The sequence below is a fragment of the Haemophilus parainfluenzae genome, assembly GCF_900450995.1.
Lineage (GTDB): Bacteria > Pseudomonadota > Gammaproteobacteria > Enterobacterales > Pasteurellaceae > Haemophilus_D > Haemophilus_D parainfluenzae_O.
In genome coordinates, this window is the sequence record NZ_UGHY01000002.1 from 842,501 (window position 1) to 1,232,500 (window position 390,000).

A 390,000-nucleotide genomic window follows, 5' to 3' on the forward strand; every position below is an offset into this window, starting at 1 on the left:
TTAAAACACGCCGCCAAATCGGCATGATTTTCCAACATTTTAATTTATTGACCTCTCGAACCGTTTTTGAAAACGTAGCGTTACCACTTGAATTAGAAAATAAATCGAAAGCAGAAATTCAAGAGAAAACGACCGCACTTTTAGCGCTTGTAGGATTAAGTGATAAACATAATGTGTATCCTGCTAATCTCTCTGGTGGTCAAAAACAACGTGTAGCTATTGCGCGTGCACTTGCAAGCGATCCAAAAGTCTTACTCTGTGATGAAGCCACTAGTGCATTGGATCCCGCTACAACTCAATCCATTCTAAAATTATTAAAAGAAATCAACCGCACTTTAGGTATCACTATTCTTCTTATTACTCATGAAATGGAAGTAGTTAAACGCATCTGCGATCAAGTTGCAGTAATTGATAAAGGTCGCCTGATTGAACAAGGCACAGTTAGTGAAATTTTCTCTAATCCGAAAACAGAATTAGCCCAAGAATTTATCAGCTCGACTTTCCACATTACGTTGCCGGAAGAATATTTAGAAAATTTATCTGATACACCAAAACATGCCAAATCGTATCCAATCATCAAATTTGAATTTACCGGTCGTTCAGTAGATGCCCCATTACTTTCTCAAGCATCGAAAAAATTTGGCGTGGAACTCAGTATCTTAACATCACAAATTGATTATGCCGGCGGGGTAAAATTTGGCTTTACTATTGCAGAGGTTGAAGGTGATGAAGATGCGATTACGCAAGCCAAAGTTTATTTAATGGAAAATAACGTTCGAGTAGAGGTGCTAGGCTATGTTCAATGATTTATGGGCAACATTTAGCCAACAATTTCCCGATAATTTTGCAAGTTTATTAACGGTATCGACCATTGAAACGGTTTATATGTCAGTATTATCGACATTAATTGCGGCTTTATTAGGCTTACCATTGGGTTTTTTAACCTTTTTAACTAATAAAGGGGCGATTTTAGAAAACAAAAAACTCAATGCATTTTTAAATGTCATTATTAATATCGGACGTTCAATTCCTTATATTATTTTGTTACTTGCTTTAATTCCGATAACAAGCTGGTTACTTCCTGGCGGTAGTATTGGTTCTAATGCGGCGATTGTTTCATTAAGTGCAGCGGCAACACCATTTTTTGCACGTCTTACGAGCAATGCACTTTTTGAGATTCCGACTGGTTTGACTGAAACCGCAAAAGCCATGGGCGCAACCAATTGGCAAATTATTCGTAAATTCTATTTACCTGAATCTTTACCTACGCTCATTAATGCCATTACGCTCACTTTCGTGACATTAATTGGCTATACCGCAATGGCGGGAACGCAAGGCGGTGGCGGCTTAGGAAGCCTCGCCATTAACTACGGTGTCTATCGCAATATGCCATCGGTAACTTGGGCGGCAACGATTGTTATCGTGATTATCGTGATGCTCAGTCAAAAATTAGGTGACACGCTCGCAAAACGAGTGGATCACCGTTAATTGTTTTCTATACCATTTTATTCACAACAAGGAAAAAACATGAAATTAAAAAACTTATTTGCTATCACCGCTATTGCATCAGCATTAGTATTAACAGGTTGTAAAGAAGATAAAAAAGCAGATGCTGCATCAACTGCGCCGGCTGCAACATCAATCAAAGTTGGTGTAATGGCAGGTCCTGAGCACCAAGTAGCCGAAACCGCTGCAAAAGTGGCAAAAGATAAATACAACTTAAATGTTGAATTTGTTTTATTCAATGATTATGCATTACCAAATACTGCTGTATCTAAGGGTGATTTAGATGCTAACGCAATGCAACATAAACCTTACTTAGATGAGGATGTAAAAGCGAAAAACTTAAATAACTTAGTGATCGTTGGTAACACCTTTGTTTACCCACTAGCTGGTTATTCTAAAACCATCAAAAATGTAAATGAATTAAAAGATGGCGCAAAAGTTGTTGTACCAAATGACCCATCAAACCGTGGTCGTGCATTAATCCTCCTTGAGAAACAAGGTTTAATCAAACTTAAAAATTCTAGCGATCTTCTTTCAACTGTCGCAGATATCGTTGAAAATCCGAAAAACTTAAAAATTTCTGAAGTGGATACCTCTGTTGCAGCTCGTGCATTAGATGATGTTGATCTTGCGGTTGTAAATAACACTTATGCAGGTCAAGTTGGCTTAAATGCACAAGATAACGGTGTATTCGTAGAAGATAAAGATTCTCCATACGTAAACATTATTGTTTCTCGTACTGATAACAAAGACAGCAAAGCGATCCAAGATTTCGTAAAAGCGTACCAAACTGAAGAAGTTTACCAAGAAGCGAAAAAACACTTTAAAGATGGTGTTGTAAAAGGTTGGTAATCTTAACTTAAGCAAAATATTTCAAAGCCACCGATTAAGGTGGCTTTTTTATTGATGAAAAGAAAGTGATCTGCCCCCCCAAAAGTTGGACAGGTTAGTTAACTTAAATATTGAGCTCGGTATTGCACTGGGCTCAATCCTTTGAAAGCAAGTTTAATGCGTTTTTGGTTGTAATACACTAAATATTCTTCAATTTCAGCCTGTAATTCAGTGATTGAATGATAAGTCCGAGAGTAAAAACACTCTGATTTTAGTATCGCAAAAAAACTTTCAATCACCGCATTATCGTAGCAATTTCCTCGGCGACTCATACTTTGAACCGCTTTACCTTCCAACATTTTCACCCATTCCGCCGTGCCATACAAATACACCTTGGTCACTATGAATAATCGGGCATTCTGTCGGTTTAAGCCGACTAAGCCCTTGTTCTAACATCTTTTTTACCAATGAAAACTTCGGGCGTGTCGCAAAGTTATAGGCAATAATTTCTCGGTTAGCCAAGTCCATCAACGGTGAAAAATAAAGCGTTTCTTGACCAACATGAAATTCCGTTACATCCGTTACCCATTTTTGATTGAGTGCCGTTGCTGTAAAATCACGATTCAGCAAATTCGGGGCAATATGCGATGTTTTTCCACGTTTTCCATGTCTTTTCTTGCGTAAAATGGAATGAATACCTAACTCGTTCATCAGCTTTAACACCGTTTTATGATTCAAATTAAAACCCATTTGGCGTAATTTAAACGTCATGGGGCGATAACCATCTCGTTTTCTGTTCTTTTTATACAGCGATAAGATAGCCTCTTTTACCTCGTGATAATTTCGCTTAACCTCTTTATAGTAAAAGCTTGAGCGAGGCATTTTAGCCACATGAAGTAAATTATTTAATGCATAGTTTGGCTTCAATCTTTCAATGATTTTTCTTTTTTCTGTCGTTGTTTTTGACGGTCGAGCTTCTCCAACTCCTTTAGGTAAGCAATCTCCGCACGAGCCAAGGCGAGCTCTCGTTGTAACTTTTTAAACGCTTTAGGTGAAAAGTCTGTGGTTTCTGGAATTTCAATGTCTTTCTTTTTCATCTTTGGCTTCGCTATTTTCGGTGTTTGAAGGTTTTTATAAGGCGATTTTACGCCATCAAGCCCTCTTTCCCGAAATGCTTTTAGCCAATAAATGACGAGAGCGTGGGAAATTTGATGAAGTTTAGCCACCTCACGGATACCATAATCCTGTTCGGTGACGAGTTTGATAATTTTCAAACGAAATTGATAAGGGTAGGACATAATCTGCACCTCAAATTAGGTGTCCAGGTTTTGGGGTGCAGATCAAAGTGCGGTCAGTTTTTTATGATACTTTTCCAAAAGAAAAACTCATCAAAAACTGATCTGCACCCCAAAAGTTGGACTCAACAAACCAACAATTGAGGTGCAGATTTTTTTATGGGTAAACACTACACAATCGAATTTAAATTACAGGTTATTCAACCTATTTTGAATGAGAAAATGAGTATTAGAGAAGCCGCGCGTTTTTACAATATTCCCTCCAACACCCTAGTCGGGACATGGTTGAAACGGTTTGAAAAAAGTGGCATAAAAGGACTTATTCCCCGTAAACCATCAGGACGACCGCCGATGAAACCCAAATATGCAAAAATGCCACCGCCACCCAAAACTGAAGAAGACCGTTTACGCCTGAGAATTTTACAGCTTGAAGCGGAGGTGGCCTACCTAAAGGAGTTGAGAAGGCTCAGACTTCAGGACGAAGCCGAGCAACGGAAATTATCCAAAGGTTAAGAACACGCTATCCGTTAAAATGGCTTTTAGGTTTTGCACAGTTAGCGCGTAGTACGTTTTTTGCAAAACTTCAGATTAAACCGGATAAGGATGAGCAGCTGAAAAAGGCCATTAAACGCATCAAAGCCAATCATCCTGATTATGGCTACCGACGAGTTCATGCCAGCTTGCCAGGCGTGAATCATAAAAAAGTTCAACGTTTAATGCAGACACTTGGGCTTCAAGTGCAGTCAAGAAAAAGCAAGAAATTGACGACCTATCGAGGCACGATAGGGGTGATTGCACCGAATCATCTTGAACGCGATTTTAGTGCAACGGCCCCGAAACAAAAATGGGTGACCGATATCACAGAGTTTAAGACGAAAGATGGGAGTAAAGTCTATTTATCCCCAATTTTAGACTTATTTAACAATGAGATAGTCTCCTATAATCTCAGCTATTCCCCAAACTGGGCGCAAGTAGAGGACATGTTAATGCAAGCCGTCAAAGGATTAAATAAAGCTTGTGGTATCATTTTGCATTCAGACCAGGGATGGCAATATCAAATGGTAGCTTATCGTCGAATCTTGGCTGAACATGGCATCATTCAAAGTATGTCGAGAAAAGGGAATTGCTTGGACAATGCCGCGATGGAAAGTTTCTTTGGGCGATTAAAAACGGAATGTTTTTATGGTCGGGAATTTAAAACAAAAGAAGAGATAGTTGATGCTGTCAGAGATTATTTGGATTACTATAATCATCGACGGATTCAACTAAAATTAAAAGGACTGAGTCCGATACAATATCGAAAACAATCCTTTAAATAACAGTCTAACTTTTTGGGGTCAGATCAAAACTGACCGCACTTTATTTATTGAGATAATAAAAAACCCGAGCCTAAACTCGGGTTTTCTTTTTATCGATTAGCGATTACTCTGCATCATCTGCCATATTAAGCATTTCTGCTAAGTTAGTTGTTGCATCATCTGCTGTCATCACGAATTCATCAGCAATTGCTGCTTCATCGTCTTCAGACAATTTAATCACAACATCGTCTACAATACGTTTTTTGTGGCGACCTTGGTGATACGCAAACCCCGTACCTGCAGGGATTAAACGACCTACGATTACGTTCTCTTTCAAGCCACGTAATTCATCACGTTTACCCGCCACTGCCGCTTCAGTAAGCACGCGAGTGGTTTCTTGGAACGATGCCGCAGAAATGAAGGATTCTGTCGCCAATGACGCTTTGGTAATACCAAGTAATTCACGTTCGAATTCAACTGGTGGTTTACCTTCCGCTTCACGTTTACGGTTCACAATTTTCACGCGAGCTACTTCAACTTGTTCCCCTTCAAGGAATTCGCTGTCATAAGCTTTCGTAATGACTGCTTTACGTAACATTTGACGTACGATAACTTCGATGTGCTTATCGTTAATTTTTACCCCTTGTAAGCGGTAAACTTCTTGCACTTCGTTCACGATATATTCAGTTACAGCACGAACACCGCGTAAACGTAAGATATCGTGTGGAGTCTCTGCACCATCAGAAATCACGTCACCACGTTCTACCATCTCACCTTCAAATACGTTGAGCTGACGCCATTTTGGAATCATTTCTTCGTAGATTTCACCTTCAGTTGGTGTGATTAGCAAGCGACGTTTACCTTTGGTTTCTTTACCGAAGGACACGATACCTGAAATTTCTGCCAAGATAGCAGGCTCTTTCGGTTTACGAGCTTCGAATAAATCAGCAACGCGTGGAAGACCACCGGTAATATCTTTAGTACCCACAGATTCTTGTGGAATACGTGCAAGTGGTTCACCCACTTTTACTTCTGCACCGTCATCTAAACTTACGATTGCTTTACCTGGTAAGAAGTATTGTGCAATAACGTCAGTTTCAGGTAAGAAGATATCGTTACCTTTTGCATCAACTAATTTGATGGTTGGGCGTAAATCTTTACCTGCTGTTGCACGTTCACCCACATCTTGTACGACGATAGAAGAAAGACCGGTTAATTCATCCGTTTGACGAGTTACAGTTAAACCATCCACGATATCAACAAATTTAACAAAACCTGATACCTCAGAAACAACTGGCATAGTATGTGGATCCCAGTTTGCCACTGTTTCACCTGCTAATACTTCTTGACCGTCTGCTTTATTTAATACAGTACCGTAAGGCACTTTATAGTGTTCTTTCGTACGACCAAATGCATCAGTCACTGTTAATTCAGTATTACGAGAAGTTAAAACTAATTTACCTTCATCATTAACAACGAATTTCGCGTTAGCAAGGTGTAAAGTACCGTTGTTTTTGATTTGTACGCTAGATTCTTTCGCTGCTGCAGAAGCCGCACCACCGATGTGGAACGTACGCATGGTTAACTGTGTACCTGGCTCACCGATAGATTGAGCAGCGATAACACCCACTGCTTCACCTTGGTTGATGAGGTGACCACGCGCTAAGTCACGACCGTAACATTTCGCACATACACCGAAGTCAGTATCACAAGTTACAACAGAACGTACTTTTACGCTGTCCACTGAGTTTGCATCTAACACATCACAAAGTTTTTCATCTAATAAAGTGTTACGTGCAATTAAGACTTCTTCTGTACCTGGTTTATACACATCTTCAGCTACAACACGACCTAACACTAATTCGCGAAGTGGAACTTTCTCATCGCCACCTTCGATTAATGGAGTCATGACTAAGCCTTCGTGCGTACCACAGTCATCTTCAACGATCACTAAGTCTTGTGCTACATCAACTAAACGACGAGTTAAGTAACCAGAGTTTGCGGTTTTTAATGCAGTATCCGCCAAACCTTTACGCGCACCGTGGGTTGAAATAAAGTACTGAAGTACGTTCAAACCTTCACGGAAGTTCGCTGTAATTGGAGTTTCGATGATCGAACCATCTGGACGCGCCATCAAACCACGCATACCTGCTAACTGACGAATCTGAGCTGCAGAACCACGCGCACCAGAGTCAGCCATCATAAAGATGCTGTTGAAAGAAGCTTGTTTCTCCGGATTACCTTCACGGTTGATAACTTCTTCCTGAGATAAGTTTTCCATCATCGCCTTAGCTACGCGCTCATTCGCCGCAGCCCAAATATCGATGACTTTGTTATAACGTTCGCCAGCCGTTACAAGACCAGATTGGAACTGTTCTTGAATTTCAGCTACTTCAGCTTCTGCTGCAGAAATAATTTCGTATTTTTTCTCTGGGATAACCATATCATCGATACCCACAGAAGAACCTGAACGTGCCGCATAAGCAAAGCCGGTATACATAATATGGTCAGCAAACATTACTGCTTCTTTCAAACCTAAACGACGATAAGCTTCGTTGATGAGTTTAGAAATTGCTTTTTTACCTAATGTTTGATTGAACAATGAATATGGCATACCTTTTGGCGCGATCATCCATAAGATTGCACGACCGATAGTGGTATCGGTTAATGTAGTTTTCTCTTCGAATTCACCAGCTTCATTTTTCACATATTCAGTAATACGTACTTTAACGCGAGAATGTAATTCTGCTTCACCTGTACGATATGCTTTTTCAGCTTCGCGTGGATCTTGCAATAACATGCCTTCGCCTTTACCGTTTACTTTTTCACGGGTCATATAGTAAAGACCCAACACCACGTCTTGTGATGGAACGATAATAGGATCACCGTTTGCAGGTGAAAGTACGTTGTTGGTTGACATCATTAACGCACGCGCTTCTAACTGCGCTTCAAGTGTTAATGGTACGTGAACCGCCATTTGGTCACCATCGAAGTCCGCGTTGAACGCCGCACAAACAAGTGGGTGTAACTGGATTGCTTTACCTTCAATTAGAAGTGGCTCAAACGCTTGGATACCTAAACGGTGAAGTGTCGGTGCACGGTTCAATAGAATTGGGTGCTCACGAATAACTTCTGCCAAGATATCCCAAACGATCGCTTCTTCACGCTCAACCATTTTCTTAGCCGCTTTAATTGTAGTTGCATAACCACGGCTTTCTAATTTTGCATAGATAAACGGACGGAATAATTCCAATGCCATTTTCTTCGGTAAACCACATTGGTGTAAGTGCAAGTATGGACCTACAGTGATTACAGAACGGCCAGAATAGTCAACACGTTTACCTAATAAGTTTTGACGGAAACGACCTTGTTTACCTTTGATCATATCCGCAAGTGATTTTAATGGACGACGGTTAGAACCCGTAATCGCACGACCACGACGACCATTATCTAATAACGCATCAACAGATTCTTGTAACATACGTTTTTCGTTGCGCACGATAATATCTGGTGCGATTAAATCTAATAAACGTTTTAAACGGTTGTTACGGTTGATCACGCGACGATATAAATCGTTCAAATCAGATGTTGCAAAACGACCACCATCTAATGGTACTAACGGACGTAAATCTGGTGGAAGTACTGGTAATACAGTCATCACCATCCACTCTGGTTTATTACCAGACTGTTGGAAAGCTTCTAATAATTTTAAGCGTTTAGTGATTTTCTTACGTTTTGTTTCAGAGTTAGTTTCTTGTAACTCTTCACGTAATTTCTCACATTCCACTTCAAGATCAATACCTTTAAGTAAATCTTGAATTGCTTCAGCACCCATTTTCGCTTCGAATTCATCTTGCCAACGGTCTTCAGCATCAAGGAATTGTTCTTCAGTTAATAACTGTCCACGCTCCAAATCGGTCATACCCGGTTCGGTCACGATGTACATTTCAAAATAAAGCACACGTTCAATATCACGTAATGGCATATCAAGTAATAAACCGATACGGGATGGAAGTGATTTTAAGAACCAAATGTGTGCAACTGGACAAGCCAACTCAATGTGGCCCATACGCTCACGACGTACTTTAGTTTGTGTTACTTCAACACCACATTTTTCACAAATCACACCACGGTGTTTTAAGCGTTTATATTTACCACATAAACATTCGTAATCTTTTACTGGCCCGAAAATACGTGCACAGAAAAGACCATCACGCTCAGGTTTGAACGTACGATAGTTGATTGTTTCAGGTTTTTTAACTTCACCAAATGACCAAGAACGGATCATGTCTGGAGAAGCTAACCCAATTTTAATCACATCAAAATCTTCACTCGTTTTTGATTGTGCTTTTAAAAACTTAACTAAGTCTTTCACAAATAGTCTCCTGTCGGAGTTAAGGGTTTCAAAGTGCGGTCAAAAATATTTTGTTTTTTTAACCGCACTTCGGCGATTTCTTCCTTTTGCTTCCCCTGCGAACAGGGGAAGACAGGTTTGTCGATTACTCTTCGTCTAACTCGATATTCAAACCAAGTGAACGGATTTCTTTCATAATTACGTTGAAAGATTCCGGTGTACCCGGATCCATTTGCTGGTTGCCACCAACGATGTTTTTATACATCTTCGTACGGCCGTTCACGTCATCGGATTTCACAGTTAACATTTCTTGTAAGGTGTAAGCAGCGCCATATGCTTCAAGTGCCCATACCTCCATCTCACCGAAACGTTGACCACCGAATTGTGCTTTACCACCAAGTGGTTGTTGAGTAACAAGACTATAAGAACCTGTTGAACGAGCATGCATTTTGTCATCAACTAAGTGGTTCAATTTGAGCATGTACATATAACCTACGGTTACTGGACGCTCGAATTTCTCACCAGTACGGCCATCATATAACGTAATCTGACCTGAAGTTGGTAAGCCACCAAGTTTCAACATTTCTTTGATTTCTTGCTCAGCAGCACCATCAAACACAGGTGTTGCTACCGGTAAACCTTTACGTAGATTTTCCGCTAAACGCATGATTTCGTCATCGCTAAAGGTGCTTAAATCAACTTTTTGTGCGCCATGACCTAAATCGTATGCTTTTTGCATATAGCCACGAAGTTTCTCAACGTCTTGTTTTTGTTTGATCATCGCATTAATTTGATCACCGATACCTTTCGCCGCTAAGCCTAAGTGGGTTTCTAAGATCTGACCGATGTTCATACGAGACGGTACGCCCAGTGGGTTCAATACGATTTCAACTGGTTGACCGTTTTCATCGTATGGCATATCTTCCACAGGGTTGATTTTTGAGATAACACCTTTGTTACCGTGACGACCCGCCATTTTATCACCCGGTTGGATGTGACGTTTCACCGCAAGGTAAACTTTAACCACTTTTAACACGCCTGGTGCAAGGTCATCGCCTTTAATGATTTTCTTACGTTGTACTTCAAGTTTGTGTTCAAACTCTTTACGTAATTCTTCATATTGCTCAGCAAGCTGTTCTAATTGGTTTTGTTTTTCTTCATCAGAAATGGTTTGTTCTAACCATTTGGTGCGATCCATTTTATCTAATTGAGCCGCATCAATACCGCCAGCGATAAGTACATTACGTACACGAGCAAACAAGCCAGCTTCTAAGATTTCTAATTCATCAGAAAGGTCTTTCTTAGCTTGTTTTAACTGCATTTCTTCAATTTCTAATGCACGTTTGTCTTTTTCTACGCCATCACGGGTGAAGACTTGAACGTCAATTACTGTACCGCTTACGCTGTTTGGTACGCGTAATGAAGAGTCTTTTACATCAGATGCTTTTTCACCGAAAATTGCACGTAACAATTTTTCTTCTGGTGTTAATTGCGTTTCGCCTTTAGGGGTGACTTTACCGACTAAGATGTCACCACCTTTCACTTCAGCACCCACATAAACGATACCTGATTCATCCAATTTGCTTAATGCAGATTCACCAACGTTTGGAATATCTGCAGTGATTTCTTCAGAACCTAATTTAGTATCACGCGCCACACAAGATAATTCTTGAATGTGGATTGTCGTAAAGCGATCTTGTTGTACTACACGTTCAGAAACTAACATTGAGTCTTCAAAGTTATAACCGTTCCAAGGCATGAACGCCACACGGATATTTTGACCTAATGCTAATTCACCTAAGTCTGTTGAAGGACCATCTGCTAATACTTCACCACGGTTAATTGGATCGCCTAAATTCACACAAGGAATTTGGTTGATACAGGTATTTTGGTTAGAACGGGTGTATTTAATTAAGTTATAAATATCAATACCTGCTTCACCTGCTACAGTTTCGTCTTCATTTACTTTGATAACGATACGAGACGCATCAACGTATTGAACTGTACCACCACGTTTCGCGACAACCGCAACACCTGAGTCTAATGCGATTGGTTTTTCCATACCTGTACCTACTAACGGCTTATCAGCACGTAAAGTAGGAACCGCTTGACGTTGCATGTTCGCCCCCATTAAGGCACGGTTCGCATCGTCATGCTCTAAGAATGGAATTAACGCTGCAGCCACAGATACCACTTGTTGGGTTGAAACGTCCATATAATGAATTTCTTCTGGTTTATAAAGACCAGATTCACCACGTTCACCACGAGCAGTAACGAATGCATCTGTAAAGCGATTGTTCTCATCAAGGTTTGAGTTCGCCTGTGCAATGATGTAGTTTGCTTCATCAATTGCAGATAAGTATTCGATTTCTTCGGTTACTTGACCATTCACTACTTTACGATATGGGGTTTCTAAGAAACCGTAATCGTTCGTACGAGCAAACGCAGAAAGTGAGTTGATCAAACCGATGTTTGGACCTTCAGGGGTTTCAATTGGACATAAACGACCATAGTGGGTGTTATGTACGTCACGAACCTCAAAGCCTGCGCGTTCACGCGTTAAACCGCCTGGACCTAATGCAGAAATACGACGTTTGTGCGTCACTTCTGATAATGGGTTGTTTTGGTCCATGAATTGCGAAAGTTGTGAAGAACCAAAGAATTCTTTCACTGCCGCAGAAATTGGTTTCGGATTAATTAAGTCTTGTGGCGTGATTGCATCTAAATCGCCTAAAGATAAACGCTCTTTAACCGCTCTTTCTACACGAACTAAACCAATACGAAATTGGTTTTCTGCCATTTCACCCACAGAACGAATACGACGATTACCCAAGTGGTCGATATCATCCACTTCACCACGACCATTACGGATATCGATGAGTTTTTTCATCACACGAATGATATCGTCGTTACTTAAAATACCAGTACCCTCGCCTTCAGGAATACCTAACGAGCGATTAAACTTCATACGACCTACTGCAGATAAATCATAACGTTCTGCAGAGAAGAATAAGTTATTGAATAATGCTTCTGAAGATTCTGGTGTAGGTGGTTCACCTGGACGCATCATACGATAGATTTCATATAATGCACTTACACGATCGTAAGTTGGATCAACTCGTAATGTTTCAGAAATATATGGACCGTAATCTAAGTCATTGGTGAATAATGTTTCGATCACTTTATAGCCTGCTTGCGATAATTTCGCTAACACTTCTAAAGAAATCTCGCCATTTGCTAGGCAAATGATTTCACCTGATTCAAGATCTACATAATCTTTCGCAGCAACTTTACCTGCGATATATTCAGTTGGCACTCCAACTTGTGTCACATTATCTTTTTCTAATGCTTTGATGTGACGAGCTGTAATACGACGACCGCGTTCTACATAGACTTTGCCATTTGCTTCGATATCAAATGTTGCCGTTTCACCACGTAGACGTTCTGGCACTAATGTCATGAGTAATTTATTGCCAGCAATTTCGAAAGTTACTTTGTCGAAGAATAAGTTTAAGATTTCTTCAACGGTGTAACCTAACGCACGTAAAATAATGGTTGCCGGTAATTTACGACGACGGTCAATACGCGCATATAAGTTATCTTTTGGATCAAATTCGAAATCTAACCAAGAACCACGGTAAGGGATAATGCGTGCGTTATAAAGAACTTTACCTGAAGAGTGTGTTTTACCTTTGTCAGAATCAAAGAATACGCCCGGGCTACGGTGTAATTGTGAAACGATAACACGCTCAGTACCATTGATAACAAAAGTACCGTTGTCAGTCATTAATGGGATTTCACCCATATATACTTCGCTTTCTTTAATGTCTTTGACTGCGCGCGATGAAGATTCTTTATCGTAGCTAACTAAACGTAATTTTACGCGTAAACCTGCTGCATAAGTTGAACCACGAATTTGACATTCACGTACATCAAATTCAGGCTCTTCTAAACGGTAATCAACATATTGTAATTCTGTATAACCGTTATTGCTTACGATTGGGAAAACAGAACGGAATGCAGCTTCTAAGCCTTGTTGACCTTCAGGATCTTTTTGAATGAATTTATCAAAAGAATCTAATTGGATAGTTAATAAATAAGGTACATTTAAAACTTGCGGACGTTTGCCGAAGTCTTTACGAATTCGTTTTTTCTCAGTATAGGAGTAACCCATTATTGGTTTTCCTCTGTAAATTTTAGTGAGACCGAGTTGATATAAAAAAAGTGCGGTCAAATTGATTGACGTTTTTTATTTATATCGGAGATTGACGCCGTTTCGGATACCGCACTCTGAACCTTACTTCTGTAGTGGGCTACTTAAATTAAAACGTCTGATTAATTTAAGTGGAAACAGATACCATTAAACGGAAAATGCCTATCTGTTTTTTGTGCTGTTTTTGATAGCACAAAATGGCTGATGGTAAACCACCAGCCATTAAGCCTGAGAAACAGGACATAAGTGAATCAAAAATTATTTGATTTCTACTTTTGCGCCAGCTTCTTCTAATTCTTTCTTAAGTGCTTCAGCTTCTTCTTTAGAAACGCCTTCTTTTAAGTTAGCTGGAGCAGATTCAACTAAGTCTTTAGCTTCTTTTAAGCCTAAACCAGTTGCACCACGTACTGCTTTGATAACTGCTACTTTGTTAGCACCAGCTTCAGCAAGAACTACGTCGAATTCAGTTTTTTCTTCTGCTGCCGCTGCGCCGCCTGCTGCTGGAGCTGCTGCTACTGCTGCCGCTGCTGAAACACCGAATTTTTCTTCCATCGCTGCGATTAATTCAACGATTTCAGTTACAGTTTTTGAAGCAATCGCTTCAATGATTTGTTCGTTAGTTAATGACATAACAATCAATTCCTAAAATAAATAAAGTTAGATGAAGTAAGAAACACTTAATGATTAAGCTGCTTCTTGTAATTTGTCGCGTAATGCCGCGAAGGTGCGAGCAAGTTTGCCTGCTGCAGCTTCTTTCATTGTGCCCATTAAACGTGCAATCGCTTCTTCGTAAGTTGGTAATGTTGCCAAGAATTCAACATCTTGGATTTTACCTTCAAAGGCTGCACCTTTAATTTCAAACTTATCGTTTGCTTTAGCAAACTCTTTGAACAAACGAGCTGCTGCGCCCGGGTGTTCGTTAGAGAACGCGATAAGTGTTGGACCTACAAACGTATCTTGTAAGCATTCGAAATCAGTGCCTTCAACCGCACGACGTAATAAAGTATTACGAACAACGCGCATTGTTACACCAGCTTCACGAGCTGCTTTACGTAATTCAGTCATTTTATCAACAGTTACACCGCGAGAGTCCGCGATTACTGCTGAAAGTGCACCTTTGGCTGCTTCATTTACTTCAGCAACAATTGCTTGTTTGTCTTGAAGATTTAATGCCATTGGCTTTTAGCTCCTGAATACACTCCGATTTCTCGGAATTAATTTACCTCATCGAAAGAGTTATCTTTCAGACTAGGACGACTTCGGTGCCCAGAAGCAAGAAATATTCTTATTCTGTTCACCATCTACGTAGGATTATTAAGACGATTATTGCTAACCATTCCCTACGGTCTTGGACGGGGCTTGAATAGGTCAAGCACCAACCAGAAATTTTACGCTAAGCGTAATTTAGGAGCAAGATTATAGTGATTAATCTCGCTCTTGTAAAGTCTATTGTAGAAAAAATCTGCAGATTTTGACCGCTCTTTCCTATTATTTTCTTACCGCAATTGCCTCGATTTCTAAGCCAACATCTTTTGGTAAGCGAGCAACTTCTACACAAGAACGTGCAGGGAAGTTAGGATGATTATTTTCTTTAAAGAACTTCTCGTACTCTGTATTTACTGCGGCAAAATCATTCAGATCTTTCACAAACACAGTAGTTTTCACAATATCGCCCACGGTCAAACCCGCTTGTTCAATAATCGCTTTCACATTCTCTAAAGATTGACGCGCTTGTGCCACAATATCTTTCGGCACTTCACCATTCGCCGGATTAACGGGAATTTGTCCAGATGTTAAAACTAAATTACCTAAATCTACCGCTTGAACATAAGGGCCAATTGCTGCTGGGGCTTTTTCTGTATGAATGATTTTAGTCATGATATTCTCCTTTAATAATCTTGACGTATAAACACGCTTGCTATCCTACCATATAAGTGTCTTAATTACTTATATAAGTATTCTTAATCAATCTCTTTTAATACATCATCAGAGAGTTCTTTCTGAGAACCTTCTTTCACTTTGCCATCATTTACTTTAAATTCTAAATTCTGATAATAAGCTTCGCGGAAGGTAACATAAGGATCTTGTGCTTGATTTAGCAACTCGGTTTGGTCCAATGTTTTCGAGCGTTTATCTACCGCTTGTACACCGTATTTCACAAGTGACCACGGACCACCTACCCAATTCCAGAACGGATAAGTATAAGCCGCATCGACCACTGCACCCGTTAATTGACGAGGTGTCGTCGCATTATAAATTGGCAATACAATATAAGTGCCCGCATCTACACCATAGGTGCCCAATGTTTCCCCAAAGCTACGTTGATCATAAACTTGCAATTCTTTACTTGCACTTGCAAAGTCAAATAAGCCACCAATACCAAAGGTTGAGTTAATCCAAAAACGGTTGAAGTGAACAAAGGCTTTTTTCGGCTCACCTTCTAATAAACGGTTAACAAAGCTCACCGGCTCATCCAAGTTATTTGCCACATTGGATAAACCCTTTGTGACCGGTGTCGGCACGTAATCACGCCAGCCTTTTGCTGCCGGTTCCAACACATAGCGATCCATGACTTTATAGTTAAAATCAAACATCGTACGGTTAAAACCTTCTAATTTATCATTGCGTTCACCATCAGCTTTGGTTGCACAACCTGTTAAAACAGCCGTTATCATTAAGCCTACCGCAAGTAAAGGTGATTTTTTCATTCCACTTTCCTATTACAAAAAATTGTCTTTATTCTAACCAACTTGAAAGATAACTACAAAAGAATTTATTTCAGCCTTTGGATTACTCTTTCTATTAGCCATTATTGAAATCGTATTTTTTAGTTTTCAAAAAATCACTTTTGTTCCCAGCATAAACAAAAAATGCGGTTATTCTGATCTGCACCCCAAAAGTTGGACTCAACAAACCAACAATTGAGGTGCAGATTTTTTATGGGTAAACACTACGCAATCGAATTTAAATTACAGGTTCTTCAACCTATTTTGAATGGGAAAATGAGTATTAGAGAAGCCGCGCGTTTTTACAATATTCCTTCCAACGCCCTAGTCGGGACATGGTTGAAACGGTTTGAAAAAAGTGGCATAAAAGGACTGATTCCCCGTAAACCATCAGGAAGACCGCCGATGAAACCCAAATATGCAAAAATGCCACCGCCACCCAAAACTGAAGAAGACCGTTTACGCCTGAGAATTTTACAACTTGAAGCGGAGGTGGCCTACCTAAAGGAGTTGAGAAGGCTCAGACTTCAGGACGAAGCCGAGCAACGGAAATTATCCAAAGGTTAAGAACACGCTATCCGTTAAAATGGCTTTTAGGTTTTGCACAGTTAGCGCGTAGTACGTTTTTTGCTAAACTTCAGATTAAACCGGATAAGGATGAGCAGCTGAAAAAGGCCATTAAACGCATCAAAGCCAATCATCCTGATTATGGCTACCGACGAGTTCATGCCAGCTTGCCAGGCGTGAATCATAAAAAAGTTCAACGTTTAATGCAGACACTTGGGCTTCAAGTGCAGTCAAGAAAAAGCAAGAAATTGACGACCTATCGAGGCACGATAGGGGTGATTGCACCGAATCATCTTGAACGCGATTTTAGTGCAACGGCCCCGAAACAAAAATGGGTGACCGATATCACAGAGTTTAAGACGAAAGATGGGAGTAAAGTCTATTTATCCCCAATTTTAGACTTATTTAACAATGAGATAGTCTCCTATAATCTCAGCTATTCCCCAAACTGGGCGCAAGTAGAGGACATGTTAATGCAAGCCGTCAAAGGATTAAATAAAGCTTGTGGTATCATTTTGCATTCAGACCAGGGATGGCAATATCAAATGCTAGCTTATCGTCGAATCTTGGCTGAATATGGCATCATTCAAAGTATGTCGAGAAAAGGAAATTGCTTAGATAACGCCGCAATGGAAAGTTTCTTTGGGCGATTAAAAACGGAATGTTTTTATGGTCGGGAATTTAAAACAAAAGAAGAGATAGTTGATGCTGTCAGAGATTATTTGGATTACTATAATCATCGACGGATTCAACTAAAATTAAAAGGACTGAGTCCGATACAATATCGAAAACAATCCTTTAAATAGCAGTCTAACTTTTTGGGGTCAGATCATTCCTAACCGCACTTTTTTATCTATTAAATTAAAGTTTTTCTGAAAGCATTGCTTCTAATTTCTCTTGGTCAACTGCAAATTTGCGAATACCATCTGCTAATTTTTCAACAGCCATCGCATCGCTGTTATGTTGCCAATAAAACTCTGCTTCAGTTAACGGTTGAGGTTTCGCTTTTACTTCACCTTTGTACTCTAATTTACGCACAAGTGGAGTTGTGTTTTCTTGTAATTCTTTAAGTAAAGCAGGAGCAATAGTTAAACGGTCACAACCTGCTAATTCAATAATTTCACCCACATTACGGAAACTTGCGCCCATCACCACCGTTTTATAACCATATTCTTTGTAGTAGTTATAAATTTTGGTTACCGAAATGACACCTGGATCTTCTGCCGGAGCATATTCTTTTTTATCGGTATTTGCTTTGTACCAGTCTAAAATACGACCGACGAATGGTGAAATTAAGTAAACACCCGCTTCAGCACATGCACGAGCCTGCGCTTCGGAGAATAATAAGGTTAAGTTACAGTTAATCCCTTCTTTTTCAAGAATTTCTGCCGCACGAATACCTTGCCATGTTGAAGCAATTTTGATCAAAATACGATCATTTGAAATACCTGCAGCATTATAAAGTGCGGTAAGTTTACGTGCTTTTTCAACAGTTGCTTGGGTATCGTAAGAAAGGCGCGCATCCACTTCAGTTGAAATACGTCCTGGGACAATTTTTAAAATTTCTAAACCGATGTTTACCGCTAATTTATCTTCTGCATCAATTAATTGTTGTGCTTTATCCGCACTTTGGGCTTTTGCATAAGCAATCGCTTCATCAATTAATGGTGCATATTGTGGTAATGCTGAAGCACTTAAAATTAAAGATGGGTTTGTTGTTGCATCTTGCGGTTGGTATTTTTTAATTGCATCAATATCGCCAGTATCAGCCACGACGACGGTCATATTACGAAGTGAATCTAACTGTGTTGTCATTATATTCTCCTTGAATGGATTTGTTTGAATTCGACTGTCTTACGATAGCATAATTAGCTTTAAAAAGATAATTCGTCCAAGAAAATATTTACGATAGGGAAAACCAATGCATTCTAGATTTCTCCTCTCATACCATCACTTTTAGCAATCTTTTCGAGATTTATTAGATATAAATCACAAAACGTTACTTTTCTTTAAATAATTACCTCACAAATCTTTACAAAAATGAAATTTTGAGCTAGTAAGAAAAGGACTCTTTATAAAAATATCGCCTAATGACAAGGAGGCTCAAATGCAACACAAACTACTCTTCTCAGCAATCGCTCTTGCTCTTTCCTATTCTGCGCAAGCAGTTATAGTACCTGAGGGAACTCAATTAGATGAAAAACAACATATCGTCATCAATAACGGGGCTGAACCACAAAGTTTTGACCCACAAAAAACCGAAGGTGTGCCAGAATCTAACGTTGCTTATCAATTACTTGAAGGCTTAGTCACCTCAGACTCTGAAGGTAAACTTCAACCAGGTGTGGCTGAAAGCTGGGAAAATACACCTGACTTCAAAACCTGGACATTCCATTTGCGTAAAGATGCAAAATGGTCAAACGGTGATCCTGTTACCGCGCACGATTTCGTGTTTGCTTGGCGTCGTTTAGTGGATCCTGCAACTGCTGCACCTTACGCAAGCTACTTAAGCTATTTACAAGTAGAAAATGCGCAAGACATTATTGACGGTAAGAAAAAACCGGCTGAATTAGGCGTGGAAGCAAAAGATGATTACACCTTTGTGGTTCATGCAACCAATCCTGTGCCTTATGCGGTTAGTTTAACGACTCACCAATCCTTATTGCCATTACCACAAAAAGTAGTCGAAAAATTGGGTGATGCATGGGTGAAAAAAGAAAACTACGTGGGTAACGGTGCGTATAAGCTCGCTAACCACATCATTAACGAAAAAATTGAATTTGAACGTAACCCACTTTATTGGAATGATAAAGAAACTGTAATCAATAGTGCGACATTCCTCGCTATTGAGAACCCAAGTACCGATGTAGCGCGTTATCGTGCGGGCGATTTAGATATGACGAGCTACGCCTTACCACCAGAACAGTTTGCTAAATTGCAAAAAGAATTGCCTGACGAAGTATTCACGACACGTACTCTTGCAACCTATTCTTATGAATTAAACAATAAGAAAGCGCCTTTTGATAACGTGAATGTTCGTAAAGCATTGAACTTATCCCTTGACCGTAATGTGATCACCGATAAAGTTTTAGGTCAAGGTCAAACACCAACCTATGTGTTTACGCCGACTTACATCGAAGAAGGTCATCTTATTCAACAACCTGCTTATTCAAAAGAATCAATGGCACAACGTAATGAAGAAGCCATCAAACTCTTAGAAGAAGCCGGTTACAGCAAAGCGAATCCGTTAAAATTCAGCATTCTTTACAATACCAATGAAAACCACAAAAAAGTGGCTATTGCTGCAGCATCTATGTGGAAAGCAAACACCAAAGGCTTGATTGATGTGAAATTAGAAAACCAAGAGTGGAAAACTTACATTGATAGCCGTCGTGCAGGTCGTTACGATGCGGCACGTGCAGGATGGAATGCGGATTACAACCAAGCCACAACATTCGGCAACTATTTCTTATCTAATTCGAGTAACAATACCGCGAAATATGCGAATCCAGAATATGATAAAGCGATTGCAGAATCTTACGTAGCAACGGATGCAGAAGGTCGTGCAAAAGCTTATGCGAAAGCCGAAGAAATTCTTGCAAAAGATTACGGTATCGTACCAATCTTTAACTATGTGAATCCACGCTTAGTGAAACCTTACGTAAAAGGTTATTCAGGCAAAGATCCGCAAGATCACATCTACTTACGCAACCTTTATATTATTAAACATTAATTCGTTGCTAGTATTTAAGTGCGGTTAAAAATCGTCGCGTTTTTTGACCGCACTTTTCGCCCATTTTGGTTGGAGTTGTTATGCTCAAGTTTATTTTTAAACGGCTGTTGGAGGCATTGCCGACGCTGTTTATTTTGATTACTTTTTCTTTCTTTTTGATGCGTCTCGCCCCTGGCAGCCCGTTCACCTCTGAACGTGCTTATCCGCCAGAAGTCATGGCTAATATCGAAGCGAAGTATCATTTAAATGAACCATTATATAAACAATATTTCCTTTATTTAGAAAATCTTTCCAAAGGCGATTTTGGTCCCTCTTTTAAATATAAAGACCAATCAGTCAATGATTTAATCGCGTCAGCTTTCCCTGTTTCCATAAAATTGGGAATGGTGGCCTTCGCCTTTGCAGTTGTGTTAGGGGTAACAGCAGGTACACTCGCCGCTCTCAATCAAAATAGCCGCTGGGATTATATTTTGATGAGTTTCTCGATGCTTGGGGTCATAATGCCAAGCTTTGTCTTCGCACCAGTCTTGGTGCTGATTTTCGCCATTTATTTGGGTTGGTTACCCGCTGGTGGGTGGAATGGCGGTTCAGCCATGTATATTATTTTACCTGTAGCTTCCTTAACTATTGCTTATGTTGCAGGGATTGCGCGTATCATGCGTGGCTCCATGATTGAAGTGTTGCATTCCAACTTTATTCGTACCGCTAAAGCCAAAGGGCTTTCAACCTCAAGAATCATTTTAAAACATGCTTTACGCCCTGCTCTTTTACCCGTGATTACCTATTTAGGACCCGCTTTCGTAGGCATTATTACTGGCTCAATGGTGATCGAAAGTGTATTTGGTTTACCTGGCATGGGGTTATTATTTGTAAACGGCGCATTGAACCGCGATTATTCTTTAGTTTTGAGCCTCACCATTTTAGTGGGGACATTAACCATTTTATTTAATGCGATTGTGGATATTTTATACGCTATCATCGATCCAAAAATTCGTTATTAAGGATAAATTATGACAGATTATCGTACTCAGCCGATTAATCAGAAAAATGCGGATTTTGTGGAACAAGTGGCTGACCGTATTGAAGAAATGCAACTGGAAGGCCGCAGCCTATGGCAAGATGCGAAACGCCGTTTTTTCCGCAACAAAGCAGCTGTTGCCAGTCTAATTATTTTGGCATTTATTATTATATTTATTACCGTAGCGCCTTGGTTCTTCCCATTTACCTACGAAGATACCGATTGGAATATGATGAGCGCTGCACCAACAATGGAAGGCTATCACTTCTTCGGTACCGATGCCTCGGGTCGAGACTTGTTGGTACGCACTGCTATCGGTGGACGTATTTCATTATTGGTCGGTATTGCTGGTGCTTTCATTTCCGTCACTATCGGCACAATTTATGGAGCGATTTCCGGTTATGTAGGCGGTAAAACAGATATGTTAATGATGCGCTTTTTAGAGATTCTCAGCTCATTTCCATTTATGTTTTTCGTGATTTTGTTGGTGACTCTTTTTGGCCAAAACATTTTCTTAATTTTTATCGCAATCGGTGCCATTGCTTGGCTTGGTCTTGCACGTATCGTACGCGGACAAACCCTCAGCCTAAAAAATAAAGAATTCGTCGAAGCCGCGATTGTTTGTGGCGTACCTCGTCGCCAAATCATTTTGAAACACATTATTCCGAATGTATTGGGCTTAGTGGCAGTATATGCCTCACTTGAAGTGCCGGGGCTCATTCTATTCGAATCATTCTTAAGTTTCTTAGGATTAGGTACACAAGAGCCGATGAGTAGTTGGGGCGCACTATTAAGTGATGGTGCTGCGCAAATGGAAGTCTCGCCTTGGTTATTAATTTTCCCGGCATTTTTCCTTTGCCTTACCCTATTTTGTTTTAACTTTATCGGTGACGGGTTGCGTGATGCACTCGATCCGAAAGATAGATAGGAGCGAATAATGCATCCTTTATTAGATGTAAAAAATCTCTACGTTCGCTTCAAAACACCAGATGGCATCGTCACAGCAGTGAATGACTTAAACTTCACGCTGAATGCAGGAAGCACGCTGGGCATCGTAGGCGAAAGTGGTTCAGGCAAGTCACAAACAGCCTTTGCTTTAATGGGTTTATTGGCAGCCAACGGTGAAGTGGACGGCTCTGCCATTTTTGAAGGTAAAGAATTAGTTAATTTACCGAATGCTGAGTTGAATAAAATTCGCGCCGAGCAAATTTCCATGATTTTCCAAGATCCCATGACATCACTCAACCCATACATGAAAATCGGTGAACAACTCATGGAAGTGCTGCAATTGCATAAGGGCTATGATAAACAAACTGCCTTTGCCGAATCCGTGAAAATGTTAGATGCAGTTAAAATGCCAGAAGCAAAAAAACGCATGGGTATGTATCCTCATGAATTTTCGGGTGGTATGCGTCAACGGGTGATGATTGCAATGGCCTTATTGTGTCGTCCAAAACTACTCATTGCTGACGAACCAACAACCGCTTTGGACGTGACGGTTCAAGCGCAAATCATGACCTTGTTAAATGAGTTAAAACGTGAATTTAATACTGCAATTATTATGATCACTCACGATTTAGGTGTGGTGGCAGGTATCTGCGATCAAGTCATGGTGATGTATGCTGGGCGAACCATGGAATACGGCACAGCGGAACAAATTTTCTATCATCCGACTCATCCTTATTCCATTGGCTTAATGGATGCGATTCCTCGCTTAGACGGCAATGAAGAACACTTGGTAACCATTCCAGGCAATCCACCGAATTTATTGCATTTGCCAAAAGGTTGTCCGTTCTCACCTCGTTGCCAATTTGCTACCGAACAATGCCAAACTGCGCCAAAACTGACCACATTTAATCATGGTCAATTACGCAATTGTTGGTTACCCGCGGAGAAATTTAACCTATGACAGTCTCAAACAACAAAGAATTACTCCTTGAAGTCAATCACTTAGGCGTCAGTTTTAAAATTAAAAATGATAAATCCCTTTTCTTTGCAAAACCGCAAACCTTAAAAGCGGTGAAGGATGTCTCTTTTAAACTTTACGCAGGTGAAACCCTCGGCGTAGTGGGTGAATCTGGTTGCGGTAAATCCACACTTGCACGCGCTATTATCGGTTTAGTCGAAGCGAGTGAAGGGGAAATCTTGTGGCTTGGTAAAAATTTGCGAAAACAATCAGCGAAACAATGGAAAGAAACGCGTAAAGATATCCAAATGATTTTCCAAGATCCGCTCGCCTCTCTCAATCCGCGCATGAATATTGGCGAAATCATTGCTGAGCCATTAAAGATCTACCAACCGCACTTAAGCGCCGCTGAAGTGAAAGAACAAGTGCAAGCTATGATGTTGAAAGTCGGGCTTTTACCAAACTTGATTAACCGCTATCCGCATGAGTTTTCTGGTGGCCAATGTCAGCGTATCGGCATTGCTCGCGCGTTAATCATTGAGCCGAAAATGATCATTTGTGATGAACCTGTTTCTGCGTTGGACGTGTCCATTCAGGCACAAGTAGTGAATTTATTGAAATCCCTACAAAAAGAAATGGGGCTTTCCTTAATTTTCATCGCCCATGACTTAGCGGTGGTAAAACACATTTCTGACCGCGTATTAGTCATGTATTTAGGCAATGCTATGGAATTAGGCAGCGATGAGGAAGTTTATAACAACACTAAACATCCTTATACCAAAGCCTTAATGTCTGCAGTTCCGATTCCCGATCCAAAATTGGAACGCAATAAATCCATCGAATTGCTTGAAGGTGATTTGCCTTCCCCAATTAATCCGCCATCAGGTTGCGTATTTCGTACTCGCTGCCTGAAAGCTGATGAAAATTGTGCGAAACAAAAACCACCTTTCACCAGCCAAAACAACAGCCATTTTGTGGCTTGTTTAAAAGTCTTATAAAACAAAAAGTGCGGTTAAAATGATCTGCCCCCAAAAAGTTAGACTGTCATTTAAAGGATTGTTTTCGATATTGTATCGGACTCAGTCCTTTTAATTTTAGTTGAATCCGTCGGTGGTTATAGTAATCCAAATAATCTCTGACGGCATCAACTATCTCCTCTCTACTGTTAAATTCCCGACCATAAAAACATTCTGTTTTTAATCGTCCAAAGAAACTTTCTATTGCGGCATTATCCAAGCAATTCCCTTTTCTCGACATACTTTGAATGATGCCATTTTCAGCTAAAATTCGACGATAAGCTACCATTTGATATTGCCATCCCTGGTCTGAATGTAAAATGACACCACAAGCTTTATTTAATCCTTTGACGGCTTGCATTAACATGTCCTCTACTTGCGCCCAGTTTGGGGAATAGCTGAGATTATAGGAGACTATCTCATTGTTAAATAACTCTAAAATTGGAGATAAATAGACTTTACTCCCATCTTTCGCCTTAAACTCGGTGATATCGGTCACCCATTTTTGTTTCGGGCCGTTGCACTAAAATCTCGCTCAAGATGATTCGGTGCAATCACCCCTATCGTGCCTCGATAGGTCGTAAATTTCTTGCTTTTTCTTGACCGCACTTGAAGCCCAAGTGTCTGCATTAAGCGTTGGACTTTTTTATGATTTACGTCTGGTAAACAGGCATGAACACGTCGGTAGCCATAATCAGGATGATTGGCTTTGATGCGTTTAATGGCCTTTTTCAACAACTCATCCTTATCCGGTTTAATCTGAAGTTTCGCAAAAAACGTACTACGCGCTAACTGTGCAAAGCCTAAAAGCCATTTTAACGGATAGCATGTTCTTAACCTTTGGATAATTTCCGTTGCTCGGCTTCGTCCTGAAGTCTGAGCCTTCTCAACTCCTTTAGGTAGGCCACCTCCGCTTCAAGCTGTAAAATTCTCAGGCGTAAACGGTCTTCTTCTGTTTTGGGTGGCGGTGGCATTTTTGCATATTTGAGTTTCATCAGCGGTCGTCCTGATGGTTTACGGGGAATCAGTCCTTTTATGCCACTTTTTTCAAACCGTTTCAACCATGTCCCGACTAGGGCGCTGGAAGGAACATTGTAAAAACGAGCTGCTTCTCTAATACTCATTTTCTCATTCAAAATAGGTTGGAGAGCCTGTAATTTAAATTCGATTGTGTAGTGTTTACCCATAAAAAATCTGCACCTCAATTGTTGGTTGTTGAGTCCAACTTTTTGGGTGCAGATCAAAATTCACCGCACTTTCTACTTTTACAATTCTAATTTTTCTTCAATTACTTTAGCCAAATCATCTAACATCGCATAACGCTTGCGATACATAGAACGTTTCTTACTCGGTACCTCATCAAGATTTCTATCTATTTCTAAAGGTAATTCCCAATAATCTTTCAACTGTCCACCTGATTCAGCAAAAATCGCATCATAATCTACAACATAATGAGAACTTTGAATAAAACGCGATTTATTTTGATATTTTTGTGGTATGCCCAATAATGTCTCGAAACCCAACGCTTTCGTCAATGCTTTCATTGTTTCCACCATCAAATAAGCAGGGCGCAAACCATAACAAGTTTTTGTGAGTTGCTTTACCATCTCTTTAGAACCTTCAAAATTGGGTCCCTGCACCACAGAAATAAGCAACGCCTCATCAAGTTTGGCAAAAGTAAGCAAATATACTAATTCATCACGTGGTTTATGCCATAACTCCAGCACCCAATAACCTTCCATCGGTTGGTGTGTGGTCATCGACAATGTCATTTCAAAATCAGGAATCACTTCACCAAAACTTAATGGTGTTTTATAAATAGGTGCTGAAAGTGCGGTCAATTTTTCAGGTAAAAAAAGTAGATTCTCACAGATAGCTTGAAAACGCTGTTTGCTGTTAAAACGTTTATCTAAAAAGCGATAAACTAATGGATAACTATAATCTGCATGTTCATTTAATAACGTCACAAGAAAAGGATGCTGGTTAATAAATTGCTCAAATTGAGCAATTAATCCACGGTGTAAAAAAGCGCGAAGACGATAACGTAAACGCTTAAGCGCATAAGAACGCCCAGGGCGATCGGGATAAACAGCCTCAGCTTTTGTCCAACGATATTGATTTTCTTGAGATTCCATAGGTATTGGTATAATTAAAAGATATTTTAAATGATTTAAAGTGCGCATTCTCTCATAATTTCAGCAATTTTTCTATTTGTGATATGCTAAGGTCAATTGATGAAAGGAACTATTATGTCTGAAATTAAACTGAATTATCATAAAACACATTTTCTTACGAGCGCCCCAAATATTCGTTCTATCCCAGAAGATACAGGGATTGAAATTGCTTTTGCAGGACGCTCAAATGCTGGAAAATCAACCGCACTTAATGCATTAACCAATCAAAAAAGCTTAGCTCGAACCTCTAAAACACCTGGTCGTACACAGCTCATCAACCTTTTTGAAGTAGAGCCGAATTGTAAACTGGTAGACTTACCCGGCTATGGTTATGCTGCTGTTCCTGAGAAAATGAAAATCGAATGGCAAAAATCCCTCGGGAATATTTGCAAAAACGCGAATGTTTAGGCGGGCTTGTTGTTTTAATGGATATTCGCCATCCTTTAAAAGATCTCGACCAACAAATGATCGAATGGGCTGTTTCTGCTGATTTACCGGTTATGTTACTTTTAACTAAAGCGGATAAACTCAGTCAAAGTGCGCGTAGCAAACAAGTCAAAATGGTACGTGAAGCCATTTTACCCTTCCAAGGTGATATTCAAGTCGAAGCCTTTTCTGCACAAAACAAAATTGGCATTGATAAATTGGCTGCCAAGTTAGATAGTTGGTTTGCGCCACTTTTCGTGTAGTTTTTTATCAAGAAAAAGTAATTTCTGCGATCAAGATCGCAAAAAAAAGTACAGGATGCATGATTTCATTCTGTGCTTTTTTTATAGTGCGAAAATCTGATTATTTTTGACCGCACTTTAAGGAATCTGAATGTCTCTTGCCATTGTTTATAGCCGTGCATCAATGGGGGTACAAGCCCCTCTTGTTACCATTGAGGTACACTTAAGTAACGGAAAGCCTGGATTTACCTTAGTTGGTCTACCTGAAAAAACAGTGAAAGAAGCACAAGATCGTGTCAGAAGTGCATTAATGAATGCCCGGTTCAAATATCCTGCTAAACGCATCACCGTTAACCTTGCACCAGCCGATTTACCCAAAGAAGGGGGACGATTTGATTTACCTATTGCAATCGGTATTTTAGCCGCATCAGATCAACTTGATGGTAGCCGTTTAAAACAGTTTGAATTCGTTGGCGAGCTCGCATTAACAGGTGAATTACGTGGCGTACACGGCGTGATTCCCGCCATTTTAGCAGCACAAAAAGCGAAACGAGCCCCCATTATCACTTATCAAAATGCCAATGAAGCTTCACTTGTCTCAGAACAAGAAACTTATTTCGCTAAAAACCTTTTGGAAGTCGTACAATTCTTAAATAATCAAGAAAAATTACCTTTGGCCTCATTACTCACACAAGAAAGTGCGGTCGGATTTTCAGTTAAAAATCACTTAGATTTGACCGATATTATTGGTCAGCAACATGCTAAACGAGCACTAACGATAGCGGCAGCAGGTCAGCACAACCTACTCTTTTTAGGGCCACCTGGGACGGGTAAAACAATGTTGGCAAGTCGTCTTACTGCATTGCTACCTGAAATGACCGATTTAGAAGCCATTGAAACCGCTTCGGTTACGAGCTTAGTACAAAATGAATTAAATTTTCATAACTGGAAACAACGTCCGTTTCGAGCGCCACATCATAGTGCCTCATTACCGGCCTTAGTAGGTGGGGGAACCATTCCAAAACCAGGCGAAATATCGCTCGCACATAACGGCGTACTTTTTCTTGATGAATTACCTGAGTTTGAGCGTAAAGTGCTTGATGCACTTCGTCAACCATTAGAAAGTGGAGAAATTATTATTTCGCGTGCCAATGCTAAAATCCAATTTCCTGCTCGCTTTCAATTAGTTGCGGCGATGAATCCAAGTCCAACCGGGCATTACACTGGAACACATAATCGAACCTCGCCGCAGCAAGTGATGCGTTATTTAAACCGACTTTCAGGGCCATTTTTAGATCGCTTTGATTTATCTATTGAAGTACCTCTTCTGCCACAAGGTAGCTTACAGAATACAGGGGATAGAGGTGAGACAAGCCAACAAGTACGAGAAAAAGTCTTAAAAGTGAGGGAAATTCAACTTGCTCGAGCCGGTAAAATCAATGCGTATCTTTCAAGCAAAGAAATTGAACGAGACTGTAAATTACAAGATAAAGACGCGCTATTCCTTGAAAATGCACTCAATAAGCTTGGACTTTCAGTAAGAGCCTATCATCGGATTTTAAAAGTCTCACGCACGATTGCTGATTTAAATGACGAAAAAGAAATACAACAATCTCATTTAGCAGAAGCGCTAGGGTATAGAGCCATGGATCGGTTGTTACAGAAATTATCTATCACTTAAAAAATAAAAGGGCGAATAATTCGCCCTTTTTTCTTCTATTCTTAATAATAAGAATGTTCACCGCGTTGGTGTTCGGTTACGTCTCTTGCACCTTTTAATTCATTTGGGAAGAGCGAAACTAACTGTTTCTCTACCCCATCTTTTAAGGTTACATCAACCATCGAGCAACCATTACAGCCACCACCAAATTGTAGAACAGCATAACCATCATCGGTAATTTCAATTAGCGTGATTTTACCGCCATGGCTGGCTAATTGTGGGTTAATTTGTGTTTGGATCACGTACTCTACGCGCTCAATTAAAGGCGCATCATCTGCAACTTTACGCATTTTTGCGTTAGGTGCTTTTAAAGTAAGCTGAGCGCCAAGCTCTTCGGTTACATAATCAATTTCTGCATCTTCTAAAAACGGTAAACTAATTTCATCTACAAATGCAGAGAACGTATCGTACTTCATTTCAGTATCAGTCGCTTCAACTGAATTTAGCGGGCAATAAGATACGCCACATTCTGCTCCAGGTGTCCCCGGATTCACGACAAAAATACGAATATTTGTACCTTCTTCTTGTGTATCTAAAAGTTTCCGAAAATGTGCTTGTGCAGCATCTGAAATAAAAATTTGTTCCATAAATAAAGTCCTAATACTTGATGCAATATATCAAGAATGATACTCCTATACGGCAATTTTTTCTACATTTATTCCTATTTTTATAGATATAGATAAATCCTATCTTTAAAAATTTAGGCTCTCGCTAAACCCCATACTTGAATTTCTTTTACACCTAATTTTCGAAGTTGTTTGGCTATCTCTGCTAACGTTGAACCAGTTGTAATCACATCATCCACCAAAGCAACGCATTCATAAGGGAAGGGCTTTTCGGTATCCACTGTAAAAGCATTTTTAAGGTTTTGTCGCCGATCTTTCGCCGTTAAACCTCGCTGAGTATGGGTATGTTTAATCCGTTTCACCACATGATGACAGTTAGGCACATCACACCAACAACTTAACCAATTAGCCAATAAATCAGCCTGATTATACCCCCGATACCATTGTCGAAAATGATATAGCGGCACTGGAATAATCGCCTGAGGCAACGAGAGCCCATGCGTTCGTCTCGCCTCTCGCACCGCGAGATAAAGCAAACGCGATAAACTGCAATCTAACCAAAACTGTTTTTGGAATTTAAAACGATGAATAAGTGAAGAAATCGGTTCGAGGTAATGCCCAATAATCACAATACGATCCCAAGCGGGTTCATTTTTCAAACAATGTCCACAGCCCATTGCATAATGCTGCAAGGGTGAACCACATCGACCACAATAAGGGAAAGTTTTAATTTGCTTCTGACATCGACTACACAATCCATTTCGACCAAGATAAATAGATCGCTTGCAATGCACACAGCTAAACTGAAAAAAATGGGAAAACATAAGAGAAATTGACCGCACTTTATTTTTTTGCTTTTTCTGCTTGCTTAAAATGCTTTTCTTTCTTAGCCATTTCCATTCTTTCACCTTGTTTTAAAATATGAGGGGTCACAAAAATTACGAGTTCTCGTTTTTGATGTCGTTCACTTTCCTTACTAAATAGACGCTTAATACCTGGAATATCACCCAATAATGGTACTTTATCGACACCTTTCGTGATCGTATCGTGGAATACACCACCCAATACAATCGTTTCGCCATCTTTGGCAAACACTTGCGTATTAATTTCTTGTTTATCAATGGATACCACTTCATTTTGTCCGTAAGCCACGCGATTTCCCGGAGAATTTTGACTGACTAATAAATCCAATAGAATATTATTATCCTTCGAAATATGCGGCGTGACTTCTAATCCTAAGACAGCCTCGCGAAACTCCACTGACTGTGTATCATTTTTCCCATTTGTCACCACATAAGGAATTTCTGTCCCTTGTTTGATGCTTGCACTTTTCTTGTTGGTCGTAAGTAAGCGAGGACTCGCAATGATCTCCACGTTATTTTCACGTTCAAGTGCAGTCAATTCTAAGTCTAATAATCGACCATTAATTTTAGCCACTTGAAGCGCTAATGAGCCAGCTGGCGTGACCGTTGTCGCAAAATTCACGTTTAAATTATTACTGATATTACTAAAGCCATTCGCATCTAAGCTGCCACCCACTCGATGGGCTGCCTCAGTAGGATTAAAAATGCCCCAACGCACACCTAATTCTTTTAGGCTTTCATCTGTAATCGTCACAATACGTGCTTCAATCACGATTTGTTCAATGGGTTTATCCAACTCTGCGATTAATTTTTTGATATTTTTTATAGAACGTGCATCATCCTGAATCAGTAATACATTGCTTCGGTCATCAAAGGTAATTGTGCCGCTAGGTGAAAGCAAAGAACCACTACCAGTTGTTAAAGATTTCATCACATCAGAGGCCTTGGCAAAATGCAGTTTAACCGTTGTACTCACAAGTGGTGTTTCACTAGGCAAACTTTCTCCGCTAATTGCCATAGGTTCTGTCATTTTCTCTGCATATTGCTCATGTTGAGAAGGCTTACCCAAATAATAAATACCATTTTCTTGATAAAAAGAGAGCCCTTTGATTTTTGCTACAGAACGCAATAAACGATCAAAATCTACATTATCCAATTGCAATGAAAGCGTTCCCTCTAATTCATCATCAATCATTAAATTAGTATTTTGCTCAAGAGCAAGTTGCTGTAGTGTCGCCACCATGGGAGCTTGTTTTAAGCGAAGTGAAAATACGCGATTCTCTGCCGCTGAGTAGGTCGTCCATAGGATCAAAAAACACATTAAAAACTGACCGCACTTTGTTTTTATTTTCTGCTTTATCATTTTAAAATCTCATTATGATTGAGGTCGTTTGTTCACATTGCCCTGCTTTATAACTTTGAAGCGTCACGCTGTTTTTACTCACTTTTTCGACTAAATAGCCTTCTTTTCCAATCCTCTGCCCGACTTGAACAGACAGAATATGCCCATCATCATTAAATAACACTTCTGCCTGTTTACCATATTGCACGACTCCCACAATGTGTAGCTGAACCAATGGGCGTTCCTCCGCCAGTCTCGGCTCCGAATACACGCAAGCCGACACCGGCGGTAGGGTGAGCCCCTCTTTTGAATATTCGGTTTGTTCTCTTTGTTTACGATCAAAAGGATCTTGTGAAAATGCTGATACAGAAAAAAACGCTATCAAGATTAAGAAAAGTTTTTTCATTATTTGTCCTTATTTAGTTGGAAAATTAACTCACATGTAATAGAAGCATTTTCCTCTTCATCTAATTTCTCAATGTTTAATTGCGTTAAAGAAAGTGTAGGAACATCGTTTAAAAGTGCGATCACAAATTGCTGTAAATCGACAAAATAGCCTTGCAATGATAAATGCAACAAAGTATGTTGAGAAAAATCCCAACGTAAATCCAACGATCGAAGTCGCCCATTTAACAACGCCTGTACATGCTGATTAATCGGCAATACAGAATTAGCTAATTCTGGAGAAAGTTGTCGGCTGTCTGACTTTTGTCTTAAGGTTTGTAAAATCTTTTCCTGTTTATCCCACTCTTGCTGCTGCAAACTCAATTCTGCGTCAAGTCGATGTCGTTCATTACTCTTTTCAACGTAACGAAAAACAGGTAAAAAGATGACCGCACTTAATGCACTCAACCAAAAGGCGGCATGGACCATTTGAGGTAATCGAAGCCATCTCCCAAACCAACTTTGTACACTTTTTTGAACAAGCTCATTGATAAAGTTCCTCATTGCACAGACTCCGATAACTGAATATCAAATTGAAAAAATAACTGATGTTGCACTGGCTGAAACTTAGTTAAGTTAACCTCTGTAAAATGACGTTTGAGAAATTGATGTATCTCCTCAAACTCTTGTTGGCTTTCTGTCGCGCCTGAAAGGACAACTTGCTTCGCATTGAGCGTAAATTCATCTAACTCGCCCTGTTGTAATGGGAACTCAGTTAATAAATTAAGCAGGCGATACACATATTCTGTATCCATTTCCGTCAGCTCATTCATTTCTTTCAAATCATGTTGTAGTTGTTGAACTTGAATGCGTTTCTGATGGACTTGATGAGTTATTTGTGTCAGTTTTTCTTTTGTCTGACTTAGGGCTTGCCCTTGTTGTTCATTAAGTTGGTTCAATCCAATGACAATCAAAACTGAACAAGCTAGCCAAATTAAACCTTGACACATAAAACGACGAAAGGCCTTTTGATGTTGTTCTAAGCGCCAAGGCAATAAATTAAGGCTAAACATCACCACTCTCCCGATTAACTAAAGGCAAAAGTGCGGGAGGTTTTAAAGATAACTCCACTAGCTTTAAATCGGTTTGCCACAGTGCATTACCTAAAGCAATAAAAGGGAAATCTGTTTCAATACGCTGCCAATCTTTAGGCTGTAATTCGATTGTATGTGAATTCAACATATCGGGCGTTTGATACACATAAACCTGTTCTATCGTTTCGGGAAAGCGTTGGATAAATTGTTGATAAAGTTCGGATAAATCACCTTGAGATTGCAAGACTTGTCGTTGTTGTAAGCGTTCACAAACGGCGAGACATCCTTGTTGATCTTGATATAAAAATAAGGCGTTAGTCGGCTCTTGACCTAAAATGGCATAAAATGCGCGTAAAATACTGTGATTCAGTAAATCAAGTGCGGTCAATTTTAACGGTAGATATTTTGCTAATTCTGCATTGGCGCTTTCTTGTCGAATAGCCGTGATATCCAAACGAAAACCTTGTTTTAATGGCGTGGTCAGATAATCAAACCATAATTCATCCAAAGGAATCGGTAATTCTTTTTGCAAAATAAAACGACATTGTTGTTCACACTCCTGAACATTGAGTGTTTGCGGTAAAATAAGCGTTTTAGACCAAGTTAAATGGGGTGAAATAGCACCGATAAAACAACATTGGTTTGTTTTTTGCGGTAAATGAGGTAATAACTGAGAAAAAATATCCTTTTGTCGTCCATTCAAGCAAATAGATTGAACTTTGTTGAATTCATCTAGCCAAACAAAATAGAGGTTATCTTGTTGTTTACTCACACCAATTTGTTGTTTTCGCTGCTTTCTATGAGCAATTCCCATATTCTTTCCTATTCTTTAAGGGATTAATCTTTTATACTTAGCAGCCAAAATCATAATTTTGATTTTTTGAATATTCATTAAACCAGAGAGAATTTTACGATGCGGATCGCAAAATTAATATTAAGTACCCTATTTACGATATGTATACTGGGGTTAGTCGCCGGTGGTGTACTGTATTTTCACTTAAAATCCTCCTTACCATCGGTAGAAAGCCTAAAAACCGTCGAGTTACAACAACCGATGCAAATTTATACGGCTGATGGCAAATTGATCGGTGAAGTCGGTGAACAACGCCGTATTCCAGTGAAATTAGAAAATGTACCTCAGCGTCTGCAAGATGCTTTCTTAGCGACGGAAGATAGCCGTTTTTATGACCATCACGGTTTAGACCCTGTCGGTATTGCTCGTGCGATTTTTGTTGCTGTCAACAATGGTGGTGCATCTCAAGGGGCAAGTACCATTACGCAACAGCTTGCACGTAACTTCTTCTTAACCCCGGAAAAAACCATTATTCGTAAAGCACGTGAAGCGGTATTAGCGGTAGAAATCGAAAATGCTCTAAGCAAACAAGAAATTTTAGAGCTTTATTTGAATAAAATTTTCTTAGGCTATCGTTCTTATGGTGTCGCAGCCGCTGCACAAACCTACTTTGGTAAAAACTTAGATGAATTAACGCTCTCTGAAATGGCTGTGATTGCAGGCTTACCAAAAGCACCTTCAACAATGAACCCATTGTATTCACCAAAACGTGCGGAAGAACGCCGTAATGTGGTATTAGGTCGTATGTTGGATGAAAACAAAATCACCAAAGCAGAATATGATGCAGCCATCAAAGAGCCAATCGTAGCGAGTTATCACGGTGCAAAATTTGAATTCCGTGCAGACTATGTGACTGAAATGGTTCGTCAAGAAATGGTAAAACGTTTTGGTGAGGAAGATGCTTACACCAAAGGTTATAAAGTCTTCACAACTGTACTGTCAAAAGATCAAGCAGAAGCACAAAAAGCCGTACGTAATAACCTGATCGATTATGATATGCGTCATGGCTGGCGTGGTGGCGCGCCTCTATGGAAAAAAGGTGAAGCCGTATGGGACAACGAGCGTATTGTCGCTTTCTTGAAAAAATTACCTGATTCAGAACCTTTTATTCCAGCGGCGGTAACCGCATTGGGTAAAAATGGTGCAGAATTACTTTTAGCTAATAATGAAACGATGACGCTATCTTCAAACGCAATGCGTTGGGCAGGTAAATCCCCCGTTAAAGTGGGCGAACAGATTTGGATTCGTAAACGTGATAACGGTGAGTGGGTGTTAGGCCAAATTCCAGCAGCTAACTCTGCATTAGTTTCATTAAACTCAGATAATGGTGCAATTGAAGCCATGGTGGGTGGTTTTAGCTACGAACAAAGTAAATTTAACCGAGCAACCCAATCTTTAGTGCAAGTCGGTTCTTCGATTAAACCATTTATCTATGCAGCTGCATTAGAGAAAGGTTTAACGCTTTCAAGCGTATTACAAGACAGTCCTATCTCCATTCAAAAACCAGGACAACCTTTGTGGCAGCCGAAAAACTCACCTGATCGTTATGACGGTCCAATGCGTTTACGTGTGGGTTTAGGTCAATCTAAAAACATGATTGCCATCCGAGCCCTACAAACCGCAGGTGTTGGCTTTACAGCTGACTTCTTACAACGTTTTGGATTCAAACGTGACCAATATTTTGCCAGTGAAGCACTTGCATTAGGTGCAGCGTCTTTCACGCCGCTTGAAATGGCGCGTGCTTACGCGGTATTTGATAATGGTGGTTTCTTAATTGATCCTTACCTTATCGAAAAAATTCAAGATAACACGGGTAAAGATTTATTTATTGCTAATCCGAAAATTGCTTGTATCACCTGTAACGACATTCCTGTTATTTATGGTGAAACCAAAGATAAAATTGATGGTTTTAAAGATGTCGCAGAAGTGGCTAACCCTGACAATCTAAAATCTGCTAAAGGTAATAGCAACACCGATACAGATGAAGGTGAGGGTGATCAGCAACCTGAGAATGTACTAGACTTGCCAGAGCTTCAAACATCAGCATTAAATGACGGTTCTGTTGATTTAATGGCGGATGCGAAAGACGGTGCGGCAAAACAAGAGTACGCCCCTCGTGTGATTAGTGGTGAATTAGCCTTCTTAATTCGTAGTGCATTAAATACGGCGATTTATGGTGAGCAAGGACTTAGTTGGAAAGGTACCAGCTGGCGTATTGCTCAAAGCATTAAGCGTAGTGACATCGGCGGTAAAACCGGTACCACGAATAGTGCAAAAGTTGCTTGGTATGCGGGCTTTGGTGCTAACTTAGTGACAACGACCTATGTCGGTTTCGATGATAACAAACGCGTATTAGGTAAAGGTGAAGCGGGTGCGAAAACCGCAATGCCTGCCTGGGTTGCTTATATGAAAGCTGCACTTTCTGATGTACCAGAACGTCAACTCACACTTCCACCAAACATCATGGAAAAAACCATTGATAGTAACTCTGGTTTACTTTCTGAAGGTGGTGGTCGAAAAGAATACTTTATCGTCGGTACTGAGCCTAAACGTACTTACATTGCGGAAATGCAAGAGCGTGGTTATTATGTTCCACCAGAGTTACAACAACGTCTAAACGGTGGAACAGGTAAAACTAAAGATGCCATTCCAGCAACGCAACCAGAAGAATTATTCTAGTACTGATTAAAATACTAAAAGTGTAGTTAATTTTAAATGCCTTTCCGATCTCAATTTGTGAAAGGCATTCTTTTACTCAAAATATTTTCAATATTAGTGAAATTTTAAGTTTGATAAATTTATCTAGAGCAGTTGCCTATCTCTTGTTTCCGTAATAAACCATAACCCAATTAAACTCAATACAGCATTTAAGGTTAAGTAAATTCCAACACCTTTTAAGCCATAATTTGCATTTAGTGGTAACGCAATAATTGCTGCTACACTGGCACCGAATAAGCCTGAAATATTGTAGGTCAACGATGCACCGGAATAACGAGCATGTGTAGGAAATAATTCTGGTAAGAAACTCGCAAGGGGGCCATAACCCATACCAATTAATCCCATTCCAATGATTAAGAACCAAAACAAACTCACAGTTGTTCCATTTTCTAGAAAATACGGTAAGACTAAGCCAAAAAGAGCAACGCCAACAGTCGTCCAAATTAACCAAATTCTTCGTCCTACTTTATCTATATATTTGCCCGAAATTGTAATAGTAATGGCGAGTGAAACGGCACTAAACATTAATAAAACAGTAAAAATTTGTGGTGAAAAACCTAATCCCATTGCATAGCCAGCTTCTGATACGGTTGGGGCAGATTTTGCATAAATTTGGCTGAAAGCGATCATAATATAAAAGAGCACATAACCTGCAATGCAGATCAACATGCCTAAAAAGAATGGTTTGAAATGAGTAACGATCACTTCCATCATCGGTAAAGTTTTAGGTTTAGGCTTGTTAAGTGCGGCAATAAATATTGGTGCTTCCGTAAGTTTTAATCGAACATACAACCCAATGGCAACTAATACAAAAGAGGAAAGAAATGGAATTCGCCATGCCCAGTCACTCATTGCTGCTTGTCCAAAAAGCGCGGTAATGAGTAAAAAGACACCATTGGCAAGTAGTAATCCTAGAGGAGCGCCTAATTGTGGAAAAGTGCCATACCAACCACGTTTTCCTTCAGGTGCATTTTCGATTGCCACTAATGCAGCGCCGCCCCATTCGCCACCTAAACCAATGCCTTGACCGATACGACACAAGCAAAGTAAGATGGTTGCCCATATTCCGACACTGTCGTAAGTCGGTAATAAGCCGATCACTACGGTTGAGATTCCCATTACTAACAGGCTCATAACAAAGGTATTTTTTCTTCCTAAGCGATCGCCAAAATGTCCGAATAATACCGCCCCCAGAGGACGAGCAATAAAAGTCAGTGCTAGTGTAGAAAGTGCAGCAATTTGGCCCGAAAGTGGGTCAGCTGCGTAGAAAAATTGATGATTGAAAACGAGCACCGCAGCCATGGCATAAATATAGTTATCGAAATATTCAATAGCGGTGCCAATCATTGTTGCCATTGCTACACGTTTCAAACTATTTGGCTTATTCAGTGGTTGCATCCGCTTGCCTCCTTTAATGCTTTGGTGCTTGCCTTTATATCTTTGGCTTGACTGATTGCGGTTATTACCGCGATACCATCTGCGCCGTATTTTCGTAAAGTTTTTACATGCTCTAATTTTACTCCGCCAATAGCTACAAGTGGTTTTGTGATACCTGCTTTTCTCAAGGTTTGAATAAACGTCATTCCTAGAGTAGGTTTAGGATTTTCTTTTGACTGAGTCGGAAAAATTGGACCAATACCGAAATAATCAATTTCAGATAATTCCTCTCCGATTTTGGCTTCGTCTAAACGGTTGACTGACCAACCAATAATGAGTGGTTTATTGGTTCTTACTCGAATCGTTTTGACGGGCGTATCACTTTGTCCAATGTGAATACCATCTGCTTCAATTTCTAAAGCTAAATCAACGTTATCATCGACAATAAATGGCACATTATATTGACGACATAAATCTTGACAGCTAATGGCTAAAGAACGTTGTTCCATTGGCGAATTTTCTAATGAGAATTTGCCTTTATCGCGAAATTGAAAACAGGTAATGCCACCTTCTAAAGCTTGTTTTAGTACAAAGAGCAAGTTTTCTGCCGGATTCTCACCTAAATGTCGGCAATCTTGCGTGCCCGCTACAAAATAGAGCGGTAAAATTTCTTGAATATTTTTCATCTTTCAATCCTTAAAGGCGACTGTAAGCCCAATGATTTGTTGGTCCATGTCCATGACCAATATTCAATGGGTGAGATATGGCTGCCGTAATAAAATCTTTAGCTGTTTTTACCGCACTTTTTAATGGTGCGCCTTTAGCTAATTCTGCGGTTAAGCAAGCTGAAAAAGTACAACCTGTGCCGTGAGTATGTGGGGTATCAAAACGCGGGCTTTCTAAAATAAAATGTTCACCATTTTGTAAAAGGATCCAATCTTGGCATTGCTGGCTTTGTGAATTGAGTGAATGTCCGCCTTTAATAATCACATTCTTTGCGCCTTGTTTTTGCAAGTCTAACGCGGCTTGTTGAATGCTGGCTGTATCAGAAATCTTAAAACCAGTTAAAGTTTCTGCCTCAGGAATATTAGGTGTAATCACATCGGCAAGTGGCAATAAATATTTGCTTAATGCGGAAACTGCTTGTTGTTGCAATAAAGGCGCTCCCCCTTTCGCAATCATCACGGGATCAACCACTAATGTGCCGAATGGACGATGACTTAAGAAATCAGCAACACATTCAATAATATCTGCTGTACCAAGCATACCAATTTTGGCACTTGTAATCTGAAAGTCATTTTTGACCGCTTCCAGTTGTGCTTGAATCGTGTTCAGCGGAATTGTGTGAATATCAAATACGCCAAGTGTGTTTTGAGCAGTGACTGCAGTAATCACTGAAGTGCCAAAAACACCCTGCATTTGAAAGGTTTTCAGATCCGCTTGAATTCCGGCACCACCGCCGCTGTCAGAACCTGCAATAGTCAATACTTGTGCAATGTTAGACATATTTCACCTCCGCATTTTGTTCTATTAGATCAGGTGTTAAGGCCACCAATTTATCAAGTAAGCGAATTTGGAACTGCCCAACTTGCGTGGTTAAGTTTTTAGCCGCAAGCTCCCCTGCAACGGTGTAAGCGGCACAGGCTTCGACTGTTGCAGAAAAATGATTACCTTCATCAACGGCTAAAAATGCTGCGCATACTGCACTTAATAAACACCCCGATGCGGTGACTTTGGGGAATAATGGCGTGCCGTTATGGATGGTAGCTGTTTGATTTCCATCACTGATAATATCGACTTCTCCACTAATCAACACCGTACAGTTATAGCGTTGTGCAACACGTTGAGCAACTTCTTGTAGATTTGTTTTACCTTGTCCTGCATCTACGCCTTTTGCTTGCCAGTCTTCACCAACAATCGTAGCTAGCTCACCTGTATTACCACGAATTAAGGCAAATTTCACTTCAGACAGTAACTGACAGATAGTTTCGCGTCGGTAGCTCGTAGCACCCACTCCAACAGGATCAAGCACGACAGGAATACCGATTGAATTAGCCGTTTTACCTGCTAATAACATAGCCTCTCGTTCTTTACCGATAAGCGTGCCGATATTGATTACCAATGCTTGGCTGATTTGGGGCACTTCAACCATTTCCTCTATGTTTGCTGACATCAATGGTGATGCTCCTAATGCAAGTAAACCATTGGCACTAAAATTTGCTGCGACAATATTGGTAATATTATGAATCAACGGATTCTGTTCACGGATTTTTGATAAATAAACTGATTTCATTTCATCCCTCCATTTTTATGCTAAATCTAATCCCATTTGCCAAAATTCGATTTCCATTCGAGTGGCGGTGGTAAAAATCTGTTGGATATTAGCGAGTTGAGAATCATTAAGTGGCTCACAAAGTGCGGTAAGAAAATCAACCGTTTCTTGTGCGGCTTGTTGATATTCTGCTGCTGAGTATGCGTCAATCCACGCTTGATAAGGATTGCTTGGTAGTTTTGGATAATTTTCTGTAATGTAGCGGGCGACTTGTGAGTAACCTAAAGCACAAGGCGTCACGGCGGCATAAAGTTCTGGTAAGCCGCCCGTTATTCCACAATCAAGCAGGTAACGTGTATAGGAAATGCATGCCGCACTTTCGGCTGTTTGGAATATTTCCTGTTCACTAATTTCCCATTGTTGGCAGTAATCCAAATGTAATTGGATTTCTTGGCAAAGAATGTCGAGCGTTTTACGCGGCATGTCCATTTCGGCAAAATTTCTTGCCTTGAAGACGCCTAAGGCAAAAGCACGGCTGTAATGGAAAAGATAGATGTAATCTTGTTTTAAATAGTGTTGAAAACAAGCTTTTGGCAAGGTGCCTTTTGCAAGTTGTTGCACAAATTCATGCTCAACATATTGCTTCCAATAAGGTTGCGCTTGCTGAATGAGTTGGTTAATCATCATTTTCCCTTATTGTAATTCAACAGCATAGTCTTTCAATTCAAGTGTTTTTGGAATCAAGCCTTTTTGATGCATAAATTCCGCCATTTGTTGATAACGTTTGACATCCAATTGACGAGGTTTCGTTGCTAATAAAGGCAAGGTGTCTTTCCACGCTAATTGATTTAATTCTGTATTGAGTTCTTTTGGTTTATAGTTCACAAAAGATTGCCATGCTTCATCTGGATGGCTTTGTAGATAGGTTGTGGCTTGTTCAAGTGCGGTCAAAAAAGCGGAAATTTTTTTAGAGGCAAGATTGTTTTTGTTTGCGACTAAAATCAATTCATCATAAGCTGGCACACCATATTGCTCTGGGAAAAATGCCAGGCCTTCTTGTTTTTCTAAATGGATCTGATTCAGTTCGAAATTACGAAATGCCCCGATGACCGCATCGACTTGTCCTGTTAAAAGAGAAGGGGAAAGTGACCAATTCACGTTCACCAATTTTACGTCTTGGTTGCTGAGCCCGATGGCGTTGAGCATGGTATCGAGTAATACATCCTCAAAGCCACTGACTGAATAGCCTACTTTTTTCCCTTTCAGATCAGCAAGCGTTTTGATATTGCTATTTTTTAGAACCACTACGCTATTTAATGGGCTGGAAATCAGAGAGCCGACACGCACTAAAGGTAATCCTTCTGCAACTTGTTGATAAAGTTGAGGTTGATAATTAATGGCTAAATCCACTTTTCCTGCTGCAACTAATTTAGGCGGTAATGATGGATCAGCGGGTTCGATAATATCGACGTCTAAGTTATTTTTTTCAAAAAAGCCTTTTTGTTGTGCCACGATGATCGCTGCGTGATCAGGGTTTACATACCAATCAAGCATTAAGCTAATTTTCTCTCTTGCCAAACTGGTAAAACTGGCGCTGAGTCCAATTACAAGACTGAAATAACGGATGATTTTCTTCATTTTTGTCTCCTTTTGTCATGAAGTGTTAAACGTGCCAAATAAAACGGCGTAGTAGCCAATCGATGCTGAAATATAAACAAAGTGAAATTGCCACTAAGATCAGCAATGCGGCAAACATTAAATCTACCTGCATACGGGCGTTGGCGTGAATCATCAAATAGCCAAGTCCTTCTGATGATCCCACCCATTCTCCGATTACGGCGCCAATCGGGGCAACTGAAACGGCAATGCGAAAGCCTGATGCAAATGCAGGCAATGCGGCAGGCAAGCGTACTTTGACTAATAAACGCAAAGGGGAAGGTTTGAACGTTTTGGCGAGATCGAGCCAAGCTTGAGGTGTATTGCGTAATCCATCGTAACAAGCTGCTGTTACAGGAAAATAGATGATGAGTATGGCCATCAGAATTTTTGATGGCATGCCATAACCCAGCCAAAGTACGAGTATTGGGGCGATGGCAAAAACAGGAATCGCTTGAGAAATTACTAAAACAGGTAACAGTAATGACGATATTTTAGGGGAAAAAGAGAGCAATAGGGCAGATGACAATCCGAAAATAAACCCCAATAATAACCCTAAGCCAATTTCAATTAAGGTGATTTGTGTATGTTGCCAAAGTAGTTCTGAATGAGAAGTTAATTGCAGCCATACAGCTTGTGGAGAAGGAAATATGTAATGGGGAAAATCACCGAGTACGTCAATAAGTTGCCAAAGACACAGCAATATAATTCCAATAAAGAGCGGTTTAAGAAGGCTAAGTTTCATCTTTTCCCCTCTAATAACTCGTTCAATAATTGCTGTTGGAGCGTCCACAAATTGTTTTGGTTTAGATCTCGTGGTGCTTTACCTTCAGGTTTTATGACATCAGATAATGCGGGTTGATTAGGCTGCGGTGAACGTAATACAAAAATACGCTGGCTTAAGCGCAATGCTTCTTGAGGATCATGGGTAACTAATAATACCGATTTATTTTTTAGTAGTTCATAGGCCAAGTTTTGTAATTGATAACGACTAATCGCATCAAGGGCAGAGAAAGGTTCATCAAGTAAAACTAAATCAGCGTTTTGCATTAATACTCGAGCGAGAGCCACTCTTTGTTTTTGCCCTCCAGATAATTGAGCACAGTTTTTATGCAGATGCTCTGACATACCCACTTGTTCAAGTAGTGCTTTTGCTTGAAGAGTTGTTTTTGCAGATTTATTCCCAAATAGTACGTTTTCTAATTGGACGTTATCAACAATTGAAAGCCATGGATAAAGGGTATCTTTTTGTGGTAGCCATGCCACTCGAATATTAGGATGAAAGATGATATTGCCTTGGATTTTCCCTTGAGTATCAAGCCCTGCAATGAATCTTAAAAGTGTTGATTTACCTACACCAGAGCAGCCAAGTAAACTGACCCATTCACTCGGTAAAAGGGTTAAATCAAGGTGTTCAAATAGTACTTGCTCTCCAAAAGCAAGACTAAGATCCTGAATATGCACCATAGCATTAACCTAAGGATTAACGACTAAAGGCAACGACAAAAAAGGAATGAAAATAGGTATGAAGAATGAGAAAGTATTTTGGCATATTAGTTTCCTACGTCAGTGCTAACTGTTTCAGGTTCACGGGTATCATCTCAGCCACCTTGTGGCACCCCGACTAAAATTTGAAAGAATTTTATATCGCAATTAAGAATAAAACAATAGGAAATAACATTAACTTTAGTTTAGTTTTTTTGTTTAGTCCTCGAGAGTCAATTTAAGCAATGAAAATAATAAGTTAAATTATAGACTCACTTTTCAAGTGTTATCTTCAACGTTCTAGAAATTACACCTTATCTTGTAAAGTAAGACAACAAAAGTATTTATAATAAAAAAACTAGATTCTCTATAAGCATATAATATATTATTAACCTTTCAATTTGCTTTCCCATAAGTTGCCAGATCATAAAAAATTCTGTCATCATGAATATCCCTTGAATTCAAAGTTCTTCAAAGGTTTTAGTGTTTCAAGTGATAATATTTTTTCTGCAGAAAAGTTATACCATCATCAATCTTGGGCGTACTTTTCTCATCATAAAGGAGAAACTATGTTAAGTTATCGCCACAGTTTTCATGCCGGCAACCATGCCGATGTACTAAAACACATTGTGTTAATGCTAATACTAGAAAATCTTTCGCTGAAAGAAAAAGGCTTCTACTATCTCGACACCCATTCTGGGGTCGGTCGCTATCGTTTAAGTTCTAACGAATCAGAAAAAACGGGCGAATATAAAGAAGGAATAGGCAGACTTTGGGAAAGAACAGATTTACCCGAAGAAATTGCTCGCTATGTGGAAATTATTAAGAAGCTCAATTATGGTGGCAAAGAATTACGCTATTATGCTGGGTCACCAATGATTGCCGCCCAATTATTGCGTTCGCAAGATCGCGCTTTGCTCACAGAGTTACATCCGAGCGATTTTCCATTATTGCGCAATAATTTCAAAGAGTTTAAGAATATCACCACAAAATCAGAAAATGGTTTCCAACAACTCAAAGCCACGCTTCCACCAAAAGAGCGTCGTGGTTTAGTGCTTATTGATCCGCCTTATGAATTAAAAGAAGATTATGATTTAGTGGTGAAAGCGATAGAAGAAGGTTATAAACGCTTTGCGACAGGCACTTATGCAATTTGGTATCCAGTGGTTCTACGCCAACAAACAAAACGCATTTTTAAAGGGTTAGAAGCAACAGGGATTCGTAAAATTTTGAAAATTGAATTGGTGGTTCGCCCTGATAGCGATCAACGTGGTATGACCGCAAGTGGAATGGTGGTGATTAACCCACCTTGGCAATTAGAACAGCAAATGAAATCTATTTTACCTTATTTAACCCAAACGCTCGTCCCTGAAGGTACGGGAAGTTGGACAGTGGAATGGATTGTGCCGGAATAATCCATTCCAAAATCTCGGTCAAAATAACCGCACTTTTAAATTTTAATTTTATTGGAATACAACACTAAACAAAGTGCAATAACCATAATTAAAATCGCGCCTGCAAATAAGATGGTATCAACTGAGCTTTCATGATTCACAATAATCAGGCGCAACATGGCGGTAATCCCCGCATAAATAAAATATCGCAAAGGAAAGTGGTAGCCACTTTTAAAATATTGCACAATAAGACCAATAAAACCGAAATATAAGAAAAACATCACAGCTTGTTCTGCAACATCATAAGGCACTACACTTGATGTATTAAATACCATGATCGCTAACGTATATGTAATTTTAGCTAAAGCAATAATTAACACTAAAGCCAAAGCAATAAGTGAAAAACTTAATACTACTTTTAATACACCGGTAATCACTCGCGGCAGTTTTTCGAGCTCTTGAGATTCTTCCATAAAGTTCCTTTTTTGTTTTTAAATGAAGAAAGGCGCGTATTTTAAAGGAATGTGATTTCGAGGTAAATAACCAAATTTAATCAAATAAAAAGGCAGAGATCTCTGCCTTTTCTTTTTATATAAATAAACAATTACTCATCCAGGAAACTTCTTAATGTCTCAGAACGGCTAGGATGACGTAATTTACGCAATGCTTTCGCTTCAATCTGACGAATACGCTCACGAGTTACATCAAATTGTTTACCCACTTCTTCGAGTGTATGGTCGGTATTCATATCAATACCAAAACGCATACGTAATACTTTCGCTTCACGAGGTGTTAAGCCTTCTAACACTTCATGAGTCGCTACTTTTAAGCTTTGTGCGGTTGCAGAATCTAATGGCAATTCAAGAGTTGAATCCTCAATAAAATCACCTAAATGTGAATCATCGTCATCACCGATTGGGGTTTCCATAGAAATAGGTTCTTTCGCAATTTTAAGCACTTTACGAATTTTATCTTCTGGCATGCCCATGCGCTCAGCAAGTTCTTCCGGTGTGGCTTCACGTCCCATTTCTTGTAACATTTGACGAGAAATACGATTTAATTTGTTAATCGTTTCAATCATATGAACAGGAATACGGATTGTACGTGCTTGGTCCGCAATGGAACGAGTAATGGCCTGACGAATCCACCAGGTTGCATAAGTAGAGAATTTATAACCACGGCGATATTCAAATTTATCTACCGCTTTCATCAAACCAATATTCCCTTCTTGAATTAAATCCAAGAATTGTAAACCTCGGTTGGTATATTTTTTCGCAATAGAAATGACTAAACGTAAGTTGGCTTCAACCATTTCTTTTTTCGCACGGCGAGCTTTTTGTTCACCACGAGATACAGCATCACAAATCTCACGCATTTGTTGGATGGTAAGATTGGTATTTTGCTCAATATTCGCTAAGTTATCTAAAGATAAACGGATGCGCTCTTCATATTTTGGTAAACGTTTTGCCCAAGCTTTCGTTGATTTTAATGCTTTTGCTACCCATGCATCACTGCTGCCATTAGTAATAATCAGTGCCTCAAATTCATCTTTTGGCATGCCCGCAATATCAACCAATACTTTTTGTAGTTGACGCTCTTCTGAACGTACACGCTTCATCATATTCTTCATTGATAAAACAAGTACATCGAATTGTTTAGGCACTAAACGGAATTGTTTAAAAATATCTGCGAGTAGAGCAATTTGATCTTTTGCGCGTTTACCACTGCGTCCGTGTTTTGCAATAGCTGCTAATGTTTTAGTGTGTTGCTCTCTTAATGCTGCAAATCTTTCACGCGCTACTTCAGGATCGATGCTGTTATCTGAATCACTGTCATCAGAACTTGAGCTGCTATCGCTTTCATCTTCTTCATCGCTCTCATCATCAATGTCTGCCGAAGATTCAGCACTTTCATCTTCATCCGCAAAATTTTCATCAATGTTTGCAGTATCCTCTTCAGAAACATTTGGATCCACAAAGCCTGTGATTAAATCAGCTAAACGATAATTACCCGCTTCAACTTGATCATAATTATTTAATAGCTCTGTTAACGCTTCTGGGTATGCTGCAATGGCGGTTTGAACTTCATCAATCCCTTCTTCAATACGTTTTGCAATGCTGATTTCATCTTCACGGGTAAGAAGATCAACGGTACCCATTTCACGCATATACATACGCACAGGATCGGTTGTACGACCGATTTCAGATTCCACATTGGATAAAATCTGCGTTGCTTCTTCCACTGCATCTTCATCCGGAATCGTGTCATTCAACATCATTTCATCACTTTCCGGTGCTTCATCAAGAACCGGAATACCCGCATCATGCTGTAAAGTCTGCAACAACTTATCGTAATATTCCGGATCGATCACATCTTCCGGAAGTAAGTCATTAATCTCCGCATAGGTTAAATAACCTTGCGTACGCCCCAATTCCATAAGCTGTTCAATTTGTTCTGAATATTGCTCTGCGGTAGATTGTTGATTTTGTTCCATTTTTATTCCCGTTTTGCGTTATTTTTGGAAGATAAAAGCCCTTGTTTTGAACAGGAGATTTTACCATTGTTATGACGGATTAACTAACTGCTTTTTCTGCTCTTCTTTTCCCTTGAGCAAGTTCACTAAAATTGCTCGTTCTTGATCAGTTAAGCCTTCCGCTCTTTCTTTGGCGATAAGCATTTCAATGTCACGTTCAATTGCTTGAATATTCAATCGACGATAGTTTTGAGAGAATGCATTAATGATTTCTAAGTCGTCTAATAGATGATCCCAAGACGCCAATATTTCAAGGGGCTTGCTGAATTCTGTATCGCGAAAATATTCTAAAATTTGCCCTGTTGTAATGCCTTCTCGTTCACGGCAAAGTGCGGTCAATTTTTCGAGTAATTCGTAACCTGCCTCATGCTTTAAGGCTTGTAAACCCACATCCGAAATGCGATTCACTAATTGTGAATTCTGTAATAACAGCGAAATCACCACACGCATTGGCGTTTTCTTAATTGTTTTTTGTGGCGTTTTAGGTTTGGGTTCAGCTTTGTCTATTTGATTTGGAATTAAGCTTTCAAGCTGTGATTGATCAAAGATCCCGAGCTTTTGTGCCAACATATTGCGTAATGACAAGCGCAACATATCACCAGGAATTTGACGAATTAAAGGCGCCGCCAGCGCTACTAACTTGCCTCGTCCTTCTTGCGTCGAGAAATCCACCTGCGGACTTAAATGCGCGAATAAGAATTCCGTGAGAGACTGAGCTTGATCAATATATTCTTCAAACTTTTCTTGACCATATTGACGAATATAAGTATCCGGATCTTCTCCATCCGGCAGGAAAATAAACTTAATTTGTCGTCCATCTTCCAGATAAGGTAAAGCGTTTTCAAGTGCGCGCCACGCGGCATCACGCCCTGCTCTATCGCCATCATAGCAGCAAATGACTTGCTCTGTTGAACGGAACAATAATTGAATTTGCTCCGAGGTCGTCGATGTACCAAGGGAAGCCACCGCATAATTCACACCAAATTGCGCCAATGCCACCACATCCATGTAGCCTTCAACTACCAGTAATTTTTCTGGCTCATCATTGATTTGTAAGGCTTCATACAAACCATAAAGTTCATTACCTTTATGGTATGTAATGGTTTCGGGTGAGTTTAAATATTTGGGCTTTTCATCTGTTAAAACACGCCCCCAAAAGCGACCGTACGACCACGTTTATCTCGAATCGGAAACATAATGCGATTACGGAATTTATCGTACACATTGCCACGATCATTGCGAGAAAGCATACCTAAATCAAACAGCTTTTTCTGTTCTTCTCGATTTTTACCGAATTGACGCAACACCGTATCCATCACATTGGGCACATAACCGAGTTGAAAACGAGCAATAATTTCTGGCGATAAACCACGTTGCTGAAGATAGCTTTGAGCAGGAATATTTAGCGGGAGTTGAGCTTGATAAAACGATGCAATCTCTTGCATCAAATCGTATAAATTACGTTTTGTTTGATAGCTCACATCCGGTTTATTACCGAATTGATTTGAGCGTTTTTCATAAGGCACTTCAAGCCCTGCCGAAGCAGCAAGTTCTTCAACGGCTTCAACAAATTCTAATTTGTCATAATCCATTAAAAATGAAATGGCATTGCCTTTCGCGCCACAGCCGAAACAATAATAGAATTGTTTTTTTTCACTTACCGTGAAGGAGGGTGTTTTTTCGTGATGAAACGGACAACAAGCTTGATAATCTCGTCCCGCTTTTTTGAGTTTCACACGCGCATTAATCACATCGACAATATTCGATTTTGTGAGCAGATCATCAATAAATTGGCGTGGAATTGAGCCTTTCATTGCCTTGCCTCCTTGAATACGATGCGAAAGTGCAGTTGATTTTGCGTGACTTTTTTCGATGAGTTTAAAGCAACAAAACCGTGATACCAAAAAGGTTTCACGGTTTGTCTTAACTCGAGTTAGAAAATACTACAAATTAGTATAAACGGGTATTGCGCGCGTTTTCGCGAGCATTACGTTTAGCGTGACGTTTAGCAAGCGTTGCTTTTTCACGTTTACGGATTGTAGTTGGTTTTTCATAGAATTCACGAGCGCGAACTTCCGCTAAAATACCAGCTTTTTCGCAAGAGCGTTTGAAACGACGTAAAGCTACGTCAAATGATTCGTTTTCACGTACTTTAATTACAGGCATAAGCCAATCACCTCAATGAGTTTAATTTAATTGCAATTTTAAATTTTTATTACTGCCGAATGAACGGCAAATTCAATAAAGGACGCAATTCTAATCGATCTTCCCCGCAAAAGCAAAGGAAAGATCGCCTATTTGCTGAAAATTTGGCGTTTAAACTGGTTTAAGCAGGCTAAACAAGGTAAAATCTCTGTCAATTTTTTTAATAAAATGAGAAGAAAATGCGTATTTTAGGAATCGAAACCTCCTGTGATGAAACAGGTGTCGCGATTTATGATGAAGACAAAGGCTTAATTGCCAATCAACTCTACACGCAAATAGCCTTGCATGCGGATTACGGCGGTGTGGTGCCTGAACTGGCTTCCCGCGATCACATTCGCAAAACCGCACCATTAATTAAAGCCGCATTAGAAGAAGCCAATTTAACCGCTGATCAAATTGATGGTATCGCCTATACAAGTGGCCCAGGTTTAGTGGGCGCATTATTAGTGGGTGCAACGATCGCGCGTTCACTGGCTTATGCCTGGAATGTGCCGGCTATTGGCGTACACCACATGGAAGGCCACCTACTTGCGCCAATGCTTGATGAAAGTCGACCGCACTTTCCATTCATTGCCCTCTTAGTTTCAGGTGGACATACGCAATTAGTGAGCGTTGATAGTGTAGGTAAATATGAAGTTATTGGTGAATCTATTGATGATGCGGCAGGTGAGGCTTTTGATAAAACTGCAAAATTATTAGGGTTAGATTACCCTGGCGGTGCGGCACTTTCACGTTTAGCCGAAAAAGGATCGCCGGATCGTTTTGTATTTCCACGCCCAATGACGGATCGCCCTGGCCTTGATTTTAGCTTTTCAGGTTTAAAAACCTCAGCGGCTAATACGATTAATCAGACGATTAAGCAAGAAGGTGAATTAACCGAGCAAACCAAAGCCGATATTGCTTTCGCTTTCCAAGATTCCGTCGTGGATACACTCGCAATTAAATGTAAACGTGCCTTAAAAGAAACCGGCTATAAGCGTTTAGTGATTGCTGGCGGGGTGAGTGCAAACAAAAAATTACGTGAAACCCTTGGCACAATGATGAAAAATCTTGGTGGTGAAGTGTTTTATCCGCAACCTCAATTTTGTACCGATAATGGAGCCATGATTGCCTATACAGGCTTTTTACGCTTAAAACAAGGTCAGCATAGCGATCTCGCCATTGATGTTAAACCTCGTTGGGCAATGACTGAACTCCCTGCAATTTAAGGAAAAAATATGGAAAATATGATTAAAGTGAGAGCTATGCGTGCAGCCGGTATCGCTTGTTTTTTAGTGCTCGCGATTATTGGCGCATGGATTTTTACCACACCAAGTGGTGATATCGTTAGCGCGCTTTCAGCTGCTGGAAAAATGGTTGGTGGTGGCGCAACTTACGGTACCTTTATGCTAGCAGCCTGTCCACCTGTTGCAGGATTTATTGCCTATTATTTCTGGAAATGGGTGATTAAATAATGGCAAAACTCTATTTTTACTACTCTACGATGAATGCGGGCAAATCAACCACGTTGTTGCAGTCTTCCTATAACTACCGTGAACGCAATATGAACACCATGGTTTATACGGCAGCCATTGATGACCGCTTTGGAGCAGGCAAAGTCACTTCACGTATTGGTATTCATGAAGATGCGAATTTATTTACATCAACGAGTGACCTTTTTGCCGAAGTGAGCCAACGTTTACAAGAAGAAAAAATTCATTGTGTTTTAGTTGACGAAGCCCAGTTTTTAACGAAACAACAAGTGTATCAATTAAGCGATGTCGTAGATAAACTGAAAATTCCTGTGCTTTGTTATGGCTTGCGTACCGACTTCCAAGCTGAACTTTTTGAAGGCAGTAAGTATTTACTTGCTTGGGCAGATCAACTAGAAGAATTAAAAACAATCTGTTATTGTGGACGCAAAGCCAATTTCGTTTTACGTTTAAATGAACAAGGTGAAGTCATTAAGGAAGGGGAACAAATCCAAATTGGTGGAAACGACTCTTACCTTTCGGTTTGCCGCTATCATTACAAAGAAAAATGCAGTCAGCTTTAACCTCGTTTTTCAATTTTATACTCGGAGGACAATTTTATGCTAAAAAACAAAACATTCGGCAGTGCCTTAATCATTGCAGGCACGACCATCGGAGCGGGGATGCTCGCGATGCCATTAACCTCTGCCGGTATTGGTTTTGGTTACACCGTTTTCTTATTGGTCGGCTTATGGGCACTTTTGGTTTACAGTGGTTTGCTTTTTGTTGAAGTGTATCAAACTGCCGATCGCTTGAATGATGGCGTGGCGACTCTCGCGGAGAAATACTTTGGCATCACTGGGCGTGTCTTAGCCACCTTTAGTTTGCTCATTTTACTTTATGCCCTTTCTGCAGCCTACATCACTGGTGGTGGTTCATTATTATCAGGTTTACCAACCGCTTTTGGCTTTGAAAGTCTTTCCTCCGAACTTTCAATCATTTTATTTACCGTCGTACTCGGTGCCTTTGTGGTTGTAGGTACAAGAGGCGTTGATGGTGCCACTCGCATTCTGTTCATCGGTAAATTAATTGCCTTTGCTTTCGTGTTATTCATGATGTTACCCAAAGTATCTGTCGATAACCTGATGGCCTTACCTTTAAATTATGCTTTCGTGATCTCTGCAGCACCAATTTTCTTTACCTCCTTTGGCTTCCACATCATCATGGGCAGTGTAAACAGCTATTTAGATGGTAGTGTTACTCAATTCCGTAAAGCAATTTTAATTGGTACAGCGATTCCACTCATCGCTTATTTAGTGTGGCAATTAGCGACTCACGGCGTATTAAGCCAAAATGAATTCGTGCAAGTGTTACAAGCGGATCCAACCCTTAACGGCTTGGTCAATGCAACACGTCAAATCACGAACTCCCACATCATGGGCGAAATCGTGCGTGTATTCTCTGCACTTGCATTAATCACTTCTTTCCTAGGTGTGATGCTAGGGGTATTTGAAGGTTTAGGCGATTTATTTAAACGTTACAAATTGCCACACAACCGTTTAACACTGACTATCGCCGCCTTCACTCCACCACTTGCATTTGCCTTGTATTATCCTGAAGGTTTTATTGCCGCATTAAGCTATGCAGGCTTACTCTGTGCGTTCTACTGCTTGATTTTACCTATCGGACTAGCATGGAAAACACGTCAATCGAATCCAAATCTGCCTTATCGTGTAATCGGTGGTAATGTAACTTTAGTGATTGCATTAGTTATTGGTGTAGCGATTATGATCGTGCCATTCTTAATTCAAGCAGGCTATTTACCTGCAGTAGCGGGTTAAAGTGCGGTCAATTTTAAGCGTGTTTTTTAGATAAAAAATGGGGCGTAATTTTTACGCCCCATTTTGTTTTCTAACCGTTTAATTATGATTGAATTTCCGCAAGGAACTCTTCTTCCGTTAAAACAGCCACGCCTAATTCTTGCGCTTTTGTCAGTTTAGAACCCGCCGCATCTCCTGCAATCACGAAATCTGTTTTCGCTGAAACCGAGCCACTCACTTTCGCCCTCATGTCTTGTAATAAGGCTTTAGCTTCATTACGTCCCATTTGAGTTAAGGTTCCGGTTAACACAACCGTTTTGCCTTTAAAGCGGTTTTCTATGACCTCTTTGGTTTCCACAGTTTCCCAATGTACGCCTTGAGCGATTAAGTCATTCACTACCGCGACATTATGTGCTTCATGCCAAAACGCCAAAATACGATTTGCCACTACTTCGCCCACATCAGGTACTTGCTGTAAAGCCTCTAAATCTGCATTTTGCAATGCTTCGAGGGTTTTGAAATGATTGGCTAAATTCAATGCCGTTGCTTCACCCACTTCACGAATCCCTAAAGCAAAAATAAAACGTGCTAACGTCGTATTTTTCGCTTTTTCAAGGCTGGCTAAGGCATTTTCAGCAGATTTTGCGCCCATTCTTTCCAAACGAGTCAGTGTGGTTAAATCTAACTTGAATAAATCGGCTGGCGTATGAATTAATTCACGATCCACCAACTGCTCAATTAATTTACCCCCTACGCCATCAATATCCATTGCCTTACGAGAAACGAAATGTTTAAGCGCTTCTTTACGCTGTGCTGCACAGAATAAGCCTCCAGTACAACGTGCAACGGCTTCGCCTTCAATACGAACAATGGCCGAATCACATACAGGACAAGTTTTAGGGAAAATGATCGGTCTCGCATCTGCTGGGCGACGGTCGTGTAATACGCCGATAATTTGTGGATCACATCTCCCGCTCGACGAATCACTACCGTATCGCCAATAGCAATATCCAAGCGTTCGATTTCATCGCCGTTATGTAATGTGGCATTACTTACCGTTACCCCTGCCACAAATACCGGTTCCAATTTAGCCACTGGAGTAATCGCCCCCGTTCTGCCCACTTGGAATTCCACATCATTTAGGCGAGTTAATTCTTCTTGTGCGGGGAATTTATAAGCAATTGCCCAACGTGGCGCTTTGGAAATAAAACCTAATTTCTCTTGTAACGCAATATCATTGATTTTCAGCACGGTACCATCAATATCGTAGCCAAGAGCACTACGTTTATTTTGAATATCACGATAAAAATCCAACACTTCATCTGTGCCGTTACATAAACGGATTTCTGGGTTTACCGGAATCCCAATAGACTTCAACCATTGCAAACGATCATAATGCGTATTCGGCAAATCAACCCCTTCAGCAATACCAATACCATAAGCATTCAATACCAATGGACGCTTACTCGTAATTTTGGGATCAAGCTGGCGCAACGAACCTGCGGCTGCATTACGTGGATTAGCAAAGGTTTTCTCGCCTTTTTCTAAAGCCTGTTGATTTAAACGCTCAAAGCCTTCATGTGGCATAAACACTTCGCCACGCACTTCTAAACATTCCGGCTGATTATCCATTAAAAGTTGCAAGGGAATATTTCGAATCGTACGGATATTCGCGGTAATATCTTCCCCTGTTGTTCCATCACCGCGAGTAGCTGCTTGAGTCAGTATGCCATTTACATACAAAATACTTACCGCTAAACCATCTAATTTAGGTTCACAACAGAAAGTGAGCGGTTCAGGCAAACGAATAAGACGATCTTCAATACGTTTTACGAATGCATAAAATTCCTCGTCTGAAAAGGCATTATCTAAAGACAGCATTGGAATTTCATGACGAATTTGTGTAAAACCAGAAAGCGGTTTGGCGCCCACACGTTGAGTAGGTGAATCTGCCGTAATGAGTTCAGGATATTCAGCCTCTAAGGCTTTAAGTTGATGAAATAAACGGTCATATTCCGCATCAGGAATGGTTGGGTTATCCAACACGTGATATTCATATTCATAACGACGAAGATCCTGACGTAATGTATCAATTTGTTGCTGAAGGCTCATAATGTTCTCTAACGGTTTACTCATTGAATTAAAATGGGCGAACCATCGGCTCGCCCAAAGTGCGGTTAGTTTTTCGTGCGTTTTATGCGATGCGAGATAAGTAATCCTGCTCAGCCATATCATCAAAAATTTCTTGCTGATCAGTCAATACCACACCACCTAAATCTTCCGCGATGGTTTTTGCTGCGCGAATCATCATACGTAAGTTAGCCAAATTATTACCTGGTGATGGCAACTGCATAAAGAGCACCACGCCCATGGTTGAAAACTCAGCCATATTGTAATAATCAAACGTACCTGGTTGTTCAATGTTTGCCACACTAAATAACACCGGGCTTGCCACACTTAAATCAAAGTGGCGGTGATACATTTGACGCTCGCCAAAAATGAATCCCAAGTTTTCTAACGATTGAGATAATTGTGGACCATAGAATTCACGATTTTGATTTGAAATCACATAAAGTTGAACAAAACCGGTGGTTTGTTTTGGTTTTTCAACTTCTACCGGTTCGTGATAGTTAAAATGCACGTTCTCATGAGCAGGTTCTTGAGTTGGATTTAATGACATCTCAGCTAATTGCTCACGCAGTTCAGGCGAAGAAGAATTCACACCGTCAAAATCATTGCTTTGAGCTTCTAATTCTTCGATTGTCATTTCTGCCACACGTAGTTTCGGTTGTACATTAGTTTCAGGATAAACCACAGGTTCAGGCTGTGGTGCAGGAGCAGGTTGCGCCGTATTCATCTCATAAACTGGCTGATTTGGTAAGGAGATTTTAATATCATCCACGCTTTTTTCTATTTGACGCGCATCAACTTGAGCATGTTGCTCATCAAAATTAAATTGTTGTTGGCTTGCCGCCTGAGGTGTCACTTTAGGTTGAACATGTTGTTGTACAGGCTGTGCCGCTTGAGCACGATGTGTTAAACAAATATCCGCATTAGGATCATTAGGATCAGCGGCTTGCGAAAAAGGATTGACCTCACCACTTTTAGAAGTGCGGTTAAATGTATTCGCACTTTTAAAATATTTTGATTTCTCACGACGATTTGACCATAATCCGTGTACTACTAAGGCAATTAAAGCAATCACCCCTAAAATGATCAAAATGGTATTTAAGTCCATGCTTGTTGCTCCTGTTGCTCCTTAACGCAATGATTTCTGCTGATCCTATCACATTTCGACAGGTGAAAAAATAGAAAAGCAAACAAGATATTAAAAGGGATGAGATGGAATTTTCCTCAAAAAATATTGTCTTTCTGTGACGTTTTGTATTTTTACTTTTCAATTTAAAGGAACAATGATGATCGATCAAAATGAAATAAAATCTGCTTTCAATCATTTCGTGATGGGGTGGCATTTCATTATGCAAAAAGGTCTCCGACGTTTTGTGATTATGCCAATTCTACTGAATATCGTCCTGCTTACAGGCTTATTCTGGCTATTTGTCTCACAAATCTCCACAATGATCGACTGGGTGGTGAGCTTTATTCCAGATTGGCTAAGCTTTTTAAGTGTGATTTTGCTTGTGCTGTCTATTGGCTCAATTCTCTTATTTTTCTATTTTGCCTTTACGACACTCTCTGGCTTTATTGCCGCACCATTTAATGGATTATTGGCAGAAAAAGTTGAAAAAATGCTGACCGGTGAAACTGTTAATGATGATGGTTTTGCTGAAATTATGAAAGATGTGCCACGTATGCTAAATCGTGAATGGCAAAAACTATGGTACAGCTTACCAAAATTTGTGGGCTTATTTTTATTGAGTTTTATCCCAGTTATTGGACAAACCATTATTCCAGTACTAACATTCCTATTTACCTGTTGGATGATGGCGATTCAGTATTGTGACTACCCGTTTGATAACCATAAAATTTCTTTTGGCATTATGAAAAATGCGTTAGGCGAAAGACGTTCTCAAAGCCTGACATTCGGGGCATTAATTACCCTTTGTACCGCATTACCGATTGTGAACTTAGTGATTATTCCTGTGGCGGTCTGTGGTGCAACGGTGATGTGGGTAGAAAATTATCGCTCACAATTAAAATTTGATATGAATTTTGACCGCACTTCAGGTTCAACACAAATTGTGACTCGTTCTACGAGTACGGAAATTAAGCCTTCGGGAAACAGCATCGTGAATAAATAGCATTTAGTTATAAAATATAGCTATTAACTATTTTTTTTATATAAAAACCGGTGTTATAACTACTGCATCAACTCATTCCAAAATATAAAAGGACAGTAAAATGACAATTTATGCAGATAACTCATACTCAATCGGTAATACTCCATTAGTTCGTTTAAAACATTTCGGACACAATGGTAACGTTGTTGTAAAAATTGAAGGCCGTAACCCAAGCTTCAGCGTGAAATGCCGTATTGGTGCCAATATGATTTGGCAAGCAGAAAAAGACGGCATTTTAACAGCGGGTAAAGAAATTGTAGATGCAACCAGCGGTAACACCGGTATTGCTTTGGCTTATGTAGCTGCTGCGCGCGGTTACAAAATCACCTTAACCATGCCTGAAACCATGAGTCTTGAACGTAAACGTTTATTACGTGGTTTAGGGGTAAATCTTGTGCTCACTGAAGGCTCAAAGGGGATGAAAGGTGCGATTGCCAAAGCTGAAGAAATCGTGGCATCTAACCCAAATCATTATGTGATGCTAAAACAATTTGAAAATCCGGCTAACCCAGACATTCACCGTCAAACTACCGGTGAAGAAATCTGGAAAGATACTGAAGGTAAAGTTGATGTCGTAGTTGCCGGCGTGGGTACTGGTGGTACAATTACCGGTATTTCTCGTGCGATCAAATTAGATCACGGTAAAAAAATTACCTCTGTGGCGGTTGAACCAACAGAATCACCTGTTATTAGCCAAACCCTTGCAGGCCAAGAAGTGAAACCGGGTCCACACAAAATTCAAGGTATCGGTGCGGGCTTCATTCCAAAAAACTTAGATTTATCATTAATTGATCGCGTGGAAACTGTAGATAGCGATACGGCAATTGCTACCGCTCGCCGCTTAATGGCTGAAGAAGGTATTCTTGCGGGTATTTCTTCAGGTGCTGCAGTGGCAGCGGCTGACCGCTTAGCAAAACTACCAGAATTCCAAAATAAATTAATCGTCGCGATCTTACCTTCTGCATCAGAACGTTATTTAAGTACGGCGTTATTCGAAGGGATTGAGGCTTAATCTATTGATTTCATTAATTCTATCTAAGGTCTGTTTTTACAGACCTTTTTTGTTTATTAATTAAACAATTTCTATTTAATATAACTAAAGGAAATAATTCATAAATAAATAATACTTTTCTTTTCTTTTTCGCTTCTTATAATTCATTTCACTTTCGTTATTTATCTAAAAAAGGAATACTTATGAAAAAATCATTTTTTAGCACCGCACTTTTGGCAGCAGGATTAGCCCTTTCTACTTTTGCTAACGCAGGTGAAATTGCTGATCGCGTGGAACAAACTAAAACCTTATTAGTCGGTACTGAGGGTACTTACGCACCATTCACTTTCCACGACAAAGATGGCAAGTTAACCGGTTTTGATGTGGAAATTATCGAAAAAGTTGCGCAAAAATTAGGTTGGAAAGTCGAATTTAAAGAAACCGCTTGGGATGGCATGTATGCAGGTTTGAACGCAAAACGTTTTGATGTTATTGCGAACCAAACCAATCCAAGCCCAGAACGTTTAAAAAAATATGATTACAGTGCACCTTATAACTACTCTGCTGGCGTAATCGTGACTAAAGCCGATAACGATAGCATTAAATCATTCCCAGATTTAAAAGGTAAAAAATCTGCACAATCTGCAACCAGTAACTGGAGCAAAGACGCACGTGATAATGGTGCAATTATCGTGACTGTTGATAGCTTGGCACAAAACCTTGAGGCGGTAAAACAAGGTCGTGTTGATGCAACAGTAAACGATAAGCTTGCAGTATTAGATTACTTCAAAAAACAACCTAACTCAGGCTTAAAAATTGCTGTAGAAAGTGATAAAAAAATCCCGACCGGTTTTGCTTTCTTGAAAGGTGAAGAACCGCTTATTGCAAAAGTGAACCAAGCACTTGAAGAACTACGCAAAGACGGAACGTTAAAACAAATTTCAATCAAATGGTTTGGCGATGACATTACTCAATAATTGGTTAGCAAGCCTTCCATTTATGACCACAGAACGAGCTGATTATGTAATCAGCTCGTTTTGGCCTATGATGGAAGGGGCAATTTTATATACGATCCCCCTTGCGGTCATTTCCTTCTTTTGCGGTTTATTCATTGCGGTTATCGTGGCTGTGATTTGCACATTGCCACATCCCAATTTAATGACCAAAATACTGCAGGGCATTTGCCGCACTTATATTTCAATTATTCGTGGCACGCCAATGTTGGTGCAGATCTTCATTATCTTCTACGGTTTACCTGAAGTTAGTATCAAGCTAGAACCTTTTCCAACCGCAATTATTGCGTTCTCCATTAACATTGGTGCTTATGCGGCAGAAACAGTGAGGGCCTCCATTCTTGCGATTCCTAAAGGTCAATGGGAAGCCTCTTATGCGATAGGCATGAATTACACACAAGCTTTCGTGCGTACCATTATGCCGCAAGCGTTACGCATTTCTGTCCCTTCACTATCAAACACATTCATTAGTACAGTGAAAGATACATCTCTAGCATCACTTGTTTGGATTGCAGAATTATTCCGTGTGGCACAAAACATCACGGCTGAAAATTATGAGTTTATTTTAATTTACAGCGAAGCAGCTCTCATTTATTGGGTGTTCTGTTTTGTGCTATCGATGGGACAAACCCGCTTAGAAAAACGCCTTTCTCGCCATTTATAAGGACTGGTTATGTTAAAAGTCACGAATATTCAGAAAAGTTTTAATGGCCACCATGTATTAAAAGGCATTGATTTTGAAATTAATAAAGGTGAAGTGGTTGCCATTCTGGGTCCATCAGGTTCAGGCAAAACGACTTTTTTACGCTGTTTAAATTTGCTCGAACGCCCAGAAAAAGGTGTATTAGCATTTACTGATGGAAGCTTAACTATTGATTTCAGCAAGAAGATCAGCAAATCCGATGAACTAAAATTGCGTCGTCGTTCTTCAATGGTATTCCAACAATACAATCTCTTTCCTCACCGCACAGCACTTGAAAATGTGATGGAAGGCATGGTAGTTGTGCAAAAACAAGCGAAAGAGATTGCGCGTGAAAAAGCCTTAGCATTATTGGAAAAAGTTGGTTTAAAAGCAAAAGCGGATTTATATCCCTCTCAACTTTCTGGTGGTCAACAGCAACGTGTCGGGATCGCCCGTGCTTTAGCCGTTAAACCCGATATTATCTTGTTAGATGAGCCTACTTCCGCTCTTGACCCTGAACTCGTCGGTGAAGTGTTACAAGCACTCAAAATGCTCGCACAAGAAGGTTGGACAATGATTATCGTCACCCATGAATTGAATTTTGCCAAAGATGTGGCAGATCGCGTGATTCTCATGGAAAATGGTCAGGTAGTTGAACAAAATACCGCGGCTGAATTCTTCAGTCATCCACAGCAAGAGCGCACCAAACAATTCTTATTGCAAGCTAAAATGCCAATGGAATTCGAAGATTATTGTATTTAATCAAACGTCTAAATATAAAAAGAGCGGTCAAAAAACATCATGAATTTTCGGTATTATGTAGCAGTTGCACAAAGTCCGAAAATTGACTAATTTACCGCGTAAATTTAAATGCCTTTCCGAATGAAAATTGTGAAAGGCATTTCTTTTACCTAAAATTCTAACTTCAACCTCGCAATTTTTCACATCAATTTTCCATTTTTTCAAATTCAAGGCGTAGCTAATCCTCTCAACCTTTATTCAGGTAAGTTATTTCTTTCTATATAATTCTATCTAAGTCTATTAGCGTCTATACGATTCTATGCTGCCATCAGAATTTCATCGTATGCAGTTTGTTCTTCAAGTCGCTTAAAGTAGTGTGATGAAATTTCGTTAGGTGCAAAGGCTTTCATACCGAGAAGCTCACCTTCACGATGATTTCCTTGCCAGTAACCGATCCACTCTTTGAGCGGCAATACCCATAAGCAACGTTTGAGGACATCTTCAAAGAGTTCCCCATTTGATTTACGGCGGTTATCTGAAAAGAATGCAGCTTGATTAGCATAATGTAAGGCATATTTATTATCGGTTTTATGATGTGTGCCACGCATTAAATCACGCATTCTGGCATTAAAGGATTCTGCTAGATTGTTGTTTACACCTTTCGCACTATAAGCCTCTTGATGATTCACCGACCAACGGGTGTAGTGAAAATCAAGACTTTTATAAGCAGGGTTTTCATCACACATAATATCACTGCCTGCTTTCACAAAGCGTTGATTCAATGCAAAAACAGTATCCGCATTTTCGGTGTAATCCATTGCAACAATGGTACGATTTGCTCCAGATATATTACTATCATTTGCAGCACGTTGTGTAATAGCGAATAGACAATGTTTAGTCGTTCTAAATTTAGGATATTTGCGACCTTTCTCATCGGCTTTTTGACGTTGTTTATGATTGTTTTTACGAAAATTAGTTGGACGCAAGGTAAAGTTGATCCACATTCCATCTTCATGAACTTCGCCTGACAATGGACTTAAATCGCGCGTTTTAAATAAAGCTTCGCGAACTTTCCCACAAAGTACAAATGCCGTTTTGTAGTTCAAATTAAGATGACGACTAACATCAATCGCACTAATGCCTTTTGAGCTATTTACCATCATTAAAATGACAGCAAGAATATCGACTAAATCAACTTTATGAAAGGCAAAGGCTGTATTTGTTGTAATATAAAAATGGCGTTTGCAATGTTTACAACACCAACGTTTACGAGAAGAAAGGAAATAGGCTTCGTGGCGAATACCACAATGCGGACAGCATACATCACGAACATTATTAGGGTTTCCCCAACGGTGAGTTTTTAAAAGGTGAAAAGCATCTTCTTCTGTAAGGCGTAAAATATCTTTTAAATTGATGTTTTTTGATTTACTTGAAAGTAAATAATGTTGAGCCATTGCGAATTTCCTTGTGTAGTACAAGGCATCCGAGATTTGCTAAACGCCAGACACAAAAAATCGCCCATCTGAAAACTCAGATCGGCTCAAAGCGTTTACGCCTCGAATACCGTTACCCACAAGGAACTTGTGGAAGGCTCATTTAAAATGAGTGAAATTGCGATTGTTAAAACAGGAAATTTACAAGATGAAATTTTCTGCCACCTAAACATTCGCTACACACCTGTTAATGTGTATTAATTGGTGATTGAATAAAGTTGCATTCTTTGGCTAATTCTATAATTTGTAGTAAGTTTTCCCTGCAAATCAGCGTAAATATAGTCCTTTGAAGATTTTTCGTCAAATAAAAAAAGCAATTCCTCACGAAGTTGCTTTCATCTATTATTTGTTATCGCTAGTGTCCGTAATTATTTATTCGATATTACAGGATTTTCGCCAAATTTATTCGATTCGGCACTACCTTGCACAACTCCGATGACGATTGAAATGATGATTGCAATCCCTTCACCAATAACAGGAATTAGCATAATTAACATATATAAAGTAAACCAACCCGATAAATTTATATCGTGTAATCTACGGACTGTTAGGGATATTGAAGGTGGTAAGGTAGCAACAAAAACTACTAAAAAAAGTATTACTCCAATACCTGTAAAAGCAAAAGCACCTAAAATAGCGAATATTAACGCATAAAATAAAGTAAATCCCCAATACTCTTTTCGTCTAGCACGCCCTTTAAAGTTTACATAGTTTTTAGTAAATGCTTCAATAAAGTATGTAAATAACGATTTTTCAATCATAATCAATCCTCTTAATGTGAATGTGTATTTTCAATATAATCTGTTGGATTATCAGCAGTTAAATCTTTTTTACTATTAACCTGCTTGAGAAATGCATTTTTTGCTAGATGCCCTAACTCATGCGAAACTGAACCATAATAGAGAACAAGTAAAAATGGTAGCAACAAAATCTCAATAGGAAACGCTATAAATAATAATAACGAATCAAGGATTATTAAAAGTAATACTGTGACTAGATAAAAAACATAAAATTTTAAGAAATTATGTAAATTAGCCATTAGAAATAAGATGTTTTTCGGTATATTTAATAATTCTAACCATTTTCCAGTTAATGCATATCTAATGATTCCACATTGAAGAATTGGATTTGAGATCATGCCCCATATAAAGTAGATAAATAACGTTGCAATATAATCCTCAATGTAATCAGTAAGATAGCCTGTTAATCCTCCTTGTATAAATTCTAGTATATCTAAGAACAATCCTAGAATACCTTTTAGTCCTAATAAATAACAAAAAGCTGTTGGAATCATCCAATATATAATCGTAACTCCTGTTATTTGTAACCCTTTCAGAACTATTTTCTTTATTTGTAATGATTGCAACGGCTTATCTAGCATAATATCTTCAACCATCTGAACCTGCCATCCTTTAATAAATATTATGCCGAATGGATACTTTATAAATGGAAAAAATAGTAATAAAGGAATAATCCAAAGCTTCTTATAGAAACTTCTATCAGAAAAGAGATATACGTATCCTTCTTGATATTCTTTAAGCAAATTTTTAAACATTCTCGTGTTATACCTAAAATTTAAAGAGTATTGAGGACTTTGCAAGGCTGATTCTTGGTAATTACAATGGGTTTATATAAACAACTTCCACAAACACTTCCATATTGAAGGATATATAGTTTTTTACCATTAATCATAAATTCGTAAGTTGATGATGTGTATCCTTGATTATTTGATAAAGGAGATGAGCATTTTTCACCTGCTTTACTCTCTTTAACAAAGATTTTATGGAGTTTTAATTCATTACTTAATAATTCAACTTGATCGTAGTCATAATTTACTTCATTTTCTTGAATTAAAGTATTATGGTTTAATGCCTTAAAGAACATAAGATCAGATGTATCCATCTTTATAGATGAACCTACTGCTTTACCTTGAGATAGATTAACCAAACTGTTATATAAAGATGAATCAGTGGTTTGCTCCGTTCTAAATGGATTGCCAACTCTTTTCTTCACAAATGTACCTTGTGAAATATCTTTAAGTCCCTCTGTAACTTCTGCACAAGAAGTTAATGATAAGGTTAGTATTACTACCTTAAATATTTTTCTCATAACATTTCCTTATGGATATTTCTTGATGCAAGAAGCCAAGCTTTTCTTGTAACTACGCCCTTGTTCAGTAATTACATCCGATACTAAGCATTGGTTGTTTTCACATTCCAGTTGATAGACTAAATCAATGGTTTTCTTCTTACTTTTTAGAGTGACATTTACCTGTTCCTTAATAATTTTTATGATAGGTTTTACTTCAACTTGATTTCTCACCATTCCATAGATCCAAAATTCGGAAAGGCATGTTCCGCCGTATTCATACTCATTTTCGTTATGAATATCTGTTGCTTTCATTTGCAAATCTGCAAACTCTTTTGTTGAGTAGCGTTCTAAATCATTGGTTTGATAGACCTTTGCAACGGTATCTACTTTAGCTTGCTCTAAATGTGACAACGCGAAAACGTTTGTAGATACGAATACTGTAGATAAAGATAGAAGTAGCTTATTCATAATAAAAAACCTATAATGATTAATATAAGAAATTTAGGGAAATTTTCAGTAAGAACCCGCATTAAACCTAGCTATAATACATAATCTGGTTGTTTCGCTGTAGCAACTGGTAATCTCTATCAACTACCCTAGTAGTGGGTATTCAAGAAATTTTACAGGTACAAAATGAGTGTCAATGAGAAGATTCGAAAGATCCGAGAAGCAAAGGATTGGTCGCAGGAACAGATGGCTGAAAAACTGGATATGTCATTAAATGGCTATGCTAAAATTGAGCGTGGTGAAAGTAAAATTTACCTAGACAAACTAGAACAAATTGCACAAGTATTTGACATTGATGTAATTGAGCTAATGCAATCAGATGGTAGAAATATCTGTTTTCAAATTGAATCGCCTCTAGGTTCAGTGTATCAAGGCGGTGGAGAAACTCAGTTACTGATTGAGATTGAACGATTGAAGTTGGCTTTGTCTCATGCAAATGATAAAGAAGGATTGTTGAATAAGCTACTTGAACAAAAAGATAGTGAAATTAGGGCATTAAAAGAGTTCGTTCGAATGTTAACATCTGAAGCTCAAGTCTAAAGCTATTATTTTTACTCAAATTCTTTATCTTTTGGATTTTCACATACATTTTTGATTATTCTTTGATAAAATACTAACATAAATTAACAAGCATACAGGATAGAAAAGCTATGAAACCTCTCTCATATCAGTTTTTTATATTTAACAACGAATTTTCACATCTTAGTGTTAATGATGATGATATTCTATCATTTTTGAGATGTTTTGAGAGTTTCTTACCACAAAGAAATCAAGGTATTGAGTTTGAAGTTAAAGATAATAAAATCACTCAAAAAGTTATAGATAGCATTGATCTTCAATCTATTGATAATAAATGGAAAATTGAGTTTAAGCCTAAGCAAATTCTTATATCATATAATCATAGTTATCCAGATGATACTTATTCTTTAGATAAGTTTAATTGTGAAGCATTAAAACTAATAGATAAAATATCTGAAAGAATCTCTTTCGATAATACCATTAGGTTAGGGTTTATAAGAAATATAGCAGAAGAAAATTGTCAAGATTTTATTGAGGAGAAATCAAGTTTCATTAATAATGAGATAGATTCAAATGAACTTATAGAAAAAAGTATCCGTTTTACTTTTAGAAAAAACTCGTCAAATTTAGAGGAACTCCTAAATCATGTTAAAGCCATCAATTACTCCTCTGATGCTAAAATAGAAAGCATCGAAAGTGGATTGGCTTCAGAATTTTCAGGGATTCATGTTCTTGATGATATAAATACTTTAACTTCAAATTTAGTACCTAGGTTTGGACGCGAGAAAATTAGATTATTTTTAAATGAAGTAGAAAATATGTTGAGATAGAAATTATGTATAATTTTGCAACAATGATGGAAACTCCTATAAGAAAATTTGTCTCTAATGAAAAGAAAACAATTTATTTGAAGGAATTTATTTCCAGTGATATAAATACAGATATTCATATATCAACATCATCTAATATTCCTATTGAGATTTTGAATAACAGAAACTTTGAAAAAGAGCTGGTATCAGAATTTCAGGATAAATTTATAAATTTTATGATGTTTGATGAAATCAATGAGGATTATAGTGTTTCTATCGAATTAGAATTATTAAACTACTTTAACAAAAATTCATATGTAACGGGACAATGGTTTTCTAATTTGTTTAGAGACTTTATAAGCGAGCCTAGAGTTTTAATTAATCTATTAAAGATTATAGCTAAATTAGGACATAAAAAAATACCTAACGCACATGTTTGTGTTATGTCATTATTAGCAAATAAAGATGTTGAGATAAAAGATTTTGCAATTAGAGTGTTTGAATCTTGGGCTGATCCTGAATCTTTAAAGATTTTAGATAATACAGTAGTTACTCCTGAATGGTTAGAGTCTTATAGAAAATTGGTAGTTAAAGACCTTAAAACTTGTTTCACAAACTAATTATGTCATTCCTTATTAGAAAAATAACTAAATCAAAGTGGAAAAACTCAAATGATCCACAAGGTGAGAAAGAATTAGAGATCAATAAACTTTCATCTGATGCTATAACATCATGTTTAAGAACATCGAAGAACGCACTTTCTTTCTGGGAAATATCTGATATTAAAAATGAATCAGATTTAGATAATAATAGCGATCTCAAAAATATAATAATAGCATTATTAACCAGCTCAAAAGCTGAGGATGTTAATGTTTTAGATATAGTATATTTTGAAAAGAATGAAGAACAGTTAAATAAATACGGTATCTCATTTGAAAAAACAGAAGGAGATACCGTAGATGATAATCTAAGATCTCTTCATATAGATTTGTGTGATTTAAATCATGAAAATTTAACTTTTATTGCTGGTACTATGTGTACTTGCTTAAATAAGAATCAACATAAGAGATTTACAAAAAATTACCTAAAAAGTGTTTTAAAAGAACATCTGGAAGCAAATAAGCATTTGCTTCCAAAATTAACCCCTGAATTACAAGAAAAACTAGGGATATAATCTATATAAGATAGGGCATCTAACTTATTCAACATTATAGTTAGATGCTGTTCTATTTTTTTATTTCCTTGAGTAAAATAGATAGAGCATTTTTTAATTCATTAGATATCATACGATAATATCCTATTAATTCCTTTTCTTGAACAGATATACTATTTTCTAGGCTTATCGTATCAAACATTACGCCATCTCCTGTTAATAACCAAGTAATATTAATCCCTAATCCTTTATGAATTTTCACTAAGGCATCTACATTCGGATCGCGTCCCTCATTTAAGTAATTCATTGCTGAACGATACGAGATTCCTGTTACTTTTGAAAATTCTGTTACGGTCATATTTTTAGCATCTAAGACCTGCTTTAAACGTTCTGATATGCACATTATTTCACATTCCTATTGAAAAAAGTGAATGATTGTGATATTTTGTACACAATCAATATGAATAATATTTCATATTTTAGTTCTATCAAGGTGTGATCTCAATACTATGACACAACATTTTCTTCTTTCTAGCAAAGCTCGCACGCTTTCTTCTTACGAGATTGCACAACTCTCGGAAGAAGAAGCGTATGATTTGCTTTGTGAATTAAGATGGGGTGGAAAAGAGTTCATCACTTGTCCTAAATGTGGGGTACAACACAAGCCTTATTATATTTCTACACGTAAACAATGGCGCTGCAAACACTGTAATCACACTTTCAGTGTTACTTCTGGCACCATTTTTGCTAATCGCAAGAAACCAATTAAGGTTTATCTCTATGCTTTAATGGAGTGGGTAAATGCCGTCAAAGGCTTATCATCCCTTCAATTAGCACGTAATGCAAAACTTAATCCTCGCACGGCATTTGTTTTATCACATAAATTTCGTAAGGCATTACTGGAAAGTCGTGATATGAAACCCCTTTCAGGTGTAGTGGATATGGACGGTACTTATGTTCATCCTGCACCACGTAAAGCAAATAAGACATCTGACCGCATTGACTATCGCTTAAAGGAAAATCAGAATCCTGATAAACGTTGTGTAATGGTTGCACGTGAGCATTATTCGCCAGAAGAAAAAGCCAGTAATGCACTGCATTGTGGGGCAAAACGCTCTCACGTTTTTGTGGCGCATACGGAATCGCAATCGGTAGTGAAAAGTTTTGCCGATAAGTTCATTAAACCGAATACGCAAATCAATACCGATGAAAGCACTGCTTATGATGTCTTGTTGCCTTACTATAACTTGAGAACAGTAAACCATAAGGAAGAATATTGCAGCGATTTAGGTGTAACAAACAATCAGGCTGAAAGTTTATTTAGTCGTTTCAAACGGATGTATTACGGACAAGTTCACCGTATCAGCAACGAATACTTACTTAACTATGCTAATGAAATTGCCTACCGTGAGGACAATCGCCGAACATCAAATAAAGCGCAGTTTATTGATGTATTAAGCCGATGTTTGAAAACCACCAACGATAACAATGAATGGTGTGGTTATTGGCAACGAAAAATTATCCATCAAGAAGTGATTTGGCAGTAGATATATGGCATATAACTTAGATAAGAAACTCAAAGAGTTTGAGTTTGAACGTAAACAGGTATTACATCATCTAGCCTTACTTGATGCAAACATTGCCACATTAAAACGTGCTATTGAGCTTACTCAACAGGAAACTGATATAGCCCTTTATAATACGGACAACTTTGTGTACCGTTCCAAATATAAGCTCTTTAAAGGGAAAATTCGTAAATACATCGTACAAATGATGCGAGAAGCACCCAATAAAGCCTTTACAATAGCTGAACTCACGCAACGCATTTTTGATATTGAACTAAATCCTGACACGCCATCTGCAAAGCACCTTGATTCTGTTCGTAAACAACTGAATGAGTTTTATAAAAGAGAATGGATTAATAGGGTTCAAATCAGCCGAAATGAGGTTCACTGGCAATGGAAACAAAAATAGCGGTATTTCTACCGCTATTTACTATCCTTACTCAAGTGTTCTCAATCGCCAATGTTGTGAGTTATCTATTAAGCATTTTTCCACTAACGATTTATACTTTAAATAGTTTAATGTACAAGCAATCGTTTGTGATTGTTTATACGGTATGACTTCTTCAATCTCTTGCCCATCTAACTTCATCGCCTGATATGTAATCTCCTTCACACTTAACCATTTTGAAGGCTCTTGTTTTAGTACCTGAGCAATCAACTGTTGAGGTGAAGTTTGGAAACGAAGATTTCTAAATTTGGGGTTTGAAGGTAAAGGCGGTTCTTCCCGACCTTTTGCGTGATTTAATGCCACACGATAGTCTGAAATCTTCCGATCAAGATCTTTTAATTCTTTATGGAGTTGCTTGATTTGCGCTGCAATTTCTTCCTTTTCGGTTTCAATTTCTTCAATCGCTTCTTCAAGCGCATTTTCCAAAGTTGATTTTTGTTTTGTCATTGACTATTCTTACCTTTTGTAAATAAAAGATAAGAAAATGTAGCAGAAACAACAAATTAAATCTTTGTGCAACTGCTACATAATACCGTGAATTTTGACCGCTCTTTCTATTTGAATGAATTACATAATTGCGTTGTAGAATACTGCAGCTAACGCCGCACCGATAAACGGACCTACAACAGGAACCCAACTGTATCCCCAGTCTGCTTTGGCCTTTAATGTGCCACCAAGGAAAAGACCCAAGGTTAAACGTGGACCAAGATCTCGAGCTGGATTGATCGCATAACCGGTTGTTCCACCTAAGCTCAAACCAATTGCCCAAACTAAAATCGCTACTGGTAATGCCCCGATAGAGCCTAAACCAATTGGCGTGCTTTCTGCTGTACCAGGTAAAGTGATATTTGCCCCCGCAAGGTAGAAAATCACGAAAACAAGCACGAAGGTACCAATAATTTCGTTCACTAAGTTGATTGGATAGTTACGAATAGCAGGTTCGGTACAGAAACAAGCTCGTTTTAAACCCTCTTCTTCAGTCGCAGCAAAGTGATCTTTATACATAATGTAAACCAACAACGCACCTACCATGCCGCCCACCACTTGTGCCGCGATGTAGCCAGGTACCAATTCCCAAGCAAATGCACCTTTCATTGCCACACCAAGCGTTACCGCTGGATTTAAGTGCGCCCCACTGTAAGGGCCTGTCACAACGACGGCCACATACACCGCAAATGCCCACGCGGTAGTAATCACAATCCAACCAGAACTTTGCCCTTTCGTTTTATTTAAACATACGTTGGCCACCACACCGTTACCTAACAGGATTAAGAGTGCTGTGCCAAAAAATTCTGCAAAATAGGCATTCATAAGAGAATCTCCAAATAATGATTAACTTAATGATTTCATTGAAGAAATCTTGCTTTGCAATTCGTTTCGTTGTTTGATCAAATATTGAGATACTCAAAGTGAGTGGCTTCATTATCTAGTTTTAACCAATTAATTCAATAGATAAAACCGATCTATTTTCTAAAAATGAGAGAGCGATCACATTATTTTGTGCGTTAACGCAATCGTTTACATATTTTCGGGGCGAAATCTGTGATGCTAATCACAAAACCCAACATTGCTTGTTCCAATTAGATTCGAATTCAATTAAGTTAGGTTCGCAATTTGTTCGTTTAAGCTCAAAATTTCTTCATTCATTTAATGAGAGTGCCAAGCACTCTAAGGAATAGCACCATGACAGACAAAAAATACATCATCGCTTTGGACCAAGGTACCACAAGCTCTCGTGCAGTATTATTAGATCACAATGCGAATGTTGTCGAAATCGCCCAACGTGAATTTACACAAATTTATCCACGCGCAGGCTGGGTGGAACATAATCCAATGGAAATTTGGGCAACACAAAGTTCAACATTAAACGAAGTGGTTGCAAAAGCAGGCATTACCTCAGATGAAATTGCGGCAATTGGTATTACTAACCAACGTGAAACCACCATTGTGTGGGAAAAAGCCACTGGCACACCGGTTTATAACGCGATTGTGTGGCAATGCCGTCGTACCGCAGATATTACTGACAAACTTAAAGCGGATGGTCATGAAGAATATATCCGCAACACCACGGGTTTAGTGGTAGACCCCTATTTCTCGGGTACAAAAGTGAAATGGATTTTGGACAATGTAGAAGGCGCGCGCGAAAAAGCGGAACGTGGTGAGCTTCTATTTGGTACCGTAGATACCTGGCTTGTATGGAAATTAACCCAAGGCCGTGTTCACGTAACGGACTACACCAATGCATCCCGTACCATGTTATTTAATATCCATACGAAAAAATGGGATGACAAAATGTTGGAATTATTAAATATTCCACGCTCTATGCTGCCTGAAGTACGCAATTCTTCCGAAGTGTATGGCCAAACCAACATCGGGGGTAAAGGCGGTGTACGTATTCCAGTTGCAGGTATCGCGGGTGACCAACAAGCGGCACTTTACGGCCATCTTTGCACACGCGCAGGCCAAGCGAAAAATACCTATGGTACAGGCTGCTTTATGTTGCTTCACACCGGTGATAAAGCTATTACCTCTAAAAATGGCCTATTAACCACCATCGCATGTAACGCCAAAGGTGAACCTGAATACGCACTTGAAGGTTCTGTGTTTATCGCTGGCGCATCAATCCAATGGTTACGTGATGAACTCAAAATCGTACATGACAGCCATGACTCCGAATACTTCGCACAAAAAGTCCCAGATAGCAATGGCGTGTACGTTGTTCCGGCCTTCACTGGTTTAGGCGCACCTTATTGGGATCCGTATGCACGAGGTGCAATTTTCGGTCTTTCTCGTGGTTCTAACCGTAACCATATTGTACGCGCGACCCTTGAATCCATTGCTTACCAAACCCGTGATGTGTTAGAAGCAATGCAATCTGACTCAGGTCAACGCTTACAATATTTACGTGTCGATGGCGGCGCAACCAACAACAACTTCTTAATGCAATTCCAAGCAGATATTTTAGATGTGAATGTTGAACGTCCAGTGGTGAAAGAAGTGACTGCACTTGGTGCAGCTTACCTTGCTGGTCTTGCAGTTGGTTTCTGGAAAGATTTAGACGAACTTCATGACAAAGCGCGTGTAGAACGTACCTTCACTCCAGACAACGATGAAGAAAAACGTGAACGTCGTTATAAAGGCTGGAAAAAAGCGGTTAAACGCTCATTAGAATGGGCAAAAGAAGACGCGGAATAATCCTTTCTAGCCAATAATAAAGTGCGGTCAAAATTTCTCGTATTTTTGACCGCACTTTATATTTTGAGGAAATATATTACCGATAAATACTCGTACAATACGTCAGGGCTTGTCTTATGGCTTTTCCTAATTCTTCATCCGAAATACTCTTATCATATTTAAATTCTAATGCTGAATTGTCAGGAAGTGAAATCCCTGTACTTCCATCTAAAGAATCTTGATGAAGAGGCGAAATAGTTATATATAAATCATCCTGTTCTAAAGATAAAAAAGACATATCCTTATAGATAGATTTTTTATTTTTGTATCCATAGCGTTTTTTCATCTCTTCTTCGAGATTTTTTTGTAGCCCTTTCATTTTTTCAGAATTAAAGATAGCCTGAAACTCTTCGAACGAAATTTCTTTACTTTCATTAAGCTTTTCTTTAATTAACTTTCCTAGATCTAAATCAGAAATATCAACTTCATTAAAAATAAAATCTTGATCTGGATCTGTCATTCCAATCATCCCTCTAATAATAGAGGCAACCAATAAGAAATCTTTATTAATTCTAACAAAAGCTGCTTTAGGTTTGTTCATATCAATTTACCTTATTAATAATATTAGCTCCTTTCGATCTAGTATACATTAAACAATTACCTAATTTACCACTTTGGCCTGTTATGCTATCTATAGTGATATTTCTACAGAAAAGTGAATGTGAAATTATAAGGTTTACTTAGAATAATCATCTTTGGAAACAAAAGCGCGGTCAAAATTTCTTGTGTTTTTGACCGCACTTTTATTTTATCTATTAACTATACTGCTGCCGATACTTCTCTAAATTATCTTGAAAATGCTGAATGTAGTATTCGATATCTTTTTCTCGGTAGCCAAGAATTCGACCGATTTCACGTTCTACTTTTGGATCAAAACCATTCACAGTGCTTGCAGGAAGTAACACTTCCATTTGTTCAGCGAGTGCAAGAGATTGAGGTAAATAGACAATAAAATCAGTTAAGCAAACATCATTTACATGACGTTGCACTGTTTTTGAATGAAGCATTCCTAGCTCAAGATAAGGGAGAAAGGCGTCAGGAATACCGAGCTCCTGATTGAATAATGCCACTTGCTTTTCGCCCCTTAACATTAATTCCAGCTCCTTGCCTTCATGCGGCCCAAGAATACCTTTTTCCATAAGAATATTCCTTTCGTTGAAATAAAAAAGGGGATTGGATGATTGACCAGATCCCCTTCATTGTACGCCTATTTGGCCACAATGTTCATCTAAATGACGAAATTATTTTTTCAAATTCTTCAACGCATCGGCAAAGGCATTCTCCATTGCACTATTTCCTCTTGAATTACGATCTTGGCGAGGTGCATTACTTCTTGGTTTTGCACTTAAAGTGCGGTCAGATTTGCCGTCATTTTTGACCGCACTTTCATCTAATCGCATCGTTAACGCAATACGTTTACGCGGCACATCTACTTCTAATACTTTCACTTTTACGATATCGCCCGTTTTCACCACTTGATGTGGATCTTCTACGAATTTATCGCTTAGTGATGAAATATGTACTAAACCATCTTGGTGAACACCAATATCCACAAATGCGCCGAAGTTAGTCACATTGGTGACGGTACCTTCTAAAATCATACCTGGTTTTAAATCGGTGATTTCTTCCACGCCTTCTGCGAATACCGCAGTTTTAAACTCACCACGCGGATCGCGCCCTGGCTTTTCCAACTCTTTGAAAATATCTTGGACGGTCGGTAAACCAAATTGCTCATCAATAAATTGTTTTGCATCAAGCTGACGTACCACACCGGCATTACCCATTAAATCTTGAATAGATTGCGCAGTGGCTTGCAAGATTTTTTCCACCACAGGGTAAGCTTCTGGGTGAACACCTGAAGCATCAAGTGGATTTTTACCTTCTGCAATACGCATAAAGCCCGCACATTGCTCAAAGGCTTTTGGCCCTAAACGAGGCACTTTTTTCAATTCTGCACGGCTTTCAAAACGACCATTTTCATCACGATATTCCACAATATTTTGCGCCAAGGTTTTTGTCATACCAGCTACACGAGCAAGCAATGGCGCGGATGCTGTATTTAAATCCACACCTACTGCGTTTACACAGTCTTCCACCACCGCATCAAGTTTACGCGCAAGTTGGGTTTGGTTTACATCGTGCTGATATTGCCCTACACCAATGGCTTTCGGTTCGATTTTCACTAATTCTGCCAATGGATCTTGTAAACGACGCGCAATTGATACCGCACCACGTAAAGAGACATCTAAATTCGGGAATTCATTTGCGGCAAATTCAGAAGCGGAATAAACCGATGCGCCCGCTTCGCTCACCACAACGGTTTGAGGTTTATTTTCTTTAATTTCTTTAATCACTTCTTTCGCAAAACGCTCTGTTTCACGAGAAGCCGTACCGTTACCAATGGCAATTAACTCTACGTTATGTTTGCGGATCAAGCTGAAAATCGCCACTTGCGCTTCAGCTTCACGCCCCGTGTGTGGATAAATGGTGGTGGTATCTAATAATTTACCTGTGTTATCCACCACCGCAACTTTAACACCTGTACGTAAGCCCGGGTCCAAGCCCATGGTGCTTTTCGCGCCAGCGGGTGCCGCCATCAAAAGTGCGGTCAGATTTCGAGCGAAAACATCAATGGCTTCTTCTTCCGCTTTTTCACGTAAACTCGCCATTAATTCCGTTTCTAAATGCAACGAAACTTTGATTTTCCATGTCCACGCAATCACTTGTTCACGCCATTTATCCGCAGGCTGACCAGTAAAACGTACATCTAAATAATCACGAATAATCTCTTCACAATAGCTTTGGCGACTTCCCTCTTCCGCATCAGGGTCAGCATTTAAGCTTAATTGTAAAATACCCTCATTACGTCCACGGAACATGGCTAATGCACGGTGAGAAGGCACATTTTTCAATAATTCTTGGTGGTCGAAATAATCTTGGAATTTTGCGCCTTCCGTTTCGTTGCCTTCGATCACTTTGGATACGATAACGGCATTTTTCGCTAAATAATCACGGACTTTCGCTAATAAACCTGCATCTTCAGCAAAACGCTCTATTAAAATATAGCGTGCACCATCAAGGGCTACTTTGGTGTCTGTTACGCCTTTATCAGTATTCACAAATTCCGCTGCTGCCGTTTCAGGATCATTTTCCGGCTCGTTCCAAAGTAAATCAGCTAATGGCTCAAGACCCGCTTCAATCGCAATTTGCCCTTTCGTACGGCGTTTAGGTTTGTACGGCAAATACAAATCTTCTAATTCAGTTTTGCTTTGTGTCGCATGGATTTTGTCACGCAATTCATCGGTCAATTTTCCTTGCTCTTCAATAGATTTCAAAATGGTTTGACGACGATCTTCTAATTCACGTAAATAAATTAAACGGGTTTCAAAATGACGAAGTTGGGTGTCATCCAAGCCACCAGTGGCTTCTTTACGATAACGGGCAATAAATGGAATGGAGTTGCCATCATCTAATAATTGAATGGCGGCGAGGATTTGTTGGGGTTGAACGGTTAATTCTGCCGCAATAATTTGGCTAATTTGTTGATTTAACATTGTCATACTTCTTTGTTATGAAAGGATTCGATAAAAACGGGAATAGAATACTGGTTTTAGACAACAGGCTCAAATATAATTCAAAAAAATTTCTTTTATTTTTATTATGGCAAAATCCAATTACATTACCCGTCAAGGCTGGCTTGCGCTTGACCAAGAACTTAAATTTTTATGGAAAGAAGAACGCCCTAAAGTCACACAAGCCGTTTCAGATGCCGCCGCGCTTGGTGACCGCAGTGAAAACGCGGAATATATTTACGGCAAACGTCGCTTACGTGAAATTGATCGCCGTGTGCGTTTTCTTTCCAAACGCTTAGAAGTGCTACAAATCGTGGATTACCACCCGAAACAAGAAGGCAAAGTATTTTTCGGTGCATGGGTTGAGCTAGAATATGAAGAAGGTGAAGTGAAGCAATACCGACTTGTCGGCTGCGATGAATTCGATCCCGCTAAAAACTGGATCTCCATTGATTCTCCCGTCGCACGTGCTTTAATCGGGAAAGGCGTTGATGATGAAATCCATGTTGAGACCCCCTCTGGTAAAGTCGTGCTCTATGTGAACCGAATTTGGTATGAAAAATAGCAAGCATAAAAAACAAAAGAGCGGTCAAATTGATCTGCCCCCCAAAAGTTGGACAGGTTAGTTAACTTAAATATTGAGCTCGGTATTGCACTGGGCTCAATCCTTTGAAAGCAAGTTTAATGCGTTTTTGGTTGTAATACACTAAATATTCTTCAATTTCAGCCTGTAATTCAGTGATTGAATGATAAGTCCGAGAGTAAAAACACTCTGATTTTAATATTGCAAAAAAGCTTTCAATCACCGCATTATCATAGCAATTTCCTCGGCGACTCATACTTTGAACCGCTTTACCTTCCAACATTTTCACCCATTCCGCCGTGCCATACAATACACCTTGGTCACTATGAATAATCGGGCATTCTGTCGGTTTAAGCCGACTAAGCCCTTGTTCTAACATCTTTTTTACCAATGAAAACTTCGGGCGTGTCGCAAAGTTATAGGCAATAATTTCTCGGTTAGCCAAGTCCATCAACGGTGAAAAATAAAGCTTTTCTTGCCCAACATGAAACTCGGTAACATCCGTTACCCATTTTTGATTGAGTGCCGTTGCTGTAAAATCACGATTCAGCAAATTCGGGGCAATATGCGATGTTTTTCCTCGTTTTCCATGTCTTTTCTTGCGTAAAATGGAATGAATACCTAACTCGTTCATTAGCTTTAACACCGTTTTATGATTCAAATTAAAACCCATTTGGCGTAATTTAAACGTCATGGGGCGATAACCATCTCGTTTTCTGTTCTTTTTATACAGCGATAAGATAGCCTCTTTTACCTCGTGATAATTTCGCTTAGTCTCTTTATAGTAAAAGCTTGAGCGAGGCATTTTAGCCACATGAAGTAAATCATTTAACGCGTGGTCTGGCTTCAATCTTTCAATGATTTTTCTTTTTTCTGTCGTTGTTTTTGACGGTCGAGCTTCTCCAACTCCTTTAGGTAAGCAATCTCCGCACGAGCCAAGGCGAGCTCTCGTTGTAACTTTTTAAACGCTTTAGGTGAAAAGTCTGTGGTTTCTGGAATTTCAATGTCTTTCTTTTTCATCTTTGGCTTCGCTATTTTCGGTGTTTGAAGGTTTTTATAAGGCGATTTTACGCCATCAAGCCCTCTTTCCCGAAATGCTTTTAGCCAAAAATAACAATAGCATGGGAAATTTTATGAAGTTTAGCCATCTCACGGATACCATAATCCTGTTCGGTGACGAGTTTGATAATTTTCAAACGAAATTGATAAGGGTAGGACATAATCTGCACCTCAAATTAGGTGTCCAGGTTTTGGGGTGCAGATCAAAGTACGGTCAAGAAAAAGCAAGAAATTTACGACCTATCGAGGCACGATAGGGGTGATTGCACCGAATCATCTTGAGCGAGATTTTAGTGCAACGGCCCCGAAACAAAAATGGGTGACCGATATCACCGAGTTTAAGGCGAAAGATGGGAGTAAAGTCTATTTATCTCCAATTTTAGAGTTATTTAACAATGAGATAGTCTCCTATAATCTCAGCTATTCCCCAAACTGGGCGCAAGTAGAGGACATGTTAATGCAAGCCGTCAAAGGATTAAATAAAGCTTGTGGTGTCATTTTACATTCAGACCAAGGTTGGCAATATCAAATGGTAGCTTATCGTCGAATCTTGGCTGAACATGGCATCATTCAAAGTATGTCGAGAAAAGGGAATTGCTTAGATAACGCCGCAATGGAAAGTTTCTTTGGACGATTAAAAACAGAATGTTTTTATGGTCGGGAATTTAAAACAAAAGAAGAGATAGTTGATGCTGTCAGAGATTATTTGGATTACTATAATCATCGACGGATTCAACTAAAATTAAAAGGACTGAGTCCGATACAATATTGAAAACAATCCTTTAAATAACAGTCTAACTTTTTGGGGTCAGATCATTTTGACCGCACTTTTTTATTCCTTCACAAATTGTTTAATTTGATCTGAATTCAAATGACCTGGCTGTGCTTTGATAAGATTTAAATCCTTATCCAACAGCAAATTAAATGGATAGCCTAACACATTAGCACGTTTAATAATTTCCCCATTTTCATCCAATAATACCGTAATATTTTTGTAATCCAGACCTTTATACCAATTGATAAATTTGGGGCTATTTTGTTCGTTCTTTTGTCCAGGTGAGGCAATCGTAATCACATTAAAATCAAGATTTTTTTCTGCACTAAGATCGTCAATTTCCGCTAAACCCGCTAAGCAAATTGGACACCAAGATGCCCACATTTTGATATAAAACGGTTTGCCTTGGTATTGTGATAAGGTGACGGTTTGATTATCCAACGTCTTCAAGGAGATATCCGCCAAAGACACCTTCTCTTGTGCAAAACTCAATGGACTCAAAAACAATAAAAGTGCGGTCAATATTTTTCTCATTTTGCCCTCTTATTTCACAAAAGGAATCAAATCACCATAACCTTGTTTTTCCATTTCATCTAATGGAATAAACTTAATCGATGCACTATTGATGCAATAACGTAATCCACCTTTATCACGCGGACCATCGTCAAACACATGACCTAAATGGGCATGACCACTGCGACTTAACACCTCAATACGAGTCATATTAAAGCTATTGTCTCTTTGATACTCCGCCACTTCAGCGGCAATTGGTTTGGTAAAACTTGGCCAGCCACAACCAGATTCAAACTTATCTTTGGAAGAAAATAACGGTTCTCCCGTAGTGATATCCACATAAATACCAGGCGCGAAATTATCCCAATACTCGTTACTAAAAGAACGTTCAGTATGTTTGCCTTGCGTCACATCATATTGAAGTGCGGTCAATTTTTGCTTTAATTCTGCATCACTTGGTTTTAGGTATTTTTTATCATCAATTAATGGCTCATCGGCTTTTTTGATGTCGATATGACAATAGACATTCGGGTTTTTCTTGAGATAATCCTGATGATACTCTTCCGCCTCCACATAATTTTTCAGCGGTTCTACTTCAATTTGAATCGGTTCTTGATATTTACTTTGTAAGATTTTCAATGCTGCCTCAATAACCGCTTTATCTTGTTCATTTTGATAATAAATGCCGGTGCGATACTGTCTGCCACGATCATTACCTTGCTTATTGATACTGGTTGGATCGATAACACGAAAATAATATTGCAGCAATTTATCTAGCGAAATTTTATTTGGATCGTAAGTCACTTTCACGGTTTCAGCATGATCTGTCGCGTGCAATAATTGGTAGTTCGTGGTATCACCTTTTCCATTGGCATAACCAGAAACGGCATCAGTCACGCCTTGAATGCGTTCCATATAAGCTTCTAATCCCCAAAAGCAGCCACCAGCAAGATAAATAATTTGTTGTTCTTGTTTACTTTCCATTGTCATTTTTTGCTCCTTTGATGATTCTGTGTGATCAGCATACGTTAAACTACTTTGCAAACCGCTAAAAAGTGCGGTCAATATGAGAAATGTTTTTGTATATTTCATTTTCTTTCCTTATTGTAGAAAATATCTTAAGATTACATTTCATTAGACGAATACAAGCCCATTTTCTTACAAAATAAGGCAATTTTTACCGCACTTTGTGCAAGGAACCCTTATGCCAAACATACATCTCCGCAATAATTATCAAAAAGCTGTTGTTTGTATGGTATTAGCTTACATCAGCATTGCCTTAATGGGCGTCTTTGTAAAATACGCCTCTGATGAATTACCGTCCAGTGAAATTTTATTTTCCCGCTTCTTTATTGGTTTTGTGTTTCTCTTACCCTTTTTAATTAAAGATGGAGATTTCAAAGTCGATATGTCCCAATGGAAGTTTCTCGTTTTGCGTAACCTCGCCGGCATAGCCAGTATGTTATTAACCTTCTACGCTATTAAATATTTACCGATTTCCATTGCGGTTTTATTGATGAATACGTCCTCACTTTTTGTGCCTTTATTGCTGTTTTTCTTTAAAGTCAGAACACCATTAAAAGTATTAGCTTGCAGTTTTATGGGTTTTATTGGTGTATCCATCATTATGCTGACCAACGGCTCAATGAATATCAATCCTCTCCATGCAGGCTATGCTTTGGGTGCGGCAGTCTTAGCTGCGATGGCATTTATCAGCTTACAAGAGCTAAATAAACACAATTCACCTAAAAATATCGTGTTTTATTTCCACTTGCTAGGCTCTATTTTGTTGCCACTCTTTTTTATCGCACAATGGGAAATACCAACATTGCATGGATTTACTTTATTACTTTTGGTGGGCGGATTCGGTCTTATTTTCCAATTATTACTCACTCGCGCCTTTAAATACGCGCCTGCAAATGTCATCACGCCTTTTTCCTTTACCGGTGTCATTTTCTCCAGCATCTGTGACTGGCTCTTCTGGGATAACGTACCAAGCCTAAATTTCTGGATTGGTTCATTAGTCATTATTATTGCCGTCAGTTTGCTTGCTAGAATGCGGGCGAAATAGAGAAATCCGACCAATATATAAAGTATAATTATTTTCAATAACATCACTTTTAGGTATAATCAAACCACTTTAATTATTGAGGACACAACATGAAAAAATTATTCAAAACCACTTTAGCTTCTGCATTATTAATGGTATCTGCATTTGCTAGTGCAGTGACGGTTAAAGATGCCAAAGGTGAATTTACCCTTGATAAAACCCCAAGCCGTGTTGTGGCGTTGGAATATTCTTTTGTGGATGCCTTAGCCCAAGTCGGTGTAAGCCCTGTAGGTGTGGCTGACGATAACAAAGTCGATCGTATTCTGCCGCAAGTACGCGAAAAAATTGCTGCATGGCAATCCGTTGGCACGCGTTCTCAGCCAAGCCTTGAAGTGATTGCTTCTCTCAAACCCGATTTAATTATTGCCGATCCATCTCGTCATACTGCAGTATTTGAAGAATTGAAAAAAATTGCGCCAACGGTGATGTTCGATTCTCGTCATGAAAGCTATCAAGAAAATCTTGAAACAGCACAAAAAATTGGTGATTTAGTGGGTAAAAGCGCTGAAATGAAAGCGAAGATCAATGAACATAATGATTACATTGCCAACATTGCAAAAAATCTAGGTGTACAAGGCAAAAAAGCCTCATTTGGTACTTCCCGAGAAGATAAATTTAATATCCAAAATGACAATGGCTATGTGGGTAGTTTCTTAACGACATTAGGTTTTGCCCCAACCAAACTCAATAGCGATCAGGCTTTCGTGGAAATCAACCTTGAACAATTAGTAATGGAAAAACCGGAATACTTGTTCATCGCCCATTACCGTGATGAAAGTATTGCGCGCAAATGGGAAGCCGAGCCACTTTGGAAAGCCATTCCTGCCGTAAAAGCAAATCATGTTTACAGCGTTGACTCCGACATGTGGGCGCGTGGCCGCGGCTTAGAAGCGAGCAAAATTATGGCAAAACAAATTGAAGGTTTCGTGAAACAAAAATAATGATGAAGTCCACTTTCCGTTGGGGACTTCCCCTTATCATTCTGGCTTTCCTATTATGGGGAAGCCTGTTTTTGTATTATCCCATCGAAATTCGACCGCTTGCAGCGTTACAAGCGTTCCTCCCCGATGGCGATGAAATTGCCAAAATTACGGTAACCGATTTACGCCTACCTCGAGCATTAGTTGGCATGATTTTAGGTGCCAATCTTGCGGTGGCGGGGGCGTTGTTACAAACCATTACGCGCAATCCACTAGCCTCGCCTACGCTACTCAGCGTGAACTCGGGAGCCAGTCTTGCCATGGTGACCGCCAGTGCGTTTAGCCCCTTGATTCTTTCTGGTTATAGTATTGCTTTAGTGGCTAGCATCGGCGGCGGTCTGAGTTGGTTTGTGGTAATGCTGATCAGCAATGGTTGGAAAGACAACAGTGGAGATCGTAGCCGAGTGATTTTAGCGGGATTGCCGTATCACTACTGTGTGCAGCGCTCACAAAATTAGTGCTCATTATCGCTGAAGATCATGCCTTCGGTATTATGAGTTGGCTAGCGGGTGGCATTGCACATGCCCGTTGGAATGAATTATTGACGTTATTTCCATTCTTTATTTTGACCGCACTTTTCTGTCTGCTTTTTGCTAGCCGTTTAAATTTACTCAATTTAAGTGATGAATCCGCGCGTTCACTAGGCATCAATCTCTTTCGTTTACGCTGGTACGCTAATATCATGGCGTTATTGATTGTGGGTTCTAGTGTGAGTGTTGCCGGCCCCGTAGCCTTTATTGGCTTACTCGTGCCCCATCTTGCCCGCTATTGGATTGGTTATGACTTGCGAAAATCGCTCCCCATGGCGATGTTACTCGGCGCAATTTTAATGCTGGCTGCAGATACCATTGCCCGCGCGGTCAACTTCCCTAGCGAAGTGCCTGCCGGTGCGGTGCTTGCCTTAATCGGTGCCCCAGTCTTTGTATTATTTGCCAGAGGAAGACACTAATGCGAGCTTCTCATGTATCTTTTCGCGCTATCGGCTTTTATGTCGTCACGCTTAGTCTAATGGTACTGCTCTTTGGGTTGAGTATTCGCCTTGGCACTTATACGCTTTCCTTTGAGGAAATTTGGGCGGCCTTTCAGCCTGATGATAAAAACTATTTTACCTTGATGGAATATCGCCTACCCCGTGCGGTATTAGCGATTTTATTAGGCGGCGCCTTAGCGATTTCTGGTGTGCTCGTACAAAGCGTGGTGCGTAATCCACTTGCCTCTCCCGATATTTTAGGGATTAACAATGCAGCGGGGTTAATTGCTGTTTCGGTATTGATGTTCTTGCCAAACTTAGCATTTTACTGGATGCCGATTTTTGCCTTTTTAGGCGGTGTGCTCTCTTTTGTTATTTTATGGATCGTATGCGGCTTTAACTTCCGCCCTATCAAAATGGCAATCATTGGAGTTGCACTTTCCGCATTGTGGGCAGCCATTAGTCATTATCTGATGCTTACCAATCCGGTCGAGATCAACACGGCTATGTTATGGCTCACAGGAAGCCTGTGGGGCGCAGCTGGTCTTATTTGAATGTGGTATTGCCATGGTTAGTAGTATTACTGCCCTTGCCATTTATTTTCTGTCGCGATCTAGATACCCTTGGTTTAGGTGAAAACAAAGCCTCCACCTTGGGCGTAACCGTAAATAAAGTGCAAATTAGCGTTTTAGTGTTAGCGGTAGCCCTTTCCACTACAGCTGTGGCAATTTGTGGTCCAATTGCCTTTTTAGGCTTAGTTGCTCCGCATCTTGCTCGTCGTTTAGTCGGTGGCAGACATCGCACCCTATTACCGGCGGCCTTGATTATTGGCGCCCTCTTATTACAACTTTCGGATATTTTGGCGCGGGTGATTGACCCACCAACTGAACTCCCCGCGGGCATTCTGACTGCAATTATCGGTGCGCCATATTTCTTCTACTTATTGATGAGAACTAAATAATGAGCATTGAAATCAATAATTTATCTTTAGGTTATCAAGATAAACTCGTGGTTAAAAATCTGTCGCTAAAATTCCCGAAAAATAAAGTGATTGCATTAATCGGCCCAAATGGTTGCTGTAAGTCCACCACATTAAAAGCGGTGGCTCGCTTGCTCAAACCGAAGCAAGGCTCAATCACTCATAAAGGTCAGGATATTTGGCAAAAAAGCCCTAAAGAATATGCCCAAGAATTGGCTTTTCTCCCGCAGCAACACTTGGTACCTGAAGGGATTAAAGTGCGGGAATTGATCGCCTACGGGCGTTCGCCTTACTTAAATCTCTGGGGCAAACTCAGCCAAAAAGATGAAGAATTGGTTAATTGGGCGATGGCGCAAACACAAACAGCCGAACTCGCCGAACAGTTGGTTTCTGATTTATCTGGTGGTCAGCAACAACGGGTATTTTTAGCCATGACACTTGCGCAAGATGCCGAATTAGTGCTACTCGATGAGCCGACTACTTATCTGGATTTAAACCGCCAAGCGGAACTCATGGGCATGATGCGACAAATGCAACAAAACGGTAAAACCGTGATTACTGTATTGCATGATCTCAACCAAGCCTGCCGCTATTGCGATCACTTAATCGTCATGAAAAAAGGTGCAGTAATGGCACAAGGTACGCCCGATGAAGTGATGACCGAAGAGTTACTTAAGGATGTGTTTGATTTAGATGTCATCATTCATCGTGATCCTATCAGCAATACACCGATGTTTATTTTGAAATAACTTTCAATCACTTCCCTAAATATAAAGCTTTATTGTAGGGTAGTAACAATATTGGTCTCTTCTCACCATATCAGAAAATATCATTCACATAAAAAATTAAATATAAAAAACCGCACTTTGATTTAAAAACCAAAGTGCGGTTATTTTTAGAAATGTTTAATTAGATAACTATATTCTCTAATTAAGCTTTTGGACCTGCTGCGATAAGCGCTTTACCTTCTGCGTTAGTCGCATATTTTTCGAAGTTTTTCACGAAACGTCCTGCAAGGTCTTTCGCTTTCGCTTCCCATTGTGCTTTATCCGCATAAGTATCACGTGGGTCTAAGATCGCAGAATCTACACCAGGTAATGCTTTTGGAATCGCTAAATTAAAGATTGGTAACTCGCCCATTTCTGCTTTTTCAATAGAACCATCTAAGATTGCATCGATAATACCACGAGTATCTTTGATTGAGATACGTTTACCTGTACCATTCCAACCTGTATTAACTAAATATGCTTCTGCACCGGCAGCTTGCATACGTTTAACTAACACTTGAGCATATTGTGTTGGGTGGAGAGTTAAGAACGCCGCACCAAAACATGCTGAGAAGGTTGGAGTTGGTTCAGTAATACCACGCTCTGTACCAGCTAATTTAGCGGTAAAACCCGATAAGAAGTAGTATTTGGTTTGCTCTGGTGTCAATTTAGACACTGGCGGTAATACACCGAATGCATCCGCAGTTAAGAAAATGACTTTCGTTGCATGCCCTGCACGAGACACCGGTTTAACAATATTATCAATGTGATAAATTGGATAAGACACACGAGTATTTTCAGTTTTAGAACCGTCATCAAAATCAACTGAACCGTCAGCACGAACAACGACGTTTTCTAATAATGCATCACGGCGGATCGCACGGTAGATATCTGGTTCATTTTCTTCAGAAAGATGGATAGTTTTCGCATAGCAACCACCTTCAAAGTTGAAGATACCTACATCATCCCAACCGTGCTCATCGTCACCAATTAATTGACGTTTCGGATCAGTAGACAGCGTAGTTTTACCTGTACCTGATAAACCGAAGAAGATTGCTACATCACCGTCTTTACCTACGTTAGCAGAACAGTGCATTGCACCTACACCTTTAAGTGGTAGGAAGTAGTTCATCATGGAGAACATACCTTTCTTCATTTCACCACCGTACCAAGTACCACCAATTAATTGAATGCGTTCAGTTAAATTGAATGCGACAAAGTTTTCAGAGTTCAAACCTTGCTCTTTCCAATTTGGGTTGGTACATTTAGAACCATTCATGACTACGAAATCTGGTTTAAAGGTTTTTAGTTGTTCTTCTGTCGGACGAATGAACATATTTTTCACAAAGTGTGCTTGCCATGCTACTTCAGTTACAATACGTACCGCGATGCGGTCTTGTTCACTTGCGCCGCAGAAACCATCAACCACGAATAAACGTTTGCCAGAAAGTTGTTTAGTCACAAGACCTTTCAAGCTTGACCAAGTTTCTTGAGTCATTGGCTTGTTATCGTTTTTAGCGACATCAGATGTCCACCATACGGTATCTTTTGTAGTGTCATCTAAAACGATATACTTATCTTTCGGTGAACGACCAGTAAAGATCCCAGTATCTACTGCCACCGCACCAGTTGTGGTAAGTGTACCTTTTTCAAAACCTTCTAAACCTAGTTTCGTTTCTTCTTCAAAAAGTTGTTCATAACTTGGGTTATAAACCACTTCTTGTACGTTACGAATGCCAACGGCTTCAAGTTCTTTAATTACGTTTTTAACATCAGTCATAGTTCACCTCTTAGTTAAAGTTTAAAAATTTTTCCTGTAGACATTGTAGGTGAATTACCAGAAAAAAAATGTTAACTAGATCAAATTTTTGAACATTCATTGAAAATTTCTACCTATTTTTAGGGTGTCTTGGGAGCCAACAAGATGAAGTGTGGTTGATTTCACCTTTACTTTTACTATATAGTGATAACCATTCTCACATTAAGACCGGATAACCATGTTCTCATTTCTGCGTTTACCCTTTTTATTTTTCCTGCTGATGTTTATGCAAAGCGCACAAGCAGAACCCAACTTTAAGATTCCTCCTATTCAAGAAAGCATGAAAAAAATGTATCAAATTCAAGAAAAAGATTTTACTTTTGAAGGTAAGCATTATCGTTTGTTTATTGCTGTGCCACCAAAAACATCGCAAAAACTGACCGCACTTTATACGCTAGATGGTAACGCTCAATTTCCAATAGCAATGAATGCTGTCAATCCTAACAAACCGCTCCCCCTTATTGTCGGCATCGGTTATGTATCTGATAAAGCTTACGCTATTGAGGAACGAATGAGAGATTACACGTTTCCAGTAGAAGGCACTGAATTTGCCAAAGGAGGGAAAGCCGCTGATTTTCTACGCTTTATTCAGCAAGACGTGAAACCTTACATTGAACAGCATTTCAATATCAATAAGGAAAAACAATATTTCTTTGGCCATTCTTTTGGTGGATTATTTGGATTGTACGTGCTCTTCCATCAACCGGATTTATTTCAACATTACACGTTAGCAAGCCCTTCTCTTTGGTGGGGGAATGGCTCATTTCTACCTCAAAATGAACCATGGATTAGCCAAAAACCATCACATATTCTGATTACATTAGGCTATTATGAAGAGCATCCTGAAGAGGATCCGAATATGACTGAAGAACAATTACAACGTATTAATCAACGGAAACAAATGCGAACAATCAATGTGCATCAATTAGCGGAAATATTGGAAAAACAAGGTAATTCCGTAGAGTTTATTTCCATTCCCAATAAAAATCATGGTGGCTCGATTCCAGATGCCATCACACATTGCTTGGAACAAGTTCAACAATAAAAGCGCATAAAAAAATCCCCGTTATCATAAACGGGGGATTTTTCTTATTGGGCTTGTTTGAGTTTATCAATCGCTTCTTTATTGAAGAAGTAATGCGTGCCACAACATTCACACTGCATATCAATGCTACCTTTATGCTCGTCTAAAATTTCATCAATTTCAGCTTCTGGAATCAGTAATAATGCTGCTCCTGAACGCTCTGGTGAGCAACCACAGAAGAAAGAAACAGTTTGCGGTTCAAAAACTTCCACTGCTTCTTCATGATATAAACGATAAAGCAATTCTTCTGCGGGTAATCCAAATAACTCCTCATCTTTTACGGTTGCCGCCAACGTAGTTAAATGCTCAAAATCCTCTGGCGTACCTTGCCCATCGGGTATGATTTGCAACAACATCCCTGCAGCAACTGGTTTGCCTTCATATTCACCTGTGCGAATAATAAGTTGGGTTTGTAATTGTTCTGAACGAACAAAATAGTCTTCTAAACATTCCGTAATCGTTGGTTTATCTAAACCGATAACGCCTTGATAACGTTCACCTTCAGTTGGAGCAATCGTAATCACTAATACGCCTTTGCCGATCATATCATGAAGGCTCATACCATCTTGAATATCACCTTGTACACGCGCTAATGCACGGATCTGTTGTTGGTCATTACCATTTACTAAAGCTAATTTTAATGGGCCATCACCTTGAATTTGAACAGTAATATTACCGTTAAATTTTAATGTTGCGGTCAACAAATTAGTCGCTACCATCATCTCACCTAATAAGTTTTGTACTGCTTTTGGATAATGATGGGTATTCAAGGTATCACTAAAAGTTTGGTTTAATCGCACCCATTCACCACGCACTGCACGGTTTTGAAAAAGGTAACGGTAAAGTTTGTCATTATCTTGAGTATAATTCATTATTTGTTCCTATTTATTCTTTGAATGAAAAGTGCAGTCAATTTTGCGCATAAATTATAAGTGGTTTATCTGATTTTTCGTCTCTAGTGTTGAAATCAATATTCAAAAAACAGCATTTTTGTTACCGCACTTTTAGCCTGTGCAGTATTATGGGGATGAAAATCAAAATTACAAGCAAAAAGAAAAGCGGATAGCTTTCACTATCCGCTCGTTTTATAAGACTAAACTGATAAATTACCAGTATGCACGTAAACCGATAACAGTTTTGAAGTCACGGCTACGATCTTTTGTATCATTTTCGTATTTAGTACGAGTTGCTTGCCATTCTAAGAATGGTTTCACTTTTAAAGAACCTTGTTTAAATACATAGTACTCGGTACCCATTAAGAATTGGCGATCTGTTGATTTTGAATATGCAGAACCTACAGGTAAAGTTTTCTCAGTTTTGTAAGAATACATTGCATATACATTCCAGTCTTCATTTAAACCTTGGCGAATTACTGCAGTCACTTCATTATTTTTTACTTTGTTACCTGCACCATCTTTATTTTTAGTATCTTTGTGAGCAAGGTCTAAACCATAAGTAGTGTGAACAAAGTTATATGCTAAACCTAAAGCATAAGCATTGCTGTAGTATTCCGTTTTGTTAGCATTTTCAGAGATTTCACGAGTGAAACCTGCTGCGACAGTTACATTTTGGATACTATCAATTTCATGATCAAAGATAAGACCTGTACCCAAGTGTTTTTACGGTTATTTTTTAAATCCACGTTTTTGATGTTACGTTTGCTTGAACCGCCGTAGTACGCACCAAATTTCACTTTATTTGAACCATAGTCACCATTATAAACATATTGTGTTACACGACGAGCTGAAGTCTCTAATAAACCATCAGTCAAGCTATAAGTATTTGCTAAATCACTTTGTGTTACTTCATCAGTGATAGTTACCATGTTACCGTAAGTTAACTCACCGAATTGTTTGTGGCCAAAACCAGCATAAAGTTGGCGAGTATAAACATGGTCAAAATCATGTTGTGAAGGCGCATCACCACGCATACGCCATTCCGCACGACCTAAAGCGTAGAAATCCCCACCTAAGCTTTGTTTTAATTTAAAGCCAAAACGTGAACCATCGTTATCAACTGCATGGTTGATGTGCTCTTTAGTTACATCACCGTTTACATAGTTAGTTTTGTTAGAGGTACTTTCCCATTTAACACGTAAAGAACCATAGAAATCAACATCCGTACCAGTTTGGTCAACATGGAAGTTATAAGCTTGTGCAGAACCTGCTGCTAATGCCGCTACAGATAAAGCAAGAAGTGTTTTTTTCATAACGCTTTCCTTATGATTTAATGAAGTTAATAAAAAATTGAACTTTTTGCAGTTTATACACTACAACCTAAATGGTCAACCTTAAATTATTCCAACTATCAGAAAATAGGCAATATTTTGACTAAAATCAATCCAGATAAATATATTTTTGATTATTTTATCGCCTATTTAATTAATAAATTTAGCATTGAAAACACTTGATCTGACTTAATATTTTCCATTGAACTTGCCGATAAGTAATGCTGATTTTTACCATAACAGCCAATCAATTTAGGATCAGTTGCACCATAAAGCGTAATATTAGATTTATCCAAGGCGGCAGTTAAATGCGCCAAGCCTGTATCCACAGACACAACGGCTTTTGCATTTGCAAGCTGTTTTGCAAGCTCAGTTAAAGTTAACTTAGGCAACACGATCACATTAGAATGAACTTGAGCCAAACGCTCTGCTCGCGCTTTTTCCTGTTCATTCCCCCAAGGCAAGCGAATTTCGTAATCAGAAAGTGCGGTAATTTTTTCAATCAATTTTTGCCACTCTAATTCTTCCCAATGCTTATCTGCCCGAGTTGTAGAATGAATGAATACCACATAGTTTTGTGCTGAAGTTTGATGAAGAAAATGGCGAGCAATACCATAATCGCCCTGAACTTGAGGTAATTCATAACCTAAACTTTGAGCAAAAAGCTGACGAATTCGTTCCACCGCATGCTGTTGATAGGGAATAGCATATTTTTTATCGTAGAAAAAAGATGCTAACGGCTCTCGAATACTTTGACGATCATAGCCATGTTTGACGCCATTGGCTAAGCGTGTCGCAAAAAAAGCACTTTTAAAGAGCCCTTGCGCATCAATCACCGCATCATATTGATTGGCTTGTAATAAAGTGCGGTAAGATTTCCATTCGTTTTTTGTTTGAGCTGAAAAAGGCGATTTTCGCCAACGTCTTAAAGCAATTGGAATGATTTGATTCACTGCAGAATGCCAACGTGGAATTTCGGCAAAATTCTCTTCTACCACCCAATCGATAGAGAGATTAGGAATAGCACGCTGCGCATCAGTCAATGCCGGCAAAATATGAATTACATCGCCCATGGAAGAAGTTTTGATTACGCATACTTTCATTTAATTAACCTTCTTCCCCAGTGCATAATTCCGAGACCAGACACAGCTAAAATACCGCCAATTATTAAGGAAAAATCCACTTGTTCATTCAACCATACGGCTGAAAATAAAATCCCTAAAATTGGCACAAGGATAAGATAAGCCGAGGCATTGCCTGCCCCTAAGTGTTTCACACCATCAAAATACCATGCATAAGCCAATACCGTTGCACCAAATGCAAGACCAAGTAAACTAAACCATTGCGATCCATTTAATTGAAATACGGTTGCCCAATCTTCCACACTTTCCGTCCATAATGCTGCCAACGTCAGCATGAAAAAACCAAAAGTAGAAGAAATCGTGGTAGCGGTGAGAGAATCAATTCCGATTAATACTTTACGAGCCAATAAAGTATAACCAACCCAGCAAACTAAAGCACAAAGCAATAACATTTGACCGAATCCAAAATTTTGTAAGAGGTTAGTTGGATTCCCTTTTGTCATGGCTAACAAAGAACCGCTAATGGCAATAATCATCCCTAATACAACCCAGCGATTCCATTTTTCTTTAAATAATAAAATAGCAAAAAACATCGTAAAGACAGGATTAGAGGCAACGACCATCGTTCCTTGCCCAGCTGGAACATATTTCAAACCCCAAATAAAGAAAGTTGAATACCCAAAAATGCCGAGCAAGGCCGTTAACAATAAGCCAACCCATTGATTAGATCGCAGTTGTTTCGCATATTTGAAGCGATTCGCCGCATATAGCCAAATAATGAGTGGAATAATGGCGAAAAAAAAGCGCACGCTTGAAGCAACAAATGTCGGCATAGCTTGGGCAACCACTCGTCCCCAAGGCCAAGAGGCGCCCCATAAAATCACCATTCCAATTAATTGTAAATGTATGCGTAGAGGGTTCATATCATTAACATATCCAGTTACGCCTTTTCTATTTACTTAAAGGCTCTGCTTGGTAAGCTTTTATTTTTTCTCGTAAAGCGGCTTCAAATGCTTCTCGATGAGCATCATCTTGAAAGGCTGAATGAGGAATTAAGAAAAACAAACCTGTATCAACTCGAATCATTAAGTAACCATAATGATTTTCGATATGATGAATATACCGATAATTATATAAAGTTTGACAGAGCGCTATTTCAGAATATAAACCATCTTCTTGAATTCGTATGGTTCTTTTTTCCTTATTCACTTCCTCATATACTTGGCTTCGAAAAGCTTTGCTATTTAAATAAGGTCGTAGCAAAACTGCATAGAAAAAAGAAAACATTGAAATAGCAAACAATATATATCCCGCATAATAGGCTAAAATATTTTCGTAATAATCATAAAGAACTTCAGCCCAATTCCTCATAAAAAATGCAATAAAAAGACTTGGTATCAAGCAAAATAAATATAATAAAAAATCGCCAAGCCTCATCATCTTACAAAATTTATTGTGCTTATAAATATCGCTGCTTATTTTTTTTACTGCCTTAGTATAATTTTTATCTAATACGGGTTGATAGGTAATTTCCATTTTATATTCCCATTTTGTTGTCACTTAAAAGTGCGGTTAATTTTTCCAATACTTTTTCTGGTGTAATATCGATCAAACTTTGATGATATCCTTCTGCGCTGTCGGTGCTTTTACGCACTTTAATCAAATCGCCTTCAATTAAACGGATGATTTCCGCTTTATCTGACAGTGGCGGCGTATACGTTGGGCTGGTTGGGCCATAAAGTGCAACCAACGGACGATCTGTCGCAGCGGCAATATGCATTAAGCCGCTGTCATTGCTCACCACTGCCGTACAGTTAGCGATTAAATCCACAGCTTGATTCAAGTTAGTTTGTCCTGCCAAATTCAAACAGAATGGTTGCAGTTCTGCTGGCAATGCATTACGAATTTGCTCTCCAGCTTCCACATCTTTTGGTGAACCAAATAATTCTACCGCATAGCCTTTTTCAATGAGCATTTCTGCCAATTTAGCATAATGATAATGCGGCCAACGTTTAGCCGGACCAAATTCAGCTCCAGGACAGAACCCGATAATCGGACGTTCGCCTAAAAGTGCGGTCTGTTTTTCAAATGTTTTTAAGGTTTCTACCTGTTGAGTTGGATCAACGGTTAAATAAGGTTTTAGAACAGGAATATCAGCCGCTTTCGGTACCGCATTTTGCTCAAAAGCTAACGCGACATAACGTTGCACCATCATAGGATAATCACGTTTATTATTGCGTAAATCGTTAAGCAAGAAATAACGGCTCTCCCCTTTCCAGCCACGACGCACCGCAATTTTTGCAAAGGCGGGAATGAAGGCGGACTTCAAGGAGTTTGGTAATACGATTGCCATATCATATTGATTACGCAATGCCTTGCCTAAACGATAACGTTCACATAAGGCAAACTTGCCATGTCCGAGCGGCATTTCAATAGCATGAGGCACTTCTGGCATACGGGCTAAAAGCGGTTTACACCAATTGGGTGCCATCACATCAATTTGGCAATGGGGATATTGCAGTTTGAGTTGTTGATACAAACTGTGCGACATCATCATATCGCCGACCCAAGACGGGCCGATAATTAAAATATTCATGCTTGACCTTATAACAAAAGTGCGGCTAAAAATAAGACCAATTTTAACCGCACTTTATTCATTTTCTAGTATTGAACGACATTATTTGTTCAATATTTTTATTTATTTAACCACGCCATGTACTCAGCCACACCTTCCGCGACAGTTTTAAATGGTTTGTCGTAGCCAGTTGCGCGAAGTTTCGTTAAATCTGCTTGCGTATATTCTTGATAGCGAGATTTCAAATGCTCTGGGAATGGAATGGTTTCCACTACGCCTTTACCGTGGAATTTAATCACTGCTTTTGCCACTTCAGCGAAAGATTCAGCATTACCAGTACCACAGTTGAAGATACCTGAAATGCCATTTTGCCAGCACCAAATGTTCACTTGTGCCACATCACCTACATAAACGAAATCACGGCGGAAGTGTTCACTGCCTGCAAATAATTTTGGATTTTCGCCTTTCAGAATTTGGTTATTTAAGTGGAATGCGACGCTTGCCATTGAACCTTTGTGGCCTTCACGTGGACCATACACGTTGAAATAACGGAAACCACATACCGGTGATTGTGCTTCAGGTAAAATCGCACGCACATATTGGTCGAATAAGAATTTAGAATAACCGTACACATTCAATGGACCTTCAAATTCACGCTCTTCACGGAATTCAGTTTTATCGCCATAAGTCGCTGCACTTGATGCATATAAGAACGGAATTTGACGATCTAAGCAGTAATGCAATAACTCTTTTGAATATTCGTAGTTATTATGCATGATGTATTTGCCGTCCCATTCAGTGGTCGCAGAGCAAGCGCCTTCATGGAATACTGCATCGATATCACCTAAATCATCACCTGCAATAATTGACACAATGAAGTCTTCTTTATCACAGTAATCTGCGATATCAAGATCCACTAGGTTAATGAATTTTGTCCCGTCTTTTAAGTTATCCACCACTAAAATATCTTTACGTCCCATATCGTTTAATGCTTTAACGATATTACTGCCGATAAAACCGGCGCCACCTGTTACGATAATCATAATTCTGTCCTCTTTAAAATAAGTCTGTGTATTGTAATAGATTTTGTACCGCTTAGCCAAAAAACTCTGTGAAAAACAACCGCACTTTTAAGCCCCAATAACTTGTCCAGCCTGTTGTGGCCAAATCCATTTTTCCTTTATTTAAAATAATAATGGTCGGTGTCACATTCACCTGCCATTGATCGGCAATCTTGCCTTGAGGATCATTCACCGTTGTAAACTGATAGTGATACGTTTGTAAATAATCCGCCACGTCCTTATTTGACCCTGAACGCAGTGCGATAGAGACTACCGGATAGCCTTCTTCTGAAAGTGAATTAATCGCTGGAGAAGTATAACGACAATAACCACACCAACTTCCCCAGAAATAAATGATCGTCGGCTTAGCTTGATCTAATTGGGGTAAAAAGAAAGCATTCCCCTGTAAATCATAAAGTGCCGTCTCATTGATTTCAGATGGAATATTGGGTTTACGAATAAAATCGAGAATACTGCTTACGATAATCAATGTTAGCAGGAGCGAAATCACATTTTTTAATAAGGTTTTAAGTTTCACAATCGAATTTCATGATCTAGGATAAACGGATTGTAATCGATCAGAAAAGTGCGGTCAAAATTACAGATATTTTGCTATGATAACCACATCATTTAATAAGGAGAAAAAATATGGATAGTAAACAATTAGCACAATATATTGATCACACTGCCCTTACTGCTGAAAAAACAGAACAGGATATTCTTAAACTCTGCGATGAAGCCATTCAATACGGCTTTTATTCAGTCTGCATTAATTCAGGTTATATTCCTTTAGCCAAAGAAAAACTCGCTGGCTCAGATGTAAAAATTTGTACGGTAGTCGGTTTTCCACTCGGTGCCAACTTATCCTCAGTTAAAGCGTTTGAAACCCAAGAAGCCATTAAAGCGGGCGCGGGTGAAATTGATATGGTAATTAATGTCGGCTTGATAAAATCAAATAAATGGGATGCCGTAAAAGACGATATTCAAGCTGTATTAACGGCTTGTCATGGTGTGCCGCTTAAAGTGATTTTGGAAACATGCTTACTCACCAAAGAAGAAATCGTAAAAGCCTGTGAAATCTGTAAAGCGTTGGGTGTGGCATTCGTTAAAACCTCAACGGGTTTCAATAAAGGCGGGGCAACCGTAGAAGATGTGGCATTAATGAAGAAAACGGTAGGCAACATTGGCGTAAAAGCCTCTGGCGGTATTCGTGATACTCAAACCGCACTAGCGATGATTGAAGCAGGAGCTACTCGAATTGGCGCAAGCGCAGGCATTGCGATTGTAACGGGTGTTTCTGGTAATGTCTCAAGCAATTACTAATCGATAATAAAAAAGGAGATTGAAGTGTATGCTTCAATCTCCTTTTTAATCATCAAAGACTCAATTAAGCTTTAATTTGTCCTTTCAAGAAATCTAACAACTGATCTTTTGCAATCATTTGTTTTTCACCAGTACGGCGATTTTTGTATTCGATTTCGCCATTTGCGAGATTTTTCTCACCAATCACCACCATGTGTGGCACGCCGATAAGTTCCATATCTGCAAACATCACACCTGGGCGTTCTTTACGATCATCAAAGATCACTTCTACACCTTGCGCTTGTAAAGTGCGGTACAATTCTTCAGCATATTCTTGAACACTTTCAGATTTATGCATATTCATTGGCACGATGGCTACGGTGAATGGCGCAATTTCATCTGTTGGCCATACAATACCGCGATCATCAAAATGTTGTTCAATCGCCGCAGCCACCACACGTGTTACACCAATACCGTAACATCCCATGGTTACGACCATTGGACGACCATCTTCACCTTGAACGGTTGCATTCATCGCTTCTGAGTATTTTTTACCTAATTGGAAGATATGGCCCACTTCGATACCACGTTTAATCAATAAGGTACCTTTACCATCTGGGCTTGGGTCACCTTCAACCACGTTACGAATATCCGCCACTTTTGGTAACGCCACATCACGTTCCCAGTTGATATTGAAGTAATGTTTACCATCAATGTTTGCACCCGCGCTGAAATCAGACACTAATGCCACTGAACGGTCAATAATCACTGGAATATTGAGATTAACAGGACCTAATGAACCCACACCTGCACCAATTTTTGCTTTGATGGCAGCTTCATCCGCAAACTCAAATGGCGAAGCCACTTCCGGTAATTTTTCCGCTTTGATTTCGTTTAATTCATGGTCACCACGAATGACTAATGCCACTAACGGTTGATCTTCGCTTGCACCTTTTACAATCAAGGTTTTAACCGTTTTCTCAATTGGCAAATTGAATTGTTCCACCAACTCTGCAATTGTTTTGGCATTTGGCGTATCAACTAATTCCATCGCTTTCGTTGGTGCGGCGCGCTCACCAATTGCCACCGCTTCCGCTAATTCAATGTTTGCAGCGTAATCAGATTCCGTAGAGAAAATCACATCATCTTCACCGCTGTTTGCTAGCACTTGGAATTCATGTGATGCACTACCACCGATAGAACCGGTATCCGCTTGTACGGCACGGAAATCTAAACCTAAGCGATTGAAAATATTGCTATAAGTCTGGTACATCACATCATAAGTTTGTTGTAAGCTCGCATGATCCGCATGGAAAGAATATGCATCTTTCATGATAAATTCACGTGAACGCATGACACCGAAACGAGGACGCACTTCATCACGGAATTTGGTTTGAATTTGGTATAAATTGATTGGAAGTTGTTTGTATGATGACACTTCGCGACGAACTAAATCCGTAATCACTTCTTCGTGTGTTGGACCTAATACAAAGTTACGGTTTCCGCGATCCTCAAAACGAAGTAATTCTGGACCATATTGTTCCCAACGACCTGACTCTTCCCATAATTCTGCTGGTTGCACGACTGGCATTTTGATTTCAAGTGCGCCGCTTTTATCCATTTCTTCACGAATGATTTTTTCTACTTTACGGAGCACACGCCAGCCTGTTGGCATCCAGTTATAAAGACCTGAAGCAAGAGGGCGAATCATCCCCGCACGAAGCATTAATTGATGGCTTACAATAGCCGCTTCAGCTGGGGTTTCTTTTAATGTTGAGAATAAATATTGACTTGTACGCATTGAATTAACCTTAGATTCTAAGCATTGAGAAAAAATTGGTGAGAGTATAACAAAAAGTGCGGTCATTTTTAACCGCACTTTTTTCTGAGAAAGATTATCTTCTCGGTAAGTATCTAACTGGATCAACAGATTTACCTTTATAACGGATCTCGAAATGAAGTTTCACAGCATTGGTTCCTGTGCTACCCATTTTCGCAATCTCTTGGCCTGCTTTCACTTCTTGTTGATCGCTCACAAGGATCTTGTCGTTGTGTGCGTAAGCACTTAAGAAATCATCGTTGTGTTTGATGATGATTAAGTTACCATAGCCACGTAATGCGTTACCCGCATACACAACACGACCATTCGCTGCCGCTTTAATCGCTTGTCCGCGAGAACCACTAATATCAACCCCTTTATTACCACCATCAGAGTTAGAGAAACCTTGGAGCACGTTGCCTTGTGTTGGCCATTGCCATGCCACATTCGATGCAACTGGAGCCACAACGTTCGCATTAATCGGTGTATCGTTCGTAGTAGTTTCCACTTGCGTTGTCGTTGTCACCGGTGTGCTCGGTGTCTTGTTGGTAAACGCTGGTGTTGATGCACCACCTGTTGCAACACCTGATTTAATTGGACCAATTACCGTACCATCAGAACCAATTTGCGTACCGTTCGCACCTGGTGTATAAGTCACTTCTGGTTCAGCTGGGGCTGCCGGTGCAGCTGGTGCCGTCGTTTTCACGGGTACAGTCGTAGTAACCGTTTTAGTTGAACAATTTGAAATTTTTAACGTTTGGCCTACACTTAAGCTATAAGGCTCTTTCATATTGTTCATGCTTGCCAAATCTTTCACGTCCATACCCGTCAAGTAAGCGATTAAGAACATGGTATCGCCTTTGTTTACTTTATAGGTATTTCCTTTGTATGAACCTTTTTGAATTTGGCTGTAATCCGGTGCATTGGTATTTGGATTACGCGGCACGTTGATTGAGCCAGAGCTAGCGCAATCAGAAACCGTTTTCGTTACTGTTTTAGTTTGTGGTTGAACCGGTGCAGGAGCAGGCGTTGGTTTAGGCTGTGCTGCAGCAGGTTGTTGAACCGGTTGATAAGTCGGTTGAAAACTTGGTTGTGGTGTTTGAGTTCCCGTTGGCACGCTATTGCCCATGGTATTTGGCATCGTATTTTGTTGGATTTCTGGCTGCCATGTACCGCTCGAATTATTATCAACAGGCTGCATTACCCCTGGAGAAAGTGTGCCATCTACATTTTCAATTGGCGCAGGGCTATTTGAACTACAAGCCGTTAAAATAGCGATACTCACAGGGAGCAATAAAAACGATTTTTTCATTTATTCTTCCTTTAACATTAAATTTATTTCATTTGATTTGGCATCGAATTCTTTTCAATTTCCGGCATAAAGCTACCACCGGCAACCGCTCCCGTTCCTTCTACGGGTTGCATAATACCATTAGGTAATACATCGGGATCTTGTTTTTGTGGTTCTCCTGTACAAGCTGAGATCAGCAATGCACTCGAGATAATTAAGAGTAATTTATTCATAAAAAAGGTCATCCTGTTATTTTAAAATAAGATAAGCAATCACAGCCAGAGCAACCACACTCCAACCAATGATTTCAATAGATTTACGTAATTTCGTTGCGAATTTCTCTCCGCCCCATGCGGCAAGTTTTGCCACTAAAATAAAACGAGCAAAACGCGATACAAATGCGGTAATCACAAATGGGATAAATGCCATTTGCATCACACCTGCACAAATCGTGAAAACTTTATAAGGAATTGGACTAAAACCAGCAACAAAAACTACTAAAATGCCCCATTCTTTAAACCACGCCATGGCCTGTTCCCAAGCAGCTTGGTAGCCCCATTGTTGAATATAACCTTGAACCCAATCAAAGGCATAGTAACCAATAGCATAACCAATCATTCCACCGACAACCGAAGCAATCGTAGTATAAAGTGCAAAACGAAATGCACTTTTCGGTTTTGACATTGACATCGGAATCAACATCACATCGGGTGGAATTGGAAAGAAAATGGCCTCAATAAAACTTACAAAGGATAACCAAAACACGGCAAAGCGATGTTTTGACCATTGCATTGTTTTATCATACATCGCACCAAAAATATTCATTCACTTATCCTTTATTGCTTCAATGGGGAAAATTCGTTTCAAAATGGCACATTATTCACTTTCCAGCCAATCTTGTAAAGCAGCAATTGACTGATGAGCAGTAAGATCGGCTTGAATTGGCGTAATGGCAACATACCCATTTTTTACCGCATGGAAATCTGTACCTTCACCATCATATTCTGGCAAGCCTGATGGACCAATCCAATAGATATTTTCGCCACGAGGATCTTCTTGTTTAATCACTTCAGCCGCAGATGTGCGATAGCCTAAATGACACACCTTAATACCTTTAAGTTCTTCATAAGGCAAATCTGGTACATTGATATTAATCACTTCACGTTTATTCAATAATTGAGGATGTAATTTAGGGATCAAATCACACACCACGTGAGCGGCTGTTTCATAATGCTGACGACCATCTAAAGAGACAGCAATGGCTGGCAATCCTAAATGACGACCTTCCAATGCAGCGGCCAAAGTACCGGAATAAATCGTATCATCCCCCATATTACAACCCGCATTAATGCCTGATACAACAAGATCCACTTGTCCAGATAAAAAACCGTTTAATGCCAAATGCACACAATCAGCCGGTGTACCATTCACGCAATAATCACCACTGTCTAAATGACGCGGGCGAAGTGGCTCAACAAGCGTTAATGAGCTTGATGCTGCGCTGCGATTACGATCGGGCGCTACAATCACCACATCGGCAATTTTTCGTAATTCTTTTGCTAAAACTTGAATCCCTTCGGCGTGAAAACCATCATCATTGCTGACTAAAATTCGCATTATTCTTCTTCCTTCATATTCACTAACTCTCGCACCAATGCAGTAGCATAACTCCCTGCCGGCAAATAAAACGAGAGTTTCAATCCTTCTTCAACAAACGTCCAATGGAAATCTTTTGCTTTCATCAATAAAGGGCGTCGAGCGGCTTTCATTCTTTCTTGTTTCATTAATTCTTGGAAAACTTGATGTTCTAAAACCACTTGATTTTCAACCACACTTGCGGATAAATTTTCTTCTCCAATTAAAGGCGCGGTCAGCAAAATATCTTGCTCGTTTAAACGTTGCTGTAAAACCGCTAAATCTTCATTTTCATCGGCCTTAAACCAACTGTGCGATCCGTTTAATTGCACAATATCGTCTCTTAGAACCTGATCTGCCACATTTTGTTCAATTCGTTCTGCTACAACTAAATTAAAAATTTCGCTACGAGCCGCCGAAAGGTAAAAACTGCGTTTTTTACGATCTTTAACCTTAATCTCCCCTTTCGCCCAACGAATCGCTTGAGTCAGATTATGACCATCACGCCCAAAACGCTGTTCGGTGAAATAGTTAGGGAAACCATATTTCGCCACAAAATTTAAACGTTCATTTAACTCATCACTTTCTTTTGCTCCGCGCAATAAAATCTCGAAAGCATTTCCTTGAAGACTACCCGTGCGGATTTTACGATTGTGGCGAGTCACTTCTAAAATCTCGACACCTTCCAATTGAAATTGACTAAAATCAGGCGTTTCTTTCCCTGGCATTTGCAAACAAAACCATTGTTCTGTAATGCCATGACGATCTTTCAAACCAGCATAACCCATATTTCGATCAGAAATACCTGCAAACTTGGCAAGTTTTTCACCCACAAACAACGTATTACAATCTGTTTTACGGATTTTTACCGCCACAAATTCGCCTTCGCCAGACATTTCATAGCCAAGATCTTCTTTCACAATAAAATCAGCAAATTCTTGCTTTAAAAGTGCGGTTGTTTTTGGCGGTGTTTTTAAGGTGAAATAAGGGAGATGTTTGACCATTTTTTTCGTTCTAAAATAAGAAAGCCCAACTTTTTTCGCTGCAATAAATAGCGTGATCAGCTGGGCATGTTAAGCACAATTTATTCGCGCAGAATTTTAACCTTTCCGCCCCTTCAAGGCAAACTGAAATGAGAATAAATTTTTAGCGACATTTTCATCTTTATCCCCTACAATGACCGCACTTTTTCTGACAAAAGGAATGCCTTATGACGAACTTTAACGAACTTCAAGAAGAAACCCGTGAAATCATTACGGACTTATTAAATGATGGCAGCGATCCGGATGCCCTTTATATTATCGAACATCACATCGCTCATTATGATTTTGATACCTTAGAAAAAATTGCCGTGGATGCTTTCAAAGCGGGCTATGAAGTGTCAGAAGCAGAAGAATTCGAAGATGAAAATGGCAAGGTCATTTTCTGTTTTGACATCATCAGTGAAGTAGAATTAAAGCCCGAAATTATCGATGCACAACAAAAAGAAATTTTACCATTAGTGGAAAAATACAAAGGCATTTATGATGGCTGGGGCACGTATTTTGAAGATCCAAATGCCGAGGACGATGAATACGGCGATGACGGCGAATTTTTTGACGATGAAGATGTCGAAGACGACAACGAACGTTTACATTAATAATAACAAAGGGCGTGTTAAATCGCCCTTAATTTTTATCTTACCCAAATAGGAATGAAACAATGAAACTCAAAGCGCTTTCTTTAGCATTATTTGCCTTACCTATCACTTCTTTTGCAATAGAACCCGTATCTCATCAGCCAACGGATGTCAGCTTTAGTGTTGAAGCAGAAAAAGAAGTAGAACGTGATTTATTACAAGTCTCCCTTTTTTACCAAGCGGAAGGCAATGATTTATCCGCACTCAATAAAACCATGGCAGAAAAAATGAATAAAGCCATTGAGTTAGCAAAAGCACAAAGTGCGGTTGAAATTAAGGACAATTCTCGTAATACCTGGATTCGCTATGATAATAAAGGCAAACAACAAGGCTGGATTGCGCGTGCAGAATTAACCTTAGAAAGTAAAGATTCTCAAGCATTATCAACCTTAGTGCATGAATTAGATGGCGTATTAGCCATTGATCGCGTAAGCGCGTCTGTTTCACGTGAGAAATTAAATAGCTTAGAAAAAGAATTAACCAAAGAAGCTTTAGCGAAAGTTAAAGATAAAGCCCTATTAATTCAAGAATCTTTGCAGATGAAAGGTTATCACACACAAAGCCTTGAGGTGTCTTCTGCCAATGATTCAGCGAATGATTTCCGCCCTTATGCTGCAGGGGCAATAATGGCAAAAAGTTTCTCTTACTCGGATGAAAAAGATGAAACTTACACTCAAAGTGGCAAAGAGAAAATTAAAGTCAGTGTGAATGCGCGAATTGCATTGCTTAAAGAATAATTTTCTATACAATGAACGACGATTTTTTAATAAGGAAAACAATATGAAAGTAGCAAAAAATACGGTTGTGAGTATCGCTTACCAAGTACGTACTCAAGACGGTGTATTAGTTGATGAAGCACCAACAAATCAACCATTAGAATATTTACAAGGCCACAATAACTTAATCATTGGTCTTGAAAATGCCTTAGAAGGTAAAGAAGTTGGCGACAAATTTGAAGTACGTGTTCAACCTGAAGAAGGCTACGGCGAATACAATGAAAACATGGTTCAACGTGTACCAAAAGAGGTATTCCAAGGCGTTGATGAAGTGGTTGTTGGTATGCGTTTCTTAGCAGATACAGACATCGGCCCAGTTCCTGTTGTGATCACTGAAGTGGATGGCGATGAAGTAGTGGTTGATGGTAACCATATGTTAGCGGGTCAAGAATTACACTTCACTGTTGAAGTTGTTGGCACTCGTGAAGCAACATTAGAAGAAATTGCTCACGGTCACGTACATGGTGCACACGATCATCACCACCATCACGATGACGAAGATGGTCACAGTTGTGGTTGCGGCGGTCACGGTCACCATCACCATCACCATGATCACGATCATGAACACGGCGGTTGCTGTGGCAGTGGTCATAAACACGATCATGATCACGGACACGGTCATGGCGGCTGTGGTTGCGGCGGTCACTAATCTTAATCTAGAGATAAAACTAGAGACAAAAAAAGTGTGGTTAAAAATAACCGCACTTTTTCTTTATCTAAACTTTCATTACAGAATGAATCGACTTAAATCTTCATTTTCAATCACTTCGCCTAATGCCTCAATCACATAGGCCGCATCGATATTCACGGTTTGTCCGTTCATATCGCTCGCATCAAATGAAATTTTATCCATTAAACGTTCCATAACGGTATGTAAACGTCTTGCTCCGATATTCTCTGTTTTCTCATTCACACGGAAAGCTGCTTCAGCAATTTTCTTAATCGCATCTTGTGTAAACTCAATACTCACGCCTTCTGTTGCCATAAGCGCTTTATATTGCTCTGTTAAAGACGCATTTGGCTCAGTTAAAATACGCTCAAAATCTTCTGCCGTTAATGCTGATAATTCAACACGAATCGGCAAACGACCTTGCAACTCTGGATTAAATCCGATGGACGCGCCACTTGGAATGCACCCGATGCAATAAAGAGAATATGATCGGTTTTCACCATCCCGTGTTTGGTATTAACCGTTGAACCTTCCACCAATGGTAATAAGTCACGTTGCACACCTTCACGAGAAACATCCGCACCACTGTATTCGCCTTTTTTACAGATCTTGTCAATCTCATCAATAAACACAATACCGTTTTGCTCAACGGCATCAATGGCTTTTTGTTTCAATTCTTCTGGATTAATCAATTTGGCCGCTTCATCGTCAATTAAGGTTTTTAATGCATCCTTAATTTTCATTTTGCGTTTTTTGGTTTTATCCGAACCCAGGCTTTGGAACATGGATTGCAACTGATTGGTCATTTCTTCCATACCTGGAGGTGCCATGATTTCCACACCCATTGAAACGCCCGCCGACACATCAATTTCGATTTCTTTATCGTCTAATTGACCTTCTCGTAATTTTTTACGGAACGCTTGGCGAGTGCTGCTGTTGGTGTCGTGGTTTTCCACTTCACCCCATTGATTTTTTGGTGGTGGTAGTAATGCATCTAAAATACGATCTTCAGCCGCATCTTCTGCTTTCGCACGATTTTTCGCAATTTCTTGTTGGCGAACCAATTTCATCGCACTGTCCGTTAAATCACGAATAATGGAGTCCACTTCTTTCCCCACATAGCCCACTTCGGTGAACTTGGTCGCTTCCACTTTAATGAATGGTGCATTAGCTAATTTTGCAAGACGACGCGCAATCTCGGTTTTCCCCACACCCGTTGGACCAATCATTAAAATATTTTTAGGGGTCACTTCATGGCGAAGTGGCTCTTGCAACTGCATTCTTCTCCAACGGTTACGTAATGCGATCGCAACCGCTCTTTTCGCCTCTTTTTGGCCGATAATATGTTGATCTAATTCGGAAACAATTTCACGCGGGTCATTTCAGACATAATTTTTCCTTATTTATTCGGTAATTCTTCGATAGTGAAATTCGTATTGGTAAACACGCAAATATCACCAGCAATTTTTAAAGACTTCTCAACAATTTCACGTGCTGATAAATCGGTATTTTCCACCAATGCACGAGCGGCCGACAACGCATAATTACCGCCTGAACCAATCGCTAAAATCTGATCGGCTTCCGGTTGCACCACATCACCAATACCGGTAATGATTAAACTTTCTTTTTCATCCGCCACAATCAGCATCGCTTCTAACTTGCGTAACGCACGATCGGTTCGCCAATCTTTGGCTAATTCCACCGCGGCTTTTAACAAATTCCCTTGATGCATTTCTAATTTACGCTCAAATAATTCAAATAAAGTGAACGCATCAGCTGTGCCGCCTGCGAAACCGGCTAGAACTTTGCCATTATATAAACGGCGTACTTTGCGGGCATTCCCCTTCATCACTGTATTGCCTAGTGAAACCTGTCCATCGCCCCCAACAACTACTTGGCCATTACGACGTACGCTTACAATTGTTGTCATTCTTTTTATCCTTCTTTTAAGAAAAGTTACTCGTTATATGGCGATCGATTCCACCAAATTCAAGGGGAAATTTTTCTTTGATGTTTTATTAAACAACCATCTCAAAAAAATGTGACAAAGATCACTTTTCTAAATGGCAAACGATTGCTATTATTTCACATCTTTATTTTAAAGGAATATGATTTGTTACAAGTAAAACAAACTACTTAATGAGGAAAACATGAAAAATTTACTTAAACTTTCTGCCATTGCAATTTTAGCGGCAAGCGCAGTCTCTACTTTTGCATCAAACAAAGAACCTTACACTGAACAAGGTACGAATGCTCGTGAAATGACAGAGCAAAAACCGATTCACTGGATCTCTGTTGAGCAGTTGAAAAAAGAATTGGAAGGTAAAGCCCCCATTAATGTGAGCTTCGACATTGACGATACTGTACTTTTCAGTAGCCCTTGTTTCTATCACGGCCAAGAAAAATACTCTCCAGGTAAAAATGATTACTTAAAAAATCAAGATTTCTGGAATGAAGTGAATGCAGGTTGTGACCAATATTCCATTCCAAAACAAATTGCGGTGGATTTAATTAACATGCACCAAGCACGTGGTGACCAAATTTATTTTATTACCGGTCGTACAGCGGGCGATAAAGATGGTGTGACACCAGTGCTACAAAAAGCCTTTAATATTAAAGACATGCACCCTGTAGAATTCATGGGCGGTCGCAAACTTCCAACTAAATATAACAAAACACCAGGTATTATTGAGCACAAAGTGAGTATTCACTATGGTGACAGCGATGACGATATCCTCGCAGCAAAAGAAGCGGGTATTCGTGGTATTCGTTTAATGCGTGCTGCTAACTCCACTTATCAACCAATGCCAACCCTTGGTGGCTACGGTGAAGAAGTATTGATTAACTCAAACTACTAATCTTCCTAAAAAGTGCGGTTATTTTGATCTGACCCCAAAAAGTTAGACTGTTATTTAAAGGATTGTTTTCGATATTGTATCGGACTCAGTCCTTTTAATTTTAGTTGAATCCTTCGATGATTATAGTAATCCAAATAATCTCTGACAGCATCAACTATCTCTTCTTTTGTTTTAAATTCCCGACCATAAAAACATTCCGTTTTTAATCGCCCAAAGAAACTTTCCATCGCGGCATTGTCCAAGCAATTCCCTTTTCTCGACATACTTTGAATAATGCCATATTCAGCCAAGATTCGACGATAAGCTACCATTTGATATTGCCATCCCTGGTCTGAATGCAAAATGACACCACAAGCTTTATTTAATCCTTTGACGGCTTGCATTAACATGTCCTCTACTTGCGCCCAGTTTAGGGAATAGCTGAGATTATAGGAGACTACCTCATTGTTAAATAAGTCTAAAATTGGAGATAAATAGACTTTACTCCCATCTTTCGCCTTAAACTCTGTGATATCAGTTACCCATTTTTGTTTAGGAGCCGTTGCACTAAAATCGCGTTCAAGATAATTCGGTGCAATCCCCCCTATCGTGCCTCGATAGGTCGTAAATTTCTTGCTTTTTCTTGACCGCACTTGAAGCCCAAGTGTCTGCATTAAGCGTTGGACTTTTTTATGATTTACGTCTGGTAAACAGGCATGAACACGTCGGTAGCCATAATCAGGATGATTGGCTTTGATGCGTTTAATGGCCTTTTTCAACAACTCATCCTTATCCGGTTTAATCTGAAGTTTCGCAAAAAACGTACTACGCGCTAACTGTGCAAAGCCTAAAAGCCATTTTAACGGATAGCATGTTCTTAACCTTTGGATAATTTCCGTTGCTCGGCTTCGTCCTGAAGTCTGAGCCTTCTCAACTCCTTTAGGTAGGCCACCTCCGCTTCAAGCTGTAAAATTCTCAGGCGTAAACGGTCTTCTTCAGTTTTGGGTGGCGGTGGCATTCTGGCATATTTGGGTTTCATTGGCGGTCGTCCTGATGGTTTACGGGGAATCAGTCCTTTTATGCCACTTTTTTCAAACCGTTTCAACCATGTCCCGACTAGGGTGTTGGAGGGAATATTGTAAAAACGCGCGGCTTCTCTAATACTCATTTTCTCATTCAAAATAGGTTGAATAACCTGTAATTTAAATTCGATTGTGTAGTGTTTACCCATAAAAAAATCTGCACCTCAATTGTTGGTTTGTTGAGTCCAACTTTTGGGGTGCAGATCATTTTGACCGCACTTTATACTTACATTTTAGTTCTTATCTAAGTCTAAATTTGCTTTATATTCGATTCGATCCTTATCTTTCAACTCAATAGACACATCAAGCTCTTGATCGCCTCGCTCAAATTTTAAGTCTGCATCGTCATGCTTAATTTCAGATTCAGTAACGTGGAATCCTTTACGTTTTGCATGACTAATCACTTGTTTTGCCAGTCTAGGTACACTGGTATCTTTCGCATTTAAACGAAACTCAGCTTCAAATTCCCCATTACCTTGGCGATCAGTTTTGCTCACTTTAGCACCATGCGGACGATAAATTTCGCTTGGAATTGAAGCGGCAAATGTCCTAGTTGAAAATAAGGCTAATACCAATACCAATGAAGAAAGAATAACTTTCGCTTTTAATTTCATGTAAATTACCTTTTAAAATCACATTCATTTTGAATGCAAGCCTTTGAACATTTAATTTAAAAAAAGTTTCTGGGAATATGATAAAATTTTTCTGTTTCCAGGAGCCTATTTATGTCAGAACTCACGTCTAATCAATATTTAATCATCATTGCCATGCTGTTTTTTATCAGTATTGTGATGCTTTTTCTATTAAGCCGCAGCAAACGAGATACGCAAGAATTACAACAAGATCTCAATAAAACCATCGGCGATTACAATCAATTAGCTGAGCGTTTTGATTCCTTAAGTGTGGTCAAAAATCAATTAGAACAACAAGCCGTGAAAGCACAAACCCATGCGGAAGGCTTACAAACTCGTCTTAATGAACGTGATGAAAAAATCCAATATTTAGAAAAAGAATTGGATGAAGAACAGCTACGACACGATCAAATTGGCGGGCAAATTACGGCATTAAAAGAACGCTTTGGAATAGCATCTGCACAAGCTGAAAGCTTGCAAGGTCAATTACAACAAGCTCAGGAAAATCTACTTAGAAAAGAGCAAGAGCAGCAAAGAACACAGGAAAAATTGACCGCACTTTCACAAGAATTAACAGAGCTCAAAACCACCCTTTCCGAAAAAGAAAAGCATTTTGCCGAACAGCAACAGCATATTGAGCAATCCAAACAACAGCTTGGTATAGAATTCCAAAATCTGGCCAACCGCATTTTGGAAGAAAAAAGCCAATCCTTTAATCAAACCAATCAAACGGCATTGGAAACCTTGTTGAAGCCTTTCCGAGAACAAATCGAAGGCTTTCAAAAACGGGTCAATGAAATCCATTCGGAATCGGTGAAAGGTAATGCGGGCTTAGAAGCGGAAATTAAAAAAGTATTGGAAATCGGCTTAAATATGTCGCAAGAGGCCAATAATTTAACTTCTGCGCTAAAAGGGGAAAAGAAAACCTTAGGCAACTGGGGAGAAGTGCAACTTGAACGCGCACTTCAACTTGCTGGACTCATTGAAAACGTGCATTACAGTGCACAGGCCCATTTTAAAGATGAACAAGGCGGTCGAAACTATCCTGATTTTGTGCTCAATTTACCTGATGAGAAAAATATTATTATTGATAGCAAAATGTCATTGAATGCTTACGAAAGTGCGGTCAATTCTGAGGATGAATTTGAACGTGAGCGTTTACTAAGGGAGCATATTAAAGCCCTGAAAAATCACATTGATGACTTGCACAGCAAGGATTACAGCAATTTGATTGGCATGCGCAGTCCTAATTTTGTCTTGATGTTCATTGCAGTGGAACCCGCTTATATTGAAGCCTTAAAATTAGATCCAAATCTATTTAATTATGGCTACGAGAAAAATGTGATTATGGTTTCGCACACGACCCTCATGCCAATTTTACGCACAGTGGCGAATTTATGGCGTATCGAACGTGGCAACGTCGAAGCGAAAGAAATCGCAGAAAAAGCAGGTGAAATTTACAACCAGATTTGCTTGGTGGCAGAACGTTTAAACAAACTGGGGAACACCCTTTCCACTGTGAGCAATCAATACAACAGCACCGTTACCGCCCTTGTGGGACAACAAGGTTTAGTGGGAAAAGTGGAACGCTTTAAAGACTTGTCAGCGAAAGCTAACAAGAGCATGCCAAACGTTGAATTACTCAATAATGACGTGGACTTAACGCGCCTATCCCTTATCACTACCGAGAACGGGGTAAAATAAAGCATACCTGTTGAATTTTTCTTCAAAAGCGGCTATTTTCTTGCCACTTTTTTATTTAAATTTTTTATTTGTGGGGAATTTTATGGCGACAGAACAAAAAGAAATCACGGATCCATGTGCAAAATATAACGAACAAACCAGTTTTCTAAGCAAAACAATTTTTGCGAGTCGTTGGCTACAAGTGCCTATTTATTTAGGTTTAATTGTCGTGCAAGGCATCTATGCCTACAAGTTTATGAAAAACTTGTGGTATCTCATCACCAATGTTAATGAAATGGATTCTGACACTATCATGCTCACCGTACTCAATCTCATTGACGTGGTGATGATTGCGAACTTATTAGTGATGGTGACATTAGGCGGTTATGAGATTTTCGTCTCAAAACTACGCACGAAAAATCATCCGGATCAACCTGAATGGATGAGCCATGTGAATGCGACCGTGCTGAAAGTTAAACTTTCTATGTCAATTATCAGCATTTCGTCTATTCACTTATTGCAAACCTTTGTTAATGCCTCAAAAATTTCTGAAAAAACGATTATGTGGGAAGTGATTATTCATTTTTCTTTCTTGATTTCAGCGATTGCAATGGCTTATACCGACAAAATCCTCTACAGTACAAGCCACAAAAACCATTAATACACAAAGTGCGGTCAAATTGATCTGACCCCAAAAAGTTAGACTGTTATTTAAAGGATTGTTTTCGATATTGTATCGGACTCAGTCCTTTTAATTTTAGTTGAATCCTTCGATGATTATAGTAATCCAAATAATCTCTGACAGCATCAACTATCTCTTCTTTTGTTTTAAATTCCCGACCATAAAAACATTCCGTTTTTAATCGCCCAAAGAAACTTTCCATCGCGGCATTGTCCAAGCAATTCCCTTTTCTCGACATACTTTGAATAATGCCATATTCAGCCAAGATTCGACGATAAGCTACCATTTGATATTGCCATCCCTGGTCTGAATGCAAAATGACACCACAAGCTTTATTTAATCCTTTGACGGCTTGCATTAACATGTCCTCTACTTGCGCCCAGTTTGGGGAATAGCTGAGATTATAGGAGACTATCTCATTGTTAAATAAGTCTAAAATTGGAGATAAATAGACTTTACTCCCATCTTTCGCCTTAAACTCGGTGATATCAGTTACCCATTTTTGTTTCGGGGCCGTTGCGCTAAAATCGCGTTCAAGATGATTCGGTGCAATCACCCCTATCGTGCCTCGATAGGTCGTAAATTTCTTGCTTTTTCTTGACCGCACTTGAAGCCCAAGTGTCTGCATTAAACGTTGAACTTTTTTATGATTCACGCCTGGTAAACAGGCATGAACACGTCGGTAGCCATAATCAGGATGATTGGCTTTGATGCGTTTAATGGCCTTTTTCAGCTGCTCATCCTTATCCAGTTTAATCTGGAGTTTCGCAAAAAACGTACTACGCGCTAACTGTGCAAAGCCTAAAAGCCATTTTAACGGATAGCGGGTTCTTAACCTTTGGATAATTTCCGTTGCTCGGCTTCGTCCTGAAGTCTGAGCCTTCTCAACTCCTTTAGGTAGGCCACCTCCGCTTCAAGCTGTAAAATTCTCAGGCGTAAACGGTCTTCTTCAGTTTTGGGTGGCGGTGGCATTCTGGCATATTTGGGTTTCATTGGCGGTCGTCCTGATGGTTTACGGGGAATCAGTCCTTTTATGCCACTTTTTTCAAACCGTTTCAACCATGTCCCGACTAGGGTGTTGGAGGGAATATTGTAAAAACGCGCGGCTTCTCTAATACTCATTTTCTCATTCAAAATAGGTTGAATAACCTGTAATTTAAATTCGATTGTGTAGTGTTTACCCATAAAAAAATCTGCACCTCAATTGTTGGTTTGTTGAGTCCAACTTTTGGGGTGCAGATCATTTTGACCGCACTTTTGTTTTCTAGAACTCATCTTGGTGTTTAAATTTCAATAAATCTCGACGTTCTTTTTTGTTTGGACGACGATCAGGATGTGGCATCGAAAGTGCATTATTTTTTCTTGCCCATGCCATTTCTTCGCGTTTTTTCACACTCTGTGCCGTTTCTTGGTAAAGCAATTGTGCTTCAGGGGCGCCACGACGTTGGTCACTTAAGGCAATCACTTCAATTTCTTTTTCATCGTTGCCTTGACGTAGCTTAATCATGGCACCGATTTCTACATTTTTACTCACTTTTGCTCGTTGTCCGTTGTAATGGACTTTGCCCCCTTCAATCATCGCTTTCGCAATGCTACGGGTTTTATAAAAACGCGCCGCCCAAAGCCATTTATCTAATCGTACTTCGTTATTTTCAGACATAACTCTTCCTATTTCTCTCACTTTGCGTATGATGAGCCAATAACAAGATAATAGGGCTAATATCATGAAAAAACAACTTCCACACATTCTCTCCCTTTCCACCGTGGCAAAATCCCGCTTGTTTGAAATTCAAACTGTCGATCTCAAATTCTCTAATGGCATTGACCGCACTTACGAACGTTTTCGCCCTTTTAATCGCGATTCCGTCATGGTGATTGCGATTGATGGAGAGGATCTTCTCCTGGTTCGCGAATATGCTGTTGGAACGGAACAATATGAACTAGGTTTTGTAAAAGGTGGGATGGATACAGGAGAAACACCCGAACAAAGTGCGAATCGCGAATTACAGGAAGAAATTGGCTTTGGGGCAAAAAAATGGACGTTTTTACGTACGATGAAGATCAATCCACAAATCATGGGTCATAAAATGCACGTTTTACTAGGTGAAGATCTATACCCAAATCAACTGGAAGGGGATGAGCCCGAACCACTAGAAATCGTGCGTTACCCTTTATCTCAACTTGATGCCCTGTTGATAAGTGATGAATTTAATGAGGCAAGAAACTTAACCGCACTTTATACCTTACGAGATTATTTAAAAAAACGTAAATAAATCGAAGAAATTTAGATAAATTCTAATCACAAGCGATTAACTTTAAATAAAACTTGAATAATTATTCTTTTTTTGAGAATGTATAGTCATTTTTTTCAAAAATAAATAGGAAAATTTATGTATCATGATAATTTAAAAGAATTGACCTTCCGAGGAATGTTCCTTGGGGCGTTAATTACAGTGATCTTCACTGCATCTAACGTTTATTTGGGTCTTAAAGTGGGGATGACATTCGCTTCCTCTATTCCAGCTGCCGTAATCTCTATGGCAATTTTAAAATTCTTTAAGGATTCCAGCATCTTAGAAAATAACATGGTGCAAACCCAAGCTTCATCAGCAGGGACCTTATCCTCTGTTATTTTCGTTCTTCCAGGCCTGTTAATGATGGGTTACTGGCAAGAATTCCCATTCTGGCAAACCGTGCTTATCTGTGCCTCTGGCGGTACGTTGGGCGTACTCTTCACTATTCCATTACGTCGTGCGATGGTGGTAAACAGCGACTTACCTTACCCTGAAGGTGTGGCTGCAGCTGAAATCTTAAAAGCAGGCAATAACGACGAAAGCGACAGCGGTGTAAAAGATATCGCTTATGGCGGTATTTTTGCGGGAACTGTTGCGTTCTTAACGAATGCATTACGTGTGATGTCTGACAGCGCAAGTGCATGGTTCTCTAACGGCAAAGCCGTTTTCCAATTACCGATGGGTTTCTCTCTTGCATTAGTCGGTGCGGGTTACTTAATCGGTATCGTGGGCGGTCTTGCGATGTTATTCGGTACATTCCTCGCTTGGGGTGTGGCTGTGCCTTATTTCACCGCAACGGGTGATATGCCAACCGATGCCTCTATTGTTAGTTATGCCATGGCTGAATGGAAAACGAAAGTTCGCTTTATCGGTGTAGGTACTATCGGTATCGCAGCAATTTGGACATTATTAATCCTTTTCAAACCAATGATTGAAGGGATGGTTCATTCATTCCGTATGTTAAAAGGCTCACAAACTGAATCAGAACATCGTATTGATATCGACTTATCGCCAAAAACCATTATTTATATTTTATTGGCGACTGTCGTGTTAATCGTGATTTCCTTATATCACTTCGTTGCAGCCGCACCAATTTCTGCTGAACTTGCCGTGTTATTAGTCGTGGTTTGTACTCTACTTGCGGTGTTAATTGGCTTCTTCGTCGCAGCGGCATCGGGTTATATGGCGGGATTAGTTGGTTCATCTTCCAGCCCAATTTCAGGTATCGGGATTATTTCCGTTATCGTAATTTCACTTGTTTTAGTGACCATTGGTAAAAGCAGTGGCTTATTTGAAACGGCAGACGGTCAAAAATTCTTAACCGCATTGACCTTGTTTACCGCATCTATCGTATTAACCACAGCTACTATTTCAAACGATAACTTACAAGACTTAAAAACTGGTCTTTTAGTTGAAGCAACACCTTGGAGACAACAGGTTGCGTTAATCATTGGTTGTTTCGTTGGTGCATTAGTGATTGCGCCGGTATTAGAAATTTTATACCACGCTTATGGTTTCACGGGTGCATTACCACGTCCAGATATGGATCCAACACAAGCACTTTCCGCACCACAAGCAACGATTATGACCACCATTTCAAAAGGTATTTTCACCAACCAATTAGAATGGACTTACATTTTAAGTGGTGTTGGCTTGGGTCTGGTATTAATCATTATTGATGCGCTTATGCGTAAAACGACTAACAGCCGCTTCGCGCTACCAGTATTAGCGGTTGGTATTGGTATTTACCTTCCACCATCAATCAATATGCCGGTTGTGGTCGGTGCGGTGATGGCATGGCTTCTCACTCGCAATATTAAGAGCTATGCAAAACGCACTAACGATACAGAAGTGGAGAAAAAAGCAGAACGTTTCGGTACACTTTTCGCGGCAGGTTTAATTGTCGGTGAAAGCTTAATGGGCGTTATCCTAGCCTTCATTATCGCGGCATCTGTAACATCTGGCGGATCTGAAGCACCATTAGCCTTAGCGTTAGAAAACTGGGATAATATGGGCGAATTACTCGGTCTTGCCGTGTTTATCTTCGGTGTCTTTATTTTCGTTTCTCGTGTATTGCGTGCGAAGAAATCAAAATAATGGATGAAAATAGGCTGTCTTCGGATAGCCTATTTTTCTAGGAGCTTAAGGTGTCAAATCAATCCCCTTATTTGAAAGTGATTATTATCTTCCCACTAGTTACGCAGCTGATAGGCAGTGTTATTGCTTGTGTCGTTTTCGACCTAGACGGCTACAGAGAAGGTTATTTCGACTCTGCGTTATTTGGCTTCTTTTTGACATTTTGGCCTCTCACTGTTCCGGCGATAATCAATGCTTACTTTGCCAAATGCCGAGGTTATCTAAACCATCATTGGAAGAAAATTCTCCTTTTTTCATTTATCATTATTTTTTGTTATTGGAGTATCGGCAATGTCGTGATCACACCAAATACGAAATACCTCACTGACCGTATATCCTTCATCTTAGGCGGCTCTGCTATCATGGCAATCTATACGACAATTTTCCTCTCCTTGTTATTACCTAAATCAAAGTAGAGAATAAATATGCAATTATCTCAATCTCTTCTCGATCAAGTCCGTACGCTTGCCAATGAAGCGGGAAAACATTTGGCCCGTTTTTACCAACAGAATGTGGCAATACAAACCAAATCGGATAACACACCTGTTACAGAGGCAGATTTATTTGTCAGCCAGTTTTTAATTGAAAAACTAACCGCACTTTTCTCCGATGTTCCTGTTCTTTCAGAGGAAAACTGCAATATCCCCTTTGAACAACGCCAAACTTGGCAAACTTATTGGCTAATCGATCCCCTTGATGGCACGCAGCAATTTATTGATCGCACGGATCAATTTTCGGTGTTGATTACACTCGTGCGAAACCATCAACCAGTACTGGGTGTTATCCATTTCCCTATTTTGAATATTACCTATTACGCCATGAAAGACTTTGGAGCATTCAAACAAAGTGAAAAAAAGATAACACGCTTACAGCCACGAAAAATCGATCTCACCAAACCGTTAAAAATCGCCGTAGGCGCCACCACCTCACAAGAAAAAGTGCGGTCAATTTTAGCGAAGAATTTGGCATGCGAATTTACGGTGGTCGGTTCGAGTAGCTTAAAAAGCGGTTTAGTCGCTGAAGGGGCGGTTGATTGCTATATTCGCCTCGGCAAAACCGGCGAATGGGACACTGCAGGCGCTGAAATCTTATTAGCTGAAATCAATGGGGGAATTTTCGATCCACACTTTCAGCCACTCACCTATAACCAGCGTGAAAGTTTAATTAATCCAAACTTTGTGATGGTGTCAGATAATACACAAAATTGGGCATCTGTCTTTCAATTTAATTGATTGGTTCGATTGGTAAAGTGCAGTAATATATTGCATTATTTAAAAACACTACTCGGAACAATAAGGAATAATATGCAAACGAATAATAACTGTATCGTGATTTTTGGTGCTTCCGGTGATTTAACTCACCGTAAACTCATTCCAGCTCTTTATAATCTCTACAAAATCGGGCGTTTGAGTGAAAACTTTTCCGTTCTAGGTGTTGCACGTTCTGAGTTGAACGATGAAACTTTCCGCGAAAAAATGCGTGAGGCTTTAATCCATAATGAAGAAACAACACCAGAAACCTTAGATGCTTTCTGCTCTCATCTTTATTACCAAGCGGTGAATACTTCTGATGCGCAAGATTACGATAAACTTGTTCCACGCTTAGATAATCTTCATGATAAATATAAAACTTCTGGTAACACGCTTTACTATATGTCCACTCCGCCAAGTCTTTATGGCGTAATTCCTGAGTGTTTGGCTGCACATGGTTTAAATACGGAAGAATATGGCTGGAAACGTATTATTGTGGAAAAACCTTTTGGTTATGATGAAAAAACAGCACAAGCACTAGACGTACAAATCCACCGTTTCTTTGAAGAACACCAAATTTATCGTATCGACCATTATTTAGGTAAAGAAACCGTTCAAAACTTGCTCGTATTACGTTTTTCAAATGGTTGGTTTGAACCGCTTTGGAACCGTAATTTCATTGATTATGTAGAAATTACTGGTGCAGAATCTATTGGCGTGGAAGAGCGCGGTGGCTATTATGATGGTTCTGGCGCAATGCGCGATATGTTCCAAAACCATTTATTGCAAGTATTAGCGATGGTGGCAATGGAGCCGCCAGCGATTATTAATGCGAACTCCATGCGTGATGAAGTAGCAAAAGTGATGCATAGTTTGCGTCCATTAACTGCAGAAGATATGGAGCATAATCTCGTTTTAGGTCAATACACTGCAGCTGAAATTAACGGCAAAATGGAAAAGGGCTATCTAGAAGAAAAAGGTGTGCCTGCAGATTCTCGCACTGAAACCTACATCGCATTGCGTTGTGAAATTGAAAACTGGCGTTGGGCTGGTGTGCCATTCTATGTCCGTACGGGTAAACGCTTACCGGCTCGTGTGACTGAAATTGTGATCCATTTTAAAACTACGCCACATCCTGTATTCAGCCAAAATGCACCAGAGAATAAATTGATTATTCGTATTCAACCTGATGAAGCAATTTCAATGCGTTTTGGTTTGAAAAAACCAGGCGCAGGTTTTGAAGCGAAAGAAGTATCAATGGATTTCCGTTATGCAGATTTAGCAGGCGCACAAGTATTAACCGCTTATGAACGCTTATTGTTAGATGCGATGAAAGGCGATGCTACCTTGTTTGCTCGTACTGATGCTGTGCATGCCGCATGGAAATTTGTGCAACCGATTTTAGATTACAAAGCTAATGGTGGTCGTATTCATGAATATGAAGCCGGCACTTGGGGCCCTGTGGCAGCCGATAAATTAATTGCAAAACAAGGCAAAGTTTGGCGTAAACCGACAGGTTTAATGAAGAAAAAAGTTTAATTAATCTAATGTAGGGTGGGCTTTAGCCCACCTCTCTTAATATCGAACATAATAAATTGTGGGCTAAAGCCCACCCTACGGAAAATCGATGAACTATATCAGCTTCCCAACGGCTCAACACGCAGTCGATAAAATTGCACAAGAATTTTTGATTTATAGTCAATTAACTCACCCTGTGCATATTTCTCTTTCTGGTGGTTCAACGCCTAAGTTGTTATTTAAAACCTTAGCCAAATCACCTTATGCTGAACAAATTAACTGGAAAAATCTGCATTTTTGGTGGGGAGATGATCGTATGGTTCCGCCATCTGATCCTGAAAGCAACTATGGCGAAGTACAAAAACTTTTATTCGATCATATTCAAATTCCAGCAGAAAATATCCACCGAATTCGTGGTGAAAATGAACCGCACTTTGAGTTAAAACGCTTCGAAGAAGAATTAAGTGCGGTCATTCCAAACGGTATTTTTGATTGGATTATTTTAGGCATGGGAACTGATGGTCATACCGCTTCTCTCTTCCCACATCAAACCAATTTTGATGATGAAAACCTTGCTGTCATTGCTAAGCACCCTGAAAGCGGCCAAATTCGCATTTCTAAAACAGTCAAACTCATTGAACAAGCCAAACGCATTACCTACTTGGTCACTGGAGAAAGCAAAGCGGATATTTTAAAAGAAATCCAAACTACTCCTGCAGAAAACCTGCCTTACCCTGCAGCAAAAATTAAAGCAAAAAATGGGGTGACGGAATGGTATTTGGATAAGGCAGCGGCGGAGTTGCTATAATAAGTTTAGAATCAAATATCTCAGGCTTGCAAAATGATAGACTACAAAGTGAATGAACCGATTTCAGTTAAACAATTTATTGCACTGCTAAATAAAACAACGCTCGGGGCACGCCGTCCGTTAGAGGATGAAAAACGCGTCGCGGCGATGTTGCACCATGCAGATTTATTAGTTACTGCTTGGGATGGTGAACAATTAGTGGGCATAGCACGTTCCGTGACGGATTTTGCCTATTGCTGTTATTTATCTGATTTAGCGGTTGATGAACAATATCAAAAACAAGGTATTGGATTGCAATTGATTGAACACACTAAACAAGCCTTACATCCACAAGCTAAAATTGTGCTGTTATCAGCTCCACAAGCTGTAGATTATTATCCGCATATTGGATTTACACAGCATATGAGTGCGTGGACGAGGAGTTAATTTATTAGCATTGTACGGACTAAAATAAGATATAGATACATCAGATGCGGAGTTACTTTAATGTTAAATTTAGATAATAAAAAATTTATTGCTGTTGAAAACACCGCAAATGGTGAGGTCAGCAGCCAAACCGAATTTCATTACCATCAGCAAGGTAAAATGATTTGGGCAGAATATGGTGGCGGTGAAATTTTAAAAGGTTTTTTAATTGGAAAATGGATTAACGATACTCAAGTTCAATTTACGTATCAACATTTAAATCAATCACTAGAAAATCGTTTGGGGCGTTGCTGTACAACATTTTCTTTAGAAAAAAGTAAACTCGTCGGTCATGAAAAATGGCAGTGGCTAGACACATTAGAGCAAGGCAGCTCTTTAATTAGAGAAATTTAAAATAAGTTTTGCTATAGAATATCTGAAACAAGCTTCTTATACTTTACAATAAATACTAAATGATAGGTGCATCGGTACCTCACAAACAGGAGAAAACAATGTCAGTAAAAGGCGACATCGGTGTTATCGGCTTAGCCGTAATGGGGCAAAACCTCATTTTAAATATGAACGATCATGGCTTTAAAGTCGTGGCATATAACCGTACCACTTCAAAAGTGGATGAATTTTTACAAGGTGCAGCAAAAGGCACGAATATTATCGGCGCATACTCTTTAGAAGATTTAGCTTCTAAATTAGAAAAACCACGTAAAGTGATGTTAATGGTGCGCGCGGGTGATGTAGTAGATCAATTCATTGAGGCATTATTACCGCACTTAGAAGAAGGCGATATTATTATTGATGGTGGTAACTCAAACTACCCAGATACAAATCGTCGTGTAAAAGCGTTAGCGGAAAAAGGCATTCGCTTTATCGGTTCGGGGGTTTCTGGCGGTGAAGAAGGTGCGCGTCATGGGCCATCTATCATGCCGGGTGGTAATCAAGATGCATGGCAATATGTGAAACCAATCTTCCAAGCAATCTCCGCTAAAACCGAACAAGGCGAACCTTGCTGTGACTGGGTTGGCGGTGAAGGCGCAGGCCACTTTGTGAAAATGGTTCACAATGGTATTGAATATGGCGATATGCAATTAATCTGTGAAGCGTACCAATTCTTAAAAGAAGGTTTAGGCTTAAGCTACGAAGAGATGCAATCGATCTTCGCAGAATGGAAAAAAACTGAGCTTGATAGCTATCTAATCGATATCACCACCGACATTCTTGGTTATAAAGATGCGGATGGTGAGCCATTAGTTGAAAAAATCTTAGATACTGCTGGTCAAAAAGGGACAGGTAAATGGACGGGCATCAACGCATTAGATTTCGGTATTCCTTTAACTTTAATCACTGAATCCGTCTTTGCTCGTTGCGTATCTTCATTTAAAGATCAACGTATTGCAGCAAATCAATTATTCAATAAAACAGTTGTTCCAGTTGAAGGTGACAAAAAAGTTTGGATTGAAGCGGTACGTAAAGCATTATTGGCGTCAAAAATCATTTCTTACGCACAAGGTTTTATGCTGATTCGTGAAGCTTCTGAACAATTTGGTTGGGATATTAACTATGGTGCAACGGCGTTATTATGGCGTGAAGGTTGTATTATCCGTAGCCGTTTCTTAGGTAACATTCGTGATGCATATGAAGCAAATCCAGATTTAATCTTCTTGGGTTCAGATAGTTACTTCAAAGGTATTTTAGAAAACGCATTAAGTGACTGGCGTAAAGTGGTGGCAAAATCTATCGAAGTGGGTATTCCAATGCCTTGTATGGCGTCTGCAATCACTTTCTTAGATGGGTATACTTCAGCACGTTTACCAGCAAACTTATTGCAAGCACAACGTGACTACTTCGGCGCACATACTTATGAGCGTACTGATAAACCACGTGGCGAATTCTTCCATACTAACTGGACAGGTCGTGGCGGTAACACAGCATCTACCACTTATGATGTGTAAGTCTAAAAACGTATGATAAACTCACCGCACTTTATTCACATAAAGTGCGGTTTATTTTTACCTTATTTTGGAGAAACCTATGTTACCTCAACCACGCTTGGATAAAATTTCAGAAATGGAAAATCTTCTCAATGAAGCGGAGAGTTTCTTAGCTGACGCGGAACAATTTCTTGAAAAATGGCAAGCCTTCTTACCAAAAATGAAAACCTTAGAACACTATTATTTTGATGGTGACTGGCGAGAAGATTATCAAGCTTATGAAGACGGTAAGATCCCTGAGGATATGCCTTGTGGTGTATTAAGTGAGGACTTGGTATTTAATGCGAGCGTAGGACACCATGGATTGGCGATTGAATATTTGAAAGTGGTTGCGAAAGTATTAGATCAAGCTAAAGATTAATATTCAATATATTTAATTGTTCAGAAAAACACCGAAAAACGCATATTTTTGAACTTGCATTCATCTCCGTTTGTCTTAGGGATTACTATCATAATGGATAGTTTTATATGTTAAACACGGAGAGATCCTATGAAATTAGTTGGAAAATCACTTGTTATCGCGATGACTGTTATTTCTCTTGCAGCATGTGGAAATATGAGTCGTACTCAAAAAAATACAACAGCTGGCGCAGCTATCGGTGGTGCAGCGGGCTATATGATTGGCGGTAATGCCGCAACTACATTAGGCGGTGCCGCATTAGGTGGCTTAATCGGTAGCCAAGTTCATAAATAGTCAAAAAAATAACCGCACTTAATGAGTGCGGTTGTTTTTTATTGTTTTTCTGCCGCTTTTTCTACACTTGGTTTACGGCGTTTACCAATGTTTTTCGCATCTTTATGACGCAGTTTAGCTTTCTTCTTCACGTCTGCTTTTTTCTTTTTTTCACGCTTTTCTTTAATACGCGCTTTTTGCTTTTTAGACATAGATTTTACTTCCCCATCTTTCGGTGGTTTAGTGCGAGGCTCTAATCCTTCTAAAATACGTGCTTTCAACAGTTCTTCCGTGTAACGCTTAATTTTACCGAGCAATTTGTAATCATGTGCTTCAACAAAAGAAACTGCTGTCCCCTTTTTCCCTGCGCGAGCTGTACGACCAATACGATGTAAATACGTATCTGCACTATAAGGCAAATCGAAGTTCATGACGTGTGTCACATCATCAATATCAATCCCGCGAGCAGCCACATCAGTAGCAACTAACACAGTGACAATCCCAGATTTCAACTTATCAATGGCATTATTACGTTGCGTTTGCGCCATATCGCCTTCTAAATAAGTAGAACGAATGCCACGTTTACGCAAAGTTTCAGAAAGTTCTCGTACATCTTCGCGACGACGCACAAACACAATGCCGCGACTCACATTCTCGGTTTCGATAAAACGTGCAATCAACTTAATTTTATGTTCATTGCTATCAGCGTGATAATACCACTGATTGATTTTCTTACGCTCACGACGACTTGGCTCGGCATCAATTTTGACAGGGTCATTTAATAAACGATCGGCAAAATCAACTAATAGCTCCCCTTCTAATGTCGCTGAGAAAAGGAGCGTTTGTTTACGCCAACGCGTTTCAGCGGCAATTTTCTCCGCATCTTGGCCAAAGCCCATTTGCAACATGCGATCTGCTTCATCAAAAATCAGCATTTCTACTGCACGGCAATCAAAGTTTTCTTCTTTGATGTATTGCAATAAACGACCCGGTGTTGCCACCACGATATCCTGATTTGAATTAAATACTTCCCCATGATTTTGATACGCCACACCGCCGGTAATGGTTGCAATCTTCAAATGCGTGAATTGCGCCAACTCTTCCGCTTGTTCTGCAACCTGCATCGCCAGCTCACGAGTTGGCGTTAAAATTAAAATGCGAGGCGCCCCTGGTTTACGACGTGGATAATCCAATAAATGCTGAATTGCCGGCAATAAGAATGCAGCAGTTTTGCCTGTACCTGTTGGTGCAGAACCGAGCACATCACGTTCTTCCATGGCTGCCGGAATCGCTTCTAATTGGATGGCGGTTGGACGGGTGTAGCCTTTCTTTTCTAAGGCTTTTAATAATTCGGGGAAAGATCGAATTCTTCAAATGGGGATAAATTCATTATTTTGCGTTAATTTGTTAAAATTGGGGCTGATTATACCTGAAAGTGCGGTCATTTTCCGCAAGATTTTATGAGCAGCTTTACCTTTAAACAATTCCATATTAATCAACAACATTGTGCAATGAAAGTCGGCACTGACGGCATTTTACTGGGTGCATGGGCGGATGTGTCTGATTGTCAGCGTATTCTTGATATGGGGACTGGCACAGGCTTGGTTGCATTAATGCTTGCCCAACTAAGTCATGAGCATTGCCAAATTGAAGCCGTTGAACTTGATCCCTTTGCAGCACAACAAGCACAAGAAAACTTCCAGACCTCGCCATGGCATAATCGTCTTCATTTAACACGCCAAGACGTGCAAACTTATTGCCAACAAACAGCGCATCAATTTGATTTAATTGTGGCTAATCCGCCTTATTTTGCACAAGGCGTTGAATGTAAAAATGACGAACGAGCACTTGCCCGTTATGTTCAACAAAGTCATTTAGATTGGTTAAATTGGGCGATGAGTTGTTTATCCGAAAAAGGAAAAATCAGTTTTGTCTTGCCTTATGAGGCGGGGAAAACATTGATAAATTCAACCGCACTTTATTGCATTAAGCAGACTGATGTCATTACAAAAATAGGAAAAGATCCACAACGGATGTTACTCACGTTTAGCCGAGAGCATTTACCACAGGTAAAAGATAGCTTGGTAATTTATGACGAAAACAATCAGTACACAGAGGAATTTATTGCATTGACGAAGGCATTTTATTTAAAAATGTAAGGGCATATTACTATGCCCTTTTTAATTGATGTGATTAGTGATTTTCTGCTTTGACGAGCTTCGTCCAGTTGTAATAACCATATAATGAGTTGAGTAAGTAAGCACTATACATTAAGTACATTGCTGGCTGTTCTGCCCAAAGCAAAATGGAAAGCACATTTAAGACAATCCATAATAACCATTGCTCACGATAACGCAAAATCATCAATAATTGTGCCGCTACGGTGATAATCGTGGTTAAACCATCTAATCCTGTAGAACTCCCGCCTGCCGCTTTTAAGGCTTGCACAAAGCAAAAAGTACCAACCCCAACACTCACGAGTAAAATTGCCCAACCTTTTGGCGTCAAAGCTTTTGCAATTACACTTTCACCGCCATTATCATTTTGCATGTGTTGTTTCCACATAAAATAGCCGATAAATTGTGATGGGATATACACATAGAGCACCGTATTCATTTCACCAAGGAAATTGTTTCCCCAGGCGACATAAAAATAGGTGTAAGCAAAAATAAGCCCAAAGAAATAGTTACTAATTTTACCTTTACTCACCAATACGACACAGAGAATACCTGCAATGCCCGAAATCATGCCTAATGGACTATCCGGTGCAAGAACATAAGCAATAATTTGAGCAGCAAGGAAAATAACTACCCATGCCACTTCAAACAGTTTCCAGCCTGATAAAAATTCTTCTTTAAGTCGTTCTGTCCAATTCATGGAACACTCCTGTTTTATGAAAAAGTACGTCATTTTTGATCTGACCCCAAAAAGTTAGACTGTTATTTAAAGGATTGTTTTCGATATTGTATCGGACTCAGTCCTTTTAATTTTAGTTGAATCCTTCGATGATTATAGTAATCCAAATAATCTCTGACAGCATCAACTATCTCTTCTTTTGTTTTAAATTCCCGACCATAAAAACATTCCGTTTTTAATCGCCCAAAGAAACTTTCCATCGCGGCATTGTCCAAGCAATTCCCTTTTCTCGACATACTTTGAATGATGCCATGTTCAGCCAAGATTTGACGATAAGCTACCATTTGATATTGCCAGCCTTGGTCTGAATGCAAAATGACACCACAAGCTTTATTTAATCCTTTGACGGCTTGCATTAACATGTCCTCTACTTGTGCCCAGTTTGGGGAATAGCTGAGATTATAGGAGACTATCTCATTGTTAAATAAGTCTAAAATTGGAGATAAATAGACTTTACTCCCATCTTTCGCCTTAAACTCTGTGATATCGGTCACCCATTTTTGTTTCGGGGCCGTTGCACTAAAATCGCGTTCAAGATGATTCGGTGCAATCCCCCTATCGTGCCTCGATAGGTCGTAAATTTCTTGCTTTTTCTTGACTGCACTTGAAGCCCAAGTGTCTGCATTAAACGTTGAACTTTTTTATGATTCACGCCTGGCAAGCTGGCATGAACTCGTCGGTAGCCATAATCAGGATGATTGGCTTTGATGCGTTTAATGGCCTTTTTCAACAACTCATCCTTATCCGGTTTAATCTGAAGTTTCGCAAAAAACGTACTACGCGCTAACTGTGCAAAGCCTAAAAGCCATTTTAACGGATAGCATGTTCTTAACCTTTGGATAATTTCCGTTGCTCGGCTTCGTCCTGAAGTCTGAGCCTTCTCAACTCCTTTAGGTAGGCCACCTCCGCTTCAAGCTGTAAAATTCTCAGGCGTAAACGGTCTTCTTCAGTTTTGGGTGGCGGTGGCATTTTTGCATATTTGGGTTTCATCGGCGGTCGTCCTGATGGTTTACGGGGAATAAGTCCTTTTATGCCACTTTTTTCAAACCGTTTCAACCATGTCCCGACTAGGGTGTTGGAAGGAATATTGTAAAAACGCGCAGCTTCTCTAATACTCATTTTCCCATTCAAAATAGGTTGAAGAACCTGTAATTTAAATTCGATTGCGTAGTGTTTACCCATAAAAAAATCTGCACCTCAATTGTTGGTTTGTTGAGTCCAACTTTTGGGGTGCAGATCATTTTACACCGCACTTTTTTAAAGTAAAGCTTAGGTGACATTTAATTTAATTATTGTGAGAAAAATCACACTTTATTTTTCATGCTTTTACTCGCCTGCGCCTTGCTTTCCCTTATAATCAGACTACAATATCGCCCCATTTTAAGAGATTCATTAAGAGGAAGATGATGTCATTTGCAATCGGTCAACGTTGGATTAGTGAAACCGAAAATAACCTCGGATTAGGGATGATTACCGCCTTAGATTTCCGCTCGGTTACCCTTCACTTTCCTGCCACGGATGAAACCCGAATTTACGCGGTGGCGCAAGCGCCATTAACCCGAATTGCATTGAATAAAGGGGAACAACTTCATCACCAAGCAGGTTGGCAGGGTGAAGTCCTTGATATTCAAGAAATGAATGGTCTCTTATTTTATTTAGTCAAAAATGCACAAGGCGAAGATGTTATCGTCAATGAAAAAGAACTTTCTCCGATAATATCTTTTAGCCAAGCGAAAGATCGCCTCTTTTCATCACAGATTGATCGTAGTGAACATTTTGCATTGCGCTATCAAACACTTCTGCATCAACAAGCTCAATTTCAATCGCCTTTGCATGGCTTACGAGGCAATCGAGCGGGATTAATTCCTCATCAACTTCATATTGCGCAAGAGGTAGGAAATCGTATCAATCCTCGCGTGCTCTTAGCGGATGAAGTAGGGTTAGGTAAAACCATTGAAGCGGGCATGATTTTGCAAAACCAGCTTTTTGCTGAAAAAGTACAACGTGTGTTAATTATTGTACCGGAAACCTTGCAACATCAATGGCTTGTCGAAATGCTTCGTCGTTTTAATTTACATTTTTCATTATTTGATGAAGAACGTTGTGAAGATTTTGCCGAACAAGCCATCAATCCATTTAGCACGGAAAGCTTAATTATCTGTGCATTAGATTGGTTGAAAGCACATCCTCATCGCGTACAACAAGCCATTGAAGCTGAATTTGACTGTTTAATTGTCGATGAAGCGCATCATTTGGCTTGGTCTGAAAATGCACCAAGTACCGCTTATTTATTGGTGGAACAATTAGCTAACGCTATTCCGTCTGTTTTATTACTCACTGCAACGCCTGAACAACTAGGTTTGGAAAGCCATTTTGCACGCTTGCGCTTGCTTGATCCTGAGCGTTTTTATGATTACCAAGCCTTCTTAAAAGAACAGGAAAATTATCAACCTGTGGCCGATGCGGTGCAATCACTGCTTTCAGAGAAGCCGCTAAATGCGGTCGAAAAAAATCACATTTCTGATTTACTCAATGAGCGGAATATTGAACCATTATTCAAAGCTTTAGCCTGCCATAATGATGAGGAAAAGCAAGCTGCACGACAAGAGCTTATTCAAAATCTCATCGACAGACATGGCACAAGCCGAATTTTATTTCGCAATACACGCCAAGGGGTGAAAGGTTTCCCGCACCGGGTTTACCATCAAATAACGATTGATGCGGCTGAAGTAGATGAAAAAATTCATTGGTTAATTGATTTTCTAAAATCACACCGAAATGAAAAAATCTTAGTCATTTGTAAAACAGCACAAACGGCAATTCAACTTGAGCAAATTTTACGAGAAAAAGAAGCCATTCGCAGTGCCGTTTTCCATGAAAAAATGTCGATTATTGAACGAGATCGCGCGGCGGCTTATTTTGCCGATACCGATAATGGTGCACAAGTTTTACTGAGTTCTAGCATTGGTTCTGAAGGCAGAAATTTCCAATTTGCTTGTCATCTTGTACTCTTCGATTTACCAGAGAATCCTGATTTACTTGAGCAATGTATTGGCCGTTTAGATCGTATTGGACAAACACGAGATGTAAAAATTTATGTACCTTGCCTCGCAAACTCTACGCAGCAAGATTTAGCACGTTGGTATCATGAAGGTTTAAATGCCTTTGAACAAACGTGTCCTATTGGCATGGCATTGTTTGAACAATATGAAGCTTTATTAAAAGTGCGGTCAGAAAACAAAGAGAATTTTGAGCAACTTATTCTCCAAACGCAAAAACAAGCAAAAGCATTGCGCTTAGCCTTAGAGAAAGGACGCGATCGTTTGTTAGAATTAAATTCTAATGGTGGAGAAAAGGCACAACGACTTGCGGCAGAAATTGCTCAAACAGATAATTCCCCACAATTAGTCGATTTTACACTGAATTTATTTGATATTATTGGTGTAGAACAAGATGATTTAGGTGAAAACAGCATTGTCATCACGCCAACGGGCACCATGCTTGTTCCTAATTTTCCAGGACTAAAAGAAGAAGGTATCACAATAACTTTTGACCGACAACTTGCCCTTGCTCGTGAGGAATTAGAATTTCTTACCTGGGATCATCCAATGATACGTCAAGGCATTGATTTAATCGCTTCTGGTGACATTGGCAAAGCAGCAATGGCATTATTAGTCAATAAACAGCTGCCTGCTGGCACGCTGCTGGTTGAATTGATCTATATGATTGAAAGCCAATCACCAAAAGGTTTGCAACTGAATCGTTTTCTTCCGCCTACACCTGTTCGCTTATTGCTGGATAGCAAAGGAAACGATCTCTCCGGACAAGTTAATTTTGACTCATTGCAAAATAAACTTAAGCCCCTAGGTAAAAACATTTCGAATAAAATGGTCAAAATGGTTCGTTCAAATATTGAGCAATTAATTAAACTAGGCGATCACAAAATAACTGAAATCGCACAAACTCAAATTCGAGAAGCCAGTAAATTAGCAGATCAAACATTGAGCACTGAGCTCAATCGACTTATAGCCTTGAAAGCAGTAAATAAAAATATTCGCCAGGCGGAAATTGATGTATTAGAAAAACAACGCGTGCTTTCTCTGAAAGAGTTAAGTAAAGCAAGTTGGCGATTAGATAGCCTTCGGGTAATAGTGACAAATAAGGAATAATATGGCACTTATTGAATACCATCCCTCTTTAGAACCGTATTTAGATATTATCTATCAAGATAATCATATCTGCGTGGTAAATAAACCAAGCGGTTTACTTTCAGTTCCTGGCAATCAACCTGAATACTACGATAGTGCGATGAGCCGGGTAAAAGAGAAATTTGGATTTTGTGAACCTGCACACCGTTTAGATATGGCCACAAGTGGGATTATTCTATTTGCATTAAGTAAAGCGGCAGATAAAGAGTTGAAACGTCAATTCCGTGAACGTGAGCCAAAGAAATATTATCAAGCTTTAGTATGGGGACACTTAGAACAAGATAGTGGGGAAATTAATCTTCCTATGATTTGTGATTGGGAAAATCGCCCTCGTCAACGCATTGATTTTGTATTTGGCAAAAGAGCGGTCACTTTTTATGAAGTTTTAGAACGGTTACCAACTAACTGTACTCGAGTGAAACTGACACCAATCACAGGACGTTCGCATCAACTTCGTTTACATACGCTTGCGCTTGGACATCCCATTTTAGGGGACAAGTTTTATTCTCACCCACAAGCTAAATCGATGTCACCTCGCTTATGCTTACATGCAGAAGAACTTATGATTGCTCACCCTATTACAGGTGAAAAAATGACATTCAGAGCTGAAGCTGAATTTTAGGAAAACAAGATATAAAAAAGGCTCACATCAGTGAACCTTTTTATTTTATAACAAATTATTATTCCGCTGCTGCTTCTGCAACTTCTGGACGATCAACTAACTCAATGTATGCCATTGGAGCGTTGTCACCTGCACGGAAACCACATTTTAAGATACGGGTGTAACCACCTGCACGTTGAGCAAAACGTGGACCTAATTCATTGAATAATTTCGCAACAGTTTCGATGTTACGAGTACGAGCGAATGCTAAACGACGGTTTGCAACGCTATCTTCTTTTGCTAATGTAATTAACGGTTCAACTACACGACGTAATTCTTTAGCTTTTGGTAAAGTAGTCTTGATGATTTCATGACTAACTAAAGCACTTGCTAAGTTACGGAACATCGCTTGGCGATGGCTGCTATTACGGTTTAGTTGACGACCACTCTTACGATGGCGCATGATCTTATCCTTCTCAGAAAAATCTTAACCTATGACCAAACTAGTCTTCAGCAATACTTGCTGGTGGCCAATTCTCAAGGCGCATACCAAGTGACAAGCCACGTGAAGCGAGAACGTCTTTAATTTCAGTAAGAGATTTCTTACCAAGATTAGGCGTTTTTAATAACTCAACTTCTGTACGTTGTACTAAGTCACCGATATAGTGAATTGTTTCTGCTTTCAAACAGTTAGCAGAACGAACTGTCAACTCTAAGTCATCAACAGGACGTAATAAAATCGGATCGAATTCCGGTTTTTCTTCCTTGACTTCAGGTTGACGAACATCACGCAAATCAACGAATGCATCGAGTTGCTCTGCTAAAATTGTTGCTGCACGACGAATTGCTTCTTCCGGATCAATAGTCCCGTTAGTTTCTAACTCAATAACTAGTTTATCTAAGTCAGTACGTTGTTCAACACGTGCTGCTTCAACATTGTAAGCAATACGGTCAACCGGGCTATAACAAGCATCCACTAATAAACGACCAATTGGACGATCTTCATTTTGTGAATGAGTACGAGCAGATGCTGGTACATAACCTCTACCACGTTGAACACGAATACGCATATTAATAGATGCATTTTCGTCTGTTAAGTGACAGATTACATGTGATGGATTAACAATCTCAACATCACCATCATGGGTGATATCAGCTGCAACAACAGGGCCAATTCCAGATTTATTTAATGTCAGAATAACATCATCTTTATTCTGTACTTTAACCGCTAGACCTTTAAGGTTTAAAAGAACTTCAAGAATATCTTCCTGAACACCTTCTTTACTACTATATTCATGCAGTACGCCATCAATTTCTACTTCAGTTACAGCACAACCTGGCATTGAAGACAGAAGGATACGACGTAATGCATTCCCTAGAGTATGACCAAAGCCACGCTCTAACGGTTCTAAGATCACCTTAGCATGAGTAGAGCTAATTTGCTCGATATCTACTAAGCGTGGTTTTAAAAATTCTGTAACAGAACCCTGCATTTTATCCTCTCTTTGCTTTTAAGCTTAACTATTATTTAGAGTAAAGCTCAACGATCAGATGTTCGTTAATGTCTGCTGATAAATCAGAACGTTCAGGAACACGTTTGAACACACCTTCCATTTTCGCAGAATCAACTTCTAACCAAGTTGGTTTTTCTCTTTGTTCTGCTAATTCTAACGATGCTTTAATACGTGCTTGTTTTTTAGATTTCTCACGAACAGCAACGACATCATTTACAGAAACTTGGAAAGATGGGATATTTACAACACGACCATTTACGACAATCGCTTTGTGGCTCACTAATTGACGAGCTTCTGCGCGAGTTGCAGCAAATCCCATGCGATAAACAACGTTATCCAATCTACCTTCTAATAATACTAGTAAGTTTGCACCAGTATTACCTTTTAAACGGTTTGCTTCTTTATAGTAGTTACGGAATTGACGTTCTAAAATACCATAGATACGACGAACTTTTTGTTTTTCACGTAATTGACTACCATAATCAGACAAACGCGGTTTACGAGCACCGTGTTGACCTGGTGCTGTATCAATTTTACATTTTGAATCAATCGCACGCACACCTGATTTAAGGAATAAATCAGTGCCTTCACGACGGCTGAGCTTGAGTTTAGGACCCAAATATCTTGCCATTTTCTTTCTCCAACTATCCTATTACGCCATTAAACACGACGTTTTTTCGGTGGACGACAACCGTTATGAGGGATCGGAGTCACATCAGTGATGTTCGTGATACGAAAACCCGCTGCATTTAATGCACGGATTGTTGATTCACGACCCGGACCCGGACCTTTAACCATAACTTCCAAGTTCTTTAAGCCGAATTCTTTAACGATTTCAGCACAACGTTCTGCAGCAACTTGTGCAGCGAACGGGGTAGATTTACGAGAACCACGGAAACCTGAACCACCTGCTGTAGCCCAAGCTAAAGCATTACCTTGACGGTCAGTAATGGTAACGATTGTGTTATTGAAAGATGCGTGAATGTGTGCTACGCCATCTACAACTTGTTTTTTTACACGTTTACGTGCACGAACTGGTGTTTTAGCCATTCTTTATTTACCCCGACTATTTTTTGATCGGCTTACGTGGACCCTTACGGGTACGCGCATTAGTTTTAGTACGTTGACCACGTACCGGTAAACTACGACGATGACGTAAACCACGGTAACAACCTAAGTCTAAAAGACGTTTGATGTTTAGTGTTACTTCACGACGTAAGTCACCTTCAACGGTAAATTTACCAACTTCGTCACGCAGTTTGTCAATCTGCTCTTCAGACAATTCGCTGATCTTAACATCTTCAGCAATACCCGCTGCAGCACAAATGCTCTTAGAACGAGTTTTACCGATACCGTAAATTGCAGTTAAAGCGATTACAGCGTGTTTGTGATCAGGAATGTTAATGCCTGCAATACGGGCCACTATGCACTCCTATTATTTTAACTAATTTGGTATTCTGATCTTGAAAAGCCCGTTTTCAGGATACTCAAACAGAATACCAAGGACATAAATGAGTTGAGTAGTATAACTACTCAACCGGTTCTTTGCAAGAAGAAATGTTAATTAACCTTGACGTTGTTTATGTTTAGGGTCGCTGCATAGTACGCGAACAACACCTTCACGTTTAACAATTTTACAGTTACGGCACATCTTCTTAACGGAAGCACGAACTTTCATTGCTTATCCTTTTTACTTAAATGAACAATTACTGTCCAAAACCTTTAAGGTTTGCTTTTTTTAACGCAGATTCATATTGAGACGACATTAAGTGACTCTGAACTTGCACGATAAAATCCATAATTACAACAACAACGATTAATAAGGAAGTACCACCGAAGTAGAATTTAACATCCCATGCTGATGTCATAATGTAAGGGACTAAACATACGAACGTTACATAAAGACCGCCAATTAATGTTAAGCGAGTCATTACTTTATCAATGTAACGAGATGTTTGTTCACCTGGTCTAATTCCTGGGATAAATGCACCAGATTTTTTTAGATTATCTGCTGTATCACGTGGATTATATTGCATTGCAGTATAGAAGAAACTGAAGAAAATAATCGCTACCGCATAAACAAGAAGATATAAAGGTTGTCCAGGATTCAACAACATTGATAAGTCATTTAACCACTCAAACTTATCATTCTGACCAAACCATTGCGTCAATGTCGCAGGGAATAAAATAATGCTTGAAGCAAAAATTGCTGGCATTACGTTTGCCATATTAACTTTTAATGGTAAGTGAGTTGAATGACCACCTAAAATTTGACGTCCTTGTTGACGCTTAGCATATTCAACACGAATTCTACGTTGTCCACGTTCTACGAAGACAACAAAATAAGTTACTGCAAAAACAATAGCAGCGATTAGTAGAAGAACTAAAGGATGCATTTGTCCTTGACGAGCTTGCTCAACTGTTTCGATGATTGCATGTGGCAATCCTGCAACAATACCACCAAAAACAAGAATTGAGATACCGTTACCAATACCTCTTTCAGTAATTTGCTCACCTAACCACATTAAGAACATGGTTCCAGTCACAAGACTCACTACTGCAGTGAAGTAAAAAGTAAAACCGATATTTGGCACTAACTGTGGCAACATATTCGGTAAACCGGTAGAAATTGCGATAGCTTGGATAGTAGCAAAAACCACCGTTGCATAACGAGTATACTTGGTGATTTTTCTTTGTCCTGCTGCGCCTTCTTTTTTCAATTCTGCTAAAGCAGGTGAAACCGTAGCAAGCAATTGCATCACGATAGATGCCGAGATATACGGCATAATACCTAATGCTAAAATTGATGCTCGGCTCAATGCACCACCAGAGAACATGTTTAACATATCAATGATGGTGCCTTTTTGTTGTTCAACTAATTGAGCTAGCACGGCGGCATCAATACCAGGAAGCGGAATAAAAGAACCAATACGATAAACGATAAGTGCACCTAATACAAAAAGCAATCTGCTTTTTAGTTCACCAGTACCACTATTAGTACTTCTGCTTTGATAACCTGGTTGTTTAGCCATTTGCTAATTATTCCTCAACTGAACCGCCAGCAGCTTCGATCGCTGCTTTTGCACCTTTAGTTACACGTAAACCACGTACAGTAACTGCAGATTTCACTTCACCAGCTAAGATAACTTTAGCGAATTGAATATCTTTAGTTAAAATGTTTGCAGCTTTTAATGCTTCTAAAGTGACAACATTTCCTTCAACTTTTGTTAATTCGTTTAAACGAACTTCAGCAGTTACAGCTGATTTCATTGAAGTGAAACCAAATTTTGGTAAACGACGGTATAATGGCATTTGACCACCCTCGAAACCACGACGAACACCGCCGCCAGTACGAGATTTTTGACCTTTATGACCACGACCACCAGTTTTTCCTAAACCTGAACCAATACCACGACCAAGGCGTTTTGCACTGTGCTTAGCACCTTCAGCCGGAGATAGAGTATTTAAACGCATTCTCTTACTCCTCCACTTTAACCATGTATGAAACTTGGTTAATCATACCACGTACTGCCGGAGTATCGATTAACTCAACAGTATGGTGCATATGGCGAAGACCAAGACCACGCAAGGTAGCTTTGTGCTTCGGTAAACGAGCAATTGAGCTACGAACTTGAGTTACTTTAATAGTTTTAGCCATTATCAATTACCCCAAAATTTCATCAACGGTTTTGCCGCGTTTAGCAGCAACCATTTCTGGTGATTTCATATTTGCTAATGCATCAATAGTTGCACGAACAACGTTGATTGGGTTGGTTGAACCATACGCTTTAGAAAGAACATTACGTACACCAGCAACTTCTAACACTGAACGCATTGCACCACCTGCGATGATACCTGTACCTTCGCTAGCTGGTTGCATAAATACGCGAGAACCAGTATGAACACCTTTAACTGGGTGTTGTAATGTACCTTCATTTAAAGCGACATTAATCATATTGCGACGTGCTTTTTCCATCGCTTTTTGGATCGCTGCCGGAACTTCACGAGCTTTACCATAACCAAAACCTACGCGACCGTTACCATCGCCTACTACTGTTAAAGCAGTAAAGCTCATAATACGACCACCTTTTACAGTTTTTGATACACGGTTTACTGCGATTAGCTTCTCTTGCAGTTCACCAGCTTGTTTTTCGATGTTTGACATCTCAATTTACCTCATTAGAACTGTAGACCAGCTTCACGTGCAGCGTCCGCTAAAGTTTGGACACGACCATGATATTTAAAACCGGAACGGTCAAAAGCAACGTCTTTAACGCCTTTTGCTAATGCGCGCTCAGCAACAAGTTTACCTACTACTGCTGCGGCATCTTTATTACCGGTATATTTAACTTGCTCACGAATTGCTTTTTCAACAGTTGAAGCAGCGGCAAGCACTTCTGAACCGTTTGGTGCAATAACTTGTGCGTAGATATGACGCGGAGTACGGTGAATAACTAGACGAGTCACACCTTGCTCTCTCATCATATGACGTGCACGAGCTGCACGACGGATACGAGCTGATTTCTTATCCATAGTGTTACCTTAATTATTTCTTCTTAGCCTCTTTCATACGTACTACTTCATCAGAGTAACGTACACCTTTACCTTTATAAGGTTCAGGACGGCGATAAGCGCGAATATCTGCTGCAACTTGACCAATTAACTGCTTGTCTGCACCTTTTAAAACGATTTCTGTTTGTGAAGGGCATTCTGCAGTAATACCTGCTGGTAAAGTGTGCTCCACAGGGTGAGAGAAACCTAAACTTAATGCAACTGCGTTGCCTTTAATTTGAGCTCTGTAACCAACACCCACTAGTTGTAATTTCTTAGTGAAGCCTTCAGTAACACCGATAACCATTGCATTAACTAATGCACGAGCTGTACCCGATTGAGCATTCGCTTCAACAAAACCTTCACGTGGAGTGAAAGTAAATTGACCATTATCTTGTTTAACTTCAACTGAGTGATGAATTGTGCGAGATAACTCGCCATTTTTACCTTTTACTGTTAATAGCTGACCGTCGAGTTTAACTTCAACGCCGGCAGGAATATTAACAGGTGCCTTTGCAACACGAGACATTTTCCTACCCCTCTATTAAGCTACGTAACAGATGATCTCACCGCCTAAGCCCGCTTGACGAGCTGCACGGTCAGTCATAACACCTTTAGATGTAGAAATTACAGCAACACCTAAACCACCCATAACTTTTGGTAATTCGTCTTTACGTTTGTAAATACGAAGACCAGGACGACTTACACGTTGGATGCTTTCTACAACCGGTTTGCCTTGGAAATATTTTAAAGTAATTTCCAATTCAGGTTTTGCACCTTCTAAAACTTTAACGCTTTCGATATAACCTTCAGCAGCTAATACGTTGGCAATTGCCACTTTTAGCTTGGAAGAAGGCATATTGATTGCAACTTTGTTCGCAGCTTGACCGTTACGAATACGAGTCAACATATCTGCGATTGGATCTTGCATACTCATTGTACTTTTTCTCCGATTCCAAAATAAAGTGGTATATTACCAGCTCGCTTTTTTAAGGCCTGGGATCTCACCGCGCATAGCAGCTTCACGAACCTTAATACGGCTTAAACCAAACTTACGTAAAACGCCGTGAGGACGTCCAGTTTGGCGGCAACGGTTACGTTGACGACTAGGGCTAGAATCACGTGGTAAAGTTTGTAACTTTAACACTGCATTCCAACGATCTTCGTCAGAGGCATTGACATCAGAAATGATTTTCTTTAATTCTGCACGTTTAGCGAAGAATTTTTCAGCCAATTTAACGCGTTTTACATCGCGTGCTTTCATTGATTGTTTTGCCATTATAACCTGCCTTATTTACGGAATGGGAAATTAAAGGCAGCAAGTAGTGCTTGACCTTCTTCATCATTCTTAGCAGTAGTTGTGATAGTGATATCTAAACCACGCACACGATCTACTTTATCGTAATCGATTTCAGGGAAGATGATTTGTTCACGCACACCCATGCTGTAGTTACCACGACCATCAAATGATTTCGCACTTAAACCGCGGAAGTCACGAATACGTGGAACAGCAATTGTAATTAAACGTTCAAAGAACTCCCACATACGCTCACCGCGTAGTGTTACTTTACAACCGATTGGATATCCCTGACGGATTTTAAAGCCAGCAACAGATTTACGAGCTTTAGTTACTAAAGGTTTTTGACCGCTAATTGCTGCTAAGTCCGCTACTGCGTTGTCTAGCAATTTCTTATCGGTCAATGCTTCACCCACACCCATATTCAGGGTAATCTTTTCGATTCGTGGGACTTGCATGACAGATTTGTAGCCGAATTTATTTTTTAACTCGTTTACTACTTGATCTCTGTAGTAATCATGCAGTTTCGCCATCGCATTACTCCAGTTTGTTAGATAATTTCATTGTTAGATTTGAAGAAACGTACTTTCTTACCGTCTTCGAATCTAAAACCTACACGGTCAGCTTTGTTTGTTTTTGGATTGAAAATCGCAACGTTAGAAGCATCGATAGCCGCTTCTTTTTTCACTAAACCACCAGCTTGTCCTAAAGCAGGAACTGGTTTTTCATGTTTAGTGATGATGTTGATACCTTCAACAAACACTTTACCGTTTGGTAACACTTTAGTTACCTTGCCACGCTTGCCTTTATCTTTACCAGCAAGTACGATTACTTCATCGTTTTGACGAATTTTTGCAGCCATTTCTCACTTCTCCTTACAGTACTTCTGGTGCCAAAGAAATGATCTTCATGAATTTCTCAGAACGAAGTTCACGAGTCACCGGTCCAAAAATACGAGTACCGATTGGTTGCTCTGTGTTATTGTTTAAAATTACACAAGCGTTACCATCGAAGCGAATGACTGATCCGTCTGGGCGACGAACACCCTTCTTGGTGCGCACAACAACTGCTTTTAATACATCACCTTTTTTAACTTTACCGCGTGGAATTGCTTCTTTCACAGTAACTTTGATGATGTCACCAATAGCAGCATAACGACGGTGCGATCCACCTAGAACCTTGATACACATTACGCTGCGAGCACCAGAGTTATCGGCAACATCCAGCATAGTCTGTTCTTGGATCATATTTTATGCTCCGTTAAGTTAATAATACACCCTTTCGGGACGAACCTATCCATACCTTAGAAAGGTATATGGGGATAGGTGGCGGAGTTTACCAAAATCAAGCAAGAAACGCAATCAAAATTTTATGCTTAAATCAGAGTGCTTAAAGTGCGATCAAATTTTTATGACTTTTTAGCAAACTTTGGAAAGAAAAAAGCCAACGGTATAAACCATTGGCTTTTATTTTTAATTTGTTAATTAAGCAATAACTGCTTTCTCAACAACGCGAACTAAAGTCCAAGATTTGGTTTTAGAGAGAGGGCGACATTCGCGAATCTCTACAGTATCACCAACTTTGGCTTCATTGTTCTCATCGTGTACGTGTAATTTAGTTGTACGACGGATAAATTTACCGTATAACGGGTGTTTTACCTTACGTTCAATAGCAACAACGAAAGATTTTTCCATTTTGTCGCTAACAACTTTACCTTGTACGCTACGAATTTTATCAGTCATTACTCACCCGCCTTCTCAGTTAAAATGGTTTTAACGCGTGCGATATCACGACGCACTTGTTTAGCCTGATGGGTTTGTTGAAGCTGACCGGTGGCTGTTTGCATACGCAATTTGAATTGTTCACCTAAAAGGTTCACTAATTCATCATTCAGCTCTTCAACACTTTTTGTACGTAAATCTTGAGCTTTCATTACATCACCGTCTTAGTTACGAAGGTAGTCTTGATTGGCAATTTAGCAGCTGCTAATGCAAATGCTTGTCTTGCGATCTCTTCAGACACACCATCCATTTCATAAAGTACTTTACCCGGTTGGATTAAGGCTACCCAGTACTCAACGTTACCTTTACCTTTACCCATACGGACTTCTAATGGTTTTTCAGTAATTGGTTTATCTGGGAAAACACGGATCCAGATTTTACCTTGACGTTTAACTGCACGTGTCATTGCACGACGAGCCGCTTCAATTTGACGAGCGGTTAAACGACCACGACCAACTGCTTTTAACCCGAATGTACCGAAACTAACTTCAGTACCACCCGCGATACCACGGTTACGGCCTTTGTGAACTTTACGGAATTTTGTACGTTTTGGTTGCAACATTTAGCGTTTCTCCTTACTTACGACCTTTGCCACGCGGAGCCTTTTTAGGCTTGTCGGCAGGTTGTTGTTCTGATTGCGCAACTGCAGCCATTCCACCCAAAATTTCACCTTTGAAGATCCATACTTTAACGCCGATTACGCCGTATGTAGTATGAGCTTCTGCAGTGTTATAATCGATGTCCGCACGAAGAGTATGTAGAGGTACACGACCTTCACGATACCATTCAGAACGTGCGATTTCTGCACCACCTAAACGACCGCTAACTTCAACTTTGATACCTTTAGCACCTAAACGCATTGCGCTTTGTACCGCACGTTTCATAGCACGACGGAACATTACACGACGTTCTAATTGAGAAGCGATGCTGTCTGCAACTAATTTTGCATCTAATTCCGGTTTTTTCACTTCAGCAATGTTGATTTGAGCCGGAACGCCAGCGATTTTAGACACTGCGTTACGTAATTTTTCAACATCTTCACCTTTTTTACCGATAACGATACCAGGGCGAGCTGTGTGAATTGTTACACGAATACTTTTAGCTGGACGCTCAATAGTAATACGTGAAACCGAAGCGTTTGCTAATTCTTTATTTAAGAATTTGCGTACTTTGAAGTCACCGTCAAGATTGTCGGCGAAATCTTGTGTATTCGCGAACCAAGTAGAGTTCCAAGGCTTTACAATACCTAGGCGAATACCATTTGGATTTACTTTTTGACCCATTGCTATTCCTCTACTTATTAACGATCTGACACAACCACAGTAATGTGGCTAGTACGTTTTAAAATACGATCTGCACGACCTTTAGCACGTGGCATAACACGTTTCATGCTAGGACCTTCGTCAACGAAGATTTTAGCAACTTTAAGATCATCGATATCTGCACCATCATTATGCTCTGCGTTAGCAATAGCAGACTCTAATACTTTTTTCACTAAAGCCGCAGCTTTTTTGTTAGTAAAAGTTAAGATTTCTAATGCTTGCGCAACTTTTTTACCACGAATTAAATCGGCAACTAAGCGAGCTTTTTGGGCAGAAGTGCGAGCGTAACGATGTTTTGCGATAGTTTCCATCTATTTACCTCTTATTTCTTAGCTTTCTTATCTGCCGCGTGACCGCGGTATGTACGAGTCGGTGCAAATTCACCTAATTTATGGCCGATCATTTCATCAGATACATAAACAGGAACGTGCTGACGACCATTATGGACTGCGATGGTCAATCCGATCATTGAAGGAATGATCATTGAACGACGGGACCAAGTTTTGATTGGTTTTTTATCCCCGCTTTCCACCGCCTTCTCTACCTTCTTCAACAAGTGTAGGTCAAGGAAAGGACCTTTCTTGAGAGAACGTGGCATGGCTTATCCTCTTATTAATTTAAATTATTTGCCACGACGACGTACGATATATTTATCAGTACGTTTGTTGTGACGAGTTTTCTTACCTTTAGTTTGAACGCCCCAAGGAGTTACTGGGTGTTTACCAAAGTTACGACCTTCACCACCACCGTGTGGGTGATCTACTGGGTTCATTGCAGTACCACGAACTGTAGGGCGAATACCTCTCCAGCGGTTAGCACCAGCTTTACCCAATACGCGAAGCATATGTTCTGAGTTACCAACTTCACCGATTGTAGCAACACATTCAGCTAATACTTTACGCATTTCGCCTGAACGTAAACGTAAAGTTACGTAGTTGCCTTCACGAGCGATGATTTGTACATAAGCACCAGCAGAACGAGCGATTTGACCGCCTTTACCTGGTTTTAATTCAACGTTATGTACTGTTGAACCAACTGGGATATTACGCATTGGTAATGAGTTACCCACTTTAATAGGTGAGTTAACGCCAGATTGGATTTGATCGCCAACTGACAAACCTTTAGGTGCTAAGATATAACGGCGTTCACCATCTTTATAAAGCACTAAAGCAATGTTAGCTGAACGGTTTGGATCATATTCTAAACGCTCAACAACCGCTGGGATATCTAACTTGTTACGTTTGAAATCGATTAAACGGTAATGTTGTTTATGACCACCACCGATGTGGCGAGTGGTAATACGACCATAATTGTTACGACCACCGGTTTTAGATTTAGTATCTAGAAGAGGCGCGTAAGGTTTACCCTTGTGTAATTCAGGGTTCACGATTTTAACAACGTGACGACGACCAGCGGAGGTCGGCTTACATTTAACGATAGCCATTCTCTAATTTCCTCCGATTACTCTGCACTGTCTACGAAGTCCAAGTTTTGGCCTTCGGCTAAAGTTACATAAGCTTTTTTCCAGTCGCTGCGACGACCCATTTTGTTACCACGGCGTTTAGTTTTACCTTTAACAACCACAGTACGAACTGAGTCAACTTTTACTTCAAATAATTGAGCAACAGCAGCAGCAATTTCAGCTTTGTTCGCATCTAAAGCAACTTTAAGTACAACAGTGTTAGATTTTTCAGCATTGTTAGTTGCTTTTTCAGAGATGTGCGGTGCACGTAGCACGCTTAGCAAACGTTCTTGACTCATGCTAGGATCTCCTCAATTTGTTTCACAGCGTCAACAGTAACAATCACTTTATCGAAAGCGATTAAGCTAACTGGATCGATACCTTGAACATCACGTACATCAACTTTATATAAGTTACGTGCTGCTAAGAATAGATTTTCATCTAAACTTGCTGTGATAATTAACGCATCTTCAACTGCTAAATCTTTTAATTTTTGTACTAAAACTTTAGTTTTTGGTGCATCTAATTCGAATTTTTCAACAACAACCAAACGGTCTTGACGAACTAATTCAGAAAGAATGCTTTTGATAGCACCACGGTACATTTTCTTGTTCACTTTTTGGCTGTGATCTTGTGGTTTAGCCGCGAAGGTTGTACCACCAGAACGCCAGATTGGTGATTTGATATCACCAGAACGAGCACGACCTGTACCTTTTTGACGCCAAGGTTTTTTACCTGAACCAGACACTTCAGCACGAGTTTTTTGCGCACGAGTACCTTGACGAGCACCTGCTGCATAAGCAACAACAACTTGGTGAATCAAAGCTTCGTTAAACTCACGTCCGAAGGTAGTTTCAGAAACAGTTAGTGCGTTTGCACCTACAACTTGTAATTCCATCTCTATCTCCTAGACTTATGCTTTAACTGCCGGCTTAACGATAACATCGCCATTGATAGCACCAGGTACAGAACCTTTTACTAATAGCAATTTACGCTCAGCATCTACACGAACAACTTCAAGTGATTGAACGGTTACACGCTCAGCACCTAAATGTCCTGCCATTTTTTTACCTTTAAACACACGACCTGGAGTTTGGTTTTGACCAATAGAACCAAGTACACGATGTGATAAAGAGTTACCGTGTGTAGCATCTTGAGTACGGAAGTTCCAACGTTTAACACCACCTTGGAAACCTTTACCTTTAGAAGTACCAGTAACATCTACTTTTTTAACATCTGCAAAGATGTCAACATTGATTTCTTGACCTAAAGTGAATTCTTCACCTTCAGTACGAAATTCCCATAAACCGCGACCAGCTTCAACACCTGCTTTCACGAAATGACCTGCTTCAGGTTTAGTTACACGATTCGCTTTTTTAGAACCAGTAGTAACTTGAACTGCAGTATAGCCATCGTTTTCAAGAGTTTTAACTTGAGTTACGCGGTTGGCTTCGATTTCGATAACGGTAACTGGTACAGAAACACCGTCTTCATTGAAGATACGGGTCATACCAACTTTACGACCGACTAAACCAATCATTGTAATAACCTCTTAATTAACCTAGGCTGATCTGCACGTCCACGCCGGCAGCCAAATCTAAACGCATTAATGCATCAACAGTTTTTTCTGTTGGCTCTACGATATCTACTAAACGTTTGTGTGTACGAATTTCGTATTGGTCACGTGCGTCTTTGTTCACGTGTGGAGAAATCAACACGGTAAAACGCTCTTTACGAGTTGGTAAAGGGATTGGACCACGAACTTGTGCACCAGTACGTTTAGCTGTTTCTACGATCTCCGCAGTAGATTGATCGATCAAACGGTGATCGAAAGCTTTTAAGCGGATACGGATTCTTTGGTTCTGCATTAGACCAGAGCTCCAATAAAATTTAGCTAATAAAAAACTAACACCAATCACAATTCTAACTTCAAAATAGAAAAGGAGGTGTAAGTTACCTGTTATATAGTCTCCAAATCGGAAACATTGTTAGTATTACATATCGTAATACTCGTTTAATAAATGATTACATTAAACGGCTTTCAATATCTGAAAGCCTGTGGATATTACACAAAAACAGCTAATTATGCAAGCTTTTTGTTCAATTAATTTCCACAGACAAAAAAGTGAGGTCATTTTCCCGAATGTTTTTCAGCTGAAAACACGACAAAAAATGACCGCACTTTAATATAAATGAAATCTATAGTTTGTTATCTAACATTGCAATATGTCTTGTTGCTGCAATCCATGCACCAACATACCCCATAATCAAGCAGCTGACTAATAAGAAGATTAGCTCACCAACGCCTAATCCATTGAGCTCAAATGTAACCGCAAAGATATCCGTCACATATTTCACCGCTGAAGTAAAGTATCCTACAATAAGACTGCTAAAGAGTGCTGCAACCAATCCGCCCAACACCGCATAAATCATGCCCGTATAAAGATAAGGACGAAGAATAAATTGATCTGTCGCACCTAATAGTTTCATCACATCAATGCTTGCTCGGCTACTATATACATCAGAGCGAATACTATTTCCGATAACAAGGAATACCGCAATAGTCATCAAAACCGTGCAAAAAATTGCCACATGCGCAAATAACCACGAAAGTGCGGTCAATTTTTCCATCCAATCGTTATCTAAACGAACTTCTTGCACACCTTTAATTTTATTTAAATTGGTACGTAATTCTGCTCGTTTTTCAGATGCATTAAAGTCTTTAGACGGCTTCACCATCACGACTGCCGGTAATGGATTATCATCTAAAATCTCTAATTCTTCACCAAAACCAGACCAACTTTTGAATTCTTTTAAGCTTTCTTGTCGAGAAACATAATTTAAAGATTCCACGCCTTCTTGTTGACGGATTTTTTCCACCACTAAGTTAGCATCTTCTTCACTTAAATTTTTGTGTAAATAGATGGTCAGTTCGCTTTCCGGATAAAATTGGGTTGTCGCTAAGTGTAAATTTTTCCATAACAAATAGCTCACCGTTGGAATCGTGAGAGACACGGCAATGACTAAAATCGTTAGCAATGTACCAAATTTACGTTTTACCAAATCGCCCCAAACAGAACGCAAAGTATAGACAGTTTGCACGCCAAAAGAAGCATCAATACGTCTTGTCATTTTTTATCCTTAATAGCGTAAGTAGCCTTGTTCAAGTACAAGACATGGTTTTGGTTTTTGTTGAATTAAATTGATATCGTGTGTCGCAATCAAGACTGTCATGCCTAAACGATTAAACTCTTCAAAAAGATTGAAAATCCCTAAAGAAAGCTCACCATCTAAGTTACCTGTTGGTTCATCGGCTAATAAAAGCTGTGGTTTATGCACAATGGCACGCGCGATATCGACACGTTGTTGCTCCCCACCTGAGATTTGTGGCGGCATATAATTCGCTTTACTACGTAAACCAACACGATCTAGCGCAACCAATGCTCGTGTATGCGCTTCTTTCGGATTCATGCCAGCAATAATCAATGGCAGCGCCACATTTTCTGCCACGCTACGATCCGTTAATAAACGATAATCTTGGTGAACCATACCGATTTGACGACGTAAAAATGGGATTTCATACTTAGACAAACGCGTAATATCATGACCATTAAACCAAATATTACCGGCATTCGCCTTTTCCATTCCCATAATTAATTTAAGCAAGGTACTTTTACCCGCACCAGAATGCCCAACAAGATAAGTCATACTTCCAACAGGAAGATGAAAATTTAAGCCTTGCAAGGCCGGCTGAGTCGCACCGTGATAAGCTTTAGAGACATTTGAAAATCGAATCACTTTATTATTCCTTTTTATTCTTCATTTTCGTGAACAAACAATGCTTCAATAAATTCTTCTGCATTAAATTCGCGTAAATCTTCAATCTTTTCACCCACACCAATATAACGAATTGGTAAATTAAACTGATCTGCAATGGCGAAAATTACCCCACCTTTTGCTGTACCGTCTAACTTGGTTAATGTAATACCCGTTAACCCAACCGCCTCGTTAAAGAGTTTGGCTTGGCTAATTGCATTTTGTCCTGTAGCCGCATCAAGAGTAAGCATAATTTCGTGCGGTGCAGTTTCATCATATTTTCTCATGACACGAACAATTTTCTTCAATTCATCCATGAGATTATTTTTATTTTGTAAACGTCCTGCCGTATCCGCAATTAAAACATCAATGTTACGTGCTGCGGCAGATTGCATCGCATCAAAAATCACTGAGGCAGAATCTGAACCCGTATTTTGTGCCACCACTGAAATATTGTTACGCTCACCCCATACTTGAAGTTGTTCTACTGCTGCGGCACGGAAAGTATCCCCTGCTGCTAACATGACTGATTTACCTTCATTTTGGAATTTACGAGCTAACTTACCAATTGTGGTTGTTTTACCTACACCGTTCACGCCAACCATTAAAATAACATACGGTTTTTTAGAGGTATCAATAACTAGTGGCTGCGCGACAGGTTTTAAGATCTCCGCCATTTCAACTTTAAGTTGTTGATAAAGCAATTCTGCATCTTGTAATTGTTTACGACTTGCGTGCTCAGTTAAATTCTTAATGATCTTATTGGTTGTTGGCACACCAATATCAGCAATTAAAAGTTGCTCTTCCAACTCATCAAATAAATCATCATCAATTTTTTTGCCTAAAAAGAAAGATCGGAAACCCGCGCCAATATTTTGTTTGGTTTTGAGTAAGCCTTTAACTAAACGGCTGAAAAAACCGCCTTCACTTGGTTTTTCTTGCGTTTCGATATTGATATCTGAGCGTAATTCGTCTTTAACATCGTCAACAATTTCAGATTCAATCTCCGCTTCAACCACAGGAAGATCTTCAATGACATTATCTGGTTCAATAATGCTTTCTGCTGGCTCTTCTGTAGGAAGTGCGGTTGAAATTTCTTCTGTTTTTACCGTTTCTTCGTCAATTGTTTCAATCACCGGTGTATCTAAAACAGGTTCAACATTGACCGCACTTTCAGGTGAAATCACTTGTTCTACGATAGGTTCAAGATGCTCAACAACGACCTCTTCTGCTTTCTCCTCTTGCAGTTGTTCAGCTAATTCCTGTAATTCTTCTTGTTCAACTTGCTCTAATTGAACGTTCTCTTCAGCGTGAACAATTTCTTCCTCAGGTGAAACATCGGCAAGTTCTACAGACTGTTCCTCAATAATCGGCTCAATTTTTTGTTCTTCTTGTTTTTTATTGCGACCAAAAAGAGAGGCCCAAAATCCACCTTTTTTCTTTTCTTCTGACATAAATTCTTCTCTTAAACACAAATCTGTAAAAAATACTGCTTATTCTAGCAAAAAATCGTCTAAACTAAGCACAATTTTCACTAAAAATCTGTTTCTTTATGAAAAAAATGCAAGTTCAAAATGCCAAAGGCGAAGTTCGAATCATCGCGGGTCTTTGGCGTGGACGAAAATTACCGGTTTTAAATGCAGAAGGTTTGCGTCCAACAGGCGATCGCGTAAAAGAAACCTTGTTCAACTGGTTGATGCCTTACATTGTGGATAGCTATTGCTTTGATTGCTTTGCGGGCAGTGGCTCACTTGGTTTTGAAGCCCTTTCTCGCCAAGCGAAACAGGTGACGTTTTTAGAGTTAGATAAAAATGTGGCAAACCAATTAAAGAAAAATTTGCAAACCCTAAAAACAACGAGTGAACAAGCTCAAGTAATCAATCAAAATAGCTTAGAATTTTTAAAACAAGCGCAAAATCAACCGCACTTTGATGTGGTATTTTTGGATCCACCTTTTCATTTTGGCTTAGCAGAACAAGCAATTGCACTATTAGAGGAAAAGAATTGGCTCTTACCTCATGCATTGATTTATGTGGAAACAGAAAAAGACAAACCGCTTAGCGCGCCTGATAATTGGCAATTACTAAAAGAAAAAACCACAGGTATGGTGAGTTACCGCCTGTATCAAAAAGATTAGGAAATCATTATGTTAGACATTGTGTTATACGAACCTGAAATTCCACAAAATACGGGAAATATTATTCGTCTTTGTGCCAACACTGGCTTTCGTCTTCATTTAATCGAGCCACTTGGCTTTACCTGGGATGATAAAAAATTACGTCGTTCTGGCTTGGATTATCATGAATTTGCTGAAATCAAAAAACATAAAACCTTTGAAGCCTTTTTAGAAAGCGAAAAACCGAAACGTCTTTTTGCACTCACCACTAAAGGCGGCCCTGCGCATAGCGAAGTGCAATTTGAATTAGGGGATTATTTAATGTTTGGCCCAGAAACCCGTGGTATTCCAATGTCTATTTTGGATAAGATGCCAATGGAACAAAAAATCCGTATCCCAATGACAGCAAATAGCCGCAGTATGAACTTATCTAACTCGGTAGCTGTTGCAGTTTATGAAGCTTGGCGACAACTTGGTTACGAAGGCGCGGTGAATTTAAATCGATAAAAACCAATAAAATAGCTGCTTATTTTATACACAAAAATAAGCAGCTTTCTTTTTGCATTTAATTTGTGATCTCGATCACATATTTATAATTTTAAGATTCCCTTTTTACCAAAACAGCAGTATAAATAAATTACATTTAGAGAGGGATCTCGATGTACCCACTTGATCTATCAAGCTCTAGTCTTTCTTGACTCTTCAAGCAAACCTTCCCCGTTGTCCTAAATAAAGAATTGGCAGTCGAATGATTTGCCCTCCATTTGTATCCCTAAAATTTAACAACTATTGCAGCAAAATTAGTTTCATCTCACATCAATAAGGAGGTTGGGTGAATGAAGTTAATTTTGAATTGGTCGAAACAGCAGTGGCTAGGCATGGATGCTTACCAAAAAAGTGCGGTCAATTTTGGCCGCACTTCCTATTTCTATCATTTGCAAATCACTAACCTTGTATTGCTATTTTCTAAATAATCCGCAATTTGTTTTGGCACATCATCGGTGAAAAGATAATCCACGTCTTTGAGCTCCCCTAATCGCACAATGGCTTGTCGAGAAAATTTTGAATGATCAGTCGCTAATAACGTTTGGCGTGAGCTTTCTATAATGGCACGTTTCACTTGGACTTCATGATAATCATAGTCCAATAATGAACCGTCAAGGTCAATTGCACTAATACCCAGAATCCCGAAATCTAAACGGAACTGAGAAATAAAATTAACCGTTGCCTCACCAATGATTCCACCATCCTTACGCAATGAGCCACCTGCCATCGTAATATCAAAGGTTTCATTTTGACGTAATAAATGAGCCGCATTGAGATTATTTGTCACAATACGTAAACGTTCATGACTTAACAAGGCACTTGCCACAGCTTCAGGCGTGGTTCCAATATCAATAAATAAAGAGGCACCATTTGGAATACGTTTTACTACCTCTCGAGCAATAGCACTTTTTTGGGAAGGGAAAAATTGTTTACGTTCAATATAATCAGAATTTTCTGCAGTTGAAGAGGGAGCCGCACCACCATGATGACGACGAATTAAATCTTGTTCCGCCAGAATATTCAGATCGCGTCGAATGGTCTGTGGACTAACTTCCAGTTCGATAACCAGCTCTTCTGTACTGGCATACCCTTTTAGCTTCACAATCTCAATTATTTTCTGATGGCGTAATGATTGCTTCATATAAATGCCTATAAATTTGAATTAGCTAAACGATTTAGCCTTAATTTTACTCTGCAGAAATCCCCAAACTAATCCTAAGATAAAGCCTGAAATATGAGCTGCGTTACCTATATTAATACCAAAAAGCGGACTAATAAAGCCAAATACAAGCCCTACCAGCAACATCGTGAAAAAGCCTTCTGGCAAATCAAAGCTATGCGGGTGTAATTTATCCACCACCAACACATAACCTAACACGGCATAAACCACACCAGATAGCCCGAAAAAGGCGGGACCGGTAAAGTAATTTTGTACAGCACCAGTCACTGCAGCAGAGACTAAAACTAATAATAAAAAATAGAGAGAACCCAATCGGCGTTCAATCGCGCCACCGAATAACCAAAACCACGAAAGGTTAAATAAAATATGCGGTACCGACAAATGAACAATAGCATGAGTGAAATAGCGCCATACTTCCCAATCTTCCCAAGAATAAGCAGGATAATGGAATAAATCCATAATTGGCTCTTCAAACCCAACATTCTGCAAGAGATAAATCACCGCGCAAAGTGCGGTCAAAATGAAGGTGATTTTTTTCTTTCTTAATAGACGTTTCACCAATTTTCTCTCTTGAATGGCATCAGTTTCACTACCAAATAAAGACGGCATTTGTTATATTCCTTTTTATTTTTCGTCAATCATATAAGGTTCATTATGAAAAAACAAACTATGCCGACAGGATTTAGTGGCTTCGATTGGGGACTTGCGGCATTTTGTTTACCCATTTTACTGTGGCCCATGGCCTCTCTGCTTTCTACTTCTTTTGTGAAAAACCCTACACTGAGCGATTTTCAGATCGATCTTTTCTCGATTATCTTTTGGGTGTATCCCTTTGTTTTAGTTTTGATTGCACGTTTGCTTTATAAACTGCACCAGCGCAAACCTAAACTTGCCATAAAATTATTACTGCTAAGCGCGGTCATTTTTTACGTCATTTTAATCTCAGTTTGTTACATTGGCTTTAATACCTAAGAACATAACAAGACAATAGACAACAAAAAAGGGAGCTTTCGCTCCCTTTTACATTATGTTCCTAATAATCAAAAATATAAAAAATGCCTATTTGCAATCAATTATGCGAAGTATTTTTCTAAATCGTCGCTACCACCGATGTGTTTACCACCAATGAATACTTGAGGCACAGTTGAACGACCAGAAACTGCACGCACACTCACGATTGTTGCATCGTGACCTAATACGATTTCTTCAAAGTTTAAACCTTTATCATGTAAAAGTTGTTTTGCTTTCGCACAGTACGGGCAACCAGGTTTAGTGAAAATTGCGATTGATTCCTGCACTTGATAATTTGGTGCAATGTATTTCAGCATTGTATCTGCATCAGATACTTTAAACGGATCGCCGGGTTCATTTGGTTCAATAAACATTTTTTCAACTACGCCATTTTTTACGAGCATAGAATAACGCCAAGAACGTTTACCAAAACCTAAATCATCTTTTCCAACTAACATGCCCATACCTTCAGTGAAAGTACCGTTACCATCTGGAATGAATTTTACATTGTGTGCTTCTTCTGCCTCTTTCCAGGCATTCATAACGAAAGTATCATTTACTGACACCACTAAAATATCATCTACACCATGTTGTTTGAAAACAGGTGCAAGCTCGTTATAACGTGGTAAGTGAGAAGATGAACAAGTTGGCGTGAATGCACCTGGTAATGAGAAAACAACAACTGTTTTGTTATCAAATAATTCAGATGTGGTCACATCAACCCATTGATCACCTTGACGAGTACGGAATGTAACTTGTGGAACTTTTTTTCCTTCCATATTAGACATAATGTGTCTCCTCTGTGAGTTAAATTAATTAGTCCTAAAAACTTAATAGGCATTATAGAAAGTTTTGTGATATAGTCATAATCAATTAATTCTATCCTTTTAATTGACATATTCTATAAAGTGAGAACCCTATGAATATTCGTGATTTAGAATACTTAGTAGCTCTTTCCGAGTTTAAACATTTCCGTCGTGCGGCGGATTCTTGCAATGTTAGCCAACCCACTTTAAGTGGCCAAATTCGCAAACTAGAAGATGAATTAGGCATTATTTTACTTGAACGTACTAGCCGTAAAGTACTCTTCACGCAATCAGGTATGTTACTTGTCGATCAAGCTCGCACTGTATTGCGCGAAGTAAAATTACTCAAAGAAATGGCTAGTAACCAAGGTAAAGAAATGACAGGCCCATTACACATTGGATTAATCCCAACTGTTGGCCCTTACCTACTTCCTTATATTGTACCAACATTGAAAGAAACTTTCCCAGATTTAGAAGTATTTCTGTACGAAGCCCAAACTCACCAACTATTAGAACAATTAGAAACAGGTCGCCTAGATTGTGCGATTGTGGCTCGCGTACCCGAAACTGAAGCGTTTATCGAAGTGCCTATTTTCGATGAAAAAATGTTACTCGCTGTATCCGACCAACATCCTTGGGCGTCAGAAAGTAAAATTGCCATGAATGCCTTAAAAGGGCAAGAAATGCTCATGCTAGATGACGGGCACTGCTTACGTAATCAAGCACTCGATTATTGTTTTACAGCAGGCGCCAAAGAAGACTCTCACTTCCAAGCAACTAGCCTTGAAACTTTGCGTAATATGGTAGCAGCCAATGCGGGTATCACCTTTATGCCAGAACTTGCGGTATTAAATGAAGGCACGCGTCCAGGTGTAAAATATATTCCTTGCCATTCGCCAGAACCGTCTCGCACTATTGCTCTCGTTTACCGCCCTGGTTCACCATTACGTAATCGCTATGAACGCGTTGCAAGTGCGGTCAGTGAACAAGTTAAATCGATTTTAGCGAATAAAAAATAATTTATCATAAGCTGAGGAAAACCAAATGGCTGGTGTTCGAGCAATTCAAAAAGAAAAAACCCGTCGGGCCTTAATTGACGCTGCATTCAATCAGTTGAGTGCAGAAAAAAGCTTTTCTAATTTAAGCTTACGTGAAGTTGCGCGAGAAGCAGGCATTGCACCAACTTCTTTCTATCGCCACTTTAGCGATATGGATGAGCTCGGATTAGAAATGGTAGATGAAGCAGGTTTAACTCTCCGTCAATTAATGCGCCAAGCGCGTAAACGCATTGATGCCGGCGGCAGTGTCATCCGTGTTTCTGTTGAAACCTTTTTTGAATTTATCACTCACAGCACTAACGTGTTCCGTTTGCTCTTGCGTGAAAGTTCGGGGACTTCTCAAGCCTTCCGTACCGCAGCGGCCCGCGAAATCAAACACTTTGTGGATGAATTAGCTGAATACATTGCAAAGAAAAATCACTATTCTCAATATGTCTCTTATGTACAGGCAGAAGGCATGGTAACCATCGTATTCACAGCAGGCTCCAATGCCTTAGATATGACGAAGGCCGAACAAGATTTGCTAAAAGAACGTGTAATCTTACAGCTCCGTATGCTCGCTAAAGGTGGCGACTTCGCCGCTCATAAAGAAAAAATGATGCGAAAATAGACCACACTTTTCAACTAAAACAAAACACCCGCATCTTTGCGGGTGTTGTTTTATCTAAAATAGGGAATTATTTACCATCCCAAGCTTTAATCGCATCTAAACGTGCTTTCACTTTGCTGCTTGAATCACCTTTGAAGTAATCTTTCGCTAAACCACCTTCAAAACCGCCGTAGTTCGGGTTAGGTAAAACGATGAATGTTTTACCAAATTTCGCTTTGTTTTGTGCAACGAAATCACGACGTTCTGCATTTTGTTTACCATAGATCGCATCACCGAAGTCATCTAGGTTATCACCCACATAAACGACGATTTCATAACCTTGTTTTTCAATTTCTTCAAAACGCGCTGCTTTTGGTGATTTATCTTTTTTCAAGTAAAACGCTGAATCTTCAACACCATTAAAACCTAAACGTTTCATGTCATCAATCGTACCCGCTTTTTCATTGCTGTCTTTACGATTAGACACATAGAACATTTTACCGCCGTGGGTATTTACATAGTTATTGAATTCTACTGCACCTGGTACCACACCTGATTGACGAGCTTCTACCCAACGAGTCCAGTCTTTGCCATCAAATGGCTTATTGTTTTGCACTTGCCAGCCAGCATAAGGGCTGTTATCTAGCATGGTTTCATCTAAATCCACCACAACAGCTTTTTTCTTACCTTTTTTCACTTTAGCGTGATCAAATGCCACTTTTGCTGCATTGTATGCTTGGTAAGAAAGGGCCTGGTATTCACCTGATTGTTGAATCCAGTTAAGACCTAATACCGCTTGTTGTTGAAGCTGCGCATCCGCTTCTGCGCTCTTATCTTGAGTCGCACAACCAGTTAAAATAAATGCTGACATCGCTGCAATAGCGGTAAGTTTTAATGTTGTTTTCATTGATTGTTCCTTCTGTTAAAAAGTCATAATGACAAGCAAAAGTATAACAAGCCTATTTGGGCAGTGGCTATGGGTTTATCAAACTTTATAACTAATTTGTGAGAAAGATCACATTTTTCATTTTTAAGTTATCCAACAAGCACGATGAAATTATTTCAAAAATCATCTTATTTTTAACCGCACTTTTTCATCGCATTTCGCTGTATTTCACGGTAAACTATCCAAAGTTTTCAGAAATAATAGGTAATTCATGCGTCTTTTCATTGGAGTTTTAGTGGGTATTCTCGTGCTATTTCAGTACGATCTTTGGTTTGGTAAAAACGGCTATTTTGACTACAAAGATGTGGCAGCTCAAATCAAAGAGAATAAAGCTGAAAATGAAAAGCTCTCACAAAGAAATCAAATGATTTCTGCCGAAATTCAAGGTTTAACAAAAGGCTTTGAATCCATTGAAGAGCGATCACGCATGAGCCATGATATGGTCAAACCAAACGAAGTGTTCTATCACATCGTCAAAGAGCATAAATAATGAGCCGCGAAATTATTGCCGTCATTCCTGCTGCGGGTGTTGGAAGCCGTATGCAGACAAATAAACCTAAGCAATATCTGAAAATCCTAGACAAGACGATTCTGGAACATACACTCTCTGTCATTCTATCCCACCCTGCAATTAATCACGTTATTCTTGCAGTAGGAAAAAATGATCCCTATCTTTCTGAAATGACTTTATTCCCTCATCAAAACATCACCCTCGTTGAAGGTGGTGAATCGCGAGCCGAGTCAGTTCTAAATGGGCTAAAAGCGATTAAAAATGATCAAGCTTGGGCATTGGTGCATGATGCAGCCAGACCTTGTTTAACACATCAAGATTTAGATAAATTGCTCCAAATCGATGATGAACAAGGCGCTATTTTGGCCATTCCAGCGGTCGATACGATTAAACGCGCGAATAAACAACAAGATATTATTAAAACAGAAGATCGCACTGAACTTTGGCTTGCGAAAACGCCGCAATTTTTCCGTTGCGATCTATTAATAAATGCACTTGAACAGGGGCTCTCTCAAGGTGCCAATATTACAGATGAAGCCTCAGCGATGGAACTTGCCGGATTTCGACCGCACTTAGTCGCGGGAAGGAGTGATAATATTAAAGTGACACGTCCAGAAGATTTAGCTTTAGCCGAATTTTATTTAACAAGGAAAACTCTATGATACGAATTGGACATGGGTTTGATGTTCATGCTTTTGGTGAAGATCGCCCTTTAATTATTGGTGGCGTTGAAGTGCCTTACCATACTGGATTCATTGCCCATTCTGATGGTGATGTCGCCTTGCATGCCTTAACAGATGCCTTATTAGGTGCAGTAGCATTAGGCGATATTGGTAAACTCTTCCCTGATACCGATATGCAATATAAAAATGCAGATAGCCGTGTTTTATTACGAGAAGCATTCCGCCAAGTACAAGAAAAAGGCTATAAAGTAAGTAATGTGGATGTGACCATTATTGCACAAGCCCCTAAAATGCGTCCTCATATCGATGCAATGCGAGCGAAGATTGCGGAAGATTTACATTGCGATATTGAGCAAGTGAATGTTAAAGCAACCACAACAGAAAAACTTGGTTTTACGGGTCGAAGTGAAGGTATTGCTTGCGAAGCCGTTGCATTGTTACTCAAATGCTTAAATTTTAGGTAAAAGAAAAGGTTGGTAAAATACCAACCTTTCTTTATTTAGATTAAATTCTTATTATTTTTTTAATAAATCGCGAATTTCAGTAAGTAATTCTTCTTGTGAAGGACCTTTTACTTTTTCTACTGGTTTTTTCACTTTGTTGATACCTTTGATCATCATGAAGATTGCGAATGCAATGATGATAAAATCAAAGACATTTTGAACAAATGCACCGTAGTTTAATGTTACTGCTGGAGTTTCACCTACCGCTTCTGCTAACGTGATTTTTAAATCTTTGAAATCTACACCACCAGTTAAAATACCTAATACAGGCATTGCTACGTCAGCTACAAGTGAGCTCACGATTTTACCAAAAGCACCACCGATGATCACACCGACTGCCATGTCTACTACGTTGCCACGCATTGCAAATTCGCGGAATTCTTTAAGAAAGCTCATAAAATTTCCTTTTGTGTTGGTTTAAAAAATTAAAAGAGTGCGTATTATAGGTTTTCAGATTAAAAAGTAAACTGTTATTTAAATAAAAAATGCACTTGGTTGGAATAATTTTTCAATTTCTGACACGGATTTCTTGTCATTAATATAAACAATCACATTATCGCCTTCTTCAATAACAACCTGACGACGAGTAATGATTACTTCATTTTTACGTAAAATTGCCGCAATCATTGCCCCTACAGGCAGCTTGATATCGCCAATTTGTCTTCCAACCACATTGGATGTGGTCGCATCGCCATGCACAACAAGTTCAATGGCTTCCGCGGTACCATGACGCAAAGAGGCCACACTTTTGATATCCCCTTTACGCACATGTCCTAATAAAGCTGAGATTGTTGCCTGTTGTGGTGAAACCGCAATATCAATGGTTCCACCTTGAATCAAATTGATATATGCCATGCGTTGAATAAGCACCATGGCTTTTTTAGCCCCTAGGCGTTTTGCCAGTAACGCCGACATAATATTAGCTTCATCATCCGCACTTAGAGATAAAAAGACATCGACGCTCTCAATATGCTCTTCAAAAAGCAAATTTTGGTCAGAAGCATCACCATGGAAAACCAGGGTTTTAGAAAGTCTTTCAGCTAAAACTTTCGCTTTTTCTCCATCGCGCTCAATGAGTTTTACTTGATACTTATCTTCTAACTGTTTCGCCACACCTGAGGCAATATTTCCACTGCCAACAATCATGATACGTTTGTAGGTTTTCTCAAGGCGTTGCAACTCACTCATCACCGCTTTAATGTGCTCTGTCGCACAAATGAATGTGATTTCATCGCCCGCCTCAATAATGGTCGAGCCTTGCGGACGAATTAATCTATCATTACGTAAAATCGAAATAATACGGCAATCAATGTGTGGCATATGCTCTTTAAAAGCGGATAACGCATAGCCCACTAACGGACCACCGTAATAGGCTTTTACAACCACAATGCTAATTCGATTATTGGCAAAATGTGCCACTTGCAACGCACCGGGATAAGCAATTAAGCGTGTAATCTCATCTGTAACTAAATTCTCTGGCGAAATCAGATGATCGATGGGGACGTTTTCATCATTAAATAATTTATCTTTCTCACGCAAATATTCCGCATTACGAATACGTGCAATACGTGTTGGGGTATTGAAAAGGGTATATCCCAACTGGCAAGCGATCATATTGGTTTCATCAGAAGCAGTTACCGCAACCATCAAGTCCGCATCTGCAGCTCCCGCATCACGCAAAATTTTGGGAGAAGAAGGGGAACCTTTAACCACGCGTAAATCATGCTTATCTTGCAAATTCTGCAAATGTTGAGATTCATTATCTACCAGTGTGATATCGTTATCTTCACTCACTAAATTTGCCGCAAGCGTTGTGCCTACTTGCCCTGCACCTAAGATGATTATTTTCATTCTGTTCTCTCCACAACCAAAGGTCGGATACCAATTTCAGCTGAATTTAGACCGCACTTTAATGCCTCAATACGGCGACAAATGTTCGATGTGACTTGTTCAGCTTTTGCCATTTTTTCTGCGGTAATCGCTGGATCTTGTTTACCAAATAATAGGCCGTCGAGTAAACGTTCCGCATGCATACCTTCACGACAAAAATGCAACACGCCTACATCTTCAAATAATGTCGCTACTTTTGCCGTTTTAGTGGTTGCAATGCCTAAAGCGCCATCTTCACCGCCGAGCTCTCTGAATAATTGATGTGTTGGAAATCCGCCACACGCTAAGAAAAAAGCTTTATTGAAAATGATATTTCCCCCGCAGGTCATGCGCATATATTGCCATGCCAGATCAAAATTAGGGTGTTCTGCATAGCGTTGAGCTAAATTTATTGGCTTTAATGCTAATCTCACGACTGAAGTATCTGGCTGAAAATGAAAGGTTGCTGCAGCCACTTCCAATGCACCAGGTTCGTATGCATCATCAGCATCTAAAAACGCAACAAAATCGACCGCACTTTTAGCAGAGAGCATCGCGCCCCAATTTCGAGCCATCGCAACACCGCTATTTTTTGGCATTTGCTCGACGGAGATTCTGTCTGGATATTGTTCTGCAAGCTGTAAGGCTAATGCAAATGTATTATCTGTCGATGCATCATCAATCAGCCAAAGGTGACCAAGATTATTTTGCTGCAACACAGACTCCACTGCACGAACAAGCGTTTGTTCAGTGTTATAGCAAGGAATGACGACATCAATTAAAGGCAAATTCATTTAAGCTGACCGTTTTCTCAATTTTGCATAATAGAACCCATCCCCGCCATTCTCTTGTGGTAAGAATTGGATTCCTATCGTATTTTCCGTTTGTTCAAACGGCAATGGCATCAATTCTACATTGGATGTTTCAGCTAAAAAACGCTGTATTTGCTGACTATTCTCATCGGGAAGCACCGAGCAAGTCGCGTAAAGCAAAATGCCATTAGGTTTCAATTTTGCCCAAAGTGCTTTTAGAATTTGCCCTTGCAAGGCAACCAATTGAGCAATATCCGTTTCTTGACGTAACCATTTAATATCTGGATGACGACGAATTACGCCCGTTGCTGAGCAAGGTGCATCTAATAAAATACGATCAAAGGATGCACCACTTAAACCTATTTCTGAGAGCCACTTTTCTGGCTCGGTCGCATCACCACAAACGACAACCGCCTGTTGATTCAAACGGGTAAGATTTTCTTCGACGCGTTTTAAGCGATGAGCCTCGACATCAAGCGCAATCACTTTCGCTTGTGGCGCTATTTCTAAAATATGCGTTGTTTTCCCACCTGGAGCCGCGCAAGCATCTAAAATTAATTCATCATTTTGTGGCTCAAGCAATAAAGCGGACCATTGGGCATTGAGATCCTGGACTGTTACTGCGCCTTGCTCAAAATTTGGTAATTTCGAGACAGAAAGCGGTTGAGCTAAACGTAAAGCATGTGGATTATCACATTCCAATGAGACTATCTCTTGCTCTTCCAATAAAGTGCGGTAAGTTTTCGTGTTATTTTGCTGTTGATTGACCCGTAACCACATTGGTGGCTTTTGGTTATTTGCTTCAATAATTTCACGCCAATTCGGATAAGCTTTTTTGAGTTTATTCACAAACCATTCAGGATGAAGCGTTTGCCAATTTTTATCTACTACGGAAAGAATATCTTCTTTTTCCCGTAAGAAGCGACGCAATACACCGTTAACCAAACCACGGAAACTATCTGATTTCAATGATTTTGTGGCATTAACTACTTCATCTACCGCCGCATGAGCGGGCACGCGCATATAAAGTAATTGGTACAATCCCACCAATAGCAAGCAGTGCACGATGCGGGTTTTCCCCTTCAATGGCTTATCTAATAATTTTTTTATAATATTTTCTAAACGAGGCAATAGGCGACAAATACCAAAGGTGATTTCCTGTAATAAAGGTAAATCCTGTGGTTTTACTTGCGATTGCACTTCTGGAAGTAACGTTGATAAGGACTTACCTTGATCTAAAACCTGTAAAATAACTTGAGCAGCAATAGCGCGTACCGAAAGTGCGGTCGATTTTCCCGTTTTTTTGCGTTGAGATACCATTAGTTTAGAACCTTACCGACCTGGAACCAATCTGCTCGACCATTGAGGAAGTCTTGCACAGACATAGGTTTCTTGCCTGCGGGCTGAAGTTGCAATAAATTTAAAACGCCTTCTTTCGTGGCAATTTGGATACCTTTTTTATCGACACTTAAAATCGTCCCAGCTGGTTTATCTACATGTGGCAACACGGTAGCAGCATAAACTTTTAAGGTTTGTTCATTACCTTGTTCATCAGTTAATTGTAGGAAACTAATCGGCCAAGGATTAAACGCGCGAATATTACGTTCAAGCTGGGCTGCCGATAGCGACCAATCTAATTTAGCCTCTTCTTTGGAAAGTTTCTCTGCATAGTTACTTTGGCTATCATCTTGTTTTTCTGCAATGAATTTCCCTTCTTCCAAATGATCCAAAACACTAATCAATGCCGACGGCGCAATTTCAGCTAATTTATGGTAAAGCGAGGCAGAGGTTTCTTGCTCATCAATATCGCAATACACTTTGTGTAACATATCGCCAGTATCTAAGCCTGCATCCATCTGCATAATTGTCACACCAGTTTGTTGATCACCCGCCCAAATAGATCGCTGAATCGGTGCAGCGCCACGCCAACGTGGTAAGAGGGAACCATGCACATTTAAACAACCTAAACGAGGCATATCTAACACTACTTGAGGTAAAATCAAACCATAAGCGACAACAACCATCACATCGGCATTTAACGCTTTAAACTCTGTTTGTGCTTCTTCTTTACGCAAGGATTTTGGTTGATAAACAGGAATTTGATGTTGTTCTGCTAATTGCTTTACAGGACTCGCCTGTAATTTTTTACCACGCCCCGCCGGTTTATCTGGCTGCGTATAAACAGCAATAATATTGTGATGTGAATTTAAGAGTGCAGCAAGATGTTGTGCTGCGAAGTCCGGTGTACCGGCAAAGATAATATTCAATGGTTTCATAATGTTCTACGTTATGGCGTTGATAGGAAAAGTGCGGTCATTTTATACCGCACTTTTGATTATTGTTTTGCAATTTGTTTTTTATATTTCACTAATTTTTCTTTGATACGTTGACGTTTCAACGGTGAAAGATAATCCACAAATAAAATACCGTTCAAATGATCGATCTCATGCTGAATACAGATTGCTAATAAACCATCTGCATCAAGCGTAAATTCTTTTCCATGACGATCTAACGCTTTTACTGTGACTTTTTCTTTACGAGGCACTAAAGCACGAAACCCAGGAATAGATAAACAACCTTCTTCAATACCTGTTTCACCTTCTGACGCTAAAATTTCTGGATTGATCAACACTAGCTGATTTTGTTTGTCTCCTTCAATATCAATCGTAATAATACGTTGCAAGATATCTACCTGTGGTGCAGCAAGGCCAATACCTTCTTCTTGATACATCGTATCAAACATATCATCTACAATTTTGCGAATGTCATCATTGACTTCTGCAACTGGCTCACAAACAATCTTTAGGTGATCATCTGGATAAATTAATACATTAAGTGCGGTCATATTTTCTCTTGTTTTATTAAAATTACGGCGGTGATTGTATCATAGAATCAACGCTTTGCTAAAATATTGAAAATATCCATAAACAAAAACCCCAAGCTTTTCAGCTCGGGGTTCACATTCAGTACCTGGCGGTGTCCTACTCTCACATGGGGAAGCCCCACACTACCATCGGCGCATCGGCGTTTCACTTCTGAGTTCGGTATGGGGTCAGGTGGGACCACCGCTCTATCGCCGCCAGGATTATTCCTTTAATAACTTCTATTTTCTCTCTGCTCCGCTATCTCTAGCGTCTCACAACCAAACAAGCTGATTCACCTTCAATACTTTCTCTTTCTTCTCTGAGTTTCGTCTTTGTATCATTACAACACCCAAAACCCTTGAGCGTTGTATAGTTAAGCCTCTCGGGCAATTAGTACATGTTAGCTCAACGGCTCGCACCGCTTACACACCATGCCTATCTACGTCTTAGTCTTAAACAACCCTTACAGATTTATAATCTGGGAGAACTCATCTCTTGGCAAGTTTCGTGCTTAGATGCTTTCAGCACTTATCTCTTCCGCACTTAGCTACCCGGCAATGCGTCTGGCGACACAACCGGAACACCAGTGGTGCGTCCACTCCGGTCCTCTCGTACTAGGAGCAGCCCCAATCAATTCTCCAACGCCCACGGCAGATAGGGACCGAACTGTCTCACGACGTTCTAAACCCAGCTCGCGTACCACTTTAAATGGCGAACAGCCATACCCTTGGGACCTACTTCAGCCCCAGGATGTGATGAGCCGACATCGAGGTGCCAAACACCGCCGTCGATATGAACTCTTGGGCGGTATCAGCCTGTTATCCCCGGAGTACCTTTTATCCGTTGAGCGATGGCCCTTCCATTCAGAACCACCGGATCACTATGACCTACTTTCGTACCTGCTCGACTTGTCTGTCTCGCAGTTAAGCTTGCTTATACCATTGCACTAACCTGACGATGTCCGACCGTCATTAGCAAACCTTCGTGCTCCTCCGTTACTCTTTGGGAGGAGACCGCCCCAGTCAAACTACCCACCAGACACTGTCCGAGACCACGTTTCGTAATCTTCGTTAGAACATCAAACGTTAAAGGGTGGTATTTCAAGGACGACTCCATAATCACTGGCGTGACTACTTCTAAGTCTCCCACCTATCCTACACATCAAAATTCAATGTTCAGTGTCAAGCTATAGTAAAGGTTCACGGGGTCTTTCCGTCTAGCCGCGGGTACACCGCATCTTCACGGCGATTTCAATTTCACTGAGTCTCGGGTGGAGACAGCCTGGCCATCATTATGCCATTCGTGCAGGTCGGAACTTACCCGACAAGGAATTTCGCTACCTTAGGACCGTTATAGTTACGGCCGCCGTTTACTGGGGCTTCGATCAGGAGCTTCTCTTTCGATTACACCATCAATTAACCTTCCAGCACCGGGCAGGCATCACACCCTATACGTCCACTTTCGTGTTTGCAGAGTGCTGTGTTTTTAATAAACAGTTGCAGCCAGCTGGTATCTTCGACCGGTTCAACCTTCGCCCGCGAGGGACTACAATCTACGCCGGCGCACCTTCTCCCGAAGTTACGGTGCTATTTTGCCTAGTTCCTTCACCCGAGTTCTCTCAAGCGCCTGAGTATTCTCTACCTGACCACCTGTGTCGGTTTTCAGTACGGTTTAGTAAAGCCTTTCGCTTAGTGGCTTTTCCTGGAAGTGTGGTATCAGTTACTTCAACTCCGTAGAGCCTCGTCATCATCTCTCAGTGTTAAGGAAGTCCGGATTTGCCTAAACTTCCCACCTACCAACTTAAACGCACATATCCAACAGTGCGATAACCTAACCTACTCCGTCCCCACATCGCAGCTTTACCAAGTACAGGAATATTAACCTGTTTCCCATCGACTACGCTCTTCAGCCTCGCCTTAGGGGCCGACTCACCCTGCCCCGATTAACGTTGGACAGGAACCCTTGGTCTTCCGGCGAACGGGTTTTTCACCCGTTTTATCGTTACTTATGTCAGCATTCGCACTTGTGATACGTCCAGCATGCTTCTCAACACACCTTCATCCGCTTACACAACGCTCCCCTACCCAACAGACTTTCGTCTGATGCCGCAGCTTCGGTGCTATATTTGAGCCCCGTTACATCTTCCGCGCAGGCCGACTCGACTAGTGAGCTATTACGCTTTCTTTAAATGATGGCTGCTTCTAAGCCAACATCCTAGCTGTCTAAGCCTTCCCACTTCGTTTCCCACTTAATATAGACTTTGGGACCTTAGCTGGCGGTCTGGGTTGTTTCCCTCTCCACGACGGACGTTAGCACCCGCCGTGTGTCTCCTGAGTATCACTCTTCGGTATTCGTAGTTTGCATCGGGTTGGTAATCCGGGATGGACCCCTAGCCGAAACAGTGCTCTACCCCGAAGGTGTCCGCTCAAGGCTCTACCTAAATAGATTTCGGGGAGAACCAGCTATCTCCCGGTTTGATTGGCCTTTCACCCCAGCCACAAGTCATCCGCTAATTTTTCAACATTAGTCGGTTCGGTCCTCCAGTTAGTGTTACCCAACCTTCAACCTGCCCATGGCTAGATCACCGGGTTTCGGGTCTATACCTTGCAACTAGACGCCCAGTTAAGACTCGGTTTCCCTTCGGCTCCCCTATTCGGTTAACCTCGCTACAAAATATAAGTCGCTGACCCATTATACAAAAGGTACGCAGTCACCCTTTCAGGCTCCCACTGCTTGTACGTACAAGGTTTCAGGTTCTATTTCACTCCCCTCACCGGGGTTCTTTTCGCCTTTCCTTCACAGTACTGGTTCACTATCGGTCAATCAGGAGTATTTAGCCTTGGAGGATGGTCCCCCCATCTTCAAACAGGATATCACGTGTCCCGCCCTACTTATCGTTAGCTTAGTACCATAACCTGGACTTCGAGTACGGGGCTATCACCCTGTATCGCCAAGCTTCCCAGCTTGTTCCTCTGTCTCTGTCATTATCACTAACAGGCTCCTTCGCGTTCGCTCGCCGCTACTGACGAAATCTCGGTTGATTTCTTTTCCTCGGGGTACTTAGATGTTTCAGTTCTCCCGGTTTGCCTCACTTACCTATGGATTCAGTAAGTGATAGTAGATTCTTCATCTACTGGGTTTCCCCATTCGGATATCTTGGATTAAACGCCTCTTATCGACTCATCCAAGCTTTTCGCAGATTAGCACGTCCTTCTTCGCCTCTGATTGCCAAGGCATCCACCTTGTACGCTTAGTCACTTAACTATACAACCTCAAAAATTCTTGATGTTGTGTTTTCAACTAAACACTTGATTGCTTTTGTTCAATCAAGATTTTATTCTTACTCAGACTTTTTCTTATCCTTAAAAGGACTTGAAAGTCTCTTCAGTTTTTCAGCTTGTTTCCTAGTTGTTAAAGAACAGAAATAACATTTTCAGTTATCATCGTTAAATAAACTCATTAAAGTATTTTAACTATTAACTTACTCAATTTACTTAACGATGATAAGTGGTGGAGATAAGCGGGATCGAACCGCTGACCTCCTGCGTGCAAGGCAGGCGCTCTCCCAGCTGAGCTATATCCCCATGTCATCGTTTATTTATTACCTTATTCACCTTCATCACTCACTCAGTTTGAGTGGTGGGTCTGAGTGGACTTGAACCACCGACCTCACCCTTATCAGGGGTGCGCTCTAACCACCTGAGCTACAGACCCAAGGGAATAACGACTTTCTGCTCGATATTGTCTACAATATATCAATCAATCTGTGTGGACACTTATTGTCTCTCGTTTTTGGTAAGGAGGTGATCCAACCGCAGGTTCCCCTACGGTTACCTTGTTACGACTTCACCCCAGTCATGAATCATACCGTGGTAAACGCCCTCCAAAAGGTTAAGCTATCTACTTCTGGTACAACCCACTCCCATGGTGTGACGGGCGGTGTGTACAAGGCCCGGGAACGTATTCACCGCAACATTCTGATTTGCGATTACTAGCGATTCCGACTTCATGGAGTCGAGTTGCAGACTCCAATCCGGACTTAGACATACTTTGTGAGATTCGCTCCAGCTCGCACTATCGCTTCCCTCTGTATACGCCATTGTAGCACGTGTGTAGCCCTACTCGTAAGGGCCATGATGACTTGACGTCATCCCCACCTTCCTCCGGTTTATCACCGGCAGTCTCCTTTGAGTTCCCGACCTAATCGCTGGCAACAAAGGATAAGGGTTGCGCTCGTTGCGGGACTTAACCCAACATTTCACAACACGAGCTGACGACAGCCATGCAGCACCTGTCTCAGAGCTCCCGAAGGCACCAATCCATCTCTGGAAAGTTCTCTGGATGTCAAGAGTAGGTAAGGTTCTTCGCGTTGCATCGAATTAAACCACATGCTCCACCGCTTGTGCGGGCCCCCGTCAATTCATTTGAGTTTTAACCTTGCGGCCGTACTCCCCAGGCGGTCGATTTATCACGTTAGCTACGGGCGCCAAACTTAAAGCTCAACCCCCAAATCGACATCGTTTACAGCGTGGACTACCAGGGTATCTAATCCTGTTTGCTCCCCACGCTTTCGCACATGAGCGTCAGTACATTCCCAAGGGGCTGCCTTCGCCTTCGGTATTCCTCCACATCTCTACGCATTTCACCGCTACACGTGGAATTCTACCCCTCCCTAAAGTACTCTAGCGACCCAGTATGAAATGCAATTCCCAGGTTAAGCCCGGGGCTTTCACACCTCACTTAAGTCACCGCCTGCGTGCCCTTTACGCCCAGTTATTCCGATTAACGCTCGCACCCTCCGTATTACCGCGGCTGCTGGCACGGAGTTAGCCGGTGCTTCTTCTGTAGTTAACGTCAATCACCTAGTCTATTAAACTAAATGCCTTCCTCGCTACCGAAAGAACTTTACAACCCGAAGGCCTTCTTCATTCACGCGGCATGGCTGCGTCAGGGTTGCCCCCATTGCGCAATATTCCCCACTGCTGCCTCCCGTAGGAGTCTGGGCCGTGTCTCAGTCCCAGTGTGGCTGGTCATCCTCTCAGACCAGCTAGAGATCGTCGGCTTGGTGAGCCTTTACCTCACCAACTACCTAATCCCACTTGGGCTCATCCTATGGCATGTGGCCCGAAGGTCCCACACTTTAATCTTTCGATATTACGCGGTATTAGCTACAGTTTCCCGTAGTTATCCCCCTCCATAAGCTAGATTCCCAAGCATTACTCACCCGTCCGCCACTCGTCATCAAAGAAGCAAGCTTCTTTATGTTACCGTTCGACTTGCATGTGTTAAGCCTGCCGCCAGCGTTCAATCTGAGCCATGATCAAACTCTTCAATTCAAGTTCAATCGCTCAATACTGCTGACATAAAATGTCACTACTTAAAAAGTATTATGAATTTCTAGTTAGCACCTATTAAGACTTCAAAATTAAAAATATTTTTAAAACAAGTCAATCAACAAGTGCCCACACAGATTGTCTGATATATTGTTAAAGAGCAAAAAAGAACGACGCACTGGTTTTTCTAAAGCTTCACAACAGCGCGTCGTTGTGTGGGGCGTATTATAGGCATTTCAGATGCCTTTGCAAGCACTTTTTAAAAAAAATTGTTCGATAGATGATTTTTTATACGCACAGCCTTTAAGTAAGTCTATTCAACCTTTTTTAAAGTCCTTTTACAACGCCTAAATCCATTTGCAGAAAGTATTTCATTAAGTTTATTAAGCCCTTTCTCCTTTTCTTTCTCAGTATAAAACTCACAATTACGATTTTCTAAAGCGCCACGAAGTCGCCAATAAAAAGCTTCAGTTGCACCAATATCCGCTTTTTTCAAACGAACAATTGCATTTTCAGCACCTATTTGTCGTAAGATATCCACATTATCAATACCGACTTTCTTTAGTGCTCGTTCATATTTAACAGATAAATTCGGTAAATCACGAATCCGTCCAATCTTAGAGAGCACAGACTCGAGTTTTTCCTTCCTTATTTGAGTTATTGAAAGAATGATCAAAGTTCTCATTAAGACATTATCTTTCAAGATACTTTCAGTTAAAGCATAATAATCAGATAACACAAAGCGTTTATTGAGCTCATTTGTTGCAAAGGCTTTGCAGCCCAACCCTTTTAATTTTACAGAAAGTTCACCTTTAGCCCTCAAGTAAACCTTATTATTAATCCAAACAGCAAACATATCCTTATCTTTATGGAATAATCCATATCCAGTAAATAGGTTTTTGCTTGTTACATCTCCAATCAGTTGATTTAGTAAATTACACACTCTGATAATATTATCATTGGGTATTGTTAGGATTTTCATTTTAAAGCTCTCCTTAGAGTAAGGTTTATTTTATTTAGCTATAACTAAGAAGCACCACTATAGAATAGTTATATCATAATCAATCAGGTATAACTAAAAGATTTTTTCAATTTTGTGAGATAGATCGCAAATGTAAAATTTATTTAAAAACAAACAAGTAGATTTGATAAAACAAGATTATAATTAACAACTTAAGCCTATTAAAAAATTGTAATATATAGGAATAAATAATGATAACTGGACTTGTTCTTGAAGGCGGAGGCATGAGAGGGATGTTTACAGCTGGTGTCCTTGATGCACTCATGGAACAACACATCGAAATAGATAAAATTATTGGCGTTTCTGCGGGCGCATTATTTGGCATAAATTATGCATCCAATCAAAAAGAAAGAGCATTGAGATATAACCTAAAATATCTTAACGATAAACGTTACATGGGATTTCATAGCCTTTTTACAACAGGCAACATTGTCAATAAAGACTTCGCTTTCTATGATCTCCCCTTTAATCTAGACCCTTTTGATCAAAATGAATTCGAGAAATCTCATATTGATTTCTATTTGACTGCCACAAACATTGAGAATGGTAAAGCTGAATATTTCAAAATCGAAAATGTTTTCAAAGAAATGGAATACTTCAGAGCAACCTCGGCCATGCCTTTTGTATCGCAATTTGTTGAAATCAATGGGCAAAAATATCTAGACGGTGGAATTGCTGATAGTATTCCATTTGAAAAAGCACAAGAGCTCGGTTGTGATAAAATTATCATTGTTTTAACCCAACCTATCGACTACCGTAAAACAAAATCTTCTTCTTTTTTATTCAAGCTTTTTTATCGCAAATATCCACACTTAGTTAAAACCTTAGAAAATCGCTACCGCACTTATAATGAACAAGTAGAAGAAATCATTCGTTTAGAAAAACAAAATAAAATCTTTGTGATCCGTCCAAATGTACCGCTCAATATAGGTCGATTAGAACGAGATGAAATCAAAATAAGAACTGTATATGAACTGGGTGAAAAAATTCTCTCAGCACAAATTCAAGATCTAAAAAAATACTTAAGAAGTTGATTTTAAATAAACTATTTCTCAAATTTGGAATCTGGTTCACATTTTTTCGTCAAGGAAAAAATTTTCTCTTGATACTGTACATCAATACAGATATAATCTAGCCAAATTTAGATAACTCTATTTAAGAAGGTTTTATATGGCAACTCAAGAAGAAAAGCAAAAAGCGCTCGCAGCAGCACTTGGTCAAATTGAAAAACAATTCGGTAAAGGCTCAATTATGAAATTGGGCGATACTCAAGCCCTTGATGTTGAATCTGTTTCAACTGGTTCTTTAGGTCTTGATGTCGCTCTTGGTATTGGTGGTTTACCAATGGGTCGTATTGTTGAAATTTTTGGACCTGAATCTTCTGGTAAAACAACTTTAACTTTATCTGTTATCGCTCAAGCACAAAAAGTGGGTAAAACCTGTGCCTTTATCGATGCGGAGCATGCACTTGATCCTATTTATGCAGCGAAACTTGGCGTTGATGTGAAAGAGCTCTTAGTCTCCCAGCCAGACAACGGGGAACAAGCGCTTGAAATTTGTGATGCCTTAGTACGTTCTGGTGCTGTAGATGTCGTCATCGTGGACTCGGTTGCTGCACTTACCCCAAAAGCTGAAATTGAAGGTGAAATGGGTGATTCACACATGGGTTTACAAGCGCGTTTAATGTCTCAAGCACTACGTAAATTAACTGGTCAAATCAAAAATGCAAACTGTCTCGTTATCTTCATTAACCAAATTCGTATGAAAATTGGTGTCATGTTTGGTAACCCAGAAACCACAACTGGTGGTAACGCGCTAAAATTCTACTCTTCTGTTCGTTTAGATATCCGCCGTACTGGTTCAGTTAAAGATGGAGATGAGGTCATTGGTAACGAAACTCGTGTTAAAGTAGTTAAAAACAAATTAGCCGCACCTTTCCGCCAAGTAGATTTCCAAATTCTTTATGGAGAAGGTATCTCTAAAGCAGGCGAATTAATTGAACTTGGTGTTAAACACAAACTTGTTGAGAAATCCGGTGCGTGGTATGCATATAACGGTGAAAAAATTGGTCAAGGTAAAGCTAATGCAATGAAATGGTTACATGAAAATCCTGCTAAATCAGACGAACTTGAAGCGAAGCTTCGTGCTGAATTAGTCGCTAACCCAGAACAAGCATTAATGGCTGATATTGAACAATCTAATGATGACGCAGAAAGCGATTTCTAATCACTAAAAGTGCGGTCAAAATTGACCGCACTTTTCATTTCAACCGTATTTCACCTAAAAGGAATTTCTATGTCTTCTCTTGCTTTGAGCTATGTCGTTAATTTACTTGCTCGACGTGAATATAGCGAATTTGAACTACGCAATAAAATGCAGGAAAAAGCATTTACAGAAGATGAGATCGATGAAACGATTGCTTACTGTCAGAAAAAAAACTGGCAAAATGATAAGCGATTTGCTGAAAATTATTTACACGCACGTTCGCAACGTAGGTATGGTGCAAATCGTATTAAACAAGAATTACGTCAACTGAAAGGTGTATCTTCAGACGTAATTAATGAAGTTCTCGCAGAAAGTGAAATTAATTGGATTGAAATAGCAGAAAAGGTTCTACACAAAAAGTTTCCTAATTATGCAGAACCTCAACCAATCAAAATCAAACAAAAAATTTGGCAATATATGCTCTCTCATGGATTCTATTCTGAAGAATTTAGCGATTTTATCGGAAATGGAATAGAAGACTGATGAGCCTAAAGAAATAAATCCCTAATACTGTAAAAATTAAACAACCAACTAAATGATTCACTAAAACGAACAATCCATTTACCCACTCTTCTTTAAAAAAGAGTTCTATTACTTCGCCTGAAAAAGAAGAAAAGGTGGTGAGAGCACCAAGAAATCCAGTCACTAAGAATAATCGCCATTCAGGGCTAAATTGAGGAAATAACCAAAAGGCTGCCACTAAAATCCCCATCAAAAAACAGCCAATAAAGTTCGCCACAAGTGTACCAAATGCAAGTGAACTAAACAGGGAATTAAGCCATAGACCTAATCCCCAGCGTAAAGAGGCTCCGATCGCTGCACCTGCACTAACCAGAAAAATTGACTGAAACATCTATTTAATACCAAAAAGTGCAGCTAAATGTTTGGCCACTGCTTCGTCTTTATTGAACCCAATCTCTTCCAATTCAGGGCAAGCTTCTTTTAGACGAGGATCAGCATTCGCCATCACATAACCTTTACCAGCCAAAGAAAGCATTTCAACATCATTCTGACCATCACCAAAAGCAATACAATCTTTTAATCCATAATTTCTATTTTCTAATAGATGAACTAATGCATCACCTTTAGATACATTTTTGTTCATGACCTCTAAACAAGTCACAGCGGAATAAACAATTGTCGTTTTATCACCAAAATGTGTTCTAAGATAATCTTCCAGTTCTACAAGATCTTTTGGGTCACGAGCAATAAAAAATACTTTTTCAGTTCCTCTTCCGTGATGTTTTGTGAAATCAACCACCTCATACATGAAACCTGAATCCTTGTGATATTTTGCTAATTCAGGCACATCTATATTGATAAACCAACCATCATCTTGATAAGTATTGATACAAATCTTGGTACGATCAAAAGGGATTTTATACAACTCAAGTACGATTTCATCTGGAAGGCTATTGCTATAAATAAGGTTACCTTTTAGGTCGCGTACTCTCGCTCCATTGGAAGTGATCATTACAGCATGCTCCGCTCCAATCTTACCTAAAATAGAAGAAACATCCGTATGATTACGGCCAGTTGCTAAAATAATATCAACACCTTTTTGTTCTAATTTATTTAATATCTCAATTGTAAAATTACCAATTACATGATTAGTATTGAGTAATGTACCGTCAAGATCAGAAACAACGGCTTTAAATGGAAGTTGTTGCATAAAACCACCTGTATAAAAAATGAGTCTGTATCATACCAAAACGACACGATTTTTGACCGCACTTTCTATCATAAAAATGACATTCATTGATAAAAAACAAAAAGGCGCATCTTTCGATACGCCTTCTTAATCTAATTTGTTACAGTTAATACATCAATTATTTGATGATTTTCGCAACAACGCCAGCACCTACTGTACGGCCACCTTCACGGATTGCGAAACGTAAACCTTGGTCCATCGCGATTGGGTGGATTAAGCTTACTGTCATTTTGATGTTATCACCAGGCATTACCATTTCCACGCCTTCTGGTAATTCAATTGTACCAGTTACGTCAGTTGTACGGAAATAGAACTGTGGACGGTAACCTTTGAAGAATGGAGTATGACGACCACCTTCTTCTTTTGATAATACGTAAACTTCTGATTCGAAATCAGTGTGTGGCGTGATTGAACCTGGTTTCGCTAATACTTGACCACGTTCGATTTCTTCACGTTTGGTACCACGTAATAATGCACCAATGTTCTCACCTGCACGACCTTCGTCAAGTAATTTACGGAACATTTCAACACCAGTTACAGTTGTTTTAGTTGTTGGTTTGATACCAACGATTTCAACTTCATCACCAGTGCGGATGATACCACGCTCAACACGACCTGTTACTACTGTGCCACGACCTGAAATTGAGAACACGTCTTCGATTGGAAGAAGGAACGGTTGGTCAATTGCACGCTCTGGCTCAGGAATGTAAGTATCTAAGTGGTTTGCTAACTCAAGGATTTTTTCTTCCCATTCTGCTACGCCGTTTAATGCTTGTAATGCAGAACCACGTACGATTGGTGTATCGTCACCTGGGAAGTCATATTGAGAAAGAAGTTCACGAACTTCCATTTCTACTAATTCTAATAACTCTTCGTCATCTACCATGTCGCATTTGTTTAAGAATACGATGATGTAAGGTACACCTACTTGGCGACCTAATAAGATGTGCTCACGAGTTTGTGGCATTGGACCATCTGTCGCTGCTACTACTAAGATAGCACCGTCCATTTGCGCCGCACCGGTAATCATGTTTTTAACATAGTCCGCGTGTCCTGGGCAGTCAACGTGTGCGTAGTGGCGAGTTGGAGTATCGTATTCAACGTGTGATGTGTTGATGGTGATACCACGTGCTTTTTCTTCTGGCGCGTTATCGATTTGGTCGAATGCACGAGCTGCACCACCGTAGTGTTTTGCTAATACGGTTGTGATTGCTGCTGTTAAAGTTGTTTTACCGTGGTCAACGTGGCCGATTGTACCCACGTTTACGTGCGGTTTTGTACGTTCAAATTTTTCTTTAGACATTTAAAGAGTCCCTCTAAATAGACACGGTTATCGATGGGTAAATTAAACCACATTAACCAATAAAATCATTACTATTTAATAAAGGAAAGAGGAATTTGGAAGGTGGTGCTGATAGGCGGATTTGAACCGCCGACCTCACCCTTACCAAGGGTGCGCTCTACCAACTGAGCTATATCAGCGTTTGGAGCGGGCAGCGGGAATCGAACCCGCATCATTAGCTTGGAAGGCTAAGGTAATAGCCATTATACGATGCCCGCAGTCCTAAATTCATCTGTCCCATCAGAATTCATTTAGAAAATGGTGGAGGGAGAAGGATTCGAACCTTCGAAGGCTGAGCCAACAGATTTACAGTCTGCCCCTTTGGCCGCTCGGGAACCCCTCCACGCTAAATGAATACTTGTTTACTAAAGGATGGTGCCGACTACCGGAATCGAACTGGTGACCTACTGATTACAAGTCAGTTGCTCTACCTACTGAGCTAAGTCGGCGTGTTGTAAGCAAGTGAGGCGTATTATATGGAAAATTTTATGCCTGACAAGTTTTTTTTATGAAAAATGCGTTTTTTTTAACTATTCGTCTAATTTACAAGCAAAAAGCCACATTCTTGCTTTAAAACTCACCAGTTTTAATAAAAAACGATGATCACAACTCATTTATAAGGTATATTTTGCCCAATTTTTTCACTCTAGATATAAAGCACCGTGGAAATTACCGAACAACTCACACCCTTTCTGAACTTTAGTCGTCAGCAATGGGCTGAATTAAGAAAATCTGTTCCGCTAAAATTAACGGAGCAAGATCTCAAACCGCTTTTAGGTTTTAATGAAGAGCTTTCTCTTGATGAAGTGAGCACCATTTACCTGCCACTTGCACGTCTCATCAACTACTATATTGATGAAAACCTTCACCGCCAGACCGTTTTAAATCGTTTTCTTGGCGGACAAAGCCCTAAAGTTCCTTACATCATTAGTATCGCTGGCAGTGTAGCTGTCGGGAAAAGTACATCGGCACGTATTTTGCAATCTTTGCTAACCCACTGGCCGACCGAACGAAAAGTTGATTTAATCACTACCGATGGTTTCCTGTATCCATTAGAAAAACTAAAAAAAGACGATTTGCTACAGAAAAAAGGCTTCCCTATTTCTTATGATACGGCCAAATTAATTCGTTTTTTAGCTGATATCAAATCAGGCAAGCCATCTGTAAAATCGCCTATTTATTCTCATCTGACTTACGATATCGTTCCTGATAAATTTGATATTGTTGATCAACCAGATATTTTAATTTTAGAAGGATTAAACGTTCTCCAAACGGGTTCAAATAAAGCCAATCAAACCTTCGTGTCTGATTTTGTAGATTTCTCCATTTACGTTGATGCTGACGAGAACTTACTCAAAGAATGGTACATCAAGCGATTTTTAAAATTCCGTCAAAGTGCTTTCACCAATCCGGATTCCTATTTTAAACATTATGCAAATCTCTCTGAACAAGAAGCTATTGAAACGGCTGGCAACATTTGGGACAACATTAATGGATTAAATTTAAGACAAAACATTCTGCCGACTCGTGAGCGCGCCAATCTTATTCTTAGAAAAGGTGAAAATCACGAAGTTGAGTTAGTGAAATTAAGAAAATAAAAAAGAGCGGTCAACTTGATCGCTCTTTTTCTCACTGCCTTACGACATTCTACCATTCTCAATGCCAATCACCTGATCACAAATAGCCATAGTAGATTGGCGATGACTCACGAGAATAATCAATTTTTCAGCTTTTACATCGAGTAATGATTTCAAAATCATTGCTTCGTTTAAGCTATCCAAATTGCTGGTTGGCTCATCGAGTAAAATAATCGGCGCATTATGCAAGAATGCTCGGGCAATACCGATACGTTGTTTTTCACCGTCAGAGAGATTGCCGCCCAACTCCGTCATTTTTGTTTGATAACCTTGTGGCAAGCTTAAAATGAAATCATGAATTGAGGCTTTCTTCGCCGCTTCCATAATTTCTTCTAACGTTGCATCACGGCGCGCAAGGCGAATATTTTCCTCAATGGTTTCGTTGAAAATATAGGTTTGCTGAGTAATGTACGCCATATTGTCACGCAAACTACGGGTGTTGATATTCGGTAAAGTTTCACCGTTAATTTTAATGCTGCCTGATTTTGGATCGTAAAAACGCATCAGCAATTTTAACAGGGTACTTTTACCGCTGCCGCTTCTGCCATGAATCCCTAAGATTTCACCTTTTTTCACAGATAAGCTGACATCCGATAAAATTTGTTCTTCGCCGTAAGCGAAATTTACGTTCTCAACATCAATGCGAGAAACGTCCTTCAAATCGACCGCACTTTCTACGTCTTTTAACTCAGGTTCTTCCGCTAATAAACTTAATACTCGCTCACCTGAAGCCAAAGTTTGTAATAAGTTGCTTGAAAGGTTGCTTAAGGCGATAACTGGGCCATAACTCGACATTAATAAAATCACGCCAATTAAAAAGACAGCAAAATCAATTTTATCTAAGCTAAATAAAATTAAGCCAGTAAACAGCATAATGATGTTGAAAACAGATACGGCCACTTCAGTGTAAACGCGCACTTTTGCTTCTTGGTCTTTGATGCGCTCAAAAGCCGTATCGATTTTTTGGCTACGTTGTTGAATTTCTGCTAAGCGTTGTTGTGCATAGCCGAAAAGTTGAATTTCTTTCATACCACGCACGCTGTCGAGGAAGAAATCATTCATTTCGCCCACTAATTCACGATAACGTCTGCCATCTTCACGCGCTAATTTAGTGGTGATAATGGGTAAAATCACACCCACCGTTAAATAAGCGGCTAATGCAACAAATACAAACCAACCTGAAAGATGCGCAAAGACCAACAATAAAATCGCAGAGGTAAAGAACGCAATCATAATTGGTGCAATGGTGTGCGCATAAAACACTTCGAGTAATTCGATATCGTTGGTCACCAATGACACTAATTGCCCAGCTTGTTTATCTTGCAACTTCACGAAAGCCAAACGGCGTAAAGAAGAAAACACTTTGTCACGCAATAATGCCAATAATTTAAAAGCAATATAATGCCCAGACATTTGCTCTAAATAACGCAACGCGCCACGAGCCACCGCCAATACAATAAGTGCGGTCAAAATTCCGGAGAAACTTAAATGCGTGTCAAAGTTTAAGAGATTCACTAACCCCATCGCACCCAGCACCATAATAAAGATGGCAGCCAAGAAACCGAGCGTACCCATAGTAATGGTAAACGCCATAATATGTGCGAGTGGAGTCACTAATTTCAACAAATGCCCCATTACAACAAAACCATTTTTACGCATTTGCCACCTCTCTAATTTGTTCTAAATCTTTTTGTTGTTGGAACATTTCAGCATACGCCCCTTGTTTTGCCATTAAGGTTTCGTGTGTGCCTTGCTCAATCAATTTGCCTTGATCAAGTACGTTAATACAGTCCGCATTTACCGCATTTGCCAAGCGGTGAGAAATCATCACAATGGTTTTTTGTTGTTTAAATTGTTGAATAAACTGCAAAATAATTTCTTCGCTTTCCACATCAATATTACTGGTCGCTTCATCAAAAATATAAAGCTCGGCATTGTGTAGTAAAGCACGCGCTAAGGCTAAACGTTGAATCTGACCGCCCGATAAATTCGCACCTCGACTTAATAGCTGCATATCTAACCCGCCATTTTCGCGTACAAATTGGGCAAGATTCACTTGTTCTAAACACGCATAAATTTGCTCGTCTGTGGCATTAATTTTCGCCATGGTCATATTTTCACGCAGCGAGCCTTTAAACACGTAGCTGCTATGGCTCACCAACGATACTTTTTGATAGAAAGAAGTGCGGTCTATTTCTGAGGCGTTTTGTCCATTAAACAAAATCTCACCTTGTTGCGCTTTATTAAAGCCCATCAACAACGAAACCAAGGTTGATTTACCGCAACCACTTTTACCCACAAACACAGAAAGTTGGTTTGGTTGAATCGTTAAAGTTAAACCCTGAATGGCTGGTTTTTCTGCAGAGTACGCAAAATGTAGATCTTTAATTTCCACTTGAACGTTATTTTTGGCTTCAAAATCCACCGCACTTTGTTGGGTTTCCACTGGTGTATCAAGCAATGTGAAAATCTTATCTGAAGCTGCTTTACCATTCATCGCCACATGGAAGAATGAACCAAGCAAACGAAGCGGAATAAAGAACTCGGAAGAAAGGAGAATAAATAAAATCACGCCTAACACGCTGAGTTGTGCATCTTGGAATTGCAATAGTGCGGTTAAAATCCCGATTGCAGCACCACCGTAAGCAAGTAAATCCATCAGTGATACCGAGTTAAGCTGCATAGTAAGCACTTTCATGGTAATTTTGCGGAAATGCTCAGCCTCTTTATCCATCTCTTTCGCTTTGTAAGCGTCATCTTGATAGATTTTTAGCGTAATTAAACCTTGTAGGTTATCTAAAAAGCTGCTGCCTAATCCCACATAAATGGACCAATATTTTGCCAAGAGTTTTTTCGCAATTTTATTCACCGCAATAATTGACATAGGGATAAGCGGCACGCAAATTAATAAAATAATGGCTGTTTTAAAGCTGAAAAAAATCAGGAAAGCAAAGAGTGTAAGCGGTGCAAGCAAGCTATAAAAAAGCTGCGGCAAATAACGCCCAAAGTAGATTTCAAGCTGTTCTACACCTTCTGATGCCACTTGGATAATGCTTGAAGTAGATTGTTGATTCACTTGGTTAAGCGGCATAGAAGCCAATTTACGGTAGATAAGGCTACGCAATTCATGCTTCACTTTTGTGCTGGCAAAATAAGACGCCTGCACTGATTTTTTACCCGCAAAAGCACGTAATGCCAATGCCGCAATTAAAATCACACCTAAACCCACCGCACTTGACATCGTCAACTCTTTAAAATAAGCGGCTTGTAAAATATAAGAAAACACGACGGCACTAATAATCCCGCCAACTAACGCCACCCAATTCCACAACACCGTGACACCAATCCATTTTTTACTATCGGCCACCGTGTTAATTAGGCGTTTATCTATCATCATAATGATTGCTCCTAAAATAAAAAGAAGTACGCATAGAATTGCGTACTTAATGTAGGGTGGGCTTCAGCCCACCAAAATATCTCACGATTGTTTGTTGGTGGGCTGAAGCCCACCCTACAAATTAATTAGAATCGAATTTCTACAGAGGCAGAGAAGTTACGACCTGGTTGGTAATAACGTTGAAGCCCTGGATAACCACCATACTTATAGTGAGGTCTTAAGCCTACAGAGTTTATTTTACCACCTGTATTATCTAATCCACGCAAAGTATCCCAAGTGTGGTATTTACGATTAAATATATTATAAATTCCCGCACGTAAAATGATATTTTCAGTTGGTTTATAGAAGCCAAACATATCGAATACAAAGGCTTTTGAATTTAAATGTTTCCAAGTTTCTAACTCTGTTTCATGAGCCTCCTCCGTACATTTAATTTCAAATTCTTCACCAATACCATAGTATTCATAGTAAGGATTAGGAACACGTTCTTTTTTTACACAACGCTCAACTGTCTTAAGATATTTAGCATTTTTCGCTTTTTGTGCTCCGAGATAAGTTAAACGAGAGAAAATACCCCACTTACCGTCAGGCTGCTCATAATCTAAGCCAATAATCGCTTTAACTGGTTGAATTGACATTAAACTTGCACCATTAGACATACTTCCTTTGCTATAACCTAAAGAACCAAATAATTTCCAGCCATTTGGCATTGGTGTAACTTCATTTAAATTAAGTCTACCGGTAAATTCGACACCGTAAATTTTTGCAGAATCAATATTTTGCATTTGTTGAACCGGACGCCAACGCCACATACTTCCATAGTAGTTATAATATTCCCATGTTTCTTGTTCATATAAGAAATCTTTATACCGAGAATGATGTAAATTCAAAGATAATTCACCTAAATGCCCTTTACCTAATAAGTTAAGATTTTGGGTCAAACTTTTTTCTGCTTTGAGATTAGGATTTGACATCCAAGCGCCGGCAGCATTATCCCGATAATCAAAATACATTTCTGAAGCATTTGGCATACGGAAACCGGAACCAATGCTGTAACCTAATTTCCAATTATCATTAATGTTTTTTTCCAGCCCAGCTATCCAACTAATGTTATGGAATTTAGCATCATCAGCCTTACGGCAGTTTTTACACTCTAATACACCTAAACTGCCTTGGGCATATTTTGCCCAGTCGTAGCGAATACCTAAGTGTGATTTCCATTCTGGCGTAAATTGAATCTCATCATGTAATGAGATATTGTAATGACGTGTTTTAACAGGATACATCATTGTTGAATCTTTCGAATCTACCCATTCTTTAACGCCATCATAGTTATTGTCTACATAAACAGAATCTTGATGCAAAATATCAAATTTTCGTTCAGAAATAGCGGTTCTAAGTGAAAAAGTATGATTAGTTGTTCCCAAATCAATTGGTTGGCTATCTATACGAAAATTAATTCGTTTAAATTTAGTGTTAAAAAAACGAAGGTTATTATCACTAGGCTCTCTAGGTTTAGCAGGGCTCCAAGCTGTCGCAGGCTTAGCTCTATACCCCTCATAATTATAGGCTGCGGTTTGTGTTTTTTGATAATCCACATCCGTTTTAACCAATGCAATCACTTTTGAATCAGGCATATATTCATAAAAAACATTGACTGTATCTCGTTTCGCACGGTCGTCAGCTTCACGCCAGTTGTTTTCAGACGTCACAGCTGAATCTTCGATAATATAATTTTTATTGCGTGAGCCACTATAAGAAATCCCAACGCGTTGACTATCACTAAAACGATATGCAAATTTAGCTAAATAGCTGTGATTATTATGCGTTGAATCATCAGGGGTTTGTTTACTGTAACCACGAGAACGTGTGTAGTACGAATCTTCAGGAATGGTATAACCACCAGCACTTTTCATTTCATGCCCATGGCGATTAGAATAAAGCAATAAGGCTTCCGCTTTTTCACCGGCATATGCCACACCTAAAGTATTAGTCCAATCATTATTACGAGATGCATAACCAGTACGATATAACGCACCAAATTTTCGACCGTTTCTTACAATATCAAAGGGTTCAAGAGTACGATAATTAACCCCCCACCAATATTACCACTCCCCTGGTTGAAAGAATCTGCCCCTTTAGCAATATCAATGGTTCTAGCTAATTCAGGGTCGATACTTTGACGAGAAGTATTCAAGTTACCATAACGTTTGTAAAGTGAGTTTTCCTCAGAATCTGGCAAAGCTACGCCATCAATACTAATACCCACACGGTTATCTTCTACACCACGAATAGCGAAACCTTTTTGATGACGACCTTGATCGACCACCCCAACATCAGGGCTATAACGCACAAGATCTTTATTATTTTGAATGAGTTCTTGTTGAATAATCTTCGCTGTTTTCTTTTCAGAATGATTAGCCTTTGTAGAGCTATCCAATTCTGTAGAAACATTTATCGTTTCTAATTGTTCCTCAGCAAAGGAAGATTGAGAAATGGATACTGCAGCAACAGGCAAAATCCCGTAAGTCACTGCTAAAAATGCATTCTTTTTCATATCGTTATCCTTAAATAATAAAAGCACAGAGATTATAAAAAAGAAAATAAGAAAAAAACAGACAAGATTGAGAATTATTTTTATTTTTGTGATCTAACTCAAAAAAATACCGCACTCGGTTTCCCAAAGTGCGGTCATTTTTAATGATATTTTTGAGTGTTAGACTAAACGTCTAGGTTTGCTCTTAATGCATTCATTTCAATGAATTCACGGCGAGGTTCAACTTCATCACCCATCAATGTGGTGAAGAGTTGGTCTGCAGCAACAGCATCTTTAATTGATACTTTTAACATACGACGAGCATTTGGATCCATGGTGGTTTCCCAAAGTTGCTCAGCGTTCATTTCACCTAACCCTTTATAGCGTTGGATTTCTAAGCCACGACGAGATTCTTTCATCAACCATTCAACAGCTTGTTCAAATGATTGAACGGGTTGAGTTTTTTCACCACGAGTAACGTAAGCACCCTCTTCTAGCAAGCCATTCACTTGCTGAGCGAATGCGGTAATCTTTGCAAATTCATTGCCCGTCACAAAATCAAAGTTGATGAAGTAATCAGTATCAATACCATGTTTACGAACAGTAATGACTGCTTCATATACTTGGCGTTCGCTGTTAAATTGAGTTCTCGCTGAATATAAATGCGCTTCTGTTTCTTTTTCAGTTAGGTACGCAACAAAAGCATTCGCCCAATTTTCGACTGCACTTTCATTACGCATTAACTCAATGGTTAATTGTGGTTGGTAAACCAAGCCTTGTAACAATGGCTCAGGATAGTAACGGCTTAAACGAGTAATTAATTTCTGAACATTGTTATATTCGCCTACTAATTTCTCAAACACTAAATCATTCATTGCCGGTGCATTAGCACTGATATGCAACGCTGCACCATCTAACGCAAGCATTAACTCATATTGCACCATTTCGTCGTTATCTTTGATGTAACGCTCTTGTTTACCTTTTTTCACTTTATAAAGTGGCGGCTGAGCAATATACACGTAACCACGCTCAATTAATTCCGGCATTTGACGATAGAAGAAGGTCAACAATAAAGTACGAATATGTGAACCGTCCACGTCCGCATCGGTCATGATAATGATGTGATGATAACGTAATTTATCCGGATTATATTCATCACGCCCAATACCACAGCCAAGCGCCGTAATTAATGTGCCCACTTCTTGAGAAGAAAGCATTTTGTCAAAACGTGCTTTTTCAACGTTAAGAATTTTACCTTTTAATGGCAAAATCGCTTGAGTTTTACGATCACGACCTGATTTTGCCGAACCACCCGCAGAATCCCCCTCCACGAGGTAAAGTTCTGAAAGAGCTGGGTCTTTTTCTTGGCAGTCTGCTAATTTACCCGGAAGACCTGCAATATCTAATGCGCCTTTGCGGCGGGTCATTTCACGGGCTTTACGCGCTGCTTCACGTGCACGTGCAGCCGTAATAATTTGATTTACAATGATTTTCGCATCGGCTGGATTTTCTAATAAATATTCCTGCATACGCTCATTCATAGCAGATTCAACCGCACTTTTCACTTCAGAAGACACTAATTTGTCTTTTGTTTGTGAAGAGAATTTCGGATCTGGCACTTTCACTGAGATAATCGCAACCAAACCTTCACGCGCGTCGTCACCTGAAGTGCTCACTTTCTCTTTTTTCAGTAACCCTTCGCTTTCCATATAGTTATTTAAGCTACGCGTTAACGCACCACGGAAACCGGCTAAGTGAGTACCACCATCACGTTGTGGAATGTTATTGGTAAAGCAATAAACGTTTTCATTTACGCCATCATTCCATTGCAATGCGACTTCCACGCCAATGCCGTCTTTTTCAGCTGAAAAATAGAATGGTTTTGGGTGAATTGGATTTTTATTTTTATTTAAATATTCAACGAACGCTTGAATACCACCTTCATAATGGAAGTGATCTTCTGTGCCATCACGTTTATCGATTAAACGAATGGATACACCAGAATTTAAGAATGAAAGCTCACGTAGGCGTTTTGCTAAAATTTTGTAATCGAAAGTTGTAATTGCAAAGATTTCTGGACTTGGCCAGAAACGCACCGTTGTACCCGTCGCTTGAGTTTCACCGATAACGGTTAAAGGCCCTTGAGGCTCACCTAAGTGGTAGAATTGCTCGTGCACATGACCTTGGCGACGAATAGTTAATTGCAATTTATCAGAAAGTGCATTTACTACCGAAACACCTACGCCGTGTAAACCGCCTGATACTTTATAAGAGTTATCATCGAATTTACCACCTGCATGAAGCACTGTCATAATAACTTCTGCCGCCGAAACACCTTCTTCTGGGTGAATATCTACTGGAATACCACGGCCGTCATCTTGTACGGAAACAGAATTGTCATCATGAATAGTAACAATAATATCGGAACAATAACCGGCAAGCGCTTCATCGATCGCATTATCCACTACCTCAAACACCATATGGTGTAGGCCTGTTCCATCATCGGTATCCCCAATATACATGCCCGGACGTTTCCGAACCGCATCAAGCCCTTTTAAGACTTTAATACTTGATGCACCATAAGCATTTTCTGTAACCGGTGTTTCTGACATAGTTTTTCTCTATTTTGTAATGAAAATTGTGTGGAATTGTAGCAAAAAACTGACTATTTTGCGAAATAAAAGTGCGGTCAAAATTTTCAGTGTTAAAAAACTAATAAATAAGTACATAGCATATAAAACAAAAAAACGAGTTTTTATCTAAACTCGTCTTTTTTATTGTATTAACACTTATTTCCAAATATGGTTATTTAACCCGAGTTCTTTCACCATATCTATGAAACTTTTGATACTCGAAATATAATCTCGAATCGTATTGTCTTCTAGCAAGGACTTTTCAAAAGATGGTTCAAAACTATTCTTTCCTAAATTAACCGCAACGATCACTTCTCGGTTACGAAGCACCATCGAAATAGGGCATTAAATTTCTCTTTCAATCCACAAAAGCGTTCCATTAACTTAGGTGATAAGGCATATCTTGCTAAGATTTGATCTTCAGTGAAAACGTCAAAGTAACGATTAAAAGATATGTTATCCATCAAAGCAATTTTACCTTCTTTTCTCAGCCCCGCTTCCTTCTTATCACAAACATAAACCCAATGGGTAAGTTCTTTAGGAAAAGTTGGTTTGAATAAAATACCTTGAAAATTCTGAGCACCTAATGCCTTAACCGATTTCTCTTTCAACTCCATGTTAAATGCTGAAAAATCACAGATTTCAACCTCTGTCTGATTAAACTTACCAAAAATTAAATCCTCACTACGGAACGTTGCGGGACCACTATCATAAACGGAGAGGAAATCAGCAATACTCAGACCTCTATCAACGTTAAAGTGGAAGCCAAATTCCTGGACAATTGTATTAATCACTCGAGTTTTAAATTCTGCAATAAAGCGCTTATATTTAAAAAATAAATGACGAAAAGAATAAATGAGTAAGCCAAGAATTTAGTTTTATCCACTTCCCTATTCATATCACAACAAAGTGCGGTCAATTTTTAAGAAGATTTTTCGAGACTCAATCCTTTCTTTATTATTGTGATTTTATGTACAAAAAAGATACTCCAGGTAAAGACAATCCCACCAAATAACAATCATTCTCAATAATCTTAAAAAACAATAACTTACCCACTAATTTCACAAGGAAAATAAGGATATTTTTGATTACGATCAAATAAATTTCCCTCATCAAGGCATATCATAGGTAAATTAACCATACAAGTAACGTGCCAATTTGGAGTGATTATATGCAACGAAGTGATGGATTATTTTCTGCTTTAGCAGAAGTTTCCCGTCGGGATTTTATGAAATTATGTACCGCACTTGCGGCGACCATGGGGTTAAGTTCAAAAGCGGGGGCAGAAATGACCGCTGCTTTAACCGAACCTAAACGTCCACCAGTATTATGGATTGGTGCGCAAGAATGTACGGGTTGTACTGAATCCTTGCTACGCGCGACCCACCCAACAGTAGAAAACTTGGTATTGGAAATGATTTCCTTAGAATACCACGAAACTCTTTCTGCAGCCTTTGGGGAACAAGCTGAAAATAACAAACACAATGCAATTAAACAGTATTATGGAAAATATGTTTTAGTCGTAGATGGATCTATTCCGGTAAAAGACGGCGGCGTCTATTGTATGGTAGCAGGTAAACCGATTGTAGAACACATCCAAGAAGCCGCTAAAGGTGCTGCAGCGATTATTGCAATCGGTTCTTGTGCAGCATGGGGCGGCGTACCTTCTAGCGGTGGCAATCCAACTGGTGCAAGCAGCTTGTCTGAAGTATTACCAAAAGGCACGCCAGTGATTAATATTCCAGGTTGTCCACCAAATCCACACAACTTCCTTGCAACTGTCGCTTATATTCTTACTTATAAGAAACTACCCGCAATGGACAAATTAAATCGTCCATTATTCGCTTACGATCGCTTAATTCACGAAAACTGCTATCGTCGTCCGCACTTTGATGCGGGTCGCTTTGCTAAAGAATACGGCGATTATGGTCACCGCAACGGTTGGTGTCTGTATCATCTCGGTTGTAAAGGACCAGAAACTTACGGTAACTGCTCTACTTTAGAATTCTGTGATGTCGGCGGTAATAACTGGCCAGTCGGTATCGGACACCCTTGCTATGGTTGTAACGAAAAAGGCGTCGGCTTTACTAAAGGTATCTTCCAATTAGCTGGCGTAGAAAACCCAACACCACGTGTTGAAAAACCTGATGTCAACAACACCGAAGGTTCAGGTGCAACTATGACTGCCATTGGTTTATTAGGCGGTGCCGCTGCAATCCTAGCAGGCGTGAGTGTTGTGACCTTACGTGAATTAAGCGCTCAACATAAAGCCCGTTCTGAAGCTAAAGCCGCAGAGAAAGAACAACATACAGGTAAATAATAATGGATAGACGAAAATTTCTAAAAGCAGGTATGCTTGGCGGAATCGCTTCCTCCTTGCCTGTGTCGAGTGCGCAGGCAACGGAAACGGTTGAGCCCATTCCTGGCGCACTAGGAATGCTTTACGACTCTACCCTTTGCGTAGGTTGTCAAGCATGCGTGGCTGAATGTCAAAACGTAAACCACACACCCGTGAACCCAAAAGGTGATCAAACTTGGTCAAATAACGACAAACTCACCCCATTTACTCGTAACGTGATTCAAGTATGGAGTGATGGTGACGGCACAAATAAAGACAAAACAGAAAACGGCTATGCTTACGTGAAAAAACAATGTATGCATTGCGTTGACCCAAACTGTGTTGCGGTTTGCCCGGTTCAAGCGCTTACCAAAGATCCAAAAACCGGTATCGTAAAATATGACCCAGATATTTGTACTGGTTGCCGTTATTGCATGGTTGGCTGTCCGTTTGATGTACCAAAATACGACTATGACAATCCATTCGGTGAAATCAGCAAATGTGAACTCTGTAACCAAAAAGGTGTTGAACGTTTAGATAAAGGCGAATTACCTGGTTGCTGTCATGTTTGTCCAACTGGCGCCATTATTTTTGGTACACGTGAAGAATTATTGGCTGAAGCTAAACGTCGTTTAAGCTTATTACGTGGTACTGAATATGATTACCCACGTCAACACGTCAATAGTACAGATAAATACCGTGCTACCGTACCGGCATATCAATATCATATCTACGGTGAAAAAGAAGGTGGTGGTACGCAGGTGCTCGCCTTAAGTGGTGTACCTTTTGCTAATCTTGGTTTACCAGACTTAGATGAAGTCGCGACAGGTTCTCGTGCGGCGCATTTACAACACTTCTTGTATCGCGGTTTAGCCTTACCGTTAGTGGCACTTGCCGGTTTAACCTTTATGACTTACAAAAATATGCATGGCGATAAAATCGCTGAGCGTATTGCAGCACAAAAAGAAGCCATGCGTCAGGCACGCAAGGAAATCGAAGAAGCGGAGGATGAGCATCATGAGTAATCCACGTCCAGTAGGCGGTCGCCTTGTTTCTGCCGCAATTCTCTTTTTTGCACCACTTGCCGTGCTTTGCGTTTTATTAATTTTAAAACGTTTAGTGTTTGGTATTGGTTCCGTGACCGCACTTAATGGCGGTTATCCTTGGGGTTTATGGATTGCCTTTGACTTACTTGTCGGTACAGGATTTGCCTGTGGTGGTTGGGCGCTCGCTTGGACCGTGTACATTTTCAATAAAGGGAAATATCACGCCCTTGTTCGCCCAGCATTGCTTGCAAGTTTATTCGGCTATTCCCTTGGTGGTTTATCTATCACCATTGATATGGGACGTTATTGGCATTTGCCATATTTCTACATTCCAGGGCAGTTCAACACGAATTCCGTTCTATTTGAAACGGCATTTTGTATGACGGTGTATATCATCGTGGTGACCCTAGAGTTTGCTCCTGTATGGCTTGGTTTCTTCGGCTTGAAAAAATGGTTTAATAAACTCAATAAAATCATGTTTTTCATTATTGCCTTGGGTGCCTTGTTACCAATGATGCACCAATCCTCTATGGGTTCCTTGATGATTGTAGCGGGTCACAAAGTCCATCCGGTATGGCAAAGCTATGAAGCGCTACCAATTCTCTCCTTGCTGACAGCTTTCATTATGGGCTTCTCTATTGTGATTTTTGAGGGTTCTTTAGTTAAAGCGGGTCTTGCAGGAAAAACACCAGATGAACGCCATTTATTTACTCAATTGGCACGCGTTACCGCAGGATTAATTTTCTGTTTCTTAGCGGTGCGTTTTGGTGAGTTGATTTATCACGACAAACTGCAAATGGTTGTGGGTTTCGATAAATTAACTAAATTTGAAGCATGGATGTTCTGGATGGAAGTCTGGTTGATGGTATTACCGTTACTTACCCTCTTCCTCGGGGAGAAAAAATCAGATTCCCGTTGGTTATTTATTTCGGCATTAAGCATGTTACTCGGTGCAGCATTATGGCGTATGAACTACTCGCTTATCATGTATAATCCGGGCAACGGCTATCAATATTTCCCGTCTGCGGAAGAATTGCTTATTTCAATCGGCTTCGTTTCTATTGAAGTATGTGCCTATATTTTAATCATTCGTCTATTCCCTGTATTACCGGTATTTAAAGAAAAACATACCGAAGACTCAGAAAAAATTATTGCCGAAAAAGCGGCATTCAGCAAAAAAGTTAGCGGAGCAGAATAATGTCAGAAAAAAAAACGTATCTCAATTGACCCAATTACCCGTATTGAGGGTCATTTACGTATTGATTGTGAAATTGAAAATGGCGTCGTCACCAATGCTTGGTCATCTGGTACCATGTGGCGTGGTATGGAAAATATCGTAAAAGGTGCCGACCCACGTGATGCATGGATGATTATGCAACGTATCTGTGGCGTATGCACCACAGTACACGCGATTATCAGCGTACGTGCCGTAGAAGATGCTATCAGTGCTAAAGTTCCCGTAAATGCACAGTACATTCGTAACATGATTCTTGCTGCACATACCATTCATGACCATATTGTGCATTTCTATCAACTCTCCGCCATGGACTGGGTAGATATCACTTCTGCCTTAAAAGCAGATCCGGAAAAAGCGGCTGATATGCTAAAAGGCGTGTCCACATGGTCATTAAACAGTGCTAACGAATTCCGCAATGTACAGAAAAAAATTCAAGCATTAGTGGACAGCGGACAACTTGGTATTTTCGCTAACGGTTATTTCGGTCATGCTGCAATGAAACTTCCACCAGAAGTAAACCTCATTGCCGTAGCCCACTATTTGCAAGCGCTTGAATGTCAACGTGATGCTAACCGTGTAGTCGCATTACTCGGTAGTAAAACACCACACATTCAAAACTTGGCGATTGGTGGTGTAGCAAACCCAATTAACTTAGATTCCCAAGCAGTACTAAACCAAGAACGTCTTATGTTCGTGAAAGCTTGTATCGATCGCCTAACTGACTTCATTAACCAAGTGTATAAAGTAGATGCAGCAGTATTTGCGGCTTACTACCCTGAATGGTTAAGCTTAGGCAAAACATCTGGCAACTACTTATCTGTACCAGAATACCCAATTGATGCAGATAACTCTAAATTCATGTTAAAAGGTGGTTATATCGAAAACGGCGATTTATCGACTTTCCGTCCAATTGATCAACAAAAAGATGAATTCGTTGTAAAAGGCATTAAAGAAAGTGGTAAACACGCTTGGTACGAAGACGATGAGCCATTAGAACCTTGGGCGGGTTTAACTCGTCCGAAATACACAGGCTGGCAAGATGATGGTAAATACTCTTGGGTAAAAGCACCGACATTCTACGGTAAAGTTGTCGAAGTAGGTCCTCTCGCCTATTTAATGTGTGGTTTGGCCGCAAATGACACGCCAACCGTTAGCCATTTCAATGAATTAAAAGGCATCTATGAAAAATTGACCGGTAATACTTTAACCACCGATCAATTACATTCTACCCTTGGACGTATTATCGGTCGTACCGTGCATTGCTGTGCGATCAACGACATTTTAAGCGCTCAATGGCAAATGCTCATTGATAATATTGCTAAAGGTGATATGACGGCTTATATCAAAACAGATATTCCAGCAAACGGTGAATTCCGTGGTGTTGGTTTCGGTGAAGTACCACGCGGTATGCTTTCTCACTGGGTTGTGATCAAAGACGGTCGCATCGAAAACTATCAAGCGGTTGTACCATCCACATGGAATGCCGGTCCGCGTAATGAACAAGACCAAATGGGTCCCTATGAGCTTTCCATTATTGGTACACCGGTGGCAGATCCGACTAAACCATTGGAAGTGGTTCGAACCATTCACTCATTCGACCCTTGTATGTCATGCGCCGTACATGTAGTTAATACCGAAAACGGTGAAGTGACTGAAGTGAAGGTGTTGTAATGAAGCCGTTAATTCTTGGTGTCGGCAATATTTTGTTAAGTGATGAAGGTGTCGGTGTACGCGTTGTGCAGGAGCTTGAAAAACGTCCTAAAATTCAACCGCACTTTGACATCATCGATGGTGGAACTTGTGGCATGGAATTACTGGATGCGATGGCAAATCGCGAGCATTTGATTATTGTTGATGCTGTGCTTGCTAACAAACAACCAGGTGAGATTATCGTGTTGCATGACGAGCAAGTGCCAACCTTTTTCTCTCGCAAAATTTCACCACACCAACTCGGCATTTGTGATGTACTTTCTGCGATGAAATTGACGGATGAATTTCCAAAACACCTTTGCCTTATCGGCATCCAACCAGAATCACTAGAATCTGGAATTGGTTTGACGGAAACAATACAAAACATGTTGCCAAAGGTTTTTGAAACGTTAAATCAAGTCATTAAGGAATACGGTTTGAATCTAGATTCCTCTCTTTAGAAAAGAGGGGCCGACTTAATTAATCGAAACTAGGGTTAAATCTCCCCTAACCCCCTCTTTACGAAAGAGGGGAATTTTCTTTAAGGTTTCTCCAGAATTCTTTAATCTTATTAATATTGAAAAATAAACCATGTATCGACACGAAAAAACACCACAAAATTCGACCGCACTTTTAACCTCTGTCACTGGCTTTGAAGAAAACCCAACGGAGATTTTCCTTACTGAAATGAAAAACATTGTGCCCGAAATGCAAGATCTTCCTTTTTATCACAAAGGCATCAAGTGTTTCTGCCCTAAATTTGTTTTATTCGAAGACCAATGGATTGGCACAGTATTAACCCCGTGGATGATGAGTATTGTAATTCTGCCTGGGCCTCAACAACAATGGGAGCCTCGTGAATTAGGTGACAAACTCACCGTGCAGCTGCCTTACAAAGCACTCACTTTCACCGTTAGTAGCATTGAAAATGTACCGCAATATTTAAGTTGCTCCTTACATTCACCCCTCGATCCGAATCTGACTAATGAACAAGCGATTCAACTCACACAAGATTGTTTACGTATGATTTTATCCATCCCAACCGCACAACCGACATTTAATTCTGATCGCCGCAACCTGTTTAAAGCCATGATAAAATAAGCCTAATCGTCAGTATTTTTCTATATTTTGAATATCTTTATGAAAAATGAATGATACACATTTCAAGAAGCTATTAAAGAGTATTTTCTTAGCCTAGGTCTATACGCTGAAACCAATAAGACAATAAAAGGTATAAGAACCGAACATGATATTGACATATATGTGGATTTTTCCTTTATTGGTTTAAAAACTATTTGGCTTATTGAGGCCAAATATTGGAATCAAAAGATTGATAAAAATACCGTATCTGCATTTATGCATAGAGTGAATGAAACTTGTGCAGATAAAGGAATTATTATTTCTAAAAAAGGATTTCAAACTGGTGCTTTTGAAGCAGCAGAAAACTCAAATATTCTACTAAGAACATTTGAAGAATTAAAAAAGGAAACCGAACATTACACATTAACCAATATACTACATTCATATGAAAATAGGTTTAACATTCTTGAAGCAAGATATTGGTCACACTCTAAACAGATTAGACAAAAATATAACCTTAGGGGTTACATAGAAGATGACACTGAATTTTCAGGCTTTGTTTTATTAGGTAAGATTCAGAATGTAATAGAAAATATTAAGCATGTTGCCTATCCAATCAATTTAACTATTCCACAATTAACACAAATTGGGGAAGTTCAAGCTAATAATCTTCAACAAGCCATAAATTGGTTAAATTTAAGTCTAAATTTTTTAGACGAAAAATTAATACTTGCCGAAGTAGAAATGCAGAAAAACAATGATTTTTTGCCTAAATTATATTACCCTGCAGTATCAATAATTAAGTCTATTTATGAACACATAAAATTGTATGATTAGTGTTTTCATTGCATACGACACTCAATAAAAAATGGGCAAAGTAAAATAACTTACTTTGCCCATTTTGCTTTGCATCCCGCACAAAGTGCGGTCAATTTTTGCTTAATTTTTCACATTAATACAACACACGTGCTTTAATTGTACCTTCAATCTCACGGAGTTTGGCTAACAATGGTGATGCATCATCTGTTTCAACATCTACCACAACATAACCAATTTTTGGATCGGTTTGCAGATATTGCGCTGCAATATTGAGATTGGCTTCGACGAAAATTTGGTTCAGTTTGTTTAATACGCCTGGACGATTTTCGTGAATGTGAAGTAAACGTTTTGTGCCAACGTGTTCTGGTAAAGAAACTTCTGGGAAATTCACGGAAGAAAGAGTTGAGCCGTTATCTGAATATTTCACAAATTTACCCGCGACTTCAAAACCAATGTTTTCTTGTGCTTCCGCGGTTGAACCACCGATATGCGGGGTTAAGATCACATTATCAAATTTACGTAATGGTGAAACAAACTCTTCATTGATTGAAGCAGGCTCAACAGGGAATACGTCAATCGCCGCACCACGAACTTTACCTTGTTCAAGCGCAGCTGCTAAAGCATCAATATCCACTACCGTACCACGTGCCGCATTGATCAAAATAGAATCTTGTTTTAACTGTGCAATACGTTCAGCACTCATTAAATTACGGGTTGAAGGTAAATCAGGTACATGAAGTGAGATCACATCACAAGACCCCAATAACTCTTCAAGTGTGTGCAATTGTTTTGCATTACCCAATGGCAATTTATTTTCGATATCGTAGAAATACACGTCCATCCCTAGAGATTCCGCAATAATACTTAATTGCGAACCGATATGGCCGTAACCCACGATACCTAATTTTTTACCACGTACTTCATGAGAGCCAACTGCCGATTTATTCCATAAACCACGATGCACATCTGCATTCGCTTGAGGAATATTACGCATTAAAAGCAAAATCTCACCCAACACTAATTCAGCTACAGAACGTGTATTGGAGAACGGGGCATTAAATACTGGAATCCCACGCATTTTTGCTGCATTAAGATCCACTTGGTTGGTTCCGATACAGAAACAGCCAATAGCAATAAGCTTCGGCGCAGCTTCAATCATTTCTGCAGTTAATTGGGTACGTGAACGTAAGCCAATAAAATGCGCATCTTTAATCGCTTCTTTTAGCTCATCACCATCTAAGGCTTTTTTGTAAAAGTCGATGTTGGTGTAGCCAGCCGCATGTAAGGTATCTAATGCACTTTGGTGCACGCCCTCTAATAGCACAAATTTAATTTTTGATTTGTCGAGTGAGACTTTGTTTGTCATGTTTGCTTCCTTATTTTTATTAATCAATAATTTTTGCGCCGTCTGGCGTACCAACAATCACAATATCCGCCCCACGTAAGGCAAAAATACCGTTTGTTACGACACCTGCGACATTATTCAATTCTTTTTCCATTTCCACTGGATTTAAGATAGCGAAGTTATGTACATCTAAAATCACGTTGCCGTTATCCGTTACTACACCTTCACGATATTCTGGGGCGCCACCAAGAGAAACTAATTTACGACCAACTTGTGAACGTGCCATTGGAATCACTTCTACTGGCAATGGGAATGTGCTACCTAACACATCCACTTGTTTGCTAGAATCAACGATACAAATAAATTTTTTCGCTAAAGCGGCCACAATTTTTTCGCGAGTCAATGCAGCACCACCACCTTTAATCATCATTTTTTGTGGATTAATTTCATCAGCGCCATCCACATAAATATCTAAACTGGATACATCGTTAGCACTAAACACTTCAATGCCCTGTTTACGCAATAATTCTTCTGAGGCTTTAGATGCCGCTACCGCGCCTTGAATTTGATCTTTTAATTCGCCTAAAGCCTCAATAAAACAATTCACTGTTGAGCCACTTCCTACACCAACAATGGTATCGGGTTTGACATATTTTAATGCAGCACGCGCAGCTAATTTTTTCATTTCTAGTTGATCCATTTCTCTGTCCCTTTTAAATTTTAAATAATGACGTAAACGTTTGCTTTACTTTAATACGCCCCTATTAAATAAACAAGTGTAAAAATTTATTCGTGATGATGAAAAAATTTTATTCATCTAAGAAAAGCGCTAATAGTTCGTTTAAAAACAATTTACCGTGTTCAGTGATCTGCCAAAAATCAGGTGTTTCCACAATATAATTCTGCTGGATCGCAAAATCAATTTGATTTTTGACCGCACTGTGCGAAAGCCCCGTGTAATGTTCAAACTCTTGTTTTGGTACAGCTTCCAATAAACGAAAACGATTCATGAAAAATTCAAAAGCGCGGTCATTTTTTTCCACGTTTTTTTCTTCATAAAGGTATTCACCACGCAAATAGCCTTTTGGATGCTTTGTTTTAGAAAAACGTAAAATATCGCCATCAGGAAAAGTCAGTTTTCCATGTGCACCACAGCCTATCGCCAAATAATCCCCGAATCGCCAATAATTCAGATTGTGCTGACATTGAAAGCCCGGTTTCGCATAAGCGGATGTTTCATATTGTTGATAACCCGCTTCGGTTAAAAGCTGGTGGCCTTGCTCAAAAATATCCCAAAGCTCATCATCATCCGGCAATGTAGGCGGACGATAAGCAAACATGGTATTGGGTTCAATGGTGAGCTGATACCAAGAAAGGTGTGGTGGAGCAAGCTCAATGGCTTGTCGCAAATCATCTAAGGCTTCCTCAAGCGTTTGGTTTGGCAAACCGTGCATTAAATCCAAATTGAAACTTTTCAAGCCTGAAACTTTTGCCAAACTGACCGCACTTTTAGCTTCCTCCGCATTATGAATACGCCCTAAACGTTGTAATTTATCGTCATTAAAACTTTGGATACCCATGGAAATACGTGTTACACCAGCATCCACATAGCCTTTAAAACGCTCCGCTTCGACAGTGCCAGGATTAGCTTCCATGGTAATTTCTATATTCTCTGAAAAAGGAATGCGACGTTGAATTTCTGCCAATAACAACTTGATACTTTCTGCTGAAAATAAACTCGGTGTGCCACCACCAATAAACATTGAATGAAGTGAACGATGTTGAATACTAGCCTGATATTTCTCTAAATCTGCCTCAAGATCGGTTATCAGATGTTGCACATATTCTTGTTCAGGAATTGTGCCTTTCTGTGCATGCGAATTGAAATCACAATAAGGACATTTCTGCACACACCAGGGAATATGCACATAAAGGGAAAGAGGGGGAAATTTTTGCATAATTAAAAGTCAAAAGGGCTTGTTTTCACAAGCCCTAAAAATGAGTCATTAATTGACCGCTCTTGCCGTTTTAGTCGCAGCTTTACGGCGTGGTGCTTTCGCTTTTGTTTCCACTTTCACAAATTCAATGCCTTCTGGTGGATTCTCTAATGCTAAGCCTAACACTTCATCAATGGTTTCTACCGCATGAATCGCAAGATTTTCTTTTACGTTATCTGGAATTTCTTCCAAATCTTTCACGTTATCTTTTGGAATCAATACGGTTTTAATGCCACCACGATGTGCCGCCAATAATTTTTCTTTCAATCCGCCAATTGGTAATACTTTACCGCGTAGGCTGATTTCACCTGTCATCGCGACATCGGCACGCACAGGGTTACCCGTTAAGCAAGAAACTAATGCGGTACACATTGCAATACCTGCACTTGGACCATCTTTCGGTGTTGCGCCATCTGGCACATGAATGTGAATATCACGTTTTTCATGGAATTCAGAATTGATACTCAATTTTTCAGCACGTGCACGTACTACGGTCATCGCTGCTTGGATAGATTCTTTCATCACATCGCCTAATGAACCGGTAAAGGTCAATTTGCCTTTACCTACTACTGAAGCAGTTTCAATGGTTAGTAAGTCACCGCCCACCTCATTCCACGCAAGGCCTGTTACTTCGCCCACACGGTTTTGGGTATCCGCTTTACCAAATTCAAAACGTTTCACACCAAGATAGTCATGCAAGTTGTCTGAATTCACGGTAATAGATTTTACTTTTGGATTGACTAATAAATTCTTCACCGCTTTACGACAGATTTTAGAGATCTCACGCTCTAATCCACGCACACCTGCTTCACGAGTGTAATAACGGATAATATCTAAAATGGCGTTTTCTTCGATGGTTAATTCGCCTTTTTTCAATCCATTACGTTCAATTTGTTTTTGTAACAAATGTTGCATCGCAATATTGAGTTTTTCATCTTCGGTATAACCAGAAAGGCGGATCACTTCCATACGATCTAGCAATGGACCAGGAATATTCATGGAGTTTGAGGTTGCCACAAACATCACATCAGACAAATCGTAATCTACTTCAAGATAGTGATCGTTGAAGGTGGTATTTTGCTCTGGATCAAGCACTTCTAGCAAGGCTGATGCTGGGTCTCCACGCATATCCGAAGACATTTTATCGATTTCATCAAGCAAGAAGAGTGGGTTTTTTACACCAACTTTTGCCATTTTTTGAATCAATTTACCCGGCAATGCACCGATATAGGTTTTACGGTGGCCGCGAATTTCTGCTTCATCACGTACCCCGCCTAATGCCATACGCACATATTTACGACCTGTTGCATTGGCAATAGATTGACCCAGTGAGGTTTTACCCACCCCTGGCGGCCCCACTAAGCAAAGGATTGGACCTTTGATTTTGTTTAAGCGAGCTTGTACCGCAAGGTATTCTAAAATGCGTTCTTTCACTCGTTCTAAACCGTAGTGATCCGCATCTAAAACCTGTTGAGCTTTTGCGATGTCTTTCTTCACTTTGGTACGTTTATGCCATGGCACTTGAAGCATCCACTCAACATAGCTTCGCACCACCGTCGCTTCAGCAGACATCGCTGACATCATTTTGAGTTTTTGTAACTCACTCTCTACTTTTTCGCGCACATCTGCCGGCATACCTGCTGCTTCAACCTTTTGACGAAGCTGCTCAACTTCATCGATGGTATCTTCGCTTTCGCCTTCGTCCATTTCTTTGCGAATCGCTTTAATTTGTTCGCTAAGATAATAGTTACGCTGGCTTTTCTCCATTTGTTTTTTCACACGGCCACGGATGCGTTTTTCAACTTGAAGAATATCCGCTTCAGATTCCATCATGCCGAGCAAGTATTCCAAACGCTCTTGCACATCTGCCAGTTCTAACACGCTTTGTTTATGGCGAACGGTCACTGGAATATGTGCAGCCATGGTATCTGCTAAACGATCGACATCATCAATGCGTTGAAGCGCACCTAAAACATCTGCAGGAATTTTTTTATTGAGTTGCAGATAGCTTTCAAATTCATTTAAAACGGCTGCTTTCACCACATCTAATTCTTTTTCATCGCCAAAGGTGGTTTCAATCGGTGTCACTTCCGCAGAAAAATGATCTTCACCATCATTTAATTGATTGATTTTGGCGCGTTGTTGCCCTTCTACCAACACTTTCACTGTGCCGTCTGGCAATTTTAATAATTGAATAATATTGGCAATCGTCCCGACATCGAACACATCATCAACGGTAGGTTCTTCTAGATCAGCTTGCTTTTGTGACACCAATAATAATTGTTTGCCCTCATTCATGGCCTCATCAAGGGCACTAATGGATTTTGCGCGCCCAACAAAAAGTGGCATCACCATATAAGGGAAAACGACAACATCCCGTAATGGCAATACAGGAAGTGTACGTTGTTGAGTTCTTTTGGCGTTCATAATTATCTCTCTTACATCAATTCTATAATTTCATTGAATATGGGATGAGTTGCATAAATTCAAGGTAGGATTTGGCATATTAAGGAGAAATCGAAAAATAGGCAAGTAAAGAACCACCTTTATTGATGGTTAATTGGAAAAACCATGGAATACAGGTACAATAAGTGCGGTCAAAAATCAGCATGATTTTACCAATAAAAAACGTTTGAAAAAATAACCGCACTTTATCCATTATGACAGCAAAACAAACTATTACTTTCGCGACCTTTCAAGAATTACTACCCGATTCTTGTAATCATCCATTAAAAAAACAATTAAGGGATAAAGTCCGTTATTACGGACGAAAATTTTTATTTAAAAAACAATGTGATGCACTGGTTTATTTCTTAAATACTAATCAAACCTGGATTCCGCTTTTTCAACAAAATCCGTATCGTTTTAATGCATTGCTCGCCACCTATTGTGACAAACGTTTTTCTGCAGCTGAGCGACTCAGTGCCATTACCAATAATCTGTTAATGCTTGAAGAAAAAATGGGTGTAGAATTTTGCCAAAAACTACTCCAAGAAAAATCCCTTTTATTGTCACAATTAACAGATCAACTTGGTATTTATTTCAATATCAACCAGATTGACCCTTTTGAAGGTTATTTTTCTATTAACTTAAAAGACAATGATGGGCGTAGCATTTATGATGCTTCTTTCACCTTTTTAAAGCCAAATAAGTTACTTATTGCTTCAATTCAAGGCCCTTCTTATGAAGAAGCGCAAGAAGCCGTAAAACAAGCCACAAAAGAATTACACGGTGTTCGCCCGATGTTTATGTTGATGAATGTTTTCCGCTTATTAGCTGAAAAATGGCAATGTGAATTAATCGGTATCCCTCACACTTCACAAGGTAAATACCGCCTATCTGCTCGCAGTAAAATTCTATTCAATTACGATGAATTCTGGCAGGAAAACCAAGGGCAATTAAATGGTCAATATTGGCAATTACCGCTTGAAAGCGCCCGCAAACCATTGGAAGAAATTGCTAGTAAAAAACGTTCTATGTACCGAAAACGTTATGAAATGTTGGATAATTTGAGTGAAAAAATTACTCAATTTTCCTCAATAAAATAGACTTAAGCTGGGTTTAATCGCAATCAAACCCCATTTAGGTAAACGATTGCTAGCATTGCTATTACTGTATCCTTCCAAAAATCACACTTTGCTTTTTTGCTCATTTTGTGTAGAATACGCGCTCGGCTTATTGACTAATCCGAACACAAGGAGTTCTCCATAATGGAAGCATCAAAGAAAAAGATGAAATTCCCTTCCGCATTTAGCATCCTCTTTATTATTCTTCTTATTGCTATTGGCCTAACTTGGCTTATTCCCTCAGGATCCTACTCTAAACTTTCCTACGACAGCACCGAAAATCATTTTATTGTCAAAACCCACGGAATTCCCGATCAAAGCTATCCAGCAACAGAACAAACCCTGAATCAACTCAATATCAAAATTCAACTTTCTAATTTCACCAACGGCATTATCAAAAAGCCTATTGCTATTCCCGATACCTATCAACGCATTGAACAACACGAAAAAGGCATTACCGATATGATTCACGCCATGGTAGATGGCACCATTGAAGTCGCGGATATTATGATTTTTATTTTTATACTTGGTGGGATGATTGGTGTTATCAACAAAACAGGTGCGTTTAATGCCGGATTAATGTCTCTCACCAAGAAAACGAAAGGAAATGAATTCTCTGTTGTCTTTGCTGTCTGCGTGTTGATGCTGTTAGGAGGTACGGCTTGTGGTATTGAGGAAGAAGCAGTAGCCTTCTACCCGATTCTTGTTCCCGTCTTTTTAGCCTTAGGCTATGATTCGATTGTCTGTGTTGGTGCCATATTCCTCGCAGCCTCGATGGGCACTGCCTTTTCAACAATCAACCCATTCTCCGTCGTCATTGCCTCAAATGCTGCAGGGATTCCATTCACGGAAGGAATAGGATTCCGTACACTGGGGCTGATTCTTGGTGGAACCTGTGTAATAGCCTACATGTATTGGTACTGTAAAAAACTGCGTGCCAATCCTGAATTTTCTTATACCTATGACGATCGCCAAGGCTTTTATAATCTCTATATGAAAGATATCGATCCCAATGCAACCGTTGAATTTACCTTTAGAAGAAAACTGATTCTAATTCTATTTAGCGCCGCCTTTCCTCTCATGGTATGGGGGGTTATGTTTGGAGGTTGGTGGTTTCCTCAAATGGCCGCTTCCTTCCTAGCCATTACCATCATTATTATGTTTATCAGTGGATTACCTGAAAAAGATGTCGTAAATGGCTTTACTCATGGTGCTTCTGAATTAGTCGGCGTCGCATTGATTATCGGACTCGCTCGAGCAGTCAATATCATTCTGGAACAAGGGATGATTTCTGACACCATTCTCGATTATATGACACATCTTGTCGCTGGAATGAATGGCGGCGTCTTTATTATCGGTCAGCTCTTGGTCTTCATTTTCTTAGGGTTAGTTGTACCTTCATCTTCAGGTCTTGCCGTACTCGCCATGCCAATTATGGCTCCGCTAGCTGATACTGTGGGTATTCCAAGAGACATTGTGGTATCAGCTTACAACTGGGGGCAATATATTATGTTGTTTCTCGCACCGACAGGATTAGTCCTTGTTACGTTACAAATGCTTGGTATTCCATTCAATAAATGGTTGAAATTTGTCATGCCAATCGTAGGCTGCCAATTTGTTATCTCATCGATACTTCTTCTTACTCAAGTATTTATGTATGCACAATAAAATAAAAAGCCACGCAATCTTGCGTGGCTTCTTTTTCTCATCTGATGCTATTTTACAAACTCATCAAACTCTAACTCGTAATCATCGCCATCTCGGCTGTATTTGATATAACGTGGAAATTGCTCACCTGAGAATTTCTTCACCATAATGTCTTTGTTACCGGTTTTAAATGAATAGGTGATTTCCGTGACTGTTTGCTTGTTATATTGGATCTTTTTTTCCACTTTCTTCACATTCACATTTTCCATTGGGTAAAGTTTTTTACCGTTTGTGATTTGGAAACTAGTTGGCAGTTTATCGTAATAGCTCAACTGAAATGCCATGGTGAATAAATCAAAAGTTGGTAATTTTAACGGCTCAGTTTCTAACCCATTTTTCACTTTACCGTATTCAATGGTTGTTGGCGAAATTTTAGAAATTGCATACGTTTTACCATTACGCACATCTTGATAATTCACCATTTGAAATTGACTCGCGTTTTGTAAACCACGAGAAGTAAACACAATGTTGTACAACGGAATATTAATTTTTGCATTGACTGAATACTGTGAACCATCAGCCTTAAAATGCACGTACGCAGGCATTAAATAATTGGAACTGTATTTAATATTATAATCCACCGCAGACCATGCTGTTGGCACGTAGGCAATTAATGCAGCAAAAAGGATTTTAAATAACTTCATTGGTTTTCCTTATATATAAACATAGGTTGCCTTTTAGAGTATCACAACAAGAAGAAGTTCCCCATTAAAAAACCATCTTATCCGAAGACAAGATGGCTCTAATTTATTTTAGCTTAATGGAGGATTATAAAACCGCACCCGCCATTAAGAAGCCGAATAATACAGATAAGCTGATTGCAATCACACCCGGCACTAAGAATGGGTGATTGAATACATATTTACCGATACGGGTTGAACCAGTATCATCCATTTCTACTGCCGCAATTAAGGTTGGGTAAGTAGGAAGGATGAATAGGGCTGATACTGCGGCGAAGGCTGCAATTGCGGCTTCCGGAGAAACACCTAATAAAATTGCAGTTGGATATAATGCTTTTGCAGTTGCAGCTTGTGAGTAAAGTAAGGTACTTGCGAAGAACAAGATAACCGCTAAACTCCAAGGATATTGTTGTAAGAACTCAGCTGATACTGCTTTGATTTGATCGATATGACCTTCAACAAAAGTATTACCTAACCATGCTACGCCAAGCACACAAATTACCGCTGACATACCTGATTTGAAGGTTGCTGCATTGGTAATGTTTGCAGTATCCACTTTACATGCCATAGTAATAATCGCTGCAGTCGCAAGCATGAAAGAGATAATCGCATTATCACGAGAAAGAATTGGGTTTTGAATTAAACCAACTGTTTTACTGATTGCAGTTGCATAAAGCATGACCACTAAAATCGCGATAAGGAAAATTGCGACAGAACGTTTTGCATAAGGTTTGATCTCAATTTGCATTTCACCACGCATAGTAATTAAACCTTTTGCTAGACGATCTTGGTAAACTTCATCATCTTTCAAATCTTTACCAAGGAAGTTACAAATCACCGCAGTAATCATACATGCTGCGTAAGTAGTTGGGATCCAAATACCTAATAATTGTAAGTAACTTAAACCAAAGTTTTTCTCTAATTCAGCAGAAAGGAATACCACCGCTGCAGAAATTGGAGAGGCTGTAATCGCAATTTGTGAAGCGATAACCGCAATAGAAAGTGGACGTGAAGGACGAATACCTTGTTCTTTTGCCACTTCAGCAATTACTGGAAGTGTTGAGAACGCTGTGTGACCAGTACCTGCAAGTACAGTCATAAAGTAAGTTACCGTTGGTGCAAGGAAAGTGATATATTTTGGATTTTTACGTAGGATTTTTTCAGCCATTTTCACTAAGAAATCCATACCACCCGCAACTTGCATTGCCGCAATTGCCATGATTACAGACATGATAACTGAAATTACATCAAACGGAATTGCACCTGGTTTTAAGCCAAGTAGTGAAAGTGCCACAACACCCATACCACCCATGAAACCGATACCAATACCGCCTAATCTAGCCCTAGGTAAATAAAGAGTAGGACGACTAAAAGTTGAGCCCAAATCATAATATTTTCTCCATATTAATTTTTAAAATAATTCCAGAACATATATTAACAACAAACTAGTGCATTATCTATATTTATTACTTGGATTAGCCTATTTTATCCGAAAGTGCGGTTAAAATTTGATTCAAATTCTGACCGCACTTTCAATGGCTTTCTTAGAAATCCTCAAAGTATTGTTGAATCACTTTTGGATCTTTTGTTTGTGTTAAGGCTAATTGCAATAACACACGTGCTTTTTGCGGATTCAATGTGCCTGAAGCCACAAAACCATATTTAGAATCATCCACTTCAGCATCACGTGTGGTGTAACCGGTTGGCACACGAGATGAACGTACTACAACAACGCCATCTTTCGCGGCTTTTTCTAAACGTTCTAAGTGTGCAGCATTCACGTTACCATTACCTACACCTGCTGAAACAATACCTTGGTAGCCCGCATCTAATAATGAATTTAACGGCTCAATTGGTGCATTAGAATAAGCATAAACAATGCCTACTTTCGGCAAGCTGTCTAATTTATCTACGTTAAATGGTGTGTTTACGGTATGTTTACTTTCAGGCGAACGTTCGTAATCCACTTTACTGTTATGGATATAACCCAAGGTACCATAGTTTGGTGAGTGGAATGTTTGTACTGCAGTGGTGCTCATTTTAGTCACATCACGCGCACCTAGTACTTCACCATTCATCGCCACTAATACACCACGACCAGATGATTTTTTATCGGTTGCTACGACGACTGCGTTATAAAGGTTTAACGGACCATCCGCACTTTTTTCTGTCGCAGGACGCATTGCCCCACTAATACAATTGGTTTTTCACATTTTGCTGTAAGGTCTAAGAAATAAGCGGTTTCTTCCATGGTATCGGTACCATGAGTAATCACAAAACCATCAGTATCTTTACATTGTGCATTAATCGCTTTCGCTAATTTTAACCACACATCATCACTCATATCTTGTGAACCAATTTTCACAATTTGTTCACCTTTTACATTAGCTAATTGCTTAATTTCAGGCACGGCATCGATTAACGCTTCAACATTGAGTAGCCCTGCTTTATAAGCTGAAGAAACTGCGGTTTCACCGCTTCCAGCAATGGTGCCGCCAGTCGCTAAAATCGTAATATTTGGTAATTCTGCAGCTTGTGCAACCGAAAAACCTAATCCAAGCATCATGAGTGCTGTTAATTTTTTTAATTTCATACTTGTCTCCTTTTACGTTAAATAATCTAAACTTGGCTATTCTCTACTTAATTAGACGTAGAATAAACACTAAGATAATAGATTTATGATCCCGATCATGTTTTTCCCCATTTGATTGTATAAGCTTTCGCCAACCCCACGTTTCCTTCAGAATTTTTTTGAAAGATAACCAAAGTGCGGTTATACTTAAGCCTTTATTTCATGTGAAGATAAACTCTTATTCATTATCAAAAATTAAGTTGAGAACAACATGCAAGAATTTATGCCTCAAGCAATTGAATTTGCTCAAAAACACACTTTTTTAACGATCGCATGGTTTGCTGTCCTTTTTATGACACTTTTCACCTTTTTTAAAAGTGCGACACAAAAATATCGCGTGATCACCAATCCTGAAGCCGTTCATTTAATGAATAACGAAGCAGCGGTGGTGATTGATTTACGCTCTATCGATGAATTCCAACGCAGTCATATTATTGGCAGCGTGAACTTGCTTCCAACTGAAATCAAAAATCACAATGTAGGCAAAATCGAACATCACAAAGAAAAACCGGTTATCATTGTGGATGTTAACGGTGTTTCTTCTACCACCTCCGCAGAACTTTTAACTAAACAAGGCTTTGAAAAAGTCTATGTGTTAAAAGACGGTTTAGCTGCTTGGGCGGGTGCAAATTTACCATTAGTAAAAAAACATAAGTAAGGATCCTCTATGTCTGAACAAAATCAACAACCTGAAGTAGCTGCTGAAGAGCAACAAGAAGCCGTACTTCAAATTCAACGTATTTATGTAAAAGATGTTTCTTTTGAAGCACCAAATCTTCCTCATATTTTCCACCAAGAATGGAAACCCAAACTTGGCTTTGATTTAAGCACTGAAGCGGTTCAAGTAGGTGAAGATTTATACGAAGTCACTTTAAACATCAACGTAGAAACCACCATGGAAGATTCTGGTGATGTGGCGTTTATTTGCGAAGTGAAACAATCTGGTGTATTTACAATCAGCGGTTTAGAAGATGTTCAAATGGCGCACTGCTTAACATCTCAATGCCCAAATATGCTTTTCCCTTATGCTCGTGAATTGATTTCTAACTTAGTAAATCGCGGTACATTCCCGGCATTAAACCTTTCTCCGGTAAACTTCGATGCGTTGTTCATTGATTACATGAACAAGCAGCAAGCAGCAGCTGAAGCGGAAGAAAATCAGGAAACCCAACATTAATTGTGATAAGGGCAGGCGATACCGTCTGCCCTTTTATTTTAAAGGTGATTGAAATGAACCCATCCCAATCTCCAATTACCATTCTTGGTTGCGGTTCTTACGGAACAGCACTCGCCATCTCATTTTCTCGCAATGGCTCTCCAACCTATCTTTGGGGCACAATCACGAGCACATTCATCAAATGCAACAGGAACGTCAAAATCGCCGCTTTCTGCCAGATATTGAATTTCCAGAAAGTTTGCATTTAGAATTAGATTTGAAAACAGCCCTTGATCAATCGAAAGATATTTTAATTGTGGTGCCAAGTCATGCTTTTGGTGAAATTCTCTTAAAAATTCGACCGCACTTAAAACCTGATCATCGTTTAATTTGGGCAACCAAAGGATTAGAACGCAATACAGGCCGATTACTACAAGAAGTGGTGGAAGAAACCTTAGGTAAAACAATCCCAACCGCTGTGCTTTCTGGTCCCACTTTTGCGAAAGAATTGGCTCAAGGCTTGCCAACGGCGATTACCCTTGCCTCTCGTAATGAAAAGTTTGCCTTAGAATTTCAAGCTCGGATTCATTGCAGTCAGCATTTTCGGGTATATGTAAACCAAGATATGATCGGCGTTCAATTAGGGGGCGCCATTAAAAATGTGATTGCAATTGGTGCGGGTATTTCGGATGGTATGGGATTTGGTGCGAATGCGAGAACCGCATTGATTACCCGTGGGATTGCGGAAATTACTCGCTTAGGCATATCTATGGGTGCCAATACGCAAACCTTTATGGGCATGTCTGGTTTAGGTGATTTAGTGCTCACTTGTACCGATAACCAATCCCGTAACCGTCGATTTGGCTTAATGCTCGGAAAAGGCACTGATAGCCAACAAGCTATGGATGAAATTGGCCAAGTGGTAGAAGGTTTTTATAACACCAAAGAAACCTATTTATTAGCACAACGACAAGGCGTGGAAATGCCGATTACAGAACAAATTTACCAAATGCTTTTTTGTGGTAAAAGTGCACAAGAAGTGGCTCTGAGCTTATTGGGTCGTGAACGAAAAGGCGAATAAGGAGAAAAAATGACGTTAGAAGTATGGCAACACATTCGCCAAGAGGTAAAAGAATTAGCAGAATGCGAACCAATGCTCGCAAGCTTTTTCCATTCCACCATTTTAAAACATCAAAATCTTGGCAGTGCCTTGAGTTATTTACTTGCAAATAAACTGGCTAACCCGATCATGCCGGCAATTTCGCTACGTGAAATTATTGAAGAAGCCTATCAGGCCGAGCCCAATATCATTGACTGTGCTGCTTGTGATATTAAAGCCGTGCGCCACCGCGATCCTGCTGTGGAATTGTGGTCTACCCCATTGCTTTATTTAAAAGGTTTTCACGCCATTCAAAGCTATCGCATTACCCATTATTTGTGGAACCAAAATCGAAAAGCACTCGCACTTTATTTACAAAATCAGATTTCAGTGGCTTTCGATGTAGATATTCACCCTGCGGCCAAAATTGGGCACGGCATTATGTTTGACCACGCTACCGGTATTGTCGTGGGCGAAACTTCGGTAATTGAAAATGATGTGTCTATCTTGCAAGGCGTCACCCTTGGTGGTACAGGTAAAGAATCCGGCGATCGCCATCCAAAAGTACGAGAAGGTGTAATGATTGGAGCGGGTGCAAAAATTCTCGGCAATATCGAAGTTGGCAAATATGCCAAAATTGGGGCTAACTCTGTTGTACTCCAACCGGTGCCTGAATATGCCACTGCAGCAGGTGTACCTGCTCGTATTGTTGGCAAAGACAAAGCGGCAAAACCGGCATTCGAAATGAACCAATATTTTATCGATGATGATATAAATTTGAATATTTAAAAAGTTACTATACTTAACAAATACTTAAACTTATTGTGACGAGATTCACTTTTTTTTGAGAGTAAAAGGAAGCAATATGATAGAAGATAGACAATATCCACAACTTTCGATGAATGAGTTCTTTTTTACATATAGTGCCATCTTTGTTTTGCTATTATTTATCTCTGTAATTATTTTTTTTAACGATGTTCCAACAACTGACTTTGAAATATTTATCGATGAATATTTAATTAAAGGAAGAGGAGTATATTCTCACATATACTCCTTTCAATCTGAAATAATTTCTAATTTGTCAATGATTATTGCTCCACTGTTTGCTATTTATCTAGCATTAACTTTGAAGCTCACTTACTCGTCGGAAAATGAAATTATTAATAGTGGAAGGGTAATAGAGAAAAGTGTAAAAAAAACTATATTAATTAAACTTGGCTTTATTATATCAGCTCTGCTTCTTGTAACGATGTGTGTGTTTTTAACATACATATATAATTGGGATCTTGAAGAATCTAAGACCAATACATTATTTGTCAGGGATAATGTAATATGGTTGCTATCCTTAACTTATATAATTTATATTGGGACATTCTTTACACTTTTTATGCTGTTTAGCGTAATACGTCACCCAGTGTCTTTATTAAAGTATCATATATACCACCCAAACTTTAATATAATATAATATAATAGAGATAATAAAAAATTGATATTGTTCCCTTAGCAGCAGGTAAATATTCTTAAGTTATTTATTAAGGAAGCAAAATGATTAACAAAGACACCCAACTTTGTATGTCCCTTTCTGGCAGACCGGGCAATTTTGGCACAACATTCCATAACTATCTGTATCAAAAATTAGGGCTTAATTTTATCTATAAAGCCTTTACGACTACGGATATTGAAAACGCCGTCAAAGGCATTCGTGCACTTGGTATTCGAGGTTGTGCCGTTTCGATGCCTTTTAAAGAAAGCTGCATGCCATTTTTAGATGAAATCTCGTCTTCTGCGCTAGCCATTCAGTCTGTGAATACCATTGTGAATGAGCAAGGTTTTCTTCGTGCTTACAATACCGACTATATTGCCATTGTTAAACTTATCGAAGAATATCAATTAGATAAAAAGAGTCGCGTGATTGTACGAGGCAGTGGTGGCATGGCAAAAGCCGTCGTCGCAGCCTTCAAAAACAGTGGATTTGAGCATCTGAAGATTTTTGCTCGAAATGAAAAAACAGGTAAAAATTTAGCCGCACTTTATGGCTATGAATATATCTCATCTTTAGGCAATCAATCGGCAGACATTTTAGTCAACGTTACGCCAATTGGGATGAAAGGTGGAAAAGAAGAATTTGATCTCGCCTTTCCTGAAAATCTCATTCAACAAGCTCAAACCGCTTTTGATGTGGTAGCGATTCCTGCTGAAACACCGTTTATCCAACATGCGCAAAAGCAAGGCAAACAAACGATTTCTGGTGCTGAAGTCATTGTGCTACAAGCCGTTGAACAATTTGAGCTCTACACAGGTATTCGACCTAATGACCAATTAGTCGCTGAAGCCGCAGCTTTTGCTCGGAAAAACAGTTAAAAAAAGAACCGCACTTCCCAAAAAGTGCGGTTCTTTTTATCTGAGTGTTACGATAACAATTTTCTTGCTGCTTCGACTACGACTGATACTGCTTTGTCCTCCGTATCTTTCATGGTGGCTTCATTTGGAATTTCTTGTTGTGTACGGTTCACAATCACACCTGCTACCATACCAGCTCGTAAGCCAAGGGCGTTACACATGGTGAATAATGTCGCTGACTCCATCTCGTAGTTCATCACATTGAGATCTTGCCATTGTTTTAACAAACCTTGGTAATCGCGATACACTTTACCGCTGTAAGTGTCATAACGTTCTTGACCTGGATAGAAGGTATCAGACGACGCGGTAATTCCTACAAATGGCTCAATACCTTTTTCTTTCGCCGCATTGAAAAGCGCGGTGGTACATTCAAAATTTGCCACTGCTGGATATTCAATTGGTGCAAAATGACGGCTTGCACCATCAAGACGAACCGCACCTGTTGTAACAAGTACATCCCCCACATTAATATGTGGTTGAATCGCGCCTGTTGTACCAATACGTAAGAATGTACGCACGCCAAGCTGAGCCAGCTCTTCCACACAGATAGACGTAGAAGGCCCGCCAATACCAGTTGAACATACAACTACCGGTTGACCATTTAAATAGCCCAACCAAGAAGTGTATTCACGTGTACTTGCAAGAAACTCAGGATTATCAAGTTTTTTAGCAATACGTTCACTACGCGCAGGATCGCCCGGCACGATAGCTAATGTGGCACCTTTTAGTTGTGCTTTAGTCAGGTTTAAGTGAAATACATCAGACATAACAATCTCCTTTTTATCATTCTTGCCGCAAAGTGCGGTCAAATTTTCGTTATTTTTTCAATGCACCTAAGATACCACGCATGATTTGTTTGGTCACTTCATTACGAATATTGCGACCAACTGATTTTGCCACACTATTCACAATTTGCTCTGTTGGGGAAAGTTTATCCCGCGTTTTTGTGTTCCAAAAATCATGCGGCTTAAGCTACCCAATAAACCGCTCTCTTCCTCTTGCTGCGCTTGGTTGGCTTGTTTTTGTTGCACTGCTGCTAAATCCGCTTGTGCATTTAACACTTCGAAAGCTGATTCATTATCCACATAATCTTTATAGAAGGCATAAAGCTCATCGTCTTTCACCCACGCTGCACGCTCTTCCACTGTCACTGGTGCAAGTTGGCTTTTAGGTGGGTAAACATATGCCACTTCAACTGGCGCAGGCATACCTTTTTCATCTAAGAAAGAAACCAATGCCTGACCCACACCTAAAGTTGAAATGGTTTCCACCACATTGACTGCAGGGTTAGAACGGAATGTTTCTGCCGCAGATTTCACTGCTTTTTGATCGCGTGGTGTAAAAGCACGTAATGCGTGTTGAACGCGGTTACCTAATTGGCCTAACACGGTATCCGGTAAATCTAATGGATTTTGAGTCACAAAATAAATCCCCACACCTTTAGAACGAATCAAGCGAACCACTTGTTCCACTTTATCCACCAACACACTTGGTGCACCATCAAAGAGTAAATGCGCTTCATCGAAGAACATCACAAATTTTGGTTTATCCGGATCGCCAACTTCTGGTAATTGTTCAAATAATTCAGACATCAACCAAAGCAAGAATGCGCTATACATTCTTGGTGAATTGATTAATTTTTCAGAATTTAAAACATTGATCACGCCACGACCATCACGGGTTTGTAACCAATCTTCAAGATTTAATGCTGGCTCACCAAAAAGATTTGTCGCCCCTTCATTTTCAAGGGTCAGTAAAGCACGTTGAATCGCGCCCACACTCGCAGCTGATACGTTGCCATATTCTACTTGGAACGATTTGGCGTTCTCTGCTACAAATTTAAGCATGGCGCGTAAATCTTTTAAATCAATGAGTAGCAAACCTTTATCATCTGCAACACGGAATACGAGGTTTAATAAGCCTTCTTGGGTTGCATTTAAATTTAATAAACGGGAAAGTAATAATGGCCCCATTTCAGAAATCGTGGTGCGAAGCGGAATACCGGTTTCACCGAATACATCCCAAAATGACACAGGATAGCCATTTAAATAACTCTCGCCCCCTAAATCAAATTGCTCAATGCGTTCCGCCACTTTGCCACTAAATGTGCCCGCTTTTACTAAACCCGACAAATCGCCTTTTACATCGACTAAAAAAACCGGCACACCATCATCACTGAACGCCTCTGCCATTTTACGTAATGTCACGGTTTTCCCCGTCCCTGTCGCTCCAGCGATCAGGCCATGACGGTTTGCCATTTTTGCGGTAATACCAAGGGTTTGACCTTGTTCGGTACGCGCGAGAGAATATTGCATAAAGATTCCTTTGTTTTGTTGGTTTTATTTAAGACGAATGATAAGGAAAAAACGAAGTGCGGTCAAAATTTAAGTGATTTTACGGTATAATTTCTCAAAACTAACTCAAAGCAGGAAAAATAGATGTCAAACGCAAAAATTCTTATTATTAAAACAGGATTAATAGAAACCTTAACGTTCCCTGATGGTAGCTCATATGAAAGTGCCATCCGTAAAAAACCGGTATCGATGGTAAAAGTGCACACACTGGGTGCAGAAGGTAACGATGTGGGTTTAAAAGCCCATCACGGTGGTGTTGATAAAGCCTTGTTTTTTATGTCTGATGTGTCTTTCCCTGCTTTAAACGAGCTACTTGGTGAAAAGTTTGATTTTCACGGTAGCGCGATTTATGGTGAAAACTTTGTGGTATCCGGCTTACATGAAGATAATGTCTGCATAGGCGATCGTTACAAAATTGGCTCTACTCTGTTAGAAGTGTCTCAACCCCGCAAACCTTGCGAGCGTTTATCTCATAATACCAAGAATGAGAATACAAGAGAGGTTATTCGTCAGTCAGGTTGGACTGGCTGGTATGTTCGCGTGATCGAAGAAGGTGAAATTCATCAAGGTGATGAACTTATTTTGCAACATCGTCCTTATCCAGAATGGACAATTCGTCGTTTAAACACGCTACTTTCTACCCCTTCAAGTGTGGCTGAATTAGAAGAGGCCTTAGCCATTGAGGAATTAGCGCCAGCGTTTAAACGTTCTATCCATTCACAATTACATAATTTACAACAGGCGGCTAAAAATGTCGGCTAAAACGACCGCACTTTGCCCATGCCAATCTTCACTTTCTTACGAAGATTGCTGCGGACGCTTTCATTCAGGCAATATGTTTCCAGAAACAGCGGAACAACTTATGCGTTCCCGCTATTCAGCGTTTGTGCTCAAAAATATTCCCTATATTGTGCAAACCACGGTACCAAGCCAACAAGCGTTATTAGATCAAAAAGCCCTGCAAGATTGGGCTAATGAAACGCAATGGCTCGGTTTAGATATTATCAAAACAGAAACCTTAACCAAAACACAAAGTGCGGTTGAATTTAAAGCACATTTTCAAGGCAGCGAACAGCCGCAAGTGCATCACGAATATTCTCTTTTTGTAAAAATCGATGGCCGTTGGTATTTTGTTGATCCTACTGTGCCACTCCCAAGCAATAAACAGCCTTGTGTTTGTGGTTCAGGGAAGAAATTTAAACATTGTTGCGGAGGCTTGCTCTAATGACCCTAACGTCTTTTCTCGCATTATTCTGGCAGCGTTCTCAAGAAAACAAATTAACGCAAGCTGCCGGTTCACTCACCTACAGCACCATGCTCGCCATCGTTCCATTAATTATGGTGGTGTTTTCGATTTTCTCCGCCTTTCCTGTTTTTAACGAAGTAACCGGGGCATTGAAAGAATTCATCTTCACCAATTTTGCCCCTTCCGCAAGTGATGTTGTGGGGCAATATATTGATGAATTCGTCCATAACTCCAAGCAAATGAGTGCCGTGGGGATTGTGAGTTTGATTTTAGTGGCATTGATGCTGATTAACTCTATCGACCGCACACTTAATGGCATTTGGCAAGATACCAGTAATCGCCCGATTTTTACGTCATTTGCTATTTATTGGCTCATTTTAACGCTCGGTCCACTTTTAATCGGTACCAGCATTGCCGCAAGTTCCTATGTCAAAGCCATGTTCGAGCAATCGGAAACGCTCTCTTTTGGCTTAAAACTCCTCAGTTTTGTGCCATTTCTTTCTACTTGGTTTATCTTCACGCTTATTTATATGGTCGTGCCAAATAAGAAAGTCAGCATCAAACATTCTGCCGCAGGTGCATTAATTGCGGCAATCTTCTTCACTTTAGGGAAACAAGCTTTTACTTGGTACATTACGACATTCCCGTCTTACCAATTAATTTACGGTGCCATGGCAACACTACCCATTATGTTATTGTGGATTCAAATCAGCTGGACAGTGGTGTTATTCGGTGCACAATTAGCTGCAGTGCTTGCAGAAGTGCAGTCAATGAATCAAACAAATTTAGAGGAAGTAAAATGATTGCGTTAATTCAGCGTGTTACGCAGGCTAAAGTGGAAGTTGAAGGTCAAATTGTGGGGCAAATCGGCAAAGGATTATTAGTTTTATTAGGCGTAGAAAAAGAAGATGACCAAGCCAAAGCGGATAAACTCGCTGAGAAGGTCTTAAATTACCGTATTTTCAGCGATGAAAATGACAAAATGAATTTAAACGTGCAGCAAATCGGTGGTGAAGTGCTTGTGGTATCCCAATTTACTTTAGCCGCTAACACGCAAAAAGGCTTACGACCAAGTTTCTCAAAAGGTGCCGCACCAACATTAGCTAACGAATTATATGAGTATTTTTCGCAAAAATGTGCAGAAAAAGTCACTGTTGCCAATGGACAATTTGCGGCAGATATGCAAGTGAGCCTCACCAATGATGGTCCAGTTACATTTTGGTTAAATGTCTGAATAAAGACAAAAATCGCTATTTTTTTCACAGCAAAGGAAACTCTTTCTTTGATCGCATTGTCGTATTAACGCTCAAATGCATATAACAATTTCAAATCTCATCCATAATTGCGTTGGTAATCCCCTTATTTTATGGGTAAACTAAGGCGGTTTGATGTGGATCTTCTTAAAGTTTAGCTTGTAATAAAATGAAAAAAATTTCGTTAAAAATAACCGCTCTTTTGTTTGGATGGATAAGTTTTTCAGCCCTTGCAGAACAAACCGTGGATATTGAGATCCGCGGAATCAAGGGTGAACGCGCCATTCGCAATACAGATATGAATGTCAAACTCATTGATAAAGGTGAAATGGACGGTTCAGATCGGTATAAACAACTCGTTTCAGATGCTGTTGATAAAGGCCTTCGAGTCTTTGGTTATTATGGTTCTTCCGTGACCTTTGAATTGAAAAAACGCAAAGGTCAACGAGACTTACTTATCGCCAATGTAAAACCTGGTGAACCAAGTAAAATTGCCGGAACAGAAGTTGAAATTACAGGAGAAGCAGCAGAAGACGAAAACTTCACAGCACTCCGTAAAAACTTACCCAAAAAAGGCGAGTTAGTTGAGCATCAAAAATACGATGATTACAAAACCAGTATTTCAAACCTTGCCCTTGCTCGCGGTTATCTTGATGGAAAATTCCAAATTTCTCGCTTAGAAATCAGCCCTGAAACCCATGAAGCATGGTGGCGTATGTTATTTGATAGTGGTGTGCGGTATCATTACGGCAACATCACATTCAACCATTCCCAAATTCGCGAAGACTATTTGCAAAATATGCTCAACATTAAATCGGGCGATCCTTATTTAGTCAGCGATTTATCTGAATTAACTAACGATTTTTCTTCTACCAACTGGTTTAGCTCAGTGCTTTTACAGCCTCATGTCCGCGAAGAAGAAAAATTAGTGGATATCGAATTGTTACTTTATCCACGTAAGAAAAACTCAATGGAGCTTGGGGTCGGCTTTGCAACCGATACGGGCCCTCATGTCCAAATTGGTTGGACAAAACCTTGGATTAATAGCCGAGGTCATAGTTTCCGTACAAATCTTTACATCTCTGCACCAAAGCAAAACTTTGAAGCCACTTATAAAATACCATTGTTGAAAAATCCATTAAATTATTATTATGAATTTTCAACCGGTTATGAAAAAGAAAATAAAAACGATACGGATACCAAATCACTCACTTTTGCTGCATTACGTTATTGGAATAATAAAGAGGGGTGGCAATATTTTGCGGGTCTTCGTGTCCGTTACGACAGCTTCACGCAAGCTGATTTCACCGATAAAACGCTCCTTGTTTATCCTACCGGAGGCTTTAGCCGGACTCGTTTAAAAGGCGGTCAATTCCCAACATGGGGAGATACCCAAAAAATCACGGTCGATTTAGGGAATAAGCTTTGGATGTCAGAAGCCAATTTCTTTAAAGTTCAAGCTTCCACCGCATGGATTCGTACTTATGCAGAAAATCACCGTTTTATTACCCGTGCAGAAATTGGTTATTTAAATACCGCGGATATTCGTAAAATTCCACCAGCATTACGTTTCTTTGTGGGGGGCGATCGCAGCGTGCGAGGTTATGGCTATAAGAAAATCTCACCAAAAAATAAAGATGGAAAACTCGTGGGCGGTTCTCGCTTAGTAACAGGTAGCCTTGAATACCAATATCAAGTTTACCCAAATTGGTGGGGAGCCGTATTTGCGGATACAGGTTTAGCCGCTGATGCTTACAAAGCAAATGAGTTACGCTACGGCGCAGGTTTCGGTGTACGTTGGGCATCGCCAGTTGGCGCTATCAAATTTGATATTGCAACGCCAATTCGAGATAAAGATAACAGCAAAAACATTCAATTTTACATTGGCTTAGGGGCTGAAATTTAGGGTATGACTATGTCTGAACAAGAAAAACAACCAGATAACCAAACGACACAACCCGTTAAAAAGAAAAAGACCTGCCGTAAAATTTTATGTGTTGGAAGTGCGGTCATTTTTGTCCCTGTTTTAGGCTTGGTCACAGCACTTTCTTTTGATAGTGGACAACGTGCACTTATTCAACTCGCCGATAAAATGCTCGATAGCTTATCAATTGAGCAAGTCAGCGGTGGCTTACAAGATGGTTTAGTCTTAGAAAATTTACGTTTTCAAACAACCAGCGTAGATGTGGCTCTTCCTAAAACGCACTTACAACTGAATTTAGCTCGTTTACTTTCAGGTGAGATTATTGTTGATGACCTCAGCTTAACGCAGCCTAAAATCACCATTGATACCCGTGTCATGCCGCATTCTGAAGAGAAATCCACAGAAAGTGGTCCAATGGAAAAAATCCATTTACCGGTTTCTGTACAAGTGAAAAATGTCGCGATTACTGACTTTGATATGAAACTCGATCAAAGCAATATTACGTTTTCGTCATTTCAAAGTGCGGTCAGTTTAAACAATGAATCTGGCCTTACCCTTGAGCCCACCACGCTTTCAGATGTACTTTTCTCAACGGTCTCCCTAACTCAACCGAATCCCCCTCAGCCTGAGAAAAAAGAACCTGCTAAACCCGTTGATTGGGCGCAAATTGAGCAAACACTCACACCCGCTTTTTTAGGTAATTTAAATACGGTAAACTTGCCTTTTGATATGCACATTCCAAGTGTTTTGGGGACAAACTGGCAATATCAATCGCTCAATGAAAAAGGCGAAGAAACCCAAAAAATCACTGTGCCTAAAGTAGAATTGCAAGCGGATGCCACCGATCATTTAGTGAAATTACAAAAACTCGACATTGACAGCTCTCTTGGTACACTTTCTAGCCAAGGACAACTCCAGCTCAATGAAGATTTTCCGGTTGATCTCACATTAAAATCTGATCTCCAAGCCTTTAAATCAAAAGACAAAACTATTCTGCCAGCCAGCAAAGTTGATCTCAATTTATCGGGTTCATTGAAAAAAACGACCTCACTTTCGTTAACCACACAGGGTGTGCTTGATGCGACCTTAACGGGTGATGTGAAACTGGCTGAAGATAAAATGCCATTAAATCTGCAGTTAAAAGCGAAAAAAGGTCAATACGCTTTTGCAGATAGCCTTGCACCGCTCAAAATTAACGATGTTGATATCAAGCTTACAGGCGATTTATTGAATTATCACGCAGAGGTTGTTGGGGGCGTGGAAGGTATGGATCATATCCCTCACACTCATGTTGATTTGAATGCAGACGGTAAGCTCTATGAAGTCACCATCAACGAATTAAAACTTGCTGCCCTCGATGGTACGGCACGTTTAACGGGTTCATCAAACTGGAAAGATGGCGCGCAATGGGATGTGACCGCTGATTTAAACAAAATGAACATTCGCCCTTATGTGCCAGCCATGCCAGCCGTATTATCGGGCAAAGTGAGCTCAAAAGGCTCCGCAGATTCCAATCATTGGAAAGTGGATGTGCCAGCCGTGGATTTAACCGGTAGTCTCTCTTCTCGCCCATTAAGCTTAAAAGGTAGTGTCTTTTTAAGTCATGAAACCTTATTAAACATTCCTGATTTATTACTGAACTATGGCGATAACCGCATTGCGGCAAAAGGTATATTAGGTGATAAATCAAACCTAGATTTAGATATCAACGCACCAAGCTTGCGTGGTCTGTGGCAAGATTTAGCAGGTTCCGTGGTCGGTAAAGCTCAGATTTTAGGTAAGCTTACTGCGCCAACCATTAATACTGATTTAACGGCACAAGGCTTGCACTTCCAAGGGTTAGACTTATCCAAAGCCTTAATTAAAGGTAATGTTGTGAGTGAACCGCAAGTGAAAGGTGAACTTAACGTCAAAGCGGAAAACCTCCGCTATGGCGACAGCATTAAATTGCATAATATTGATTTGAATGCATCGGGTGATGAAAAACATCATACGCTTAACTTAAAATCCAAAGGTGAACCCGTTGCAGCTGATTTACAAATTACCGGCAATTTTGACCGCACTTCTCAGCAATGGAAGGGAAATTTAAGCCAGGTACATTTAAATTCACCCATCGGCGATTTTAAAGTTAATCAAACTATTCCGGTGACTTATGACAATAAAAAAATCCAAGCCACCATCGGATCACACTGCTGGGTTAACCAAGATTTAGATCTGTGTTTTCCACAACAATTTACGGCAGGGAAAAACGGTGAAGTCCCTTTTGAGCTTAAACGCATTAATTTAGATGTAGTGAATAGATTGATAGGTCAAAACACGCTCAAAGGCCAATTACAAAGCCGAGGAAAAGTGGCATGGTTCAGCGATAAACCGTTACAACTAAATGTGGCAGTAGAAGGTAATAACATTGGTGTGGCTCAAAAATTAGACTACCGCATCTTTAAGCTAGATATTCCTAAATTAAGTGTGAATGCCGATATTCAAAATAACAATTTAACCCTGAAATCAGACATTAACGTTCAGAATCAAGGCCGAATTGGCACAGACTTAAAAATTAATGATTTAAGTAAAGGCCGACAACTAGGCGGCACCTTTACCATTGAAGGTTTACGCTTATCCTTAGCGAATCAACTTTTCTCTAGCGGTGAAAGCATGGATGGTGAAGTGGTTTCTCGCTTAAGTTTCGGTGGCAATTTAGAAAAACCATTATTAAACGGTAATTTCGATATTCGCAATGTAAAAACAAAACTGAAAAGCCTGCCTTTTGATGTAACTGATGGTCAAGTGGCAATCCGCTTTAATGGCACTTCTTCAACTTTAAATGGTCATGTACAAACACCAGATAGTAAACTCAACATCAATGGGCTGGCTAACTGGGCACACATGAATAACTGGACGGCTGAAGTCAGAGCGCAAGCAGATAACTTCAAAGTTGATATTCCTTCTATGGCGAAGTTAAAAGTCAGCCCGAATGTGGTTGTCAAAGCCTCGCCAAAACGCTTAGATTTAAGCGGAAACGTGGATATTCCATGGGCAAGAATTGCTATTGAAAGTTTACCAGACAATGCTGAACCGGTGAGTGAAGATGAAGTGATTTTAAATGGCCCGAGAAAAAGTAAAGAAGAACTCATCAATCGCCAATTTGCAGCCGAAACTAAATCGGGCATGCAAATTCAATCTGATTTAAAAATTAAAATCGGCGATGATGTGCATTTAAATGCCTATGGTTTAAAAACGAATTTGGATGGTTTACTTTCTGTGAAACAGGATAAAGGTAAGCTAGGATTATTCGGTCAAATTAACCTGAAAAATGGTCGTTATGCTTCTTTTGGACAGGATTTATTAATTCGTAAAGGGCAAATCAGCTTCGCCGGTTTACCTTCACAACCGATGTTAAATATTGAGGCGATTCGTAACCCAGAAGCCATGGAAGACAATAAGGTCACAGCAGGGGTAAAAGTGATTGGTATGGCATCTAGTCCACAAGTCACTATTTTCTCTGATCCAGCCAAATCTCAAGAACAGGCACTTTCTTATTTATTAACTGGTCGCTCATTAGAAAACAGCGGCGAAGCCGGCTCTAGTGGTTCTGTGGGTGCGGCATTACTCGGCTTAGGTTTAGCGAAAAGTGGTAAAGTCGTCGGCGGTATTGGCGAAGCCTTTGGTATTCAAGATTTAAACTTAGGCACTGCCGGTGTTGGAGATAGCTCCAAAGTACAAGTTAGTGGTAACATTGGTAAACGCTTACAAGTGAAATACGGTGTAGGATTGTTTGATGGCTTGGCGGAAGTGACCTTGCGTTACCGCTTAATGCCACAACTTTATTTCCAATCGGTTTCCAGTACAAACCAAGTTTTTGATTTATTGTATCAATTTGAATTTTAGGAAAGGACATGCATAACGACAAGCAACTGGCTCAACTCGCAGAACCTCATCACCGAGGTGAGGCCCGGGAGATTGCCGCCATTGATTTAGGCTCAAACAGCTTCCACATGATCGTGGCGCGCATTATCAATGGCTCAATTCAGGTGCTTTCTCGTTTAAAACAAAAAGTGAGACTTGCCGATGGCTTAGACGAGCACAATGTATTAAGCCAAGAAGCCATTGAGCGCGGTGTAAATTGCCTTGCACTTTTTGCTGAACGCTTACAAGGCTTTGCGCCAGAAGATGTGAATGTCGTCGGCACTTATACCTTACGAAGAGCGGTCAATAATGACGAATTTTTACGTCAGGCTGCCACTGTCTTTCCCTATCCGATTAATATCATTAGTGGTCAAACTGAAGCCAAAACTATTTATGCGGGTGTTTGCCACACTCAACCCGAAAGCGGACGTAAACTGGTCATCGATATTGGTGGTGGCTCGACAGAAATGATCATCGGTGATGATTTCACCCCCTTAGTGGCGGAAAGTCGTCACATGGGCTGCGTCAGCTTTGCCAAAAAATTCTTCCCGAATGGACAAATTTCAAAAGAAAACTTCGAGCAAGCTCGCCAAAGTGTGGTCAATAAAATTGAAGATTTAAGCTGGGAATATCGCAAGCTCGGTTGGCAATCGGTGTTAGGTTCATCCGGCACCATCAAAACCGTCTATCAAGTGATTACTGCAACTCTTGACCCGAACGGCATCATCACCGCTGAACGCTTACAAAATTTGATTGACCGAACTTTACAAGCCTCTCATTTTGAAGAACTCAATATCGCAGGATTAAATCCAGACCGCATCGATGTATTTGTGCCAGGATTAGCCATTTTAAGTGCTGTTTTTGACGTATTTGGCTTAGAAAATATGCGCTATTCTGACGGTGCCTTGCGTGAAGGGGTGATTTACAGCCTGGAAAAAAATTTCCAAGTTTCAGACATCCGTACACGTACCGCATTAGGACTTGCCGAACAATTTAACTTAGATTTAGCGCAAGCCGATCGCGTGGCAAATAGTTCAAAAACCTTAATTGACCAATACACCCATTGGCAAAAACCGCATCTCGCTGATGAAATGAAAAATCTGTTGATTTGGGCAGCGCGCTTATTAGAAGTAGGCATCGTAATCAATCATCGAAATGTGCAAAAACATTCCGCTTATATTCTGCAAAATATGGAATTACCGGGTTTTGATCGCGAGCAGCAACGCTTATTGGTGAATTTAGTTCGTTATCATACGGGTGCATTTAAAAAGAATGATTTACCGATTTTTGCTCGTTATGCAGATGAAGATATCCTTGTTTTACTGCTTCTTTTACGCATTTCGGTGATTTTAAATAAATCTCGCCAAGCAACAGATAGCACGGATAAAATTAATCTCAGAATTGACCGCTCTTTGCAGACTTGGGAACTAACTTTTGAGAAACATTATTTGGATAACAATCCATTAGTGTGGAATGAATTGCGCTTAGAAAGCAATTTACTCAAAGATTTAGAACTCAGTTTGATTTTTAACTGATAGAATAGGGGCTTCCATGCCCTTATTTTTTATCTTGCTCCAACAGCAAACTATAAATATTGGCGAGATAATAGCTCTGCTCGGCTTCGGGAATATCTTGCGGAATAAAAGAAAGCAAATCGTGGTGAATTTCCAAAACATTAGGGAAAATGACCGCACTTTGCATTTCATCATAAAAGGGTTGATGGAGCGGAGAAACGCAACCGCCTCGTTTTAAGCGGGCAAGGCTGTTGGCAATATGCAATAAGAGTGTGATGACGGTCGGAATCGACACATCAATGCGCCAATGATGCTCTAGGCGACTTTGCAAAGTCAGAATAATATCAATAACGTCCTGATCAATCTGACCGCGAATTTTCCAACGGGTTAATTGTTTGAGTAACGACATAACATTCCTTTTTAAGATAGGATAACTTTACCGCTATTTCATAAAATTACCAGTGCACAGATCACAAAATTGAAACAAAGTGAAAAAATTTACTAACTAGGAAAGCAATAAATGATAGATAACAGACTTTTTGAAAAATATGATGGCCTTATTTTTGATATGGATGGCACCTTAATCGACACCATGCCAGTGCACGCCCGCGCGTGGAGTATGGTAGGGGAACAATTTGGTTATCGTTTTAACAGCCAAATTATGTATGATTTAGGTGGCGCAACCGTGAGCACTATCGCCTCAGCTATTATGCAAGATGCCGGTATGCCACAAGAACGTTTAGATGAAGTCATACAAGCAAAACGCAAACTTTCTTACGAATTGATTCCAACAGAATCAAAATTACTCCCAACCTTTGATGTAGTGCGTCATTACTATCAACAAAAGCCAATTGCGCTCGGCTCAGGTTCGAACCGCCAAATGATTGATATGTTGATGCAAAAATTAGACATCAAACATTACTTTAACGCTATTGTGAGTGCTGATGATGTGAAAGAACATAAACCGCATCCAGAAACCTTTTTACGTTGCGCAGAACTGGCAAAAGCCGAACCATCACGTTGCATCGTTTTTGAAGATGCCGATCTCGGCGTAAAAGCGGGATTAAACGCAGGGATGGATGTGTTTGATGTTAGAACGCGCGAGATTATTAGAGCCTAATGTGGGACATTTTCTCTTTCAGCTTTTGGGCTGATTTTTGGCAAACCCATGGCTTGTGGTTGATGTTTTTCAGCGCTTTCTTAAGTGCCACCATCTTGCCGGGTAATTCAGAAATTGTGTTTGTCTCTCTTGCTGCGCCAAAAGTATTGGTCGGATCGTTATTAAGTGCGGATATTTTTTGGCTTGTTTTTCTGGCAACCGCAGGTAATACACTTGGCAGCCTCACCACTTACTGGATTGGCCGATGGTTTCCGAAAATTGACAGCAAAAATGACCGCACTTTATGGGCGATAAACAAAATACAACGCTATGGTGCCATCACTCTATTATTGAGCTGGTTGCCTATTATCGGGGATGTGTTTTGTGCGGTAGCCGGTTGGCTTCGATTGAATTGGCTAAGTTGTTTGATTTTTATGACAATTGGAAAAGGACTGCGTTATATTGCGTTACTCTTTTTCAGTTTACCTTTCGTATCATAGCCGAGAATAGCCTTTGTGCATAACCTAGTTGTGGGCTAGAATAAAGACGAATTGATATTCAACAGATAAAAAACGCCCCTTATCAAGTAAGGGGCAAATAACCTAAGGAACCAATTTTATTAAAACAACTGCAAGTTGCTTGTTCTATAAGACCGACGCTAAAAAGAAAAGTTCAAAGGAATTGTAAAAAAATGTAAAAAAATTTACAAAAACTTGCAATTAATTTACAAATCACTGATTTTCAAGGAAATAAATATGCCATTACTCGACAGTTTTAAAGTGGATCACACCCGTATGAACGCACCAGCCGTGCGCGTTGCCAAAACGATGCGTACCCCAAAGGGCGATGACATCACGGTTTTTGATCTTCGTTTTTGCATTCCAAACAAAGAAATTCTCCCACCAAAAGGGATTCACACTCTTGAGCATTTATTTGCGGGCTTCATGCGTGACCATTTAAACAATGACAATGTAGAAATCATCGATATTTCCCCAATGGGCTGTCGTACAGGTTTTTACATGTCATTAATTGGCACACCAAACGAACAACAAGTGGCTGATGCATGGTTAGCTTCCATGAAAGATATTTTAACCGTGCAAGATCAAAACCAAATTCCTGAATTAAACGAATACCAATGCGGAACTTACACCGAACATTCTTTAGAAGAAGCACATGAAATTGCTAAAAATGTGATTGCTCGTGGTGTGGGGATTAATAAAAATGACGATTTAGCACTTGATGAATCTTTCTTAAAATAAGGACACAACATGACAACCCTAGGTACAGCATTAACCCCGAATGCTATCAAAGTGATGATGCTTGGCTCTGGTGAACTGGGCAAAGAGGTGGTGATTGAATTACAACGTTTAGGCGTGGAAGTGATTGCCGTCGATCGTTATGAAAACGCCCCAGCACAACAAGTGGCACATCGTGCTTATACGATTTCCATGCTAGATGGTGCAGCACTCAAAGCCTTAGTGGAAAAAGAGCGCCCTGATTACATTGTGCCGGAAGTGGAAGCCATCGCGACTGATACGCTGATTGAATTAGAAAAAGCGGGTTTTAATGTTGTTCCTACCGCCAAAGCCACCAAGCTGACGATGAATCGCGAAGGTATTCGCCGTTTAGCCGCTGAAGAACTTGGCTTGCCAACCTCACCTTATCAATTTGTCGATAACTTTGCTGACTTCCAAAGTGCAGTTGAAAAAATCAGTATTCCTTGCGTGGTGAAACCGATTATGTCCTCTTCTGGCCACGGTCAAAGTATTTTGAAATCCAAAGACGACTTACAAAAAGCCTGGGATTACGCTCAACAAGGTGGCCGAGCAGGTGCGGGACGCGTGATTGTAGAAGGGTTTGTTAAATTCGATTATGAAATCACCTTGCTCACCGTTCGCCACATCAACGGCACCAGCTTCTTAGCACCAATCGGCCATCGTCAAGAAGATGGCGACTATCGCGAATCTTGGCAGCCACAAGCCATGTCTGATGTAGCGTTGAAAAAAGCACAAGACGTAGCAGAGAAAATTACCACAGCATTAGGTGGTCGCGGCATTTTCGGTGTGGAAATGTTTGTATGTGGTGATGAGGTGATCTTCAATGAAGTCTCCCCACGCCCACATGATACCGGAATGGTCACGCTAATTTCTCAAGAATTATCTGAGTTCGCCTTGCACGCCCGTGCAATATTAGGCTTACCGATTCCAGAAATCACCCTTATTAGCCCATCCGCTTCAAAAGCCATTGTGGTAGAAGGCCAATCGAAAAACGTGCAATTTGGCAATATCGCCGAAGTGTTAGCTGAACCGAACACTAATATTCGCATTTTCGGCAAAGGCGAAGTCAATGGTCATCGCCGTTTAGGTGTGTTACTCGCTCGTGATATTTCTGTAGAAAAAGCATTGGAAAAAGTAGAACGAGCTTACGCGAAGTTGAATGTGAAATTATAAGATTTACTTAACATAAGCATCATTGAAAATAAAAAGAGCGGTCAATTTTTGAGTGGTTTTAAAACTCTTTGAAAATTGACCGCACTTTCAAACATTAAATTCTACGAATACTTTTTCATTAATTCATAAATTGGTTTTAATTGAGGCTCATTCTCTGTAGGTTTATAACTTTCAAGAATAGTTTCATCCTCATTTACTAAGTAATGCACATTTGCCCCTTTTTGAAGCATAAGCTCTAAAACATCCAATCTCTCTGGGATATATCCAATCATAGATAAAGGGATTAAACCATCTTGGTTCGGTAAATTAGGATTTGCTCCTGCTTTGAGTAACGCTATCGCTGCCTCAGCATTTTTACTCCGTAATGCATAATGCAAAGGAGTCATTCCATATATATCCTGAGCATTAATATCTATACCCTTATTAATTAGATAATTAATAACATCAGAGGATGGTTTATTTGACTCAAATCCTAATAAGGCTTTATGCAACCAATTCCAACACTCTACAGGAGTTACTTCCATGATATTCCTTTCCTTATTTTGAAAAAGCTCTTCCAATAAAGTTAAATCACCAGAATCCATTGCATCTAAAATTTTTATGCCCATTTCTAACTTATTATTCATTTATTTTCCTCTTTCAAAGTTTTTCATATCACGAACAATTCGTTCAATATCATCTCTACCAGGCATCTCATTTCTATGACTTCGATTTTCAGACATATTTTCTAACCTAAATTTATTAGGTCTTGCATTTACATAATCATTAAATTGTTTTTGACTCCAATTTAATTCTTTAGCTGCAAGATGCATATCTATTAAAAAGTGCGGTCAGTTTTTAAGAGGTTTTAAAACTCTTTAAAATTAACCGCACTTTACATTTTTGAGGACAATATCTTACCGATAAATACTCGTACAATACGTCAGGGCTTGTCTTACGGCTTTTCCTAATTCTTCATCTGAAATATTCTTGTCATATTTAAATTCTAATGCTGAATTGTCAGGAAGTGAAATTCCTGTACTTCCATCTAAAGAATCTTGATGAAGAGGCGAAATAGTTATATATAAATCATCTTGCTCTAAAGATAAAGAAGACATATCCTTATAGATAGATTTTTTATTTTTGTATCCGTAGCGTTTTTTCATATCTTCCTCAAGTCTTTTTTGCAACCCTTTCATTTTTTCAGAATTAAAGATAGCCTGAAACTCTTCGAATGAAATTTCTTTACTTTCATTAAGCTTTTCTTTAATTAACCTTCCTAGATCTAAATCAGAAATATCAACTTCATTAAAAATAAAATCTTGATCTGGATTTACCATTGAAAGCATTCCAGTAATCAGAGATGTTACCAAAATAAAATCACAATTAACTTCAATAAATATACTTTTAGACTTACTCATATTAATTTACCTTATTAACAATGATATTAGTTCCTTTCGATCTAGCATATTCTATAGATTTATCTATAGCTTTCATCTGTTCTTTTGATGTTCTAGCCGGAATTGCCAAATATAATTCTCTAGATTTAATATTTGAGGAACGTAAAATAAATAAACCTTTCTTATCTTGTTTAAAATTGACCATATCATCAACATACTTATTCAATGTATAAGTAATTTTTGATGGATTTTGGTAAGTTTTTGAACCAACCGTATCCATTGTTTTTGAACTTATTGCTGTACCATCAGGAAGAAGATGATCAAAGGTTTTAAAATTAGGTTTGATATCATTTAAGTTTATTGAGCCATCTGGAAGCTTCGATTGAACATAAGCTTCCCATGGTTTACCTTGATTTGAAATCCCTTTCCCCCACTGAATACCTATTTGACTATTAGGTATGCCTTTTCTTGATAAGTTTAATTTTCCGGATTTAGCTATATCTGTAATCTTAGAGATCCCTTCAACCATCGCCAATCCCGCACCACTTAGAACAACTCCTCCTGTTGAAACACCTTTCATTTTACCTTGGCGGTAACCTTGCATTTCACCCGCAAGTTTTGGATTCTCTTGAAGAGCACGCGCATAAGCCTCATCCCAATCTTTCAACGAGACCACAACATTATTATAGGTTTTCTCTGGGTTTGAAATAGCTTCCCATAAAGACACTACGGTATCATCTAAATTAACAACTGCATCTGCTGTTTCTTTAACACTATCAAGTTGCCCTTGAGCTTCTGCAAGTTCTAGACCTTCTTGATATTCTTTAGCTTTATCTTCATCTCCATTGAATAAAACCTTGGCATACATTTCAATGTTTTGCTTACGCTCATCACTAGGATGAACGTCATCAGCCATGCTGTTATTCTCCACAGCATCCTTCGCCGTTTTAGCTGCAATAATCGCCCCATCAGAGCTATCTGATAAACTCCCACCGGCAATACCCGCTGCTACCTGGCTTAAAGACGATACCGTACGTTTTTCTTCTTCGCTAAGCTTTTCAGGTGATTTATTGTAAAGTGTCGAGGCAAGGAAATGAGCCGCCGCCTCACCACCAGCTGCACCCGCCGCACCCGCAGCAACATTACGATTGCCCGCATAAGCCTCTACCGCGCCCCAAAGTGCATGAGTTGTCAAATTAAGCGCGGTATTCACATTGCCTTTTGCATCTGTTGTCGCTTTCTTAATTTGATTATTCACCGCAGGCGATAATCCTGAAGCCACGACTTCCGCTGCCGGTCCCGGCTAAAGCGGTGCTGATAACATTTAATGCCGAATCAATGACAAGACGTTGACTTCCACCTGTTTCCCATTCTTTGTTGTGCTAGATTGGCTATTGGAATCTTTACTATACACCAATGCAGGGGTTAGGTTTAATAGTAATATTCGCATTTTCGGCAAAGGCGAAGTGAATGGCCATCGCCGTTTAGGTGTCTTGCTCGCTCGTGATATTTCCGTAGAAAAAGCATTAGAAAAAGTAGAGCGCGCTTACTCGAAGCTAGATGTGAAATTATAAGGTTTTCTTGAAATAAGCATTATTGAAAATACAAAAAGAGCGGTCAATTTTTTAGAGGTTTTAAAACTCTTTGAAAATTGACCGCACTTTACACCTAGATACTTTAAATTTTCTTAATCAAAAATTAAAAATCTAACTAATTATTAAATAATTAAGATCGTAAAGTTTAATTGTTTTAAACAACATAACTTTATAAAAGTAAACTTATAAAGCATAATCATTATTTATTTTTCATATTTTTACTCAAGTAAAAACAGAATAGAAGCAAAACCAATATTAAGGGAAACCATTTTAATGTCACTAATAAACTAACCTTACTAAAATCAAAGTTAAACTTGTATAAAGCTAATGCATACATAAATAAAATTGATATCAATGACATTTTCAAAACAAGAAAAAAATCATTTCTCATGTTTATTTGCCTCCTTCAATTGTTCATAATATTTTTCAAAAGAATTTGTCATTGCCTCTTTTATAAGAGGAAAGCCCGTATAATGTCCAAATTTATTTTCAAGCCCTGAGCTTAAGATATTGCTTCCTGTTGTTTTAACAATATCATAGTTCCCACTATCTTTAGCCCAATCAACAGTCACTCCTAGCCCAATAACAGGAAGCATTGGCATACCTGTAGTTGCTCCAGCTGAAAAGAATGAATATCCAACCTCTTTAGTAGATTTCAATAAGTTATCTCTTGTTAACGACTTCCCATTAGCATAATCATTTGCCTCAAAACCAGCTTTAATACCTCCAGCTGCTACGGCATTAGTTAGAGCTACTTTCGTTCCTTGCTCCCCCATATTTTTCACACCAGTACGAACATATTCTCTCGCACCATTAACACCTTTTCCGACAATATCCGCATAAGTTAATTGTCCATTTACATAGGCTTTATTGAGTGCATCATTTACAACTGGTAACGTCTTATTCAGCTTGTTCTCTGCTTTGACTGCAGCAACAAACGCTTTATCGCCTATATTTATTGCAGTATTTTTAACTACATTTACCGCTGCATTCTCAACCATAGTTACACCTTTCACTAAAGCTGTGCCAGCGCCTGGTCCGCCAAATAGTGCTATAGCTTCTAAGTTTGATTTCTCAAGCTTTCTTGACCAGTTATCATTTAAAACTTTATCTTTTTCTATCGCATTCACCAATGATGGGTAATGAGGCTTCATCTGTTTTGATAAATCTACGTCATATAGGCGTTTCATTGCTTCTTCATGTGTAATGTGAACACCATTTCTTGCTTCAGTATGCACAATATCCCATGCTATTTCTGAAAGGTAAGTATCAAGATATTTTTTCAATTCAGGATGTAGGTTACCTTTATTTTTCTGCGCCTTGCTTAGTAAGAAATCCACTAAATCACTTTTGTTGAGTAATTTTTTAGCCTCTTCTAATTCAGCAGGGTATAAATAACCACGTTTATCGAGATTTTCTTCAAGTTTAGCCACGCGCTCGTTATCACGAATTGAGAGCTCATTATTCTCTACCGCATTCTTCGCCGTCTTAGCTGCAATAATTGCCCCATCAGAGCTATCTGATAAACTACCACCGGCAATACCTGCTGCTACCTGACTTAAAGACGATACCGTACGTTTTTCTTCTTCGCTGAGCTTTTCAGGTGATTTATCATAAAGTGTCGAGGCTAAGAAATGAGCCGCCGCCTCTCCACCTGCAGCACCTGCCGCACCAGCAGCAACATTACGGTTACCCGCATAAGCCTCTACCGCGCCCCAAAGTGCATGAGCAGTCAAATTGAGAGCCGTATTCACATTGCCTTTTGCATCTGTTGTCGCTTTCTTAATTTGATTATTCACCGCAGGTGATAATCCTGAAGCCACCACTTCCGCTGCCGGTCTGCCGGCTAAAGCAGTGCTGATAACATTTAATGCTGAATCAATGACAAGACGTTGATTTCCACCTGTTTCCCATTCTTTGGCTTCGCGACTCGCTGTCTCAAAATTATCTCGTGCTTGTTTGACTAAAGCGCGGTTAGTTTCGTTGTTGTTTTTTGCCTTGGCTTTTTCTGCTTCTTCTAACGCAATTGCGGCTTCATGACGTTTCGCTTTCGCTTCTTCACCAAATTTATTAGCAAGCAAACTTCCTGCTTCCGCGACATTTGGTCCAAATTTCTCTGTCACCTCACGTTGGAAATCAAGCTCTTTTTGAACATCATCTTTATTAAAACGATTCTCTAATTTGCCACTTTGGCTTTGTGCACTCTCTGTAGTGATATCGGTTTTAATCGCAGCAATTTCTTCTTGTACCGTTTTACCTGTACGTTTTAATTGCTCTGCTTCATCTTTAATAATGATATTTTGTGTATTAATACCACTTTTTGTTGTGCTAGATTGGCTATCGGAATCTTTACCATAGCCCATGCCATAAGAGAATTGAAGAGATTCCTTGCCTTCAGCCAATTTCTTGGTGTTCTCTTGTCCATTTACTCCTTTAGAATTAACAGTTGTGTTGCCATTCTTATCGGTATAAAGCAGATTACCATCTTTATCTGTAGCTTGTTTTGTACTTTGAGCTGCACCATTTTCACCAAATGGTGTTTCAAAATTAGCCGATACACTACCACTTACACCAAAACTGCTGCCACTATGGTTTGAGTGATTCTCAATATCTGAATGAGTAAGGCTGCCAGTGCTAAAATGGTTTTTACCATCTGCTTCTACTTTTTGTGTAGAGGTAATCAATGCACCTTTAAGATCAGTATGCTTATTAACATTAATATCATAGCCTTCATCTCCAGCATAAATTCCAGCTTGTTCATTAATGCTGGCGTGGTCGGCATTGATTTTCGATTTATTGAAACTACCTCCAACGGATGCGCCATATCCCACCGTCACACTACCAGTCACGTTCATTTGTTTGCCTTTGTACGTGGCGGTGTCTTGTAAGCTTTCGATGTTGAGGTTTTGGGCATTGACTTCTACACGTTTGCCTTTTACTTGGCTACCAATAATATTGGCATCACCACCTGCATGAATCACGGTTTTACTTTGACTATCACCTACGTGGCTTGCAACATAAGTAGTTTCATCACCATTGCCGTAACCTTTTCCGTAATTACCGCCTAAAGTAGCCCCAGCAACCGCACCATTACTCACTTTAATGGCTACCCCTGCATTAAAACCACTCGATTTATTCGTGCTACGTTCTTGGTGGTTTTGTTCTGTGGCTTTAATATTGACTTGGTTATCTGCAATCAATGTTGTGCCTTGTTTGCCTGAGATATCCGAACCTTTAATATTAATGTCAGAATTCTTTCCTGCACCCGTTGCCACAATATTCACCTTGCCGCCTGCATTAACTTGAGATTTGGCTGCGGTTTTTCCTTCAGTATGCGTACGTGATTCGCTCTTTTGTTGGCCGTAAGTGATTTGTGCCCCTACTACGGAATCCACATCGCTATTACTCATTGCTTTTTGAATAGAGTCGCTAGCTTTCATTACGCTATCAGCTGCACGATAAGCATCAAAACCAGCATTAGCTGCTGCCATAGCATTTACACGATCATGCTTACTCTCACCTACTTGTCGAGTTGATTGCACCACGCCTTGTACTGCTTGAACAGCAGAAATAACAGGAGAGGTAATAGCAATCGTTAAACCTTTTTGCTCAAATTTTTGTTTGGTATTGGTTTCATATTTGTCATCTGCAGCTTTAATATCGACTTTTTTCGCCAGAATATTCACATCGCCGTCTTTGATTGCACTCACCTTACTAGCGGTCTGAGTATAAGTGTTTTCTGCAATCATCGTCGTATTGCCGTTCAAGCTACCTACTTGGCTACCTTGTGCATAAAGCTTAGTCTGATCACTTTCTGTGGTTTGTTTTTGAGAACCAAAGGTTACTCCAATACCACCTCCCAACATGCCTGATTTTTTCTTGCTGTAATAATCATCAGAGTAGACTCGGTTCTCAGCCTCACGAATATCAATATTTTTGGCCTTCACCGTCAAACCATTACCAGCTGCCACATTTGAGCCCTGAATAGTGACATTACCTTTGCTTGAATGAAGATCAATCTTATCTGCATCTAAGGTTGAGCCTTCTGCAATATCATAATCATGATGATGTCGACGCTCTTCAGTCTCTTTGGTTAATAAACCTTTAGATTTTTGCTTATTACGGGTATCTAGATGTTCAATATCTCGCCCTTCTTCAATTCGAACATCTCCTTTAGAGGCAACCATTACTTTTCCATTAACACTCGTTACTTCAGCTTGACGAAGTGTAGCTTCTGTTTGACCAACTAAGCGCACTCCGTCCTTGCCGCTAATAACAGAGCCAACTTCACCTTCTTTATCTAAGTGATAATGATGGTTATTGCTAAAGTCATAGTGTTCTTTACTGCTTTGCTTCTCAGTGGTTACCAAAAGCTTACCTTTGGCATTTACATCAACCGTACCTGCCGATTTCACATTTGCTGCTTTTATTGTGATATCACCACCACTTTGAATGGATAACTCACCACCTTTGCCTGTTACCTTCAATTCACTTTGGCGATCGACAATCTTATTGCCGGTTTCGGTACGTCCTAATTGGCTTTGTGTTTCTGTTGTGGTGGCACCAAGCTCTACGGATTTTCCACCATAAAGTGACAAGCTATCTGCAGCCACAATCTTGCCACCAAGGTTCACTAATTTTTGCTTAGAATTAAGGTTAACATTATTAGCAAAAACCAGACCTTTGTTCTCTAAATCTTGACCATGTAGGTTCACTAGGTTCGACGCAAGCACCGTCCCTTCATTGGTCATATTGGTTACCGAACCCACAATGCTGTCCCCCGAAATCACAGAGCCCGTAGGGGTAACTTGAGTACGATTAGAAGCCAAGTAAATTTTCGGTGTTAACACATTGAGTTTTTTACCACTTGGTAAAATGATTTCTTGGTTTACCATCCACACTAAGTCAGTGGTCAACTCCGCCATTTGTTCTTTGGTTAAGCCAACACCTGGCACTAAATTAAATTGTTTAGCATAACGTATACCATTGTTCATCAAACCTTGGTATTGCTCTAAATCATTTTGGTAACCTTCAAGATAACGACGTCCAGTTAACTGATTGATTTGCTCATTCACTAAACGTAACTCATAAAAACCATCCCCAAAACGTTTCAGCATATTATTTGGATCATAGCGTAGAGCATTGAACATATAATCCGAACTTAACCATTTTTGCTTATTCGCAAAACGTGGGTCGGTTTCAATCACATAGCCTTTTGGTGCATTAGGATTCACATTATAAAGAGAAGATTTATCCAGCGATTGTGTCAGACGATTTAACACCACATCCCCCACATCACCTTTATTCGCTACACCATTATTAGCAAATTCAGGTGCTACATTTTCTTTATAAGCAAACACCCCTAAATCTTTCACACTTTCATTTTGTTTGTAATAAATACTGGTATCACTTTTAGTGGTATCGTAATGATCTATACATCCTACGAACTTAATTTTTTTAGCACACGCTCGCCCTTTATAAAACGCAGTTACACGACCTGCATCCGTTACAATAGTACGACCTTTCAACTCTTTCTGATCTAATTGTCCATCCGCAATTTGAATCACCCCACCAGCAATCACCTTACTGTCTTGGTTATCCACATGTGCATCATTAAAATCAATACCACCCCCACTTAAAATCTTCCCTTCCTGGTATTTTGGTTTAAGTACCATGGTTTCATTCACTGTGCGGGTATAATCATATTGATGCCAGTTATCACTTTCGATTTTGCCGTCTGGTGAAAAAATGTGATAAAGATTTTTTACTTTTTTGTTCAAACCACCACGGCTACTCTTATCATCTTGTTTAACCTTATAAACCCCGGAGTCTTTACCATAGATAGTCGAATCACTCCCAATTCGATACTCAAAAACCGGCGTAGACGAAGTATCCACATTTTCTGTTTCAAGGAAAAAGTGTTTATTTTCTACTGTCCCTGTATTAAAAGTGATTGCTTTACTTTTCGCACTATCGTAAAGATTTAATGCTTCAATCACACCGTTGTAGTTGTGAACATACGCTGATTTACCTGTAACCTGGTTGTTTTCATCCAACGCTTTACCCACATAAATCTTACCCATACTTAAAAGGGTACTTTCATTGCGGTTTAAAACTTTATCCACGCCCACATCTAAACGCTCACGCGCGGCAATCACAGCAGATTTATCCCCTTCTTCAAGGTTATTTAAACTATCCCCCTGTAAAGCCACATGGTCACCGTAAATACGCCCCATCCCCAAGTTATTAATGGTCACTACTTTTGCAACGGTCAATGCACCATCAATTAAGCCTCGGTTAGTCAACGTATTTGTATTAATGCGTGTTTCATTACCACTAATTTCAGCATCTTTAGTGTTATCCACATTAGCGGCTTTAACATCAGCCTTATTGCCTACACGTAATTGGCTATCATTTTTAAAATTCCCTTCGGTTTTAAAATCTAAATTACCGCCAACTTGGAATGCATTATTTAACGTTAAACTGTCTTGTAAACGAACCGTTAAATCCCCTTTGGTTTTAATATTACCTTCATTGGCTAACGTCTTTGCTTTTAACTCAATTGATTTACCCGCTTCAATCTCACCAGCTTGATTATCAATTGTTTTCGCTACATCAAGGTTGGCATGCTCATCAGCGTAGATTCCCCCTTGTTGGTTCGAAAGATTTTCAGCGGTAATAGCCACTTGAGCACCACGGATACCTTGTTCCGTTTTGCCGCCAGCTTTCGTCCCTTGGTTATCTACATGTTTTGCTTTAATCGTCACTTTCTCTGTTGCAACAATTAAAGAGCCTTTATCAGATTGCTTGCGGTTATCCACGTTGTTCGCGTTAAGCTGAACTTGTTTACCAGCAATCACACCCTGTTTGTTATCAATGTTTTGAGCGTTAAGTTGCGTTTGAGCTTTAGCATAAACGGTGCCACGGTTCTCAATATTCTTTTTCGCATTGAGTTGGGCATTTTCGCTCCCCCCAATAAAGCCTTCATTGACAATCTTACCTTGGCTGTCAACTTTCACACTTCCAGCAGATGCACCAATGTGCCCCGCATTGCGTACACCAAGGCCTTGGCCGTTATCCACTAAATGGATTTTCTCCGCATACATCCCACCCAATTGGCTTACATCCACACTGTAGCTTTGGTTTTCACTTTGCGTATCAGAAGTGCGGTCAGTGTTGTCGATATTTTTATCGCCCACGTAAACAACCGAATCATTCGTGCGGTCAACGTTGTTTTTACCTGTGGTAACTTTAATACCTTTCTTCGACCAAACGCCACCATTGATTTCCGCTTTATCAGCAATAATATCGGTGTAATCAGATTGACTGTTATCCATCCCTTTTTGACCAACAGTTACCTTACCGCCTTTTACACGATAACCTTTCAACTCGCCATTTTCTACTTCTGCTTTACCGGTTGTCAGCGTTGTACGCCCAGCATTAATCACACCACAGCCATCACATTGAATACCAATTGGGTTGGCAATGACGACATCTGCTTTTTTACCCGCTACTTCCACATAGCCTTTTAAACGGCTTGGGTTGGCAGAGTTTACCTCGTTAAGAATGACTTTCGCTTCACCGCGAGCAAGATTCGGGTTACCTTGTACCCAGCCCGCTATTTGCGTTTGTGCCGCTTTACGAGCATTGTTTAACACGGCGCCTTTCTCAGTTACATCAAATTGTGAATATTGGTTACGTGATACGCCACCAGCACTTGGTGTTTGAATATTTACTTGCGGTAAACCATTCGCTGTTTGGAGTACTATGGGTTGTTGATTACCTGGTGCTGATTTATCCGCGCGAATAGCCATATCTTCTGCATAAGCAGAAGGCATTAAAAAGACGAAGCCCAATGCCAACATTAAGCTAAAATGAATGGAGTTGAGGGAGAAGGAAAGTGCGGTTGAAAATAATCCTGTTTTTTCTTGTTCTGGACTCACATTTTCACTTTGTGCTTTACCTTGAGATTTTGCCAACTCAGATACCACCACTAGCTGGTTTAATATACGGCTAAAAATCACTTTATAATGACGTTTATTCATTTTTTAATTTCCTTTAAGCTTTAAATCTAAAATCTTGTTTAGTTTTAATTCATTCACTAATCTGAAAACATAAGCATTAAAAACGGTAGCTCACATTAAATCCAGTTGTCACATGACTGGTTCTAAATCCTTCCGGTTTTTTAATTGGAACACCTACGAAATAATCATAGTTAATGCCCCATAATTTACCGCGAAGTCCAATTACGCCCCCCATTAAGCTATCACCAATTTGAAGCTCTTCTTGGCTAGAGTGCACTTTACCTCGGTCAATCCCTAAATAAAGCTCATGTCCCTTATTGGCGATATTCCAACCTAATTCATTTCGCCATAACCAACCTTTTTCACCGGAAAGTGATAGCTCGCCATCAAACCCTCGCACGGTATAACGACCACCAATACTAAATTTATCTTGTTGTGTTAAAGGTGTGCCGTTCCATTGTCCATTCCAGCTGGTGTTAAAGCGGAAAGGTTGATTGCCGATAGTGAAAGGATAGGTAAAATCAACGCCTGCAGTAAAAATCTGCATGCGGGAAGTCCCTTCACCAAACGCTTCTTCCGGAGCGGGTAAGGATTTATTCCCACCCGTACCACGTTTATAGTTCGCAAACAGTTGTAACACTGTTTCACCAATGTATTGAGTGTGATTAAGCCCCACTTCCCAACCAGCTATTCGACGACGTTGCACTTCAATTTCGGTGTCATTGATATAGTTATGGGATTTTTTCGTCCATAACGCGGCATTCACATAGGTTTTGTGAAGACTTCCACGAGATAATAAGCGACTTAAGTTCGCTTTCATTTGTTGGCTTTCACCTGAATAGGTATAAGACTCAAACGCGCCCGCTACCGTTTGGTGATAAGAATATTTTGAACCGGAAAGGATTAAGAGATAGTTCTTCCAAGGAATAGAATAATAGAGACTAATATTTTTACTACCATAATCCCCTTCTGCATCATCGCTATTACGCTTAAAGGTGCGTGTGCCACTGATATAGAACATATCATTAAGTGTTAACACATTATCCAAGAAAACGTGGCTGAACCCTGTAAACGACCAGTAGATTTACTGCCTGAGTCATCTAACCCTAAGGTTAAATGAAAAGGTAAGCGTTGCTTATAAGCAATCACCACGTCTGTTTCACCTACCGCATCAGTTGGCACAAGCTCCATATTCGCATCAGCACTCGGTACGCGTTTTAAGTTTTCTAAACCTTGTTCAATATTGCGAATATTTAATATATCCCCCTGCGCCATTGGCATGGCAAACCATAAGGTGCCACGGGTGGCAAACGGAATCGCACTTTGGTCTTGTAATTGAATACGGCCTACTTTACCCGGAATCAGGGTTAACACGAGCATGCCTGAACGCAAATCCTGCGGCTCCACCACCACTCGCGTGGTGACATAACCCAAATCAATTAAACGATTTTGAATACGGCGAAGTAATACGTTAATCCCCTCAGAGCCAATACAGGCAGGCAGCGCAAAATCACGCTCAGCATAAACTGACTTTAACGCCCAAGAGAATCGACTTGGTTGGATTAATTTAAGGGAAGAGGCTGATGAATTTTCTGCTTCAGCTTGATAATCGGTCAGCACCAATTGATTGATAGGAAAGCATTGTGATTCATTCTGAGGGAAGCTAAGCGAAGCCTCTTTTTCACCCTCTAAACGCACATTCGCGGATTGCGTTTGCTGCGCTAAAATGGCGGCATCTTGTTCCGCTTGTTGCTTTTGTTGTTGGGCATCGATTTGTTTTTCTACATTTGCATTTGGTGAGCTTGGCGCTGCCAAAGCAAAAGAGGAAATAAATAATAAACTAGAAAGAAAAGCGCATGGTAAGTTCTTCATTATACTGCAAAGGTTAAGTTGTTGATAAATTTGCAATATGATATCAAAAGTTGTTTAAAAACTCTACAAACCTTATTTTTTCAATACAAAAAGTGCGGTCAGTTTTTGAGAAGTTTTAAAACTCTTTGAAAATTGACCGCACTTTATATCTTGTTTCAGATCGTATGCCGAGAAAATTATAACCTGCTACAACTTTTTTAAATAAAAGATAAATACACAAAATATAAATACTAACGGAAACGAACTTAGTATATTTAAAATATCCACATTATAAAAATTAAATCCATTCTTTATAAGAGCCATGAAATACATTCCTAAATCTATTAAAATAGAAACTTTAAGTACTTTAATAAAATCATTTAGATTCATCTTTTTCCCTATTTTACTTTCATAAAATCTATCATATGTATTAACAATGGATTCTCTTACTACAAGACCAATTGTATTAAATTTACTCTTTCCTAAAGAGTTATCTAGAAAAATAAGTTTTAGCTATATCACACTTATCGTTATCTTTATATCAATCACTTAAAACTCCTAAACCTGTAGCAGGGATATTGGCATACCTACCGTTGCTGATGATAAACCATCTGTATAAGGTATAACCATACACGAACAAAAATTCTAGATGAGTATGACATTATAAGATTTGTTCAAAGTAAAAAACCATAGATAACCTGCCGTTTTTTACAATATATTTGCTATAAAAAATAAGCGGTTATAGAATACCTATAGCAAACTGAAATTAATGAGATAAATCTAGTATGAATAACATACAAAAGAAATATTTTATTGGCCTAACCCATTTTTTGGGAAATGTTCTCGGTCCTAAATACGAAGTCGTATTTCATTCTTTTGATAAGAATAAGGCTCATATGGAAGCCATTTCGAATAGCCACGTCAGTGGTCGAACGCTTTCTTCTCCGCTTAGCTCTTTTGCTTCAAGTTTGTTGCAGGATAAAGTGTATTTAGATAAGGATTTTATCTTTAACTACAAAGCGGTGGCTGATTCCGAAAAGGTCATTCGAGGTGCAACTTATTTCATTAAAAATGGGGATAAATTAGAAGGCATCCTTTGTATTAATCATGATACCTCTGAGTTGGTTGATGTGATGACCAAATTAATTTCACTGGAAAACCTTGGAAACTTCGTCAATATTTTAGGTATTGATGCTGCCTTTGCCGAGGTAGAAGAGGCTGAAATAATTAATAAAGAAAAACTCGAAAACTCCATCGAAGATATCCTTTGTGAATACCTTGATTTCACCCTATTACATTCCGATAAACCACTCAGCTTAAGACAGCGGGAAAACGCCGTTCAAGTCTTATTTGATAAAGGCATTTTCAATATCAAAGGCGCCATTCCGATGGTGGCGAAATATTTGAAAATCTCAGAACCTAGCGTATATCGCTATCTCAAAACGATCAAAGAGAAAGCATAAAGAAGTGCGGTTAAAAACACGCTGATTTTTAACCGCACTTTTTTTATTTTAATTGTGTTATTAACCCACTACTGGAGGCAATACACCTAATTTAATTAGGAATGGGATACTCACAATAATAATCCCTAGAATTGAGACAAAGAGTAAGAACCCTGAACCACCTGGCACACGATAAGGTAAATTTGGATGTTGATGGCGAGCCTTCCAAACCAATGCGGCAGGCAATACCACTGCATAGAAAGCAAACATTTGTCCTGCATAGCCTAATGCAAGGATGAAGCCTTCTGGATAGAAGAATGCAAAGAGCAATGGCGGAAGGAAGGTTAAGAAACCTAAACTTAAACGGTTTGCCGAAAAATTGAATACACGTTTTAACAAGTCGTCAATACATTCTAATAAACCGAGTGCCACCCCTAAGAACGAGGTAATCAGTGCTAAGGCAGAGAAGATTTTCACGATAGCAGCAATAATAGTACTGCCTGTAATCACACGAACCGCTTCAATCAATCCATTTAATGTTGGATCTTGATTAAGGATTTCTAAGAAGCGAGTTTGGCTTAATACACCGTGAGTTGAAAATTGCCATAAGATATAACCCACCAATGTGATTGCAGAGCCCACAATAATCGAAAATCTTAAGGCTTTTACATCACCTTCTAAGTATTTATTTAAGCAAGGGATCGAACCATGGAAACCAAAAGCGGTAAAGAAAACTGGGCTAGCTGAAATTAATAAGGCTTTATCAATTGGTATGGCCATTAAGTTATCGATTTTAATTTCGGGGATCATCAATCCAAGCACGATAAATAAAGCGGCAATCATCGCAATAAACAAGAAGCGATTTAGCGCATCCACAAAGCTTGTACCAATTGCTACGAAAACACCAAATAAGATTGTAAATGCAAGGATAGAACCTTTCATTTTCAAATCAGGAGCAGCAAAATCAGGTAAAGTTGAAGCAAGAATTGCACCACCACCGGTCACATAGGCGGAAAGCAATGCATAAAGGAAAATCATTAATACGCTAGTTGCGACAATTCGTCCTGGTCGGCCAAAATATTGTGCAGCAAGTGTACCAATACCGGCATCATGTTCAGCGGTTTGATAAACCTCAACAAATAATAATGCACTATAAGTGAGTAGGATCCATAAAAGAATAAGTAGAACGACTGTAAACGTAAAACCTATTCCAGCAGATGTGAGAGGCATAGCAAGCATCCCTGCGCCAATCATCGTCCCTGAGGTAATTAAGGTACTTCCCAATGTTTTATTCATGAGTTTTCTCCTTTCCGATTATCGTAGAAAGGCTAGTCACTTCCTTACTTGACAATACATCAAATTACAATGTCATTAGAATGTTTTCGCATTTTTCTCATTAACCAAATATTTTTTAGATACAAAAAGCCCTTACCCCGTTACTGAGGTAAGGGCGGTAGGCCTATTTTTGTTCAAAACGTGCAGTGAAGAAACGTAATTGTTTTGGTTCATACACGAAACGAAGCCCTTTAATATCCTCTTTATGTTTGAATAAGTGGATAATACCATCAGCAACTAAATCCATGTGTGCATAGGTGTAAACACGACGCGGAATAGTAATACGTACAGTTTCAAGTTTTGGATGATGGTTTTCGCCAGTTTTGATATCACGACCAGCTGAAATAATACCACGTTCCATTGTACGCACACCGCATTCAACATAGATTGCTGCAGCTAATGCTTGTGCTGGAAGTCTTCTTCTTGTTTCAAATGTGGACAGAAACGACGTGCATCTAAGAACACCGCATGACCACCAATTGGTTCTACAATCGGTACACCTGCTGCTTTTAATTTTTCACCTAGGTAACGTACTTGTTTAACACGATGTTCAATGTACTCTTCCTGAGTTGCTTCTTTCAAACCGATCGCCATTGCTTCCATATCACGACCAGCCATACCACCGTAAGATGGCATACCTTCGAACACAACAACCAATTCTTTCGCTTTCATGAACAACTCTTCATCATTCATACATAAGAAACCACCGATATTAGTTAAGCAGTCTTTTTTACCACTCATTGTACAACCATCTGCATAGCTGAACATTTCTTGAACGATTGATTTAATTGAGCGATCTTGATAGCCTGGTTCTTGTTCTTTAATGAAATAAGCATTTTCAATACAACGTGTTGCATCGTAGAACACTTTAATGCCGTGTTTTGCTGTTAATTCACGAACCGCTTTCATGTTTGCGATAGAAACCGGTTGACCACCTGCTAAGTTTACTGTTACCGCCAAGCACACATAAGCAATATTTTCAGCGCCTTTTTCGTTAATTAATTTTTCTAATTTTTTAACATCAATATCGCCTTTAAATGGCACATCTAATGTCGCATCATGCGCTTCATCACGAATAATATCGTAGAAAATACCGCCATTAGCTTCTTGGTGGAAACGTGTAGTCGTAAAATACATATTACCTGGCACGTATTGACCCGGTTTAATCGCGATACGAGAAAGAATATTTTCAGCACCACGACCTTGGTGAGTTGGCACAATATGTTTGAAACCAAATAAGTCTTGAACTGTTTCTTGTAAATGATAGAAGTTTCGGCTACCTGCATAAGCTTCATCACCCATCATAATACCGGCCCATTGACGGTCACTCATTGCATTCGTACCGCTATCGGTTAAAAGGTCGATATAAACATCTTTTGAATCAAGTAAGAAGGTATTGAAGCCTGCCGCTTTCATTGCTTTTTCACGTTCTGCTTTTGGTAAGATTGAAACAGGTTCAACACTTTTAATACGGAACGGTTCTGCTGGATAGTATGCCATAATAAATCTCCTATTATGTTAGGTTTAAAGTTCATGATTATTAACCCGCTACTAAAAACATCTATCATCGAGTTGCAAGCATAGTACTGAATTTTTTTCTGCAATACTGTGATCAAAGTCACAAATCGATAAAATTTTATCAAATTTATACAAAAATATTTTTATTTGATAATTTTATATCAAAGTATCATAAACATACTGATTCTTAGAGTAATTGAACAAGCGAGTTGAACTATCCAATTTTCTCAACAGAACAAGCGGACATAGGAATGGTGTTGCAGGCGGGATTGCAATAGGAAGGAGATATTTGGCAGAAGAAGCATCAAAAATACAAAAGTGCGGCCAGTTTTTGAGAGGTTTTAAAACTCTTTGAAAATTGACCGCACTTTTTTTCATTCTATTTCCAAGTAGTACACTAAGAAAATTCTAATTTGTTATCAAAAAAACTAATACTTAATAAGACTATAACTTTTGATAGCATGCTCTTATCTTACTTTTTATCGTCCATGCATTTTAATGTAGCAAGACTTGCTTTTCCCCTTTCCTCAACAGTTCCTCTTGGTAAATTTTTAGTTTTCTCATAGCATAGATCAAATTTTTTCTCTTCCTCTGGAGTCATGTCAGATATAACATCTCCATTCCAAAATCGAACAAAATAGCTATCAGAAGAAACACATGCAGTCAAAATACTACAAAGTAAAAAGAGACTGAGATTGATCTTGTTCATTTTTATCTCCAAAATATTTTTTCATTTCAACCACTCTAATCTCGTTTAAAAAAGAGAAGATATATCGGCAAAGCAACCACCTGAAATTTTAGAGACATAATTAAAGCATCTTTCATAAGGACTGCATATTGCAAATTATTCCTTCCCATATCTAACTGAACTATCACCATAAACAAGAAAAAGATGAATGCAACAGCTATAAAAAATTTTAATATTTTTAAAATCATTATTTATTTAGATGGTAAGTATATATTCCACCTTTCTCCTTTCCTCTAAAGAATATTCCTTTTATATTAAATAATCATCTATACTACCAGTATCCTTTTTGTTCCATGCAAGCTCTTGTATATGGAACTCTTTTAGAACCATCAGGATCTATTGATTGGGGATACATTTCTTCAGATTTACGTATACATAGACTATATGCCTCCATTTCATTTTTAGATGGCATTACTCCGTTATTCCAAAATCTTTCAATAGGGTTATCAAATAACACTCCACAGCTAGATAAAATAAGAATATTTATAATGATTAATATGATTTTTTTCATTTTATTACTCATTTCATTCATTGAAACTTAATTTCAATTAGTATAAATGTATTTTACAACATCTGATTTAATCACCAATTAAACCTCTCAACAATCATACCAAAAATTGTTCATTCTTAAACCAATTGAACAAGCCGTTTGAACTAACTAATTTTCCAAACAGTCAAAGCAATCGTAAAAGGAATGCTTTTACATGCAGGATTACATAAGTGTTTAAGCAAGCAATCCCGACAAGAATAGAGGAGTAGATTTATGAAATCTAAATTGATGAAAGGGTTAGTGATTGTTGCATTAGCAGGAAGCTTAACCGCTTGTGAAATGGACAGACAACAACGTCATACTGCAACAGGTGCAGCAATCGGTGGTGTAGCCGGTGGTTTATTAGGTGGTGATATTGCCACAACACTCGGCGGTGCGGCATTAGGTGGCGTAATCGGTAGTCAAGTGAATAAAGGCGGAGACTACGATGACAGAGAATATCGCCATCATAAAAAACATAAAAGACATCACCACCATAGAAAACACCGTGATTGGGATGATGACTGGGATGATTAATTCAAAATACAGATAAAAATGACCGCACTTTTGAGATTTAAATCAAAGTGCGGTCATTTTGATCTGCACCCCAAAAGTTGGACTCAACAAACCAACAATTGAGGTGCAGATTTTTTTATGGGTAAACACTACACAATCGAATTTAAATTACAGGCTCTCCAACCTATTTTGAATGGAAAAATGAGTATTAGAGAAGCTGCGCGTTTTTACAATATTCCTTCCAACACCCTAGTCGGGACATGGTTGAAACGGTTTGAAAAAAGTGGCATAAAAGGACTTATTCCCCGTAAACCATCAGGACGACCGCCGATGAAACCCAAATATGCAAAAATGCCACCGCCACCCAAAACTGAAGAAGACCGTTTACGCCTGAGAATTTTACAGCTTGAAGCGGAGGTGGCCTACCTAAAGGAGTTGAGAAGGCTCAGACTTCAGGACGAAGCCGAGCAACGGAAATTATCCAAAGGTTAAGAACATGCTATCCGTTAAAATGGCTTTTAGGCTTTGCACAGTTAGCGCGTAGTACGTTTTTTGCGAAACTTCAGATTAAACCGGATAAGGATGAGTTGTTGAAAAAGGCCATTAAACGCATCAAAGCCAATCATCCTGATTATGGCTACCGACGAGTTCATGCCAGCTTGCCAGGCGTGAATCATAAAAAAGTTCAACGTTTAATGCAGACACTTGGGCTTCAAGTGCAGTCAAGAAAAAGCAAGAAATTTACGACCTATCGAGGCACGATAGGGGGATTGCACCGAATCATCTTGAACGCGATTTTAGTGCAACGGCCCCGAAACAAAAATGGGTGACCGATATCACAGAGTTTAAGGCGAAAGATGGGAGTAAAGTCTATTTATCTCCAATTTTAGACTTATTTAACAATGAGATAGTCTCCTATAATCTCAGCTATTCCCCAAACTGGGCACAAGTAGAGGACATGTTAATGCAAGCCGTCAAAGGATTAAATAAAGCTTGTGGTGTCATTTTGCATTCAGACCAAGGCTGGCAATATCAAATGGTAGCTTATCGTCAAATCTTGGCTGAACATGGCATCATTCAAAGTATGTCGAGAAAAGGGAATTGCTTGGACAATGCCGCGATGGAAAGTTTCTTTGGGCGATTAAAAACGGAATGTTTTTATGGTCGGGAATTTAACAGTAGAGAGGAGATAGTTGATGCTGTCAGAGATTATTTGGATTACTATAATCACCGACGGATTCAACTAAAATTAAAAGGACTGAGTCCGATACAATATCGAAAACAATCCTTTAAATAACAGTCTAACTTTTTGGGGTCAGATCATTTTTTAGGGATTTTTTATGAATTAATAAGGATTACCACCAGCCAAGTAGTTTCATCCATAATCCACCGACACCAAACCAAATAACTAATGAGAGGATAGAAACAATAAAGCTCACCCCCACCATTGACCGGTTGAGTTATAACCTGAACCGTATAAAGCAGGGCCAGGACCGCCTGCGTATTGCGTTAAGCTCATGGATAATGTTGAGGTGTAACCTAAACCAATTGCAGCAATGATTGGTGGTGTACCCACAGCGATAGCCGCTGCCACGAAAGCGAGATACATTGCGGAAATATGCGCCATGGCTGAAGCAAAGAAATAGCGGGTATAGAAATACACCAACACTAAAATAGTAAAGGCTACTGGCCAACTGAAACCGCCCACAGATGAGGAAATGTGGGTGGAAATCCAAGTGATTGCACCGTATTTATTAAGTGCATTTGCCATCATCACCAATACCGCAAACCAGAACATCGTATCCCATGCGGTGGTTTCTGCCACGATATTTTTCCAGCTCATAATATTGGTTAATAATAAAATTACTAAACCGATAAATGCAGAAATCGTTGCAGGGATATGGAAGACTAAATCACCCACCGTCCATAGGAATAAAAGAAGAATAAAGTCTAGGGCAAGAATCCATTCTGCTTTGCTCATTGGGCCCATGCTTTTTAATTCTTCACGTGCCATTTCTGCCATTTTAGGCGTATCTTTTAATTCTGGCGGATAGATTAAATACACGAAATAAGGCAAGACGATTAAGCTCACAATACCTGGTACGATTGCCCCTAAGAACCATGTCATCCAAGTAATTTCTACACCTTGGCTTTTCGCAAGTTCTGCAATTAACGGGTTACCTGCCATGGCAGTTAAGAACATGGTACAAATAATTGTGTCAATTTGAGAGACAACAATCGCTAAGAATGCACCTGCACGACGAGCAGTTGGACCTGGTTTTGATTCATACGCATCAGCAATAGATTGCATAATAGGGTACATAATACCGCCTCCACGCGCAGAAGCTGAAGGAATACCCGGACCGATAACAACATCAGCCAACGCCATACCATAGGCCACACCCATCATTTTTTTACCAAAACGACCAACGAAGTACAGCGCGATACGTTTACCTAAACCGGTTTTAATCACCGCGCGAGATAAAAACATGGCAATAGCAATCAACCAAATTGTGCCGTTCGCAAAGCCGGATAACATGCCGACATCACCTTGTTTTGGTGAAATTGGTGTAAGTCCAGTCAAACCACTAATCACCAAGGCAACTAGCGTTGCTGCACCCATAGGCATTGCTTTAGCGATAATAGCCACAATGGTTGCCACAAACAGCGCTAGCATTCCCCATGCTTTTGCAGATAAACCTTCTGGTGTTGGGATCAACCAAATCCCTAAACCAATAATGACGGCAATCAGCAGCCCTTGCCATTTAAAGCCAAGTTTGACTTCTACTGCTGGAATTTTACTTTCCATAGGATAGCTCCTAGATAAATAATAAAAATAACGCATCACACATAACAACCGTGACGCAATCGATTAAACAGCGATCATAAAGATACCACTTATTTAGTATGAGTAAAGATTTAAGAGATGTTTTTTATAAAATTTGATGAAAACTTGATGCAGATTAAAAAATAACTTTAAGAATGAAGAAATCGATTCACGCGTTCAAGCACGGCTTTTCTCACGTTATCCTTTTCAAAAAGGATTTCATGTTTTGCTTGAGGTACAAGCATAGATTCTGCATGTGGGAAAAGTGCGGTCAATTTTTCAAGATTTTTGTTATCCACTATCTTTTCCTTTTCTGCTTGTAGGATAAGTACAGGTGTTTCCACTCTTGGAATGATTTTAGGGAGCGCTTTTATTGCATTTAAACACAAATGTACCCAACGGAATGTCGGGCCGCCTAAGTGAATAGCAGCGCGTTTTCGATTAACTCGATTCATCCATTTCATTCGCGTTTTAGAATGGCTAAGTTCATTAAGGTTTAAATCTGCTGGTTTGTAATGTCCTTTACCAAAAACATAGCGATGACCTTGACCAAATGCCATCATCGTTGCAATGATGACTTCATCTCGTAATGGATGTTTCATGGGAACACCAAAGAAAGGCGAAGAAAGCACTGCCTTTTTAATATGATGATCGTAATTGGCTAGATAATAGGTGGAAATCAAAGCGCCGAGGGAGTGCGCAAGAATATATTGCGCTTGATAAGCATAAAGTGCAGTCGTTTTTTCAATGATTTTTGCCATATCATCGGTATAAAAACGAAACTCATCTAAATGCCCTTTTTGAGGAATAATACGCTGTGAATAGCCTTGTCCTCGATGATCAAAAAGCAAAACATCATAACCTTGTTGGTAAAAGTCGTAAGCCAACTCAGTCCATTTCAGCATATTTTCTGCTCGGCCATTCACCAAAATCATCAATTTTCTGACCGCACTTTCAGGCTGAACTAAATGACGATAAGCCAATTTGATATTTCGTTCACCAGAAAGATATTGCGTCGGAAATTGCTCAAAAAAAGGCAATAACTCTGCAAGAGCAAATTGATGAAAATGGGGTTCTCTGATCATAATTTTCTAATGAAAAGGGCGTAGTGAATACGCCCTTTGTCGTGAAAGTAAACTTATGCCACCAATTGTTTTAAGATACGACGAACTGGCTCTGCAGCACCCCATAATAATTGGTCACCCACAGTAAAGGCTGCCAAATATTCAGGCCCCATTGCCAATTTACGTAAACGACCAACCGGTACGCTTAATGTACCTGTTACTTTAGCTGGGGTTAATTCACGTAATGTGGTTTCTTTGTCATTTGGAATCACTTTCACCCATTCGTTGTGAGACGCTAAAATTTGTTCAATTTCTTCTAATGGTAAGTCTTTTTTCAGTTTGATAGTGAATGCTTGGCTATGGCAACGTAATGCACCGATACGTACGCATAAACCATCAACAGGAATTGGATTGTCGCTTAAACCTAAGATTTTGTTGGTTTCTGCATAGCCTTTCCATTCTTCTTTAGTTTGTCCCGTTTCTGGAAGAAGTTTGTCAATCCAAGGGATTAAGCTACCACCTAATGCCGCACCGAAGTTATCTGTTGGGAAGCTATCAGAACGCATTTCTGCAGTCACTTTACGTTCAATATCTAAAATTGACGAAGCAGGGTCTTTTAATTCACTTGAAACCGCTTGTTCTAATAAACCCATTTGTGAAAGTAATTCACGCATATTTTTTGCGCCAGCACCTGAAGCCGCTTGGTAAGTTGCCACAGAAATCCATTCCACCAAATCTTTTTCAAATAGACCGCCGATAGCCATAAGCATTAAGCTTACGGTACAGTTACCACCCACGAAAGTTTTAATGCCTTTTTTCAAGCCTTCAGAAATCACGTGTTGGTTTACTGGATCAAGCACGATAATTGCATCATCTTTCATACGTAGTGCAGAAGCGGCATCAACCCAATAGCCATCCCAACCTGTTGCTTTTAATTTTGGATAGACTTCATTGGTATAGTCGCCACCTTGGCAGGTTACGATAATGTCTAATTTTTTAAGTTCTTCAATGTCGAATGCGTTTTTAAGCTCACCCGCCTCTTTGCCTGCGAATACAGGGGCTTTTTGACCTGCTTGAGAAGTGGTGAAGAAAACTGGATTAATATTGGCAAAATCTTGCTCTTGCAACATACGATCCATTAATACGGAACCGACCATTCCGCGCCAACCGATAAAACCGACGTTTTTCATGAGTTTTTCCTTATTTTATGTTGTGTTGAATGGGTCTATTAATTACAGGCTTTATGCTACAAAATCAAGTTTTTTTAGAAAAAACAACTGATTTACTTAACTAACCACCAAGACTAAATCAACTGAATAATTAAAAGCTACCCCATAAATCATATTCATCTGAATGGGTAATGGTTACTTTAATAAATTCGCCTACTTTCACAGGCGTGCCACTTAGATTTTCAATATAAACTAAGCCATCAACTTCTGGTGCATCAGCTTTTGTACGGCCGATAATACCTTCGTCATCAATTTCATCCACAATTACATCAAGCGTTTGGCCAATTTTTTGTTTTAATCGTTCAGCCGAAATTTCTTGTTGTAACTGCATAAAGCGGTGGAAACGTTCTTCTTTTACATCTTCAGGCACTTGGTCGGCCATTTCGGTAGCTGGTGCTCCCTCTACCGGACTAAATTTGAAACAGCCCACGCGATCAAGTTGTGCTTCTTTTAAGAAATCCAATAACATTTGGAAATCTTCTTCTGTTTCACCCGGGAAACCTACAATGAAAGTTGAACGCAAGGTCAAATCCGGACAAATCTCACGCCATTGTTTGATACGCTCTAAAGTGCGGTCAATTTTTCCTGGTCTTTTCATCGCTTTTAAAATTTTTGGACTCGCGTGTTGCAATGGAATATCCAAATAAGGCAACAATAAACCTTCCGCTATTAATGGAATTAAATCATCTACGTGAGGATAAGGATAAACGTAATGTAAACGCACCCAAATACCTAATTTACCAAGCTGTTTACACAAGGTCATTAAGTCATTTTTAATTGGCATACCATTCCAGAAAGCCGTTTTCACGCCACCTTCTTTGCGTTGTGTATCCATCGCATAAGCTGAAGTATCTTGTGAAACGACCAACAATTCTTTCACACCCGCGTCAGCAAGACGTTTTGCTTCATCCAATACTTGCGTGATAGAGCGACTTTCTAAATCCCCACGTAATGAAGGGATTATACAGAATGTACAACGATGATCACAGCCTTCTGAGATTTTCAAATAAGCGTAGTGTTTTGGTGTCAATTTCACCCCTTGTTTTGGTACAAGGCTGGTGTAAGGATTATGCTCTGGTTTAGGAACATACTTGTGTACTTGTGCCATTACCGTTTCATAACTATGCGGACCGCTCACTTCCAATACTTTCGGGTGAACTTGGCGAATTTGATCTTCTTTCGCACCCAAGCAGCCGGTCACAATCACGCGTCCGTTTTCTTCCAACGCCTCTCCAATGGCTTCTAGAGATTCTTGCACGGCACTATCAATAAAGCCGCAAGTATTCACAATGACCAAGTCTACATTTTCGTAACTTGGCACAATATTATATCCATCTGTACGTAATTCGGTCAGAATACGTTCGGAATCCACTAAATTTTTAGGACACCCTAAACTTACAAAGCCAATATTCGGCGTTGATTTTTGCATAAATTTATTCTCAGCTATATCTTTCAAAGCTCTAGATTTTACTCAATTTCAAGCCGAAAGGCGATAAATTAAAGGTAAATTGATTGTAAATTTGCCCATTAAAGTCCTTTTTTCAGGTAGAATAACGCCCGTTTTTTTTATTTACTCATATTCATTATTAACATGGAAAATTCTTTTCTTTTTTCGACCGCTCTTGAACAGACGGCTTATTTACTTATCCTAGGGAAAATGCTACTTGCACTTGTACTTGGCGGGATTATCGGCTTAGAACGTGAACTTAAACACAAACCGGTTGGCGTCAAAACCTGTGCCATTATTGCGGTGACGACTTGTGTACTGACGATTGTATCCATTCAAGCCGCAGAACATTATGCGCAAGTTTCAGATAATATTCGAACTGACCCTATGCGACTTGCCGCACAGGTAATCAGTGGTATTGGTTTTTTAGGTGCAGGGGTAATTTTACACAAGAAAAATGATGCTATTTCTGGCTTAACCACTGCAGCCATTATTTGGGCTGCGGCGGCTATCGGTGTGGCAACAGGTGCAGGCTTTATTTTTGATGCCATTATTGCCACTTTAATGATTTTAATCGCTATCCGTATTAGCCCGATTGTGCAGCGTTATGTTCGCCGTAAAACCTATAAAAAGCGTACTCGCTTGGCTATTCAACTGAGCTCTGCAAACGGCATCAGTAAAGTGACAGATTTATTATTGAAACATGATTACCGCATTGAAAATATCTCAGTCAAAGACCAAGCAAGTGGCGAAGTTCGCTTGCAAGTTCGATGCTACAACATTGATAATGAAATGCTAAAAGATGTCTATACGCTGTTAAAAACAGAAGATGAAGTACTGAGTGTGGATGTAGAAAATTAAAATAACACATTACTTCTATCGTAAAACCACTACTTGCTAAACATATAGTTAAATTGGATAACATCATGAATTTACAAGATAATTTCGAGCAGCATACGCCGATGATGCAGCAATATCTCAAGTTAAAAGCAGAAAATCCTGACATTTTGTTATTTTATCGAATGGGGGATTTTTACGAGCTTTTTTATGATGATGCAAAAAAAGCGGCGGCGTTGTTAGATATTTCTTTAACGAAACGTGGGCAATCAGCAGGTAATCCAATTCCCATGGCGGGCGTGCCTTATCATGCGGTAGAAGGTTATTTAGCAAAATTAGTGCAGTTAGGTGAACCAGTAGCCATTTGTGAGCAAGTGGGTGATCCCGCCACATCAAAAGGCCCAGTTGAACGCAAAATTGTGCGAATTGTGACACCAGGTACGGTAAGTGATGAAGCGCTTTTACCAGAACGCCAAGATAACTTAATTGTGGCGGTTTATCAGGAAAAAGAAAAATTCGGTCTAGCCACATTAGACATGACGTCTGGTCGTTTCCAGCTTTGTGAACCTCATTCAAAAGAAGCCTTACAAGCTGAATTACAACGTATTAATCCCGTAGAATTACTTTATTGTGAAGATTTTGCTGAAATGGCCATTATCGAACCTTATAAAGGTCTACGTCGTCGCCCAATTTGGGAATTTGAGCTTAGTACGGCTATTTCCGAACTTAATCGTCAATTTGGTACGAAAGATTTACGTGCATTTGGTGTAGAAAAATCACCTCTTGGCTTGGCAGCAGCAGGTTGTTTATTGCAATATGCAAAAGAAACACAACGTGCTTCTCTTCCACACATTCAAAGCATTAGTGTTATTCAAAATAACGATAATATTCAATTAGATGCCGCAACACGCCGAAATTTAGAACTCACTCAAAATCTTGCAGGTGGCACAGAAAACACACTGGCTTCAGTATTAGATAAATGTGTTACGCCAATGGGTAGCCGTTTGTTAAAACGTTGGATTCATCAACCTATCCGTCAAACAGACATTCTATTAAAACGCCAAAAAACCATTGGTGAAATTATTGAGCAAGATTTATATCACGAATTGCAGCCTTATTTGCAACAAGTGGGGGATATGGAACGGATTCTTGCTCGTGTAGCACTGCGTTCTGCACGTCCTCGAGATCTCACGCGTTTACGTACCGCATTAGAACAAATTGAACCGATAAAATCACTGATTCATACAAAAATATCGTCAAATTTGACCGCACTTTCTGCACAAATTGATGATTTTTCCGCGCAAATCGAGCTACTTCAAAAAGCAATTATTGAAACTCCTCCATTATTAATTCGCGATGGTGGCGTTATTGCTGAAGGCTATCATGCAGAATTAGATGAATGGCGAACCCTTTCCGCTGGCGCAACGCAATATTTAGAAAATTTAGAACAACGCGAACGAGAAAGCACAGGTATTGATACCTTAAAAATTGGCTTTAATGCGGTGCATGGTTATTACATTCAAATTAGCCAAGGACAAGCCCATAAAGCACCAATTCATTATGTTCGTCGTCAAACCTTAAAAAATGCCGAGCGCTATATTATTCCTGAATTAAAAGAATACGAAGATAAGGTTTTAAAATCAAAAGGGGTGGCGCTTGCTTTAGAAAAGCAACTTTATGATGAATTGTTTGATTTATTATTACCACATTTAGGTCAATTACAATTAGCCAGCTTGGCATTGTCTGAATTAGATGTGTTAGTTAACCTCGCAGAGCGAGCAGAAACCTTAAATTATGTTGCTCCACAATTTAGCGATGAAATTGGTGTAAAAATTGAAAATGGTCGTCATCCTGTAGTGGAACAAGTCTTAAAAGACCCATTTATTGCTAACCCTGTTAACCTCAATCAGCAGCGTCATTTACTGATTATTACTGGCCCAAATATGGGCGGTAAAAGTACCTATATGCGTCAAACCGCTTTAATTACATTAATGGCGTATATAGGCAGTTTTGTGCCGGCTGATAGCGCGGTTATTGGGCAAATAGATCGTATTTTTACTCGAATTGGTGCCTCTGATGATTTAGCCTCGGGTCGTTCTACATTTATGGTAGAAATGACCGAAATGGCTAATATTCTTCATCAAGCCACTTCGCAAAGTTTGGTTCTTATTGATGAAATTGGACGAGGCACTTCTACTTATGATGGGCTTTCTTTAGCTTGGGCTTGTGCTGAATGGTTGGCGAAGAAAACTCGTTCACTTACATTATTTGCGACTCATTATTTTGAACTCACTGCACTGCCAGAACAAATTGAAGGCATTGCTAATATTCATTTAGATGCATTAGAACATAACAATACCATCGCCTTTATGCACGCGGTTCAAGACGGTGCGGCAAGTAAAAGTTATGGCCTTGCTGTTGCAGCACTGGCTGGTGTGCCTCAATCTGTCATTAAACTGGCGAAGCAAAAATTGCATCAATTAGAAAAATTGTCGGCACAAAATGGTGATCAACAAATTCAACATTTAAGAGCGTTAAATCAACATCAAGGTGAATTGGCTTTTGAAGCAGAACCGGATGCTTTACGCGAAGCCATTGAGCAACTTGATCCAGATGAGTTAAGTCCAAAACAAGCCTTAGCTTATCTGTATCAATTGAAGAAAATGCTGTAAGAAATAAAAAGAGCGGTCAAAAAATTCATTGTTTTTTATGACCGCTCTTTTATTTTCACTAATTTCTTAAAATCTCATAGATTTCAGAATCTTTTCTATCGAGATAATGGATGGATTGGATTTTACGAATGGTGCGTGATTTACCACGAATTAATAAGGTTTCTGTAGTTGCCAAGTTACCACGGCGGGAAATCCCTTTGAGTAATTCACCGTGCGTAATTCCCGTTGCAGCAAAAACAAGATTATCATCACGTACTAAATCTTCTAATTTTAAGATTTCATTGACCTTCACACCTAAGGCTTCACAACGTTGAACTTCTTCAGCGGCAATTTTACGGTTTTCTTCTGTATCGCCTTTCACTTCATTACGTGGAATAAGACGAGCTTGCATATCCCCACCTAATGCACGAATTGCAGCGGCAGCTGCCACACCTTCAGGTGCACCACCAATGCCATAAACCATATCCACTTCAGCATCCGGTAAACAACATAAAACCGAAGCAGCAACATCACCATCTGGAATGGCCATCACGCGAATACCTAGATTATGCATTTGCTTAATCACTTCATCATGACGTGGTTTAGCGAGTACCATCACGGTTAAATCCGATAAGGATTTACCTAAACGAGAAGCCACACGGCGAAGGTTTTGTTCAATCGGTAAACTTAAATCAATCATGCCTTTCACTTCAGGGCCGACAACCAATTTTTCCATATACATATCAGGCGCTTTTAAGAAGGTACGTTTACCACCAGCAGCCAACACTGAAATGGCATTTGATTGGCCCATAGCGGTCATTCTTGTACCATCAATCGGATCAACCGCAATAGAAACGAGCTCGCCATTACCTGACCCCACTTTTTCGCCAATATAAAGCATTGGTGCTTCGTCAATTTCCCCTTCACCAATCACAATTTCACCGTCCATATGGATTAAATTCAGCATATAACGCATGGCTTTGACTGCCGCATCATCTGCCGCATTTTTATTACCACGCCCAAGCCAAGTATAAGCCGCTAACGCAGCTGCTTCGGTTACTCTTGAAAATTCAATAGCTAATGCACGATTCATTTTTTTCTCCCAATACAAAAAGTCTCGTTATTTTATCATTAAGCAAACGTTTGCATAATAATTTTTGACAAGAGGCTTTTAAAAATAGGATTAAGTGGGTAGAATAAAGCCGTTTCGGACTTATTTTAAAAAAGGAAATCACTATGTCTTTAGAAATTTTAGATCAGCTTGAAGAAAAAATTAGACAAGCAGTAGAAACCATTCAATTACTTCAACTTGAAGTGGAAGAATTAAAAGAACAAAAAAATCAATCTCAACAAGCGGTAGAAGCGTTGCAGCATGAAAATGAACAACTTAGAAATGAACACCGCAACTGGCAAGAACACATTCGTTCATTGTTGGGTAAATTCGACAACGTATAATGACTATAAAGGCTTAGAAAATCTAAGCCTTTTTTCTTATTAGGAAACAATATGAATATTTGCGTGATTTCAGGCAGCACATTAGGCAGCGCTGAATATGTGGCGGAACATTTAGAAGATGTGTTAAAAACACAAGATTTTTCTACCGCACTTTTCCACGGACCAGAACTTGATGATGTGATTGATGAAAATATTTGGTTAATTGTCACTTCAACACATGGTGCAGGTGAATTACCTGATAATTTGAAACCACTCTTTGAACAAATTGCGGCATCAGATAAAGATTTCTCTTCCCTCCGCTTTGCCGTTGTAGGCTTAGGTAATTCAGATTACGATACATTCTGTTATGCCGTGAATAAAGTCGAAACACAATTAAGTGAAAAAAGTGCGGTCAAAATCTGCGAGAGTTTAAAAATCGATGTCTTGCACGTTGATGATCAAGAGCAATTTGCTGAAGATTGGTTACCACAATTTATTCATGCACTTTAATCATAATAAAGCGATAATTTGAGTTTATCGCTTTTTCTTTATCCGTTATCCAAAAAAATCACCTGTGGATAACTTTAATAAAACCTGTCAAAAACTTGTTCTTTTCCACTGATTAAATATGATGATTGTTTTAACTGTGGATAAAATTAAAGGTTATCCACAAGAAAAAGCCTCCAAACTGATGACATTTCAACACAGTCTAAAATGATCTAACTTCTTCATTTAAAAAAGGAAAAGGATCTTATTAACAAGGTAAAAGGATCGTAATAGTAACAATAATAAGATCTTTATATATAAATAGATCTTATCTTTATTACCTCTCGATCTTCTCTTATCACAGATTGAATTCTTGCTTTCAAGCACACGTAATTTTCAGTAGAATAGCGCCTATTTTTAGATCGAAGATCAAATAGAAGACAAAGAGAGAGATATGTTTTACACTGAAAATTATGATGTGATCGTCATTGGAGGCGGTCATGCTGGTACAGAAGCGGCATTAGCACCAGCACGCATGGGATTAAAAACCCTGTTATTGACACATAATGTCGATACTCTAGGACAAATGTCATGTAACCCAGCCATTGGCGGCATTGGTAAAGGCCATTTAGTAAGAGAAATTGATGCGATGGGTGGTCTTATGGCTCACGCAGCGGATAAAGCCGGTATTCAATTTCGTACTTTAAACAGCAGTAAAGGGCCTGCTGTACGTGCAACTCGTGCTCAAGCTGACCGTGTGTTATATCGTCAAGCGGTACGCATCGCACTAGAGAATCAACCAAATTTAGATATTTTCCAGCAAGAAGTGACCGATATTTTAATTGAGCAAGATCGCGTTTCTGGTGTAGAAACCAAAATGGGGCTTAAATTCCGTGCTAAATCAGTTATTTTAACTGCCGGTACTTTCTTAGCGGGTAAGATCCATATTGGTTTAGAACATTATGAAGGAGGCCGTGCAGGTGATCCGGCATCCGTTACACTTTCTCATCGTTTACGTGATTTGAATTTACGTGTAGATCGTTTGAAAACGGGTACACCGCCGCGTATTGATGCACGCACGATCAATTTCGATATATTGGCTAAACAACATGGTGATGCCGTATTACCGGTATTCTCTTTTATGGGATCAGTAGATGATCACCCTCAACAAATTCCTTGTTATATCACCCATACTAATGAACAAACCCATGAAGTGATCCGTAATAACTTGGATCGCAGTCCAATGTATACCGGCGTGATTGAAGGGATTGGTCCACGTTATTGCCCATCCATTGAAGATAAAGTAATGCGTTTTGCAGATCGTAATTCACATCAAATTTATTTGGAACCAGAAGGCTTAACCAGTAACGAAGTGTATCCAAACGGGATCTCTACCAGTTTGCCGTTTGACGTGCAAATGGGCATTGTGAATTCTATGAAAGGTTTGGAAAAAGCTCGCATCATTAAACCAGGTTATGCCATTGAATATGATTATTTTGATCCACGCGATTTAAAACCAACATTAGAAACTAAAGCTATTTCTGGTTTATTTTTTGCGGGTCAAATTAACGGTACAACCGGTTATGAAGAGGCGGCGGCACAAGGCTTATTGGCGGGGATTAACGCAGGTCTTTACGTACAAGAGAAAGAGGCATGGTATCCACGCCGCGATCAATCTTATACTGGCGTATTGGTTGATGATCTTTGTACACTTGGTACCAAAGAACCGTATCGTGTATTCACTTCTCGTGCAGAATACCGTTTGTTATTACGTGAAGATAATGCGGATATTCGTTTAACGCCAATTGCCCATGAATTAGGTCTAATTGATGAGGCTCGCTGGGCTCGCTTTAATCAAAAAATGGAAAATATTGAACAGGAACGCCAACGCTTACGCAGCATTTGGTTGCATCCGCGTTCTGAATATTTAGAAGAAGCGAATAAAGTACTTGGCAGTCCACTTGTGCGTGAAGCCAGCGGTGAAGATTTATTACGCCGTCCAGAAATGACCTACGATATTTTGACTTCTTTAACGCCATATAAACCGGCAATGGAAGATAGAGAAGCTGTAGAACAAGTGGAAATTGCTATTAAGTATCAAGGCTATATTGAGCATCAACAAGAAGAAATTGAAAAACAAAAACGCCACGAAAATACAGCTATCCCGGCTAACTTTGATTACAGCAAAGTGTCAGGTTTATCTAATGAAGTACGTGCGAAGTTAGAACAGCATCGTCCAGTGTCTATTGGCCAAGCGAGCCGAATTTCAGGTATAACGCCTGCTGCTATTTCAATTATTCTGGTTAATTTGAAAAAACAAGGCATGCTGAAGCGTAGGGAATAAGGTTTTCTGTGTTTGAAAGTAAAAGTGCGGTGTATTTTCACCGCATTTTTTTATATTACAAATTAAAAAGATGTAATTAGTAGGCTAAATTTTTGTTGAAATAAAAACACTAAGGATTTTAACCGCGCTTTCAAGTAGAATGACTATAAACAGACAAGATAAATAGAAAAATGAAATCAAAACTCGAAAATTTACTCGCTCAAGCAGAAATTCAATTAACCGATCTACAAAAAGATCAGCTGATTCAGTTGGTACAATTACTCAATAAATGGAACAAGGCCTATAATTTAACCTCTGTACGTGATCCGCAAGAGATGTTAGTAAAACATATCTTGGATAGTATTGTTGTTAGTCCTTATTTACAAGGGGAGCGTTTTATAGATGTAGGAACGGGTCCAGGCTTGCCAGGACTGCCTTTGGCCATTATTAATCCTACCAAGCAATTTGTCTTGTTAGATAGTTTAGGTAAACGTATTAGCTTCATTCGAAATGCAGTACGTGAATTAGGACTAACAAATGTAGAACCTGTTCTTAGCCGTGTTGAGGAATACCAACCTGAACAAAAATTCGACGGTGTATTAAGTCGTGCATTTGCTTCGTTAAAAGATATGACAGATTGGTGTCATCATTTGCCAAAAGAAAATGGGTATTTTTATGCTTTGAAAGGCATTTATCACGAAGATGAAGTTCAAGAATTAGACAAAAAATTCGAAGTAAAAGACGTGATTACTTTGAATGTCCCTGAACTTGTAGGTGAGCGACATTTAATCGTTTTACGATAAAACACACTTTTTTTACGGCTATTTTGTTAATTATTTTTTAAAATTGTGATTTATTTAACATTTTTTAGTGGTTTAAAAGTTGAAACTCTTTGTAGCACGGGTATAATTAGACAGTTTTTGTATTTTAAAAAATAAAATAATGTCTAAGGTTTTAACACAGGTTAAAAATCGATATCAAAAGGCGATAATCATTGAATCGGTTTGTCTTGTTGTTTTGGGGTTATTCCTTGCAATTTGGCAACGCCAAAGTGCGGTAGATTTTAGCTACGGTTTTTTAAGTGCCTTTTTGCCTTTTTGTACATTCATATTTATCATTTTTTACAGAAAACAAAATTTTTCAACAAAACTGACTGCACTTTATCGTGCTGAAGCAATAAAGTTTATTTTAACGATGGTTTTTATCATTATTGCCATCAAATGGTTATTCGTTATCAATTTTATTGCGTTTTTTGTTGGTTTTTTATTGGCATTAGTGCTGAATAATATTATTCCACTTATTCTCAATAAAATTTAACTTTGGGTTATTCTTCAGAACAAAGGATCGATTATGTCTGGACAAACTTCAATTGAATATATCCAACACCATTTAACTTATCTTACAGCAGGTGAAGGTTTTTGGACGTTTAATCTTGATACGTTTTTCTTCTCTGTGTTGTGTGGTTTCCTTTTCTTAGCTATTTTTCGTAAAGTGGCTAAAAAAGCAACAGCAAGTGTACCGAGTAAACTACAATGTGCTGTTGAAATGGCTGTAGAATGGATTGATGGTGTAGTAAAAGAAAATTATCACGGTAAACGAGATGTGATAGCGCCGTTGGCTTTAACCATTTTCGTATGGGTGATGATTATGAATACTATTGATTTGGTACCTGTGGATTATATTCCCCAGTTGTTTGCTATTATTACAGGTGAACATCATATTCCTGTACGAGCTGTGCCGACTACGGATATGAATATGACATTTGCAATGTCGATTTCAGTATTTGTATTGATCCTTTTTTATACGATTAAATCTAAGGGTATTAAAGGTCTTGCAAAAGAATACACTTTACACCCTTTCAATCATTGGGCATTTATCCCTGTTAATCTTCTTCTTGAATCCGTGACGTTGATCTCAAAGCCTGTTTCATTAGCACTTCGTTTATTCGGAAATATGTATGCTGGTGAGCTGATCTTTATTTTGATTGCCGTGATGTATTCAGCCAATGCGTTTGTGGCTGCACTGGGTGTGCCATTGCAGTTGGTGTGGGCGATTTTCCATATTTTGGTTATCGCATTACAAGCCTTCGTCTTTATGATGCTTACTGTGGTTTACCTGAGTATTGCATATAATAAAGCGGAACATTAATTTTTATTTTTTATTTAACAACTCAACTCTCAACAACGGAGAAAATTTATGGAAACTGTAATTAGTGCAACAATCATTGCTTCTGCGATTATGCTTGCTTTTGCTGCGTTAGGTACTGCAATTGGCTTTGGTCTTCTTGGCGGTAAATATCTTGAGTCTGCCGCTCGTCAGCCTGAATTAGCTAATTCACTACTTACTAAGATGTTTATTGTTGCAGGCCTTCTTGATGCGATTGCGATGATCGCGGTAGGTATCGGTTTATATTTCGCATTCGCAAATCCATTTGCTGCATTATTAGGTTAATAAACAACAAATTTCCTAATTAACGAAGGAGGTATGTTGTGAATATTAATGCAACATTAATTGGTCAAACCATCGCCTTTATTATTTTTGTATGGTTTTGTGTGAAATTTGTTTGGCCACCAATTATTAATGCGATTGAAACTCGTCAAAGTCAAATTGCGAACGCTTTAGCGTCAGCTGAAGCAGCTAAAAAAGAGCAAGCAGATACGAAAAATCTTGTTGAACAAGAACTTTCAGCTGCAAAAGTACAAGCTCAAGACATTTTAGATGCTGCGAATAAACGTCGCAATGAAGTATTAGACGAAGTGAAGGCAGAAGCCGAAGAACTAAAAGCAAAAATTATTGCTCAAGGTTATGCTGAAGTAGAAGCAGAACGTAAACGTGTTCAAGAAGAATTACGTGTTAAAGTGGCTTCATTGGCAGTGGCTGGTGCTGAGAAAATTGTGGGTCGTTCTATTGATGAAGCGGCAAACAATGACATTATTGATAAATTAGTTGCAGAGTTATAAGAGGCTTAGCTTATGTCAGAATTAACTACAATAGCTCGCCCTTATGCAAAAGCTGCATTCGACTTTGCCATTGAACAAAGTGCGGTCGAAAAATGGACTGAAATGTTAGGTTTCGCTGCAGCCGTAGCTAAAGATGAAACGGTAAAAGCTTACTTAAGTAGTTCTCTTTCTGCACAGAAATTAGCTGATACAGTAATTTCTATTTGTGGCGAACAATTGGATCAATATGGGCAAAATCTTATTCGGTTAATGGCTGAAAATAAGCGTTTGAGTGCGATTCCTACCGTGTTTGAAGAATTTAAACATTATGTAGAAGAACACCAAGCTATTGCAGAAGTTGAGGTAACTTCCGCACAACCATTGAATGCAACACAAATCGAAAAAATTGCAGCTGCAATGGAAAAGAGATTAGCTCGCAAAGTGAAATTAAATTGCAATGTAGATAGCTCACTGATTGCCGGTGTGGTTATTCGTACTGAAGACTTTGTGATTGACGGAAGTAGCCGTGGGCAACTTGCTCGTCTCGCAAATGAGTTGCAATTATAAGAGGAATACAAGATGCAACTAAATTCAACTGAAATTAGTGAATTGATTAAAAAACGCATCGCTCAATTTGACGTGGTGAGCGAAGCCCGTAATACAGGGACTATTGTTTCTGTAAGTGACGGGATTATTCGTATTCATGGCTTAAGCGATGTGATGCAAGGCGAAATGATCGCCTTACCAGGCAACCGTTACGCAATGGCACTTAACCTTGAACGTGATTCTGTTGGTGCGGTAGTAATGGGCCCTTACGCAGATTTAGCGGAAGGTATGGAAGTACAATGTACTGGCCGTATTCTTGAAGTACCAGTTGGTCGTGGTTTATTAGGTCGTGTGGTAAATACACTTGGTCAACCAATCGATGGTAAAGGTGAAATTGAAAACGATGGTTTCTCTCCTGTTGAAGTGATTGCACCAGGTGTTATCGATCGTAAATCTGTTGATCAGCCTGTACAAACCGGTTATAAAGCGGTTGACTCCATGGTTCCAATCGGTCGTGGTCAACGTGAGTTAATCATCGGTGACCGTCAAACTGGTAAAACAGCATTAGCAATCGACGCTATCATTAACCAACGTGATTCAGGTATTAAATGTATCTATGTAGCGATCGGTCAAAAAGCTTCGACTATTGCAAACGTAGTGCGTAAATTAGAAGAGCACGGTGCACTTGAAAACACTATCGTTGTTGCGGCATCTGCATCTGAATCAGCTGCTTTACAATATTTAGCACCTTATGCTGGTTGTGCAATGGGTGAATATTTCCGTGATCGCGGTGAAGATGCGTTAATCGTTTACGATGACTTGTCAAAACAAGCCGTTGCTTATCGTCAAATTTCATTATTATTACGTCGTCCACCAGGTCGTGAAGCATATCCAGGTGACGTATTCTATCTACACTCACGTTTACTTGAACGTGCAGCACGTGTAAATGAAGAATACGTAGAAAAATTTACTCAAGGTGCAGTAAAAGGAAAAACAGGTTCTTTAACCGCTCTTCCTATCATTGAAACTCAAGCGGGTGACGTTTCTGCATTCGTTCCAACCAACGTAATTTCGATTACCGATGGTCAGATTTTCTTAGAATCTAACTTGTTTAACTCTGGTATTCGTCCAGCGGTAAACCCTGGTATTTCGGTATCTCGTGTGGGTGGTTCTGCACAAACTAAAGTAGTGAAAAAATTAGCTGGTGGTATCCGTACCGCATTAGCTCAGTATCGTGAATTAGCGGCGTTTGCTCAGTTTGCATCTGACCTTGATGATGCTACACGCAAACAACTTTCTCATGGTGAAAAAGTCACTGAATTATTGAAACAAAAACAATATGTACCGCTTAGCGTAGCAGAACAATCTGTGTTGCTTTTCGCGGTTGAGTTTGGCTATTTAGAAGATGTGGAATTGCAAAAAATTGCAAGTTTTGAAGCCGCACTTTTAGATTACGCTCGCCGTAACCACAGCGAGTTTATGGCTGAATTGACCAAAACCGGTAATTACAATGATGAAGTTAAAGCATCATTGAAAGCGATTTTGGATAACTTTAAAGCCAACAGCGCGTGGTAAAAGTAACGGAGAAATAAGATGGCAGGTGCAAAAGAGATAAAAACCAAAATTGCCAGTGTTCAAAGTACACAAAAAATTACTAAGGCAATGGAAATGGTGGCAACCTCGAAAATGCGTAAAACGCAAGATCGTATGGCTGCTTCTCGTCCGTATTCTGAAACAATACGAAATGTTATCAGCCACGTCTCTAAAGCAACTGTTGGTTATAAACACCCATTTTTAATTCAACGCGAAGTAAAAAGAGTCGGGATCTTAGTGGTCTCGACTGACCGTGGAATGTGTGGTGGTTTGAACATTAACTTGTTTAAAACCGTAATGACAGAAATCAAACAATGGAAAGATAAAGGCGTTACTGTTGAATTGGGCTTAATTGGTTCAAAAGGTATCAGCTTTTTCCGCTCATTAGGATTACCTGTTCGTGCACAACTTTCCGGTTTGGGTGATAATCCGACAATGGAAGACTTAATTGGTGTTGCAAACGGTATGTTTGGTAGCTATAAAGACGGAGAAGTAGATGCAGTTTATATTGCCTACAATAAATTCGTTAATACAATGGCGCAAAAACCTGTTTATCAACAATTAATCCCATTACCGGCATTAGAAACCGATAATTTAGAGAAAAGACAAAGCACCTGGGATTACCTTTACGAGCCAGAGCCAAAAGTCTTATTAGACAGTTTGCTTACTCGTTATTTGGAATCACAAGTGTATCAATCTGTGGTAGATAACCTTGCTTCCGAGCAAGCTGCTAGAATGGTAGCAATGAAAGCGGCAACTGATAATGCAGGTAATTTAATCAATGACTTGCGATTAGTTTACAATAAAGCCCGTCAAGCAAGTATTACAAATGAATTAAACGAAATCGTCGCCGGCGCGGCAGCGATTTAATGAAAGAGGAACGGTAATGTCAGCAGGAAAAATTGTACAAATCATCGGTGCGGTGATTGACGTTGAATTCCCACAAGATGCAGTACCAAAAGTTTACGATGCATTAAAAGTTGAATCAGGTTTAACCCTTGAAGTTCAACAACAATTAGGTGGCGGTGTAGTTCGCTGTATCGCATTAGGTACATCTGACGGCTTAAAACGTGGCTTAAAAGTAGAAAATACGGGTAACCCAATTCAAGTTCCAGTAGGGACTAAAACGCTAGGCCGTATTATGAACGTATTGGGTGAACCAATCGATGAGCAAGGTGAAATTGGCGCGGAAGAAAATTGGGCTATCCATCGTCCAGCACCAAGCTACGAAGAACAATCTAATAGTACGGAATTATTAGAAACTGGTATCAAAGTTATCGACTTAATTTGTCCATTCGCAAAAGGTGGTAAAGTGGGTCTATTCGGTGGTGCGGGTGTAGGTAAAACCGTTAACATGATGGAATTAATCCGTAATATCGCGATCGAACACTCAGGTTACTCTGTTTTTGCGGGTGTAGGTGAGCGTACTCGTGAAGGTAACGACTTCTATCATGAGATGAAAGATTCTAACGTATTAGATAAAGTATCATTGGTTTACGGACAAATGAATGAGCCACCAGGTAACCGTTTACGTGTTGCGTTAACCGGTTTAACTATGGCTGAAAAATTCCGTGACGAAGGTCGTGATGTATTATTCTTCGTGGATAATATCTACCGTTATACCCTTGCTGGTACTGAAGTGTCTGCGTTATTAGGTCGTATGCCATCTGCGGTAGGTTACCAACCGACATTAGCAGAAGAAATGGGTGTGTTACAAGAACGTATCACTTCAACCAAAACAGGTTCTATCACCTCTGTACAAGCGGTATACGTACCTGCGGATGACTTAACTGACCCATCTCCGGCAACAACCTTCGCGCACTTAGACTCAACAGTTGTATTAAGTCGTCAAATTGCGTCTTTAGGTATTTATCCTGCGGTTGACCCATTAGATTCAACTTCACGCCAATTAGACCCACTCGTTGTTGGTCAAGAGCACTATGATGTAGCGCGTGGCGTACAAGGTATCTTACAACGTTATAAAGAATTGAAAGATATTATCGCAATTCTTGGTATGGACGAGTTATCTGAAGATGACAAACTTGTGGTAGCACGTGCACGTAAAATTGAACGTTTCTTATCACAACCATTCTTCGTTGCTGAGGTATTCAACGGTACTCCAGGTAAATACGTTTCTTTAAAAGAAACTATCCGCGGCTTTAAAGGTATTTTAAACGGCGAATACGATCATATTCCAGAACAAGCGTTCTACATGGTCGGTACAATCGACGAAGCGCTAGAAAAAGCCAAAAATATGTAATCACTTCAAGTCATTTGAAGGAGAACAAAAATGGCGACATTTAACCTAATAATAGTCAGCGCAGAGCGAAAAATCTTTGAAGGTGCTGTGAAACAAATCCAAGCAACAGGTGTGGAAGGTGAACTAGGTATTTTACCAAACCACACTCCTTTGATGACGGCGATTAAGCCTGGGATTGTTAAATTTACCCTTGAAGATGGCAATGAAGAAGTTATCTATGTTTCGGGCGGCTTCTTAGAAGTTCAACCTAAAGTAGTAACGGTACTTGCCGATGTTGCAATTCGCGGTAGCGAGTTAGATGCAGATCGTATTCGTGAAGCGAAACGTAAGGCGGAAGAAAATATTGTGAATCACGCAGTTGATGTAGATCATGATTTACTTGTAGCTAAACTTTCTAAAGAATTAGCGAAACTTCGTGCTTACGAACTTACTGAAAAACTCGTTAAATCAAAACGATAAGATAATGATAATAAAAAAGAGCGGTTATTTTGACCGCTCTTTTTGTTTTTCTATCGTAAGAAATATCGATACGCTTTACTTTCACTAACATCTTCATAAACATAGCCGAGTTCTGCTAAAGCTTGTTCAAATTCTGCGTTATCTTTTTCGCCTAATTGGAAAGCCGCAAGAATATTACCGTAATCGGCTCCATGTGCACGGTAATGGAACAATGAAATATTCCAACGTTTACCCAATATTTCTAAGAATTTAAGTAAAGCGCCTTTCTGCTCTGGAAATTCAAAGCTATAAAGTCGTTCATGATGATTAGAAACTCGTCCACCTATTAAATAACGCACGTGAGTTTTGGCGATATCATCATTAGACATATCTTCTACATCAAAGCCATTTTTCGTTAAGTCAGCAATAATCTCCGCTTTTTCAGATTCATTGGTCGTGCGCACACCAACAAAAATACAGGCCTTTTGATTATCTGCATAACGATAACTAAATTCTGTTACTGCACGGTTACCAATAACATGGGCAAATTTTAAGAAACTACCCGGTTGTTCCGGCATAGTTACCGCCAATAAAGCTTCACGGTTTTCACCTATTTCGCAACGTTCTGAAACATAACGCAATGTATGAAAGTTAAGGTTGGCACCGGATAAAATTGCTGCCATATTTTTGCCTTGAATATTGTGCTGTTTGACGTATTTTTTCAGACCGGCTAAACCTAACGCACCAGATGGCTCTGATACCGCACGCACATTTTCGAATAAATCTTTCATTGCTGCGCAAACTTCATCGCTGTCTACCAGCACCATACCGTCTAAATATTTTTGACATAAACGAAATGTTTCGTCACCAATACGTTTTACCGCCACACCATCAGCGAATAAGCCAACATGTGCTAAATCTGTAGGTTCACCTTTTTCTAAGGCAGCATTCAAACAGGCTGAATCTTTGGATTCAACACCAATGATTTTGATTTCCGGCATAAATTGCTTGAGTAAAATGGCTACACCAGCGGCGAGACCACCCCCTCCAACTTGCACAAAGACATAATCCAAATCAGCCACTTGTTGCAGCATTTCCATTGCCAACGTCCCTTGACCCGCGATCACCAATGGATGATCAAACGGCGGAATAAATGTCATATGTTTAGATTTTGAAAGCTCAATAGCTTTGGATTTGGCCTCATCAAAATTAGCTCCATGTAGCAACACTTCGCCACCAAATCCACGAACTGCATCCACTTTAATGCTTGGTGTGTTTTGTGGCATAACAATTAATGCTTTTAGTCCAAGCTGTTTCGCTGATAATGCTACGCCTTGCGCATGATTACCCGCAGAAGCAGCAATAACACCAGCCTGTTTTTGTTCATCAGAAAGGCTAGAAATCATTGCATAAGCACCACGCAGCTTAAAGCTATTTACTGGTTGGCGGTCTTCACGCTTAATCCAAATATTATTATGTAGGCGCTCGGATAATTTCCCCATTTTTTGTAGCGGGGTTACAGTAGCGGCTTCATATACTCTGGAGCCAAGTTTAACAATCGCGTTAACATAATCCGATTGAGAGGGTTGAGGATTGGTAAGTAAATTTTTCATGATACTTAATTTGTTATGATGAAGTGCGGTTAATTTTTTCTTTATTTTTATCCTCCTCTCTTTTATGAGAGGAGGAGCGATTAGAGATTATTTTAATAGACTTTTATCACGCACCGCGCCTTTATCTGCAGAAGTGGCAAAGTGGCCAAACACTTTTAATGCAAAGGACACTTCACGCTCGCGGTGAGCGGGTTGCCAGCCTTTGGCATTTTGCTCGGTACGGCGTTTTGCTAATTCGTCATCGCTGATTTTAAGATTAATCAAGCGATTTGGAATATCAATTTCGATAATATCGTCATCATGCACTAAACCAATCGCACCGCCAGAAGCCGCTTCAGGCGAGGCGTGACCAATAGATAATCCAGAGGTACCGCCAGAGAAGCGGCCATCTGTTAATAAAGCACATTTTTTACCTAGGCCCATTGATTTTAAGTAGCTCGTTGGGTACAACATTTCTTGCATACCAGGACCACCTTTTGGACCCTCGTAGCGGATGACTACTACATGGCCTTCTTTCACTTTGCCACCTAAAATACCGGCTACCGCATCTTCTTGGCTTTCAAATACGATAGCACGGCCTGTGAATTTCCAGATAGATTCATCCACACCCGCCGTTTTTACGATACAGCCGTCTTTTGCGATGTTACCGAATAATACGGCTAGACCGCCTTCTTGAGAAATTGCGTTTTCTTTGTTACGGATACAACCGCTTACACGGTCATCATCTACGCTATCCCAACGACAATCTTGCGAGAAGGCTTGTGTGGTACGAATGCCAGCAGGGCCGGCACGGAAGAATTTGTGTAATTCTTCGTCTTTGTTACGAATAATATCGTATTGATTTAATTGTTCTTCTAGTGTTGTTCCTAGCACGGTTTTGGTGTTGCGATGGATTAAACCCGCACGATCTAATTCACCTAATAAGCCCATAATGCCACCTGCACGGTGTACATCTTCCATGTGGTATTTATTAGTGTTTGGTGCGATTTTACTTAAGCAAGGGACAACACGGGATAAGCGGTCAATATCTGCCATTTTGAAATCTACACCAGCTTCTTGAGCAGCCGCTAATAAGTGTAAAACGGTATTACTTGAACCACCCATTGCAATATCTAAACTCATGGCATTTTCAAAGGCTTCAAAGGTACCGATTGAACGTGGCAGAACACTTTCATCATCTTGTTCATAATAGCGTTTGCAAAGTTCTACAATTTGACGACCTGCTTTTAAGAATAATTCTTTGCGGTCAGCATGGGTTGCCAACATAGAACCATTGCCCGGTAAAGATAAACCTAAGGCTTCTGTTAAGCAATTCATTGAGTTAGCGGTAAACATCCCTGAGCAAGAACCACAGGTTGGGCAAGCGCTGCGCTCAATGGCATCAACATCTTTATCGCTGACATTTACATCAGCGCTTTGAATCATTGCATCAATTAAGTCTAACTTGATGAGCTGGTCAGAAAGTTTAGTTTTACCCGCTTCCATCGGACCACCTGAAACGAAGATGGTTGGAATGTTTAAACGCATTGCCGCCATCAACATTCCCGGGGTGATTTTGTCACAGTTGGAAATACATACCATTGCATCAGCACAGTGAGCATTAACCATATATTCTACGCTGTCTGCGATCAAATCACGGCTTGGTAAGGAATAAAGCATCCCTCCGTGACCCATCGCGATACCGTCATCTACCGCAATAGTATTAAATTCTTTTGCTACGCCGCCGGCTTTTTCAATTTCAGCTGCAACCAGTTGTCCCATATCTTTTAAATGAACATGCCCAGGTACGAATTGGGTGAAAGAGTTCACCACCGCAATAATCGGTTTACCAAAGTCATTTTCTTTCATCCCTGTTGCACGCCATAAAGCACGTGCACCTGCCATATTGCGACCCTGAGTACTAGTCGCTGAACGTAGTTTTGGCATAAATAATCTCTCCAAGTCAATTTTTGTTAAAGTTCGTTTATTTAATTTCTTCGTTAATGAATACTGCCAAATCTCCCCTACCCCTCTTTGCTAAAGAGGGGGGAAATCTTTAGCTAATGAACAACAATTTTCTCACTTTCATTTTAGTTAGCTAAATCATAAACGCTAAGTTCTAATTTCATCTCACTTCAATCCCCTCTTTAGCAAAGAGGGGTAGGGGAGATTTGTCAGAAGATAATACGAAGAAATTATTCGATAAAATTAAGTTTATAAATACAATTATTTAGATAAAGAACTTATTGATTAAAATAAAAGTGCGGTCAGATTTAATAGTTGTTTCTAACTACATGTAAATTAAATAGCTCCATTAGCTATATCTACGCACTTGTAAACCATTTGTTTTGTATCGTATTGTTCTTCAAATTTTTTTTAAATAATATTTAAAACATCCGGCAGTTTTGCCAATTGATTCACCAACAAATCAAAAGTGCGGTCAGATTTTACAGTGATTTTTAACTTCACTTGGGTTTCTACCAATGCCATCTCCATATTAGTCACAGTGAAGCCACGTAAACGAATAACGCGTAATACACGTTCTAAAACCTCAGGGCGATGTTGAGCGATCAAGTCAAAAGTATATTGATTCATCTTAAATTTCCTCCAACATATCGGCATTACATGCACCTGGTGGGACTAATGGCCATACGCATTCTTCAGGTGGAATGCATACTTGTAGCAAATAAGCGGTTTCGCTATTTAATAAGCGATTAAGTGCTGCATCCACGTCATCAGCGAGCTCAATGCGTTCAGCTGGAATATCAAAGGATTTCGCTAACATCACGAAATCAGGGTTATCTTCTAAAATGGTTTCAGAGCGGCGTTTGTTCCAGAAAAGGTCTTGCCATTGACGTACCATACCTAGGCGTTGGTTATCTAACAGCAAAATTTTCACGGGTAGTTTGCCGCGTTTGATTGAACCTAATTCTTGGATGTTCATCATCAATGAACCATCGCCTGTCACCAAAATCACTTCATCATGAGGACGTGCTTTTTTCGCGCCCACCGCTGCAGGTAAACCAAATCCCATGGTGCCGAACCCCGCGGAGGTAATATAGTTTTCTGGTGCGAAATGATGCATATGTTGTGCAGACCACATTTGGTGTTGGCCCACATCGGTACAAATCACCGCATTTTGAGGTTTACGCTGAGAAAGCGTGTTGAGTAATGACCAAGGGTCAATTGGTCGGTTACCAGCATTGTCGATGTAAGTGAAATCGAGTTTGGCTTTCAGCGCTTGAATATGTGCACGCCAATCATCAATCGCAAGTGGGATGCTTAAAGCCTCTAAGGCTTGAATTAAATCACCCTGAAGGGCAACATTTGCCACACGAAGTTTATTGATTTCTGCTGCATCAATATCACAATGGATCACTTTCGCGTGTGGTGCAAAACTATCTAATTTACCCGTTACACGGTCATCAAAACGCGCACCGCATACTAACAATAAATCACATTCTTGTACGGCAACATTTGCAGCTCTTGTGCCGTGCATACCAATCATGCCCATATAAACGGGATCAGTCGGGTCAATTGAGCCTAAACCTTTCAATGTTGAAACAGATGGCATTTGGGTGATTTGTAGGAATTTTCTGACCGCTTGCGTTGCGTTTGCCATACCTACGCCACCACCGACATAAAGCACGGGTTTTTGCGCTTTTGTCAATAATTCTTTTGCTTCCGCTAATTTTAATTCTGAAAGTGCGGTTGGTTTTACGGTTGGTTTGACAATAGGTTTGATATGTTCTGGTACATCGCTCACTTGGATGTTGCGAGGCACATCAATGAGAATGGGACCAGGTCTGCCACTTTGTGCAATTTGGAAAGCAGAGGCAATAATTTCGGGGAGTTCTTCGATGGATTGCACAATGTAGCTGTGCTTGGTACAAGCAAGAGATAAACCTAAAACATCAGCTTCTTGGAAAGCATCGGTTCCGATAAGGGGAGCAGCTACTTGACCTGTAAACGCCACGATTGGTACAGAGTCAGCAAAGGCATCACCTAAACCTGTAATTAAATTGGTCGCACCTGGGCCTGACGTTGCGACACATACTCCTACTTTGCCTGTAGAGCGTGCATAACCAATTGCGGCTATTGAGGCACCTTGTTCGTTACGACAAAGGAGATGGTCAAGACCTGAGTCATAGATGGCATCATAGGTTGGCATGATTGCCCCGCCTGGGTAGCCGAAAAGATCGGTTACACCGTGCGCTTTTAAACATTCGATAATGAGTTGTGCGCCTGTCATGTTGCTTCCCGTTTTTATGATTATTAAATAATTTTATGAATATTGAAGTTTTGCATTGTAGCGGAATTTTTCGCCTTTGGTTAGGTTTTCGCGAAAAAACAGATGAAAAAAACACGATAACCAAGATTATCGTGTTTTTTGATGAGAAGTGCGGTCAGAAAACACGATGTTTTCTGTACGCAAAATTAGAAGCCGGCTTGTTTTTCTAATTGTTCAACAAGCGCATCGTCTAAGCCTAACGCTTTTGCTAAGTCTGCTAAGAAAATGATTTCTTTGCGAGATAAATCTTTACTTACTAAACGAGCAGCTAAGTATACATTGCTTGCAAGTGCAGTATCGTTGCCTACAAGACGTGCAATTTCATTGATAGAAATTGGATTTTGGGTTTCTTGTGCAAGCCATTGTGCTAATTCAGGGTTGTTGCCTGCTTCGTTTTCAATAGTTTGTTTTTCATCTTCAGTAATTTCACCGTCTGCTGCCGCTGCGGCGATCATGGTGCGTAAAATTAATTCGCCTGCATCGACATGGCTTGATGAATTTAGTACATCAAATGCATTTTCTGAGATGTTTGGTTGGCTGTTTTGTTGGGATTTTTGATAGTTTTGGTAAGCTTGGTAAGCAAGGTTACCTAAAACGGCAAGTGAGCCTAATTTTGCTAAGCTTGCACCGCCACTACGGCCTAAAATCATCGATAAAATACCACCTAACGCTGCACCACCACCAACTTTGGTGAGAGAGTCGATAGTTTGGTTGCCTGTTTCAAGTTTGCTTGCAGAGTTTTTAGCTACATCTAAAACTTGATTTAAAATTCTGTTGAGATCCATAAATGTTTCCTTTTGGTTATTAATAGAGATTAAATTCCACCTTTAGACAGTGATATTAAAAAAAATTCATTATTTTTAACCGCACTTTAAATCAAATTCTTGACTAGGTTTTAGAATTCACTATATTGAAACCTTTCTTCATTCAAAAGGAACTTAATATGACGCAGTCAAACGCAAAGCGTGAGACCTTTTCTGGTCGGAAGGCATTTATTATGGCGGCGATTGGATCCGCTGTTGGCTTAGGAAACATCTGGCGTTTCCCTTATACTACTTATGAAAATGGTGGTGGTGCATTTATTATCCCTTATCTTATTGCACTTTTAACCGCTGGTATTCCATTGCTTTTCTTAGATTACGCAATCGGTCATCGCCATCGTGGTGGCGCACCACTGTCTTACCGTCGTTTTAACCCACATTTTGAAGTGTTTGGTTGGTGGCAAGTAATGGTGAATGTTATCATTGGTCTTTACTACGCCGTGGTATTAGGTTGGGCAGCAAGCTATACCTATTTCTCTCTTAATTCTGCGTGGGGTGATCAGCCGATTGATTTCTTCCTACACGAATTCTTAAAAATGGGTGAGATCAGCAACGGTGTGAGCTTTGAGTTTGTCGGCATGGTGACAGGCCCATTAATTGCTGTATGGTTAGTGGCGCTAGGCGTGCTTTCTTTAGGTATTCAAAAAGGAATTTCTAAATCTTCAGATATCTTAATGCCTGTTTTAGTCGTAATGTTTGTGGCATTGGTGGTTTATTCTTTATTCTTACCTGGTGCAGAAAAAGGCTTGAACGCATTATTTACACCAGACTGGTCAAAACTATCTAACCCAAGCGTGTGGATTGCAGCTTATGGTCAAATCTTCTTCTCTCTTTCCATCTGTTTCGGGATTATGATCACGTATGCATCGTACTTGAAGAAAGATTCTGATTTAACAGGTAGTGGCTTGGTTGTCGGTTTTGCGAACTCAAGCTTTGAAGTGCTTGCCGGTATCGGTGTATTTGCGGCATTAGGTTTCATCGCAACCGCACAAGGCGTAGAGGTGAGCGAAGTGGCAAAAGGCGGTATTGGTTTAGCCTTCTTTGCATTCCCAACTATTATTAACAAAGCACCATTCGGTGAAGTATTAGGGGTACTGTTCTTTGGTTCATTAACCTTTGCGGCATTAACCTCATTTATCTCTGTTATTGAAGTAATCATTTCAGCGATTCAAGATAAACTCCGTTTACGTCGAGCAAAAGCGACCTTTGTTGTTGGTTTACCAATGATGGTAGTATCAGTCATTTTATTTGGTACTACAACCGGTTTACCAATGCTTGATGTATTCGATAAATTTGTGAACTATTTTGGTATTGTTGCAGTGGCATTTGTTTCATTAATTGTGATTGTAGCAAATGAAAAACTAGGCTTATTAGGCAACCACTTAAACCAAAGTTCTTCATTTAAAGTGGGTTTCCTATGGCGTTTATGCATTGTCATCACCACCGGTATTCTCGCCTTTATGTTATTCAGTGAAGGCGCAAAAGTATTTACAGAAGGTTATGAAGGCTATCCAAGCTGGTTTGTCAATATCTTTGGTTGGGGAATGGCAATTTCGCTAGTGGTCGTTTCATTCATTCTTTCTCGTTTAAAATGGAAAAATGAAGACAACTTCAAGCTTGAAGAAAAAGGAGAATAAAGATGACGAGTATTGCAATTACAATGATGATTGTGTCGCTTCTAGTGATTTGGGGCGGCTTGATCTTTTCCTTAATCAGACTTCCAAAAGAAGAAAAATAAGGTCAAAATTGACCGCACTTTGAAATAAGTAGGGCGTGCTGGGCACGCCCTTTTTTGTTATTTCGATAAATCGATTTGATATACCGCAAATCCCACTTCATCAGTGCCGACTTTCTTCATTGGGTATTGCGCATTGTCTTGAATGAATTTCGCCGCTTGTTCGCTTGGCGAGGTTTCAAAACGCACATCTAATTTATCGTTACCTTTAATCGGTGCAAAACGCCAGTTTTTATCCGCACTTGGGTTTACATGGCCATGTTTTTCACTTTCTGCTTTGATGTAATCCGCAAGGATTTGGCGGTTTTCATCAGGAGAAGCGTAAACAATGTGTGCATCGCCAGTGCCAGGGAATTTATTACCGTAAGCACGATAGTTATTAGTCGCAATTAAGAATTCTGCTTTTGGATCAACCGGTTTACCTTGGTAAGTTAAATTTACTACACGGTGTGAGTTCGGGTTAATCAATTTGCATTCGCCGTCATAACGTGCTGGTTGAGTAAGGTCGAATTCATAATTTACGCCGTCAATTACATCGTAGTTATAAGTACGGAAACCCTCCCAATCAAGTAAAGATTGTGGTTTGTCGCTTGTAGGATCGATTTGTTTGAACATACCTGCGCTACATTCTAACCACTCTTTCAGTTCTTCACCGGTTGCTTTCACAACAACTAAGGTATTTGGATAGAGGTATAAGTCTGCTGCGTTACGGAACGTCAATTCACCTTTGTTCACTTCTGTATAGCCTGTTGGGTCGTTTTTACGTCCACCCGCTTTAAATGGTGCGCCTGCACTTAAAATTGGTAAGCCAGCCATTGCGGCAACACTTGGTGCCACTTTTTCAACATAAGCTTTTTGTGCTTGGTTCACAATTTGAATGGTTGGGTCATCTTGTACTAACGCTAAGTAGCTGTACATATTATCGGTAGCTTTACCGATTGGTTGTGCCACGAATTCACGGGTGGCTTCATGTACAGGTTTTAAAAGTGCGGTCAATTCTGCGTCACTTTCTGTGGTCGCTTTTTTGTTTTCAGCATCGTAAATTGGGCGAAGTGCCGCTTTACCATCAGCCACTAACCATTTGCCGTTGTGTTGAGCAAGGGTTAAGTCGATTACACTGATGTTGTTTGCCCAGTAGCCTGCCATACTTTCAGGCACGCCTTTCACAGTACCTTTAGCAATATCTGCATTTGGTGATTTTGCGAACTCTTTATTCGGGAATAAACGGTGAGAGTGACCGAAAACAATCGCATCAATATGTGGTACATCAGCAAGGTAGAATGCTGAGTTTTCTGCACCTTCTTGATATGGTTCGTCAGATGGGCCAGTGTGCGCAAGTGCCACAATAATATCTGCGCCTTTTTGTTTCATTTCTGGCACATATTTTTGTGCGGTTTTCACGATATCGCGCGTTTCTACTTTGCCTTGTAAGTTCGCTTTATCCCACACCATAATTTGTGGTGGCACAAAACCGATATAACCGATGTTTAGTTTATGCGTTTTACCTTGGCTATCGACCACTTCTTTGGTTTGAATCACATAAGGCGTGAAATATGGCTCTTCAGTACCGACTTTCACTACGTTAGCATTGATGATAGGGAATTTCGCTTGTTTAATTGCATCGGCTAAATAATCTAAGCCATAGTTAAACTCATGGTTACCTAATGTTCCTACTTCATAGTGCATTGCATTTAAGCAATCTACAGCTGGGTTTGATTTGCCTTCTTTGTAACCTTTCGCAGCTTGATAGTCAGCGATTGGGTTACCTTGGATTAAGTCACCGTTATCAACTAAAACGCTGTTTTTCACCTCTTGACGAGCTTGACGAATCAAGCTTGCTGCACGGGTAAAACCGAATTTCTCAGTAGGTGCATCTTTGTAGTAATCGAAGTCAGTTAAAAAACTGTGAATATCTGTCGTTGCCACAATACGTAAATCGACTTGCGTGTCGTTTTTTGCAAAAGCAAAGCGGCTAGCACTTAACGCTAAAATGCTGCTTGCGCCAAGTTGGATGAAATCTCTTCTGTTGATCATATGAGCTCCTGTTGTGTAAGAATCGGCAAGATTTTAAAGCTCTTTTATATATAAAGAAAGCGCAATATAAAGTTATGAAATGAAGTGTGATATGCATCACAAAATAAGGGATTTAATTTGGTTGCAAAACTTCACGTTTGGGACAAAAATAGGGTATCCAATCCGCTAAAAATCACTTCATTCACAGTAAGGTAACCATTTATTGATGGCATCCGATAAGGAGATCGCTATGGCTTTTAATCTTAAAAATAGACACCTATTGAGTCTTGTTCATCATTCAGAACGCGAAATTAATTATTTGTTAGATTTATCGCGTGATTTGAAACGAGCGAAATATGCGGGAACTGAGCAACCTAAACTGCAAGGTAAAAATATCGCATTAATTTTTGAAAAAACCTCAACTCGTACTCGTTGTGCTTTTGAAGTGGCTGCTTATGATCAAGGTGCTAGAGTGACTTACATTGATCCAAATTCATCTCAGATTGGACATAAAGAAAGCATGAAGGATACGGCTCGAGTTCTTGGAGGATGTATGATGCGATTGAATATCGGGGCTTTAAACAAAGTACTGTGCAAGAGCTTGCAGATTATGCTGGTGTCCCAGTGTTTAATGGTTTAACGGATGAGTTTCATCCTACACAAATGCTCGCGGATGTTCTCACGATGATTGAACATTGTGACAAGCCACTTCGTCAAATTAGTTATGTGTATATTGGTGATGCACGCAATAACATGGGGAATTCTCTTTTACTGATTGGAGCAAAACTGGGGATGGATGTGCGTATTTGCGGCCCAAAAGCTTTATTACCTGAAGCAAGTTTTGTTGAGATGTGTGAAAGTTTTGCTAAAGAAAGTGGGGCACGCCTTACCGTAACTGAAGATATTGATAAAGCGGTAAAAGGTGCTGATTTTGTGCATACCGATGTTTGGGTTTCGATGGGCGAGCCATTAGATGCTTGGGGAAAACGGATTAAGTTATTGCTTCCTTATCAAGTCACACCTGAATTAATGAAACGCACTGGTAATCCAAAAGTGAAATTTATGCACTGCTTACCAGCCTTCCATAACAGTGAAACCAAAGTTGGTCGTCAAATTGCTGAAAAATATCCTGAATTAGCTAATGGTATTGAAGTGACTGAAGACGTATTTGAATCGCCAATGAACATTGCATTTGAACAAGCGGAGAACCGTATGCATACGATTAAGGCGGTAATGGTGGCAAGTTTAGCTTAGGAAAGCTCTCGTTAAATTGATAACTTTATTCATCATCTAATTTTAAGAATAATTTATTTCCGTACTTTTTGTGGTTTTATTTTATATGAAATTTAAATTTATTTTTTGATAATGATCACATTTTTTAAAAAATATTATTGACATAATCTTTGTACGCGAAGAGAATATACCTAACAAAAGTTAGTTTAGATAAAAAGAGGGACTTTTTCTATGCTACTTCGTACATATATACACAGATACGTCCATACGAAAGTATTGAGACTTTTACGGTTTAATCCGATAAAAGGTCGTTCTTTGATGGCGCATATCCGTCGTACACGCCATATTATGATGCCATCGTATCGCTCTTGCTTTTCATAATCAGTATTTGCTTCTCAAAATAAACCATCCAACACGGCTCTCTAAACAGAGTTGTCCTCTCTGTTTAGAGAGTCTTCGCAGATTAATTTCTGAATATTTTTGCATTACCTAGAACAGGTAAGAAGTATCTTTAGAAATTAACTTGATCTTATTTAATTTAAAATAAATATATTCTTACTTTAGTTTTTATAATAAAAATCTAGAGCGGATTATTTTATTCTAAATAAATCTATTGCGTTATTAAAATTAATAATGCAGGGTAACTTTACGTCAAAAATAAATAAAGGAGTTCATTATGCCAAACTTAAAAATTGCATATAGCCCAAAAGTTGAACAATATTTCTCTACAAATAGAGAATTGGTTGAGATTGCCAAAACAGACTTTACAGATGTTGCGGCTATCGTGTTAAGTTCAGGTGATGTAGGAGAATACCTCGGTCGAATTCAAGCAACAAAATTCGGCGTTCCAGTATTCGTTGTTCAAACAGAAGAACAACAAGTGGATCCAAAATTCTATGATTCTATTTACCATATCCAAGATTTAAACGGTTATGACATCAAACTTTATAGCCGCCAAATCGAAACTGCAGCAAAACTTTATGAAGAAAAAATGTTACCGCCATTTTTCAAAATGTTAAGTGAATATGTGGAAATGGGTAATATTGCTTTTGACTGTCCGGGACATCAAGGTGGTCAATACTACCGTAAACATCCAGCAGGTCGTTTCCTTTATGACTTCTACGGTGAAAACATTTTCCGTTCAGATATTTGTAATGCTGACGTGAAATTAGGTGACTTGTTAATTCATGAAGGTGCAGCTTGTGATGCACAAAAATATGCCGCTCAAGTATTTAATGCGGATAAAACTTACTTTGTATTAAACGGTACTTCATCTGCAAATAAAGTAGCATTAAACGCAGTGCTTTCTCCAGGCGATTTAGTGTTATTTGACCGTAACAACCACAAATCAAACCACCACGGTGCGTTAATTCAAGCAGGTGCAACGCCAATTTACTTGGAAACTGCACGTAACCCATTTGGTTTCATCGGTGGTATTGATAGTCACTGTTTTGAAGAAGATTACTTAAAATCATTAATCAAAGAAGTGGCACCTGAAAAATTAAACCAAAAACGTCCATTCCGTTTAGCAGTTATCCAATTAGGTACTTATGACGGTACGATTTATAACGCTCGCCAAGTTGTGGATAAAATCGGTCACCTTTGTGATTACATCTTATTCGACTCTGCATGGGTAGGTTATGAACAATTCATTCCAATGATGAAAGATTGCTCGCCATTATTGCTTGAATTAAATGAAAATGACCCTGGTATTTTAGTGACACAATCTGTTCACAAACAACAAGCTGGTTTCTCACAAGCTTCACAAATCCATAAAAAAGATAAACATATCAAAGGCCAAGATCGTTATGTAAACCATAAACGTTTCAATAACGCCTTCATGTTACATGCTTCAACCAGTCCGTTCTATCCATTGTTTGCAACATTAGATGTGAACGCGAAAATCCAAGGTAGTGAAGCAGGTCTTCGCTTATGGCATGAATGTGTGAAAGTGGGTATCGAAGCACGTAAGTTAGTGTTGAATCATTGTGACTTAATCCGTCCATTCATCCCTACCACAGTAAAAGGTAAAAAATGGCAAGATTATGACACAGAAGAAATCGCAACCAACCTCGAATTCTTCAAATTCCACCCAACTGATACATGGCATAAATTTGAAGGCTATGCGGATGAACAATACTTCGTTGACCCATGTAAATTCTTGCTTACCACGCCAGGTATTAGCTTAGAAACAGGCGAATATGAAAAATTTGGTGTACCAGCAACCATTCTTGCAAACTATTTACGTGAAAACGGTATTATTCCGGAAAAATGTGACTTGAACTCAATCTTATTCTTGCTCACTCCGGCAGAAACCCTCACGAAAATGCAAACTTTAGTTGCTCAAATCGCCTTGTTTGAAAAACACATTAAACAAGACTCTTTATTAAAAGATGTCTTGCCAACTGTGTATAAAAACAATGAAGACCGTTACAAAGGTTACACCATTCGTCAATTATGCCAAGAAATGCATGATCTTTATGTCAGCCGAAATGTAAAACAACTTCAAAAAGATTTGTTCCGCAAAGCGACATTACCAGAATATGTATTAAATCCACATGATGCAAATATTGAGTTAGTGCGTAACAAAGTTGAACTCGTTCCGTTGACTGATATTGTTGGGCGAGTGGCCGCGGAAGGTGCGTTACCTTATCCTCCAGGTGTGTTATGTGTGGTGCCAGGAGAAAGATGGAGTCCAACTGCACAAAAATACTTCCTTGCATTAGAAGAGGGAATCAACACATTACCTGGCTTCGCACCTGAAATCCAAGGGGTCTATTTACAAAAAGATCCTGATGGACGTACTCGTGCATATGGCTATGTTTTAACTGACTATTAATAAAGTGAGGTTATGAGGATTTTCCTCATCAGCCTCTCAGCACAAACAAAAAGTGCGGTTAAAAACATCTGATTTTTTGACCGCACTTGTAGGAGTATAAATTATGAGTGCTAAAAGTAATAAAATTGGTGTAGTACAACTCACCATTCTTACCATGGTTAATATGATGGGTTCCGGTATCATTATGTTACCGACCAAATTAGCCGAAATTGGGACTATTTCTATCGTTTCTTGGCTTGTAACCGCAGTTGGTTCAACAGCTTTAGCTTATGCATTCGCACAATGCGGTATGTTTAGTAGAAAATCTGGTGGTATGGGTGGCTATGCTGAATACTCTTTCGGTAAAGCAGGTAACTTCATGGCAAACTATACTTATGGTGTGTCATTAGTTATTGCGAATACTGCGATTGCGATTTCTGCTGTAGGTTATGGTTCTGAGTTCCTCGGAGCAACCCTTTCTCCACTTTCTATTGCATTATGGACAATCTTCACTCTTTGGCTTGCGACTATTCTTAACTTCGGTGGTGCAAGAATTACGGGTAACATCAGTTCATTCACCATTTGGGGTGTAATTATTCCTGTGGTCGGTATTTCAATCATCGGTTGGAAATGGTTTGATGGTTCAATGTATGTAAACTCGTGGAACCCACACAATGTGCCTACCTTTGAAGCGATCGGTGTGTCTATTTCAATGACATTATGGGCGTTCTTAGGGTTAGAATCAGCTTGTGCGAATGCAGATGCTGTTGAAAACCCAGAGAAAAACGTACCAATTGCAGTACTTGGTGGTACTTTAGGGGCAGCGGTAATTTATATCGTTTCAACTAACGTGATCGCAGGTATTGTACCTAACCTTGAACTTGCTAACTCAACAGCACCATTTGGTTTAGCTTTTGCTCATATGTTTAATGACACAATTGGTAAAGTCATCATGGGCTTAATGGTGATGTCTTGCTTTGGTTCATTACTAGGCTGGCAGTTCACTATTGCTCAAGTGTTCAAATCTTCAGCAGAAGAAGGTTATTTCCCGGCATTCTTCAAAAAAGTTACCAGTAAAGATGCACCAATCGTTGGTATGGTAACTATTACCGCGTTACAAACTTTACTTTCTTTAATGACAATCAGCCCATCATTAAATAAACAATTCAATGTGTTAGTGGACTTAGCGGTGGTTACAAACGTCATCCCATATTTACTCTCAATGGCTGCTCTCGCAGTGTTATTGAAAGCAGAAAATGTTGCGCCACAAAAATATAAAACAACCGTTTTTGTTGCCTTTATTGGTTCACTTTATAGTATCTATGCACTTTATGCAGCCGGTGAACAAGCGATGTTATACGGTTCAATTGTGACCTTTATTGGTTGGACATTGTATGGCTTTGTTTCTTACAAATTTGATCTTAAAAAATCACAAGCTAATTAAAAAAGAAAAGCCTACATATGTAGGCTTTTATTCTTCTAGATATGGTGTTCCAATGGCTGCCAGCGTTCATCTGACATATCATCAACATATTCCGTATTATTTAAATAAAGTTCGCCGTCTTTATCGCGTATAAAACCAAATTTGTAGCCGTGTTTTTGGCAAAAATCTTGTAGGGCATTAAATTTCACTTTGGCATGTTTGTCGATATTTTTATCTTGTCCGTTGGCTTGCTCGCCACCTTTGGTTTCCAGTAACCACGTCGCGCCATCTTGAGTTTGTACGATGTAGTCAGGGAAAAATAAGCGTTGTTTACCAAATTGGGTGGTGTAAACGATGGAAAGATAATTTTGTCCGGAATCACCGTTTTTATACACATATTTCACATTGGAATTTTGCTCGCAGCTACGTTCAAAAAGACGTTCACTTGTGGAACGCAATATTCCGGCAATCATGGCAAAGTTGTAATCATGATAAACATTGCGGTCTAATAGTTTTTTTTCTTTTGCCAGGCTGTCAATGGGATACATTTCCTCAATCGGGATAGAAAATTTTTCGAGTCGAATTTGATTATAATCACCTAAATTTAAATTGTGCTGTGCTTTAGAGGAGAAAGAAGTAAAATCCATAAAAAGCGTTTTAAATTTATTCACATTATTAATAATAAACGCATAGAAATTTTTCAATGAAAGATGAAGTAATTTAAATTTTGGCTCGCCGGCATCTTTTAAGAAATAAATTTCGAGTAGCTGTCGCGTTTTCTCATAACTTAATCCGGTATATTTTTTCAAGCTATCAATATGATGGCGTAAATATAAACCATGATCGTGTGTATTTACCCCATATTGCATACTTTTTCCTTGATAATGTGCTGCTTCTTCCTGAATTTTCTTCAAAGTTTCGAATCGGCCTTCTAAATAATGGGCTTCAAGGTAAGAATGCAGTTTAAAGCCTTGATTTTCGAATCGTCTTTCATTTTCTTTGCTGTCATCGGTGAGTTTGTATTTTTCTTTAATGAAAGAAAAAAGTTGTTTTCTGACCGCACTTTCATCGCCAAAATCCGCATCTTTATCGCGCAGTTCTTTTTTCAGCTCAATACCTTTCGGTTCATCTTTCAGCACAACACGTTTATATTCTGCGCCAAGATGATTGCCGGTGACTTCATTTTTGTAGTCTTCATCAAAGGTATAAAGATAAGAACAGTCAAGAATATCTCTGCCATAATGTTTTGCATTTGGCATGCGACGCAAGCGTCCAAGCGTTTGAATTTCAAAGGTTTCGGACATATTTTCACGCAGTTTCACCAACACTTTGGCGCGAGGACAATCCCAACCAGTGGCAAGGGCTTGCTTAAATAATAGGAATACGGGTTCTGCGTTATTGTGGGTAACGCTGTCCTTGGAATGAACTTCACCCACATTAATTTTGCCTAGCTTTTTGGATTTGCGTTGTTTATCTTGCGTATTTTCCTCGCTCATCCATTTAGCGACTAGTTTGTTTTCATAGGTATAGCCCATATCCGCCAATTGTTTCTCCACAAATTCGATTAATTCATCATTAAGATTTGGGAATTGAATCAGCACTAAAGGACGAATATCTTCGTTTTCCTGCAAATATGCTGTGGCAATTTCTTTTCTGATTTCATTGGCTTTTTTTAATAAAAGAGTTGTCTCCGTTTGAATATTTTCCATGGTTTCTGCATTGAGATCTTTATTGATATACATGGCGCGTGTAATTAATCCTTCATTAATCACATCCACTTCATCAATTTCATAGAAGACAGCCTTTTTATTTTGTGCTGGTGTGGCAGAAACGCGAATTTCATAATTGGCATTGATGGCATCAATAATATCATTGGCTTTTGCGGTATTATTAAGATGTTCCTCATCAATAATCACAATGAATTGTTTGTTATTACGATGTGCATCAGCAATATGTTGCTTGATATTTTTACGCTCACTATCTTTTAAGGCTAAATTGCCTTTTTTCGTAATGGTTTTCCAGTTGATAAAATAAGTTGTACCACACTCAAAACCTTGATTGAGTACATCAGTAATATTACCGGTTGGGAGCGTAGGAGAAAATCGTTCCATTTTTTCCTTTGACTGTTCTTCTAAATCGCCTTTACCTACAGTAAACCAACAAAAAATAGTATTAGGATAGTTGAGTAAATAGTTTTCAATGTAACTAATTAGAATAATAGTCTTACCGCTTCCAGTAGGACTCTTTACAATAATTTGTTGTTGTTTATGTTGTTCTATGGTTTTTTCTAATAGGAAATCAACAGTTTGTTGTTGGAAATCTTTTAATTGAAGGTTGATCATAGTTCACCCGCCTCAATAAGTTCATGTCTAAAATAATATTCAGGAATTTCAATCAGTGTAGCTTGCTTTTTTGCAACTAAGGCATTTTGTGCACGAGAAAGTAATACATAAGGTGCAATAAAAAGTCGGGCTTTTATTGGTAAATTCTCATTCAGTACTGCATCTAATTCCGATTCATTTTTGACGAGAATATTATGCACACCATCAATTTCACACATATACTCCAACTCAATAAGCTCCTTGATGTAATCCATCAGTTGCACTTTTAAAGTTCGGTCATTTTCATCAAGTTTTTTAATAAAGTCGGTTTTGAAATATTTCAGATTATGTGGTAAGTCTGCTTGAATGTTTTTTAGTCGTTGATAAGTCACCTCTTCGCAAATATTATTTTCATTATTGGTACAAAGAATATATTGGCGATTTCTACCGTCCTCTTTATTCAGTTGTGTGACGGCGTGTCCTGTTGTACCAGAGCCAGCAAAGAAGTCGAGAACTATTTCGCATTTTGTATGCTCAAGTAAGTATTTTATTAACTCAATCGGTTTAGGGTTAGAAAAAATATCTTTTTCATTGAATATTTTTGTAAGGAGCTTTGTAGCAGTACCAGTCTCAGCTAAGTCGTATAAAATACTTCTACTTTTTAATATTTTTATTTGATTTTCATTGTAAAAACTCATCTCATATGGAATCCAACGATTCTCTTTTTTGTCTTTTATCCAATGAATATGATTATTTTTGATTAAGTTATGTAATCTTTCTTTTCCTACTCTCCATCTGCCATCCTTTTTATCAGGTGCAATAGGATAAAGATTATTTCCATCTGGATCTTTAATTGGAAAATACATGGTTGGTCGATCTTCTTTATGTGATGAACTTCCCCATTTCTCCAATTTAGTAATTTTATATAGTGAACCATCAGAGGATTTATATTTGTATTCGTTTTGGTCAATTTTTTCATGTTTATCATTCCAAATAAATTGAGTTGATTTTCTATATCCAAATATATATTCATGTTCCGTTACAAAAAACTCATCAGTTTGTCCCCCTCCTGATTTTTTTCTCCATATCATTGTCCCTATAAAGTTATTTTCTCCAAAAATTAAATCACATAATAACTTTAATTGGGCAAATTCATTTTCATCAATCGAAATAAAAATAACACCGGTTTTACTCAATAAATTTCGAGCAATCTCCAATCGCTTACTCATAAAAGAAAGCCACTTAGAGTGTGTATAACCATCATTTTTATCTATATAACAGTCATCATAGATGAAATCTTTATTGCCGGTGTTATAGGGAGGGTCGATGTAGATGACATCGATTTTATTGCGGTGAGTTTTTTCAAGAAGTTTTAAAGAATGGAGATTATCCCCTTCAATTAGGAAATTAAATTTTTCATAATCTTGCTGGACAATCGCTGGACAATCGCTGGACAATCGCTGGACAATCGCTGGACAATCGCTGGACAATCGCTGGACAATCGCTGGACAATCGGATGTGGTGATTTTACGTGTCGTATCTTCAACAAAAACAGGAATATGCTCTTGTAGCATTTCATCCACATGCTCGGAATGTTCTTCCCATACTAAGCCGTATTTTTTATTTAATAGTGCATTTTCAATTTCGTTGAGTGCAATAATTGACTCATCGTCAGAATGAGTTTGCTTAAGTGATTGCAAAAAAGAGAGCATTTTTTCCCTTTTTTTCTGTGATAAATTTGCCATTTATACATCCTTAGGGTAAAGAAAATTAATTTATAAGGTGTCTGGTATCATAGCGTAAAATATATGGCTTTTCGACTACGCTTTATTAAAAACTTGGCTTAAGACAACACTCTCAATAAAATAGGCTGAAACTCCGTTTGTTGGCCAAGTTTTCGGGTGTAACGCTTAACCATCACAAAGGAAAGTGCGGTCAAAATAAAGATTAAAATTGCACGGATGAGTTCATTTTCACTGATATAGCTAGAAAGTAATGTTGCAATTAATAGCGTGAAAAGTGGCACGATATACATTAACAGTGCGGAGAAAAGCATGGATTTTTCTTCTAGACCGATTTCTACCATTTGACCTGTGCGCAGTGGCGTAATGGTTTCTAGCGTGAAGATATGCTCGCCTCGCTTTCCGTTAAGTTCAGACAGGGAAGCTGTTCCACAGGCTTCTCTAGCTGAACAAGCCCCACAGGCGCTTTGTGATTGACATTTCACTTTAGCAAGCCCCGTTTCTGCATCATAGCTCATCACAACTGCACTTTCTTTTAGCATTGCGCTTCTCCCATATAAATATCAAAGCGGTGGTTTTTGGTTTCGCGACTGACATGGGGCGCTTTTTGCGCTAAGAATTCCGCATAATCAGGACGTTTTACCACCACACGTTTACGGGCTAATTGTAACGCAGGTGTCAAGAGCTCATCGGCATCCAAATCGGCGCCAACCAAATGTTGGAATACACGCATTTCTTTTTTAACTAGGGCGGATTTTTGTTTGTGCGGATACATTGGATCCAAATACACCACATCGGCACTCTCGGTTTGTGGATTGAGTTCGGCAATATGATGAATATCTAGTAAACGCATATTTTGTTGCATCATTTCGCCTATTTCTGCATCCTGATAGGTACGGTTGAGCCCATCCTGCAATAGCAAATATACTACTGGATGACGTTCTACTAAACGCACTTGGCAACCGATAGAAGCTAGAACAAAGGCATCTCGACCAAGTCCGGCTGTGGCATCAATTACGCTCGGCAATTCTGCGCCCTTAATGCCTACAGCTTTGGCAATAGCTTCGCCACGTCCACCACCAAATTTACGACGATGAGCCATCGCACCGGCAACAAAATCCACAAACACATCGCCCAACTTGGGCTCGTCTAGTTTACGCAGGGCAAGATGGGTTTCTGTTCGCACCAATGCAAGCGGACTTTCAGTACAATGCTCGATACCAAAAGGGGAACAAAGTGCGGTCAATTCTGACAATGTTCCCGCTTCGGCAAGCAGTTGAATTTTTATTTTCTCACCAGCCATACGCCGCTTTCCATATGATCTGTGTAAGGGAATTGATCAAACAGCGCCGCCTTTTCAATGCGGTGGGTTTGGCTTAGGGTTTGTAAATTCTCACAAAGGGTATGTGGATTGCAGGAAATATACAAAATACGATCGTAATTCTGCACCAGTTTTACCGTGTCAGGATCAAGACCTGCTCGGGGTGGGTCAACAAAAATCGTATTGCATTGATAGGCTTTTAAATCAATGCCTTTTAAGCGATTAAACTCACGTACGCCATTCATTGCTTGGGTAAACTCTTCTGCGGACATACGGATAATTTGTAGATTATCTATACCATTTTCCGCAATATTAAATTGTGCGGCAGCCACGGATGGCTTGGCGATTTCGGTAGCAAGCACTCTACGGAAGTTTTGTGCAAGGGCGATAGAGAAATTGCCGTTACCACAGTACAGCTCCAATAAATCCCCTTGCGAACCTTGGGTGCAATCAATCGCCCACTCCAACATCTTGCAATTTACAGCTGCATTAGGCTGGGTAAAGCTGTTTTCCACTTGGCGATAAACATAATTGCGCCCTTTTACCGGTAATACTTCATCGACAAAATCCTGCTCTAAACAGATTTTTTGTTTACTCGCACGACCAATCAACTGCACATCAAAACCAAGTTGTTGTAATTCGCCTTTCAAGTTTTCGGCAGCATTTTGCCATTCTTCCGTGAGTTGCTTGTGGTAAAGCAGGCTTACAATAATCTTATTGCTGAGCGTGCTCAAATAATCAATTTGGAACAGTTTTTTATGTAATACTTCCTGCATTTTTAACAATGGCAGTAAGCTTTTCATCATGCGATTGATCAGTTCGCTGGCAATTGGGAATTCATCCACTCGATAACGTTGCAAGGTACTTTGATCAAACATAATGTGATAAAAATCGCCTTTATCATGCCAGATACGAAATTCTGCACGCATCCGATAATGGCTAGTCGGCGAATCAAACACGGCTATTTCTGGGGCGTTAAAGGGCTGCAAAAGTGCGGTCAGCTTTTCAGTCTTTTTTTGCAGGAGTTCGGTATATTGGGAAATGGGTAGTTGCATTGATGTTTACGTTTGAATAATAAATATCCCACAGCCCTTGGCAAGCATGGGGATTGAGTAAAAAAGCAAAAGGCAAGCTTCTGCCTGCCTTTTAAAATGTATTATTCGCCAGAATAATCTTCGCCGCCAGAAGCCGCTTCGCTCACATCACCTGATAAGGTGTAAACACGTTTTGTTGTGTTAATGCGAGTACGATATTTATTCCACGTTTTTTCGAAGAAAGTTTCCGGTGCACGTTCACCACGGCAAAAAGCAACAAATTCTTTTTCTTCTTTTGTCGTCGGCTTACGCTCGCCTGAATCTAATGCTTTAAACGCTTGGCCATATTGCTCTAATACTTGGGATTCTTTGATTGTATAATCACCGTGACGGGAAAATCCGCGTGGGTAGTTTTTGTCGTCAAAAAAACGACGAGTAACACTGAAACTAGCAGCCATAATATCATCTCTCTTCTTTATATTTAAAAACGGCAGGCATTAAACCAATTTTTTTTTATTTTTGCAATAAACCTTTCACGGTTTCTACATAATCTTTGACGAAATCGTCGTAATTTAAGCCTTCAGGGTTTACGCGATATTTGCCATTGACATAGAAATCAGGTACGCCACGTACTTGAAACTGTTCCGCTGCATTTACTTGTTTATTCACTAAACCGTTTACAGCAAAGCTGTTGATGTTGTTATCAAATTGTTCAGCTGTAACGCCGTTATCAATGAAAATTTTGCGAATATCGTCCATTGAGCTTAATTTATCTTGTTGTGCTGCTTCAAATAAAGGCGCTTTTACTTTGCTTTCTGCACCAAGTGCCATCGCTAATGCCCATGCACGAGTGAGGTTTTCAGATTGACGACCTAAGAAATTGACGTGATATTGTTTAAATTCAGTGCCTTTTGGTAAGCTTTCCGCAACTTGTTTTGGGATGTGGTATTCCATTTCAAAAGCATAGCAATGCGGGCAGTAGAAAGAGAAAAATTCAATCACTTCTGGTTGTGCGGAAGCCGTTTGACTCACTTGAACGTATTGTTTGCCTTCTTCTAGGTTGGCTGCGAATGCATTAAATGAAAATAAAGCACCGAGTAAAAATAAAACTTTTTTCATTTGTTTTCCTTATTTAATAATTCCGCGAGCTTTTAACAATGCGGTTTTAAAATCTTCTTCATAATCTTTTTTGATGCCTGGGATTGGCTCAAATTTATCTGTGCCGTGCATTTTTAAATGATAAATAATAATTTCATCAGATAATTCTGCTACCGGTTTATCAAATCCTGCTTCATCAGCAATTTTTTGCAGAATTTGTAACAAGCTCAGATCTGGGTCTTTAGACCAATAAGGTTGTAAAAGTTCCAATACTTCATTTAAACGTTTACATTTCATTGCTATTTCCTTTTAAATAGAGAAAAATAGGGCTAGATCATACTTCAAATAAGGCAATAAGAAAATATGAAATACACAATAAGTGCGGTTATTTTAGCGGGTGGAAAAGCGCGTCGAATGAACGGAGCAGATAAAGGCTTACAGCTTTTACAAAATAAACCATTAATTAGCCATGTGATTGAGCGCTTACAACCTCAAGTGATTGATATTTCAATTAATGCTAATCGTCACCATGCGGAATATGCACAATGGAGTTTTCCTGTATTTTCAGATGAATTGCCTGATTTTCAGGGGCCATTGAGCGGTATGTTAACAGCACTCGAACAAGCTAAAACAGATTTTGTACTTTTTGTGCCTTGTGATAGTCCGTATTTTCCACAAAACTTATTAGAAAAATTAAAAAGTGCGGTTAAAAATGATCGCACTTTAATGGCTTATGCAAAAGATAAAGAGCGTGAACACCCGACATTTTGTTTGATGTCCGTTCAGCTTAAAGAAAAATTACGAGCCTATTTAAACGAGGGCGAACGTCGTTTATTACAATTTATGAACAAAAATGGCGCGGTTGCTGTCCAATTTGACGAACAAGAGGGACGATTTGTAAATTTTAATACCTTAGAAGATTTACAATAAATTATTTGTTTAACCTTGAATTTTGTAAAAAATTCTCCATTATTGCAGTGTTTACTTTCTATTTTATTGAGGAACTTTATTATGATGCGAATCCTTTTATTTTTAGCCACTAACTTTGCTGTGATGCTTGTGTTAGGGATTATTTTAAATGTGACCGGTATTGCAGGAAATAGTACAGGTGGCATTTTAATTATGGCAATGCTTTTCGGTTTTGCCGGATCATTGATTTCATTATTTTTGTCAAAAACCATGGCATTGCATTCTGTGGGCGCGGAAGTGATTACTGAACCACGTAATCAAGCTGAACGTTGGTTAATGGAAACTGTACGCCGTCAAGCGCAACAAGCAGGTATCCCAATGCCTGATGTGGCGATTTACCATTCTAATGATGCGAATGCTTTTGCTACGGGGGCAACTAAAAACAATTCTTTAGTGGCGATTAGTACGGGCTTATTAAACTCCATGACAGAAGAAGAAGCTGAGGCGGTATTGGCTCACGAGGTCTCACACATAGCGAACGGTGATATGGTGACCATGACTTTATTACAAGGCGTATTGAATACCTTTGTGATTTTCTTATCTCGCGTGATTGCCAATGTAGTGGCAAGTTCTCGTAATGGCGATGAAGAAAGTCGCAGCTCAGGCATTTACTTCTTAGTCTCAATGGTGTTAGAAATCTTGTTTGGTATTTTAGCGAGCATTATCGCGATGTGGTTCTCACGTTATCGTGAATACCGTGCAGATGCAGGTTCTGCACAGCTTGTCGGTAAAGAAAAAATGATTGCGGCATTGCAACGTTTACAACAAATTCATGAGCCGCAAGAGATGGAAGGTTTACTTAATGCCTTTATGATTAATGGCAAACGTAGCGAGCTCTTTATGAGTCACCCTCCACTTGAAAAGCGTATCGAAGCATTACGTAGTTTATAAAAGATAAAAAATAAAGGGCTAAATGTAATATTTAGCCCTTTTTATTTGTAGATTATTTAATATCCGCTAAGACTTTAGTGAGTAATTCCCAGTACGTTTGTACTGTTGAAATTTGGACTTTTTCATCTGGCGAATGCGCATTACGAATAGTTGGCCCTACAGAAATCATATCAATATTTGGATAATGTTCTTTCAATAAGCCACATTCAAGCCCCGCATGAATCACTTTAATCTCAGGCTCTTTGCCAAGCACTTCTGCATAATGTTTTTTCATTAAGGCTAAAATTGCCGTGTCGTTTACCGGTTTCCAACCAGGGTAAGAACCTGAAAATTCAACTGTTGCACCCGTGAGTTTGGCGAGTGATGTTAAGGTGTTTTCTACATATTCTTTGCCACTTTCAATCAATGAGCGAATAAGAATGGTACCTTTGATTTTATCTTCAAGGGTTTTTAATACACCAATGCTTAACGAGCTCTCCACGACATTTTTGATTACATCACTGTTGCGGATTACGCCATTTGGTAAGACGTTTAGCAAATTAATCACTTTTTGGGTGGTTTCAAGCGTGAAAGTTTGTTGTGGATTTTCAACTAGCTCAGCGGTTAAGGTTAAGTTTGGTTCAGCGATAGCAAGCTCATCTTTCAATAAAACTTCAAAATTTTTGACCGCACTTTTTACGCTTTCTACATCATGATTGAAGCAAATGGTTGCGGCGGATTCACGTGGAATCGCGTTACGAATTGAGCCTCCGCGAATTTCTGCAAGGGCAAAGTGCGGTTGATTTTGTGAAAGTTTTGCTAATAAACGCGCCAATACTTTAATTGCATTCGCACGTGTGGTGTGAATATCACAACCAGAGTGACCGCCACGCAAACCTTTTAAGTTAATTTGCAAAGTATGGCTGAATGAATTGGTTTCACGGTGAACAGGTAGTTCAACATTAGCATTAACCCCGCCAGCACAACCAATATAGATCTCACCGATTTCTTCAGTATCCGTATTAATTAAGATTTCTGATTTTAACCAGTTACGGCGAAGGTGTACGGCACCATCCATGCCGGTTTCTTCAGTCATGGTGAGTAACACTTCAAGTGGTGGGTGTGCAATATCGGTACTTTCTAATACCGCTAAGGTCGAGGCTAAGCCGATACCGTTATCCGCGCCAAGTGTGGTGCCTTGTGCTTTTACCCAATCCCCATCAATATAAGGACGAATTGGGTCTTGAGCGAAGTTATGTGGATTGCCTTCATTCGCTTGCGGAACCATATCTAAATGTGCTTGTAATACAACAGGTTGGCTGTTTTCCATTCCTGCTGTGGCAGGTTTACGAATTAATACATTACCGGCTTCATCACGCTCGGCAAAAAATTGTTTTTCTTTCGCCCAGTTAACAATAAAGGTCGCGAGCGCATCTTCGTGATGAGATGGATGTGGAATCGCACAAATTTGATCAAACCATTTCCAAAGTAATTGCGGCTGTAATGTGGTAATTTCTGACATAATGAACTCCTTTTTTCATTAAAATTTTTGCGGAAATCATAGCATAAAACGCCATTTCGGGTTAAAATTCTGCAATTTTTTTATTTAGCGACAAAGTTTAAGGTATTTGTTATGAGCGAAAAATATGTTGTGACTTGGGATATGTTCCAAATGCATGCCCGTAAATTAGCGGAACGTTTACTTCCTGCCACTCAGTGGAAAGGTATTATTGCAGTAAGCCGCGGTGGTTTATTCCCAGCAGCGGTACTTGCTCGCGAATTAAATATTCGTTTCGTAGAAACCGTGTGTATTGCCAGTTATGATCACGATGAACAAGGTGCATTAAAAGTATTACACCGCGCAGATGGTGATGGTGAAGGAATGATTGTGGTAGACGATTTAGTGGATACCGGCAATACCGCTCGTGCAATTCGTGAAATGTATCCGAAAGCGAAATTCGTCACAGTATTCGCAAAACCTGCAGGAGCTGAGTTAGTGGATGATTACGTGATTGATATTCCACAAAATACTTGGATTGAACAACCTTGGGATTTAGGTTTAACTTTCGTGCCACCATTGGCAAGAAAATAATTACAAATATGAATTGGAAATGCGGGGTTTAGCCTCGCATTTTGTTTTATTGAGCCAATTGCAAAATCCCGTTAGAATTAACCGCACTTTTACTTAACAAGGAATTTGAATGTCAGCCAAACCGCGTTTTGTGCATCTTCGTACGCACACTGATTTTTCTATGATTGATGGAATCGCGAAAGTGAAACCATTAGTCAAGGCGTGTGCAGCAGATAACATGGTCGCGTTGGCATTAACAGATTTTACTAATTTTTGTGGTGTGGTGCGTTTTTATGGTGAAACCCTTTCTTCGGGATTAAACCGATTATTGGCGCTGATGTTCATGTTAAAAGCGAGTTATGTGGTGAGGAATTATTCACTCTCACTTTACTTGCTAAGAACAATGAAGGTTATAAAAACATCACATTACTGCTTTCAAAAGCCTATCAACGTGGCTATGTGGATCTACCTTATATTGACCAGGAGTGGTTGATTGAACACCGTGAAGGTGTAATTGTTTTATCAGGTAGCACACAAGGCGATATTGCAAAAAAACTCCTTAAAGAAAATATTTCCGAAGCTGAAAGTGCGGTCAGTTTTTATCAAGAATTTTTTCCAGACCATTTTTACCTTTCTCTTTCTCGAACGGGGCGTCCAGATGAAGAACGTTATATTCAAGCCGCATTAAAACTTGCTGAAGCCCATGATTTACCGCTTGTCGCAACCAATGATGTTGTCTTTCTCGCGCCTGATGATTTTGAGGCACACGAAATTCGAGTTGCTATTCATGATGGCTATACCCTTGATGATCCGAAACGTCCAAAACGTTATACCGAGCAACAATATTTCCGTTCAGAAGAAGAGATGTGTCAATTATTTGCTGACATTCCTTCTGCGCTTGAAAATACGGTATTAATTGCGCAACGCTGTAATGTCACTTTGCGTTTGGGTGAGTATTTCCTTCCAAAATTCCCAACAGGCGATCTGAGTACGGAAGATTATTTGGTGATGAAAGCCAAAGAGGGTTTGGAAGAGCGTTTGGTGTTTTTATTTCCCGATGATAAAGTGCGGGCAGAGAGACGACCGGAATATGATGAGCGTCTTCAAGTCGAACTCGATGTGATCAACCAAATGGGCTTCCCGGGTTACTTCTTAATCGTCATGGAGTTTATTCAGTGGTCAAAAGATAATGATATCCCAGTTGGACCAGGACGTGGTTCTGGTGCGGGTTCATTGGTGGCTTATGCACTAAAAATTACCGATTTAGATCCTCTTGAATTCGATCTTCTTTTTGAGCGTTTCCTCAATCCGGAGCGTATTTCCATGCCCGATTTCGACGTCGACTTCTGTATGGACGGACGCGATCGCGTTATCGATCATGTGGCAGAAACCTATGGTCGTGGTGCGGTATCACAAATTATTACTTTCGGTAGCATGGCAGCCAAAGCGGTAATTCGAGATGTGGGTCGCGTATTAGGCCATCCTTATGGTTTTGTGGATCGTATTTCGAAAATGATTCCACCGGATCCAGGCATGACCTTAGCCAAGGCTTTTGAGGCTGAACCACAGTTACAAGTGGCATATGATTCAGATGAAGAAGTTAAAGCCCTAATTGATATGGCACGTAAGCTAGAAGGTGTTACTCGAAATGCGGGTAAACACGCGGGTGGCGTGGTGATTTCCCCTTCTTTGATTACAGACTTTGCGCCACTTTATTGTGACAACGAGGGGCTTCATCCGGTTACTCACTTTGATAAAAATGATGTCGAATATGCCGGTTTAGTGAAGTTTGACTTCTTAGGTTTGCGTACGCTCACCATTATCAAATGGGCACTAGATATGATTAATGCCCGCCTTACTCGTGAAGGCAAACCTCCAGTCGATATTGCCGCCATTCCATTAGATGATCCCGAATCCTTTGAGTTGCTGAAACGGTCTGAAACGACTGCCGTATTCCAGCTGGAATCGCGCGGGATGAAAGATTTGATTAAACGTCTGCAGCCAGACTGTTTTGAAGATATTATCGCGTTGGTGGCGTTATTCCGACCAGGTCCATTGCAATCGGGCATGGTGGATAACTTTATTGACCGTAAACATGGTCGAGAAGAAGTGTCTTATCCTGATGCAAACTATCAACATGAAAGCCTTAAACCGATTTTAGAGCCAACTTACGGTATTATTTTGTACCAAGAACAAGTGATGCAGATTGCTCAGGTGCTAGCAGGTTATACTCTTGGCGGTGCGGACTTATTACGCCGTGCGATGGGTAAGAAAAAGCCAGAAGAAATGGCAAAACAGCGCTCAGTGTTTAAAGAAGGCGCTGAAAAAAATGGGGTTGATGGCGAGCTTTCCATGAAAATTTTCGACTTGGTGGAAAAATTTGCCGGCTATGGTTTCAATAAATCGCACTCCGCTGCCTATGCATTGGTATCTTATCAAACCCTTTGGCTGAAAACCCATTTCCCTGCTGAGTTTATGGCAGCAGTAATGACCTCGGAAATGGATAATACGGATAAAATTGTCGGCTTATACGATGAATGTTTGCGTATGGGCTTAAAAGTCACCCCACCAGATATTAACGTAGGGAAACATCATTTCAGTGTGAATGAAAATGGTGAAATTGTTTATGGTATTGGGGCGATTAAAGGCGTGGGTGAAGGTCCTATTGAAGCTCTAATTACCGCGCGTAATGAAGGTGGAATTTTCAGAGATTTATTTGATTTATGTGCTCGCGTTGATCTGAAAAAAATTAACCGTCGTACCTTTGAAAGTCTGATTATGTCAGGCGCATTTGATAAGCTAGGACCACATCGTGCAGCATTATCTAAGAATCTAGAAGATGCACTCAAAGCCTCTGATCAGCATGCAAAAGATGAGGCCATGGGGCAAACTGATATGTTCGGTGTGCTAACAGAAACACACGAAGAAGTGGAAAATGCTTATGCCCACACGCCACCTTACACAGAAAAACAAATTCTAGATGGTGAGCGTGAAACCCTTGGTTTGTATTTAAGCAGCCATCCGGTAAGTCGTTATTTAAAAGAGCTTTCTCATTACAGCTCTACGCGATTAAAAGATCTGACACCGAATCGCCGTGGACAAATTAGCACAGCAGCTGGTTTGTTAGTATCAACTCGCTTTGCAACAACGAAAAAAGGCAATCGAATTGGTATTGCAACCATAGATGATCGTTCTGGACGTTTGGACTTAACTCTGTTTGGGGAAAGCTTAGACCAATTCGGTGAAAAACTGCAAAAAGACACGGTTGTGGTGGTATCTGGCCAAGTAAGTTTTGACGATTTTTCAGGTGGATTAAAAATGTCTGTACGGGATTTGATGACTTTAGATGAGGCGCGCTCCCGTTATGCGAAATCTTTGGCAATCAGTTTGTCCGAGGAGCAGATTAGCCCAAGTTTTATTAAGAAACTGAAAGAAAGGTTAGAACCTGTTAGTGGCGGTACTTTACCAATTAACGTATATTATCAAAGTGCAAAAGGCCGTGCGTTATTGCGTTTAGGGATTCAATGGTCGATTACACCAACGGATGAGATACTAACAGAATTGGTGAATTTGCTCGGTGAAAATGCGGTAGAGCTAGAATTCGGCTAATATTCCAGTAAAAGTGCGGTCAAAAAATCAGTGTTTTTTTAACCGCACTTGGGCTATGTAAACAAAGCGAGAGATAAAATGGAAAAAATCATTATTGATGCAGACAGATTTTTACGCACCATTTCACGTATTTCCCATGAAATTATTGAAAAGCACCAAGATTTCGATAATGTGATTTTAGTTGGGGTGAAACGTCGAGGAGCAGAAATTGCAGAATTGATTCAACGTCGTATTGAAGAGTTAAATGGAGTAAGTCTTCCAATGATGGAATTGGATATCATGTTTTACCGCGATGACCTAGAGTATGTTGAACCTGAAAATCCAACTCCTGTGTATAGTGGTGCTTCAAGTTATATGAATATTCAGGGTAAAGAAGTCATTTTGATCGATGATGTGCTCTTTACCGGTAGAACTATTCGTGCTGCGATGGATGCGTTAACGGATTTTGGTCGAGCAGCTAAAATTGAATTGGTGATTTTAGTCGATCGTGGACACCGTGAATTGCCTATTCGGGCCGATTATGTGGGTAAAAATGTGCCGACTTCCCGTGATGAGCAAGTTCAGGTGCGTACATTAAAATATGATGGTTGTTATGAAGTGGCGTTATTGCCAAAATAACGATCAGCCTATTGTGAACCTTTGATAAAATTGATAATCTAACGAGCATTATCCTATTATTTTTTAAGACAACTAAAATGAAAAAATCAATGTTAAAATCTTTTTTATTTGCCATGATCGGTCTGTTTACTTTTTCTCAAGTACAAGCAGAAGAACGCGTTGTGGCGACCGTAAATGGCACACCAATTTTACAAAGCCAAGTGAATGCTGTAATGGGCAAGAAAGGTAGCCAACGTGCCGCATTAGATAAGATTATTGATGATATGCTGACTGATAAGGCTATCAAGGAATCAGGCGTAAAAGTAAACCAAGCGGAAGTAAACCGTATCGTAGAAGATATTGCGGCAAAAAATGGTTTAACTTATGGTCAATTCTTAGATGCATTGGATTATCAAGGTATTTCCTTAAATGCATTTAAACAACAAATCTCTCGTCAAATGTTAATGGCTGGCGTGCGTAATCATGCTATTCAAAACAGCGTAGATGTCACTCGTGAGCAAGTGGATGCATTGGGTAAACAAATGCTCGATGAAGCAAAAGCAAAAGGTACGGCACAAAAAGTGATGGGCAAAGAGTATGAAGTTCGTCATATTTTATTAAAACTAAACCCGTTACTGAACGATACCCAAGCAAAAGCAGAATTAGAACGTATTCGTAGCGAGATTATTTCGGGCAAAATGACATTTGCTGATGCCGCATTAAAATATTCTAAAGATTATTTATCAGGTGCGAATGGCGGAAGTTTAGGCTATGCCTTCCCTGAGGCTTATGTAGGCCCATTTGCAAAAATGGTTGAAACTACACCACAAGGTACCATTTCAGCGCCATTTAAATCTGAATTTGGTTGGCATATCCTTGAAGTAACTGGCAGTCGTGATGGCGATAAAACAGAAGATGCCTATCGTCAAAAAGCTTACGAACAAATTGTAAATAGCCAATTACAAGAAGCAACCAAAGACTGGGTGAAAGCATTACGTAAAAATGCTGATATTCAATATTTCGATAAATAACAGAAAACATTAGAATAAGGGGGCATTTGGCCCCTTTTGTCGTTTTTATAAAATGAGTGACGCATGAAAAAATTTTTTGTCTTTTTATTGATTCTTCTGCTTATTCTTGGCGGTGTTGGTTTTTGGGGGTATCAAAAACTAACGGAGTTTGTTCATACGCCGGTGAATGTCACACAAGATCAATTGCTTACGATTGAACGAGGCACCACCGGTAGTAAACTTGCTGCGTTATTAGAGCAAGAAAAAATTCTTGATCATGCGGATTTGTTGCCTTGGTTATTGAAATTACAACCGAAGCTAAACAAACTGAAAGCGGGGACTTATTCTTTAACGGGTGTGAAAACGTTGCAAGATTTATTGGATATGATTAATTCCGGTAAGGAAGCACAATTTAGTGTGAAGTTTATTGAAGGTAAAACATTCAAGGAATGGCGTAAAAACCTTGAAAACGCACCGCACTTAAAACAAACCTTGCAAGGTAAAAGTGATAAAGAAATTATGGCGTTATTGGATATTCCAGCTGTTGCAAAAGCCGTTTACGAATGGAATAACATGGATGGCTGGTTGTATCCAGATACCTATAATTACACGCCAAACTCAACAGATCTTGAATTATTAAAACGTTCAACGACTCGTCTACAAAAAGCCTTAGATAAAGCGTGGAATGAACGTGATGAAAATCTCCCATTAGCGGATCCGTATCAGATGCTGATTTTGGCTTCTATTGTGGAGAAAGAAACTGGAGTTGCGGCGGAGCGTCCACAAGTGGCTTCGGTATTTATTAATCGTTTGAAAGCCAATATGAAACTACAAACTGATCCAACCGTGATTTATGGAATGGGTGAGAGTTATACCGGTAATATTCGTAAGAAAGATTTGGAAACGATAACCCCTTACAATACCTATATGATTGAGGGGCTACCACCAACACCAATTGCGATGGTGAGTGAAAGTGCTTTGCAGGCAGTAGCTCATCCAGCTAAAACGGACTTTTATTATTTTGTTGCCGATGGAAGTGGCGGCCATAAATTTACTCGTAATCTGAACGAGCATAATAAAGCCGTGCAAGAATATTTACGTTGGTATCGTAACCAACAAAAAGGAGCCAATTAATGCAAGGCAAATTTATCGTGATTGAAGGGTTGGAAGGCGCAGGTAAAAGTACCGCCATGCAAACGGTGGTAGATACATTAAAATCCCTTGGTGTAAGCGATATCGTGTTTACTCGGGAGCCTGGTGGTACACCATTAGCAGAAAAATTGCGCCATTTAATTAAACATGAAACAGAAGAACCTGTTACGGATAAAGCGGAATTATTAATGCTTTATGCGGCACGAATTCAATTGGTAGAAAATGTGATTAAGCCAGCATTGGCAGAAGGTAAAATTGTGCTGGGTGATCGTCATGATATGTCTTCACAAGCCTATCAAGGTGGTGGGCGTCAGTTTGACCAAACGCTTATGGCGAATTTAAAAAATATGGTATTAGGCAATTTTGAGCCTGATTTTGTACTGTATTTAGACATTGCTCCTGCAGAAGGTTTAGCTCGTGCAAGAGGACGTGGAGAATTAGATCGTATAGAACAACAAGGACTCGATTTTTTCTATCGCACCCACCAACGTTATTTGGAATTGGTGCAAAACAATCCAAAAGTTGCGATTATTAATGCAGGTCAGCCCTTGGAACAAGTACAAGTAGACATTCAAAGTGCGGTCAAAAATTGGTGGGTTTCACAAGTAAAATGAGTGAACTTTATCCTTGGTTAGTACCTACTTATCACAAAATTAGCCAAACTTTTAGCGAAGGTTTGGGGCATCATGCATTATTGATTAAAGCTGATCAAGGTCTAGGTGCTGAAGGTTTGTTTGAGGCTTTGACAAAACGCATGATGTGTCAAACGCCAGATAATGAACCTTGTGGCCATTGTCATGCTTGCCATTTAATGGCAGCGCACAGCCACCCTGATTTTCATGTTTTAGCCTCTCAAGAAGGCAAAGACATTGGTGTTGATCAGGTACGGGCGATTAATGAAGTTGTCAGCCAACACGCGCAACAAAACGGCAATAAATTAGTATATATTCAAGATGCAGAACGTCTTACGGAAGCGGCAGCTAATGCATTGCTTAAAACCTTGGAAGAGCCGCGTCCGAACACGTATTTCTTATTGCAAATAGAGCCATCCTCTTCGTTGTTAGCGACTATTTACAGCCGTTGCCAAGTGTGGAATGTGCCTTTGCCAACGGAAGCAGAAGCCTTAACTTGGCTTTCCTCTCAATTTCAGGCAGAAACATCAGAATTATTGACTGCTGCACTTGCGATGAATTTGGGTCGTCCACTGTTAGCATTAGACACACTTCAGCAAGGATTAATTGAACAACGGAAGAATTTCCTACGTCAATTTTGGCTTTTTTATCGTCGTCGTTCGCCTTTGGAGATTTTGCCTTTCTTTGAAAAAGAACGCACCGTACAGCAAGTAGATTGGATTTTAGCGTTTTTAAGCGATGCCATTAAATACAAACTCGAAATACAAAGTGGCTGGCAAACACTTGATCTTAAAACAGGTGTAACTCAATTTGCAGACGAGCAAACAGCGCTTGGGTTATTAACCGCAAATAAAATTATGCAAAAAGTACGTTCGGATTTACTCACTATCAACGGCGTTAACACAGAATTAATGTTACTAGATGGTTTGACAAAGTTAATTACCGAGGTATTTAAGGACTAAATTATGTTTATCGTAGATTCCCATTGCCATTTAGATGCATTGGATTATGAAAATTTACACAAAGATATTGCTGATGTAGTGGCCAAAGCCCAAGCGCGAGATGTGAAGCATTTATTGGCGATTGGCGTAACATTAAGCCGTTTTGAAAAAGCTTACCCTGAGTTAGCAAAATTTCCGAATGTGTCTTTAGCTTGTGGTGTGCATCCATTAGATCTTGAAGAAGAACCTTACGATGCCGAGCGTTTATTACGTTTATCCAAGATAAAAAAGTGATCGCAATTGGCGAAATTGGTTTGGATTATTATTACAGTGCAGATAATAAGGCATTGCAGCAAACGGTTTTTGCGGATCAAATCAGAATTGCTAATGAAGTGGATAAACCCGTGATTATTCATACGCGTTCAGCGCCAGAAGATACCATTGCCATGTTGCGTGAGCACCATGCAGAAAAGTGCGGTGGATTAATTCATTGTTTTACGGAAACCTTGGATTTTGCGAAAAAGGCACTTGATTTAGGCTTTTATATTTCTTGTTCAGGCATTATAACCTTTAAAAATGCGGAAAGTATTCGTGAAGCTATTCGTTATGTACCAGCAGATCGTTTGTTAGTTGAAACAGATTCGCCTTACTTAGCGCCCGTGCCTTATCGTGGTAAAGAGAATCAGCCTGCCTATACGCGTGAAGTATGCGAGTATGTGGCAGCGCTAAAAGGGCTGTCTATGGAAGAGTTTGCACAAATTAGTACACAAAACTTCGAGCGTTTATTTAAAATTAATGTACAATAAATCATCGATTTAAATGAGAGAGTTTTATGCGTAAGTTTTTTAAATATTTTTTATTTTTAGTGATCTTTGTTTTCCACGGCTTTATGTTTGCCGTGGTGGACTACGTTTTCCCGCACTATGATGTAACGCGAGTAACCGGTGTGGAAGTGAAACGTGTGGATAAAGATGGCCCGATTACAAAATCGAATCCGGCTGATGGTCCAACGCGCGATGTGTATTTTATCAATACACAAAATGATGATGGCAAAATCATGGTGTATCGTAATGAAGATACTCGTTGGGGTTTCCCGTTTTACTTTAAATTTGGTTCAGCGAACTTACAGGCTCAAGTGCAAGCTTTGGGTAATGAAAACAAATTAGTACAAATCAAGTATTATGGTTGGCGTATGACGATGTTCGATGAATATCGTAATGCGGTTTCGGTGAAAGAAATTAGTGGCGATGTGACACCAAGCCATCCGATTTTATCTTGGGTATTCTATGCTTTCTTATTAGTTACTCTTTTCCTTTCTATACAATTTGTACGTGGCTGGTTCGACAGCGAAAATTAGCGTTTCTCAAATATGGGGTGTCAAAGCACGCCCTCATAATTTAATAATCACATTTCTAACCTAAAAACCAGCGGTAAATTGACCGCACTTTAAAACCAATAAAGAGAACATTATGAGTTTATCTGCAGCGATTTTTATTTTAATCGTATTAATTATTGTCAGTGCAATCTTATCATCAGCTGAGATTTCTCTCGCGGGTGCAAGACGCATTAAATTACAAACGTTGGCCAATGAAGGTAATATTAAAGCGGAGAAAGTTTTAAAATTACAGGAACAGCCAGGGCGTTTCATTACTGTAGTACAAATTGGACTTAATATGGTCGCCGTACTTGGCGGTGTGATTGGTGAAGCAACCATTAGTCTTCACTTACAGAGTTTTTTACATGAATACACTACGGCAGAATGGGTTGAGCCAGCCTCCTCTTGGATTGCTTTTTTCCTGGTAACAACAACATTTGTTTTATTAGCTGATTTAATTCCGAAACGTCTTGCACTGATTAATCCTGAAGGTGTTGCGTTACGGACTATTGGCATTATGCAAGTCTTCATTTTCTTCTTAAAACCTATTGTATGGTTTTTTGATGGTCTTTCTAATATCTTCTTTCATTTAATGGGGATATCCACTAAGCGTGAAGATAATATGACACCAGAGGATATCGTGGCAATAGTGGAAGCTGGGGCTGAAGCGGGGGTGTTAAAAACACAAGAGCATTATTTAATTGAGAATATCTTTGATATGCAAGAGCGGACAGTCTCTTCCACGATGACAACCCGTGAAAATATCGTGTTTTTAGACCGCACTTTCTCCCGTCAGGAAGTGTTGAATACCTTATCAGCAGACTCTCATTCTAAATTAGTGATTTGTGATAATGGTTTGGATAAGATCTTAGGTTATGTGGAATCTCATACTTTATTAACACTCTATCTTCAACAGGAAGTAGTGGATTTAACCGATAGCCGTTTATTGCGTAAAGCGTTATTTATTCCAGACACGCTTTCGTTATACGAGGTATTGGAGTTATTTAAATCTACGGGTGAAGATTTTGCCATTATCGTCAATGAATATGCACTTGTGATGGGTTTAATTACCTTGAACGATGTGATGAGTATTGTGATGGGCGAATTGGTTTCCAACGAAGAAGAGCAAATCGTCAGTCGCGATGAAAACTCTTGGTTGATTGATGGTGCAACGCCGCTCGAAGATGTTATGCGTGCTTTAGATATTGAATCTTTCCCTGATTCAGAAAATTACGAAACTATCAGTGGCTTTATGATGTATATGTTACGCAAAATCCCGAAAAAAACCGATTTTGTGTTATACGATAAATATAAATTTGAAGTTATTGATACTGAAAACTTCAAAATTGATCAAATTTTAGTTTCTATTGTCAAAGACAGCAGTGTAAGCAAAGAGTCGGCGTAGTACTAGGCGTCGCCTTGCTTAATCCCTCATTCTAAGTATAATTAACAGCAGTTTTAACTGCTTATAATAAGGAAAATTTAATGTTTAAAAAAATCTCGGTATTCTTTGTAGCAATAATGCTTGCAGGTTGTTCTTCAATTTCAGATATAACCTCTTACATTCCGTTTATGGGTAAAGACAAAAAGGTCATTGATTTAGATAAAGATAAAATCGATCAAAAATCTTATGCGGCAGCTTATGAAGCCACTGTGGCAACGTATAAAGATCGTGTAACAAAAAATTTCTTTGTGGATAATTTTGCAAGTGGTGCAAATGACTGGTATCTCGGTCGTATTGTTGTACCAATCAAACAAATTCAAGATAAACTCTACACGGGTGGTCATGACTCTGATGTGTATGCTTACTACAGTGGTGTGTTGCATGCAGAAGCATTACAAACCAACTTCAGCCGCTTAAGCGCGAATTGTTGGCAAAAAGTGGATTCACCAAGTGTGACACAAGGGATCTACGATGCAATGCGTGATTTGCAAAAAGGCAAAGAGCGCGGTGAAAATGACGCTTACATTTCCCAAGGTAGCGAAATGCTACTCAAAGCCTGTACCGGCCAATAATCAATTTGAGCTGTTGATGAGCGATCTCATCAGCAGCTTTTCTTTTTTTAAATCATCAATGTGAAGGAGCAAGAATGTTAGAACTTTCGGAAAGCAACATTCATTTAAATGCTACAGCAACAAATAAGCTGCAAGCTATTGAAATGGCTGCAAGTGCGTTAGAGCAAGCTGGCAATGTTGAACAAGGTTATTTGCAAGGCATGCTTGGACGTGAACAACAAACCTCCACTTTTTTAGGCAATGGGATTGCGATTCCACACGGTACATTAGAAACCCGTTCAATGGTGAAAAAAACTGGTGTACAAGTTTTCCAATTTCCACAAGGTATTGAGTGGGGAGAAGGCAATATTGCTTATGTTGTGATTGGTATTGCTGCCCGTTCTGATGAGCATCTTGCTTTACTTCGTCAATTAACGCATGTTTTAGGTGATGAAGACACCGCAGCACAGTTGGCGACATTAGCAGATGTTGAAAAATTCCGTGCGATTTTATTAGGTGAAAGCGATGCTTTTAGCATGACTGAAGAAACATTAAGTTTAGATATTGAAACGCAAAGTTTGCTCACCCTTACCGCTATCAATGCAGGCAAATTACAACAGCAAAGTGCGGTTGAAAATAGCTTTGTTTCTGAAGTAGTCTCCAATTCTGCTCTGCCACTTGGCAAAGGGTTATGGGTAACAGATGCCGTATCTGGTAACGTGAAAAATGCGTTGGCATTCAGTCGTGCGAAAACCATTTTTAATCATAATGGCAAAGCGGTGAAAGGTGTATTGACGATTTCGGCTGTCAGTGACCAAATCAATGAGACGTTAGCACGTTTATTGGATGATGAAGTCCAAAATATTTTATTAAGTGGTAATACGCAGCAAATTTTGACCGCACTTAATGGCGGTAAAGTGCCGGCTTCGCCAGCTACTCAATCTGAAGACCAAATCGCGACAGGTACAGTGATTGGTACCTTTACGATTCGTAATGAACATGGCTTGCATGCTCGCCCAAGTGCCGTACTTGTTAATGAAGTGAAAAAATTCGCCTCCAAGATTACCGTACAAAATCTTACTCGAGAAACCGCTCTGGTTAGTGCAAAAAGTTTAATGAAAATCGTGGCATTGGGTGTGACTCAAGGTCATCGCTTACGTTTTGTGGCAGAAGGTGATGATGCAAAACAAGCCATTGAAGCCTTAGGTAAGATTATTGCGAGTGGGCTTGGCGAAGCGGTCTCTACCGTGCCACCAGCTGAACCGGATACCATTGAAGTAAGCAGTGAGCACGCACCACAAATTCACGAAGAAAAAACAGGTTTACCAGCCGATGCCATTGAAGCCGTATTTATGATTCGTAATGAACATGGTTTACATGCTCGTCCAAGTGCGGTACTGGTTAATGAAGTGAAAAAATACAATGCGTCTGTTGCGGTACAAAACTTAGATCGTGATAGCCAATTAGTCAGCGCAAAAAGTCTGATGAAAATTGTGGCGCTCGGTGTCGTGAAAGGTCATCGCTTACGTTTTGTGGCGAGCGGTGAAGAAGCTCAACAAGCGATTGACGGTATCGGCGCAGTCATTGAAAGCGGTTTAGGTGAAGGTAAGGAGTAAGTGATGGCAAAAGTAGCAACAATTACCTTAAATGCCGCTTACGATTTAGTCGGGCGTTTGTCGCGTATTGAAATCGGCGAAGTGAATACTGTTGAAACACTTGGTCTTTTCCCTGCCGGAAAAGGCATTAATGTTGCCAAGGTGTTGAAAGACTTGGGCGTAGATGTCGCGGTTGGTGGCTTCTTAGGTGAAGACAACGTGGGTGATTTCGAAACCCTATTTAAAAAACAAGGCTTAGAAGATAAATTTCATCGCGTAGCAGGTAAAACTCGCATTAACGTAAAAATTACGGAAACCGAAGCCGATGTGACAGACCTAAATTTCTTAGGTTATCAAATCACCCCAGAAGCTTGGCAGCAATTTACAGTAGATTCATTAGCGTATTGCCAAAACTTTGACATCGTTGCGGTTTGCGGCAGTTTACCGCGTGGTGTCAGTCCTGAATTATTTGCAGATTGGCTTAATCAGTTACATCAAGCTGGTGTGAAAGTCGTATTAGATAGCAGTAATGCTGCACTCACAGCAGGTTTGAAAGCCCATCCTTGGTTGGTGAAACCAAATCATCGTGAATTGGAAGCGTGGATTGGTCACCCACTAAATTCTCTTGATGAAATTATTGCTGCAGCTAAAAAACTTAAAGCAGAAGGCATTGCTAATGTGATTATTTCGATGGGCGAGAATGGTTCTTTATGGCTGAATGATCAAGCTGTTATTCAAGCTCAACCACCTAAATGTGAAAATGTGGTGAGCACTGTAGGCGCAGGCGATTCTATGGTGGCTGGCTTAATTTTCGGTATTGAAAAAGGCTTGTCTCAAGCGGAAACTTTAGCGTTTGCAAGTGCTGTTTCTGCTTTTGCTGTTTCGCAAAGTAACGTGGGGGTGAGTGATATCGCCTTGCTTGAGCCAATTCTGGCGAATGTCAAAATTTCTGTGATTGAAGGATAATGTAATGAATTTGTTTTTAACTCAATCTCCGCAAATTGGTGCGGCAAAAGCCTATTTACTTCGCCAAGCATTGAGCGTGGCAGCGAAAAAAGCCAATCATATTGTGGTTGAACAAGCCAAAGAGGCGGATTTAGTGATTGTTTTCGGATCTAGTTTGCCAAACTCTGCTGAACTTGTGGGCAAAAAAGTCTTTTTAGCCAATGAAGATGTGGCGATTGCTTCACCTGAAGTAATGCTTACGAATGCACTCAATCAAGCAGTGGATTATGTTCAACCTACTCAAAGTGCAGTTGGATTTGGCGGCGTTTCTGGCGTTAAAAATATCGTCGCGGTTACAGCTTGTCCAACGGGTGTTGCGCATACCTTTATGTCTGCTGAAGCCATTGAAACCTATGCGAAAAAACAAGGTTGGCAGGTAAAAGTCGAAACGCGTGGCCAAGTGGGCGCCGGTAATGAAATTACCCCTGAAGAAGTCGCTGCGGCAGATTTAGTCTTTGTTGCGGCGGATATTGATGTGCCGTTAGATAAATTCCAAGGAAAACTGATGTATCGTACGTCGACTGGTTTAGCGTTAAAGAAAACGGCACAGGAATTTGATAAGGCATTTAAAGAAGCGAAAATTTATGAAGGTGGCGCAGCAAAATCTTCTGCTAAATCAGAAGAAAGCGGCGAGAAAAAAGGCGTCTATAAACATTTGATGACAGGTGTATCACACATGTTGCCGTTGGTGGTTGCTGGTGGTTTGTTAATCGCGATTTCCTTTATGTTTGGTATCGAAGCCTTCAAAGATGAAACGATTTTCCATGGTATTCCAAAAGCCTTAATGGATATCGGTGGTGGTGCAGCATTCCATCTAATGATTGCAGTATTTGCCGGCTATGTGGCTTTTTCTATCGCAGACCGTCCAGGGCTTGCGGTAGGTCTCATTGGCGGTATGTTAGCCACCACAGCAGGTGCAGGGATTTTAGGTGGGATTATCGCCGGTTTCTTAGCGGGTTATGTGGTGAAAGGATTAAATGCAACCATTAAATTGCCGGCAAGTTTAACTTCCTTAAAACCGATTTTAATTCTACCGCTCTTTGGTACTTTGATTGTCGGCCTTGCCATGATTTATGTGATTAACCCACCGGTTTCACAAATTATGACCACCTTAAGTGATTGGTTGAAATCCATGGGTGAAGTTAATGCGATGGTGTTGGGTGCGATTATCGGTGCGATGATGTGTATTGATATGGGGGGGCCAGTAAACAAAGCAGCTTATACGTTCTCCGTGGGAATGTTGGCCTCTCAAGTTCACACCCCAATGGCCGCCGCTATGGCAGCAGGTATGGTGCCGCCAATTGGTATGGCGATTGCAACTTGGATTGCACGCAGTAAATTTACCAGCAATCAACGTGATGCAGGTAAAGCTTCTTTTGTCTTAGGCTTATGCTTTATCTCTGAAGGCGCATTGCCGTTTGTGGCTGCCGATCCATTACGTGTGATTATTAGCTCGGTTATCGGTGGTGCAACTGCTGGCGCAATTTCAATGGCATTAAATATTTCTCTGCAAGCACCACACGGTGGTTTATTTGTGATTCCTTTTGTTTCTGAACCATTACTCTACTTAGGTGCAATTGCAATAGGTGCATTATTAACTGGCGTGATCTATGCGGTAATTAAGCCAAAAGTGACAGAATAATCGATTTTTTCGATTAAAAAGTGCGGTAATTTTTAACCGCACTTTTAATTTATCAGGTATAATTACAATGATTTAGGGAGGAATTATGGATAAGTATAATAAACTCCGCATTGAATGGGATTGTCGTCGAGGCATGCTTGAGTTGGATAAAATTATCATGCCTTTTTATAAAGCGCATTTTGACCAACTGACTGATAATAAAAAAGATATTTTTATTCGTTTACTTGCCAGTACGGATTTACAGCTTTTTTCGTGGTTTTTTAATGGCAGTCAATCAGAAGATGCTGAAGTGCAAGCGATGGTTGAATATATCCAGGATGTGCAGAAAACGAACGTTCGTTAATTTTTTGAAATTTTTTATACATAAGGAACTTTTCAATTTTAACTCTGTCTGATAAAGCAACAATAGCTTGCTGTCTTGAATATATGAAGGCGTGTTAGACGTAGCATAGGAGATATATGGCTGAACAGCTAACAGATCAGGCTTTGGTAGAAAGAGTGCAGCAAGGCGATAAAAAAGCCTTTAATTTATTGGTTTCTCGTTATCAAAATAAAGTAGCCGGACTTTTAACCCGCTACATTTCTCATAACGACATTCCAGATGTTGTACAAGAATCCTTTATTAAGGCTTATCGTTCCATTGAATCTTTTCGGGGCGATAGTGCATTCTACACTTGGCTATATCGAATTGCCGTAAATACGGCGAAAAACTACTTAACGGCACAGGGGCGCCGTCCACCGAGCGAAGATATTCTGGCTGAAGATGCCGAAGGCTACGATGTGGGAACCCATTTACGTGATGTAGATACCCCTGAAAATGAAATGTTATCTAGCGAACTTGAAAAAGTGGTATTTGATACTATTCACAGTTTGCCGGAAGATTTAAGAACCGCGATTACCTTGCGTGAACTTGAAGGGTTAAGTTACGAAGAAATCGCAGAAATAATGGATTGCCCAGTAGGCACTGTACGTTCTCGCATTTTCCGTGCTCGGGAAGTGATTGAGAACAAAATACAACCGCTTATGCAACGTTAAAATAAAGTCGGAGTTTATAAAATGCAAAAAGAGTTACTTTCAGCCTATATGGATGGAGAAGAAGTCAGTGCCGAGTTGACGGAACAACTTTGTCAGGATAAAGATTCACAAGAATCTTGGGCGGCATATCACACCGTAAGAGCAGTAATGCGTAAAGAGTCACCAGTGTTGCTAGGTGCTGATTTTACGGCGAAAATGGCTGATTTAATTGAATTAGAAGAAGTAAAACATGTTGAGATTACTGTTTCTCAACCAACACTGGAGGAAGCCGATAGCTTACCATTCGTGCAAAAATTAAAAGCATTCTTTGCACCAATGACACAAATTGCTGTGGCTGCAGGTGTGTGTTTAGTAGCAGTAGTAGGTGTACAATCATTTAATGCGAAAAACACCTCGGTTACACCTGAAAACCCAGTTTTACAAACCTTGCCATTTAACAGTTCTGTTCAAGAAGTAAGTTACAACGCTCCGACCAAAGATGTAGCCACTTCGGAACAGGTTGAGCAGAAAAATCGCCGTATTGGTACGATGTTGCAAAACTATGAATTACAGCGTCGTATGCATGCAGATAGCTTAAATGTGGGTAGCAACCAAGCGAAATAATTACAGCAATTAATCGATAATTCACCACCTAGGCGTGGTGAATTTTTTTATGGATCAATTGATTTATTTATGAAAAAAACGTTTCTCAAATTAACCGCACTTTTAGGATTATTCTTATTGCCTTTTACGGCATTTGCAGAAGAGCCAATCCAGTCATTAAATAAAATGTCGCAAGCAATGCGGGATTTAAATTATGAGATTGCTTTTGTGCAAACTACGCCAACGAATATGGACTCGTTCCGTTATCGTCATATTAAGCAAGGGCAAAAAGTGTATGCACAATTGGTGACATTAGATGGTGAACAACAAGAAATCATCCAACGCGGTAATTTAGTCAGCTATTTCCAGCCAGGTTCAAGTGCTTTCACAATTAACAGTGGTGAAATTGTGGATGCACTACCTGCAGTAATTCGTACTGATTTTAGTAAGCTTAGTCAGAATTATGATTTTATTAAGCTTGGAAAAGACCGAATTGCAGGACGATTTGTCGATACCATTCGCATTGTGCCAAAAGACGATTTTCGCTATCAATATCTCATTTTCTTAGATGAAGAAAATAGTTTGTTATTGCGTGGTGATATGCTTGATCGCGAAGGTAAGTTGCTTGATCAATTCCGTGTGGTCACGTTATATATCGATAATCGTCTACGAGGTTTAACAGATTACCTTAATAAGGTGTCAGTGCCACCACTTTTAAGTGAAGGGAAACAAGAGTCATCGCTTTCAATCAATTGGAAAACTGATTGGTTACCACAAGGTTTTGATTTAGTTCGACAAAATCAAGATGTGATAGATGGTGAAGTGATTGAAAATGCGTTATTTAGTGATGGTCTTTTCACTTTCACCCTTTATGTCAATAAAGCCGACAGCACCGCTGCAAAAGAAAATACGTGGAAACAAGGGGCTTATACGATTTACAGTGAAGTAATGGGCGATAAAGAAATTACCTTTATCGGACAGCTTCCAATTGCCGCTGCTAAGCGAATTGTGCAAGGTGTAACATTCCTAAAATAATTCACTAGAAGTGAGAAAGTTGCTATTTTATGTCCCCTTGCTATACTTTCTTCACCTAATGGATTTTGATAGCTAAACCCCGTCCTGCGGGGTTTTGTTTTATCAAGTGCGGTCATTTTTCTTAAGGTTTTTACAATGAATAATCCCTTTCCTCTTCTTGGCATCACTGGTTACAGCGGTAGTGGCAAAACCACATTATTGGAAAAATTACTTCCTCAATTAATCAAAAAAGGTCTACGTATTTCAGTCATTAAACACAGCCATCACAACGCTCACGTGGATAAAGAGGGCAAAGACAGTTGGCGCATGAAAGAGGCAGGTTCCGCGCAAGTTATCATGGCTTGTGATACTCGTTGGGCATTGATGACAGAAACCCCTCAAGAGCCGGTTTCATTAGCCTATTTAAGTCAACAATTTGATTGTCATTTAACGGATTTAATTTTGGTGGAAGGATTTAAACAAGAACCTATTCCAAAGATTCTGTTGCATCGACAAGAGATGACAAAACCTTTGCCGGAATTAGATGAAAACGTGTTGGCTTTAGCAACAGATTATTCGCTTGAAACTGACCGCACTTTATTAGATATTAATCACATTGAACAGATCGCTGAGTTTATTTATCAATGGTGGAAAAAGACACAGTAATAGAACGTCAGCATTATAAAGGGCTGGCTTGGGTAGCTTCCATGGCTTTGTTTATGCAAAGCTTGGATGCGACTATTTTAAATACTGCCTTACCCACCATTGCAACAGATCTGCAAACCCCTGTCTTTGAAATGCAAATGGCGATTATCGCCTATTCTCTTGCCGTAGCCTTATTTATTCCTTTAACTGCTTGGGCGGCAGCTAAATTTGGTACGCTTACTGTTTTCCGCTCAGCAGTTTTTACCTTTGTATTCGGTTCAGTCGCTTGTGCGATGGCCACTTCTCTCGAGACCCTTGTGCTTGCACGGATTCTCCAAGGTATTGGCGGTGCGTTTATGATGCCGGTTGCTCGCCTTGCGATTATTCAAACCGTACCGAAAAATCAATTAATTAATGCCTGGAATTTAATGGCGACAGCGGGATTGATTGGCCCGATTCTTGGTCCGATTTTAGGTGGTTGGCTTGTGGTGCATACATCATGGCATTGGATTTTCTTAATCAATATTCCGATTGGCATGTTAGGCTTTTGGGCTGCGGCTAAAGTGATGGGCAATCATAAGGGTAATGCGAATAAGTTAGACTGGACGGGCTTTTTGCTCTTTGCGTTTGGTTTAGTTGGGCTCACTCTTGGGCTTGATTTACTCGGAGAAAGTCACCGTGACAATATGACCACATACAGTGCATTGTCGGTTGGTATTGCATTATTGGTCGCCTATTATTTTTATGCGAAAGGTAATGAACGTGCCATTTTGCCGTTATCTCTTTTCAATACAAGAACATTCCGATTAGGCATTGCAGCCAATATCTTTATTCGTCTTTCTGGCTCAGCAGTGCCGTTCTTATTGCCATTAATGTTCCAACTTTCCTTTGGCTATTCAGCTGAAGAGTCAGGCTGGTTGCTTGCACCCATTGCGCTAATGTCCGTCGTATTTAAACGCTTTATTGGGCATATTTTAAATATGCTAGGTTATAAAACCACACTAATTTTATCGTCACTTTTAATGGCAGCCTCGACGGTTTCAATGTCATGGCTTGATACCTCATCATCAACGACATGGATTATATGTAATCTGATGTGGTACGGTGCCTGCATGTCGATGATTTTTACCTCAATTAACACTCTTACCGTTGGCGACCTATCACAGGCACAAAGCGGTGTAGGCTCAACGGTGCTGAGTATTGTGCAACAAGTAGGAATCGGATTTGGTATCGCCGTAGCATCCATTATTTTAACGTTGTACCGCCAATTCATTGGTAACGAAGGCGATGCATTACAACATGCTTTCAGTTACACTTTTCTAACCACTTCTGTTTTTGCTATCGCATTAGTTTGGATATTAAGCTATTTGCACAAAGCAGACGGAGATCATTTGCGGAAAAAACGCTGATATTGAATACCTTAGTTTAATTTGTTATAAGAAAGATCTTTTTCTTATTTCGTAAAAGTTTGATTTGCTTATATCTTAAGTAAAATTTTATATTTATGTTTGGGTGTTCCACTCGATTAAAGAAGGAAAACTTATGAAATTAAAAGCGACCTTAACTCTTATTGCAGCCAGTTTGTTTTTAGCTGCTTGTGATCAATCTGGTTCTGCGGCAAAAGAAAAAGAAGAAACAGAAAAACCTTCAGGTAATAACACGTTTGTGTACTGTACGGCGAAAGCACCACTTAGCTTTAGCCCGGCATTGGTAATGGAAGGCACATCTTACAATGCGAGTTCACAACAAGTGTATAACCGTTTGGTTGAATTCAAAAAAGGTTCAACTGACCTTGAGCCAGCCTTGGCTGAAAGCTGGGAAATCAGTGATGATGGTTTAACTTACACGTTCCATTTGCGTAAAGGGGTGAAATTCCATACGACAAAAGAATTTACGCCAACACGTGATTTTAATGCGGATGATGTGATCTTTTCTTTCCAACGTCAGTTAGATCCTAACCACCCTTATCACAATGTATCAAAAGGGACTTATCCATATTTCAAAGCGATGAAATTCCCAGATTTATTAAAATCAATTGAGAAAGTGGATGACAACACCATTCGTATCACCTTGAATAAAAAAGATGCGACTTTCTTAGCAAGCTTGGGTATGGACTTTATCTCTATTTATTCCGCTGAATATGCAGATGCGATGTTGAAAGCGGGTAAACCAGAAACGATCGATAACAAACCAGTGGGGACAGGTCCGTTTATTTTTGTGGATTACAAAACTGACCAAGCGGCACAATATGTAGCAAATGAAACCTATTGGAAAGGTCGTACACCGCTTGATCGTTTAGTGATCAGTATCGTACCAGATGCGACTACGCGTTATGCGAAGTTACAAGCGGGTTCTTGTGATTTAATTCTCTTCCCGAACGTGGCGGATTTAGCCAAGATGAAAACTGATCCGAAAGTACAGCTTTTGGAACAAAAAGGTTTGAACGTGGCATATATCGCATTCAATACAGAGAAAGCGCCATTTGATAACGCGAAAGTGCGCCAAGCATTGAACTATGCGGTGGACAAAAAGGCAATTATTGAAGCGGTTTATCAAGGTGCAGGTACTGCAGCGAAAAACCCATTACCACCAACAATTTGGAGTTATAACGACGAAATCCAAGATTATCCGTATGATCCAGAGAAAGCGAAACAGCTTTTAGCAGAAGCTGGTTATCCAAACGGTTTTGAAACTGATTTCTGGATTCAACCAGTGGTACGTGCGTCTAACCCAAATCCAAAACGTATGGCTGAACTTGTGATGGCAGATTGGGCGAAAGTGGGCGTAAAAGCAAATCCAGTCACGTTTGAATGGGCAGACTATCAAAAACGTGCTAAAGCAGGTGAATTAACGGCGGGTATCTTTGGTTGGTCAGGCGATAACGGTGATCCGGATAACTTCCTTTCTCCATTACTTGCAAGCGCTAATGCGGGTAACTCAAACTTTGCACGTTTCAAAAATGCAGAATTTGATGCCCTATTAGATAAAGCGATTGGCTTAACCAATAAAGATGAGCGTGCAGCACTTTATAAACAAGCACAAGTGATTTTCCATGATCAAGCACCATGGATTCCAGTTGCGCACTCTGTTGGTTTCGCACCACTTAGCCCTCGCGTAAAAGGCTACGTACAAAGCCCATTCGGTTATGATGCATTTTATGGCGTGAGTGTTGATGGTAAATAATTAACGGACTATACTAGCCCTTGCAGTTGCAAGGGCTTTTTGTTTTCAAGCAAAAGGAGAAAGAAAATGGACTTACATGATATTCGTGAGGATTATTGCAAACAGGCGCTTTCTCAGCATGATTGCGATCCCAATCCAATAAAACAATTTGAAAAATGGCTCAACGAAGCGATTACCGCCAAAGTAAACGAGCCGACAGGTGTTAATGTTGCAACAGTCAATGAAGACGGTCGACCAACAAGTCGAATGGTGCTGTTGAAAGAAGTGAATGAACAAGGCTTTGTCTTTTTCACGAATTATCACAGCCGAAAAGGTCGCGCCATAGAACATAATCCTTTCGTTGCCCTAACATTCTTTTGGCCTGAATTAGAACGCTCTGTGCGTATTGAGGGCAAAGCTGAAAAAATCTCGCCTGAACAATCAGATGAATATTTTGCGACTCGCCCTTATACCAGCCGAATCGGCGCTTGGGCCAGCGAGCAAAGTGCGGTCATTTCTAGCCACAAATCTTTATTAGCGAAAGCTGCTCTGATTGCAGCAAAACACCCATTAAACGTCCCACGCCCACCACATTGGGGTGGTTATCTTGTGATTCCTGATCGCATCGAATTCTGGCAAGGTCGCCCAAGTCGTTTACATGACAGAATTTGTTATTTATTCAATGATGGAAAATGGGAGAGAGAGCGATTATCGCCGTAAGTTTCTTCAAAAATATGTAAAAAACAACCGCACTTTGATTTTTTAACCAAAGTGCGGTTAATTTTTACGTTATTTTATTTGCCGATGATTTCTGCTAAATCAACTTTGCGGTTTTCGTAACAAGAACGGGTACACGCATCAGCAGTGGCGATAGCAGCACGGGCAGCTTCACCAGTGAGTAATTTTACAAATTCCTCAGTTGGTTCCATGCCATGCAGAATGTCGTTTAAATAACGCATTTCTTTTTTCATGATAGAACTCAACCAGAGTGGTGTGCGTTTGCCCGGTTTACCATATTGGATCGCGCCGTCCATTTCTGTACTGTTGTAAATACGGGTACGGTCATCATCTTCTTCTTGGGTTTCGTGAATGAGGAAATAGGTGTCTTTTCCATCCACACGAAGGGTGCCTTTGGTATTGTACATATCCAGTTTGATCGCACCTTTTTCCCCTTGAATTAATACATAATGTTCACCCCAACGGAAAGCTGAACCCCATTCGAGAACAGCAAAACGATTATCATCGTATTCCATGGTGACAAAAATCATATCGTCTTCATCACCAAATTTTTCGCCTTTGTGTGCAACATTGGCTGCTGCCATGGTAACGGTTTTTGGCATACCACCCATAATGAATTGTACGCAGTCTAATTCGTGAATATGGTGGTATAAGTGACCGCCAGATTTTTCACGGATTTTTTTCCATGAAATGGTTGGTTGTTGTTCTTCCCAGCCGTTACGTGCGGTGTGACAATAAAGCACTTTACCAATCACACCTTGATTGATTAATTCTTTGGCATGGTGAACACCATTAAAGAAGTTCATTACATGGCCAGCCATAAAGGTAACGCCATTTTCTTCGCAAGCGCGGACCATGTCGTCACAGTCTTGATAACTTAAGGCGATAGGTTTTTCACAGAAAACGTGTTTTTTGTTTTTTGCTGCAAGGATGACCGGTTCTTTGTGTAAGTAGTTTGGGGTGGCGACAATCACACAATCTACATCAGGGGAAGTGACCAATTCTTCAAGAGATTTTGCCGCTACGCATTGTAATTCTTGAGCAATGGTTTCACCATTTTCAGGGTCATATACTACGGTAATTTGTGCATCATCAAATTCATTCATGAAGCGGGCTAAATCTGCACCAAAATAGCCAACGCCAACAACACCATATCGCATCATAATAAACTCCTTATTTTTTCACTGAGATTTGTTTTTCCGTTACCATGGATTGCTTCGCTGCTTCTGCAACTTCGATGGCTTCAGTTAAACATAGACTTAATGGGCTGGTTTTTCCTTGCGTTAAGTGCTCCACCACACTTTGTACTTCGATTTCAGCCGCTCGGCTTAACCAAAGTTGGCAAGGTGCGTGGGTGACATTATATTGCTGAGTGCCTTTGGCACTTTCACGTAAAGATAAATCAGCCTCAAATTCATTAAATAAATCAACGTGTTCTATTTTTCCATCTAGATAATTAAATGTGACACTTGAGGTAAAGAAATTGACTTCAATCACACCGTTTTCACCATGAATTTGAATGCCCCATTGGTGTAATCGATAAGCTGTGCCCATTTCGAGCGAACCTAACACGCCATTTTCAAAACGTAGTAACAGTTGCAACACATCACGACTATCTGGTGTATCGTGATGCGCTTGATTAGCGGCTTGAGCAAAGACCGCCTCAATATCGCCTAATAACCAACAGAGTAAATCCAGTTCGTGAATGAGGTGGAAAAGCTCGCCGCCCGTAAGATTGGCATCTAATTTCCACCATTCTTTGTTTGGTAGGTTTTCAATCCAACGCTGACGCATGGCTCGTGCTACGGTAATGCGGCCTAATTTTCCTTGTTCTAAAGCCGCTTTGACTTTCAACATGCCTGGCAACGTACGTTCCAAATGGCCCACAAAAATGAATTTGCCTTTTTCTTCAGCAAGACGGTGTAAATGTTGGCCTTGGGAGGAACTTAAGGTAAAAGGTGTTTCAATAAAGACATGACAGCCTGCATTTAATGCTAAGATAGCTGGGGAATAATGAGCGTAGTTTGGTGTGGCAATGACCACTAAATCCGGTTTAGTTTTAGCCAACATTTCTTCTACACTAAAAAAAGCTTGGCTACCGTATTGGTCTGCGAGTTTGTGTGCCAGAGAAGGGTTGATATCGGTCACTGCAATTAAGTTTGCTTGGGCTTTGTCAAATGCGGAAGCTAGTTGAACACCAAAAAAGCCACAGCCGATTAAGGCAATGTTTAATCCATTAGTTTGCATCATGCCCTCCTTGTTGTAAGCGTTGGCGAATACTTTGGAAATATTGCAAGATCGCGCGTTGCATCCGTACTAAATCATGCGCTTCTACCGCATCAATTAATTCACGGTGTTGCATGGCTAATTTTTCAGGAGAAAGTATTGGTGGCGGTAGGCCTTTTTCTACTTGCTGATAAATTTGCCAAAACGCATCTAAATATTGAATCAGTAACGGGTTATTTAATGGTTCATAAAGTTTTAAATGAATGTGGTATTCATCTTTAGGTGAAAACTTTTGTTCTCGTGCATTTTTCTCCATATTTGCTACTGATTTTTGCAAAAGAGCGGTCTGTTCTTGACTAATTTTTCCTAAAACCATCGGGGCAAAACCGTATTCCAAAATTTCCCGAATATCCAAAATATTAATCAGCTGATTATGATCATTATGCAAATTCAGTTGGGTGTGAAAGCTTAATCCACGAATCATTGGCACAAGAGAGGATTCACTCACAAAGGTACCAACACCATGGCGAATATCTAAAATGTGTAGCGCTTCTAAAGATTTAATAGCTTCACGTAAACTGGAGCGGCTCACACCAAGCTGTTCAATTAACTCATTTTCTGTTGGCATCAAATCGCCGGATTTAAGATTTTGTTTAATGATGAGCGATTTGATTTTATCCTGCAAAACGAGACTTGCTTCTTTTTTACTTGTTTTTTCCATTTCTGTTCTCATTTTCTAATCTATTTTCTGAATTTGTGATCCAGTTCTCATTCTCTCTAATTGACATAAGACATCATACGTCTTATCTTTATTTATGCAAGCAGAAATTAGCAGTGATTTTAAATTCTGTGATCTATACCACAAAATTCTCAAATACAAGGAAGGGAGGTTGTTATGGCAACATCATTACCATGGTATAAAGAAGTCAGTCCTACGCAAAAAAAAGCGTTATTTGCGGCTTGGTTAGGTTATGTTTTTGATGGCTTCGATTATATGCTTATCACTTATGTGCTTTTGGATATTCAAAAAGAATTCGCCATGAGTACAACGGAAACATCCACACTATTACTTGCGGCCTTCGTAGCGCGTCCATTAGGTGGGGCGATTTTTGGTAGTTTTGCCGATAAATATGGTCGTCGTTTGGCGATGATTGTTTCCATTATTACGTATTCCGTCGGGACATTCTTGTGCGGTTTATCCACCAGTTATATTTGGCTTTTTATCTTCCGTATGATTATCGGTATGGGGATGGCAGGTGAATATGCGTGTTCTTCCTCTTATGCCATTGAAAGTTGGCCACAACATTTACGTACAAAAGCCAGTGCATTTTTAGTGAGTGGCTTTTCTATTGGTAATATTCTTGCTTCTCAAGTGATTCCTTGGGTTGCACAAGCTTATGGCTGGCGTGTGGCTTTCTTTATTGGTTTGGCTCCTGTCGCTTTAGTGCTCTATGTTCGTCGCCATGCCCCTGAAAGTGAAGAATGGGCGCAAGCGAAAGCAGCGGGTAAAGTGAATAAAGTTCCACTTACTGACCTATTCACTAAAAAACAATTACCAATCACCTTAATTATTTTCTTAGTTTGTTATTCAATTTTCTCCGTAAACTGGCCGGTAGTGGGTTTGCTTCCACTTTACCTCAAAGAAAACGGCTATGCTGAAAATGTGAAATCACTGATGTTCTGGGCAGGCTTTGGTATCCTCATTGGTACCTTAATTGCAGGCTTTATCGGTGATAAATTGGGTGAGAAGAAAACCTTTGTATATAGCTTATTGTTATCACTTTTTTTCCTCTTCCCAGTATTCTATTTGCCAGAAAATAATGTGTTAGCACTTGGAGTGTTGCTCTTCTTCTTACTTGCAACTAACTTAGGGATTGCCGGTTTAGTACCAAAATATATGGCGACTTTCTTCCCAGCTGAAATGCGAAGCACAGGTATTGGTTTCATCTATAACTTCGCTGCGATCGGTGGTGGGGTGTCTCCTGTGATTGCCGCCGCTTTTAGCGAAAGAGTAGGACTTGGTTCAGCCCTTGTGTATGTCACCTTATTCTGGACAATTGTCCTTGTTGCTCTCGTTGGATTAAGATTGCCAGAACGTATCCAAGCGCGCATGCAACAATAAAAAATGAAAGCAAAACAGACCGCACTTTTAGGTGCGGTTTGTTGTTTATACAAAAATAGTTTGAAGCGTGTCACAAATTTGTTAAAAATATGTTTTAATTTTTTCTGTTAAATGCTAATTAATAATCTCCCCTATCGTTTTATAGGAGATTGTATATGCAAACTCAACAAACCTTTCTCTCTAAATATAAAAGTCTTCTTATTCTTTCCTTAGACTTTGTCTTCATGTTGGTGTTAATCAAAATACTGCCGTTTTCTTCCCAAGAGAACCGCGGGTTAGCCCTGCTGATTTTTATTGGTATTTTGTGGTTAACGGAAGCCTTTAATATTACCGTAACATCCCTTATGGTGCCTGTTGTGGCCATTGGATTAGGCTTGATTAATACGCAAAAAGCTCTCGCACCATTCTCCACGCCAATTATTTATATGTTCTTTGGTGGATTTGTAGTGGCTGCGGTGTTACAAATTCAGAATCTAGACAAGATTATTGCGAATTATATTATTCGTTTGGCGAAAGGAAACTTAAAACTTTCTATCACCTACCTTTTCACCGCAACTACATTCCTTTCCATGTGGATTAACAACACCGCTGTGGCGGCAATGATGTTACCGCTTACTATGGGGATGTTAAAAGGTATCAATGCAGAGAAAAACCATCGGTTGTATGCCTTTGTATTGTTAGGCATGGCATTTAGTGCCAGTATCGGTGGTATTGGTACGTTAGTAGGAAGTGCGCCGAATGCCATTTTGGCATCTCAAATTCAAGTGACCTTCACGGAATGGTTAGGTTATGGTTTCCCGGTGATGGTACTGCTTGTGCCTTCAATGATTTTTTCTTTATGGGTGATTTTACGTCCAGATTTTTCTGTAGATTTTAATCCATCACTTGAGAAAGTCAGCTTTAACCGAAAAAATATCATTACTTTAATGATCTTTATCGGTATGGCGATTATGTTGCTTTTCAGTTCTCTCTTAAACCCATGGATTAGTGCTTTCCTTGAATTACCGAAAAAAATCGAAAACTTTGATACGGTGATTGCGCTATGTGTTGTGATCTTTATTTGTATCTCAGGCGTGGCGACCTGGAAAGAAATTCAAGAGCGCGTTGAATGGGGCGTACTTGTTTTATTCGGTGGTGGTTTAACACTCAGTATCGTGATGAAAGATTCTGGTGCCAGTAAGATTATGGCGGATAGTATCGTTCAGTTCGTACAAACCAAACCTCTTTGGGTGCTTTGCTTTGTGATAACCGCATTTATTATTTTCTTAACAGAATTCACATCGAATACTGCCAGCGCTGCATTAATTATGCCAATTGTGATTTCAGTGGCGCAATCTATGAATTTACCGCCTATCGCTTTAGCCGCAATTATCGCTTGTGGGGCAAGTTGTGCATTTATGTTGCCAATCGCTACACCGCCTAATGCTATCGTGTTTGCAACAGGAAATGTGAAACAACTCGATATGGCTAAAGTCGGTTTAATTCTCAATCTATTCTGTATCGCCATTATCGGTGGCATGACTTATTTTGTTTGGTTGTAAATGTTGTCAAAACTGACCGCACTTTATTAGCCTATAAAAGTAAACCGCACGTTAACGTGCGGTTTATTGTTTAATAATGCGGAGGTGGCGTTTCCTCTGCTTGGCTAGCAATATTAGAAGGTTGCATATCTTTTAATTTGCCGGCGAGATAGCGGAGTTGAAGTTGAATTTTATCCATATCAAACTGTTGTTGAACTAATGCTTGGTTGAGTTCGTCTAAAAGTTGTTCTTGAAAAGCAATTTTCATTTCAAGTTCAGCGATGCGATCGTCTAAAATTTGTTGATTTTGCATAAAATTTCTCTAATTTTTAAAAAAATGTTGTGAATTTGGTCAATCCGATTTAACCTATTCGCTATTCTGTTTCTATTATAAAGGATCAAGCAAAATGTTGAAAATTCAAAAGCTTTCTCTTGCTGCACTTATGGTAAGTGCGGTTGTTTCAAGTTCTGTTTTTGCAGAAGATAAAGCAGCGCCAAGCGCAAGTGATGCGTCTTATGCTGTTGGTGCGTTAATGGGTAACCAAGTAAAAGATTTAGTGGATGCTCAAAAAGAAGTCATTCAATACGACAATGCGCGTATTTTAGATGGCTTAAAAGATGCATTAGAAGGTAAAGTTGATGTTCGTAAAGACGAAAAAATTCAAAAGACCTTAGATGGCATTCAAGAGCAATTAGTGTCTGCTGCTAAAGCAAAAGTAGAACAACAAGCGAAAGCCGCAAAAGAAGAAGGTGATAAATACCGCGCTGAATTTGCGAAAAAAGATGGCGTGAAAAGCACCAAAGATGGCTTACTTTACAAAATCACTGAAGCAGGTAAAGGTGATGCGATTAAAGCAACAGATACTGTGAAAGTACATTACACCGGTAAATTACCAGATGGTAAAGTATTTGATAGCTCTGTTGAACGTGGTCAACCGGTTGAGTTTAAATTAAACCAAGTGATTAAAGGTTGGACTGAAGGCCTTCAGTTAGTGAAAAAAGGCGGTAAAATCGAATTAGTGATTCCACCTGAATTAGCTTATGGCAAACAAGGTGCAGGCGATTCAATTCCACCTGATGCAACACTTTACTTCGACGTTGAAGTATTAGACGTTAATCCTAAAAAATAAGCCTTAATTTAACCGCACTTTGTCCAAAGTGCGGTCATTTTCCCTACCAGATTTGAAAAATGATACTAACCGATAGACAACCTTTCACCGATGAAGATCGTGCTATTCTGATTTCCTATAAAGCAGTAGTTGATGGCGTGAGCGCGTTGATTGGCGAGCATTGTGAAATCGTATTACATTCTTTGGAAGATATTGAGCATTCCGCCATTTGCATCGCCAATGGGCATAATACCAATCGCCAAGTGGGTTCACCGATTACGGATTTAGCCCTGAAATCCTTGCGTAATATGCAAAGTGAGAGTGTCTCTAAGCCTTATTTCACGCGTGCGAAAGGCAATGTGTTGATGAAGTCTGTGACTATTGCCATTCGAAATAGCAAACAACGCATTATTGGTTTACTTTGTATCAATATTAATTTGGATGTGCCGGTTTCTCAATTTATGCAGGCCTTTATGCCAACGCAGGAACAAAATGAAACTTCTTCCGTCAATTTTGCAAGTTCGGTAGAAGAGTTGGTGGCACAAACAGTAGAAAAAACCATTGAAGAAGTGAATGCAGATCGCTCGGTTTCGAATAATAATAAGAACCGTCAGATTGTAGTTTCACTTTTCGAAAAAGGCATTTTTGATATTAAAGATGCGATCAATTTAGTGGCTGATCGCCTCGCGATTTCTCGCCACACCGTGTATTTGTATATTCGTCAAATCAAACAAGAGCAAGAGTAATGAACTATGTTCTCGCCGTGAAAAGTCCCGTTTATGGAAAACAAGGGGCTTTTCTTGCCTATCAATTTGCCCAAGCTTTACTCGAAAAAGGGCATGCCATTAGCCAAATTTTCTTTTTCCAAGACGGTGTGAGTAATGGCAATGGCTTAGTTTATCCTGCCAATGATGAATTTAATCTCACGCAAGCTTGGCAAGCCTTTTCAGCGCAGCATCATATCCCTTTGCATTTATGTGTAGCTGCTTCACAACGTCGTGGCGTAGTGGATGCGCTTACGGCAAAAGAGACTGATAAAACGAATCTTGCAGAAGGTTTTGAGATTACAGGCTTAGGCGAGTTTATGGCGATGGCATTAAAAGCAGATCGGGTGGTAACATTGTGAAGCTAGTATTCTTATTTCGTACCGCACCGCATGGAAACGCGATTTCTCGTGAAGGTTTAGATGCTTTGCTTGCTGCGACAGCATTTTGTAATGAAGAGGAAATCGGTATCTTTTTTATCGATGATGGCGTATTAAATTTACTCGATGGGCAAAATCCTGAGTTATTGTTACAAAAAGACTTTATTCGTACCTTTAAATTATTAGATTTATACGATATTGAACAGCGCTTTGTTTGTGCCAATTCACTCGACCAATACAATTTGCAAGCTGAACAGCTCATTATTTCTGCTGAAAAAATTGACCGCACTTCGCTGATCAATAAACTTAGCCAAGCAGAAAAAGTGTTTACGTTTTAAGGAATATTATGCTTTATACCTTTTCTCAAGCTCATTATTTTGAGACTGACCTTCAACGTTATTTGACTGAAATCACGGAAAATGATGCGGTGGTTTTATGGCAAGATGGCGTGTTGTTAGCCGTGAAGTATGGGGAAATGCTTACCCAATGCAAAGGGCAATGTTTTGTGTTGGAGCAGGATATTTTAGCTAGAAATTTAACCGCACTTTTGTCAGAAAACAATCAAGTGCGGTTAATTTCATTAGCAGATTTGGTGGATTTAACAGCTCAATATTCGCCTCAAATTGCCTTATAGTGGGCGTTCTTTAGGTAACAAGAGCGGTAATACCATAACAGAATAAAGTGCCAAACCTGCGGCCATTAAGCAGGTAATTTCTAATCCTCCTGCGCGCAACCATTCGCCAAATCCCATGTCATTAACGAGTGTGGCATAAAAGAATCCTGCCACGACTGTGTAACTAAATCCGATTAATCCTGCAATTAATGCAATAGCTTTCACGTTGTAGCTTGCATAACGGTGAAATGCCGCCCAAAGCGTAATGAGAAAAGTCGGCATTGCAGCGACAATAAAGACAGAAAGCACCGAGCTCTGAATTTGATCAGTATCATTATTCGAGAATGTTAAGGCAACAGTGCCAATAATTTGAATAATCAACGGGAAAAGAATAAATGCTTTAAGATATTTTTTCATGAGATGTCCAATTAATAGAAAAACGGAAGCATTGTATCAATCAAATGAAAGACAACCAATCTTTTCTCTATTCGGTTTTTATTACATCCACTAATGTGGGCTGAACGATTGAGGCATAATCTCGTGTATTGAGAATAATAGAGCGTTCTAACGTACCTGCATTAAATGCTAATTCATCATAACGAGACAGTAAGCTAGGATCAGCAATTAGCAACAAATCAGGATGAAAGCTAAAAGGTGGAATTGCACCAAATACACAGTCAGTTAAGGTATCTACTTCTGCAGGGCTGGCAAGCGAGGCTTTCGCGCCACCTAAATAGGCTGCTACTTTATTTAAATCAGATTGTTGATCGGCCGGCAATATCACTAATACCGCTTGTTTTACGCCATTTCCTTTCACTTTGCATACTAACGCCTTTGCCCCTTGCCCTAATTCTGTACCACGGATTTTAGCCACTTCCTCTGATTTTCCTGCAGTGGGATGTTCAACCACGCGATAGCGTGCTTGATTTTTATCTAAAAGTGCGGTCAATTTTTCAAATGTTTTGACAGACATGCGGGTTCCTTCAATAGCGATATTTTTAATGAGTTTAACAAAGGTTGATTCATGTGAAAATCAAAGAAAAAGAATTCATCTTTTGAGCCGTATTTATTATGAGATAGACAAATACCTTTACGCCCCGTACTATGTTTCTTTTTCTTTGGTATCGTTTATGACTCGAATTAATCTTGTTCCGCCTGAGGAGCTTTGTGATCAGCATCTTTTAGCTGAGCATCGTGAATTAACCCGCATTCCTAACGCCGTGGCGAAAGGTAAATATCACTTAAAAGGACAGCCTGCAGAATATAAGTTAGGTGAAGGGCATGTACGTTTTTTCTTTAATAAATTGGCGTTTTTAAAGAAACGGTATGATGCATTGCATGCGGAATGTAAGGCGCGAGGCTTTAACGTGCAGTATATTTGGAATGAAACATTATCCGATGACCCAAGTTTATGGTTGGACTATGAGGCCACAGAGGCTGCATTGCAGATTAATCGTGAACGTATTCAAGAAAGAATGCCATTAAAGGCGAGATTTACACCGCATCTTTCAAAGAGCGGTCAAAAATAAAGGAGTTTTCACTTATGAAAGGCAGTGAGAATATAAAAAAGGTGAGCATCGCTCACCTTATGAATTGTTTAATCTTTCAATTTAATAAAAAACGTACCACTAGGTATGATAGGCAAATAGTTTTTATGGAAATCCATAAAGGTTTTTTGTGGGTCTATGTCTTCAAAAAGTTTTGGGTAAAGTGCTTTTGCCATAAATTGAGCGGCTGATAGATCACTTAGTGAGCGAGAGGCTGTATGATAAATACCGTAAACACGGTGGTTTTTAACTGCAGGTAAATCTTGCCACCCTGCACGGGTTAAGAAACCTTTTAGGCGTTTTTGTGCATCCTGTTCATTGATGTTTATTCCCATCGCCATTATTTCATCGTTAGTTTCATGCCCCATTTCTGTGCCAGAAATCATGATCACTTCAGGTTGTGCGGCAAGAAGTTGTTCTGGATTAATTGGTCCCCAATTTTCGACAAAAGGCGCGCTTACGTTATCCCCGCCAACAGTTTCAGCAATAGCACCCCACATATTTTTACCAAAGGTAAAGCTATATTCACTAGGACCTTTATTGCCAAATTCTACATAGATTTTAGGTTTAGGTAGGTTAGCCTCTTTTACACGTTTTTGAATATCAGTAATACCTTGAGCATATTCATCTGCAATTTTATTTGCTCGTTCTTCGGTACCTGCAAGTTGCCCAAAAATCTTTGCGCTTTGGGTGTGTCGTTCTACACTTTGAGCATTAAAATCGACAACAATAATTGGAACGCCAGCTTGTTCTAACTTTGGTAGTTCGGAACCAATAGTTTGATATTGCCATTCTGCAAGAATCAATACATCAGGTTTTAATGCCAAGGTTTTTTCGGTTGAGAAAGTTCCTGTATTTACATTACCAATATCAGCAATATTTTTGAGTTCAGGCATTTTTTCAGAAAACAATGCCCAACTTCCTGGATTAAATTTTTCCCAAAATTCACGTGAGATACCTTTAACATATTTAAAATTTTCAACACCCGTAACAGCAATATAATCAGGATAGTAAAAGCCTAACACGGCATTTTTTACGGGCACATCAACGTTAACTTCTCGTCCTAATACATCTTTGATTGTTTTTATTTCTGCTTGAGTAGTGATACCAAAAGTCAGTAATAGAACGGCCAAAATTAAACGAATTGTTGATTTTTTTGCATATAAACTCCTGTCTGAATAAAACATCAGAACATTACCATAAATAAGAATTATTATCAAATTTAGATGTTATAAAGTGATAATACAAGAAATGCTGTTGAAGGGTAAAATAGGCATATATCTAGAAAAAACATATTTCGCATTTAAAATTGGAAGTGCGGTCAAAACTTAGTAAGTTTTCACTTCTCCTTGAGTTGGACTAAAGGAGAAGTGAATGTGGGAGAATTATTTATATTCAACCACGATATCGCTTTCGCTGACGGTATCACCATAAACTGGCAATAAAGTTTTTTCGTAAGCTTGTTTTAAACGACCATCTTTGCCTAAGGTTTGGATTTCGTTGTTTAACCAATTTAACAATTCAGGTGCATCTTTGCGAACAGCTGGCGCAATAACATCTTGATCACCAAAGTTTTTTACGCCCACGGTATAACCTGGATTTTGTTTTGCCCAAGCGAATAAGAAGGTATTGTCGTTAGATAAGGCATCACCACGACCATCACGTAAAGCTTCAAAGGTTTCGGTATTTTGTTCAAATTTCAATAACTTCACATCTGGATAGTTTTTGGTGAAGAAAATATCAGCCGTGGTGCCTTTATCTACAATTAAAGTTTTGCCTTTTAATTGTTCAAGATCAGTAATGACTGAGCCATCTTTTGAAACGACACCGAGTGCTACTTTCATATATGGATTAGCAAAATCTACCACTTCTTTACGAGCAGGTGTCACAGTAAAGTTAGCTAAGATAATATCAACTTTCTTAGAAAGTAAGTATTCAGCACGGTTTGCGGCATCCACTAAAACAAACTCTACTTTGTTTTCGTCACCTAATAAGTCTTTACCGATCGCTTTACCAATTTCGACATCAAAGCCTTGGCTTTTACCTTGCGCATCCACATAACCAAATGGTGGTTTATCGCTAAATACACCAATGCGCACTTTGCCATCTTTTTGTATTTGCTCAAGGCTTGAGATTGTTTTTGCTCCGTCTTTAGCTGGTTCTTTATCATTACACGCGGTTAAGCCAAATGCTAAGGTGGCAGTGGCTAAAAGTGCGGTCAATGTTTTAAATGTTTTCTTCATAGTTTGTCCCTCTCGGTTCATAATTTAAGATATTTAAGAATGTTTTCGCACGATCCGTGGTTGGATTCGTGAAGAAATCTTCCGGTTTTGCCTGTTCAATGATTTTCCCTTTATCCATAAACACAATGCGGTTAGCTACTTGACGGGCGAAGTTCATTTCATGGGTAACAATGAGCATCGTCATACCATCTTTGGCAAGTCCTAAAATCACATCAAGTACTTCGCGTACCATTTCAGGGTCAAGGGCAGCAGTGACTTCATCGAACAGAATAATTTCAGGGTTCATGCAAAGTGAACGCACAATAGCAATTCGCTGTTTTTGCCCACCGGATAATTCACGCGGATAGGCATTTTTTCGGTCATATAGACCTACACGTTTAAGTAACTCATAGGCTTGTTTTTCAGCTTCTGCGCGATCGCGTTTTTGTACTTTTAAAGGGCCGAGCAAAATATTGTCAATCACTGATAAATGAGCGAATAGTTCATAACTTTGGAATACCATCCCAATGCGTTGACGCGCTTTGACCCAAGGAATGTCTTTGCCTAATTCGCCTGCATTTTGCAGCAAAATCTGACCGCACTTTATTTCCTCTAGCCCATTTAGGCAGCGTAAAAAAGTACTTTTACCACAACCCGATGGACCTAAAATAACGACAACTTCGCCTTTCTCTATAGAAAGATTGATGCCTTTGAGTGCTTCTACATCACCGTAATTTTTGACGAGGTTTTTAATTTCTAATAGCGCCATGTGTTTTCCTAATTAAAATTAACTTTCCCAACGGGTTTCTAAATAACGGGAAAATAAGGATAGCGGGTAACAAATCACAAAATATAAACCGAAAATGACACCATAAATCCAAAGCGCCGCCGATTGATTACTAAATAATGAATGCTCGATAATTTGTTGACCGACTTTTATCACTTCTACTACACCGATTAACATTGCCAAGGAACTGGTTTTTACCATGCGGGTAAAGAGGTTAATAGCACTTGGTGTCACACGTTTTAAACTTTGTGGAAGTAAAATATACACAAAGGTTTGAAATGGCGTTAAACCTAAAGCGTAGGCTGATTCCACTTGATGTTTTTCAATGGAAGTTAATGCGCCACGCACTAAATCCCCCATTTCTGCTGTTCCCCAGAAAATAAACACCAAAATACATACAGAAATGCCATCTAAGTGAATATCAAACCATTTTGCCAAACCAAAATACGCGAGAAAAAGTAAGGCTAATAATGGAATAATACGTACAAATTCTAAATAAAAGCGGCAAATGGCTTTGATAATGGGATTTTTGCTTGTCATGATTACGCCAAAAATCACACCTAAAATACAGGCAAAGAAAACGGAAACGAATGCAATTTCAGCTGTTACCCATAAACCGTTGAGCAGGCGTTCAATGTTGCTACCTTGGAATAATAACTCAAGCCCCATATTTTGCTCTCCGAGTACGACGTTCTAAATGACCGATGAACAGAGACATCGGTAATAGAATGATCAAATAAAACACCACTAGTAAAAATAAGGCTTCATTGGTTTTGTAATCGAGACCGATGACTTCTTTCGCTACAAACATGAGTTCGGCTACGGCAACGGCACTGATCACTGAGGTTTCTTTCATTAAGAACAAGCAATTTGCGCCGATTGCAGGTGTGGCAATCGCAAAGGCTTGCGGGAAAATCACATAGCGAAAAGCTTGAAAAGGGGTGAGACCAATACTTAAGGCTGATTCAATTTGTCCTTTTGATACGGCTTCCAGACCACCACGAAAGGCTTCTGCCATATAGCTTCCACCTAAAAATGCCAGGCCGATAATGCCGCAAGTAAACCCATCTAATTTCAGGCCAATTTTAGACAGCCCAAAATAGAGAAAAAATACTTGAATCAATAAAGGCGTATTACGAGAAAGCTCGATATAGCCTTTTACTAACCAAGTTAATGATTTGACTTTGTAGGTGGTAATCACCGCACAAATCACACCAATCACTAGCGACAATAAAATGCCCCAAAAGGCAAGATGAAGCGTCATCAGCGTGGCATGAATAAAACGTGGGGTGACGCTTAAAATATAATCCCAATTCATTTTTTATAATTTGATCGTTTGCGTAACGATATAGTAAAAAATTTTGAATCGGTGAGAAAAGAATGGAAATGCATTATTTATAATGAAATGTAATAAGGGATGTGTTTTAAATTAGCTTGGCAATAGATAAATAATAAAAAGACGGGGCTTTATTTAGCCCCGTCGTTGTTTATTTTAATCACGTTTCGCAATAAGTGCGGTTGGTTCTTCGTCTGTTTTTGGTTCATCTTGTATTTCAGCCGGTTTATCTTGAATAGACATGGCTGATTTTAAACTGTCCTGACGAATTTTTTCCGCTGCTGCTTTGTCGCCAGCTTGTTCGAACACATAAGATGCCATCATGACATCATTTGGTTGAAGCTGAGTTGGGCAAGCAGTGACTTCTTTAAATGCTTCTGCTGCTTTAGCGAAATCGTTATTACGCACATAAAGATAGCCTAATGCACGATTGAGACAACAACGTTGGCTTTCATCCGCACGTTTTGCGCGTTTTTCCACTAACTTGAGTAGTTTGCTGTTATCTTCTGCTTGTAAACGAGTGATTTGCGTGCAAAGTTCAGGGCTGATTGGGGTGTTATCACCCAATTTTTTCATGATTTCAAGCGTGAATTCATAAGCTGACTCATGGTCGTTGCAATCAATCAAACGTTGAATTAAAGCTGTTTTTAACTCTAAGTCATTGCGACGACGGCGTGGTTGAGCTTCCCACCATGCAAGCAGACCTTCAACGCCTTCTTCATTCATTTTCTCATCTAACAAGCCATTTTCTGTTTCTTGTTGAAGCGCTTTAAATTCTTCAGCTGAGAATAATCCAGAACCTTCGATTAAATCTAAGATGCCATCAAGAGCTTGATAAGCTTTGGAGCGGCTATAAATTTCAGCAGCAAGTTTTAATACTTCTTTGTTGCGATCTGACATTTCAAGCAAACTGTCAACCGAACTGCGCGCAGCCGGTAATTTATTTTGTTGTAATAAAATACGGGTGCGAGCAATTTCGACGACTAGGTTATCTGAGCCAGCAAGCTCCGTCGCTTCAATTAAATAACGGTTTGCACTGAATTCATCACCGCGTTGCTGTGCAGCTTCAGCCGCTTTAATCAGATTTAATACTGGCTCGGCAGAATGTTTTGCGTTTTTACCAATCAGTTTTTCTGCTTTGGCATAATCGCCTTCATTCATTTTCATCAAGCCTTCAAGGGTTTGACGCTGTGCTTTTACACGTTTACGGCGAGAGAACCAGTTATAGGTATTGCTACTTAAACGGAAGAAACGGGTAACAATCCATTCTAATGTATAAATCACCGCAAGTGTCACCACAAAGAAAATGACTAATGTGGTGAGCGACATTTCATATATAGTGTTTGCCGTTTCAATTCTGACATAACCTTGCTGACCAGAGAGGTAAGGCCCAGCAATCAATCCGGCAAGTAAGGCGATCATTAAAAAGAGAACTCTAAACATTATCTATCCTTATTGTTGGGGTTTGGTTGCCGGTTGTGCAGCTGGTGCTTCAGCGGGTTTTTCTTCAGCTTTTGACTCTTCTGCTTTCGCTTCTGGTGCTGGTTTTACTTCTTCTTTTCTTGGTGAATTATCGATTGCCTTTTCTGCTTCGATTTCAATTTTTTGCACATCTAAAGGAGTACGATTTAAGTACTTATCAAGCATACTTAAGCTTTGTAATTGGCTTGGTACATCCACATAGATAGATAATTCAGATAATTCATCCACTGATTTTAAGAAACTTTGAGTCACTTCAGCATTGGTATCAAAATAGCTACGAATCCAAGATGCAACGGCTTCTAAAGATTGTTTATAAAGTTCGTTTTGCTGACGAGGGACAGCCATAATCGCTAATTGTAAGCGTAAACGAATGTTTTCACGTAAGTAGATATCTTGGTTTGGTGCTAATAATTCTTTGCGATCTGCACCGTGTTTCGGTGAAATACGAATAAAGTGATTCAAGAATGAGGTCGCACTTTTTTCAGCATTTTCTGCCCAGTCAGATAGGGAATCGGATAGTTTTGTTGCATTTTGGTCATCACCGAAATTCACATCTAGCACTGGTAACTCATCAACCGTATTGGCTAATTGAGATAATTTTTGCATGACAGCGTTTTGATCGATTCCTGTGACGGAGAGAAGTTGTTTTAGATCTTGATTGATAGCACTACGGATAGCCGCGGATTGTGAGTTGTTCACTTTCGCAAGGGTTTCATCAGTGAGTTTTAAGAGTGAAACCGCTGTGTCTACATCATTATCTAACACTAATTTACGCAATGCATTGTTGAGCAAGAAATCAGCTTCTGAGAATAACCAATCAGTAGGTTGCTGAGCATTAGCTTGCGCGCTCACTTTATTGATTTGTGATTGTAAGCCAACTAACTCATGTGATTTGGCATTGATGAGCTCTTCTACTTGCGCAATTTTGTTTTGCGTTGCTTTATTCGCAGACTCTAATTGAGCAAGCTGTGTAGTATCAAATTTTACTTCTTGAGCAGGTGCTGAAACCACCGTTTTATTATTAATTTGAGCTTCAAGTGCGGTCAATTTTTGTTGGAATTCATCCACTTTTTGTTGGCCAAAATAATAACCTGCACCACCCACGCCAAGTGCAATGAGAATAGCCAATAAACTTAATCCAGTACCACTTTTCTTCACAACGGTTTGTGTACGTGGCGCAACAGGCTCGCGATCTTCGGTTTGAATTTCCACTGCATCTGTTTCTTGGATTTCATCTGTCGTTTCAGGGGTTAATTTCTCTTTCGCCATATCTTTTCCTTAGTGAGAAAGGGGAGTTACTTCATTAAGTAAGGTATTAAGTAAACTTTGATTGTCCGCACCAGCGGAAACCACCACATTATGCCAACCTTGTTGTACTGCAACATCCGCAATGCGTTGACTTACCGTGACTAAACAGCAATTTTTTAGCCAATTTTGTTCATTTTCAGGCACAAATTCGATTAACGCCTGCAAAATTTCAAGGCTTGTTACTACAAGGGTTTGCACACCAGAACGAATACAAATACTGGTTTGCTCTTCGTTATTATAACTAATCGGCGTGCGTTGGTAACATTCGACTGTCTCAACAGTTGCACCGTGTAGTGTGGCCTGTTCACGTAGTAATTCTCGTCCACCGTTGCCACGTAAAATTAACAAGTTTTTATCTGTTAATTCTGCCATTTGCGGTAAATTTAATACACCTTCAGTATTTTCCGATGTAATTGGATAACGAACAGTGCATTCAGTTTGACAGGAAAAATGCTGTGCCGTTCTATGTCCAACTGTAAAGTATTGTAAATCTTGACGCCAGCTAAAGCCAATATCTTTCAGGGTTTTATCTGCAAAATCGACTGCACTTTTTGAAACCAAAAACACATAATCACCACTTTTTAGCTGATTAAGTTTCGTCGGTAATTGTGCTAACTCGGCACCCGCCTCAATAGAAAGCAAAGGCAAATGCAAGGCTACCACACCGGCTTGATTCAGCTGGTCAACTAGGGCTTTTCCTCGTTGATCGGGGCGGGTGACTAGTACAGCCATGGTGATTTCCTATGCTGAGTAAATCTTCGCCAGAATCTTATCTGCGCCCTGTGCTAGAAGTTGTTCAGCAATGGTCACGCCTAATGCTTCGGCATTTTCAACCGCACTTTTACCTTCCGCACGAATAATCGCAGAGCCATCAGTTTCTCCGACGAGTGCACGCAAGAAAACTTCGCCATTTTGCTCAATGGCATAGCCACCTATTGGCACTTGGCAACCACCTTGTAAGCGGGTATTCATTGCACGCTCAGCCAAAACACAAGTCGTCGTGGTGGCATCGGAAAGTGGAGCAAGCAATGCTTTCACTTCTTCATCATCAACACGGCACTCAATGCCTACCGCGCCTTGTCCGGCAGCCGGTAACGACTGTTCTACTTCAATAAATGAGGTAATACGTTCCGCTAACCCTAAACGAATTAAGCCAGCTGAGGCTAAAATAATGGCATCGTATTCGCCATTGTCTAATTTACTTAATCGGGTTCCCACATTGCCACGCAAGGAGCGGATATCAAGATCAGGGCGTGATTGTTTTAATTGGCATTGACGACGTAAGCTTGATGTTCCAACAATGGCGCCTTGTGGTAATTCATCTAATGAACGGTATGTATTAGACACGAAAGCATCTCGCGGATCTTCACGTTTACAGATCACACTTAAGCCTAGACCTTCTGGAAATTCCATCGGTACATCTTTCATTGAATGGACGGCAATATCGGCACGTTTTTCAAGTAAAGCGTTTTCTAACTCTTTAACAAATAAGCCTTTTCCACCAATTTTAGCCAAAGGGGAATCTAAGATTACATCACCTTTTGTCACCATCGGAACTAATTCAACAGAAAGTGTTGGGTGAAATTGTTCTAATTGATCTTTTACAAAATTTGCCTGCCAAAGGGCTAAAGGGCTTTGACGAGTCGCAATTTTTAAGGTTTTAAGCACTGCCATAAATACCGCTGATTTTAAATAGAAATATGCCCTATGCTACCATTTTTAGGGCAAAAAGTCAGATCATTTAAATTTTTGATTTCCGACTAGGTAAGTGGTACATTAACGCCAATTATTTGGTCATAGGTAGGAAGCCTTGAAATACGATTTCACTCAAGCCCGAAAATGTATTGAAACATTAGACAAGCGTCGTTTTGATCGAGCATTATTGGGCTCAGGTGATGCATTCCGACACATCGTTTCTTTAGTGCCGCTGTTGTTGCATCTTAATCATCCTGCTCTGCCGGGTTATGTGGAAGATGCCCCAGCAGGCATTGCCGATTTTACTCTTTCTAATTATCAACAAAATTTTCTCTCAAAAGAACATCCCGAACTTGCCGAAGACGTGCAAAGTGCGGTCAATTCTGATGCTGTTTTTGTACCGATCTTAGGTATTTATGTGATGGGTAGTTTTGGCTCCATTAGCCAAACTTCAGCTTCGGATTTGGATATTTGGATCTGCCATCAAGATGATTTATCTGAACAAGATCAGCAGCGCTTAGCGGAAAAAACGAAGAAAATCAGCCAATGGGCATCCACATTTCATGTGGAAATACATTTCTATTTGATGACACAACAACGTTTCCGTAACGAACGTTATTCCGATCCGCTAACTAAAGAAAATAGCGGTTCAGCTCAATATATGTTGCTGTTGGAAGAATTTTATCGCTCTGCTGTACGTCTAGCGGGTAAACCATTATTGTGGCTGCACTTGTGGGTGGAAGATGAAAAGCAATATGAGGCCGAAGTTGCGCGTTTAGTCGCGGCTGGTGAGCTTAATTTAAATGATTGGGTGGATTTTGGCGGATTAGGGCAATTCTCTGCGAGCGAATATTTCGGTGCAAGCTTATGGCAACTTTATAAAGGTATTGATTCACCTTATAAATCGGTGATGAAAATCTTGTTGTTGGAAACCTATGCCCAAGAATACCCAAATGCCCAGTTAATTGCTCGCCAATTTAAAGAGGATTTGCTTTCTGGCCATAGCACCGCTATACATCATTTCGATCCTTATATTGCGATTTTAGAGAGAATTAGCCAATATTTGACCGCACATTCAGAATTTAAGCGTCTTGATTTTGTACGTTCTTGTTTTTACGTGAAAGCCACAGAAGACTTTGCGTTATATCACGCTTCAAACTGGCGTATTTCTTATATGAAAATGATGGCCCAAGAATGGGGCTGGTCAAAAGAACGTATTGAAGAATTAGATCAGCGCCCAAATTGGAAAATCAAACGGGTGAAAGAAAGTCACAATAATTTGGTAAATTTCTTAATGATGAGTTATCGAAATCTAGTGGATTTTGCACGCAAACATAAAATTAATTCTAGCGTGATTCCGCAAGATATTACGGTGCTTTCTCGCAAACTTTATACAGCCTTTGAAGAATTGCCGGGTAAAATTACGTTACTAAACTCACAAATTTCCCATAACTTAACAGAAGAACACCTAACGTTCATCGAAGTTCACGGCAATAAGCGCTTTAAAGATGGGTGGTATATGGTTAATCAGCCGCCACACCACATTATGTTCTCGAAAGAACGTGTGATTGAATACGGTGAAAGTTTAAATCAAGTCGTCGCATGGGCTTATTTTAATCGTTTGCTGACGGCTGAAACTCGTTTGCATCTAATCAGTCAAAATATCGACCAACTCAATTTACGTAATTTTGTGGCTGATTTACGATTGTTTTTCCCGCATACAAATGGTCAAACTCCTACAAATGAGGCACTTTCTTCGCAGTGTGAAATCCGAGATTTGTTTATTGCAGTGAACTTAGTGAATGATCCAACAGCACAAGTTGAAGAGCTTAAATCAAATATTTCGCCAAGTGATTTATTCAGTTTTGGTCAGTTAGAACAGAGTTTGGTCGGAAGCATTGATTTCACTTACCGTAATGTGTGGAATGAAATTCGGACTTTACATTTTGAAGGGCAGAATGCGATTTTGCTTGCCTTAAAAGTGCTTTCTAATAAAATTGGTCAAGGTGTGAATCAGCCTCGTTCTGTACAGGTTTTCTGTTACAGTAAACACTACAACCGCACATTACGAAACTTGGTGAGCGTACTTGTAAACCGTTGTATCAGCATTCAATTAGGTGATAGTCGCCCAACAATGCATTCCCGTTTACGAGTGGCTGGGAAAAACTGGCAATTCTTCTTTGAAGAAAAAGGGATTAGCTTGCAACCGATTGACGGTGGAAAAGAAAGTGCGGTCAATTTTGAAGACGTTTTACCAACTCAGTTAGAAGAGAAAGAAACTATTCCTGAAACACGCCGATATCCACCTGAAATTGATTTATTTGCCAGTGAAGGATTTTTACAGTTCTTCTTTGAAGATAATGCCGATAATAGCTTTAATGTTTATTTGTTAGATGAAAAGAATCGCCTCGAGATTTATCGTCAATGCGAGGGCTTAAAAGATGATAAAGTTCGTGAAGTAAATCAGATTTATCAATCACTCGGCTCGAAAGATTGTAAAAATCCGTATAAAATGGTGCAACGGAATTTTAATTACCCGCAATTTTATCAATTGCATCCGACAGAAAGTGGCATGCGTATTATGCCGTTCAAATTTAAAAGCAAAAGGACTTGCGAATAGCTAAATCAAAAAGCATTGTTTGAGATAAATCAAATTTATCTGCAAATTATGTATTGGAAAATAGGCAAAATCCCGATAGAATCCCTCGTTCGAAAATCTATTGAGAAATAATCTAAGGCTGTGGACGTTTTCGCCTTCAGGCAATAGAATGTTCGTCCGCTTATCTCTTGGAGAATATTATGCAAGAAAAGTTAAAAGTATTAATTATCGACGACCATCCATTAATGCGTCGTGGTATCAAACAATTAGTTGAATTAGAAGAAAATTTTGAAGTCATTGCTGATGTAGGAAGCGGTACAGAAGGCATTTCCATTGCGATTCAAGAATCCCCAGATTTAATCATTTTAGATCTGAATATGAAAGGTCTTTCTGGTTTAGACACACTCAAAGGTCTGCGTGCAGAAGGTGTTGATGCGCGAATTTTGATCTTAACCGTGTCTGATGCAAAAAATGATATTTTCACTCTCATCGATGCGGGTGCAGATGGCTATCTATTGAAAGATACTGAGCCAGATGTGCTGCTTGAGCAAATTAAACGTATTGCACAAGGCGAAGTGATTTTAAGTGATTCGATTAAAAATTTACTGTTAGAACGCAAACATACCGTTGATCCAATAGATTCACTCACCGATCGTGAAATGGATGTATTACGTTTAATCGCAACAGGTTTATCTAATAAACAAATTGCGGGTCAGCTTTTTATTTCTGAAGAAACGGTTAAAGTGCATATTCGTAACTTACTTCGTAAACTTAACGTTCACTCACGCGTTGCCGCAACCGTCTTGTTCTTTGAACGAAATGGTCGATAGGTAAGATTAAAACGATAAAAAAGAGCGGTTTTCTAACCGCTCTTTTTGTTATCTTGGCACACCCCGTAATAAAGGGATTGGCTCAAATGGCGCAATGGAAGTTGGCGCAGGAATATCATTAAAAAGTAAGATAAATGGTTTAGGTGGCAAGATTTTTTCATTTCGCCATAAGCTTCCCATACCCACTAATTGAATATCATCGGGTAAATTTTTTATTCCCGATTTTAATACGGCTACGGTATTTGGACGAGGGTGTCCAATAGCAATGGCTGTGCCATGTTTACGTGCATATTGAATGGCGTTCTGAAATTGGCGTTGCACATCTACTAAATTATCGCTGTCATCTAAAAATACATGACGATCTAATACTTTTACGCCTTGTTCTTTTGCTATTTTTCCCGCAACTGATTTTCCGATAGTACGGCTATCTAAAAAGAATAAATGCTGCTCGCGAAGTGCGATCATTAAATAAGTCATTAATGTGGCATCGGCCGTGGCTGCACTGCCCATATGATTATTCATTCCAATGGCATTTGGCACAATAGATTTAGCTTTTTTCACTCGTTCATTCACTTGCGCTTCAGACAAGCCAAGAGTCAAACCACCTTCTTCAATTTTAATATTGCCGACAGGCTGCATCGGCATATGCATGAGAATATCGTGGTTTTGTGCTTTTGCTTCTTGATTGCGAATTTTGGCATAGGGCGCGGTAGGAATAATCGCAACAGAGACTTCTTTAGGCATGGATAAAACCTCGGCATCTTCTTTCGGATGATAGCCAATATCATCAATTACAATAGCCAGTTTGCCTTGTGCAAAAGTAAATGCAGAGAAAAGTGCGGTTGAAAAAATGATCGTATTTTTGACCGCACTTTGAAAGAATGTCGCCATTATTTAATCCACCCAGCTGGATTTACAGGCACGCCTTTACGGCTGATACCAAAGTAAAGGGCCGGTTTAGAGAGTTCACCCGTATTACCTACTTGGGCGATGGTTTGCCCCGCAGACACAAGCTGACCTTGTTTTACAAATACGGCTTGGTTGAAACCATATAAACTCAAGTCGCTATCGCCGTGTTTCACAATCACCATATAACCATAGCCGTTAAGATGACCCGCTAGAATAACACGACCACTTGCAATGGCTTTTACCGCAGTACCCGTTGGTGCACCGATAACCATACCTTTCCAGCGCACTTCACCCGCTTGGATTGAACCAAAGGAATATAACGTCGGGCCGGAAACTGGGCGACTGTATTGACGAGCTGCCGTACCTAAACCACTGGTGCTATTAATCAACTGACATTCTTGCTCAGTTGGTTGATAAGGTTTTGAGGTCCGTTTTTCTTCCTCTTGTTTTTTCTGAGCAAGGGCTTCACGCTCACGTTGTTCTTGTTGGCGAGCGGCTTGTTCAGCACGCTGAATTTCTTGGCGAAGGGCATTTTCGTTCGCTTTCAACGTTTCCAGCTTGTTCTGATCTTTCGTTAAGTTTTTGTTGAGTTCATTTAACGTTGATTGGCGTTCTTGTTGCGCTTTTTGTAATTCTTGTTGTTGTTTCTTTTGCGTAGAAAGTTGATCGCGATGATTTTTTTGTTGCCCTGAAATCGCTTCGCGTTGTTTCGCTAAATTCTCTTGTGTCGCTTTCAGGTTGTTAATCATATCAATGCGAACTTGGTTTAAATGCTGATAATACACTTTCATGCGTTCCGCTTTTTTCGCATCTTCTGAAAGCATTCTTTCCAAGGTGGAAGGATTTACACCTGAGCGATAAATGGCATCTATTTGTTGTGCGAGCTTCGCTTTTTGCACGCGCTCTTGCTTTTCTAATTGCTTGATTTGTTTTTCGGTTTCCGCCATTTGCTTGCGGATTTCTTGCAAACTTAGTTCTGTTTCACGTAATTCACCGACAACGCTATTAATTTTGCTTTCTTGATCTTTAAGATTGGCTTGGAGTTTAGCTTGTGCGCGCTTTTGTTCTGCGATCTTCGATTCTTGTTGTTTAATTTGTTTTTGAATTTGATTGAGATCGTTGCCTTGCGCGAAAGATGAAAAGCCAAGCAGACCACAAGCAAAAAGTGCGGTCAGTTTTGATAAGATTTTTTTTCTACGATTGCTTTGCTGCATACATCTAAACTTGAGAGAAATTAAAGGATGAATAAAACTTGAATACTAGCATTATTTTTGAGTGGCTAAAAGTTTACAGAGGATTTTTTGCGAAAGATCAGTAAATACCGCCTTTTTACTTTTAAACATAACGATTTTTTGCTATAAAAGAACCATTCATTTTTTATCAATACTTAGGAGATCCTTATGGAATTAGTATTCATTCGTCACGGTTTCAGTGAGTGGAACGCAAAAAATTTATTCACTGGTTGGCGTGATGTGAATTTAACCGAGCGCGGCGTAGAAGAAGCAAAAGCAGCGGGTAAAAAATTGTTAGAGAAAGGCTATGAATTCGATATCGCCTTCACTTCTGTTTTAACTCGTGCAATCAAAACCTGTAACATCGTGTTAGAAGAATCTCACCAATTATGGATTCCTCAAGTGAAAAACTGGCGTTTAAATGAGCGTCACTACGGTGCATTACAAGGCTTAGATAAAAAAGCAACCGCAGAACAATACGGTGACGAACAAGTTCATATCTGGCGTCGTTCTTATGACATTTCTCCTCCAGATTTAGATCCGAAAGATCCAAACTCTGCACATAACGACCGTCGTTATGCAAACATCCCATCTGATGTGGTACCAAACGCAGAAAACTTAAAATTAACCTTAGAACGTGCATTACCATTCTGGGAAGATCAAATTGCACCCGCAATGCTCTCTGGTAAACGTGTTTTAGTGGTGGCGCACGGTAACTCACTTCGTGCATTAGCAAAACACATCATCGGTATTTCTGATGCGGAAATCATGGATTTTGAAATCCCAACTGGTCAACCGTTAGTATTAAAACTTGACGATAAATTAAACTACGTAGAACACTACTATCTTTAATTTATAAATGATTTCAAAGTGCGGTTAATTTTGACCGCACTTTTTGTTTAAGGAGAATAACGGATGAAAAAATTACTCATGGTGATTTTTGCCTTGTTACCTATTTTGGCCTTTGCGGCATCGCCAAATCATACGGCAACATCAACTCAAACCAAGTCAGTGAAAACGGCAGTTAAAAAAGTGGAAGCCAAGAAAGCAACTGCGCCTAAAACCGTAGCTAAAACAGCGAAAAAGAAAGAAGATGCCAAAAAAGCAGAAGTAAAAAAGCCAGCTAAAATTGTTGAAGCGAAAAAAGCGGTAACGAAAAAAGAAAAAATAAAAAATAAAACGACAAATAAAGCCGCTAAAGCAGAGCCGACAAAAATGAAAGGCAAACAGCCAGTAGAAAAAACTAAGCAAACTGCAGTAAAAGACAAAAAGACGGTAGCGAAAAGCAAACAAAGTGCCATTAAAGAATCAGCGAAACCAAAAGCTGTTGAAAAAGTGACTGAAAAGAAAGTAGATGCTGTCTTGCAAAAAACAGCGAGTATGGTGACAAAATCTGTCGTCGTACCAAGATGTAATGATTCAAAAGTTTTTGCGGTATTATCTGATGCCTTCAAAAAACAAGGTGCTGCTACTCACACCCAAATGGCAGTGAAACAAATCACGCAAGCCCGTGAAACGCAATCTTATCCACAACAAGGCATTCGCAGCTGTAATGCAATAGTGGAAACCAACGGCGTTAAATATGTTACCGATTACAGCATTATCTTGAATGATAAAGGTTTCTTCGTGCAAGTTGAAAACGCACAACCCGCTCAACGTTTCTAATCTTAATGTGCGTTGTTCAAATGAAGTTGTTTGAATAACGCACGCATTTCTTCTTCATTCAAACAGCGATATTCACCATTACTTAGTCCATCAAGTGTCAAATGGCTCATTTGATAACGGATAAGTCGTAATGTAGGAAAGCCGATATGTGCGGTCATTCGACGCACTTGTCGATTACGCCCTTCACTAATTTTAATTTCCAACCATCTCGTTGGAATACTTTGACGTTTACGAATAGGTGGATTGCGAGGCCAGAGAAAATCCGGTTCAGAAATCAACCGCACTTTTGCCGGTTTCGTCATCCCATCTTTCAATTCCACACCTTGACGAAGCTTGTCTAAGTCCCTTTCTTCAGGAATACCTTCCACTTGCACAAAATACGTTTTTTCTGTTTTAAACTTTGGATCCGCCAAACGATGTTGCACTTCACCATTATTCGTTAAAATCAGTAGCCCTTCGCTATCACGATCCAATCGTCCTGCCGCGTACACATTAGGAATAGCAATAAAATCTTTTAACGTAACTCGGCCATTTTCATCGGTGAATTGTGTCAGTACATCAAACGGTTTGTTCAATAAAACAACAGTGGTCTGTTCTAGTGTGAGCGGCTTCACTTTAGGCTTAAATGAACGAGTAGGTTTTGCCGTTCGTTTGGTTGTAAATGAGCGAGATGGGAAAGATTTCGACATATTATTTATTCAGTAAAAAGAGAAAAAGGGCGGATTTTACTCCGCCCTTTTATATTACCACTGATAGCGATAAACTGCTTGAATTGCATAAGGTTTATCGAAGTTTTTACCGTCAGCACGGCTTACTTCTAAACCAAAACGATGATTTGCAAATCCAGCATTTAAACCGACCGCACTTTCAAAACGTCCACGGCTGCTTGCGACATCAAGCGCGCTGTTTGTGTAATGAATTTTGCTGCTACGGTTTTTGCTAGTAATCGCATTTACTTCTGCATAAGGCTGTAAATTCCAACCATTACTTAATGCAAAGCCTTTGGCTACACGTAAACCAATTCGAGAATAAACAGAAGATAAGCTATCTTCATTCTTTTGTGATGAAATATGTGTCCACGCTAATTGTGCTTGCGGGGTAATTGTCCAATCACTCGCAAGGCTAAAGCGTTTGCCTAATTCACTCGAAATAGTATAAGCGTTGTAATGGCGTTTTTCAGTGTGATCTGAGTTAGCGTATAAACGGCTATATTTCACGATGTTATCTACATAAATACCGTTATCTGCAAGGTAAGCTGCATATAAGCCCACGCTGTTGCTTCTTACTTTGCCATCACCGTAATAACCATTGAAATCAACGTTAGCTTGGCTACGACCAACAAATCCACCAACACGGAGATTATCTGTTACAGCAGCATCAGCGCCCACTTGTAAGCTATATACGTTTTGTTTAAAGCCAGAAGTTTCACTCTCACCTGTCGAAAGTGCGGCTAATTTTTGGCGAGAATTCACATTACGAACCCATACATTACCTTTTTCACCGTTTTTCACTTCACCTAGACGTTGATGAATGCCACTTAAATCATCTTCCACTAAAAGCAATTGTGCTTGGCGAAGAGAAACTTGTGCATTTGCTAAGTCTGAAAGTAATGGTGTACTTGGTAGAACTGGAGCTGCAGGTGGTACTACTGGATTACTTGGAGTTGCCACAGGATTGCTTGGCGTCACCACAGGATTGCTTGGCGTCACCACAGGATTACTTGGCGCCACCACAGGATTACTTGGCGTCACCACTGGATTACTTGGAGTTACCACAGGTTTATTTGGTGTAACTGGTGCAACAGGTGGAGTTGGGGTGACCGCATTTTTAGAATTCGCTAATACCCAATTATTTCCTTCTTTTGTTAGGAAATATTGGTAAGCTCCTAAATCTACACGATTATTCGGGTTCGTTAAGCTAAATGCAGCGTTACCACCATTGGTTTCAACAAGTGTCACTTTTCCGTTAGCAACATTTGCACCTTGGTTCGTTACCCCAATTTTATGATTACCTTCAGCAGTGCCTTTAACAACGATTTTATCGCTTTTGTTTTCAGTGATATTGGTATTGAGGTTAAATGTGCTAGAACCAGTGAGATTATCTTTAATTGTTAATGTTTTGTATTCAGAAGTCGGAGTAAATGTAATCTCAGAACTGTTAGCATCTAGGTTATTCAATGTGCTTGATTTATTGAAGCTCCATTGACTATTAGACATAGATAAGCTGATTTCATTTTTTACTGGAGAATCTGGGTTTTCAAGAATTGCACCTGTTAGTTTAGAATTCTTACTAGCTGTAAGGTTTAGATGATAGACACCTGCAGCTTTGGGATCTAAAGCATCATCGCCTTCTTCTGCTTCAATGGGGAAGTTTTTATCATTAAGCGAGATTAATGCTTGAGTAGCATTTAATGTTGTATTTTCTAAATTAATTTTAACTAACTGATCCTCGCCCAATGGGAATGCGAGCAACCCATAACCTGTATTACTTTCTGAATTTGTTAGTGTTATTGTTTGCGATCCGCTATCTGATGTAGTGAATAAGCCACTTTTATTGTTAAGAGTTACATTTAAACCATTAGCTATAATCGTCTGAAGCGCATTCTCTTCATCTGTACCGATGTCAAAAGCAAATTGCATATCTTGATTTCCAGTAATTTGTACATTACTGATATTTGCTATATCTTCTGCACCATATAATGCGTAGGCAATATCACTCTTTCCATTCATCTTGATACTATGATTGGATGAATTGATAACTGAGGTCTTTTGAGATTCAATTGCACTAGAACCATCGTTATTTATTTCAATATCAGCTTGTGTATTAATTTTGCCACCACGAGATTCAATCGCTGAGTTGCCACTTGAATCACCATAAGCATCCGTTATATTGTGAATTTGTGCGTAATTTTTCTCAATAATGAGTTTTGAGCCTTTTTCAAAAGTAGCAACAGCCCCCGATATATCTAAAAGTGAACTTGAAGGGTAGTCTTCTTTAAGTGTGGCATTTACACCAGATTTAACAGTAATATGATTATTTCTATCAGTAAGGTCAAAAATACTAAATAGTGAATCACTAGAGGCTAGTGGTTGTCCTCCATCAGTCCTAGTTCCAACATCGGTTTTAGCTGTATTTTGGTAGTTTCCTGGAGTAATAGTTACATTAATTGCATCACTAATTGATGTTTGTTGGTTTTTGTTGAAAGTCCAATTAGGTGATGCACCCCAAGAATACTGACATCCTGTTGAGTTTGAGCAAGTGAGATCTGTTGCCCATGCTGAATTAACTAATCCTAAGCCCATAGCCACCAAACTCACTTTAAAAGTGCGGTTAAAAATTTTGTTGTTTTTCATATTAATTCCTTTGGATTATAAAAAAAGCCAACTTATTGAATAAGTTGGCTTAAATTTTACCGATTTTATGATTAACCCGCAACTGCGATACGTTTCATATCAGTCATATAGCCACGTAACTCTTGACCGATTAATTCAACCGGGTGGTTACGGATTGCATCGTTTACATCGCGTAAGGTGATATTATCGATTTCCATTGCTGGGGTTGGTTCGCCTAAGTCACCTTTTTGTAAGGTTGGGATGATTTCTTTAGCAAGAATTGGGGTCGCTACGTTAGAGAATAAGTAGTTACCATATTCTGCAGTATCTGAAATTACGACGTTCATTTCATATAAGCGTTTACGTGCGATGGTGTTCGCAATTAATGGTAATTCGTGAAGTGATTCATAGTAAGCTGATTCTTCATAAATACCGCTTGCAACCATTGCTTCAAAAGCTAATTCGACGCCCGCTTTCACCATTGCGATCATTAATACACCGTTATCAAAGTATTCTTGTTCGCTAATTTTGCCATCATATTTTGGTGCATTTTCAAAGGCGGTTTTACCTGTAGCTTCACGCCATGCGAATAAGTCTTTATCGCCATTTGCCCAGTCTGCCATCATTGTTGCAGAGAAGTGACCGCTAATGATGTCATCCATGTGTTTGTAATATAAGAAACCAAGGCTTTCTTTGATTTGTTCAGCTAGTTCAAATGCACGTAATTTTGCACTGTTTGACAAGCGATCCATCATTAATGTGATACCACCTTGTTTTAATGCTTCGGTAATCGTTTCCCAACCGTATTGGATTAATTTACCTGCGTATGCTGGATCTTTACCGTCTGCTACTAATTTGTCATAACATACGATAGAACCTGCTTGTAACATACCGCAAAGGATAGTTTGCTCACCCATTAAGTCAGATTTTACTTCTGCCACGAATGAAGATTCTAAAACACCCGCTTTATGACCGCCCGTTGCAGCAGCCCATGCTTTTGCGATGGCCATGCCTTCGCCTTTCGGGTCATTTTCAGGGTGAACCGCGATTAATGTTGGCACACCGAAACCACGTTTGTATTCTTCACGCACTTCAGTACCTGGACATTTTGGCGCAACCATTACAACTGTAATGTCTTTACGAATTTCTTCGCCAACTTCAACAATGTTGAAACCGTGTGAATAACCAAATGCAGAGTCTTTTTTCATTAAAGGCATCACATCAGCAACCACTTTAGAGTGTTGTTTGTCTGGCGTTAAGTTTACGACTAAATCTGCAGTTGGAATCAATTCTTCATAAGTACCAACTTTAAAACCATTTTCGGTTGCGCGTTGGAATGACGCACGTTTTTCTGCAATTGCTTCAGGGCGTAAGGCATAACTAATATCTAAGCCTGAATCACGCATATTCAAACCTTGGTTTAAACCTTGCGCACCACAGCCCACGATAACGATTTTTTTGCCTTTTAAGAAGTTTGCTTCATCTGCAAATTCTTCGCGATCCATAAAACGACAACGACCTAATTGATCTAATTTTTGACGTAAATTTAAAGTGTTGAAATAGTTAGCCATTTTTTGTCCTTAATTGTGTAAGGTGAATAATTGTATGATGTTGTGTTTGCATATTTTTTTGTTGTGGTTTGATTATAGGATTTTTTGTTGTTGCGTAAAGTGATATTATGGGAATGTAATGTTGCAGTTTTTGCAATTATTGAAGTTGAAAATAAGGATTGGGCTTTTATTAATGAGTTTCTTCGTTTTTTGTACTGCCAAATCTCCCCTACCCCTCTTTGCTAAAGAGGGGAATTCTTTATTTAATTGCTAGGAAGTGACTCATTCATATTTTTAATTATTGTTATTTATTGGCATATTTAGTTACCTTAAAGCTCAAAAAAGAATTAAGTTATTCCTTAAATATAAAAGGAACTTTAGTCAATTACTATAAAGATAAAATGCAGATCTTTGTATTATGCAAAGGACTAACCCATCTTTGCTAAAGATAGGAGCTCTTTATTTAATTGTTAGAAACTGGTTTATGTATATGTTTAACCACAGTTGCTTATTTGATTTTGATTGCCGTAAAAATCAAATGAAGAAGTAAATTTTTCTTTAATATAAACGAAACTTTAGTCAATGAGTGATAACTGATTCCGTTATATTATTTATCACCGTCATTAGCATATTTAATGTTAATTACTGTAAAGATAAAACGCAGATCTTTGTGTTCTGTAAAGAACAATTTCCTCTTTAGCAAAGAGGGATAGGGGAGATTTGGCAGTACAAAAAACGAAGAAATTAATTTTTACTATAGATAAAAAAAGTTATGGAATTTAACGACCTACAAATATTCATCCACCTTAGTGACACAAAAAACTTCGCAAAAACCGCCACCCAAAACCATATGTCCCCTTCCACCCTTTCCCGTCAAATTCAACGGTTGGAAGACGAGTTAGGGAAGACACTTTTTATCCGTGATAATCGGCAAGTCAAACTTACTGAATATGGTGAGAAATTTTTGCAATTTGCTAAAACAGAATGGCAAAATTGGCAACAATTTAAACAACAACTTAAAGATGAATCCGATGAACTTTGCGGTGAAATTAAACTTTTTTGCTCTGTCACTGCATCTTATAGCCATCTTCCGCACGTACTTAAAGAATTTCGCCAACGTTATCCTAAAGTGGAAATTCAGCTGACGACGGGCGATCCAGCGCTTGCATTAGAGTTGATTCAAACACAACAGGTTGACCTCGCTATTGCGGGTAAGCCAAATAATCTGCCATCCAGTGTGGCATTTCATAAAATTGATGATATTAGCTTGTCTTTAATCGCACCGCGAGTGGCTTGTTTGGCAACACAATTACTGCAAGAAAAAACCATTAATTGGCAGCAAATGCCTTTTATTTTCCCTGTTGAAGGGCATGCTCGGCAGCGGATTGAGCAATGGCTACGGGAGAAACATATTAAACATCCGAAAATTTATGCTACCGTTGCAGGGCATGAAGGGATTGTTCCGATGGTAGGATTGGGGTTCGGATTAGCGATGTTGCCTGATGCGGTGATTGACAATAGCCCAATGAATAACCAAATTTCCAGACTTAATCTCGATAAGCCTATTGAGCCTTTTGAATTGGTTATTTGTACCCAAAAAAGGAATCTCGAACAACCCTTAATCCGTGCATTTTGGGCGATGTTAGAATAGAATGATTGGCTGTTTAGAATAAGGATTTCTTATGTTTAAAGGTGTTCTCGTTTCATTATTTGCCTCATTTTTATTTGGCTATATGTATTATTTTTCTACACTGCTGAAACCTTTGAGTGGCACGGATATTTTTGGTTATCGGATGATTTTTACGTTTCCCTTTGTTGTCCTTTCCGTGTTTATGTTTAAGCAGAAAAATGCGTTGATTCATCGCTTAAAACTCATCAAAAAACAACCGCACTTGGCATTGCCTTATCTTTTTTGCGGCTTATTAATGGGTTTTCAAATGTGGCTTTTTCTTTGGGCGCCGAATAATGGCAGTTCGTTGAGTGTGTCTTTTGGTTATTTGCTTTTGCCAATTGTGATGGTGGCAGCAGGTCGCTTAATTTTTAAAGAACGTATTTCAACATTCAAATTTATTGCAGTCGTGATTGCCGCGTTGGGGGTGATTTCTAATATCGTGCTAAAAGGTGGGCTTTCTTGGGAAGCCATTGTGATTTGTGTTGGCTATACCACCTATTTTTCCGTTCGAAAAGCATTAAAAAATAGTGATCTCGCTTCTTTTTGTTTAGAGATGTTGAGCCTAATCCCAATTAGCATTTATTTTGCGTTACAAACAGATTTCGCAGTGGTTGAACAAAGCAATCCTAATATTTGGGGACTTCTTGTATTGCTTGGATTAATTAGCGGCACGGCATTGATTGCTTATGTGATCGCTAGCAATATGCTACCAATGAATTTGCTTGGCCTACTTGGTTATGTGGAAACCATTATGATGATTTTCGTATCGTTTTTTATCGGTGAACAAATTGACGCCGAAAGTTACCCGCTTTTTATTTGTTTAGTGCTCGCTATGATTCTTGTTGTGATTGATGGTGTGTACAAACAGCACGCAAAAGGAAGTTTATAAATGTCATTTAAAGAAATTACGCCACAACAAGCTTGGGAAATGGTTCAACAAGGGGCTGTGTTAGCTGATATTCGCGATGATGCCCGCTTTACTTACTCGCATCCTAAAGGTGCTTTTCATTTAACGAATCAAAGTTTTTTGCAATTTGAAGAGTTAGTAGATTTTGACTCCCCTATCATTGTGAGCTGCTATCATGGGGTAAGCAGTAAAAATGTAGCGACCTTTCTAGTGGAACAAGGCTATGAAAATGTATTTAGTATTATTGGTGGATTTGATGGTTGGTGTCGAGCAGAATTACCAATTGATACAGCTTATTAATGTGTTTTAAATAAAATTGATTTGATGAAAAAAGTGCGGTGAAATTTCACCGCACTTTTGTGTTTCTTAGTTTACCATTCGTAGCCTACGCCAACGGAGCTTACCACGTCGCCTTGCGTATTTGTGCTTCCACTTAGGCGGAATAATACTTTACCGTTGTCACTAGAGCGGCTATATCCCACAGCAATAGCATTTTGTCCTTTGAAGTTTCCTGCACCCGCAGAAATCATAGACTTACCATTACCTCGTACTTGTGGCAATCCAGCTATTGCAGCAGAACCCGCAATCCCAGCTTTCAGCATTTTATTATGTTGGGTAACTTTTTGATTAATAGCCTCGACAACAGAATAAAGTTGAGAGCCGTTAATCGCATCCGTTGATGTACTGGTAATACGACCTGCTGCAACGTGCGTAATTTGACGCTCTTTACCTTCGGCACCTACGCTGACAGTTGATGTTGGATTTGTACCAGCAAATCGATAAGTGGTGCCTTGAATCGTGATGCTTTCTACAGGCATTGGTTTACTTGGCGCAGATTCGTTACCTAATACTACAGCGCCATCAAACCCTGCATCAACAGTAACATTATTGCCTAACACCATCACATTATGTGATGCAACTTTATTCCCTGCACCAATTGCTACAGAATTATTACCCGTTACCTCATTTTTGGTACCGATAGCAATTGAGTTTGTACCGCTCGCAAAGGATTCTTTCCCTGCAGCAATTGAGTTTTCACCAATATTAGAAAAATGACGTGTTAGTTTTTCCTCTAACTCTTTTAGTGCTTTTTCCTTTTTGGCTCGCTCTTTTTCAAACTCTTCTTTTTCTGCTTGTTTTTTTGCAAGTTCTTCTTGTTTTTGTTTTAACTCATTTGAATTTTGAGAATCGGATGTTGATTTTAAATTTTCAATCTGAGATGTAAGATTGTTGACTTCTTCTTCCTTCTTCTCAAATCTTATTTTGGCCTCATCTGAGGCTTTTTGGGCTTTTTCATATTCTTTTGTTATTCCCTCAACGACTTCATTATGAGGATCATAAAGTTTTAATTTTTTTGCCCAGTCATTTAATTCGTTTACTGTTTCTTCAGCATATTTATTCCATAAGTTCTTGGTAGATTCCTTAAATTTAAATTTAATATTTTCATAATAATTTCTAGGATTATCTATTTCCTTATCGATTTCACGATAAAGGAGCTCTCTTTTTTTAACATTTTCTTCTGTTGGGGATTTGCTTTCTTCCTCATAAGCCGCAATATATTCTGATATTTTCTTTGCAAAACCTTCAACAAATTTAAGTTGTTCAAGAAAATCATCTTTATCAAAAAGCCATTTATCCTCAGGGGCATTAAGATCGATTAGGTTATAAAAATCATCATAAAATCTCTTGACCCACTCTCTTAACGGATCAACATTCTTCTCTGGATAATTGGTATTTTCCCCACTGAAGAAATCCTTAAAAAATTTTGATGTTTTATAATAATAAAGAGATGGTTTTGTTCTATCTTTACTTGTGTTTCGGATGTACTCCCCCTCTCCTTCATGACCATATTTAGAAACATCATTAGGATTAGAATAAGGATCGTAATATGTATGGCTTGTTAATAAAAAATTACTATGGTTTACTTGATCATCTTTTTCATGTTTTATTGGGGAAGATAAAATACGAGATTTGCTATATTATTAGGTTTATCTATATTATTATTATGTGTATTATTAAGATTATAAAGTTCCTTTAACTCATTTATTGTATTAGTCCCATTTATTATATTTAGTAAAGTGGAATATTGTACGTAACGCTCTTTTTGGTCAGATGAAAAGAAACTTTCTGTCATTTTATTTGGAATTGTTTTTCCTTCTGTGAGAGCTACAGAGCCTACAGAATTTACTTTTTCTAGTAAATCGGGAACAATACCAACATCTGGATTTGCGTATATCCCTAGATCACTTGTTGCTCCAATGTTAAGAAAGTATTTGTCATTTCTAGATTTAATTGTGTTTTGTATCTTCTCTTTGTCCTCTCCGAAGGATACTCTAGCTTTTAGATACCCATTAACAATAGCTTCATATTTATCTATATTCCATTTTTGAAGCTTAGGATAATCTTTTTCAACTAGCTGTTTTAAGTCTGCTGCTAACTTTTGACGTCCCGTTGTTCCATTAGAATTATCTGTAAGTTTCTCAATATTAAGTTCTTTTATTTGTTTTAGGTAATTTACCCAAACAAATTCTCCTCCTGAATTGATTGATGCCAAGATTGACCCAACGTTATCTTGTGCTTCTTCAAACTCTTTTTTTAAATTTTCTAATTCCTTTTCTTTATTACTTAAATCTTTATTTAGTGAATCGATTTTATTTGTTTTATCCTTATTGTGGTTTTTGATCAACTCTGTTAGTTCTTTGATTCTGTTGTTTAGATCTTCCTCAGTTTTATTGTTGGCTTCAATTTTTTCATTTATATTGGAAAGATCTTTATCAGCCTTGCTCTTATTAGCAATCGTTTGCTTTTCTTTTTCAAGAATAGCCTTAAATTCTTCACGAGAAATATTGCCACCTGTTGCAACAGAATCATTACCTTGTGCTAAACCATATTTAGCTGTTACAGCATTGTTATAGCCAGTTGCAACGCCATGATCGCCTGTGACAATATTTCCTTCACCCGTTGTGGACGGGGCAGAATAGGCAAGGTTAGAAGATAAAGGCAATGTAAAGAGTAATAAGGCTACTGAACTTTTTGCAGTAGTTAAAGCAGTACGTTTTTTCAAAATATCCTCCCAAATGATGATGTTCGGTGAAATGTACGATCTACTTAAAATTATATATTTTTTTGTGATTAAAATGTCGACAAAATTATCTGTTTTGTGATCTTGCTTGTGTTTTTTTTTATATTTTGAGTAAAATGTAACCAAATAGATGTAAATAAAGATATATTTAAACAATGATTGTATTTAGTAATCTGTCCTTAAAACGAGGGCAAACGGAACTTCTCGAAAATGCTTCTGCTACGATTAATCCCAAGCAAAAAGTCGGCTTGGTGGGGAAGAATGGTTGTGGTAAGTCGTCTCTTTTTTCCTTATTAAAAAAAGAATTAACGCCAGAGGGTGGCGAGATAAATTACCCAGCAAATTGGCGGGTATCTTGGGTAAATCAAGAAACGCCTGCATTGGATATTTCAGCGATTGATTATGTAATTCAAGGGGATCGCGAATATTGCCGCTTGCAACAAGAGCTTGAACAAGCAAATGAACGCAATGACGGTAACGCCATTGCGCGCATTCACGGGCAATTAGAAACCTTGGATGCGTGGACAATTCAATCTCGTGCCGCTTCTTTATTGCATGGTTTAGGATTTAGCCAAGAAGAAACAACTCAGCCAGTAAAGGCCTTTTCGGGTGGTTGGCGGATGCGTTTAAATTTGGCTCAGGCATTGCTTTGTCCGTCAGATTTATTGTTACTGGATGAGCCGACCAACCATTTGGATTTGGATGCAGTTATTTGGTTAGAACGTTGGTTAGTGCAATATCAAGGCACTTTAGTATTAATTTCTCACGACCGTGATTTTCTCGATCCGATTGTGACGAAAATTCTCCATATCGAAAATCAGAAGTTCAATGAATACTCGGGCGATTATTCTTCCTTTGAAGTGCAACGGGCAACCAAATTGGCACAACAAACAGCGATGTATCGTCAGCAACAACAAAAGATCTCTCATTTACAAAAATATATCGACCGCTTTAAAGCCAAAGCAACTAAGGCCAAACAAGCACAAAGCCGCATGAAAGCCTTAGAGCGCATGGAACTGATTGCACCAGCTTATGTGGATAATCCTTTTACTTTTGAATTCCGTCCACCACTATCCTTGCCAAATCCTTTGGTGATGATTGAACAGGCGAGCGCAGGTTATGGCAGCGGTGAAAGTGCGGTAGATATTTTAAGTAAAATTAAGTTGAATTTAGTGCCGGGTTCGCGCATTGGTTTACTCGGTAAAAATGGTGCAGGAAAATCAACACTGATTAAACTTTTAGCGGGAGAACTGACCGCACTTTCAGGCACAGTGCAGTTGGCAAAAGGCGTGCAGCTTGGCTATTTTGCTCAGCATCAATTAGATACTTTGCGCGCAGACGAATCTGCCCTGTGGCATATGCAAAAACTTGCCCCAGAACAAACGGAGCAACAAGTTCGAGATTATTTGGGCAGTTTTGCGTTCCACGGCGACAAAGTTAACCAAGCGGTGAAAGCCTTTTCTGGTGGGGAAAAAGCTCGTTTGGTGTTGGCTTTGATTGTTTGGCAACGCCCGAACCTGTTACTACTTGATGAACCAACCAACCATTTGGATTTGGATATGCGTCAAGCATTAACGGAAGCGTTGGTCGATTACGAAGGTTCTTTGGTGGTGGTGTCTCACGATCGTCATTTATTACGCAATACCGTGGAAGAATTTTATTTGGTTCACGATAAAAAAGTGGAAGAATTTAAAGGCGATTTAGAAGACTATCAAAAATGGCTGAGTGAACAAAACAGCACGCCTGAAAATAAAGACTCAGAAAAAGTGGGCGATAATGAAAATTCGGTTCAAAATCGTAAGGAACAAAAACGCCGTGAAGCAGAGTTACGCCAACAAACTGCGCCATTACGTAAAAAAATCACGCAATTAGAAGAAAAAATGAATAAATTTTCTTCTGAGCTTGCGAACATAGAAAATCAACTGGCAGATGCCGAATTATATAATGCCGAAAATAAAGAAAAATTGACCGCACTTTTGGCTCAACAAGTGTATGTGAAGAAAGCATTAGATGATGTCGAAACGGAATGGATGACTGCACAGGAAGAATTGGAAGAAATGCTACAAGCATAAGGATAGATTATGAATCAAAGCCTTTTTCATCATAGCAAACAACAGGAATATTGCCCTCAATGTGGAGCGCCTTTGCAAATTAAACAAGGCAAAAAAGGGCTGTTTTTAGGTTGCTCTGCTTATCCTGAATGTGATTATTTGCGTCCTTTGCAACGATCGGAGCATAAAGTATTAAAAACACTTGATGAAATTTGCCCAAAGTGCGGTAATTTATTGCAGTTGAAACAAGGCAGTTTTGGGATGTTTATTGGTTGTAGCCATTATCCTGAATGTGATTTTGTGGTGCGGGAAGAATCTGAATCTGAGGAAAAAATTACTTGTCCTGAATGTAAAACGGGGCATTTGATTTCTCGTCGTGGTCGCCAAGGAAAAATTTTTTACGGTTGCGATAATTTCCCTAAATGTAAATTTTCTTTGCCTGCCAAGCCTTATACCGTGCCTTGCCCAACGTGCCATTTCCCACTTTCTTTGTTAAAAAGTGAAGATGGGGAAAAACAAATTTTTCAGTGTGCAAATAAAACTTGCCGTCATATTTTTGAGCAATAAAAGTAAAAGAGTGAAATGAATAGAAAACAAATCGCCGAGGCCCTTCGACAAAATCAAGTGGTTGCGTATCCCACTGAAGCTGTATTTGGCTTGGGCTGTAATCCGCAAAGTGAAAGTGCGGTAAAAAAATTACTCGATTTAAAGCAACGTCTAGTGGAAAAAGGATTGATTTTAGTGGCGCCTAGCTTGGATTTTTTCCGTCCTTTTGTTGATTTTGAGCGGATTAATGATGAGCAGCTTTCTCGCCTTCAAGGTAAATATGAACGTCCAACTACTTGGATTGTGCCAGCTAAATCGACCACCCCGCATTTTCTCACGGGCAAATTTGATAGCATCGCGGTACGTTTGTGCGATCACCCATCTGTGAAAACCTTGTGTGAAATCACGGGTTTTGCATTAACTTCAACGAGTGCAAACCTAACAGGAGAGCCACCTTGCCGCACCGCCGATGAAGTGCGGTTACAATTCGGTGCAGATTTTCCTGTATTGGATGAAATGGTAGGCGGGGCGCATAATCCATCCGAAATTCGAGACTTGCGCACAAATCAACTTTTTAGACAGGGATAATTTATGGATCTTTATGCTGTGTGGGGCAATCCGATTGCGCAAAGTAAATCGCCACTAATTCAAAGTCAGTTAGCAGCGCAAACGCATCAAACAATGGAATATATTGCAAAATTAGGTGATCTTGAGGATTTTGAGCAACAGCTTTTGGCATTTTTTGAGGAGGGCGCGAAAGGTTGCAATATCACTGCACCATTTAAAGAACGAGCTTATCAGCTGGCAGACGAATATAGCCAACGAGCAAAACTGGCGGAAGCCTGTAATACGCTAAAAAAACTTGATGATGGGAAACTTTATGCGGATAACACTGATGGGATCGGTTTGGTGACAGATTTACAACGTTTGAATTGGCTTCATCCAAATCAACGCATATTAATTCTAGGAGCAGGCGGAGCAACAAAAGGCGTATTATTGCCACTTTTACAAGCTCAACAAAATATTGTCCTTGCCAACCGCACTTTCTCCAAAGCCAAAGAATTAGCTGAAAGATTTCAGCCTTACGGCAATATTCAAGCCGCCTCAATGGATTCTATTCCGCTACAAACTTATGATTTAGTGATTAATGCAACTTCCGCTGGATTAAGTGGTGGAACGGCTCCAGTTGATACTGAAATTTTAAAATTAGGTTCAGCTTTTTACGATATGCAATATGCCAAAGACAGCGACACGCCTTTTATTGACTATTGTAAATCCTTAGGTCTGAATAATGTCAGCGATGGTTTTGGTATGTTGGTCGCTCAAGCGGCTCATTCATTCCATTTGTGGCGAGGCGTAATGCCAGATTTTGTCGCGGTTTATGAGCAATTAAAATAAGGTAATTGACAATGGAAAGTAAATACAGCGACTTTATGGTGTATGTCGATGAAAGTGGAGACCATAGTTTACAGTCAATCGACAAAAACTACCCTGTGTTTGTGCTTGCATTCTGTATTTTTTATAAAAATCATTATAGGAATAATATTGTTCCACAGATACAGAAGCTAAAATTTGATTATTTTGGTCATGATATGGTGATATTGCATGAGCATGAAATCCGTAAAGAAAAAGGCGATTTTAATATTTTTACTTCTCGTGAACAGCGTGAAGGTTTTATGGAACGTATTTCATCTATTATTGAAAATACTAATTTTATTCTTGCTGCCTGTGCGATTGATAAGCGAAAAGTGCCACAAAATGAAACAACACACCCTTATCATTTTTCACTCAAACATTGCTTAGAAACCCTATACGAATTTGTTTGTGAAAAGCATCAAGAAGATAAAATCACTTTTGTTGCCGTGGAAAGCCGTGGACGTAATGAGGATAGAGAGTTAGAGCTGGAATTTTTACGTATTTGTGACGGACAAAATAAATTCAAAAAGCCTTTGCCTTTTCGAGTAAAGATTGTGCCAAAACAGATTAATTCTGTAGGACTACAGGTGGCTGATTTGGTAGCAAGGCCTATCGGAAGATATATTTTAGATAGCAACCAGCCAAATCGAGCCTTTGAGATTCTTAAAAAGAAATTTTATTGTGAAGGTGGAAGAAAAATACTGGGGGAAAATTTTGATAAAAAAGGACTGAAACATTTTCCTTAGTCCTAAAAAGCGAAAAGCCTCAATGAAACCCACTGAAGCTATAACGCCGACCAAGCACCCTCGATCCACTTGGCTTGGAATATATCAAAACGTTTTATTTTGTCAAGTTTTAATATGCAACAAATAACAAGATGCCCTTGGGTTGGCGAACAACCTATTTATATTGATTATCATGATAAGGAATGGGGAAAGCCACAATTGGACAGCCAAAAACTGTTTGAGAAAATCTGTTTAGAAGGGCAGCAGGCGGGGCTTTCCTGGATTACTATTTTGAAAAAACGTGAAGCCTATCGGGCTGCATTTCATCAATTTGATCCTATTAAAGTTGCGCAAATGACCGAACAAAATATTGATCGTTGTATGGAAAATGCTGGACTTATCCGTCATCGAGCAAAACTGGAAGCCATTGTGAAAAATGCCAAAGCCTATTTAGCCATGGAAAAGTGCGGTGAAAATTTTAGTGATTTTGTGTGGTCGTTTGTGAATCATCAACCGATTATCAATGATGTACCGGATATTTCTGTAGTACCTGCCAGAACTGAAACCTCAAAAGCAATGTCAAAAGCGTTGAAAAAGCGTGGTTTTGTCTTTGTTGGCGAAACGACATGCTACGCTTTTATGCAATCAGTGGGGTTAGTCAACGACCATATAAATGGCTGTTGTTGTAAGTGATATTCCAGTATAATCCCCCTAATTTCATCTGAATAAGAACTGAATTATGAATAAAAAATATACCTTAATTTCAATCTCAATTCTGACCGCACTTTATAGTCAACAAAGTTTGGCAGATCTGCATTCTCAGTGTTTACTTGGCGTGCCTCATTTTACTGGTGAGGTTGTGAAAGGTGATATTAATAATTTGCCGGTTTATATTGAAGCAGATAAAGCAGAGATTAATCAGCCAACTCAGGCGATTTATCAAGGTGATGTGGATTTGAAACAAGGAAACCGCCATCTGGTTGGAAATTCAGTTGAAGTCAAACAAACAGGTGAGGGCAATCAAGCTCAGCGTTGGGCTTATTTACGTGGTGGCTTTGATTATAAAGACAACCAAATCAATCTATTAGGTAATGATGCGAGCTTTAATTTAGATAGTAAAAACGGTAATGTCATCGATGCAGAGTACCAACTTGTAGGACGTCAAGGCCGCGGTAAAGCACAAGAAATTGAGTTAGGTGATAATTACCGTTTAATGAAAAATGCGACATTTACCTCTTGTTTACCGGATGATAATGCTTGGGCGGTAGATGCCTCTGAGATTCGTCAGCACATTAAAGAAGAATATGCCGAATTTTGGCACGCACGTTTTAAAGTATTAGGTGTGCCGGTGTTCTATACTCCTTATCTGCAATTACCGATTGGTGATCGTCGCCGTTCAGGTTTATTAATGCCAACCGTTGGTCATTCTAGCCGTGATGGTTATTGGTATAAACAACCGATTTATTGGAATATTGCACCAAATTACGATGCCACATTTGCACCAAAATATATGTCTCGTCGTGGCTGGCAATTAAATGGTGAGTTTCGTTATTTAACACCAGTTGGTGAAGGTAAGCTGGCGGGCGAATATTTAGGACGTGATCGTTACGATGAGTACATCAGTGATAACCGTAAGCGTCATTTATTCTATTGGAACCATAATTCCTCTTTTCTTGAAAATTGGCGTTTAAATGTTGATTACACTAAGGTAAGTGATAAACGTTATTTCACTGATTTTGATTCAGATTATGGTAACAGTACTGATGGTTATGCAAATCAATATGCACGTATTGCGTACTATAAACCAAATTACAACTTCGCAATTTCAGCACGTCAGTTCCAGATTTTTGATGAGGTCGATATCGGGCCTTATCGTGCGCTGCCACAAATCGACTTCAATTATTACAAAAATGATTTGGCGAACGGTTGGGTAGATTTCAAGTTATTCTCACAAGCAGTACGTTTTGATAATGATAGTACCTTGATGCCGATAGCATGGCGTTTTCATGTTGAACCAAGTTTGGCAACCGCGATGTCAAATAAATATGGTAGCTTGAATATTGAGACTAAACTTTACGCGACCCATTATAACCAGAAAAAAGGTTCATCTTCTTCTGCAGAAGAGGTACAAAAATCAGTAAATCGTGTATTGCCACAATTAAAAGTAGATTTACAAACGGTTTTAGCAAGCAATAAAACCTTATTTGATAGCTATACACAAACGCTTGAACCTCATATTCAATACTTATATCGACCATATAAGGATCAAAGCAATATTGGCTCTAAGTTAGTTAATGACTATCTTGGCTTTGGTTATGATTCAGCGTTAGTCCAACAAGATTATTATTCTTTGTTCCGAGATCGTCGTTATAGTGGTTTAGACCGTATTTCATCCGCCAATCAAATAACGCTTGGTGGTACAACTCGTTTTTATGATAAAAATGCCGATGAGCGTTTTAACTTCTCCGCAGGACAAATTTATTATTTAACGGCATCAAAAATTGATGATAATCCAAATAATCGTACATCAAAATCCTCTTCTTCTTGGGCGTTGGAATCTAACTGGAAAATTAGTGATAAATGGAATTGGCGCGGTAGCTACCAATATGATACGTTGCAAGATAAAGCATCATTGGCAAATAGCAGTTTGGAATTTAACCCGATGAAGAACAATCTGATTCAGTTAAATTATCGCTACGCAAGTAAAGAGTATATCAACCAAAACTTGGGCGCTTCCGCAAACCGTTACCAACAAGATATTAAACAGGTCGGTGTCGTAGCGGCATGGGAAGTCTCGGATAACTGGGCGCTTGTCGGAAAATACTATCAAGATATTGCATTGAAAAAACCGGTTGAGCAATATGTGGGTGTGCAATATAACTCGTGCTGTTGGTCTGTTGGCGTAGGGGCGAGACGTTATGTCACGAGTCGACAAAATCAACATGATGATCAAGTGGTTTATGACAACAGCATTGGTGTTATCTTTGAATTACGTGGCTTAGGTGAAAATGACCATCAAAGCGGTATTGAAGACATGCTGAAGAAAGGTAAACTTCCTTATATTCAAGCGTTTAGCTTATAGTGAAATGAATAAAGGCTACCGAAAGGTCGCCTTTTTGTTTAGACGTGCGGTTAAAAAACATAATGATTTTTTGACCGCACTTTATTTTTTTCGTTTTGCACGTGGATGAGCTTGATCATACACTTCTGCAAGATGTTGGAAATTTAAATGCGTATAAATTTGTGTGGTGGACAAATTACTGTGCCCTAAAAGCTCTTGAACAGCCCGCAGATCCGAACTTGCTTCCAGCATATGCGTTGCAAAAGAGTGACGTAGTTTATGTGGGTTGAGATGACTATTTAATCCTTGGCGAATACCCCAGGTTTCCATTCGTTTTTGAATTGAACGGTGCGTGAGGCGATTTCCCTGTTGACTCACAAAAAGCGCGTCATCTTTTGGATTAAATAAAGCGCGTACCTTCAACCATTGCTGAATTGCATGAGAAGCATAACGTCCAAAAGGCACAATACGTTCTTTGTTTCCTTTACCAATTACTCTCACTTCACGTACACGAGTGTTAATACTATTGAGGTTTAATCCTTGTAATTCAGATAAGCGAAGCCCTGAGCTATACATCAGTTCCATCATTGCACGATCACGTAAATCAATGGGATCTTTGCTATCATTTGAAAGCAATTTTTGGACCTGTTCAGCATCAATATTTTTTGGTAAATGTTTGCCTTGTTTCGGCGCTGAAATCCCCGTTGCTGGATTTACTTTCATTTGACCTTGCTGCACAAGATAGCTGAAGAACTGACGAAGAGCAGACAAACGTAATGCTAAGCTTTTTTCTTTTAAACCTTGCTTACGGCTTTCCGCCAAAATAAGACGAACCACACTAGGATTCACTTGCTGCCAGTGCTGAATACCTTTTTCAGCCAAAATCGCTAAAATTGCATCCAGTTGATGTTGATAATTGGTGAGCGTATGTGGGCTTACTTGGCGTTCAATTCGCAAGTAATCCCAATATTGATTGAGGAGTGTATGCATTAGAGAGTTAATTCAAACAAACTTTTTTTCGTGTTTAGCTTAAATCCTTCGCGTTCTAAAATATTCTGTTGAGCTTGACTCAATTCCGCCACTAAACGATTAGATTGTGTATAACGGACAAACTCTTTCGCTTTAGAAATAAGGGCAGCATAAATATCGGTTTGATGTTTATCTTCGTTTACAAAAATATCGGTTAATTGCCAATAGCGTTGTAGTTGTAAAGAGGATAAGCGAGGATAAAGTTGAATAAAACCAATCGCCTGTGAGTTTTCGTTTACAGCAACAAAAAACATGCTTTCATTAAAACGTATACGATTCGTTAAAAAGGTTAAAGTGCGGTCAGGATTTTCACTCATTCCGTTGGCAAGTCGATAGGCTTCAAAGAGTGGAGCAAGCACTTCTATATTCCATTGTTCGGCTTTGAAAATTTTCATTGTTACCAGACCTATTTTCCGTTTATTTATAAAATTGGTTATTTTTTATCGGTTCCATACAGTAGATTGTAGCTTTTTAGCACAAAATAATCATCATTTACCCAAAAAAATTTTCAAAATGTGATTTTGCACAAAGAAATCTGCCTAAAGTTTGGTATAGTAAACACACTTTTTATTTATTCAATATGGAGAAACAAAAATGGCACGTCGTCCTTTAGTGATGGGTAACTGGAAATTAAACGGTTCCAAAGCGTTCACCAAAGAATTAATCGAGGGATTAAAAGCAGAATTACATGATGTAACAGGTTGTGATGTAGCAATTGCCCCACCCGTTATGTATTTAGGTACGGCTGAAGCTGCACTTTCTGGTTGTGGTTGCAGCTGTGGCGGTAAAAGTGTGGTTCAATTAGGTGCACAAAACGTAGATATCAATGTGAAAGGTGCATTTACTGGTGATATTTCTAGCGAAATGTTAAAAGATTTCGGTGCAAAATACATCATTATTGGCCATTCTGAGCGTCGTACTTACCACAAAGAAAGCGACGAATTCGTAGCGAAAAAATTTGGTGCATTAAAAGAAGCTGGTTTAGTACCAGTATTATGTATCGGTGAAACTGAAGCAGAAAACGAAGCAGGCAAAACAGAAGAAGTGTGTGCACGTCAAATTGATGCAGTGATCAACGCATTAGGTGTTGAAGCATTCAACGGTGCAGTGATCGCTTATGAACCAATCTGGGCGATTGGTACTGGTAAATCTGCGACCCCAGCACAAGCACAAGCCGTTCATGCATTTATCCGTGGGCACATCGCAGCAAAATCACAAGCTGTAGCAGATCAAGTGATCATTCAATACGGCGGTTCTGTAAATGATGCAAATGCCGCTGAATTATTTACTCAGCCAGACATCGACGGTGCATTAGTGGGTGGCGCATCATTAAAAGCACCAGCATTTGCAGTAATTGTAAAAGCAGCGGCAGCAGCGAAAAATTAATTTTTAGTTAATTAGAATAACAAAAAAAGTGCGGTGAATTTTCACCGCACTTTGTTTATGAATTCAAGCAAACTGTATTGCCAATTACTTTCCGTTCGTTTGATCGAGAATTTTCGTCACTACTTTCAAATACTCAATCGCCAAGCCCTGTTGTGCAACACTGGCATTAAAAACTAAATCTTCAGAAAGTACGCCGCAAGGTTGGTCTTTTGGTACTTCGCCATTTTCGTAAGCCTCAAAATCCTCTCGCCAATCGCCTTCGAAGTAATAATGTTCTAAGCGTTTCATTTTGGGCAAAAACGCCTGCCATTTTTCCAAGAATTGCGCTGCCTCGGCAAGAAAACTATTTGCTTCATCTAAAATACTTTCCATTTCGATAAGTTGGGATAAACGTTCTTTTGATAGCATATTTTTCTCTCATTTAATAAAAATGTGGTCGGAGCAGATTTTACCGCAATTACATTATAAAGTTATCCGTTATTCACAGAGATTGAATGTAAAGTTAATGATTTACAATGTAAAAATTGTAAAGTTTGGTAAAGATACTTTTCATTTGTTTTAATTGCTTGTAGAATTCGTGCGAAATTTAAATAGCGTATTTTATAGACAGATTTGTTATAAAAGACGTTAATCTGATAAACAAGGCTGTTTATCTATTCGTTATGCTCGACAGCGAAAACCGCTGTTATCTATTTTAATACTAGGAGAAAACCTGAATGAACAACATTTTCAAAGTAATTTGGAATCACGCAACTCAAACTTGGACTGTTGTGGGTGAATTAGCGTCCGCAAAAGGTAAATCAAAATCTGTAAAATTAGCGGCAATTTCTACCGCTCTTTTAATGGCAGCTACTGGCGTTGAGGCTGCGAATGTAGTAAGTGAAGCAGGTGAGTTGGGGCAGTTATCAATTGCAACAAATAAAGTAACAGATCAATTTTATGGAAATGATAATTATAAAGCTAAAACTGGTTTAAGTAACAATGTCGCAGGGGCAACGGTAAATGCTTATGATGGTATTGCAATTGGTAATGGGGCCGTTTCTGGTGGGGCAGATTCAACTACAGGTGGGAATGCTCATGTTGCGATTGGTTTGATGGCACATGCAAGTGGCGGTGGCTCAAATGCTCAGAATGCGGCTGTTGCATTAGGTGCTTATTCATTAGCAATAGGTCAAGGTGGTACAGCTATAGGGGCTCATTCGTTTGCCGATGGATTAAATTCAACTGCTTTAGGTAAAGTAGCAAAAGCAAATAGTGATGGCTCAACAGCGGTAGGTACGAATACAACGGCTGAGTGGCAAGGTACAGCATTGGGTAATACGGCTGCAGCTTTGGCTAATTATGCAACATCAATTGGTGTAAATTCTAAAGCTAATTCCCATTCATCAATTTCAATTGGTAGAGCGGCTGTTATTTCAGGCCAAAATGCTATCGGTGTGGGTACAGAAACTAAAGTAAATGGAGTTGGAACAGTCGCTGTTGGTAGTGGTACAAATGTATCAAGTGCAAATGTATCGACTCTTGGTTCTAATATAACTGTAGCCGCAGGCCGTGATGGTGCTGTTGTATTAGGTCATAACAGCTCTGCAGAAGATCCGGTTATTGCGGTACACTCTGCAAAAATTGGCGATAAATCAAAGTTAACTTATACTGGTTTCGCTGGTGATTTGGGCGGAACAAATAACAAAGGGAAAAATACAGCTGCAGCAAGCGATAAGCAAGGTAACTTTGTTTCTGTTGGTTCAGAAGATAATGAGCGCCAAATTAAGCATGTTGCTGCTGGCCGAATAACGGCAGACTCAACTGATGCGTTAAATGGTTCTCAACTTTATAGCGTTGCAAAAACGTTAGGTAATGTAGCAGAAGGCCTTGCTGATACTTTAGGTGTAGATTTGAATGAAGATGGAACTGTAAAAAATAAATTCTCACAACCATTAACAATTGCTGATGGTAGTGATTATAATAAAGGTAAACCAGCTATAACAGCGCCAAATGTAACTACTGCACTTACTAATTTAAATAATTATGTTAATGCTGGTTGGAACGTTACTGCATCTGGTAATGACTATAAAAATAATGTGTCAGTTGGACATACTGTTAACTTTGTTGGTACAGGCAATGTAGATGTGAAAGGTTCAAACGTGGGCAATGTTCGTACCATAAACATTTCGGTTGATTCACCTGTTGATTACACTACAACAACCGCAAATGTAGGTGGTAACGATGTCAATGTAGTAAAAGCCAACGATGGTAAATGGTATAAGAAAGGTGATATGGAAAATGGCATGCCTAAGAATGGTGTTGATCCAATTCCTGCCAATACACCTATTGTAAAACAAGGTGCAACCTTAAAAGATTCAAATAATAAGCCGTACGAAAAAGGTAATACTTATACTTATGATGATAAAGGTAATATTACTGCGACTGTTTATGACGCAACTAAACCTGAATCTAAGGATGAGATTACCGCAGGGAAAAATGGTGTTCAGTTAAATAACGTGGGTTGGGCGACTAAACCAGATCAAGCGGTAAATAAAGACCAGTTAGATCAAACAGTGAATAAATCTGGTTTCTACGTTCAACAAAATGGACTTTCAACTTTAAAGAAAAATCCTGATGAAAATGATACTACCAAATATGAGAAAGTAACACCAAATGATGTAATTAACTTTGCAGATGGCCATGGAACTCGAGTTAGAGCTGTAACTAAACGCGATGAAACTACTGGCGTGGATAAAACAACTGTTTATGTTGATGTCTATGCACCAACAAAACCAAATTCGCTTCCTGCAGTTTATACCGATGAAAATGGTAATAAATTACAACCAGGTGGAAATGGATATTATCCTGAAGATGCTGTGAAAATTAATGATAAATGGTATCCGGCAGGTACGACTGAAGATAATGTTGCAAAAGCTAAAGAATTAACTCCAGTTTCTAACGTAATTATCTCAATGAATAACCCGAATTCACTTGCTAAGACAGCTGGTGATCCTGTGGCTGTCACAAATGTTGGTAAAGGTACAAAAAACTATGATGACCAAACTGCTGGTGAAAAATCGCCTGCATACAAGGATGCAATTAACGGCTTAGCGAATTTAGAGGGTTCTAAAGATAGTAATGTATTAACTGTTGCTGATGCGAAAAACTTTGGTTGGGTAGTTTCAACTTCAGATAACCAAAAAGCAACAGCAGTGAAAAATGCTGATGTAGTTGATTTCAAAGCTGAGGAAGGTACAGGCATCACAGTAGAAGGTAAGTTAGATGATACTAATACTAAGATGACGGTAACTGTTGGCAATAAACACTTTAAAACCAATACCAAAAATACTGTTCCAGCAGCTAAAGCAACAGGTGAAAACAGTGTTGCGATTGGTGGAAATAGTAACGCGGCTGCAAAAGATGCAATTGCGATTGGGAATGGCGCTGAAGTCGCTCCAACAGCAGCTCAAGGCTCAGTAGCAATCGGAGCTAGAGCGAAAGCTGGTAAAGCAAATGTTGGTAGTTATAGTATTGATCCTTCAGCAACTGTTGCTGGTAAAACAGGTCCAGACACTCGTGTGGTTTCTGTAGGTGATAAAGGTAACGAAGCTCAAATCCAAAATGTTGCACCAGGTGTAATCTCTGAAACTTCAACTGATGCAGTAAATGGTAGTCAATTACATTCTGTTATCAAGAACTTAAACAACAGTAATGATTACTTAGACAGAAAAGTAAACAAACACAGCAAACAAGCGCGTGCAGGTATTGCAGGTGCGAATGCGGCAGCAGCATTACCACAAGCTTATACTCAGGGTAGAGCAATGGTGGCAGCAGCAGCGGGTACCTTCAAAGGTCAAAACGCTTTAGCTGTAGGTTACTCTCGTATTAGTGATAACGGTAAAGTAATCTTAAAACTTCAAGGTAACGCAAACACCAGTGGTGATGTGGGTGCCGGAGTTGGCGTAGGTTACCAATGGTAATAGCGTAATCGTTTATGATGGGATTTTCCCATCATGAATAAATCCCAAAAGTGCGGTGAAAATTCACCGCACTTTTTTGTTTTTGATTAGTGTTGATCGCGTTCCCATAAATCAGCATACTTCACAAAGGTGGAGTGGGCTGAAAGTACTGCTAGCAGGAAACCTTGTTTTCCATCTAAGAAACCAGCTTTTAAAATGTACATTTTGACAAAGCAGCCGATGGCATGACTGACACCTTGCCATAAGGTTGCTTTTTTCCCTTTAGCTTGGCGTTGGTCTGCCCAGGCTTTGGCGTAGCCCGCAGATTTTACTAAATAGTGATGAATGCTTTTATAAGTGAAATGTTCTAAATCCCCAGTTAATTTCTGTACTTTCGTGTTTTCAGGATAAACCACTTTTTCATGTACCAGAGAATTATTATATCCTGCATAATTTGTACGATATAAACGCACCACATAATCGGGGTACCAACCGGAATGACGAATTTTACGTCCAAACACTTCACTTACCCGAGGAATATCATAAACCGTATTTGGCACATCTTGTTGAATCGCTTGTTGAATGGATTCACGCAGTTTGGGTGTGACACGTTCATCGGCATCTAACCACAAAACATAATCACTGGTGACATATTGTTGTGCGCGTTGGCGTTGTTGGCCAAAACCAGGCCAATCAGAATGCGAATAAAATTTTGCACCATATTGTTCCGCGATTTCTTGGGTGGTATCAGTACTGCCTGAATCGACAATAATGATTTCATCTACCCAATCTTTTACAGTATCAAGACATTGAGCAAGATCTGCTGCTTCATTTTTGACAATCATGGTAACGCTAATTGTTGGCATATTTTGATCCTTTTTTTGCTATACTAGCCGAAGTTTTTGTAAGTATAACCGAATTTATTTTATGTGGCGTTTTTTTTATACCTGCCTGATGTATCTAATTCAGCCTTTTGTGCTGCTATTCATGTTACTACGAAGTCTCAAGGCGCCGAATTATCGCAAGCGTTTAGGCGAGCGATATGGCATTTATGCGAATCTTGCTAAGCCTACACAAGATGGGATCGTCATTCATGCGGCATCAGTCGGTGAAGTGATTGCCGCCACGCCGCTAGTAAAACGTATTCAGAAGGACTATCCGCATTTACCGATTACATTTACAACGGTCACGCCAACAGGCTCTGAACGCGTAAAAGCGGCGTTCGGGGAAACTGTGGCACATTGTTATTTGCCTTACGATTTACCTTGTGTCATCAATCGTTTTATTGATTTTATTCAACCTAAAGTATTCATTGTGATTGAAACGGAACTTTGGCCAAATTTGATTGATTGTTTGGCTCGTCGAGATATTCCTTTCATTGTCGCCAATGCACGCCTTTCTGCACGTTCAGCCAGACGTTATGGCAAGGTAAAAAAACGCTTACAAAGAATGTTCTCTCAAATTAGCCTGATTGCACCGCAAGATAGCATCAGTGGAAAGCGTTATTTAGAGTTAGGTTATGAGAAAGATCGCCTTCAATTAACTGGCAATATTAAATATGATCTTGTGGTCAGTGATGAGTTACTCAAAGACATTGCAACGCTTCATGAGAGCTGGGCTAAAGACCGTCAGATTTGGATTGCCGCGAGTACGCACGAAGGAGAAGAAGAACTCATTTTACAAGCGCATCATTTGTTACTGAAAAAACATCCAAACTTGCTGTTATTGCTTGTACCTCGTCATCCTGAACGTTTTAATCCGGTGGCAGATTTAATAGAAAAAGCCAACTTTCACTTTATTCGACGTTCAACAGGTGAGACTCCTTCAGAAAATACCCAAGTGATTCTGGGTGATACCATGGGCGAGTTGATGTTGATGTATGGCATTTCAGATATTGCGTTTGTCGGCGGAAGTCTGGTCAAACACGGAGGACATAATCCGCTTGAGCCTTTAGCGTTTAAATTACCCGTTGTGAGCGGAAAGTATACTTTCAATTTTCCTGAAGTTTTTACCTCGCTCTTAGAAGTACAAGGTGTGTTACAAATCAACTCCACAGAGAAAGCGTTGGCAGAGATTATTGATAAGTTATTGAATTCAAAAGAAGCACGTCAGCGTTTAGGCAATGCAGGCTATGAAGTATTAATCGAAAATCGTGGCGCATTACAGCGTCTTTTAGATTTGCTTCATCCTTATTTAACCAATATTTCGGAGAACCATAAATGACAAGCATAATTTACCCTGGCACGTTTGATCCGATTACCAACGGGCATTTAGATATTATTGCGCGAAGTGCGGTCATTTTTCCGAAAGTTTTTGTCGCGGTTGCGGATAGTCCGAGCAAAAAGCCATTGTTTTCATTGGAGGAGCGCGTTGAACTCGTGCGTCAATCGGTCGCTCATTTACCCAATGTGGAAGTATTTGGATTCTCTGATTTACTCGCAAATGAAATCAAAGCGAAAAAGATTACCGCCATTATTCGTGGCGTGCGTACAACGACGGATTTTGAATATGAATTACAACTGGCTGCATTAAACCGTTTATTAACAGATGGTGTGGATAGTTTGTTTTTCCCACCAAAAGAAAAATGGGCGTTTGTGTCTTCCACGATTGTACGAGAAATTTATTTGCATCATGGCGATGTGAAAGAACTGGTGCCGGAAGCCGTCTATTTAGCCTTAAAAGCACGTCGTGAATGAAAAAAACACTTCTGATTTTAACCGCACTTTTAGCGTTAACTGGTTGTGGTACGGTGGTGAAATTAATTGACCCATCGGAAAAATACACACCTTACGCGGGGGCGGCTTATGATTTAGAGATGGCACCAAAATGGGGCTTACCTATTTTAGATTTGCCACTGTCATTTTTATTAGATACCGCATTGTTGCCTTATGCGTGGTCAAATTAATTTGCATTAAGATATGAAACTCAATCCTCAACAACAACAGGCTGTCGAATATGTCAGTGGACCTTGCTTGGTGCTAGCTGGCGCAGGCTCTGGCAAAACTCGCGTGATCATTAATAAGATTGCTCATTTGATTGAACACTGCGGTTATTTACCGAAACAGATCGCTGCCGTAACCTTTACCAACAAAGCCGCTCGTGAAATGAAAGAGCGTGTAGCCCATTCCATTGGTAAAGAAAAATCCAAAGGATTGATTGTTTCCACTTTCCATACCTTAGGTTTCGACATTATCAAACGGGAATATAAAGCTTTAGGCTTTAAATCGAATATGACCTTGTTTGATGAACACGATCAACTTGCCTTACTCAAAGAACTGACGGCAGATGTGTTGCAAGAAGATAAAGACTTACTGCGTGAATTAATCTCGGTTATTTCCAATTGGAAGAATGATTTGGTTTCGCCAAAACAGGCTTATGCCTTAGCGAAAGATGCAAAATATCAAACTTTTGCAAAATGTTATGAGCGTTATGCGGCGCAAATTCGTGCTTACAATGCGTTGGATTTTGATGATTTGATTATGTTACCGACCTTGCTCTTCAAACAGAACGAAGAAGTACGGTCAAAATGGCAGGAGAAAATCCGCTATTTGTTGGTGGATGAATATCAAGATACCAATACTAGCCAATATGAACTCATCAAATTATTGGTAGGCGAGAGAGCTTGTTTTACGGTGGTAGGAGATGACGACCAATCCATTTATTCTTGGCGAGGCGCTCGACCGCAAAATATGGTGCGCTTGCGTGATGATTTTCCGCGTTTGCAAGTCATCAAATTGGAACAAAATTATCGTTCCACTCATCGTATTTTGCATTGTGCCAATATTTTGATTGATAACAACGAGCATGTGTTCGACAAAAAGCTCTTTTCCAACTTAGGCGAAGGTGAAAAACTGCAAGTCATTGAAGCGAAAAATGAGGAGCATGAAGCTGAACGGATTGTAGCGGAATTAATCGCTCATCGTTTCAGCCGTAAAACCAAATTTAAGGATTATGCGATTTTGTATCGGGGGAATCATCAATCCCGGCTATTGGAAAAAGTGCTGATGCAAAACCGTATTCCATACAAAATTTCTGGTGGAACGTCTTTTTTCTCTCGTGCTGAAATTAAGGACATGATGGCCTACTTGCGTTTGGTGGTGAATCAAGATGATGATGCAGCCTTCTTACGTATCGTAAATACACCGAAACGGGAAATTGGTACAGCAACTCTACAAAAATTAGGTGAGTTGGCACAGGAAAAACATATCAGCTTATTTGAGGCGATTTTTGAGTTTGAACTGATGCAACGGGTTACACCAAAAGCCTATGATGCATTGCAAAAATTTGGTCGTTGGATTGTGGAGTTGAATGATCAAAGTTTGCGTTCCGATCCTGCAACAGCGGTGCGTTCGTTACTTTCTTCATTGCATTACGAAGAATATTTGTATGAATATGCCACCAGTCCGAAAGCTGCTGAAATGCAGAGTAAAAACGTGGCAACCTTGTTTAGCTGGGTAGAGGAGATGCTCAAAGGCGATGAGGTGAATGAGCCGATGACTTTAAACCAAGTGGTTACCCGTTTAACCTTGCGCGATATGATGGAACGCAGTGAAGATGATGACGAGAGTGATCAAGTGCAATTAATGACATTGCACGCCTCCAAAGGCTTAGAGTTTCCCCATGTGTATTTAATCGGTATGGAAGAAGGGATTTTGCCTCATCAAACCAGTATTGATGAAGACAATGTAGAGGAAGAGCGCCGTCTAGCCTATGTGGGCATTACGCGAGCACAACAAACGCTCACTTTTTCCCTTTGTCGTGAACGACGTCAGTTTGGCGAGTTGATTCGTCCTGAACCAAGTCGTTTCTTGACTGAGTTGCCGCAAGATGATGTGCAATGGGAAAAAGATAAGCCCCAATTAACGATAGAGCAGAAGCAACAACAAACATCGAGTCAGCTCGATCGTTTACGGGCGATTTTAAAAGGCTAGAAATAAAATTAAAGTGTGGTGAGAAATTTATTTGTTTTTCAACCGCACTTTATTTACACAAAATGTAGATAAATCAAGCAACCAAAATCGCTTTTTCAAAAAATGATTTGACATATTTTCAAAAAAACGTATCATACCGCCCACATACCGAATGTGGTGAGATGGCCGAGTAGGCTGAAGGCGCTCCCCTGCTAAGGGAGTATGGGGTCAAAAACTCCATCGAGGGTTCGAATCCCTCTCTCACCGCCATTTGTTGTTAGTTTTATTTATTCTGCACCCGTAGCTCAGCTGGATAGAGTACTCGGCTACGAACCGAGCGGTCAGAGGTTCGAATCCTCTCGGGTGCGCCATTTTAAATCGACTCTATCAGTTAAAATGGTCATGAAGAATAGAACATCACTACGCACCCGTAGCTCAGCTGGATAGAGTACTCGGCTACGAACCGAGCGGTCAAAGGTTCGAATCCTTTCGGGTGCGCCATCTTCTCTCTTCAAGCTTTCTTTTTATCAAAAACAATTAACGCTTTATTTAGTTATTTTTCTCGATCATCAATGGTTTTTAATAAATAATTTCCGTGTATGTCTGTGACACTTCTAAAACCGACATTCGTGATTTTATAAGGAAAATTTGTCTTGTACTCGACGTTATCGTGGTGATGCCCATGGAAAACGTGTCTTACCCCTAATTTTTCTGCGAGTTGATTAATCACACGAAATCCCATTGGATGGGGCTTCGGTGCCTCATGGCAAATTAGAATATCGGCTTGCTCATTTTCAATGGCTTCGATATCAGAAGGGAAAATAGACGTGCGATGACGCAATGGTACACCGCCACGCCAAATTTTTTCTTGAGGGCTATATTGGCAATAATGGATAGGGTCAAAATACATTGGTTTATTGGGGGGCATCCAGATTTGTCCTCGGAATACGCCACCTAAGCCAGCAATACGTTGTCCTTGAATTTCAACAACACGATTATGCAAATTACGTGATTTCCAATGTGTACCCCAAATCGCCTCAAATGCGGCGACGGTTTTGCTATCATGGTTGCCGTGAATAAACCAAATATCACAATATTTTGCGAGTTTATCTAATTCATCAGGCGAAGAAAGTTGCAAGTCGCCCAAAATAATCAGGGCAATGTTGTCATTTTCTTGGACGAAAGGATAAAGATGTTCGTAACTTCCGTGTGGATCGCCTGCGAATAAAATCATTTTATTTCTCGTTGGTCAATGTGCGTTTAGTATGTGGAAAACCTTCAAGTTCTTCATCATTTAGCACTTTTTCCACAACAGATTTCACTTGGTTATAACGGTCTAAATAACTTGGCGATTCAATTTCAATGTAAGGTACTTTGTATTTATCTAACAATTTCTTCAATAACTGTTGGAATTGTTGACGTTGTTTTTGGCTGCCTAGACTACGTAAGCCATCATCCACCCATTTTGTATTGTTTTTCAATAAAATGGTGACATCAAACGGGTATTCTTTGATCATGGAATCTAAGAACGGATGAGCTTTGCCTTCGTATTGAATACAAAAAGCTTGCGTGGTAATGAAGTCAGTATCAATAATCGCGACTTTATGAGCATGACGCACGGCATAATCAATATAGCGTTGGTGACCTAATGCCATTTGTGGATAGTCAGAATATTGCATGGCTTGCTCATCGCCACCTAATTTTTCAAAGACATATTCCCGACCATATTCCCATGCAGAAGTAGTATTAAATACGGCAGCCAGTTTGCTGACTAACACACTTTTACCACTACTTTCACCGCCTAAAATGGCAATGGTTTTCGCAAAGAATGGACGGACTTCTTTCGGAATGAATTTCCAATATTGGAAAGGTGTAGTACGAATTTTCGTTGCGGATACATTAAAGAAAGAGCGGTCAGGATCCACTAAAGAAACTTCAAGTCCTAAGTATTTTTCGTATGGCGATTTGTCTTGTGGCTCACTACTAAATACTATCGTTGGGGTAAATTGTTTTTCTTCAAATAGATTTTTTACTGCGTCACTCCAAGCTTGCCACCCATTTGGGTAACTTGGAATGCCATCTTCAACTAAGTGATGAATGAAAATTTGATTTTTTTGATATTTAAAGATTTGTTGCATCCAGCGAAGGCGATCTTGTACCGTCGGCATGCGTTTCATTTTACTATCATAAAACAGCTTTAAATCGCGTTCGGTATCGCTACAGACAATCACGTGAAGCTCATCCACTTTACTGAATGCTTCATAAATCATATTAATATGGCCGGTGTGAACAGGGTAGAATTTCCCGAAAATTACACCCACTTTTTTATCGTGTTTGTTCGACATAATGTATCCTTCGCTAAATGGCCACTGCGAGGTGGCTGAATAGTTCTATTTTATGCAATCTTTGTGCAAATAAAAACATTTTTCATTGAATGATTTTTTACAGTGACATTTTGCGTTATACTACGACCTACATTCTCAGGGCAGGGTGAAATTCCCTACCGGTGGTGACAGCCCACGAGCACTTAAAAGTGCGGTCAATTTTGATTGCGTTTTACAAAATTGTTTCGCTTTGTACTTTTAAGGTTAGCAGATTTGGTGAAATTCCAAAGCCGACAGTATAGTCTGGATGAAAGAGAATAAAACGGATTGGGTTCCTAATTCTGTTCTATTTATTTGCATTTATTTGCATTTCTCAGCCCTGATTCTGGTTAATTTTAGCGTAACAACAAAGGAAATTACGATGAATCAGTCAATTTTATCTGCATTTGGTGCGACCGGCGAAGAACGGGTAATTAACGCATTGAACGCATTCAAACAAGGTAATGGCGTATTAGTGTTGGATGATGAAGATCGCGAAAATGAAGGCGATTTAATCTTCCCTGCAGAAACCATTACCCCAGAACAAATGGCAAAACTTATTCGTTATGGCAGCGGTATCGTGTGTTTATGTATCACCGATGAACAATGCAAACAGCTTGATTTGCCGCCGATGGTTGAGCATAACAATAGCGTGAATAAAACCGCGTTTACCGTGACAATTGAAGCAGCAGAAGGTGTGTCGACAGGTGTATCAGCACAAGATCGCGTCACCACAATCAAAGCGGCAATTGCAGATCATGCAAAACCGGCAGATCTTCACCGTCCTGGGCATGTTTTCCCATTACGTGCTGCAGAAGGTGGTGTTTTAGCACGTCGCGGTCATACTGAAGCCTCAGTTGACTTAGCACGTTTAAGCAGTTTTAAACCGGCTGGTGTGATTTGTGAAATCACCAATGATGATGGCACCATGGCGCGAGCACCAGAAATTATTAAATTTGCGAAAAAATTTGGTTATGCGGTATTAACAATTGAAGATTTGGTGGCATATCGTCAAAAACATCAGTGCTAATTAAATACTCAGAAAACAAAAGTGCGGTCAGAAAATCTATTAAATTCTGATCTGCACCCCAAAAGTTGGACTCAACAAACCAACAATTGAGGTGCAGATTTTTTTATGGGTAAACACTACACAATCGAATTTAAATTACAGGTTCTTCAACCTATTCTAAAAGGAAAAATGAGCATTCGAGAAGCAGCTCGTTTTTACAATATTCCTTCCAACGCCCTAGTCGGGACATGGTTGAAACGGTTTGAAAAAAATGGCATAAAAGGACTGATTCCCCGTAAACCATCAGGACGACCGCCAATGAAACCCAAATATGCAAAAATGCCACCGCCACCCAGAACTGAAGAAGACCGTTTACGCCTGAGAATTTTACAGCTTGAAGCGGAGGTGGCCTACCTAAAGGAGTTGAGAAGGCTCAGACTTCAGGACGAAGCCGAGCAACGGAAATTATCCAAAGGTTAAGAACACGCTATCCGTTAAAATGGCTTTTAGGTTTTGCACAGTTAGCGCGTAGTACGTTTTTTGCGAAACTCCAGATTAAACCGGATAAGGATGAGCAGCTGAAAAAGGCCATTAAACGCATCAAAGCCAATCATCCTGATTATGGCTACCGACGAGTTCATGCCTGTTTACCAGGCGTGAATCATAAAAAAGTTCAACGTTTAATGCAGACACTTGGGCTTCAAGTGCGGTCAAGAAAAAGCAAGAAATTTACGACCTATCGAGGCACGATAGGGGTGATTGCACTGAATCATCTTGAACGCGATTTTAGCGCAACGGCCCCGAAACAAAAATGGGTAACTGATATCACCGAGTTTAAGGCGAAAGATGGGAGTAAAGTCTATTTATCTCCAATTTTAGACTTATTTAACAATGAGATAGTCTCATATAATCTCAGCTATTCCCCAAACTGGGCGCAAGTAGAGGACATGTTAATGCAAGCCGTCAAAGGATTAAATAAAGCTTGTAGTGTCATTTTACATTCAGACCAGGGATGGCAATATCAAATGGTAGCTTATCGTCGAATTTTAGCTGAACATGGCATCATTCAAAGTATGTCGAGAAAAGGGAATTGCTTAGATAACGCCGCAATGGAAAGTTTCTTTGGACGATTAAAAACAGAATGTTTTTATGGTCGGGAATTTAAAACAAAAGAAGAGATAGTTGATGCTGTCAGAGATTATTTGAATTACTATAATCATCGACGGATTCAACTAAAATTAAAAGGACTGAGTCCGATACAATATCGTCTTCAGTCCTTAATGTGAATAGTCCAAATTTTTGGGGTCAGATCATTCTGACCTCACTTTGCATTTTAGGCTTAATTCGTTTCAACAAAGCTTAATGCCGTTTCGACTACTTCGATTCCTGCGCCTTGTTTAAAGGCATTTTCACTTAAATAGCGTCGCCATTGTCTCGCTCCTTTACAGTTTTGGAACACGCCAAGCATATGTCGAACGATATGATTTAAATAGACCCCTTGGCTCAATTGTTTTTCAATATAAGGGAACATGGCTTCCACTGCTTGTCTTGCTGTGACGATATCCGCATTAGCATCAAAAAGCATTTGATCAACATAGCCCAACAATGACGGATTTTGATAAGCCTCACGCCCAACCATCACGCCATCCACAAATTGCAAATGATGTTTCATTTCTTCGATGGTTTTAATGCCGCCATTAATTGCAATGGTTAACTGTGGAAAATCTTTCTTTAATTGATAAACACTATCGTAATCCAAAGGGGGAATCTCGCGATTCTCTTTTGGGCTTAATCCTGAAAGCCAGGCTTTTCGTGCGTGAACAATAAATTCTTGGCAGCCTGCATGATGGACTTTTTCGATAAAGCCACAGAGAAATTCATAGCTATCCAAATCATCAATGCCAATACGCGTTTTCACGGTGACAGGAATATTCACGACACGTTGCATTTCTGCAATACATTCTGCTACTAAATCCGCTTTCGCCATCAAGCAAGCCCCAAACATACCATTTTGCACGCGATCAGAAGGGCAGCCCACATTCAGATTAATTTCATGATATCCTCTTTCTTCGGCTAATTTGGCACAATGTTTAAGCTGTGCGGGATCGCTTCCACCGAGTTGTAGGGCAACTGGGTTTTCTTGCAAATCAAAATCTAAATGATCGTATTTGGCATGAATAATGGCGGGAGCCGTGACCATTTCAGTATAAAGCAACACATTTTTACTAAATTGACGATGAAAATAGCGACAATGGCGTGTCGTCCAATCTAACATCGGCGCAACGGAAAAGCGGCCACGATAAAAGTGCGGTTGGTTTTCTGACATATTTTATTTCTCTTGCATCTCGTTACGGCGAAGATCTTCTGCTTGTTGTTCCTGCATTCGTTGACGGAAACGTCCAGCCGCAAAGTGGTAAAAAGGTTTCGGACTAAATTGGCGCGAAATTATGGAGGCAATGATACTGGAAATCAAGAGCCAAATCAGCACGGGTTGAGCCCCCGTCATTTCCATTACTACTACGCTGGCTGTCACAGGGGATTGTGTGCCTCCAGCTAAAAAGGCTGCCATACATAAAATGACCAAGAAACGTTGATCGACCATGCCGTTACTGATTTCCCATAACATAGTGCCGATACCCGCACCAGTAGTGAGAGATGGCGTAAAAATTCCGCCCGCGATGCCATTCCAATACGTCGTAACCGTTGCGAAGAGTTTTAGTATTCCCACTTCAGGTGAAACGAGTTGTCCTTCTAATGCTCTTGCAACCACATTATAGCCCGTTCCATAAGTTTGCCCTTCGCTGTAGGTACCCATTGCGGCAAGTACTAAACCGAGTAATAAAGCAATGTAAATTGGGTGTTTGCGGATCCAATCACGCCATTTGAGTGGAGAAAGTCCCGCGAGCCCTTTGGCAAGGAGTCGTCCAAATATCCCACCCAGTACACCGCAGACGATGCCACAAATGGCAAGCCAAAGATATAAATAAGGAATAGAAGTCGCACCTTTATAGGCTGGAAAGTAAGGGCTATTGCCTTGAATCGCCACTAAAATAAAACCGGCCGCTAATACACCGAGCAACACACGGCGTTCCCAGCGTAACATCACGCCGCGACCAAGTTCTTCAATGGCAAAAATGACCCCAGCTAAAGGGGCATTAAAGGCGGCAGAAAGACCGCCTGCTGCACCCGTTGCGATGAGTTCATTCGTACTTAAGCCACGGAAAGCAAAGTTATATTTACGACAGAAATTTCCCCAAGCGAGCATAACCGCTGCACCCACTTGAACAGAAGGCCCTTCACGTCCAACAGAGGCACCGATAATCATTGCAAAGAAAGTAAGTGGAATTTTCCAAATGGTTTGGCGAAATTTAACCAGTTTCGTTTTATAGCCATTGTAAGGAAGATTAATGGAGGCAATCACTTGTGGAATACCGCTGCCACCAACATAAGGTGTGTATTTGGCGGTAAACCAGGTGAGAAAAGCAAGACCAAGCGGTAAAACGATCCAAACGGTGAGAGGATATTTAGCAGACCAATAGGCATTAAATTCAAGTCCGATATCGGCGAGTTTCGCAAATCCAAAGGAAAATAGGGCAACAAATGTCGCACCAATCAGTAAACATACAAATTCGAGTGTTTTATGAGAGATACGATGGGTTTGTCGAAGCTTTTTATGATAGAAATAACGTAAATGAAAAATGAATGAACGTAACATAATGATTGCCACAAAATAATCCTATTTGAAATTATAAAACCCTGGCTACATACAGGCAATTGATTTGACAAAGTGCGGTCTATTTCACCTGGATTTTTTGCTAAGCGATCCTTTGCGATCCTATTTCTGTTTAAATATTGACAATATGAGGTGAAACCATTAAAATTCAGCGTCTATTTCTTCTGTCTATTGGATGGAGGGATAGATTTTGTAACAAACATTCTATTATGAATAACATTTAAACTGGAGCTTTTTTAATGGCAACTATCAACCAGCTAGTACGCAAACCGCGTGTGAAAAAGGTTGTAAAAAGTAACGTTCCTGCATTAGAGGCTTGCCCGCAGAAACGTGGTGTGTGCACTCGTGTATACACAACTACACCTAAAAAACCGAACTCAGCATTACGTAAAGTATGTCGTATTCGTTTAACTAATGGCTTTGAAGTAACTTCTTACATCGGCGGCGAAGGTCACAACCTTCAAGAGCACAGTGTTGTGCTTATCCGTGGTGGTCGTGTTAAAGACTTACCAGGTGTGCGTTACCACACTGTACGCGGCGCATTAGACTGTGCAGGTGTTAAAGATCGTAAACAAGGTCGTTCTAAATACGGCGTTAAACGTCCTAAAGCTTAATGGAACTCCGTTAAGTAAGGCCAAACGTCTAAATTAGTAAAAATTTAAATCAGAAACTCCAGTATCACATTAGCTCACTTTAAAGTGCGGTTAATTTTTATAGAGTTTTGGATATCCTGAAGATTAAATATACGGAGAAATTCGCAATGCCACGTCGTCGTAGTGTTGAACCACGCAAGATTCTTCCAGATCCGAAGTTCGGTTCAGAGTTACTTGCAAAATTTATTAATGTATTAATGGTAGACGGTAAAAAATCTGTTGCTGAAACCATCGTTTACGGTGCGTTAGACAAACTTGCAGAACGCACAGGTAAAGAACCTTTAGAAGCATTTGAAATTGCACTTGAAAACGTTCGCCCGACTGTTGAGGTTAAATCTCGTCGTGTTGGTGGTTCTACTTACCAAGTGCCAGTTGAAGTACGTCCAGTTCGTCGTAACGCATTAGGTATGCGTTGGATCGTTGAAGCGGCACGTAAACGCGGTGATAAATCAATGGCTTTACGTCTTGCAAATGAATTATCTGATGCATCAGATAACAAAGGCGCAGCAGTGAAAAAACGTGAAGACGTTCACCGTATGGCTGAAGCTAACAAAGCATTTGCTCACTTCCGTTGGTAATACGCTTTTAAAATTTAAGGGCTTCATCCTAGATGAAGCCTTACCCTTATATAAACAGATATTAAACTTAACAAGGTTATAATAATGGCTCGTACAACCCCTATTGAAAGATATCGTAATATCGGTATTAGTGCGCACATTGATGCTGGTAAAACTACTACCACTGAACGTATCTTATTCTACACTGGTGTAAGTCACAAAATTGGTGAAGTACACGATGGTGCAGCGACAATGGACTGGATGGAACAAGAACAAGAACGTGGTATTACCATTACCTCTGCGGCAACTACCGCATTCTGGTCTGGTATGTCACAACAGTTCCCACAACACCGTATCAACGTTATCGATACCCCGGGACACGTAGACTTTACTGTTGAAGTAGAACGTTCTATGCGTGTTCTTGATGGTGCGGTAATGGTTTACTGTGCGGTTGGTGGTGTTCAACCTCAGTCTGAAACTGTATGGCGTCAAGCTAACAAATATCAAGTTCCACGTGTCGCGTTTGTAAACAAAATGGACCGTACTGGTGCTAACTTCTTACGTGTTGTTGAACAACTTAAAACTCGTTTAGGTGCTAATGCTGTTCCTCTTCAACTTCCAATCGGTGCAGAAGAAAGCTTCACTGGTGTTGTTGATTTGATCAAAATGAAAGCGATCAACTGGAACGAAGCAGACCAAGGTATGACTTTCACTTATGAAGATATTCCTGCAGATATGCAAGCAGCTTGTGAAGAATGGCGTCAAAACCTTGTTGATGCAGCAGCTGAAGCAACTGAAGAATTAATGGAAAAATATCTTGGTGGTGAAGAGTTAAGCGAAGAAGAAATCAAAGCAGGTCTTCGTCAACGCGTATTAGCAAACGAAATCATCTTGGTAACTTGTGGTTCTGCATTCAAAAACAAAGGTGTTCAAGCAATGCTTGATGCGGTTGTTGAATACTTACCAGCACCGACTGATATTCCAGCAATCAAAGGTATCAATCCAGATGAAACTGAAGGTGAACGTCACGCAAGCGATGATGAGCCATTCTCTTCATTAGCATTCAAAATTGCAACTGACCCATTCGTAGGTAACTTAACCTTCTTCCGTGTGTACTCAGGTGTAATTAACTCTGGTGATACAGTATTAAACTCTGTACGTCAAAAACGTGAACGTTTTGGTCGTATCGTACAGATGCACGCTAATAAACGTGAAGAAATCAAAGAAGTTCGTGCGGGCGATATCGCTGCAGCAATCGGCTTAAAAGATGTAACGACGGGTGATACATTATGTGCTGTCGATGCACCAATCATCCTTGAGCGTATGGAATTCCCAGAGCCAGTAATCTCTGTAGCAGTAGAACCTAAGACTAAAGCTGACCAAGAAAAAATGGGTCTTGCATTAGGTCGTCTTGCTCAAGAAGACCCTTCATTCCGTGTTCACACTGATGAAGAATCTGGTGAAACCATTATTTCTGGTATGGGTGAGTTACACTTAGACATTATCGTTGACCGTATGAAACGTGAGTTCAAAGTGGAAGCTAACATCGGTAAACCACAAGTATCTTACCGTGAAACTATTCGTACTCGTGTTAACGATGTGGAAGGTAAACACGCAAAACAATCTGGTGGTCGTGGTCAATATGGTCATGTTGTTATTGACTTATATCCATTAGATCCAGAAGGTCCTGGTTACGAATTTGTAAACGAAATCAAAGGTGGTGTAATCCCTGGTGAATATATTCCTGCAGTTGATAAAGGTATCCAAGAACAACTTAAATCTGGTCCATTAGCGGGTTACCCAGTAGTAGATCTTGGTGTACGTTTACACTTCGGTTCATACCATGATGTTGACTCATCAGAATTAGCGTTTAAATTAGCGGCTTCTTTAGCATTTAAAGCAGCATTCGCTAAAGCAAACCCAGTTCTACTTGAGCCAATCATGAAAGTTGAAGTAGAAACGCCACCTGAGTATGTTGGTGATGTAATCGGTGACTTAAGCCGTCGTCGTGCTATGGTTAACGGTCAAGAAGCGAACGAATTCGTTGTTAAAATCGATGCAGAAGTTCCACTTTCTGAAATGTTCGGTTATGCAACTGACTTACGTTCACAAACTCAAGGTCGTGCATCATACTCAATGGAACCGTTAAAATATGCTGAAGCTCCAACAAGTGTTGCTGCTGCAGTAATTGAAGCGCGTAAAAAATAATTTTTTGTAACAATCCGCTCTATAAGTCGAATGGCTTATAGAGCATTTTCTAGGAAACTAAACAAATGTCTAAAGAAAAATTTGAACGTACAAAACCGCACGTAAACGTGGGTACAATCGGCCACGTTGACCACGGTAAAACAACTTTAACAGCAGCAATCACAACCGTATTAGCAAAACACTACGGTGGTGCAGCTCGTGCATTCGACCAAATTGATAACGCGCCAGAAGAAAAAGCGCGTGGTATCACCATCAACACATCACACGTTGAATACGATACTCCAACTCGCCACTACGCACACGTTGACTGCCCAGGACACGCGGACTATGTTAAAAACATGATTACCGGTGCGGCGCAAATGGACGGTGCTATCTTAGTAGTAGCAGCGACAGATGGTCCAATGCCACAAACTCGTGAGCACATCTTATTAGGTCGCCAAGTAGGTGTACCTTACATCATCGTATTCTTAAACAAATGCGATATGGTAGATGACGAAGAGTTATTAGAATTAGTAGAAATGGAAGTTCGTGAACTTCTTTCTCAATATGACTTCCCAGGTGACGATACACCAATCGTACGTGGTTCTGCATTACAAGCATTAAACGGCGTTGCAGAATGGGAAGAAAAAATCCTTGAGTTAGCAAACCACTTAGATACTTACATTCCTGAGCCTGAGCGTGCAATTGACCAACCGTTCCTTCTTCCAATCGAAGACGTGTTCTCAATTTCAGGTCGTGGTACAGTAGTAACAGGTCGTGTTGAGCGTGGTATTATCCGCACTGGTGATGAAGTTGAAATCGTTGGTATCAAACCAACAACTAAAACAACTGTAACTGGTGTTGAAATGTTCCGTAAATTACTTGACGAAGGTCGTGCAGGTGAGAACATTGGTGCATTATTACGTGGTACAAAACGTGAAGAAATCGAACGTGGTCAAGTATTAGCGAAACCAGGTTCAATCACTCCACACACTGATTTTGAATCAGAAGTTTACGTATTATCAAAAGAAGAAGGTGGTCGTCACACTCCATTCTTCAAAGGTTACCGTCCACAGTTCTATTTCCGTACAACTGACGTAACTGGTACAATTGAATTACCAGAAGGCGTGGAAATGGTAATGCCTGGTGATAACATCAAAATGACAGTAAGCTTAATCCACCCAATCGCGATGGACCAAGGTTTACGTTTCGCAATCCGTGAAGGTGGCCGTACAGTAGGTGCTGGCGTTGTTGCGAAAATCATCAAATAATTGATGTATTAACTGTAACAAGTTAGATTAAGAAGGCGTATCGAAAGATGCGCCTTTTTGTTTGCCTAAAATTCTGTAAAATTATAATGAAAATTCAAATTAAAAAAGTGAATGTTAGGAAGAGAGAAATATTCGTTTGAAGAAAAAAGTGGCGGAAGGTCATGGGAGTTGAACCCACCCGGGAACGCTGGCGTCCCCAACAGGATTTGAAGTCCTGCCACCTCACCGGAGATGATGACCTTCCGTTATTGAAATTACGGTTACTTTAGCGTAAATTAGTTTGCAATTCAATGCCATTTTGAAATAGGAATTAAAAATGACCGCACTTTTCCAACAACTTCCTTCTGTAGATAAATTTTTAAAAACACCAGAAGGTGAAATGCTTTTAACTGAATTTGGTCATTCAGCTGTCGTGCGTGAATTACGCCAATTATTGTCTGATGGGCGCGAGTTTATCAAACAGCATCAACATTTACCGCACTTTTTTGCCGATCATTTGAATACATTGCATTATTTACAAGAGCGATTGACTCAACAAAATCATGTGCAAATTAAATCAGTCCATAATTTAACCGGCACAGTATTACACACAAATTTAGGGCGAGCATTGTGGGCTGAAAGTGCACAACAGGCAGCGCTTCATGCGATGAAAGGTAATGTTGCGTTAGAATATGATTTGGAAGAAGGCAAACGCAGTCATCGGGATAATTATATTAGTGAACTACTTGCACAACTCACAGGTGCAGAAGCTGCTTGTATCGTTAACAACAATGCTGCAGCTGTACTCTTGATGTTGGCCACCTTTGCTAAAGATAGAGAAGTCATTATTTCTCGTGGTGAGTTAATTGAAATCGGTGGCGCATTTCGCATTCCAGATATTATGGCTCAAGCAGGCTGTAAACTTGTTGAAGTGGGAACAACAAACCGAACACATTTGAAAGATTATCGTCAAGCAATCAATGAAAATACCGCTTTCTTAATGAAAGTACATTGCAGTAACTATCATATTAGTGGATTTACCGCTTCGGTTTCAGAACAAGAGTTGGTTGAGCTAGGACGAGAATTTGATATTCCAGTGATTACGGATCTTGGTAGTGGAGCATTAATTGATCTAAGCCAATATGATTTACCGAATGAGCCAACGGTGCAAGAAAAAGTCGCACAGGGCGTAAACTTGGTGTCATTCTCGGGCGATAAATTATTGGGTGGAACACAAGCCGGTATTATCGTCGGTAAAAAAGAGTGGATTGCTCAGTTACAAGCTCATCCATTAAAGCGCGTATTACGTTGCGATAAAGTGATTTTAGCTGGGCTTGAGGCAACATTACGCCTTTATCTTCAACCTGAAAAACTTATTGAGACGTTGCCAACTTTGCATTTGCTCACCCAATCAATGGATGTATTAAAAGAAAAAGCTGAACAACTTAAAGCCTGTTTAGCAAACCGCTTAAAAGATTACCAGGTTGAGATTGAAGAAAGTGTTGCTCAGATTGGGAGTGGTTCTCAACCGATGGCGACGATTCCTTCTCTCGCGGTGACGATTGCTGAAAAAACAGAGGTAAAATTGACCGCACTTTTAGCAGTATTCAAAGCGTTAGAACAACCAATAATCGGTCGTGTTGAGAAAGGAAAAATTTGGTTAGATTTACGTAGCATGGCTGACTTTAAGGCATTATTAGATACGGTGGAAAAATTATGATCATAGTAACATCAGGGCACGTCGATCATGGTAAAACAGCCCTTTTAAAAGCACTGACAGGTACGAATACTGCTCATTTGCCGGAAGAAAAAAAACGTGGCATGACTATTGATTTGGGGTATGCCTATTTGCCTTTAAAAGAGAAAGTACTCGGGTTTATTGATGTGCCTGGCCATGAAAAGTTTCTCGCCAATATGTTGGCGGGGCTTGGTGGTGTTCATTATGCGATGCTCATTGTTGCTGCAGATGAAGGGATTGCCGCACAAACTAAAGAACACTTAGCGATTTTGCGTCAGCTTCAATTTACTGAAATCATGGTAGTGATTACCAAGGCTGACCGAGCAACAGATGAGCAAATCGAGGTATTAAAAACACAAATTCAGACGGATTATCCATTCTTAGCTGAATCTCATTATTTTATTACATCGGCACAAACAGGCTTAGGGATTGATGCGTTACGCGATTATTTAGCCAATTTACCTGAATTAGCTGAAATAGATAAACCGTTCCGTTACGCCATCGACCGTGTTTTTAGCGTGAAAGGGGCGGGGACAGTGGTAACCGGGACAGCATTTGCGGGAACGGTGGCCATTGATGATGAACTCTTCCTTTCTACGGGACAAAAGGTTCGCGTAAAAAATATTCATGCTCAGAATACACCGAGCGAAAAAGGTTTGGCTGGTCAACGCTTAGCGCTCAATTTAAACGTTGATTTAGATCGTACTCCAATGCAGCGCGGCGATTGGTTGTTAGCCTCAGAACCACTTGAGCCGACCGATCGTATTACCATTGAAATTACACCTGAAGTGAATTTGAAAGACAGTCAGCCAGTGCACATTTATCATGCGGCAAGCCGTACGACGGGTAAGCTCACCTTGCTTGAAAGCAAAAATGCAATGAAAAATGACCGCACTTTGGCAGAAGTTATTTTAGAACAGCCATTATTTTTAGCTTTTGGGGATAAATTAATTTTACGTAGTGGTGATGCGAAAGTGTTAATTGGTGGTGCCAAGGTACTCGAAATTCATTCACCAAAACGTTATAAGCGCACAGAGGCTCGTCTAGCGTTCTTGGCTAAACTTAATCAGGCTCAAACTGCCACACAACGCATCGGATTGACCTTACAAAAAGAGGCGATTGCAGCTCAAGCTTTAATGTGGAGTGAGCAACTAACCGAAAATCAGCTGGCTGAAGCATTAGCCAAGAATGGCGATATCCGTTTCCAAAATTGGTGTTTTAATCGCAATTATCAACGTGAAAAAACGCAGCAAATTTTGACCGCACTTGCTACCTATCATGAGCAACATAATGATCAGCTAGGTTTGAGTAAGGCCCGCTTATACCGTATTGCGACACTAAACCAACCGGAAAATCTGATTTATCATTTTATTGAAGAAATGCTTGATGAAGGCCAATTGCAGCAGACTCGTGGCTGGTTGCATTTGCCTTCACACAAAATTCAATTTTCAGCCGAAGAGCAAAGCTTATGGCAAGCGGTGTTAGCTGAATTTGAGAAAGCGCATGGTCAAGCCATTTGGGTGCGTGATATGGCAACAGCCTTGGCGCAAGATGAAAGTGTGATGCGTAACTTTATGTATAAAGCTGGTAAATTGGGCTATCTCACCCCAATTGTAAAAGATCGATTTTTCCTGACTGAGAGCATTTATGCTTATGCTCGCTTAATTAAGCAAATGGCAGGCGAAGAAGGTAAAGTTGCCGTAAATGAATTACGTGATAAACTAAACTTTGGCCGAAAACTGACAGTACAATTAATGGAATATTTTGACCGTACCGGCTTTTTACGCCGCAAAGGCAATGACCATATTTTACGTGATAAAGATACATTTGATTTATAGGTAATACATGAAAAAGACACTGATTTCAGCCTTAATTTTAACCGCACTTTTTGCGGTAACAGGCTGTGAAGATAAAGAAACGAAGACAACCATTGAGCAACAAACACAGACAATTGCACAACTAACGGCAGAAAATACGCAATTAAAAGCTGAAAAAGAAAAGGCGGAGAAGGTTATTCCAGCAATTATTGCTCAAGATGATGTGATTTTTGATAAAGAGGAAACCATCAAATATCCTAAATCGCCCAAAGAAGATGAATATGTGCCTGTAGAAGGTAAACTTCATTACAGCATTTCTACACTAAAAACGAATATTGAATGGTTAGATACACTACTTTTAGAACAAATTTCCAAAAATGCTGACGGTAAACCAAGAAGCCGCGAGCAGCTTATAGCAGATTACCAGAAAGCATATGATGAAGCTAAGAAAGAGATGTTGGAATCCCCAATAATTGGTGTTGATGAAACCTTAGATTTAGCATTTAGTCATCAAAGGGGTAAGCTTGCTGTATTTTTAATAAATTATTACAGCTATAGCGGTGGCGCTCATGGCGTTGGGGGGGGCCACTATCTTAATATTGATTTAGAAACAAAAAAACTACTTTCATTTGATGATGTGTTTAAACCGAACCAACAAGCCAAATTAAAAGAATTGCTTTGGGAACGTTACACTCGATATGGCGAGGTAAAAGATGAGGAAGTATTTACTTCAAAAGACGCTTTTGAAGTAACCGATAATTTCTATTTAGATCATGACGGTATTCATTTTGTGTATAACGTGTATGAAATTGCGTCTTATGCAGATGGACCACAGGAGTTGGTGATTGAGTGGTGGAATGCCTCTGCGTTATTGAAGCCTGAATTTCTTCAGAAACAGTATTATCCCGTTTCGAGTAATACGGCAGAATAACAAAGTGCGGCCAATAATGGCCGCATTTTTATTGGCCTTTTTTCACCCAGTATTTAAAAGGAGTATCTTTGGTTTCACTCGCTAAAAGGGTATGTTCCATAAATTGGCAGAAACTGGGAATATCGCGAGTCGTGGCAGGGTCGTCCGCCAAAATAAGCAGCACTTCACCTTCATTCATGTGGCGAATGTTTTTTCTCACGAGCATCACGGGTTCAGGACAACGTAAACCAACGGTATCAAGGATTTTATCGACAGTCATTTCAGTCATTGTTATTCATCAGTTTTATTGAAATTGAGCTACATCATACAATAATTATGGGGAAATTTCGATAAATCCGCTATCAATGATAAACTACGCAACAAATTCATTTGAATAATTATTTCATGGCTGAATACCTTATCCCAAAAAGTGCGGTTGTTTTTGAAGAAGAAATTAAGAAAAGTCGATTTATCACGTATTTGCAATATACGGAAGGACTTGAGCAAGCCAAAGCTTTTTGGGCAGAAATTAAATCGCAGCACCCTAATGCCCGCCATCATTGTTGGGCAGCAGTGGCAGGCAAGCCAACGGATTCGCAACAATTAGGCTTTTCCGATGACGGTGAACCTGCAGGAACCGCAGGAAAACCGATGCTATCGGCTTTGCAAGGTAGCCAAGTTGGTGAAATTAGTGCTGTTGTTGTTCGTTATTATGGTGGCATTTTATTAGGCACTGGCGGTTTAGTTCGTGCTTATGGAAATGGTGTGCAGCAAGCTTTAAAATTATTAGAAACTGAACGAAAAGTAGAACGTCAGTTATTCCAAGTTCATTGTGATTATGCACAATTAAATTGGATCCAAATTTTATGTGAACAACATCAAATTGAAATTTATCAGCAAGATTTTCAAGTGCAGATTACATTGCAGTTAGGCATTAGTGAAGATCAAATTAAACCTTTTGAACAAGCATTAATTGAGCGTTCGGCAGGAACGTTGAAATTAGAAGAAATGAATTAAGCGAGATATTGTGCATATTTTATCCATTATTCGGATTATCGGTATTTTGATTATGTGCTTTTCCGGCACGATGCTGATTCCAGCCTTTGTGGCGCTGATTTATGGCGATGGCGGCGGTAAAGCGTTTATGCAAGCTTTTGCATTGAGCTTAACCGTGGGCATGTTGCTTTGGTGGCCTTGTCATCACCACAAACAAGAATTGCGATCTCGTGATGGTTTCTTAATTGTGGTGGCATTTTGGTTCGTTCTGGGCGGGCTAGCAACCTTGCCATTACTATTATTTGATTCACCTCATTTAACAGTTGCTTCTGCCGTATTTGAGGCGTTTTCCGGGTTAACAACCACGGGCGCCACAGTCATGACTGGGTTAGATAATTTACCGAAAGCCATTCTGTTTTACCGTCAATTTTTACAATGGTTAGGCGGCATGGGGATCATCGTACTTGCGATTGCAATTATTCCTTTATTGGGTATTGGTGGAATGCAGTTATACCGAGCTGAAATGTCTGGTCCAATGAAAGATCAGAAAATTCAGCCACGGATAGCAGAAACGGCAAAGGCATTGTGGTTTGTTTATTTCTTTTTAACCATGTCTTGTACCTTGGCTTATTGGCTAGCAGGTATGACGCCGTTTGATGCACTTACACATAGTTTCTCGACGGTATCCATTGGCGGCTTTTCTACGCACGATGCCAGTATCGGCTATTTTAATAGCTCGGCGATTAATTTTATCACGGTTATTTTCTTGTGGATTTCGGCTTGTAACTTCGCATTGCACTTCAGAGCATTTTCGACTTTAGGACGAGAAAATATTTTGAAGATTTACACAAAAGATCCAGAATTCCGCTTCTTTATGAGTATTCAAATCTTGCTTATTGTTGCTTGTACATTGGTGATGATTAGCCACCAATATTTTGATTCCTCATGGCAGGATTTTGAGCAAGTCGTATTCCAAGCCGTATCAATTTCAACCACAACAGGCTACACCACATCGAATTTCGCTGAGTGGCCTTCTTTTGTGCCGATGTTATTAATTATTGCCTCTTTTATTGGTGGCTGTGCGGGCTCAGTCGGTGGCGGTTTGCGTGTTGCACGGATTTTAGTGTTATATCTTCAAGGAGCAAGAGAACTGAAACGATTTGTACATCCTAATTTAGTGTATCCAATTAAATGGGGTAAAAATGTCCTTGATGAACGAGTGATTGGGAGTATTTGGGCCTTTTTCTCAGCGTATCTATTGGTATTCACTATTTGTTTATTAAGTGTGATTGCATGTGGTGTCGAACCTTTTGATGCCTTTAATGCGGTATTAGCAAGTATTAATAACCTTGGACCAGGATTAGGTTCAGTAAGCAGTAATATGACAGCGATGCCAGATAGTGCTAAATGGGTACTAACCATAGCGATGGTATGTGGTCGTTTAGAAATTTTCACATTATTGGCACTCTTCACACCGGCGTTTTGGAAGGCATAATGAAAACATTAATTTTATATTCAAGTCATGATGGACAAACTAAAAAGATTGCTGAGTTTATGGCTCAGCATCTTGAAGGAGAAGTGGTGGTTTCACCGTTAATGGAGGAGCAGGATCTTCAATTTTTTGAGCGGGTGATTATTGGAGCATCCATTCGCTATGGTCATTTTAATAAACAGTTATACCATTTTGTTGAACACCATCATGAATTGCTGAATGCAAAAAGTGCGGTCTTTTTTGGCGTAAATTTAACAGCGAGAAAAGAAGGGAAAGATACGCCAGAGGGAAATGTCTATGTTCGTAAGTTTCTTCAACGCATAAAATGGATTCCTGCAAAAGTAGGCGTATTTGCAGGCGCATTGCTATATCCACGTTATAAATGGATTGATCGAGTCATGATTCAATTGATTATGAAAATTACAGGTGGCGAAACGGATACGACCAAAGAAATTGAATATACCGATTGGGGAAAAGTAAAGGCATTTGCAGAAAGTCTGAATTCGTAGGATAAAACACACATAAAAATTGTGTTTTTTAGACGATTTGATTAAAAGATCTTCAAGTAATAAAAAATTTACATTTTTTTACAAAAAGATCTTGCAAAGGCATCTGAAATGCCTATAATACGCCCCACACAACGACGCGCTGTTGTGAAGCTTTAGAAAAACCAGTGCGTCGTTCTTTTTTGCTCTTTAACAATATATCAGACAATCTGTGTGGGCACTTGTTGATTGACTTGTTTTAAAAATATTTTTAATTTTGAAGTCTTAATAGGTGCTAACTAGAAATTCATAATACTTTTTAAGTAGTGACATTTTATGTCAGCAGTATTGAGCGATTGAACTTGAATTGAAGAGTTTGATCATGGCTCAGATTGAACGCTGGCGGCAGGCTTAACACATGCAAGTCGAACGGTAACATAAAGAAGCTTGCTTCTTTGATGACGAGTGGCGGACG

At 39.6% G+C, this 390,000-nt stretch carries 363 protein-coding genes, 10 tRNA genes, 4 rRNA genes, 29 pseudogenes and 2 riboswitches (2 of these 408 only partly in view); of the genes and pseudogenes, 195 read left to right on the top strand and 211 right to left on the bottom strand.

Annotation, left to right across the window (positions count from 1 at the left end; genetic code table 11):
* The 3 genes in view from metN to DX522_RS04275 are tightly spaced (at most 39 nt apart) and all read left to right on the top strand, a layout consistent with a single transcriptional unit that may run on beyond the window.
* Positions 1–806, top strand: the 3' portion of a protein-coding gene (gene metN / locus DX522_RS04265) for a methionine ABC transporter ATP-binding protein MetN (RefSeq protein WP_049367550.1). Its footprint begins 232 nt before the window's first position; only the last 806 of its 1,038 coding nucleotides appear in the window; its start codon lies off the left edge, out of view; its stop codon occupies positions 804–806.
* Positions 796–1,488: a methionine ABC transporter permease gene (locus DX522_RS04270; RefSeq protein ID WP_115179937.1), complete on the top strand. Its 693-nt coding sequence runs from the start codon at positions 796–798 to the stop codon at positions 1,486–1,488. Before metN ends, DX522_RS04270 begins: the two co-directional genes overlap by 11 nt.
* A 39-nt stretch (positions 1,489–1,527) precedes the next feature.
* Positions 1,528–2,358 carry a MetQ/NlpA family lipoprotein gene (locus DX522_RS04275; RefSeq protein ID WP_049362494.1) on the top strand — a complete coding sequence of 277 codons (831 nt, stop codon included), beginning with the start codon at positions 1,528–1,530 and terminating at the stop codon, positions 2,356–2,358.
* Between the two features lie 98 nt (positions 2,359–2,456).
* On the opposite strand, the gene DX522_RS04280 is transcribed toward DX522_RS04275, so the two are convergent.
* Genes DX522_RS04280 through DX522_RS04290 form a run of 3 tightly spaced genes read right to left on the bottom strand, consistent with a single transcriptional unit; the run spans position 2,457 to position 3,635 of the window.
* Positions 2,457–2,696: an IS3 family transposase gene (locus DX522_RS04280; RefSeq protein ID WP_115179938.1), complete on the bottom strand. Its 240-nt coding sequence runs from the start codon at positions 2,694–2,696 to the stop codon at positions 2,457–2,459.
* A complete protein-coding gene (locus DX522_RS04285; RefSeq protein WP_262054160.1) occupies positions 2,683–3,264 on the bottom strand; it encodes an IS3 family transposase in 582 nt (193 codons plus the stop codon). Before DX522_RS04285 ends, DX522_RS04280 begins: the two co-directional genes overlap by 14 nt.
* Positions 3,261–3,635 (bottom strand): transposase, encoded by a 375-nt coding sequence (locus DX522_RS04290; protein ID WP_115179457.1) that lies wholly within the window; start codon positions 3,633–3,635, stop codon positions 3,261–3,263. The genes DX522_RS04285 and DX522_RS04290 overlap by 4 nt, the downstream gene beginning before the upstream one ends.
* 156 nt (positions 3,636–3,791) lie before the next feature.
* Between DX522_RS04290 and DX522_RS04295 the strand changes: the two genes are divergently transcribed.
* A complete protein-coding gene (locus tag DX522_RS04295) occupies positions 3,792–4,145 on the top strand; it encodes a helix-turn-helix domain-containing protein (protein ID WP_115179940.1) in 354 nt (117 codons plus the stop codon).
* Positions 4,133–4,951 (top strand): IS3 family transposase, encoded by an 819-nt coding sequence (locus DX522_RS04300; protein WP_262054281.1) that lies wholly within the window; start codon positions 4,133–4,135, stop codon positions 4,949–4,951. Before DX522_RS04295 ends, DX522_RS04300 begins: the two co-directional genes overlap by 13 nt.
* Positions 4,952–5,054: 103 nt before the next feature.
* Here DX522_RS04300 and rpoC read toward each other — a convergent pair whose 3' ends face one another.
* The 6 genes from rpoC to DX522_RS04330 form a co-directional block, all read right to left on the bottom strand.
* A complete protein-coding gene (gene rpoC, locus DX522_RS04305; protein WP_115179942.1) occupies positions 5,055–9,305 on the bottom strand; it encodes a DNA-directed RNA polymerase subunit beta' in 4,251 nt (1,416 codons plus the stop codon).
* Between the two features lie 124 nt (positions 9,306–9,429).
* The gene (gene rpoB, locus DX522_RS04310; protein ID WP_115179943.1) at positions 9,430–13,458 is read right to left on the bottom strand and encodes a DNA-directed RNA polymerase subunit beta; all 4,029 of its coding nucleotides are present in this window, start codon (positions 13,456–13,458) and stop codon (positions 9,430–9,432) included.
* Between the two features lie 297 nt (positions 13,459–13,755).
* On the bottom strand, positions 13,756–14,127 hold the full coding sequence (gene rplL / locus DX522_RS04315; RefSeq protein WP_115179944.1) for a 50S ribosomal protein L7/L12: 372 nt from the start codon (positions 14,125–14,127) through the stop codon (positions 13,756–13,758).
* Between the two features lie 54 nt (positions 14,128–14,181).
* Entirely contained in the window at positions 14,182–14,673 is a 492-nt protein-coding gene (gene rplJ, locus DX522_RS04320; RefSeq protein WP_115179945.1) for a 50S ribosomal protein L10, read from the bottom strand.
* Between the two features lie 312 nt (positions 14,674–14,985).
* Positions 14,986–15,375 carry a RidA family protein gene (locus DX522_RS04325; protein ID WP_115179946.1) on the bottom strand — a complete coding sequence of 130 codons (390 nt, stop codon included), beginning with the start codon at positions 15,373–15,375 and terminating at the stop codon, positions 14,986–14,988.
* 83 nt (positions 15,376–15,458) lie between these two features.
* Entirely contained in the window at positions 15,459–16,205 is a 747-nt protein-coding gene (locus tag DX522_RS04330; RefSeq protein ID WP_115179947.1) for a VacJ family lipoprotein, read from the bottom strand.
* A gap of 231 nt (positions 16,206–16,436) precedes the next feature.
* On the opposite strand from DX522_RS04330, the gene DX522_RS04335 reads away from it, so the two are divergent.
* Together DX522_RS04335 and DX522_RS04340 are read left to right on the top strand one after the other, a co-directional pair.
* Positions 16,437–16,790, top strand: a complete 354-nt coding sequence (locus tag DX522_RS04335) for a helix-turn-helix domain-containing protein (RefSeq protein WP_115179948.1) — start codon at positions 16,437–16,439, stop codon at positions 16,788–16,790.
* Positions 16,778–17,596: an IS3 family transposase gene (locus tag DX522_RS04340; RefSeq protein ID WP_262054282.1), complete on the top strand. Its 819-nt coding sequence runs from the start codon at positions 16,778–16,780 to the stop codon at positions 17,594–17,596. Before DX522_RS04335 ends, DX522_RS04340 begins: the two co-directional genes overlap by 13 nt.
* Positions 17,597–17,651: 55 nt before the next feature.
* Here DX522_RS04340 and tal read toward each other — a convergent pair whose 3' ends face one another.
* Positions 17,652–18,605 carry a transaldolase gene (tal, locus tag DX522_RS04345; protein ID WP_115179950.1) on the bottom strand — a complete coding sequence of 318 codons (954 nt, stop codon included), beginning with the start codon at positions 18,603–18,605 and terminating at the stop codon, positions 17,652–17,654.
* Positions 18,606–18,897: 292 nt separating this feature from the next.
* Between tal and DX522_RS04350 the strand changes: the two genes are divergently transcribed.
* The 5 genes from DX522_RS04350 to oppF all read left to right on the top strand — a co-directional run bounded on the left by DX522_RS04350 (position 18,898) and on the right by oppF (position 24,445).
* Positions 18,898–20,523 carry an ABC transporter substrate-binding protein gene (locus DX522_RS04350; RefSeq protein WP_115179951.1) on the top strand — a complete coding sequence of 542 codons (1,626 nt, stop codon included), beginning with the start codon at positions 18,898–18,900 and terminating at the stop codon, positions 20,521–20,523.
* A gap of 80 nt (positions 20,524–20,603) precedes the next feature.
* Positions 20,604–21,524: an oligopeptide ABC transporter permease OppB gene (oppB, locus tag DX522_RS04355; RefSeq protein ID WP_014064666.1), complete on the top strand. Its 921-nt coding sequence runs from the start codon at positions 20,604–20,606 to the stop codon at positions 21,522–21,524.
* Positions 21,525–21,533: 9 nt separating this feature from the next.
* Positions 21,534–22,469: an oligopeptide ABC transporter permease OppC gene (oppC, locus tag DX522_RS04360; RefSeq protein ID WP_005651799.1), complete on the top strand. Its 936-nt coding sequence runs from the start codon at positions 21,534–21,536 to the stop codon at positions 22,467–22,469.
* A 9-nt stretch (positions 22,470–22,478) separates the two neighbouring features.
* Positions 22,479–23,450: an ABC transporter ATP-binding protein gene (locus DX522_RS04365; RefSeq protein ID WP_115179952.1), complete on the top strand. Its 972-nt coding sequence runs from the start codon at positions 22,479–22,481 to the stop codon at positions 23,448–23,450.
* Positions 23,447–24,445, top strand: a complete 999-nt coding sequence (oppF, locus tag DX522_RS04370; protein WP_115179953.1) for a murein tripeptide/oligopeptide ABC transporter ATP binding protein OppF — start codon at positions 23,447–23,449, stop codon at positions 24,443–24,445. The genes DX522_RS04365 and oppF overlap by 4 nt, the downstream gene beginning before the upstream one ends.
* A gap of 46 nt (positions 24,446–24,491) precedes the next feature.
* Here the strand turns inward: oppF and DX522_RS04375 are convergent.
* From DX522_RS04375 to DX522_RS04390, 4 genes and pseudogenes are all read right to left on the bottom strand, one after another.
* Positions 24,492–25,033, bottom strand: a pseudogene (locus DX522_RS04375) (IS3 family transposase); the annotation flags it as partial.
* A 33-nt stretch (positions 25,034–25,066) separates the two neighbouring features.
* Positions 25,067–25,201, bottom strand: a pseudogene (locus DX522_RS12045) (IS3 family transposase); the annotation flags it as partial.
* Between the two features lie 95 nt (positions 25,202–25,296).
* Complete coding sequence (locus tag DX522_RS04385; protein ID WP_115179956.1) at positions 25,297–25,650, bottom strand: helix-turn-helix domain-containing protein; 354 nt, start codon at positions 25,648–25,650, stop codon at positions 25,297–25,299.
* Between the two features lie 78 nt (positions 25,651–25,728).
* Entirely contained in the window at positions 25,729–26,598 is an 870-nt protein-coding gene (locus DX522_RS04390) for a VirK/YbjX family protein (RefSeq protein ID WP_115180885.1), read from the bottom strand.
* 114 nt (positions 26,599–26,712) lie between these two features.
* Here DX522_RS04390 and yihA point away from each other — a divergent pair.
* Positions 26,713–27,326 (top strand): annotated as a pseudogene (yihA, locus tag DX522_RS04395) (ribosome biogenesis GTP-binding protein YihA/YsxC).
* A gap of 130 nt (positions 27,327–27,456) precedes the next feature.
* On the top strand, positions 27,457–28,986 hold the full coding sequence (locus DX522_RS04400) for a YifB family Mg chelatase-like AAA ATPase (protein ID WP_115179957.1): 1,530 nt from the start codon (positions 27,457–27,459) through the stop codon (positions 28,984–28,986).
* Between the two features lie 41 nt (positions 28,987–29,027).
* Here the strand turns inward: DX522_RS04400 and nfuA are convergent, their stop codons facing one another.
* The 7 genes from nfuA to DX522_RS11465 form a co-directional block, all read right to left on the bottom strand.
* Positions 29,028–29,612, bottom strand: a complete 585-nt coding sequence (gene nfuA / locus DX522_RS04405) for a Fe-S biogenesis protein NfuA (protein ID WP_115179958.1) — start codon at positions 29,610–29,612, stop codon at positions 29,028–29,030.
* 113 nt (positions 29,613–29,725) lie between these two features.
* Positions 29,726–30,415, bottom strand: a complete 690-nt coding sequence (locus DX522_RS04410) for an amidophosphoribosyltransferase (protein ID WP_115179959.1) — start codon at positions 30,413–30,415, stop codon at positions 29,726–29,728.
* A gap of 19 nt (positions 30,416–30,434) precedes the next feature.
* Positions 30,435–31,817 (bottom strand): type IV pilus secretin PilQ, encoded by a 1,383-nt coding sequence (locus DX522_RS04415; RefSeq protein WP_115179960.1) that lies wholly within the window; start codon positions 31,815–31,817, stop codon positions 30,435–30,437.
* Position 31,818: 1 nt separating this feature from the next.
* The gene (locus DX522_RS04420; RefSeq protein WP_115179961.1) at positions 31,819–32,202 is read right to left on the bottom strand and encodes a pilus assembly protein PilP; all 384 of its coding nucleotides are present in this window, start codon (positions 32,200–32,202) and stop codon (positions 31,819–31,821) included.
* Positions 32,202–32,744 carry a competence protein ComC gene (locus DX522_RS04425; RefSeq protein WP_115179962.1) on the bottom strand — a complete coding sequence of 181 codons (543 nt, stop codon included), beginning with the start codon at positions 32,742–32,744 and terminating at the stop codon, positions 32,202–32,204. Before DX522_RS04425 ends, DX522_RS04420 begins: the two co-directional genes overlap by 1 nt.
* Positions 32,741–33,253: a competence protein ComB gene (locus tag DX522_RS04430; protein WP_115179963.1), complete on the bottom strand. Its 513-nt coding sequence runs from the start codon at positions 33,251–33,253 to the stop codon at positions 32,741–32,743. Before DX522_RS04430 ends, DX522_RS04425 begins: the two co-directional genes overlap by 4 nt.
* Positions 33,246–34,088: a competence protein ComA gene (locus tag DX522_RS11465; protein WP_151197595.1), complete on the bottom strand. Its 843-nt coding sequence runs from the start codon at positions 34,086–34,088 to the stop codon at positions 33,246–33,248. The genes DX522_RS04430 and DX522_RS11465 overlap by 8 nt, the downstream gene beginning before the upstream one ends.
* A gap of 99 nt (positions 34,089–34,187) precedes the next feature.
* Here DX522_RS11465 and DX522_RS04440 point away from each other — a divergent pair.
* Both DX522_RS04440 and DX522_RS12050 read left to right on the top strand, forming a co-directional pair.
* Positions 34,188–36,038 (top strand): annotated as a pseudogene (locus tag DX522_RS04440) (penicillin-binding protein 1A); the annotation flags it as partial.
* 75 nt (positions 36,039–36,113) lie between these two features.
* Positions 36,114–36,806, top strand: a pseudogene (locus tag DX522_RS12050) (penicillin-binding protein 1A); the annotation flags it as partial.
* Between the two features lie 123 nt (positions 36,807–36,929).
* Here the strand turns inward: DX522_RS12050 and DX522_RS04445 are convergent.
* From DX522_RS04445 to DX522_RS04480, 8 genes are read right to left on the bottom strand one after another with little or no spacing between them, the layout of a single operon-like run.
* Positions 36,930–38,234, bottom strand: a complete 1,305-nt coding sequence (locus DX522_RS04445) for an MFS transporter (RefSeq protein WP_262054283.1) — start codon at positions 38,232–38,234, stop codon at positions 36,930–36,932.
* On the bottom strand, positions 38,231–38,908 hold the full coding sequence (thiE, locus tag DX522_RS04450) for a thiamine phosphate synthase (RefSeq protein WP_115179966.1): 678 nt from the start codon (positions 38,906–38,908) through the stop codon (positions 38,231–38,233). Before thiE ends, DX522_RS04445 begins: the two co-directional genes overlap by 4 nt.
* 10 nt (positions 38,909–38,918) lie before the next feature.
* Positions 38,919–39,728 carry a bifunctional hydroxymethylpyrimidine kinase/phosphomethylpyrimidine kinase gene (gene thiD, locus DX522_RS04455; protein ID WP_115179967.1) on the bottom strand — a complete coding sequence of 270 codons (810 nt, stop codon included), beginning with the start codon at positions 39,726–39,728 and terminating at the stop codon, positions 38,919–38,921.
* On the bottom strand, positions 39,721–40,515 hold the full coding sequence (gene thiM, locus DX522_RS04460) for a hydroxyethylthiazole kinase (RefSeq protein WP_115179968.1): 795 nt from the start codon (positions 40,513–40,515) through the stop codon (positions 39,721–39,723). Before thiM ends, thiD begins: the two co-directional genes overlap by 8 nt.
* A 15-nt stretch (positions 40,516–40,530) precedes the next feature.
* Entirely contained in the window at positions 40,531–41,178 is a 648-nt protein-coding gene (tenA, locus tag DX522_RS04465) for a thiaminase II (protein WP_115179969.1), read from the bottom strand.
* A 9-nt stretch (positions 41,179–41,187) separates the two neighbouring features.
* Positions 41,188–42,132 carry an ABC transporter substrate-binding protein gene (locus DX522_RS04470; RefSeq protein WP_115179970.1) on the bottom strand — a complete coding sequence of 315 codons (945 nt, stop codon included), beginning with the start codon at positions 42,130–42,132 and terminating at the stop codon, positions 41,188–41,190.
* Positions 42,133–42,157: 25 nt separating this feature from the next.
* Positions 42,158–42,895, bottom strand: a complete 738-nt coding sequence (locus tag DX522_RS04475) for an ABC transporter permease (RefSeq protein WP_115179971.1) — start codon at positions 42,893–42,895, stop codon at positions 42,158–42,160.
* The gene (locus tag DX522_RS04480) at positions 42,892–43,617 is read right to left on the bottom strand and encodes an ABC transporter ATP-binding protein (RefSeq protein WP_115179972.1); all 726 of its coding nucleotides are present in this window, start codon (positions 43,615–43,617) and stop codon (positions 42,892–42,894) included. The genes DX522_RS04475 and DX522_RS04480 overlap by 4 nt, the downstream gene beginning before the upstream one ends.
* Before the next feature lie 74 nt (positions 43,618–43,691).
* Positions 43,692–43,783, bottom strand: a riboswitch (TPP riboswitch).
* A 421-nt stretch (positions 43,784–44,204) separates the two neighbouring features.
* Here DX522_RS04480 and DX522_RS04485 point away from each other — a divergent pair.
* A complete protein-coding gene (locus tag DX522_RS04485; protein WP_115179973.1) occupies positions 44,205–45,050 on the top strand; it encodes a 23S rRNA (adenine(2030)-N(6))-methyltransferase RlmJ in 846 nt (281 codons plus the stop codon).
* Between the two features lie 35 nt (positions 45,051–45,085).
* Here DX522_RS04485 and psiE read toward each other — a convergent pair whose 3' ends face one another.
* The 4 genes and pseudogenes from psiE to rpsU all read right to left on the bottom strand — a co-directional run bounded on the left by psiE (position 45,086) and on the right by rpsU (position 49,728).
* Positions 45,086–45,502 (bottom strand): phosphate-starvation-inducible protein PsiE, encoded by a 417-nt coding sequence (psiE, locus tag DX522_RS04490; RefSeq protein ID WP_115179974.1) that lies wholly within the window; start codon positions 45,500–45,502, stop codon positions 45,086–45,088.
* 131 nt (positions 45,503–45,633) lie between these two features.
* On the bottom strand, positions 45,634–47,523 hold the full coding sequence (gene rpoD, locus DX522_RS04495; RefSeq protein WP_115179975.1) for an RNA polymerase sigma factor RpoD: 1,890 nt from the start codon (positions 47,521–47,523) through the stop codon (positions 45,634–45,636).
* 69 nt (positions 47,524–47,592) lie between these two features.
* A pseudogene (gene dnaG / locus DX522_RS04500) lies at positions 47,593–49,376 on the bottom strand (DNA primase).
* 136 nt (positions 49,377–49,512) lie between these two features.
* Positions 49,513–49,728: a 30S ribosomal protein S21 gene (gene rpsU, locus DX522_RS04505; RefSeq protein ID WP_005694732.1), complete on the bottom strand. Its 216-nt coding sequence runs from the start codon at positions 49,726–49,728 to the stop codon at positions 49,513–49,515.
* Positions 49,729–49,946: 218 nt separating this feature from the next.
* Here rpsU and tsaD point away from each other — a divergent pair, with 218 nt between their 5' ends.
* Genes tsaD through DX522_RS04525 form a run of 4 tightly spaced genes read left to right on the top strand, consistent with a single transcriptional unit; the run spans position 49,947 to position 53,059 of the window.
* Positions 49,947–50,975 (top strand): tRNA (adenosine(37)-N6)-threonylcarbamoyltransferase complex transferase subunit TsaD, encoded by a 1,029-nt coding sequence (tsaD, locus tag DX522_RS04510; protein ID WP_115179976.1) that lies wholly within the window; start codon positions 49,947–49,949, stop codon positions 50,973–50,975.
* 9 nt (positions 50,976–50,984) lie between these two features.
* Complete coding sequence (locus tag DX522_RS04515) at positions 50,985–51,221, top strand: hypothetical protein (RefSeq protein ID WP_049357145.1); 237 nt, start codon at positions 50,985–50,987, stop codon at positions 51,219–51,221.
* On the top strand, positions 51,221–51,802 hold the full coding sequence (locus tag DX522_RS04520) for a thymidine kinase (protein ID WP_115179977.1): 582 nt from the start codon (positions 51,221–51,223) through the stop codon (positions 51,800–51,802). Before DX522_RS04515 ends, DX522_RS04520 begins: the two co-directional genes overlap by 1 nt.
* A gap of 36 nt (positions 51,803–51,838) precedes the next feature.
* Positions 51,839–53,059, top strand: coding sequence for an aromatic amino acid transport family protein (locus DX522_RS04525; RefSeq protein WP_115179978.1), 1,221 nt, complete (start codon positions 51,839–51,841; stop codon positions 53,057–53,059).
* Positions 53,060–53,141: 82 nt separating this feature from the next.
* Here DX522_RS04525 and ligA read toward each other — a convergent pair.
* Positions 53,142–55,150 (bottom strand): annotated as a pseudogene (ligA, locus tag DX522_RS04530) (NAD-dependent DNA ligase LigA).
* Positions 55,151–55,232: 82 nt separating this feature from the next.
* A complete protein-coding gene (zipA, locus tag DX522_RS04535; RefSeq protein ID WP_115179979.1) occupies positions 55,233–56,276 on the bottom strand; it encodes a cell division protein ZipA in 1,044 nt (347 codons plus the stop codon).
* 178 nt (positions 56,277–56,454) lie between these two features.
* On the opposite strand from zipA, the gene cysZ reads away from it, so the two are divergent.
* The 5 genes from cysZ (at position 56,455) to DX522_RS04560 (ending at position 60,787) form a co-directional block, all read left to right on the top strand.
* Positions 56,455–57,300 (top strand): sulfate transporter CysZ, encoded by an 846-nt coding sequence (cysZ, locus tag DX522_RS04540; RefSeq protein WP_115179980.1) that lies wholly within the window; start codon positions 56,455–56,457, stop codon positions 57,298–57,300.
* Between the two features lie 100 nt (positions 57,301–57,400).
* Positions 57,401–58,351 (top strand): cysteine synthase A, encoded by a 951-nt coding sequence (cysK, locus tag DX522_RS04545; RefSeq protein WP_075876136.1) that lies wholly within the window; start codon positions 57,401–57,403, stop codon positions 58,349–58,351.
* Positions 58,352–58,533: 182 nt separating this feature from the next.
* Positions 58,534–59,307: an amino acid ABC transporter substrate-binding protein gene (locus tag DX522_RS04550; RefSeq protein WP_049362446.1), complete on the top strand. Its 774-nt coding sequence runs from the start codon at positions 58,534–58,536 to the stop codon at positions 59,305–59,307.
* Entirely contained in the window at positions 59,291–60,007 is a 717-nt protein-coding gene (locus DX522_RS04555; RefSeq protein WP_115179981.1) for an amino acid ABC transporter permease, read from the top strand. Before DX522_RS04550 ends, DX522_RS04555 begins: the two co-directional genes overlap by 17 nt.
* Positions 60,008–60,016: 9 nt before the next feature.
* A complete protein-coding gene (locus DX522_RS04560; protein ID WP_115179982.1) occupies positions 60,017–60,787 on the top strand; it encodes an amino acid ABC transporter ATP-binding protein in 771 nt (256 codons plus the stop codon).
* A gap of 296 nt (positions 60,788–61,083) precedes the next feature.
* Here the strand turns inward: DX522_RS04560 and DX522_RS04565 are convergent, their stop codons facing one another.
* The 5 genes from DX522_RS04565 to DX522_RS04585 form a co-directional block, all read right to left on the bottom strand.
* Positions 61,084–62,220, bottom strand: coding sequence for an IS1595 family transposase (locus DX522_RS04565; RefSeq protein WP_115179983.1), 1,137 nt, complete (start codon positions 62,218–62,220; stop codon positions 61,084–61,086).
* Between the two features lie 407 nt (positions 62,221–62,627).
* Positions 62,628–63,020 carry a DUF805 domain-containing protein gene (locus DX522_RS04570; protein ID WP_049363993.1) on the bottom strand — a complete coding sequence of 131 codons (393 nt, stop codon included), beginning with the start codon at positions 63,018–63,020 and terminating at the stop codon, positions 62,628–62,630.
* 11 nt (positions 63,021–63,031) lie between these two features.
* The gene (locus DX522_RS04575) at positions 63,032–63,814 is read right to left on the bottom strand and encodes a DUF4013 domain-containing protein (protein WP_049363994.1); all 783 of its coding nucleotides are present in this window, start codon (positions 63,812–63,814) and stop codon (positions 63,032–63,034) included.
* 20 nt (positions 63,815–63,834) lie between these two features.
* A complete protein-coding gene (locus DX522_RS04580; RefSeq protein ID WP_115179984.1) occupies positions 63,835–64,368 on the bottom strand; it encodes a hypothetical protein in 534 nt (177 codons plus the stop codon).
* 9 nt (positions 64,369–64,377) lie between these two features.
* Positions 64,378–64,818: a hypothetical protein gene (locus DX522_RS04585; RefSeq protein WP_049363996.1), complete on the bottom strand. Its 441-nt coding sequence runs from the start codon at positions 64,816–64,818 to the stop codon at positions 64,378–64,380.
* Positions 64,819–64,983: 165 nt separating this feature from the next.
* On the opposite strand from DX522_RS04585, the gene DX522_RS04590 reads away from it, so the two are divergent.
* The 4 genes from DX522_RS04590 (at position 64,984) to DX522_RS04605 (ending at position 67,359) form a co-directional block, all read left to right on the top strand.
* The gene (locus tag DX522_RS04590; RefSeq protein ID WP_115179985.1) at positions 64,984–65,397 is read left to right on the top strand and encodes a helix-turn-helix domain-containing protein; all 414 of its coding nucleotides are present in this window, start codon (positions 64,984–64,986) and stop codon (positions 65,395–65,397) included.
* A 110-nt stretch (positions 65,398–65,507) separates the two neighbouring features.
* The gene (locus tag DX522_RS04595) at positions 65,508–66,206 is read left to right on the top strand and encodes a hypothetical protein (protein ID WP_049363998.1); all 699 of its coding nucleotides are present in this window, start codon (positions 65,508–65,510) and stop codon (positions 66,204–66,206) included.
* 5 nt (positions 66,207–66,211) lie between these two features.
* On the top strand, positions 66,212–66,805 hold the full coding sequence (locus DX522_RS04600; protein ID WP_049363999.1) for a hypothetical protein: 594 nt from the start codon (positions 66,212–66,214) through the stop codon (positions 66,803–66,805).
* Positions 66,806–66,807: 2 nt separating this feature from the next.
* The gene (locus DX522_RS04605; RefSeq protein ID WP_115179986.1) at positions 66,808–67,359 is read left to right on the top strand and encodes a hypothetical protein; all 552 of its coding nucleotides are present in this window, start codon (positions 66,808–66,810) and stop codon (positions 67,357–67,359) included.
* 52 nt (positions 67,360–67,411) lie between these two features.
* Here DX522_RS04605 and DX522_RS04610 read toward each other — a convergent pair whose 3' ends face one another.
* Positions 67,412–67,741: a helix-turn-helix domain-containing protein gene (locus DX522_RS04610; protein WP_049364001.1), complete on the bottom strand. Its 330-nt coding sequence runs from the start codon at positions 67,739–67,741 to the stop codon at positions 67,412–67,414.
* A gap of 106 nt (positions 67,742–67,847) precedes the next feature.
* Here DX522_RS04610 and DX522_RS04615 point away from each other — a divergent pair, with 106 nt between their 5' ends.
* Both DX522_RS04615 and DX522_RS04620 read left to right on the top strand, forming a co-directional pair.
* Positions 67,848–68,885, top strand: coding sequence for an IS1595 family transposase (locus DX522_RS04615; protein WP_115179987.1), 1,038 nt, complete (start codon positions 67,848–67,850; stop codon positions 68,883–68,885).
* A gap of 4 nt (positions 68,886–68,889) precedes the next feature.
* The gene (locus tag DX522_RS04620; protein WP_115179988.1) at positions 68,890–69,312 is read left to right on the top strand and encodes a hypothetical protein; all 423 of its coding nucleotides are present in this window, start codon (positions 68,890–68,892) and stop codon (positions 69,310–69,312) included.
* Positions 69,313–69,339: 27 nt separating this feature from the next.
* Here DX522_RS04620 and DX522_RS04625 read toward each other — a convergent pair whose 3' ends face one another.
* A complete protein-coding gene (locus DX522_RS04625; RefSeq protein ID WP_115179872.1) occupies positions 69,340–69,798 on the bottom strand; it encodes a hypothetical protein in 459 nt (152 codons plus the stop codon).
* 120 nt (positions 69,799–69,918) lie between these two features.
* Entirely contained in the window at positions 69,919–70,662 is a 744-nt protein-coding gene (locus DX522_RS04630) for an MIP/aquaporin family protein (protein WP_115179989.1), read from the bottom strand.
* Positions 70,663–71,034: 372 nt separating this feature from the next.
* Here DX522_RS04630 and glpK point away from each other — a divergent pair, with 372 nt between their 5' ends.
* Positions 71,035–72,546, top strand: coding sequence for a glycerol kinase GlpK (glpK, locus tag DX522_RS04635; protein WP_005694750.1), 1,512 nt, complete (start codon positions 71,035–71,037; stop codon positions 72,544–72,546).
* Between the two features lie 76 nt (positions 72,547–72,622).
* Here the strand turns inward: glpK and DX522_RS04640 are convergent, their stop codons facing one another.
* The 3 genes from DX522_RS04640 to DX522_RS04650 all read right to left on the bottom strand — a co-directional run bounded on the left by DX522_RS04640 (position 72,623) and on the right by DX522_RS04650 (position 76,139).
* On the bottom strand, positions 72,623–73,126 hold the full coding sequence (locus DX522_RS04640) for a contact-dependent growth inhibition system immunity protein (RefSeq protein ID WP_115179990.1): 504 nt from the start codon (positions 73,124–73,126) through the stop codon (positions 72,623–72,625).
* Between the two features lie 214 nt (positions 73,127–73,340).
* Positions 73,341–73,724 carry a hypothetical protein gene (locus DX522_RS04645; RefSeq protein WP_005694761.1) on the bottom strand — a complete coding sequence of 128 codons (384 nt, stop codon included), beginning with the start codon at positions 73,722–73,724 and terminating at the stop codon, positions 73,341–73,343.
* Positions 73,725–73,826: 102 nt separating this feature from the next.
* On the bottom strand, positions 73,827–76,139 hold the full coding sequence (locus tag DX522_RS04650) for a Tex family protein (protein WP_115179991.1): 2,313 nt from the start codon (positions 76,137–76,139) through the stop codon (positions 73,827–73,829).
* Between the two features lie 106 nt (positions 76,140–76,245).
* Here DX522_RS04650 and greB point away from each other — a divergent pair, with 106 nt between their 5' ends.
* The gene (greB, locus tag DX522_RS04655) at positions 76,246–76,722 is read left to right on the top strand and encodes a transcription elongation factor GreB (RefSeq protein WP_115179992.1); all 477 of its coding nucleotides are present in this window, start codon (positions 76,246–76,248) and stop codon (positions 76,720–76,722) included.
* A 61-nt stretch (positions 76,723–76,783) separates the two neighbouring features.
* On the opposite strand, the gene DX522_RS04660 is transcribed toward greB, so the two are convergent.
* Together DX522_RS04660 and DX522_RS04665 are read right to left on the bottom strand one after the other, a co-directional pair.
* Complete coding sequence (locus DX522_RS04660) at positions 76,784–77,590, bottom strand: IS3 family transposase (protein ID WP_262054162.1); 807 nt, start codon at positions 77,588–77,590, stop codon at positions 76,784–76,786.
* Positions 77,587–77,960: pseudogene (locus tag DX522_RS04665) on the bottom strand (transposase). Before DX522_RS04665 ends, DX522_RS04660 begins: the two are co-directional and overlap by 4 nt.
* 14 nt (positions 77,961–77,974) lie before the next feature.
* Between DX522_RS04665 and DX522_RS04670 the strand changes: the two are divergent.
* Entirely contained in the window at positions 77,975–78,571 is a 597-nt protein-coding gene (locus DX522_RS04670) for an IS3 family transposase (RefSeq protein ID WP_115179994.1), read from the top strand.
* 60 nt (positions 78,572–78,631) lie between these two features.
* Here the strand turns inward: DX522_RS04670 and DX522_RS04675 are convergent, their stop codons facing one another.
* Together DX522_RS04675 and msrAB are read right to left on the bottom strand one after the other, a co-directional pair.
* On the bottom strand, positions 78,632–79,108 hold the full coding sequence (locus tag DX522_RS04675; RefSeq protein WP_115179995.1) for a redoxin family protein: 477 nt from the start codon (positions 79,106–79,108) through the stop codon (positions 78,632–78,634).
* Between the two features lie 9 nt (positions 79,109–79,117).
* Positions 79,118–80,179 carry a bifunctional peptide-methionine (S)-S-oxide reductase MsrA/peptide-methionine (R)-S-oxide reductase MsrB gene (msrAB, locus tag DX522_RS04680; protein ID WP_115179996.1) on the bottom strand — a complete coding sequence of 354 codons (1,062 nt, stop codon included), beginning with the start codon at positions 80,177–80,179 and terminating at the stop codon, positions 79,118–79,120.
* Positions 80,180–80,291: 112 nt separating this feature from the next.
* Here msrAB and DX522_RS04685 point away from each other — a divergent pair, with 112 nt between their 5' ends.
* From DX522_RS04685 to fecE, 5 genes and pseudogenes are all read left to right on the top strand, one after another.
* Positions 80,292–81,158: a DMT family transporter gene (locus DX522_RS04685; RefSeq protein WP_115179997.1), complete on the top strand. Its 867-nt coding sequence runs from the start codon at positions 80,292–80,294 to the stop codon at positions 81,156–81,158.
* 89 nt (positions 81,159–81,247) lie between these two features.
* On the top strand, positions 81,248–82,138 hold the full coding sequence (locus DX522_RS04690; protein WP_115179998.1) for a Fe(3+) dicitrate ABC transporter substrate-binding protein: 891 nt from the start codon (positions 81,248–81,250) through the stop codon (positions 82,136–82,138).
* Positions 82,138–83,126 (top strand): annotated as a pseudogene (gene fecC, locus DX522_RS04695) (iron-dicitrate ABC transporter permease FecC). The gene DX522_RS04690 and the pseudogene fecC overlap by 1 nt, the downstream one beginning before the upstream one ends.
* Positions 83,126–84,108, top strand: a pseudogene (gene fecD, locus DX522_RS04700) (Fe(3+) dicitrate ABC transporter permease subunit FecD). The pseudogenes fecC and fecD overlap by 1 nt, the downstream one beginning before the upstream one ends.
* A complete protein-coding gene (gene fecE, locus DX522_RS04705; protein WP_049374859.1) occupies positions 84,108–84,875 on the top strand; it encodes a Fe(3+) dicitrate ABC transporter ATP-binding protein FecE in 768 nt (255 codons plus the stop codon). The pseudogene fecD and the gene fecE overlap by 1 nt, the downstream one beginning before the upstream one ends.
* A 181-nt stretch (positions 84,876–85,056) precedes the next feature.
* Here fecE and pckA read toward each other — a convergent pair whose 3' ends face one another.
* Positions 85,057–86,673, bottom strand: a complete 1,617-nt coding sequence (gene pckA, locus DX522_RS04710; protein WP_115179999.1) for a phosphoenolpyruvate carboxykinase (ATP) — start codon at positions 86,671–86,673, stop codon at positions 85,057–85,059.
* Between the two features lie 259 nt (positions 86,674–86,932).
* On the opposite strand from pckA, the gene DX522_RS04715 reads away from it, so the two are divergent.
* Positions 86,933–87,757 carry an alpha/beta hydrolase gene (locus DX522_RS04715; RefSeq protein ID WP_115180887.1) on the top strand — a complete coding sequence of 275 codons (825 nt, stop codon included), beginning with the start codon at positions 86,933–86,935 and terminating at the stop codon, positions 87,755–87,757.
* 44 nt (positions 87,758–87,801) lie between these two features.
* On the opposite strand, the gene hslO is transcribed toward DX522_RS04715, so the two are convergent.
* From hslO to DX522_RS04755, 8 genes and pseudogenes are all read right to left on the bottom strand, one after another.
* Positions 87,802–88,668, bottom strand: coding sequence for an Hsp33 family molecular chaperone HslO (gene hslO, locus DX522_RS04720; protein WP_115180000.1), 867 nt, complete (start codon positions 88,666–88,668; stop codon positions 87,802–87,804).
* A gap of 234 nt (positions 88,669–88,902) precedes the next feature.
* Positions 88,903–90,005 (bottom strand): annotated as a pseudogene (locus tag DX522_RS04725) (porin).
* 164 nt (positions 90,006–90,169) lie between these two features.
* Entirely contained in the window at positions 90,170–91,126 is a 957-nt protein-coding gene (gene rfaC / locus DX522_RS04730) for a lipopolysaccharide heptosyltransferase RfaC (RefSeq protein ID WP_115180001.1), read from the bottom strand.
* Positions 91,123–92,028: a DMT family transporter gene (locus DX522_RS04735; RefSeq protein ID WP_115180002.1), complete on the bottom strand. Its 906-nt coding sequence runs from the start codon at positions 92,026–92,028 to the stop codon at positions 91,123–91,125. Before DX522_RS04735 ends, rfaC begins: the two co-directional genes overlap by 4 nt.
* A gap of 28 nt (positions 92,029–92,056) precedes the next feature.
* Entirely contained in the window at positions 92,057–92,641 is a 585-nt protein-coding gene (locus DX522_RS04740; RefSeq protein ID WP_115180003.1) for a YcxB family protein, read from the bottom strand.
* A gap of 1 nt (position 92,642) precedes the next feature.
* On the bottom strand, positions 92,643–93,701 hold the full coding sequence (waaF, locus tag DX522_RS04745) for a lipopolysaccharide heptosyltransferase II (RefSeq protein WP_115180004.1): 1,059 nt from the start codon (positions 93,699–93,701) through the stop codon (positions 92,643–92,645).
* A 98-nt stretch (positions 93,702–93,799) separates the two neighbouring features.
* Entirely contained in the window at positions 93,800–94,723 is a 924-nt protein-coding gene (gene rfaD / locus DX522_RS04750; protein WP_115180005.1) for an ADP-glyceromanno-heptose 6-epimerase, read from the bottom strand.
* A gap of 52 nt (positions 94,724–94,775) precedes the next feature.
* Entirely contained in the window at positions 94,776–95,279 is a 504-nt protein-coding gene (locus tag DX522_RS04755) for a protein disulfide oxidoreductase (protein ID WP_115180006.1), read from the bottom strand.
* A gap of 110 nt (positions 95,280–95,389) precedes the next feature.
* Here DX522_RS04755 and deoC point away from each other — a divergent pair, with 110 nt between their 5' ends.
* Complete coding sequence (deoC, locus tag DX522_RS04760; protein WP_115180007.1) at positions 95,390–96,064, top strand: deoxyribose-phosphate aldolase; 675 nt, start codon at positions 95,390–95,392, stop codon at positions 96,062–96,064.
* Positions 96,065–96,128: 64 nt separating this feature from the next.
* Here deoC and proS read toward each other — a convergent pair whose 3' ends face one another.
* From proS to truD, 6 genes are all read right to left on the bottom strand, one after another.
* Entirely contained in the window at positions 96,129–97,844 is a 1,716-nt protein-coding gene (proS, locus tag DX522_RS04765) for a proline--tRNA ligase (RefSeq protein WP_115180008.1), read from the bottom strand.
* A gap of 94 nt (positions 97,845–97,938) precedes the next feature.
* Complete coding sequence (gene nlpD / locus DX522_RS04770) at positions 97,939–99,174, bottom strand: murein hydrolase activator NlpD (protein ID WP_115180009.1); 1,236 nt, start codon at positions 99,172–99,174, stop codon at positions 97,939–97,941.
* A 23-nt stretch (positions 99,175–99,197) separates the two neighbouring features.
* On the bottom strand, positions 99,198–99,386 hold the full coding sequence (locus DX522_RS04775; protein WP_115180010.1) for a hypothetical protein: 189 nt from the start codon (positions 99,384–99,386) through the stop codon (positions 99,198–99,200).
* A gap of 16 nt (positions 99,387–99,402) precedes the next feature.
* A complete protein-coding gene (locus DX522_RS04780; RefSeq protein WP_115180011.1) occupies positions 99,403–99,978 on the bottom strand; it encodes a YqaA family protein in 576 nt (191 codons plus the stop codon).
* Positions 99,979–100,029: 51 nt separating this feature from the next.
* Positions 100,030–100,770, bottom strand: a complete 741-nt coding sequence (surE, locus tag DX522_RS04785; protein ID WP_115180012.1) for a 5'/3'-nucleotidase SurE — start codon at positions 100,768–100,770, stop codon at positions 100,030–100,032.
* Positions 100,770–101,792 (bottom strand): tRNA pseudouridine(13) synthase TruD, encoded by a 1,023-nt coding sequence (gene truD / locus DX522_RS04790; RefSeq protein WP_115180013.1) that lies wholly within the window; start codon positions 101,790–101,792, stop codon positions 100,770–100,772. Before truD ends, surE begins: the two co-directional genes overlap by 1 nt.
* 206 nt (positions 101,793–101,998) lie before the next feature.
* Between truD and rraB the strand changes: the two genes are divergently transcribed.
* From rraB to slyD, 3 genes are all read left to right on the top strand, one after another.
* The gene (gene rraB, locus DX522_RS04795; protein ID WP_049363970.1) at positions 101,999–102,427 is read left to right on the top strand and encodes a ribonuclease E inhibitor RraB; all 429 of its coding nucleotides are present in this window, start codon (positions 101,999–102,001) and stop codon (positions 102,425–102,427) included.
* A gap of 62 nt (positions 102,428–102,489) precedes the next feature.
* Positions 102,490–103,203, top strand: a complete 714-nt coding sequence (locus DX522_RS04800) for an SIMPL domain-containing protein (RefSeq protein ID WP_115180014.1) — start codon at positions 102,490–102,492, stop codon at positions 103,201–103,203.
* Positions 103,204–103,246: 43 nt separating this feature from the next.
* Positions 103,247–103,891 carry a peptidylprolyl isomerase gene (gene slyD, locus DX522_RS04805; protein WP_115180015.1) on the top strand — a complete coding sequence of 215 codons (645 nt, stop codon included), beginning with the start codon at positions 103,247–103,249 and terminating at the stop codon, positions 103,889–103,891.
* A gap of 78 nt (positions 103,892–103,969) precedes the next feature.
* On the opposite strand, the pseudogene hslU reads toward slyD, so the two are convergent.
* Positions 103,970–105,302: pseudogene (hslU, locus tag DX522_RS04810) on the bottom strand (HslU--HslV peptidase ATPase subunit).
* Between the two features lie 9 nt (positions 105,303–105,311).
* Positions 105,312–105,842, bottom strand: coding sequence for an ATP-dependent protease subunit HslV (gene hslV / locus DX522_RS04815; protein WP_115180016.1), 531 nt, complete (start codon positions 105,840–105,842; stop codon positions 105,312–105,314).
* A 220-nt stretch (positions 105,843–106,062) separates the two neighbouring features.
* Here hslV and aphA point away from each other — a divergent pair, with 220 nt between their 5' ends.
* Positions 106,063–106,770: an acid phosphatase AphA gene (aphA, locus tag DX522_RS04820; protein ID WP_014064597.1), complete on the top strand. Its 708-nt coding sequence runs from the start codon at positions 106,063–106,065 to the stop codon at positions 106,768–106,770.
* A gap of 50 nt (positions 106,771–106,820) precedes the next feature.
* Here aphA and DX522_RS04825 read toward each other — a convergent pair whose 3' ends face one another.
* The 3 genes from DX522_RS04825 to DX522_RS04835 form a co-directional block, all read right to left on the bottom strand.
* A complete protein-coding gene (locus DX522_RS04825) occupies positions 106,821–107,642 on the bottom strand; it encodes an IS3 family transposase (protein WP_115180017.1) in 822 nt (273 codons plus the stop codon).
* The gene (locus DX522_RS04830; RefSeq protein ID WP_115179798.1) at positions 107,627–107,980 is read right to left on the bottom strand and encodes a helix-turn-helix domain-containing protein; all 354 of its coding nucleotides are present in this window, start codon (positions 107,978–107,980) and stop codon (positions 107,627–107,629) included. The genes DX522_RS04825 and DX522_RS04830 overlap by 16 nt, the downstream gene beginning before the upstream one ends.
* An 84-nt stretch (positions 107,981–108,064) precedes the next feature.
* Complete coding sequence (locus DX522_RS04835; protein WP_115180018.1) at positions 108,065–108,445, bottom strand: hypothetical protein; 381 nt, start codon at positions 108,443–108,445, stop codon at positions 108,065–108,067.
* 111 nt (positions 108,446–108,556) lie between these two features.
* Between DX522_RS04835 and rmuC the strand changes: the two genes are divergently transcribed.
* Both rmuC and DX522_RS04845 read left to right on the top strand, forming a co-directional pair.
* The gene (rmuC, locus tag DX522_RS04840) at positions 108,557–110,167 is read left to right on the top strand and encodes a DNA recombination protein RmuC (protein WP_115180019.1); all 1,611 of its coding nucleotides are present in this window, start codon (positions 108,557–108,559) and stop codon (positions 110,165–110,167) included.
* 82 nt (positions 110,168–110,249) lie between these two features.
* Positions 110,250–110,807, top strand: coding sequence for a TIGR00645 family protein (locus DX522_RS04845; RefSeq protein ID WP_111382915.1), 558 nt, complete (start codon positions 110,250–110,252; stop codon positions 110,805–110,807).
* A gap of 46 nt (positions 110,808–110,853) precedes the next feature.
* Here DX522_RS04845 and DX522_RS04850 read toward each other — a convergent pair whose 3' ends face one another.
* The 3 genes from DX522_RS04850 to hslR form a co-directional block, all read right to left on the bottom strand.
* Positions 110,854–111,675: an IS3 family transposase gene (locus tag DX522_RS04850; RefSeq protein WP_115180020.1), complete on the bottom strand. Its 822-nt coding sequence runs from the start codon at positions 111,673–111,675 to the stop codon at positions 110,854–110,856.
* Positions 111,660–112,013, bottom strand: a complete 354-nt coding sequence (locus DX522_RS04855; protein ID WP_115179798.1) for a helix-turn-helix domain-containing protein — start codon at positions 112,011–112,013, stop codon at positions 111,660–111,662. The genes DX522_RS04850 and DX522_RS04855 overlap by 16 nt, the downstream gene beginning before the upstream one ends.
* A gap of 79 nt (positions 112,014–112,092) precedes the next feature.
* Positions 112,093–112,488: a ribosome-associated heat shock protein Hsp15 gene (hslR, locus tag DX522_RS04860; RefSeq protein ID WP_115180021.1), complete on the bottom strand. Its 396-nt coding sequence runs from the start codon at positions 112,486–112,488 to the stop codon at positions 112,093–112,095.
* A 64-nt stretch (positions 112,489–112,552) separates the two neighbouring features.
* Between hslR and nudE the strand changes: the two genes are divergently transcribed.
* The 11 genes from nudE to DX522_RS04915 all read left to right on the top strand — a co-directional run bounded on the left by nudE (position 112,553) and on the right by DX522_RS04915 (position 121,939).
* Positions 112,553–113,101, top strand: a complete 549-nt coding sequence (gene nudE / locus DX522_RS04865) for an ADP compounds hydrolase NudE (protein WP_115180022.1) — start codon at positions 112,553–112,555, stop codon at positions 113,099–113,101.
* Positions 113,102–113,218: 117 nt separating this feature from the next.
* Positions 113,219–115,219 (top strand): OPT family oligopeptide transporter, encoded by a 2,001-nt coding sequence (locus DX522_RS04870; RefSeq protein ID WP_115180023.1) that lies wholly within the window; start codon positions 113,219–113,221, stop codon positions 115,217–115,219.
* Between the two features lie 50 nt (positions 115,220–115,269).
* Entirely contained in the window at positions 115,270–115,674 is a 405-nt protein-coding gene (locus DX522_RS04875) for a hypothetical protein (RefSeq protein WP_115180024.1), read from the top strand.
* Positions 115,675–115,683: 9 nt separating this feature from the next.
* A complete protein-coding gene (gene cysQ, locus DX522_RS04880) occupies positions 115,684–116,490 on the top strand; it encodes a 3'(2'),5'-bisphosphate nucleotidase CysQ (protein ID WP_115180025.1) in 807 nt (268 codons plus the stop codon).
* Between the two features lie 72 nt (positions 116,491–116,562).
* On the top strand, positions 116,563–118,047 hold the full coding sequence (zwf, locus tag DX522_RS04885; protein ID WP_115180026.1) for a glucose-6-phosphate dehydrogenase: 1,485 nt from the start codon (positions 116,563–116,565) through the stop codon (positions 118,045–118,047).
* Positions 118,048–118,135: 88 nt separating this feature from the next.
* Complete coding sequence (gene pgl, locus DX522_RS04890) at positions 118,136–118,834, top strand: 6-phosphogluconolactonase (RefSeq protein WP_115180027.1); 699 nt, start codon at positions 118,136–118,138, stop codon at positions 118,832–118,834.
* Positions 118,835–118,867: 33 nt separating this feature from the next.
* Positions 118,868–119,260, top strand: coding sequence for a GNAT family N-acetyltransferase (locus DX522_RS04895; RefSeq protein ID WP_114908439.1), 393 nt, complete (start codon positions 118,868–118,870; stop codon positions 119,258–119,260).
* Between the two features lie 60 nt (positions 119,261–119,320).
* On the top strand, positions 119,321–119,653 hold the full coding sequence (locus DX522_RS04900; RefSeq protein WP_114908440.1) for a n-acetylglutamate synthase: 333 nt from the start codon (positions 119,321–119,323) through the stop codon (positions 119,651–119,653).
* A gap of 98 nt (positions 119,654–119,751) precedes the next feature.
* A complete protein-coding gene (gene gnd, locus DX522_RS04905) occupies positions 119,752–121,206 on the top strand; it encodes a decarboxylating NADP(+)-dependent phosphogluconate dehydrogenase (protein ID WP_115180028.1) in 1,455 nt (484 codons plus the stop codon).
* Positions 121,207–121,285: 79 nt separating this feature from the next.
* The gene (locus DX522_RS04910) at positions 121,286–121,606 is read left to right on the top strand and encodes a DUF4298 domain-containing protein (RefSeq protein WP_115180029.1); all 321 of its coding nucleotides are present in this window, start codon (positions 121,286–121,288) and stop codon (positions 121,604–121,606) included.
* A gap of 129 nt (positions 121,607–121,735) precedes the next feature.
* A complete protein-coding gene (locus DX522_RS04915; protein WP_049374834.1) occupies positions 121,736–121,939 on the top strand; it encodes a hypothetical protein in 204 nt (67 codons plus the stop codon).
* A 38-nt stretch (positions 121,940–121,977) separates the two neighbouring features.
* Here the strand turns inward: DX522_RS04915 and srmB are convergent.
* Positions 121,978–123,308, bottom strand: a pseudogene (gene srmB / locus DX522_RS04920) (ATP-dependent RNA helicase SrmB).
* A gap of 70 nt (positions 123,309–123,378) precedes the next feature.
* On the opposite strand from srmB, the gene DX522_RS04930 reads away from it, so the two are divergent.
* Positions 123,379–124,077, top strand: coding sequence for a tRNA1(Val) (adenine(37)-N6)-methyltransferase (locus DX522_RS04930; RefSeq protein WP_262054164.1), 699 nt, complete (start codon positions 123,379–123,381; stop codon positions 124,075–124,077).
* A 34-nt stretch (positions 124,078–124,111) separates the two neighbouring features.
* Here DX522_RS04930 and pnuC read toward each other — a convergent pair whose 3' ends face one another.
* From pnuC to DX522_RS04950, 4 genes and pseudogenes are all read right to left on the bottom strand, one after another.
* Positions 124,112–124,795: a nicotinamide riboside transporter PnuC gene (gene pnuC, locus DX522_RS04935; protein ID WP_115180030.1), complete on the bottom strand. Its 684-nt coding sequence runs from the start codon at positions 124,793–124,795 to the stop codon at positions 124,112–124,114.
* A 62-nt stretch (positions 124,796–124,857) separates the two neighbouring features.
* Positions 124,858–125,385: pseudogene (locus DX522_RS04940) on the bottom strand (IS3 family transposase); the annotation flags it as partial.
* Positions 125,325–125,567, bottom strand: coding sequence for an IS3 family transposase (locus tag DX522_RS04945; RefSeq protein WP_410002736.1), 243 nt, complete (start codon positions 125,565–125,567; stop codon positions 125,325–125,327). The pseudogene DX522_RS04940 and the gene DX522_RS04945, both read right to left, overlap by 61 nt.
* 95 nt (positions 125,568–125,662) lie before the next feature.
* Positions 125,663–126,016, bottom strand: a complete 354-nt coding sequence (locus DX522_RS04950; protein WP_115180033.1) for a helix-turn-helix domain-containing protein — start codon at positions 126,014–126,016, stop codon at positions 125,663–125,665.
* A gap of 224 nt (positions 126,017–126,240) precedes the next feature.
* On the opposite strand from DX522_RS04950, the gene rapA reads away from it, so the two are divergent.
* Both rapA and rluA read left to right on the top strand, forming a co-directional pair.
* Complete coding sequence (gene rapA / locus DX522_RS04955; RefSeq protein WP_115180034.1) at positions 126,241–129,003, top strand: RNA polymerase-associated protein RapA; 2,763 nt, start codon at positions 126,241–126,243, stop codon at positions 129,001–129,003.
* Position 129,004: 1 nt separating this feature from the next.
* The gene (gene rluA / locus DX522_RS04960; RefSeq protein ID WP_115180035.1) at positions 129,005–129,664 is read left to right on the top strand and encodes a bifunctional tRNA pseudouridine(32) synthase/23S rRNA pseudouridine(746) synthase RluA; all 660 of its coding nucleotides are present in this window, start codon (positions 129,005–129,007) and stop codon (positions 129,662–129,664) included.
* A 58-nt stretch (positions 129,665–129,722) separates the two neighbouring features.
* Here the strand turns inward: rluA and rplQ are convergent, their stop codons facing one another.
* The 31 genes from rplQ to ftsY form a co-directional block, all read right to left on the bottom strand.
* Positions 129,723–130,106, bottom strand: coding sequence for a 50S ribosomal protein L17 (gene rplQ, locus DX522_RS04965; RefSeq protein ID WP_005695104.1), 384 nt, complete (start codon positions 130,104–130,106; stop codon positions 129,723–129,725).
* A 40-nt stretch (positions 130,107–130,146) separates the two neighbouring features.
* On the bottom strand, positions 130,147–131,136 hold the full coding sequence (locus DX522_RS04970; protein ID WP_005695102.1) for a DNA-directed RNA polymerase subunit alpha: 990 nt from the start codon (positions 131,134–131,136) through the stop codon (positions 130,147–130,149).
* A 31-nt stretch (positions 131,137–131,167) separates the two neighbouring features.
* Positions 131,168–131,788, bottom strand: coding sequence for a 30S ribosomal protein S4 (rpsD, locus tag DX522_RS04975; RefSeq protein WP_115180036.1), 621 nt, complete (start codon positions 131,786–131,788; stop codon positions 131,168–131,170).
* Between the two features lie 29 nt (positions 131,789–131,817).
* Positions 131,818–132,207, bottom strand: a complete 390-nt coding sequence (gene rpsK, locus DX522_RS04980; protein ID WP_005543603.1) for a 30S ribosomal protein S11 — start codon at positions 132,205–132,207, stop codon at positions 131,818–131,820.
* A gap of 16 nt (positions 132,208–132,223) precedes the next feature.
* Positions 132,224–132,580 carry a 30S ribosomal protein S13 gene (gene rpsM / locus DX522_RS04985; protein WP_005548758.1) on the bottom strand — a complete coding sequence of 119 codons (357 nt, stop codon included), beginning with the start codon at positions 132,578–132,580 and terminating at the stop codon, positions 132,224–132,226.
* 141 nt (positions 132,581–132,721) lie between these two features.
* On the bottom strand, positions 132,722–132,835 hold the full coding sequence (gene rpmJ, locus DX522_RS04990; RefSeq protein WP_005625868.1) for a 50S ribosomal protein L36: 114 nt from the start codon (positions 132,833–132,835) through the stop codon (positions 132,722–132,724).
* A gap of 28 nt (positions 132,836–132,863) precedes the next feature.
* The gene (gene secY, locus DX522_RS04995) at positions 132,864–134,189 is read right to left on the bottom strand and encodes a preprotein translocase subunit SecY (RefSeq protein WP_005695101.1); all 1,326 of its coding nucleotides are present in this window, start codon (positions 134,187–134,189) and stop codon (positions 132,864–132,866) included.
* A gap of 7 nt (positions 134,190–134,196) precedes the next feature.
* The gene (gene rplO, locus DX522_RS05000; protein WP_005695100.1) at positions 134,197–134,631 is read right to left on the bottom strand and encodes a 50S ribosomal protein L15; all 435 of its coding nucleotides are present in this window, start codon (positions 134,629–134,631) and stop codon (positions 134,197–134,199) included.
* A 4-nt stretch (positions 134,632–134,635) separates the two neighbouring features.
* Positions 134,636–134,815: a 50S ribosomal protein L30 gene (gene rpmD / locus DX522_RS05005; RefSeq protein WP_005543631.1), complete on the bottom strand. Its 180-nt coding sequence runs from the start codon at positions 134,813–134,815 to the stop codon at positions 134,636–134,638.
* Between the two features lie 6 nt (positions 134,816–134,821).
* Positions 134,822–135,322: a 30S ribosomal protein S5 gene (rpsE, locus tag DX522_RS05010; RefSeq protein ID WP_005695098.1), complete on the bottom strand. Its 501-nt coding sequence runs from the start codon at positions 135,320–135,322 to the stop codon at positions 134,822–134,824.
* 14 nt (positions 135,323–135,336) lie between these two features.
* The gene (rplR, locus tag DX522_RS05015; protein WP_005695097.1) at positions 135,337–135,690 is read right to left on the bottom strand and encodes a 50S ribosomal protein L18; all 354 of its coding nucleotides are present in this window, start codon (positions 135,688–135,690) and stop codon (positions 135,337–135,339) included.
* A 13-nt stretch (positions 135,691–135,703) separates the two neighbouring features.
* Positions 135,704–136,237, bottom strand: a complete 534-nt coding sequence (gene rplF, locus DX522_RS05020; protein WP_005695095.1) for a 50S ribosomal protein L6 — start codon at positions 136,235–136,237, stop codon at positions 135,704–135,706.
* 15 nt (positions 136,238–136,252) lie between these two features.
* Positions 136,253–136,645: a 30S ribosomal protein S8 gene (rpsH, locus tag DX522_RS05025; RefSeq protein WP_005625877.1), complete on the bottom strand. Its 393-nt coding sequence runs from the start codon at positions 136,643–136,645 to the stop codon at positions 136,253–136,255.
* 36 nt (positions 136,646–136,681) lie between these two features.
* Entirely contained in the window at positions 136,682–136,987 is a 306-nt protein-coding gene (gene rpsN / locus DX522_RS05030) for a 30S ribosomal protein S14 (RefSeq protein WP_007242504.1), read from the bottom strand.
* Positions 136,988–136,998: 11 nt separating this feature from the next.
* The gene (rplE, locus tag DX522_RS05035) at positions 136,999–137,538 is read right to left on the bottom strand and encodes a 50S ribosomal protein L5 (RefSeq protein WP_005695093.1); all 540 of its coding nucleotides are present in this window, start codon (positions 137,536–137,538) and stop codon (positions 136,999–137,001) included.
* A 17-nt stretch (positions 137,539–137,555) separates the two neighbouring features.
* The gene (gene rplX, locus DX522_RS05040) at positions 137,556–137,867 is read right to left on the bottom strand and encodes a 50S ribosomal protein L24 (RefSeq protein ID WP_005695092.1); all 312 of its coding nucleotides are present in this window, start codon (positions 137,865–137,867) and stop codon (positions 137,556–137,558) included.
* Between the two features lie 13 nt (positions 137,868–137,880).
* Positions 137,881–138,252 (bottom strand): 50S ribosomal protein L14, encoded by a 372-nt coding sequence (rplN, locus tag DX522_RS05045; RefSeq protein ID WP_005619403.1) that lies wholly within the window; start codon positions 138,250–138,252, stop codon positions 137,881–137,883.
* 237 nt (positions 138,253–138,489) lie between these two features.
* Positions 138,490–138,747: a 30S ribosomal protein S17 gene (gene rpsQ, locus DX522_RS05050; RefSeq protein WP_005625886.1), complete on the bottom strand. Its 258-nt coding sequence runs from the start codon at positions 138,745–138,747 to the stop codon at positions 138,490–138,492.
* Positions 138,747–138,938, bottom strand: a complete 192-nt coding sequence (gene rpmC, locus DX522_RS05055) for a 50S ribosomal protein L29 (protein ID WP_014064571.1) — start codon at positions 138,936–138,938, stop codon at positions 138,747–138,749. The genes rpsQ and rpmC overlap by 1 nt, the downstream gene beginning before the upstream one ends.
* Positions 138,938–139,348, bottom strand: coding sequence for a 50S ribosomal protein L16 (rplP, locus tag DX522_RS05060; protein WP_005695088.1), 411 nt, complete (start codon positions 139,346–139,348; stop codon positions 138,938–138,940). The genes rpmC and rplP overlap by 1 nt, the downstream gene beginning before the upstream one ends.
* Before the next feature lie 13 nt (positions 139,349–139,361).
* Positions 139,362–140,069, bottom strand: a complete 708-nt coding sequence (rpsC, locus tag DX522_RS05065; RefSeq protein ID WP_049357257.1) for a 30S ribosomal protein S3 — start codon at positions 140,067–140,069, stop codon at positions 139,362–139,364.
* Positions 140,070–140,086: 17 nt separating this feature from the next.
* Entirely contained in the window at positions 140,087–140,419 is a 333-nt protein-coding gene (gene rplV / locus DX522_RS05070) for a 50S ribosomal protein L22 (protein ID WP_005625897.1), read from the bottom strand.
* An 11-nt stretch (positions 140,420–140,430) separates the two neighbouring features.
* Positions 140,431–140,706: a 30S ribosomal protein S19 gene (rpsS, locus tag DX522_RS05075; protein ID WP_005539416.1), complete on the bottom strand. Its 276-nt coding sequence runs from the start codon at positions 140,704–140,706 to the stop codon at positions 140,431–140,433.
* Positions 140,707–140,730: 24 nt separating this feature from the next.
* Positions 140,731–141,552, bottom strand: coding sequence for a 50S ribosomal protein L2 (rplB, locus tag DX522_RS05080; RefSeq protein WP_049363952.1), 822 nt, complete (start codon positions 141,550–141,552; stop codon positions 140,731–140,733).
* A gap of 17 nt (positions 141,553–141,569) precedes the next feature.
* Positions 141,570–141,869 carry a 50S ribosomal protein L23 gene (gene rplW, locus DX522_RS05085; RefSeq protein ID WP_005632756.1) on the bottom strand — a complete coding sequence of 100 codons (300 nt, stop codon included), beginning with the start codon at positions 141,867–141,869 and terminating at the stop codon, positions 141,570–141,572.
* Entirely contained in the window at positions 141,866–142,468 is a 603-nt protein-coding gene (rplD, locus tag DX522_RS05090) for a 50S ribosomal protein L4 (RefSeq protein ID WP_005695085.1), read from the bottom strand. The genes rplW and rplD overlap by 4 nt, the downstream gene beginning before the upstream one ends.
* Before the next feature lie 15 nt (positions 142,469–142,483).
* A complete protein-coding gene (rplC, locus tag DX522_RS05095) occupies positions 142,484–143,110 on the bottom strand; it encodes a 50S ribosomal protein L3 (RefSeq protein WP_005632753.1) in 627 nt (208 codons plus the stop codon).
* A gap of 16 nt (positions 143,111–143,126) precedes the next feature.
* Entirely contained in the window at positions 143,127–143,438 is a 312-nt protein-coding gene (gene rpsJ / locus DX522_RS05100; protein WP_001181005.1) for a 30S ribosomal protein S10, read from the bottom strand.
* Between the two features lie 331 nt (positions 143,439–143,769).
* On the bottom strand, positions 143,770–144,702 hold the full coding sequence (gene ftsX / locus DX522_RS05105) for a permease-like cell division protein FtsX (RefSeq protein WP_115180037.1): 933 nt from the start codon (positions 144,700–144,702) through the stop codon (positions 143,770–143,772).
* A 9-nt stretch (positions 144,703–144,711) separates the two neighbouring features.
* Positions 144,712–145,368 carry a cell division ATP-binding protein FtsE gene (gene ftsE / locus DX522_RS05110; RefSeq protein ID WP_005695082.1) on the bottom strand — a complete coding sequence of 219 codons (657 nt, stop codon included), beginning with the start codon at positions 145,366–145,368 and terminating at the stop codon, positions 144,712–144,714.
* Positions 145,369–145,382: 14 nt separating this feature from the next.
* Complete coding sequence (ftsY, locus tag DX522_RS05115; protein ID WP_115180038.1) at positions 145,383–146,840, bottom strand: signal recognition particle-docking protein FtsY; 1,458 nt, start codon at positions 146,838–146,840, stop codon at positions 145,383–145,385.
* A 98-nt stretch (positions 146,841–146,938) separates the two neighbouring features.
* Here ftsY and rsmD point away from each other — a divergent pair, with 98 nt between their 5' ends.
* Together rsmD and trmL are read left to right on the top strand one after the other, a co-directional pair.
* A complete protein-coding gene (gene rsmD, locus DX522_RS05120; RefSeq protein ID WP_115180039.1) occupies positions 146,939–147,523 on the top strand; it encodes a 16S rRNA (guanine(966)-N(2))-methyltransferase RsmD in 585 nt (194 codons plus the stop codon).
* Between the two features lie 9 nt (positions 147,524–147,532).
* Entirely contained in the window at positions 147,533–148,009 is a 477-nt protein-coding gene (gene trmL, locus DX522_RS05125; protein WP_005695079.1) for a tRNA (uridine(34)/cytosine(34)/5-carboxymethylaminomethyluridine(34)-2'-O)-methyltransferase TrmL, read from the top strand.
* A gap of 424 nt (positions 148,010–148,433) precedes the next feature.
* On the opposite strand, the gene DX522_RS05130 is transcribed toward trmL, so the two are convergent.
* Positions 148,434–149,189 carry a DeoR/GlpR family transcriptional regulator gene (locus DX522_RS05130; RefSeq protein ID WP_115180040.1) on the bottom strand — a complete coding sequence of 252 codons (756 nt, stop codon included), beginning with the start codon at positions 149,187–149,189 and terminating at the stop codon, positions 148,434–148,436.
* A gap of 21 nt (positions 149,190–149,210) precedes the next feature.
* Complete coding sequence (locus DX522_RS05135; protein WP_115180041.1) at positions 149,211–149,837, bottom strand: rhomboid family intramembrane serine protease; 627 nt, start codon at positions 149,835–149,837, stop codon at positions 149,211–149,213.
* Positions 149,838–149,882: 45 nt separating this feature from the next.
* Between DX522_RS05135 and DX522_RS05140 the strand changes: the two genes are divergently transcribed.
* On the top strand, positions 149,883–150,200 hold the full coding sequence (locus DX522_RS05140) for a DUF5389 domain-containing protein (RefSeq protein ID WP_115180042.1): 318 nt from the start codon (positions 149,883–149,885) through the stop codon (positions 150,198–150,200).
* Positions 150,201–150,301: 101 nt separating this feature from the next.
* Here DX522_RS05140 and pgdx read toward each other — a convergent pair whose 3' ends face one another.
* Positions 150,302–151,027, bottom strand: coding sequence for a hybrid peroxiredoxin PGdx (gene pgdx / locus DX522_RS05145; RefSeq protein ID WP_115180043.1), 726 nt, complete (start codon positions 151,025–151,027; stop codon positions 150,302–150,304).
* A 131-nt stretch (positions 151,028–151,158) separates the two neighbouring features.
* Here pgdx and oxyR point away from each other — a divergent pair, with 131 nt between their 5' ends.
* On the top strand, positions 151,159–152,064 hold the full coding sequence (gene oxyR / locus DX522_RS05150) for a DNA-binding transcriptional regulator OxyR (protein WP_115180044.1): 906 nt from the start codon (positions 151,159–151,161) through the stop codon (positions 152,062–152,064).
* Positions 152,065–152,089: 25 nt separating this feature from the next.
* The gene (gene fabR / locus DX522_RS05155) at positions 152,090–152,713 is read left to right on the top strand and encodes an HTH-type transcriptional repressor FabR (RefSeq protein WP_014064558.1); all 624 of its coding nucleotides are present in this window, start codon (positions 152,090–152,092) and stop codon (positions 152,711–152,713) included.
* Between the two features lie 67 nt (positions 152,714–152,780).
* Here the strand turns inward: fabR and DX522_RS05160 are convergent, their stop codons facing one another.
* Positions 152,781–153,599, bottom strand: a complete 819-nt coding sequence (locus DX522_RS05160; protein ID WP_111387053.1) for a 5'-nucleotidase, lipoprotein e(P4) family — start codon at positions 153,597–153,599, stop codon at positions 152,781–152,783.
* A gap of 250 nt (positions 153,600–153,849) precedes the next feature.
* Here DX522_RS05160 and ftsB point away from each other — a divergent pair, with 250 nt between their 5' ends.
* From ftsB to ispF, 3 genes are read left to right on the top strand one after another with little or no spacing between them, the layout of a single operon-like run.
* Positions 153,850–154,128, top strand: coding sequence for a cell division protein FtsB (gene ftsB / locus DX522_RS05165; protein ID WP_115180045.1), 279 nt, complete (start codon positions 153,850–153,852; stop codon positions 154,126–154,128).
* Positions 154,128–154,811 (top strand): 2-C-methyl-D-erythritol 4-phosphate cytidylyltransferase, encoded by a 684-nt coding sequence (gene ispD, locus DX522_RS05170; protein WP_115180046.1) that lies wholly within the window; start codon positions 154,128–154,130, stop codon positions 154,809–154,811. Before ftsB ends, ispD begins: the two co-directional genes overlap by 1 nt.
* The gene (gene ispF, locus DX522_RS05175; RefSeq protein ID WP_115180047.1) at positions 154,808–155,296 is read left to right on the top strand and encodes a 2-C-methyl-D-erythritol 2,4-cyclodiphosphate synthase; all 489 of its coding nucleotides are present in this window, start codon (positions 154,808–154,810) and stop codon (positions 155,294–155,296) included. The genes ispD and ispF overlap by 4 nt, the downstream gene beginning before the upstream one ends.
* Positions 155,297–155,347: 51 nt before the next feature.
* On the opposite strand, the gene mscL is transcribed toward ispF, so the two are convergent.
* The 12 genes from mscL to DX522_RS05235 all read right to left on the bottom strand — a co-directional run bounded on the left by mscL (position 155,348) and on the right by DX522_RS05235 (position 167,195).
* Entirely contained in the window at positions 155,348–155,731 is a 384-nt protein-coding gene (gene mscL, locus DX522_RS05180; RefSeq protein ID WP_115180048.1) for a large-conductance mechanosensitive channel protein MscL, read from the bottom strand.
* Between the two features lie 78 nt (positions 155,732–155,809).
* Positions 155,810–157,186: a Trk system potassium transporter TrkA gene (trkA, locus tag DX522_RS05185; protein ID WP_115180049.1), complete on the bottom strand. Its 1,377-nt coding sequence runs from the start codon at positions 157,184–157,186 to the stop codon at positions 155,810–155,812.
* Positions 157,183–157,998 (bottom strand): glycosyltransferase family 2 protein, encoded by an 816-nt coding sequence (locus DX522_RS05190; RefSeq protein WP_102703824.1) that lies wholly within the window; start codon positions 157,996–157,998, stop codon positions 157,183–157,185. The genes trkA and DX522_RS05190 overlap by 4 nt, the downstream gene beginning before the upstream one ends.
* Positions 157,999–159,336 carry a 16S rRNA (cytosine(967)-C(5))-methyltransferase RsmB gene (gene rsmB / locus DX522_RS05195; RefSeq protein ID WP_102703823.1) on the bottom strand — a complete coding sequence of 446 codons (1,338 nt, stop codon included), beginning with the start codon at positions 159,334–159,336 and terminating at the stop codon, positions 157,999–158,001. It lies immediately after the preceding gene.
* Complete coding sequence (gene fmt / locus DX522_RS05200; protein WP_115180050.1) at positions 159,336–160,292, bottom strand: methionyl-tRNA formyltransferase; 957 nt, start codon at positions 160,290–160,292, stop codon at positions 159,336–159,338. The genes rsmB and fmt overlap by 1 nt, the downstream gene beginning before the upstream one ends.
* A 59-nt stretch (positions 160,293–160,351) precedes the next feature.
* A complete protein-coding gene (def, locus tag DX522_RS05205) occupies positions 160,352–160,861 on the bottom strand; it encodes a peptide deformylase (protein ID WP_005698874.1) in 510 nt (169 codons plus the stop codon).
* 123 nt (positions 160,862–160,984) lie between these two features.
* Positions 160,985–161,100: ribosomal RNA gene (gene rrf / locus DX522_RS05210) — 5S ribosomal RNA — on the bottom strand.
* A 149-nt stretch (positions 161,101–161,249) separates the two neighbouring features.
* Positions 161,250–164,144, bottom strand: a 23S ribosomal RNA gene (locus DX522_RS05215).
* Positions 164,145–164,388: 244 nt separating this feature from the next.
* A tRNA-Ala gene (locus DX522_RS05220) sits at positions 164,389–164,464 on the bottom strand.
* A gap of 53 nt (positions 164,465–164,517) precedes the next feature.
* Positions 164,518–164,594 (bottom strand) — tRNA-Ile (locus DX522_RS05225).
* 82 nt (positions 164,595–164,676) lie between these two features.
* A 16S ribosomal RNA gene (locus DX522_RS05230) occupies positions 164,677–166,216 on the bottom strand.
* 310 nt (positions 166,217–166,526) lie between these two features.
* Positions 166,527–167,195: a TfoX/Sxy family DNA transformation protein gene (locus DX522_RS05235; RefSeq protein ID WP_115180051.1), complete on the bottom strand. Its 669-nt coding sequence runs from the start codon at positions 167,193–167,195 to the stop codon at positions 166,527–166,529.
* A gap of 230 nt (positions 167,196–167,425) precedes the next feature.
* Between DX522_RS05235 and DX522_RS05240 the strand changes: the two genes are divergently transcribed.
* From DX522_RS05240 to recX, 3 genes are all read left to right on the top strand, one after another.
* Positions 167,426–168,268, top strand: a complete 843-nt coding sequence (locus DX522_RS05240) for a patatin family protein (protein ID WP_115180052.1) — start codon at positions 167,426–167,428, stop codon at positions 168,266–168,268.
* Between the two features lie 136 nt (positions 168,269–168,404).
* The gene (gene recA, locus DX522_RS05245) at positions 168,405–169,460 is read left to right on the top strand and encodes a recombinase RecA (RefSeq protein ID WP_014064545.1); all 1,056 of its coding nucleotides are present in this window, start codon (positions 168,405–168,407) and stop codon (positions 169,458–169,460) included.
* A gap of 69 nt (positions 169,461–169,529) precedes the next feature.
* Positions 169,530–169,982 (top strand): recombination regulator RecX, encoded by a 453-nt coding sequence (gene recX / locus DX522_RS05250; RefSeq protein ID WP_115180053.1) that lies wholly within the window; start codon positions 169,530–169,532, stop codon positions 169,980–169,982.
* On the opposite strand, the gene crcB is transcribed toward recX, so the two are convergent.
* The 7 genes from crcB to DX522_RS05285 form a co-directional block, all read right to left on the bottom strand.
* Entirely contained in the window at positions 169,957–170,352 is a 396-nt protein-coding gene (gene crcB / locus DX522_RS05255) for a fluoride efflux transporter CrcB (RefSeq protein ID WP_115180054.1), read from the bottom strand. The two genes, recX and crcB, sit on opposite strands and share 26 nt — an antisense overlap.
* The gene (locus DX522_RS05260) at positions 170,353–171,171 is read right to left on the bottom strand and encodes a Cof-type HAD-IIB family hydrolase (protein ID WP_115180055.1); all 819 of its coding nucleotides are present in this window, start codon (positions 171,169–171,171) and stop codon (positions 170,353–170,355) included.
* 157 nt (positions 171,172–171,328) lie between these two features.
* Positions 171,329–172,513 carry an elongation factor Tu gene (tuf, locus tag DX522_RS05265; protein WP_049362643.1) on the bottom strand — a complete coding sequence of 395 codons (1,185 nt, stop codon included), beginning with the start codon at positions 172,511–172,513 and terminating at the stop codon, positions 171,329–171,331.
* Positions 172,514–172,616: 103 nt separating this feature from the next.
* A tRNA-Thr gene (locus DX522_RS05270) sits at positions 172,617–172,692 on the bottom strand.
* A gap of 3 nt (positions 172,693–172,695) precedes the next feature.
* Positions 172,696–172,770, bottom strand: a tRNA-Gly gene (locus DX522_RS05275).
* 41 nt (positions 172,771–172,811) lie between these two features.
* Positions 172,812–172,895 (bottom strand) — tRNA-Tyr (locus DX522_RS05280).
* A 30-nt stretch (positions 172,896–172,925) separates the two neighbouring features.
* A tRNA-Thr gene (locus tag DX522_RS05285) sits at positions 172,926–173,001 on the bottom strand.
* A gap of 213 nt (positions 173,002–173,214) precedes the next feature.
* On the opposite strand from DX522_RS05285, the gene coaA reads away from it, so the two are divergent.
* The gene (gene coaA / locus DX522_RS05290) at positions 173,215–174,150 is read left to right on the top strand and encodes a type I pantothenate kinase (RefSeq protein ID WP_115180056.1); all 936 of its coding nucleotides are present in this window, start codon (positions 173,215–173,217) and stop codon (positions 174,148–174,150) included.
* Between the two features lie 39 nt (positions 174,151–174,189).
* On the opposite strand, the gene cydC is transcribed toward coaA, so the two are convergent.
* The 6 genes and pseudogenes from cydC to DX522_RS12055 all read right to left on the bottom strand — a co-directional run bounded on the left by cydC (position 174,190) and on the right by DX522_RS12055 (position 183,372).
* Positions 174,190–175,848, bottom strand: a complete 1,659-nt coding sequence (cydC, locus tag DX522_RS05295; protein WP_115180057.1) for a thiol reductant ABC exporter subunit CydC — start codon at positions 175,846–175,848, stop codon at positions 174,190–174,192.
* On the bottom strand, positions 175,841–177,586 hold the full coding sequence (locus DX522_RS05300; RefSeq protein WP_115180058.1) for an ABC transporter ATP-binding protein/permease: 1,746 nt from the start codon (positions 177,584–177,586) through the stop codon (positions 175,841–175,843). The genes cydC and DX522_RS05300 overlap by 8 nt, the downstream gene beginning before the upstream one ends.
* A 125-nt stretch (positions 177,587–177,711) precedes the next feature.
* Entirely contained in the window at positions 177,712–179,649 is a 1,938-nt protein-coding gene (locus tag DX522_RS05305) for a TonB-dependent hemoglobin/transferrin/lactoferrin family receptor (RefSeq protein WP_115180059.1), read from the bottom strand.
* Positions 179,643–180,143, bottom strand: a complete 501-nt coding sequence (locus tag DX522_RS05310; RefSeq protein ID WP_115180060.1) for a TonB-dependent receptor plug domain-containing protein — start codon at positions 180,141–180,143, stop codon at positions 179,643–179,645. Before DX522_RS05310 ends, DX522_RS05305 begins: the two co-directional genes overlap by 7 nt.
* A gap of 164 nt (positions 180,144–180,307) precedes the next feature.
* Positions 180,308–182,734: a DNA topoisomerase (ATP-hydrolyzing) subunit B gene (gene gyrB / locus DX522_RS05315; RefSeq protein WP_115180061.1), complete on the bottom strand. Its 2,427-nt coding sequence runs from the start codon at positions 182,732–182,734 to the stop codon at positions 180,308–180,310.
* Between the two features lie 177 nt (positions 182,735–182,911).
* Positions 182,912–183,372 (bottom strand): annotated as a pseudogene (locus tag DX522_RS12055) (DUF3137 domain-containing protein).
* A gap of 554 nt (positions 183,373–183,926) precedes the next feature.
* On the opposite strand from DX522_RS12055, the gene hybO reads away from it, so the two are divergent.
* The 7 genes and pseudogenes from hybO to DX522_RS05360 all read left to right on the top strand — a co-directional run.
* The gene (gene hybO, locus DX522_RS05330; protein WP_115180064.1) at positions 183,927–185,075 is read left to right on the top strand and encodes a hydrogenase 2 small subunit; all 1,149 of its coding nucleotides are present in this window, start codon (positions 183,927–183,929) and stop codon (positions 185,073–185,075) included.
* Positions 185,076–185,077: 2 nt separating this feature from the next.
* Positions 185,078–186,118, top strand: coding sequence for a hydrogenase 2 operon protein HybA (gene hybA / locus DX522_RS05335; protein ID WP_049368207.1), 1,041 nt, complete (start codon positions 185,078–185,080; stop codon positions 186,116–186,118).
* Positions 186,111–187,337, top strand: a complete 1,227-nt coding sequence (gene hybB, locus DX522_RS05340) for a Ni/Fe-hydrogenase cytochrome b subunit (RefSeq protein WP_005695037.1) — start codon at positions 186,111–186,113, stop codon at positions 187,335–187,337. The genes hybA and hybB overlap by 8 nt, the downstream gene beginning before the upstream one ends.
* 18 nt (positions 187,338–187,355) lie before the next feature.
* Positions 187,356–189,047 carry a hydrogenase 2 large subunit gene (hybC, locus tag DX522_RS05345; protein ID WP_115180065.1) on the top strand — a complete coding sequence of 564 codons (1,692 nt, stop codon included), beginning with the start codon at positions 187,356–187,358 and terminating at the stop codon, positions 189,045–189,047.
* The gene (locus DX522_RS05350) at positions 189,047–189,526 is read left to right on the top strand and encodes a HyaD/HybD family hydrogenase maturation endopeptidase (protein WP_115180066.1); all 480 of its coding nucleotides are present in this window, start codon (positions 189,047–189,049) and stop codon (positions 189,524–189,526) included. The genes hybC and DX522_RS05350 overlap by 1 nt, the downstream gene beginning before the upstream one ends.
* 130 nt (positions 189,527–189,656) lie before the next feature.
* Entirely contained in the window at positions 189,657–190,166 is a 510-nt protein-coding gene (hybE, locus tag DX522_RS05355) for a hydrogenase-2 assembly chaperone (protein WP_115180067.1), read from the top strand.
* A 69-nt stretch (positions 190,167–190,235) separates the two neighbouring features.
* Positions 190,236–190,982 (top strand): annotated as a pseudogene (locus DX522_RS05360) (restriction endonuclease); the annotation flags it as partial.
* A 115-nt stretch (positions 190,983–191,097) separates the two neighbouring features.
* Here the strand turns inward: DX522_RS05360 and serA are convergent.
* The 4 genes from serA to lon form a co-directional block, all read right to left on the bottom strand.
* The gene (gene serA / locus DX522_RS05365; RefSeq protein ID WP_115180069.1) at positions 191,098–192,330 is read right to left on the bottom strand and encodes a phosphoglycerate dehydrogenase; all 1,233 of its coding nucleotides are present in this window, start codon (positions 192,328–192,330) and stop codon (positions 191,098–191,100) included.
* A gap of 19 nt (positions 192,331–192,349) precedes the next feature.
* The gene (rpiA, locus tag DX522_RS05370; RefSeq protein ID WP_049364295.1) at positions 192,350–193,009 is read right to left on the bottom strand and encodes a ribose-5-phosphate isomerase RpiA; all 660 of its coding nucleotides are present in this window, start codon (positions 193,007–193,009) and stop codon (positions 192,350–192,352) included.
* A 109-nt stretch (positions 193,010–193,118) separates the two neighbouring features.
* Positions 193,119–194,267 (bottom strand): radical SAM family heme chaperone HemW, encoded by a 1,149-nt coding sequence (hemW, locus tag DX522_RS05375; protein WP_115180070.1) that lies wholly within the window; start codon positions 194,265–194,267, stop codon positions 193,119–193,121.
* A 48-nt stretch (positions 194,268–194,315) separates the two neighbouring features.
* Positions 194,316–196,733, bottom strand: a complete 2,418-nt coding sequence (lon, locus tag DX522_RS05380) for an endopeptidase La (protein ID WP_115180071.1) — start codon at positions 196,731–196,733, stop codon at positions 194,316–194,318.
* A 233-nt stretch (positions 196,734–196,966) separates the two neighbouring features.
* Here lon and DX522_RS05385 point away from each other — a divergent pair, with 233 nt between their 5' ends.
* Both DX522_RS05385 and DX522_RS05390 read left to right on the top strand, forming a co-directional pair.
* The gene (locus DX522_RS05385; RefSeq protein ID WP_115180072.1) at positions 196,967–197,854 is read left to right on the top strand and encodes a VirK/YbjX family protein; all 888 of its coding nucleotides are present in this window, start codon (positions 196,967–196,969) and stop codon (positions 197,852–197,854) included.
* A gap of 162 nt (positions 197,855–198,016) precedes the next feature.
* The gene (locus DX522_RS05390; RefSeq protein ID WP_115180073.1) at positions 198,017–199,540 is read left to right on the top strand and encodes a YfcC family protein; all 1,524 of its coding nucleotides are present in this window, start codon (positions 198,017–198,019) and stop codon (positions 199,538–199,540) included.
* Between the two features lie 47 nt (positions 199,541–199,587).
* Here the strand turns inward: DX522_RS05390 and DX522_RS05395 are convergent, their stop codons facing one another.
* From DX522_RS05395 to ansB, 3 genes and pseudogenes are all read right to left on the bottom strand, one after another.
* Positions 199,588–200,223, bottom strand: coding sequence for a hypothetical protein (locus tag DX522_RS05395; RefSeq protein WP_115180074.1), 636 nt, complete (start codon positions 200,221–200,223; stop codon positions 199,588–199,590).
* 124 nt (positions 200,224–200,347) lie between these two features.
* Positions 200,348–201,648 (bottom strand): annotated as a pseudogene (locus DX522_RS05400) (anaerobic C4-dicarboxylate transporter).
* A gap of 155 nt (positions 201,649–201,803) precedes the next feature.
* Positions 201,804–202,852: pseudogene (ansB, locus tag DX522_RS05405) on the bottom strand (L-asparaginase 2).
* Between the two features lie 250 nt (positions 202,853–203,102).
* On the opposite strand from ansB, the gene DX522_RS05410 reads away from it, so the two are divergent.
* The 6 genes and pseudogenes from DX522_RS05410 (at position 203,103) to DX522_RS05435 (ending at position 207,507) form a co-directional block, all read left to right on the top strand.
* The gene (locus DX522_RS05410) at positions 203,103–203,549 is read left to right on the top strand and encodes a rhodanese-like domain-containing protein (RefSeq protein ID WP_115180075.1); all 447 of its coding nucleotides are present in this window, start codon (positions 203,103–203,105) and stop codon (positions 203,547–203,549) included.
* 9 nt (positions 203,550–203,558) lie between these two features.
* Positions 203,559–204,068, top strand: coding sequence for a protein-export chaperone SecB (secB, locus tag DX522_RS05415; RefSeq protein WP_070582119.1), 510 nt, complete (start codon positions 203,559–203,561; stop codon positions 204,066–204,068).
* Positions 204,069–204,121: 53 nt separating this feature from the next.
* Positions 204,122–205,128 (top strand): annotated as a pseudogene (gpsA, locus tag DX522_RS05420) (NAD(P)H-dependent glycerol-3-phosphate dehydrogenase).
* A 9-nt stretch (positions 205,129–205,137) separates the two neighbouring features.
* A complete protein-coding gene (gene cysE / locus DX522_RS05425) occupies positions 205,138–205,935 on the top strand; it encodes a serine O-acetyltransferase (protein ID WP_115180076.1) in 798 nt (265 codons plus the stop codon).
* A gap of 76 nt (positions 205,936–206,011) precedes the next feature.
* The gene (locus tag DX522_RS05430; protein ID WP_115180077.1) at positions 206,012–206,611 is read left to right on the top strand and encodes a hypothetical protein; all 600 of its coding nucleotides are present in this window, start codon (positions 206,012–206,014) and stop codon (positions 206,609–206,611) included.
* 80 nt (positions 206,612–206,691) lie between these two features.
* The gene (locus tag DX522_RS05435) at positions 206,692–207,507 is read left to right on the top strand and encodes a shikimate 5-dehydrogenase (protein WP_115180078.1); all 816 of its coding nucleotides are present in this window, start codon (positions 206,692–206,694) and stop codon (positions 207,505–207,507) included.
* Between the two features lie 47 nt (positions 207,508–207,554).
* On the opposite strand, the gene udp is transcribed toward DX522_RS05435, so the two are convergent.
* Both udp and DX522_RS05445 read right to left on the bottom strand, forming a co-directional pair.
* Positions 207,555–208,313 (bottom strand): uridine phosphorylase, encoded by a 759-nt coding sequence (gene udp, locus DX522_RS05440; protein WP_115180079.1) that lies wholly within the window; start codon positions 208,311–208,313, stop codon positions 207,555–207,557.
* 49 nt (positions 208,314–208,362) lie between these two features.
* Positions 208,363–209,861, bottom strand: a pseudogene (locus DX522_RS05445) (helicase HerA-like C-terminal domain-containing protein).
* Positions 209,862–209,984: 123 nt separating this feature from the next.
* Here DX522_RS05445 and DX522_RS05450 point away from each other — a divergent pair.
* From DX522_RS05450 to ppx, 7 genes are all read left to right on the top strand, one after another.
* The gene (locus DX522_RS05450; protein WP_115180080.1) at positions 209,985–210,662 is read left to right on the top strand and encodes an MOSC domain-containing protein; all 678 of its coding nucleotides are present in this window, start codon (positions 209,985–209,987) and stop codon (positions 210,660–210,662) included.
* A complete protein-coding gene (locus tag DX522_RS05455) occupies positions 210,652–211,125 on the top strand; it encodes a YchJ family protein (RefSeq protein ID WP_115180081.1) in 474 nt (157 codons plus the stop codon). Before DX522_RS05450 ends, DX522_RS05455 begins: the two co-directional genes overlap by 11 nt.
* A complete protein-coding gene (locus DX522_RS05460) occupies positions 211,125–211,949 on the top strand; it encodes a virulence factor BrkB family protein (protein WP_049364272.1) in 825 nt (274 codons plus the stop codon). The genes DX522_RS05455 and DX522_RS05460 overlap by 1 nt, the downstream gene beginning before the upstream one ends.
* Positions 211,946–212,380, top strand: a complete 435-nt coding sequence (dtd, locus tag DX522_RS05465) for a D-aminoacyl-tRNA deacylase (RefSeq protein WP_115180082.1) — start codon at positions 211,946–211,948, stop codon at positions 212,378–212,380. Before DX522_RS05460 ends, dtd begins: the two co-directional genes overlap by 4 nt.
* Before the next feature lie 188 nt (positions 212,381–212,568).
* On the top strand, positions 212,569–214,305 hold the full coding sequence (locus DX522_RS05470) for an autotransporter assembly complex protein TamA (protein ID WP_115180083.1): 1,737 nt from the start codon (positions 212,569–212,571) through the stop codon (positions 214,303–214,305).
* 3 nt (positions 214,306–214,308) lie between these two features.
* Complete coding sequence (locus tag DX522_RS05475) at positions 214,309–218,208, top strand: translocation/assembly module TamB domain-containing protein (RefSeq protein ID WP_410002737.1); 3,900 nt, start codon at positions 214,309–214,311, stop codon at positions 218,206–218,208.
* Positions 218,209–218,216: 8 nt separating this feature from the next.
* Complete coding sequence (gene ppx, locus DX522_RS05480; RefSeq protein ID WP_115180085.1) at positions 218,217–219,761, top strand: exopolyphosphatase; 1,545 nt, start codon at positions 218,217–218,219, stop codon at positions 219,759–219,761.
* Positions 219,762–219,783: 22 nt separating this feature from the next.
* On the opposite strand, the gene DX522_RS05485 is transcribed toward ppx, so the two are convergent.
* Entirely contained in the window at positions 219,784–220,149 is a 366-nt protein-coding gene (locus DX522_RS05485) for a PRD domain-containing protein (protein WP_115180086.1), read from the bottom strand.
* A 111-nt stretch (positions 220,150–220,260) separates the two neighbouring features.
* On the opposite strand from DX522_RS05485, the gene DX522_RS05490 reads away from it, so the two are divergent.
* The 4 genes from DX522_RS05490 to purT (DX522_RS05505) all read left to right on the top strand — a co-directional run bounded on the left by DX522_RS05490 (position 220,261) and on the right by purT (DX522_RS05505) (position 223,289).
* Complete coding sequence (locus DX522_RS05490; RefSeq protein ID WP_115180087.1) at positions 220,261–220,860, top strand: beta-phosphoglucomutase family hydrolase; 600 nt, start codon at positions 220,261–220,263, stop codon at positions 220,858–220,860.
* Complete coding sequence (locus tag DX522_RS05495) at positions 220,860–221,339, top strand: YqaA family protein (protein WP_070853235.1); 480 nt, start codon at positions 220,860–220,862, stop codon at positions 221,337–221,339. Before DX522_RS05490 ends, DX522_RS05495 begins: the two co-directional genes overlap by 1 nt.
* Before the next feature lie 255 nt (positions 221,340–221,594).
* Positions 221,595–222,098, top strand: coding sequence for an S-ribosylhomocysteine lyase (luxS, locus tag DX522_RS05500; RefSeq protein WP_049365080.1), 504 nt, complete (start codon positions 221,595–221,597; stop codon positions 222,096–222,098).
* Positions 222,099–222,107: 9 nt separating this feature from the next.
* Positions 222,108–223,289, top strand: a complete 1,182-nt coding sequence (gene purT, locus DX522_RS05505) for a formate-dependent phosphoribosylglycinamide formyltransferase (RefSeq protein WP_115180088.1) — start codon at positions 222,108–222,110, stop codon at positions 223,287–223,289.
* 101 nt (positions 223,290–223,390) lie between these two features.
* Here purT (DX522_RS05505) and DX522_RS05510 read toward each other — a convergent pair whose 3' ends face one another.
* From DX522_RS05510 to DX522_RS05525, 4 genes are all read right to left on the bottom strand, one after another.
* Positions 223,391–223,915 carry an ankyrin repeat domain-containing protein gene (locus DX522_RS05510; protein WP_049364262.1) on the bottom strand — a complete coding sequence of 175 codons (525 nt, stop codon included), beginning with the start codon at positions 223,913–223,915 and terminating at the stop codon, positions 223,391–223,393.
* Positions 223,916–224,101, bottom strand: a complete 186-nt coding sequence (locus DX522_RS05515) for a GH-E family nuclease (protein WP_115180089.1) — start codon at positions 224,099–224,101, stop codon at positions 223,916–223,918.
* 84 nt (positions 224,102–224,185) lie between these two features.
* Positions 224,186–224,689 carry a contact-dependent growth inhibition system immunity protein gene (locus DX522_RS05520; RefSeq protein ID WP_115180090.1) on the bottom strand — a complete coding sequence of 168 codons (504 nt, stop codon included), beginning with the start codon at positions 224,687–224,689 and terminating at the stop codon, positions 224,186–224,188.
* A gap of 1 nt (position 224,690) precedes the next feature.
* Positions 224,691–225,950: a VENN motif pre-toxin domain-containing protein gene (locus DX522_RS05525; RefSeq protein ID WP_115180091.1), complete on the bottom strand. Its 1,260-nt coding sequence runs from the start codon at positions 225,948–225,950 to the stop codon at positions 224,691–224,693.
* 151 nt (positions 225,951–226,101) lie between these two features.
* Here DX522_RS05525 and purT (DX522_RS05530) point away from each other — a divergent pair.
* Positions 226,102–226,242, top strand: a pseudogene (gene purT / locus DX522_RS05530) (phosphoribosylglycinamide formyltransferase 2); the annotation flags it as partial.
* A 401-nt stretch (positions 226,243–226,643) separates the two neighbouring features.
* On the opposite strand, the gene DX522_RS05540 reads toward purT (DX522_RS05530), so the two are convergent.
* Both DX522_RS05540 and DX522_RS11960 read right to left on the bottom strand, forming a co-directional pair.
* Entirely contained in the window at positions 226,644–234,308 is a 7,665-nt protein-coding gene (locus tag DX522_RS05540; RefSeq protein WP_262054166.1) for a hemagglutinin repeat-containing protein, read from the bottom strand.
* A 76-nt stretch (positions 234,309–234,384) separates the two neighbouring features.
* Positions 234,385–236,159 (bottom strand): annotated as a pseudogene (locus DX522_RS11960) (ShlB/FhaC/HecB family hemolysin secretion/activation protein).
* 764 nt (positions 236,160–236,923) lie between these two features.
* Between DX522_RS11960 and DX522_RS05555 the strand changes: the two are divergent.
* Positions 236,924–237,601: a transcriptional regulator gene (locus tag DX522_RS05555; RefSeq protein ID WP_115180093.1), complete on the top strand. Its 678-nt coding sequence runs from the start codon at positions 236,924–236,926 to the stop codon at positions 237,599–237,601.
* A 60-nt stretch (positions 237,602–237,661) separates the two neighbouring features.
* On the opposite strand, the gene DX522_RS05560 is transcribed toward DX522_RS05555, so the two are convergent.
* The 4 genes and pseudogenes from DX522_RS05560 to DX522_RS05580 all read right to left on the bottom strand — a co-directional run bounded on the left by DX522_RS05560 (position 237,662) and on the right by DX522_RS05580 (position 241,704).
* Positions 237,662–238,876, bottom strand: coding sequence for an aromatic amino acid transporter (locus DX522_RS05560; protein ID WP_115180094.1), 1,215 nt, complete (start codon positions 238,874–238,876; stop codon positions 237,662–237,664).
* Positions 238,877–239,039: 163 nt separating this feature from the next.
* Positions 239,040–240,415 (bottom strand): annotated as a pseudogene (locus DX522_RS05565) (tyrosine phenol-lyase).
* 490 nt (positions 240,416–240,905) lie between these two features.
* The gene (locus tag DX522_RS05570) at positions 240,906–241,142 is read right to left on the bottom strand and encodes a hypothetical protein (protein WP_115180095.1); all 237 of its coding nucleotides are present in this window, start codon (positions 241,140–241,142) and stop codon (positions 240,906–240,908) included.
* 310 nt (positions 241,143–241,452) lie between these two features.
* Entirely contained in the window at positions 241,453–241,704 is a 252-nt protein-coding gene (locus DX522_RS05580) for an ErpY protein (protein ID WP_115180097.1), read from the bottom strand.
* Between the two features lie 240 nt (positions 241,705–241,944).
* Between DX522_RS05580 and DX522_RS05585 the strand changes: the two genes are divergently transcribed.
* The 3 genes and pseudogenes from DX522_RS05585 to DX522_RS05600 all read left to right on the top strand — a co-directional run.
* Positions 241,945–242,247 (top strand): hypothetical protein, encoded by a 303-nt coding sequence (locus tag DX522_RS05585; RefSeq protein WP_014064485.1) that lies wholly within the window; start codon positions 241,945–241,947, stop codon positions 242,245–242,247.
* A gap of 117 nt (positions 242,248–242,364) precedes the next feature.
* Positions 242,365–242,718 carry a helix-turn-helix domain-containing protein gene (locus tag DX522_RS05590; protein WP_115180098.1) on the top strand — a complete coding sequence of 118 codons (354 nt, stop codon included), beginning with the start codon at positions 242,365–242,367 and terminating at the stop codon, positions 242,716–242,718.
* A gap of 131 nt (positions 242,719–242,849) precedes the next feature.
* Positions 242,850–243,523 (top strand): annotated as a pseudogene (locus DX522_RS05600) (IS3 family transposase); the annotation flags it as partial.
* Positions 243,524–243,581: 58 nt separating this feature from the next.
* On the opposite strand, the pseudogene DX522_RS05605 reads toward DX522_RS05600, so the two are convergent.
* The 4 genes and pseudogenes from DX522_RS05605 to rimO all read right to left on the bottom strand — a co-directional run bounded on the left by DX522_RS05605 (position 243,582) and on the right by rimO (position 248,775).
* Positions 243,582–245,035 (bottom strand): annotated as a pseudogene (locus DX522_RS05605) (DASS family sodium-coupled anion symporter).
* Positions 245,036–245,202: 167 nt separating this feature from the next.
* Positions 245,203–246,138: an alpha/beta fold hydrolase gene (locus DX522_RS05610; RefSeq protein WP_115180100.1), complete on the bottom strand. Its 936-nt coding sequence runs from the start codon at positions 246,136–246,138 to the stop codon at positions 245,203–245,205.
* Positions 246,139–246,191: 53 nt separating this feature from the next.
* On the bottom strand, positions 246,192–247,307 hold the full coding sequence (gene asd / locus DX522_RS05615) for an aspartate-semialdehyde dehydrogenase (protein ID WP_115180101.1): 1,116 nt from the start codon (positions 247,305–247,307) through the stop codon (positions 246,192–246,194).
* A gap of 130 nt (positions 247,308–247,437) precedes the next feature.
* Positions 247,438–248,775 (bottom strand): 30S ribosomal protein S12 methylthiotransferase RimO, encoded by a 1,338-nt coding sequence (rimO, locus tag DX522_RS05620; RefSeq protein WP_115180102.1) that lies wholly within the window; start codon positions 248,773–248,775, stop codon positions 247,438–247,440.
* A gap of 162 nt (positions 248,776–248,937) precedes the next feature.
* Between rimO and DX522_RS05625 the strand changes: the two genes are divergently transcribed.
* Complete coding sequence (locus DX522_RS05625) at positions 248,938–249,654, top strand: MgtC/SapB family protein (RefSeq protein ID WP_014064479.1); 717 nt, start codon at positions 248,938–248,940, stop codon at positions 249,652–249,654.
* 65 nt (positions 249,655–249,719) lie between these two features.
* The gene (gene mutS / locus DX522_RS05630) at positions 249,720–252,302 is read left to right on the top strand and encodes a DNA mismatch repair protein MutS (RefSeq protein ID WP_115180103.1); all 2,583 of its coding nucleotides are present in this window, start codon (positions 249,720–249,722) and stop codon (positions 252,300–252,302) included.
* Positions 252,303–252,360: 58 nt separating this feature from the next.
* Here the strand turns inward: mutS and glpX are convergent, their stop codons facing one another.
* The gene (gene glpX / locus DX522_RS05635) at positions 252,361–253,374 is read right to left on the bottom strand and encodes a class II fructose-bisphosphatase (RefSeq protein WP_115180104.1); all 1,014 of its coding nucleotides are present in this window, start codon (positions 253,372–253,374) and stop codon (positions 252,361–252,363) included.
* Positions 253,375–253,517: 143 nt separating this feature from the next.
* Here glpX and DX522_RS05640 point away from each other — a divergent pair, with 143 nt between their 5' ends.
* From DX522_RS05640 to DX522_RS05700, 13 genes are all read left to right on the top strand, one after another.
* Positions 253,518–253,736: a cell division protein ZapB gene (locus DX522_RS05640; RefSeq protein WP_014064476.1), complete on the top strand. Its 219-nt coding sequence runs from the start codon at positions 253,518–253,520 to the stop codon at positions 253,734–253,736.
* 51 nt (positions 253,737–253,787) lie between these two features.
* Complete coding sequence (mioC, locus tag DX522_RS05645) at positions 253,788–254,225, top strand: FMN-binding protein MioC (protein WP_115180105.1); 438 nt, start codon at positions 253,788–253,790, stop codon at positions 254,223–254,225.
* Between the two features lie 430 nt (positions 254,226–254,655).
* Positions 254,656–256,545, top strand: coding sequence for a tRNA uridine-5-carboxymethylaminomethyl(34) synthesis enzyme MnmG (mnmG, locus tag DX522_RS05650; protein ID WP_115180106.1), 1,890 nt, complete (start codon positions 254,656–254,658; stop codon positions 256,543–256,545).
* A 170-nt stretch (positions 256,546–256,715) separates the two neighbouring features.
* Positions 256,716–257,327 carry a 16S rRNA (guanine(527)-N(7))-methyltransferase RsmG gene (rsmG, locus tag DX522_RS05655; RefSeq protein WP_115180107.1) on the top strand — a complete coding sequence of 204 codons (612 nt, stop codon included), beginning with the start codon at positions 256,716–256,718 and terminating at the stop codon, positions 257,325–257,327.
* A 139-nt stretch (positions 257,328–257,466) separates the two neighbouring features.
* Positions 257,467–257,841: an ATP synthase subunit I gene (locus DX522_RS05660; RefSeq protein ID WP_049364250.1), complete on the top strand. Its 375-nt coding sequence runs from the start codon at positions 257,467–257,469 to the stop codon at positions 257,839–257,841.
* Positions 257,842–257,874: 33 nt separating this feature from the next.
* Positions 257,875–258,672, top strand: coding sequence for a F0F1 ATP synthase subunit A (gene atpB / locus DX522_RS05665; protein ID WP_115180108.1), 798 nt, complete (start codon positions 257,875–257,877; stop codon positions 258,670–258,672).
* A gap of 48 nt (positions 258,673–258,720) precedes the next feature.
* The gene (gene atpE / locus DX522_RS05670; protein WP_005632219.1) at positions 258,721–258,975 is read left to right on the top strand and encodes a F0F1 ATP synthase subunit C; all 255 of its coding nucleotides are present in this window, start codon (positions 258,721–258,723) and stop codon (positions 258,973–258,975) included.
* A gap of 38 nt (positions 258,976–259,013) precedes the next feature.
* On the top strand, positions 259,014–259,484 hold the full coding sequence (gene atpF, locus DX522_RS05675) for a F0F1 ATP synthase subunit B (protein WP_049364248.1): 471 nt from the start codon (positions 259,014–259,016) through the stop codon (positions 259,482–259,484).
* 12 nt (positions 259,485–259,496) lie between these two features.
* Positions 259,497–260,030: a F0F1 ATP synthase subunit delta gene (gene atpH, locus DX522_RS05680; RefSeq protein ID WP_115180109.1), complete on the top strand. Its 534-nt coding sequence runs from the start codon at positions 259,497–259,499 to the stop codon at positions 260,028–260,030.
* A gap of 12 nt (positions 260,031–260,042) precedes the next feature.
* Positions 260,043–261,584: a F0F1 ATP synthase subunit alpha gene (gene atpA / locus DX522_RS05685; RefSeq protein ID WP_005699265.1), complete on the top strand. Its 1,542-nt coding sequence runs from the start codon at positions 260,043–260,045 to the stop codon at positions 261,582–261,584.
* 18 nt (positions 261,585–261,602) lie between these two features.
* Complete coding sequence (gene atpG, locus DX522_RS05690) at positions 261,603–262,472, top strand: F0F1 ATP synthase subunit gamma (protein ID WP_049364246.1); 870 nt, start codon at positions 261,603–261,605, stop codon at positions 262,470–262,472.
* Positions 262,473–262,488: 16 nt separating this feature from the next.
* A complete protein-coding gene (gene atpD, locus DX522_RS05695) occupies positions 262,489–263,862 on the top strand; it encodes a F0F1 ATP synthase subunit beta (protein WP_049364245.1) in 1,374 nt (457 codons plus the stop codon).
* Between the two features lie 30 nt (positions 263,863–263,892).
* Positions 263,893–264,321 carry a F0F1 ATP synthase subunit epsilon gene (locus DX522_RS05700; RefSeq protein WP_005699104.1) on the top strand — a complete coding sequence of 143 codons (429 nt, stop codon included), beginning with the start codon at positions 263,893–263,895 and terminating at the stop codon, positions 264,319–264,321.
* A 50-nt stretch (positions 264,322–264,371) separates the two neighbouring features.
* Here the strand turns inward: DX522_RS05700 and ilvA are convergent, their stop codons facing one another.
* From ilvA to DX522_RS05725, 5 genes are all read right to left on the bottom strand, one after another.
* Entirely contained in the window at positions 264,372–265,913 is a 1,542-nt protein-coding gene (gene ilvA, locus DX522_RS05705; RefSeq protein WP_115180110.1) for a threonine ammonia-lyase, biosynthetic, read from the bottom strand.
* A gap of 87 nt (positions 265,914–266,000) precedes the next feature.
* Positions 266,001–267,839: a dihydroxy-acid dehydratase gene (gene ilvD, locus DX522_RS05710; RefSeq protein WP_115180111.1), complete on the bottom strand. Its 1,839-nt coding sequence runs from the start codon at positions 267,837–267,839 to the stop codon at positions 266,001–266,003.
* Between the two features lie 429 nt (positions 267,840–268,268).
* Positions 268,269–268,487: an acetolactate synthase 2 small subunit gene (gene ilvM / locus DX522_RS05715; RefSeq protein WP_115180112.1), complete on the bottom strand. Its 219-nt coding sequence runs from the start codon at positions 268,485–268,487 to the stop codon at positions 268,269–268,271.
* A gap of 1 nt (position 268,488) precedes the next feature.
* A complete protein-coding gene (gene ilvG / locus DX522_RS05720) occupies positions 268,489–270,144 on the bottom strand; it encodes an acetolactate synthase 2 catalytic subunit (protein ID WP_115180113.1) in 1,656 nt (551 codons plus the stop codon).
* Positions 270,145–270,329: 185 nt separating this feature from the next.
* Positions 270,330–270,968: a tellurite resistance TerB family protein gene (locus DX522_RS05725; protein WP_115180114.1), complete on the bottom strand. Its 639-nt coding sequence runs from the start codon at positions 270,966–270,968 to the stop codon at positions 270,330–270,332.
* Positions 270,969–271,126: 158 nt separating this feature from the next.
* Between DX522_RS05725 and DX522_RS05730 the strand changes: the two genes are divergently transcribed.
* Positions 271,127–272,641, top strand: coding sequence for a sodium-dependent transporter (locus DX522_RS05730; protein ID WP_005699344.1), 1,515 nt, complete (start codon positions 271,127–271,129; stop codon positions 272,639–272,641).
* Between the two features lie 2 nt (positions 272,642–272,643).
* The gene (locus DX522_RS05735) at positions 272,644–272,742 is read left to right on the top strand and encodes a methionine/alanine import family NSS transporter small subunit (protein ID WP_115180115.1); all 99 of its coding nucleotides are present in this window, start codon (positions 272,644–272,646) and stop codon (positions 272,740–272,742) included.
* 57 nt (positions 272,743–272,799) lie between these two features.
* Here DX522_RS05735 and cpdB read toward each other — a convergent pair whose 3' ends face one another.
* On the bottom strand, positions 272,800–274,773 hold the full coding sequence (cpdB, locus tag DX522_RS05740; protein WP_115180116.1) for a 2',3'-cyclic-nucleotide 2'-phosphodiesterase: 1,974 nt from the start codon (positions 274,771–274,773) through the stop codon (positions 272,800–272,802).
* Between the two features lie 229 nt (positions 274,774–275,002).
* Between cpdB and DX522_RS05745 the strand changes: the two are divergent.
* From DX522_RS05745 to potE, 4 genes and pseudogenes are all read left to right on the top strand, one after another.
* Positions 275,003–276,006: pseudogene (locus DX522_RS05745) on the top strand (ornithine carbamoyltransferase).
* 210 nt (positions 276,007–276,216) lie between these two features.
* Entirely contained in the window at positions 276,217–276,366 is a 150-nt protein-coding gene (gene speFL, locus DX522_RS11655; protein ID WP_262054169.1) for a leader peptide SpeFL, read from the top strand.
* Positions 276,367–276,661: 295 nt separating this feature from the next.
* On the top strand, positions 276,662–278,824 hold the full coding sequence (speF, locus tag DX522_RS05755) for an ornithine decarboxylase SpeF (protein ID WP_115180117.1): 2,163 nt from the start codon (positions 276,662–276,664) through the stop codon (positions 278,822–278,824).
* Positions 278,825–278,927: 103 nt separating this feature from the next.
* Positions 278,928–280,247: a putrescine-ornithine antiporter gene (gene potE, locus DX522_RS05760; protein ID WP_115180118.1), complete on the top strand. Its 1,320-nt coding sequence runs from the start codon at positions 278,928–278,930 to the stop codon at positions 280,245–280,247.
* Positions 280,248–280,282: 35 nt separating this feature from the next.
* On the opposite strand, the gene DX522_RS05765 is transcribed toward potE, so the two are convergent.
* From DX522_RS05765 to DX522_RS05805, 8 genes are all read right to left on the bottom strand, one after another.
* Positions 280,283–282,568: a DEAD/DEAH box helicase gene (locus DX522_RS05765; RefSeq protein WP_115180119.1), complete on the bottom strand. Its 2,286-nt coding sequence runs from the start codon at positions 282,566–282,568 to the stop codon at positions 280,283–280,285.
* The gene (locus DX522_RS05770) at positions 282,565–284,292 is read right to left on the bottom strand and encodes a site-specific DNA-methyltransferase (RefSeq protein ID WP_262054170.1); all 1,728 of its coding nucleotides are present in this window, start codon (positions 284,290–284,292) and stop codon (positions 282,565–282,567) included. Before DX522_RS05770 ends, DX522_RS05765 begins: the two co-directional genes overlap by 4 nt.
* 98 nt (positions 284,293–284,390) lie before the next feature.
* A complete protein-coding gene (locus DX522_RS05780; protein WP_262054171.1) occupies positions 284,391–284,831 on the bottom strand; it encodes a SoxR reducing system RseC family protein in 441 nt (146 codons plus the stop codon).
* Entirely contained in the window at positions 284,825–285,592 is a 768-nt protein-coding gene (locus tag DX522_RS05785; RefSeq protein WP_115180121.1) for a class I SAM-dependent methyltransferase, read from the bottom strand. Before DX522_RS05785 ends, DX522_RS05780 begins: the two co-directional genes overlap by 7 nt.
* Positions 285,574–286,665: a tRNA (uridine(54)-C5)-methyltransferase TrmA gene (trmA, locus tag DX522_RS05790; RefSeq protein ID WP_115180122.1), complete on the bottom strand. Its 1,092-nt coding sequence runs from the start codon at positions 286,663–286,665 to the stop codon at positions 285,574–285,576. Before trmA ends, DX522_RS05785 begins: the two co-directional genes overlap by 19 nt.
* 101 nt (positions 286,666–286,766) lie before the next feature.
* Positions 286,767–287,102, bottom strand: coding sequence for a DUF413 domain-containing protein (locus tag DX522_RS05795; RefSeq protein ID WP_049364310.1), 336 nt, complete (start codon positions 287,100–287,102; stop codon positions 286,767–286,769).
* A gap of 55 nt (positions 287,103–287,157) precedes the next feature.
* Positions 287,158–287,763, bottom strand: a complete 606-nt coding sequence (dsbA, locus tag DX522_RS05800; protein WP_115180123.1) for a thiol:disulfide interchange protein DsbA — start codon at positions 287,761–287,763, stop codon at positions 287,158–287,160.
* Between the two features lie 9 nt (positions 287,764–287,772).
* Positions 287,773–288,039, bottom strand: a complete 267-nt coding sequence (locus DX522_RS05805) for a YihD family protein (protein ID WP_049355575.1) — start codon at positions 288,037–288,039, stop codon at positions 287,773–287,775.
* A gap of 66 nt (positions 288,040–288,105) precedes the next feature.
* On the opposite strand from DX522_RS05805, the gene mobA reads away from it, so the two are divergent.
* Both mobA and htpX read left to right on the top strand, forming a co-directional pair.
* Complete coding sequence (gene mobA / locus DX522_RS05810) at positions 288,106–288,672, top strand: molybdenum cofactor guanylyltransferase MobA (protein ID WP_115180124.1); 567 nt, start codon at positions 288,106–288,108, stop codon at positions 288,670–288,672.
* Between the two features lie 78 nt (positions 288,673–288,750).
* A complete protein-coding gene (gene htpX, locus DX522_RS05815) occupies positions 288,751–289,602 on the top strand; it encodes a protease HtpX (RefSeq protein ID WP_262054289.1) in 852 nt (283 codons plus the stop codon).
* A 52-nt stretch (positions 289,603–289,654) separates the two neighbouring features.
* Here htpX and DX522_RS05820 read toward each other — a convergent pair whose 3' ends face one another.
* Entirely contained in the window at positions 289,655–291,103 is a 1,449-nt protein-coding gene (locus tag DX522_RS05820) for an aminoacyl-histidine dipeptidase (protein WP_115180126.1), read from the bottom strand.
* A gap of 111 nt (positions 291,104–291,214) precedes the next feature.
* Here DX522_RS05820 and gpt point away from each other — a divergent pair, with 111 nt between their 5' ends.
* The 22 genes and pseudogenes from gpt to pdxH all read left to right on the top strand — a co-directional run bounded on the left by gpt (position 291,215) and on the right by pdxH (position 314,363).
* Positions 291,215–291,673, top strand: a complete 459-nt coding sequence (gene gpt, locus DX522_RS05825; protein WP_049364228.1) for a xanthine phosphoribosyltransferase — start codon at positions 291,215–291,217, stop codon at positions 291,671–291,673.
* Between the two features lie 109 nt (positions 291,674–291,782).
* Positions 291,783–295,261, top strand: a pseudogene (gene dnaE / locus DX522_RS05830) (DNA polymerase III subunit alpha).
* A 78-nt stretch (positions 295,262–295,339) separates the two neighbouring features.
* Entirely contained in the window at positions 295,340–295,879 is a 540-nt protein-coding gene (gene pyrR / locus DX522_RS05835) for a bifunctional pyr operon transcriptional regulator/uracil phosphoribosyltransferase PyrR (protein ID WP_115180127.1), read from the top strand.
* A 77-nt stretch (positions 295,880–295,956) separates the two neighbouring features.
* Positions 295,957–296,889 (top strand): peptidylprolyl isomerase, encoded by a 933-nt coding sequence (locus tag DX522_RS05840; RefSeq protein ID WP_115180128.1) that lies wholly within the window; start codon positions 295,957–295,959, stop codon positions 296,887–296,889.
* A gap of 63 nt (positions 296,890–296,952) precedes the next feature.
* Positions 296,953–298,002 (top strand): endolytic transglycosylase MltG, encoded by a 1,050-nt coding sequence (mltG, locus tag DX522_RS05845; RefSeq protein WP_115180129.1) that lies wholly within the window; start codon positions 296,953–296,955, stop codon positions 298,000–298,002.
* Entirely contained in the window at positions 298,002–298,634 is a 633-nt protein-coding gene (tmk, locus tag DX522_RS05850) for a dTMP kinase (protein ID WP_115180130.1), read from the top strand. The genes mltG and tmk overlap by 1 nt, the downstream gene beginning before the upstream one ends.
* Positions 298,631–299,614 (top strand): DNA polymerase III subunit delta', encoded by a 984-nt coding sequence (locus DX522_RS05855; RefSeq protein ID WP_115180131.1) that lies wholly within the window; start codon positions 298,631–298,633, stop codon positions 299,612–299,614. Before tmk ends, DX522_RS05855 begins: the two co-directional genes overlap by 4 nt.
* Positions 299,615–299,617: 3 nt before the next feature.
* A pseudogene (locus DX522_RS05860) lies at positions 299,618–300,399 on the top strand (YchF/TatD family DNA exonuclease).
* A gap of 26 nt (positions 300,400–300,425) precedes the next feature.
* Positions 300,426–300,950, top strand: coding sequence for a DUF1523 family protein (locus tag DX522_RS05865; RefSeq protein ID WP_115180132.1), 525 nt, complete (start codon positions 300,426–300,428; stop codon positions 300,948–300,950).
* A gap of 112 nt (positions 300,951–301,062) precedes the next feature.
* Entirely contained in the window at positions 301,063–302,373 is a 1,311-nt protein-coding gene (locus DX522_RS05870) for a hemolysin family protein (protein WP_115180133.1), read from the top strand.
* An 80-nt stretch (positions 302,374–302,453) separates the two neighbouring features.
* A complete protein-coding gene (locus DX522_RS05875; RefSeq protein WP_049375880.1) occupies positions 302,454–302,984 on the top strand; it encodes a hypothetical protein in 531 nt (176 codons plus the stop codon).
* Between the two features lie 74 nt (positions 302,985–303,058).
* Positions 303,059–304,579 (top strand): fused PTS fructose transporter subunit IIA/HPr protein, encoded by a 1,521-nt coding sequence (gene fruB, locus DX522_RS05880; RefSeq protein ID WP_049380518.1) that lies wholly within the window; start codon positions 303,059–303,061, stop codon positions 304,577–304,579.
* A 3-nt stretch (positions 304,580–304,582) separates the two neighbouring features.
* Positions 304,583–305,524 carry a 1-phosphofructokinase gene (gene fruK, locus DX522_RS05885; protein WP_032822496.1) on the top strand — a complete coding sequence of 314 codons (942 nt, stop codon included), beginning with the start codon at positions 304,583–304,585 and terminating at the stop codon, positions 305,522–305,524.
* A gap of 4 nt (positions 305,525–305,528) precedes the next feature.
* Positions 305,529–307,205 (top strand): fructose-specific PTS transporter subunit EIIC, encoded by a 1,677-nt coding sequence (locus DX522_RS05890; RefSeq protein ID WP_115180134.1) that lies wholly within the window; start codon positions 305,529–305,531, stop codon positions 307,203–307,205.
* Between the two features lie 85 nt (positions 307,206–307,290).
* Positions 307,291–307,548: a succinate dehydrogenase assembly factor 2 gene (locus DX522_RS05895; RefSeq protein WP_005694903.1), complete on the top strand. Its 258-nt coding sequence runs from the start codon at positions 307,291–307,293 to the stop codon at positions 307,546–307,548.
* A 116-nt stretch (positions 307,549–307,664) separates the two neighbouring features.
* Complete coding sequence (gene rpoE, locus DX522_RS05900; RefSeq protein WP_005694902.1) at positions 307,665–308,240, top strand: RNA polymerase sigma factor RpoE; 576 nt, start codon at positions 307,665–307,667, stop codon at positions 308,238–308,240.
* 21 nt (positions 308,241–308,261) lie between these two features.
* Complete coding sequence (locus DX522_RS05905) at positions 308,262–308,843, top strand: sigma-E factor negative regulatory protein (protein WP_115180135.1); 582 nt, start codon at positions 308,262–308,264, stop codon at positions 308,841–308,843.
* Between the two features lie 69 nt (positions 308,844–308,912).
* Positions 308,913–309,857: a sigma-E factor regulatory protein RseB gene (rseB, locus tag DX522_RS05910; RefSeq protein ID WP_005694898.1), complete on the top strand. Its 945-nt coding sequence runs from the start codon at positions 308,913–308,915 to the stop codon at positions 309,855–309,857.
* Positions 309,858–309,992: 135 nt separating this feature from the next.
* Complete coding sequence (gene mobB, locus DX522_RS05915) at positions 309,993–310,502, top strand: molybdopterin-guanine dinucleotide biosynthesis protein MobB (protein ID WP_262054172.1); 510 nt, start codon at positions 309,993–309,995, stop codon at positions 310,500–310,502.
* Entirely contained in the window at positions 310,481–311,890 is a 1,410-nt protein-coding gene (locus DX522_RS05920) for an MDR family MFS transporter (RefSeq protein WP_115180137.1), read from the top strand. The genes mobB and DX522_RS05920 overlap by 22 nt, the downstream gene beginning before the upstream one ends.
* 133 nt (positions 311,891–312,023) lie before the next feature.
* Complete coding sequence (locus DX522_RS05925) at positions 312,024–313,664, top strand: ABC transporter substrate-binding protein (protein WP_115180138.1); 1,641 nt, start codon at positions 312,024–312,026, stop codon at positions 313,662–313,664.
* A 66-nt stretch (positions 313,665–313,730) separates the two neighbouring features.
* On the top strand, positions 313,731–314,363 hold the full coding sequence (gene pdxH / locus DX522_RS05930; protein ID WP_054420125.1) for a pyridoxamine 5'-phosphate oxidase: 633 nt from the start codon (positions 313,731–313,733) through the stop codon (positions 314,361–314,363).
* Between the two features lie 74 nt (positions 314,364–314,437).
* Here the strand turns inward: pdxH and DX522_RS05935 are convergent, their stop codons facing one another.
* From DX522_RS05935 to DX522_RS05945, 3 genes are read right to left on the bottom strand one after another with little or no spacing between them, the layout of a single operon-like run.
* Complete coding sequence (locus tag DX522_RS05935) at positions 314,438–315,544, bottom strand: Gfo/Idh/MocA family protein (RefSeq protein ID WP_115180139.1); 1,107 nt, start codon at positions 315,542–315,544, stop codon at positions 314,438–314,440.
* A gap of 10 nt (positions 315,545–315,554) precedes the next feature.
* Positions 315,555–316,628 carry a Gfo/Idh/MocA family protein gene (locus DX522_RS05940; protein ID WP_115180140.1) on the bottom strand — a complete coding sequence of 358 codons (1,074 nt, stop codon included), beginning with the start codon at positions 316,626–316,628 and terminating at the stop codon, positions 315,555–315,557.
* Entirely contained in the window at positions 316,618–317,328 is a 711-nt protein-coding gene (locus DX522_RS05945) for a FadR/GntR family transcriptional regulator (protein WP_115180141.1), read from the bottom strand. The genes DX522_RS05940 and DX522_RS05945 overlap by 11 nt, the downstream gene beginning before the upstream one ends.
* A 174-nt stretch (positions 317,329–317,502) precedes the next feature.
* Between DX522_RS05945 and DX522_RS05950 the strand changes: the two genes are divergently transcribed.
* Both DX522_RS05950 and DX522_RS05955 read left to right on the top strand, forming a co-directional pair.
* Entirely contained in the window at positions 317,503–318,729 is a 1,227-nt protein-coding gene (locus DX522_RS05950; RefSeq protein WP_115180142.1) for an MFS transporter, read from the top strand.
* A 155-nt stretch (positions 318,730–318,884) separates the two neighbouring features.
* Positions 318,885–320,270, top strand: coding sequence for an SLC13 family permease (locus DX522_RS05955; protein ID WP_115180143.1), 1,386 nt, complete (start codon positions 318,885–318,887; stop codon positions 320,268–320,270).
* A 70-nt stretch (positions 320,271–320,340) separates the two neighbouring features.
* Here the strand turns inward: DX522_RS05955 and DX522_RS05960 are convergent, their stop codons facing one another.
* Positions 320,341–320,562, bottom strand: coding sequence for a SlyX family protein (locus DX522_RS05960; RefSeq protein WP_049364204.1), 222 nt, complete (start codon positions 320,560–320,562; stop codon positions 320,341–320,343).
* Positions 320,563–320,656: 94 nt separating this feature from the next.
* Between DX522_RS05960 and fkpA the strand changes: the two genes are divergently transcribed.
* The 5 genes from fkpA to tusB are packed head-to-tail and all read left to right on the top strand — an operon-like array spanning position 320,657 to position 323,136.
* The gene (gene fkpA, locus DX522_RS05965; protein WP_115180144.1) at positions 320,657–321,379 is read left to right on the top strand and encodes an FKBP-type peptidyl-prolyl cis-trans isomerase; all 723 of its coding nucleotides are present in this window, start codon (positions 320,657–320,659) and stop codon (positions 321,377–321,379) included.
* A 59-nt stretch (positions 321,380–321,438) separates the two neighbouring features.
* Positions 321,439–322,104 (top strand): transcriptional regulator, encoded by a 666-nt coding sequence (locus tag DX522_RS05970; RefSeq protein WP_115180145.1) that lies wholly within the window; start codon positions 321,439–321,441, stop codon positions 322,102–322,104.
* Positions 322,104–322,484, top strand: coding sequence for a sulfurtransferase complex subunit TusD (tusD, locus tag DX522_RS05975; RefSeq protein ID WP_115180146.1), 381 nt, complete (start codon positions 322,104–322,106; stop codon positions 322,482–322,484). Before DX522_RS05970 ends, tusD begins: the two co-directional genes overlap by 1 nt.
* Complete coding sequence (tusC, locus tag DX522_RS05980; protein WP_115180147.1) at positions 322,481–322,840, top strand: sulfurtransferase complex subunit TusC; 360 nt, start codon at positions 322,481–322,483, stop codon at positions 322,838–322,840. Before tusD ends, tusC begins: the two co-directional genes overlap by 4 nt.
* Positions 322,841–322,848: 8 nt before the next feature.
* Positions 322,849–323,136 carry a sulfurtransferase complex subunit TusB gene (gene tusB / locus DX522_RS05985; RefSeq protein WP_115180148.1) on the top strand — a complete coding sequence of 96 codons (288 nt, stop codon included), beginning with the start codon at positions 322,849–322,851 and terminating at the stop codon, positions 323,134–323,136.
* Here tusB and DX522_RS05990 read toward each other — a convergent pair.
* Positions 323,131–323,532, bottom strand: coding sequence for a hypothetical protein (locus tag DX522_RS05990; RefSeq protein WP_115180149.1), 402 nt, complete (start codon positions 323,530–323,532; stop codon positions 323,131–323,133). The two genes, tusB and DX522_RS05990, sit on opposite strands and share 6 nt — an antisense overlap.
* Positions 323,533–323,599: 67 nt before the next feature.
* Positions 323,600–324,088 (bottom strand): YbaK/prolyl-tRNA synthetase associated domain-containing protein, encoded by a 489-nt coding sequence (locus tag DX522_RS05995; protein WP_115180150.1) that lies wholly within the window; start codon positions 324,086–324,088, stop codon positions 323,600–323,602.
* A gap of 157 nt (positions 324,089–324,245) precedes the next feature.
* On the opposite strand from DX522_RS05995, the gene DX522_RS06000 reads away from it, so the two are divergent.
* A complete protein-coding gene (locus DX522_RS06000; RefSeq protein WP_115180151.1) occupies positions 324,246–324,644 on the top strand; it encodes a pyrimidine dimer DNA glycosylase/endonuclease V in 399 nt (132 codons plus the stop codon).
* Positions 324,645–324,712: 68 nt separating this feature from the next.
* Here DX522_RS06000 and DX522_RS06005 read toward each other — a convergent pair whose 3' ends face one another.
* From DX522_RS06005 to hemC, 9 genes are all read right to left on the bottom strand, one after another.
* Positions 324,713–325,849: an ABC transporter substrate-binding protein gene (locus tag DX522_RS06005; protein ID WP_115180152.1), complete on the bottom strand. Its 1,137-nt coding sequence runs from the start codon at positions 325,847–325,849 to the stop codon at positions 324,713–324,715.
* A gap of 198 nt (positions 325,850–326,047) precedes the next feature.
* A complete protein-coding gene (locus DX522_RS06010) occupies positions 326,048–326,905 on the bottom strand; it encodes a cysteine ABC transporter substrate-binding protein (RefSeq protein WP_049371412.1) in 858 nt (285 codons plus the stop codon).
* Entirely contained in the window at positions 326,889–327,653 is a 765-nt protein-coding gene (locus DX522_RS06015) for an amino acid ABC transporter ATP-binding protein (RefSeq protein ID WP_115180153.1), read from the bottom strand. The genes DX522_RS06010 and DX522_RS06015 overlap by 17 nt, the downstream gene beginning before the upstream one ends.
* 18 nt (positions 327,654–327,671) lie before the next feature.
* Entirely contained in the window at positions 327,672–328,340 is a 669-nt protein-coding gene (locus tag DX522_RS06020; RefSeq protein ID WP_049364193.1) for an amino acid ABC transporter permease, read from the bottom strand.
* Complete coding sequence (locus DX522_RS06025; RefSeq protein ID WP_049364192.1) at positions 328,330–328,989, bottom strand: amino acid ABC transporter permease; 660 nt, start codon at positions 328,987–328,989, stop codon at positions 328,330–328,332. Before DX522_RS06025 ends, DX522_RS06020 begins: the two co-directional genes overlap by 11 nt.
* A gap of 174 nt (positions 328,990–329,163) precedes the next feature.
* Positions 329,164–330,450 carry a heme biosynthesis protein HemY gene (locus tag DX522_RS06030; RefSeq protein ID WP_115180154.1) on the bottom strand — a complete coding sequence of 429 codons (1,287 nt, stop codon included), beginning with the start codon at positions 330,448–330,450 and terminating at the stop codon, positions 329,164–329,166.
* 9 nt (positions 330,451–330,459) lie between these two features.
* Entirely contained in the window at positions 330,460–331,758 is a 1,299-nt protein-coding gene (locus tag DX522_RS06035; RefSeq protein WP_115180155.1) for a uroporphyrinogen-III C-methyltransferase, read from the bottom strand.
* Positions 331,759–331,767: 9 nt separating this feature from the next.
* A complete protein-coding gene (locus tag DX522_RS06040; protein ID WP_115180156.1) occupies positions 331,768–332,529 on the bottom strand; it encodes a uroporphyrinogen-III synthase in 762 nt (253 codons plus the stop codon).
* A gap of 9 nt (positions 332,530–332,538) precedes the next feature.
* Entirely contained in the window at positions 332,539–333,471 is a 933-nt protein-coding gene (gene hemC, locus DX522_RS06045) for a hydroxymethylbilane synthase (protein WP_115180157.1), read from the bottom strand.
* 136 nt (positions 333,472–333,607) lie between these two features.
* On the opposite strand from hemC, the gene DX522_RS06050 reads away from it, so the two are divergent.
* Both DX522_RS06050 and DX522_RS06055 read left to right on the top strand, forming a co-directional pair.
* On the top strand, positions 333,608–336,112 hold the full coding sequence (locus DX522_RS06050) for a class I adenylate cyclase (protein WP_115180158.1): 2,505 nt from the start codon (positions 333,608–333,610) through the stop codon (positions 336,110–336,112).
* Between the two features lie 179 nt (positions 336,113–336,291).
* On the top strand, positions 336,292–336,921 hold the full coding sequence (locus tag DX522_RS06055; protein WP_115180159.1) for a response regulator: 630 nt from the start codon (positions 336,292–336,294) through the stop codon (positions 336,919–336,921).
* A gap of 48 nt (positions 336,922–336,969) precedes the next feature.
* On the opposite strand, the gene DX522_RS06060 is transcribed toward DX522_RS06055, so the two are convergent.
* Complete coding sequence (locus DX522_RS06060) at positions 336,970–337,812, bottom strand: divergent polysaccharide deacetylase family protein (RefSeq protein WP_115180160.1); 843 nt, start codon at positions 337,810–337,812, stop codon at positions 336,970–336,972.
* Positions 337,812–339,044 (bottom strand): murein hydrolase activator EnvC, encoded by a 1,233-nt coding sequence (envC, locus tag DX522_RS06065; RefSeq protein WP_115180161.1) that lies wholly within the window; start codon positions 339,042–339,044, stop codon positions 337,812–337,814. Before envC ends, DX522_RS06060 begins: the two co-directional genes overlap by 1 nt.
* Positions 339,045–339,230: 186 nt before the next feature.
* On the opposite strand from envC, the gene DX522_RS06070 reads away from it, so the two are divergent.
* Positions 339,231–339,914 carry a 2,3-diphosphoglycerate-dependent phosphoglycerate mutase gene (locus tag DX522_RS06070; RefSeq protein ID WP_054420165.1) on the top strand — a complete coding sequence of 228 codons (684 nt, stop codon included), beginning with the start codon at positions 339,231–339,233 and terminating at the stop codon, positions 339,912–339,914.
* A 63-nt stretch (positions 339,915–339,977) separates the two neighbouring features.
* Positions 339,978–340,727, top strand: a complete 750-nt coding sequence (locus DX522_RS06075) for a hypothetical protein (RefSeq protein ID WP_115180162.1) — start codon at positions 339,978–339,980, stop codon at positions 340,725–340,727.
* A gap of 2 nt (positions 340,728–340,729) precedes the next feature.
* Here the strand turns inward: DX522_RS06075 and DX522_RS06080 are convergent, their stop codons facing one another.
* From DX522_RS06080 to ilvC, 3 genes are all read right to left on the bottom strand, one after another.
* Complete coding sequence (locus DX522_RS06080; RefSeq protein ID WP_115180163.1) at positions 340,730–341,416, bottom strand: pseudouridine synthase; 687 nt, start codon at positions 341,414–341,416, stop codon at positions 340,730–340,732.
* Between the two features lie 54 nt (positions 341,417–341,470).
* Positions 341,471–344,080, bottom strand: coding sequence for an autotransporter outer membrane beta-barrel domain-containing protein (locus DX522_RS06085; protein WP_115180164.1), 2,610 nt, complete (start codon positions 344,078–344,080; stop codon positions 341,471–341,473).
* A 71-nt stretch (positions 344,081–344,151) separates the two neighbouring features.
* Positions 344,152–345,630 (bottom strand): ketol-acid reductoisomerase, encoded by a 1,479-nt coding sequence (ilvC, locus tag DX522_RS06090; RefSeq protein ID WP_115180165.1) that lies wholly within the window; start codon positions 345,628–345,630, stop codon positions 344,152–344,154.
* A 751-nt stretch (positions 345,631–346,381) separates the two neighbouring features.
* Here ilvC and ilvY point away from each other — a divergent pair.
* The 3 genes from ilvY to glpE are packed head-to-tail and all read left to right on the top strand — an operon-like array spanning position 346,382 to position 348,488.
* Positions 346,382–347,260: an HTH-type transcriptional activator IlvY gene (gene ilvY, locus DX522_RS06100; RefSeq protein WP_115180166.1), complete on the top strand. Its 879-nt coding sequence runs from the start codon at positions 346,382–346,384 to the stop codon at positions 347,258–347,260.
* 31 nt (positions 347,261–347,291) lie between these two features.
* Entirely contained in the window at positions 347,292–348,170 is an 879-nt protein-coding gene (rarD, locus tag DX522_RS06105) for an EamA family transporter RarD (protein WP_115180167.1), read from the top strand.
* Complete coding sequence (glpE, locus tag DX522_RS06110) at positions 348,171–348,488, top strand: thiosulfate sulfurtransferase GlpE (protein ID WP_005633166.1); 318 nt, start codon at positions 348,171–348,173, stop codon at positions 348,486–348,488.
* A 71-nt stretch (positions 348,489–348,559) separates the two neighbouring features.
* Here the strand turns inward: glpE and DX522_RS11660 are convergent, their stop codons facing one another.
* The 3 genes and pseudogenes from DX522_RS11660 to DX522_RS11665 form a co-directional block, all read right to left on the bottom strand.
* The gene (locus DX522_RS11660) at positions 348,560–349,090 is read right to left on the bottom strand and encodes a YadA-like family protein (RefSeq protein ID WP_226397188.1); all 531 of its coding nucleotides are present in this window, start codon (positions 349,088–349,090) and stop codon (positions 348,560–348,562) included.
* A gap of 60 nt (positions 349,091–349,150) precedes the next feature.
* Positions 349,151–350,152: pseudogene (locus DX522_RS11965) on the bottom strand (hypothetical protein); the annotation flags it as partial.
* Positions 350,134–351,252 (bottom strand): hypothetical protein, encoded by a 1,119-nt coding sequence (locus DX522_RS11665; protein ID WP_262054173.1) that lies wholly within the window; start codon positions 351,250–351,252, stop codon positions 350,134–350,136. The gene DX522_RS11665 and the pseudogene DX522_RS11965, both read right to left, overlap by 19 nt.
* 173 nt (positions 351,253–351,425) lie before the next feature.
* On the opposite strand from DX522_RS11665, the gene DX522_RS06120 reads away from it, so the two are divergent.
* From DX522_RS06120 to lptD, 7 genes are all read left to right on the top strand, one after another.
* Positions 351,426–353,342, top strand: a complete 1,917-nt coding sequence (locus DX522_RS06120) for an ABC transporter ATP-binding protein (protein ID WP_115180168.1) — start codon at positions 351,426–351,428, stop codon at positions 353,340–353,342.
* Positions 353,343–353,351: 9 nt separating this feature from the next.
* Positions 353,352–353,888 (top strand): topoisomerase DNA-binding C4 zinc finger domain-containing protein, encoded by a 537-nt coding sequence (locus tag DX522_RS06125; protein WP_115180169.1) that lies wholly within the window; start codon positions 353,352–353,354, stop codon positions 353,886–353,888.
* 15 nt (positions 353,889–353,903) lie between these two features.
* Positions 353,904–354,455, top strand: a complete 552-nt coding sequence (locus DX522_RS06130; protein ID WP_115180170.1) for a Sua5/YciO/YrdC/YwlC family protein — start codon at positions 353,904–353,906, stop codon at positions 354,453–354,455.
* Positions 354,456–354,458: 3 nt separating this feature from the next.
* On the top strand, positions 354,459–355,265 hold the full coding sequence (gene aroE / locus DX522_RS06135; protein WP_115180171.1) for a shikimate dehydrogenase: 807 nt from the start codon (positions 354,459–354,461) through the stop codon (positions 355,263–355,265).
* A gap of 11 nt (positions 355,266–355,276) precedes the next feature.
* A complete protein-coding gene (locus tag DX522_RS06140; RefSeq protein ID WP_115180172.1) occupies positions 355,277–356,029 on the top strand; it encodes a DUF3800 domain-containing protein in 753 nt (250 codons plus the stop codon).
* Between the two features lie 114 nt (positions 356,030–356,143).
* Entirely contained in the window at positions 356,144–356,701 is a 558-nt protein-coding gene (locus tag DX522_RS06145; protein ID WP_115180173.1) for a DNA-3-methyladenine glycosylase I, read from the top strand.
* Positions 356,702–356,747: 46 nt separating this feature from the next.
* Positions 356,748–359,090, top strand: coding sequence for an LPS assembly protein LptD (gene lptD, locus DX522_RS06150; RefSeq protein WP_115180174.1), 2,343 nt, complete (start codon positions 356,748–356,750; stop codon positions 359,088–359,090).
* 81 nt (positions 359,091–359,171) lie between these two features.
* Here the strand turns inward: lptD and xerC are convergent, their stop codons facing one another.
* Entirely contained in the window at positions 359,172–360,059 is an 888-nt protein-coding gene (xerC, locus tag DX522_RS06155; RefSeq protein WP_115180175.1) for a tyrosine recombinase XerC, read from the bottom strand.
* On the bottom strand, positions 360,059–360,493 hold the full coding sequence (locus DX522_RS06160; protein WP_115180176.1) for a GNAT family N-acetyltransferase: 435 nt from the start codon (positions 360,491–360,493) through the stop codon (positions 360,059–360,061). The genes xerC and DX522_RS06160 overlap by 1 nt, the downstream gene beginning before the upstream one ends.
* A gap of 199 nt (positions 360,494–360,692) precedes the next feature.
* On the opposite strand from DX522_RS06160, the gene tpiA reads away from it, so the two are divergent.
* Positions 360,693–361,484, top strand: a complete 792-nt coding sequence (tpiA, locus tag DX522_RS06165; RefSeq protein ID WP_065249271.1) for a triose-phosphate isomerase — start codon at positions 360,693–360,695, stop codon at positions 361,482–361,484.
* 84 nt (positions 361,485–361,568) lie between these two features.
* Here tpiA and DX522_RS06170 read toward each other — a convergent pair whose 3' ends face one another.
* Positions 361,569–361,892, bottom strand: coding sequence for a DUF4298 domain-containing protein (locus tag DX522_RS06170; RefSeq protein WP_115180177.1), 324 nt, complete (start codon positions 361,890–361,892; stop codon positions 361,569–361,571).
* A gap of 308 nt (positions 361,893–362,200) precedes the next feature.
* Here DX522_RS06170 and DX522_RS06175 point away from each other — a divergent pair, with 308 nt between their 5' ends.
* Positions 362,201–365,446 (top strand): YadA-like family protein, encoded by a 3,246-nt coding sequence (locus tag DX522_RS06175; RefSeq protein WP_115180178.1) that lies wholly within the window; start codon positions 362,201–362,203, stop codon positions 365,444–365,446.
* 86 nt (positions 365,447–365,532) lie between these two features.
* Here DX522_RS06175 and DX522_RS06180 read toward each other — a convergent pair whose 3' ends face one another.
* The gene (locus DX522_RS06180; protein ID WP_115180179.1) at positions 365,533–366,291 is read right to left on the bottom strand and encodes a glycosyltransferase family 2 protein; all 759 of its coding nucleotides are present in this window, start codon (positions 366,289–366,291) and stop codon (positions 365,533–365,535) included.
* 61 nt (positions 366,292–366,352) lie between these two features.
* Between DX522_RS06180 and waaA the strand changes: the two genes are divergently transcribed.
* The 7 genes from waaA to DX522_RS06215 all read left to right on the top strand — a co-directional run bounded on the left by waaA (position 366,353) and on the right by DX522_RS06215 (position 370,836).
* Positions 366,353–367,648 (top strand): lipid IV(A) 3-deoxy-D-manno-octulosonic acid transferase, encoded by a 1,296-nt coding sequence (gene waaA / locus DX522_RS06185; RefSeq protein ID WP_115180180.1) that lies wholly within the window; start codon positions 366,353–366,355, stop codon positions 367,646–367,648.
* Entirely contained in the window at positions 367,645–368,121 is a 477-nt protein-coding gene (gene coaD / locus DX522_RS06190) for a pantetheine-phosphate adenylyltransferase (RefSeq protein ID WP_115180181.1), read from the top strand. Before waaA ends, coaD begins: the two co-directional genes overlap by 4 nt.
* Positions 368,118–368,330 carry a lipoprotein gene (locus tag DX522_RS06195; protein WP_070775236.1) on the top strand — a complete coding sequence of 71 codons (213 nt, stop codon included), beginning with the start codon at positions 368,118–368,120 and terminating at the stop codon, positions 368,328–368,330. The genes coaD and DX522_RS06195 overlap by 4 nt, the downstream gene beginning before the upstream one ends.
* 13 nt (positions 368,331–368,343) lie before the next feature.
* The gene (gene rep, locus DX522_RS06200) at positions 368,344–370,356 is read left to right on the top strand and encodes a DNA helicase Rep (RefSeq protein WP_115180182.1); all 2,013 of its coding nucleotides are present in this window, start codon (positions 368,344–368,346) and stop codon (positions 370,354–370,356) included.
* Between the two features lie 155 nt (positions 370,357–370,511).
* Positions 370,512–370,605, top strand: a tRNA-Ser gene (locus DX522_RS06205).
* A 24-nt stretch (positions 370,606–370,629) separates the two neighbouring features.
* Positions 370,630–370,706: transfer RNA gene (locus DX522_RS06210), tRNA-Arg, on the top strand.
* Between the two features lie 53 nt (positions 370,707–370,759).
* Positions 370,760–370,836: transfer RNA gene (locus DX522_RS06215), tRNA-Arg, on the top strand.
* A gap of 52 nt (positions 370,837–370,888) precedes the next feature.
* Here the strand turns inward: DX522_RS06215 and DX522_RS06220 are convergent.
* Together DX522_RS06220 and nadR are read right to left on the bottom strand one after the other, a co-directional pair.
* Positions 370,889–371,569: a metallophosphoesterase gene (locus DX522_RS06220; RefSeq protein WP_049364160.1), complete on the bottom strand. Its 681-nt coding sequence runs from the start codon at positions 371,567–371,569 to the stop codon at positions 370,889–370,891.
* A gap of 1 nt (position 371,570) precedes the next feature.
* Positions 371,571–372,680, bottom strand: a complete 1,110-nt coding sequence (nadR, locus tag DX522_RS06225; RefSeq protein WP_115180183.1) for a multifunctional transcriptional regulator/nicotinamide-nucleotide adenylyltransferase/ribosylnicotinamide kinase NadR — start codon at positions 372,678–372,680, stop codon at positions 371,571–371,573.
* A gap of 127 nt (positions 372,681–372,807) precedes the next feature.
* Positions 372,808–372,982, top strand: a riboswitch (FMN riboswitch).
* 98 nt (positions 372,983–373,080) lie between these two features.
* Between nadR and ribB the strand changes: the two genes are divergently transcribed.
* From ribB to DX522_RS06240, 3 genes are all read left to right on the top strand, one after another.
* On the top strand, positions 373,081–373,728 hold the full coding sequence (gene ribB, locus DX522_RS06230) for a 3,4-dihydroxy-2-butanone-4-phosphate synthase (RefSeq protein ID WP_115180184.1): 648 nt from the start codon (positions 373,081–373,083) through the stop codon (positions 373,726–373,728).
* A gap of 105 nt (positions 373,729–373,833) precedes the next feature.
* Positions 373,834–374,187, top strand: coding sequence for a helix-turn-helix domain-containing protein (locus tag DX522_RS06235; RefSeq protein WP_115179527.1), 354 nt, complete (start codon positions 373,834–373,836; stop codon positions 374,185–374,187).
* A complete protein-coding gene (locus DX522_RS06240; protein WP_262054290.1) occupies positions 374,175–374,993 on the top strand; it encodes an IS3 family transposase in 819 nt (272 codons plus the stop codon). The genes DX522_RS06235 and DX522_RS06240 overlap by 13 nt, the downstream gene beginning before the upstream one ends.
* Positions 374,994–375,046: 53 nt before the next feature.
* Here DX522_RS06240 and dusA read toward each other — a convergent pair whose 3' ends face one another.
* Positions 375,047–376,033 (bottom strand): tRNA dihydrouridine(20/20a) synthase DusA, encoded by a 987-nt coding sequence (gene dusA, locus DX522_RS06245; protein ID WP_115180186.1) that lies wholly within the window; start codon positions 376,031–376,033, stop codon positions 375,047–375,049.
* Positions 376,034–376,036: 3 nt separating this feature from the next.
* Entirely contained in the window at positions 376,037–377,422 is a 1,386-nt protein-coding gene (locus tag DX522_RS06250; protein ID WP_115180892.1) for a chloride channel protein, read from the bottom strand.
* A 257-nt stretch (positions 377,423–377,679) separates the two neighbouring features.
* Between DX522_RS06250 and rpsL the strand changes: the two genes are divergently transcribed.
* From rpsL to tuf (DX522_RS06270), 4 genes are all read left to right on the top strand, one after another.
* Positions 377,680–378,054 (top strand): 30S ribosomal protein S12, encoded by a 375-nt coding sequence (rpsL, locus tag DX522_RS06255; protein WP_005543325.1) that lies wholly within the window; start codon positions 377,680–377,682, stop codon positions 378,052–378,054.
* Positions 378,055–378,200: 146 nt separating this feature from the next.
* Entirely contained in the window at positions 378,201–378,671 is a 471-nt protein-coding gene (gene rpsG, locus DX522_RS06260; RefSeq protein ID WP_005699184.1) for a 30S ribosomal protein S7, read from the top strand.
* Positions 378,672–378,755: 84 nt separating this feature from the next.
* Positions 378,756–380,858 (top strand): elongation factor G, encoded by a 2,103-nt coding sequence (fusA, locus tag DX522_RS06265; RefSeq protein ID WP_049364156.1) that lies wholly within the window; start codon positions 378,756–378,758, stop codon positions 380,856–380,858.
* Between the two features lie 65 nt (positions 380,859–380,923).
* Positions 380,924–382,108: an elongation factor Tu gene (tuf, locus tag DX522_RS06270; protein ID WP_049362643.1), complete on the top strand. Its 1,185-nt coding sequence runs from the start codon at positions 380,924–380,926 to the stop codon at positions 382,106–382,108.
* A 149-nt stretch (positions 382,109–382,257) separates the two neighbouring features.
* Here tuf (DX522_RS06270) and DX522_RS06275 read toward each other — a convergent pair.
* A tRNA-Sec gene (locus tag DX522_RS06275) sits at positions 382,258–382,352 on the bottom strand.
* A gap of 72 nt (positions 382,353–382,424) precedes the next feature.
* Here DX522_RS06275 and selA point away from each other — a divergent pair.
* From selA to DX522_RS06290, 3 genes are read left to right on the top strand one after another with little or no spacing between them, the layout of a single operon-like run.
* Positions 382,425–383,807, top strand: coding sequence for an L-seryl-tRNA(Sec) selenium transferase (gene selA / locus DX522_RS06280; protein ID WP_115180187.1), 1,383 nt, complete (start codon positions 382,425–382,427; stop codon positions 383,805–383,807).
* Positions 383,804–385,663, top strand: coding sequence for a selenocysteine-specific translation elongation factor (gene selB, locus DX522_RS06285; protein WP_115180188.1), 1,860 nt, complete (start codon positions 383,804–383,806; stop codon positions 385,661–385,663). Before selA ends, selB begins: the two co-directional genes overlap by 4 nt.
* 7 nt (positions 385,664–385,670) lie before the next feature.
* Positions 385,671–386,573, top strand: coding sequence for an RsiV family protein (locus tag DX522_RS06290; protein ID WP_115180189.1), 903 nt, complete (start codon positions 385,671–385,673; stop codon positions 386,571–386,573).
* Positions 386,574–386,601: 28 nt separating this feature from the next.
* On the opposite strand, the gene tusA is transcribed toward DX522_RS06290, so the two are convergent.
* The gene (gene tusA / locus DX522_RS06295; RefSeq protein WP_115180190.1) at positions 386,602–386,841 is read right to left on the bottom strand and encodes a sulfurtransferase TusA; all 240 of its coding nucleotides are present in this window, start codon (positions 386,839–386,841) and stop codon (positions 386,602–386,604) included.
* A 116-nt stretch (positions 386,842–386,957) separates the two neighbouring features.
* Between tusA and DX522_RS06300 the strand changes: the two genes are divergently transcribed.
* From DX522_RS06300 to DX522_RS06315, 4 genes are all read left to right on the top strand, one after another.
* Positions 386,958–387,569: a YigZ family protein gene (locus tag DX522_RS06300; protein WP_115180191.1), complete on the top strand. Its 612-nt coding sequence runs from the start codon at positions 386,958–386,960 to the stop codon at positions 387,567–387,569.
* Between the two features lie 10 nt (positions 387,570–387,579).
* Positions 387,580–389,043, top strand: coding sequence for a TrkH family potassium uptake protein (locus DX522_RS06305; protein WP_262054174.1), 1,464 nt, complete (start codon positions 387,580–387,582; stop codon positions 389,041–389,043).
* The gene (hemG, locus tag DX522_RS06310; protein WP_115180192.1) at positions 389,043–389,549 is read left to right on the top strand and encodes a menaquinone-dependent protoporphyrinogen IX dehydrogenase; all 507 of its coding nucleotides are present in this window, start codon (positions 389,043–389,045) and stop codon (positions 389,547–389,549) included. Before DX522_RS06305 ends, hemG begins: the two co-directional genes overlap by 1 nt.
* 340 nt (positions 389,550–389,889) lie before the next feature.
* Positions 389,890–390,000: ribosomal RNA gene (locus tag DX522_RS06315) — 16S ribosomal RNA — on the top strand (it continues 1,429 nt past the right edge of the window).

Excerpts from the sequence above, each read along its gene's own strand:
- DX522_RS05875 (WP_049375880.1), top strand. The coding sequence starts at position 302,454 with ATGTTTAAAAAAATCTCGGTATTCTTTGTAGCAATAATGCTTGCAGGT.
- DX522_RS06030 (WP_115180154.1), bottom strand. The coding sequence starts at position 330,450 with ATGTTTAGAGTTCTCTTTTTAATGATCGCCTTACTTGCCGGATTGATT.
- aphA (WP_014064597.1), top strand. The coding sequence starts at position 106,063 with ATGAAAAATTTACTTAAACTTTCTGCCATTGCAATTTTAGCGGCAAGC.
- rpmJ (WP_005625868.1), bottom strand. The coding sequence starts at position 132,835 with ATGAAAGTTCGTGCTTCCGTTAAGAAGATGTGCCGTAACTGTAAAATT.
- mobB (WP_262054172.1), top strand. The coding sequence starts at position 309,993 with ATGAATAATCCCTTTCCTCTTCTTGGCATCACTGGTTACAGCGGTAGT.
- nudE (WP_115180022.1), top strand. The coding sequence starts at position 112,553 with ATGAAAAAACAACTTCCACACATTCTCTCCCTTTCCACCGTGGCAAAA.
- DX522_RS05475 (WP_410002737.1), top strand. The coding sequence starts at position 214,309 with ATGACTATGTCTGAACAAGAAAAACAACCAGATAACCAAACGACACAA.
- DX522_RS04570 (WP_049363993.1), bottom strand. The coding sequence starts at position 63,020 with ATGATTGAAAAATCGTTATTTACATACTTTATTGAAGCATTTACTAAA.
- DX522_RS05140 (WP_115180042.1), top strand. The coding sequence starts at position 149,883 with ATGAAAAAACAAACTATGCCGACAGGATTTAGTGGCTTCGATTGGGGA.
- rpsC (WP_049357257.1), bottom strand. The coding sequence starts at position 140,069 with ATGGGTCAAAAAGTAAATCCAAATGGTATTCGCCTAGGTATTGTAAAG.
- DX522_RS04835 (WP_115180018.1), bottom strand. The coding sequence starts at position 108,445 with ATGAAATTAAAAGCGAAAGTTATTCTTTCTTCATTGGTATTGGTATTA.
- rsmB (WP_102703823.1), bottom strand. The coding sequence starts at position 159,336 with ATGGTATCTCAACGCAAAAAAACGGGAAAATCGACCGCACTTTCGGTA.
- DX522_RS04830 (WP_115179798.1), bottom strand. The coding sequence starts at position 107,980 with ATGGGTAAACACTACACAATCGAATTTAAATTACAGGTTATTCAACCT.
- DX522_RS05390 (WP_115180073.1), top strand. The coding sequence starts at position 198,017 with ATGGAAGCATCAAAGAAAAAGATGAAATTCCCTTCCGCATTTAGCATC.
- atpH (WP_115180109.1), top strand. The coding sequence starts at position 259,497 with ATGTCAGAATTAACTACAATAGCTCGCCCTTATGCAAAAGCTGCATTC.
- fruB (WP_049380518.1), top strand. The coding sequence starts at position 303,059 with ATGTTAGAACTTTCGGAAAGCAACATTCATTTAAATGCTACAGCAACA.
- DX522_RS04950 (WP_115180033.1), bottom strand. The coding sequence starts at position 126,016 with ATGGGTAAACACTACGCAATCGAATTTAAATTACAGGTTCTTCAACCT.
- DX522_RS04685 (WP_115179997.1), top strand. The coding sequence starts at position 80,292 with ATGCCAAACATACATCTCCGCAATAATTATCAAAAAGCTGTTGTTTGT.
- nlpD (WP_115180009.1), bottom strand. The coding sequence starts at position 99,174 with ATGAAAAAATCGTTTTTATTGCTCCCTGTGAGTATCGCTATTTTAACG.
- thiM (WP_115179968.1), bottom strand. The coding sequence starts at position 40,515 with ATGAAATCAGTTTATTTATCAAAAATCCGTGAACAGAATCCGTTGATT.
- hybA (WP_049368207.1), top strand. The coding sequence starts at position 185,078 with ATGGATAGACGAAAATTTCTAAAAGCAGGTATGCTTGGCGGAATCGCT.
- DX522_RS06290 (WP_115180189.1), top strand. The coding sequence starts at position 385,671 with ATGAAAAAGACACTGATTTCAGCCTTAATTTTAACCGCACTTTTTGCG.
- DX522_RS06120 (WP_115180168.1), top strand. The coding sequence starts at position 351,426 with ATGATTGTATTTAGTAATCTGTCCTTAAAACGAGGGCAAACGGAACTT.
- DX522_RS05955 (WP_115180143.1), top strand. The coding sequence starts at position 318,885 with ATGCAAACTCAACAAACCTTTCTCTCTAAATATAAAAGTCTTCTTATT.
- luxS (WP_049365080.1), top strand. The coding sequence starts at position 221,595 with ATGCCATTACTCGACAGTTTTAAAGTGGATCACACCCGTATGAACGCA.
- hybB (WP_005695037.1), top strand. The coding sequence starts at position 186,111 with ATGAGTAATCCACGTCCAGTAGGCGGTCGCCTTGTTTCTGCCGCAATT.
- tusB (WP_115180148.1), top strand. The coding sequence starts at position 322,849 with ATGCTTTATACCTTTTCTCAAGCTCATTATTTTGAGACTGACCTTCAA.
- rplX (WP_005695092.1), bottom strand. The coding sequence starts at position 137,867 with ATGGCTGCAAAAATTCGTCAAAACGATGAAGTAATCGTACTTGCTGGT.
- recA (WP_014064545.1), top strand. The coding sequence starts at position 168,405 with ATGGCAACTCAAGAAGAAAAGCAAAAAGCGCTCGCAGCAGCACTTGGT.
- DX522_RS04290 (WP_115179457.1), bottom strand. The coding sequence starts at position 3,635 with ATGTCCTACCCTTATCAATTTCGTTTGAAAATTATCAAACTCGTCACC.
- rplO (WP_005695100.1), bottom strand. The coding sequence starts at position 134,631 with ATGCGTTTAAATACTCTATCTCCGGCTGAAGGTGCTAAGCACAGTGCA.
- DX522_RS04515 (WP_049357145.1), top strand. The coding sequence starts at position 50,985 with ATGGAAAATATGATTAAAGTGAGAGCTATGCGTGCAGCCGGTATCGCT.
- rplQ (WP_005695104.1), bottom strand. The coding sequence starts at position 130,106 with ATGCGCCATCGTAAGAGTGGTCGTCAACTAAACCGTAATAGCAGCCAT.
- DX522_RS05855 (WP_115180131.1), top strand. The coding sequence starts at position 298,631 with ATGAGTGAACTTTATCCTTGGTTAGTACCTACTTATCACAAAATTAGC.
- DX522_RS05130 (WP_115180040.1), bottom strand. The coding sequence starts at position 149,189 with ATGAAGCAATCATTACGCCATCAGAAAATAATTGAGATTGTGAAGCTA.
- dusA (WP_115180186.1), bottom strand. The coding sequence starts at position 376,033 with ATGTCAGAAAACCAACCGCACTTTTATCGTGGCCGCTTTTCCGTTGCG.
- rluA (WP_115180035.1), top strand. The coding sequence starts at position 129,005 with ATGGCACTTATTGAATACCATCCCTCTTTAGAACCGTATTTAGATATT.
- secB (WP_070582119.1), top strand. The coding sequence starts at position 203,559 with ATGTCTGAACAAAATCAACAACCTGAAGTAGCTGCTGAAGAGCAACAA.
- DX522_RS11660 (WP_226397188.1), bottom strand. The coding sequence starts at position 349,090 with ATGGTGTTAGGCAATAATGTTACTGTTGATGCAGGGTTTGATGGCGCT.
- tal (WP_115179950.1), bottom strand. The coding sequence starts at position 18,605 with ATGACAACACAGTTAGATTCACTTCGTAATATGACCGTCGTCGTGGCT.
- DX522_RS06125 (WP_115180169.1), top strand. The coding sequence starts at position 353,352 with ATGAATCAAAGCCTTTTTCATCATAGCAAACAACAGGAATATTGCCCT.
- DX522_RS04270 (WP_115179937.1), top strand. The coding sequence starts at position 796 with ATGTTCAATGATTTATGGGCAACATTTAGCCAACAATTTCCCGATAAT.
- tenA (WP_115179969.1), bottom strand. The coding sequence starts at position 41,178 with ATGATTAACCAACTCATTCAGCAAGCGCAACCTTATTGGAAGCAATAT.
- mnmG (WP_115180106.1), top strand. The coding sequence starts at position 254,656 with ATGTTTTACACTGAAAATTATGATGTGATCGTCATTGGAGGCGGTCAT.
- fmt (WP_115180050.1), bottom strand. The coding sequence starts at position 160,292 with ATGAAACCATTGAATATTATCTTTGCCGGTACACCGGACTTCGCAGCA.
- DX522_RS06170 (WP_115180177.1), bottom strand. The coding sequence starts at position 361,892 with ATGCTATCAAAAGAACGTTTATCCCAACTTATCGAAATGGAAAGTATT.
- DX522_RS05795 (WP_049364310.1), bottom strand. The coding sequence starts at position 287,102 with ATGGCTGCTAGTTTCAGTGTTACTCGTCGTTTTTTTGACGACAAAAAC.
- DX522_RS05820 (WP_115180126.1), bottom strand. The coding sequence starts at position 291,103 with ATGTCAGAAATTACCACATTACAGCCGCAATTACTTTGGAAATGGTTT.
- ilvC (WP_115180165.1), bottom strand. The coding sequence starts at position 345,630 with ATGGCTAACTATTTCAACACTTTAAATTTACGTCAAAAATTAGATCAA.
- rpsU (WP_005694732.1), bottom strand. The coding sequence starts at position 49,728 with ATGCCTGTAATTAAAGTACGTGAAAACGAATCATTTGACGTAGCTTTA.
- rapA (WP_115180034.1), top strand. The coding sequence starts at position 126,241 with ATGTCATTTGCAATCGGTCAACGTTGGATTAGTGAAACCGAAAATAAC.
- glpE (WP_005633166.1), top strand. The coding sequence starts at position 348,171 with ATGTCATTTAAAGAAATTACGCCACAACAAGCTTGGGAAATGGTTCAA.
- DX522_RS05395 (WP_115180074.1), bottom strand. The coding sequence starts at position 200,223 with ATGAAGTTATTTAAAATCCTTTTTGCTGCATTAATTGCCTACGTGCCA.
- DX522_RS04845 (WP_111382915.1), top strand. The coding sequence starts at position 110,250 with ATGGCGACAGAACAAAAAGAAATCACGGATCCATGTGCAAAATATAAC.
- hslV (WP_115180016.1), bottom strand. The coding sequence starts at position 105,842 with ATGACAACAATTGTAAGCGTACGTCGTAATGGCCAAGTAGTTGTTGGG.
- DX522_RS05485 (WP_115180086.1), bottom strand. The coding sequence starts at position 220,149 with ATGTCGTTACTCAAACAATTAACCCGTTGGAAAATTCGCGGTCAGATT.
- DX522_RS06160 (WP_115180176.1), bottom strand. The coding sequence starts at position 360,493 with ATGAAAATTTTCAAAGCCGAACAATGGAATATAGAAGTGCTTGCTCCA.
- hslR (WP_115180021.1), bottom strand. The coding sequence starts at position 112,488 with ATGTCTGAAAATAACGAAGTACGATTAGATAAATGGCTTTGGGCGGCG.
- DX522_RS05865 (WP_115180132.1), top strand. The coding sequence starts at position 300,426 with ATGCGTAAGTTTTTTAAATATTTTTTATTTTTAGTGATCTTTGTTTTC.
- rpsK (WP_005543603.1), bottom strand. The coding sequence starts at position 132,207 with ATGGCTAAAACACCAGTTCGTGCACGTAAACGTGTAAAAAAACAAGTT.
- dtd (WP_115180082.1), top strand. The coding sequence starts at position 211,946 with ATGATTGCGTTAATTCAGCGTGTTACGCAGGCTAAAGTGGAAGTTGAA.
- rpsG (WP_005699184.1), top strand. The coding sequence starts at position 378,201 with ATGCCACGTCGTCGTAGTGTTGAACCACGCAAGATTCTTCCAGATCCG.
- DX522_RS05970 (WP_115180145.1), top strand. The coding sequence starts at position 321,439 with ATGATACTAACCGATAGACAACCTTTCACCGATGAAGATCGTGCTATT.
- speF (WP_115180117.1), top strand. The coding sequence starts at position 276,662 with ATGCCAAACTTAAAAATTGCATATAGCCCAAAAGTTGAACAATATTTC.
- DX522_RS05770 (WP_262054170.1), bottom strand. The coding sequence starts at position 284,292 with ATGGCAAATTTATCACAGAAAAAAAGGGAAAAAATGCTCTCTTTTTTG.
- DX522_RS06080 (WP_115180163.1), bottom strand. The coding sequence starts at position 341,416 with ATGTCGAAATCTTTCCCATCTCGCTCATTTACAACCAAACGAACGGCA.
- purT (WP_115180088.1), top strand. The coding sequence starts at position 222,108 with ATGACAACCCTAGGTACAGCATTAACCCCGAATGCTATCAAAGTGATG.
- DX522_RS04580 (WP_115179984.1), bottom strand. The coding sequence starts at position 64,368 with ATGAGAAAAATATTTAAGGTAGTAATACTAACCTTATCATTAACTTCT.
- rpsQ (WP_005625886.1), bottom strand. The coding sequence starts at position 138,747 with ATGACTGATAAAATTCGTAGCGTACAAGGTAAAGTTGTTAGCGACAAA.
- atpA (WP_005699265.1), top strand. The coding sequence starts at position 260,043 with ATGCAACTAAATTCAACTGAAATTAGTGAATTGATTAAAAAACGCATC.
- DX522_RS05805 (WP_049355575.1), bottom strand. The coding sequence starts at position 288,039 with ATGAAATGTAAACGTTTAAATGAAGTATTGGAACTTTTACAACCTTAT.
- DX522_RS06020 (WP_049364193.1), bottom strand. The coding sequence starts at position 328,340 with ATGGGGCTTGAGTTATTATTCCAAGGTAGCAACATTGAACGCCTGCTC.
- DX522_RS06300 (WP_115180191.1), top strand. The coding sequence starts at position 386,958 with ATGGCTGAATACCTTATCCCAAAAAGTGCGGTTGTTTTTGAAGAAGAA.
- pyrR (WP_115180127.1), top strand. The coding sequence starts at position 295,340 with ATGGAAAAAATCATTATTGATGCAGACAGATTTTTACGCACCATTTCA.
- waaA (WP_115180180.1), top strand. The coding sequence starts at position 366,353 with ATGTGGCGTTTTTTTTATACCTGCCTGATGTATCTAATTCAGCCTTTT.
- DX522_RS04425 (WP_115179962.1), bottom strand. The coding sequence starts at position 32,744 with ATGAGGAACTTTATCAATGAGCTTGTTCAAAAAAGTGTACAAAGTTGG.
- DX522_RS05935 (WP_115180139.1), bottom strand. The coding sequence starts at position 315,544 with ATGATGCGATATGGTGTTGTTGGCGTTGGCTATTTTGGTGCAGATTTA.
- DX522_RS05990 (WP_115180149.1), bottom strand. The coding sequence starts at position 323,532 with ATGAAAAAATATCTTAAAGCATTTATTCTTTTCCCGTTGATTATTCAA.
- rplV (WP_005625897.1), bottom strand. The coding sequence starts at position 140,419 with ATGGAAACTATCGCAAAACATCGTTACGCTCGCACTTCTGCCCAAAAA.
- DX522_RS04870 (WP_115180023.1), top strand. The coding sequence starts at position 113,219 with ATGTATCATGATAATTTAAAAGAATTGACCTTCCGAGGAATGTTCCTT.
- DX522_RS04565 (WP_115179983.1), bottom strand. The coding sequence starts at position 62,220 with ATGGCTCAACATTATTTACTTTCAAGTAAATCAAAAAACATCAATTTA.
- nadR (WP_115180183.1), bottom strand. The coding sequence starts at position 372,680 with ATGTCGAACAAACACGATAAAAAAGTGGGTGTAATTTTCGGGAAATTC.
- DX522_RS04895 (WP_114908439.1), top strand. The coding sequence starts at position 118,868 with ATGATAGACTACAAAGTGAATGAACCGATTTCAGTTAAACAATTTATT.
- tuf (WP_049362643.1), top strand. The coding sequence starts at position 380,924 with ATGTCTAAAGAAAAATTTGAACGTACAAAACCGCACGTAAACGTGGGT.
- oppF (WP_115179953.1), top strand. The coding sequence starts at position 23,447 with ATGACAGTCTCAAACAACAAAGAATTACTCCTTGAAGTCAATCACTTA.
- thiD (WP_115179967.1), bottom strand. The coding sequence starts at position 39,728 with ATGTCTAACATTGCACAAGTATTGACTATTGCAGGTTCTGACAGCGGC.
- gnd (WP_115180028.1), top strand. The coding sequence starts at position 119,752 with ATGTCAGTAAAAGGCGACATCGGTGTTATCGGCTTAGCCGTAATGGGG.
- fecE (WP_049374859.1), top strand. The coding sequence starts at position 84,108 with ATGAGCATTGAAATCAATAATTTATCTTTAGGTTATCAAGATAAACTC.
- DX522_RS06140 (WP_115180172.1), top strand. The coding sequence starts at position 355,277 with ATGGAAAGTAAATACAGCGACTTTATGGTGTATGTCGATGAAAGTGGA.
- DX522_RS04365 (WP_115179952.1), top strand. The coding sequence starts at position 22,479 with ATGCATCCTTTATTAGATGTAAAAAATCTCTACGTTCGCTTCAAAACA.
- DX522_RS04560 (WP_115179982.1), top strand. The coding sequence starts at position 60,017 with ATGTTAAAAGTCACGAATATTCAGAAAAGTTTTAATGGCCACCATGTA.
- rpsN (WP_007242504.1), bottom strand. The coding sequence starts at position 136,987 with ATGGCAAAACAATCAATGAAAGCACGCGATGTAAAACGCGTTAAATTG.
- DX522_RS05350 (WP_115180066.1), top strand. The coding sequence starts at position 189,047 with ATGAAGCCGTTAATTCTTGGTGTCGGCAATATTTTGTTAAGTGATGAA.
- DX522_RS04590 (WP_115179985.1), top strand. The coding sequence starts at position 64,984 with ATGAGTGTCAATGAGAAGATTCGAAAGATCCGAGAAGCAAAGGATTGG.
- DX522_RS06055 (WP_115180159.1), top strand. The coding sequence starts at position 336,292 with ATGCAAGAAAAGTTAAAAGTATTAATTATCGACGACCATCCATTAATG.
- secY (WP_005695101.1), bottom strand. The coding sequence starts at position 134,189 with ATGGCTAAACAACCAGGTTATCAAAGCAGAAGTACTAATAGTGGTACT.
- DX522_RS05555 (WP_115180093.1), top strand. The coding sequence starts at position 236,924 with ATGAATAACATACAAAAGAAATATTTTATTGGCCTAACCCATTTTTTG.
- rpsL (WP_005543325.1), top strand. The coding sequence starts at position 377,680 with ATGGCAACTATCAACCAGCTAGTACGCAAACCGCGTGTGAAAAAGGTT.
- rmuC (WP_115180019.1), top strand. The coding sequence starts at position 108,557 with ATGTCAGAACTCACGTCTAATCAATATTTAATCATCATTGCCATGCTG.
- DX522_RS04970 (WP_005695102.1), bottom strand. The coding sequence starts at position 131,136 with ATGCAGGGTTCTGTTACAGAATTTTTAAAACCACGCTTAGTAGATATC.
- DX522_RS04780 (WP_115180011.1), bottom strand. The coding sequence starts at position 99,978 with ATGAATATTTTTGGTGCGATGTATGATAAAACAATGCAATGGTCAAAA.
- pnuC (WP_115180030.1), bottom strand. The coding sequence starts at position 124,795 with ATGAATTGGACAGAACGACTTAAAGAAGAATTTTTATCAGGCTGGAAA.
- DX522_RS04475 (WP_115179971.1), bottom strand. The coding sequence starts at position 42,895 with ATGAAACTTAGCCTTCTTAAACCGCTCTTTATTGGAATTATATTGCTG.
- DX522_RS05640 (WP_014064476.1), top strand. The coding sequence starts at position 253,518 with ATGTCTTTAGAAATTTTAGATCAGCTTGAAGAAAAAATTAGACAAGCA.
- DX522_RS05300 (WP_115180058.1), bottom strand. The coding sequence starts at position 177,586 with ATGATGATAGATAAACGCCTAATTAACACGGTGGCCGATAGTAAAAAA.
- DX522_RS04585 (WP_049363996.1), bottom strand. The coding sequence starts at position 64,818 with ATGAATAAGCTACTTCTATCTTTATCTACAGTATTCGTATCTACAAAC.
- rplR (WP_005695097.1), bottom strand. The coding sequence starts at position 135,690 with ATGGATAAGAAATCAGCTCGTATCCGTCGTGCAGCTCGTGCACGTCAT.
- DX522_RS06235 (WP_115179527.1), top strand. The coding sequence starts at position 373,834 with ATGGGTAAACACTACACAATCGAATTTAAATTACAGGTTCTTCAACCT.
- rpsS (WP_005539416.1), bottom strand. The coding sequence starts at position 140,706 with ATGCCACGTTCTCTCAAGAAAGGTCCTTTCCTTGACCTACACTTGTTG.
- DX522_RS05460 (WP_049364272.1), top strand. The coding sequence starts at position 211,125 with ATGACCCTAACGTCTTTTCTCGCATTATTCTGGCAGCGTTCTCAAGAA.
- rpoE (WP_005694902.1), top strand. The coding sequence starts at position 307,665 with ATGGCTGAACAGCTAACAGATCAGGCTTTGGTAGAAAGAGTGCAGCAA.
- mltG (WP_115180129.1), top strand. The coding sequence starts at position 296,953 with ATGAAAAAATTTTTTGTCTTTTTATTGATTCTTCTGCTTATTCTTGGC.
- dsbA (WP_115180123.1), bottom strand. The coding sequence starts at position 287,763 with ATGAAAAAAGTTTTATTTTTACTCGGTGCTTTATTTTCATTTAATGCA.
- DX522_RS06220 (WP_049364160.1), bottom strand. The coding sequence starts at position 371,569 with ATGATTTTATTCGCAGGCGATCCACACGGAAGTTACGAACATCTTTAT.
- DX522_RS05925 (WP_115180138.1), top strand. The coding sequence starts at position 312,024 with ATGAAATTAAAAGCGACCTTAACTCTTATTGCAGCCAGTTTGTTTTTA.
- slyD (WP_115180015.1), top strand. The coding sequence starts at position 103,247 with ATGAAAGTAGCAAAAAATACGGTTGTGAGTATCGCTTACCAAGTACGT.
- DX522_RS05785 (WP_115180121.1), bottom strand. The coding sequence starts at position 285,592 with ATGGCTGGTGAGAAAATAAAAATTCAACTGCTTGCCGAAGCGGGAACA.
- DX522_RS05160 (WP_111387053.1), bottom strand. The coding sequence starts at position 153,599 with ATGAAAACAACATTAAAACTTACCGCTATTGCAGCGATGTCAGCATTT.
- rpsD (WP_115180036.1), bottom strand. The coding sequence starts at position 131,788 with ATGGCAAGATATTTGGGTCCTAAACTCAAGCTCAGCCGTCGTGAAGGC.
- DX522_RS05190 (WP_102703824.1), bottom strand. The coding sequence starts at position 157,998 with ATGAATTTGCCTTTAATTGATGTCGTCATTCCTTGCTATAACACTGAA.
- lon (WP_115180071.1), bottom strand. The coding sequence starts at position 196,733 with ATGAACGCCAAAAGAACTCAACAACGTACACTTCCTGTATTGCCATTA.
- DX522_RS04900 (WP_114908440.1), top strand. The coding sequence starts at position 119,321 with ATGTTAAATTTAGATAATAAAAAATTTATTGCTGTTGAAAACACCGCA.
- ribB (WP_115180184.1), top strand. The coding sequence starts at position 373,081 with ATGAATCAGTCAATTTTATCTGCATTTGGTGCGACCGGCGAAGAACGG.
- DX522_RS11465 (WP_151197595.1), bottom strand. The coding sequence starts at position 34,088 with ATGGGAATTGCTCATAGAAAGCAGCGAAAACAACAAATTGGTGTGAGT.
- DX522_RS05945 (WP_115180141.1), bottom strand. The coding sequence starts at position 317,328 with ATGGAAAAAACAAGTAAAAAAGAAGCAAGTCTCGTTTTGCAGGATAAA.
- pckA (WP_115179999.1), bottom strand. The coding sequence starts at position 86,673 with ATGACTGATGTTAAAAACGTAATTAAAGAACTTGAAGCCGTTGGCATT.
- DX522_RS04555 (WP_115179981.1), top strand. The coding sequence starts at position 59,291 with ATGACATTACTCAATAATTGGTTAGCAAGCCTTCCATTTATGACCACA.
- ftsY (WP_115180038.1), bottom strand. The coding sequence starts at position 146,840 with ATGTCAGAAGAAAAGAAAAAAGGTGGATTTTGGGCCTCTCTTTTTGGT.
- waaF (WP_115180004.1), bottom strand. The coding sequence starts at position 93,701 with ATGAATATTTTAATTATCGGCCCGTCTTGGGTCGGCGATATGATGATG.
- DX522_RS04910 (WP_115180029.1), top strand. The coding sequence starts at position 121,286 with ATGTTACCTCAACCACGCTTGGATAAAATTTCAGAAATGGAAAATCTT.
- glpX (WP_115180104.1), bottom strand. The coding sequence starts at position 253,374 with ATGAATCGTGCATTAGCTATTGAATTTTCAAGAGTAACCGAAGCAGCT.
- DX522_RS05455 (WP_115180081.1), top strand. The coding sequence starts at position 210,652 with ATGTCGGCTAAAACGACCGCACTTTGCCCATGCCAATCTTCACTTTCT.
- DX522_RS04410 (WP_115179959.1), bottom strand. The coding sequence starts at position 30,415 with ATGTTTTCCCATTTTTTTCAGTTTAGCTGTGTGCATTGCAAGCGATCT.
- rplP (WP_005695088.1), bottom strand. The coding sequence starts at position 139,348 with ATGTTGCAACCAAAACGTACAAAATTCCGTAAAGTTCACAAAGGCCGT.
- zipA (WP_115179979.1), bottom strand. The coding sequence starts at position 56,276 with ATGGACTTAAATACCATTTTGATCATTTTAGGGGTGATTGCTTTAATT.
- DX522_RS04520 (WP_115179977.1), top strand. The coding sequence starts at position 51,221 with ATGGCAAAACTCTATTTTTACTACTCTACGATGAATGCGGGCAAATCA.
- rplJ (WP_115179945.1), bottom strand. The coding sequence starts at position 14,673 with ATGGCATTAAATCTTCAAGACAAACAAGCAATTGTTGCTGAAGTAAAT.
- tsaD (WP_115179976.1), top strand. The coding sequence starts at position 49,947 with ATGCGTATTTTAGGAATCGAAACCTCCTGTGATGAAACAGGTGTCGCG.
- rpmD (WP_005543631.1), bottom strand. The coding sequence starts at position 134,815 with ATGGCTAAAACTATTAAAGTAACTCAAGTTCGTAGCTCAATTGCTCGT.
- DX522_RS05385 (WP_115180072.1), top strand. The coding sequence starts at position 196,967 with ATGACAGCAAAACAAACTATTACTTTCGCGACCTTTCAAGAATTACTA.
- DX522_RS04400 (WP_115179957.1), top strand. The coding sequence starts at position 27,457 with ATGTCTCTTGCCATTGTTTATAGCCGTGCATCAATGGGGGTACAAGCC.
- DX522_RS05840 (WP_115180128.1), top strand. The coding sequence starts at position 295,957 with ATGAAAAAATCAATGTTAAAATCTTTTTTATTTGCCATGATCGGTCTG.
- DX522_RS05895 (WP_005694903.1), top strand. The coding sequence starts at position 307,291 with ATGGATAAGTATAATAAACTCCGCATTGAATGGGATTGTCGTCGAGGC.
- atpE (WP_005632219.1), top strand. The coding sequence starts at position 258,721 with ATGGAAACTGTAATTAGTGCAACAATCATTGCTTCTGCGATTATGCTT.
- envC (WP_115180161.1), bottom strand. The coding sequence starts at position 339,044 with ATGCAGCAAAGCAATCGTAGAAAAAAAATCTTATCAAAACTGACCGCA.
- trmA (WP_115180122.1), bottom strand. The coding sequence starts at position 286,665 with ATGCAACTACCCATTTCCCAATATACCGAACTCCTGCAAAAAAAGACT.
- pdxH (WP_054420125.1), top strand. The coding sequence starts at position 313,731 with ATGGACTTACATGATATTCGTGAGGATTATTGCAAACAGGCGCTTTCT.
- DX522_RS04715 (WP_115180887.1), top strand. The coding sequence starts at position 86,933 with ATGTTTATGCAAAGCGCACAAGCAGAACCCAACTTTAAGATTCCTCCT.
- DX522_RS04430 (WP_115179963.1), bottom strand. The coding sequence starts at position 33,253 with ATGTTTAGCCTTAATTTATTGCCTTGGCGCTTAGAACAACATCAAAAG.
- DX522_RS04800 (WP_115180014.1), top strand. The coding sequence starts at position 102,490 with ATGAAACTCAAAGCGCTTTCTTTAGCATTATTTGCCTTACCTATCACT.
- DX522_RS04415 (WP_115179960.1), bottom strand. The coding sequence starts at position 31,817 with ATGATAAAGCAGAAAATAAAAACAAAGTGCGGTCAGTTTTTAATGTGT.
- rpoB (WP_115179943.1), bottom strand. The coding sequence starts at position 13,458 with ATGGGTTACTCCTATACTGAGAAAAAACGAATTCGTAAAGACTTCGGC.
- rimO (WP_115180102.1), bottom strand. The coding sequence starts at position 248,775 with ATGCAAAAATCAACGCCGAATATTGGCTTTGTAAGTTTAGGGTGTCCT.
- rplE (WP_005695093.1), bottom strand. The coding sequence starts at position 137,538 with ATGGCGAAACTGCATGATTACTACAGAGATCAAGTAGTAAACGAGTTA.
- rarD (WP_115180167.1), top strand. The coding sequence starts at position 347,292 with ATGTTTAAAGGTGTTCTCGTTTCATTATTTGCCTCATTTTTATTTGGC.
- DX522_RS04610 (WP_049364001.1), bottom strand. The coding sequence starts at position 67,741 with ATGTGCATATCAGAACGTTTAAAGCAGGTCTTAGATGCTAAAAATATG.
- DX522_RS04645 (WP_005694761.1), bottom strand. The coding sequence starts at position 73,724 with ATGGAAAAAGGTATTCTTGGGCCGCATGAAGGCAAGGAGCTGGAATTA.
- DX522_RS05610 (WP_115180100.1), bottom strand. The coding sequence starts at position 246,138 with ATGATCAGAGAACCCCATTTTCATCAATTTGCTCTTGCAGAGTTATTG.
- truD (WP_115180013.1), bottom strand. The coding sequence starts at position 101,792 with ATGGTCAAACATCTCCCTTATTTCACCTTAAAAACACCGCCAAAAACA.
- rplD (WP_005695085.1), bottom strand. The coding sequence starts at position 142,468 with ATGGAATTACAAGTTGTAGGTGCAAACGCACTAACTGTTTCTGAAACT.
- DX522_RS05470 (WP_115180083.1), top strand. The coding sequence starts at position 212,569 with ATGAAAAAAATTTCGTTAAAAATAACCGCTCTTTTGTTTGGATGGATA.
- DX522_RS06145 (WP_115180173.1), top strand. The coding sequence starts at position 356,144 with ATGCAACAAATAACAAGATGCCCTTGGGTTGGCGAACAACCTATTTAT.
- DX522_RS05735 (WP_115180115.1), top strand. The coding sequence starts at position 272,644 with ATGACGAGTATTGCAATTACAATGATGATTGTGTCGCTTCTAGTGATT.
- DX522_RS05585 (WP_014064485.1), top strand. The coding sequence starts at position 241,945 with ATGAAATCTAAATTGATGAAAGGGTTAGTGATTGTTGCATTAGCAGGA.
- DX522_RS06130 (WP_115180170.1), top strand. The coding sequence starts at position 353,904 with ATGAATAGAAAACAAATCGCCGAGGCCCTTCGACAAAATCAAGTGGTT.
- DX522_RS04735 (WP_115180002.1), bottom strand. The coding sequence starts at position 92,028 with ATGAACCCTCTACGCATACATTTACAATTAATTGGAATGGTGATTTTA.
- crcB (WP_115180054.1), bottom strand. The coding sequence starts at position 170,352 with ATGTTTCAGTCAATTTTTCTGGTTAGTGCAGGTGCAGCGATCGGAGCC.
- udp (WP_115180079.1), bottom strand. The coding sequence starts at position 208,313 with ATGTCTGATGTATTTCACTTAAACCTGACTAAAGCACAACTAAAAGGT.
- hemC (WP_115180157.1), bottom strand. The coding sequence starts at position 333,471 with ATGGCAGTGCTTAAAACCTTAAAAATTGCGACTCGTCAAAGCCCTTTA.
- DX522_RS05700 (WP_005699104.1), top strand. The coding sequence starts at position 263,893 with ATGGCGACATTTAACCTAATAATAGTCAGCGCAGAGCGAAAAATCTTT.
- pgdx (WP_115180043.1), bottom strand. The coding sequence starts at position 151,027 with ATGTCTAATATGGAAGGAAAAAAAGTTCCACAAGTTACATTCCGTACT.
- fusA (WP_049364156.1), top strand. The coding sequence starts at position 378,756 with ATGGCTCGTACAACCCCTATTGAAAGATATCGTAATATCGGTATTAGT.
- rplL (WP_115179944.1), bottom strand. The coding sequence starts at position 14,127 with ATGTCATTAACTAACGAACAAATCATTGAAGCGATTGCTTCAAAAACT.
- DX522_RS04625 (WP_115179872.1), bottom strand. The coding sequence starts at position 69,798 with ATGACAAAACAAAAATCAACTTTGGAAAATGCGCTTGAAGAAGCGATT.
- DX522_RS04855 (WP_115179798.1), bottom strand. The coding sequence starts at position 112,013 with ATGGGTAAACACTACACAATCGAATTTAAATTACAGGTTATTCAACCT.
- DX522_RS04915 (WP_049374834.1), top strand. The coding sequence starts at position 121,736 with ATGAAATTAGTTGGAAAATCACTTGTTATCGCGATGACTGTTATTTCT.
- DX522_RS05625 (WP_014064479.1), top strand. The coding sequence starts at position 248,938 with ATGGAAAATTCTTTTCTTTTTTCGACCGCTCTTGAACAGACGGCTTAT.
- rpsH (WP_005625877.1), bottom strand. The coding sequence starts at position 136,645 with ATGAGTATGCAAGATCCAATCGCAGATATGTTGACTCGTATTCGTAAC.
- fruK (WP_032822496.1), top strand. The coding sequence starts at position 304,583 with ATGGCAAAAGTAGCAACAATTACCTTAAATGCCGCTTACGATTTAGTC.
- hybE (WP_115180067.1), top strand. The coding sequence starts at position 189,657 with ATGTATCGACACGAAAAAACACCACAAAATTCGACCGCACTTTTAACC.
- DX522_RS04330 (WP_115179947.1), bottom strand. The coding sequence starts at position 16,205 with ATGAAAAAATCACCTTTACTTGCGGTAGGCTTAATGATAACGGCTGTT.
- tpiA (WP_065249271.1), top strand. The coding sequence starts at position 360,693 with ATGGCACGTCGTCCTTTAGTGATGGGTAACTGGAAATTAAACGGTTCC.
- DX522_RS05515 (WP_115180089.1), bottom strand. The coding sequence starts at position 224,101 with ATGCATCTTGCAGCTAAAGAATTAAATTGGAGTCAAAAACAATTTAAT.
- rsmG (WP_115180107.1), top strand. The coding sequence starts at position 256,716 with ATGAAATCAAAACTCGAAAATTTACTCGCTCAAGCAGAAATTCAATTA.
- DX522_RS05520 (WP_115180090.1), bottom strand. The coding sequence starts at position 224,689 with ATGAGTAAGTCTAAAAGTATATTTATTGAAGTTAATTGTGATTTTATT.
- aroE (WP_115180171.1), top strand. The coding sequence starts at position 354,459 with ATGGATCTTTATGCTGTGTGGGGCAATCCGATTGCGCAAAGTAAATCG.
- DX522_RS04675 (WP_115179995.1), bottom strand. The coding sequence starts at position 79,108 with ATGAGAAAAATATTGACCGCACTTTTATTGTTTTTGAGTCCATTGAGT.
- DX522_RS05450 (WP_115180080.1), top strand. The coding sequence starts at position 209,985 with ATGTCAAACGCAAAAATTCTTATTATTAAAACAGGATTAATAGAAACC.
- DX522_RS04325 (WP_115179946.1), bottom strand. The coding sequence starts at position 15,375 with ATGACTAAAATCATTCATACAGAAAAAGCCCCAGCAGCAATTGGCCCT.
- ilvD (WP_115180111.1), bottom strand. The coding sequence starts at position 267,839 with ATGCCAAAACTACGTTCAGCGACTAGTACTCAGGGTCGCAATATGGCA.
- DX522_RS04335 (WP_115179948.1), top strand. The coding sequence starts at position 16,437 with ATGGGTAAACACTACGCAATCGAATTTAAATTACAGGTTCTTCAACCT.
- DX522_RS04615 (WP_115179987.1), top strand. The coding sequence starts at position 67,848 with ATGACACAACATTTTCTTCTTTCTAGCAAAGCTCGCACGCTTTCTTCT.
- DX522_RS05590 (WP_115180098.1), top strand. The coding sequence starts at position 242,365 with ATGGGTAAACACTACACAATCGAATTTAAATTACAGGCTCTCCAACCT.
- cysK (WP_075876136.1), top strand. The coding sequence starts at position 57,401 with ATGACAATTTATGCAGATAACTCATACTCAATCGGTAATACTCCATTA.
- DX522_RS05765 (WP_115180119.1), bottom strand. The coding sequence starts at position 282,568 with ATGATCAACCTTCAATTAAAAGATTTCCAACAACAAACTGTTGATTTC.
- ilvY (WP_115180166.1), top strand. The coding sequence starts at position 346,382 with ATGGAATTTAACGACCTACAAATATTCATCCACCTTAGTGACACAAAA.
- DX522_RS06195 (WP_070775236.1), top strand. The coding sequence starts at position 368,118 with ATGAAAAAAACACTTCTGATTTTAACCGCACTTTTAGCGTTAACTGGT.
- hemW (WP_115180070.1), bottom strand. The coding sequence starts at position 194,267 with ATGCAAAAATTTCCCCCTCTTTCCCTTTATGTGCATATTCCCTGGTGT.
- DX522_RS05995 (WP_115180150.1), bottom strand. The coding sequence starts at position 324,088 with ATGTCTGTCAAAACATTTGAAAAATTGACCGCACTTTTAGATAAAAAT.
- cpdB (WP_115180116.1), bottom strand. The coding sequence starts at position 274,773 with ATGATCAACAGAAGAGATTTCATCCAACTTGGCGCAAGCAGCATTTTA.
- glpK (WP_005694750.1), top strand. The coding sequence starts at position 71,035 with ATGACAGACAAAAAATACATCATCGCTTTGGACCAAGGTACCACAAGC.
- tmk (WP_115180130.1), top strand. The coding sequence starts at position 298,002 with ATGCAAGGCAAATTTATCGTGATTGAAGGGTTGGAAGGCGCAGGTAAA.
- fkpA (WP_115180144.1), top strand. The coding sequence starts at position 320,657 with ATGTTGAAAATTCAAAAGCTTTCTCTTGCTGCACTTATGGTAAGTGCG.
- DX522_RS06060 (WP_115180160.1), bottom strand. The coding sequence starts at position 337,812 with ATGGCGACATTCTTTCAAAGTGCGGTCAAAAATACGATCATTTTTTCA.
- DX522_RS06005 (WP_115180152.1), bottom strand. The coding sequence starts at position 325,849 with ATGTTTTATTCAGACAGGAGTTTATATGCAAAAAAATCAACAATTCGT.
- DX522_RS04740 (WP_115180003.1), bottom strand. The coding sequence starts at position 92,641 with ATGGAAATTACCTATCAACCCGTATTAGATAAAAATTATACTAAGGCA.
- mioC (WP_115180105.1), top strand. The coding sequence starts at position 253,788 with ATGAATATTTGCGTGATTTCAGGCAGCACATTAGGCAGCGCTGAATAT.
- rpoD (WP_115179975.1), bottom strand. The coding sequence starts at position 47,523 with ATGGAACAAAATCAACAATCTACCGCAGAGCAATATTCAGAACAAATT.
- mutS (WP_115180103.1), top strand. The coding sequence starts at position 249,720 with ATGAATTTACAAGATAATTTCGAGCAGCATACGCCGATGATGCAGCAA.
- DX522_RS05780 (WP_262054171.1), bottom strand. The coding sequence starts at position 284,831 with ATGCTAAAAGAAAGTGCAGTTGTGATGAGCTATGATGCAGAAACGGGG.
- DX522_RS05235 (WP_115180051.1), bottom strand. The coding sequence starts at position 167,195 with ATGAAAATCCTAACAATACCCAATGATAATATTATCAGAGTGTGTAAT.
- DX522_RS04630 (WP_115179989.1), bottom strand. The coding sequence starts at position 70,662 with ATGAATGCCTATTTTGCAGAATTTTTTGGCACAGCACTCTTAATCCTG.
- ispF (WP_115180047.1), top strand. The coding sequence starts at position 154,808 with ATGATACGAATTGGACATGGGTTTGATGTTCATGCTTTTGGTGAAGAT.
- hemG (WP_115180192.1), top strand. The coding sequence starts at position 389,043 with ATGAAAACATTAATTTTATATTCAAGTCATGATGGACAAACTAAAAAG.
- DX522_RS05890 (WP_115180134.1), top strand. The coding sequence starts at position 305,529 with ATGAATTTGTTTTTAACTCAATCTCCGCAAATTGGTGCGGCAAAAGCC.
- DX522_RS06000 (WP_115180151.1), top strand. The coding sequence starts at position 324,246 with ATGACTCGAATTAATCTTGTTCCGCCTGAGGAGCTTTGTGATCAGCAT.
- rplC (WP_005632753.1), bottom strand. The coding sequence starts at position 143,110 with ATGATTGGTTTAGTCGGTCGTAAAGTTGGTATGACCCGTATCTTCAAT.
- DX522_RS04930 (WP_262054164.1), top strand. The coding sequence starts at position 123,379 with ATGAGCAGCTTTACCTTTAAACAATTCCATATTAATCAACAACATTGT.
- hslO (WP_115180000.1), bottom strand. The coding sequence starts at position 88,668 with ATGAATTATACTCAAGATAATGACAAACTTTACCGTTACCTTTTTCAA.
- fabR (WP_014064558.1), top strand. The coding sequence starts at position 152,090 with ATGGCTGGTGTTCGAGCAATTCAAAAAGAAAAAACCCGTCGGGCCTTA.
- serA (WP_115180069.1), bottom strand. The coding sequence starts at position 192,330 with ATGACAAACAAAGTCTCACTCGACAAATCAAAAATTAAATTTGTGCTA.
- DX522_RS04605 (WP_115179986.1), top strand. The coding sequence starts at position 66,808 with ATGTCATTCCTTATTAGAAAAATAACTAAATCAAAGTGGAAAAACTCA.
- DX522_RS04385 (WP_115179956.1), bottom strand. The coding sequence starts at position 25,650 with ATGGGTAAACACTACACAATCGAATTTAAATTACAGGCTCTCCAACCT.
- selB (WP_115180188.1), top strand. The coding sequence starts at position 383,804 with ATGATCATAGTAACATCAGGGCACGTCGATCATGGTAAAACAGCCCTT.
- DX522_RS05260 (WP_115180055.1), bottom strand. The coding sequence starts at position 171,171 with ATGCAACAACTTCCATTTAAAGCCGTTGTTTCTGATCTTGACGGTACA.
- rplN (WP_005619403.1), bottom strand. The coding sequence starts at position 138,252 with ATGATCCAAGAACAGACTATGCTGGATGTTGCCGATAACTCTGGTGCT.
- DX522_RS04575 (WP_049363994.1), bottom strand. The coding sequence starts at position 63,814 with ATGTTTAAAAATTTGCTTAAAGAATATCAAGAAGGATACGTATATCTC.
- DX522_RS04390 (WP_115180885.1), bottom strand. The coding sequence starts at position 26,598 with ATGGAATCTCAAGAAAATCAATATCGTTGGACAAAAGCTGAGGCTGTT.
- DX522_RS05310 (WP_115180060.1), bottom strand. The coding sequence starts at position 180,143 with ATGAAAAAGAATGCATTTTTAGCAGTGACTTACGGGATTTTGCCTGTT.
- rfaD (WP_115180005.1), bottom strand. The coding sequence starts at position 94,723 with ATGATTATCGTAACAGGTGGCGCCGGTTTTATCGGCAGTAATATCGTT.
- DX522_RS05560 (WP_115180094.1), bottom strand. The coding sequence starts at position 238,876 with ATGAATAAAACATTGGGAAGTACCTTAATTACCTCAGGGACGATGATT.
- tusD (WP_115180146.1), top strand. The coding sequence starts at position 322,104 with ATGAACTATGTTCTCGCCGTGAAAAGTCCCGTTTATGGAAAACAAGGG.
- ftsB (WP_115180045.1), top strand. The coding sequence starts at position 153,850 with ATGCGTCTTTTCATTGGAGTTTTAGTGGGTATTCTCGTGCTATTTCAG.
- DX522_RS05660 (WP_049364250.1), top strand. The coding sequence starts at position 257,467 with ATGTCTAAGGTTTTAACACAGGTTAAAAATCGATATCAAAAGGCGATA.
- DX522_RS04690 (WP_115179998.1), top strand. The coding sequence starts at position 81,248 with ATGAAAAAATTATTCAAAACCACTTTAGCTTCTGCATTATTAATGGTA.
- mscL (WP_115180048.1), bottom strand. The coding sequence starts at position 155,731 with ATGAGCTTTCTTAAAGAATTCCGCGAATTTGCAATGCGTGGCAACGTA.
- DX522_RS04600 (WP_049363999.1), top strand. The coding sequence starts at position 66,212 with ATGTATAATTTTGCAACAATGATGGAAACTCCTATAAGAAAATTTGTC.
- mobA (WP_115180124.1), top strand. The coding sequence starts at position 288,106 with ATGAAATACACAATAAGTGCGGTTATTTTAGCGGGTGGAAAAGCGCGT.
- ilvM (WP_115180112.1), bottom strand. The coding sequence starts at position 268,487 with ATGAATCAATATACTTTTGACTTGATCGCTCAACATCGCCCTGAGGTT.
- DX522_RS05490 (WP_115180087.1), top strand. The coding sequence starts at position 220,261 with ATGATAGATAACAGACTTTTTGAAAAATATGATGGCCTTATTTTTGAT.
- DX522_RS04640 (WP_115179990.1), bottom strand. The coding sequence starts at position 73,126 with ATGAACAAACCTAAAGCAGCTTTTGTTAGAATTAATAAAGATTTCTTA.
- DX522_RS05570 (WP_115180095.1), bottom strand. The coding sequence starts at position 241,142 with ATGAACAAGATCAATCTCAGTCTCTTTTTACTTTGTAGTATTTTGACT.
- DX522_RS06010 (WP_049371412.1), bottom strand. The coding sequence starts at position 326,905 with ATGAAGAAAACATTTAAAACATTGACCGCACTTTTAGCCACTGCCACC.
- xerC (WP_115180175.1), bottom strand. The coding sequence starts at position 360,059 with ATGCATACACTCCTCAATCAATATTGGGATTACTTGCGAATTGAACGC.
- DX522_RS05580 (WP_115180097.1), bottom strand. The coding sequence starts at position 241,704 with ATGAGTAATAAAATGAAAAAAATCATATTAATCATTATAAATATTCTT.
- DX522_RS05870 (WP_115180133.1), top strand. The coding sequence starts at position 301,063 with ATGAGTTTATCTGCAGCGATTTTTATTTTAATCGTATTAATTATTGTC.
- msrAB (WP_115179996.1), bottom strand. The coding sequence starts at position 80,179 with ATGAAATATACAAAAACATTTCTCATATTGACCGCACTTTTTAGCGGT.
- selA (WP_115180187.1), top strand. The coding sequence starts at position 382,425 with ATGACCGCACTTTTCCAACAACTTCCTTCTGTAGATAAATTTTTAAAA.
- pgl (WP_115180027.1), top strand. The coding sequence starts at position 118,136 with ATGAACTATATCAGCTTCCCAACGGCTCAACACGCAGTCGATAAAATT.
- oppC (WP_005651799.1), top strand. The coding sequence starts at position 21,534 with ATGACAGATTATCGTACTCAGCCGATTAATCAGAAAAATGCGGATTTT.
- DX522_RS04525 (WP_115179978.1), top strand. The coding sequence starts at position 51,839 with ATGCTAAAAAACAAAACATTCGGCAGTGCCTTAATCATTGCAGGCACG.
- DX522_RS05510 (WP_049364262.1), bottom strand. The coding sequence starts at position 223,915 with ATGAATAATAAGTTAGAAATGGGCATAAAAATTTTAGATGCAATGGAT.
- DX522_RS05940 (WP_115180140.1), bottom strand. The coding sequence starts at position 316,628 with ATGCAAACTAATGGATTAAACATTGCCTTAATCGGCTGTGGCTTTTTT.
- DX522_RS05435 (WP_115180078.1), top strand. The coding sequence starts at position 206,692 with ATGATTAACAAAGACACCCAACTTTGTATGTCCCTTTCTGGCAGACCG.
- ftsX (WP_115180037.1), bottom strand. The coding sequence starts at position 144,702 with ATGACAAGACGTATTGATGCTTCTTTTGGCGTGCAAACTGTCTATACT.
- DX522_RS05905 (WP_115180135.1), top strand. The coding sequence starts at position 308,262 with ATGCAAAAAGAGTTACTTTCAGCCTATATGGATGGAGAAGAAGTCAGT.
- nfuA (WP_115179958.1), bottom strand. The coding sequence starts at position 29,612 with ATGGAACAAATTTTTATTTCAGATGCTGCACAAGCACATTTTCGGAAA.
- zwf (WP_115180026.1), top strand. The coding sequence starts at position 116,563 with ATGCAAACGAATAATAACTGTATCGTGATTTTTGGTGCTTCCGGTGAT.
- DX522_RS04275 (WP_049362494.1), top strand. The coding sequence starts at position 1,528 with ATGAAATTAAAAAACTTATTTGCTATCACCGCTATTGCATCAGCATTA.
- DX522_RS04775 (WP_115180010.1), bottom strand. The coding sequence starts at position 99,386 with ATGAATAAATTACTCTTAATTATCTCGAGTGCATTGCTGATCTCAGCT.
- ilvG (WP_115180113.1), bottom strand. The coding sequence starts at position 270,144 with ATGACAGGCGCACAACTCATTATCGAATGTTTAAAAGCGCACGGTGTA.
- DX522_RS05960 (WP_049364204.1), bottom strand. The coding sequence starts at position 320,562 with ATGCAAAATCAACAAATTTTAGACGATCGCATCGCTGAACTTGAAATG.
- rsmD (WP_115180039.1), top strand. The coding sequence starts at position 146,939 with ATGAAAAAAATGCAAGTTCAAAATGCCAAAGGCGAAGTTCGAATCATC.
- surE (WP_115180012.1), bottom strand. The coding sequence starts at position 100,770 with ATGCGAATTTTAGTCAGCAATGATGATGGTTTTCACGCCGAAGGGATT.
- atpB (WP_115180108.1), top strand. The coding sequence starts at position 257,875 with ATGTCTGGACAAACTTCAATTGAATATATCCAACACCATTTAACTTAT.
- cysQ (WP_115180025.1), top strand. The coding sequence starts at position 115,684 with ATGCAATTATCTCAATCTCTTCTCGATCAAGTCCGTACGCTTGCCAAT.
- tusA (WP_115180190.1), bottom strand. The coding sequence starts at position 386,841 with ATGACTGAAATGACTGTCGATAAAATCCTTGATACCGTTGGTTTACGT.
- rpmC (WP_014064571.1), bottom strand. The coding sequence starts at position 138,938 with ATGAAAGCTCAAGATTTACGTACAAAAAGTGTTGAAGAGCTGAATGAT.
- gpt (WP_049364228.1), top strand. The coding sequence starts at position 291,215 with ATGAGCGAAAAATATGTTGTGACTTGGGATATGTTCCAAATGCATGCC.
- potE (WP_115180118.1), top strand. The coding sequence starts at position 278,928 with ATGAGTGCTAAAAGTAATAAAATTGGTGTAGTACAACTCACCATTCTT.
- DX522_RS05495 (WP_070853235.1), top strand. The coding sequence starts at position 220,860 with ATGTGGGACATTTTCTCTTTCAGCTTTTGGGCTGATTTTTGGCAAACC.
- DX522_RS05950 (WP_115180142.1), top strand. The coding sequence starts at position 317,503 with ATGGCAACATCATTACCATGGTATAAAGAAGTCAGTCCTACGCAAAAA.
- DX522_RS04620 (WP_115179988.1), top strand. The coding sequence starts at position 68,890 with ATGGCATATAACTTAGATAAGAAACTCAAAGAGTTTGAGTTTGAACGT.
- DX522_RS04470 (WP_115179970.1), bottom strand. The coding sequence starts at position 42,132 with ATGAAGAAAATCATCCGTTATTTCAGTCTTGTAATTGGACTCAGCGCC.
- DX522_RS04350 (WP_115179951.1), top strand. The coding sequence starts at position 18,898 with ATGCAACACAAACTACTCTTCTCAGCAATCGCTCTTGCTCTTTCCTAT.
- DX522_RS05430 (WP_115180077.1), top strand. The coding sequence starts at position 206,012 with ATGATAGAAGATAGACAATATCCACAACTTTCGATGAATGAGTTCTTT.
- DX522_RS06040 (WP_115180156.1), bottom strand. The coding sequence starts at position 332,529 with ATGGCTGTACTAGTCACCCGCCCCGATCAACGAGGAAAAGCCCTAGTT.
- def (WP_005698874.1), bottom strand. The coding sequence starts at position 160,861 with ATGACCGCACTTAATGTATTAATTTATCCAGATGATCACCTAAAGATT.
- oppB (WP_014064666.1), top strand. The coding sequence starts at position 20,604 with ATGCTCAAGTTTATTTTTAAACGGCTGTTGGAGGCATTGCCGACGCTG.
- DX522_RS06180 (WP_115180179.1), bottom strand. The coding sequence starts at position 366,291 with ATGCCAACAATTAGCGTTACCATGATTGTCAAAAATGAAGCAGCAGAT.
- DX522_RS06015 (WP_115180153.1), bottom strand. The coding sequence starts at position 327,653 with ATGGCGCTATTAGAAATTAAAAACCTCGTCAAAAATTACGGTGATGTA.
- hybO (WP_115180064.1), top strand. The coding sequence starts at position 183,927 with ATGCAACGAAGTGATGGATTATTTTCTGCTTTAGCAGAAGTTTCCCGT.
- rpiA (WP_049364295.1), bottom strand. The coding sequence starts at position 193,009 with ATGGATCAACTAGAAATGAAAAAATTAGCTGCGCGTGCTGCATTAAAA.
- greB (WP_115179992.1), top strand. The coding sequence starts at position 76,246 with ATGGCAAAATCCAATTACATTACCCGTCAAGGCTGGCTTGCGCTTGAC.
- DX522_RS06250 (WP_115180892.1), bottom strand. The coding sequence starts at position 377,422 with ATGTTACGTTCATTCATTTTTCATTTACGTTATTTCTATCATAAAAAG.
- rep (WP_115180182.1), top strand. The coding sequence starts at position 368,344 with ATGAAACTCAATCCTCAACAACAACAGGCTGTCGAATATGTCAGTGGA.
- speFL (WP_262054169.1), top strand. The coding sequence starts at position 276,217 with ATGCTACTTCGTACATATATACACAGATACGTCCATACGAAAGTATTG.
- deoC (WP_115180007.1), top strand. The coding sequence starts at position 95,390 with ATGGATAGTAAACAATTAGCACAATATATTGATCACACTGCCCTTACT.
- rplB (WP_049363952.1), bottom strand. The coding sequence starts at position 141,552 with ATGGCTATCGTTAAATGTAAGCCGACCTCCGCTGGTCGTCGTCACGTT.
- DX522_RS06075 (WP_115180162.1), top strand. The coding sequence starts at position 339,978 with ATGAAAAAATTACTCATGGTGATTTTTGCCTTGTTACCTATTTTGGCC.
- trmL (WP_005695079.1), top strand. The coding sequence starts at position 147,533 with ATGTTAGACATTGTGTTATACGAACCTGAAATTCCACAAAATACGGGA.
- rplF (WP_005695095.1), bottom strand. The coding sequence starts at position 136,237 with ATGTCTCGTGTTGCAAAGGCACCTGTTAATATTCCTGCCGGCGTTGAA.
- lptD (WP_115180174.1), top strand. The coding sequence starts at position 356,748 with ATGAATAAAAAATATACCTTAATTTCAATCTCAATTCTGACCGCACTT.
- thiE (WP_115179966.1), bottom strand. The coding sequence starts at position 38,908 with ATGAAAAATATTCAAGAAATTTTACCGCTCTATTTTGTAGCGGGCACG.
- DX522_RS04550 (WP_049362446.1), top strand. The coding sequence starts at position 58,534 with ATGAAAAAATCATTTTTTAGCACCGCACTTTTGGCAGCAGGATTAGCC.
- atpD (WP_049364245.1), top strand. The coding sequence starts at position 262,489 with ATGTCAGCAGGAAAAATTGTACAAATCATCGGTGCGGTGATTGACGTT.
- ppx (WP_115180085.1), top strand. The coding sequence starts at position 218,217 with ATGCATAACGACAAGCAACTGGCTCAACTCGCAGAACCTCATCACCGA.
- DX522_RS05240 (WP_115180052.1), top strand. The coding sequence starts at position 167,426 with ATGATAACTGGACTTGTTCTTGAAGGCGGAGGCATGAGAGGGATGTTT.
- DX522_RS05725 (WP_115180114.1), bottom strand. The coding sequence starts at position 270,968 with ATGGATCTCAACAGAATTTTAAATCAAGTTTTAGATGTAGCTAAAAAC.
- DX522_RS05135 (WP_115180041.1), bottom strand. The coding sequence starts at position 149,837 with ATGCCGTCTTTATTTGGTAGTGAAACTGATGCCATTCAAGAGAGAAAA.
- ispD (WP_115180046.1), top strand. The coding sequence starts at position 154,128 with ATGAGCCGCGAAATTATTGCCGTCATTCCTGCTGCGGGTGTTGGAAGC.
- rpsJ (WP_001181005.1), bottom strand. The coding sequence starts at position 143,438 with ATGCAGAACCAAAGAATCCGTATCCGCTTAAAAGCTTTCGATCACCGT.
- cysE (WP_115180076.1), top strand. The coding sequence starts at position 205,138 with ATGACGTTAGAAGTATGGCAACACATTCGCCAAGAGGTAAAAGAATTA.
- DX522_RS04485 (WP_115179973.1), top strand. The coding sequence starts at position 44,205 with ATGTTAAGTTATCGCCACAGTTTTCATGCCGGCAACCATGCCGATGTA.
- rfaC (WP_115180001.1), bottom strand. The coding sequence starts at position 91,126 with ATGAAAGTATGCGTAATCAAAACTTCTTCCATGGGCGATGTAATTCAT.
- DX522_RS04295 (WP_115179940.1), top strand. The coding sequence starts at position 3,792 with ATGGGTAAACACTACACAATCGAATTTAAATTACAGGTTATTCAACCT.
- rplW (WP_005632756.1), bottom strand. The coding sequence starts at position 141,869 with ATGAGTCAAGAACGTTTGCTAAGCGTGCTACGTGCACCGCACATCTCT.
- asd (WP_115180101.1), bottom strand. The coding sequence starts at position 247,307 with ATGAAAAACGTCGGTTTTATCGGTTGGCGCGGAATGGTCGGTTCCGTA.
- DX522_RS04420 (WP_115179961.1), bottom strand. The coding sequence starts at position 32,202 with ATGAAAAAACTTTTCTTAATCTTGATAGCGTTTTTTTCTGTATCAGCA.
- DX522_RS05410 (WP_115180075.1), top strand. The coding sequence starts at position 203,103 with ATGCAAGAATTTATGCCTCAAGCAATTGAATTTGCTCAAAAACACACT.
- DX522_RS06175 (WP_115180178.1), top strand. The coding sequence starts at position 362,201 with ATGAACAACATTTTCAAAGTAATTTGGAATCACGCAACTCAAACTTGG.
- DX522_RS06070 (WP_054420165.1), top strand. The coding sequence starts at position 339,231 with ATGGAATTAGTATTCATTCGTCACGGTTTCAGTGAGTGGAACGCAAAA.
- DX522_RS06025 (WP_049364192.1), bottom strand. The coding sequence starts at position 328,989 with ATGAATTGGGATTATATTTTAAGCGTCACCCCACGTTTTATTCATGCC.
- tuf (WP_049362643.1), bottom strand. The coding sequence starts at position 172,513 with ATGTCTAAAGAAAAATTTGAACGTACAAAACCGCACGTAAACGTGGGT.
- DX522_RS05920 (WP_115180137.1), top strand. The coding sequence starts at position 310,481 with ATGGTGGAAAAAGACACAGTAATAGAACGTCAGCATTATAAAGGGCTG.
- rseB (WP_005694898.1), top strand. The coding sequence starts at position 308,913 with ATGAAAAAAACGTTTCTCAAATTAACCGCACTTTTAGGATTATTCTTA.
- DX522_RS05540 (WP_262054166.1), bottom strand. The coding sequence starts at position 234,308 with ATGAATAAACGTCATTATAAAGTGATTTTTAGCCGTATATTAAACCAG.
- DX522_RS04280 (WP_115179938.1), bottom strand. The coding sequence starts at position 2,696 with ATGTTGGAAGGTAAAGCGGTTCAAAGTATGAGTCGCCGAGGAAATTGC.
- DX522_RS05730 (WP_005699344.1), top strand. The coding sequence starts at position 271,127 with ATGACGCAGTCAAACGCAAAGCGTGAGACCTTTTCTGGTCGGAAGGCA.
- DX522_RS04650 (WP_115179991.1), bottom strand. The coding sequence starts at position 76,139 with ATGTTAAATCAACAAATTAGCCAAATTATTGCGGCAGAATTAACCGTT.
- psiE (WP_115179974.1), bottom strand. The coding sequence starts at position 45,502 with ATGGAAGAATCTCAAGAGCTCGAAAAACTGCCGCGAGTGATTACCGGT.
- DX522_RS06085 (WP_115180164.1), bottom strand. The coding sequence starts at position 344,080 with ATGAAAAACAACAAAATTTTTAACCGCACTTTTAAAGTGAGTTTGGTG.
- cydC (WP_115180057.1), bottom strand. The coding sequence starts at position 175,848 with ATGCGTAAAAATGGTTTTGTTGTAATGGGGCATTTGTTGAAATTAGTG.
- oxyR (WP_115180044.1), top strand. The coding sequence starts at position 151,159 with ATGAATATTCGTGATTTAGAATACTTAGTAGCTCTTTCCGAGTTTAAA.
- cysZ (WP_115179980.1), top strand. The coding sequence starts at position 56,455 with ATGATCGATCAAAATGAAATAAAATCTGCTTTCAATCATTTCGTGATG.
- DX522_RS04595 (WP_049363998.1), top strand. The coding sequence starts at position 65,508 with ATGAAACCTCTCTCATATCAGTTTTTTATATTTAACAACGAATTTTCA.
- proS (WP_115180008.1), bottom strand. The coding sequence starts at position 97,844 with ATGCGTACAAGTCAATATTTATTCTCAACATTAAAAGAAACCCCAGCT.
- recX (WP_115180053.1), top strand. The coding sequence starts at position 169,530 with ATGTCTTCTCTTGCTTTGAGCTATGTCGTTAATTTACTTGCTCGACGT.
- gyrB (WP_115180061.1), bottom strand. The coding sequence starts at position 182,734 with ATGTCAGAAACACCGGTTACAGAAAATGCTTATGGTGCATCAAGTATT.
- trkA (WP_115180049.1), bottom strand. The coding sequence starts at position 157,186 with ATGAAAATAATCATCTTAGGTGCAGGGCAAGTAGGCACAACGCTTGCG.
- ilvA (WP_115180110.1), bottom strand. The coding sequence starts at position 265,913 with ATGAAAAATTTACTTACCAATCCTCAACCCTCTCAATCGGATTATGTT.
- rraB (WP_049363970.1), top strand. The coding sequence starts at position 101,999 with ATGACGAACTTTAACGAACTTCAAGAAGAAACCCGTGAAATCATTACG.
- rpsE (WP_005695098.1), bottom strand. The coding sequence starts at position 135,322 with ATGTCAAACATCGAAAAACAAGCTGGTGAACTGCAAGAGAAGCTAATC.
- coaD (WP_115180181.1), top strand. The coding sequence starts at position 367,645 with ATGACAAGCATAATTTACCCTGGCACGTTTGATCCGATTACCAACGGG.
- DX522_RS06035 (WP_115180155.1), bottom strand. The coding sequence starts at position 331,758 with ATGGCGAAAGAGAAATTAACCCCTGAAACGACAGATGAAATCCAAGAA.
- atpG (WP_049364246.1), top strand. The coding sequence starts at position 261,603 with ATGGCAGGTGCAAAAGAGATAAAAACCAAAATTGCCAGTGTTCAAAGT.
- DX522_RS04480 (WP_115179972.1), bottom strand. The coding sequence starts at position 43,617 with ATGGTGCATATTCAGGATCTTAGTCTTGCTTTTGGAGAGCAAGTACTA.